Below are 454638 nucleotides of genomic sequence, written 5' to 3'. Positions count from 1 at the left end.
GGGCAACGACGAGATCGCCGCCGCCCGTGCCTTCCTGAAATGGGATCACGCGCCGTTCGTCATTCCGTCCGAGATCGCCGCCGAGTGGAATGCCCAGGAGAAGGGCACCAAGCTCGAATCCGACTGGACCGCCAAGTTTGCCGCCTATGAAGCCGCGCACCCGACCCTGGCAAGCGAATTCAAGCGCCGCACCGTCGGTGAGCTGCCGGCCAACTGGGCCGCAGAATCTGCCAAGATCATCGAGACCCTGCAGGCCAACCCGGCCAAGATCGCGACCCGTAAAGCCTCCCAGAATTCCCTGGAAGCCTTCGGCAAGCTGCTGCCCGAGTTCATGGGTGGCTCTGCGGATCTGGCGCCGTCCAACCTGACCATGTGGTCCGGCTCCAAATCTCTGACTCCTGAGAGCGCGGCGGGCAACTACATCCACTACGGTGTGCGTGAGTTCGCCATGTCCGCCATCATGAACGGCATCGCCCTGCACGGGGGTTTCATCCCCTACGGCGCCACCTTCCTGATGTTCATGGAGTACGCCCGCAACGCTCTGCGCATGGCTGCCCTGATGAAGCAGCGCGCCATCTTCGTTTACACCCACGACTCCATCGGTCTGGGTGAAGATGGCCCGACTCACCAGCCGGTAGAGCAGATCGCCTCCCTGCGTCTGACCCCGAACATGAGCACCTGGCGCCCCTGTGACCAGGTGGAATCCGCCATCGCCTGGAAGCACGCCATCGAGCGTATGGACGGCCCGACTGCGCTGATCTTCTCTCGTCAGAACCTGCCCCAGATGGACCGCAGCGCCCAGCAGCTGGCCGATGTGGCCAAGGGTGGCTATGTGCTGAAGGATTGCGCCGGCACGCCGGAGCTGATCCTGATCGCCACCGGTTCCGAAGTGGAGCTGGCCGTGGCCGCCTTTGATCAACTGACCGCCAAGGGCCGTGCCGTGCGCGTGGTCTCCCTGCCGGCCACCGACGTGTTCGATGCCCAGTCTGCCGAGTACAAGGAGTCCGTCCTGCCGATGTCCGTCACCAAGCGTGTCGCCATCGAAGCGGGTATCGCCGACTACTGGTACAAGTACGTGGGCTTCGGCGGCAAGATCATCGGTATGACCACCTTCGGTGAGTCTGCCCCGGCCGAGCTGCTGTTCAAGGAATTTGGCTTTACCGTGGAAAATGTGGTTGCGACCGCAGAGTCCCTGTAATTGCTGATTGCTTTGTATTGAGCTGAAAAGCGCCTCCCTCGGGAGGCGCTTTTTTTAAATAAAGCTTAGGTAGTGCAAAATAGTATTATGAAGATCAATCCTTAATTGGATAACTAATGATTGTCTGGTAGTCAGTGAGCAAATACATCTGATCTCCTCTTAGTTCAACAAAAGGAAAATCAGAAAAATTAATGTTGTAACTTGATAAGTCGAGAGTTAATTTTATCGAATTTAAATCGAAACGAGTGGCATGGGATGGATATATTCCTTCACCTTTGGGTGTTACGAGAAAAGCGATGGGGAAAAATGATAATAGACTTAATATTGTTGAATGCCCTTGATTGAGAAATCCCACACATTTCGCACTCAAGTGGCGGTTGTAAGGATAGAACCAATAAAATATGTCATGGGTTTTTGAGATGGCATTATCATCTCCTAACACAAAACTCTTTAACGGGTCAAAGTATGGCGAGTTTTGTGGAGGAGCTTTGCATTCGACAATTGATGTTGCAGATAGTATATGTCCTATCATTGCTCTTGCATATTTTATTGGGTCAATGCCAACAGTGATTATATTGTATGGATTTGTTGGGTTTTTAAAGTGATTGCAAATTTTATTTGTGAGACGCTTGTTTAAATCTGAAACTTCCCCATCATTCCCGCCTAGAATATGACTGTTACATTTACTACATATAGTTCTAAATTTACTGCCGTTAGGGGATTTTATCCCTTTTATTGATTTGGCTTCAGCTCCCATCATCTCCATAATATGGCGTTGCTCAACCCTGGTAACAGTAATGGAGCCTTGGGGAGGAACATGGTCAATTGAGAGTTGTCCATAATCACCACAAATAAGGCAGTAACCCTCTCTAATATTTACATGTTTAATTCGCTCTGAGATTTTACTCATTACTTACTCTCTCCAAGTATATTTAAAACAAAACCAAGGCAGGCTAGAGTTTAAATAATGTTAGGTTATACAAGAATGATATTGTATACTAGATGATGTTTTAGTGAAACTAGTCGTTGTAATAGCGTTGTATTTATGGCTTTTTAAAATTAATGGTTTAGTGTTATTTTATAGCTAGCTTAAGCTAGCTATAAAATACAATAATTTCTATAAGCATCTGATTTAATAAAAATACACCGACCTAAGCCGGTGTATTTTTATTACTAGAGCAATGTTTTAAACCAGAGGCGGGGGTGCTTTCCGCATTGGACATCACCGCATCAATTTGCACCAGGGCGCCGGCGGGCAGCTCGCTCACGCCAATCACGGTGCGGGCGGGCAGATAGTCCGGGAAAAATTTGGTATAGATGGCGTTGATTGCTTCCATATTCTCAATAACGATCTTGCCATGATGAAAGTATTGTCTATTTATTCTGCGAAGGATGGCTGGGCTGGCATAGTCTATATGGTGGATCATCAGATCCCATGGTGTGCGATATCTCTTATCTTTGCGGATATAAGAAACGACAATCATTATCTCTGCTCGATTAAACCGGAGGCGGTATGGAAAGCAGGGCCATAGATCGGATCATCTGGCTGCTGGTGCTCATGGGGTGCTGAGCCGCACCCAGCTCACATTTTCTGATGAAAACATTAATAGTTGGCCCGGTTGGGAGGGGCGTCGCTTTTTCAATTCGTTATTAATCATACAATTAGCCATGTCGTCAGGAACTCATGGCAGGATAGCCAGAGTGACCCGGAGAGTCAGGCCCGGAGGCGGCAGGCGCGATCGCCATGGGATCATCATGAGCTGACGGGGAGGAACTATGTTGGGTTTTGTATTGGGTGATATGTATTGTCGATCCGGTTCACTCCGGCCTCCTCCCCGGCTGGGAAAGCATTTCCCGCTCCCTCCCGATTACCAGCTGCGCGGCCGAGTCTCGGCCGCCATCATGACGATGGAGACCCTGCTCGATACCCCCTATCCGCAGAAGAAGTTCAGAGACCTGGTCTATGGCGCGCTCATCGACCGGCAGCGTCGTCTGTTTGCCGAGCACGTCGTCATCGCCCAGCTGGAGAGCGACCAGGATCTTGAGCTGTCGGTGGATCTCTCGTTTATAAGCACGGCGGTGCCGATCGGCCTGCTCGCCATCTCGGAGGAGATGGCGCTGTTGACGGCGCCTCGCCCCAGCAAGACACACCCTCACCATGATGTGCTCTGCCAGGTGCTCGACTGCACCGCGATGCTGATGTTCTATGCCAGGGTCATTCGCCAGCGCAATGCGGTGCTGGAAAACATCGGTCACCAGTTCGGCTTTCAGCCAGAGGCCGAGTTGAGGGCCAGAGTAGGAGCCGGAGGTCATGATGACTATGTGGCCTTTATGGTCAATGTCATGACCTGCATCGCCCACTCCCACTCGTTCAAGGAGGCGCTGGAAAACGGGGTTAGGATGGGGCTGCGGGAGCCCGCCTTCTTCTGCATCGTCGGGGCCCTCGCCAGCACCCTCTGGGGGATCCCCAAGCCCTGGGCTTATCAGGCGTCCCGGTTCATCCATCGTCAGGATCCTCACTACATCCAGATCCTGTTGCGCGGCGAGACCCGCACCGGCCGTGGCCAGATCAACCTGGTGCCGCCCAAGCCCCCGCTCTGTGCCCCGGTGCGGCGCCAGGTCATCCGGCTGTTCAGGAGTGCGTTCTAGGCGGCAGAGCTCGGCCACACCTGATGAGCCTGCATTGCAAGGCGCCTCCCCCAGGAGGCGCTTTTTTGATGGGCGGCGTTGATTGGTTGGCAAGGGGGAACCGACGCGCGAGCCTCGAGTCCGGGCTCCCCAGGATAATAAGTTGCGCCGCCTCGCTTTTTCTCTTCAATTAGCTTTGCTATTTGGTGTCATCCGGTACCATACCCAGCCTGCGACTCGTCTGGATAGTAACTGCCTGCCAGGCGGTCATTCGGCGATGGCGCCTCCCTGTGCCGGCCGGTGTCGATGCAGGGCATGCTAATTATAAAAATATCAGCTGATAAATAAGATTATTAATACAACGGAGGGTGCCAATGCCTTGTTCTATATCCATTCAACCATCGACTGGAAAATTGCAGGTGAATGCCGACAGCTATGAGCTGGATAAAATTGCTGATGTGCAAGTGAGAGTGCTCAGCTGGAAAAATCACTTGCTGAATATGGTTCTGCTTGGGGTGATCACATCGAGCATTTTGTTTGTCTTTATACCGACGGAAGAGCAGGGGAAGGGCGTTACCCTGCTGCTCCCCGCGATGGGGTTTGTGGTGGGCGCCATCATGGCGCTGGCTGCGAGCGCCAAATATGAGTTCAGACTGGAGTTCAAGCATGGGGATGAAACCGGGGTGCAATGGATTACCGCCGCCAAGAGTCGATCGTCCAGCGATTATGCGGTGTTTAAAGAGCGGGAAATTGAGCTTAAACGCACTATAAGCTGACGCAGGGTGCCCGCGAAACAGCAGGCTGTATAGTATTCCGCTCACGGATTTCTAATGGATTGGAAAGATGAATGCTTGCGAAGCGATAGTTCAGAGGCAGCTGGATGCCTATAACAGGAAGGATATGGCAGCCTGGCTGGCGACCTATTCAGAGGGGGCGGCCCAGTATTCCATCGAGGGGGAACTCATCGCACGGGATAAAGCCCATATGAGGGCCAATATCGCCTCGCGCTTCATGGAGCCGGATCTCTATGCCGAGCTGCTGTCCCGCCACAGCGACGATAATGTCGTCATCGACCACGAGCGGGTCAGGCGCAACTTCCCGGAGGGGGCCGGCACCATAGAGATGCTGTGCATTTACCTCATCGAGCATGATCTGATCGCCAGAGCCACCTTCAAGCTGTTCAACCAGCGGCTGACCAGGCCGTCATAGGGTATGGACACCGGGCGAGCTGGCCGCCCGCCAGCAAGCAGTGAACCAGTGCGCCCCGGGGCGGCACTGGTCTGAGTGGGCTCCCATGTTCGGGTCAGATCCTCTGATATTTCATGCATAAAAAGACACCGGCCTCAGCCGGTGTTTTTTCGTTAGAACAATACCTTATGCCTGCGGCGGGGTACTCTCCGCATTGGAGACTACGGCATCGATCTGCACCAGGGCACCGGCGGGCAGTTCGCTAACGCCAATGACGGTGCGGGCTGGCAGATAGTCCGGGAAGTATTGGGTATAGATGGCGTTGACTGCTTCCATATCCTCGATGTGTTTCAGCTGGATATTGATCTTGACGATATCGTCCATCACATGGTCGATGCTCTCCACAATCGCCTTGATATTGCTCAGGCACTGGGCGGTCTGCTCCTTGACACAACCGGCCAGGATCTTGCCGGTGGCAACATTCAGCGGCAGTTGGCCGGCAATATGGTTGTAGTGGGAGAAGGCAACGGTCTGTGAATGCAGCGGACTCTTAGGCGCCTTGTCCGTGTTGCTGGCCCGGATCACCAGATTGTGTCTGTCTTCCACCAGTTGCGGCGGCGTGCCGTCACCGTGGGAGATCACCGCATCCATCTGCACCAGGGCATCCATGGGCAGGGCAGAGGCGCAAATCACGGAGCGGGCCGGCACATAGGCGACGGCGCGGGCGATGGCCGAGTCCGGGAAGAAGGTGGTATAGACGGTGTTGACGGCGTCCATATCGGCGAGGTTTTTCAGGTAGACATTCACCTTGACGATGTCGTCAAACGGCACGTCGATGCTCTCCAGGATGGCCTTGATATTTTTCAGGCACTGAGCCGCCTGCTCCTGGATGCCGCCGGCGACCAACTTGCCCGATGCCGCCTCGATCGGCAGTTGCGCGCCGATATTGTTGTAGTGAGAGAAGGCGACGGTATGGGTCGAAAGCGGGTCTTGCGGCGCCTTGTCGCTATTGCGGGCCAGCTTGATGAGGGCGCAAGGTGCCTGCGGGAAGGTGCCTTCGCCATTGGAGATGATGGCTTCGATTTGGACCTGGGCATCCATCGGCAGGGCGGCCACCGCCAGGGTGGTGCGGGTCGGCACATAGTGCGGGAAGAATTCGCGATAAACCGCGTTGACCGCCTCCAGATCCGCCATGTCTTGCAGGAAGATGGTGACTTTCACCACATCGTCCATCACATGGCCGATGCTTTCGACGATGGCCTTGATGTTATTCAGGCACTGTTTGGCCTGCACCTTGACATCGCCTGCGATCATTTTGCCTGTTTTGGGATCGACAGGCAGTTGGGCGGAAATATTATTGTAATGGGAGAAAGCCACAGTTTGAGTATATGGGCCTAAATGCTGGGGGGCCTGTTCAGTATTTCTTGCAGCCTTGATGATAGTGCCACTCATATTGATACTCCTCGTTAATGCAAAGTACAGTTTGCCCCTCTCTGATCGCGCTCCTCGCTGACCCTGGTAGCGTCAAAGTCGTCGCTGTAGGCCCTGGGCGGCGGTTATGCCGCAGGGAGCGGGATCCAGCTTCCCGATTATTATTTTCAAGCCACTCGCAAGAGGGGTTGGATAAGGGAGGCAGAGATTGGGTTGATTATTTCAGACGCAGCGATTCTATGAGTGGATTCCGGTGGGATGCAAACCGGGATCTCATTTATATGAGATGGCTCAATGGACTGAAATATCGCTATTTTGCTATTCAATTCATGCTGCATAGGCTCTTAGCGTGAAAGGCTCTGCTCTTTTGCCGTGGGCAAGCCCGCGGGCCAAGGGTTCTTCCCTTCGTGAGGGCTGGCCAATACTGTGAATAAAGCGTTAATAACATGCACCATCTTGCAGTTAATCAAATTTATTGTGCATGGATATGCGCTTTTAGGATTTTAAGGGATCTATCTCGGCGCTTTAAAATATGCTAGCCGAAGCTAATTTAGAAGCTAATAAAGATGTGGCGGGAATATAATTCAATATATCTGCATGGGTGATTCATTACGGCACCCTGTGAATGGCGCCTTGTGCACGGATCCTGGTCAGTTCTTGCTTGCCAAAGCGTCAGAAATATATGCCATGAAATTGCAGCCGTACTGTGAAGAGTGATTTGAAGAGTGGCGTGAAGGGCCGCGAGATGGTCCTGTGCCCGCCTGACCATCGTCAGACGCAGGCAGGTGCACGAGAGGCGGGAGGTTTGAATCTGTGCTCTGAATCAGCCTCAAGCGTTAGCACCTGAGGCTGATTCCCGACCGGCAAGCGCCCTTATCCGGCGGGATAGAGGGCGCCCAGGATCGCCGGGCGGCTGGCGCCGGTGACGGCGGGCAGGTTGCCCGGTTGACGCTGGATGAAGCGCATCGCGAGCCAGGCAAACGCCGCCCCCTCCACCCAGTCGGGGGCCAGCCCCAGCTCGGCGGTGCTGGCCAGGCGCCAGCGGGGCAACAGGGTTGCGAGTTCGGCCAGCAGCGGGCCGTTATGGGCACCGCCGCCGCAGACAAACAGCTCGGCCTGGCCCTGAGCCTCGTCCAGCACGGGCAGCTGGCGGGCGATGCTGTGGCAGCTCAGCGCTTGCAGGGTGCGCTGCACATCCACCGGGGCGTAGGCCGCGCCAGCCAGCTCGTCGTCGAGCCAGTCGAGGGTAAACATCTCCCGCCCTGTGCTCTTGGGCCAGGGGGCGGCGAAGTAGGGGTGGGCCAGCAGCCTTGCCAGCAGCGCCGGGAGCAACCGGCCGCTGGCGGCCCAGCGGCCATTCGCATCGTAGTCGCCGCCTTGCGGGTGATGGCGGCGATACCAGCCGTCGAGCAGGGTGTTGGCGGGTCCGGTATCGAAGCCATATACCTGAGTGTTGCCGTCGCCGTCCGGATTACCCGGCAACACGGAGATGTTGGCGATGCCGCCGAGGTTCAGCACCACCCGCAGGGCGCCGGGGCTGGCGAAGATAGCCTGATGGAAGGCGGGCACCAGAGGCGCCCCCTGGCCGCCGAGGGCCATGTCCAGGGTGCGAAAGTCGGCGATGACGTCGATGCCGGTCAGGGCGGCCAGCAGGGCGGCGTTGCCGATCTGCAGGGTGAAGCCGAGCTGGGGGCGGTGGCGTATGGTCTGGCCGTGGGAGCCGATGGCGCGGATCTCCCCGGGCTCAAGCCCCGCCTTGGCCAGCAAGGCGTGGGTCGCGGCGGCAAATTCCCGCGCCACCCGATTGTCGGCCACCCCCATGCGGTCTATCTCGTTGTCGCCCGGGGTGCAGAGGGCATGCAGCTCGCGGGCGGTCTCAGCCGGCCAGGGGTGGCAGAGCGCCGCCTCGACCCGCAGCGTCTCGCCGTCGAGCGCGATCAGCACGGCATCTATGCCATCCATGCTGGTGCCTGACATCAATCCGATATAGCGCTCACTCATGGCCTCTCCTTATGATCTCTCTGCATTCAAGCCGTCACCGGGTGCGAACCCGTGCGGTGGATGGGTTGCCAACGCGTCAGCTGCCGCCATTATCCCGCTTGTTCTGGGCCAGCTGCAGCTCGGGGCTGCCGAGTTTCGCCAGCTGGGGCATGGCCTGGGCCTTGAAGCTGGCCAGCTCCCGCCCGGTGAGTGTCTCGGCCTGGGGCAGGCTGAGGGTGCGCGGGTTCTTGTGCACGCCGCCCACCACGAATTCATAGTGCAGGTGCGGGCCCGTGACCCGGCCTGTGCCCCCCAGATTGCCGATGGTCTGTCCCTGTTTCACCCGCTGCCCCTTGTTGACGGTGCGTTTGGAGAGGTGCAGGTACTTGGTCACATAGTTGCCGGCATGCTTGATGAACACATAGTTGCCGTTGAACTGGTTGTAACCGGCCGCCACCACGCTGCCGGAGCCCGCCGCCATGATGGGGGTGCCCACCGGCGCCACATAGTCGATGCCGTTGTGGGGGCGGATCTTGCCGGTGACCGGGTGCAGGCGGCGCGGATTGAAGTTGGAGCTGATGTATTTGAAGTTGACCGGCGCGCGCAGGAAGCTCTTGCGCATCGCCTTGCCTTCCGGCGTGTAGTAGTTGCCATCCTCGTTCAGCACGGCGCGATAGGCGGCGCCCTGGTTGACGAACTCGGCTGCCAGGATATCGCCGGAGGCGACCCGCTCGTCGTCCTGGTATTTCTCCTGATAGACCACCCGGAAGCTGTCCCCCGGTTGCAAGTCCTGGGCAAAGTCGATGTCCCAGCCGAAGATGGCGGCCAAGTCCATGATCTGATCCTCGTTCATGCCCGCCTCGACGGCGGCCCCCCAGAAGCTGGAGCGGATCTCGCCCCTGGCGACCTGCTCGCGGGTGTCGAGCTCCAGCTTGACCGCTCTGGCGACGAAACCTTCGGCCTTGCGGCTGACCTTGAGCGCCTGCTCCAGGCTGTGGGGATAGTAGAGGCTGTGCAGATCGCCGTTCCTGGTGAGCTTGAAGGTGAGCTCCTGACCGGGTTGCAGGGCGCGCAAGGGGTTGGTCGCATCGAGCTGGGCGATGAGGTAGAGATCGCCGGCGCTGAGGCCGAGGCGCTGGAAGATGACCTGCATGTTGTCACCGGCGCGCACCTTCACCTGCTTGGTGATGTAGCTCGGCTTGGCACGCCGCTCGGCCAGCGCCTGCGGCTGTGCCTCACCCTCATCGAGGGGTGAGGCATCGGCGAGTTGCTCGTCACCGTTGACCCGGGTGGCCACCGCCTGCTCGCTCGGCCAGGCCGCCAGCATCATCACCATGATGCTCAGGATCAGCACCATCTTGCGGTGCCAGGTGGGAAGAGAGTTGAAGGCGTTCCAAATAATCATTGAGGCGGACGAAGTTGAGCAGAAAAGAAGGTCGGATTTTACAGCCTTTCCAATTGGCCCGCCATTCCAGTAAGATGTTTGGCCCTGTGGAATCGTGATTGGAGAGTCAAAAAATGTCCCAGCTCGAGGTGGCGCTAGCCGAGATCAAGCGCGGAGCGGAAGAAATTCTGGTGGAAGAAGAACTTGTCGCCAAGTTGAAGGAAGGACGCCCGCTGCGCATCAAGCTGGGCATGGACCCGACGGCTCCCGACATTCACCTCGGTCACACCGTGATCCTCAACAAGCTGAAGACCTTCCAGGACCTGGGCCACGAGATCATCCTGCTGATCGGCGACTTCACCGCCATGGTGGGTGATCCGTCCGGCAAGAACAGCACCCGTCCGCCGCTCTCCGAAGACGCGATCAAGCACAACGCCCTCACCTATGCCGAGCAGGCGTTCAAGATTTTAGATCCCGCCAAGACCCGCATCGAGTACAACTCCACTTGGCTGGGTGAGCTGGGCGCGACCGGCATGATCAAGCTGGCGGCCAAGCAGACCGTGGCCCGCATGATGGAGCGCGACGACTTCAAGAAGCGCTACACCGGCGGCCAGTCCATCGCCATTCACGAATTCCTCTACCCGCTGCTGCAAGGCTATGACTCGGTCGCGCTGAAGGCGGATGTGGAGCTCGGCGGTACCGATCAGAAGTTCAACCTGCTGATGGGCCGCGAGCTGCAAAAAGATGCCGGCATGGCCGCCCAGTGCGTGCTGATGATGCCGCTGCTGGTGGGCCTGGATGGCGTCAAGAAGATGTCCAAATCTGCCGCCAACTACATAGGCGTGCACGATGCCCCGGGGGAGATGTTCGGCAAGATCATGTCCATCACCGACGATCTGATGTGGAACTACTACGAGCTGCTCTCCTCCCGCCCGCTGGCGGACATCGAAGGCTTCAAGGCCGGCATCGCCGCGAACACCCTGAACCCGCGCGACGTGAAGATCTGGCTGGCCAAGGAGATCATCACCCGCTACCACGATGAGGCGGCGGCCGAGGCGGCCCACGAAGACTTCACTCAGCGTTTCTCCAAGAACGCCATCCCGGACGAGATGCCGGAAGTGGAGCTGGCATTGGAAGGGGAAGGCCTGCCCATCGCCAACCTGCTCAAAGACGCCGATCTGGTGGCCACCACCTCGGAGGCGCTGCGCATGATCAAGCAGGGCGCGGTCAAGGTTGATGGCGAGAAGCTGGACGATGGCAAGACACTGGTCGGTGCCGGCACCGCCGTCTATCAGGTCGGCAAGCGCAAGTTTGCCCGGGTGACTGTCAAGTAAGCGGTGACCCCCCCGCGTCCCGATAAAAAAAGGCCTCCATCATGGAGGCCTTTTTGTTGGCGCTGGTCCCGACCGGGATCAGCCCTCTTTTTTCAGGAAGTTGCGATAGAGCATATAGAGGTGGGCCGAGCTCCAGCTGAAGTTGCTGGCCCCCTGCATGGCGCCGGTCTCCGGGTTGTAGTTCTCGCGGATGGGGCCGCTGCCCGCCAGCCCTTCGGCGTTGCTGAACAGCTTGTTGACCAGCATCTGGGCATCGTCGCGATAGCCGTAGTTCTCCAGCCCCTTCACCCCGAAGTAGAACTGATCCAGCCAGACCCGGCCGCGCCAGTAGATGTTGGGGTCATAGGCCGGGTTGGTCAGCGCCGCCGTGCCGAGCGGCACCTTGGTGTTGAACTCCTGGGCGTTGAGCATCACCTCGCGCACCCGCGCCGCCTTCTCCTTGTCGGCGACCTCCGCCCAGAGCGGGCTCCAGCCTTCCGGCCCACGACCACGGGCGGTCAGCAGCTTGCCGACGCAGCCGTTGGCGTCAGCCACATCGCCTTGGGCGATCTGGCGATCGTAATAGAAGCCGGAGGCCTCATCGAACAGACAGCCGTTGATGTAGCCGGCGAGCTGGCTTGCCCCCTCGCGGTAGCGGCTCGCCTCGTCCGCCTTGCCGAGCAGCTCGGCCATGTCCGCCAGGATGCGCTTCTCCTTGGCGAGGAAGGCGTTGAGCTCCACCGACTCCTGATCGATGGAGAAGCCGATGAGGCTGCCGTCGTCTTCGTGGTTCTCGAAGAAGGCGACGTTCCAGTCCTGGCGGGCCTTGGCGAGGTCGCCGCCATAGGTTTTGTCGGCATAGCGCTGCAGTTGGTCTTGCTCGATGAAGCCGAAGCGGGCGGCGTTGTCCATGCCGGACTCCCAGCCGGCGCCATGCTGGGCACCTATGTCCATCTCGCTGTAACCGCCGACGCTCAGCACCTGCTGATAGAGCGGCATGCCGGCGCAGGCGTACCAGCCATCTCCCTCATTGGTGCAGCTCGCGAGATCCAGCCCGGCGGGTACGCCGTTGGCGTACTGCACCTTGAAGGTGATGTTGCCGAATTCGTCGTTGTGCTCGACGTGCTTGGTGGCGCCGTATTCGATGATGCCGTTGTGGTTGTTGTCCCGCGCGCGGTACCACCAGTCGTGATAGGCCTGCAGCTTGGGATACATCTCGGCGATGAAGGCCTTGTCCTGGGTCGCGCTGTAGATCTCCCAGATGGCCCAGGCGGAGAGCGGCGGCTTGGTGTCGCGCTCGTTCCAGTTGCCGCCGTCGCCGCCCCGATCGGAGAGCTTGTTGTAGAAGACTGCGTCGATCACCATGCCCGCGTCTTGCGGCCGCACCGGATCGTTCGGCTGGACCTGATAGTCATACATGGCGCGCACGTTGTTCTTGGCCACTTCTGGGTTGAAGTGAGCCATGGCGTAGGCGTGCTTCCAGCTGTCCCAGGCCCAGACACCGTCGAACCAGCGGGCGGTGTTGGAGGGGGTCACCCCATCGTGCAGTATGGCGCCGGCCGGGGAGCGCCAGTTGCCGTTGAGGGTCTCCATCGCCTTGACCGCGATGCGGCGTTCCGACTCGGCGATGCCCTGGTTGGAGAGGCCGCGCTCGAGGTAGCCCTCCCAGCGGCGGATGGAGGCATCGAAGTAGTCGGCCGGATTGGCCAGCAGGGCCTGGCGGCTCTGCTGGTAGTGGCTCGCCTCATCGCTGGAGTGGACATAGCTCTGCAGGGTGTAGACGTCCTCGCTGCCCTTGGCGGCCAGGGTGAGGCTGGCCTCGCTGCGGTAGCCGAGCCCCTTCTCGTCCAGGGTGGTGCGGCTGGCCAGGGTGCGATCGATGCGATAGCTGGCGCTGCCGCTCTGCATGATGTTCCAGGTGCTGCGCAGTTCGCCGAACTGGAACTCGACTCCCTGTTCGCTCTGGCTGATGGTGCGGGTCCAGTTCGGGTATTGCTCGGCGATGGTCTTCTTGGCATCCCACTGGTTGAGCAACTCACCCTGCCAGTCGAGGCTCAGGGTGAGGGGCGCATCGGTGTGGTTGCTCAGCCGCGTGCGGATAAGCGCGGTACGGGCATCGCCGTAGCGTAGCTCCAGCTCCAGGCTGAAGGTGTCGAACTCGTAGCGCTGGATCAGCGCCCCCGGGATGGCATAGAGCTCGTGCTTGCTGGCGGATGTGAGCGGGTACTGGCGGCCGATCTCGTCGCTCAGGGTCAGTTTGTCCAATTCGCTGGCGAAGAACAGGCTGTACTCCTCGGCGATCACCATGGGGCCGGTGAAGCTGCCCCATTCGTTTTCACTGGCGGGCAGCAGGAAGCCGTGCCAGGCCCCCAGATCGAGCAGCGGGTTGTACTTGAGGTTGGAGTAACTGTCGAAGTCACGGAACTGGAGCGGGGTGCCGCTGCGATCGATCACATTCTTGTACTGGCTCGCCAGGGTCGGGCTGGGCGGGGTCGGGGCGCTGGAGTCATTGCCGTTGCAGGCGGCCAGTCCGAACAGGGCGACGCCCAGGGCGATGGAAAGTAAACTTTTACGAAACATGTCTCGCTCCAATTACTGATTTGTAGGTTGAGGTAGGTGTTTTTTTATCTATTTTTTAGTGAAAGCGTTTGCGATTGTCATTGTAGAGCAATTTGTCGGCACTTTTTGGCGCTTCATCACAGGGTCAGGCGAGGGAGTGTGAGCGGGATCACCGGGTTACAAGAGGTTACACAGATGGGTGTTTTAGTAACTATTTACTTATCGTGTGGCCGCAACCGGCGGGCAGGTGTGTAGAGGGGGATAAGGCGCAGCCGAACTCCTGCCTGAAACGGGGGTTGAGCGGGAGGGGAGTCGTCGCCGCAGGTGAGGGGAACGGGGTGAGCGACTGTGGCGGCTGGGTGAGGGCAGATGGCGCAGGTGGACAGGGGCGCCATGCAGCAGGGGGAACCGGGCGGCCTGCCCGTTCGCCGGACGACAGCCATAAAAAAACCGGCCTCATGGAGACCGGTTTTGATCTGCCTTGTCGACAGCGATGCGAGCGGCTTAGCGCAGGATCATCTGCTCACGGCCCGGGCCGACGGAGACCATGGGCACCGGCACCCCCAGCAGGGCTTCGATGCGCAGCACATAGTGCTGGGCAGCCTTGGGCAGGTCTTCGAACTTGCGGATGTGAGAGATGTCTTCGCTCCAGGCTTCCATGGACTCGTACACCGGCTTCAGACCGGCGGTCTGCGGCCAGATCGGGTTCTCGGTGTTGGCACCTTCGTAGGCGACGCAGATCTTCAGATCCGGCATGCCGGAGAGGCAGTCCAGCTTGGTCAGGGCGATCTCGTTGGCGGCCTGGATCTCCAGACCCTGCTTGGTGGCGACCGCATCGAAGTAGCCGATGTCACGGGGACGGCCTGTGGTGGCGCCGAACTCGTTGGCGAACTTGCGGAACTCTTCCTGGTTCTCCATGGCGGTGATCAGGGTGCCTGTACCCACAGAGGTACTGAACGCCTTGGCCACGGCAATCACGCGCTCGGGGCGCAGGGCCGGCAGGCCGCCACCGATACCGGCGTAGGCGCCGGAGACGTGGGAAGAAGTCACCCAGGGGTATTCGCCATAGATCAGGTCACGGCCGGCGCCCAGCTGGGCTTCGAACAGCAGGGTCCCGTTCTGGGCCTGGATGGCCTTGAGCGGCTCGCTGACGTTGCAGACGGCGTCGATCCAGGGCGCGGACACTTCCAGCAGCCAGTCGGCCATTTCCTGGGCGGTCTGGCTGAACTCGAAGCTCGGGTAGAGCGCCTTGAGCTGCGGCAGTTTCCAGTCGAGGAAGAATTGGATGCGCTCGACCAGCACTTCCGGCTGTTTCAGCCAGCCCACCAGGATCGCTTTTTTCATGACCCGATCACCGTAAGCCGGGGCAATGCCCTGACGGGTGGAGCCGTAGGCGCCGTCACCCAGACGCACTTCTTCCAGGGTGTCTTCCAAGGCGTGGATCGGCAGGCAGAAGGTGGCGCGATCGGAGATGGCGAGCTTCGGAGTCACGCCGGCGGCCTTCACTTCGGCCAGCTCTTTGGTCAGGGGCTCGGGGCTGATCACCATGCCAGGGCCGAGGACAACCAGGCAATCCGGGTTGAAGACACCGCTCGGCAACTGGTGCAGCTTGAAGGTGCCGAGATCGTTGACCACGGTGTGGCCGGCGTTGTTGCCGCCCTGGAAGCGGATGCTGGCGGCGGATTCACCTGCCAGATAATCGACGATGCGGCCTTTGCCTTCATCACCCCAGTTAGCACCTACGACTACGATAGACGACATGACTCTTTCTCCTAAGACGTTAGGCGTTCATCCTAGGAGCCTGGGGTGGATTAGAAAAATTAATTATCTTTATAATTCCGATAAGGAAGTCATATAATTATGGCCAATTTATCGGCAAAGCCCCCGCCATGACGCGCCATCCCGCGCCAGCCGTGGGCGAGAGTTACCTCATGTTGGATATTCACTGGTTAAACACCTTCGTCACCCTGGCTCGCCTGCAGCACTTCGGCCAGACCGCCACCGAACTGCACATGACCCAGCCCAATGTCAGCCTGCACCTCAAGAACCTGGAGCAGGCCACCCGGGTCAAGCTGATAGAGCGCAGCCCGTTTCGGCTCACCCAGGCCGGCGAGCGGTTGCTGCAAAGCGCCGAGCGCGCCATCGCCGAGCTGCAACTGTGCCAGTCCGATCTCAATGCCCTCAACCAGCTGAGCCAGGGCACCCTGGCCATCGCCGCCAGCGATATCCTCTCGCGGCTGCTGCTGATCCAGCCGTTCCAGCGCTTCAAGCAGGCCTTCCCGGGCATCGATCTCACCCTGTTCAACACCACCTCGGATCAGGCGGCCGAGCTGGTCAAGACCGGGCGGGCGGATCTGGGCTTCGTGATGGCGCAGAAGCGCAGCGAGCCGCTCTCCTACACCGAGCTGCAGCAGGTGACCTGGTGCACCCTGGGGCACGGGCTGGCGCGCTGGCAGGCACGTCATAAGGCGGGGGAGAGTGATCCCCTGGATGAGCCGACGCTCATCTTGCTGGGCCATGACACCCGCACCCGGGCGCTGATCGACCCCTCCCTGCCGCTGCTGGGGCTGCCGCCCTGCCGCATCATGGAGGTGGGCAGCGTGGATGCCCAGCTCGACTGGGCGGAGGCGGGATTCGGGGTGGCCATAGTGCCGGACTTCTCGCTCCACCCGCGCCTCAAGCTCAGCGCTCCCGTGACCCGGCTGACCGATTTCCCCGCCACCAGCCTGGGGTATGTGGTGCGCCAGAATCAGGTGCTGTCGCGGGCCATCAAGCAGTTGCTGCACTGGGTGGAGGAGGAGATCCAGGGCCCCGGGATGTCGTCGGGATCCCTGACCTCGGCCGCCAAGTCGCGAGAGTGACGCGAACACAGCGGCGCTGACAACGAGAGAGGCCACCCCGGGGTGGCCTCTCTCGTTACTGATCGTCGCCGGCGCTCACTGGGCGGCTGGCTGGGGTTGCGCCGTGGGGGCGGCGCCGCTCGGCTGGGCCGGCACCCGATCGGGCTCTGCCGCCGGTGTGGCCGGGAGCAGGAGCTCCTGCTCGGGCGCGGCTGAGGGGGCCCCTGGCATCGCGGTGCCGCCCTGGGGCACCACCTGCCCTTCGAGTGCCGGGGCCGCGGCGTCGGTCGCCACGGCGCCAGAGCCCGCCGGCAGTACGGCACCAGTGCCTTGCTCTGGTCGGGCGGGGGAACCTTCCGGCGAGGGGGCGGCATCGCTGGCCGGGGTGGCAGCCGTGCCCTCCGCGGCCGAGGGGCTGAGCGACTCGGGGGCGAGGAGCGGCGCCTGGGCCGGGGCATCCTGCATGCCCGGATGGGGCGGGACTATGTTGTCGCTCTGCATGGATTCCGGGGTGAGGGTGGTCAGCGCAGGGTGCAGGCGGGTGAACTGCTTGAGGCGGCTGCTCAGCACATCACGAACGGTGCGCACCTCCTCCTGGGGCAGGCTGTCCAGCGCCACCAGCTCGGCGGTCACGGCAAAGGTGCTGATGCCGCTGGTCTGGCCCGGATAGAGGTTGGCCCCGATGCGGCTGCGCTGGTAGTAGGGGTGGTTCTTGAGCAGGCGATCGATCTGCTCCCCCTCGATGGGGATGAGGCGAGCCTTGCAGCGGCCGGTCAGATCGCCGATCCCCTGATTGGGATGGCCAGCCACCACGAAGGCGGCGTCCAGGCTGCCGTTGCAGAGCCCCTCCAGCGGATTGCTGGCCGAGGCGGCGGGTGCCGCCGCGAAGCTGCTCGCCTGCCAGCCCATGGCATCGAGCAGCGCCTGGCTGGTGACGCGATCCCCCGAATCGGGGTTACCGAGATCGACCCGCTTGCCCTCGATATCGGCCAGGGTGGTGATGTTGCTGGTGGCGCTGGCGAGCAGGGTCAGCGACTCCTGATGGAGCCTAAACAGGCTGCGCAGCTTGTCGTTTGGCGCCTCGCCCGTGAAGGGGCCGCTGCCATGGGCCGCATGGTACAGGACATCCGACTGCACCAGCGCCAGCTGGATGTCGCCCTTGGCCAGGGCGACCAGATTGGCGAGGGAGCCCGAGGTGTTCTGCACCGTGCAGTGCAACCCATGCTGGCTGCTCTCTTCGTTGAGCAGACGGCAGATGGCGCCGCCGGTCGGGTAGTAGACGCCGTTGAGCGCCCCCGTGCCTATGGTGATGTAGGCAGGGGCGGCAGAGAGGGGCAGCGCCAGCAGCGCCGCCAGCCAGGGCAGGGCGATGCGGAACAGGGGCGAGCGGTGGCGCAGGACTCGTGGGTGCATAGTGAACCGGATCAATGGCGGATAAAAAGGGATGGGGCAAGCCCATCCCGGCATGGGTCACATCTTATCTATACCAGATGCAAACCAGAATGGCTTTCGCCATTAGCGTCAATCAGTGGAGGCGGCCGGCCGGCAGCCGCCTCCGGTGCCGTGTTATCAGCGGCGGGGCTGGAGGATGGCCTTCTCCATGCGCGCCAGCGCCTCGACGAGACGGGCCCTGGTGCAGCCGAAGTTGAGCCGCACGAACTGGCCATCGCCGAATTGGGCGCCGGGGGAGAGCCCCACTCCGGCCTGCTCGAAGAAGGCGACGGGATCGTCCAGCCCGAGCGCGCTCACATCGATCCAGGCGAGGTAGGTGGCCTGGTTATTGGCCAGTTTGACGCCGGGCCAGCGGGCGACCGCCTGCTCGATCAATGCCAGATTGGCTGACAGATAATCGATCTGCTCCGCCAGCCACTGTTCGCCGCCCTCGTAGGCCGCCTCCGCCGCCACGAAGCCCAGCAGGTTGACGTCGGCGCTGATGCCGCGCATCGCCTGCTGCAGCTTGAGCCGCAGACGCGCATTGGGTACCACGGCGAAGGAGCAGCACAGGCCGGCGATATTGAAGGTCTTGCTCGGGGCCATCATCACGGCGCAGCGCTCGGCCGCGGCCGGGCTCAGGGCGCCATAGGGAATGTGGCGGGCATCTTTATCCAGCAGCAGATCGCAGTGGATCTCGTCCGAGCAGACAACCAGATTGTGGCGCTCGGCGATGGCGTCGATGGCCTCCAGCTCCTCGCGGGTGAACACGGTACCACCCGGGTTGTGCGGGTTGCACAGCAGCAACAGGTCGGCGGAGGGGGCCTGGCGCTCGAGCTCGATCAGATCCAGCACCCAGCGCCCGGCCTCCTCGATCATGGGGACTGTGAGCAGGGGGCGATCGTTGAAGCCCGGCGCCAGCAGGAAGGGGTAATAGACCGGCTTGGGGGTGATGATGCCACGGCCATGCTGGCTCCAGGCCTTGCAGGCCAGGTTCAGGCCGGGCACCACGCCGGGCAGGAAGACCAGCCACTCCGGCTGGATGGCCCAGTCATAGCGCTGCTGCATGCGGGTCACTATGAGTTCGATCAGGCGGGGCGAGGGGCGGGAGTAGCCGAAGATGCCGTGGGCAACCCTCTGGGTGAGCGCCTCGATCACCGCAGGGGGGGAGCGAAAATCGGTGTCGGCCACCCACATGGGCAGCACGTCCTGAGTCTTGTACTTGTCCCATTTCAGGCTCATGGTATGGCGGCGATCTATCTCCCGATCAAAATCAAACATGTGAAATCCTTGTGCTGGCCAGAGGGTTTACCAATGTACGGACTTGGACGTGGCCTCGCAAGCCTTGAGGTGGCTCTTGATAGTGACATAAAATGAGCGCCGTCATTTTATACAGCTGCCGGTTCCTGGCTCCTTTTTCTCTCCCTTATCGATGGTATCTCTATGAGTTTATTGACCGCAGCCCGCAAGAGGCCGGATCCCGTTTCCCTCTCTTTCCTGGCCGTCACCTTCATGACCGGGGTGGCGGTGGCGCTGCAGGTGCCCACCCTGAGCCTGTTCCTGGCCGAGGAGGTGCAGGTGCGCCCCTTCCTGGTGGGTCTGTTCTACACCGTCAACGCGGTGATCGGCATCCTCATCAGCCAGTGGCTCGGCCACCGCTCCGACAGCAAGGGGGATCGCAAGCAACTGATCCTGCGCTGCTGCTTCGCCGGCATAGTGCTCTCCCTGCTGTTTGCCTGGAACCGGCAGTACTGGTTGCTGGTGAGCCTGGGGGTGGTGCTGGCGAGCCTGACCGCCACCGCCAGCCCCCAGCTGTTCGCCCTGGCGCGGGAGTATGCCGACAGCCGCAACAAGCGGGCCGACATGTTCAGCTCGGTGCTGCGGGCCCAGTTCTCCCTGGCCTGGGTGATAGGGCCGCCGGCCGCCTTCGCGCTCGCCATCGGCTACGGCTTCGAGGTGATGTATCTGGCCTCGGCCTTCGCCTACCTCATCTGCGCCTTCGTGGTCTGGCGCTGGCTGCCCTCCCTGCCGCTGCCCAAGTCCAATGGCGAGACGGAGCGGGTCAGCAGCTGGCGGGACCCTTCGGTGCGGGCGCTGTTCATCGCCTCCACCCTGATGTGGACCTGCAACAGCATGTACCTGATCAACATGCCGCTCTACATCACCCGTGAGCTGGGGCTGGAGGAGAAGCTCGCCGGGATCTTGATGGGCACGGCGGCGGCGCTCGAGATCCCCTTCATGCTGCTGGCGGGCTACTACACCCGTCGCTTCGGCAAGCGACCCATGATGCTGTTGGCGGTACTGGCCGGCTTCGGTTTCTACGTGGGGCTGGTGACCCTGTCGAGCCAGACGGCGCTGATTGGCTTGCAACTGCTCAACGCCATCTTCATCGGCATAGTCGCCGGGATCGGCATGTCCTACTTCCAGGATCTGATGCCGGGCCGGGCCGGGGTGGCGACCACTCTGTTTGCCAACAGCATCCGCACCGGCTCCATCATGGCGGGCGCGATAGCGGGGACAGTGGCCGAGATCTGGAGTTTCCACGGGGTCTTCATGGTGGCCACCGGATTGGCGCTGGCGGCGCTGGCGGCCTGCTGGCGGGTACCCAATGTGTGAGGCTGGAAGGGCTGGCGCCGAGATCCGATAGGCAGGGGCAAGCAGAGGGCAAACAGGGAGTAATCTGGCTGATGACTCGGCTGCCTCTGTGCCCCGCCTAAAGGCGTGCGCAGGGGCTGACAGCCGGGCTTACTTGACGCTCTCGGCCTGGTATTCGTTGCGCAGGCAGCGCAGCAGCAACTCGGCCGCCGGCCCCAGCGCATCGGTCGAGGGGGTGAGCAGGTAGGTGTAGAGGTAGCGCTCGCTGCCCCCTTCCAGGTTGAGCTGTACCAGGCCGCCACTGGCGAGCTCCTCCTGCACCAGGTGGCGCGGCAACCAGGCGTAGCCGAGGCCGAGCCGCAACATGGCGAGCACCTCGTGATAATGGGTTGCCTTCCAGCCGGTGTCATCCGCATCGTTCCAGTCCACCGAGCGATGGATGGGCGGGTGCAGGCTTATCTGGTTATGGGCGCCGAGATGCTCGGCCTTGACGGGATCGGTCAGGCTGGCGAGGGGATGCTCGGCCGCGCACAGCGGCAGCAGGCAGACCTCATCCAGCGGCAGGCCGGTGCGATCGTGTGGCAGGTGCTCGGAGAGCATCAGATCCCCCACCTGCAGCGCATTGAAGTGGCAGTGGATCCGCTCGTGCAGGTTGATGCGGCAGCCCCGGCTGCGGGGATAGAAGTGGGCCAGCGCCCGATAGAGCCGCTCCCTTGGCTGCAACACCGAGACATACAGGTTGATCTGCGGCTCCCACTGCCGCTCCAGGTTGTTGGCCAGGTTCTCCAGCTCTTCCACCTGCTGGCTGAGCTGGCGGGCCCGCTTGAGGAAGATCTCCCCCGCCGGCGTCAGCACCGCCTTGCGCCCCCGCACCTCCAGCAGGGCCAGCCCCAGACTCTGTTGCAGCTTGGCCACCGCATGATTGAGGGACGACTGGCTCTTGTTCAGCGCCTCGGCCGCCTGGGCGTAACCACCACAGTCGACCACGGCCTGAAAGATCCTCCATTGCTCAAACGTGCTCTTGGGACGAAACATAGCTCAACCTGTCAGGGGCGGATGGGATTCAACAGGGCGCCACTGGCACCCCCTCTTCAATTTAACCCTATCTGGTTATTTTGTTGACTTATTTGGGCTGGGCCGCTTTCGGTTGGGCAACAAAGGTCTGTCCGGTCTTGCCACGGCTGTCGGCCCCCATCAGATAGAGGTAGAGCGGCATCAGGTCGGCCGGGGTCTTCAGCAGCTGCGGATCTTCCGCCGGGAAGGCGCTGGCCCGCATCTTGGTGCGGGTGCCGCCCGGGTTGAGGGTGTTGACCCGCACCGCGGTGTTTTCCAGCTCGTCGGCCAGCACCTCCATCATCCCCTCGATGGCGAACTTGGAGATGGCATAGGTGCCCCAGTAGGCGCGCCCCTTGCGACCGACGCTGGAGGAGGTGTAGACGATGGAGGCGTCGCCGTGCGCCTTGGCGGTCTGACGAATGAGCGGCAGCAGCGCCTGGGTCAGCAGGAACTCGGACTTGACGTTGACCTGCATCACCTCGTCCCACTCCTGCTCCTGGATGTGCTCGAACGGTGACAGGGTGCCGAGCAGACCGGCATTGAACAGCACGCCGTCGAGGCGGCCGAACTGCTGGGCGAAGGTCTCGGCCATGCCGCGGTAGTGACTCTTGGTCGCGCCTTTCAGGTCGACCGGCACTATGGCGGGCAGGGGATGGCCGGCGGCCTCGATCTGGTCGTAGACCGCCTCGAGCTTGCTGCTGGTGCGACCGAGCAGTATCACGGTGGCACCGTGGGCGGCGTAGTTGAGCGCCGCCTCGCGACCTATGCCGTCACCGGCGCCCGTCACCAGAATGACCTTGTCCTTGAGCAGATCCCGGGGGGCCTGATAGTCGAGCATGTTGACTCCTGTATAACCAGTTCGTGGCAGATGGGCGCGGCAATGAGGGGCAAGTGTACTGATCCGGGACTGCCCTTGACCAGTATGAGACGGCAAAAATGTGAAGAAAACAGCGGGGTAGGGTGGGCCGCCGGCGTTATGCGGGGGCCAGTGGCAGAGTTTTTGCACCATCTCACCAAACTCCTTACTATGTGAAAAAACCGACTCATCTTGGAGCATCAAGTGGCATTTTTGACCGAATACGGCCTGTTTTTGGCCAAGACCCTCACCTTACTGCTGGCCATAGGCGCCATCATACTGATGCTGGTCAGCAGCCGTCAGCCCAAGGCGCGCAAGGGGGAGCTGGTGGTGACCGATCTCTCCAGCGAGCTGGAGCAGGGGCAGCATAAGCTGCAGCTGGCCCTGGCCGGCAAGGCGCAGCGCAAGCAAGTGGAGAAGCAGCACAAGGAGCTGCACAAGCAGCGTGCCAAGGCGACCGATGAGCGCAGCCACCTGTTTGTCATCGACTTTCACGGCAGCATGGATGCCAAGGAGGTTGCCTCCCTGCGGGAAGAGGTGAGCGCGGTGATCGGGGTGGCCCAGCCCGGCGACGAGGTGCTGCTGCGCCTCGAATCCGGCGGCGGCGTGGTGCACGGTTATGGCCTCGCGGCCTCCCAGCTGCAGCGCCTGCGCGACAGAGACATCAAGCTCACCGTGGCCATCGACAAGGTGGCGGCCAGCGGTGGCTACATGATGGCCTGTGTAGGGGATCAGATCCTGGCGGCCCCCTTCGCCATCGTCGGCTCCATCGGGGTGATAGCCCAGTTGCCAAACTTCAACAAGCTGTTGAAAAAACACGACATCGAATTCGAGATGCACACCGCAGGCCAGTACAAGCGCACCATCACCATGTTCGGTGAGAACGACGATCTGGGGCGGGAGAAGTTCCGTGAGGAGCTGGGTGCCATCCACGATCGCTTCAAGGCGTTCGTGGCCGAGCACAGGCCGAACCTCGACATCGACCGGGTCACCACGGGTGAACACTGGCTGGCGAGCCAGGCCAAGGGCCTGGGGCTGGTGGACACCCTCTGTACCAGCGATGACTACCTGCTGGCACAGTCCAGCCACCACAAGGTGGTGGGCATCAGCTACCGCAAGCCGAGGAGCCTGACCCAGAGGCTGGGCCAGCAGGGCGCCCAGGCGCTGGAAGCGGGCCTCGGCCGGTTGTGGCAGCAGAGCCCCTGGCGCTGACGCCTTGCTTGCACCAAAGGCATGAAAAAGCCGGGCATTTGCCCGGCTTTTTCTATCCAGCGCTCAGCGCTGGAAGGGATAGACGGAGCCGAGCTTGAGGATCTGGGTCAGCTCGTCCAGCGCGGTGCGGGTCTCCAGCACCAGGGATGGGTCGCGCAGGTCATCGAGCGCCAGGCTGTCGCGGTAGTGGCGATCCACCCACTGATCCAGGCGGGCAAACTGGCCGTCGTTGATGAGGCAGGCCGGGTTGACCGCGGCCAGCTCCGCATCGTTCATGGCGACCCGCAGCCGCAGACAGGCGGGGCCACCGCCGTTGCGCATGCTCTGCTTCACGTCCATGAAGTGCACGCCCGTGATAGGCGTGCCCAGGGTGAGCAGCTTGTTCAGATAGGCGGATACCGCCGGGTTGCCCTGGCACTCGGTGGGGGCGATGATCGCCATCTTGCCGGACGGCAGGGTCAGGATCTGGGTGTTGAACAGGTAGGACTTCACCGCATCCTGCACCGACACCTCGGCGGTCGGCACCTCGATGAAGTGCAGCTCGCCGTCCCCGAACTTGGCGCGCACCTCGGCCAGGGCCCCGGCGGTATTGAGAAAGGCCTGCTGGTGGAAGAACAGCACATTCTGGTTGCCCACCGCGATCACGTCGTTGTGGAACACCCCCTGATCGATCACCTCCGGGTTCTGCTGGATGAAGACGGCGCTCTCTTCCCCCAGGCCGTGCAGGCGGGCGATGGCCTGGCTGGCCTCCAGGGTCTGGCGGGCCGGGTAGCGCTTGGGGGCGGGCTGGGAGACGTCGAAGGCGCTGCGGCCATAGACGAACAGCTCGATCCCGGCCTCGCCGTAGGCGCGGCACAGCCGGGTGTGGTTGGCGGCGCCCTCGTCACCGAAGTGATCGTTTTCCGGCAGGTGCTGGTGGTGGCTGAAGTGGCGATCGTTGTTGAACACGGCGCGCAGGATGCGACCGGTCACTTCCGGCTCGAGGGAGCGGTGGAACTTGTTGGTCAGGTTGGCGGGGGTGAAGTGAATGCGGCCATCCTGGGTGTCGGCGCTCGGTGAGACGGTGGCGGCGTTGGCGGTCCACATGCTGGAGGCCGAGTAGCAGGCGGCCAGCACGGCGGGGGCCTGTTTCGCGGCCTGGGCCAGCACGCTGGCATCCGAGCCGCTGAAGCCGAGGCGGCGCAGGGTGGCGAGATCGGGTCGCTCCTGGGGCGCCAGCACCCCCTGGGTCATGCCGAGCTCGGTCAGCGCCTTCATCTTGCGCAGCCCCTGCTTGGCCGCCTCCTTCGGGTTGGAAGCCTCCTTGGCGTTGCTCTGGGAAGCCACGTTGCCATAGGACAAGCCGGCGTAGTTGTGGGTGGGGCCGACCAGACCGTCGAAGTTGACCTCGAAGTGCTTCATGACTACATCCTTTCGATTTTTATATGGGGAGCGGTTCCTTCCGCGCACAAAGCTGCGGCGTATGGCCATTATAAAGAGATTTTGTCTTTTGTAACAAGCTGATAACCAAGGTGGTTTTTTATGTTTCAGGAGCGGTTGGATATGTCGTTTCAAATATAAAAAGGGGGGAGATATAGCATAAAAACAAAAAAGCGGTTGCTTCCCGCGCGCAGGCTTCGCATTAATAAATAAAGAGACAAGGCGGTGTGGGCTGGTCAAGCTAATTTGTCTCCAAGATTGCTTTTTCGCGTCAAATCTCTTATACAGCCCCACAAAACCGCACACCAACCCCGACGGGTGCAATGAGGATAATAGTTACAGCATGGGCAAATCACTGGTCATAGTGGAGTCTCCGGCCAAGGCCAAGACCATCAACAAATATTTGGGCAAGGACTACGTGGTGAAATCCAGCGTCGGTCATGTGCGCGATCTGCCGACCAGCGGCAGCGCCAGCAATGAGCCCAAAAAACCTGTCATTCGCGGCATCAAGCTGAGCGAATCAGAGAAGGCTGCCAAGGATCGCAATGCCCTGTTCTCCAGGATGGGGATCAATCCGACCGCAGGCTGGCAGGCCAACTACCAGATTTTGCCCGGCAAGGAAAAAGTGGTTAACGAGTTGCAGAGTCTGGCCGCCAAGGCCGACACCATCTATCTCGCAACCGACTTGGACAGAGAGGGAGAGGCGATCGCCTGGCATCTGCGCGAGATCATCGGCGGTGACGACAGCCGCTACAAGCGGGTGGTGTTCAACGAGATCACCAAGACTGCGATCCAGGAGGCGTTTGCCCAGCCGTCCGAGCTGAACATCCACCGCGTCAACGCCCAGCAGGCCCGTCGCTTCCTCGATCGGGTGGTGGGCTACATGGTCTCCCCGCTGCTGTGGAAGAAGCTGGCCCGCGGGTTGTCCGCCGGTCGGGTGCAGTCCGTCGCGGTGCGTCTCATCGTCGACAAGGAGCGCGAGATCAAGGCGTTCGTGCCGGTGGAGTTCTGGGATCTCAACGCCGATCTGCTGACCGCCGAGCAGTCCGCCCTGCGCATGGAAGTGGTCAGCCGCAACGGCGTCGACTTCAAGCCGGTCACCCAGGCCGAGACCTTCGCCGCCGTCGCCGCCCTGGAAGGGGTCGACTACAAGGTGGTGAACCGGGAAGACAAGCCGACCGGCTCCAAGCCGTCCGCCCCCTTCATCACCTCCACCCTGCAGCAGGCGGCATCGACCCGTCTGAGCTTCGGGGTGAAGAAGACCATGATGATGGCCCAGCGCCTGTATGAGGCGGGTTACATCACCTATATGCGTACCGACTCCACCAACCTCAGCAAAGAGGCGGTCGAGGCGCTGCGGGAATACATCGGCGAGCAGTATGGCCAGGCCTATCTGCCCGCCGAGCCGAATCTCTACGGCTCCAAGGCCGGTGCCCAGGAGGCGCACGAGGCGATCCGTCCCTCCAGCGTGCTGGTCACCGCCGAGATGCTGGAAGGGATGGAGCCGGATGCGATGCGGCTCTATGACCTCATCTGGCGTCAGTTCGTCGCCTGTCAGATGACCCCGGCCCAGTACGACTCCTCCACCCTGACCGTCAAGGCCGGTGAGTTCGAGCTCAAGGCCCGTGGCCGCATCCTGCGCTTCGCCGGTTGGACCAAGGCCTTGCCCCCGATGGGTCGCAAGGGCGAAGACAACCAGCTGCCGGCGGTGACCGTGGGCGAGATCCTGAAGCTGGTCAAGCTGGATCCCCGTCAGCACTTCACCAAGCCGCCCGCCCGCTTCACCGAAGCCGCGCTGGTGCGCGAGCTGGAGAAGCGCGGTATCGGCCGTCCGTCCACCTACGCCTCCATCATCTCCACCATCGTCGATCGTGGTTATGTACGGGTCGAGAGCCGCCGCTTCTTCGCCGAGAAGATGGGTGAGATCGTCACCGATCGCCTGGTGGAGAACTTCGTCGAGCTGATGAACTACGAGTTCACCGCCAAGATGGAAGACAAGCTCGATGGCATCGCCGAGGGCAGCCTGGAGTGGAAGAAGGTGCTCGACGCCTTCTACGCCGAGTTTACCCAGGAGCTGGCGCAGGCCGACAAGCCGGCGGAAGAGGGCGGCATGCGCGCCAACCAGATGGTGCTGACCGACATCGACTGCCCGGATTGCGGCCGCAAGATGGGTATTCGCACCGCCACCACCGGCGTCTTCCTCGGCTGCTCAGGCTATGCCCTGCCGCCGAAGGAGCGTTGCAAGAAGACCATCAACCTGGTCAGTGCCGACGAGTTCGTCTCCGCCACCGACGGTGACGAGGCCGAGACCGAGGCGCTGCGTGCCAAGCACCGTTGCACCGTCTGTGGCACCGCCATGGATGCCTACATCATCGATGACAGCCGCAAGCTGCACGTCTGTGGTCGCAACCCGGACTGCGACGGCTACGAGATCGAGCAGGGCCAGTTCAAGCTCAAGGGCTATGAAGGGCCTAGCATCGATTGCGACCGTTGTGGATCCGAGATGCAGCTCAAGAACGGCCGCTTCGGCAAGTACATGGGTTGCACCAACGAGACCTGCAAGAACACCCGCAAGATCCTGAAAAATGGCGACATCGCGCCGCCGAAGGAAGATCCGGTGCCGCTGCCCGAGCTCAAGTGTACCCAGTCCGATGCCCACTTCGTGCTGCGTGACGGGGCGGCCGGTCTGTTCCTCGCCGCCAGCAACTTCCCGAAATCCCGTGAGACTCGTGCGCCTCTGGTTGAAGAGCTCAAGCGTTTCCGGGACCGGCTCTCGCCCAAGCATCAGTACCTGGCCGATGCACCGGCGTCAGATCCTGACGGTAACGCATCCGTGGTGCGCTTCAGCCGCAAGACCAAGGAGCAGTACGTGATGACCGAGGTCAACGGCAAGGCGACGGGCTGGACAGCCCATTACGACAACGGAAAATGGCAGGAGAGCCTGGCCAAGGCGAAGAAATCCTGATCGGTCGTTGTTCACACAATGATGAAAGAGGCCCCGTACAGGGGCCTTTTTATTGGGAGATGACGGTATACTGAAGAGGCTGCATGGATGGCAGTGCAAGACACGGAGGTTGTGATGGAGATTAACGAGATCCGGCCGGGCATGACCTGTCTGACCAGAGAAGGAACGGCCTACGTGCTGGAAGTGGACAAGCAGAGTCTGCTGGTACTGCTGCAGCGGGAAGATGAAACCATCCCGGTGCAGGTGCGCAGCGACGAGATCCTGGGTCCGCTTCTCACCAATGACTAGAACGGGATCAGAAACAGCAGCTCGGCCAGGTCGGGCTGCCACTGCCACTCCCGCATCCTGACCCGCCCGCCGACCACCGGCACCCCCTCTTCCTGCAATCTTCCCGTCTGTTCATCGAAACCCGCCGAGCCCTTGGGCAAGGAGATCTTGCCGCCGGCGCCCAGCACGCGATGCCAGGGCAGCGTCTTGTCGGTCTCTCGCAGCACTTTACCCACCAGGCGTGCCCGCCCGGGCAGGCCCGCCAGATCGGCGACCTGACCATAGCTCACCACGCGACCGGCGGGGATCAGGGCCAGGATCGCCTCGATGCGCGCCGCCTTGCTCAGGGTGGCCGGGGAGGGGTCCATCATCATCAAGCCGTCTCCTTAAGACAGAAGCGCCATTGTGGCGCTTCTGTGGTCTCGGCGGCAAGGCTCAGCCTCTTGCTGCAGCATTCCGTCAGCCAAAGGTCTGGCTCAGTCCCCTGAGCTCGCGGGTGCGCTTGAGCAGCTCCTGGCTGGAGCTGTCCACCGCCTGCATCTTCTGGCTGTTGGCGCGGGAGTACTGGGAGATCTGGTGAATGTTGCGACTGATCTCTTCCACCACCGCCTGCTGCTGCTCGGCGGCGGCCGCTATCTGGGTGGAGAACTCGGTGACCTGCTCTATCTCCTCCAGCACCAGGTGCAGGTTGCCGGAGCCCTGGCGCGTCATCTGGGCGCACTCGCGGGTCTGGGCCAGGTTCTCCTGCATCATCCCCTGCCAGCGTCCCAGGGTCTGCTGGATCTGATGGATGCTACCCTGGATCTGCTCGGTCGCCTTGTGGGTGCGGGTCGACAGGGTGCGCACCTCATCCGCCACCACCGCGAAGCCACGGCCCTGCTCCCCGGCCCGGGCCGCCTCGATGGCGGCGTTGAGCGCCAGCAGGTTGGTCTGCGCCGCTATGCCCTGGATCTCGCCCATCAGGCTGCCGATCCGCTCCGACTCGCTGGCCAGCTCCACCGCGGAGTGGAAGGCCTGCTCCGCCTGTCTGGCCAGCAGCTCCATCTGCTGCTCGGTCTTATCCAGCTGCAGCACCGTGTGCTGGCAGCTGCTGCGCGCCTCCGTCACCTGGCCGTTGGTGTCCTGGATGTTGCGTGCTATCTCGTGGGCCGTGCTGGCCATCTGGGTCATGGCGGCGGCCATCTGCTGGGTCTGGGCATCCTGTTCGTTGATGTCGAGGAAGGCCTGATGGGAGGAGTCCTTCAGATCGGTCGCCAGGCTCTGCAGGGGATGGGTGGCGTCGTTGACCCGGCCCAGCACGGTGCGAATGCGGGCCTGCAGCATCTTGAGATGAAAGTCGGCGATGGCGCCAGGCGCATCCCCCGAGTAGACCAGCCGGGTCAGGCTGTCATATTCCTGGCCGAGCCGCTTGAGGTAGCGGGGCAGGGAGATGAGCTCGCGCCAGCAGGCGCCGGTGACCAGCAGCAGGGGCAGCAGCATCAGCAGCACCGTCATGGCGCCGTGGGCCAGCAGCGCCCAGCCGAACAGCCCCAGCATCAGCAGGCCGAGCAGCACCGGCTTGGCGCGGCGCAGGGAGGGCAGCCGGCTTTTGCCGCCCCGTTCGACCCCGAGCAGGGCCTGATAAGCCTGGCTCGCCACCTGTTTGAGCCTGGGCTCGGGCTTGCAGCGCACCGACTGATAGCCGCTGATCTTGCCCTGCTCGTAGATAGGGGTCACATAGGCATCGACCCAGTAGTAGCGGCCATCCTTGCAGCGGTTCTTCACTATGCCGCGCCAGGGGTTGCCCTCCTTGAGGCGATCCCAGAGATCGGCGAAGGCAGCCTTGGGCATGTCGGGGTGGCGTACCAGGTTGTGATTCTGGCCGACCAGTTCATCGGCATGGTAGCCGGCGATCTGGCAGAAGGCGGGGTTGGCGTAGGTGATGACGCCACGCAGGTCGGTGGTCGAGACCAGCTGTACGTCGGCAGGGAACTCCACTTCGCGGTCCAGGGTCTGGACATCTCTGCGGGTCATAGGGATAAGCTCCGATGTTCTTATAGGTTGTTATTGTGGTGGCAGCGGATGGAGGGCCGGGGCCGCACTTGGCGCGGTTTGAGCAGCTTCATCGGGGCCTTATTTTGCCAATAAAGGCGGATTAAAAGTAGGGGCTAGGTTGGATTTTTGTTGTTTGGTGGTAAAAAAATGGCGACCAAAAGGTCGCCAAAAAGAGAAAGATAACGCTACCTCTGTGGTGCCCGGTAACACACTTGCAACTGATCGAGGATCTGCAACTGGCCCGGCAGACGGGCGGCGAAGTGCGCCCAATCCTTGCGAGCGGGCGCACTCCAGGCCACCTCGGCCGTGGCCAGCATGCGCGGGAACAACATATAGTCGAGACGGTCACGAGAGGTCACCAGTTCCGACCATAAGGGGCTGAGCACCCCCAGGATGTTATCGTTGGCATGGAAATCGGCGGGCGCCGGATCGCAGGCGTAGACCTGCTCCAGGCTGAGGGGCCCGGCCCAGTAGAGGCCTGGCTCTTGCGGATCCTGGTTATAGGCCTGATCCAGATAGAGCTGCTGGGCCGGCGCCATCACCACGGGATAGCCCTGGCTGGCGGCATCCAGCCCGGCCTGGAAGTGGGTCCAGGCGAAGATGGTGGCATCCCGGCTCACCTTGTCGCCGTGCAGTATCTCCTCCCAGCCCAGCATCTGCTTGCCCTTGGCGGCCAGGTAGCGCTGGCAGTGGCGCAGCAGGTGGCCCTGCAGCTCGCGGCAATCCTGATAGCCTTCCTGCTGCATCAGCTGCCGGCAGGCGGGGCTGTCGGTCCAGACGCCGACGGGCACCTCGTCGCCGCCCATGTGCACCTGCTCACCGGGGAACAGCTGGCACACCTCGTCGATCACCTGCTCCAGGAACTGGTAGGTGCCGGGCAGGGCCGGGTTGAGCACGTTGTCATCGAAATATTGCACCGACAGGTAGCGGGAGTGATCCGCCTCTTCCAGCAGCAGCGCCGGCAGCGCCTTGATGGCCGCATGGCAGTGACCCGGGATGTCGATCTCCGGGATGACGGTGATGCCGAGCCCGGCGGCGTAGGCCACCAGTTCGCGCACCTCGCTCTGGGTGTAGTAGCCGCCGTAAGGATCGGCGCCGCCGCTGAGCTGGGGCCCGACCGCCAGACCATGACCGCGCCAGGCGGCCACCTCGGTCAGCTGCGGGAAGGCCTTGATCTCCAGGCGCCAGCCCTCGTCATCGGTCAGGTGCCAGTGGAAGCGGTTGAACTTGTAGAGGCTCATCTGCTTGAGCAGGCGCTTGATGGTGGCGATGGGCTGGAAGTGGCGGGCGCAGTCCAGGAAGATGCCGCGAAAGCCGAACCGCGGCGAATCCGTCAGCTCGATGCAGGGCAGGCTCTCGCCATGCTGCAGGGCCCACTGGGCCAGGCTGACCAGGCCGTGGCGCCAGCCCGCCTCGCCGGCCGCCTGGATGCGGATCTCCTCCGGTGTGATGGATAGCCGGTAAGCCTCGGGAGGGAGGGGGGCCTCGACCAGCTGGATGCTGGCGTCGTGATCCTGCGCCAGCGCGAGGCCGGTCAGCTCGTTGAAGTGAGCAAGCAGGCCGGCCAGCGAGCCCGGGCCGCTGACATGGGCCCGCTCCGCCAGCCGGAAGTTGCCCTCGGGCAACAGCAGATGGGCCGGTTGGGGCACTATGCCGTTGGCCGGCTCCACCTCGGGCAGCTCGGGGGCCTGATGGGCCAGGGGCGGCAGGCCGAGCTCCTGGCCAGCCAGGGTCACCGGCAGCAGACAGGGGCCCGTGCTGCCGGTCTCGGTCAGGCTCAGGAAGAAGCCCTGGGGCAGATCGGAGACGCGCTTGATGGGGGTGTTGCGGCAGCAAAAACGCAGCTCGCTGACCCCCTCATGGGGCACCAGCACCTTGTAGCTGCCGCTCTGGCGCGCCAGGGATCCCCCTTCCACCGACTGGGGATCTATGTGGCGGGCCAGGCAAAAGTGCAGCTTCCAGGGGGTGGCCGGCAGTTGGCTCAGGCTGAAACGGAACCAGACATCATCACCGTCACGCCGGTCGATCTGGGTGTGGATCAGGGGTGCAGACATGGAAATTCCTCTGATTGAGCGAACAGAATGGCGCCCTCAAGGGCATCTGCCTTGGGGGGAACCAGGTTGAGGTGGGCCAGGCGAGGGGCGAGGCGCATGCCGACCCCGCCCAGCAGGGCAATCTGATCGGCCCCCAGCCGCCGCATCCCCGCCAGCAGGGTCTGCAGCTGGGCGCAGGTCTCGTCCAGTAGCTGGCAGGCGAGCGCATCTCCGTCTCCGGCGGCGTCAAACACCCAGGGGGCGAAGCGGCCGTAATCGGCGGGAATGGCCCGGCTGGCCCAGCGCACCACCTCGGCCTGATCCCCTTTGAAGTGATCGAGCAGCCGCCTGGCGAGCAGGCTGGGGGGCAGGATGCCGTCGTGGCAGAGCAGCGCCTGCTGGAGGGCGCGCAGCCCGAGCCAGGCGCCGCTGCCCAGATCCGAGATGGGGAAGCCGCGGCCGGAGCAGCTGCGCAGCTGACCCTGCCGATAGATGAGGCCGGCGGAGCCGGTGCCGGCGATGAGGATGGCGCCCTCATGGCCGCCGAAGGCACCGAGACAGGCACCGAAGGCATCCGAGGTGAGCCGGACGCTGGCGAAGGGGAAGGGCATGGCCAGCAGGGCCTGGTAGCAGTCGGCCAGTTCGGCGGAGGCGAGCGCCAGCCCGACCCCCATCTGCTGCTGCGCCTCGCCACCCAGGCCTGCCTCGGTGCTGGCCTGGTCGATGGCGGCCAGCACGTTGCCATGGGCCAGTGCGATGCCGAGCTCCAGATTGGATCCCGCCGCCCGGCCTTCTCCCAGCAGTTTCCCGGCCCTGTCGCGAATGCGGGCGCGGCTGTGGGTGCCGCCCCCGTCCACCCCGACCCAGTACTCAATCATGGGAGCCTCCGGGGGCGCTCTGCCAGCAGATGGCCAGGGCAAACCAGGCGGACTGCATGGAGGATCCACTGCTCTCCCCAGTGCCAGTTATGATCGAGCCGATCCTTGTACGTCTCAATCATGGGAGCCTCCGGGGGCGCTCTGCCAGCAGATGGCCAGCGCAAACCAGGCGGCGTGGGGGATCCACTGCTCCCCCCAGCGCCAGTTCTGATCCAGCCGATCCTTATACTGCTCCGGGATGAAGGCGATATCCGCCTCATCCTCGAAGCCGGCGGTGATGCCGTTGCAGATCCCGCCGAGCGCATTGGGGTAGCCGGCGGTGTAGCTCGGGTTGTTGATGCCGTGTCCCGCCAGCATGCAGGCGTTGAAGGGGTTCTGCCCCAGGATCCAGTCGAGCTGGCGCTGGCCGAACGAGATCAAGGGCTGATGCTGCAGCGGCGAAGGCAAGGATCGGGCGGCGGCGAAGGCCATGGCGGCGAGGGACGCCAGCCGGGCGTTCTCCCCCTGCCACCAGTAACCCGACTCGTTGTGATGGGGCATGAAGAAACTCACCCTGGGCGCCTCATCCACCCCTTTCACGTATTGGCGGGCGAGGGCGAAGGGGTTGCCGGCCTGGGCGGCGAGGGCCAGCTCGGCGGCGAGGGCCTGCTGCACCACGGCACGCACCCTGGCCTGGCGCGCCGGATCCGGCTCGACGGCCAGGTACTCCAGCAGCGCCAGCACCGGCAACCCGGCCTCGGCGGCATGGTAGTAGGGGCGTGAGCCGTCGTCGTTGGCACCCCAGTAGTGGCCGAGCTCGGGGTGGGGGCGCTGGCGGGCGCAGAGCCGGCCGGCCCTGTCTCTCGCCTCGGCTAGCCACTCCGCTCCCAGCGTCTTGGTCAGCTCGACGGCGGCGAGCAGGGCGCAGTAGTCGTCGATGATGTTCTCGCGGCCGTCGTCCAGATAGGCGAGGTTGTGCTCGCGCAGGTGCAGGTAGCCGCTGCTGGCCGCGTTGGCATAGCGGCTGGCATCGAAGTCGCCGGCCATGGATTCACGGGCGGCGCGGGCCAGGGCGGCGATGGCCAGGCCGCCCCCTTGCCGAAAGCCCGCCTGCCAGTCGCTGGACTTGCGCCCCTGCTGGGTGGCGTAGGCGCACAGCTCGCGCTGCTCGGGATCCTTGCTCCATTTGTCGAACAGGGTCATGTAGAAGAAGCCCGACTCGTCCTGCATCCGGCAGAGAAAATCGGCGCCGTGCAGCGCCTCGTCGTTGAGCCGCTTGCACAGGTTGAGGCCGTCGATGTCGGTGCGGGTAGAGAGCAGCTCCCGGCACTTGAGCAGGGCCCACACCACCATGGGGGTCTGCTGGGGATTGAGGTAGTTGGCGTAGGAGAGGTGGCTCAGGTACTTGCTCATGTCGCCGCTGGCATCGAACCAGCCGCCGTGCACATCCCGTCGCTGCTCGCTGCCAAACAGCCGGGCGGCGCGATCGGCCCGCTCGAAGGCGCCGCTGGCGCGCTGGCCCTTGAAGTAGTGGATCACGTCGGAGAGGCAGCTGCGGCTCAGCAGCTGGGGGCCGATGGCGAAGCGGGGGGAGTGGGTCAGGCGCGGGCTGGCGGTGGCGTCGCCCCGCTCGGTCGTGACGGCCTCCAGCCGGTAGTGGCCCGCGCGGGTGAAGGCGCTGAAGTCGGCCCGCCAGAAGGCGCGGCCCTGCCAGCCCGGCACCCGGCCGGCGGCCTGCAGCTGGGCCTCAAACAGGATCTGGCCGTCATCCTCGCGCAGCAGCCGCACCCGACCGCTGAGGTCGGCATCGGCGGCGGTCTGCAACAGGGCAATCTTGTGGCCGTCACAATCGTAACCCACCTGATTGATCAAGAGTTCCATCAAGCTCTTACTCCCTCGGTCTGCCAGCATGGGCGAGACGGTTGGCGGGCCTAACGCTAAGGCCCGCATGGATGTGCGTGGGCGGCGGATGCCGCCCGGCTCACTCGTGCAGGTAGCAGCGCACGAAGTGGTTGTCGGCGAGCCTGGTCACGGGGGGCAGGCTCTCCTTGCAGCGCGGCATGGCCTGGTTGCAGCGTCCGGCGAAGGGGCAACCGTAGGATTGGGGTGTCCACAGCGGGATCTCCCCCTTGCGGCCCCCCTCCAGCTCGGCGTGGATGCTCTTCTCCGGATCCGGCACCGCCGAGATGAGCAGCTGGGTGTAGGGGTGCTGCGGGTGGTGCAGGATCTCGTCCACCTCGCCCCACTCCACCATGTGGCCCACATACATCACCGCCAGATCCTCCGCCACATAGCGGGCGGTGGCGATGTCGTGGGTGATGTAGAGCATGGAGACGCCGAGCTCGTTCTTCATCTGCTCCATCAGGTTGAGGATGCCGATGCGGATGGAGACGTCGAGCATGGAGGTGGGCTCGTCGGCGAGCACCACTTCCGCCTCCACCGCCAGGTTGCGGGCGATATTGACCCGCTGGCGCTGGCCGCCGGAGAGCTGGTGCGGATACTTGGCGGCGGTGGCCTTGGCCGGGGTCAGCCCCACCTTCTCCAGCAGGGCATGGACCATGTCCGGCAGATCTTTCTTGTCGATCACCTTGCTGTGCAGCAGCAGGGGGCGGGCGATGTGGTGGTAGATGGTGTGGGTCGGGTTGAGCGAACCGAAGGGATCCTGCCACACCATCTGCACGCTCTGGCGATAGTCGAGCAGGGCGGTGCCCTTGTTGAACTCCTCCAGATCCCGGCCGCGGTAGAGGATGCGGCCGCTGGAGAGCTTGTACATCTTGGCGATGATCTTGGCGATGGTGCTCTTGCCGGAGCCCGACTCCCCCACCACCGCCAGGGCGCGGCCCCGGTGCAGGTTGAAGGTGATGTCGGAGAGCGCCCGCATCTTGCCGCTCTTGATGGCATTGGAGTTGACCGAGAAGTCCTTGTAGAGATGCTGGACCTCGATGATGGGCGCGTCGGTTGGGGCGATTTGCATGACAGACATCCTTAACAGCCAGCGGCCTTGTCCAGATAGATCGGAAGATCCTGTTGTTCCTCCGCCATGCCATAGAGGTGGCAGGCGGTCTGTTGTCCCGGCCGGATCTCGGCGAGGGCGGTATACTCCTGGCGGCAGCGCGCGTGCACCTTGGCGCAGCGGGCCTGGAAGCGGCAACCCACCGGCACCTCCAGCAGGTTGAGCGGGGTGCCGGGGATCCCCTCCAGCACGGTTTTCGGGCCGTGCAGGGGCGGGAAGGAGTTGCCGAGCCCCCTGGTGTAGGGGTGCAGCGGCGCGGTCAGGATCGCCTTGGCCGGCGCCACCTCCACCAGCTCACCGGCGTACATGATGCCGATGCGATCGCAGAACTCGACCATCAGCGAGAGGTCGTGGGTGATGAACAGGATGGAGAAGTTGTACTTCGCCTTCAGGGCATAAACCTTCTGCAGGATCTCCCGCTGCACCACCACATCCAGCGCCGTGGTGGGTTCATCCATGATCAGCAGCTCGGGGTTGAGCGCCATGGCGATGGCGATCACCAGCCGCTGGCGCATGCCGCCGGAGAACTGGTGCGGGTAGTCCCGCAGCCGGCTCGGGTGAATGTCGACTATCTCCAGCAACTCCTGGGCGCGCTTGATGGCCTCGTAGCGGGTCAGCCCGGGATTGTGGGCCAGCAGCACGTCGCAGAACTGCTCCTCCATGCGCAGCACCGGGTTCAAGGCATTCATGGCGGACTGGAACACCACGCTCGCCTGGCGCCAGCGGTAGCTGCGCAGCCGCGCGTCGTCGAAGCCGAGGATATTCTCCCCCTTGAACAGGATCTCGCCGCCGCTGATGTAGGCGGGCGGCTTGTGCAGCCGGGCCACCGAGAAGGCGACCGTGGACTTGCCACAGCCGGACTCGCCGGCGAGGCCGAACACCTCCCCCGGCATGATGTCAAAGCTGACCGAGTTGACGGCGCGCACGTCGCCGCTCTCGGTGATGTAGTCGACGCAGAGCTTGCGCACCGACAGCAGGGGTTGTTGCAGGCTCATGCTGTCTTCTCCTGAGCGGCGGTGACGGGAACGGGGGCGGCCAGTTTCTTCCAGCGGCGTAATCCCTTGTGGGAGCGCAGCTGCGGGTTGGCTATCTCGTCGATGGCGAAGTTGAGCATGGCGAGGCCGGCGCCCAGGATGGCGATGGCGAAGCAGGGGGCCAGGATCTCCCACCAGGCGCCCACCAGGATGGCGCTCGAGGTCTGGGCGTTGTAGAGCATGATTCCCCAGCTGACCACGGTCGGATCGCCGAGCCCCAGGAACTCCAGGGTCGCCTCGGTGACGATGGCGTAGATGATGGAGCCGATGAAGCTCACCCCTATGATGGAGATGAGGTTAGGCAGTATCTCCACCAGGATGATGCGCCAGGCCGGCTCCCCCAGCACCTCGGCGGCGATGACGAACTCTTTTTCCCGCAGCGCCAGGGTCTGGGCACGGATGACGCGGGCGCCATAGGCCCAGGAGGTGAGCCCTATGATGAGGGCTATCACCATGGGGGAGGCCTCCCCGATGAAGCTCGCCAGCACCAGCAGTAGCGGTAGCCCCGGGATCACCAGCATGACGTTCATCAGGAAGGTGAGGCACTCGTCGATCACGCCGCCGAAGTAGCCGGCGGTGATGCCGATGCTGATGGCCAGGGCGCAGACCAGCAGGCCGGCCCCGAAGCCCACCAGCAGCGAGATGCGGGCGCCATGGGTGAACTGGGACCAGAGATCGTGGCCCATGCGGTTGGAGCCCATCACCAGTTCCATACTGGGGGGCTGGTGGGGGCGGGCGACCCGCTTGGTCGGTTCGTTGCTGGCGAGCAGCGGGGCAAACAGCGCCATCAGCACGAAGGTGACCACGATGGCGAGACCGAAGGCGGCTTTCTTGTTGCCCAATAGGATCTTGAGGATGGTCGGCATGCGCATCTTATTTGCCTCCTGTACGCAGACGGGGATCCAGGAAGACGTAGAGCATGTCGGCCAGGAAGTTAAAACTGAGCATGGTGATGGTCATGATGAGCAGCTGCCCCTGGATCAGCGGGTAGTCGCGCGCCAGGATGCCCTGATAGAGCGTCAGCCCCAGGCCCGGGTAGTTGAAGATGACCTCGGTGATGAGGGAGCCGCCGATGACGAAGCCGAGCGCCATGGAGAGCGCGGTGACGCTGGGCAGCACGGCGTTGCGGGCGCCGTAGTTGAAGATGACCCTGTTGTTGGAGAGTCCCTTGGCCTTGGCCATGGTGATGTAGTCCTCCCCCAGCAGGTTGATCATGTTGTTGCGCATGGTGATGAGGAAGCCGCCGATCTGCACCAGGGCCAGGGTGCCGACCGGCATGATGGCGTGCAGCATGATGCTCTTGATGTGCTCCCAGCCGAAATCGGCCTTGATCTCCGGGCTGTAGGCGTAGCCGATGGGCAGCCAGCCGAGGCTGACCCCGAACAGGAACAGGGCGAGCAGGGAGACCACCACCGGCGGTATGGCCTGCATCACCAGGGTGAGCGGTGAGAGGATGCTGTCCATGCGTCCCCCCCGATACCAGGCGGCGAAGATGCCGACGATGGAACCGATGGAGAAGCTGATGATGGTGGAGGTGCCCACCAGGAACAGGGTCCAGCCGATGGCGCGACCGAGCACGTCGGCAACCGGCTGCGGGTAATAACGCACCGAGGTGCCGAGATCCCAGGTGAAGACACTTTTCACATAGGCGAGAAACTGGGTGCTGATAGGGCCGTCAACGAAACCGAAGGTGGCTTTGAGGGCTTCCAGGGCGGCGGGTTCCATCATGGCGCCGGCCCGAGCAAACATGACGGAGACGGGATCCCCTGGCATGGCTCTGGGTAGCAGGAAGTTGATGGTGGCGGCCACCAGGAAGGCGACCAGATAGAAGGAGAAACGTCTCAGTATAAATCCCATGGTGATACCTTTTACTGCAAGCCTGCCCCGCGCCGGGCAAAGCTCCCCCAACCCCGAGCGATACGGGGGATGGAAGACATGGCGGGGAAGAGGGCCCCCCGCAGGGGGCCGAGGTGATTAGCTGTTTGGCTTGAGTGACAACACGTGCAGCAGACGCTCCGGGGTGTCCGGGTGGAGCTGCGGTTTGGCGACCGGGTTGTCGGCACTGAACCAGCCATTGAAGCGCTTGGTGCTGTATTCGTACCAGGTCGGGTTGTTGAACACCGGGATGATGGTCTGGTTGGCGCCGACACGCTCCTGGATGGCGAACATGATCTCCTTCTGCTTGGTCGCATCGGCGGTCTGGGTGAAGTCATCGATCAGCTTGTCGAGGGCCGGATCCTTGTAGCGAGGCGCCGCGAAGCGGTTGCCGCGCTCACCCATGTTGCGGGAGTGGAAGGCGGTCTCGAAGTACTTGTGCGGGTTGGCACCGGCAAAGTAACCCTGCAGGGCGACGTCGAAGTCACCGGTGATCAGGTTCTCGGTCCAGACGGTGGCCTCCGGGGTGGAGGTCTTGGCGTTCAGGCCCAGCGCCTGCAGGCCTTCGACCCCGATCTGGACTGTGTTGACCCAGTCGGTCCAGCCGTTCGGTACCAGCACCTTGAACTCGATCTTCTTGCAGCTCGGGGTGTCGAGGAACTTGTCGCCGTCACAGTCCTTGTAGCCGGCCTGTTTCAGCAGTGCCTTGGCACCTTCCAGGTCGAACTTGTTGAACTGGCCGTATTTCTTCTCGACATCCGGGTTGTCCCAGGAGGCGAACGCCTTGCCCAGACCAGACGGGTATTCGTTGACGGTCGGGTAGCCGTAGCCCGCGATGTCCACCATGGACTGACGGTCCATCGCCATGGAGAAGGCGCGGCGGAAGTTGATGTCGTTGAAGGCTTCGTGGTTGCCCGGGTTCTTGCTCTGGAAGTTGACGTTGAACGCCACTGTGCCGGAGGCGGGGAACCAGTACTTGTTGTTCTTCGGATCGTTGCCGACGTAGAGGCGTTCGATGTCCGGCACGAAGGAACCGAACCAGTCCACGTCACCCTTCATCACCGCGGCCAGTACCTGGTCGTTGGTGGCCATCTGCGGCATGCGGATGCAGTCGATGGCGAGGTTGGCGTTGTCCCAGTAGTGCGGGTTGCGGCACTGGGTGTAGAGCTGGGCGGAGAAGTTGTCCACCTCGGTGAAGGGGCCTGTACCGACCGGCTTGTCGTTGGTGAAGGCCACCGGATCCTTGACGGACTTCCACTGGTGCTCGGGCACTATGGGCACCAGCACTATGTCGTTCACCACGTTGGTGTTGACCTCGGTCAGGTCGAACTTGATCTTGTGTTCACCCAGCTTCTCGATGCTCTTGATCTGAGTCCAGATGGAGCGCTCATCCAGCGCCTTGTTGGCCTTGACCAGGTTGAAGGAGAAGATGACGTCGTCGGCGGTGAAGGCTTCACCATCGGACCATTTGACCCCGTCGCGCAGATCGAAGGTGACCGACTTCAAGTCATCGCTGAAGGCGTAGTTGGTGGCCAGACGATAGACGGGTTTGCCACCCTGCATATCGTTGAAGATCACCAGCGGCTCATAGATGAAGTGACGGGTGGTGTGCAGCAGACCGGCCTGCAGGAAGGGGTTGAAGTTTTTAACCCATGCGGTTTCCTGTTGCGCGACCAGGGTCAGCACCGTCTTGTTCTCGGCGGCCATGGCGGTGCCGGCGGCACCGGCGAGCATCAGGGTCCCCAGCATGACTGAGGTAGCGATTTTGGATACTTTGGCAAGCATATTTTGTCCTTTCTTATTGGTCTTCCATGTTTGGAATGGAGCGCCGAGATCGCATGCTTGGATATCGGCCCTCTATGTTGGTCAGGTTTTGCACCCTTGTAGTTGTGTCATCCAACGCCCTTAGAAAAGCAGAATTAACAGGAAAACAACAACTCTTCATTTCGTCGATATCGTAAAAACTAGAGCCGCCTCGTCATTATCGTCAATTTGTATTTTTAAACCTTTAAAATTATATAGTTGCATTAATTCTCAGGAAACACCAAGTCACCCTTTATGACAGTTCGAAGACGATACTGTGAACTGGATCGTGCTCGATTTTTATCCTGGCGGCTGGCTTTTTTTTGTACTTGAAACAAGAGGCGGGTATTCGGTCGAGGACGTGATCGGGCTCACCGAGGCGAAGCTTGTGCCGGCAGGGGAGGAAAAGAGCGCAGCCGCCGCTGGCTTGGCTCCGGATCCTGCCGGCGCCATGCTCCTGTTTCTTGGTTATGGCGCCAGAAATAACAGGCATAAAAAAAGCCAGTCGGCGTGTGCCGACTGGCTTCTCATGGGCACCGGCATGGCCGGCATCCTGGCTGTGGCAGGGCTTAGCCCACCAGGCTGGCCCACAGATCGTATTCGTCCGCTTCATCGATGCGGACCTTGACCAGGTCGCCGGGCTTGAGGCCGGTCTCGCCGTTCAGATAGACCAGGCCGTCGATCTCGGGGGCATCGGCGAAGGAGCGGCCGGTGGCACCCTCTTCGTCCACCTCGTCGATCAGCACCAGCATCTCCTGGCCGACCTTGCGGGCCAGCTTGCGGATGGAGACCCGCTGTTGCAGCTCCATGAAGCGCTGGAAACGCTCTTCCTGGATCTCTTCCGCTACCGGATCCGGCAGCTCGTTGGCCTTGGCGCCTTCCACCGGGCTGTATTTGAAGCAGCCGACCCGGTCCAGCTCCGCCTTGTCGATGAAGTCCAGCAGCATCTGGAACTCTTCTTCGGTCTCGCCGGGGAAGCCGACGATGAAGGTGGAACGCAGGGTGATCTCGGGGCAGATCTCGCGCCACTTCTGGATGCGCTCCAGGGTGCGCTCGACGGTGCCGGGGCGCTTCATCAGCTTCAGGATGCGCGGGCTGGCATGCTGCAGCGGGATGTCGAGGTAGGGCAGCACCTTGCCATCGCGCATCAGCGGGATGACGTCATCCACGTGCGGGTACGGATAGACGTAGTGCAGGCGTACCCAGATGTCGAGCTTGGCCAGCTCCTCGCACAGGGCCACCATGCTGGTCTTGACCGGCATGCCGTCGTAGAAACCGGTGCGGTGCTTGACGTCCACACCGTAGGCGGAGGTGTCCTGGGAGATCACCAGGATCTCCTTCACGCCGGCTTCTTTCAGGCGCTTGGCCTCGGCCAGCACCTCGCCGATGGGGCGGCTCACCAGATCCCCGCGCATGGAGGGGATGATGCAGAAGGTGCAGCGGTGGTTGCAGCCTTCGGAGATCTTGAGGTAGGCGTAGTGACGGGGGGTCAGCTTGACGCCGTGGGCCGGCACCAGGCTGGTGAAGGGGTTGTGATCCGGCTTGGCCACGTATTTGTGGACGTGACCCAGCACCTCTTCGTAGGCGTGGGGGCCGGTGATCTCGAGCACCTTGGGGTGGATCTCGCGGATCTGGTTCTCTTTGGCGCCGAGGCAACCGGTGACTATCACCTTGCCGTTCTCGGCGAGGGCCTCGCCGATGGCTTCCAGAGACTCCTGTACCGCGCTGTCGATGAAACCGCAGGTGTTGACCACCACCAGTTCCGCATCGTCATAGCTGGGCACCACGTCGTACCCTTCGGTACGCAGCTGGGTCAGGATGCGCTCGGAATCGACCAGGTTTTTGGGGCAACCCAAGGAGACGAATCCTACTTTGGGGGCCTGTTTTATGTTGGACATCGCTCAATCACTCTTAGGTGGCTCTCTTATAAGGGCGCGGATTTTACCGGAATGGCTAACCAAAAACTATACAGCTGGTGAAACGGAGCGGAACAATCTTTGTGGTGGTCGGCGTGCTGGCGATCGAGTGAGAGGATCCGGCTACTCATCGGGGGCGGGAATATGAAGGTGCCGCTTCTGCCTGCCGGGCACGCTGGACGGCGGGCAAGGGCCTCAGGGCTGATGGCGGCGACAGGCACCGGGGCTGGCATGGCCACGGGGTGCACTGCGATCCTATGAGGCGTTCCATGGCGACGCCAGACTGGCATCAGCCAACCCGGGAGAGCAGGGCTGGGTATATCCACCGGCAGAAAACGGGGCCATAGGCCCCGCTTGTTCAGGAATGGCACGCCTCAGAAGGGGAGTAACCACTGAGTGAGGCACCCCATCAGCATGGCCATGCTCAGGATCACGGTCAGAAATGCCAGGATCATGGGGGTTCTGAACATTGACTTGAGCAGGATCACCTCGGTCAGGCTGGCGCCCGCACTGCCAATGATGAGGGACATGACGGCGCCCATGCCCATGCCTTTGTCCAGTAATACCGACGCAAGAGGGATCACCGCCTCGGCCCGGATATAGAGCGGAATGCCCACGACCGCACTGAACGGAATGGCCAGGGGATTGTCGGCCCCAGCATGGGCGGCTATCCACTCGGCAGGGATGAAGCCGTAGATAAATGACCCTATCAGCACTCCCAGCAGCAGGTAGGGCAGGACCTCTTTGAATTGCTGCCAGGCATCGGAGCGCGCCTTGGCGAATGCCGTGGGGATCACCGGCGCCTGAGTCAGGGCCGCAGTGCCGTCGGCGCAGCAGGAGATGCTCGCGGCTGCCTCTGGTTGCGGGGCGCCGCAGTATGGTGCCGCGTTGACCGGTTTGAGCGACTTGATGGGGCTGCTCGCACCGCAAGCGGCGGCCTTCACACCGGCTGACTCAGGGATTGAGGCGCCGCCATTCGTGGCACAGCCCCCTTGCTTGGCATATTTGGGGTCTATGACGTGGCGTTCGAACCCCAGGGTGTCCAGCAGCATGCTCGCGAGCACTGAGACACTGGCTGCGATGACGACATACAGCAGCGTCACCTGCCAGCCGAAGGTGGCCCACATCAGACCGACGATGATCGGATTGAGCAGCGGCGAGACAAACAAGAAGGTCAGGGTTGGCCCAAAACCGGCTCTGGCTGACAAGAGCCCGCGCAACATGGGGATGGTCGAGCAACTGCAGAAAGGGGTCAGCGCCCCCAGCGCCGCCGAAATCACATAGCCCCTGCCTCTTCGTGCCCCCAGCATGGCCTGGATCTTCTCGTCGGGGAGCCTCTGGCGTATCAGGCTGACAGCGACACTGATCACCAGAAACAGCGCCGACAGCTCGACGGCCAGCAACAGAAACATCCAGGCGGACTGCGTCAGCATGGCAAACCAATCGTTCATCGCAATTATCCTCTCTCGTCATAAAATCTATATTTCTAAAATATTCGAAATATAGCGGTGATCAAGATATTTCTGGTATTGTCGAAATATCTGTCGAGCCGGAGTGATGCGTGATGCAGTTGGAAGAGGTTGCCAAGGCGTTGAAGGAGTTGGGTCATCCCACCCGCCTGTTTATCTTCAAACACCTGGTCAAGGCAGGTGAGCAGGGATTGCCGGTGGGCGAGTTGCAAAAGCAGCTCGGGATCCCGGCCTCGACCCTGAGCCATCATGTCGCGGCGCTGGTGTCGGTGGGGTTGGTGGTGCAGATGCGGGAGAGCCGTACCCTCTACTGCGTCTCGCAATACGGGGTGCTGGAGGGGATTATCCAGTTCCTGCAGGAAGAGTGCTGCGTCAATGGCGCTCACCCGGCGACGCCGCGCGCCTGACCGCGGACTGTGGCTCCTGCGGGGGAGTGGTCTTGATCATTTCAATAGTTCTTGTATAGTTGAAATCATGAGTCTTGCAAGGGGATGAACATGAACGGCATGAACAAAGAGATGGCCACCAGGGTCTTCGAATCGCTCTCTTCCGGCATTCGGCTGGATGTGTGGCGGCTGCTGGTGAAGGCGGGGCTGGAGGGGCGGGTGGCAGGGGAGCTGTCAAGCGAGCTCGACATCGCCCCCAATACCCTGTCGTTTCACCTCAAGGCCATGCTCAATGCCGGCCTGCTGTCGGTGGCGCAGGAGGGGCGTTTTCTGCGCTACCGCGCCAACATTCCCCTGATGCTGGACCTGATCGGTTATCTCACCGAGGAGTGCTGCGCCGGCCACCCCGAGGCGTGCGGCATGATGCGCGCCGAGTCCGCCTGCTCTCCCCATGTTCTGCCCGCGCAGCCCTGCTGTGAGCGGGAATAAGCGTGGGCTCGCGGGCCTCTGCCCGACATTTTTCTTATCTATCCCCATCAGTCGTTAATCAACAGGATGCCGGGCTGACCGGCATCGGGAGTCGCTATGTCTGTCGTATCTGATGCCAAGGCCCAACCGGCCATCGGCTTTTTTGAACGTTATCTCACCGCCTGGGTCGCCCTCTGCATTCTGGTGGGCATTGGTCTGGGGCAGGGATTGCCGGATCTGTTCAAGGCGATCGGCGCCATGGAGGTGGCCAAGGTCAACCTGCCGGTGGGGCTGCTCATCTGGGTGATGATCATCCCCATGCTGCTCAAGATCGACTTTGGCGCCCTGCATCAGGTGAAGGGTCACCTCAAGGGGATTGGGGTCACCCTCTTTATCAACTGGCTGGTCAAACCCTTCTCCATGGCCTTCCTCGGCTGGCTGTTTATCCGCGTGCTGTTTGCCGACTGGCTGCCGGCGGATCAGCTGGACAGCTATGTGGCGGGGCTGATCCTGCTGGCAGCCGCCCCCTGCACCGCCATGGTGTTTGTCTGGAGTCGCCTCACCAACGGCGATCCCTACTTCACCCTGTCGCAGGTGGCGGTGAACGACCTCATCATGGTGTTCGCCTTCGCCCCGCTGGTGGCGCTGCTGCTCGGGGTCTCCAGCATAGTGGTGCCCTGGGATACCCTGCTCACCTCTGTGGTGCTCTATATCGTCATCCCGGTCGTGATTGCCCAGCTGCTACGCAAGGCGCTGCTGCAAAAGGGGCAGGCCAGTTTCGATGGTGTCATGGCCCGCATCCAGCCCTGGTCGGTGGCCGCTCTCCTGCTCACTCTGGTGCTGCTGTTTGCCTTTCAGGGCAACGCCATCATCGAGCAGCCGCTGGTGATTGCCCTGCTGGCGGTGCCTATTCTGATCCAGGTACTGTTCAACTCGGGGCTGGCCTACTGGCTCAACCGCAAGGTGGGGGAGAAGCACTCGGTCGCCGGTCCCTCCGCGCTGATCGGGGCATCGAATTTCTTCGAACTGGCGGTGGCCGCCGCCATCAGCCTGTTCGGCTTCCACTCAGGTGCGGCGCTCGCCACCGTGGTCGGGGTGCTGATCGAGGTGCCGGTCATGCTGCTGGTGGTGCGCGTGGTCAACGCCAGCAAACCCTGGTACGAGGCGGGACTGCGCCACTAAGGTTTGCTATCCACTTTTTTATTCACTTAAGCCATGAGAGACACGCAAAATGAGTGCAATCACCATCTATCACAACCCGGAATGTGGTACCTCCCGCAACACCCTCGAGCTTATTCGCAACAGCGGCGTCGAGCCCACCGTCATCCATTATCTGGAGACCCCCCCCTCCCGCGACCAACTGATGGCGCTGATCGCCGCCATGGGGATGCCGGTGCGCGATTTGCTGCGCAAGAACGTGCCCCCCTACGAGGCGCTCGCTCTGTCGGAAGATCGCTTCAGCAATGATGAATTGATCGACGCCATGCTGGCCCACCCTATCCTGATCAACCGCCCCATAGTGGTGACACCGCTCGGTACCAAACTGTGCCGCCCGTCGGAACTGGTGCTCGATATTTTGCCCGATCAGCAAAAAGGGGCCTTCGCCAAGGAGGATGGTGAGCAGGTGGTGGATGCGAGCGGCAAGCGTCTGCGCTGATGGCGGTGGACTACCCATGCACCTCGGTGGTGAGGAGCTGTATGAGCTCGAACTATCTGCTAAGGTGGCCCTCAGCCGATGAGAGATGATAAGGAACATATTATGAAGACCCGATCCTGGATAGTTGCCGCCACCCTGGCGCTGGCCTCTACCCCAAGCCATGCCGACTGGGCGAAGCTGAAGGAAGCCGCCGCCGATCTGGGGACCGCGGTGAGCGAGACCGGCAAGGAGGCGTGGGCGGGCATTACCGACTTCTCCAAGGCGACCTGGGAGTCGGTCTCCACCTGGGGGGCCGATGCCTACAACAAGACCGGGGCCTGGACGAAAGAGAGCGCGGCCACCGGCAAGGAGTGGCTGACCGCAGCCGACAAGAAGCTCGATACCATGCTGGAGCCCAAGACGCCGACCGAGGCGCGCACCGCGCTGGATACCATGGCCGATACCGCGCTGGTGCGGCTGTTCAACGAGCAACCCTCGGCCAAGCTGTTGTTTGACAAGGCCTATGGCTATGCGGTGTTCGACTCGCGCAAGTTCTCCCTGATGATACACACCAACCAGGGATCCGGGGTGGCGGTCAACCGCTCGAGCGGCAAGCACACTTACATGAAGATGTTCGGGGCGGGCATGGCGGCCGGCTTCGGCGGCAAGTTCTATCAGCAGGTGATGTTGTTCGAGACCAAGCAGACCTTTGACAACTTCGTGAACAAGGGCTGGGAGGCGACCTCGGAGGCGGGCGTCGTGGCAGGCAAGGAGAGCGCATCGCTCGATGGCGGCTACAACGGCGGCATGGCCATCTACCAGCTTGGCGAGCAGGGTCTGATGTACGGCGTCAGCATCACCGGATCCAAATACTGGATCGACGAGGATCTGACCCAGTAAGCGTCAGGATCTGTTGTTATCGTGGCCCGCTCGATGCGGGCCATTTTTTATGCCGCATCCGGGTGCCATCGTTACCGGCTGCCGGGGGCTAGGCCCGAAAAGGCGACCCGATGCGCACCGTTCCCTTCCTTTTTCACCGCGCCAGCCCTGGCCCCTCAGCGGGCTGGTTTCGTCTGAATGATGACCCGTCGCCATCGCTGGTCGCAGGATCCGTCTTCATTGGCACCCTAATTGCTTACAGCCTGTCAGCGTCAATGATTTGTCTGGGGATGAAGATGGAAATAAGTGCAAGCAGCCTGATGCAAGAGATGCAGGCGCTCAAGGTCGAAGCCGGCGCCACGCCGCTGAGCCAGCCCGGTCGTCAGGTCAATTCGGATTTTGGCCAGATGCTGCAACAGGCCCTCAACAACGTCAACGAGCTGCAGGGTGGCGCCAACGATCTGCGCACCCGCTTCGACATGGGTGACAAGTCGGTGGACCTGTCCGAGGTGATGATCGCCGGGCAGAAATCCTCCATCGCCTTCGAGGCGACGGTGCAGGTGCGTAACAAGATGGTCGATGCCTACAAGACCATCATGAACATGCCGGTATAAGAAACCCATGGCGACTGAGCATCATGAAGATGTCAGCAATAAGGACATAATCCGTGGCTACTGATCAAAACGGCGATCTGCTGATCAACAACGACGGGGCGGCGGCCCTCGATGAGCACGAGCAGAAGAGCTCGGCGCTGGGCTTCCTGTCCAACACCGATGTACTGCGGCAGATCACCCTGATCCTGGGGTTGACCATCTGTCTGGCCATTGCCGTCTTCATCCTGTTGTGGGGCAAGGAGCCGGAGATGCGTCCGCTCGGCACCTTCAGCACCCAGGAGCTGGTCTCCACCCTCGACTATCTGGATCAGCAGAAGATCCCCTATCAGGTCGAGGGCAAGAGCGTGCTGGTCAGCGCCGAGAAATATGCAGACATCCGGCTGGGCCTGACCCGTGCCGGTCTGGCCGGCAACAATGATGTCAGCAACGATGGCGAGTCCATCCTGCTCAAGGACTCCAGCTTCGGCGTCAGCCAGCGCATGGAGAACGAGCGTCTCAAGCTCAGCCGCGAGCGCCAGCTGGCCAGCGCCATCGAACAGTTCCAGAACGTGGCCAAGGCTCAGGTGCTGCTGGCCATTCCCAAGGACAACGTGTTCGCCCGCAACGAACGCAAGCCCAGCGCTACCGTGGTGCTGAGCCTGAGAGGCAGCGCCCTCGGTCAGGGGGAAGTGGACTCCATCGTCGACATGGTGGCCTCCGCCGTGCACGGTCTGGAGCCGACCCGCGTCACCGTCACCGATCAGAACGGGCGCCTGCTCAACTCCGGCTCCCAGGATCCGCTCTCGGCCCAGACCCGCAAAGAGTTTGCGATGCAGCAGAAGCAGGAGCTGGAGTACAAACAAAAAATTGACGCCATCCTGATTCCGGTATTGGGGGCCGACAACTATACGGCGGAGGTGGATCTCTCCCTCGACTTCTCCCAGCAGGAGCAGACCCGCAAGACCTACAACCCGGACTTGCCGGCCGTGCGCTCCGAGATGACTGTCGAGGAGAACAGCGCCAATGGCGGTAATGGCGGTGTGCCTGGCGCGCTCTCCAACCAGCCACCGGCCGCCTCCAGCATTCCCCAGCAGGCGACCGGCGCCGATGCCGACGCGAGCGCGGCGAGTGGCCGCTCCCGCAAGGAGGCGACCCGCAACTTCGAACTGGACACCACTGTCAGTCACATCCGGCGCCAGCAGGGCGGCATTCGCCGCATGACGGTGTCGGTGGCGGTGGATTACAAGGCCATCCCAGGCGCCGACGGCGCCGTCACCCGGGAGGCCCGCAGCCAGGCCGAGATCGACACCCTGCGCCGGCTGCTCAGCGGTGGCCTCGGCTTCGACGTGACTCGGGGGGACACCCTGGAGGTGGTCGCCATCCCGTTCAACCGCCCCGAGCTGGAGGCCGTGGCCGACATGCCGCTCTACGAGCAGCCCTGGTTCTGGCGTGCGGTGCGCATCGCCGCCTCCGTGCTGGTCATCATAGTGCTGATCGTCACCGTGGTCAGGCCCATGCTCAAGCGCCTGCTCTACCCGGATGCGAGACCGGAAGGGGAGCTGGACTTCGACAACCACACCGTGCTGGGTGGGGATGACGAGCTGAGTCTGCTGGCGGCGCAAGCCGAGGCCGAACCCGTGTTCGGGGTGCGCGACGGTCACCTGAAGCTGCCGGATCTGCACCGGGATGAAGACTTGCTCAAGGCGGTGCGTGCGCTGGTGGCGAATGAACCGGATCTGGCCGCTCAGGTCATTAAAGAATGGGTAACGAACAGAGATGCCTGAAGACAAGAAGAATCAAGTCACCGGTAACGACATTACCGACGTGCAGCGCCAGATCCTGGACCAGATGGCCGGGATGGAGATGGCGGCCGTGTTGATGCTGAGCCTCAACGAAGAGGATGCCGCCCAGATCTTCCGCCATCTGGAGCCCAAGCAGGTGCAGCGGCTCGGCATGTCGATGGCCTCCATGTCGGACTTCAGTCACGATCGGGTGGCGGCGGTGCATCGTCAATTTATCGACGACATCCAGAAATACACCAACATCGGCATCGGCAGCGAAGACTTCGTGCGCAAGGCCCTGGTGGCGGCGCTCGGCGAAGACAAGGCCAGCAACCTGGTGGATCAGATCATCCTGGGATCGGGGGCCCGCGGCCTCGACTCCCTCAAGTGGATGGATGCGCGCCAGGTGGCCAGCATCATCCAGAACGAACACCCGCAGATCCAGACTATCGTCCTCTCCTATCTGGAGCCGGAGCAGTCCGCCGAGATCCTGAGCCAGTTCCCGGAACAGGTGCGGCTGGATCTGGTGATGCGCATCGCCAACCTGGAAGAGGTGCAACCGGCGGCGCTGCAGGAACTGAACGACATCATGGAGAAGCAGTTCGCCGGTGCGGCCGGGGCTCAGGCCGCCAAGATGGGTGGCCTCAAGGCCGCCGCCAACATCATGAACTACCTGGATACCAACATCGAAGGCCAGCTGATGGACTCCATCCGCGAGTCGGACGAGGAGATGAGCCAGCAGATCCAGGACTTGATGTTCGTGTTCGAAAACCTCATCGATGTGGACGATCGGGGCATCCAGACCCTGCTGCGGGAAGTGCCTGGGGATCTGCTGCAACGGGCCCTCAAGGGCTCGGACGATCAGATGCGCGAGAAGGTATTCAAGAACATGTCCAAGCGGGCCGCCGAGATGCTGGCGGACGATCTGGAGGCCATGGGGCCAATCCGGGTCTCCGAGGTCGAAGCCGCCCAGAAGGAGATCCTCTCCACCGCCCGCCGTCTGGCGGATGCGGGCGAGATCATGCTGGGTGCCGGCGGTGGCGAGGAGTTCCTCTAAGCCATGGATCAGCAACAGCGTGATGATGTCAGCCTCGGCCAGGAGCGCCTCTAGAGCATGAATAACAACAAGCAACGGGGTTACGTCAGACCCGAGACGGACGAGAGCCAGGTGCAGACCTGGGGCTGGCCCGAGATGGAGGTGATCTCCGAGGTCGAGCGCAATGCCCTGGGGCTCAGCCCGGATTGGTACCGGCAGGAGCAGGAGGCCGAGGCCCCCGCCCCCGAGCCGGAGGAGGAGCCGACCCCCAGCATCACGGCGGAAGAGCTGGAGGCGATCCGTCAGGCCGCCTGGGAAGAGGGCATGGCCGATGGCCGGGAGGCCGGTTTTGCCAAGGGGTTGGAGGAGGGCAAGCTGGAAGGCTTGCAGCAAGGCCATCAGGCGGGTCTGGAGCAGGGCAGGGAGGAGGGGCTGGCCATGGGGCGCGAGCAGGTGGAGCAACAGATTGCCCACTGGCAGACGCTGGCCGATCGCCTCGCCAACCCGCTCAGCGAACAGGATCAGGCGGTGGAGCAACAGCTCATCGCCCTGGTGCAGCAGCTGGCCCGCGCCCTCATCCGCCACGAGGCCGAGACCTCCCCCCGGCTGCTGCTGGAGGCGCTCAAGCAGGGGCTGGCCCTGCTGCCCGCCGCCGAGCAGGGGGTCACCCTGCTGCTGCACCCGGACGACGTGGCCAGGGTCGAGCAGGCGTTCGGGGTGGAGGAGTGTGCCAAGCGCGGCTGGCGGTTGCAGAGCGACCCCACCCTCTCCCCCGGCGATCTGCAACTGGCTACCAGTCTCTCCAGCATCGATCTGGCCCTGTCGGGGCGCATCGATCAGCTGCTGCGCAATTTCCTGCGCGACAATGCCGACTAACCCCCTGTCCCGGCCTCTTTTCCCTTTACCTTTGGAGGCGCGATGACAGCGTCCTTGCTCAAACGGCTGCAAGGCTACCGGGTGCGTGATCTGGCCCCCATACCCCCGGTGGCGGGCAAGCTGACCCGGGTGGTGGGGCTGACGCTGGAGGCCATCGGCTGCCGCGCCGCCATCGGCGCCCTCTGCCGCATCGATACCCAGGATGGCGTGCTGGAGGCCGAAGTGGTGGGCTTCTCCGGCGATCGGCTGTTCCTTATGCCGAGTGAGCAGCTCAAGGGGGTCATCCCCGGTGCCCGGGTGGTGCCCATCACCGAGGACCACGGCATCCCGGTGGGCATGAACCTGCTCGGCCGGGTCATCGACGGCATAGGCCAGCCCCTTGACGGGCTCGGCCCCATCATCGCCTCCCAGACGGTGCAGTTTGCCCAGCATCGCATCAACCCGCTCTCCCGCCGCCCTATCCATAAGCCGATGGACGTCGGCGTGCGCGCCATCAACGCCGTGCTCACCGTGGGCCAGGGCCAGCGCATGGGGCTGTTCGCCGGCTCCGGTGTGGGCAAGTCAGTGCTGCTCGGCATGATGACCCGCGGCTCGGTGGCGGACGTGGTGGTGGTTGGCCTCATCGGCGAGCGGGGCCGGGAGGTGAAGGAGTTCATCGAGGAGATCCTCGGCGCCGAGGGGCGCGAGCGCGCCGTGGTGGTGGCGGCCCCCGCCGATGCCTCGCCGCTGATGCGGCTCAAGGGCTGCGAGACGGCGCTGGCCATCGCCGAGTATTTCCGCGATCAGGGGCTCAACGTGCTGCTGCTGATGGACTCGCTCACCCGCTACGCCCAGGCCCAGCGCGAGATCGCGCTGGCGGTGGGGGAGCCACCGGCCACCAAGGGCTACCCGCCCTCGGTGTTTGCCAAATTGCCGGCGCTGGTGGAGCGGGCCGGCAACGGCAGCGACGGCCAGGGTTCCATCACCGCCTTCTTCACCGTGCTGACGGAGGGGGACGATCTGCAGGATCCCATCGCCGACGCGGCGCGGGCCATCCTCGACGGCCACATAGTGCTGGCGCGGGAGCTGGCGGATGCGGGCCACTATCCGGCCATCGACATCGAGAAGTCCATCAGCCGGGTCATGCCCATGGTGACCTCCCCCGAGCACATGGAGCTGGCGCGCACCTTCAAGCAGTTCTACTCCCTCTATCAGCAGAACCGGGATCTCATCACCATAGGCGCCTACAGCCAGGGCTCGGATCCCCGCATCGACAGAGCCATCATCCAGAAACCCTATCTGGATCAGTTCTTGCAGCAGAAAATGCGCGAGGTGGTTCCCTACGACGAAGGCCTGCAATCCCTGCACATGGTGGCCATGCCACTGATGCGCTGATGCCATGAATCTGGAGTGCGACTATGAGTAAAGGATTGGAGTTGCTGGCCGGACGGCTGGTGGAGGCCGAGCAGCAGGCCGCCCTGGCGTTGGCCAAGGCCCAGCAGGATCTGAAGCTCTTCATGGATCAGCAGAACGCGCTCAACCAGTACCGCCAGATCTATCACCAGCAGTGGACCGACCGTGGCCTGCAGGGGATCACCCCCCAGCAGAACAGCCAGTATCACGCCTTCATCAACAAGCTGGAGAATGCGGCGACCCAGCAGTACCAGGGGGTGTTGCAGGTGCGCGAGGCACTGGCCCAGTGCCGCACCGACTGGCTGGAGGCCCAGCAGCGGCGCAAGGCCGTCGAGCTGCTGCTCGACAAACAGGCGGGGCGCGCGCGCCAGAAGGCCCAGCGTCAGGAGCAGAAGATGCTGGATGACTACGCCATCTTGCGGCGCTATCACCATTCTGGCCTGTAATTTGCTTTCTTCTGGCGAACGCCGCCGCATAGCCTGAATACCTCCCGCTCGGGGTGGGTAACAGCACAGGATTCTCGGGACCCAGCATGATACAGACCCAGTTGATCAAGGCCACCGCCACTCAGACCACGCCAGCCGACGCTCGTCTGCCCCTCGGCACGGGCGAAGGCGCCGGGTTGCCCTCGCTGGACGATGCCAGGGCCGCCTTTGCCGACGCCATGGCCAAGGCGCAGCGCACCGAGATCAGCCCCTCTGCCAGTCAAGGGGGTGACGGGGAGAGCCTGCTGCCGGAGGTGGATGCCAAATCTTTGGCGAGCTCGCTGGACGAGTCCCAGGCCGGCCATGACAAGCCAGCCAAGGGCGAGGCCGCCGAGGCCGAGCTGCCCCCCGCCGATTTCTTGCAGCAGTTGCAGGCCTCCCTCAGGCAGGATGCCGGCTTGTCCACGCCCCCCGTCGTGGCTTCTGTGCAGACCGAACCCACGGTCGAGCCTTCGGCGCAAGGCAGCCTCCCGGTCGCCCCCTCGGTCGAGCCTTCGGCGCAAGGCAACCTTCCTGTCGCCCCTTCGGTCGAGCCTTCGGCACAAGGCAGTCACCCTGTCGCCCCTTCGGTCGAGGCGTCGGCACAAGGCAGTCTCCCGGTCGCCCCTTCGGCCCAGACCTCGCTCCCCGTCGTCGCCTCGGCGCCTGCCGTGCCAGCTCCCACGGACGGCAACAGTTTGCCGCCCGAGTCGCAGTCAGCCAGCCGACCCGAGGCCGGCAAGCCCGTTGCGGTGAATGCCCTGCCAGCGACCGCGCAGCCGAGCGAGGCCCTGATAGGGGGAACTCTGAACGCTGAGACAGGGGAGGGTGCCGATGCCATCTCCGACGTTACCTCCACCGCAGGCACCGTCCGGGTCGACGGTTTGCCGGAGGAAGAGACGCCGGCCACAGACCCCCAGAACACGAACAAGGGTGGCAAGCCGGCGCAGGCCGAGGTGGCGGAGCAACCGCCATTGTCCGCAAAGGCGCGGGCCGCACTGCTGGCCAAAGTCTTGCCGCAGGCGCCCCAGGTGGCGACCGAGCCGGTGCCTGAGGGTGGCGAGCCGACCCCGGTGGGCAAGGCCGAGCAGCCGGCCTCTCCTGAGCCGGCCGCGAAGGTGGCTCACACAGCACAAACCGCCCACAGCGGGCCATCGGCGCAAGGGAGTGCGGCCAGGGCCTTCGGTGAGGGGCAGATCAGAATGGATATTGCCACGGGGACCGAGCCCGTGGCCCCCGCCGAGGATGGCGCCAAGCCAGCTCCGGGGGCCGAGGCACAGCAGCTAAAATCGGCCCAGGTCCTGGCGGCCAAGGCCGAAGCGGGTGCCGCCGTGGCGAACAACGCCGCACCCCAGCTCGCCACCCCGGTCACCGAGCCGGTGCTGACGGCGCCACAACAGATACTGGCGAGCCACGAGCCGCAGGGACCGCAAGCCTCGCTGGCGTCCCTGTCGGCCGGCATCCAGCAGATGGAGGCCGAGCCCGCGGTGGCGGTCAAGGTGGCCGCCGAGCTGAAGCAACCCGATACGAAACAAAAGCCGGGGGAACTCGGCAAGCATGGCGGGCTGGAGGTCGGTGCGACCGAGCAGAGCGAGGCGAGCCCCTCCGCGCAATCAGCTCAGCAGGCCAGCCAGATCGCCGAGCACAGGCCCGCGGCCGAAGTGGCCGCCAGACGGGACGCCCAGAGCCTGCCGCACCTGCGGCTGGCCACCCCGGAGGCGCCGGCCCAGTTGCACCAGAAGGTGAACCTGATGCTGGCGGACAAGCTGCAGCAGGCGGAGATCCAGCTCGATCCCCTCGGCCTCGGCAAGATGAAGATCCAGATCCAGATTGACGCCTCCAACCAGGCCAACGTCCACTTCGTGGTACAGCATGGCCAGACCCGGGAGATGCTGGAGCAGGCCATGCCCAGGCTGCGCGACATGCTGGCGGGGCAGGGGATCCAGCTCGGCCAGACGCAGGTTCAACAGCAGCCGCAGCAACAGCAATCCCAGGGGCAATCCCCCTTCAGCGGTCAGGGCCAGCAGGGCCAATCCGGGGGCGGCACCTTGGGTGGCCGTGAGCCCGCCGAAGGGGAGGTCACCACCAGAACCATGAGTCTGCTGGTGGAATCGGCAAACGAGGCCGGAATTGATTTCTATGCTTGATGCCTGCCTGAGTAAGTTTATGATACCGAACAAGTTTGAGACTAGGGTGGACAAGGGATGGCAGACGATAACGAACTGACGCTGAAGGACCCGGCGGCAGCCAAGAAAAAGAAGCTGATCATGGTAGTCGCCCTGGCCGTCATCGTGCTGGGGGCTGGCGGGGCCGGTGCCTGGTTCATGCTGGCCGGCGGTGACAAACCGGCGGCCGACGCGGCCGAGATCGCCAAGGCCGAGGCCAGCGCGCCGCAACCTTCGCTCTACGTGGGCATGCCGCGGCCCTTCGTGTTCAACGTGGCGGGCGGCCAGCGGGATCGGCTGGTACAGATCAAGATCCAGCTGATGGTGCGGGGGGCCGCCGACGAGACCCTGGCCAAACAGAACATTCCCCTGATCGAAGGGACCCTGCTGCGCGTCTTCAGCGCGGCCACCGCCGAGCAGCTGATGACCTTCGAGGGCAAGGAGAAGCTGCGCCAGGATTCACTGGAAGAGTGTCGCCGGGTGCTCAATGACCTGGTCTCTTCCCCCGTAATAGAACAAGTGCTGTTTACCGGCTTTGTCATGCAATGAAAGGTGAAGCGTGAGCGATCTGTTAAGTCAGGACGAAATTGATGCCCTGTTGCACGGTGTCGATGATGTCGAAGAGGAAGAGCTAGGGGCGGCCGGGGATCCCGGAATTGCCCAGTTCGATTTTTCCTCCCAGGACCGCATCGTCCGTGGCCGCATGCCGACCCTGGAGCTGGTGAACGAAAGGTTCGCCCGCCACATGCGCATCAGCCTGTTCAACATGATGCGGCGCACCGCCGAGGTCTCCATCAACGGCGTGCAGATGCTGAAATTTGGCGAGTATGTACACACCCTGTTCGTGCCAACCAGCCTGAACATGGTGCGCTTCCGTCCGCTCAAGGGGACGGCGCTGATCACCATGGAGGCCCGCCTGGTGTTCATCCTGGTGGAGAACTTCTTCGGCGGCGACGGCCGCTACCACGCCAAGATCGAGGGGCGCGAGTTCACCCCCACCGAGCGGCGCATCATCCAGATGCTGCTCAAGCTGGTGTTTGAGGATTACAAGGATGCCTGGGCCCCGGTGATGGACGTCGGCTTCGAGTACCTCGACTCCGAGGTCAACCCGGCCATGGCGAACATCGTCAGCCCGACCGAGGTGATAGTGGTCAGTTCCTTCCACATCGAGCTGGATGGCGGCGGCGGTGACTTCCACGTGGCCATGCCCTACTCCATGCTCGAACCCATCCGCGAGCTGCTCGATGCCGGGGTGCAGAGCGACAAGGGCGACACCGACGTGCGCTGGAGCAAGGCGCTGCGCGACGAGATCATGGACGTCAAGGTGGAGCTCAAGGCCAAGTTGCTGGAGACCGAGCTGACCCTGCGCGATCTGATGGAGCTGAAACCCGGCGACATCATCCCGGTGGAGATGCCGGAGAACCTGCTGGTCTACGTGGAGGATCTGCCGACCTTCCACGCCAAGATGGGGCGCACCAAGGAGAATGTGGCGCTCAAGATAGTCGACAAACTCAAGCGCCCTGACGGGGTCAAGACAGAGATGCATCTGGTGACCCGGGGCGGCGTACGCATCGATGGTGAGGCCGAGCTGGAAGAGCTCGAGCGCAGCATCGAAGACAAACACTCCTAACAGACCCGTCGTGTCAGACGCGGGTCACGAAGCAGCATGAGGAAGCAAGATGAGCGGAACCGATGACGAGCAGGATTTGATGGCGGATGCCTGGGCGGCCGCGCTGGAGGAGCAGGTCACGGCGGAGGCCAAGCCGGCCCCGCTGGAGGAGCTGAGGGACGATGCCCCCATCAGCGCCGAGGAGCGCCGCAAGCTGGACACCATTCTGGACATTCCGGTGACCATCGCCATGGAGGTCGGTCGCAGCCAGATCAGCATCCGCAACCTGCTGCAGCTGAACCAGGGCTCGGTAGTCGAGCTGGACAGGGTCGCCGGTGAGCCGCTGGATGTGCTGGTCAACGGCACCCTGATCGCCCACGGCGAGGTGGTGGTGGTGAACGACAAGTTCGGCATCCGCCTGACCGATGTCATCAGCCAGATAGAACGGATCAAGAAGCTCAAATGACCAGAACCATTGCGCTGACCGATGTCATCATCAGTCAGGCCGAAAGGATCAAAAAACTCAAATGATCCGCGTCCTTGCTTTAATGCTGTTCGCCGCCCCCGCACTGGCCGAGGGGGCCAACCCGCCCAGCATCACCTCCTGGCTGCTCTCCAGCCTGATGGTGATCGGCCTCATCCTGGTGCTGGGCTTCCTGCTCAAGAAGAGCAAGCTCACTCAGGTCATGGGGGGCGGCCAGATGAAGGTCATCGCCAGCCTGCCGGTGGGCTACAAGGAGAAGCTGATGGTGGTCAAGGTGGGCGAGCAACAGCTGCTCATCGGGGTGACGCCGCAGCAGGTCAACTTCCTCTACCGCCTGGAGCAGCCGCTGGACGAGAGCCAGCCCCAGGCGTTCTCCCAGCAGCTGGGCAAATTGATGGGCAAGCATGAAAAGAGCTAACTGGATAGGGCTGCTGGCGCTGGTGTCGCTGCTGTTCTCGCCCCTGGCGCTGGCCCAGGACGGCATGTCGGCGCTGACCGTCAAGACCATGGCGGATGGCAGCCAGGAGTACAGCCTGACCCTGCAGGTGCTGGCGCTGATGACCGCGCTCTCCTTCCTGCCGGCCATGGTCATCATGATGACCTCCTTCACCCGGATCATAGTGGTGCTCGGGATCCTCAGACAGGCCATAGGCCTGCAGCAGAGTCCGTCCAACCAGGTATTGATCGGCATCGCCCTGTTCATGTCCTTCTTCATCATGTCGCCGGTGCTGGATCGCATCAACGAGGAGGCGCTGCAGCCCTATCTGGCGGAGACCATAGGGCCCAAGGAGGCGCTGGAGAAAGCCGAACAGCCCATCCACCAGTTCATGCTGGCCCAGACCCGGGTCAAGGATCTCAACACCTTCATGGAGATAGCGAACGTGCAGGTGGAGAAGCCGACCGAGGTGCCGCTGCGGGTGTTGATCCCGGCCTTCGTCACCAGCGAGCTCAAGACCGCATTCCAGATAGGCTTCATGCTGTTTCTGCCGTTCCTGGTGATCGATCTGGTGGTGGCCAGCATCCTGATGGCCATGGGGATGATGATGCTGTCGCCCATGCTGGTCTCCCTGCCCTTCAAGCTGATGCTGTTCGTCATGGTGGACGGCTGGAACCTGATCCTGGGCTCGCTCGCGAACAGCTTCGGGCTGGGCGCCGGCTAAGCACAAGGAGCCGATTACATGAGTCCGGAAACCTTTGTCGACGTGTTTCGTGAGGCACTCTGGCTGGTGACCATCATGGTGTGCGCCGTGATCCTGCCCAGCCTGATGGTGGGGCTGATCGTCGCCATCTTCCAGGCCGCGACCTCCATCAACGAGCAGACCCTGAGCTTCCTGCCCCGTCTCATCGTGACCCTGTTCGCCCTGGGCGCGGGGGCCCACTGGGGCCTGCAGAGCCTGATGGACTTCTTCATGCTGATGGTGAGCCAGATACCCGAGGTGGTGGGATGATCCATACCATGTTGGCGCAAGCATCATCGTCTGACGTCCTGCTGATGGCGGTATGTCAGGGCTCCCCCGAGGTGATGGATTGATCATTCGGGTGGCGGCATGACCTATACCACCACGCTCATCATGGAGTGGCTGGCGTCCATCCTCTGGCCGCTGGCACGGGTGAGCAGCCTGCTGATGGTGATGGCGGTGTTTGGCAGCCGGCTGGCGCCGGCGCACATCCGCATCGGCCTGGCGCTGGCCATTACTCTCATCATCGCCCCCCTGTTGCCACCCATGCCCAAGATAGAGCTGTTCTCCGTCGGCAGCTTTCTGGTGCTGGGGCAGCAGATGCTCATCGGCATCGCACTGGGTCTCATGACCCAGTTCCTGCTGGAGAGCTTCGTGATGGCGGGCCAGATCATCGCCATGCAGACCAGCCTGGGCTTCGCCACCCTGGTGGATCCCATGAATGGCCAGTCTGCCCCCGTGGTGGGGCAGTTCTACCTGATGCTGGCGACCCTGGTGTTTCTGGCGGTGGATGGCCACCTGCTGATGCTGCGGATGGTGGTGCTGAGCTTCGAGACCCTGCCGGTCTCGGACAGCGGCCTGACCCTGCCCGCCATCCGCCGCCTGGTCAGCTTCCTCGGCGTCATGTATCAGGCCTCGCTGGTGATGGCGTTGTCGGCCATCATCGCCCTGCTGCTCATCAACTTCGCGTTCGGGGTCATGACCCGGGCCGCGCCCCAGCTCAACATCTTCAGCATCGGCTTCGCGGTCAGTATGATGTCGGGCCTGTTCATCCTCTGGCTCACCATAGGCGGCTTCATGGGCCACTTCGACGCCATCTGGGAGCGGGTGCAGGAGACCAGCTGCGAACTGATTAACACCCAGTGTTTCGGTGGCCAGAATGGCTGATACCGATCAGGAACGTACAGAACAACCCACGGGCAAACGACTGCAACAGGCCCGGGAAAAAGGGCAGATTGCACGTTCCAAGGAGCTGGGAACCGCCAGCGTGCTGCTGGCGACCGTGTTTGGCTTGCTGATGCTCAAGGAGAGCCTGGCCAGCGCCATGGTCAAGGTGCTCACCATGGGCTTTACCCTGGAGCGGGATCAGGCCTTCGATCCCAACGCCATGGGTGCCATGGTGCCCACCCTGCTGGCCGAGCTGATCCAGCCCCTCGGCCTGCTGTTCCTGCTGGTGACCATCGCCGCCTTCGTCGGCAACACCCTGCTGGGAGGAATGAATTTTTCCTCCGAGGCCATGCTGCCCAAATGGAGCAAGCTGAGCCCCTTGAGTGGTTTGAAGAGGATGTTCGGGGTGCAGTCGCTGGTGGAGCTCATCAAGTCCATCGCCAAGGTGGTGTTCATCAGCCTGTTCGCCTGGTGGATGCTGTCGAGCCAGTTCAACCACCTGCTCAACCTCTCCCTCGAGGGCTTCCCCGGCGGCATCATAGACGCGCTGGACCTGCTGCTGTGGATGCTGATCATCCTCTGCTGCTCCCTCATCCCCATCGTCGCCATCGATGTGCCCTTCCAGACCTGGAACCACAATCGTCAGCTCAAGATGACCAAGCAGGAGATCAAGGACGAGTTCAAGGACAGCGAGGGCAAGCCCGAGGTCAAGGGGCGGATCCGCCGCCTGCAGATGGAGATGGCGATGCGTCGCATGATGGGGGATGTGCCCAAGGCGGATGTGATCATCACCAACCCGAGCCACTACTCGGTGGCGCTGAAATACGACACGGGCAAACCCGGGGCCGCCCCCAAGGTGCTGGCCAAGGGGGTCGACGAGGTGGCGATGAAGATCCGGGAGATAGCGCGGGAATACGAGATCCCCATCATGCCGTCCCCGGCACTCACCCGTGCCATCTATCACTCCACCGAGATCGGTCACGAGATCCCGGAGGGGCTGTTCGCCGCCGTGGCCCAGGTGCTGGCCTATGTCTATCAGCTCAAGAAGTTCCGCCGTGGCCGTGGCCGGCGTCCGACCCCGGTCGCCAAGGATCTGCCCATCCCGCCTGAGTTCCGCAAATAGCCTGTTGTAGATGACTGCGACGCCCTCTGCTGCCAGGATTGGTGGCGGGGACGGTTTGCTACCCTGGTTCAAGCGCGGGTCCATGTCGATCGACCCGGAACGTTTGGCCGCGGCTGACCCCGTTCTCTTCAGTCCCGACCAGGGTTGTCTGAATGCCCTCCGCCGGACTTCTGACAGCTTAAAAATAAAAACCTTATGTATCAATGTATTGAATTGTTGGCTTGATGTTTGCTTTAGTCCAGCACTGGCAGTTGATAATTGAGCATAACGATGGGATTCAAGGCAGCATTGGGCCGTTTAACAGAGTACAGGTGGTTGCTCAGCAAGGGGGTCGGGACCCCGCTGCTGGTGCTCGCCTCCCTCGGCATGGTGGTGCTGCCCATCCCGCCGCTGATGCTCGATATCCTGTTCTCCTTCAACATCGCCCTCTCCATCGTAGTGCTGCTGGTGGCCGTCTATACCCGCCGGCCGCTGGAGTTCGCCGCCTTCCCGACCGTGTTGCTGATCGCCACCCTGCTGCGGCTGGCGCTGAACGTCGCCTCGACCCGGGTCGTGCTGCTGGAAGGCCATAACGGCAGCGCGGCGGCCGGCCATGTGATCGAGGCCTTCGGCAACGTGGTGATCGGTGGCAACTATGCGGTCGGTATCATCGTCTTCATGATCCTGGTGATCATCAACTTCGTGGTGGTCACCAAGGGTGCGGGCCGGATCTCGGAGGTGAGCGCCCGCTTCACCCTGGACGCCATGCCCGGCAAGCAGATGGCCATCGATGCGGACCTGAACGCCGGTCTCATCAATCAGGAAGAGGCCAAGAAGCGGCGCCAGGACGTGACCCAGGAAGCCGACTTCTACGGCTCCATGGACGGTGCCTCCAAATTCGTCAAGGGGGATGCCATCGCCGGCATCATGATCCTCTTCATCAACATCATAGGTGGCTTCATCATCGGCATGATGCAGCACCAGCTCAGCTTCGGCGAGGCGGCCCAGATCTACACCCTGCTCGCCATCGGTGATGGCCTGGTGGCCCAGATCCCCTCCCTGCTGCTCTCCATCGCCGCCGCCATCATAGTGACCCGCCAGAATACCGATCAGGACATGGGCACGGCGGTGCTCGGCCAGCTGTTCGAGAATCCCAAGGCGCTGGTGATCTCCGCCGGCATCCTGCTGATGATGGGCAGCGTGCCCGGCATGCCGCACCTGGCGTTCCTGAGCCTGGGGGCCATAGCGGCGGTCGGGGCCTGGTGGCTGCTGCGGCGCGAGAAACAGCGCGCCGCCAAGGTGGCCAAGGGCGAGCTGATGCCCCAGAGCTCGGATCAGCCTCACGAACAGAAAGACTTGAGCTGGGACGATGTGATGCCGGTGGACATCATAGGGCTGGAGGTGGGTTATCAGCTCATCCCGCTGGTGGACAAGAGCCAGGGCGGTGAGCTGCTCAACCGGATCAAGGGGGTGCGCAAGAAGCTCTCCCAGGAGCTCGGCTTCCTGGTGCCGGCCGTGCACATTCGCGACAACCTGGATCTCGCGCCCAACCAGTACCGCATCACGCTGATGGGAGTGAGTACCGGCGAGGCCACCGTCTACCACGACAAGGAGATGGCCATCAATCCGGGCCAGGTGTTCGGCCAGGTCCAGGGCATCGCGACCCAGGATCCCGCATTCGGGCTGGAGGCGGTGTGGGTCGCCAAGGATCAGGTCTCCCACGCCCAGACCCTGGGTTACACCGTGGTGGATGCCGCCACCGTGGTGGCCACTCACCTGAGCCAGATCCTCTCCAACCATGCCGCCCTGCTGCTCGGTCACGACGAGGTGCAGCAGCTGCTGGACATGATAGGGAAGCATCAGAGCAAGCTGGTGGAGGGGCTGGTGCCCGAGGTGATCAGCATGGGCAACCTGGTCAAGGTATTGCAAAATCTGCTCAATGAGGGCGTGCCAATTCGCGATATGCGCACTATTCTGCAGACCCTCGTGGAATATGCGCCGCGCAGTCCGGATCCGGAAGTGCTGACGGCCGCCTGCCGCATCGCCCTGCGCCGCTTGATAGTGCAGGAGATCGCGGGTCCCGATCCCGAGCTTCCGGTGATCACCCTGGCGCCAGAATTGGAACGTATATTGCATCAATCCTTGCAAGCAGGTGGGGGAGATGGCGCCGGTATCGAACCGGGACTGGCGGAGCGGATGCAGCGCTCGCTGGTGGAAGCCACTCAACGACAAGAACTGGAAGGCCAGCCGGCCGTGCTTCTGACATCGGGGATATTGCGCAATACCCTGGCGAAATTTGTCAAGAATGCCATTCCTGGATTACGCGTTCTGTCTTATCAGGAAGTGCCTGATGACAAGCAAATCCGCATCGTCAGTGCGGTAGGACAGGGCTAGTTAGCGGAGATGACGGGTGAAGATTAAGCGGTTTTTTGCCAAAGACATGCGCACGGCCCTGGCCGAGGTCAAGGAGACACTCGGGCCGGATGCTGTCATCATGTCCAACAAGAAGGTCACCGGTGGGGTGGAGATAGTCGCGGCCGTCGATTATCAGTCTCAGGTGCCTGGACCTAAAGATGCGCCGGTTCGCCGTCAGTTGAACGATGAGAGCGTCAATATCTCGTCTGCGGGCAAGCAGATGACGCGCTCGGCTCCCCCCAAGGAGCAGAACGAATACTATGCCGACACCCTGGCGGCCCTGCTGGCGCGCCAGCAGAAACTCAATCCCGCCAATCCCGCCAATCCGGCGGCGAGTGGCAATCAGTCCGCCGGCCTGGTGTCGGCCAATGCGGCGCCCAGAACCCTGGCCGAACAGGGCCAGTGGGGCGCCGCCCCCGAACCCGTCAAGCCCAAGGCTCGTCCTGCGCCCGGCCCGCGTCCTGCCCAACCCGCCCAGCGGGATCAGGAGATGGAAGGGATGCGCAAGGAGATGGCCAGCATTCGCAAGCTGCTCGAGCACCAGATCTCCGGCCTGATGTGGCAGGAGGTGGAGCGCCGCGAGCCGATGCGGGCGCTGCTCATCAAGGAACTCAAGAAGATGGGGTTCGATGATGCCTTCGCCGACCAGCTCGCCGGGTTGATCCCGGAGGAGATGCCCATTCATCAGGCCATGGCCCAGCTGGCCGAGGTACTGACGGCCCAGCTCAAGATCAGCGAAGACGAGATCCTGCGCCAGGGCGGTGCCGTGGCGCTGCTCGGCCCGACCGGGGTGGGCAAGACCACCACCATCGCCAAGCTGGCGGCCCGCTTCGCCATGAAATACGGCGCCGAGCAGGTGGCCCTCATCACCACCGACAACTACCGGATCGGGGCCCACGAGCAGTTGCAGACCTATGGTCGCATCATGGGCTGCCCGGTGCGCCAGGTGAGGGACGCCGAAGAGCTGGCCAACGCGCTCTATCAGTTCCGCAACCGCCGGCTGGTGCTCATCGATACCGCCGGGGTGGGTCAGCGGGACATCCGCCTGACCGAGCAGCTCGACACCTTGGTCAAGAATGCCAAGGTGCGCATTCGCAGTTATCTGGTCATGTCGGCGACGTCCCAGCGCCGGGTGATGCAGGAGGCGGTGGATCACTTCCGGCGCATCCCGCTCTCCGGCTGCATCCTGACCAAGCTGGACGAGAGCCTGAACCTGGGTGAAGTGATCAACGTATGCATCCAGAACGCGCTGCCCATCAGCTACATCACCGATGGACAGCGGGTGCCGGAAGATATTCAAGTTGCCAACGCGGCGCTGCTGGTCGGTGCCGCCATGGGTTCGCTGGAGCGGGAAACAGAAGATCCCTACTTCTGGGGTTCAGGTTTTGGCGAGGCCGAAGATTCGGAGTTTTATGAGTAACATCTATATGGATCAGGCGAGTGGTCTGCGCAAAATGCGTCAAAACAATCGAGTTAAAGTGATCGCCGTGTCCGGAGGCAAGGGGGGCGTGGGCAAGACCAACGTCACCCTGAACGTGGCGGGAGCCATGGCCGCCCAGGGCAAACGGGTGTTGGTGCTGGATGCCGACCTTGGCCTGGCCAACGTCGACGTCATGCTGGGGCTGCGGGTGCATCGCAACCTGTCCCATGTGCTGGCCGGGGAGTGCACCATAGACGACATCATCGTCGAGGGGCCCTACGGCATGATGATAGTGCCAGCCACCTCGGGTACCCAGTCCATGGTCGAGCTCTCGCCGGTGCAACATGCCGAGCTCATCCGTGCCTTCAGCGAGATGAAGACCCAGGTCGACGTGCTGCTGGTGGACACGGCGGCGGGGATCTCCGACATGGTGCTGAGCTTCACCCGTGCGGCCCAGGACATCATGGTGGTGGTGTGCGATGAGCCCACCTCCATCACCGATGCCTACGCCCTCATCAAGATCCTCTCCAAGGATCACGGCGTGTTCCGTTTCAAGGTGGTGGCCAACATGGTGCGCTCCTTGCGCGAGGGGCAGGAGCTCTTCGCCAAGCTGACCCGGGTCACCGACCGTTTCCTCGACACCTCGCTGGAGCTGGTGGCCTGCGTGCCCTACGACACCAATCTGCGCGCCGCCGTGCGCAAGCAGAAGCTGATCGTCGAGGCCTTCCCCAAGTCACCGGCCGCCCTGGCGTTTCGCGCCCTGGCCAACAAGGCGGCGAGCTGGCCCATTCCGCATCAGCCAGGGGGTCATCTCGAATTTTTCCTGGAAAATTTATTGCAAAAGCCGGTCATAGCACAGGAAGACTCCCGTGAATAAAACCCAAGCATACTTGCGTCATCAGGATTCCTATGTGCTGGTCGAGCGTCATGCTCCGCTGGTTAAACGGATCGCCCAGCATTTATTGGCTCGCCTGCCAAGCAGTGTCTTGCTGGATGACCTGATCCAGGCAGGTATGATTGGGCTGCTCGAAGCCTCCCGCAATTTTGACGGCAGCAAGGGCGCCAGCTTTGAAACCTATGCCGGCATCCGCATCCGCGGTGCCATGCTCGACGAGATCCGCCGTGGCGACTGGGTGCCGCGCTCGGTCCACCGCAACAGCCGCGCCATCGCCGAGGCCATCGAGAACGTGGAGCAGGTGCACGGTCGCGATGCCAGGGACACCGAGGTGGCGACCCAGATGGGCGTCTCCCTCGGCGAGTACCACGGCATGCTGCAGGACGTCTCCTGCGGCAAGATCATCGGCATCGAGGATCTCGGGGTCAGCGAGGATGTGATAGGGCATCCCGATGACGCCAGCGGTCATGGCGGCTTCGACGATCTGGCGGCCGAGCGTTTCCAGGGCGCCCTGGCCGAGCATATCTCCCGCCTGCCCGAGCGCGAGGCGCTGGTGCTCTCCCTCTATTACGACGAGGAGCTGAACCTGCGCGAGATCGGCGAGGTGTTGAGCGTGAGTGAGTCTCGGGTGAGCCAGATACACAGTCAGGCCATGCACAGATTGCGTGCCCGCCTGCGAGATTGGAATTTATAAGTGGTTGTACTGGCTACACTGGAACGCAACTCTAAGGCATAATTCGCAGCATAAAACCTGCATTCTGCATCATGTAAGTGAGCCGTTTTGGCGGCTATTTAGGAGGGAATTTTGGACAAGAACATGAAAATCCTCATCGTGGATGATTTTTCAACGATGCGCCGGATTATCAAGAACTTGCTGCGTGACCTGGGATATAACAATACCCATGAAGCAGACGATGGCAACACGGCGCTGCCGATGTTGAAAAATGGCGACTTCCAGTTTGTGGTCACCGACTGGAACATGCCTGGCATGCAGGGCATCGACCTGCTCAAGGCGATCCGTCTCGATGACAAACTCAAGCACCTGCCGGTGTTGATGGTGACTGCCGAAGCCAAGCGCGAGCAGATCATCGAAGCCGCTCAGGCCGGGGTCAATGGCTACATCGTCAAGCCGTTCACCGCCGCCACTCTCAAAGAGAAGCTCGACAAAATCTTTGAACGCATCGGCTAAGGAGTGGCAGGGATGACGGCCAAAACGAGTGCCATGATCTCGCTCGAGCAGGCAAGGATGCTGGTTGCCCACCTCGAGCAAGGTGAATTTGAACAGGCCGATACCATCCTCGCCGATGTGTGTGCCCCCAATGCCGCCGCCCTGTTTGACAGGGTCGGCCAGCTTACCCGCCAACTGCACGACTCTTTACAGGACTTTCGGCTGGATCCCAGGATCCCCGACCTGGCCACCCACGAGATCCCCGATGCCCGGGAGCGTCTGAGCTATGTCATTGACATGACGGACAAGGCCGCCAATCGCACCATGGATGCGGTCGAGGCCAGTCTCCCCATTGCCGATCGGCTCAATGACAACATCCAGCTGGTGATGCCCAATTGGAATGCCTTGATGAGCCGGGATCTTGAGCTGGGCCAGTTCAAGGCACTCTGCCATCAACTGAATGATTTTATTAAGGCTTCGGAGACGGATGCCGATAAGTTACGACAACTGCTGACGGAAATCCTGATGGCACAGGACTTTCAGGATTTGACCGGCCAGATGATCCGCAAGGTCATCAAGCTGGTGCAGGAAGTTGAAACGAAGTTGATAGAGATGCTGACCATGTTTGGTGAGGCCGCCATCGAGCATTCGGTGCGCAGCTTGCCGGCAAGCGGCATCGAGGCAGAAGGTCCCATCATGAACCCTGAGACAAGGTCTGATGTGGTCAATGGCCAGGATGATGTGGACGATCTGCTGTCTAGTCTGGGATTCTAATGGAGTGACGCATGGCCTTCGAAGTTGATGAAGACATACTGCAAGACTTTTTGGTCGAAGCATCAGAAATATTGGAACAGTTGTCTGAACAACTGGTCGACTTGGAAAAGCGACCCGATGACAAGAATCTGTTGAATGCCATCTTCCGCGGCTTCCACACCGTCAAGGGCGGAGCCGGTTTCCTCTCCCTGACCGAGCTGGTGGATGTCTGCCACGGCGCCGAGAACCTGTTCGACCTGCTGCGCAACGGCAAGCGGACTCTGAGCGCCGAGCTGATGGATGTCATTTTACAGGCGCTGGATGCCATCAACGTCATGTTTGCCCAGGTACAGAACCGGGAGCCGACCAGCCCGGCCTCTGCCGATCTCCTGCACGACCTGCACGAGCTGTGCAAACCCGAAGGGCAGGAGCAGCTGCGCACCGTCGCCGCTGCGGCCATAGTCCCGCCGCCTGCCCCCGAGCCGGTGAGCATACCCGCCAGCGTCCCCGCCGCCGTGAATGGCGGTGGCTCCATCGATGAAATTTCCGCCGATGAATTCGAGCGCCTGCTGGACGAACTGCACGGTGCCGGCAAGGCGCCGACGGTCTCCGCCGCGCCGGTGTTGAGCGGCTCCGGCGACATCACGGACGACGAGTTCGAGGCGCTGCTCGACCAGCTGCACGGCCAGGGTCAGCACGGTGGAGCGCCGGATCTCGCCCCATTGCAATCGGTCCAGCAAGAGGTGGACGCGCTCATCGACGATGACGAGTTTGAACGCCTGCTCGATGAGCTGCACGGCCGTGGCCAGGCGCCCCAACACAGCATGGCGCCTCCGGCTGCGCCGGCACCGACCCCGGTCCAGCCCAGCGCGCCGGTCGCGGTCAGCCCAGCGCCCGCCAAGCCAGCCCCAACACCGGCCAAGCCAGCACCGGCACCCGCTCCTGCCAAGCAGGCGGCTCCCGCCGAGAGCGGCAATGCGATGCAGAACGACACCACGGTGCGGGTGGATACCAAGACCCTGGACGTCATCATGAACATGGTGGGTGAGCTGGTGCTGGTGCGCAACCGCCTGGTGAGCCTCGGCATCGCCAGCAACGACGAGGAGATGTCCAAGGCGGTGGCCAACCTGGATGTGGTGACGGCGGATCTGCAGGGGGCGGTCATGAAGACCCGCATGCAGCCCATCAAGAAGGTGTTCGGTCGCTTCCCCCGGGTGGTGCGCGATCTGGCCAGGACCCTCAAGAAAGACATCGAATTGATCATGGTCGGGGAGGAGACGGATCTCGACAAGAACCTGGTCGAGGCCCTGGCCGATCCCCTGGTGCACCTGGTGCGCAACTCCTGCGATCACGGCGTCGAGATGCCGGATGTGCGCGAGAAGGCGGGCAAGCCCCGTCAGGGCACCATCACCCTGAGCGCCTCCCAGCAAGGGGATCACATCCTGCTCTGCATCGAGGATGACGGCGCCGGCATGGATCCGGAGAAGCTGAAATCCATCGCCATCAGCCGCGGCGTGCTCGATGCCGACAGCGCGGCGCGCATGAGCGACAACGATGCCTACAACCTGATCTTCGCCCCCGGTTTCTCCACCAAGTCGGAGATCTCCGACATCTCGGGCCGTGGCGTCGGCATGGACGTGGTGAAGACCAGCATCGTCAGCCTGAATGGCTCGGTGCACATAGATTCGACCTGGGGCAAGGGCACTCGCCTCGAGATCAAGGTCCCGCTCACTCTGGCCATACTGCCGACCCTGATGGTGGAAGTGGGGGCTCAGACCTTCGCCCTGCCGCTCGGCTGCGTGAACGAGATTTTCCATCTTGACCTGAAGAAGGCCAACGTGGTGGACGGCCAGCTCACCATCATAGTGCGCGACAAGGCGATCCCGCTGTTCTACCTGCACAAGTGGCTGGTACGCGGCGCCGGCAAGACGGCGCGCCAGGACACCGGCCACGTGGTCATAGTGCAGATCGGTACCCAGCAGGTAGGCTTCGTCGTGGACAATCTCATCGGCCAGGAAGAGGTGGTGATAAAGCCCTTGGACAACCTGCTGCAGGGCACCCCCGGCATGGCCGGTGCCACCATCACCAGCGACGGCGGCATCGCCCTCATTCTGGATGTACCCAGCCTGCTCAAGGCCTATGCGCGCCGGCACTGATCGTTCCGACCCGAGGAGTTAGAAGAATAACAATGGCAGTCAAGGTATTAGTGGTCGACGATTCGAGCTTCTTCCGCCGCAGGGTCAGCGAAATTATCAATCAGGATCCCCTGATGACGGTGATCGACACGGCCCAGAATGGACGGGAGGCGGTGGACAAGGCGCTGCAGTTGCGGCCCGATGTCATCACCATGGACATAGAGATGCCGGTACTCGACGGCATCAGCGCCGTGCGCGAGATCATGGCCAAGTGTCCCACCCCCATACTGATGTTCTCCTCGCTGACCCACGATGGCGCCAAGGCGACCCTGGATGCGCTGGATGCCGGTGCCCTCGACTTTCTCCCCAAGAAGTTCGAAGACATCGCCCGCGACAAGGACGAAGCGGTCAGGCTGTTGCAGCAGCGGGTCAGGGAGATCGCCCGCAAGCGCTTCCTGATGGCGGCCAAGCCCAGGGTGGCGGAGCCCGTGGTACGGCCCGTCCCGGGCGGCACCACGGCTCGCCCCGGCGAGCGAGCGCCCGAGCCGGTACGCGCGCCGAGCGCCCCCGCGAGCTTCGCGAGCTTCAAGCGCAGCGGCAAGAGCTATCAGCTGGTGGCCATCGGCACCTCCACCGGCGGACCAGTGGCGTTGCAAAACGTGCTGACCAAGCTGCCGGGGGATTTCCCTCACCCCATTTTGCTGATCCAGCACATGCCGGCGACCTTTACCGCGGCCTTCGCCGCCCGTCTCAACGGCCTGTGCCTGATCGGGGTCAAGGAGGCGGAGGACGGCGACGTGGTGAAACCGGGTCAGGCCTACCTGGCGCCGGGCGGCAAGCAGATGCTGCTGGAAGGGCGCGGGCCAGGGGCACGCATCCGCATCATAGAGGGCAATGACAAGGTCAACTACAAGCCCTGCGTCGACATCACCTTCGCCTCGGCGGCCAAGATCTATGGCGACAAGGTGCTCGCCATAGTGCTGACCGGCATGGGCGCCGACGGCCGGGATGGCGCTCGTCTGCTCAAGGAGCAGGGGTCCACCATCTGGGCGCAGGATGAAGCCTCCTGTGTCGTCTACGGCATGCCGCAGGCGGTCGCCAAGGCCGGCATCGCGAGCGAGTCACTGCCGCTGGATCGGGTGGCGCAGCGCATCCTGGTCGAGTTGGGCCGCTAACCATGGGCATGCTCGGTCTGTTGCTGGCGTTGGGGGCCGTGGCCGTTGCCCAGTGGTGGCACGGCGGTACCCTGCTGACCCTGCTGGACGGCCCGGCCTTCGTCATAGTGGTGGGCGGCACCTGGGGCGCGGTGATCCTGCAGACGCCCCGCAAATACCTGCTGGAGGCGCTCAGGCAAGCCGGCTGGATGCTGTTCCCCCCGCACTGGGATCTGCGTCAGCAGGCGGAGCGGCTGCAGACCTGGGCCGTCTTCGCCCGCCAGCAAGGCTTGCTGGCGCTGGAAGACCAGGCCGACGCCGAGGCCGATCCCTTCACCCGTCAGGGCCTGACCATGATAGTGGACGGGGTCTCCATCGAAGACATCCGCATGCTGCTGGAGGCGGACATCGACATCGAGCAGGAGCGCAACGAGCACGCCGCCAGGGTGTTCGAGGCCATGGGGGGCTACAGCCCGACCATCGGCATCATAGGCGCCGTGATCGGCCTCATCCAGGCCATGTTTCACCTGGATGAACCGAACACGCTCGGCGCCGGCATCGCCATCGCCTTCGTCGCGACCATCTATGGGGTGGGCTTCGCCAACCTGCTCTATCTACCGGTGGCCAACCGCCTGCGGGCGTTCCATTACCAGTACGGTCTCTATCAGGAGATGACCCTGGAGGGGCTGCTGGCCATCGCCCATGGCGAGAATGGTCTGCAGGTTGAACGGCGGTTGAAGGCCTATCTGAAAGGGGAATAGCCATGCGCAAGCGTTACCGTTTGCATCTGCAAGGGCGAGAGCATCTCGACCGCTGGCTGGTTTCCTATGCCGATTACATGACGCTCATCTTCGCGCTCTTCGTGGTGCTCTACTCCGTGGCCATCGTCAACAAGGAGAAGTATCGCGCCGTCATCGACGGCATGACCCAGGCGTTCAACCAGCAGGTGGTGCCGCGCAGCGACGGCTTGCTGGACGGGCAGGGCAAGTCCCTGCTGAATCAGCCGGTGTCGGCCGCCCCCTCGCTGCTGGAGAGCACGGCGTCCCCGTCGCCTTCCCTTGCCCCCATCTCCGGCGTGCCCATCCAGCAGGACGGCACGGCCCTCGCCACCATCGATCTGCAATTGCAGCAATCCATGGGCGCGCTGGTCGAGGCCGGGGTGGTCAAGCTGGCGCAGGATGACAACTGGCTGACGGTGGAGCTGAGCTCTGGGCTGCTGTTCAACAGCGGCAGCGCCTTCCTGGGGGCCAATGCCGCCCCGGTGCTCGATACGCTTTCAGGTATTCTGAAACCGGTCGATAACTACATCAGGGTGCGGGGTTATACGGATAACCAGCAGATAAATAATGAAATTTTTCGCTCCAATTGGGCACTGTCCGCCGCACGGGCCGAGGCCGTGCTCGGCGCCCTGGTCGCCAAGGGGATAGCGCCCCAGCGACTCGCGTACGAGGCCTATGGGGAATTTTCGCCCTTCGCCGATAACGGCAGTGAACAGGGGCGGTTACAGAATCGCAAGGTCGTGGTCGCCATCTCAAGGTTCGCCTGGGTGCCGCCACCGGCTCCCGTCAGACCCGTGACGGAACCATCTGTCCCGGCCGCGCAACAGGCGGCAGAGGCGGAGGACGTCAGGGTAGTGACGCTGCCCGGTGGTGGCATACGAATAACAACAAGACAGGATTGATACATTGATTGTTTGGACGGTTGCCAATCAGAAAGGTGGAGTCGGTAAAACCACCACAGTGGTCTCCCTCGCGGGCATCCTGGCCCAGCGTGGCCAGCGCGTGCTGCTGATCGACACCGACCCTCACGCCTCCCTGACCTCCTATTTCGATTTCGATTCGGACCGGCTGGACGGCACCCTGTACGAGCTGTTCCAGGCGGCCAAGCCGAGCAGCGATCTGGTCAACCGGATGACGCTCAAGACCCGGTTCGAGAATATTCATCTGCTGCCCGCCTCCATCACCCTGGCGACCCTGGATCGGGTGATGGGCAACCGGGAGGGCATGGGGCTGGTGCTCAAGCGTGCCCTGCTGCGGGTGCAGGATCAGTACGACTATGTGCTGATCGATTGCCCGCCGGTGCTGGGGGTGATGATGGTCAATGCCCTGGCGGCCTGCGATCGGATCCTGGTGCCGGTGCAGACCGAGTTTTTGGCCCTCAAGGGGCTGGAGCGGATGATGAAGACCTTCGAGATCATGCAGCGATCCAAGCGGGACAAGTTCCGCTATACCGTCATCCCGACCATGTTTGACAAACGTACCCGTGCCTCCCTGATGACCCTGCAGTCCATCAAGGAGCAGTATGGCGAGGCGGTCTGGAATGCCGTCATCCCCATCGACACCAAGTTCAGGGATGCCAGCCTGCTGCACGTTCCGCCCTCCATCTACGCGCCGGGCAGCCGTGGCACCTATGCCTACGAGACCCTGCTCAACCATCTCGATGCCCAGGAGCGTCAACGGCGCCAGGAGGTGAAGCCATGAGAGACAGCACCCAGGTTCGGGCCATGGATGATTACTTCCACTCCCTGCTGCTGGACGACGTCCTGCTGCGGGAGAGCCTGGATGAGGAGGCGCCGGCGGTGGACCTGCCCCTGCTGCGCCAGGCTCAGCCGGTCGTACAGCCCGAGGTGATAGCTGCGCCCTATCTCGAGGCCGACCCGCGGCTCGAGCAGCTGAGCGAGCTGCTGGCCCAGGTGAGCCAGGTACAGGACGAGATGGATGTCCTCAGTCATGAGGAAGTCCGGGTCGAGCCCCTGCAGATCGAGGTCGAGGCGAGTGAGCCCGAGCTGAACGACTGGGTGGTGCCAGAGATGGTGCCCGAGCCCGCCGAACCGGCGACCCTGCTGCTCACCGAGCCGGCGCTGGCCTTGGCCATCGAGGCGGTGCCCGAGCCCTCAACTTGGGAGAACCTGGACACCGGCAACGAGTTTCAGGCGCTCTTCTTCGACGTGGCCGGGGTGACCTTCGCGGTGCCCTTGACCGAGCTCGGTGGCATTCACCAGCTGGGGGAGGTCACCTCCCTGTTTGGTCAGCCGGCCTGGTATCGCGGCATCATGACCTCCCGGGAGCAGAAGATGAACGTGGTGGACACGGCGCTCTGGGTGATGCCGGACAAGACGCTGGACGTCACCGATTACAAGTACCTGATCATGCTGGGAGAGTCCCCCTGGGGGCTGGCCTGCCATCAGCTGAAGGGCACCGAGCTGCTGCGCCGGGATCAGGTGAAATGGCGCCACCAGGAGGGCAAGCGCCCCTGGCTGGCGGGCATGGTCAAGGAGAAGATGTGTGCCCTGCTGCACGTCAGGGAGCTGCTGGTGCTGCTGGGGCGTGGCGTGAACATAGAAGGTCGCTGATTACATCGGCACTGCCGTGATTTTATTGCTAATTTTACCCGTTGACGGGTTCATAAAAGGATTAAGAAGATGACAGAAAAGCGCAATATCGCACAGAATCTGGCCGAAGACGAAGTGCTGCAGTGGGTGACCTTCCAGCTGGAAAACGAGACCTATGGCATCAACGTGATGCAGGTGCAGGAGGTGTTGCGCTACACCGAGATAGCCCCGGTCCCGGGCGCGCCCGACTATGTGCTGGGCATCATCAACCTGCGCGGCAACGTGGTCACCGTCATCGACACCCGTTCCCGTTTCGGTCTGCCGGCGGGGGACGTGAGCGAGAATTCACGCATCGTCATCATAGAGGCGGAGAAGCAGGTGATCGGCATCATGGTCGACAGCGTGGCCGAGGTGGTCTATCTGCGCTCCTCCGAGATCGATGCCGCCCCGGCGGTGGGCACCGAAGAGAGTGCCAAGTTCATCCAGGGGGTGAGCAACCGCGACGGCCAGCTGCTGATCCTGGTTGACCTCAACAAGCTGCTCTCGGACGAAGAGTGGGACGACATAGGTTCCCTGTAACGGCGCGTCAAAAAGTGATACAACAGCGGTCCCGGATATGCCCCGCGGCGATATGACGCCGAGCGGGACCCTGTGATGAGGAAGGTGACAGTGTGATGATTGAATTCGCAGCCTTGGGGTTGTCCTTGTTGGCGCTGGTGCTGGCCCTGATCGGGCTGTTGGGCAACCGCCGGAGCCGACGAGAGTCCGAGGCCAGGGTAGAGACGCTGCAGGAGCAGCTCGAGAGTCTGCGCAGGCAGATGATGGAGCTGCACACCGGGGCCATCGGCATGGGCCAGCGCCTGCAGTCGGCGGAAGGGGCCATGCAGCAGATCCACGATCGCCAGCAGGAGCTGACCCTGCAGGATCCGGAGCGCCGCCTCTACAGCCGCGCCGCCAAGATGGTGGAGCTCGGCGCCGGTCTCGACGAGCTCATGAGCGAGTGCGAGTTGCCGCAGGCCGAGGCCGAGCTGCTGATCTCCCTGCGCAAGGGACGCTCCTGACGCCTGGTTCATGACGGAGGGGGAGGCGTCTACTCCCCTGTTTTCCCTGCCATATCTTCCCCCGCCAGGGCGCGATCTTCCCCACAAATCCTGCCGATTATTGGCATCTTTGAAAAGACGGTCCCGGATCCTGTGTTAATATGCAGGCCGCCTCATTCGACTGATTAAATCCTCATGCTGCTTCAAGCCAACAATCTGAGCTGCGTGCGTGAAGATCGCACCCTGTTTGAACACCTCTCCTTCGCGGTGGCGCCTGGCGATCTGGTGCAGATTGAGGGCCCCAACGGGGTCGGCAAGACCAGCCTGTTGCGCCTGCTGACCGGGCTGTCCCAGCCCTTCGCCGGCGAGGTGTGCTGGAACGGGGAAGATATCCGGCGTTGTCGCGATGACTATCATGCCAGGCTGCTCTATCTGGGCCATCAGCCCGGCGTCAAGGCGACCCTGACCCCCCTCGAAAACCTCGATTTCTATCAGAAATTGCACGGTACGGCCGCCGCGGCCGTGGATCTGTGGCAGGTGCTGGCCCAGGTCGGCCTCGCCGGTTTCGAGGACTATCCCGCCGGCCAGCTCTCGGCCGGTCAGCAGCGCCGGGTGGCGCTGGCCCGGCTCTGGCTGTCGGACAGGCCGGCCCTGTGGATCCTGGACGAGCCCTTCACCGCCATCGACAAGCAGGGGGTCAAGGTGCTGGAGCGCCTGTTCCTGGCCCACGCGGATCGGGGTGGCATGGTGATCCTCACCACCCATCAGGACTTGACCCTGATGCAGGGGCGCCTGAAGACGCTCTCCCTCACCCCCTTGCGCCAGGAGTAACCCGATGCCGAGCACCGAATGGCCTCCGATGCCGCGCCCCCTGATCCAGCCGATGGCGGTAGGTGGCCCATGCTGAGCGCCGTGCTGACCCTGATCCAGCGCGAGCTGCTGATGGCGCTGCGCCAGCGTGCCGACATCTTCAACCCGCTCTGGTTCTTCCTCATCGTCATCACCCTGTTCCCGCTTGGGATAGGCCCGGAGCCCCAGCTGTTGGCCCGCATCGCCCCCGGCATCATCTGGGTGGCGGCCCTGCTGGCGGCCATGCTCTCCCTTGAGCGGCTGTTTCGCGATGACTTCAGTGACGGCGCCCTGGAGCAGATGATGCTGATGCCCCATCCGCTCGGGCTGCTGGCGCTGGCGAAAGTGGTCGCTCACTGGCTGCTGACCGGCCTGCCGCTGCTGCTGGTCTCCCCCCTGCTCGCCATCTTGCTGTCGCTGGACCTGAAGACCTATCTGGCGGTGGTGGCCACCCTGGCGCTCGGCACCCCTGTGTTGAGCCTGCTCGGGGCGGTCGGGGTCGCGCTGACGGCGGGCCTGCGCAAGGGGGGGGTATTGCTCAGCCTGCTGCTGCTGCCGCTCTATATCCCGGTGCTGATCTTCGCCACCTCCGCCATCGAGGCGGCCAGCATGGGGTTGCCCTATGCCGGCCAGCTGGCGATCCTGGGGGCCATGCTGGTGGGGGCGCTGACCCTGACGCCCCTGGCGATCTCGGCGGCACTGCGGGTCAGCGTCAACTGATTAATTATCATAAAGAGCCTCCTTTGAGGCTTTTTATGGAAAATATAATTGAGATAGATCAAGGGGATGGCCGCTTATTGCTTTGGGGGGATATGATGTTTCCCGGCAGTGGGTATGGTAGGCCTCGCCACTATAAAATTAATAACTGAAAGGTCTGTGAGCTATGTGGAAATGGTTGCACCCTTATGCCAAACCCGAGCGCGCCTATCGGCTAGCGGGATCCCTGCTGCCCTGGTTCGCGGTGATCAGCCTGCTCGCCTTCATCATAGGCACCATCTGGGGACTGGCGTTCGCCCCCGCGGATTACCAGCAGGGGGACTCCTTCAGGATCATCTATATCCATGTGCCCGCCGCCATCCTCTCCATGGGGGCCTACTCCACCATGGCGGTCGCGGCCTTCATCGGCCTGGTGTGGCAACTGCGCATGGCCGACATGACGGTGGCCGCCGTCGCCCCTGTGGGCGCCGTGTTCACCTTCATCGCCCTCTTTACCGGTGCCGCCTGGGGCAAGCCCATGTGGGGCACCTGGTGGGTCTGGGATGCCCGTCTCACCTCTGAGCTGATCCTGCTGTTCCTCTACCTCGGCGTCATCGCGCTCTACAACGCCTTCAGCGACAAGGTGGTGGCGGGACGCGCCGCCGGCATACTGGCGCTGGTGGGGGTGATCAACCTGCCCATCATTCACTACTCGGTGGAGTGGTGGAACACCCTGCACCAGGGCGCCTCCATCACCAAGTTTGACAAGCCCTCCATCTCGGCCGAGATGCTGTGGCCGCTGCTCATCATGATACTGGCGTTTGCCACCTTCCTCGGTGCCCTGACCCTGATGCGGTTCCGCAATGAGCTGCTGATGCGGGAGTGGCAGCGCCCCTGGGTCGCCGACATCGCCAGACAGGAGAAGTAAGCATGCACTTTGCCTCATTCAGTGACTTCATGGCGATGGGCGGTTACGCCTTCTATGTCTGGCTCTCCTTCGGTCTGACCGGGTTCTGCCTGGTCGGCATCGTCATTTCTACCCGGTTGAAAACCCGCAGTCTGCTCGACGAGATGCGTAACAAGCAGGTGCGCGAGGTCCGTCGCAAGGCGGCCCAGCAGATGGAGAACACCCTATGACCCCGAGACGCAAGAAACGCCTCACCATCATATTGGCGATAAGCCTCGGCCTCGCCGCCGTGATCGGCCTGGTGCTCTATGCCCTCAGCCAGAACATCGATCTCTTCTACACCCCGAGCGAGCTGGTGGAAGGCAAGGGGCCGGACAAGATCAAGCCGGAAGAGGGGCAGCGGCTGCGCATCGGCGGGCTGGTGGTGCCGGGGTCGGTGCAACGGGATCCCCAGAGCCTCAAGGTGGCCTTCAAGCTGATAGACAACGGTGGTCATCTGGTGACGGTGGAATTCGATGGCATACTGCCTGACCTGTTCCGCGAGGGGCAGGGCATAGTGGCCCAGGGCACCCTCAAGGACGCCACTACCGTGGCCGCCTTTGAGGTGCTGGCCAAGCACGATGAGAACTACATGCCACCGGAAGTGGCCGACGCCACCAATGGCATGCATTTCAAACCTGAATATACCGAGGCGCAGTTGAAGGGAGCCCAGCAATGATCCAGGTCGTGCTCGTACCATCTTCCCCGCAGCCTGCCCTTGCTGCGCCAGCGCCATCGAAAGGAGATCGTTCATGACTCCTGCTGTATTGGCGCAATTTTCACCGTCTCATGCCTGTGCACCGGTTCTGGTCGCGGCGCAATTGAAAGGAAGTCAGCCATGATCCCTGAACTGGGGCAATTCGCACTGATCCTGGCGTTTGCCACCGCCCTGCTGCTGGGGAGCTACCCGCTGCTCGGCGCCAAGCTGGGTCGCCTCGGCATGATGTCGGCGGCCCGCCCGCTGGCCTATACCCAGTTCCTGCTGCTGCTGCTGTCGTTCCTCTGCCTGACCTGGGCCTTCGTCGACAACGACTTCACCGTGCAGTATGTGGCCACCAACTCCAACAGCCTGCTGCCGCTCGCCTATCGCATCTCGGCGGTGTGGGGCGCCCACGAGGGCTCCCTGCTGCTGTGGGTGCTGACCCTGGGGGGCTGGACAGCGGCGGTGGCCCTGTTCAGCCGTAGCCTGCCGCTCGATGCGGTGGCGCGGGTGCTCGGCGTGCTGGGGCTGATCTCGGTTGGCTTCACCGCCTTCGTGCTGTTCACCTCGGATCCCTTCACCCGCACCCTGCCGTACTTCCCGGTGGATGGCCGCGATCTCAACCCGTTGCTGCAGGATCCTGGGCTCATCTTCCATCCCCCCATGCTCTACATGGGCTATGTGGGCTTCTCGGTGGCCTTCGCCTTCGCCATCGCCTCCCTGATGACGGGACGGCTGGACGCCACCTGGGCGCGCTGGTCCCGTCCCTGGACCATGGCGGCCTGGGTCTTCCTGACCTTGGGCATAGTGCTGGGCTCCTGGTGGGCCTATTACGAGCTCGGCTGGGGCGGCTGGTGGTTCTGGGATCCGGTGGAAAACGCCTCCTTCATGCCCTGGCTGGCGGGCACGGCCCTGCTGCACTCGCTGGCGGTGAGCGAGAAGCGTGCCACCTTCAAGGCCTGGACAGTGCTGCTGGCGCTGTCTGCCTTCTCCCTGAGCCTGCTCGGCACCTTCCTGGTGCGCTCCGGCGTGCTGGTGTCGGTACATGCCTTCGCCTCGGATCCGACCCGCGGCCTGTTCATCCTGGGCTTCCTGCTGGCGGTGATCGGCAGCTCCTTACTGCTGTTCGCCTTCAAGGGTTCCCAGGTGAAGAGTCACGGCAAGCATGAGCTGTGGAGCCGCGAGACCCTGCTGCTCGGCAACAACATCTTGCTGGTGGCCGGACTGTTGACCGTGCTGCTCGGCACCCTGCTGCCGCTGGTGCACAAGGAGCTTGGGCTCGGCAGCATCTCCATCGGCACCCCTTTCTTCAACCACATCTACAGCTGGCTGATCATCCCGTTCGCCCTGCTGCTGGGGGTCGGTCCGCTGTTCCGCTGGCGCCGTCAGGAGCTCGGTGAGCTCAAGGGCAAAGTGGTGCTGGCGCTGGGACTGAGTCTGATCGCCGCCTTCGGGCTGCCGCAGCTGTTTGCCGGGGAGTTCAAGCCCTGGGCCGCGCTCGGCATAGGTCTTGGCAGCTGGATCATTATCACCAGCGTGCAGGAGACCTGGGTGCGAGCCACCCACAAGCACAGCTTCAGCACCGGGGTACGCCGGCTCGGCAACAGCCACTGGGCCATGATCCTGGGTCACGTGGGGCTGGCGGTCAGCATCATCGGCATCGCCTGCACCCAGAACTACAGCATCGAGAAGGACCTGCGCATGCAGGCCGGTGATCGGGTGCAATTCGCCGATTACGAATTCGTGTTCACCGGGATCAGCGAAAAGAACGGCCCCAACTACGATGGCTTCAAGGGTGTGCTGGAGGTGCACAAGGATGGCAAGCAAATCGCCCTGCTCAAGCCCGAGAAGCGGATGTACAAGGTGAGCCGCATGCCGATGACCGAGGCGGCCATCGACGCCGGCATTACCCGGGATCTCTACGCGGCGCTCGGCGAGCAGCTCGACAACGGCGCCTGGGCGGTGCGGATCTACTACAAGCCGTTCGTGCGCTGGATCTGGTTCGGCGGCGTCTTCATGGCCATCGGCGGCGTGCTGGCGATGCTGGACAAGCGCTATCGTTTCGGCCGTCGTGAAGAGGAGGCCAAGCCATGAGCAAGAAGACCTGGTTGTTTCTGCTGCCCTTCATCATCTTCCTGCTGGGGGCCGTGTTCCTGTTCAAGGGGCTCTATTCCGACCCCACCAAGCTCGAATCCGTGATGGTGGACAAGGAGGTGCCGGTGTTCACCCTGCAGGACATCTATGACCTCAACAAGCAGCATGACAGGAGCATCCTCAAGGGGCGCCCCATGCTGCTCAACGTCTGGGCCACCTGGTGCCCGACCTGCTATGGCGAGCACACCTACCTCAAGCAGCTGGCGGGGCAGGGCATCTATATCGTCGGCATGAATTACAAGGACGAGCGCGACAAGGCCATCAAGTGGTTAGGGGAGCTCGGCAACCCCTATCAGATCAACCTCTATGATCCCGATGGCATGCTGGGGCTGGATCTGGGGGTCTACGGCGCGCCCGAGACCTTCTTCATCGACAGCCAGGGCATCATCCGCTATCGCCATGTGGGGGATATCAACCCCGATGTCTGGGCCTCGACCCTCAAACCCATCTTTGATGCCATGAAGTGAGGGCGCCCCTGATGAAAACGCTTATTGCGTCTCTGTTGCTGCTGGCGGGCCTGTTCGGTGCCAGTCAGGCCCGGGCCGCCATCGACGTCTATAGCTTCGACAGCGATGCCCAGGAGCAGACCTTCCGCGAGCTGACCAAGGAGCTGCGTTGCCCCAAGTGTCAGAACCAGGACATCGCCGACTCCAATGCGGGGCTGGCCAAGGATCTGCGCGACAAGACCTACCAGATGGTGCGCGAGGGCAAGGACAAGCAGGAGGTGGTGGATTACATGGTGGCCCGCTACGGCAACTTCATCCTGTATGACCCGCCCATGATGGCCTCGACCCTGATCCTCTGGCTAGGCCCGCTGCTGGTCATCGTCATCGGCGCCACCACTGTGGTGGTGCGCAGTCGCCGCCGTCCCCTTGCCGCCAAACAGACCGAGGGCGCCCTGAGCGCACAGGAGCAGGCCCGGCTGGCCGCCCTGCTCAAAGAGGAAGAGAAACAATGACCGCATTTTGGATTGTGATCGTGGCCCTGCTGGTGCTGGTGAGCCTGGCCCTGATCCTGCCGCTGTGGCGCGGCGAGGGCAGCCAGAGCATCAGCCGCTCGGCGCTCAACAAGCAACTCTATCGCCAGCGCCTGCTGGAGCTCGGTGAGGAGCGTGAGCAGGGCATACTGGCCGAGGAGTCCGAGTCGGTGGTGGAGCTGCAGCGCAGCCTGCTCGACGACATCCCCGACGTGGAGCAGAGTGCCCGTGGCGGCAAGAGTCTGGTCTGGATCCCGGGGGTGCTGGTGCTGGTGGTGGTGAGCCTCGGCCTCTACTACCAGCTCGGTGCCTGGCAGGAGGTGCAGCGCTGGCAGGATGCCAGCAGCCGTCTGGGTGAGCTGAGCAACCGCATCCTGGTGGAGCGCGATGCCGAGGTGACCGAGCAGGATCTGCTGGACTTCACCTTAGGCCTGCGCACCCGCCTCAAGGATGAGCCGGACGACTATCGTGGCTGGCTGCTGCTGGGTCGCCTGACCCTGGATGGCAACGACCCCGAGATGGCGCGCGAGGCGCTGGAGCGGGCCTATGAGCTGGCGCCGCAGAAGGCCATGGTGGCGGTGCCCTATGCCCAGGCACTGATGATGACGGGGGAGGAGGCGCAGGCGGATCAACTGCTGCAGGCGGCCATCGCCCAGGATCCCGCCAACATAGAGGCGCGCTCCGTCTACGCCTTCATGGCACTGCAGAAAGAGGACTTCCAGACCGCGCTGAGCCGCTGGCAGGCGATGTTGCCGCTGCTGGAGCAGGGCTCGACCCGCCGGACCATGGTGGAGCGCTCCATCGAGTATGCCGAGCAGCAGCTGCGTCAGCGTGGCATCGCGGTGACGGCCGCGCCGGCCGCTCAGGGCGAGCAGGGCAATGCCCAGATGCAGACCCAGGTCCTGGCGGTGAAGGAGGGGGAATTCCCGCTGCACATCACCCTGGCTCCCGGCATTCAGTTGCCGGAGGATGCCCATCTGTTTGTGTTTGCGGTGATCCCCAACGGCCCGCCCATGCCCATCGCGGTCAAGCGTATTCCCGGCCCCGGTTTCCCGCTGACCCTGTCGCTGGGTGACGGCGATGCCATGCTGGAAGGCAGCAAACTGGCCAGCTATCCCGAGCTACAGTTCAAGGCCCGCCTCTCCCGTGGCGGCAACGTCATGAACAAGGAAGGCGCCTTCGAAGGGGTCTCAGTAACCGTCCCCACCACCTCAATTCCTGCGGCGCCGATTGACATCCGCATCGATCACGCCCTCTAATACTCCCTTGGCCCGCCCCTGGAGGGGCGGGCCGCCTATAATTCAGACTGATTCAAAATAAAAAGCTTAGGACTTTCATATGTATCTGCGTTCAGGAGCATTGGCAGTGGCACTGCTATTGGGGGGCTGTGCGGGTGGCCCTCCCAAGCCGGGCCCAGAGAGCCTGGATCTCGAAGAAACCCCGAACCGTCCCGAGGCGACCAGCACGGCCAGCGATCCTCGCGATCCTTTCCAGGGCGCCAACCGGGCCATGTGGGCGGTCAACTATGACGTGCTGGAGCCCTATGTGGCGCGCCCAGTGGTGCATGGCTATGCCCGCTATGTGCCGCAGGGGATGAAGGATGGCATCGACAACCTGGTGGAGAACTTCGACGAGCCGAGCAGCATGGTCAACCACCTGATCACCGGTGATCTCAAGGGGGCGGGGACCAACCTGGGCCGCTTCACCCTCAACACCACCATAGGTCTGCTCGGGATCTTCGACGTGGCCAAGCACGCCGGCCTCGAGCGCAACATGCTGGAGATGGACACCGTGCTCGGCAAGGCCGACATCGGGGATGGGGCCTACATCATGGTGCCGATCTACGGCCCGACCACCACCCGTGAGCTGGTGGGGGACACCATCGATACCATCTACTTCCCCTATGCCCTGCTGACCTTCCCGTTGCGGGTGGTGCACTGGGCGCTGGATGGGCTGGGTACCCGTGCCAAGCTGATCGATCAGGAGCGGATCATCGACAACGCGCTCGATCCTTATGCGCTCACCAAGGACTTCTACCTGCAGTACAACGATGGCAAGGTGACAGGTCGCCAGCCTGAGCTGAAGCAGCAGAAGAAGCAGGAAGACGACAGCAACCTGGATGAGTATCTGGACGAGATCGACCAGTAATCACTCGCTGTGAACATAAAAAGGCGCCTGCGGGCGCCTTTTTATGGTGTTCCGGCCATAAAAAACGCCCCGCGATGCGGGGCGTTTTAGCAAGAAGGGGCTGATTAGGCAGCCAGGTTCTTGGCCACGAATTCCCAGTTGACCAGGGTCCAGAAGGTTTCCATGTACTTCGGGCGCAGGTTGCGGAAATCGATGTAGTAGGCGTGCTCCCACAGGTCGACGGTCAGCAGCGGGGTGGTCCCGGCTTCGGTCAGCGGGCAGCCGGCGTTGGAGGTGTTGACGATGGCCAGGGAGCCGTCGGCTTTCTTCACCAACCAAGTCCAGCTGGAACCGAAGTTGCCGATGGCAGACTTGGTGAACGCATCCTTGAACTCGGCGAAGGAGCCGAACGCCTCGTTGATGGCATCGGCCAGGGCGCCAGTGGGCTCGCCACCGCCGTTCGGGGAGAGGCTGTGCCAGTAGAAGGTGTGGTTCCAGATCTGGGCGGCGTTGTTGAAGATGCCACCAGTGGAGGTCTTGATGATCTCTTCCAGAGACTTGCCTTCAAACTCGGTACCCGGCACCAGGTTGTTCAGGTTGACCACGTAGGTGTTGTGGTGCTTGCCATGGTGGTATTCCAGGGTTTCCTGGGAGATGTGCGGTTCCAGAGCATTGATTGCATAGGGCAGAGCGGGAAGTTCGAATGCCATTTTCTACTCTCCATTGGCTGGACCGTGCGACAGCGACGGTTGCAAGACATTGCGTACTCTTTTCTATTTTGAAAAGAATTGTTCTTGAAATGATAAGGCCTGTGGCCCAAAGCCCGTCGATTGTAGCAGTATCAAAGATGGGCTAACAACTCTTGATTCTCGCCATGACTTGGATCAAGCTGCCGCCTGTTGACCCGCCCTATCTTGCACTTCCCATGGTTTGCCAGTTTGTGGTCTGCCTGGATTGCAGTAGAATGGCCGCCGAAATCGCTCTAGTGAGGCATCTATGGAAACTATTGAAAAGATCAAACAGCAGCTGGCTGACAATCCCATCATCCTTTACATGAAGGGTTCCCCCAAGCTACCCAGCTGCGGTTTCTCTGCCCAGGCTTCCCAGGCCATGATGTCCTGCGGCGAGCCGTTTGCTTACGTCGACATCCTGCAAAACCCGGACATCCGCGCCGAGTTGCCGAAGTTTGCCAACTGGCCCACCTTCCCCCAGCTGTGGGTGGAAGGGGAGTTGGTCGGCGGCTGCGACATCATGATCGAGATGTTCCAGGCCGGCGAGCTGCAGACCCTGATCAAGGAAGTGGCCGCCAAGCACAAGCAGGATGACGCCGTCGCCGAATAAGGTCGCAGCAGCATCATGCAAAAGGGGGAGCCAATGGCTCCCCCTTTTTTATTCAGGCCGATGGATCAGCCGATGCGCTCGATGCGCGCCATGTAGAAGCCGTCGAAGCCGGTCTCGGACGGGCTGACGGTGTGATCGTCACGCAGCCGGTAGTTGTCGTTGGCGGCCAGGAACTTGTCCACCTGCTGGCGGTTCTCCTGGGGCAGGATGGAGCAGGTTGCATAGACCAACAGGCCACCGACCTTCACCATCTGGCTGTAGCGCTGCAGGATCTCTTCTTGCAGGGCGACCAGCACCGGCAGCCGCTCGGCGGTGTCGCGCCACTTGGCATCCGGATTGCGCTTGAGCACGCCGAGGCCGGAGCAGGGCACGTCCAGCAGCACCCGATCGGCGGTGCCTTTCAGGCGCTTGACGGTCTTGCTGCTCTCGATGACACGGGTCTCCACGTTGTGGGCACCGGCACGGCGCGCACGCTGCTTGAGGCTCTCCAGCTTCCACTCTTCTATGTCCATGGCCAGCAGGCGGCCCTTGCCGCTCATCAGGGCGGCGATGTGCAGCGTCTTGCCGCCGGCACCGGCGCAGGCATCGATGACGCGCATGCCGGGGCTGACCTCGAGGGCGGCGGCGACCAGCTGGGAGCCCGCATCCTGCTGCTCGAACCAGCCATCGGCAAAGGCCTTGGTGCGGAACAGGGCGGCATCGGAGGTGACCTGCAGGGCGGTAGCGACCCCCTCGACCGGAATGGTGGAGACGTGCTCCTTGGCCAGCACGGCCTGCAACTCTTCCCGGGTGCCCTTGAGGGTGTTGACCCTCAGGTAGCGCTTGGGCATCCAGGCCAGGGCAGCCCGCTCGGCAGGCCAGGCCTCGCCCAGCTGCTCGCTGCCCAGCTGCTCCAGCCAGCTCGGGCAACCATCCATCAGCACCGGATTCTTCTTGGCCTCGGTGAGACGACGGCGGAAGGCCTCTTCATTGAAGCGATCCAGGCTGGGATGGTTAGACTGGGTTATCTTGTGGAAGGCGTGCCAGCTGTGCAGCAGCGGCCAGACGTTCTTGGCGGCCTGACGCACCTGAATGCCGGTGAGGAAACAGTAGAGGCTGAGGCGGCGCAGCAGATCGCCGGTGACCAGGGCAATCCTTGCCTGTTCTTGCGGTTTGAGTTCGATGCCGGAGAAGTGACGGGCATAGGCTCTGTCCAGGGTGAGACCCTGAGCCAATACATCGTCAACGATGGCAACGACCAGATCCCCGGAACGGGGCAACAGTGGGGACTTGAGCATGAGATTAACCTTGGCCAAATAAAGATGAACCGACGCCGGAGCGGCTGGGGTTCTGAAACTGACAAATCCGCGCAATGATAGGGGCTAGACCGAGTTGGCGCAACCGTCCCCATACGGGGAATGTACAGCGGATGGTGCTGGACTTATCGCCACAGCAGGAAAATGATGCCGGGGCAGTTCGGGCGAACGCATTCAAAAAAGGAATTAAAAAAGATGCAGGTGATGAAATTTTCCCCGCTGGCCCTGATGGTGGCCAGTCTGATGGCCTCCGGCGGCCTCGCCGCCAAGGAGTGGGACACCGTGCGGGCCCGCGGTGGTGCGGCGGATGGCTATGAGGTGCGTGCAACCCAATACCGCGTCGCCAGGGTCTCCGCCGACTACTTCGCCGGCCTGCAGGCCGGTGAACGTCGGCTGACCCTGCCCCTGCCGGACGGCGATGAGGTGAGCTTCACCTTGCGCCCTTATGATCTGCTGCCGGCGGACTTGGCCGCCAAGTATCCCGGCATCCTGACCTTCAAGGGCCACAACCTGGCCGCGCCGGCGGAGACGGGGCGCTTCGATCTGGGCCCCCGGGGCTTCCACGCCATGTTCAGCCACCAGGGCAAGACGGTGTTCGTCGATCCCCTGCGCAATGGTGAAGGCTACGCCATCTATTACCAGCAGGACGCCCATGGCCGGCTGGATGATGAGGCGGACAGGGTCATCGGCAGTGAGGCCAGGAAGCTGGCCCGTCAGGTGCTGGTGGCGGGCAACGAGCGCAAGCGCTACGTCATCGCCGTCTCGGCCGCGGGGGAGTACACCCAGTACCACGGCGGCACCGTCGAGGGCGGGCTGGCGGCCATCACCACCCTGCTCAACCGGGTGAACGAGGTGTATCAGCGCGACGTCGCCGCCGAGTTCCAGCTCGCCAGCGGCAACGACACCATCATCTTCACCGATCCTGTCACCGATCCCTTCTTCAATGGTGAGGACCCGTCTGGTTCAGGCCTGACCGATACCGACGTCAACATGAAGGTGCAGGCCGATGCGCTGGCCAAAGGGCTGGGCCCCTTCGATATCGGCCACGTGGTCAACACCGGCGGCGGTGGTCTGGCGGGGTTGGGGGTGCTCTGCACGGCGGAGAAGTCGGCCGGCATGACGGGCTCGGCCACGCCGGAGGGGGATGCCTTCTTCATCGACTACGTGGCCCACGAGATCGGCCACCAGTTCGGCGCCGATCACACCTTCAACGGCACCAGCGGCAGCTGCGGCGGCGGCAACCGGGAGGCCAGCCAGGCCTGGGAGCCGGGCAGCGGCAGCTCCATCATGGCCTATGCCGGCATCTGCGGGGAAGAGAACCTGCAGGCCAACAGCCTGCCCTATTTCCACAGCAAGTCCATCGAGCAGATGCGGGCACACATGGGGACAGTGGCCAGCTGCGGCACCCGGCTTAGCCTCACCAACAACGCGCCCCAGGTCGCCGCCGGCGCTGACTACGTCATCCCGGCCAACACCCCCTTCGTGCTCAAGGGGGCCGGGGCTGATCTGGATGGCGATCCCCTGACCTACAACTGGGAGCAGATCGATCTGGGCACCGAGTCCTTCAATGCCGCCAGCATGATAGACGATGGCACCCGTCCGCTGTTCCGCTTCGTGGCGCCGACCGCGCTGCCGGAGCGCACCCTGCCAAGCTTTGACTCCCTGCTGACCAACACCCTGGCGAAGGGGGAGACCTGGCCTGCCACCAACCGGGATCTCAACTTCCGGCTCACGGCGCGGGATGGCAAGGGCGGCGTGACCAGCGACGAGATGAAGATCCAGGTGGTCGATACCGGCAGCGGCTTCCGCCTCACCAGCCCGCTGGTGACCCCCCTGACGGCCGGCCACAACCAGACCATCGGCTGGGATGTCGCGGGTACCAGAGAGGCCCCCATCAACTGCGGCCGGGTCGACCTCTCCATGACCAGGGACGAGGGGGTGAACTGGACCCTGCTGGCCAGCGGCCAGCCCAACTCGGGCTCGGCGAACGTGGCCATCCCCGCCGGTGAGGACGGCACCGCCCGCCTGAAGGTCGCCTGCAGTGACAACCTCTTCTTCGCCATCAGCCCGCTCAAGCTGTCGGTGACCCAGCGTGCGGCAGAGGGCGGCGGTGGTGGCGGTGGCTCCCTCGGATTCGGCACCCTGGCATTGGCCCTGCTGGGCTGGGTGCGGAGGCGGGCATGAGGCTAGGTTACGCCCTGTCGCTGATGCTGCTCGCGGGCTGTCAGGCCGATGCCGGCACCCTGGAGCAGGCGCTCGATGACAGCCTCGCCAGGCAGGATTATCGGCTGATCGTGCGGGCGGGGCGCGGCGAGGTGGCCCCCGGCATACAGCAGGAGGCGCAGCTGGAGGCCAAGGCGCGCTGTGGGGTGCGCTACCTCGAGGGGCTGGGGGATGTCATCAAGCCGGACCAGCAAGAGGCGTATGCCAAGCTCAGCGCCTATGCCGCCGAGTACAACCGGCGCATGCTGGCGCACTGCCCGCCAGCCGCGGCGCCCGCGAACTGAGGTGGCAGCCAGCCATGACGCAACCAAGGGAGGCCCAGGCCTCCCTTCGCTTTTTGGGGCTCCCATTTGCGCGCCGCCGGACTTGTACCCATGGCCCGCTCGTCGCACAATGCCTTCATAGCCGCCTTGGCGGGAAAGAGAGAAGGAAAATCAAGATGATGGATGTTGCCGATCTGCGCCGTGAATACACAAGGGGCGGATTGCACCGGGCCGATCTGCCGGCCCTGCCGCTGGAGTTGTTCGAGAAGTGGCTGGCCCAGGCGTGCGAGGCCAAGCTGACCGATCCGACCGCCATGGTGGTGGCGACCGTGGATGCCGAGGGACAGCCCTGGCAGCGCACCGTGCTGCTCAAGCACTACGATGCCCAGGGCATGGTGTTCTACACCAACATGGGCAGCCGCAAGGCGGAGCAGCTGGAAGGCAACCCCCGCATCAGCCTGCACTTCCCCTGGCACACCCTGGATCGGCAGGTGCACGTCACCGGCCGGGTGGAGAAGCTCGGCACCCTGGAGGTGATGAAGTATTTCCACAGCCGTCCCAAGGACAGCCAGATAGCGGCCTGGGTCTCGCAACAGTCGTCCCGGATCTCTGCCCGCGGCGTGCTGGAGGCGAAGTTTCTCGAGCTGAAGCAGAAGTTTGCCAAGGGTGAGGTGCCGCTGCCGAGCTTCTGGGGCGGCTACCGGGTAGTCATCGATACGGTGGAGTTCTGGCAGGGTGGCGCGCACCGGCTGCACGATCGCTTCTACTACAGCCGGGAAGGAGCTGGCTGGCATATAGAGCGGCTGGCGCCTTGATGAACATAGCCCGGCTCAAGAACTTCACCGAGATAGTGAAGAACAACTTCAACATCTCGGCGACGGCGGAGAAGCTCTACACCTCCCAGCCGACCCTCAGCAAGCAGATGAAGATGCTGGAAGACGAGCTGGGGCTGGCGCTCTTCACCCGCAAGGGCAAGAACCTGATCGGCCTGACCCGGATGGGGGAACAGGTGATGGAGCTGGCCAAGGGGGTGGTGGCCCAGGTCGATCAGATCGGCCAGCTCTCGGTGCGGGAACAACTGGCCACCAGCGGCGTGCTGCGCATCGCCACCACCCACACCATGGCGCGCTACAAGCTGCCGGCGGTGATCACCGAGTTCTCCCGCCGCTATCCCGAAGTCAGCATCCACCTGCATCAGGGGGCGCCGGCCCAGCTGGCGCAGATGGTGCAGAACGGGGACGTGGAGATGGCCATCGCCACCGAGTCCATGCACCTGTTCGACGAGCTGGCCGCCGTGCCCTGCTATCGCTGGGGCCGCAGCGTGGTGGTGCCGCACGGTCACCCGCTTATCGAGTGCCAGCCGCTCGCCATGGCGGACTTGGCTCGCTATCCCCTCATCACCTATGTGTTCGGCTTCACCGGCAACTCCAAGATGGACAAGGCGTTCGGTCGTCATGGCCTCAGCCCCCGCATCGTGCTGACGGCCACCGACACCGACATCATCAAGCACTATGTGCGGCTCGGCATGGGGGTGGGGGTGATCGCCACCTCGGCTTTCGACGAAGCGGACAGGGAGAGCCTGGTCAGCCTCAACATCGATCACCTGATCGCCTCCAGCACGGCCCACATCTGCCTGCGCAAACATGCCCACCTGCGCGACTACATGTACGACTTCATCCACCTCTACGCCCCCCACGTGAGCCGCGAGACGGTGCAGTTGTCGCTCATCAATCAGCCGGCGGCGGGCAACATGGCGACCCTGCCCTGGTTGTGACAGCCGGGGTTGACCCATAAAAAAAGAGAGGCCATTGGCCTCTCTTTTTGCATCAGTCGGGTGACTCAGGCCAGCTGGGTTACCAGATGACTCAGGCTACCTTGGTGGCCAGATTGACAAATATCTGGGCCCCGATCAGCAGGCAGTCATCGTCCAGGTAGTAGGGGGATTGGCATGCAGGTAGTTGCAGATCCCCCTGGCCAGACGCGTGCTGTCGATGGTCAGGTGTTTCGGGTCGCCAGATTGACAAAGATCTGGGCCCCGATCAGCAGGCAGTCATCGTCCAGGTAGTAAGGATTGGCGTGCAGGTAGTTGCAGATCCCCTTGGCCTGGCAGCCGCTGCCGAGGAAGAACATGGCTCCCTTGCGATCCGGCGTGGCGTTGATCATGTAGCTGAAGTCCTCGCTGCCGGTCATGGGCTGGCCCTGGCCGTTGACGCCCTCGGCGGGCAGCACGCTGGCGGCCGCCTGTTGCAGTCGCTGGCAGGCCAGGGCGTGGTTCTCGACCGCCGGATAGCCGGCATAGACCATGCTGGTCTTGAAGCCGCGCAGCTCGCTCTGGGCGACTATGTCCTTGAAGCTGTTTTTCAGGATCTGGTCGGTCTCCGCATCCATGGCGCGGATGGTGCCACGGGCCTGCACGTGATCGGCGACCGCATTGGGGATGGTGCCGCCGTTGATCATGCCGCAGCCGAACACCGCCGGGCTGAACGGACTGGTGCGCTTGGCGACTATGTAGTCCATGTCCTCTATGATGCGCACCGCCTCGCGGATGGCGTCCAGCCCCTTGTGGGGGGTCGAGCCGTGGGCGGAGATGCCGTGCACCTCCAGGGTCCAGGCCGAGCCCCAGGAGGACATGACCCCCTGGTTGAACTTGATGGTGCCTGTCTCCATGGCGCCATCGTTGTGCAGCGCGTAGATCTCGTCCACCCCCTTCATGCAGCCGAGCTCCACCATCTTCTCGGCGCCCGGCACCCGCATGTCCTCCTCCGCCATCTGGAAGATGATGCGCACGTTGTATTGCAGCCGCTCCCTGTGCTGGGCCAGGAATTTCGCCGTGGTCAGCGCGATCGCCATGTGGGAGTCGTGGCCGCAGTTGTGGGCCATCCCCTCGTGGGTGGACTTGAACGCCACCTCACTCATGTCGTGCATCTCGAGGCCGTCCATGTCGGCGCGAAAGGCGATGGTGGGCAGGCCGAGGTCGACGGCGAGATCGCCGTGGAAACCGGTGAAGCCCGGGTAGTCGGTGATCCGGTAGCCGAATTCGCTCATCAGCTCGCGGCAGTAGGCCGAGGTCTTGAACTCGGCGCCCGAGTACTCCGGGATACGGTGCAGGTGGTGGCGCACCTCGCGGCTGAAGTCACGCAGGGCAAGCAGCTCAGGTTCTATTTGGTAGTGGTGCATCAGATGATCCCTTGAATGGAGAAGCCGAGTTGGGCAACCAGCGAGGCGCCGAAGAAGCAGCAGGTGGAGACGATCATGAAGATGAGGATCACCTTCCACGACATCTTCTTGAGCTCTTCGAGCTGACCGCCCACGGAAAGGCCGGCGAAAGCCAGCAGGGGGACGCAGCAGGAGAGGAAGGAGATCTTCGCCACCGCGTCGATGAACAGGCCGCGCACCGGGGTTTCCGGCAGGCAGATGAGAATGCCGATGATGGTGGCATAGGCAAATGCCGGCAGGGAGGAGGGCAGGTAGCGCTTGGCCACCAGGGAGACGAACACCACCAGCGCCATGGCGACGAAGCTGTCACCCATCTCGTACAGGGGCAGGCCAGTGGTCAGGGTCTGGGTAAACATGGCCAGCAGGATCGCCAGGAAGACGAAGCGCATATCCATCACGATGCTTTTCATTGGGCTTCTCCTTTGGAGGACATGGCGAAGATCTTCTCGGCAAGCGGCAGCCCCAGATAGGTGAGGGAGAGCGCGCCCAGGGCGGAGGAGAGCAGGTTGGAGGCGGCGGCTATGCTCAGCACCTGTTGGGCCATCGCCTCGTCGAGGCCGTTGATGAGGGCGCCGGAGGCTGCGCTCAGCATGGAGCCGGAGCCGACCCCGGAGCCGGCGGCCAGGGCCAGCGGGTGCAGACCGGTGAGCGGGGCTATGCTGCCGAGCACGCTGAACCAGAGGGTGCCGATGACGGAGCCGCACAGGTAGATGGCGAGCACGCCTATGTACTCCTGGGAGCCGGTGCCGAATTTACCCTGGATCACCGCGACCGATGGCTCACGGCTGATGGAGGAGCAGGCCCCGATGGCGCGGCGCCCGAAGCCGAACTTCATCGCCAGCGGGATGGCGATGAGGATGGGCAGCAGGTTGCCGATCTCTTGCAGGAAGAGGGGCACCCCGACGCTCAGGATCAGCTTGAGATTGGGAATGATCATGCCGGCATACTGGGTGCCGAGGATCAGCAGGCTGAAGCCCACCATCTTGCCGCAGAAGCCCTCTTCCCTGGCGGTGAAGAGCCTCTTCCAGCCGGGGATGCGATCCTTGATGGGCTTGGCCGAGATGATCATGCCGATGATGACGGCGAACAGCATGGGCAGAATGGGGATGATGGCGATGCCGATCTTGATCTCTTGTTTCCCTATCAGGTATTGGGCCACGAAGATCAGCAGGGCGGTGGCCAGGGTACTGACCACCACCGTTTTGAGGGGACTGGTTTGCTGCATAGTGTTGTCTCTTGTTATGCGTTGGCTGTCATGACCGGCGCTGGCGGGTGCATGATGGGGGCATGATAGGAAGGGAGGGGGGTCATTAATGTGACGTTCATCAAGCCGGACATATGGCATTTTTTCATGGGGTATGCCGTTTAACCCTGATAAACACATGGATTAACAGTGAATGATCAGTGAGTTGCATCGCATGAGCGAAAAGGGGGCCTGGGCTGGGCATGGCTGCCGGAGATGGGCATACTGCTGGGTTCGGATCAGGCCGGTGCGCCGGGTCGCTCGAGAGAGGATGGGGGTAGGATGGAGTTGTTGATCGAGGGGGAGCTCTGGCAACCCCACTGGCGGGCGCCATTGCAGGAGTGGCAGCGACGGGGAAACCGCTGGCAGCTGCTGCTCGGCAAGCGGGCCGAGCGCCAGCCCTGGAGCCTGGCCGCGCCCTGGGCGGACAGCCCGCCCGATGGCATCCTCACGGCCAGTGCCTTGCTCGCGAGCTGGCTGGAGGGGGACGGGGCGGCCGTCTATGCCGACCCGAGTCGCCAGATCCTGATCAGCGCCTCCTCCGTCCTGCTGACCCTGGCCAAGGAGAGCGGCCTGCTCACCCTGGGGCCCAGCGGCGCGGATCTGCGACTGAGCGCGGATGACGAGCTGGCCGATGTGCTGCAGCGGCTGCTCGCGCGGCGGCTGTGCATCCCAGTGCTGCGCGAGTCAGGGTCGGCCCCTGGCCTGGCGCTGCGGCCACTGCGGGCCGAGGATGAGGCCGACATAGTACGCTACTGCTCGGATGCGGCGCTCGCCCGTTACACCCTCAATATCCCTCATCCCTATCCTGCGGAGAGTGCCCGCGACTGGCTCGCCCTGAGTGACCGCAAGGGGGCGCTCGGCATGGGCTGGACCTGGGCCCTGACGCTGGATCCAGCGGATGAGCCGGCCCCACTGCTCGGGGTGATCTCCCTGCACTGGAACGGTGAGCTGGCCTGGTGGGTGGGCGTGCCCTGGCAAAACCGCGGGCTGGCCACCCGGGCTGCGCGGCTGGTCAGGGACTTTGCCTTCGAGCAGCGGCAGTTGCCGGCCCTGACCGCCCGCCACATGCCGGACAACCTGGCCTCGGGCCGGGTGATGGCCAAGCTCGGCATGCACTATTGCGGGCTACGGCCGGGGACTGATCGCTACCCCGGCGAGCTGAGTCACTGGCGGCTGGATCGCGCCCCCCGGTTGCCCGACGACATCCGGGCGAGATTGGCGCCCTGGCTTGCGGACAGGCGCGTGGTTGTGGCCATACTGCACGGTGCCTGGGCCAGGGGGGAAGCGGGCGGCGCGCTGGAGCTGGCCCTCTTCACGAATGACCCGCGCGCGGGCGACGAGCCTCTGTGGCAGGATGGCATTGAGCTGGTGGCCCGCCGTCACCCTCTCTCCTGGCTGGAGGGGGACCAGCTGGCGCCAGGCTCCCATCTGGGTGGGGTGCTGCTCAAGGATCGGGGGGAGCTGGGGCTCGCCTATCTGCGTCGCCGGATCCGTGAGCAGATCGGTGGCAATGAGCGCCCCCCTGTCTGATGCGGGAGCGGCGGTTTTGCACCGTTCGGTCCCCTCGCCAATCGTTTTCCTGAGTCCGCCCTCCCATTTTCGGACAAAGCCATTCAAATTGGCCGCCGCTTCTGTGAAATAATGGGCATCCTGCCGTACGAGGAGTAACGCTGTATGCTGAGAACCGAGCGCCCCGGTGACATGTTGCCGGTCTTTGAGCTGGTGAGCGCCGCCTTTGGCCGTAGCGACGAGGCCGAACTGGTCAATCGCCTGCGCGAGTGCGGCGCCGCCGTGGTGACCATGGTCGAAGAGGAAGAGTATGAGTTCATGGGGCACCTGATGCTGAGCCCGATCACCATTAACGGTCAGGAAGGTCCCTGGCTCGGGCTGGCGCCGGTTGCCGTGCACCCGGACTGGCAGGGACAGGGCATAGGTTCGGATCTGGTGCGAGAGGGGCTCGATACGGCGCTCGAGATGGACTGGAAGGCGGTGGTGGTGCTCGGCGATCCGACCTATTACGGTCGTTTCGGCTTCCGGCCGGCCAGCGACTTCGGCCTGCGCTGCATCTACGAGGTGCCCGCCGACTGCTTCATGGCGATGGAGCTGCAGCCAGGCGGCCTCGCCGGCATGGAGGGCGAGGTGCTCTATCACCCCCTGTTCGATGAGGAGCCGGTGGAGTAGTCAGTGCATTCGACCTGAAAAAGGACCCGCAGAGGGTCCTTTTTCACATTGCTGGAGGGAGTCTGACGCCGGTTCACTGGGCCAGGGATTTCAGCTGCTGCTTGTTGGGCGGGCAGTTCCAGTCGATGGGGCCGTGGGTGAAGCGGTATTGCAGCCTGGGCAGGTTGATCTCCAGCCACTCCTCCCTGAAATAGTCATAGCCCAGATCCCAGTCCGGATCATTGGTCCAGCCGGTCTGCAAGAAATGGAGCCGGGTGCCCTGGCCCTCCGGCACGAAGCGCAGGCTGACCAGGGTCTTCTGTTGGCGGATATGGGGAAACTGGGAAGGGAAATTCCAGCTGAAGCTGAGCAGATCATGGGGCATCACCGCCATCACCCGGCAGCCTTCGCTGCCACGCTCGCCCAGGGGCGCATCCGGTCTGAAATAGATCTCGAACGGGCCATTCGGTTCCGGGACCATCAGGCATTCCGGGGCCAGGAAACTGCGCAGGCCACTCTCGGTCGTCCAGGCCCGCCAGACGTCGTCGATGTGAGCCGGCACCAGGATGCTGCCTTCAATCTGCTTGTTATCCATAAGTCGGTAAACCTCAAATCAGTCATGGATGGAACTCAGGCAGTATAGCCCCTCAGGCGATAAAATAGGCAGCCCTGCATCACACCATCTATGTTCGACTGGGTCCACTTCCGCCATTTGACATGGCGACGAGATCCATCGAGAGTGGGCATCTGTGCTCAAGGAAATTAAGGAAGCCTTCATGATCAGAATGATGCGAGACACGGATGCCCCCCTGCTGGCACAGCTGTTCCTCAAGGGGCGGCGCCAGGCCTTTCACTGGGTCGAGCCCTCCCTGTTCCTGCTGAGTGACTTTGCCGAGCAGACCCGGGGTGAGCAGATCTGGGTGGCCGAACAAGGGGGGGGCCCCTGCGGCTTCATCTCCATCTGGGGCGAAGAGAGCTTCGTGCATCACCTCTACGTGGTGGCCGACTGGCACGGGCAGGGCCTGGGGCGCGCCTTGCTGGCGCAGGGGTTGGCCGGGCATGCCAAGCCGGCATCCCTCAAGGTGGCCAGCCGCAACACCACGGCGCTGGCGTTTTATCACCGCCTCGGCTGGCAGAATACGGACGAGACGGGCGACTGCGACATCACCGGGCCCTGGCGCCGGCTGGTGTTGTCAGCCGACGATTAGTCGCCGTAGCGTCTGCCACGGGTTCGCAGAAAAAAGGCCACTTCGCATGAAGTGGCCTTTTTCATTTATTTACCTTCGATCTGACGGCTTCCATTACCTGGACTCAAGGCTGGCGGCGCTAGGTGGCATCGTGCCAACCATCACCGGTAGTGAGGTGAACGCACCCGCGCCCACCTCGCCCCGGGGTCTCCCGCCTTACTGCTTCTGCAAGTCACTGGGTTTCCACGCCTTGTCGAAGAAGGCCTTGGTCGGGCCGTACAGCCGCAGGATCACGAAGAAGCCTTTGCCGGGCAGGGTGCGGATCCAGTTCTTGCCCTCACCCGGCGAGTCCGGGCCGAAATACACATCGGTCGAGCCGTCGGCATTGACCAGTGGCTTGTCCATGGCATTCAGGGAGGGGAATGGCTGGCCGTTGTCCAGGCCCGAGGCCGTGATCGAGTCATACGCGGTCACCGACCAGAACAGCGCCGCCGGAATGCCCTTGGGCAGATTGACGCTGTAGCTGTTGCTGCCCGAGAGGAACTCGCCCTTGTCATCGACGAAGGTGGCCGGGTACTTGGTCCCGACATTCTCCATGTTCGCCGCCATGCCGGGACTGGCCGAGTAGGCATTGGTGAAGAAGCCGGTGCGCGGATCTATGTAGTTGAAGGTGTCGGCGGTGAAGGTGGCGTTGCCGGGGAACACGTTCAGCCACTTGCGATCCGGGTACCAGGTGCCATTGGTCTCGATGGTTTGCGGGGTGTAGGAAATGGCGTGGCCGATCTTGCTGGCGGTTTTCGCCGCCTTGTCCAGCAGGTCGCGGGTGGCCGTATCCGGTTGGAACGGCTTGCCCTTGACGATGCCGAGCGCGGCGAGCATGCCGCGCATCTCCATGTCCTGCGGGTCGACGTATTCGTGGTCGATGAAGCGCGACAGCATGTCGAACGCGCGGCCATCGGTGGGGTAGAGCATGTTGACCGGGACGTTAGAGGCGTTCGGGAACACCATCGCCTTGGCCGTGGCGGCCTTGCCGAGGGGGTAGATGCGAGTCTGCTCCATGACCTTGACCGGCCCCTCGAGCTGCTTCGGATCCTTGAAGAAGCCGCGCCAGAACACAAACACGCCGTAGGTGCGGGAACGGTACGTCAGGTAGCCTGAGGGCACCTCGCCCTCGTAGTCTGGCGGCAGCACCAGATACTGGGCGCCCTTGCCTCCGTCCGGCCCGGGCAAGCCGACATCGCCGCACCATTGGCGGCCGTCAATCATGCCTTCCGAGCAGATCGGGCGCTGGAAGAAGTCATCGAGGATGCCCTGCAATCCAGGCGGCACCTCGATCACCATGGGGCCCTCCTTCTTCAGATCCAGATAGCCCATGGCATAGATCACGTCGGAGTTCGGGGTGGTCACCAGCGTCTTGGCGTTGAGCCTGTCCTTCCAGATAGGCAGCACGTTGTAGCCGGCGCCGAACGCGTTCTCCGAGCCTTCCTTCATGGCGTACATGTTCAGTGCCGGCAGGGCCCAGATGTAAGACTGCACGGCGCGCTGGAACAGCAATTCGTGCTTGAGCTGAGCCACGCCTTCCTGGGTGGGATAACCCCCGGCGAACAGCAGGTTGGCCAACTGTTCATAGCGGGTGGCGGCCTGGGCGGCGACGCTGGCCGAGATGCCAAGGGCCAGCGCGGTGAGTGTCTTCCCTACGGTGTTCATGGTTGAGGTCCTTTTCATCAGTTGGCTTTCACCACGGGGGGCGGGGTCCATTGATCGTCGAGCGCCTCGGCCTGAGGCCAGTAGGCGCGAATGTAGAGCGAGAAGTCGGCGCCCTTGGGGGCAGGCAACCAGTTGCTCTCCTTGCCCTTGCCCGGCGACGTGCTCTGCACATAGATCGTCAGCGAGCCGTCGGCATTGGTCTGCAGAGACTTGTTCTTGGTGCCGATGGAGTAGCGCTTGAGATCATTGGGCGCGAAGAAATGCTGTGCGTTGTAGAGCGTCAGCGACCAGAAGCCTTGCACCGGGGGCAGCTTGCCCTTCGCGAAGGTCACGCTGTAACCGTGCTGGCCATTGAGACGGGTGCCCGCCTTGTCCAGATCCTGGTAGAAGTACTTGGTCTCTTTCTGCTGGTTGACGAAGATGTTCGAACGCGCCACTGCGGTACGGCTGAAATAATCGGTGCCGAACGCCGCGCCGTTGCTGATGGTGCTCCAGTGATGGGGTAGCTGCAGGCCATAGTTGCGGAACTGCAGCAGGGGGTCTATCACCTCGCTGTCGGCTCTCTTCGCCTCATCGGTCATCGCCGCCTTGAGCCTGGGGTCGGCCTTGGCGATGGCTGCCAGGGCGGCCATCTGTGCGTAACGGGCCTCCTCCCCGGGCAAGGGCTTGGCGTCCTTGAGCAGGGCCGGCAGCTCGTCGAAGAACTTCTCCGGCATCACCCACTTGGTTTCGCCGTTGCCTGCGGCGGCCTGGGCCGGGAATTTCGGCAGCTTGGCCCAGTCACGGCTCTTGACCTTGCCGTCGTACTTGGACAGCGGGTACATGTCGATGCCGGCCAGCGCCGGTTGTATGGCCTTGCGATCGGCGTCGGAGTCGTCCTGGAACACCCGGGGGATCACGAAACCTGTGTTGGTGCGCGCGCGGAACACCTTGGTGATGCCGGCCGGCACCTTGCCTTGCCAGTCCGGGCCCACCAGCAGGTAGAAGCCCGGTTTGGTGTCATACATCTTGCCGAGTTCGGCGAAGCTGTCGGAGCGCAGGTCCACCACCTGATACACCCAGAAGCGGCTGCCGAAATCCGGCACTTGCAGCACCACAGGCTCTAGGTCCAGGGCGATGCTGCCGGCGCCGTACACCACATCCTGGTTCGGGCAGGCCACCAGCCGTTCGGCCGGATCTATGTAGTCACTGAGCAGGGATAGCTGATTGATCGGGGCCACTGGGACTATACCGCCCATCAAGCCAGGCTCGGGCAGGTCTTTGAAGGCCTGGCGCCGATTGAAGATATTGGCCATTGGCCAGCCCCAGAAGTACGCCTCGCGGGCCATCATCCGCACGTAGGCCTCGGTCACCTTGGTATCAGCCACGGGCCCGGTCACAGGCCCGGCGGTGGCGGCTTCGGCGGCGTAGCCAGGCGTGGCCCACAAGGCCGTGGTCGTGAGCGTGGTCAGGAGGGTTAGCGCGAAGAGGGACTGGCGATGGGGCAATCGATTCATAAAGCATCCTTTCTTGATGGTGGTCACCGATGCAGGTTGGCTACCCTGTTGCCACGGACGGCTGTAATAAAATTGTTAACATCTGAGCCTGACTTGCAACTCTACGACGCATTCCTGGGTTGTGAAAGCATTCAATGTAATCAAACAGGTCTGTATCAGCCTCATCGAGTGTACGCCCTGTACAGCGAGCCGTACGCTCTCGCTTGAGTATCCACAAAGCCTTGGCTGGCCGCGTGGTGTCGTGGCATGACAGTGGAGGCTATCACAGCGAGTTGGCCGCTGAGCGGTAAGCGAGATGATGGGATAGGGGGCAGTGAGCTTATGCGGCTGGCATAAGGTGCGCGGTGGGAGGAGAGAGTGAAGATGATGAAGGGCGGGCGTTCCAGAATGGCGGTTTCAGCGTGGTCTGTTCCAAGGTGAGCCTCTCGACAGGTTGTTGGGCCCGGACCTGAAAAAACGGCCCACCAAAGGGCGGGCCGAATGCACACTGCGGAGTGGAACCGGTTGTGTCTATCAGGCGGACTGGGTCGCCAGTTCGGCGGCGCGCAGTTCGCGTTTGATGCGGCGGATCTTGCGCTCCTCGGCCACAGCCACGCAGGCCATCAGCACCAGGCAGGCGGCGGCGGCCATGTCCAGCGCCGCGAAGGTGCCGCTCCAGCCGGTCAGGCCGAAGATGGGGGTGCCATCGGCGATCATGCCCAGACCCAGCTTGGCGAAGCTGTCACCGATGAGATAGGCGAAGGTGCCCTTGACGCCATCGGCCACGCTGATGCCCTGTTTCGGTACGAAGCCCACGGCGGCGACGCCGATCAGCAGCTGCGGACCGAACACCAGGAAGCCCAGGGTGAACAGGGAGCCCAGGAACATGAACTGGGTGGTGGCGTGCTGATAGAGACCCAGGGTGGCGATGATCAGCGCCAGTGCCACGCAGGCCACCAGGCCGCGGCGACCGTTGGCCAGATCGGAGAGATAACCCCACATCAGGGTACCGACCAGGGCGCCCACTTCGAAGAAGGTGAAGCCCTGGATGGCGACTTCCTTGGAGAAGCCGAGCTCCTGGTGGGCGTAGACGGTGGACCACTGGTCGATGCCGATGCGCACCACGTACAGGAAGATGTTGGCGAAGCAGAGCAGCCAGATCACCTTGTTCATCAGCACGTACTTCACGAAGATCTGACCCTTGGTCAGCTTCTGCTCCTCGGTGGCGATATCTTCTTCGCTGGCGACCTCGTCAAACAGCTCTTCTACCTTGCCCAGACCATAGGCCTCCGGCGAATCGCTGCCGAAACGCAGGCCCACGAAGCCGACGACCAGCGCGATGAGGGACGGGAAGATGAACATGCCGAGCACGTTGCCATCGAACAGGTAGTTGGCACCGAACAGCGCCACCCCGGCCGCACCGGCCCCGCCCACGTTGTGGGAGAGGTTCCACATGCCGAGGTAGGTGCCGCGCTTGTTGCGGGGGGTCCACTTGGTGATGGTGGAGTAGCTGCAGGAGCCGCCACAGCTCTGGAAGAAGCCGCTCAGCGCATAGAAGAAGATCATGAAGTAGAGGCTGAAACCGGTGCCGCCCATGCTGGCGCTGAAGCCGAGCATGCAGAGGGCGGAGAGGATCAGCATCAGCGGCAGGAACTGCTTGGTGTTCTTGCCGTCGGCGTAGTAGGAGACGACCGTCTTGCCCACCCCGTAGGTGATGGAGAAGCCGAGGCCTATCATGCCGAGCTCGGTCATGGAGAGACCGTACTCCTGGATCATGTCATTCTGCGCAATGTTGAAGTTCTTGCGGATCAGATACATGGTCAGATAGCCAATGAATACAACCAGATAGGATTGCATAAAGGGCTTGAACCAGAGTTTGCGCCGGGCTGCGACCGGCAAGTCCAGGGTCGGGACCCGTACCTGCTTGAGAAAATCCAACATATTCATCCTCTGCGAGATAGTCGGTGTTTCCGCCGCGCCCCTCATTTGTGTATTGAAATAATTCAATCTGTTATGGGAGGTCACGCCACGGAAAGGACAACAGGGAAGGCGCGGACTGTGCGCTTCGCCGCCCTGTCGATTGAACCCATGCCAGGCCCTGCGCCAGCGCGAGGGTCGGGTTACTACATCAGGTGAGCCGACTGTAATGAGGCGCGGCGCCGATGGCGTGAGAGCCATCCCTAGTGGGCTTAAGAAAATTTCCTAGTTTGGCGGCGGTTGACCATGAAGTGTGAAGGGGATCACGCCATCGCCGCTCTGGTGGTGACGGTTTTGGCGGTCGGGAGCATGTAAGGTCGGAGGTTCAGGGGGGCGGGGAGGCAATGAAAGAGGCCACCTTGCGGTGGCCTCTTGGTTTTCTCGGGGCGTCACTGAGGGCGTGACGCCTGACTCAGGCGGCCTTGGCCAGCTGCGCTTCGTCTGTCTTCTTCACCCGCAGTTTCTTGAGGGCGACGGCGGTGACGCCGGTGACGATGGCGCCGCAGATCATGCAGAGCAGGGCCAGCAGCGGCTTGTTGACGGCGCCGAGCAGGGCGACGATGGGGCCACCGTGGGCCACGCTGTTGGTGATGCCAAACAGGAAGGCCATCACGGCGGCTGTCATGCTGCCCAGTATGTTGGCCGGAATGACGGCGAGCGGGTCACGGGCGGCGAACGGGATGGCGCCTTCGGAGATCCCCACCAGGCCCATGGCACCGGCGGCCTTGCCCGCCTCGATTTCGGAGGCATCGAAGATCCCCAGCTTGCGACCGAGCACTGTGGCCAGCGACATGCCGAGCGGTGCGGCCGGGATGGCACAGGCCATGGCGCCCATGAACTGGGTCTGGCCGGAGGCAATCATGCCGACCGAGAACAGGAAGGCCACCTTGTTGACCGGGCCACCCATGTCAAAGCCCGCCATGCCGCCGAGCACTATGCCCAGCAGCACCAGGCTGCCACCGCTCATGGAGAGCAGCATGGCGTTCAGACCCGTCATCATGTCGGCGATGGGGGCACCGATGATGAAGATGAAGACGGCGGCGATAAACAGGGAACCGACGATGGGGGCGATCAGGATCGGCACCAGCGGCTGCACCATCTTGTGGTAGTGACGGGTGGCGATCCAGCGCACCAGATAACCGACCAGCAGGCCCGCGATGATGGCACCGATGAAGCCGGTACCGGCGTCGGCGCCGTAGAAGCTGCCGTTGTTGGCGATCCAGCCACCGATGAAGCCCGGCGCCAGGGCGGGGCGATCACCGATGGCGTAGGCGATATAACCGGCCAGGATGGGGATCATCAGGGTGAAGGCGGCCACGCCGACGTTGAGGATCTGGTTCCACATGCTGCCTGCCGGGATCTGCATGCCGCTTGGGGTCGGGTCGCCACCGATGGCGAGCGCCAGGGCGATCAGCAAACCACCCGTGACGACAAACGGGATCATGTGGGAGACGCCGTTCATCAGGTAGCGATAGAGATCCGAGCTGCCGCCCGCACTCTGCTCTTCCCCTTTCTTGTCCTCCTTGTCGGCCACATAGGCGGGGGCCTTCAGGGCCTGTTCGATCAGCCCCTTGCCATCCTTGATGGGAGCCTTGACCCCGGTCTTGATCAGCGGCTTGCCGTTGAAGCGGGCCATGTCCACCTGCTTGTCACAGGCCACCACGATGGCGCTGGCGCGGGCTATCTCGGCCGCGGTCGGGCTGTTCTTGACGCCGATGGAGCCATTGGTCTCCACCTTCACCTCGTACCCCAGCTCCTTGGCGGCGCGCTCCAGTGACTCGGCGGCCAGATAGGTGTGGGCTATGCCGGCCGGGCAGCCGGTGACGCCGATGATGAAGCCCTTGTCGGCGACTGGGGCGGCTTGCTCCTCCTTGCGCTCAAGCAGCAGGGCCAGCGCCTCGGCGGAGGTCTTGGCGGCCAGCAACTTGGCGATGAAACCCTCTTCGATCAGCTTGGCGGAGAGCTCGGCCAGCACCTCGATATGGTGGTTGGCGCCGCCGGCCGGGGAGGCAATCATGAAGAACAGTCGGGACGGCTTGCCATCCTCGGCGCCGTAATCGATACCGGCACGGCTGATGCCGATGGCCACCGCCGGGGTGCTCACCGCCGCACTCTTGGCGTGGGGCAGGGCAACGCCCTCCTCGAAGCCGGTGTTGTCCAGCTCTTCCCGGGCCCACAGGTCCTTGATGAACTGCTGCTCATCGCTGACCTTGCCCTGGGCGACCAGCAGGCGGGCCATCTCGCTGAAGACCTCTTCCTTGCGCGTCGCTTTTAAATCGAGATTGATCAGATGTTCGTTGATCAGTGTGGTGATCATGGCGCTCTCCCGCTCCTTGATGAAGCCTGTTGGCATGCCGACGCCCGTTGACGGGTCGGGGCATGCGGACAAAATTGACACTCATATTATGGCGGCACGGCGTCAACCGCCCTATCGGACAAATATGCGAATCACTGGATTTTTGTGCGCATAAAAACGCGATGTGATGGAGATCTCGTTTTTAGGCGAGGATCGCCATTTTCAGATTTCTTCATTTTTTTTGTTTAAAAACAAATAACTGAGTCAGTATGTGGCTCGCTACAAGATTTGTTATGCGCCATATCAATAAGTTGATCGCCATCAAGGTCTGGATTTACATGTGGTCTAATGGTGCGGCCTGATGTGACCTTTCTCACAAATATCTCCTGTTTTGCCGGGATAGTTAGGATTTTTATGCGGCTGATGGTCGGGGGACGGGTCTGCACTGGCAAGGCAAATGATGGGAGGAGAAGAGGGGGCAAGTGCACAGGCAAAAAAGAGATAAAGACACAGGGCGAAATGAACGGAGTGAAGTGCGCCGCGGGGTGCGGTGGCAAGGAGACAGGAAGCGGTCAGGCACCTCTTGTATGTGCAAATCTGGAGGTTCCCTGCAGTAGATCGTGCTGGCGCGAGATGATCGTTGCACCTGTTAGTTTAAAATGCTGAGCATGTCAGTAATTGTGAATTTTAATGTGGTGGCCTTGGTTGTAAACCCACCTGGATCACAGATATACACCTCAGCAGGCGGTAGTATGTCTCGACTGGCACTAACAATAAACGAGAAAAATAATATGCACTTCACTCTCAAACTGAGCGCGGTGGCGGTACTGCTTGCGCTATCCGGATGTCAAAGCAGTAACGACAGCACCCCTGGCGATGTCAACCTGCGGCTCATCGAGACCTCTGACGTCCACTCCAACCTGCTGAGCTTCGACTACTACCAGAACAAGCGCGATGATTCACTGGGGCTTGCCCGCACGGCCTTGCTGATCAAGCAAGCCCGAGATGAGAACGGCAACAACCTGCTGATCGACAACGGGGACCTGATCCAGGGCACCCCTCTGTCGGATTACGTCTTTGCCCAATACAAAGAGGACTCCGACTATCTGAACAAGTCGGCAGGTCACCCCGCCATCAAGGTGCTTAACGAGCTGAAATATGACGTGGGCAACCTCGGCAACCACGAGTTCAACTACGGCCTCGAGTATTTGGCGAAAACTCTCTCCGGGGCCAATTATCAGGTCGTGAACGCCAACGTCTTCGATGGCAACACGCTCAAGCGCGGCAGTGACGGCAAGATCGACTGGAATGCCATGCCTCACCACTTCAAGCCCTATGTGCTGCTGGATCGTCAGGTAAAAGATGCCAACGGCAAGACGCAGACCATCAAGGTGGGCGTGCTGGGGATGAACCCGCCCCAGATCCTCCAGTGGGACAAGCACAACCTTGAAGGTAAGGTCGTTGTGGCTGATATGGTCGAGACCGCCGAGCACTACATTCCCGAGATGCGCGCCAAGGGGGCCGATCTGGTGGTCATTGCTGCGCACTCCGGTATTACCGGCACACCGCAAGAGCCGCTGATGGAGAACGCCGCCATCTATCTTGCCCAGGTGAAGGGGCTGGATGCCCTGCTGCTGGGCCATGCCCACAAGGCCTTCCCTGGCGAGTATCCCGATATCGAGAAAGTGGATAACAAAACGGGCAAAATTGCCGGCGTTCCGGCCGTCATGCCCGGGGTGACCGGCAACCACCTTGGCATCATCGATCTCAAGCTGACCTATCAGGATGGGCGCTGGCAGGTGGCGGATAGTCACTCCGAACTGCGCAAGGTCAAAGCGTTGCCGAGCGGCGACGAGGATCAGGGTGTCGTGAACCTAATCCAGACCGTTCACGATGAGACCATTGAGTGGCTGAGCCTGCCTATCGGCAAGCTGAACTCACCCATCCAGAGCTTCTTCTCCGTCGCGCAGGATGACGCCTCCATTCAGATCGTGAGCGATGCCCAGCAGTGGCACGTCGAGCAGATGAAAGCGGAGTGCCTGACGCAGAACGGACTTAATTGCGGCCTCAAGGAGGACCTGCCTGTGTTGTCGGCGGCGGCGCCCTTCCGTGGCGGGCGTAACGGTCCCAACGACTACACCTGGGTGCAGGCGGGCGACATCTCCGGGCGAAATGTCGCGGATCTCTATGTCTTCCCCAATACCTTGCAGGTGGTGAAAGTCGATGGCGCCACCGTGAAAGAGTGGCTGGAGAAGAGTGCCGTCCAGTATCGTCAGATCGACCCGACATCCGATCAGGCGCAGTGGCTGGTGGTTGACGATTTCCGCCCCTACAACCTCGATGCGATCAAAGGGGTGAGCTACGAGGTGGATGTTACCCAGCCTGCTCGCTACAACCAGGATGGCAAGAAGGTCAGCGACAGCCAGCGCATTAGCCAGCTCACCTACAAAGGCCAACCGATCGATCCCAAGCAGAACTTCTACGTGGTCACCAACAACTACCGCGCCAGCGGTGGTGGCAGCTTCCCAGGCATCAATGGTCAGGCACTGGTGCACGAAGATCCGATGGAGACACGTGAAGTGCTCTCTGCCTATGTGAAGCAGCTGACCAATGACAAGCCGGACGGATTCGAGGTCAAAGCCGATAACAACTGGCATCTCAAGCCGTTGCCCGCCAAGACCAAGGTCTACTTCTACTCCTCGCCAAATCCCGAGGTCGAGAAGCTGGCAGGCCCTACGCTCAAGCACGTCCAGGACGTGGTGGCCAACGATCCTAAATTTATCAATCACGCAGTCTACCAGCTGCTAGGTCAGTAATGCCGGGCGGCCTTTGGGCCGCCTTTTCTTTCTCCTGCCCTGTGGCGCCACTGCCCGCTCCGGGTCTGTTCCCGTTATCCCTTGCTGTCGCAGATGTCATTTGATGCGCGCGATGAACTCAGCAGGGCAGTAGGCTCTATTCGCGCAGCGTAATCTCACTTTCACGAAGACAAGTTCAAGACCCTTCACCTTTTTATCAGGCAAGGCAACCGCCCCAGAGTTCCAGCCACCCAGCCTGCAGCTTTTTACCTGAGAATGATCCGATAGGGCATGGCTGTTCTGACTCGAGTTACCGCAGAGGCGCCAGCCACTTTGTGACATGGCGCTTGGAAAGCAGCTCAATACTCGAGAAATTTCTCGCCGCAGCGCTCGCAGATCAGATGCCGCACATGGGTAGTCTGATAGGCGAGGGACGAGCCGAATGCCCAGTTGGTGAGGGTGCTGGTGCGAAAGGCTTGCCAGAAGGCCTTGCGCGGGTCTTTGGGCATGATGTCCTGACTGTGGTCGCGGGCGACCAGCACCACTATATGGCTGGTGCGCTCCCCGCACTTGTCGCAGCGATGGATTTCGCTCTGCTCCTGCTGTTCACTCTGTTTTTGCTGTTCACGCTGGGTTGTCACAATGCGCTGGCTCCTGTTCTGGATGGCGCGCTCATCATATTCCTCTCCACTTGGCTCTCCTACTCCCCATACGGAGTTCTGCAATCGGGAGCGGGCTCACTTTTTATCTGCCGGGTTATCTGCCGGGGGAAGGGGCGGCAAGTTTCCCTGGTTGAAGCCGGCATCATCTGTCGGGGCAAGAAGCGTCACTGGCTAAAGCCTGCCGCGTCACGCCGCGCCAGCGCCCGCTCCACGTAGAGATAGCCGATGCCCATCACCTGCTGGGCGCGGTTGAGCTCGCCGAAGCGCAGCTGGGTCGCATTGACGGCGTCGCTGCAGTCGAAGGGGTTGGCGCCGGTCTGGCTGATGATGGTCTGCAGCCAGGGCTCGCCGAAGTCGCAGCTGCGGCCATACAGGTAGATGCGGTTGATGTTGAGGATATTGAGGAAGTTGTAGAGGCTCAGGCCAATGGCGCGGGCCCCTTCGTCCACCAGGGCGCGGATCATGGCATCCCCCTGATGGTAGAGCGCGAGCAACTGGGCCGTGTCGAGCTCCCCGCCCGCCGGCGCCGGGTTGTCGGCGCTGGCTTGCTGTTTGAGAAAGACCCTCGCCCGCTTCTTGATGGCAAACAGCGAGGCGACCGTCTCCAGGCAGCCGTAGCGGCCGCAGGCGCAGGCGCTGCCGTCCGGATTGATGATGGTGTGGCCTATCTGGCCGCTGCCAAACAGGGCGCCTCTGTAGATCTGGCCGTTGATGATGAAGGCGGAGCCGATGCCGTAGTCGACGTTGATGACGCAAAAATCCCCGCCGCCTTCCCGGCCCTGCCACTTCTGGGCCAGCGCCAGCATGATGCAGTCGTTGTCCACCATCACCTCGCAGCCGAGGCGCTCCTCCAGCAGGTACTTGAGCTCGACCGGCGCGTGCCAGGGGGCCTGCGGCATGGTCTGGGAGACCCCAGTGGCCGGGTTGACCTGGCCGTGCACCGCCAGCGCCAGCCGGATCACCAGCCCCTTGTGGCGGCGCTTGTGCTGGTAGTAGTGCGCCTCGATCAGGCGCAGCAGCTCATCCGGGGTCTGCGGCGCTATCTTCTGGCCGCTGAACTCATCCAGCGGGGTGATCAGGTTGTCCACCAGTATGCTCTCCAGGCTGGTAGGGCTGATGTTGAGGCAGAGGATGGCCCCCTTGCCGCTGGCGATGCGGTAGCTGCCGCCGTTGATGCCACGCAGGGAGAGGTTCTGCTCGCTGTGGCTGATGGCGCCATCGGCCACCAGCTCGTCGAGGATCTTGCTGACCGCCGGGATGGAGAGCTCGCAGTGGCGAGCCAGGGTGGACTTGCTCGCCTCCTTGAGCTGGTAGAGCAGCGCCAGCAACACCTGTTTGTTGTGGTGGCGGACTTTCTGGTTGTTCAGGCCGACGATCATCTGTTCACTAAACTCCGCTTACTGTATTGCGTGATCTTTAAGCAAAAATCGCTGTAATGACCATTCTAAACTGGCCTCATCCAAACGTTTACTAATAAATGTTGAATGAGGCGAGATTGATGAGAGCTGATGTAAGAGTCTGGGTCGAAGCCGTCACCCTGCCGACCTACGAGGTCGGTGCCGAAGATCCCAACCCCATGTTTCTCGAGAAGAGGGTCTATCAGGGCTCCTCGGGGGCCGTCTATCCCTATGGGGTGATCGACACCCTCACCGGTCAGAAGCAGATGAAGTCCTATCAGGCGGTCTGGCTGGAGAACGACTTCATCAAGGTGATGCTGCTGCCGGAGCTCGGGGGTCGCATCCACCGCGCCTACGACAAGGTGATGCAGCGCGACTTTGTCTACTACAACGAGGTGATCAAGCCGGCGCTGGTGGGGCTGGTGGGGCCCTGGATCTCCGGCGGCATCGAGTTCAACTGGCCCCAGCACCACAGGCCCACCACCTTCATGCCGGTGGATGTCAGCATCCAGGAGCGGGAGGGCGGCGCCAAGACCGTCTGGCTCGGCGAGGTGGAGGCGATGCGCGGCCTGCAGGTGATGGCCGGCTTCACGCTCTACCCGGACAAGGCGCTGATCGAGATCACCGGCAAGGTGTTCAACGGCAACGACACCCCGCGCCACTTCCTCTGGTGGTCCAACCCCGCCGTCAAGGGCGGGGACGATCACCAGAGCGTCTTCCCGCCGGATGTCACCGCCGTCTATGACCACGGCAAGCGCGACGTGAGCGCCTTCCCCATCGCCCGCGGTACCTACTACAAGGTGGATTACTCCGCCGGGGTCGACATCTCCCGTTACCGCAACATCCCGGTACCCACCTCCTACATGGCGGACAAGTCCGACTACGACTTCGTCGGCGCCTATTGCCATGGCGAGCGGGGCGGCCTGCTGCACGTGGCGGATCACCACGTCTCCCCCGGCAAGAAGCAGTGGAGCTGGGGCAACTGCGACTTTGGCCTGGCCTGGGATCGCAACCTGACCGACGACAACGGCCCCTATATCGAGTTGATGACCGGGGTCTATACCGACAACCAGCCCGACTTCACCTGGCTGGATGCGGGGGAGGAGAAGGTGTTCGTCCAGAACTTCCTGCCCTACAACACCCTGGGCACCCTGCAAAACGCCAACACCCGCGCCGCTATCAAGCTGGAGCGCACCGATGACGGCCTGCTGTGCGGCGTCTATGCGGTGGCGCCGCTGTGCGGGGCGCGCTTCGAGGTGAGTGACGAGGGCGGTGTGCTGCTCAGTCAGTCCCTCGATCTGCAACCGGGTCAGGCCTGGCTTGAGCCGTTCGCCCTCACCGGCGAGGGGCGCCTGCAAGTGCGCCTGCTGGATGAGCAGGGCCAACCGGTGCTGAGTTATTTAGAGCATCTACCGGCCGGCGAGGCCTTGCCGGATCCGGCCTCGGCGCCCTTGGCCGCGGCAGATCTCGACTCGGTCGATGAGCTCTACTTCATCGGCCAGCACCTGGAGCAGTACCTGCACGCCAGCCGCTCCCCCTTTGACTACTACCTGCGGGCGCTGGCGCTGGACGGGGGCGACTATCGCTGCAACCTGGCGCTGGCGACGCTGGAATACAACCGCGCCAACTATGAGCAGGCGCTGGCGTATGCCAACCAGGCGCTGACCCGGGCCCACCGCCTCAACAAGAACCCCCAGTGCGGCAAGGCCAGCCTGCTGCGCGCCCATATCGAGGAGCGCCAAGGCCTGCTGGACGCCGCCTTCGACGACTTCCACAAGGCGACCTGGAGCGGCAACGGCCGGGATGCCGGCTTCCTCGGCCTGGCCCGCATCGCCATGGTGCGCCGCGATCCGGTGCAGGCGCTGCAATTTGTCGAGCGCAGCCTGGCGGTCAACGGTACCCACTACGGCGCCATCGCCCTCAAGGGGCTGGCGCTGCTGGAGTGCGGCGAGCGGGAGGCGGCCCTCGCCTACATAGACGAGCAGCGAGTCCGTTACCCGCTCCACTATCAGCTGGCCTTCCTGCGCTGGCAGGGGAGCGAGCAGGGGGTGGATCTCGAGGCGCTGCGGGCCCTGTGCAACGGCCGTGGAGTGAACCTCTGCTTCCTGGCGAGCAACCTGCTGGAGCTGGGTCGTCCCGAGCTGGCGATGGCGCTGCTGGTGGCACTGCCGGTGGAGGAGAGCCTGCCACTGCTGTTCCAGGCCAGCCTGCTGCCGGCAGGGGAGCAACAAGAGGGGCTGCTGCAACGGGCCGAGCGGGCCTTTGCCAGCAAGGTGCGCTTCCCCAACACCCTGGGGGAGGTGGCGATGCTCGAGCGGCTGCCCCACAGCGGCTTCGCCCGTTACCTGCTCGGCTGCTTCCACTACAGCAAGCGCCGCTATGAGCCGGCCATCGCCCTGTGGCAAGGGGTGTGCGAGCAGACCCCGGAGTTTGCCCCGGCCTGGCGCAACCTCGGCATTTATCACTTCAACAAGAGCGGCGATCTGGCGGCGGCCGAGCAGTGCCTGAGTCGCGCCTTCGCGCTCAAGCCGGACGATGCCCGCCTGCTGTTCGAGCTGGATCAGCTGCACAAGCGCATGGCCATGGTACCCGCCGAGCGGCTGGCGCTGCTGGAGGCACACCGGGAGGTGGCCCTCAAGCGCGACGATCTGACCGCCGAGCTGCTCAGCCTCCAGCACATCGAGGGTCGACTGGAGGCGGCGGCCGAGATCTTGCGGCTGCGCCAGTTCCACCCCTGGGAAGGGGGCGAGGGCAGGGTCACCGGCCAGTACCTCATCAACCAGCAGCGCCGGGCACTGGCACTGATGGCGCAAGGGCAGCATGAGCAGGCCATACCGCTGCTGCAGCAGGCGCTGCACTATCCCCTCAACCTGGGGGAGGGGCGCCTGGTGGGGCAGAGCGACAACGACATCCACTACCTGCTGGCGCTCTGCCACCTCGCCTGCGACCAGCAGAGTCTGGCCGAGCAATGTCTGCGGCAGGCCTGCCTCGGTCAGGGTGAGCTGGGGGCCAGCCGTTACTACAACGATCAGCCGGTGGATTACCTCTTCTATCGGGGCATGGCGCTGGCCCGCCTCGGTCACAAGCAGGAGGCGCAGCGTCTGTTCGAGGGCATGGTGGCCTGGGCCGGGCAGGCCATGGACGAGCGGGTCGGGGCGGATTTCTTCGCCGTCTCCCTGCCCGATCTCATCGTGCTCGACGACGATCCCCAGCACAAACACCGCCAGCACTGCCTGCTGGTGCTGGCCCTCGGCCAGCTGGGGCTGGGGGAGCAAGCGCGCGGCGAGCAGAGCCTGCGCGAGCTGCTCGCCCTGAACCCGGCCCATGACAAGGGGCACCTGTTCAGCCTGCTCTGCCGCCAATCTCAGCTCCACTCATAACAAAAACCGGCGCTCCGCCACGGTGCGGAGCGCCCCAGTACCCTACAATCACAAGATAGCGAGAGTGAGTCATGAAAAGTTCGCGAAATCAAATGGATACGGGTGGGCTCAATATGGGCTACATCTGGATGATCTGCCTGGTGGCCGCCTGCGGTGGCCTGCTGTTCGGCTATGACTGGGTGGTGATAGGCGGGGCCAAGCCCTTCTATGAGGCCTATTTCGCCATCACGGATCCGGCCCAGTCCGGCTGGGCCATGAGCTCGGCGCTGGTGGGCTGCGTGCTGGGGGCCGCCATCTCCGGCTGGTCGTCCGATCGCTTTGGCCGCAAGAAGCCGCTGATCCTGGCGGCCGTCCTGTTCACCATCTCGGCCTGGGGCACGGCCGCGGCCGGCAACTTCGATCTGTTCGTGGTCTATCGCATCATAGGTGGCATCGGGATAGGTCTCGCTTCGGCGCTCTCCCCCATGTACATCGCCGAGATAAGCCCGGCCGACAGGCGCGGCAAGTTCGTGGCCATCAACCAGCTCACCATCGTCATCGGGGTGCTGGCCGCCCAGCTGGTGAACCTGATGATCGCCGATCCGGTGGCCAGCAGCGCGACCCAGGCCGACATTCTGGCGACCTGGAATGGTCAGTCCGGCTGGCGCTGGATGTTCGGCGCCGAGCTGGTGCCCGCCCTGGCGTTTCTGGTGCTGATGTTCTTCGTGCCGGAATCCCCCCGCTGGCTGGCCAAGGATGGGCAGTATGAGAAGGCGTCCCGCATGCTGAGCAAGATAGGCGGTGATGTCTATGCCAAACAGACCCTGGCCGAGATCCGCCAGACCCTGGTGGGGGAGACCCACAAGGTGTCCCTGGCGGAGCTCGGCAAACCCTCGGTGCGCCCCATCCTCATCATCGGCATAGTGCTGGCGGTGTTCCAGCAGTGGTGCGGCATCAACGTCATCTTCAACTACGCGCAGGAGATCTTCGCCTCCGCCGGCTTTGACATCGACAGCACCCTCAAGTCCATCGTCGCCACCGGCCTCATCAACCTGTTGTTTACCCTGATAGCGCTGCCCATGGTGGACAAGATCGGCCGCCGCAAGCTGATGCTGATCGGCTCGGCCGGTCTCACCATTATTTACGGTATGATGGCGGCGGCCTACGCTAGCGGCGTGTTGGGCCTGCCGGTGCTGTTGCTGGTGCTGGCGGCCATCGCCATCTATGCCCTGACCCTGGCGCCGGTCACCTGGGTGCTGCTCTCGGAGATCTTCCCGAACCGGGTGCGGGGTCTGGCCATGTCGGCGGGCACCCTGGCGCTCTGGATCGCCTGCTTCGTGCTGACCTATACCTTCCCGCTGCTCAATGCCGGACTGGGGGCCGCGGGTAGCTTCCTGCTCTATGGCCTCATCAGCTTCGCCGGCCTCATCTTCATCTACCGCAAGGTGCCCGAGACCAAGGGCGTGACCCTGGAGGCGCTGGAAGCCCAGCTGGCCCAGGGCAAGGTGGAGCTGACCCAGACCAAGGCGAGCACCTCTGCATGAGGGTGCACAGCCTGAGCAACCCGCATCTTCGGATGCGGGTTTCAACCCAGGGGGCCTGCCTGCTGGGGCTGGAGGATGACAAAGGGCGCCCGCTGCTGCGGGACACCGACCCCGAGGCTCCCTGGCAGCCGGGGCAGAGCGCCCTGTTTCCCATGTTGCCGCTGGCCAACCGGGTGGCGGGCAATGGCTTCGAGCTGTGGGGGGAGGCGCAGCCCCTGCCCGAGAGCGACGCCGATCCCGACTTCTTCCTGCACGGGGAGGGGTGGCTGCGGCCATGGCAGACGGTGGCGCAGACCGGCAGCTCGGTGACGCTGCAGCTCACCGGCCATAACGGCCCCTTTCACTATCTGGCGGAGATCGACTATCGCCTGCAGGGGCCGAGCCTGGTGGCGCGCATCGGCTTGACCCATCTGGGGGAGGCGCCCTGCCTCTATGGTGCGGGCTTTCACCCCTTCTTCTGGCGCGATGAGCAGACCCGGCTGCGCTTTCTGGCCAGCGGGGTCTGGCAGGAGGGAGCGGATCACCTGCCGACCCACTGGAGCAGCGCATTGGCGCCCAACCTCGACTTTCGCCAGTGGCGGCGGCCGCAAGGGTGGCTCAACCACTGTTATGGCGGCTGGCGCGGGCAGGCCGAGATCGAGCATCCGGGCCGCTATCAACGCTTGCAGATCTCCAGCGATGGCGGCTTCCTGATGCTCTATCAGCCCGACGAGGGCAGTGGCTTCGTCTGCCTTGAGCCCCAGAGTCACGCCGCCAACGCCCATCACATGGCCGGTCATCCCGGTCTGCGGCTGCTGGCGCGCGGCGATCGCATGAGCCTCGGCATGACCATCAGCCTGCTGGCGACGCCATGAGTCGGCGCTTCGTCCCATCCCCATTTCGAGGCCCGCAAGGGCCTCAACCTTTGGGGCCGACGCGAGGGCCTGGGTGGGTGCAGGGCAGGCCGTCAGCGGGCTGCCGCGCCAGGCGCAACCTTTTGTTGACGCTTTCTTAACGCAGCCTGTATCTGCCGTGGCTTTCGGTGGACGACGACAGGCCCCGTTGCTCTACTCCGCGCCAGGTAAAAACAGCCGCGGCGACAGGCGGCCCCGGCTCACCCTGAGTGGTCCGGGCAAGGGAGTGAGAGAGGAAGGAGTGGCAATGAAGTTGGCTAAGTGCTTGATGATAGGATTGGCGGCCCTGGCGCTGCTGGGTTGTGGTGATGACGATGAGGGAGGCTCCACGGGGGATGGTCATCCCCTCTCTTCGTTGCAGATAAGCCCGGGGGAGGCCAGGGTCCCCGTCGGTTTCGAGCAGCAGTTCCAGGCGCAGGCGACTTGGGAGGATGGCTCGGTGCAGGACGTGACCCAGCACCCCGACGTCGTCTGGAGCAGCAGCGATGCCGCCGTGGTGACAGTGGATGAGCATGGCCTCGCCAAGGGGATCAGCCCGGGCACGGCGGTCATCACCACGACTGCCACGGTGAACAGTGAACCCTACAGCGCCACCGCCAGGGTGGAGGTCATCGACACCTATGTGACCGGGCTGCAGCTGACCCCGGCCAGCGCCACTGTGCCGGTGGGCTTGAGCCAGGCCTTCGTGGCCACCGCCAGCTTTTCAGACGGCCAGTCGCGGGATGTGACCAACGCCTCGGCTCTGAGCTGGTACAGCAGTGACGACAGTCTGGCGCTGGTCAGCAACGAGGAGGGCAGCAAGGGGCTGGCCACCGGGTTGGCGGTCGGAACCCTGACCCTGGAGGCCGTCGCAATGGTCAATGGCGAGCCGCTCCAGGCCTCCGCCCCGCTGGAAGTGACGGATGCGGTGATCACCGGGCTGGATATCCATGCCCCGCAAGATCCGCTGCCGGTGGGGATGAGTGCGCAACTGAGCGCCTTCGCCAGCCTGTCGGATGGCAGTGCCCCCATCGATGTGACCGAGCATGAGGCCCTGAGCTGGAGCAGCAGCGATCCGGCGGTGGCGAGCATCAGCGACAGCGGGCTGGTCACTGGACTGGCGCAGGGCGGCAGCACCATCAGGGTGAGCGGCACCATCAACGGGGTACCCCTCGATGCGACCGAACAGCTCAGGGTAAGCTCGGCCTTCGTCACCCGGCTCGAGCTGCAACCGACGGACGGGACAGTCCCGGTGGGGCTGCAGCTTGCCTTCACTGCAGTGGCGCATCTGTCCGACGGGACATCGTTCGACGTCACCGACAACCCCCTCGTCCAGTGGCACAGCAGCCAACCCGAGATCGCGACCGTCAGCAACCTCGAGGGCAGCAAGGGGCTGGTGACGGGGCAAACGGCGGGCGTTGCCACCATCACGGCGAGCGGTACTGTCGAGGGCATGCCATTCAGTGCCTCTGCCCCGGTGACAGTGTCATCCGCCGTGGTGACCAGTCTGGCGGTCACGCCGCCAGCGGCGTCCTTGTCCATCGGGAACCGGCTGCAGTTCCAGGCCATGGCGACCCTCTCCGATGGCAGCAGCCGGGATGTGACGGGCGATGCCACCACCATCTGGTACTCCGATGCCCCCACCATCGCGACTATCGGCAACGTGGATGGCAGCCGGGGAGAGGCCCACGGCCTGAGCGAGGGGCTGGCGCTCATCACCGCCAGCCTGGCCGGCGTCACCAGTACGGCGGCGCAGCTCACTGTGATGCCGATAGCACCCGTGGCACCCATCGTCATAGAACCGCGGTATAACCAGATCGCCTCGTTGCAGCTGAGCCAGGCGGAGTTCGCATTCTGGAATGCGACCTCCATCAACTCGCCCGAGGGACAGAGCGCCCTGAGGGAGCTGAGCGGGCGGGTCTACGAGCAGTTCCGGGACGAGTTTGACTTCATCACTGTGGTGATGAACAACGAGGAGGTTCCCACGACCCCTGTAGATATGCCCACCGGCGAGTACGCCCACGTCAGGAACGATGTGGCGGGCATCGGCCTTGGCATGTTTGATAGCTCGGCGGAGTTTCACTCGGATGGCAAGTTGCAGGGCATCTGGTTTTTGTACGCGAAAAGGTACCTGTCGACCTCGACCTACGGCCCCATACTGCACGAGATGGCCCACCGCTGGGCGAACTGGGTGGTGCCGCCGGCCACCGGCCACTGGGCGCCCTGGCTGGGCATCGTCGGGCAGCTGAACAACGTGAGCGCCAATTTCGCCGACATCGAGCTCTACCTGATGGGGTTGATGGAGTCGTCCGAGATGACGGATCCCGCCAGCCTGGCCGCCTACGAGCTGATCCCGGCCGACCAGAAGCCCAGGGTGCCTGACGCCGCGAGCGCGCAGAAGGAGTTTCGTACTCTGCTGCTGATCCTGTCGGATCGGCCGCTTACCGCCACCGAGATCCAGAACTACAACAACGGCGCCACCCTGCTGGCCCGCACCGACAACCCCTCCCAGCAGGGCACCAACTTCCACAAGATGACGGGAGGCAGGGGCACCCTGGTGGTGAGCGGGCTCGATACCCTGGTCAAGCCGACCCCTTAATCCGGCGGAGTATCAGTCGCGCTCATCTGATCGAGCCGCGAACAGACGGGCGACACGGCCGATGCCGACCGCCCGTGAGGGACAAGCATCCGGAGCCAGTTACTGGCCCCGGATTTTTTTATGGCGATGGCAAAGGGCGCCGGGGCTAACGGTGAGTGGGCCACCTCAGGGGCGGCTTGCTTCATCTTGGGAGGGCTGTTCGGGCCGGTAGCGGGTCTGCTCAATCTGATCGAAGCGCAGGATCAGGGTGTCGCCCCCCTTGAGGCGATAGGCACAATGGCTGCCGTTGCAGGCGATGCGGATATGGGGTTCATTCCCCAGCAGGGGTGACAGGCTATGGGCCTCGGTCACTGGCCAGGTGCCTGTTTCAACTTTTTCGATCTGGCTGCGGGCCAGCGCTTTCCCCATGGGTCTGATATGTTCGGACGCCCAAATGACCAGCAAGGGGAGAAGGATAAAAATGGTGAATTTCAAGTAGGCGCTTTTTAGCCAAATCAAACAGTTGAAGGTAAAGGGGGCGGGATACTGATGGGCAATTTTTACTCCTCTCAGCACGATGGGAAGCAGCACGAAGAAGCGAACCAGCCACCAGGAGAGCGTCAGTCGCCACCTCGCCTTGAAAAACAGAAGCGAGAGCACGATAAACAATCCCCCTACTGTCAAAACAAGGGGGAGCACGTATGGCAGACACAGCTTGATAAGTAGATAAAACCCGAGAAGAAGCGTGGTGTCTGCGGGCAGCGAGAACTCGGTACTCTCAAGCCCAAACTGGCCAAGATAGCCATGGTGGTAGCGCATTCCCACGAAGTACACGGTAGCCGTCAGCAATGGGAGCGCGGCGCACAGAATGCCGACGAAACGTAGCATTCCCCCTTGCTCTTCCTCTTCGTTTTTCGCGGCTCGCAGCTCTCGCAGATGTTTTTTAAGCCAGCGCCTGCGCAGGGTGGTCAGATCAGCGTCCATCTCATCCTTCCTTTCTATGCCTGAGTGATCAATGTTGCGGTTCAAGGCCCTGGTCAGGCGCCGTCCAGCGCGTCGCCCCCATGGCGAGCAGGCCAAACAGTAAGAACAGATCCATGCAGGGGCTCCGGATAGGGAAAGGATGGCGTCAGTATGTTAGCGAGCCGGCAAGGGGGGCTGCCATCCCCACTTGGGTCAATCGCCGATATGACCGCATGACAGATGGGGCTCTGCTGCTGCCCGGTCGTATCGGTGGCGCCTGAAGAGAGCAAGCTTGGTCTTGTCATAGGGGGTGACACGCTGACATACAAGAAGGGGCCCTGAGGCCCCTTCGCTTTTCTTCATCTGCAGTCAGTGCCAGTCTCGTCAGGCTACCTTGCTGCTGCCTGCCAGGGTGCGGGCCAGCAACCCTTCCGGATTGTGGATGGCCTCCTTGGTCTTCACATCGATGATCTCGATGTCCTTGAATCGCTCCCGGTTCTTGATAGCCACGTCGTGGGCCAGGATGACGTAGCGGGCGTTGGCCACGTCTTTGGCGGTGATGCGGTTGATGATGCCGTTGGCGCCCTGGGTCTCTACTTTCAGCTTGATCCCCTGTTTGGCGGCCGCCTTTTGCAGGCTCTTGGCGGCGAGGAAGGTGTGGGCCACGCCGGACGGGCAGGCGGTGATGGCGAGCACGTCCGCCTCACCCTCAGCCTCGATGGCCTGGTAGTCGCTGTCGGGCTGGCTCACTTCTTCATCCTCGGTCACCGGCTTTTTCAGCAGGTTGACGATGAGGGCCGTGGTCAGGGCGCCGAGCACTGTGCCCAGGATGTAGCCCATCTTGCCTTCCACCACCGGCAGCACTATCCAGCCGCCCCAGGGGGCGTGGTTGATGCTGTGCATCATGAAGCCGGTGATGTTGCCGACGATGCCGCCCGCGACGATTGCCGGGATAACGCGCACCGGGTCGGCGGCGGCAAAGGGAATGGCCCCCTCGCTGATGCCGATCATGCCCATGATGGCGGCCGCCTTGCCCGCTTCACGCTCCTCTTTCTTGTAACGACGGGGCGAGAGCAGGGTGGCCAGCGCCATGCCGAGTGGCGGCACGCAGATGGCGATGCCGACGCCGCCCATCAGCCAGGGTTGGGTGTTGACCTGGGTCTGGGCGAACAGGGTGGCGACCTTGTTGACCGGGCCGCCCATGTCGAAGGCGGTCATGCCGCCCAGGATGGCGCCCAGCATCACCTTGCCGGAGCCTGCCATGCTGGAGAGCCAGTGGTTCATCCCGTCCATCATGGCGGCGATGGGGGCGCCTATCACCCACATCACTATGCCGCACACCAGGAAGGTGCCGATCAGCGGATAGATGAAGATGGAGCCGAGCGAACTCATGGAGTCCGGTAGTTTTATGCGTTTGAGCTGATTGACGATGAGGCCCGCGATGAAGCCCACCAGGATGGCGCCGAGAAAACCGGTGTGGAACTGCTGCACCGCGATCCAGGAGCCGATCATGCCGGGCGCCAGGCCCGGTTTGTCCGCCATGGAGTAGGCGATGTAGCCGCCGAGCACGGCGGTGAAGAGCGTCAGCCCCGCGATGCCCATGTCGGCCATGTCCTTGAGTACCCCGGCCTCGGGCACCGCGCCCTTGCCGCTCATCATCACCGACAGCGACAGCAAGACGCCCCCCGCGACGATGAAGGGGATCATGTGGGAGGTGCCAAACAGCAGGTGCTGCTTGAGGGTGCCGAGCTGGGCCTTGATGCTGCGATCCTGGGGCTCAGGCAGGCTGGGCTTCGCCTGGGCTTTGGCCTGTGGCCGCGGCTTGGTGTCGGGCTGGGCGCTGCTCAACAGGCTGAGCACCTCGGCCTTGCTGGTGGCCGCTTGCATCTGCGGGATGAAGCCTGGCTCCAGCAGCTTGGTGGAGAGCTCGGCCAGCACCTCGATATGGTGGTTGGCGCCGCCGGCCGGGGAGGCAATCATGAAGAACAGCTTGGAGGGCTGCCCATCTTCGGCGCCGTAGTCTATCCCCTGGCGGCTGATGCCGATGACGATGGCGGGCTGGAGTACCGCCTCGCTCTTGGCGTGGGGCAGGGCGACCCCCTGCTCGAAGCCGGTGTTGTCGAGATTTTCCCGTGCCCAGAGGTCGCGTACGAACTGGTCCTGATTGGCAATCTTGCCGCTGGCCTTGAGCCGGGCGGCCAGCTCGACAAACAGCCCCTGTTTGTCTTTGGCGACGATGTCGAGGCAGATCAGTCCTTCATCTATCAACGAGGTGAGCATATGTGTCTCCTGGCTCCTTCGTGGAGCCGTTGCGATGGGTAACAATTGACCCGTCTATTGTTTCGCCCTTGCCGGTTCATCGAAATCGGACATATGTGCCCTTTACTGGATTTTTGTGTCAGTGCGCCGGGCCTGTGACCCTGCTCGCATTTTGGTTTCGGGAGGATGGTCTGCCGACCTGCATTTAATATCATTTAAAAACATATGGTTATTGTGGTTTTTGGAATGAGGGCCAAGGGGGCAAGGGGCCATCTGCCTCGCCGGTCAGTCACAGGGGATGGAGATTTGTGTGCTATTGCCACCCCCTGAAATGTGAGCCGTCTGGCAAAAATGCGGCTGGCGGGGGCGAGGGCAGGCGACTGCCGTCGCAGTTTGAGGCGGCCAAACCGGCGGCGCGCACGGGCCGTCAGCAAGGGCGTGACGGCGAGAACCGTGGGGATAGGTGGCTGATATTGCTGCGCAATTGGAGTGGACAAAGGTGGCAGCACCCCCTGCTTTGGCTCTGTCGGCCGGTCTGCCGAGAGGGCTAGCACCCAATTTTTAGATTGGGTTATGGATAATCAATCGTTTATTTCGTTGGACAGTTGGGGGGATAGTGGTGTCACACTCTGTGAGCAGGTTGGCCAACAGTGCCGTCAGCCAGTGTGTAACCCTATTGATGTAAGGAGACATCCTGATGGAAAAACTTGACCAAGAGATCGACACCATGCGCCATGAGTTTGAGTCACAAGGGCAGAAGCAGGCCCATGACAAGTGGCAGGCCAGGGTCGATGAACTGCAGCGGGAGCGTACCGAGGTTCCCCAGCCGGAAGCGGCAGAACACTAGCCTGCCGACGGCCATCATGGCTACCGGTTGTGCAGATAATCAAAAACCACCGCCCCGAGACAGGGCGGTGGTTTTTTTTCAAGCTCATCTCGACCTTGCTCAACTCTCTCAGACCGCGGGCCGGCAACGCCGGGCGGGGTCAGGCCGGGCTCGACTGCGGTTGTCGCCACATGCGGTACATGGTGTGGCAGTTGACGAACAGGAAACTGACTTCGATCAGACTGCCCCCGATGGAGCCTATCAGTATGTTGTGGCTGGTCCAGCACAGGCCCCCCGCCAGCATGCTCAGCCGCAGCGTGATGCCCTGGGCGCGGAACAGTCCCCAGGTGCCTATGGTGGTGCCTATGATGGGCAACCACTGCACCGGGTTCGTGATCTGGGGAATGCCGAGCGCCCAGACCAGGATCAGGAAGAACAGCATCACCCAGGGGCTGCGGGTGTGCCCCGAGGCGGTGGTTCGAATGCAACTGAGACCTGCGCTGAGGGCCGCCGTGCTGGCGCCCATCAGGAAGAAGTGGAGGGCGATGGCCGCCTGATAGAGGCAAAGCCGCAGTCGAAAACGCCCGTCGTCCCGTTGCCGGAAGGCGCTGATCCCGACCAGCATGGCGGCAAGGCCGATGCCCTGCGCCAGGGGTTGTTGCTGGAACAGCGTCCAGAGCGGCATCAGCCAGCTCGGCTCGGCGCTCACAGGAGAGGGCCCTTGCAGAGCAGCCTTGGCTGGCAGTCATTGTGTTGGCTGCGGGTCGGTTTGCCGCAGGCGATCGCGACTGTGAACGCAACGGATAGGGTCAGGGGGTCATTCATGGGGGGTTTCTATCAGGGGGCCGTGGCCGGTGCGGAATCGTACCATGTGACGGCCGGCGCCCGTCAAGGCGCCGCGCTGCGGGAGGGCCAAGAGAGGGAGGCCAGGTCGGGATCTGGCACCAATGACAAGGGCCATCGATGATGGCCCTTGTCCGGTTATCGCTTTAGCAAGACAGCCGTTAGCAGCGGTTGCCGGCGCGGGCGACCCGGCCCTCGGCCAGCAGCCGATAGTCGCCGGTGGCGGCGGGGACGAAGGCGGACTGGCCCTTCTCCAGCCGCAGTATCTGCTCACCCTGCCTGAGCGTCACTGTGCCATCGATGGCAAACAGGATCTCGGCGCTGGCGGTGGTGAGTGCATGCTCACCGGCCGGATAGACGCTGAAGGTGAAGTCCGGCACCGGCACCTCGAAGTGCTGCACCTCACCCTCGAGGCGGGGGGCAAGCAGGATCTGATCGTCGGGTTTGGCGACGCAACGGGTGCAGTCCAGCAGTTCGGCCACGTCTATGTACTTGGGGGTGAGACCGGCGCGCAGCACGTTGTCGGAGTTGGCCATGATCTCGAGGCCGGTGCCGCGCACATAGGCGTGGGGGGTGCAGGCATCGAGGAACATGGCCTGGCCCGGCTCGAGGGTCACCACGTTCAGCAGCAGCGGCGAGAACAGCCCCACATCCCCCGGGTACTGGGCGGCCAGGCTGGTGATCAGCGCGAAGGTCTCCTCGTCCCGATGCTCGGCGGCATAGGCCAGCAGCCCCGTCAGGGCTTCCTCCTTGCGCGCTCCTGCCAGGATCAGCAGCTGGTGGAAGAAGTGTTGCAGCCCAGCCTCATGCGGGTTGGCGGCGAGGGCCGCGACCAGCTCGGCCAGGGCTGGCAGCTTGACCCGCTCGAACAGCGCCAGGATGGCGGGAATGGCGCGAAAACCGTTCATCGCCTGATAGGGGGTGAGGGCAAACACCAGCTCCGGCTTGTGGTTCGGATCCTTGTAGTTGCGATTGCTCGCCTTGGCGTCGATGCCGGCGGCCTCTTCCTTGGCAAATCCCGCTTCGGCCTGCGCCTTGCTGGGATGCACCTGGATGGAGAGCGCCTTCTCGGCACAGAGCACCTTGAACAGGAACGGCAGGCTGCCGAAGCGGGCGACTGTGGCCTCGCCCAGCACGGCGCTGGGGGCGGCCTCGATAACGGCGGAGAGCTTCTGTGCGCCGCCCGCCAGGTTCACCTCGGAGCAGCCGTTGGGATGGGCGCCCATCCACAGCTCGGCCTGGGGTTTGCCGTCCGGATTGGGGATGCCAAACAGGGTGGTGAGGGCGTCATGGCTGCCCCAGTCGTAGCCTTGAATCGGGTTTTGCATCAACAGAAAGGAGGGCAGATCTCGACTGCTCATAAGGGACGCCTCATTGAGTTTGAAGAAAGTGGTTTGCAGAAAAGGGTGGAATTGACGGTCCGGCCCGGACTATAACATGGGCGACCTTTGCCGCCGCAATCGCTTGCCTCTCTCTTGATCGGGATCATCATGTCACTCATCTTCAGCCAGCTGCTCGACGGCGCCCTCCACGAACAGGTTCCTTTCGAGCAGATCTGGTTCGCCAGCGAGCAGGGGGTTCCACCCGGCTTCAGCTATCAGGTCAACTTTCCCCGCCTCGAACTGGTGTTCAGCGGCGAATACCGCAACCAGATCTGGGACAAGGAGCTGGGCTGCAAGGAGATCAGCGTGCTGCCGGGGCAGGCGCTCTACATCCCCCCCAACGGCTGGAACAAGCCACAATGGACCACCGACTGCTCGGTGCTGAGCCTGCTGTTTGGCAAGCGCCAGCTCGGCTTCAGCCTGGTGAGCAAGCGGCGGGAGGACCCCGACTTCTTCGATGTGCAAAAGCACAGCATCATGGCCAGGGCCGGCCACGTGCTCGAACACATCTTGGCGGCGCTCAACGTGCTGACCGAGGATCCCGGCCGCTCCCCCACCGACAACCACCTGCTGCAGGCGCTGCTCACCAGCGCCCGCCAGCTGCTGGCAGAATCCGCCGCCGAGCGGCCCAGGGGAGCGGATCTGTTTCACGGCATCTGCATCTACATTCAGGAGAACTTTCACCGCCCCGTCACCCGGGACTCCATCGCCCACCGCTTCAACGTCTCGGCCAGCCATCTCTCCCACCTGTTTCGCGAGCAGGGCCACATGCGGCTGGCGGACTACATCAGCTGGGTGCGGATCGACAGGGCCAAGTTCATGCTGAAAAAGTACCGCTTCCGGCTGGAGGAGGTGGCGAGCCGCTGCGGTTACGGCGATGTGAACTATTTCTGCCGGGTGTTCAAGCAGAAGACCGGGCTGACCCCGTCCCAGTACCGCTCCCTGAGCCAGCCCCAGGGGCAGCCGGAGGATCTGGCGGGATGAGGACGGATGCCATTGGACCCGCATCGGCGCTGGCGCCGGCGGGCCTCGCCGCATGCCGGGCGCGTACGGACAGAGCGCACTGTGATCCAGTACTCGACTATGGTCGGACATGCACGCTCGCCATTTGATTATGAAAATGGATGGGCTAAGATGGCCGCGCGCAACGATCAGATTTATAACAAACGGAAGTTAGGAGATGCCGATGGAAAGCAAAGTAGTTATCCCGACCCAGGGTCAGAAAATCACAGTCGATGCCAACGGCAAGCTGAAGGTTCCCAACCACCCGATCATTCCGTTTATCGAAGGGGATGGCATCGGTGTGGACGTGACCCCGGCCATGTTGAGTGTGGTGAATGCCGCGGTCGAGAAAGCCTACAAAGGCGAGCGCAAGATCGCCTGGATGGAGATCTATACCGGCGAGAAATCGACTCATGTCTATGGCGAAGGTGCCTGGCTGCCGGCCGAAACCCTGGATTTCATTCGTGAATACTGCGTGGCCATCAAGGGCCCGCTGACCACCCCGGTCGGTGGCGGTATTCGCTCCCTCAACGTGGCTCTGCGCCAGGAGCTGGATCTCTACATCTGCCTGCGCCCGGTCCGTTACTACGAAGGGACCCCGAGCCCGGTCAAGCGTCCGGATCTGACCGACATGGTGATCTTCCGCGAGAACGCCGAAGACATCTACGCCGGCATCGAGTGGAAGGCGGACAGCGATGAAGCGAAGAAGGTCATCGCCTTCCTGCAAAACGAGATGGGCGTGAAGAAGATCCGCTTCCCCGAGTCTTGCGGCATCGGCATCAAGCCGATGTCCAAGGCCGGGACCGAGCGTCTGGTCCGTGCCGCCATCGAGTACGCCGTCGACAACGATCGCGACTCCGTGACCCTGGTGCACAAGGGCAACATCATGAAGTTCACCGAAGGTGCCTTCAAGGATTGGGGCTATGCCCTGGCCCAGAAAGAGTACGACGCCCAGTTGATCGACGGCGGCCCCTGGTGCTCCTTCAAGAACCCGAAGACCGGCAAGACCATCATCGTCAAGGACGTCATCGCCGATGCCTTCCTGCAACAGATCCTGCTGCGTCCGGCCGAGTATGACGTCATCGCCTGTATGAACTTGAACGGTGACTACATCTCCGACGCCCTGGCCGCTCAGGTCGGTGGTATCGGCATCGCCCCGGGCGCCAACATTGGCGACGGTGTGGCGCTGTTCGAGGCGACTCATGGCACCGCGCCCAAGTATGCCGGTCAGGACAAGGTCAACCCAGGCTCCCTCATTCTCTCCGCCGAGATGATGCTGCGCCACCTGGGTTGGGTCGAAGCGGCCGATCTCATCATCAAGGGCATGGAAGCGGCCATCGCCAACAAGACGGTCACCTATGACTTCGAGCGACTGATGGAAGGCGCCACCCTGCGCTCCTGCTCCCAGTTCGCCCAGGACATGGTCGACCAGATGTAATCGGGTTTCCCAAAAGCAAAACCGGCGCCATGAGCGCCGGTTTTTTTATGGGTGACAGACGAAGGCTCTTGCCTTATTGCGCCTGCTCTATGTGTTGTTGATAACGTTGCTGCCACTTGCTGCTCTCGGCTTCGTCGCCCTGGGCCTGCCAGAACTCGCAGATGGAGTTGGCGAGTTCGGAGGCCATGGCGTGATCGCCATCGCGACGGCTCATCAGATATTGTCCCAGCCAGCTTTGATACTGTTTCATTGCCCGATCTCCTTATCTAAGGTGCCCTTGGTGATTGCCCTCTGGCCGAGCGAACTCGCCAGATATGACTCAACCAGGTCACTTGTTGTGCTGCGCGACTGCTCGTTGTTATCACCGGATTGGGTAGTGATCTCGCCGGATATGGGCGTCAACGGGGCGCAGATGTCAAAAAACGGCCCCTATCGTATCACAAAATAACCAACTTGGGGGGATTGACGGCAGGGGGAGGGGCGTGGGTGCCGGCAGATCTTGGGTAAAGAGCATGCCATCTTGCTGATCCCAGAAGAGAAAAACCCGCCAGGGTGGCGGGTTTTGCGGCTTAAAAAAAGATCAGATGTTGGCGGTGGCCAGGTATTTTGCCATCTCGTCCACCGGCACCATGCCACCGCCGGTGGCCCACACCAGGTGGGTGGCCTGTGCCATGCGCCGGGTATCCAGACCGAGGGATGCCTGCCACTCGCCATCGGCGCTGACCCGCCAGGGACCCGGCATGCCGGCGAGGGCGGAGGGCTCGAGGCGGATCTGCTCGTCCCGCGCCAGCAGCCCCAGCAGGTCATACATCTCCTGATCGCTCAGGGTGTAGAAGCCATCGAGCAGCCGTTCCATGGCGCGGCCGACGAAACCGGAGGCGCGCCCCACCGCCAGGCCATCGGCGGCGGTGAGGTTGTCGATCCCCAGATCCTGCACCGCGATCTGATCGTGCAGGCCGGTGTGCACCCCGAGCAGCATGCAGGGGGAGTGGGTGGGCTCGGCGAAGAAGCAGTGAACGTCATCCCCGAATGCGAGTTTCAGGCCAAACGCCACCCCGCCCGGACCGCCGCCCACTCCGCAGGGCAGGTAGACGAACAGCGGGTGTTCGGCATCCACCTCGATGCCCATCTCATCGAACTGCTTTTTCAGCCGCTCGCCCGCCACCGAGTAGCCGAGAAACAGGGTGCGGGAGTTCTCGTCATCGATGAAGAAGCAGTTGGGATCGCGCTCGGCCTCCTTGCGCCCCTGCTCCACGGCCACCCCGTAATCCTCGGCGTATTCCACCACTATGACCCCGTGTTCGCGCAACTTGCGCTTCTTCCACTCCCGCGCATCGGCGGACATGTGCACGGTGACGGTGAAGCCGAGCTTGGCGCTCATGATGCCGATGGACATGCCGAGGTTGCCGGTCGAGCCCACGGCGATGCTGTATTGGCCGAAGAAGCGGCGGAACTCATCGCTGAACAGCTTGCTGTAGTCGTCGTCTTCGCGCAGCAACCCGGCCTTGATCGCCAGCTGCTCGGCGTGGGTCAGCACCTCGTAGATGCCGCCACGGGCCTTGATGGAGCCGGAGATCGGCAGGTGGCTGTCTTTTTTCAGCAGCAGCCGGCCGGTGAGGTCAACGCCGTAGCGCTGGTTGAGGGTCGCTTGCAGGGCCGGGATGACCGCGACTTCGGACTCCAGAATGCCCCGCATGGCACGGGTCTCGGGGAAGGCCTGGCACAGGTAGGGGGCGAAGCGGGCCAGGCGGGCTGAGGCGTCCGCGACGTCGCGTTGATCCAGCCCCACGTAGGGCAGGCCGGCCGCCAATGTGGTGGCATTGGGGTTGAACCAGGTCACAGGCTCGAGAGAGATCAGCGTCTGAACCAGCGGGTACTGAGAAATGAGCTGCGCAATGTCGGTATTTTTCATGGGATGTCTCTGTCTTTTACACGATATAGGAGAGCAGGAAGGTGCCGGCCAGCGCCATCAGGGAGGCGAGGAGGGTGGCACTGGTGTAGTACTTGAGCGTTTCGTTCAGGGTAGCGCCGCAATACTGCTTCACCAGCCAGAACAGGGAGTCGGTCACCATGGTGCAGCCGATGGCGCCTGAGCCGATGGCGAGGGTCATGATCTCCGGGCTGATGTTCGGGTAGTGCACCATGATGGGGGCGACGATGGCAGTGGCCCCCATCATGGCGACGGTGGCGGAGCCGACGGCGGCGTGCAGCACTATGGCCACCAGCCAGGCCAGCAGTATGGGGTGCATGTCCAGCTGGGAGAGGATGGTGGCGAGGCTGTCCCCCAGGCCACTGGCCTTGAGCACGCCGTTGAAGGCGCCGCCGGCCCCGATGATCAGCAGTATGTTGGCGATGGAGGAGAAGCACTGCTCGGTCTTGTCCAGCAGCCCTTCCATCTTCATGCTCTGGCGGATCCCCAGCACGTAGTAGGCGGTGAAGGCGGCGATGAACATGGCGGTGATGGGGTTGCCGATAAACTCCAGCAGGGTATAGAGGATGGAGCTCTGATCCATGTTCAGCTCGGCCACCGTCTTGGCCAGCATCAGCAGTATGGGCAGCAGCACGGTGAAGAGGGAGGCGCAGAGGGAGGGGAGCTCGGCCTCATCGCGCGCCTCGATATTCGCAAAGGCGGCGGGTACTTCTTTGAACGGAACCCGTTTGCCCAGCAGCTTCAGAAACAGCGGGCCGCCGACCAGGGAGGCAAAGAGCCCGACCGCGAGGCCATAGACGATGACGGATCCGATATCGGCTCCCAGCTGATTGGTGACATAGAGCGCGGCCGGATGGGGCGGCACTATGCAGTGCACGGCCATCAGGGCGGTGCAGAGCGGGATGGCGAGCGTCAGCAGCGAGGTGTTGGTCTTGCGGGCGATGGAGAAGGCGAGCGGGATCAGCAACACCACCCCCACCTCGACGAACAGGGTGATGCCGCACACCAGGCCGACCAGCACCATGATGACCTGAGGCGAGAGCCAGCGGCATTTCTGCAGGGTGAGACCGATGCGCTCGGCGGCGCCCGATACCTCCATCATCTTGCCGAGTATGGTGCCAAGGCCGATGACGGCGGCGAGGAAACCCAGGGTGCCGCCTATGCCCTCCTCCATGGCACTGACCATCTTGACCGGGTTCATCCCCATCATGGTGCCGACATAGAAGCTCGCCAGCAGCAGGGCGAGGAAGGGGTGGATCCTGCCCTTCACTATGGTGAAGACGATCAGGATGATGCTAGTCAGCAAGGTACCGACGACCCACATTTCAGAATTCATACTGCGCCTCGACAAGGGTGATAAGAGATGAACGATGGGCCTATTGAACGGGAATGGCGCCGGGCTGACAAATGATGAAAATGGCGTCTTGGATGAGCTGGGTTGATGCAAAGGTGCCACATTCATCACATTTAGCTGTGGATCTGTGACTTGGATTCGGTTGCTTCATCCTAAAGCGGGCTTTCCGGGATATCATGACGGCGATCTTTAGCCGGTGGTGGGGAAGGCGGATGTATACCGAAGACAACTATGTATCGAGAAACAAGCTGCTGAGCGGCTATCAACTCTCCAAGCTGCACACCTTCGAGGCGGCGGCCCGCCATTGCTCCTTTGCCCTGGCGGCGGATGAACTGGCGCTCAGCCCGAGCGCGGTGAGCCACCGGATTGGTGCGCTGGAAGAGGAGCTTGGCTTCAAGCTGTTCCAGCGTTTTCACCGCAAGGTGATGCTGACGGTGGAGGGGCAGCGGATCTTCTGGGCGCTCAAGTCCTCGCTGGAGTTCATCAATCAGGAGATCCTGGAGATCAAGAATCAGGAGCTGTCCGGTTCCCTGACCGTCTACTCCCGCCCCTCCATCGCCCAGTGCTGGCTGGTGCCGCGGCTCGCGGACTTCTCCCGCCTGCATCCCCAGATCGATCTCAACATCATGACCGGCAACGAGAACGTCAACCTGCACGGCTATGGCATCGATCTGACGATCTATTTCGACGACAAGATGCCGGAGCGGCTCGCCATCCACCCGCTGATGGATGAATACATGGTGCCGGTATGCAGCCCCGACTATGCCGAGCAGCATGGGCTGCTGGATAACCCTGACAACTTGTCTCGCTGTCGCCTGCTGCACGACAGGCAGGCCTGGGGGTACGATTCCGACACCGACGAGTGGTGCAGCTGGGCCCGTCAGGCCGGGATCTCCCTCGACGGCTGTCAGTCGAGCATGGGCTTCGATCGCTCCGATCTCGCCATCATCGCCGCCATGAATCACGCCGGGGTGGCCATGGGCCGCAAGAACCTGGTGCGCCAGCGGCTGGAGCGCAACGAGCTGGTGGAGCCCTTCCCGGGCAGGGAGGTGCGCTGCGAGCAGCGTTACTACATGGCGACGCTCCCCAACCGCCAGTGCCCCAAGATCCAGGCCTTCATCGACTGGATAGGCGCCCAGGCCGCGATGGCGTGCTGAGTCGGAGGGCCGCAAGGCGGGGTATTCCTGTGGCGGGGCTGGCTGGCTCACCGCGGCTTATTTTATCCGGTGAGTGGATAATGCCCTTGGTATTCGCAGTGGATGGCAGACTGACATGAGTCGGGAGAGATCTGGTGTTTTATCATCCCCCGGTGCTTGGATGACTCCATGCTCATTTATCGGATCGACGAATATCCTGGCTGAGGATCTGACCGTGATTAACCAAGGCTGAAGAAAATAATGTCTAGCTGCCCTCTTTTTCAATAACGACAACAGTGTGAATTAACGGCAACGAATAATGGTCATGATGTTGTCAAGCCTCCCTCTGGCACTATAAAATCATTATGTTGTTATCGAGCGGACATGCTATTCTCAAACTGTGTTATCCCTGTGACATACAAAAATAATTCTGTGAGGAAGTAATGAACGAGTTTCTGAAAGTTCTACTGAACATTCGCAGCTTGCGTGCTGCCATTCGTGAACTGCCGTTTGAGCAACTGCAAGAAGCGAAAGAAAAGTTTGATCTGGTATATAACGAGCGTGCCGAGTCTGTTGAACAGGAACGTGCCGAGCAGGAAGAGCGTCAGCGCAAGCTGAGCGAATTTACCGAGATGCTGCAACAAGCCGGTATCGACCCGCGTGAGCTGATCGGCAGCGTCGCTGCCCCGGCAGCCGCTGGCGCAGCCAAGAGCAAGCGTGCTCCGCGTCCTGCCAAGTACAAGTATCAGGAAGATGGCCAGGAGAAGACCTGGACCGGTCAGGGCCGTATGCCGAAAGCCATTGCCGAGCAGGTTGCGCTGGGCAAGGATCTGAACGACTTCTTGATCTGATTGTCTGGATCCGCTTGTCAATAATGCCGCCCAATGGGCGGCATTATTATTTTTGGGATAATACGAAATCACCCCCATGGCGCCGCTGCACTATTTTCGCCGGCATATCTGGATCTGCATGATCATCTCGATCCAATAAAGAAGATTCCTCCTGCTGGAAGCAATGGGATCAACCTTGACCCCATCATTGCCGGCGACTCAACGCTGGACTCATACAGCCCATTTATTTTCACCTATGAAACTCGCAGAACCCTGTGACGGACCCCCTCATCGAGGAAATGAGAGGGCACTCTTTCAGTCAGACTTCTTCGTTCTCCCCGAGATGCTGTTCGCGTGGCCATAAAGGCATTAACTCATGTCGGGTTATTTAACTCGGGTTATCGCAGGTCTATTTGACCCTCGGCGACTGGCGATATGCTCAGTGTGTCTGGGGATAATGATGGCGGCTATTTAATGCAGGGATCTGGAGCGATCCCTGGCATTAACAAATAAGCGGTCGATTAACTGACCGGCAACGCCTCTTCGCGGCGGGTCGACGGCGAGCTTGTCCCCTGGGATTGCCGGCGAGCCTCGACGGCATCGGCCAGCATGGCCAGCAGCGTCTGGCTGTCATCCCAGCACAGACAGGCATCGGTGACCGACAGGCCGTACTGGAGTTCACTCAGGGGGGCTGGTTTCTGGCTCCCCCCCTGCAGGAAGCTCTCGACCATGACGGCGGCGATGGCCTCGCTGCCCTCGCTCAGCTGGCGGCAGAGCTCCCCGGCGACCCGGATCTGGTTCTTGTGCTGTTTCTGGCTGTTGCCGTGGCTGCAATCCACCATCAGTCGATGGTTGAGCCCCTGCCGTGCCAACCGCTCGGCGGCATCCATCACATCGCTCTGGTGATAATTGGGCAGGGTGCCACCGCGCAAGATGATGTGGCCGCTCGGATTGCCCTCGCTCTTGATCACCACTATGCCACCCTGGCTGCCGGGGGCGGTGAACAGATGGGAGGCTTTGCTGGCCTGGATGGCATCGATGGCCACCCGGATATTGCCATCTGTGCCGTTCTTGAAACCGACGGGACAGGGCAAGGCCGAGGCCAGCTGTCTGTGTACCTGGGACTCGGTGGTGCGCGCCCCTATCGCCCCCCAGCTGATGAGATCGGCCAGGTAGAGGAAGCTGGTGGTATCGAGAAACTCGGTGGCGGTGGCCAGCCCCAGCCGGTTGATGTCGAGCAGCAGCTGGCGCGCCAGGCACAGACCCTGGCCGATGTCGTTGCTGCCATCCAGATGAGGGTCGAATACCAGCCCCTTCCAGCCGACCGTGGTGCGTGGCTTCTCGAAATAGGTGCGCATCACTATCAACAGCCGGTCCTGATAGGCCTCGGCGAGGCGTGTCAGGCGCCGAGCATAGTCGAGCGCGGCGAGGGGATCATGGATGGAGCAGGGGCCGATCACCACCAACAGGCGATCGTCTGCACCGGTCAGGATCTGGCGAACCTGGTGACGGTGCTGGTCAATCTGCTCCGCCATCTCGGCAGGGCAGGGATGCTGTGCCAACAGGTCGGCAGGAGTGGGGAGCGCCTCCACCGCGAAGGCGCGCATTACCGAATTCAAAACTGCCATCTGGGATTACCTTGCTGTGCAAATGGGGTCGATGAGGTGCCTGCGAAACCCGGACGCCGGATCAGGCGGCGAGGGACGCTGACATATCACTCCTTGTTGAGAGTGATTATCATTATCTTGTTGTCAGTCTCAAATGCAAGCACTAGAACGAGGATCACCAGAATGGGGGGAGGGGGTAAAAAGGGCAGAAACCGGATTGCAATCGGGCCCGATCCAGAATGGGAAAAGGCCCGATAAATACAAGGAAAATAAGGCGTTATCAGCTATCCATCACGACATGGCGATCCTGATGGTAGGCGTCCTCATCCTTGCCGTGGCGCCAGTAGGGCACCGCATAGACCTGGGAACGATCCACCTCCAGCGCGCGCCTGACATGACGGCGCAGCGGCACCACCAGCCCCTCTTCCCCACCGAACCAGAAATAGCTCTGCTCAGAGGCCATGGGCAGGGCTGTGAAATGGTTCACCAGGGGCTCGGTCTGGTCGGGAGTACCGACAAACCAGCGCAGGCTGACACCGACGGGCAGCGACAGATCCTGCACATCTTCCCGATGGGGCACCAGCAGCGCGATATGGCCCCGGGCTTCGGCCGGCATCACCTCTGCCATGGCGCTGATGGCGGGCAGGGAGGTGAGATCCCCCGCCATGTAGTAGTGCAGGGCCGGCTGCAGCATGGGATCCGGGCCGCCGGGGCCTGAGATGGCCAGCAGATCGCCAGGCTGGACCCGCAGGGCGAAGCGGCTGGCCGGGCCGGCATCGCCGTGCAGGGCGAAGTCGATGTCCAGCTCCAGCGCCTCACGCCGGAAGGCGCGGATGGTAAAGGTGCGGAGGATGGGCTTCTGGCTCGGATCTTCCCAGCGGGGCCCCTTGGGGGTCGGGGTCGGCAGCACGGCATGGGGCTGGCCCGGCTGGGGCAGCATGATCTTGATATGGGCGCCGCCACAGCTGAAGGGGTAGTCGGCCAGCTCAGGGCTGGTCAGACAGACGCGGCGCAGATGGGGGCCCACATCATGGACCTGTTTGACTGTGAGCAGGCGAGGGCGATTGACCGGGGCGGGCTGTGACATATGAGTACTCCTGACAGGCAATGGCGCTCATTTTTCATCAAATGAAAATTATTATCAATTGGTTTGTGGGTGGGAAGGGGGCCACGGCCGGGAGGGATATTTACCCCGGCCGTGGCACAGAGAGGCGGGAGACTAGCTCCGATCGCTCCCCCCCAACGCCTGGTAGATCCCGGCCATGGTGTTGAGCTGGCTCTGCTGTTGGGTCAACAGGCTGAGCTCGGCATCCCACAGCCTATTCTGCTCATCCAGCCAGGGCTGTACCCCGGTGGCACCGGCCTGGAAGCGGGCCCGGGCCAACCGCTCTGCCTCCCTGGCATAGCCCAGCTGCTGCCCCAGATAGCGCAGGCGTTGCTCGCCCTGATGGCGGGCGGCCAGTCCGTCTTCCACCTCCAGCAAGGCGCCGTAGAGCTGCTTGCGAAACTCGGTCTCGGCGATCTGGTAATCGACCTCGGAGCTGGCGATGGAGAGCTTGGTCTTGTTGTACTCGAGGAAGGGCAGGGCCAGGGTGGCCCCCAGGGTCCCCACCGGATTCTGCAGCACCTGGGTCAGGGTGTCCGAGGTGGTGCTGGCGCTGCCGGTCAGGTTGAGGCTGGGGTAGAAGCTGGTGCGGATCTCGTCCCCCCTGGCCAGCGTCTTGCGCAGCCGCAGCTCGGCGGCCCGCACATCGGGGCGCCGGGCCAGCACGTCGGCCGGGATGCCGACCGCCAGCGATGGGATGGGGCTGGTCGTCAGGGCGGCCGGGATGAACTCCAGCGGACCGCTGCTGCGGCCGAGCAAGAGCCGCAGGGCATTGCCAGCCTGCTCCCGCTGCAGGACGAGGGAGGCGAGCTCCGCCTGCTTGCCGGCTTTCTGCTGGCCGGCCTGCACCAGATCGAGCCGGGTAACGGCACCGGCGTCATATTTGGCGCGGGTAAGCTGCTCGGCGCGGCTGTAGTTGGCGAGCTGGCGCTCGCCGAGGGAGATGGCCGAGCCGAGATAGGCCAGCTGCCAATACTGCTCCAGCGCCTTGCCGATCAGCATCAGACGGGTGGCCGCCAGATCCTGCTCGCTGGCCTGAGCCTCCCAGCCGGCCTGATCCCGGACCGAGGCGAGTTTGCCCCACAGATCCACCTCGTAACCCAGGTTGAGGGAGGGGCCCAGATTGCGGCTGGTCACGCCGGTGCCCATGTTCTTGTTGCCGCTGACCCCTATGCTGGCGTTGACCGAGGGGGTGAGATTGGTGTCGGCCAGGCTGGCGCCAAGCAGGGCGTTCTTCAACCTGAGCCCCGCCACCTGCATATCCGGGTTGGCGGCCAGCACGGCATCGACCAGCCGGTCGAGGGCGGGATCCTTAAACCCCTGCCACCAGAGGCCCGCCTGCTGCTGGGTGAGCCCCTCGTCGGCCTGCTGCCAGCTCGGCGCCACGACCAGATCCGGTTGGTGATAGGTGCTCTGCTGACTGCAGGCGCTGAGGACAAGGCCGGCGGCGAGGCAGAGCGCTGGTCGCGATAAGAGGCTGCGGCCCTGTCTGGATAAGAGGCGGCGCCTCTGTCTGGACAAATTGCGCATCATCATTCCCTTGCCAGCGCCTCGACCGGATCGAGCCGGGCCGCGTTGCGGGCAGGCAGGTAACCAAACAGGATCCCGATGAGCGAGGAGCAGCCAAAGGCCATCAGAATGGAGAAGAGCGAGAAGTGCATCTGGAAGCTTTCCACTATCAGTGAGAAGACGAAGCCGATGAGCAGGGCCAGGCCGATGCCGAGCAGGCCGCCCAGCAGGCTGACCATCACCGCCTCGATCAGGAACTGTTGCAGTATGTCGGACTGACGGGCGCCGACCGCGATGCGGATCCCGATCTCCCGGGTGCGCTCCACCACAGACACCAGCATGATGTTCATCACCCCGACGCCGCCGACGATGAGGGAGATCACCGCGATGGCGGAGACCAGCAGGGTCATGGTGGCGGTGGTCTTCTCCACCGACTTGATGATGCTGTCGCTGCTGAAGGTGAAGAAGTCTTTCACCCCGTGGCGTTGGGTCAGCAGTGCCACGGCGGCCTGCTCGGCCAGGGCGGGCTGGATCCCGTCCTTGACCCGGATGGTGATCTGGCTGAAGTGGTTCTGGGAGATGAGACGGCTCATCACGGCGCTGTAGGGCAGCCAGACGGTGACCGACTGGCTGCTGCGGCCAAAGCCGGTCTCCTGCGCCACCACGCCGATGATGCGCACCGGCAGGGTGCCGACCAGCACCACCTGGCCGATGGGGTCCTCCTTGCCGAGCAGACTCTCTATGGTCTTGCCATCCACCACGGCCACCGCCGTCCGGCTCTGGATATCCCGCTCATCGAACAGCCGGCCCTGGGTGAGCGTCATCCCCTTGACCCGGAAGAAGTCGCTGCCGACCCCGACCACGTTGCCGCTGCTGGTCTTGTTGCGATAGCGCAGCTGACCCGAGGTCGCGATCTGGGGGCTGGCCCCCTCCAGATAGGGTTGGCCGAGCAGGGCGTCGAGATCCCGCTCGTTCAGGGTCTGGATGCTGGCCGCCTTCTCATCTCCCCAGTCCTTGCCGGGGAAGATGTCGATGGTGTTGGTGCCCATGGCGTTGATGTCATTGATCACCTTGGCGCGGGCCCCCTGGCCGAGGGCGACCACGCTGACCACGGCGGCGATGCCGATGATGATGCCGAGCATGGTGAGGAAGGTGCGCATGCGGTGTGCCAGCATGGCGTGCAGGGCCATGCGGCCCGCTTCCCGGTAGCGATCCCAGCCCTGGCTGCCCCGTTTGGTGATGGATGCCGCAGGCTGGCCGGCGGCGTGGGTCGGCGTGGGTTCGCGCTTCTCCACCGGCTCTGCGGGCAGGGGGAGGCCTGGTTCGGCCTGGTCTATGGTCGTCGCTGCGGGCTGGCCACTGTCGTCCACCATGCGCCCATCGCGCAGGGGGAGGCCAGGCTCGGCTTGGTCTGTGGTCGCCGTCGCGGGCTGGCCACTGTCTTCCACTACCCGTCCATCGCGCAGGGTGATGATGCGATCTGCGTGGTTGGCCACCGCCATGTCGTGGGTCACCAGGATGATGGTGTGGCCCCGGCCATGCAGCTCCTTGAGGATGGCCATCACCTCCTTGCCGCTGTGGCTGTCGAGGGCCCCGGTGGGTTCGTCGGCCAGGATCACCTCGCCGCCATTGGCCAGCGCCCGGGCTATGCTGACCCGCTGCTGCTGCCCGCCGGAGAGCTGACCCGGCCTGTGGTGGCTGCGATCGCTCAGGCCGAGGCGGGACAGCAGGGTGCGGGCCCGCAGCTGGCGCTCGGGGCGCGAGGTGCCGGCGTAGATGGCCGGGATCTCCACGTTGGCGGCCGCATCCAGATGGGGCAGCAGGTGATAGCGCTGGAAGATGAAACCGAAGTGGTGGCAGCGCAGGCGGGCCAGGGCGAGGGCATCCAGCTGGGCGGTGTCCTGCCCGCGGAACAGGTACTCGCCCGAACTGGGGCGGTCGAGGCAACCCAGCAGGTTCATCAGGGTGGACTTGCCGGAGCCGGAGGCGCCGACGATGGCGACCATCTCCCCCGCCTGGATGCAGAGATCCAGCGGGTGCAGCACCGTGACCTCTTGCTCCCCGCTCTGGTAGCGACGCTCTATGCCCTTGAGCCGGATCAGGGGCTCGCTCACGGCCTCATCTCCCCGTTATCGTCCTGGACGGGCTTGCCCTGCTCCAGGGTGACCTTGTCCTGCTCGTTCAGGCCGCTCACCACCTCGATCTTGATGTCGTCCTTCATGCCGGTCTTGATGCGGCGGGTCTCTTTCTGCTCGTCGTCCTTGAGCAGGCTGACCTCATATTCGTTGTCCCCCAGCTTCTTGCCGAGGGCGGTTTGGGGGATCGCCAGCACCTGCTTGCGTTCACCCAGCACTATGGTGACCTGGGTCGTCATGGCGACCCGCAGCTGATGGTCCGGGTTGGGCACATCGAACAGGGCGTAGTAGTAGACGGCCGCGTTGCTGGTCGCCGTGCTGCTGGCGGTCTGCTCGTTGATGTTGGTGGGGGCCAGCTCGACCGTGCGCAGGGTGGCGTGATAGCGGGTATCCGGATCCCCGATCAGGGTGAAATAGACCGGCATGCCAGCCTTGACCTTGGTGACATCGGCCTCCGAGATCTGGGCCTTGACCGTCATGGTCTCCAGGTTGGCGAGCTTGAGCAGAGTCGGCACCGTCTGGCTGGCGGCCAGGGTCTGGCCCTGGCGGGTCACGATGGAGACGACTGTCCCGTCCATGGGGGCCTGAATGCGGTTATAGCCCAGCTCTGTCTTGGTGCGATCCACCTTGATCAGGGCGCTGTCGACGTCGGCCTGGGCACTCTGCAGCTCGGCCCGGGTGACCGCCAGCTGCGCCTCGGCACTCTCCAGATCGGCCCGGGAGCTCGCCTCCTGCCTGAACATCTGCTGCTGGCGGCGCCAGGCCAGCTCGTTCTGCTTGAGCTGCGCCTGCTTGATCTTGAGCTGAGCACGGCGGCTGGCCAGATCCGCCTCGGCGGTCTTGAGGTTGTTCTGGGCGATCAGGGGATCTATCTCCGCCAGCAGGTCTCCCTGCTTGACGTGCTGCCCGGCTTCTACGGCCAGGTAGGTTACCTGACCCGAGACCTGGGCACCCACATCCACCTGCTCGATGGCTTGCAGGACACCGCTGGCCAGCACGGTCTGCTCCACGTCCTGGCGGATGACGGAGGCGGTCAATACCGGGGCCTGCGTCTTGCCGGGCCAGGCCAGCCAACCGATGATGGCCAGCAGAATGAGGACGAGCAGGACGAGCTTGCCCTGCTTGGGGAGTATTTTCATTTATCACCTGAACGAAACGTGCGAAGCCGTGCAAGGGCAATATCCTGCAGCAAACAGCGCTGAAAAAACAGCGAGCAATATGTAAGAAATCATGTGGATGGACTTGTCAGTAACGCTGTGGCCAGCGGGCAGTCACGTCCCGAGCGGGTGCCATGGCACCGGGTTGAGCGGCGCAGGGAAAAGGGGAGGGGAACAAAAGAGCGCCCACCCCAGGGGCGGGCGCTCGAGGGATCAGGCGACGGCCTTGCTCTGCTCGGCATAGGGTTCGTGGCAGATCTGGATATCGATGGGAAGCTTGTAGATGAGCAGGCGCGCCAGGGAGCCTTCCATCCAGTGGTGACGGCTGCCGACCAGCAGCAGTTGGGTCGGGTGTGCGGCCAGCCAGCGTCGCAGATCCGACACCACCTCATTCACCACCAGGCACTGGTAATCCACCGGATGCCGCAAGGTGGTGATGAGCTCGCTGATGACGGCCTTGGCGTCCAGAGTGCCCTGGGCACTGCGCTCCTCTTCCGACAGCGACAGGCTGTCACGCCGGGTCTTGCTACTGTGGGTCAGGTGCAGCAGGGTCAGCGTGCAACCCATTCCCTGCGCCAACTGGCTCGCCTTGGCCAGCGTCTCCTGCTCGTAATCCTTGCCTTCCAGCAACAGCACTATATTGGTTGGGGTCATAAGCAGTTCTCCTTGGCATGTGCGGGTCATGGAGGACAAGACGGCTGTCCCTTCCCATGGCGATCCCGCGAGATGTCACATCGAGCGAACCATTGTGCGTCGCCGCGCATCGGCTCGCTTAACACATCATAACAAATTGAGTTGAATGGAAAATGAAGGGGATTGTGAGGGGGATCGCGAACGGACTCGATGCTGGATTGGGTCGCCCCCATGCGGGCTGGCATAGGGGCTAGGGCAGTGATGAGGGGGGTATGGGGGGCTCGGCGCTCAGGCGAAGTGTCTGGCGAGCCAGGGCAGTCCTTCCTTCTTGCGGCTGACGGCGCCGGCAAGGTGGACGGGTTCGCCCGGCAAGATACCGGCGCTGGCGAAATGGAGCTGGCTGTCCCCCTTGGCCAGATCGGTCAGCATCAGCACGTAGGCATCCAGCTTGTCTCGTGCCAGCCTCTCCTGCATCGCCTGTTGCAGCTCATCCTGCCGGGCCAGGATCTCGGCCGGGTTCATCACACAGATCTGGCTGACCATCAGGGAGTGACCCGCGATCTGATAGGCCTTCTCGTCGGCGGTGAGCAACTCGCTGAGTGGCGCGTCGCCCAGCTGGGTGCGGCGCTCCAGCAGGGTCTGGGCGAAGGGGGCAAGCGCCAGCCCGGCGATGGGGAGCAGCCGGTCGACCGCGACCCTGTCCTGCTCCGTGGTGGTGGGGGAGGTGAAGTTGAAGGTGTCGCTGACGATGGCGCCCAGCAGCAGGCGGGCCTGGGCGCGGGACAGCTTGTCATAGCCCATCAGCTCAAGCAGCACTGTGGCGCTGCAACCGACCGCCCTGATCCAGGCATCGAGCGGGCCACGGGTGATCAGGGTGCCGATGCGGTGGTGGTCGATGAGGCCCTGCACGTCAGCGTCGGCCAGACCTTCCGGCCCCTGCTCCAGTTCGCTGAAATCCACCAGAAAGACCGGCTTGTCGGCCACGCTGCCCGTCAGCACGGGCGGAGCCTCGACCCCCGCCGTCTCCAGGATGAAGCGGGTCTCGGCGATGGGGCTGCCCAAGGCGAAGGCCTGGGCGGGGCGGCCCTGGCCATTGAGCCAGTCGGCGGTGACCAACGCGGTGCAGATGCTGTCGCTGTCGGGATTTTTGTGGCCAAAGACATGAAGCATGGGGTGTTCCTGATGTGGGGTGGTGGCCGCGGTGCCGGGCCATGAGAGAGAGGGCCTTGGGCCCGAGTCGGTTCAACTCTACTGCGTGGGGGCCGCGGGGGCAATCCTGGTCAGCCCCGGCCGGGACAAAGGGGCGCAGGCAGAGCCCGGTGACAGCCAGGTGGGGGCGTCAGCTGGCTCGCTGGCAGGCAAGGCGCGGCCAAGCGGCCGGCAAGGAGGTATCCCCCCTTGCCGGCCCAAGCTCAGGATGCGAGCAGCTCGCGCGCGTTGGCCAGGGTATTGTCGGTGATCTGATCCCCCCCCAGCAGGCGGGCCAGCTCGTTGAGACGGGCGCCCGGGTTGAGGGCCCGCATCTGGGTCTCTGTGGTCTTGCCATCGGTATGCTTGCTGACCACCATGTGCTGGTGCCCCTTGCCGGCCACCTGCGGCAGGTGGGTGACCACCATCACCTGGGTGGACTCGCCGAGCTGGCGCAGCAGACGGCCGACCACGGCCGCGGTCGGGCCGCTGATCCCCACATCCACCTCATCGAAGATGAGGGTCGGTGTCGACACCTTGCGGGCGCTGATCACCACTATGGCGAGGCTGATGCGCGACAGCTCCCCGCCGGAGGCGACCTTGCCAAGGGGCTGGATCGGTTGCCCCGGGTTGGTGGTGACCATAAATTCCACCCGATCGATGCCGAGGGGGGAGAGGCTGCTCTGGGCATCCGCCCGCACCTCTATGATGAAGCGGCCATCTGGCATGGCCAGCTCGTGCATGCTGCTGGTCACCTTGGCGCCGAGCTCCTCGGCATAGCGCTGGCGGCTCTGGCTGAGCACCTCTGCCGCCTGCACGAAGGCCTGGCGGGCCTGGGCCAGCTCGTCTTCCATACCTTCGAGGCGCTCCTCATCCGAGTTGAGGCGGGCGAGATCGCTGGCGAGATCCTGGTGATGCAGGGCCAGCTCAGCCGGTTTGACATGGTGTTTGCGGGCCAGATTGATGGCCTTGGAGAGGCGGGCCTCCAGCTCGTTGAAGCGCTCGGGATCCAGCTCCAGCAGATCGAGGTAGCTGCGCAGCTCGCTGTGACTCTCCTGCACCCCGATCAGGGCCTCGTTGAGCATCCCCAGCACGTTGCCGAGACGACCATCCATGGCGACCAGGGTCTCGGCCCTGTCCACCGCCACCTGCAGCAGGCCGGCGATGGTGGTCTCCTCGTTGTCATAGAGCAGATCGAGGCATTGGCCGCACTCCTGCATCAGCTCGGTGCCGTTGGCGAGCCGCTGATGCTCCTCCTCGATGGTTTCAAACTCCCCCGGTTGCAGGGCGAATTCATCCAGCTCCTGCACCTGGTATTCGATCAGCTGGCGGCGAGCCTCCCGCTGCTGCTGCTCGGCCTTGAGGCGGTTGAGCTCGTTTTGCAGCTGGCGCCACTGCTGGTAGTGCTGGCGCACCTCGTCCAGCAGCAGATGGTGGCTGGCGTACCCATCCAGCAGGGCAAGTTGATAATCGGGCTTGAGCAGCATCTGGTGGGCGTGCTGGCCGTGGACGTTGACCAGCAACTGACCAAGGCTGCGCAGCTGCACCAGGGGAACGGGCACCCCGTTGATGTAGCTGCGGGAGCGCCCCTCGGCGGAGAGCACCCGCCGCACTATGCACTCCCCCTCGTTTTCCAGCTCGTTGGCGGTGAGCCAGGCGCGGGCGGCCGGGTTGCCATCTAGCAGGAAACGCGCGCTGACCTCGGCCTTGTCGCTGCCCGGTCGCACCATGCTGGCCTCGGCCCGCTCGCCGAGGCAGAGGCCGAGCGCATCGATGGCAATGGATTTGCCTGCGCCGGTCTCACCCGTGATGCAGGTCATGCCGGATTGCAGATCGAGTTCGAGAAACTTGACGATAGCGAAGTTGTTGACGGTCAGCTGGGTCAGCATGGTCTCATCCTGTATGGGCCAACATTACTGTGTATGCATCCAGTATATACTGGTTTTCCATACAGTAAAGTGTCGGCCTCACACAGGCTGTCTGACCGGCTTAAAACAGCTTGCTGCCCCAGCCGAGCTTGTTGCGCAGCACGTGGAAGTAGCTGTAATCGAGGGGGTGGACCAGATGCAGCTTGTGGCTGCTCTTCTTGATGAGGATCTCGTCACCCGGGTGCACCGCCAGGGTCACCTGGCCGTCGCAGCTCACCTGCATGGCGTCATCCTGATTGTCGGGGGAGACCAGCAGGCGCACCTCGCTGTCCGCATCCAGCACTATGGGGCGGCTGCTCAGGGTGTGCGGGAACATGGGCACCAGCGTGATGGCATTGAGCTTGGGGGTGAGGATGGCGCCCCCCGCCGACAGGGAATAGGCGGTCGAGCCGGTGGGGGTGGCGACTATGATGCCGTCCGAGCGCTGGCTGTACATGAAGCTGCCATCGATATAGACCTCGAACTCGATCATGTGGGCTATCTTGCCCGGGTGCAGCACCGCCTCGTTCACCGCCAGGTTGCTGGACTTGCGCTCACCGTGGCGATAGACGGCGGCCTCCAGCAGGAAGCGATGCTCGCTCTTGAAGTGGCCGGAGAGCACCTGCTCCAGCGGCGGCAGATAATCCTGGGGCGAGAGATCCGTCAGAAAGCCGAGGTTGCCCCGGTTCACCCCGATCACCGCCACATCGAAGCGTGACAGCACCCGCGCGGCCCCCAGCATGTTGCCGTCGCCGCCGACGACGATGGCGAGATCCGCCTGTTCCCCGAGCTGCACCAGATCCATCACGTCATCGCAGAGCACGCCCAGGGTGTGGGCGACCCGGCTCTCGAGCAGCACCCGGAAGCCGCGGCTGCTCAGGTATTGATAGAGGCCGCTGAGGGTCTGGTTGGCACCTTCATGATGGGGTTTGCCGATCAGGGCGATGGTTTTGAACGGAGAATCCATAGGTTATCGGGTCTGGGGCTGAGTATTGAGGGGAGTATACCGCGCTTTGGTGGGGATTTGTCTGCTGCCATGCCTGGCGGGCGGATCCGGCCCGGAAAAGCGGCAAAAATGCCGGTTGGCTCACTTCATTGGCCATGAGAGGGCCCTTTTCCCCTTGAAAGCCGGGGCGACGTCCCCATAATAGCGCCAACATAGGGTCTGTTGATGTTTCGTCGCGACCGCGACGGAGTCAGTTTTTGCGCGGAGCTAGGCGCGAGACGCGAAGTTTGGTCATCCAAATGAGCCGTCGAGTAACGACGTTACACGCAAAAACTGACCCGTCCCTGCGGGTTGCGCCGCAAATGAGGTCATGCGTTGTTGCGGAACTTGCCAAGGGAACAACCATTGCCAGCGTTTCGCGCCTAGCCTGACGTCATTTGTTGCAGCAACGCGGCTTGCGCCTAAACGTCAACAGACCCTAACAAGTAACCCTGAATATTGGAGATGTCATGAACCACGAAGAACAAAAGGTTGAAGCGATGGAGCAAGTGGAAGTCCAGCCAGTCGAGCCGACCGATGTAGACAGTGAAGTGACAGCCGAACAGGCCCGCATTGCCGAGCTGGAAGCCCAGCTGGAAGCTGCCCAGCAGGCCGCTGCCGACGAGCGCGAGCGCGCCATTCGCGCCGCCGCCGAGATGGAAAACCTGCGTCGCCGCGTCGCCCAGGACGTGGAGAAGGCTCACAAGTTCGCGCTGGAGAAGTTTGCCGGGGAACTGTTGCCGGTGCTGGACAACCTGGAGCGGGCCATCGAGCTGGCAGACAAAGAAGACGAAGCCCTCAAGCCGATGATCGAAGGGGTTGAGCTGACGCTCAAGTCCATGCAGAGCTCGGTGGGCAAGTTCGGTCTGGTCGCGCTGGATCCCCTGAACCAGCCGTTCGACCCCAATGCCCATCAGGCCATCAGCATGATCGAGAATGCCGAGCTGGCACCCAACACCGTCATCGCCGTGATGCAGAAGGGCTACGAGCTCAACGGTCGGGTCATTCGTCCGGCCATGGTGATGGTCTCCAGGGCCCCTGCCTGAGACGCATCCCCCCATTGAGCCCGCCGCTCGGCGGGCTTTTTATTGGGATCCGCGGCGAGTGGGTGAAAATGTGGCCGCTGACCGACAAGTTGGTACGGTTTTTTATGCGCAGGGCTTGAAGCTCAACATCGCGGCCCCATATAGGTGGCAAGGCCACGGCGGCACAGACTATTGCACTGCACAGTGGCAAGAATTTGATGTCGGGAGCTTGAAAGCCACAGTGGCAGCCCCCACCTAGCCGTTAACGTATTAAGGCGAGCACCTCGCCAGTTTATTCAAAGTATTTGGAGATTCGTCAAATGGGTAAAATCATCGGTATTGACCTGGGTACTACCAACTCCTGTGTTGCTATTCTGGATGGCGACCATGCTCGCGTGATCGAGAACGCGGAAGGCGACCGTACTACTCCGTCCATCATTGCCTATGCCGATGACGGCGAAATCCTGGTTGGTCAGCCGGCTAAGCGTCAGGCCATCACCAACCCGAAGAACACGCTGTTTGCAATCAAGCGTCTGATCGGCCGTCGTTTCGAGGATGAAGAAGTGCAGCGCGATCTGAAGATCATGCCGTACGCCATCGCCAAGGCCGATAACGGTGACGCCTGGGTAGAAGTCAAAGGCAAGAAAATGGCACCGCCGCAGATCTCTGCCGAAGTGCTGAAGAAGATGAAGAAGACTGCCGAGGATTACCTGGGCGAGCCGGTGACCGAAGCCGTCATCACAGTACCGGCCTACTTCAACGACGCCCAGCGTCAGGCCACCAAGGATGCCGGTCGCATCGCCGGTCTGGACGTCAAGCGCATCATCAACGAACCGACCGCTGCGGCCTTCGCCTACGGCGTGAACAAGGTCAAGGGTGAGCGCAAGGTTGCCGTGTATGACCTGGGTGGCGGTACCTTCGACATCTCCATCATCGAGATCGACGAAGTCGAAGGGGAAACCACCTTCGAAGTACTGGCGACCAACGGTAACACCCACCTGGGTGGTGAAGACTTCGACAACCGTGTCATCAACTATCTGGTTGACGAGTTCAAGCGTGAGCAGGGCATCGACCTGCGCAACGACCAGCTGGCTCTGCAGCGTCTGAAAGATGCCGCCGAGAAAGCCAAGATCGAGCTCTCTTCCGCGCAGCAGACCGACGTGAACCTGCCGTACATCACCGCAGATGCCACCGGTCCCAAGCACATGAACATCAAGGTGACCCGCGCCAAGCTGGAATCCCTGGTGGAAGACATGGTGAAAGACTCCCTGGAGCCGGTCCGTGTCGCCCTGAAAGACTCCGGTCTGGCAGTTGGCGAGATCGACGACGTCATCCTGGTGGGTGGTCAGACCCGTATGCCGCTGGTGCAGAAGACCGTGGCTGACTTCTTCGGCAAAGAGCCGCGCAAAGACGTCAACCCGGACGAAGCCGTGGCCATGGGTGCTGCCATCCAGGGTGCCGTGCTGTCCGGTGAGAAGACCGACGTGCTGCTGCTGGACGTCACTCCGCTCTCCCTGGGTATCGAAACCATGGGTAGCGTGATGACGGCGCTGATCGAGAAGAACACCACCATTCCGACCAAGAAGTCCCAGGTGTTCTCCACTGCCGAAGACAACCAGTCTGCCGTGACCATTCACGTGCTGCAGGGTGAGCGCAAGCGCGCCAGCGACAACAAGTCTCTGGGCCAGTTCAACCTGGAAGGCATCCGTCCGGCACAGCGCGGTCTGCCGCAGATCGAAGTGACCTTCGATATCGATGCCAACGGCATCCTGCACGTCTCCGCCAAGGACAAGGAGACCAACAAGGAGCAGAAGATCACCATCCAGGCTTCTTCCGGTCTGTCCGACGAGGAGATCGAACGCATGGTACGCGAGGCGGAAGCCAACGCGGCCGAAGACAAGAAGTTCGAAGAGCTGGTGCAGACCCGCAACCAGGCTGACGGTCTGGTCCACTCGGTCCGCAAGCAGATCACCGAAGCCGGTGACGCCCTGCCCGCCGACGAGAAGACCAAGATCGAGACCGCACTGAGCGAGCTGGAAGCCGTCATCAAGGGTGACGACAAGGCGGCCATCGAAGCCAAGCAACAGGCTTTGCTGGAAGCGTCCCAGAAGCTGATGGAGCTTGCCCAGCAGCAGTCACAGGGCGCTGGCGCCGATGCCGGTCAGACTTCTTCTGCCAAGGCCGAAGACGACGTGGTCGACGCCGAGTTCGAAGAAGTGAAAGACGACAAGAAATAAGCCATACCCAGCTGGGCAGAGTTCGCTCTGCCCATTGGCTTAGTCACTGAATTTGCGGGCGTTGGGTGACCAACGCCCGTCTGCATAACTGTTTAAGTAGCAACAGGATGAGTATGTCGAAGCGCGATTTCTATGAAGTGCTCGGGGTATCGAAAGGTGCCGACGAGCGCGAGATCAAGAAGGCGTACAAGCGTCTGGCGATGAAGTATCACCCGGATCGCAACCAGGGTGATGCCGCATCCGAAGAGAAGTTCAAAGAGGTCAAGGAAGCCTACGAGGTGCTGACCGACGAGAACCTGCGCGCCCGCTATGACCAGTACGGTCATGCCGGGGTGGATCAGAGCCAGGGTGGCGGTGGTCACGGCGGCTTTGGCGGCGGTGCGGACTTCGGTGATGCATTCGGCGATATCTTTGGTGACATCTTCGGTGGCCGCAGTGGCGGTGGCCGTCGTGGCCCGGCCCGTGGCTCCGACCTGCGCTACAACATGGAGCTGACCCTGGAAGAGGCGGTACGCGGGGTCTCCAAGGAGATCAAGATACCGACTCAGGTCCATTGCGAGGTCTGTAACGGCTCGGGTGCCCACACCGGCAGCCAGGCCCATACCTGTCCGACCTGCCACGGTGCGGGTCAGGTGCAGATGCGCCAGGGCTTCTTCGCGGTGCAGCAGGCCTGCCCGCACTGCCACGGTCGTGGCAAGATCATCAAGGATCCGTGCCGCAAGTGTCATGGTGAAGGCCGCTACCAGAAGACCAAGACCCTGTCGGTCAAGATCCCGGCCGGGGTCGATACCGGTGACCGCATCCGTCTCTCCGGTGAAGGGGAAGCGGGGGAAGCGGGGGCCTCGGCAGGGGATCTGTACGTACAGGTACACGTCAAGGAGCACGAGATCTTCGTGCGTGACGGCAACGATCTCTACTGCGAAGTGCCCATCAGCTTCACCACAGCGGCGCTCGGCGGCGAGATCGAGGTGCCGACCCTGGATGGTCGGGTCAAGCTCAAGGTCACGGCGGAAACCCAGACCGGCAAGCTGTTCCGTCTGCGCGGAAAGGGCGTCAAGTCCGTGCGCTCCGGCCAGGTCGGCGATCTGATGTGCAAGGTGGTGATCGAGACCCCGGTCAAGCTGACCGAGACCCAGCGAGAGCTGCTGCGTCAGCTGGACGAGTCGTTCAGCGGTGCCGCCGCCAAGACCCACAAGCCAAAATCGGAAGGCTTCTTCGAAGGGGTGAAACGCTTCTTCGATGATCTGACCAAGTAATCACCGCAAGCGTGATGCAAGCCGGCCTCTGTGCCGGCTTTCTTTTTGCCTGCGGGGCGCCCCCCGGTACCCCTGACTCGCTCCCAGCTATCAATCCGTGATGCTGGTACGCCAGAAGATCTGCCGGATGCAGGGGTGCTGCCCCAGGGTCTGCATCAGGGCATCCAGCTCGACGCCGTCGATGGAGGTGGCCAGCAGCACCGCCGAGATCTCCAGATCCTGCTCCCCGAAGGGTTCGATATCCAGCTCGCTCAGGGGGTAGTTGGCCTGATCCAGCATCTTCTCCAGCCAGGGCAGCACCTCCTTCTGGTGCTCGCGCCGGATGAGGGCGGTGACGCGATAGGTCACCTCGGTGTCGGTGTTGTCCACCGGCCGGCGATTGATCTGATTGACCAGTGGCCGCAGCAGGGTGTTGGCGGCCAGCACGAACAGGGCGCCAAGCACAGCCTCCATGGCCAGCCCGGCACCGCAGGCGGCTCCGACCGCGGCCACGCCCCACAGGGTGGCGGCGGTGTTGATGCCGCGAATGTTGCCGGACTCGCGCATGATGACGCCGGCACCGAGGAAGCCGATGCCGGAGACGATGTAGGCCACCACATGGACCACGTTGTAGTTGCCGCCGTGCAGGTCATAGATGCGCTGGGCCAGGCTGACGAACAGGGCCGCCCCCACGGCGACCAGCACGTTGGTGCGCAGGCCGGCGGTGCGCTGGCGGTACTGGCGCTCCAGCCCGACCAGGCTGCCCAGCACGAAGGCCAGCAGCAGGCTGGCCAGGGTGTCGAGCAGGGAAATCATGTCTAGTTGTTGCCACATTCTCATGGCGTACTCCTTCTGGTTGCAGATGGCCTTCGGCATAGAAGATGAGACATCCGTCGGATGCCCCGATAGATGGCGTCTGAGCGGTGAAGGCCATCATGATGATGGAAAGCGGGCGCACAGGCCGAGCCGGCCCGCGTTCTCAGACCGTCGGCGGGCGGGCACTAAAGTGTGATTGAACGGGGCCAACCGGGTTGGCCCCTTTTTCATTTAATTGAGCCGGGGCTCGTCACCTCGCCGTGGGTGCAGCTCCCAACGAACGGGGTGAGCGACCCCGACCTGATGGACGAACTGCACCAGGTAACGGCGCTGGGACGGGGTGCAGCTCAGGTTGAGCACCAGCTCCCGGCCATCGCCGCGGCCCGGCCGCAGCGACTGCATGGGGTGCAGCCCGGCCGGTTGCAGGCTGTGGGCCACCATGCCCAGCACCAGCTCCATGTCGGCGCGATCCTGACAACGGATCTGCAGCCGGTAGTGGTGCTGGCGCTGCTTGCCGCGCGGCCAGCGTGGCAACAGGCCCAGCCTGCTCAGCAGGGGACGGGTCTGGGTTGAGGTCAATAGGGTTGAAACAAAGCGCATAGCAGCCTCCTTGTGGGAAGCAGAAACTATGCAGGCAAGGTGGCCGCCGACATGGACAGGGGCTCACCTGACGTCAAGTGTAAAAAGAGAGAAGAGGGGAGTGGATTTCCGCTTCTCGCAGGTTTGCGAGAGGGCGGCAGAGGCAACGCTGCGGCTATCTCGCGACCTGGGTGCCGACGATCAGGGTCGGCCTACAACTGTCACTTGATGAATTGCCCACTGATGGTCTCCGCTGTTTGATGGACGGCCAGATGGTACCCATCCACGGCGCCGAGGTAAAGCCCTCTCCTAACGCGGCAACATTCGGAAACAAGTTCACCGGCCCGGCACCCTCAAGGGCGACGCCACCACGGCAGGGTGCGCCTGCCGCCGGCAGCGGCTATAAATTAGCGGTTGCTAATGTTTTCTCGGATCGTAGAATGGCAAACATTAGCAGTCTCTAATTTATGTATCATCCCGTCGGCGCTGTGGGCGGGTCAAGCCACGGGGCCCGCCTGCCAGCAGGCTGAGCCCGTTACCAGGAGTGCCTATGTTTGAGAGCCAATGGCTGTTTGCCCTGGGGGGCGGCATGTTGATCGGATCCGCCGCCCTGATGTTGTTGCTGTTCAATGCCAAGGTGGCCGGCATCAGTGGCATCCTGGCCGGCGCCCTGCAGCAGACGGATGCCTGGCGCTGGTTGTTCCTGCTGGGGCTGGGCGGCGGGGCGCTGCTGGCGTTTCGCCTGGCGTGGGTCCCCATGCCGAGCTTCGCGACGCTGCCGGCCTGGCCGCTGGTGCTGCTGGCCGGGCTGCTGGTCGGGATGGGCACCCGCCTCGGCAATGGCTGCACCAGCGGTCACGGTATCTGCGGGGTGGGGAGGCTGTCCCGTCGCTCCCTCGCCGCCACCCTCACCTTCATGGCCACCGGTGCGCTCACCGTGTTCGTCAGCCACCATCTGCTGTAAGGAGCTACGGGATGAAACTGCTGATCAGTCTGTTGTCCGGCCTGCTGTTCGGGCTCGGCCTCGCTCTCTCCGGCATGGTGGATCCGGCCAGGATCCTGGGCTTTCTCGACGTGGCGGGGGCCTGGGATCCGAGCCTGGCGTTCGTGATGGGCGGGGCCCTGCTGGTGTTCATGCCCGGCTACTTCCTGCTGGTCAAACCCCGCAGCCACAGTCTGTTGGGTGAGGCCATCTGCCTCTTGCCTGCCCCCGTGCTGGATGCGCGTCTCCTCGGTGGCTCGGCGCTGTTTGGCATCGGCTGGGGCATGGCCGGGATCTGCCCGGGCCCGGCGTTGAGCCTGCTCGTCAGCGGCCAGCCCATGATAGGGCTGTTCGTGGCCGCCATGGTGGCCGGCGTCCTGCTCATCGATCGAACGCTGCCCTGGCTGCAGCAACGCAACCAGCCCTGATGTCACCCGGGCCGCTCGCGCCGCCGGCAGGCGAGACGGCTCCCTCACAGGGCTGAAGGTGGTAACATCGGAGCCCCGTTGTTTTGACAAGGCTTGCCCATGCACCCTCTGCGCCTGCTTATCTCAGATTCTCACGATCCCCTGTTCAACCTGGCGGTGGAGGAGTGCATCTTCCGCCAGATGGATCCCGCCCAGCGGGTGCTGTTCCTGTGGCGCAACGCCAATACCGTGGTGATCGGCCGCGCCCAGAACCCCTGGAAGGAGTGCAACACCCGCCGCATGGAGGAGGATGGGGTGACCCTGGCCAGGCGCAGCAGCGGGGGCGGGGCCGTGTTTCACGACCTTGGCAACAGCTGCTTCACCTTCATGGCCGGCAAGCCCGGCTATGACAAGAGCCTCTCCACCGCCATCGTATTGTCAGCCCTGAAACAGCTCGGGGTGGAGGCCTTCGCCTCCGGTCGCAACGATCTGCTGGTGGCGACCCCGGACGGGAATCGCAAGGTCTCGGGCTCCGCCTATCGAGAGACCCATGATCGCGGTTTTCATCACGGCACCCTGCTGCTGGACGCTGACTTGAGCCGACTTGCGAACTACCTGAACCCGGATCCCAAGAAGCTGGCGGCCAAGGGGATCACCTCGGTGCGCAGCCGGGTCGCCAACCTCTGCGAGCTGCTGCCCGGCGTCGATCATGAGCGGGTCGTCCAGGCGCTGACGGATGCCTTCTTTGCGCACCATGGTGCCCGGGTCGCCCCGGAACACATCTCCCCCGAGCGACTGCCAGACTTGCCCGGCTTCGCCGAGACCTTCGCCCGTCAGCGCAGTTGGGAGTGGAACTTCGGCCACGCACCCGCCTTCAGTCACCAGCTGGATGAGCGCTTCGGCTGGGGTGGGGTCGAGCTGCACTTCGACGTGGAGAAGGGGCTCATCGGCCGGGTGCAGATCTTCAGCGACAGCCTGGATCCGGCGCCGCTGGATGCGCTGGCCGAGCGGCTGCCGGGCACTGCCTATCGACCCGAGGCCGTCGCGGCCCTGTTGCGCCAGCTGGGGCTGGCGTTTCCGGCCCAGGCGGGCGAGCTGGCGGAGCTCGATGCCTGGCTGGTGGCGGCGCTGCGCTGAGGCGGGCATGACCCGGATCACGAAACGGCATCGGGCCGGCCGGGGGCGGTTCGCCGCCAGCCCTTGGCCCGCCGCTGCCATGATAAAAAGTAGGGCAGGCCATTAGATATTGTCGCTGTCTCAAACGCGGCCTCAGAGGTATAAACGGGGCACCTTTGCAGTACTAATGGTCTAAAAATGAGCGATCTGGTTTATCTGAAAGATGACGGCGTCAACGCCGTCTCCCCCGCATTCGAACGTCGTTTCGCCACCGTCAAAGCCCACTACTTCTCCCGCAATCCCGAGCTCTGGCCGGTGTTCCGCGAACCCGGTTTCGCCACCCTCAACGAGTTTCGCGCCCGTGGCCTGGCCCCGGACGCGCGGCTGAACGCCTGGCCCGATGGTCGGGCCCGCCTTGCGGATCTGTGCGAGACCATGCCGGTGCCCCAGGCCATGCGTGCCCCGGGCGAGCCCATGGCCGAGCTGCTGTTTGCCGGCGCCCTCTCCAAGGACTGGGAGAACCCCTCCAGCGTCGAGAACGTCATCACCATGTCGGCGGATCCCGCCATCTACGGCGCCCAGCTCGGCATCCTGGCCAACCCCAACCTGGTCTACTCAGAGTATGCCGGGGTGGCCGAGGAGCTGGAGAAGAAGGTGGTGCGTCAGATAGCCCTGCTGGCGGGCTATGATCCGGCCCGCGCCACCGGTATCTTCACCCAGGGGGGGACCTTCTGTAACCTCTACGGCTACCTGCTCGGCATCCGCAAGAGCCTGCCCGAGGCCAAGCACAAGGGGCTCGGCCACTATCAGGATTACCGCATCATCAACTCCCAGGGCGGCCACTACTCCAATATCACCAACCTCTCCCTGCTGGGGGTGGACATAGAGCACAAGACCATCCGCATCCAGGTCGGCGAGAACAACGACATCGATCTGGTGGATCTCGAGCGCACCCTGACCGCCTGCTTCGCCCTCAAACACGTGGTCCCCACCATCATGCTCACCATGGGCACCACCGACACCTTCGGGGTGGATCAGGTCAAGCCGGTGGTCGAGCTGCGGGATCGGCTGTGCGAGCGGTTCGAGGTGGCGGTCAAGCCCCACATCCACGTGGATGCGGCCATCGGCTGGTCGATGATCTTCTTCCTGGATTACGACTTTGGCGCCAACCCGCTCGCCATCAACGCCGCCACCCTGGCGGGGATAGAGCGCAACGTGGCGCGCTTCGCCGAGCTGAAATACGCCGACTCCTTCACCGTCGACTTCCAGAAGTGGGGCTATGTGCCCTACACCTCCAGCCTGGTGATGATCAAGGAGCAAGAGGATCTCAAGGCGATGGAGAACGATCCGGAGAACTTCTCCTACTTCGAGCGGGACATCCAGGGTCAGACCCACCTGCAGTCCACCATCGAATGCTCCCGGGGGGCGAGCGGGCTGTTCGGTGCCTATGCGGCGCTCAACTACATGGGGGTCGAGGGCTATCGCACCGTGCTGGCGCACTGCCTGCAGAATGCGAACTACTTCCGCTTCCGCCTGAGCCAGCTCGGCAACGTCAAGCTGGTGGCCCAGGAGAACCAGGGGCCGAGCGTGGGCTTCAAGATCTACAACCCGGAGTGGGTGCAGGATCCGGAGGCCGAGTTCGCCTTCGAGCTGGCGCGCACCTCGGATGCGGCCTACAAGGCGAGGCTGGCGCGCAACACCGACTATCACCGCAGCCTGTTCAAGGGGCGCGGCAAGGTGGGGCTGTTCACCAACTGGGTGGAGGCGGTGGCGCGCTCGGACTATGACGCCCGCGGCAAGTACTCCTACATCGCCGGCGAGAAGGCGGTGTTCATGAACCCGGCCTGCGGCCGCGAGCAGATCGACGCCTTCATCGACCATATTTGCGGCTGAATCCGGCCGAGAGAGCAGATAAAGAAACGGCGGGCCCAGTGCCCGCCGTTTTCTTGTCCGGTGCGCCGCTTACTGCTTCTGCAAGCGGGTGATGGTCAGCTTGCCGGCCGGGTTCTCGGCGTGGAAGCCGACCGCATCCCCCACCTGCAGGCCCTTGAGCAGGGCCGGGTCGGCCAGCACGAACACCATGGTCATGGCGGGCATCTTGAGGTTGGCGATGGCCTCGTGTTTGATCCCGACCTTCTGGTTCGCCTCGTCGATGCGGCTGATGACCCCCTTGGTCATCACGATCTCCTCCGTCGGTTTCATCTCCATCCCCTCCATCTGGGACATGTCGTGCCCCTCGTGGTTCATGGTCATCTCGGCCTGGGCCTGGAGAGAGGCGAGGCCAAGCAGCAGGGTCAGGGTCAGCGTCTTGTAGTTCATGGTGTTTTCCTTGAAGTCGTTGAATTTGTATCGGTTGTAAATTTGGATCAGTCGGCCTGCTCGGGCGCCAGGCCACGGCGGCGCCACAGATAGAAGGCTGCGGGCAGCACCAGCAGGGTCAGCACCAGGGCCGTCACCATGCCGCCTATCATGGGCGCGGCGATGCGCTGCATCACCTCGGAGCCGGTGCCGTGGCTCCACATGATGGGCAGCAAGCCGGCGATGATGGTGACTACCGTCATCATCTTGGGGCGCAGGCGCAGGGCGGCGCCCTGGATGACGGCCTGATGCAGGCCGCGCAAGTCGGGTTTGCCACGGGCCACCAGATCGTCCCAGGCGTGGTTGAGGTAGACCAGCATCAGCACGCCGGTCTCCACCGCCACCCCGGCCAGGGCGATGAAGCCCACCCCCACCGCCACCGAGAGGTTGAAGTCCAGCAGCCAGACGGTCCAGATACCGCCGACCACGGCGAGCGGCAGTGTGGTGAGGATCAGCAGCACCTCCTGCATGCGGCGGAACGCCAGATAGAGCAGCAGCACTATGATGGCGAGGGTGAGCGGCACCACGTAGGCGAGGCGCGCCTTGGCCCGCTCCATGTATTCGTACTGACCGGACCAGGTGAGGGCGTAGCCCGCCGGCAGCACCAGCTGCTTGTCCACCTGGGCCTTGGCATCGGCCACGAAGGAGCCGATGTCCCGCTCGCGGATATCCACGTAGACCCAGCCGTTGAGGCGCGCGTTCTCGCTGCGCAGCATGGGGGCCTCGTCGCTGATGTAGACGCGGGCCACGTCCGCCAGGGCGATCCGCTCCCCCTTGGGGGTCACCAGCGGCAGCAGCTCCAGGCTCCCCACCGAGTCGCGGTAGCTCTGGGGATAGCGCAGGTTGATGGGATAGCGCTCGCGGCCTTCGATGGTCTGACCCACGTCCATGCCGCCGACGGCTGTGGCCAGCACCGCCTGCACGTCGGCGATGTTGAGGCCATAGCGGGCCGCCTTGAGTCTGTCTATGTCCACCTTGACGTAGCGGCCACCGGCCACCCGCTCGGCATAGACCGAGGCCGCCCCCTCCACCTTGCCGACGATCTGCTCGAGCTGCTGGCCGAGTCGCTGGATCACCTTGAGGTCCGGCCCGGCTATCTTGATGCCGACCGGGGTCTTGATGCCGGTGGCCAGCATGTCGATGCGGGTCTTGATGGGGGGCACCCAGGCGTTGGTGAGGCCGGGGAACTGGATGAGGGAGTCGAGCTCTTCCTTCAGCTTCTCCGGGGTCATGCCGGGGCGCCACTGGTCGCGATCTTTAAGCTGGATGCTGGTCTCCATCATCACCAGATCGGCAGGGTCGGTGGCGCTGTCGGCGCGCCCAGCCTTGCCGAACACGTTCTGCACCTCGGGCACGGTACGGATCAGCTTGTCGGTCTGTTGCAGTATCTCCCTGGCCTTGCCCACCGAGATGTTGGCCGCGGTGGTGGGCATGTACATGATGTCCCCCTCATCGAACGGCGGTATGAACTCGGACCCCAGATATCTGAGCGGCCAGAAGCCGATGACGGTCACCGCCAGCGCCAGCAGCAAGGTGGCCTTGGGGCGGGCCAGCACGGCGTTGAGCAGCGGGATATAAGCCTGACTTAAGCCACGGTTGAGGGGGTTGGCCTGTTCCGCCAGCACCTTGCCGCGAATGAAGTAACCCATCATTACTGGAACGAGTGTGATGGAGAGCCCGGCCGCCGCCGCCATGGCGTAGGTCTTGGTGTAGGCGAGGGGATGGAACATACGCCCCTCCTGCGCCTCCAGCGCGAATACCGGCAGGAAGCTCATGGTGATGATGAGCAGGGAGAAGAAGATGGCGGGCCCCACCTCTATGCTCGCCTCGACGATCACCTGCCAGCGGTTCTTGTCGGTGAGTTCGGTGCGCTCCATATGCTTGTGGACGTTCTCTATCATCACGATGGCGCCATCCACCATGGCGCCGATGGCGATGGCGATGCCGCCAAGGGACATGATGTTGGCGTTGATCCCCTGCAGGTGCATGACGATGAAGGCCACCAGAATCGCGATGGGCAGGGTGATGACCACCACCAGCGAGGATCTCAGGTGGAACAGGAAGGCCAGGCAGACCAGCACCACCACCGCGAACTCCTCGATGAGCTTGCCGGAGAGGTTGTCGATGGCGCGCTGGATGAGGTCGGAGCGGTCATAGACGGTGACCACCTCCACCCCCTCCGGCAGGCTGCTCTTGAGCTCGGCCAGGCGCGTCTTGACCCCGTCTATGGTGCGCTGGGCGTTCTCGCCGAAACGCATGACGATGATGCCGCCCACCACCTCGCCCTCGCCGTTGAGCTCGGCGACGCCGCGTCGGCTCTGGGGGCCGGTGACTACGTCCGCCACGTCACCCAGCAGCAGGGGGGCGCCCCGCACCTGGGTGCCGAGGGGTATCTGCTTGAGATCTTCGACGCTCTTCAGATAGCCGTTGGAGCGCACCATATACTCGGCTTCCGCCATCTCGATGACGGAGGCGCCGGTTTCCTGGTTGCCCTGCTCGATGGCGGTCTGGATGAGGGAGAGCGGGATGCCGTAGGCGCGCAGCTTGTCGGGATCGACCCGTACCTGGTACTGGCGCACCATGCCGCCCACGGTCGCCACCTCCGAGACCCCGTTCACCGTCTGCAGCTCGTACTTGAGGAACCAGTTCTGCAGGGAGGTGAGCTCGCTCAGATCGTGCTTGCCGCTCCTGTCCACCAGGGCGTATTGGTAGACCCAGCCCACCCCGGTGGCGTCGGGGCCGAGCTGGGGCTGCGCCGAACCGGGCAGGCTGGGGGCCACCTGGCTCAGGTACTCCAGCACCCGGGCGCGGGCCCAGTAGAGATCGGTGCTGTCGTCAAACAGCACATAGACGAAGGAGTCGCCGAAGAAGGAGTAGCCGCGCACCGTAGTGGCGCCCGGCACCGCCAGCATGGCGGTGGTGAGCGGGTAGGTGACCTGATCCTCCACCACCTGGGGCGCCTGGCCCGGGTAGGAAGTCTTGATGATCACCTGCACGTCGGAGAGGTCCGGCAGGGCATCGACCGGGGTCTGCTTGACCGACCAGAGCCCCCAGGCGGTGAGCATGAGGGTGAGCAGCAACACCAGGAAGCGGTTGCCGACGGACCAGCGGATGACAGATGGGATCATGGCTTGACTCCTCTCGCTTGGCGCGCAGGCAGCAGGACTCGGTTGCCGGCAAAGCGGCAGATGATGGACGGGATCATGGCTTGTCCCCCATCTGGTGCTGGCTGTGGTCCATGCCTTCCATGCCCTTTATCTCATCCTTGGCAGGGGCATCCTCGACATGGATGTTGACGATGCGGTACTCATCCCCCTGCTGCTCGACCTGCAGGTGCAGGCGCTGCCCCTGGACGAGCTTGCTCATGTCTACGCCATCTGCCACGGCGAAGTCCATCTCCATGGCGGGCCACTGCCACTCGGGGATCGGCTGGTGGGCGACGGTCAGGGTGCGGCTCGCCAGATCCAGCGTCTGGATCTCCCCCTGGGTCCAGATCTGCTGCGGCCGTACCGCCGTCATGCGCTGGAAGTCGGAGTCGATGCTGGATTCGGAGTCGAGCAGGAACTGGGCCGAGCTGACGATGTTGTCCCCCGGCTCGACCCCGTCCAGGATGGCGACCCTGTCACCGAACTGGGCGCCCAGGGTGACCGCCACCGACTTGAAGCCGCCATCCCCCAGCGCCAGCACCAGCCGGTTCTGACTGCCGGTGCGGATCACCGCCTGACTCGGTACCACCATCTGGGGTTCGCCCTTGCCGCTGCGAATGCTCACCTTGGCGAACATGTTGGGCTTGAGGAACTCGTCCGGGTTGTCGAAGCGCAGCCGCACCTTGAGGGTGCGGGTGGCGGCGTCCAGGGTGGGGTAGAGGTAATCCACCTTGCCCTGCCAGCGCCGGCCGGGGGCGTAATCCAGGGTCATGGTGACAGGGTCGCCCACCTTCAGCTGGCCGGCCTGGCGCTCGAACAGCTCGGCGCTGACCCACACCTGCTGCAGGGTGCTGATGTTGAACAGGGCGGCGGCGGGCTCCACGTACTGGCCCTCGCGTACCTTGAGATCGGAGACATAGCCGCTGCTCGGGGCATAGATGCGCACCGTCTCGCTCACCTGGCGGCTGCGCTTGAGGGAGGCTATCTGATCCGCCGGTACCTGCAGGGACTTGAGCTTGCCCTCGGCGGCGCGCAGCAGCAGCGGGTTGGCAGTGTTGAGCGCCAGCAGGTATTCGTGCTGGGCGTTGACCAGATCCGGCGCGTAGATCTCGTAGAGCAAGGTGCCTTTGGCCACCTTCTGCCCCTCGCTCTTGATGGCGAGAGTGCGGATCCAGCCCGCCATGCGGGCGTTGATGGCCGTAAGCCTGTCCTCGTCGTAGCCCACGTAGCCCACCGTCTCGATCTGCTGGTGGATGGGCAGCTTCTCCACCTTGGCCAGCCGCACCCCCAGGTTCTGCTGGATCTCGGGGCTGATGGTGACGGTGCCGGGGGAGCCGCTCTTCTGCTCCTCATAGACGGGAATGAAGTCCATCCCCATGTTGTCCTTGGCGGGGGCGTCGCGCCGATCGCGGGGATCCATGGGGTTGACCCAGTAGAGCGGGGCCTTCGCCTCAGGCCCACTGCCGGCGGTCTGGCTGGCGGCCCAGTAGCCGCCGCCGGCGCCGAGGGCGAGCAGCAGCGCGGACATCAGCAAGCTCTTGTTCATAGCAGGCCTCCGGCGCGGATCTGCATGCAGAAAGTGCAGGAGGAGGGGGCGCCCGGGGAGGCGGCAAAGTTGGCTGGTGACATGGTACATCTTCTCTCGTGTCGGGCCGCCGGGTCGTCGTAGGAGTGCGGGTCTCTCAGACCCGGACAGGCGTGCCCGCTTGGGCAGGCTTGCCTCTCACAACGTACGAACGGGGCGGCAAACGGAGCACCGCCGACGGATCAGCAGGTGCACGGCACAGCGTGCAAGGTCGGGCCAGGCCACACCTTGCAGGGGGAGAAGATCGCGCTAATGGCGCAGCACAGAGAGCATCAGATGCCGTCTGGGCCAGGAGGGGGGATGGGTGCCACGCAGGCGCAGTAAGGGATCCCGCAGCCACTGATCCAGCAGGGACGCGGTGGCGCCCTGGCGGGGCATGAGCAACAGGGGCAGGGCAAACAGGGTCAGCAGCGCCGCCAGCAGGGGGATACCCGCACCCGGGGAGGTGAGGCCGCCGTGCATCTGGCAGTCTCCCTGGCTCATGCTGGCGCCGGCCATGCCGTTGCCGGCATCGTGGCAGGGCAGTCCCTGCATGGCGGACGACATCTCGGTGGCATCGGTCATGACCAGGGTGTCGGTGGCCATGGCCATCTCTGCCGTCGCCGCGCCATGCCAGCTGATGCAGAGCGTGAGATTGCAGACGAGCACCAGCGCCAGCAACAGCCGGGCGATGAGCTCTGTGGGCAATCTCGATGACAACATGGATGCTTTCCCTCTGACGGATAGGTGAAATGTAAACCTTACCTAAAGGAGAAGGTCAAGGTATGGCGGCAGTGGAGCGGCAAATAGGTGATCCGGAAGGGGAAATGGCGAGGGGCAGATAAAAGGGGCAGACAAAAAAGCCCCCGCATCGGCGGGGGCTCTGGGTCAGGACTCGGGCGGGGGCAGCGGGGCTCCCCGTTCCGACCGCTTCATGATGAGGCGGAAGAAGAGCGGGATGAAGAAGGTGGCGATGAAGGTCGCCGCCAGCATGCCGCCGATCACCGGCCAGCCGAGGGCATGACGACTGGCGGCACCGGCGCCGCTCGAGGTCACCAGCGGCACGCAGCCGAGGATGAAGGCGAGCGAGGTCATGATGATGGGGCGAAAACGCAGTCGCGCCGCCTCCAGCGCCGACTCGATCAGGCTCATTCCCTCCTCGTGTTTCATCACCGCGAACTCCACGATCAGGATGGCGTTCTTGGCGGCCAGGCCGACCAGGGTCACCAGCCCTATCTGGAAGTAGACGTTGTTGGTGAGCCCCACCGCCCAGGTGGCGAGCAGGGCGCCGAACAGGGCGAAGGGCACCGCGGTGATCACCGCAAATGGCAGGCTCCAGCGCTCGTACTGGGCGGCCAGGATGAGGAAGATCATCACTATGCCGAAGCCGAACGCGGTGCCGGCGCTGCCTGCGGAGGCTTTCTCCTGGTAGGCGGAGCCGGTCCACTCCAGCTTGGCGTCGTTGCCCAGGGTGTCGTTTGCCACGACTTCCAGCGCGGCTATGGCCTGACCCGAGCTGTAGCCGGGCGCCGGCTGCGCCATGATCTTGGCCGCCTGGAAGATGTTGAAGCGCTCGACCAGCTCGGGGCCGGTGGCGTCACGCACCGTCACCAGGCTGCTGAGCGGGATCATCTCCCCCTTGTTGGAGCGCACATAGACGTTGCGGATGTCGCTCTTCTTGGCGCGGTAGTCCGCCTCGGACTGCAGCTGGACCCGGTAGGTGCGGCCGAACTGGTTGAAGTCGTTGACATAGACCTGGCCGAAGGTGGCCTGCATGGTGTCAAACACCGCGTTGATGGGCAGCCCCAGCGCCTTGGCTTTCTCCCTGTCGAGATCCAGGTAGACCTGGGGCACGTTGGCGCGGTAGGTGCTGGTCACGCTGGCGAACTCGGGACGCGCCTTCGCCGCCTCGAGGAAGCGCTGCACCTCGGCCGAGAAGGCCTGGGCATCGCCGGTGCTGCGGTTCTGCAGGTAGGCCTCCAGCCCGCCGGTGGTGGACATGCCGGTGATGGGAGGCGGGTTGAAGGAGGCGACGAAGCCATCCGCCAGCCCCATCAGGCTCATGCCCTGGAGGGTCTTGGCCAGGGAGAAGGAGTCCTGCCCCTCGCCCTGGCGCTCGCGCCAGTCCTTGAGGGTGATGAAGCTGATTCCGCTGTTGCTGATGATGGCGTTGGAGAGGATGTCAAAGCCCGAGAAGGTGATGACATCCTTGATGTTGGGGTTGGCCATCGCCATGCGGTCGAAGTCGTTCGCCACCGCCTGGGTGCGGGTGAGGGCGGCCGCGTCCGGCAACATGATGGCGGAGAGCAGGTAGCCCTGATCTTCGTTCGGCACCAGCTCCCCCGGCACCTTCAGCAGCAGGCCGTAGATGGAGACCAGGATCAGCGCGATGATGGTGAACGCCACCCCGACCCGGCGGTTGAGGAAGGCCACCCCGCGCACGTAGCGGCGGGTCAGGCCATCGAAGGCGTTGTTGAACCAGACGAAGAAGCGGGCCGGCTTGTGATGGCCCTCCTTCAGCAGCACGGCGCACAGGGCCGGCGACAGGGTCAGCGCCACCAGACCGGAGATGGCCACCGACACCGCCACCGTGATGGCGAACTGCTTGTACATCACCCCCGTCATGCCGCCCATGAAGGCGACCGGCAGGAAGACGGCGCACAGCACCAGCACGATGGCGACCACCGGGCCCGACACCTCCTGCATGGCGAGGATGGCGGCCTCCTTGGGCGAGCACTTCTTCTCCTGCATGATCCGCTCGACGTTCTCCAGCACCACGATGGCGTCATCCACCACTATGCCGATGGCGAGCACCATGCCGAACAGGGTCAGCAGGTTGATGGAGAAGCCCAGCAGCAGCATGCCGGCGAAGGTGCCGATCAGCGACACCGGCACCGCGATGCAGGGGATCAGGGTGGCGCGCAGGTTCTGCAGGAACAGGTAGACCACCACGAACACCAGCACTATCGCCTCGAACAGGGTGTAGACCACCTCCTCGATGGAGATTTTCACGAACTCTGTGGTGTCGTAGGGGATCTGGTACTCGATGTCCTGGGGGAAGCGCTCCTTGAGCCGCGCCATGGTGGCATGTACCTGATCCGCGACCGCCACGGCGTTGGCGCCCGGCTGCAGGTAGGTGGCGATGCCGATGGCGGGCTTGCCGTTGGCCTTGGCCAGCAGGTCGTAGTCCTTGCCGCCGAGCTCGACCCTGGCCACGTCCTTCACCCGGATCTTGGAGCCGTCCGGCATGGAGCGGATGATGATGTTCTGGAACTCGCGCACGTCCTCGAGCCGTCCCTTGGTCTGCACCGTGTAGGTGAAGTCGACCGGGGCCGTGGTGGGCTGGGCGCCGATCTTGCCGGCCGCGAACTGGGTGTTTTGCTCGCGGATGGCGCCGATCACGTCGCTCGGGGTCAGCTCGAGCTGGGCCAGCCGGTCCGGCCGCAGCCAGATGCGCATGGCGTAGTCGGTGCCACCGAACAGGGTGGTGTCGCCGACCCCGGGGATGCGCTTGAGCTCATCGATGATGTTGAGCAGGGCGTAGTTCGACAGATAGGTGGTGTCGAAGGTGCCGCCTGGGGATTGCAGCGTCACCACCTGCAGGATGGAGGTCGACTTCTTCTTGACCGTCACCCCCTGCTTCTTCACCTCTTCCGGCAGCTGGGCCATGGCCGCGCTGACCCGGTTGTTGACGTTGATGGTGGCCTGATCCGGATCCGTGCCTATCTCGAAGTAGACGTTGAGGTTCATCTGACCGTTGGAGGCGGAGCCGGACTGCATGTAGAGCATGTCCTCCACCCCGTTGATCTGCTGCTCGAGGGGGGCCGCGACCGTCTGGGAGATGACCTCAGGGGTGGCTCCCGGGTAGAAGGCGGTGACCGAGACCACAGGCGGGGTGATCTGCGGGTACTGCTCTATGGGGAGCGCTCGCATCGCCGCCAGCCCGCCCAGCACTATGATGATGGAGATGACGCTGGCGAAGATGGGGCGTTCGATGAAGAACTTGGAAAACATACGAACTCCTTACTTGGCCGCGATCTGGCTGACCATCTTGGCGTTGATCGCTTTCATCTCGGCGGCCGAGACCGGCTTGACCACGGCGCCCGGGCGAGCCTTCATCAGGCCCTCGACGATGTAGCGTTCACCGGGCTCGAGGCCGCTGTCGATCAGCACACCGCTGTCCACGCTCTGGCCGAGCTTGACCGGCCGTGGCACCACCTTGTTGTCGGCATCGATCACCATCACCATGCGGTCGGCCTGGGACTGGACGATGGCGCGCGGCGGCACCACTATGGCGTGCTTGCGCAGGCCGAGCTCTATGGTCATGCGCACGAACTGGCCGGGCAGCAGCTTGCCCTCCTGGTTATCGAAGATGGCGCGGGCCCGGATGGTGCCGGTCTGCGGATCGACCCGGCTGTCGGAGAAGTTGAGCTTGCCCGCCTGCGGGTAGACGGAGCCGTCGGCGAGACGGATATGGGTGCGCCAGTTGGTGGCATCCCTGGCTTCGATCAGCCCTTTCTTCACCGAGTTCTCGAAGTTGAGGCGATCCTGCTCCGAGTAGGAGAAGTTCACGTAGAGCGGATCGAACTGGGTGATGGTGGTGAGCAGGCCGCTGTCACCGCCGGTGGCGATGAGGCTGCCCTCGGACTGGGAGCTCTTGCTCGCCATGCCGCTGATGGGGGCGGTCACCTGGGTGTAGCTGAGGTTGAGCTGGGCCTCCTTCACCTTGGCCTTGGCCGCCTGGTGGCTGGCCACGGCCGCCTCGTAGTTGGCGATGGTGGTGTCGTAATCCTGCCGGCTCACCACCTGGCGCTTGTAGAGCGGGATGATGCGATCCCGATCGGCGTGGGCCTTGTTGAGGCGCGCCTGCTCCTGGGCCAGGGTGCCTTTGGCCTGCTCCAGCGCCACCTTGTAGGGTTCAGGGTCGATCAGGAACAGGGCCTGACCGGCGGTGACCGGCTGACCCTCGATGTAGGTGCGCTGCAGCAGGATGCCGTTCACCCGGGAGCGCACATCGATCTCACGAAAGCCGGCGGTCTCCCCCACCATCTCGGTGGTGAGCGGAACGTCGGTCAGCTTGACCTCGGCCACCACCACGGGCACCGGGGGCGGCGCCTGGACCTGGCTGGCGGCGTCGTCGCCACAGCCGGTCAGGGCGCCGGCCAGCGCCAGGGCGATGCAACCGCGTCGCAATACTCGCAGCCCGTTGGGGTGATCCTTCACTCCTACACGCTGGCTGGACGGGCCGCGACGGCCCGCTTTTTCGTTGTTATTAACAAACCTGGACAACATCATGTTTACAAACTCAACATCTTGATATATGCGGGTTTTTTAATAATAAAGTGACAAAGTTGAACTGGAGCTGCTCGGCAGGGGAAGTTGTCGGCTCCATACAGGATCTATAGGGGGAAAGCGGGGGGGATTACGACAATCCCTGACGAGGGGAGGTCGGGAGTCAGGCGGGAAGCTGTGGGGGCAGGGCGCCCCCACTGGCGAGGGGTCAGGCGAAGCAGGCCCAGATGGGGGCGTGATCGGAGGGCTTCTCGATGCCGCGCAGCTCGTAGTCGATGCCGGTCTCGGTCACTTTGTCCTTGAGCGCGTTGGACGCCATGATGAGATCGATGCGCAGGCCGCGGTTCTCGTCAAAGCCCTTGGAGCGGTAGTCAAACCAGGAGAAGCGCTCGCACTCGGTGGGGTTGGCGGCGCGGAAGGTGTCGGTCAGCCCGAAGCCTTTCAGGCGCTCCATCCACTCGCGTTCTATGGGCAGGAAGGAGCACTTGCCATCCCGCAGCCAGCGCTTGCGGTTCGCCTCGCCGATACCGATGTCGAGATCGGTGGGGGAGATGTTCACATCGCCGATCAGCACCAGCTGATCGTCCGGGGTGTGGTGGGTCTCCAGGTAGTGCTGCAAGTCCTCATAGAACTTCTGCTTGGCCGGGAACTTGGTCTCGTGATCCTGGCTCTCGCCTTGCGGGAAGTAGCCGTTCATCACCTTGATGAGGGAGCCGTCCTCGCGTTTGAAGCTGGCCATGATCATGCGGCGCTGGGCATCCTCGGGATCGGTCGGGAAGCCTTTTTGCACCTCGAGGGGCGGCTGCTTGCTCATGATGGCCACCCCGTAGTGACCCTTCTGGCCATGGAACACCACGTGATAGCCCATGGCCTCCACGTCGGCCACCGGGAAGGCGTCGTCGTGTACCTTGATCTCCTGCAGGCCGATCACATCCGGCTGGTGCTTGTCGATGATGGCTTGCAGCTGATGAAGACGGGCGCGCAGGCCATTGATATTGAAAGAGATGATCTTCATGTCCGGGATGCTCATGTCGTTTTTATTAGTCGCTATTGGACTAGGAATCCGCCGTGGATGCAAGTTCCGGGGGACGCCCGGTGCCGCTCCTGAACTTGCATCGGAACCTGTTCACGATCTGTCGCGAGAGGTCGTCAGCAAGGTGAAGCGCAGGAACCGGAGTGTATATGTATACATGAGAGCTCCTGGTTACACATAAGCGAGCAGCACATGAGCCTTGATCACGGCCTCGCAGCAAGATCGTGGACAGGTTTTAGCGGGTCATCTTCTTGACAAACACCACCACAAACAGCGCCAGCGTGAAGCTGCCGGTAAAGGCCTCGAAGGCGGCAAAGATCCGCGACAGGCCGATGGGGGTGAAGTCGCCGTAGCCCAGGGTGGTGAAGGTCACCACGCTGTAGTAGAGGCACTCCAGCAGGAAGATGGCGTTCTGCTCGAGGGACGCCTCGGGGCGATAGATGAGGTGGTTGCCGTTGAAGCTCAGGCCGAAGAAGAAGTAGAAGATGCTACAGATGAGGATCAGCAGCAGGGAGAACAGCACCACCCGCATCGGCGCCTCGCCGTAGCCGCAGAACAGATCCACTATCCAGGAGGCGAAACGCTGGTAGGAGCAGAGCGGCAGCTGCAGCCGGCGCATGGTCAGCTCCTGCTGGATGTAGCGGCCGGACATGGTGAAGATGCCCTGGGCCTCCGAGGCCTTGCGCAGGTCCCGGTAGGTCTCCTCCGCCTCCTTGAACCAGATGCAGGCCTGCGCCGGATCCCGCTCCTTGCGCCCCTTGCGGTCCTGCATCAGCCGCTTGCCGGTATCCAGATTGTCGAGCCGGGTGTTCTTCCAGCGCAGGCCGAGCAGGTTGATGTCGTGCAGCTGGGCGCAGTGCAGGTTGGCGTCGCTGAGATCCGCCTTCATCAGGCTGCCGCCGCGAAAGCGGATGCCGTAGAGGTGGGCGCCACGCAGGTTGGCGCGATAGAGGTTGCACTGCTCCAGCAGGAAGCCCTGAGGATCCTGCTTGTTCACCAGGTTGAGACCGGCCAGCTCGGCGCGGGCCAGCTGCAGGCCGTGGCAGAGTCCGCCCTGGCGAACGTAGTTCTCCAGCGCCTGGGCGGTGTCGGGGGATTGATGATCGGCCTGGGGGTCGTGCCAGCGGCACAAGTCGTGCTCCCCCGCCTCTTCGCTGCAGTGGCGGCCATCCGCCACCAGATATCGGCACATCGCCATGCTGTCGCCTCTCCTTGCTGAGTCTGTATCAGCATAGGTGAGGCGCAGGCCCGGCTGGCTAGTTGAACTGGTTAAATTCCTGGCGCAGCTTGCGGAAGCGATCCTGCTGGGCGGGATTCAAGGGGATGCCTTCCAGCACCTCCAGGGTCTCCTTGCACTCGGCGCCGAACTCCGGACTCTTGCGGTTCTTCTGCATCAGCTGCAACAGCACCTGGATCTTGTTGAGGGCGGCGCCGGTATTGGCGGGGGCCCGGCGCAGCGCCTCGCGAAAGTGGCCGAGGGCCTGCTCCAGCTCCCCGCCCTGATAGGCCTTGATACCAAGGTCGTTGAGCTGCTGATAGCGCTGGCGCCGCTCCTGCACCGTCTTGTCGTCGCGGGTCACCTGGATGCAGGTGGTGAGCAGCCGATCCTCATCCTCCGCCAGCAGCGCCTGCAGGCTCTCGGCGTACTCGAACTCGCCGAGCTGGTAGAGCGCCAGTATGGTCTCGCCGAGCAGGGCGGGGGGCATGGTTTCCGGCCGATCCAGCCAGTTCTGGTTGGCGCGATAGAGCATCTTCTTGCCCTTGAGCAGCTCGCCGAGGGCGATCTGGACCCGGGCCTGGCAGATCTGCTCGAACACCGGGTAGTTGAACTCCGCCATCATCAGCGAATCGCGAATGCGTGACAGCGCCGAGTTCACCTGCTTCTGCAGGTTGGCGATGTGGTAGCTGTCGTTGCTGTTGAGGGCATAGAGGGTGAGGGTCTGGATGTAGGCCCCCAGGTAGTGCGGGGTGCGGTGGATGGAGTTGCGCGACAGATCGATGAGGGCGAGCAGTACATCCTTGGCCTGGCCGTAGTCGTGGCGCAGCAGACACACCTCCGCCAAACGGCGGGAGAGCTGCACCGACTGGGGCGATATGTCCACCGCCCGCCGCAGCTCCTGCTGGGCGATTTCCCCCTTGCCGAGCGCCAGCTGGGATTCCGCCAGCCAGAGGTGGGCCTCCACCATCAGCGGGGTGTTCTTGAGCGTCGCCTGCAGGTGGCTCACCGCCTCCTCGTGCAGCCCGAGCGTGTGACAGGCCTTGCCCAGGGTCAGCCTGGCCCAGCTGTTCTCCTGCCCGGCCAGCAGTTGGCGCATCAGGCTGCGCGCCTCCCTGGCCTGGCCGAGCTTGAGCTGGGTGTCGGCCTGCAGGCAGCGGCAGAAGTTGGCGAAGCGCGGCACGGCGTCGGCCTGGGTGGCGCAGGCTTCGATGAGCGCCGATGGATCGTCCCGAGTGAGGGCGATAAAGACGCTCTCCAGCGCCTGGCGGCGGGCGAGGGCCCGCTTCAAGCGAAACGAGAACTGCTCCTGGGAGAAGGGCTTCATCAGGTATTCGTCGGGCTCGGCCTCGAGGGCGCTCAGCACCATGGCGCGAGAGCCGTCGCTGCTGACCATGATCACCACGCTCTGGGGCGGGATCAGCTGCTGATCCCGCAGGCTCTCCAGCAACTGGCGGCCGTTCTCACCGGCCCCCAGCTCGTAGTCGAGCAGATAGATGTCGAAGCTCTCCTTCTGGCAGCGGCGCCGCGCCTCGTCGGCCGAGTTGACATAGGTGATGCGGTTGATGCCGATGTTGATCAGCATCGCCTTCATCATCATCTGGAAGGATCGCTGTTCGTTGACCAGCAGGATGCGCCTGGGTTTGGGCTGGGCTTTCTTCTCTGGCTCGGGAGTCTGCATCTGCTTGGGTCGGGGCGCTGCGGGCGGGTGACTGAAGTGTGCCACCAAAGTCCGCAGCCAGGCAATCCGGTGGATGAATTGCCCCGCGTTTTCCCTCGCAAATCGGCGCTCAATCAGCTCCGGCAGCTCGCTTTTTCAGGCTGTGTCGCGCTGGTGTCGGGCGTGATAGTCGCCCGGTTATGCTTGCTCAGGGCTGCTTTTGCTGCAGATAGGGCGCGAACTGGGGGCTGAACCTGGCCTCGAAGCCCTGCTCTGTCTTGACGATGAGATAGATCGCCAGCTTATGCTCCCTGGCGAAGGCCAGCGCCGGCTCCGGCCCCATCACCATCAGCGCGGTGTCGAGGGCGTCGGCCTCCAGCGCGGTGCGGGTGATCACGCTGGCGGAGACCAGCCTGTGGGCCACCGGCGCGCCGCTGGCGGGATCTATGATGTGGGAGTAACGCTGGCCATCCAGCTCGTAGTAGTTGCGATAGCTGCCGGCGGTGCTGAGCGCCATGCCGTTCGGGATCACCACGTCCTCGATGGCGCCGGGTCGGTCCGAGGGTTCGACGATGGCCACTCGCCAGGGGTTGCCCTTGGCGTTGTGGCCCTCGCTGCGCACGGCCCCTGCCACCTCGATGAGGTAGTTGCTCACTCCCTTGCCCTCCAGCAGCGTCGCGAGCTCGTCCGCGGCCGCTCCTTCTCCCAGGGTGGAGAGATCCAGATAGAGATCGGGGATGGCTTTGCCGAGCAGGAATTTGCCATCCCGGGTCGTCAGGCTCAGCTTGTCGATGCCGACTCGGTCGCGGGCCTTGGCGATCTGCTCCGCCGTCGGCCGCTTGACCGGGCGCTTGTCCGGCCCGAAGCCCCACAGGTTGACCAGCGGCCCCACGGTCACATCCAGCCTGCCGCTGGTGAGCTGGCCCGCGTCTATCCCTTGCTGCACTATCTTGGCCATGCCGGCCGGTATGACCATGGGCACCCCGGCCGGCCCCTGATTGAAGCGGGAGATGATCGAGCCCGGATCATAGGTGGAGATCTCCTGATTCATGCGTACCAGCAGGGCATCGACCTCGCGCTGCAGCGCTACCTCTCCCCCCGGAAAGGCGTCGTTCACCGTCACCACGTAGAAGGTGCCCATGGTCTTGCCCTGAATGCGAAGCTGGGTCGGGGCGGGCTGGCAGGCGGTCAGCATCAGCATCAGGCTCAGCAGCAGGCCGCGTGCGGCCAGGGTGGGGGAAGGGAACGGCATCTTGCATCCTCGCGGGAATCGTCGACGGGGGAGCAGCTTAGCCAACTGGGCCCGGCTTGACGAGTCTTCAGCCGGGCGCGGGGCGGAAAATAATTAAGCGACTCAGGCTGTTAACCCGACAGATCTGTTCCAAAGTTGAATGGTTTCGAGGGTAAACAGGTGACTTGGGCCGCAGCTTTGAGCAAAAGCCATAGTCGATTGACAACAGTTGAGTACAATTAAGATCGATTTTGACAGCATCTTTGCCCATCGCCGACGCGAGTTTCAGGCAAGCGTGTTGCCATCCACTGCCAATCAAAGGAGAAGATGATGAAAAAGGCGATTACCCTGCTGTTTCTGAGTATTTTTACTGCACTGGGCATGGCGGCACCGGCCCTGGCCGATGAGTGCGCACTGGTCATCGAAGGCAATGATGCCATGCAGTACAACCTCAAGGAGATGAGCGTGCCGGCCACCTGCAAAGAGGTGACTGTGACCCTCAATCACACGGGCAAGATGCCGGTGACGGCCATGGGTCATAACTGGGTGCTGGCCAACACCGCCGACTATCAAGCCATCGCCACCGCGGGCATGAGCGCCGGCGTCGATCACGACTACCTGCCGAAGGAAGATGCCAGGATCCTGGCTCACACCAAGCTGGTGGGGGGCGGCGAGAGCACCAGCGTCACCTTCAAGACCGACGGGCTGGCGGGCAAGGATCTCACCTTCTTCTGCTCCTTCCCGGGCCACTTCGCCATGATGAAGGGCTCCTTCAAGGTCGGCTAGGTTGTGTCGCTGCCTTGTCATGATGAAAAAAGCCGGGATATCCCGGCTTTTTTACGCCTAGCTCGCACGAACCAACTGAATTCATGGCTGAATTTCATGATCTGGCGGGCGGTATCGCCTCGCCGTGACGGGGTAGAATGGGTCGCAAGCTGGGTCAGGTGACCCGGCAACGAATCCGGTGAGAAGGGGCCATGAGCGCCATAAAGTGGGTCATCAGCGGCTGCCTGATGCTGGTTTGTGCCATCGCACTGGCCGCAGAGCCCCCGGTCAAGAAGAGCCGCAACGGCATCTGCCACCCCCAGGGTGGCACCTATTACAGCCGCACCAAACACTACGAACCCTACGACAGCATGCGGGCCTGCCTCGACAGCGGGGGCCGCGCGCCTAAACGCTGACCCCGACGCGCTATGCGCGTTTTTGCAGGGTAAAGAAGGCGATGGCCGTCTTCTTCTGGCACTCCAGCCGGATGCTCTCCTCGCCGCTGATCACCAGGGTCTCGTTGATGGCCAGGGCCCGATCCTGCACGCTGAGCTGACCGCTCAGCAGATGGCAGAGATAGGTCTTGTCCGCCTCCAGGGTGAGGGTGAGCGGGAAGGGCAGATTCAGCACCCGCACGTTGGCGCTGATGCGCTCGGGATGATAGATGAGGCCGAGATCCGTCACCTCCTTCTTCAGCAGTTCGCAGTGGGTCTCCTCGTCACCGTCAAAGTGGGCCGCCTCATGGGTGGCATAGGGGTGGCCGTTGAGCACGAAGCCGGCGCCGCTGATGGGCAGCAGGATGCGCCTGTAGCCGGGAAACGTGGAGAAGGGGCCTGCCGCCTTGATGGGGGCGGAGCTGAGACGGTAATCGAAGTCGAGCTTGTCCAGAGTCGCCCCCTGGGGGGAGATGAGGATCTGGGCCGTGGTGCCCTGCTTGTTCTTCCAGGGCATCTTCAGCTGGTCAGACTCTTTAATCAGGGTGATCACTAGGGTGCCTCGGCAAGTGGTTGGGGTGAGTGGCAATGAGGCCAAGTGATACCATCCCGCACGCCGGCCCACAAGGCGATGGAGGCCGATCCCCGTCCGGTTGCCCATAATCTCGTCAGTTTGACCCCTCGGTGCAGGGTCGCCCTCTGCCGGTCAGTCAGGTGTGCCCAAGATATCGCCGGTCGGCGGGGTTGAAGCAGAGCAAACTCCGAGGCTGTGATCCCTGCGCTGTTAAACGGGCGGCAGACCGCTACACTGGCAGTTCTGTTGTATGGAGGCCCCATGACCCACAAGATCATTCTGGATACCGATCCCGGTATCGACGACGCCATGGCAATACTGTTTGCCGAGGCACACCCCGCCATCGATCTGCTCGCCATCACCACAGTGTTTGGCAATGCCACCATCGAGAACGGTACCCGCAACGCACTCTGGCTCAAGCAGAAATACGGCATGAAGGCGGACGTGGCCCAGGGAGCGGCCGCGCCGCTGCGACGCGAGCCGGTCGGGCCGACCACAGTGGTGCACGGCCCGAGCGGGCTGGGGGATGTGGAGGCGGGGGAGGTGACCATCAGCGCGGATCCCCGTCCGGCCTGGCAATACATAGTCGAGGCGGTGAAGGCCGCTCCCGGCGAGATCACCCTGGTCACCATAGGGCCGCTCACCAACCTGGCGCTGGCGCTGCGGGAGGCGCCCGAAATCACCGGGTTGGTGAAGCAGGTGGTGGTGATGGGCGGCGCCTTTGGCGTCAACGGCCATCGCGGCAACGTGACCCCCTATGCCGAGGCCAATATTCACGACGATCCCGAGGCCGCGGATGTGGTGTTCACCGCCCCCTGGCCCGTGGTGATCATCGGGCTGGACGTGACCCAGCAGAGCTTCTTCAGCAGCCGCTACCTCGATGCGTTGCGGGATGAGGCGGGCGAGCCGGGTCGCTTCCTGTGGGCGGTGAGCCGCTTCTACCTGCGCTTCTATTCGGAGCGCATCGGCCTGGATGGCTGCCATGTGCACGATCCCTCCGCCATCGCCTATGTGATCGATCCGACCCTGTTTACCCTGCGGGAAGGGCCGGTGCGGGTCATCGACGGTGGCCCCGCCATCGGCCACACCCTGCAGAAGTTCGATGACAAGGCGCATCCCCACGATGAGTGGGCGGGCTATCCGGCCCAGCGGGTCGGGGTGGCGGTACGGGATCAGGCGCTGCTGGCGCTCTATCGCGAGACGCTGGTGGCCTGGGGCAAGGATTGCTGAGGCTCGCCCGCAGGATGGACAAAGCGTGATGCTCGCCAGGTAATCACCGGCTGGCGCGGCCTATACTGACCAGAAGTTAAGCATGGGAAGGGGAAACGGATGGCCTGGTTGTCTTTGTTGGTGGCGATAGCCCTGATCTGGTGGCTGATGAAGCTGGGGCGTGGCGCCCTGTTCGAGATCCGGCTGCAACCTGGCAAGGTGCAGCTGAAGCGAGGCGCGGTGTCGCCGCGCTTCCTGGCCCAGGCCAAGCAGATCCTGCAGCAGGATCCGGTGCGGGGCCGGATCCTGGGTCAGCGCGACGACAACGGCGTCAGGCTGGTCTTCTCCCGCTCCATCCCCGAGCCGGTGGCCCAGCGGCTGCGCAACATCTTTCCCTATGGTGACTACCGTACCCCTCCCGCCGTCCCGGACGGGCGCAAGCCGCATAAGCATAAATAGAGCCGACATGCATACCCCGTGAGCCGCAGCCGGGCCAGGTGCCCGGCTGTTTATTTTCTTATTTTCGCATCCTCTCTTTCCCATCGCCCTGGCCACCTTGGCAGCAGGCGGTCAAGCCTTCCCGTCTGACCCCTGCAGCGGCGCCATCACCTCGATCAGAAAGTCGATGAAGGCGCGGGTCTGCGGCTTCAAGAAGCGGCCACCGCGAAACACCGCAAAGATCTCGTCGTGGCGATCCTCGTAAGGGGAGGCCTGCCAGTCGGGCAGCAGCTGGCGCAGGCTGCCATCGTCGATCCCCTGCTGCACCATCCAGCTCGACAGCAGCAAGAGCCCGCATCCCGCCTGGGCCGCGCAGAGCAGGGGCGTGCCGCCGACGGAGGCGAGATTGCCCTGCACCGCGATCTTGCGCCGCTCAGGCCCGCGCTGGAAATACCAATGCTGGCGCTGACGGCCCTGGCCGCGGATGAGGCAGTTGTGACTGGCCAGCTCATCGGGATGGGCGGGCTCGCCATGCTGCGCCAGGTAGGTGGGGGAGGCGACCAGCAGGGTCCGGTTCGCCAGCAGATGGCGGGCATGCAGGCTGCTGTCGGTCGGGCGCCCGATGCGAATGGCCACGTCCACGTTGTCGGCATCGAGATCCACCAGCCGGTTGTCGAACTCGATCTCGACCCTGACCCCGGGGTAGCGGGCCAGAAACGCGGGCAGTTGCGGCGCCAGCCAGGCCGCCCCGAAGCTCTCGAACACCGAGACCCGCAATGGGCCACGGGGCGCCACGTGCAGGGGCTGGAGGGATTGTACCAGCTGCTCGGCCTCCTCCAGCAGGGGCACCGAGCGGGCGAGAAAATACTCCCCCTGCTCGGTCAGCACCAGCTGGCGGGTGCTGCGCTTGAACAGGGGCACCCCCAGCTGTTGCTCCAGGCTGTCGATGGTGCGGGTCACCGAGGAGGGGGCCAGATTGAGGGCGCGGGCGGCGCGGGAGAAGCTGCCGGACTCCACCACTTGGGCCAGGATACGAATGCGATCCAGCACGGACACTCCTTTGCGTTTAATGCAAAACTGTTGCAGGTTGTGACGGTATTCTATTCATCGGTGAGAAGGTGAACAATGCCGTCATCGCCCGAGACGGGCATAGCGCCACAGGAGCAGCACCATGTCAGACCGTATCCAGCTCGCCCGGCAGATCCCCGCCGCCATCCAGGCCATGATGGGGCTGGAGTCCTATCTCGGTGGCACCGAGATCCCTTCCCGGCTCAAGGAACTCATCAAGCTGCGGTCCTCCATGATCAACGGCTGCGCCTACTGCATCCAGATGCACGCCGAGGTGGCGATGAAGCAGCAGGAGAGCCCGCAACGTCTGCTGGCGCTGTCCGCCTGGCGCGAATCCCCGCTGTTCGATGAGCGTGAGCGGGCCGTGCTGGCGCTGACCGACGAGGTGACCCTGATCGCCGGGCAGGGGCTGAGCGAGGAGGTCTATCGGCAGGGGCTGGCGCTGCTCGGCGAGACCCTGCTGGCCCAGTGCCTGATGCAGATAGTCACCATCAATGCCTGGAACCGGATTGCCGTCGCCACCCGGATGGAACATCCGCTTAGCTGAGTCTGGAGAGGGGCATGGCCGCCCTGTCATCCAGGGAGATGAACCTGGTGTGAACAGGAGCAGGGAAGCTCGATAGGAAGGTCTCCATTGGAGGCCTTTTTTATGAGGCATGGATGGGAGGAGGACTCTAATGGCCGTTTTTTGCCGCCGTTCCCGCCTGGGTAGGAAGTTAATCACACAGTTGTTTGATTAATTATTTATTATTTTATCTCATCACTTACCCCGATCAGATCAAGGTTTTATAGATTAAAAAGCGTGCAGTCGGAATATCCACCAGCAGAAAATGATGCATATTGACCATGACAACATTAAGGGGAAGTGAGAGTATTGCCCAGTTGTTGCTCGATGAGGGATCGAAATGAAAGCAATGCAGGCTGAATCAGAAATTTGTGTTCGTATAAAAATTGTCACTGTCAAGCGTTTAACAAATAACGCATCTTCGCACCAAACAAAAAACAACTTCCGGATTAATTTTTCATGTTGTTCACATGCCGGTCTGATGCAATAAAATGCTGCATTTTTATTATACCAATAAGCCTTGAAACGATGAGGACATTGCATGAGACCTTTTGAAGTAAAGAGGGGCTTGGGCGCTTTGCTGTTGATTGCAACCGCTGGCTTGCTGAGTGGCTGCGACATGGCTCTGATGAGCCCCAAAGGGCAGGTTGGTCTGGAACAGAAGTCACTAATATTAACCGCACTCGGTCTGATGTTAATTGTAGTGATTCCTGTGATTATTATGACGGTGGCCTTTGCTCGTAAATACAGAGCATCCAATACCACCGCCAAATACACCCCGGATTGGTCTCACTCCAACAAGATTGAAGCGGTTGTCTGGACCGTACCCGTCATTATTGTCGCCATCCTGGCGGTGATTACCTGGAAAACTTCCCACTCGCTGGATCCTTATAAACCGCTGGAATCGGACGTCAAACCGATCCAGGTCGATGTTATTTCCCTCGACTGGAAATGGTTGTTTGTCTATCCGGAACTGGGTATCGCCTCGGTCAATGAGTTGGCCTTCCCGGTCAATACCCCGGTCAATTTCCGGGTGACCTCCGACACCGTGATGAACTCCTTCTTCATTCCGCAACTGGGCGGTCAGATCTACGCCATGGCCGGGATGCAGACCAAGTTGCATCTGATTGCCAACGAGGCGGGTCAGTACAAGGGGATCTCCGGCAGCTACAGCGGCGCGGGCTTCTCCGGGATGAAGTTCAAGGCCATCGCCACGACCGATCAGGCCGGTTTCGATGCCTGGGTCGCCAAGGTGAAGCAGTCTCCCAAGATGCTGAACACCATGGGCGAGTTCGATGTGCTGGCCAAGAAGAGCGAAAACCATCCGGTGGAGTACTTCGCCAGCGCCGATCCCAAGCTGTTCGTCAATGTGATCAACAAGTTCATGGGTGACATGAAGCCGGGTGAGCACAAAGGCATGCAGCACGAAACCGCCGCCAAGCATGACGACGGGATGGACATGGCCGACATGGATCATGGCGACATGACCTCCGCTGAGCATGCCGGGCACATGGCCATGCCGATGGATGAAAAGAGTGTGAAAGCAGGATCCGAGGAATAATCGATGTTTGGAAAGTTAACACTCGACGCTATCCCGTACCATGAACCCATCATCATGGTCACGATAGCCGGTATCATATTGGGCGGGTTGGCCATTGCCGGGCTGATCACCTATTTCGGCAAGTGGGAATACCTGTGGAAAGAGTGGTTCACCTCGGTGGATCACAAGCGCCTCGGTATCATGTATCTCATCCTGGGGATGGTCATGTTGCTGCGCGGCTTCGCCGATGCGGTGATGATGCGGACCCAGCAGGTGATGGCGTCAGCCGGGGGCGAGGGCATACTGCCACCGCACCACTACGACCAGATCTTCACCGCCCACGGCGTCATCATGATCTTCTTCGTGGCCATGCCACTGGTGATCGGCCTGATGAACATCGTGGTGCCGCTGCAGATCGGTGCCCGTGACGTCGCCTTCCCCTTCCTCAACAACCTGAGCTTCTGGTTTACCGCCGCTGCCGTGGTGTTGATCAACGTCTCCCTGGCGGTCGGTGAATTCGCCCAGACCGGCTGGCTGGCCTATCCGCCCTTGTCGGGCGTGGACTTCAGTCCGGGCGTCGGGGTCGATTACTGGATCTGGAGCCTGCAGATCTCGGGTCTGGGTACCCTGCTGACCGGTGTCAACTTCTTTGCCACCATCATCCGGATGCGTGCCCCTGGCATGACCATGATGCGGTTGCCGGTGTTCACCTGGACCGCCCTGTGCGCCAACATCCTGATCATCGCCTCCTTCCCGATCCTGACCGTCACCATCGCCCTGCTCACCGCAGACCGTTACCTCGGCACCCATTTCTTTACCAATGACATGGGTGGCAACATGATGATGTACATCAACCTGATCTGGGCCTGGGGTCACCCCGAGGTGTATATCCTGGTGCTGCCGGTGTTCGGGATCTTCTCCGAAATCGTGGCGACCTTCTGCAAGAAGAAGCTGTTCGGTTACACCTCCCTGGTGTGGGCCACCGTGGCCATTACCGTGCTCTCCTTCGTGGTCTGGTTGCACCACTTCTTCACCATGGGATCGGGCGCCAACGTGAATGCCTTCTTCGGCATCACCACCATGATCATCTCCATCCCGACCGGGGTGAAGATCTTCAACTGGCTGTTCACCATGTATCGCGGTCGCATCGAGTTCAGCTCCCCCATGCTGTGGACCGTCGGTTTCATCATCACCTTCACCGTCGGTGGCATGACCGGGGTACTGCTGTCGGTGCCGGCCGCCAACTTCGTGTTGCACAACAGCCTGTTCCTGATCGCCCACTTCCACAACGTCATCATCGGCGGCGTGGTGTTCGGTTGCTTCGCCGGTATCACCTACTGGTTCCCGAAGGCATTCGGCTTCAAGCTGGATGACGTCTGGGGCAAGCGCGCGTTCTGGTTCTGGATCACCGGCTTCTTCGTGGCCTTCATGCCGCTCTATGTGCTGGGCTTCATGGGCATGACCCGTCGGGTCAGCCAGAACATCGATCCCGAGTTCCACGGCTGGCTGGTCGTGGCCGCCTGCGGTGCCGGCCTGATTGCCATCGGCGTCCTGTGCCAGGTGATCCAGGTCGTGGTCAGTATCCGTGACCGCGAGAAGAACCGTGACTGGACCGGCGATCCCTGGGGTGGCCGTACCCTGGAGTGGGCCACTTCCTCTCCGCCGCCGTTCTACAACTTCGCCATCGAGCCGAAGGTGAAGGGTCTCGACGCCTTCTGGGAAGCGAAAGAGGACGGCTCTGCCTTCCAGCAGCCGGCCAGGTACGCCCCCATCCACATGCCGAAGAACTCCGGTGCCGGTGTGGTCATCGCCGCCCTCAGCGTGGTGTTTGGCTTCGCCATGATCTGGCACATCTGGTGGATGGCCATCGCCGGCTTCGTCGGCATGATCGCCACCTGGATCATCCACAGCTTCAACGAGGATGTGGACTACTACGTACAGGTTGACGAGATCGAGCGCATCGAAGGTCAGCATTTCGACAACATCAACAAGGTAGCCTGACGCTATGGCAACTGACGTTCTACATCACACTCACGGCGCCCATGACGATCATGGGCACCATGATGCCGGTGCCACCAAGGTGTTCGGTTTCTGGATCTACCTGATGAGTGACTGCATCCTGTTTGCGACCCTGTTCGCAACCTATGCAGTCCTGGTCAACGGCACCGCCGGCGGCCCGAGCGGCAAGGACATTTTCGAGCTGCCGTTCGTGTTCGCCGAAACCATGCTGCTGCTGTTTAGCTCCATCACCTTCGGTTTTGGCATGCTGGCCATGAACAAGAACAAGGTGGCTGCCGTCAACGGCTGGCTGCTGGTGACCTTCTTGCTCGGTGCCGGCTTCATCGCCATGGAGATCTACGAGTTCCATCACCTGATCGCCGAGGGCTTCGGCCCGCAGCGCAGTGGCTTCCTGTCCGCCTTCTTCACCCTGGTCGGTACCCACGGTATCCACGTGACCAGCGGTCTTATCTGGATCATCGTGATGATGGTGCTGGTAGCCAAGAAGGGGCTGACCGAGCGCAACCGTACTCGCCTGATGTGCCTGAGCCTGTTCTGGCACTTCCTGGACGTGGTGTGGATCTGCGTCTTCACCGTGGTCTATCTGATGGGGGCAATGTAAATGAGTAGTCATGCAGTCGATAATCACGGCGCCAGCCACGGCAGCGCCAAGTCCTACCTGATCGGCTTCGTGCTGTCAGTGATCCTGACCGCGATCCCGTTCTGGATGGTGATGGACGGCAGCGCCTCCCATGCCATGGTGCTGGGTACCGTGGTTGCCATGGCGGTGGTCCAGATCTTCGTGCATCTGGCCTACTTCCTGCACATGAACACCTCGTCAGAGGAGCGCTGGAACCTGGTGGCACTGGTGTTTACCGTGCTCATCATCGCCATAGTGGTGGTGGGTTCCCTGTGGATCATGTACAACCTCAACGTCAACATGATGGTTCACTAAGCGGGTTGGTGTGATGATGAAGCAATACCTGCAAGTGACCAAACCGGGCATCATCTTCGGTAACCTCATCTCGGTTATCGGCGGATTCCTGCTGGCCTCCAAGGGGAGCCTGGACGTTCCCCTGTTCATCCTGACCATGGCGGGGGTGTCACTGGTGGTCGCCTCCGGTTGTGTGTTCAACAACTACATCGACCGGGACATCGACTGCATCATGGAGCGGACCAAGAACCGCGCCCTGGTGAAGGGGCTGATCGCCCCCGGCGTGTCGCTCTGGTATGCGAGCGCGCTCGGCGTTGCGGGCATTGCACTGCTCTACTTCGCGGCCAATCCGTTGGCCGCCTTGCTGGCAGTGCTCGGCTTCCTAGTCTATGTGGGCGTCTACAGCCTCTACATGAAGCGTCATTCGGTCTATGGCACCCTGGTCGGCAGCCTCTCCGGCGCCGCGCCACCCGTCATCGGCTACTGCGCGGTGAGCAACGAGTTCGACTCGGGCGCCCTGATCCTGCTGGCGATCTTCAGCCTGTGGCAGATGCCGCACTCCTATGCGATTGCCATCTTCCGCTTCAAGGATTACCAGGCCGCCAACATTCCGGTGTTGCCGGTGGTGAAGGGGATCTCGGTGGCCAAACACCATATCACCCTCTACATACTGGCGTTTATGGTGCCGACCCTGATGCTGTTCCTCGGCGGTTATGCCGGTTACAAGTATCTGATCGTGGCCACGGCGGTGAGTGTCTGGTGGCTGGGGATGGCGCTGTCGGGTTACAAGCAGGCGGTCGATGACTCCCTGTGGGCCCGCAAGTTGTTCATGTTCTCCATTGTCACCATCACCTGCCTGAGCGTGATGATGTCGGTAGACTTCCAGCCGGACGCAGCGCCGGTGCTGGTGAGCATGCTGCCCTGATGCGGACATGTTCTCCATCGTCGTCATCATCTTCACCTGCCTGAGCGTGATGATGTCGGTGGACTTCCAGCCGGACGCAGCGCCGGTATTGGTGAGCATGCTGCCCTGAGGCTTCGGTAAGCCGAGCCCCAGTGTTGTGATATGACACAGGAAAATCAGTAGAATCCAGAGCCGGGAACTTTTCCGGCTCTGTTATTATGTGGGCCGACCCACGTCGGGTCCGGTCCGTTTTCCCTCATATTCTCGGGCTTCGTGTAGATTGCATAATCCGCAACCTGTGATCACCCACTTCTCTTATTCATCGAGGCCATCATGAATGATTTCACGATGACAAGGGGCGAGCGCCGAGCCACCTGGGCGCTCGGCTCCGTCTTCTCCCTGCGCATGCTCGGCATGTTTATGGTCCTGCCGGTACTGACCACCTATGGCATGTCCCTGGCCGGTGCCTCCGAGGCCCTGATCGGGCTGGCCATCGGCATCTACGGCATGACCCAGGCGTTGTTCCAGATCCCGTTCGGGCTGCTCTCCGATCGCATCGGCCGCAAGCCGCTCATCGTCGGCGGCCTGCTGATGTTTGCCCTTGGGGCCGTCATCGCTGCCCTCAGCGACTCCATCTGGGGGGTCATCGTCGGCCGCGCCCTGCAGGGCAGCGGGGCCATCTCCGCCGCCGTCATGGCGCTGCTCTCGGACCTCACCCGCGAGCAGAACCGCACCAAGGCGATGGCCTTCATCGGGGTGAGCTTCGGCATCACCTTCGCCATCGCCATGGTGACCGGCCCCATCATCACCCATGCGCTGGGGCTGTCCGGCCTGTTCTGGCTGATCGCCCTCTTGGCGCTGGGGGGCATCGGCATCACCCTGTGGTGGGTGCCGACCCCGACCAGCCACTTGCGCAACCGCGAGTCGGCGCTGGTAAAGGGGGGGATCCGCACAGTGCTCACCAATCCGCGGCTGCTCAAGCTCAACCTCGGTATCCTCTGCGTCCACACCCTGCTGATGTCGAGCTTCGTGGCGCTGCCGCCGCTGCTGGAGCAGGCGGGTCTGCCCCGTGACAGCCAGTGGCAGGCCTACCTGGTCACCATGCTGATCGCCTTTGTCAGCGTGGTGCCCTTCATCATCTATGCCGAGAAACGCCGCCAGATGAGACGGGTCTTCCAGCTCTGCGTGCTGGTGATGCTCGTCGCCGAGGTGGTGTTGTGGCAGGCCGGCCTGCAGCTCTGGGGCCTGCTCGCCGGGCTGCAGATCTTCTTCATCGGCTTCAACGTGATGGAGGCGCTGCTGCCATCCCTCATCAGCAAGGAGTCGCCACCGGGTTACAAGGGCACCGCCATGGGGGTTTACTCCACCAGCCAGTTCATCGGGGTCGCCATCGGCGGCAGCCTGGGTGGCCTGTTCTACAGCCTCGGCGGTGCGCCCCTGGTGTTCGGCAGCTGCGCCGTGCTGGCCCTGCTCTGGCTGGGGATAAGCCTCACCATGCAGGAGCCGCCCTATGTCAGCAGCCTGCGCATAGTGCTGCCGGAGGGGGTCGCCGCGACCCCCGCGCTGGAGCAGAAGATCCGCGCCTGTGAGGGGGTGAGCGACGTGCTGCTGGTCGAAGCCGAACGCTCGCTCTACGTGAAGGTGGATACCAAACACCTCACGCGCAGCGATCTGGAGCGACTGGTGGCGATCTGACGGGCACTCACGCTGGGCAGCGCAGCGGGCAGCCCCCGTTGCTATGCTGAGATCCTCAATAAGGAGGAGAGTGTCATGTCATATATAGATGGATTCGTGCTTGCCGTGCCCACGGCCAGCAAGCAGGCCCTGATCGATCACGCCCGGCAAATTGATCCCATCTTCCTCGAATACGGCGCCACCCGGGTGCTGGAGGGCTGGGGGGACGATGTGCCTCACGGCAAGCTGACCGACTTTTACCGCGCCGTGGCGGCGAAGGAAGATGAGAGCGTGGTCTTCTCCTGGGTGGAGTGGCCGGACAAGGCCACCCGGGATGAGGCCATGGCGAAGATAATGAAAGACGCCAGGATGGATCCGAGCAATCCCGCCAATCTGGCGATGCCGTTCGATGGTGCCCGCATGATCTTCGGGGGTTTCAGCCCAGTGCTGGATCTGCGTGGCTGAGGTGTCTTGAAAGCAGAAGAGGCCCGCCACATTGGCGGGCCTCTTCGTTATGACCGCCAGCAGGATTTGTCCCCAGCATGGCGGCCCTGTGCATCACCCGGTGGATCTCTTTCGGTCAAGGTCGTCAGCAGGATTTGTCCCCAACATGCTGGCCATGTGCATCACCCGGCGGCTCTCTTTCGTTCAAGGCCGCCAGAAGGGCTTGTCCCCCAGTATGGTCGCCCTGTGCATCACCCGACGCGCCGGCAGGTAGTCGGCGTTGGCATAGTGCTGGGTCACCCTGTTGTCCCAGATGGCGATGTCGTTCTCCTGCCAGCGCCAGCGCACCTGAAATTCGGGTCGACGGATATGGTCAAACAGGAAGCCCAGCAGCGCCTCGCTCTCCCGGGCCGGCAGATCCGGCAGCCGGCTGGTGAAGCCCTCGTTGACAAACAGCGCCTGTCGCCCGCTCACCGGGTGGGTGCGTAGCACCGGGTGGCGCAGGGGCGGGTTGTTGGCCACGGCGGCCTGCCAGCGCTGGCGTTCCTCTTCGCTGCCGTTGTGGCGGTGGGCCGGGAACGACTTGGTGAAGTCGTGCTCCGCCTCCAGCCCCGCCAGCAGCTTCCTAAGCGGGGGCGAGAGCGCCGCCAGGGCCGCGATCCCGCTGGCCCAGAGGGTGTCACCCCCGCTGGGGGGCAACTGCTTGGCGGCCAGGATGGCCAGCGCCGGCGGGGTCTCGATGAAGGTCACGTCGGTGTGCCAGTTGTCGTTGTCCGGCGGATTGTCGTCGTGGGTATCGAGCACGATGATCTCCTCGGCCTCCTCCGCGTGGGGATAGACGGGGTGGATGTGCAGATCCCCGAAGCGGTTGGCCAGCGCCCGCTGTTGCCTGGGGTTGATGGGCTGATCCCGCAGGAACAGCACCTGATACTTCAGCAGGGAGCGATGGAGCTGCTCGAAGTGCTCCTGAGTCAGGGGCTCGGCCAGGGTGAGACCGGCGATCTCGGCGCCGATGTGGGGCCCGAGCGGGGTAATCGTCAGCTTGTCGTTCATATGCTTTCTCCATGCCAAGGCGTCAGTCGACGCTGCAGGGCTCGCAAGCCCAGTTCCAATACGAAGACGATGTGAAGGATCACCATGAGGACGGTCAGCTTGTCGTTCATTGTCCTTCACCATGCCAGGGCGTCAGCCTGCGCTGCAGTGCGCGTAAACCCAGTTCCAATACGAAGGCGACCAGGGCGATCACCAGAATGCCTGCCAGTACCACGTCGGTGGCCAGAAACTCGCCGGCAGACTGCACCATGAAGCCCACCCCTCGGGTGGCGGCGATCAGCTCCGCCGCCACCAGGGTCGACCAGCCCACGCCGAGGCCGATGCGCAGCCCGGTCAGGATCTCGGGCAGGGCGCCCGGCAGGATCACATGCCACAACACCTGCACCCTGGAGGCGCCGAGCGAGCGGGCCGCCCGCAGCCGCACCTGTTGCGCGCTCTGCACCCCCGCCAGGGTCGCCATGGCCACGGGGGCGAAGATGGCCAGATAGATGAGCAGTACCTTGGCGGTCTCGCCGATGCCAAACCAGATCACCATGAGCGGCAGGTAGGCGAGCGGCGGCACCGGCCGATAGAGCTCGATCAGCGGATCCAGCATGCCGCGCACCGTGGGGCTCAGCCCCATGGCGAGGCCAGCTGCAATCCCGAACACCGCCGCCGCCAGCAGGGCGATGAGGATACGCTGCAGGCTGGCGCCCAGGTGTTGCCACAGGGTTGCATCCATAAACCCCTGCGGGCCGGCGAGGGTGACGAGTTGCGCCAGCACCCGGCTGGGGGGCGGCAGGAATAGCGGATCGACCCAGCCGAGCCGGGCCACCAGCCACCACAGGGCCAGCAGGGCGAGCAGGGTGGCGAGGCTCAGGCTCAGCCGCCGTGGCAGCGGCCAGCGCAGGGCACGACCGGCGGCGGTGGATCGGACGAGGGCGATGCTCATGCGAAGGCCTCCCGCTCGTTGAAGACCCGGCTTAGCACGTATTCGCGCCGCTCGATGAAGGCCGGATCGGACTTGATACTGCGGCAGGGTTCGCCGGCGGCGAAGCGGCGGCCGAAGTCCAGGCTCAGTCGCTCCACCACCCGGCCCGGGGAGGGGGAGAGCAGCACCAGCTCGCTGGCCAGGAACACCGCCTCCTCGATGTCGTGGGTGATCAGCAGCACCTGACGACGCCCCTCATGCCACAGCCGCAGCAGCAGGGTCTGCATCTGCTCGCGGGTGAAGGCGTCGAGCGCGCCGAACGGCTCGTCCAGCAGCAACAGCTGTGGCCGGGTGGCCAGGGCGCGGGCAATGCCGACCCGCTGGCGCTGACCGCCGGACAGCTGCCAGATGGGGCGCTCGGCCGCCCCCTCCAGGCCGACCTTGCGCAGCAGGGTCAGTGCCTGCTCACTTCGCTCGGCGCGGGGCACCCCGGCCAGCTGCAGGCCGAGGGCGACGTTGTCTTGCACGTTGCGCCAGGGCAGCAGCCCCTCGCTCTGAAACACCACGCCGCGCTCGGCGCCCGGGCCTCTCACCGGTTTGCCCTGCAGGCTTATCTGGCCGCTCTGGCAGGGCTCGAATCCGGCGATGAGGTTGAGCAGGGTGGTCTTGCCGCACCCGGACGGGCCTAACACCACCATCAGTTCGCCCTCGGCCAGGCTCAGGCTGATGTTGTCGAGCACCTTCTTGCCGGCGTATTCGGCAGAGACATAGGCGAGCTGCAGCATGGTCTTCTCCTCAGGGTCATTGGGCCAGGGGCTTGACGAAGCGATCGGTCACGAACTGGCTGTAGTCGGGGGCGGCACTCGGCACCTTGCCCTGGGCCTCGAGGAAGCGGGCGGTATCGACGATGGTCTGGTTCACCAGGCTGCCGAGCTGGGCGCTCTGCTCACGGGCGCCGAGGTAGGTGTTGCCGCGCACCAGATCGGGCACCTCGGCCACGGAGACGCCGCTCAAACTCGCCAGCTTGTCCAGATTGGCCGGTTGGGCCAGCCAGCCGGCCGGGTTGTCGAGGTAGGCCTGCTGCGCCGCCAGGTTGCTCTTGACGAAGGCCTGCACCACCTCGGGATGGGCCTTGGCAAAGTCCTTGCGCACCACCCACACATCCAGGGTCGGGGCGCCCCAGCTGCCGACCTGGGCTGAATCGGTCAGCACCGAGCCTTCCTTGGTCAGCTTGTTGAGGGCCGGGGCCCAGACATAGGCGCCGTCGATGTCGCCGCGCTGCCAGGCGGCGATGATGGCCGGCGGTTGCAGGTTCACTATCTCCAGCTTGGTGGGATCGACGCCCCAGTGCTTGAGCGCCGCCAGCAGGCTGTAGTGGGTGGTGGAGCTGTAGGGCACGGCGATGCGCTTGCCGATGAGATCCTGAGGCGTCGAGAGCCCCTTCTTCACCACCAGTGCCTCGGAGTCACCGAGCTTGGAGGCAAGCAGGAACACCTCGATGGGCACGTTCTGGCTGGCCGCCACCGCCAGCGGGCTGGAGCCTATGTTGCCGATCTGCACGTCGCCGGAGGCGAGCGCCCTGACCACGCTGGCGCCGCTGTCAAACTTGCGCCAGTCCACCTTGGCGCCGCTCTCCTTGGCGAAGCTGTTGTCGGCCTGGGCCACCTTGGCGGGTTCGGCCGAGGTCTGGTAGGCCACGGTGACCTCGACCGCCTGGGCGGATTGCACGACCAGCGCCAGCGCCGCCAGCCAGAGGGAAGTTCCTTTTCCTGTCATGATGTCGTTCCTGATTTCGGGGATGGAGACGCCATCTTTCCCGTAATGACCCGCTGACTGAAGGAACGAGAAACCTGCATTAAGACGCTATGGTTCTTAGATAAATAACTGAAATGAAACAATGAGATATGGATATCTCAAATGCGGGGATGCTTATTCGTTGGCTGGCAATCGAGCCGGATCATTCAGGGGCGGCAACTCAGATAGGCGGGGCTGATGAGGGGATGAGAGCAGGGGGAAAACAAGAGACCCGCCAAGCGGCGGGTATCTGTCGATGGGGCCCAGGGGCCTAGCGTTCGATCAGCGGGGCCGAGCGGTAGCTCCACAGGCCGTAGGTGCGCAGGGCATCCCGGTAGATGCCGAGCAGCTCGCCGTCGCTCACCTTGGCCAGGGCCGACAGCGGCTGGTCCGGGTAGCTGACGCTGTCTATCTGGATCCCGGCCGGACCGCTCTGCCAGCAGGCGATCTCCAGCAGGGTCTGGCCCCGGCGCACATGGCTGGCGGAGCTCACCAGGGTCGCGTACTGGATCTGGTGGCGGGCGAGGGCATAGCCGCTGTAGAGGGCGTTCTCCACCGTGCTGGTGGCGTAGTTCTCCTCGATGATGCGCGAGCGGTCTATGCCCTTCTTCACCAGCCAGTCCGCCATCAGCTTGCCCTCGGTCTGGCGGTTCTGGGGCACGCCGCCGGTCAGTATGATGAGCGCGGCCGGGTTGGCCTGGGCCAGGGAGCGGGTGGTCTCCAGCCGGCCGAGCAGGATGTCGTGCATGCTGCCATCCGGATTGAGGGCATAGCCCAAAGTGACGATGGCCCTGTTGCCCGGCTTGGGTGAGCGCTCCCCCTGCTCCTTGAGCGGGGTGGCGTTGACCCGGTCAATGGTATCGAACAGGCGCTGCAGATCGGCGGCCCGCCCGCCGTTGAGCTCGCTCACCCGCTTTAGATAGGCATCAGATTTGGCCTGATCGCCCTTGAAGCGCTGCCAGGTAGCGAGGTAGGTATTGAGGTCCAAGTCGTCCGGCGCCGTGGTGAGGGCCTGCTCGAACAGGTTGATGGCCCGCTCCACGTTGCCGTTGTAGATCTGGGCGTTGGCCGCCGAGATGAGCAGATCGGTGCGATAGGGCTCGAGCTGATAGGCCTGCAGCAAGAGCTCGGTGACCCGCTCCATGTTGCTCGGCATCTTGGCGGTGAACCCGGCGGTCGAGACCCTGGCCGGTGACTTGAAGATCTGCCAGGCATCCGCCAGCAGCTGATCCACCACCTGGCGCTTGCTGATGTATTGATCGTAATTCTGCTCTTTTTGCAGGGAGCGCACCGGGGCAGCCCAGGCAGCAGAGGGGAGAAACGCCGGCAGCGCCAACAGGCTGGCCAGGGTCAGGGCAATCGCAGTTCTTTTCATCATGGAATTCCACCGAGGGTTAAGGGCGCCATGCCATTGCATTACCCGTAGGGGCTTTTTCAATAAAAACATAAACTTGGTTATTGGCGATTGTACGCCCTTTGGCAGCAAAAAAACGTGAACCGCTTCGGTTATCGGGGGACGGGCCGCCAGCCACTGAGCTCACACCTGGCCGAGTCGCTCGCCGAGAAACGCCAGCCAGGCCTCCACCTTGGCGGGCAGATGACGGCGGCGCGGGTAGACACACCAGACGCCGTGCTCGGGCAGCCGGTAGGCGGGCAGTACGGCGACCAGCCGGCCGGCGGCGAGATCCTCGGCCACGATGAAATCCGGCATGTTGCCGATGCCAAGGCCCGCCAGCAGGGCGGTGTGGATGGCGTCGCTGTTGTTGACCTCGAAGTTGCCGCGGGGCGTCACCCCCACCTCCCCCTCGGGGCCGTGCAGGCGCCACTGGATACCGCCCCGAAACAGGGAATAAAACAGACAATTGTGGCCGCTGAGGTCGGAGGGGGTCTGGGGAATGCCTGCCCGCGCCAGGTAGGCGGGGGCGGCGCACAGGGTGCTGTGGCAGGGGGCGAGGTGGCGGGCGACCAGGCTGGAGTCTTCCAGCGCGCCGATGCGCACCGCCACATCGAACCCCTCGGCGACCAGATCGCGCTGCTCGTCGCTCATCTCGAACTGCAACTGCAGCTCGGGGTAGCGGGCGAGAAAGTCGGGGATGAGGGGGGCGATATGGCGCCGGCCATAGACCATGGGAGCCGTCACCCGCAGCAGGCCGCGCGGCGCCGCCTGCAAGGCGCCGATGGCATCCTCCCCTTCGGCGGCGAGGCGTACCGCGTGGCGCACCGCCTCGAAGTAGCGCTCGCCCGCCTCGGTGAGGGTGAGGGAGCGGGTGGTGCGATAGAGCAGCTGGCAGCCGAGCAGCTGCTCGAGCTGACTCACCCGCTTGCTCAGTGCCGACTTGCTGTTGCCAAGCTGGCGGGCGGCGCCGGAGAAGCTGCCGGCCTCCACCACGGCGACGAAGGCGGGGAGCAGGGCGAAGGCATCCTGGTTCATGTTGTTCTCAAACTGGAAACAATGTTGTTCCAGAATGCTAGATTATGCTTGAACTCAAAACAATCTATCGTGCTCCTGTGTTCAAACAAGGAGTCGCATCATGCCACCCACCCTCACCGACGCGCGCCCGGCAAGGCGCGTTCATGCCGGCCAGGCCATCGGCGCCCTGGCGGCCTTTGTCGCCGGCCTGCTGCTGGCGCTGATGATTGCCCAGAACGGCGCACTGGCCCGGGCGACCGACCCTTGGCTGGCGAGCTGGCTCGCCCACGGGGTCGGGGCCATGGTGGCCGGCCTGCTGTGGTGCCTCGCCCCCAGAGTCACGTCGACCGAGGCGGTGCCGCGCTGGGCTTGGCTCGGTGGCCTGCCCGGGGCGCTCACCGTGGTGCTGGCGGCATTGTGTCTGAACTCGCCGCTCGGCATGGCGGGCACACTCGCCTTGCTCTTGCTGGGCCAACTGCTGTTTGGCGCCCTGTGCGATGCCTTCGGCTGGTTCGGACTGACCCGTCGCCGCCCGGCAGGGGTGGACGCGCTTGCCACCCTGCTGGTGATGGCTGGTGCCCTGCTTATCGTGCTGCGTTAGGAGGAAACGATGACCATCCTGATCCTGCTGGGATTGCTCAATGGCGCCGCAGTGAGTCTGTCGCGCACCCTGAATGGGCGGCTGGCCAGCGCCCGTGGCGCCTTTAGCGCGTCGCTGGCCAATCACCTGCTCGGCTTCGCGCTGCTCGGCGCCCTGCTCATCGTCAAGGGGGCGCCCTGGGAGCGCCTCGCCGGGCTCGATCCCTGGCTGCTGCTCGGAGGTGTGCTGGGGGCGATCTTCGTGGCCATCAGCAGTTGGGCCATCGGTCGGGTCGGCGCCCTGGCCTGCGCGCTGCTCATCATCACCGGCCAGCTGACCGGCGGGGTGACCCTCGATGCCCTGGCCGGCAGGCTGGGGTGGAATGATCTGCTCGGCGTGGCCCTGGTGCTGGCGGGGGCCGGACTGCAACGCTGGCAGGCTGGCAAGCCACGCTCCTGAAAAGCAGAACACCGGCGCTAGGCCGGTGTTTTGGATAACAAGGCCGAGCCCCTTGTCAGGGCGCGGCGGCAATGCGCTTAGGCGTAAAACGCCTCGACGGTGCCCTTGACGGTGATCAGCATGGGGTTGCCGTAGCGATCCTTGGCCTTGGGGGAGGGGATCTTCACCCAACCTTCGCTGATGCAGTACTCCTCGACATTGGTGCGCTCCTTGCCGTTGAGGCGAATGCCGATCTCGTGCTCGAAGCACTCCGCCACATGGTGCGGGCTGCGCGGGTTAGCCGCCAGATGGTCGGGCAGTGCTGGTTTGTTGTCGCTCATTTTATAGACCTGAGTTTGATAAAAAGTGGGTCATTGTAGGCAATGCCCGCCATGGGCTCAAGGCTGGGCTGCGTCCCATGGGGGCTATAGCTGCTGCCCTGGCAGCAGCTATAGCCGGCTCCGAAAGACGGGGGTTGCCATGTTTTTACTGATTTTCAGGTAGCTTCGGCACCAAAGCCAATATCAAGGTTGTAACAGGGCCTAAAAACAATGAAATGAAAAACCAGACTAAACCGCTACGATTCTTTCCCTGGGCGAGGACAGCATTAATTAACATTAACGTTCCCCACCCAACAAAATACTGCTTGCCTACTTCAACGTATTCTGGGCTCAAAAGACTTTCCTTTTCTTTTTTCTGCTAACGTTGGGTGAAGGGACGGGGTTTGGCCCATCCCATAAACCGAAATGGGAGATTACCTCATTCGTGCCTTTAGACAATTTTCAAAATTTAGGTTTTATCATTCAACTCCATTGGGATTTTTATAAAATTGTGCATGAAAAGTTTAGGAGTTAGATAATTTTTACTTAAATGGCGGTATGTAATGTTGTCCAGTTTTAAGTTTTTGTTAGATTTATTTTATTAACTCAAGTTCAGCTTTGATTTTTTTACCACTGTCCAGATAAACGCCAAACATTGTGCTCATAAAACGATAGTCAACATCTGTGATAGATTTTATTTTTGCAGCGGAGAGTGGTTTTTTAACCGTATAAAAGTTATTGAGTTTCATATAGTACTCTTCATTTTTATGATCAGAATTTCCATGATAATCCGTTAAGCATAGCTTTCCCGATGCTTCACCAAAAGCAACAATACCTACACCTGATTGATACAGGAAAACGACATCTCCTTTATTTAGTCTTTCTATTTTATATTTCCATGGTTCAAAATAGGCTGCACATTTTTTGTTTTTAACCATGTCATTGTGATCTTCTTTGCTATTATTATAATTGGTATTTAAAATGTAATAACCTTCGGCGATATCTTCATATGGATTATCATCAACACGGAATGGAGTGATTTCTACATTCATGCAATCGTCATTCCCATCATATACACGATAAATCCAAGGCCGAATATCTAGGCCGCTAGATCTCCAATATTTAATAGACTCTCGGGTTTTAAAGTCCATGCCATTAGTCATCACAATGAAAGTTTGCTTTTGGTTGCAATTGTTTTCATTTAGTTTTTTATTGAATTTATCTTCGAAAGATTTTTCTAAACCGACATCATAACCATGAAACTTATTGAACCAATGAGTGATTTTTTCTAGATCTGCATCACCATACAGTTGGCCATAACGGAGAACTTGTAGAATATTTTCTTGAAATGATTCCCATGCTTTTAATTCGAAAATAAATAAGTTGGCATTTTTATCAAGAGCCATTAGATCTGGTTCTTCACGCCAACGTTGCGATTGCATTAACATAATCAATTCATCATCAGGAAATAATCTATCCAATGAACGAAATAGAATGTCTTGAAATTTCCTTTCATCGATATGAAAGTCAATAAGTCGTTTAGTACGTTCTTTTTCAATAGAGTCTAATTTTGTATTATATGTTAATAACATGTCGGAATCTCATGTTTCTGATAAATATAACGATTAAGCTAACAGGCGAGCAAAAGAGCAACTTTTGCGAATTCAGTGAGCGAAGCGAACTGTGTTGAGCGACTTGTTATACATGGCCTCGGACTACATGCCGTAATATTTTGAGCTAAATGCAACACATAGTGGGGCTTCGTCGTACTGGCACGAAACGCTGACCTTCAGCTTTCTACGATGATCGTAGTAAGTGTGGTAATGCGTTTGCTTGCGAGCCAGTTCAAGCTCGGAGAGGCCTATGCTCAAGGCACCCAAAGCCACTTCGGAATCAAATTCTTGATTTTGATAATGAGGGGCGGTTCGTTTTAGCTCAACTTCAACATAGCTGATGAAGTTGCCTTCCGCCTCCAGAAGCATGCGACATTCGTCGTTCTCTACGATAATGTTTCCTACTTCGTTCGCTTTTCCATCAACCTCCCTCTCGGCCCTTTCAATAGTCATTCCCATATATTGAAATGGCCTATGGAAAGGCTTTGACATCATTGGTAAATTTTTAGCGAAAGCTTTGTCTGTGGCAGTTTCGAGGTTGCTATGAGATTTTTCGGCCCGCATTACGCTTTTATTGAATACGATTCCTATGCTATTTATAAGGACCTTAAAAGATTCTTCGTAGAGATTTTCGTCCTGAAAGTTGGCATAGAGCTTCCCGACCAAGAATCCTGGTGGGCCGCATTCCTTTAGCATGATTGGCAACACCTTTATTGAGCGGCAATTTATTTGGTGGTTCATTGCTACGTCAAGCTCATTGACTACCCACGGAGCGTCTACCGAGTTTGGGGATAGAATTACGGCAAAATAATCAACGTTGTCTATTCCCTCCCTGATTTTCTGAATCAGGGAATCTCCAATTTTCATCTCTGCTTCATCAAGCCAGTATTTGACGCCATGCGCGTCTAGATCCGCTGCTAGCTTTCTAACAAATGCTTTATCTTTGTTGTTGTGGCTTAAGAAGACGCTGATGGTCATTGTGTTCAGCTCCTATGTATAACGCCCTGCTAAACGGCGAGCGTTAGTGAGTCCGGTGGAGGCCGATTTTTTTGCGACCGGAACGTATTTGAGCGGTTTGTTATGCCTTTTCACGATTTTTCTTTAGCCGCCTTGCCGCCGAACAAATATCATTAACTAGCTTTGCTCCAGAAGTGCTGAGCAGATATGCAGATTTGTCCACCTCTGACATTGACTTGGTTCCGTCAGCCATTGCGTGAGTTAAGTCATTACGATCTTCTTTCCATTGATGGACACGATCCATGAGGGGATCGTTAAAATATGCCGCAAGTAACGGGTCATTTGGTTTTCGTTGCCGAATTTCCTGCATTTTCTTACCAAGCATCCTAATTGGGCGATGGTTAGCGTAAGTAGCTCCACCCGATTGCCGAAGTGCAGACAAAAGTCGATCTTCTAAAACTGTATATGCAAACCAGCATGCTTCAAAATAGAACTCTTTTTCATGGGCAGACTTCATCCTGCTCATAAGTTCTTTGTAATGGTTATTTTTCTCGTTCAATCTCGAAAACTCCTTTGAGGCATAACAGTGATTAGATAGAAGGCGGTACTAATCAGATAGCAGAGCCTTCCATATAACTCTCCCCTGATAGTTGCCAAGAAAAAATAAAATTAAATCATGATGTTACCAGTCTGCCTCTGACACCTGAACGTATTCAATTACCTTCTTCTTTTTGTTCTACACATTACACACTGTGTAAAAACACAGATAAGGAGTCGTCCATAGCAAGCGCCAGCAAGGCTACCGCCCCTGAGTTACAGCTCCCAGTCCGCTGCTTTTAACCCGCGAGATAGCAACAATCACTGCCATGGCGTTCTCCCGAGAGATGGATTGTCGTTTGGCTATCTTAAGGGGGCGGATTGAGACATTGAAAGAGGGAGTTGATAGAAATCTGAGCTGGTTCAACCAATTAGTGATAAATCGCAGTTTTAGGTGCTCCCTTGGTTCTACAGAGAATACAGATATTCCCCTCATCCCAACCCTCTCCCGGAGGGAGAGGGTGCATGTCTGCGGTTACACGGGAGGCTGAGGGTTGGCACGGTTTTGATCCCCCTCTTATTCGCTGAGACGAGCCCTCTTGTCCAGGCCGCGAGGCAGGATGCCGAGCGAGCGGCGTTGGGCCATGGACGGCCCATCGGTGCGTGCCGTTGGACAAGAGGGTGAGCCGAAGGAACCCGACGTCAGTCGGGCGAATAAGCGGGGGAGAAGACCTTTGGTGACTTTGGGTCTTTCCAAAGTCACTCGCCCCAGCCCGAAGGGCGGGCGAAACCCAGTCGAGGACGGAGTCCTCGTGTTCCATGCGGCGAAGCCGCATCAAGGGGTCAACCGCTGGTTCGGGAATCTGGCGAGAGTCTGTCGTTGTGGAACGGACTATTTCCTGCGGTGCAATGCGCTGCGCTTATTGCACCCTACGGTGTTCCACTGCGTGGCAAAGCCACGCCATCACAGCCAATCCGCGAACGTCCGAATACGCTGCGCTATTCGAACCTACGGATTTAATAACGCTGGGGGATTATGGGTTCCCTCACCCTAGCCCTCTCCCGGAGGGAGAGGGGACAAAGAGAAAGGGAGCCGGTCAGGCTCCCTTTGATGCGGCGATGCAACGATTGCCGCTATGCCGCTATGCCGCTATGCCGCTATGCCGCTATGCGTAAGGCGGATACGCAGCCGGATCACTCACGGCCAATGGCATTTGGCCAATGCAGCCCCTTATCGATTGGTCGCGGCCTTCATCCCTTCCACAAACTCCTTGAGGCGGGTGAGCATATGGGCCGGATTCTTGTGGTGGGTCTCGATGATCTTCACCACGGCGGAGCCGGAGATGGCACCGGCGGCACCGGCCTTGATGGCGTCACGCACCTGGGCCGGTTCGCTGATGCCAAAGCCGAGCAGGGCGGGGGGGGCCTTGAACTCGCGCAAGGTGTTGATCAGGCCATCCACCGGCATGCCGGCCTTGGTCTCGGCGCCGGTCACGCCGGCGCGGCTCACCAGATAGGTGTAACCGCTGCCGAGCTCAGCCACGGCCTTGAGGGTCTCGGTGTCGCCGTTGGGCGGCGCGATAAAGATGCTGTCGATGCCGAAGCGATCGGCCGCCGCCTTGTAGGGCTCGCACATCTGCACCGGCACGTCTGCCACCAGCACCGAATCCACGCCCGCCTGCTGGCACTTCTCATAGAAGCCATCGATGTGGCGCACATAGACCAGGTTGGCGTAGACCAGCAGGCCGATGGGGATCTGCGGGTACTTGGCGCGCACCCTGGTGAGCAGCTCGAAGCAGCCATCTGGGGTGGTGTGGCTCGCGAAGGCGCGCAGGGCCGCGCCCTGGATGGTGGGGCCGTCCGCCACCGGGTCGGAGAAGGGAATACCGAGCTCGAGGGCATCGGCGCCCCCCTCGACCAGCGCATCTATGATGGCCAGCGACAATTCGGGAGTGGGATCCCCCAGCATCACGAACGGCACGAAGGCGCCCTGATTGGCTGCGTCTAAACGGGAGAAGAGTTGTGCGTAGCGATTCATGACAGGGTTCCTTCTTTTTCGAAGATATCGGCGACGGTGAAGATGTCCTTGTCGCCACGGCCGGAGAGGTTGACGATCAGTACCTGCTCTTTCTCGGGTTCGCTGCGCGCCATCTTGAGGGCGTGGGCCAGGGCGTGGGAGGACTCCAGCGCCGGGATGATTCCCTCGGATTTGGCCAGTTCCTGGAAGGCGTCCAGTGCCTCCTTGTCGGTGATAGAGACATAGTCGGCACGGCCGATGGCGGCCAGGTGGGCATGCTGCGGGCCGACGGAGGGGAAGTCGAGGCCCGCCGAGACGGAGTAGGACTCCTGAATTTGACCCTGCTCGTCCTGCATCAGGTAGGAGTGCATGCCGAAGAAGACCCCCTTGCTGCCGTGACCGAGTGGCGCACCGTGCTCGCCGCTCTCGATGCCGTGGCCACCGGGCTCGACCCCGATGAGGCGCACCGAGGGCTCGTCGATGAAATCAGCAAACATGCCGATGGCGTTGGAGCCGCCGCCGACGCAGGCGATCACGGCATCGGGCAGCCGTTCTTCTTTTGCGAAGCACTGGGCCTTGGCCTCCTCGCCGATCATCTTCTGGAACTCCCGCACTATGGTGGGGAAGGGGTGAGGGCCGGCTGCGGTGCCGAGCAGGTAGTGGGCGCTGTCGTAGTTGGCAGCCCAGTCGCGCAGCGCCTCGTTGCAGGCATCCTTCAGGGTGGATGAGCCCGAATGCACCGGTATGACGGTGGCCCCCATCAACTTCATGCGAAACACGTTCGGCTTCTGCCGCTCGCAATCCTTGGCCCCCATGTAGACCCGGCACTTGAGGCCGAGCAGGGCGCAGGCCAGGGCCGTGGCGACCCCGTGCTGACCGGCGCCGGTCTCGGCGATGATCTCTTTCTTGCCCATGCGTTTGGCGAGCAGGGCCTGGCCCAGCACCTGGTTGGTCTTGTGGGCGCCGCCGTGCAGCAGGTCTTCGCGCTTCAGATAGAGGCGGGTCTTGGTGCCCTTGGTCAGGTTGCGGGTCAGGGTGAGCGGGGTCGGGCGCCCGGCGTACTCGGTCAGCAGCTCCTGGAATTCGGCGATAAAGGCCGGGTCATCCTTGGCATCGACGAAGGCCTTCTCCAGCTGGAGCAGAGCGGGGATGAGGATCTGGGGCACATACATGCCACCAAATTCACCAAAAAACGGGTTAAGCAGGGTCATGATCTATTCCTTGTTCAGATTCATTAAAAACTTAAATATCAAAAATTCAGCATCAAATTTGGATGCGGCAGGTGCGTCACAGCTTGCGCAGGGCGGCGAAGGCGGCCTCAAGCTTCTGTGCATCCTTCTGGCCAGGGGCGCTCTCCACCCCGGAGTTGAAATCGAGGCCGAGGCAACCCACCTGGGCGGCACGCAGGGCGTTGTCGGGATTGAGGCCGCCGGCCAGCATCAGGCGAGACTTATCGAGGCTTGCCAGCATGGCCCAGTCGAACGCCTGACCGGTGCCGCCGCTCTGGCTGCCGACTTTCGTGTCCAGCAGCAGCCGATCCGCCGGATAGTCGAGGGCGGGCAGCGGCTCGCCGCTCGTGACACCGACCGCCTTCCAGGTCTCGCAGCCCTCGGGCAGCAGAGTACGCAGCGCCTCGATATAGGCGGCGTCTTCGTCCCCGTGCAGCTGCACCGCGGCGAGCCCGAGGGCCTCGACCGTCAGGGCTATGGTCTGGGGCTGGGCATTGCGAAACACCCCCACATAGTTGAGCGGGGCGCCGGCCATCACGGCACGGGCGCCGGGGATGTCCACGTAGCGCGGGCTCTTGGCCACGAAGATAAGGCCGCCAAATACCGCACCTGCCTGATGGGCGGCGGCGGCATCTTCGGCGCGGGTCAGGCCACATACCTTGTTCTGGCCGAGGGTGAGCTTGCGCACCGCGGCCTCCAGATCGGCCTCCTCCATCAGGGAGGAGCCCACCAGGAAGCCCTTGGCATGCTGGCGCAGGCGGGCGACCTGGCTGCGATCCCGGATGCCGGATTCGCTGATGACCACGCGATCGGCGGGAATGTCGGCGGCCAGCTGGCCGGTGCGGGCGAGATCCACGCTGAGATCGCGCAGGTCTCGGTTATTGATGCCGATCACCGGCGCCCCCAGGGCGATGGCGCGGGTCAGCTCCTCTTCGTTGCTCACCTCGGTCAGCACCCCGAGGTCCAGCGCTTTGGCAACCTTGAACAGGGCGCGGTAGCCCTCGTCGGTGAGCACCGAGAGCATCAGCAGGATGGCGTCCGCCTGATAGTGGCGAGCCAGATAGACCTGATAGGGGTCGATCATGAAGTCCTTGCACAGCACCGGTTGGCTGACCCTGGCTCGCACTCTTGGCAGGAAGGCGAAATCCCCCTGGAAGAACTTCTCGTCGGTCAGCACCGAGATGGCGGTGGCGTAACGGCCATAGACGTCGGCGATGGCCTCCAGATCGAAGTCATTGCGGATCAGCCCCTTGGAGGGGGAGGCCTTCTTGCACTCCAGAATGAAGCGGGTGCCGCCGGCGCGAAGTTGCCCCTCGAAGTCCCTATCACTTGGAGTGAGCGCGGCCTGGAAGCTCGCCAGCGGCTGCGCCTGCTTGCGGGCCGCCACCCATGCCTGTTTGGCGGCCACTATCTTGCCGAGTATGGTCTGGTTGATGGAGGCCATGTTCAGGAAGCCATGGGGGGCAATAAGGTCTGACATCTCGTTATCCTTGCGAAGCTGGCTACTGCCTTGTGGGCTCTCTTGTTGGGCGCTGTGCTGAGCGGTGGCGGACATCATGCCTCCTGATGGCTCAGGGTGGCGAGTGCCTGGGCGAGCTCGCTGGTCTCACCGCTGGCCAGCTTGGCCAGCACCAGGGCGGCGGCCTGCTTGAAGTCCGGGGCCTTGCCCGCCATCACCAGCAGCGGCGCCACATTGGCGGCGATGGCGGCGTTGTGGGCCGGGCTGCCTTCGCCGGCCAGGATGGCGGCGGTGATGGCGCGATTCTCTTCCGGCTCCCCCCCTTGAATGGCGCTGACCGGGTAGGTCTCGAGGCCAAAGTCGGCCGGGGTGAGCAGGTACTCACGGATCTCACCGTCACGGATCTCGGCCACCTGGGTCGGGCCGTGGATGGCCACCTCGTCCAGCCCGGCGCCGTGTACCACCATACCGGTTTTCAGTCCCAGTGCCAGCAGGGTTTCGGCGATGGGGCGCACCAGCTCGGGGGCATAGACTCCCATCAGTTGGTAGCTGGGGCGGGCGGGGTTGATCAGCGGCCCCAAGACGTTGAAGAGCGTCCTGGTTTTCAAGGCCTGACGCACCGGCATGGCGTGGCGCACCCCGGCGTGATACTGGGGGGCGAACAGGAAGCAGATGCCGAGCTCGTCCAGACAGCGGCGTGCCAGCTCAGGGCTCATGTCGAGCCTGATGCCCATCTTGTCCAGCAGATCGCTGGAGCCCGACTTGCTCGAGACCGAGCGGTTGCCGTGCTTGGCCACTTTCAGGCCGCAGGCGGCGGCGACCAGCGCCGAGGTGGTGGAGACGTTGATGGTGTTGAGGCCATCACCGCCGGTGCCGACGATGTCGCAGAAGGCGTAGTCAGGGCGCGGGAAGGGACGGGCCTCGGCCAGCAGGGCGTCGGCGGCGCCGGCGATCTCCTCCGGGGTCTCCCCCTTGAGCTTGAGGGCGGTGAGCAGGCTGGCGAGGACGATGGGATCCACTTCGCCGCGTACCACCTGACCGAAGGCGTCACGGGCTTCGTCGCGGGAGAGAGACTGCCCCTGATAGAGGGTGTTGAGATGATGATGCATGGGGTCTCCTTACCGCACGTGGCTTTCTGGGCGGGTGATATGGGCGAGCGCCTGGGTGAGCAGGCGGGCCCCTTCGCTGGTCATGATGGATTCCGGGTGGAACTGGAAGCCCAGCACCCGCTCGTCCCGTTGCTCGATGGCCATGGGCATGCCCTGGTAGTGGGCAATCACCTGCAGCTCTTCCGGCACATAGGTGGCGACCAGTGAGTGGTAACGGGCCACCGGCAGCGGGCTCGGCAGGCCGGCGAAGGCGCCGTGGCCATGGTGCTCGATGAGGGAGCGCTTGCCGTGGACTATCTCCTCCGCCGCGCCGACGGTGCCGCCGTAGGCTTCGCACAGCGCCTGATGACCGAGGCAGATGCCGAGGATCGGCACCCGGCCGCGGGCCAGCTTGATGAGATCGATGAGGCAGCCGGCCTCGTGGGGGGCGCCCGGTCCCGGCGAGAGCACCAGCACCGCATCCCCGTCACAGGCTTCGATCTCCTGCATGATGCGGGTCGCCGGCAGGCTGTTGCGGTAGATGCGCACCGGGTAACCGAGGGTGCGGAACTGATCCACCAGGTTATAAGTAAACGAATCGAAGTTATCGAGCAGGAAGATGTTAGTCATGGCGCGCCGCCTTGGTTTTCTCGGACTGCTGGTGTTCTTGCAGGCTGAGGGCCTGCAGGGAGGTGCCATGGCTGGCGGCGATGGCGGCCAGCACGGCGGCGGCCTTGGCACGGGTTTCGTCCGCTTCCATCTGGGGCTTGGAGTCATAGACCACGCCGGCGCCGGCCTGGACATGGGCCACGCCCTCCTTGACGAAGGCGGAGCGGATCACGATGCAGGTGTCCATCTCGCCTACGCCGTTGAGATAGCCGACGGCGCCGCCGTAGCTGCCCCGTCTGCGGCCTTCCACGGCGCGAATGAGCTCGCTGGCGCGCAGCTTGGGGGCGCCGGTGAGGGTGCCCATGTTCATGCAGGCCTGATAGGCGTGCAGGGCATCGAGGTCGGCTCTCAGGGTGCCGACCACCCGGGAGACCAGGTGCATCACGTGGCTGTAGCGATCCACCTTGAGCAGGTCCTTCACGTAGCGGGTGCCGGGCTCCGAGATGCGGGCTATGTCGTTGCGGCCGAGATCCACCAGCATCAGGTGCTCGGCCACCTCCTTCTCGTCCTGGCGCAGCTCCAGCTCGATGCGGCCGTCCAGATCCAGGTTGATGCTGCCATCCGGATTGAGGCCACGGCGGCGGGTGCCGGCGATGGGGTACATCTCCACCTGGCGGCTGGCGGCTTCAAACTTGACCGCGCTCTCCGGCGAGGCGCCAAACAGGGTGAAGCCCTCATCCTGCACGTAGAACATGTAGGGGCTGGGGTTGGTCTGCTTGAGGCGGCGGTAGGCGGCGATGGGCTCGGGGCAGGGCAGGGAGAAGCTGCGTGAGGGCACCACCTGGAAGATGTCGCCCCGGCGGATGAAGCCCTTGAGCTTCTCTACCTCGGCGCAGAACTGCTTGTCGCTCTTGTCGACGCAGAGCGCGCCGGTCAGCGGCTGGGTCGTCTGCGGCCGGGGTTGTGGCTGCTGACAGGCTTGCTTGAAGCTCTCGAGCCGGCTGAGCAGGCGAGCGTAGCGCGCCTCCTGCTGGCTCTCCTCCTGCTCGTCGTCGTTGCCACTGTTACCGCCAAACAGGCAGGCCACCAGCTGGGTGCTCTGTTTGATGTGATCTATGGTGATCAGGGTCTCGGCCACATAGAAGCAGTAGTCGGGGCAGTCGTTGCTCCCCTCCGGTACTTCTGGCAGATCCTCGAACGAGGCGATGAGGTCGTAGGCGAAGCTGCCGGCCATGAACAGCGCTTCTTTACCTACTGGGCATTGCAGTTGCTGTTGCAGGGTGCGCAGCACGTCCAGCACGCTGATGCCCTTGAGGCGGCTGTCTTCGTCAAGCTCCCGATCGGAGGCCGGGAACTCGAGGTGCAGCTCCCCCTTCACCAGGCTGCGGCGGATGAGGGCCGGCAGTTGCTCGCCGAGCAGGGTCTGCAGCTGGGCGCCGTTGTCGTTGAGGGCGCGCACCTGCACGGTGCGGCCACGGCACTCGATGCGCAGGCAGGCGTCCACCAGCAACAGGCTCTGGGTGCCAGCCTTGGAGTCGATCTCTACCGATTCCAGCAACAGGTTGTTGGGGCGGCCCTGGCACAGCTGGCTGTAGAGCGCCAGGGGATCGGTGACATAGGGGGCATTGAGCCTGAGGGTATCGAATTCGCCCAGGGATAACCGGGTCTTGCTGGCTGTCATAATGCGTTCCCTTGCGTGAGATGGTGATGACCGATATTCATGACGTTGCATACCTCGAAAAAATGCCTTGAAAATTAAGGTGGTTCAGGCGGTTTCAGTAGGGTCGCCATCGCCAGGTCTGTGTGCTGGTCTGAATTCTCGGTTTCATCACATGTCCATTTGCCGGATAATAAAAAAGCCCGCTGGGGTCAGCGGGCTTTTTCTCTGGGTTCTTAATTTGCTGTCAGATTACAGGTACAGCAACGACCACACGCCCGCATGTTAGGGAATGTGCCACCACCAGTTCTGGTTCAGGGTGATTGTCGTTTGCATGATAGAATCCTGTAACGTTCTGTTTGCAGTTGAAGTGTCTACAGAAAACGATAAAGCCGCGGCCAAGTCAAGTCGCTTTTTTGCCTTCTTTTTTCCAAAGTGGCCTGTTCATGAGAGCGAAATAAGCCGATGAGATTCGATCTTCACTGTCATACCACCGCCTCCGACGGGGTGCTGGCACCCCGTGACCTGGTGCGACGCGCCGCCGAGAAAGGGGTCGAGGTGTTAGCGGTCACTGACCACGATACCCTCGCCGGGCTTGATGAGATCCGCACAACGATCAACGCCGAGCAGTTGCCGCTGCGGCTGGTGAGCGGGGTCGAGATCTCCACCGGTTGGGAGCATCACGAGATTCATATAGTGGCGCTGGGAGTGGATGAAAAAAATCCGCAACTGATGGCCTTTCTGGCCGCCCAGCTGGCCCGCCGCGAGGCGCGCGCCGAGGAGATAGGGCGCCGTCTGGAGAAGTGCCAGCTGCCTGGCACCTACGAAGAGGCCAAGGCCCTGGCCGGTGACGCCGCCGTGACCCGCGCCCATTTTGCCCGGGTGCTGATGGCGCGTGGGGTGGCCGACACCATGCAGAAGGTATTCAAGAAATACCTGAGCCGGGGCAACAAGGGCTATGTGCCTGCCGAGTGGCTCGAGATGGCGGTTGCCATCGAGGCCATTCATGGCGCCGGCGGCCTGGCGGTGCTGGCGCACCCCAGCCGTTATGGCCTCACCGCCAAGTGGATCAAGCGGTTGCTGGTGGCCTTCAAGGCCGCCGGGGGGGATGCCATGGAGGTCTCCTTGCCCCAGCAGAGTCCACAGGAGCGGGCCAACCTGGGCCAGTGGGCCAAAGAGCACGATCTTTACATTTCGGTGGGATCGGATTTTCATTTCCCCTCCAACTGGACCGAGCTGGGCCGCCACCTCTGGCTGCCCAAAGAGGGTATGCCACTCTGGCTGGGGTATCCCGGTCATTTCGGTCTCACCACCGAGGAGCATGCCAGCCTGCTGGCCAGCCGCTGACGGCGGTGTGGATCCGGCGGGTTCGACCTTCGGCGCGAGCGAGTCTGCGTCAAAGGGGTTAAGGTAGTGTCATGGGCCAAGGGGCCCGTGACCATGCTCTAGTTTGGGAATTACAGGCAGGCCTGCCCTGTCGCTATCGCGAGAACAGTTTATGAGTCAGCATTTTTACGTACATCCGGATAATCCCCAGGTCCGCCTCATCGGCCAGGCGGTTCAGATCCTGCAAAACGGGGGCGTCATCGCCTATCCCACCGACTCCGGCTATGCCCTGGGTTGCCAGATGGGTAACAAGGACGCGCTGGAGCGCATCTGCCGCATCCGCCGCATCGATCCGACCCACGACTTCACCCTGGTGTGCCGGGATCTCTCCGAGATCTCCACCTACGCCAAGGTGGACAACACGGCGTTTCGGCTGGTCAAGAACAACACCCCCGGCGCCTACACCTTCATCTTCAAGGCCACCAAGGAAGTGCCGCGCCGGCTGATGAACGAGAAGAAGAAGACCATCGGCATCCGGGTGCCGGCCAACAACATAGCGCTGGCCCTGCTGGAGGGGCTCGGCGAGCCGCTGCTCTCCACCACCCTGATCCTGCCGGGCTCCGAAATGGCCGAGTTCGACCCGGAAGAGATCTTCGACAAGCTGGGCAAGCAGCTGGATCTGGTGGTCAACGGTGGCTATCTGGGCGAGCAGCCCACCACCGTAGTGGACTTCTCCGACGACGAGCCCGTGTTGCGCCGTCGCGGTGCCGGGGATCCCACGCCGTTTGAGTGATACCGCCGAGCCCGTACCCGAGCTGCTGACGCCGGCGCCGGGTGCGAGCGGGGAGGCAAGCCTTCCCCTGCCCATCGCCAAAGTCCTGGGGCAGCCCTACCATGAGCTGCCCCAGGACTTGTTTATTCCGCCCGATGCGCTGGAGGTGTTCCTCGACACCTTCGAGGGGCCGCTCGATCTGCTGCTCTACCTCATCCGGCGCCAGCAGCTGGACATTTTGAACCTGCCGATCCTGCAGATCACCGCCCAGTACATGGAGTACGTGGAGCTGATGCAGGGGCTCAACCTGGAGCTGGCGGCCGAATACCTGCTGATGGCGGCCTGGCTGGCGGAGATAAAATCCCGCCTGCTGCTGCCCAGGGCCCCGGAGCTGGAAGAGGAGGACGAGGGGGAAGATCCCCGCGTCACCCTCATTCGCCGGCTGCAGGAGTACGAGCGTTTCAAGGTCGGTGCCGAGCGGGTGAACGAGCTGCCGAGGGTGGAGCGGGAGATCTATCTCGCCGCCGCCCTGCCGCCGGATTTTGGTGCCCTCAAGCCGTTGGCACCCGATGTTTCACTGGTTGAGCTCGCCCTTTACATGCAAAGTGTGGTAAAACGCGCGACTCATTTCGAACATCACCAGATCCGCCGCGAGCAGATCCCGACCCGGGTGCGGATGGCCGAGATCCTCGCCATGCTCTCCCTCGGGCAGACCCTGCGCCTGGAGCAGGTGCTCAGGGCCGAGGAGGGGCGGATGGGGGTGTTGGTGACCTTTCTGGCCCTGCTGGAGCTGTGCAAGGAGTCGCTGATCTGGATCCTGCAGGCGGAACCCCTTGGGCCTATCCATTTCGCCCTGGCCAGTGCCGAGGAGGAGGGGAAGCGTGAACATGTGCATTGAGTCAGCTGCCTGGTCGCCGGCGCGCCAGCGGCCCATTGCGTTAGCGACTCTTAGTGAGGAGGGCACCAGTGGCGCTGCCCGCTGAACGGCTCAAGACGCTGATCGAGGCCGCGCTCTTCGTCGCCGGGCGTCCGTTGACCGCGAGCGAACTCAAGGCCAGCGTGCTGGCCGACTACCCGGTCACCGGCCGCTATGTACAGCTGCTGCTGGCCGAGCTGAAACAGGATTACAGCGCACGCGGGGTGGAGCTCAAGGAGGTCGCCTCCGGCTGGCGCTTCCAGGCGCGCCAGGAGTATGCCGACGAGCTCTCCCGGCTGTGGAGCGAGCGGGCGCCGCGTTATTCCCGCGCCGTGATGGAGACGCTGGCCCTGATCGCCTATCGTCAGCCCATCACCCGGGCCGAGATCGAAGCCATCCGAGGGGTGGCGGTGTCGAGCCAGATAGTGAATACCCTGAAGGATCGAGGCTGGGTACGCAGCGTCGGTCACAAGGAGGTGGTGGGTCGCCCCGAGCTGCTCGCCACCACCAGAGATTTTCTGGACTATTTCAATCTGCAGAGTCTGGAGCAGCTCCCCGAGCTGGATCCCGAGCTGCAACAACCCTTGCCCGGTTTGCCGGGCGAGGGCAGCGATGCCTAGTCTGCGCTGCCACTTTCTCAATGAAGGTTGGCAAAGAGTGCGACCGGGTGAAATGATCAATGCGATGGCGGATCGCCCAGACGGGATCCGGCATGGCAATAACCGTTGTCCGTTATGTTAGCGGGCAGCGATCAACAATCAGGTAACCCCGATGAGTGAAAAACTGCAAAAAGTGTTGGCCCGCGCGGGTCACGGCTCCCGTCGTGAGATGGAGGCCCTGATCACCGCAGGTCGGGTCAGTGTGGATGGCAAGGCTGCCACACTGGGAGATCGCGTCGAAGTCAACGCCGTGATCCGGGTAGACGGTCACCAGATCAAGACCCGTGCTGCCGAAGAACAGATCTGCCGCGTGTTGGCGTATCACAAGCCCGAAGGGGAGATGTGTACCCGTCACGATCCGGAGGGTCGTCCCACCGTGTTTGATCGTCTGCCCAAGATGGAAGGGGCGCGCTGGATCGCGGTCGGCCGCCTCGACGTCAATACCTCAGGCCTGTTGCTGTTCACCACCGACGGTGAGCTGGCCAACCGGCTGATGCACCCGAGCCACCAGGTGGAGCGGGAATACGCGGTGCGGGTGTTTGGCGAGATCACCGAAGCCATGCTGCAGCGCCTGCGCAAGGGCGTGCAGCTGGAAGATGGCGTCGCCAAGTTCAACAAGATCAAGCCGGCCGGCGGTGAAGGCCTGAACCAGTGGTTCAACGTCACCCTGACCGAGGGTCGCAACCGTGAAGTGCGCCGCCTGTGGGAATCCCAGGAAGTGCAGGTGAGCCGCCTGATGCGGATCCGCTACGGCGATGTCACCCTGGATCGCGGCATCCCCCGCGGTGGCTGGAAAGAGCTGAAGCTGCAGGAGGTGAACTACCTGCGCGGTCTGGTTCACATGAACTATGAGACCGAGTCCAAGGTCGATCTGCAGCAAGAGGGCAAGAGCACCCGCCACAAGCAGGCCGCCCAGATCCGTCGCGCCGTCAAGCGCCACAAGGACATGCAGGGCATGGAGCCGCGCGCGCGCAGCACCACCGCCCGTCGCAAGCCGACCTCCTCGACCCGCAACTCGGGCACCGGCAGCAAGTAATTCCCGCCACTGCCGCTCAAGAGCCTACCCCGCGAGGGGTGGGCTTTTTTTATGGGCGCTCGGGCAACTAGAGGGAGGCGGCGGCCCGTGACGCCTGATCATAGAGGCTGGCAAACAGCCGCAGTTGCTGCGCGATTTCCGCCGTCGAGCCGTTCGCCCCGGCCAGCCCGCTCTCCACTATGACCTGGATCAGACACTGCTCACGGATCTCGCTGTACTGGTGGCACAGGGCGGCTCCGGCCGGGGTGGTGCTGAAATGCACCTCCTTGCCCACCTTGGTGCGCGCCGCATAACCCAGGGTCACCAGCTTCTTCAGGGCATAGGTGGCGACATGGGTGTCCTCTATGTTCAGCACGAAACAGATATCGGCCAGCCGCTTGGGGCGATCCCGATGATTGATGTGATGGATGAGCAGCACCTCCAGCGCGGTCAGCCCCTTCTCCCCGGCGGCCCCCATGCAGCGCACGACCCAGCGGTGGAACGAGTTGTTGAGCACGGTCAGGCCGAACTCCAGCTCGGAGAGGGCGGGGGCCTGGGCCGAGACGAGATGGGCCGATGAGACGATGGAGGGAGACTTGTTCATGGGGATTCCTTTCCTGATGAGATGCCTGGGACGCGCCACGACTTGCGCACCCAATGATGACTTATTGTAGATAAATTATCGATGTTTTATCGATATGCTTGCTGTATGTTAATTGGATGTTTTGTTGTCGGGGGTTGTATGGGATCGAGCGATTGTCGCCTCTACCCGCTGGGAGAGCGGGCCCTGGTGCTGGAGGCGGAGCCGGAGGCCGGGTTTGTCGGCCAGCGGCGGATCTGGTGGTTGGCGGAGCGACTTCGCCAGCGGGAAGGGAAGGGGCAGGCGTCGGTTGAGCCGGCGCTGGAGGAGATAGTGCCGGGGATGAACAACCTGACCCTGGTGTTCGATCCCGAGGTGACCTCCTCGGCCCGCCTCGAGCGGCGGCTGACCGAGCTGTGGCGGCAGGGGGAGGAGCTCGACTTCACCCCGCGCGAGCGGGAGATCCCGGTGCACTACGGCAGTGAGGGAGGGCCCGATCTGGACGAGACGGCCCGTTGCTGCGGCCTGACACCGGCCGAGCTGGTGGCGCGTCACAGTGGCGGTGACTACCGGGTCTACTTCCTCGGCTTCCAGCCCGGCTTCGCCTACCTGGGTGGCCTGGAGCAGGCGCTGGCCGTGCCACGGCGCAGAGAGCCACGGCTGCGGGTACCCGCCGGCAGCGTCGGCATCGGCGGAGCCCAGACCGGCATCTATCCGGCGGCCAGCCCCGGCGGCTGGCAGCTCATCGGACGCACGGATCTGGTGTTGTTCGATCCGAACCGTGACGAACCCTCCTACCTGCTGCCCGGCGATCGGGTGCGTTTCATCCCCGTGGGAGGCTCGCCATGCTAGAGGTTGTTCGCCCCGGACTGCAGAGTACAGTCCAGGATCTCGGTCGCCCCGGTTTTCGCCATCTCGGCATCGCTCTGGGGGGCGCCCTGGACAGGGAGGCGCTGATCCTGGCAAACCGGCTGGTGGGTAATCCTGCCGGTGCTGCGGCCATCGAGCTGGTGCTGGGGGCGGCCGAGTTTCGCTTCCTGCGTGACGGCTGGTTGGCGCTGACCGGGGCCGATTGCGGCGCGACGCTGGACGGAGAGCCCGTCTGGCACGGCTGGCGCTGGCGGGTACGGCGCGGCCAGCGCCTGCTGTTGCCCGCGCCCCGCCATGGCATGCGCAGCTACCTCGCCCTGGATGGCGGTGTGGCCGAGCCCCTGGTGATGGGGTCGCGTGCCACCGAGTTGCAGGCCGCCTTCGGTGGCCATCAGGGCCGGGCCCTGCGGGCGGGCGATCGTCTGCCGCTGGGGGAGCCGCTGCACCATGATGACGCCATCGGCGCCCTGCTGCGGACGTCGGATCAGTGTCTGCGCGTCTTGCCGGGCCCGGAATTCGACGAGTTTGACGCGGCCGCCGTGAACGCGCTCTGGCAGGAGCACTGGCGGCCCAATTCTGCCAGCAACCGGATGGGGGTTCGCCTCGATGGGCCCGAACTGGTCCGCAGCCGTGGACGGGAACTGCCCTCCCACGGGGTCCTGCCCGGCGTCATCCAGGTGCCCCCTGGTGGACAACCCATAGTGCTGCTGGCCGATGCCCAGACCACCGGGGGCTACCCGCGCATCGGCTGTGTCATCGAGGCCGATCTCTGGAAACTGGCTCAGGCTCGTCCGGGGGAGCGGCTGCGCTTCGTCTCCCAGACCAGGGAGCAGGCCCTGGCGGCACGCCGTGAATGGTGGCTCTACCTCAATCGTTTCGAATGGATGGCTTATGGACAGATGCATTGATCTCAACGCCGATGTGGGCGAAGGCTATGACTCGGACGCCGCGCTGCTGGACTGTGTCAGCTCGGCCAACATCGCCTGTGGCTGGCACGCGGGGGATGCGTCCCTGATGGGCGAGACAGTCCGGCTGGCGCTGGCCAGGGGCGTCGCCATCGGCGCCCACCCCAGCTTCCCGGATCGGGAACACTTTGGGCGGGCCCCCATGGTGCGGGAGCCGGCGAAGGTCTATGCCGACGTGCTCTATCAGGTGGGGGCCCTGGCCGCGCTGGCCAAGGCGGCCGGGGGCCGGCTGGCCCATGTCAAACCCCATGGTGCGCTCTACAACCAGGCCGCCCGGGATGGGGCCCTGGCCGATGCCATCGCCAGCGCCGTCGCCAATCTGGATCCCAGCCTCAAGCTGATGGGGTTGGCGGGCAGCGAGCTGATCGCCGCCGCCCGGCGCCATGGGCTGACCCCCATAGCCGAGGTCTTTGCCGATCGCGCCTATCTGGCCGATGGCTCCCTGGCGCCGCGGGGCCAACCCGGCGCCGTCATCGACGACGAGGCGAAGGCGCTGAGCCAGACCCTGCGCCTGGTGCGGCTGGGGGAGGTGGAGACCCTGGAGGGAACCCTGCTGTCGCTGCTGCCCCAGAGCATCTGCCTGCACGGGGATGGCGCCCATGCCGTCGCCTTTGCCCAGCGCCTGCGCGAGGGCCTGATTTCGAACGGAATATCGATAAGACCTCATTGAGGAGGTCAATCTCAAGCCACCGCGGTGGCGTTTAGATGGAATGGAGAGGCTCACATGGATGGAAGTGTATTATTGCCACTGATAGGGATCCCCGTCGTGGTGCTGGGTTTTGCGTTGAAATTCAATCCGTTGCTGGTGGTGACGGCGGCGGGGCTGGCGACAGGTCTGGCGACTGGCATGTCCCTGACCGGGCTGCTGGAGACCTTCGGTGAGAAGTTTCTCAACAGTCGGCAATTGGCCACTCTTATTCTGATCCTGCCGGTGATCGGCCTGCTGGAGCGCTATGGCCTCAAGGAGCGGGCGCAGAGCTGGATCGCCGGCATCCGCAAGGCCACCTCGGCCCGCATCCTGATGCTCTATTTCGTGTTGCGCCAGGGCACGGCCATGCTGGGGTTGCTGAGCCTGGGGGGTCATGCCCAGACGGTGCGTCCACTGATCGCCCCCATGACAGAGGGGGCCGCGGTGCATCGTCATGGTGACTTGCCCAAGCATATTCGTGACAAGATCCGGGCCCATGCTGCCGCCTGTGACAACGTGGCGGTCTTCTTCGGTGAAGACATCTTCCTCGCCTTCGGTGCCGTCTTGCTGATGAGTGCCTTCCTCCAGGAGAACGGCATCACCCAGGTCGAGCCCCTCTACATAGGGTTGTGGGGAATACCGACCGCCCTGTGCGCGCTGCTGATCCACATGGGTCGTCTGCTCAGGCTCGATGCCAGCATTGCCCGCGACGTGGCCGCCTGGCAGGCGGGCGAACAGGCCAAGGCCCCCGAACAAGCCGTGCTGGAGCGTGCATGATGAACAGCCTGATCACTCTCAATGATATCTACTACCTCATCGGTCTCATCGTCATGCTGCAGGTAGGCATGACCCTCTCGGACAGGCATAACCCCAAACGCTATACGACGGCCCTGTTCTGGTTCTGCTTCGGCGCCATCTTCCTGTTCGGCGACCTGCTGGTCAGCCAACTGGGTAGTCAGATTGCCTACCGGATAGTGGGTGTGCTGGTGATCCTGATCGCCCTGCTGGCCGGCACCGGTCAGCTGGCGATGGGGCGTTACTCCCAGCGCACTGATGCCGAGCGGCAAGATTCGGCGGGCAAACTGGGTAACCGTCTGTTCCTGCCCGCCGTCATGATCCCGGTGGCGACTGTGCTCAGCACCATACTGCTGGGGCATGCCACCCTGGGGGATTACTTCGTGCTGGATCAGAAGAACATCACTCTGACCTCCCTGGCCATAGGGACGCTGGCGGCCCTGCTGCTGGGCTGGAGGCTGACCGGTGGCACCCCCCTGCAGGCGGTGCGTGAATCGAGACGGTTGGTGGACTCCATCGGCTGGGCCGCGATCCTGCCGCAGATGCTCGCCATGCTGGGCGGGGTCTTCGTGGTCGCCCAGACGGGGGAGTCGGTGAAGGAGGTGGTGAATCTGTTTGTCACCCCCAACAATCTGTTCTTGATGGTGACCATCTACTGTGTCGGCATGGCGCTGTTCACCATGATCATGGGCAATGCCTTCGCGGCCTTCCCCGTGATGACGGCGGGCATCGCCATCCCCTTTCTCATCATGGGAGCCCACGGCAACCCCGCCGCCGTCGTCGCCATCGGCATGCTCTCCGGTTATTGCGGTACCCTGATGACCCCCATGGGGGCCAACTACAACATAGTGCCCGCCGCCCTGCTCGAGTTGGATAACAAGTATCAGGTCATCCTGGTACAGATCCCCACTGCGATCCTGATGCTTGGCTGCAACATATTGCTGATGTACTTCCTGGCGTTTCGTTAATGCGTCATGACGAGGGCCACCCACTCGGGACGGCCCTCGTCTCTCCCGCTGTCATGAGTATTGCTGCGGGGGCGCCGTGGCCGGCCGCATGCCGAAACAACACAGAAGGATATGATAATGAAGACCATTTTACTGACCGGTTTCGAACCCTTCGGTGGCGAGCCGCTCAACCCGTCCTGGGAGGCGGTCAGGGGACTCGATGGCCAGCATCTCGGCAAACAGCATCTGATCCGGGCGGTGCGGCTGAGCTGCGTCTTCGACCTGGCCCTGGCGGAGCTCGAGGCCGAACTGACGCAGTACCAGCCCGTGCTGGTGCTGGCGGTGGGCCAGGCGGGGGGGCGCTGCGAACTCAGTCTGGAGCGGGTCGCCATCAATCTGGATGACGCCCGCATCCCGGATAACGCCGGGGCTCAGCCCATCGACAGGCCCATAGTGGCGGATGGCCCCGCAGCCTATTTCACCACCCTGCCCATCAAGGCCATGGTGCTGGCACTGCGTGAGGCGGGGTTGCCCGCCGCCGTCTCCTACAGCGCCGGGACCTATGTCTGCAACCACCTGTTCTACGGCCTGATGCATCGGATTGCCCGGGATGGATTGCGCTGCCGGGGTGGTTTCCTGCACATCCCCTATCTGCCAGAGCAGGCGGCGCGCCAGCCGACGGGCGCACCCTCGATGAGCCTGACCCAGATAGTGCAGGGGCTGACGATCGGCCTGGATGCGGCACTGAATCACGAGCAGGACCTGGCGATCGGTGGCGGCACGACCCACTGAGAGAGGGGGAGGTTGCCTCGGCCCTGTCTCCTTGTTAGCCTTTGCGGCACTGATAGAGGAGATAATAATGAGCAAGGTACTTGATGAGCTGCTGGCACTGCTGGCGCTGGAGAAGATCGAGGAGGGCCTGTTTCGGGGCCAGAGCCAGGATCTCGGTCTGCGGGCCGTGTTTGGTGGACAGGTAATGGGGCAGGCCTTGTCAGCCGCCAAGCAGACGGTGGCCGCCGATCGCCAGGTGCACAGCTTCCACTCCTACTTCCTGCGCCCCGGTGATGCCAACAGACCCATCATCTACGACGTGGAGAATATCCGTGACGGCCAGACCGTCTCCACCCGCCGGGTCAAGGCGATCCAGAACGGCAAGCCCATCTTCTATCTCAATGCCTCCTTCCAGGTGGAGGCCGAGGGCTTCGAGCATCAGGCCCAGATGCCGGCAGGCATCACGCCCCCCGAGCAGCTCAAGAGCGAGCTGGAGCTGGTGCGCCCCTACGAGCACCAGATCCCGCCGGCCCTGCGCGACAAGATCATGTGCGAGAAGCCCATCGAGATCCGCCCGGTGACCCTGGTCGATCCGATCCGGCCGGATGTGCACGAGCCGCTGCGTTACACCTGGTTCAAGGCCAATGGTACTGTGCCGGACGATCAGCGGGTGCACAACTACCTGCTGGCCTATGCCTCCGACTTCCACTTCCTGTTCGCCGCCCTGCAGCCTCACGGCGTGTCGTACTGGGAGCCGGACATGCAGGTGGCGACCATAGATCACTCCATGTGGTTCCACCGCAACTTCCGGCTGGATGACTGGCTGCTCTACGTGGTGGACAGCCCGAGCGCCAGCGCCGGTCGGGGTCTGGTGCGCGGCCAGTTCTTCACCCGCGACGGGGTGCTGGTGGCGAGCACCGCCCAGGAAGGGGTGATCCGCCGGCGCGGTTGACCTCAAATGTCAGCCATAAAAAACGGGAGCCACTGGCTCCCGTTTTTTATGGCGTGTGCGATCAGGCCGCGTCGCGCTCGGGGGAACGCGTGGTTTCCCCGCCTTGGGCGAAGCGATCGGCCCAGAGCGCGATGACGCCGTCACCGGTGACGTTGCAGGCGGTGCCGAAGCTGTCCTGCGCCAGGTAGAGGGCGATCATCAGGGCGATGGAGGCCTCGCCGAAGCCGAGCATGGAGGTGAGCAGCCCCAGCGCCGACATGACGCCGCCGCCCGGTGCACCCGGCGCCGCTATCATGATGACGCCCAGCATCATGATGAAGGGCAGCATGGTGTCCAGCCCCGGGATGGCCAGGTGCTCGGAGAGGAACATCACGGCGGTGGCACAGGTCACCAGGGTGATGGTGGAGCCGCACAGGTGGATGGTGGCGCACAGCGGCACGGTGAAGTTGGCGATGCCGTCGCTCACGCCGTTGTTCTTGCTGGCCTGCAGCGCCACCGGGATGGTGGCGGCGCTGGACATGGTGCCGAGCGCGGTGAAGTAGGCGGGCAGCATGTTCTTGATGAGCATGGCGGGTGAGCGACCGAGCGCCAGCCCGGTGCCGACGAACAGCACACTGAGCCAGAGCCAGTGCATGGCGATGGCCATCACCAGTACCACCCCGAAGGTCTTGAGGGTGGCGAAGACGGTGCCTTCCACCGTCATCTCGACGAACACCCCGGCGATGTAGAACGGCAGCAGCGGGATGATCACCTTCGCCAGCAGGCGGTCGATGATGTCACGGCCCTGATCGGCGACCCGGCGCAGATCCGTGGCCTGGGTGGCGCTGATGCCGATGCCGAACACGAAGGCGGCGGCCAGGGCCGACATCACCCCGAACAGCGGCGGTATCTCCAGATTGATGTAGGAGCCGAGCTTGATGGCGGCTTGCGCCGTGGGCTCGGCGGCGGTGGTCAGTCGCGGGATCAGCTGGCTGGCCACGGTGAAGGCGAACAGGCCGGCCAGTATGGTGGAGCAGTAGGAGAGCGCCACCGTCTTGCCCAGCAGCTTGCCGGAGTTCTTCGGCAGGCTGGCGATGCCGCTCATGATGAAGAACAGGATGATGAGCGGGATGGTGAAGGTGATCAGCTGGCCGATGACCGTCTTGGCCGTAAACAGCACGCGTGCGACCCATTCAGGGGCGTAGAGACCGAGCAGGAGACCGGCGAGGATGCCGGCAATCAGTTTAAGGACAAGTTTCATAGGAAAATCCAGGTGTTGGTGTCTGTCTTGTTATTTAATCTTGATTTTGATGCCGATTTTTAACACAAAACCCGCATCTTGTCTGCCGACACCTGGTTAACTCAGAGTTAAATATTGTTAGCTGGATGATGAATCGCGGGCTATGCCTCCTTTGAAGCGACGGCGGCGATATTGATTAATTGTGGGGGCGAGATCGGGGAGGCGGATCAGCAGGGCATGCAGCCAGCGGCCCTGCACGGCATCCTCGCTGCACCAGCTCTGATGCAGGCCAAACGGCAGGGGGGCGATCAGTTGTTGCAGGCGGGCCTCATCGAGCCGGGTCTGCAGCGGGTATTCGGCCGGTGATGCTGGCAAGGTGCCGCCGGGCTCCCCCTCGTCATAGGGGAAGGAGCAGTAGAGCGGCCCCTGGGGTTTGAGCAGGCCGGCGAGATGCGCAAGCGCAGGGGCCAGCTCGGCCTCGGCCAGGCAGGGCAGCGAGCCGCTGGCCCAGATGCCGTCAAAGGGCAGCACGTTGTGCATCTGCTCGAAACGGCAGACCCGCACCGGCTGGCCACACAGGCGCGAGGCGGCCCTGGCCTGGCTCAGGCTGGCATCGAAGGCGGTGACCACTAACCCTTGCTCCCGAAAATAATGCAGATCCTCTCCCGCGCCGCAGCCGGCCTCCAGCAGGTGCGCCCCCGCCGGCAAGCGGGCCAGGAAGGGATCGTGGGCCTTGCCGAGGAGGGCAGGACGCGGCGCCAGCTGGGCGCAACTGTGGGTATCGGGGGCGGGTGGCAGTGAAGATGGCATAGGGATCGTCTCTAAGGTGGGCGGCTACTCTAGCAAATTTGCCCCCTGCAGTTCAGGTCCGCGATCAGAAAATGCGGTCACACCCGACCTGGGGCCGGGTGTGACGGGGGAGAGACTGGCGGCCTGTCAGGGGCGGCGCAGGAGGGAGGGCTGTGGCTGGGCGAGCAGGCCGAACAGGGTGTCGAGCACGAAGTCGGCCTCCTGGATCAGGTCGATGCGCTCCGGGAAGTGCAGCCAGTTGATGATGTAGCCATCCAGGGTGCAGTGCAGCAGGGTGGTGGCGCGGCGCAGATCTATCCCCTCCGGCAGCTGGCCGCGGCGCACGGCATTGGCCAGGGTGAGCTCCAGATCCCGGAAGAAGTTATTCGATTGCAGACGCATGTGATCCCGCAGGGAGATGGCCTCTCCTTCCAGCGACTCCAGGTTGAACATGATGGTGAACATCTGCTGGTGGGCGGGATGGGAGCTGATCTTCACCATCACCTCCCGCAAGAAGGCGCGCAGCTTGCCGAGGGGATCCGGCTCCTGCTCATCGACACAGGCGTCGAGCTGATGGGAGAGCGGCGCGCACAGCTCTTCCCACAGGGAGGTAAACAGCTCCTCCTTGTTCTTGAAATGCCAGTAGATGGCCCCCCGGGTCAGCTCGGCGGCATTGGCAATATCGGTCAGGTTGGTCTTCGCCAACCCCTGTTGGCAGAACAGATTCAGGGCCGTGCTCATGATGTGGCAGCGGGTCTGCTGCGCTTCTTCTTTAGTTCTTCTGGCCATCGGATCCGTACCTGTTTAAAAGGGGGAAAAGTTACTTACATACATTTATGAATGTATGTATATTGCCTCATCTTCGCAGTTTTACCAACAGGGGCCCTATAAACCCTGTGGTTTTGTTGTTTTTTTTTGATTGAAACAGAGGCTCAGAGACTTCATGCATAAACATATTCTCGCACGTTCAGTCGGCCTTGCCTTGTTGGCAAGCGGCCTGTTGGCTGGCTGTGGTGAAAAAGGCGAGGCCCAGCAGGCGGGTGAGATGCCACCCGCCGCCGTGGACGTGGTCACCCTGCACACCAGCCCGCTGCAACTCATGTCCGAGCTCACCGGCCGCACGGCCCCCCTGCGGGTCGCCGAAGTGCGCCCCCAGGTGAACGGCATCATCCTCAAGCGCCTGTTCACCGAAGGCAGCGACGTCAAGGCCGGCCAGCTGTTGTACCAGATCGATCCGGCCGTCTATCAGGCCGCCGTGGCCTCGGCCGCGGCCAATCTGGCCAAGGCCGAGGCCAACGAGCGCAGCGCCCGCCTCAAGGCCCAGCGTTATGCCGAGCTGGTGAAGGTCAAGGCCATCAGCCGTCAGGAATATGACGACGCCGATGCGGCCTGGAAGCAGCAAGTCGCCGAGATCGGGGCCGCCAAGGCCGCCCTGCAGAGCGCCAACATCAACCTGGCCTACACCCGCATCACCGCCCCCATCAGCGGTCGCATCGGCAAGTCTGCGGTGACCGAGGGTGCCCTGGTCACCGCCCAGCAGGCGGCCAGCCTCACCTCCATCCAGCAGCTCGATCCCATGTATGTGGATGTGCGCCAGTCCACCGCCGATCTGCTGCGCCTCAAGCACCAGGTCGCCGCCGGCAAGCTGACCCAGGGTCAGCAGGATGGCGCCAAGGTCAGCTTCCTGCTGGAAGATGGCAGCCACTACGGCGAGCAGGGTTCGTTGCAGTTCTCCGACGTGACCGTGGATGAGACCACCGGCATGGTGACCCTGCGGGTCCTGGTTCCGAATCCCCATGATCTGCTGCTGCCCGGCATGTTCATGCGCGCCATCCTGCAAGAGGGCGAACGCCCCGAAGGACTGCTGGTGCCGCAGACCGCCGTGACCCGCACCCCCAAAGGCGGCGCCACCGTCATGGTGGTGACCGCGGACAACAAGGTCGAACTGCGGGAAGTGCAGCTCAGCCGCGTCGTCGGCGACAGCTGGGTGGTGGAGTCCGGTCTCAACTCCGGTGAGAAGGTGATCGTCGCCGGTCTGCAGAAAGTGAAACCCGGGGCCGTGGTTGCGCCCGCTGAACGCGTCAGCAACACCGCCACCACACAGACCGAGCAGACCCCGGTAACCAAGCAGTAGGATGGAGTAGTCGCCTCATGGCACGATTTTTTATAGATAGACCCATTTTTGCCTGGGTAATTGCCCTGGTGATCATGCTGGCCGGGACCATGGCCATCATCGGCTTGCCGGTGGCCCAGTACCCGACCATAGCCCCGCCGGCGGTTGGCATCTCCGCCAGCTACCCGGGCGCCTCCGCCAAGACGGTGGAAGACTCGGTGACCCAGATCATCGAACAGAACATGACGGGGCTGGATCACCTGCTCTACATGTCTGCCCAGTCGGATTCGTCCGGTAATGTCAGCGTGACCCTCACCTTCAAGCCGGGCACCGATCCGGATATCGCCCAGGTGCAGGTGCAGAACAAGCTGCAGCAGGCCATGTCGCTGCTGCCGCAAGAGGTACAGCAACAGGGTGTCCGGGTCCAGAAGACCTCCAGCAGCTTCCTGATGGTGGCCGCCTTCATCTCCACCGATGGCAGCATGACCAACGATGACCTCGCCGACTACGTGGTGAGCAACATCAAGGAGCCCCTGAGCCGGCTGGACGGGGTGGGTGACATCACCCTGTTCGGCAGCCAGTACTCCATGCGCGTCTGGCTGGATCCACACAAGCTCAACCGGGTACAGATGACCCCCGGGGACATCCAGGCCGCCATCAAGGCCCAGAATGCCCAGGTGGCCTTCGGCAAGTTGGGCGGCACCCCCTCGGTGAACGATCAGCAATTTACCGCCACCATCATGGGGCAGACCCGTCTGTCTACCCCGGAGGAGTTCAACAACATCCTGCTGCGGGTGAACCAGGACGGCTCCAAGGTGCTGCTCAAGGACGTGGCCCGAGTCGAGCTTGCCGGTGAAAGCTACGATGCCACCGCGCTCTACAACGGTCAGGCCACGGCGGCGCTGGCGATCAAGCTGGCCACCGGCGCCAACGCCCTCGACACCGCGGACGAGGTGCGCGGCAAGCTCGATGAGCTCGCGAACTACTTCCCGGCCAACATGAAGATCGTCTACCCCTACGACACCACGCCGTTCGTGAAGATCTCCATCGAGGAGGTGGTGCAGACCCTGGTGGAGGCCATCTTCCTGGTGTTCTGCGTCATGTATCTGTTCCTGCAGAACTTCCGGGCGACCCTGATCCCGACCATAGCGGTGCCCGTGGTGCTGCTCGGTACCTTCGGGGTCATGGCGGCCTTCGGCTTCTCCATCAACACCCTGACCATGTTCGGTCTGGTGCTCGCCATCGGCCTGCTGGTGGATGACGCCATCGTGGTGGTGGAGAACGTGGAGCGGCTGATGAGCGAGGAGGGTCTCTCCCCGCTGGAGGCGACCCGCAAGTCCATGACCCAGATCACCGGTGCCCTGGTGGGCATCGCCCTGGTGCTGTCGGCGGTGTTCGTGCCCATGGCCTTCTTCGGCGGCTCGACCGGCGCCATCTATCGCCAGTTCTCCCTCACCATCGTCTCGGCCATGGTGCTGTCGGTGCTGGTGGCCCTGATCCTGACCCCGGCGCTCTGTGCCACCCTGCTCAAGCCCATCAAACAGGGCGAGCACGGCATCCAGCGTGGCTTCTTCGGCTGGTTCAACCGCTTCTTCGACACCAACGCCAACCGTTACCAGAACGGCGTGCGCAAGGTGATCAAGCAGGGTACCCGCTACAGCCTCATCTATCTGGCCATGCTGGCGGTGCTGGCGGTGCTGTTCCTGCGCCTGCCCACCTCCTTCCTGCCGGAAGAGGATCAGGGGGTCATCATGTCCATGGTGCAGCTGCCGGTCGGCGCCACCAAGGAGCGTACCGAGGTGGTGCTGGCGCAGATGCGCGACTACTTCCTCGAGACCGAGAAGGATAACGTCGATTCGGTGCTGACGGTGGCGGGCTTCAGCTTCGCCGGTAGCGGCCAGAACAGCGGCATGGCCTTCATCAAGTTGAAGGACTGGAGCGAGCGGCAAGGGGAAGAGCGCAGCGCCAACGCCATCATAGGCCGCGCCATGGGTTATCTGTTCAGCATCAAGGAGGCGCAGGTCTTCGCCTTCAACCTGCCTCCCATTCCTGAGCTCGGCACGGCCACCGGCTTCGACTTCTTCCTGCAGGACCGCGGTGGTCTGGGGCACGAGAAGTTGATGCAGGCCCGTAACCAGCTGCTCGGCATGGCGGCGCAGGATCCCAACCTGGTGCGGGTGCGCCCGAACGGGATGGAAGACACGCCCCAGCTCGACATCAAGATCGACTACGAGAAGGCGCTGGCCCAGGGGCTCTCCATCAGCGACATCAACAACACCCTGTCGGCGGCCTGGGGCTCCTCCTATGTGAACGACTTCGTCGACAGAGGCCGGGTCAAGAAGGTCTACCTGCAGGCGGATGCGCCATTCCGGATGAACCCGGAGGATCTCAAGTTGTGGTACGTGCGCAACAGCACCGGCCAGATGGTGCCCTTCTCCGCCTTCGCCAGCACCGAGTGGAGCTTCGGCTCGCCGCGTCTCGAGCGTTACAACGGCGTCTCCGCCATGGAGATCGTCGGTGAGGCGGCGCCGGGCAAGAGTACCGGTGATGCCATGGCGGCCATCGAGCAGATGGTGCAACAGCTGCCGGACGGGATCGGCATCGAGTGGACCGGTCTCTCCTTCCAGGAGCGGCAGGCCGGCTCTCAGGCGCCTGCCTTGTACGCCATCTCGCTGCTGGTGGTCTTCCTCTGTCTGGCGGCCCTGTACGAGAGCTGGAGCATTCCGTTCTCGGTCATGCTGGTGGTGCCGCTCGGGGTACTGGGCGCCATACTGGCGGCCACCCTGCGGGGCTTGGAGAATGACGTCTACTTCCAGGTGGGCCTGCTCACCACCATAGGGCTCTCGGCCAAGAACGCGATCCTGATCGTCGAATTCGCCAAGGAGCTCCATGACAAGGGGATGAAGCTGGGCGATGCGGTGGTGGAAGCCTCCCGTCAGCGCCTGCGCCCGATCCTGATGACCTCGCTCGCCTTCATCCTCGGCGTGCTGCCGCTGGTGATAAGCTCCGGCGCCGGCGCCAGCAGCCGCAACGCCATCGGCACCGGCGTGATGGGGGGGATGATCACGGCCACCGTGCTCGCCATCTTCTTCGTGCCGCTGTTCTTCGTGCTGGTGATGCGTTACTTCACCGAGCACCACAGTGCCGAAGAGCGCGTGACCCACGCCAAGGAGATCAAACATGACTAAGACCCTGGTCGCCTTGAGTGTGACAATGTTGCTGGGGGCCTGCTCCATGGCCCCCGATTACCAACGCCCGGAGGTGCCGCAAGGCGCCTCCTGGCAAGAGAACCTCGCCACCCAGGGGGCGGTCGCCCCCTGGCAGCAGCAGTTCCTCGATCCGGCGCTGCAAAAACTGATCGACACCGCTTTGGAGAACAACCGGGATCTGCGGCTCGCGGCGCTCAACGTCGAGGCCTATGAGGCCAGATACCGGATCCAGCGGGCGGCCCAGCTGCCCACCCTGGCCGCCAACGGTGCCGGCACCCGCCAGCAGGGATCAGACGATCTCAGCGGCACGGGGCAGGGGACCATCAGCAGCCAGTACGGGGCTGACATCGGCATCACCGCCTACGAGCTGGACCTGTTTGGCCGGATCCAGAGCCTGAAAGATCAGGCGCTGGAGAATTACCTGGCGCAAATCGAGACCCAGCGCAGCACCCAGATCGCGCTGATTGCCTCGGTGGCGAACGCCTACCTCACCCTGCTGGCGGATCAGGAGCTGCTGGCGCTGAGCCAGGCGACGCTCGCGACCGAGCAGGAGAGCTATGCGTTGACCCAGCACAAATACCGGCTGGGGGCGGCATCCGAGATGGAGCTGGCGCAGGGGCGCACCGCCCTCGAGAACGCCAGGGTCAGCCAGGCGCAATTCCAGCGTCAGGTGAAACAGGACAGAAACGGTCTGGCCCTGCTGCTCGGCACCCAGGTGCCGGTGCTGGAGGGGCAACCGGCGACCCTGGCCGAGGTGCAACTGGCGGCAATCCCGGTGGGGGCGCCCTCCAGCTTGCTGCAGCAGCGGCCCGACATACTGGCGGCGGAGCACAGCCTGAAGGCGGCCAATGCCAACATAGGCGCGGCCCGTGCCGCCTTCTTCCCGACCATCTCGCTGACCGCGACGGCGGGCACCGCCAGCAACCAGCTGAGCGGGCTGTTTGACGGCGGCACCGGCACCTGGACCTTCATGCCCCAGATCAATCTGCCCATCTTCGACGGCGGCAAGCGGGTGGCGGATCTAGACGTGGCCGAGGTCGGCACCAAGCAGGCGGTGGCGAGCTACGAGAAGAGCATCCAGACCGCCTTCAAGGAGGTCGCGGATACCCTCGGCGCCCAGGCGGACTATCAGCAGCAGCTGCAGGCCCAGCAGGATCTGGTGGATGCCAACCAGACCTACTTCAAGCTGGCCGAGTTCCGCTACGAGCAGGGGGTGGACAGCTACCTGACCCGCCTCGACGCCCAGCGCTCCCTGTTCAGCGCCAGACAGGGGCTGATCAGCACCCGCCTGGCCCAGCTGACCAACCAGGTCGCGCTCTACAAGGCGGTCGGTGGCGGCTGGCAGGTACCAAAGGAAGCCTCAGCGCCTGAGAGCCAAGGCTAGTTTCTCATCCCAGCGCTGACAGCATGACAGCCACAGGGCGAACCATCCGGTTCGCCCTGTTTTTATATGTGAATCATCAGTCTGCGGGAGGGATTTGACCTGTCCACGGCCATCGGCAAAGCCATGCTCACCATCTTGGCTGCCGTTACAGAGCTGGCGCGCTCGAACATCAAAACTCGTCAGATGGCCGGCACTGCCAAGGCGAAGGCAGAGGGCAAGGCGCTCGGACGTGAAAAGACAATGGACGATGCCGCCGTCTCTAGCTGGCGCAAAGAGAGCTCAGCGAGCATTAAATTGACCGCAGAACACTTTGGGATCTCGCCCGACAGTGTGGAACGCGCTTGTCGGGTAGCGGCTCTTCTCTTAATGGTGGGTAATGGTGGGTCACAACGCTATGGGTGCTCCCCCACAGCCAGCGTTATGTACGATGCCGTACAGAACTGTGCGCAGCCCCGTGTTAAATCTTCGTCACGGCGAACGGATTGCATTGGTGCTGCCGGGCGCGCGGTTTTCAACCCTCGAGGAAGGACCCATCATGAACCACAAACTCAGAGCCCCTTTGCTCGTAGCCGGTCTGTTGCTGCCGCCGGTAGTTGGCCATGCCGCCGAGACCTCCTATGGTGCCGATGCCACGACGACCACGGAATCGACGGCAATGGAATATGTCGAGGATTCGATCATCACCACCCAGATCAAGGCCGAACTGGCCGCCGAGCAGATGTCCAGCCTGGTCGAGATCCATGTCGATACCGACCAGGCCGGGGAGGTTGTCCTGAGTGGCCGTGCGGCGGATCAGGCGGCGGTGGACAAGGTCGTCTCTATTGCCAAGGGAGTCGAGGGGGTGACCTCTGTCAAACATGACATCAGGGTCGAGTCCGACCAGTAGGCAAGCGCTGCCGCCCACAGCTATCTCGTGCAGGCGCGCCGCTGAGCGTGGCGCGTCGGCGGGTCCTTTGATCAGGCTAGTCAATTCATCGACGGTGGTGTGTTGGCGCGCCGCCTGTTCGGGTCACTCAAGCTGTCGACAGGCAGGCGGGCCATGATCCCGACTGTAGTAACGCCGGCTGCCATCACTCGGACGACACCGCAGGGGCTGGCACTATCGGGTTCGTGGACGGCGCGCGGCATTGGCCGGCTCACCGGCGAGCTCGATGCGCTGTCGGCTCCGGCGGGTTCGGCCTGGATCATCGACGCCTCGGGCATCGAGGCCTTCGACATGGTCGGTGCCTGGGTCGTGCAAAAACTGCTGCACCGGCTGCGTGGCGACTCGGCCGGTGTCGAGCTGCGCCAGTTGCGCCCCGAGTTCGCCAGACTGCTCGATGTCCTTGACCAGGATCTGGACGCTGGTCAACCGCCCACCCCGGCTCCCACCCCGGCTCCCGCCCCTGTTCTTTCCCATCTCGCCAGCCTCGGCCGCGGCACGGCCAGCGCCCTGGCACAAGGCTGCGCCCTGCTCGCCTTCATCGGCGAATGCACGCTTGCCTTGGGCGGCTGGCTGGCTCACCCGACGCGCATTCGCTGGCGCCCCATCCTCTACAACATTCGTAGCGCCGGTTTCGATGCGCTGCCCATCGTCGGCCTGCTCTCCTTCCTGCTCGGCATCGTCGTCGCCTATCAGGGGGCCAACCAGCTGCGCCAATACGGCGCCAACATCTTCGTCGCCGATCTGATCGGCCTCTCGATGCTGCGAGAGTTCGCGCCGCTGATCACCGCCATCATAGTCGCCGGCCGCTCGGGCTCGGCCTACGCGGCGCAGATCGGGACCATGGCGGTGACCGAGGAGATCGATGCCATGCGCACCATCGGCATCCCGCCGCTCGACATGCTGGTCCTGCCCAAGGTGCTTGCCCTGCTGGTCGCGCTCCCCCTGCTCACTATCTTCGCCGACCTGCTCGGCGTCCTGGGTGGCATGCTGATGGCGCGCGTCCAGTTGGCCGTCGGCGCCGCCGAATTCCTCGATCGCTTCGTCAAGACGGTCAGCGTCACTGACCTGATGCTCGGCATCGGCAAGGCGCCTGTCTTTGCCGCCATCATAGTGACCATCGGCTGTTTTCAGGGATTTCGCACCCGGGGCGGGGCAGACAGCGTCGGGCGGCAGACGACGCGCAGCGTCGTCCACGCCATCTTTCTGGTGATCGTGGCCGACGCCCTGTTCTCGGTCGCCTTCAGTGCCCTGGATCTCTGAGATGAACGACCAGACCGGCAGCCTCACCCCGGCCATCGCCATCAGCCAGCTGACGACGCGCTTCGGTGAGCATGTCGTGCACGCCGGGATCGATCTGGTCGTCGGCCGCGGCGAGATCTTCGCGCTGATCGGCGGCTCGGGCTCGGGCAAATCGACCCTGCTGCGGGAGATCATCCTGCTCCAGCAACCCGAGTCGGGCTCGATCCAGGTGCTCGGTGTCGATCTGGCCAATATCGACGACACCGCAGCGCTCGCCCTGCGCCAGCGCTGGGGCGTCATGTTCCAGAGCGGCGGCCTGTTCGGCTCGCTGACCGCCAGGGAAAACGTTGGCCTGCCGCTGCGCGAGCACACCGCGCTGGCCGACGGGTTGATCGACGAGATCGCCGACTGGAAACTGGCGCTGAGCGGCCTGGAGCCCGCCGCCGGCGCTCAGTATCCGGCCGAGCTGAGCGGCGGCATGATGAAACGCGTCGCACTCGCTCGCGCCCTGGCCCTCGATCCGGAGCTGCTCTTTCTCGACGAGCCGACCGCCGGCCTCGATCCCGAAAGCGCCGGCGAGATCGATCAGCTGATCCGCAAACTGCGCGACCTGTTCGGCCTGACCATAGTCCTCATCACCCACGATCTCGATCTGCTGTGGCAGGTGGCCGACCGTGTCGCCGTGCTCGGCGACGGCAAGGTGCTGGGGGTCGGCTCCATGGCCGAGCTGGCGGAAATAGATCTGCCATCAATCCGGACATTCTTCGACGGTCCTCGTGGGCGGGCCGCCCAGCAACAGAGCGGGGCCATATGATGGAAACGAAAGTCAATTACACCCTGGTCGGCAGCTTCGTCGTCATCCTCGGCGCCATGCTGATCGCCGTCATACTCTGGCTTGCCTCGGGCGGCGCCTTCCAGAAGACATACGATCTCTATCTCGCGATCTCGGAGGAGTCGGTCGCCGGCCTCAACCTCGATGCGCCGGTCAAATACAATGGCGTCGATGTCGGCAAGGTGCGGCAGATCCAGCTCGACCCGACCAATCCCGAGTGGGTCAATCTGCTCTTCGCCCTCGATCACGGCACGCCGATCAAGCAGGACACAGTGGCCGTCCTCAAGACGCAGGGGCTGACCGGCATCGCCTACGTCGAGCTGAGCGGCGGCGCCGACGACCAGCCCCTGTTGCAGGCTACCGCCGGTTACGCCTATCCGGTGATCCGCACCAAGCCCTCGCTCGCCGCGCGCCTCGAGAACGTCCTGACCAACGTGCTGGCCAAGCTGGACAGCACCTCGAACAACCTCAATACCTTACTCGGTCCGGAAAACCAGGCGGCCTTCAAGAGCACCCTGGCCGACCTTGCCCAGGTGGCGCACACCCTGGCCGCCCGCACCGAGAGCATCGATGCCGGCCTCATCAATGCCGCCCAGACGATGAAAAATAGCGCGCGAGCGAGCTCCGAACTCGAGCCGCTGATCGATCGCATCGGCCGGGCGGCCGACGCCGTCGAGAAGATGGGCTATGAACTCGCCGGCACCAGCGCCAGTGCCGGCAAGACCATCAACGCAGTCGGTAGCGACATCAACCGCTTCACGGCGGAAACCCTGCCCCAGCTGGAGCGCCTGATCGGCGAGCTCAGCGTGCTGAGCAGCTCGCTGCGTCGTCTCAGCGAACAGACCGAGCGCAATCCCTCGGGGCTGCTGTTTGGCCGCAAACCGGTGCCGGATGGCCCGGGAGAAGCAGCCGAGGGAGGCCGAAAGCCATGATCCGCCAAGCGCCATTTCCCTTGTCCCGGCTCGTCGCCACCGCACTGTTGCTGACCCTGCTCGGCGCCTGCAGCATGCTTGGCGGGACCGAGGAGTCACCACCGGCCTTCTATTCGCTTTCCGGTAGCGGGCCTGTCCCACCGGTGACCGCCTCGCCGGCGGTCCGATCGAGCAGGGCGCCGACGCTGATCGTCAATCCGCCGCGTGCCGCGCCCGGTTTCGACAGCCAGCACATCATCTACGTCCGCGAGCCCTACCGGCTGGAGTATTTCGCGCACAGCGAATGGATCGATACGCCGGCCAGGATGATAGCCCCGCGCATCGTCGCCGCGCTCGAGGGCACCGGCGCCTTCCGCGCCGTCGTCCTAGCCCCCAGCGCGGCGGTCGGCGAGCTTCGCCTCGATATCGAAATCATCCGGCTGCAGCATGAGTTCGACCGTTCGCCCAGCCGTACCCGCTTCACGCTGAGCGCCTATCTGGTCGATAACGACAGCCGGCAGGTGCTTGCCTGGCGTGAATTCGACGTCACTGTGCCGGCGGCCGAGGCCAATCCTTATGGCGGCGTGATGGCGGCCAATAGCGCCGTACAACAGGTCTTGCAGCGCCTGGCCAGCTTTTGCGCCGACGCGGCGGGTAACTGGCAACCGGTGGCAGGGACGCGCCGCTGAAGCGCAGAGGCGCCAAAGCGCGGCAAGAGAAGAGGCAGGCAAGAGAAGAGGGACTTCACTGGGATAGATGGGCTCGATGACGGCCAGCACCTGGCCAGGGGAGCCATTGCTCCAGTCGAGACAGGAGAATTTCTTTGCGGATCTGGCGGCGTTTGCAGTTGAACTCGCCGTCAGCGAAGGTCAGTTGGTGAATCACGCTGGTTCTCGTGAGTGGTACCAAGGGGATCTCACGCCAAGGGCTTGTTCGCACCTTGCCTAGGCTTGACAGCAAAATGTATGCCGGGTCTGTGTGGTGGCGAACAGACCCGGTGGGTGGACTCGTAGCACTATCACCATGAAATGGGTCGATGATATCAGCCCATATGCAACGCTTAGGCGAAGGAAATGACCATGGGAACCATTCTACTGATCGTGCTTATCCTGCTATTGATCGGTGCTATTCCAAGCTGGCCACACAGCCGGGGCTGGGGTTATGCCCCTAGCGGCCTCATCGGACTGGTGCTGATCATCATGCTTATCCTGATTCTGCTCGGCAAAATCTAGGCAGCCTCATTCAGGTAACCTTGCACCGGAGAAATCAACACATGAAACACAGCAACACTATCCTCGCCATCTCGCTGCTGCTCGCCTTCGGGATGAGCGGATGTGACAAACCGGGGACGGCCGAACAGGCCGGCAAGACAATAGACGAAGCGGTCAGCGATACCGGCAAGAAAGTCGACGAAACCGTCGACGAGTATGAAGGCAAGATAGCGGAACAAAGCGCCAAAAACGCCCAATCCTGGGATGACACCGAAGTGACCGCCAAGGTCAAAACCGGGCTCCTCGGCGAACCCGGTCTGAAATCGATGAAGATCAGTGTCGACACCGTCGGCGGTGTGGTCACGTTGACCGGGACGGTCGATTCGAAAGCCAACAGCGAAAAGGCCAATGCGTTAGCGATGGCGGTAGACGGCGTCGAGAATGTCGTTAACAAGCTGGTGGTCACCCCGACCCAATAATGTCCCACCTGCAGCCAAGGAGAAGATCATGGAAGTGTACCAGGCATATAGAGAAAAGATGAACGCGCAGCTCAAGGAGTGGAGCAGTCAGATCAATCTGCTGGAAGCCAAAATGGAAAACATCACCGCCGATATGAGAGTCAAGCGGGCGGAAGAGATCCAGTCCTTGCGCGTCAAGCAGTGCGCCGCCACCGAGAAGATGGAAGAACTCGGCAGGGCGAGCGGTGAATCCTGGGAGCAGATCAAGGTTACCGCCGACAAGATGTGGAGCGATCTGAAGACCGGTCTGGCCGAGGCCCAGTCGAAATTCAAGTAAGTACACAAGCTTGCGCCTTTGGGCGTCGGGTTCAGAAAGATGTCGCGTTCCAAGGCACAGGTTCCTGCTAACACGAGAACCTGTGCCTTGCTACTTGGCTACCGCCCCTTGTGTTGGGCGAGCCACTCATCGACGCTCTGCAGCGCAGGATTCAGTTCCCGACTGGTGGCAAGGTTGCGGCAGCCACAAGAAACGTCATTAAAGCAGGCCCACGTTGGCAAACACCGGCACACTGGACCACAGAGGCGTAGGCAATAGCAACGATGAGAGGGATGCTCTTTTATGGTTCGGGTGAGCCCGTGTCTTTGTTACCCAGCGTCAGCTCCGATCGGGCGGCTGCGGCCAGTGCCTGGTACTTCACCTTGAACGCGTCCAGGTTCTCCTCTTCCAGCTCCTCGAGATCGAGGAGCGCGTTGTGCGCGCCTTGGGTTGCCCGAATGAGTTCATCCAACTTGATCTGGATGGCTTCGGTGTCGCGGTTCTGGGTGTTCTGGATGAGGAAGACCATCAGGAAGGTGATGATCGTCGTACCGGTGTTGATCACGAGTTGCCAGGTGTCACTGAAGCCGAACAACGGGCCGGTGACTACCCACACCAGGATGACCCCCACCGCGAGCGAAAACACTCTGGGTCTGCCGCAAAAGTGCGCGGCGGCTTTCGCAAAACGGGAGTACCAGACTGCATTGCGCATGGGGACTTCCTTCTCGGCGGCTAAGGTTTGACATCAGGAGCAGCGCCCGGCTGGGTGACCTCTTCTCGATAAAGAGCTGCAGCCAGCGCCCCTGCTATTTGCTGGTGCTCATAGGACGTTATCTCGAACGGATTTCCGTCGGGATCGCTGAAGTAGAGTGACCAGGCGAGATGGTGATCGACGGCCTCAACGCCATGGCCGAGGACGGCAGACAGATGGGCACGCAAGGCAAGAAACGCCGCGGCCGTGGTGCGAAGGGCGACGACGGAATGGCACTTTTCGACGGGACGCTCGAACAGCGCGAGCTGGACGGTAGCTGCCGCATTGCCCAGGGTCAGCGGGCCCTGCGCCGACAGCCAGGGTTCACACTCTGGCTGGCGGTGCAACCCCAGCACCCGTGCGTACCAGGCTTCCGACTGCGCACGATTGGCGACATGAATGTGGATGTGGTCAAGGCAGTCGAGCGTGGGTGCCATCACCGGCTCCTCAAGAGGTGAATGTGATCCAAGGCGTTCGCGATGGGGTACCATGCCAGTGCTCACCCGCACGCGTCGGGAATAGGTGATAGCCCTGTGTGACGCGCGCCGAACCGTCATTCAGAACCTCATCCCTGCACATTGTCCGGATTCCGGATAAAAAGCTCGGATGCCCCTACACACGTCTGATGATGCGCACGATCAGGAGCAGCACGACGGCCCCTATCGTCGCCACCAGGATGCTGCCGAACAGACCACCGCCCATGGCGACACCAAAGGTGGTGAACAGCCAGCCGCCAACAAAGGCACCGAGCACACCCACGACGAGATCGCCAATCAGTCCGAAGCCGCCCCCTTTGACCAGCACCCCCGCCAGCCAACCGGCGATCAATCCCACGATGAGAAACCACAGCATGTTCTCACTCATATCATTCTCCTTGCTCTTCGTTGGTCTGATCGCGGCGAGCTATTTCGCCGGCGCATCCGGTCGTTGGTGGATACGGGCAAACGACTGGGCCGTTGCCTGCAGAAATGGCTACGAACGGGCCTGTATCGAGACGACGGATTATCCCATTCCTGCGAAACTGATGCCGTCAACCCCGTCCCGGTGAGCAATTACCTACTTTGTTCGGCAGCGTACAGACGGGAGAGGCAAGTAAGGATAGTTTAGGTGTGTTATCAGGATAGATAGGGTCGGGAGTCAATATTTGACCCAATGTTCGTCATATATCAACCACTGCCTATTGGGAGTGCCATAGCATGGGCAGAGTGCTGTCCTTGTTATCTTGTTGATTGGCACTCTACCGTCAAGTTGGAGTCATGCTTATCATGAAAAACCTATACAGTATTGCCAGAAATTTTGCTGCAATAGCCTTGCTATCAGTCGCTGTGGTTGGTTGTGCGTCAACGGCCAATAAAGAGGGGACGGGGGAGTATATTGATGACTCCGTAGTCACCACCAAGGTCATGTCTGCTATTTTTGCCGATCCAGACCTCAAGTCAGCTGAAATCAATGTAGAAACCTTCAAAGGCGTAGTGCAGCTCAGTGGCTTCGTCAGTAAAGAGGCCAATATTTCAAAAGCCGGTGCCGTAGCCGCTGGTGTCGAAGGGGTGACCTCAGTGAAGAACAATCTGCATCTTAAGTAATAGAGTGAGTTTATTTTATAGACAGCAGTAAAACACACCGTCCAGTCGATGTGTTTTACTGCTGTATATTATCTGTGGTGCCATGACTTATTGTTAATAACCGAAAATGAGTTTATATGCATGGGCATATTTTAACTTAATTTAATGATTTCCATAGAGTCATGCAAAAATCGGCGCCTGGGGCGCGGTATGATTAAAAAAATATCCAGGCCAGCAGAAATCCGACCACCATTGCCAGCAGCATATAGCTCATGGGATTGATCTTGATTTGAGTTCGCACTTTTTTGAAATACGAGTCCTTTGCTTCTTGTAAGTCCTTATTTTTGTCGTTGAAGGTGGTCGTTGCCGAGTTTACCGCATCGGCGACTTTGTTGACTACTTCATGGGTACTTTGGGTCATCTGCTCGACAGCCGGATGTGTCCCATTAGCAGGGGTGACGATTTTTGGCTGAGGGGCGCCTTTCGTGCCAGTGGTGCTGCTACTCTTGTCGGATGTGATCATGATAGTTCTCCATATTCGATGTGATATATCTGTGGTATCAGACTTCGTATATTCGGTGTTGGCCAGCCCCGCGATGACATTCATTATTGATGACATCACATTATATTAACCCGCGGGGCAGGGCTCTTCTTGTCACGTCATTCACTGATTATGCCATTGCATATGCGGTGAATATCCCTCGAGTGTGGCGTGTCGACGTTTTGATGTCGGTTCGTTGTAGCACATAGGCACGAGTATTTTTGCCCTGCAAACAGAAAGTCAACGCAGATAACCGATGTCAAAGAGACTTTATTGGCGCCGTTGTGGTTGGTTTTCATCCACCCAGTAGATTTTTGTATATCCTTGTTGGGTGAAAAAATAACATAGGAAAAGGTATGTCAGCACATCATCCACTGCAGAATCATTTGCTGGCGGCCTTGCCTGCAGAGGTCTATCAGCGTTTGTTGCCGCATCTTGAATATATCGAGTTACCACTGGGTAAGGTGTTGTACGAATCTGGTGATACCCTGCGTTATGTCTACTTTCCCATCGATTGCATCGTCTCATTACTGTACGTGATGCAAGATGGCGCCTCGGCGGAGATCTCCGTGGTCGGCAATGAAGGACTCATCGGGGTGGCGTTGTTTATGGGGGGTGAGAGCACGACGAGCCGGGCCCTGGTGCAGAGCGCAGGCCATGCCTACCGTCTCAAGGGGAACTTGCTGAAAACCGAGTTCAACCTGCATGGGGACATGTTGCATCTGGTGTTGCGTTACACCCAGGCACTGCTGACTCAAATGGCCCAGACGGCGGTATGCAATCGTCACCATACCATCGATCAACAGCTCTGCCGCTGGTTGCTGCTGTCACTGGACAGGCTGGTCGGCGATCAGCTCTCAATGACCCAGGAGCTGATTTCCAACATGTTGGGGGTTCGCCGGGAAGGGGTGACGGATGCGGCAGGCAAGCTGCAGAAGCTGGGTGTCATCGAGTACAGCCGTGGTCATATTACCGTGCTGGACAGACCCAAGCTTGAGCAGCTCTGCTGCGAATGTTATGCCGTGGTGAAGGCGGAAACAGACCGCCTGTTACCCTATCTACCCAAAAAAACCAGGCCCTGACGCCATCCCGCTTTCGCCAGTCGATGCGAGACACGCATATGGCATGCTCCCGCATGTGATGCGAATTACAACGGTGAGCCAGTGTCCACAGCCTCGCGCTAAGGGGCATGGCATGGCATCGTGATGTGAAGCTGATGGTGGCCACCATCCAGTGGTACTCGTAAAGGTGCGTCACTTGGGGGGAGCGCGACCCCATCCAGTCGAATGATGCTGGTTTGTCTCTCCGACGGCTCCCCTATGTCTACCTCTATGCTGTAGCGGGTGGCGTCCATCGTTATCTCGGCGCTAAATCCTGGCCAATGTCTGGGCAAGTGAGGATCGATACGTAAAAAATGCCCCTCACGATGTATCCCCAATATGCCCTCAATGCCGGCCTGATACATCCAGCCTGCCGCTCCCGTGTACCAGGTCCAGCCACCACGACCAATGTGCGGCGCGACAGAGTAGATATCTGCCGCCATGACATAGGGTTCAACCTTGTAGCGTTCAACGTCAGCGGCATTCTGGGCATGATTGATGGGGTTGAGCAGTGCGAACAGGTTATGAGCCTTGTTGCACTCACCGAGCCTTGAAAAGGCAAGGATGGCCCAGGTCGCGGCATGGGTGTATTGGCCACCATTTTCGCGCAATCCAGGCGGATAGCCGCGAATATAGCCCGGGTTTTGAGTCAGCTTATCGAAGGGAGGGCTAAAGAGCAGCGCCAGCGCCTCATCGTAGCGGATCAGGTATTTCTCCAGGGATTGCATCGCCGTCATGGCACGGGTGGGATCGGCAACACCCGACAGGATGGCCCAGGACTGGGCGATAGAGTCTATCTGGCACTCAGGGCTATCTTTTGAGCCCAGCCAGGTGCCGTCATCGAAGGTCGCCCGACGATACCAGGCGCCATCCCAGGCTTTGCGTTCCAACGCGACCCCCACCCGCCGGGCGTGGGCCTCCCAGCGCTCGGCGCGCGGGTCCTGACGGGAGCGGGCCAAGGGGGCGAACAGCATGATGGTGCGCAGCAGCAACCAGCCCAGCCAGACACTCTCTCCCTTGCCTTCGCTGCCGACCAGATTCATGCCATCGTTCCAGTCCCCCGAGCCGATGGGGGGCAGGCCATTGCTGCCAGTCAGCTCTATGGCTTGATCCAGTCCGCGAGCGCAATGTTCAAACAGGGAGGCCGATTCGTCGGAAATGGCTGGCAGGAAGAAGGCATCCTGTTCGTTCAGGCCCAGTTGCGGGCCTTCCAGAAACGGGATGATCTCATCGAGAATGGCGTCATCGGCCGTGTCAAGAATGTAGGTGGCCGTCGCGAAGGCCAACCAAATCCTGTCATCAGAGATCCGGGTGCGCACCCCTTGTCCGGAATGGGGCAGCCACCAGTGCTGGACATCACCCTCAATAAACTGGCGCGCCGCGGCACGCAGCAAATGTTGTCTGGTGGCCTGGGGCTGGGCAAAGCTGAGCGCCATTCCATCTTGCAGTTGATCGCGAAAACCATAGGCCCCCCCGGCCTGATAAAACGCCGAGCGAGCCCAGACTCGGCAAGCGAGTGTCTGATACAACAGCCAGCCATTGAGCATGATATCCATGGCTCTGTCAGGGGTCTTGACCTGGATGGCCCCAAGCAGTGCCTGCCATTGGCTGGCCACCTCGTCTTGCACAACATCGAGATCCTGACGATAGCGGGTGACAAGGGCACTGGCCTGCTCAGACGAGCGCCCTTCGCCGAGCAGGATGACAAGCTCCAGGCGCTGACCCGGCGCAAGCAGGATCTCGGTCTGCAAGGCGGCGCAGGGATCCATTCCCGCACCCGTTCGGCAAGATAGCCGGTGGCGCCTTGTCAGCGCGGCGGGGGCAGACAGCTGTCCGTGGTTGCCGAGAAACTCCCTGCGATCGGCGGTCCAACTGGTTTGCTGGCCGCCGAGATCGAAGAAGGCGACCTGGTTGGGGAAAGCGGTACTCCAGGGATTGTGTGCCAGCATGGCACCGGTCTGGGCATCCATCCGGGTGGTGATATAGGGGGCGGTCAGGGTGCGGGATGCGCCCAGGATCCATTCCACATAACCGGTGACCGTTAGTCGGCGTGGGGCTCGGGTGAGGTTGTGCAACGTCAGGCGAGAAATCTTGACGGGATCCGCGACGGGGACACATTGCAGCAGTTCGCTGTGGATCCCATGGGCCTGATGTTCGAAGCGGCAATAACCAAACCCATGACGAGCGAGATAGGTGCCACCATCGCGAATGGGCTGGGCGGTGACGCTCCATAGCTCAAGCGTATCTTCATCGCGCAGGTAAATGACTTCACCGCCGGGATCCGTCACGGGATCATTGGACCAGGCCGTCAGTTGGTTCTCTTTGCTGTTGTCGCTCCAGGTGTAACCACTGCCTTCGGCTGAGGCCTGGAAACCAAAGTGGGGATTGGCCACCACATTGATCCAGGGCGCCGGGGTCATCTGCTCTTCGGTGAGCAGGGTGACATACTCGCGACCCTCTTTGGCAAAGCCGCCCAGCCCATTGAAAAACTCCAGCTCTGGATGATGTGGATGCTTGAATGGCACGGCGTGCCGTGGTCTGACGACAGGCCCGGGTGGCGGGAACGGCGGAGAGTCGGGCAGGCGGGCCAGCTGCTGTTGCAGCGACCCACGGCGCGCCGTCAGCACGACACGCGCCGCCGCGAACAACAGATCGCGTACCTCGGGACTCATCAGATCGGTGCGCACCGTGTACACAGACCCTTGTGCCAGTTCGGCATGGAAGCGTGGTCGAGACTGGCTGCTGCGCACGGCGGTCTCGATGCTGTTTTGCAGATCCTGCACATAGGTGGAGGCGTGTTCATTGATGATCACCAGATCGACGGCAAGCCGCTTCATGCGCAGATACTCATGGGCGAGCAGCAGCTCGCGTACCTGAGCCAGGTCCTCTATATCGTCGATACGCAGCAGCAGTATGGGCAAATCACCCGAGATGGCCTGTTGCCAGAGCACGGACTGCGGTGCCAAGCCCTGCAGGATGGCATTTGAGGCGGCGCGAAAACGGGGGTCGGCGTAGAGCAAGGGGGCGGCCAGCCGTTGGAAGTTGGCGGCATCGGATGCCTGAATATTCAGGTGGTTCAGTTGTACCTGTGCCTGGGTCCAGGCCAGCGTCTTGGCGCGTTCAAAGGCATGACGGTTGCGGTGCTGATCGATGAGGTCGAGCAGTACCGATCGCGATGAGGCAACCAGGGTCCAGAAGGCCACATGGGTAGTGCCGCCCGGCGGGACCTGCACCTGCTGGCGCAGCGAGAAGATGGGGTCGAGCACGGTGCCCGTGGTGTCTGACAGCAGGGCCCCCCGCTGCAAGGCCTGCGCCGAGGCGACGGTCCGGCCACGGCCGATGAATCGGGCGCGATCGGATTCGTATTGGAGGACCCCCACGGATGGGCCCTCGACGGTGATGAAATGTGCCGCCCACACCTCAGCCTCCTCAGGGGATCTGGGGCGCCGGGTAGCAATCAGCGCCCCTGTCTCCGGCAGGTATTCGGTGACCACAAAGAGCTTGGCAAAGGCGGGATGGGCCCGATCGGCTTCCGCTGTGGTCAGCACTATTTCGGCATAGGAGGTGAGCTCGATATCGCGGCGATGGCGGCCACGGTTAGTCAGCGAGACACGCCGTACCTCGCCATCCCCCTCACCCGACACCAGCACCTCCATGGTGGTGGTCAGACGGCCGTTCCGATGGAGGAAGTGGGCGCGATCCTCGGCAAACACGACCTCCTCCTCGTTGGTGGCGCGCCCCAGGGGCTGCGAGCAAGGAGACCAGGTCTCGCCACTTTGCACATCGTGCAGGAACAGGAAGTAGCCCAGGTGGTCACGGGTGCTGTCCGCCTGCCAACGGGTGATGGCGATGTCGCGCCAACGGCTGTAGCCCGCCCCCGCACTGGTGAGCATGACAGAGTAACGGCCATTGGAGAGCAGGTGAGTCACCGGGGCGCCGTGCACCGAGGACAACAACCGCCGTACCGCGCTGACGTCCTGGCGGCTCTGGGTCTGGGATGCCTTTATCTCGGCGCCACGCGTCCGGATGATGGTCATGTCCTGCGGTATCCGCTCCTGTAACAGCAGCTCACAGGCTTGAATGATGGGTTCTTGATGAAAGCGGGTGCGCATTCGTCCCTCTTGCAGCGCGTTGGCAATGGCCACCACCGTCATGCCCTGATGATGGGCCATGAAGTTCTGTACGACGGCGACCCGCTGATTGTCGGGCAACCGCGCCCGGGTGAAGTCCAGCGCCTCGTAAAAGCCGTAACGTCCAGCCCCTCCCAGCGTGGCCAGCCGCTCGAAATTCTTCAGTGCCGCGCCGGGGTTGATCATGGCCGCCAGCGCGGTGGCGTAGGGGGCGATCACGCGATCTTCCGCCAGCCCACGCTTGAGGGCCAAGCGAGGAATACCAAAGTTGGAGTATTGATAGGTGAACTCCAGGTCCCTGGCGTTGTAAGCCGACTCGGATATGCCCCATGGAATGCCAAGCGTACGGCCATAGCGGATCTGCAGCGCGACGATCAGGCGGTTGGTTTGCTCCAGCTGTGAGCCTATGGGGGTCCGCATGACCAGCGAGGGCATCAGGTATTCGAACATGGAGCCAGACCAGGAGATCAGCACGCTGGCCTGTCCCACCGGGGTGACAGCTCGGCCCAGACGAAACCAGTGGCGGGTGGCGACATCGCCCTTGGCGATGGCAAACAGGCTGGCGAGCCTGGCCTCGGAGGCGAGCAGGTCGTAGCAACTGGTATCGAGCCGGTTATCGGTCAGGGAGTAACCGATGGAGAGCAGCTTGCGCTGTGAATTGAACAAGAACGCGAAGTCCATCCCCATGGCCAGCGCGCGCGCCGTGTCGGCGATGGCCTGCAACCGCAGTCGCAATGATGGCGGAAGTTGGGGGAACGACCGCTGATCCTCCGCATGCTCAGTCACCGCCAGCTTCAACGCATCCAGCCAGAAGGTGAGTTCAGCGCCCGCGAGTTGATCTCCGCTGCGGCAAAAATGGTGCGCCATGCTGGCGGTTTGCGCCGTCAGCTTGGCGAGTATGGGCAGCAGCTGCGCCATCGGCTGCTGGCCGAATAGCTGGTGGTGGATCTCGCCCAGATAGGCGGTGATCGCTTGCTGTGGCATGTTGGATTGTATGGTGTAGGGCTGGGCGAGATAGCCGTGCAGGGCCTGCTCGGCCAGCAGACAGTTGTCCTGCAAGCCACGTCGGGCGGCGCCGTAGCCGGGTTGTTGTTGCCAGTGTTCGCAGGCGGTTGCGACGACCAGCAGATGGCCTGCCAGGTTGCCACTGTCAACCGAAGAGACATAGGCGGGCTCCAGGGTTAGCAGGCTCCGGGTGTCATACCAGTTGAAGAAGTGGCCCTTGAAGCGAGGCAAGCGTTGCATCACTGCCAGGGTAGTTTCCAGTCGCTTGAGGGTGGCACCGAGCCCAGCCCAGCCGAAGTCGTTGGCCGCCAGGGTGGCGAGCAAATAGAGCCCCATGTTGGTGGGAGAGGTGCGATGGGCAATGACCTGCTCGGGGCTCTCCTGCACGTTGTCCGGTGGCAGCTGGTTGTCCTGGTCGGTGACGAAGGTCTCGAAATAGCGCCAGGTCTGGCGGGCTATCAGCCGCAGTGCCACGGCCTCCTTCACACTGCAAGTGAGCGTCTTGGCCTGACCGAAGGGCCGACTCGTCCAGTACGCGGCCAGCGGCGCCAGCAGCCAGAGCACCCCAAAGGGCAGCACCAGGGGCCAGGCGGTGGGGGTGCTGAGCAGGGTCATGGCGCTTGCGCCCATCCCCAGCACCACAGCCGTCGCCATCAGCCGATAAAATCCCACGCAGGCGAGGCGTGGTGATCCGGTAGTTTGCGCCGCCGTGGTCCACTCCAACAGGTGACGATGGGAGAAAGACAAGCGGAACAGGGTGCGCACTATGGCATCTGTCATGCGCCAGGCCTGATCGACCAGAAAGACCAGGCTGAGCAGCAGCTGCATGGCGGCCCGTTGCAGGTTGTTGCCAATCTTGGCCAGGTGATGGCGCCATAAAATACCCCGTCTGCGGGGAAGTAGCTCGAAGAGCAGCGGCAAGAAGATCGGCAGAGCCAGCCCGGCAAGGAGCTGCAGCGTCGCCCTGATGCCGGTATCCAGTGGCAGTTGCCAGGCAACGAGCAGTGCCAACAGGGCGCTGGGGGGCAACAGCGAACGGCAGAGGTTATCAAACAGCTTCCAGCGCCCGACGAGGGGCAGGGCATCCGACCCGCGTCGAACATGACAGATCCAGCTCAGCAGTTGCCAGTCGCCTCTTGTCCAGCGGTGCTGGCGTTTGGCACTGACGTCATAGCGGGAGGGGAACTCCTCGACGACCTCGATATCGGTTGCCAGGCCCGCCCGTGCGAAAATTCCCTCGAACAGGTCATGGCTCAGGTGGCTGTTCTCTGGCACTCGCGCCTCCAGGGCGGCACCGAAGGCATCGACGTCGTAGATGCCCTTCCCGGTGAAAGAACCTTCGCCAAACAGGTCTTGATAGATGTCCGAGGAGGCGGCGGCGTAAGGGTCCATGCCACCGGGCCCTGAGTAGATCCACTGGTAATAGGAGCCATCCTGCCCCACTGGCAGCGAGGGGGTCACCCGTGGCTGAAGAATGCCGTAGCCCTGGGTGACGCGTTGGTGATCCGCATCCAGGCAAGCCTGGTTGAGAGGGTGAGCCATCTTGGCAATCAGTCGGCTGGCGGTATCCCGAGGCAGGCGGGTGTCCGCATCCAGCGTGATCACATAGCGCACCGAACCCGGGACTGTGGGTGGCTGCCCATCGAGCGCCATGAAGCTGGTATCGGTGGCGCCGCGCAGCAAGCGGTTCAGCTCATGGAGCTTGCCCCGCTTGCGCTCCCACCCCATCCAGCAGCTTTCGCCGGGGTTGAACCGGCGATGGCGATGGAGCAACAGGAAACGATCGCCAGCAGGCCCAGGGCCATGTTTGCGGTTCAACTCGGCAATGGCCTGACGGACCTCGGCCAGCAGGGCGTCGTCATCGGGCATGATCTCCTGGTCGGCATCCATACCATCGCAGAGCAGCGCAAACGTGAGGTCACCCCCGATCCCTGACAGATGATGTACCTCCAGTTGGCCGACCTGAGCCCGCATATCGGCGTGAGAGGTCAACAGAGTGGGGATGACCACCAAGGTACGCAGCGAGGAGGGCACGCCATGGCGGAGATCCATGGCGGGTAAGGGCCTTGGCACGAGATGACCGCCCAGGAGGCTGTTGATCAAGGCGATGGCGGCCCCCTGCGCAGGCAGGCATGCGAACAGGATGAAGGGGATGAGCCAGAGGGTGTCGCGCCCTGGCCCCGTGAGGAGGCCATAGGTGAGAGCCAGCAAGGAGATCGTCAGCAGGGCGATGATGCCGATATAGCCCACAATGCCGAGTCTGGCGTGGAAGCGGTGCAGGCGAAGCCCTGGTGGCGGGCGAAAATCCAGCACTTTTTCCAGTGCGAGCCGGCCTTCGGCAATCAGGTGATAGCCGGGATCCTGTGCTCTTCGCTGGATGTCGTCCGGGGTGGCATGGGTAGCCTGCGCCGTGGCAGTCAAGACGCTGGTCGTGACGGCCAACTCGTCATGGGGAGAAAACCGGGCCAACTGCTCGATGGCACAGCGATAGAGATTGCGGGTGGCGAAATCCATGCTGGCAAAGTCACTGCCAGTGCGTAACTGCTGGTCTACCAGGCTCATCTCCTCAAACAGATCGCTCCAGTCGATGTCCGAGATGAGGCGCATGCTGGTGATGATGTTGCGCACCGTGACGTTAGAGGCCCCCTGTCGCTGTTGTGCATGCCTCACCACCTTTTCCACCGAGGATCCTTGCTGAGCGAGTCGCTCTTCCAGCCAGCCGAGGGCAGGGGTGGTCAATGGATCCTGATCCCGTAATTGTTTGGCCAACTGGGCGGCAAAGAGCTCAGAGAGAGGGCTGTCGGCGCGTGCGGCAATGTTTTCGTTTAGCGCGGACAAGGCGGAGGCAGAGACAAGGAGTCGTGAACAGAGCGCGTCCGCATCGGCTCTGATGCGCCGTGCGAGCGTGATCTGCTCGGCGAGACGGCGCAGGTTCTCGATAAGGACGATCCTGAGGGTGATGGAGACGGCCCACAGCTCGCCGATGGTCAGGGGTTGCACCCGTTGATAAGCCTGGATGAAACGGCTCAGGATCTCGGGGTCGAAGTGACTGTCGTTGTGTGCAACGAATGCCCAGGCAATCCCGAAGACCCTGGGGTAACCGGCCAGTGGCCCCTCCGCCAGCTTTGGCAGTTGGCGGTAGTAAGCGGCGGGAAGACTGCTGCGGATCTCCTGGATCTGGGTTTCGACCAGATGATAATTATCGAGGAACCACTCAGCCGCATGAGTCAGTTCGCGCCCCTGCTCCAGCTCGGCCGCGCTGGCCCGGTAGGCGGTGAGCAAGACCCTCTCATTTTCTTTCAAACGGCGATGTAGCGGTTGCACCGCAATGGGCTGGGTCGTGACAGCTTGCGCCGCTGCCAACGTCATGGCATGAAGTTCCAACCGCTCGATACCGAACAGCTCTTCCCGGATGGGCACGTCATTTTGCCAAGGCGCTTGATGGCCAAACAGCCTGGCGTGCCAGCTACTCATCGGCTTGCCCTCGATGATGGGCCATGATGAGACATCAATTCGCTCTGTTCCCGGTTTGAAATATGCATGCTTGCTCCACTGTCTGCAGCTCGCTGAAGAGGCATGAAGGCTCATGATTTACCTGTCAAGGCATCATGAATGGGTCTGGGATGGGCTCTCTTGCAATCGAGGTTTCTGCAAATACGGAGACTATGAGGGGTATACGGAGGACTGTCGGTTCGTTAAGGCACATATAAAAACTCATTACGATATGTGGCCAGCTTTTCTTCTGTAACGGTATTTTGGTTTTTATTGATGCCGGTGGGGTGGAGTAGGAAGTAGGGTTTGTGTAGTGGGCCATGTACCCCGTGACTGCGGCCTTCCGTCGTCAGTACCGGTTCAAGGCCATCCGAGCGCAAATGCCAATTAAACGATCCAGCCAGTTGAGGCCCTAAGAACGACGGCCATTTCGACCCATCCCGAATTTCGGATAACCAACGCTGCTGGAACTGACCTCCCACACCCGGTATGAGTAGTCCCGGGTCAAGCGTTGATAGTTTCCTGCTGGTTCAATTCGACGGCTTGTAGTGGATCAACGAGGCTATTGCCTTACCCGACATGTAACCCCAGGCATGAAATTAACAAGGCCCGCATCGCTGCGAGCCTTGTTGTATCTGGTGCCGGTAAGAGGAGTCGAACCCCCGACCTTCGCATTACGAATGCGCTGCTCTACCAACTGAGCTATACCGGCCTGTCATTAGATTCCCGAAAATGTTCTGGCAAGTCAATGAGTCTGAATCGATTTTATGTGTCAGCTCATGGAGTTACAGGCGCTCTTCAGAGATCCACAAACTCCGGGATGTGGGCGCGGCCACGGCTCTCGAGAAACTCGAGCAGGGCGCGAGGGGAACGCGCCAGGATCCGCTCCTCGGGGAAGCCTGCCTCGTTGACCAGTCGCTGGCAGTGTTCAAAATCCCCCAGGCTGAAGGCCACATGAGAGTCGGAACCAAAGGTGAGATAGGCGCCCAGATCGCGCGCCGCCTCGACGATGGCGCGGCAGTTGCCTTCGCTGCCGGGGCGGGAGTGGATAAATGAGGAGTTGTTGAGCTCCAGCGCTACCCGATATTCGGCCGCCGCCTTGACCACCGCCTGTATGTCGATGGGGAAGGCGGGGTTGCCGGGGTGGCTTATCATGTCGACCCGGCCACTCTTGATGGCGTTGATCATGGCCTGGGTGTGGGTGGCCTGATCGCAGGGGGGAAACACCGGCTCATGGAAACCGGCCATGATCATGTCGAGCCGCGACTCGTAGCGCTCGGGGAAGTCGATCTCGCCGTCGATGTTCTTGATGTTGGCTTCGATGCCGCGCAGGATGCCGACCCCGTCGACCACCCTGGGCAGCACATGCAGGTTGACGAAGTGCCAGAAGTGGGGGGCGTCGGCCATATCTGGGCCGTGATCCGTGGTGGCGAACAGCTTGATCCCCTTCGCCTTGGCGATGGGCAGGTAGTCATGAATGGTGCTGTAGGCGTGGGTGCTGGCGACGGTGTGCGTGTGGGTATCGACCTGGTACTTCATCTTATCTCCCCTCTGGCATGAGGCGTCAGCATAGCAAGATTAGCGGGGTCGGGCCATGTGGTGGCCTGCCATACTTTGTCACAAATTACGGCGAGACTGACAAAGTCTGACCATCTTTGCCTGTCAGGATGGAGCCATCGATGCAAGCCTGAACACCCATCGATGAGCCGGATCAGGATGGTTTGGCTCTCTTTTCCCCACCGTCGCCCCTGCGACGGTTTTTTTTGCCCGATTTTCACCGAAGGGCTGCCATCGTGCCTTGCCGGATAAAAGCCGGATAAAAAAAGGCCCAACGAGCATGACGCAGGTTGGGCGAGACTTAATGTTTAATTGCAGTGGCATAGATATAGAGTCCCGTTGGTCAGCTAAGTTCCCGCCCTGTTCTCCCTTTTTTGATTAAAACATTTCGCTAACGCCCGTTCACATTCTCTTGACATGGATGTGCATGAAACGTACTTTTTAAACATTCGTTTAAGTGAGGTGTCCAGTGAGTAAAATCGATACCAAAAACCGTATTCTAGATGCCGCCGAGGTGTTGTTCGCCGAACGGGGGTTCGCCGATACCTCCCTGCGTCTGATCACCAGCGAAGCCGACGTCAACCTGGCGTCGGTCAACTACCACTTTGGCTCCAAGAAGGAGCTGATCCAGGCGGTGCTCGATCGCTATCTGAGCCTGTTCATGCCGGAGCTGGATGCGCGCCTGCATACCCTGATGGCGCAGGAGCAGCTGACCCTGCTGCAGGTGTTCGAGAGCTTTGTCGAGCCCCTGATGAAGCTTGTGGCGGTGCGTGCCAATGGTCCCGCCATCTTCATGCAACTGCTGGGCCGTGGCTACATCGACAGCCAGGGTCACCTGCGCCGCTTCATCACCACCCACTATGGCGCGACCCTGCAGCGGATCACCCAGGCGATTTCCAAGGCCAATCCGGCGCTGTCGCCGGCGGATCTGTTCTGGCGCCTGCACTTCACCCTGGGCACGGTCGTGTTCACCATGGCCTCCGCCGATGCCCTGCGCGACATCGCCCAGGCCGACTTCGGCCAGCAGCTCGATGTGGAAGGGCTGGTGCGCAACGTTATTCCTTACCTGGCGTCCGGTGTCGGGGCGCCCGTGGAGTCGACCAGGCTCTCCCTGGCCGTGTAACAGCTAACAATAAATCAACGGAAACAGTGAAATAGAAGGAACTTGAGTATGATCACATTGCTTATCCTGCTGGTGCTGGCGATAGCCGTTGTGCTCGGCGTGCCCGCCATCCGTAAAAAGGTGGTGACCCGTCCCGTGTTCGGCGTCTTCAAGAAGATACTGCCGCCCCTGTCGGCCACCGAGCGGGAGGCCATGGAAGCCGGCTCCGTCTGGTGGGATGGCGAGCTGTTCCGCGGCAACCCCGACTGGAAGAAGCTGCACGGCTACGGCAAGGCCGAGCTGAGCGCCGAGGAGCAGGCCTTCATCGACCATCAGGTCGAGACCCTGCTCGCCATGGTGGACGACTTCAAGATCGTCAACGAGACCAAGGAGCTGCCGGAGCAGGTCTGGGACTATCTGAAGAAGGAAGGCTTCTTCGCCCTGATCATCCCGAAATCCTACGGTGGCCGTGAGTTCTCCGCCATCGCCAACTCCACCATAGTCACCCGCATCGCCACCAAGAGCCTGAGCGTGGCGGTCACCGTCATGGTGCCCAACTCCCTCGGCCCGGGTGAGCTGTTGATGCACTACGGCACCCAGGCCCAGAAGGATTTCTGGCTGCCGGGGCTGGCCAATGGCAAAGAGGTGCCCTGTTTCGCCCTGACCGGCCCGGAAGCGGGCTCCGATGCGGGCGCCATCCCGGACAAGGGGATCGTCTGCAAGGGGCTGTACAAGGGTGAGGAAGTGCTCGGCATCCGCCTGAACTGGAACAAGCGTTACATCACCCTGGCGCCGCGCGCCACAGTGCTGGGCCTGGCGTTCAAGCTCTATGACCCGGAGAAGCTGCTGGGTGGCAAGGAAGAGCTCGGCATCACCTGTGCCCTGATCCCGACCAGCCACCCGGGTGTGCGGGTCGGCGATCGCCACTATCCCATGGGGCTGGCGTTCCTGAATGGCCCGACCTTCGGCAAGGACGTGTTCATCCCGCTCGACTGGATCATCGGCGGCCCGGAATACGCCGGCCGTGGCTGGCGCATGCTGGTCGAATGCCTCTCCGCCGGCCGCGGCATCTCCCTGCCTGCGCTCGGTACCGCCTGTGGTCACATGGCCAGCCGCACCGTGAGCGCCTACTCCTATGTGCGCAAGCAGTTCGGCATGTCCATCGGCAAGTTCGAGGGGGTGCAGGAGGCGCTGGCCCGCATCGGCGGCCTGACCTATCAGCTGGAAGGGGCCCGTCGCATGACCGCAGGCTCGCTGGACTTGGGCCAGGCGCCGGCCATCGTCACCGCCATCTCCAAGTACCACATGACCGAAATGGCGCGCCAGATCATGGATGACTCCATGGACATCCACGCCGGTCGCGCCATCCAGCTGGGTCCGAAGAACTATACCGGCTACGCCTACATGGGCATTCCGGTGGCCATCACGGTGGAGGGGGCCAACATCCTGACCCGCAACCTGATGATCTTCGGCCAGGGGGCGACCCGTTGCCATCCCTACGTGTTTGCCGAGCTGGAAGCTGCGGCCGACACCGACGTGGAGCGCGGCCTCGAGAAGTTCGACGGCCTGTTGATGAAGCACGTCGCGTTCGGTGCCGGCAACTTCTTCGGCGCCCTGTTCCAGGGGCTGACCCTGGGTCAGTTCAACGGCGCCCCGGTGGGGGGAGAGACCGCCCGCTACTACAAGCAGCTGTCTCGCATGAGCAAGGGCCTGGCGCTCTGCGCCGACGTCTCCATGCTGATGCTGGGGGGCGATCTCAAGCGCAAGGAGATGATCTCCGCCCGCCTGGGTGACGTGCTGAGCCACCTCTATCTGGCCTCTTCCACCCTCAAGCACTACGAGGATCAGGGCCGCATGGTCTCGGATCTGCCGTTCGTGCAGTATGCGGTGGAGCGCAACCTCTATCTGATCGGCAAGGCGTTCGAGGGCTTCTTCCAGAACTTCCCGAACAAGGTGGTGGGGGCCGTGCTCAAGCGGGTGGTGTTCCCGTTCGGCGTCGGTTACCAGATGCCGGCCGACGATCGTTGCCACGCCATCTGCTCGGCCATGATGAAGCCGGGTGAGTTCCGCGACCGTCTGACCGCGCTCTGCTACGTGGGCAAGGAGGAGTCGGATCCGGTCGGCCAGATGGAGCGTGCCTTCCTGGCCATGGTATCGGTACAACCCATCGAGAAGAAGCTGGTGCAGGCCCAGAAAGAGGGCAGGCTGCCACGCAAGATGGCGCTGCCTGAGCTGGTGGCTGCCGCCCTGTCCCAGTCCATCCTGAGCCAGGAGGAGGCCGACAAGCTGCTGGCCGCCGACGCCCTGCGTTATGAGGCCATCCAGGTTGACAACTTCGCCCCGGGCGAGCTGGAAGGACTATCTCAACCGGCCCCGGTGGTGCACGCCGCCTGAGTCTGAACCCGAACCGAAAACCGGCCCAAGTGGCCGGTTTTTTCGTTTGTTAACCAAGCATTTACAATATCGATTAATTCCAGTTTAATGCAGTGGCCCCCACCCTTGGGGCAGGAAGCCAGGCCAGCGGAATGGCCGATAACAACAACTCAGGAAGAGTGAATGAACCTCGCCAAAACGGCGATCGAACGCCCCATCTGGGTGGTGGTTTCGGTCGTGCTGATTTTCTTGCTGGGCCTGCTCAGCATCCGGGGGCTGCCGGTCCAGCTGTTCCCCGACATAGAACGTCCCCACCTCAACATCTCGGTGAGCTGGCGCTCGGCCTCGCCCCAGGAGATGGAGTCTGAGATAACCGACCCCATCGAGCAGGAGATGCAGGGGGTGCAGGGGCTGATGAGCCTCGGCAGCAACAGCTACCCCGGTTTCACCGAGATCAACATGGCATTTGCGCTCGGCACCGATATGCAGCGGGCCCAGCTCGACGTCATCTCGCGCCTGAACCGGGTCTCCGGCCTGCCGGACCGCATCGATGGCCCCTACGTCAACAACTACAGCAGCAACGACACCCTCACCTTCTTCTTCATCCAGCAGCTGCCGGGGGCCAAGGGGCAGATCGATGATCATCAGGCGCTGATCGAGGCGCGGGTCAAGCCCGAGCTGGAGCGGATCCCCGGGGTGTCGACCGTGGAGGTGGAGGGGATCAACGAGCGCCAGATCCAGATCCGCTTCGACCCTTATCGCGCCGCCGAGCTGGGGGTGGAGATCCCCGTGCTCGCCAGCCGGGCCAGCACCGGCTGGGATGTGTCGGCCGGCACCCTCGACATCGGGCGCTGGGAGTACAAGCTGCGCTTCGCCGGTCGCTATGACGTGGCAACCCTGGGTGACAAGGTGGTGGACTGGCGCGACGGCCTGCCCATCTACCTGAGGGACGTGGCCGAGATCCGGCTGGCCCGGGAGGAGAACCCGGTGCTGCGCATCCAGAATGGCAACACCGCCATCGCGGCGCAGATCTTCAAGGAGAGCGGGGCCAATGCGCTGGCGGCGCTGGAGGGGATCAAGGCCAAGGTCGGCGAGCTCAATCGCGACGTGCTGGAGCCGGTCGGGCTGCACATGGAGCAGTCGTTCGATGCCTCCCTCTACATCAACCGGGCGGTGGGCATGGTGACCGCCAACCTGGGGCTCGGCGTGCTGCTCTCCTGCGCCATCCTCTGGCTCTTCCTGCGCCAGCTGAAGGCGACCCTGATGATAGCGCTCGCCATTCCCATCAGCATCATGCTCACCTTCTGTCTGCTCAAGATGCTGGACAGGACCCTCAACATCATCTCGCTGGCGGGCATCGCCTTCGCGGTCGGCATGGTGCTGGATGCGGCCATAGTGGTGCTGGAGAGCATCTATCGGTGCCATGAGCGGGGGGATCTGAGCAAGGCTGAGGCGGCGCTGGCGGGTACCCGGCAGGTGTGGACCGCGCTGGTGGCCTCGACCCTGACCACGGTCGCCATCTTCCTGCCGGTGCTGCTGCTCAACGACGTGGAGGGGCAACTGTTTGCGGATCTCGCCCTCACCATCGCCTGCGCCGTGACCGTCTCCATGCTGGTGGCGGTGACCGTATTGCCAGCGGTGGCGGCGCGCTGGATGGGGCGCGAGCGGCTGGTCGATCCCTACGACGGGCTGTGGCAGCGTACCACCCGCCGGGTGATCCGTTGGACCAACACGGCCCCCAGACGCTGGGCCATCATCACCCTGATGATGAGCGGACCCGTGCTGGCGAGCTGGCTGCTGCTGCCCAAGATGAACTACCTGCCGGACGTGAAGCGGGATGCCATCGATGTGTGGATGACCTTCACCCCGGGCGTCAATCTCAAGGCTCAGCGCGAGGAGGTGATCGACACCCTGATAGCCCGGCTGGCGCCCTACATGAAGGGAGAGCAGGAGCCGGCCCTCAAGAACTACTACATCTTGCGCTATCCGGGCGGCGCCCAGATCGGGGTGCGCCCTAGGGATGAGGCCAGGATCAAGGAGCTGGAGCGCCTGCTGATGGACGACTTGCTGGCCAATATCCCGGATACCAAGGCGTTCGGTGGCCAGGGCTCGCTGTTTGGTGGCTTCGGTAGCGAGAACAGCATCTCCCTGCTGATCCAGGGCGGGACCCTGCCCGAGCTCTACCGGGCGGCCCGCGAGAGCATGGCCATAGTGCAGCGTGACTTGCCGGGGGCCCAGATCAGGCCGGAGCCCGGGCTCGACTTCACCGCCCCCGAGCTGCGGCTGGTGCCGCAGGATCGGCGCCTCGCCGAGGTGGGCTGGGATCGTACCCCCATGCCGACCATCATCCAGACCTTCGGCGATGGCCTGCGGGTCGGCGAGTATTTCGACGGCGAGGACCGGCTCGACATCCTGCTGATGGGGCAGAGCTCGGCCAACCCGGATGAGCTCAAGGCCGTGCCGCTGGCCACCCCGTCCGGTCGCATAGTGCCGCTCGGCGAGCTGCTGCGGGTGGAGCACAGCCTGGGGCCGGCCAGCATCTTCCGGGCCGATGGCCGGCGCAGCATCCAGCTGTTGATAGAGCCACCGGCCGGCATGAGCATGGAACAGGTGCTCGACACCCTGCAGACCAAGAGCTTCGCCGCCATCCGGCCGCTGTTGCCGGCGGGGGGCGAGCTGCAGGTCGCGGGCAACGCCGACAGCCTGCAGCAGGCGCTGGACAACCTCGGCGGCATCTTCCTGTTCGCCATCATGATACTGCTGATCCTGCTGTGGGGGGTCTTCGCCTCCCTCAAGGATGCCATCCTGGTGCTGCTGACCCTGCCGCTCGCCACCGTCGGCGGCGTGCTGGCGCTGCACCTGAGCGGCCTGCTGGTGCCCTTGCCGATGGATCTCTTGACCATCATCGGCTTCGTCATCCTGCTGGGGCTGGTGGTCAACAACGCCATCCTGCTGGTACACCAGACCCGGATGGCCGAGCGGGAGGGCATGAGTCGCCCCTCGGCGGTGGCCGATGCGCTGCAAAGCCGGATGCGGCCCATCGCCATGACCAGCCTGACCAGTATCTTCGGCATGTTGCCGCTGATGCTAAGCCCGAGCGAGGGCAGCGAGATCTATCGGGGGCTGGCCACCGTCATCGTCGGCGGCATGAGCTGCAGCACCCTGTTTACCCTGATCCTGTTACCCGCCTTCCTGCGGCTGGGTGAGCAGGTCGACGTGCCGCACGCCCTCCGGCAGCGGGCCTGAGCAAGGAGCTCATATGAAACGAGTGATGACAAGGATGATGCTGGTCGGCGTGCTGGGGTTGAGCCTGCCGAGCCAGGCCAAGATGGTGACCCTGGCGGATGTGACCCAGGGGGACGCGTCCGCCAGCATCTGGGTCAGCGGCACCGTGGCGAGCCGTCAGCAGGCGGCGCTGAGCGCCGAGGTGAGCGGGCGGGTGGAGTGGATCGCCGAGTTTGGCAGCCGGGTCAAGGCGGGGGATGAACTGCTGCGCCTCGACAGTGCGGCGCTGCGGCTCTCATTGGAGCAATCTCAGGCCGAGCAGGCCAAGTGGGACAGCAATGTGCGCTATGCCCGCGCCGAGTTCCAGCGCCTGGATCGGCTGCGCCAGCAGAACAACGCCTCCCTCAGCCAGCATGACAAGGCGCGCTATGACGTGGAGCAGGCCGAGCTGGCCGAGCGGCTGGCCCGGGTGCAGGTGCGCCAGATCGAGGAGCAGCTGCGCAGGACCCACATCTTCGCGCCGTTCGATGGGGTGGTGAACGATCACTTCATCCAGCCGGGGGAACACGTGGATGCGGGCGAGCGGGCGCTGGAGCTGGTCAACCCGGATCAACCGGACATCCGGCTGCGGGCGCCCATCATCTGGGCCGGGCAGTTGCCAGCCCAGGCCCGGCTGCGGGTCGAGGGCGATCAGCTCAGCAGCCATGCGGTCTACTATCAGCGCGCGGCGAGCGCGGATCCCAAGTCCCGCCTCATCGAGCTGCGCCTCAAGCCCGAGCCGGGTCAGTTCATCATCGGCTCGCCGGTGCGGGTGGCGTTGCCGCTCGGGCAGCAGCAGACCATGTTGCTGCCACGGGATGCGCTGGTGCTCAACACCGAGGGCAGCGTGGTCTATCAGGTGGAGCAGAGCGGTGAGGAGTTGAAGGTGAACCGGGTACCGGTGACTGTGCTGTTTGGCGACAGCCAGCAGGTGGCGGTGAGCGGCGCGCTCAAGCAGGGGGACAGGGTAGTGGTGCGCGGCGCCGGCAGCCTGCAGGACGGCGACAAGGTGGAGCTGTTTCGCGGCTGATCCGGCCATGGCCCCATGAAAAGCGGCTCCCGCGGGAGCCGTTTTTGTTGACGGGCGAGTTACTCGACCATCATCACCTTGCAGGTGTTGGTACTGCCCACGGTTTCCATCTTGTCACCGTGAGTCAGCAGCACCATGTCGCCGCTCTGGACCAAGCCCTTGGCCTTGAGGGCATCCAGCGCCTCGCGGCACACCTCATAGACCGGCTTGCTCTCGTCGCCGTCAAACAGCACGGGCGTGACGCCACGGTAGAGGTTGGTCCAGGCCAGGGTCTTGTTGTGGGGAGACATGGCGAAGATCGGCAGGCCGGAGCTGATGCGGGACATCAGCAGCGGGGTAGTACCGGACTCGGTCAGTGCCACGATCGCCTTGACCCCTTCCAGGTGGTTGGCGGCATACATGGTGGACATGGCCACGGCCTCTTCTACCGAGGTGAAGGTGTAGCTCATGCGGTGGTTGGAGACGTTCAGGCTCGGGTGCTTCTCGGCGCCCACGCAGACGCTGGCCATGGAGGTCACCGTCTCGATGGGGAACTGACCGGCGGCGGTCTCGGCTGAGAGCATGACCGCATCGGTGCCGTCCAGCACGGCGTTGGCCACGTCCATGACCTCGGCACGGGTCGGCAGCGGGGCGTTGATCATGGACTCCATCATCTGGGTCGCGGTGATCACCACCCGGTTCAGGCGACGGGAGTGACGGATCAGCTTCTTCTGCACGCCCACCAGTTCGGGATCACCGATCTCGACGCCCAGATCGCCACGGGCCACCATGACGGCGTCGGAGCCGAGGATGATGTCTTCCATCGCCTCGTCGGTGGCGACGGTTTCGGCACGCTCGACCTTGGCCACTATCTTGGCGTTGGAGCCGGCCTCGCGGGCCAGTTCGCGGGCGTAGCGCAGGTCATCGCCGTTACGGGGGAAGGAGACGGCCAGGTAATCCACGTTCATGCGGGCCGCGGTCTTGATGTCTTCCTTGTCCTTCTCGGTCAGGGCCGGGGCGGAGAGACCACCGCCTTTCTTGTTGATGCCCTTGTTGTTGGAGAGGGGACCGGCCACGGTCACGGCGGTGTGAATGCGGGTGCCTTCGACCTGCTCTACTTTCAGCTGTACCCGGCCGTCATCCAGCAACAGGATATCGCCCGGGACCACGTCGTTTGGCAGGCTCTTGTAGTCGATGCCGACCTGCTCCTGGCAGCCTTCGCCCTTGCCGAGCGCGGCATCGAGCACGAATTTGTCACCGATGGCCAGGTAGATCTTGCCATCCTTGAAGGTAGAGACGCGGATCTTGGGGCCTTGCAGATCGCCCATGATGGCGACGTGGCGGCCGAGCTTGGCGGCGATTTCACGCACCTGGGTGGCGCGCAGGATATGATCTTCAGGAGTGCCGTGAGAGAAATTCATCCGCACCATGTCGGCACCGGCGCGGATGATCCCCTCGAGGATGCCGTCGCGATCGGTCGCCGGACCGAGTGTGGTTACAATCTTTGTACGTCTTGGCATGAAAGACTCCAATGTGAAGTTGATATGACTTGAAATACTGCCCCGTCAAGCACATGGCATGGCGCCCGCTTGCAGGCCATCTGAGTGGCCTTATGTTATTAAATTACAATACTACACCAAGCTGGATGGCATAGACAGCCGGGGGACGGGCCCCCGAACCTTCAGGAATTGTGCGGGGTATCGAAGCGGGATTCGCGCAAACCTTCTTTGACTTTCTTCAGGTTTTCGCGAAATTTCATGCCACGGCGCAGGGTAAAACCGGTCGCCAATACATCTACCAACGCCAGCTGGGCGATGCGGGAGGCCATCGGCATATAGACGTCGGTGTCTTCCGGCACATCCATGGAGAGCACCAGATTGCACTCGCGCGCCAGCGGGGAATCCTTGGCGGTCATGCCGATCACGGTGGCGTCGTTTTCACGGGCCAGGGCCGCGATCTCCACCAGCGCCTTGGTGCGGCCGGTGTGGGAGATCAGCACCACCACATCCCCTTCGCTGCTGTTGATGCAGCTCATGCGCATCATGACGATGTCCTCGAAGCTCACCACTGGGATATTGAAGCGGAAGAACTTGTTCTGGGCATCCCGCGCCACGGCCGAGGAGGCTCCGAGGCCGAAGAAGCTGATCTTCTTGGACTGGGTCAGGATATCGACGCAGCGATTGATGGCGGAGATGTCCAGGCTGTTCTTGGCGGCATCGAGGCAGGCCATGGTGGACTCGAAGATCTTGGCGGTGTAGGTATCGGGACCGTCTTCCGCCTCGACATGGCGATTCACATAAGGCGTGCCGTTGGCCAGGCTCTGGGCCAGGTGCAGTTTGAAATCGGGGAAACCCTTGGTATCGAGGCGACGACAGAAGCGGTTGACGGTCGGCTCACTGACATCAGCCATCTTGGCCAGGGTGGCAATACTGGAGTGGATGGCGGTCTGGGGCGATGCCAGGATCACCTCCGCTACCTTACGCTCTGATTTACTGAAACTTTCTAAGTTGTTAGTGATCTTATCGAGGGTATTCATCATTACCACCAGGCATTTTTGTAATTTAACTTCAGTGTCTATGCACTAAATTCACGGTCAAGCAGCTTTCCTATCGACCCGATGACTATACAAGACAAGCTCTTACCGAAACTAATCTCGGCCCTGTAAAGTATGACTCATGTCTAATTATTTCGTATTTTGGGTTACAAACTTTCATTCAGCCCCTGAAAACGCTTACAAATGTTGCAAAGCAACAACACTGTGAGCGAGTGCACAGATGCATTCATCAAAGGCGCCGCCCGGGGGAGGGCTCGGGTAGAATCGCAGCCAAATAATAATGTCGGGACGGTAAGGGCCGCCCCGAGTCGGTAACGAAGGAGTTTGTTATGCAGCATACCCATGCGCTGGTCGGCGACGTCGGCGGCACCAACGCCCGGCTGGCCCTCTGTGAGCTGGCAACCGGTGTCATTTCCCAGGCAAAGACCTATTCCGGCCTGGCTCATCCCAGCCTGGAGGCCGTGGTGAGCCTCTATCTGACAGAGCATTCCGCCAAGGTTGGCGAGGCCTGTATCGCCATTGCCTGCCCTATCAACGGCGACTGGGTCGCCATGACCAACCACAGCTGGGAGTTCTCCATCAGCGAGATGCAGGCCAATCTGGGCCTGACCCGGCTGCAGGTGATCAACGACTTTACCGCCGTCTCCATGGCGGTGCCCGTGCTGACGGAGGCCGATCGCATCCAGCTGGGTGGGGCGGCACCGGTGGCCGGCAAGCCCATCGCCATCTATGGCGCAGGCACAGGCCTTGGGGTCGCGCACCTGGTACAGGCCGGCGAGCAGTGGCTCAGCCTGCCGGGGGAGGGCGGTCATGTGGATTTCGCCGCCAACAGCGAGGAAGAGGATGCGGTGCTGCAGGTGATGCGCGCGGAGCTCGGCCACGTCTCGGCCGAGCGGCTGCTCTCCGGTCCCGGCCTCGTCAACATCTACCGCGGCCTGGTGAAGTCCGATGGCCGTGAGCCCGAGGCGCTGCTGCCCAAAGACATCACCGAGCGGGCGCTGGCGGGCTCCTGCCTCGACTGTCGCCGCACCCTGAGCCTGTTCTGCGTGCTGATGGGGCGCTTTGCCGGCAATCTGGCGCTCAATCTGGGCACCTTCGGCGGCGTCTATATCGCCGGTGGCATAGTGCCCCGCTTCCAGGAGTTCTTCCTCGGCTCCGGTTTCAGAGTGTCATTCGAAGATAAAGGACGCTTCAAACCCTATCTGAAAGATATCCCTGTTTTCCTCATCACCCACGAGGGGCCGGGTCTGCTCGGCGCCGGCGCCTATCTGCGTCAGTCCCTCGGAATCCGGCTCTGAAACAGGCCAAGAAAACGATTTCACCATGGTTCAGCCTTGATTCAGTGACCCTGGTGTAGAGTGATCCCACGTACTCAAGAGGGCGGGTCTTCATAAGGAATTGAAACCAGCTCTCACCCGCTGGGTGCGTTTGTCACCTGACAAGCCTGAACTGTTTCACCGGCCCTCGCGGCCGGTTTTTTTATGCCTGTTCGCCTTGTATCCCCTTGCCTGACAGCCACTCTCCCGCCATCACAGGGCGAGCGACTCAGTGGTCACTCCGCCCTGCAAGCCGTGCCAGTTCGGCCATGGTACGGCTGGCTATCGGTTGGCTAGGGCGGCTTTGCCCGTCTTGTATTGCTGGAGAGGTTGCTGGCCAGAAGGCGGGTCTGCTCGATACGGGAATCGATGGTCTGAGAGTTATGGGGCGGTGCGGCTGGTGCTGGCCCTTGTGAGCAGAAGCAGCAGTTGTTGAGGCTGGCAGAGGGGGAGGACGGCAGTCGACCTTGGCTATTGCATCCGTGCGAGCGTCACTGGTATCGAGTCATGTCACAGCGCCGATGAGCTTTCTGATGCAGCTCGATGAGAGGTACGCTTTCGCGCTTAGACGGGCCGGCATGGGCCATGAACTGATCCATACCCCATGCCTTGGGCCCCTGCGGTATCAGGGGAGTGTCATGTGGAATCTGGCGCCGCCGAGCGGTGACTCGTCCACCCGGATTTTGCCGCCGTAGCTGTGCACTATCTCGGTCACCACCGCGAGGCCTATGCCCTGGCCACAGGAGCTGTCGGCCCGCACCCCGCGCTGGAAGATCTGCTGTGATTTGCCGGGATCGATGCCGGGGCCATCGTCTTCCACCACGATGAGCAGGCAGTTCTCCTGGCGACGCACCTGCACCCGGATCTCGCTGATGGCGAACTTGCAGGCGTTGTCGAGCAGGTTGCCCATCAGCTCCATCAGATCGCCCTGCTCGCCGCTGAAGAAGACATCGTCATCGAACTGGAAGCTGGTCTGCAGCTTCTTGTGGCGATAGACCTTGGAGAGGCTGGCCAGCAGCTTCTCGATGAGCGGTACCGGCTCGGTGCCCTTGCTGGCAAGGCGCTTGCGGCCGGTGACGGCGCGGCGCAGCTGGTACTGGATGATCTGATCCATGGTGGTGATCTGTTCGTTGATGTTGTCATGGATGTCGTGGCCGAGCTTGAGCTCCTGCGCCGTGATCTGGATGAGTGCCAGCCGTGTCTTCAGGCTGTGAGCCAGATCGTTCAGGGCATGCTGGTAGCGCTGGGTCTGCTGGCGTTCGTTTTCCAGCAGCTGGTTGACCGATTCGGTCAGCGGTTGCAGCTCCCGCTCGTAGTCGCTGGAGAGTGCCTCCCGCTTGCCGGCCCGGATCTCGTCTATCTGCCGCGCCATGGTGCGCAGGGAGGATAGGCTCCAGAAGCTGGTGAGCAGCAGCAAGGCACCGAGCAGGCAGTAGGAGAGCAGCGCCTGGCGGATGCATTGGTAGAGATAGGCCTGAGTCTGGGCCAGATAGCGTTTGGCGGAATCGACCATTACCACGTAGTAGGTGGTGGGTCCCTTACCATGATTGCGCAGGAAGCGCAGACTGTAGATGAAGTAGCTCTCGCCATTCTTGATGGTGTGAAGCTTGAAGAAGTAGTCCTGATCCAGCCCACCCAGGTGTTTCATCAGATCCTGACAGATGGTCTTCTTGACCGAGATCACCTCAGGTATATGCAGGCTGGACCAGCTCAGTTCCCCATCAGCCCGGCAGATGAGGGTGTCGAGGTTGGGGTCGATGGCATCCGGGGTGATGTTGCCGAGATCCGTGATGGCACGGGGATCCGGTTGCTTGGAGGAGAACAGCTTGGAGAGGTTCTCCTGCATGCGGGTGCTGGCCTTCTGGGCCTGCTCCTCGGTGTGGCCGAGGTAGAGGATATAGACCGAGAAGGACATGATGATAGCGATGACCAGCATGGCACTCATCATCAGCTTGATATGGAGAGATCGGCTGATCAGATACATAGGGCGCTCATTGGCGGAGAGGGCGGCAAGATGCGGCGCTCAACTGCATGAAAGGTTAAAGATATAGCCTTGACGCCGGATGGTTGAGATGGGGGAGACCGTTCCTTCCGGATCCAGTTTCTTGCGCAGCCGGCTCACCATGACCTCTATGGTATTCGGATCCCCTTCACCATCACCGTAGAGCTGATCCAGCAACTGCTGCTTGGAAACCACCTGGCGGGCATTGCGCATCAGGTACTCCAGGATCAGATACTCGAAGCTGGTCAGCACAGTGACTTCCCCAGCGATGCTCAGCTCCTTGCGAGACAGATCAAGCTCGTATTCACCCGCCTTCACCCTGGGGGAAATGAAGCCGGCGCTGCGGCGCACCAGGGCGTTGAGACGGGCCAGCAGCTCGTCTTTCTGGAACGGCTTGACCAGATAATCGTCGGCACCAGCCTCCAGCCCCTCTACCTTGTCCTGCCAGTTGCCACGGGCAGTCAAGACGATGATGGGGAAGGGGATCTGTTGCTCCCTCAACTGGCTGATGAGTTGCAGACCGTCCATGTCCGGCAGGCCGAGATCGATGATGGCCACATCAATGGGATAGTCGCGGGCATAGTGCAGCGCAATCTGGGCGCTGTCGGTGCTGTGGACCTGATTCTGGGCCTCGGTCAACAGCGTAGTAAGATGGTGATTGAGCAGCTTGTCGTCTTCGACCAATAGAATTTTCATAAGATGCATGATTATGAGGGTCCAGGCTGTCAATTAGAGGGTGTATAGGGAGGAGAGTCAATGCGGATCCTAACCAGTCACCCCTGTATCAGGACTGAATCACATAACCCTTTAGAGGATGCGTCATTCTCTGACGATGAAAGCGATGGTCAATGCTGGCAGATAGGTAGTTGATGGATGGTGAGGTGGGGTAACCAAGTGAGTAAAATGAAGCCTCCAAACAGATACAACTACAACATTTGCAAGATTGTAAGATATTGAAAAATTGTCGTTTTTTATTATTGCAACTAACATATAGTGTGTGGCTTTTAGTGAAGGGACAAGTTCAAATAGGCTTGATGTTACACCGCCAGGAATCCAAATGAGGCTTATTATTGGTGCGGCAGTCTCTTATGTTTTGACTGTTCATCCTTGGGGAAAACGAGATAGAATCCGAGGTTAAATCGGGTTGATGGCTCTAACTGCCAAGATGTGAGTAATGCACGCATCCTGCGTTTTTGGATGTGTAACGTGATTTGGGATCATTGTTAAGCATCGATCCAAGACAAGAAGCTGGAGGATATGATGACCAACAGCGCGCACAATCAGGTTAAAGGTAGCATGCTGGGAGCTGTAACTCAGGGGCGGTAGCCAGCTTTGGGGTTTATAATCGGTGAGTTATCGAGCTTTTTGATGTTGATGTGCTAAGCCATTCCAACTTAGAGCTATCAGTTTCTCACCCGGCCTTTTTGTTTCCCTATTTCCTATGCCATTCACTTTTCTTGCAAGAACCTCTGTCCATATGAAAATTCTTGTTACTGGAGGCGCTGGCTTCATAGGCTCTGCCGTGGTGCGTCATATCATTGGTAATACTCCAAATTCCGTCGTCAACCTAGATAAACTCACCTATGCGGGCAATCTGGAGTCTCTGGCAGAGGTATCTACTAGTGAGCGTTATGCCTTCGAGCAGGTGGATATCTGCAATCGTAGCGAACTGGATCGGGTGTTTGCAGCATATCAACCTGATGCCGTGATGCACCTGGCGGCCGAGAGCCACGTCGATCGTTCTATCACTGGCCCTGCCGATTTTATCGAGACCAATATCGTCGGCACCTATGTGTTACTGGAAGCGGCCCGTGCTTACTGGAATGGACTTCCTGATCTGCGCAAAGAGGCGTTTCGTTTCCACCATGTCTCTACCGACGAGGTGTACGGCGATCTGCCTCATCCGGATGATGTGAGCAAAGGTGAGGCTCTGCCGCTCTTTAGCGAGATGACGCCTTACGCCCCCAGCAGTCCGTATTCAGCCGCCAAGGCATCGAGCGACCATCTGGTGCGCGCCTGGCACCGAACCTATGGGCTGCCAGTTCTGGTGACCAACTGCTCCAACAATTACGGACCTTGGCAACATGCGGAGAAGCTGATCCCGCAGACAATCAGCAATGCCTTAGTCGGCAAGTCGATCCCCCTCTATGGCAAGGGCGATCAGATCCGTGACTGGCTCTACGTCGAGGATCATGCCTGCGCCCTCTGTCTGGTACTGACAGAAGGGAAGGTCGGGGAGACCTACAATATCGGCGGTCACAACGAGAAACGAAATCTGGAGGTGGTGCAGACCATCTGCGATCTCCTCGACGAACTGGTGCCCAAGGCCAGCTCCTACCACGATCAAATCACTTATGTGGCGGATCGTCCCGGTCATGATCGCCGCTATGCCATCGATGCCAACAAGATAGCCTCGGAGCTGAAATGGCTGCCGCAGCAAAGTTTTGAATCCGGAATATACAAGACGATAACCTGGTGTCTGACCAAAAATAACATAATTGATAGACTTCATTGCTGACATATTCGCATGTCCTGTACGGACTGAATTTAAGATTGGTATTCTCATATGAAAAATAATATTTTGAGTCTCATTGGTCGGAATAAAGACCTATTTGTTGATGACATCGGTAAAAATGAGCGGGGATTGTCTGATATCGTCAACCAATCCCGATTTCTTGTGCTTGGTGGTGCCGGCTCCATTGGTCAGGCTGTGACCAAGGAAATTTTCAAGAGAAACCCACGTAAACTACATGTAGTGGATATCAGCGAGAACAATATGGTCGAACTGGTGCGAGATATTCGCAGCTCGTTCGGGTATATCGATGGCGATTTCCAGACCTTTGCGCTGGATATTGGCTCCATTGAATATGATGCCTTTATCAAAGCCGATGGCGCTTACGACTATGTACTTAATCTCTCCGCATTGAAGCACGTGCGCAGTGAAAAAGACCCTTTCACTCTGATGCGCATGATCGACGTCAACGTGTTCAACACGGACAAGACCATCCAGCAGTCCATCGACATGGGGGTGAAGAAGTACTTCTGTGTCTCGACGGACAAGGCGGCCAACCCGGTCAACATGATGGGCGCGTCCAAGCGCATCATGGAGATGTTCCTGATGCGTCGCAGCGAGCAGATAGCCATTTCCACCGCGCGCTTCGCCAACGTTGCGTTCTCGGATGGTTCTCTTCTGCACGGCTTCAATCAACGGCTGCAAAAGCATCAGCCCATTGTCGCCCCCTGCGACATCAAGCGTTATTTTGTGACGCCGCAAGAGTCCGGGGAGCTGTGCCTGATGTCCTGCATTTTTGGTGAAAATCGGGATATCTTCTTCCCCAAACTCAGCGAAGCCTTGCACCTTATTACCTTCGCCGAGATCGCGGTGAAATATCTGGAGCAGCATGGTTACAAGCCTTATCTATGCAAGGACGAGGATGAGGCTCGGACCATGATGGCGAGCCTGCCGGAGCAAGGCATGTGGCCTTGCCTCTTTACCGAGAGCGACACCACGGGTGAGAAAGACTTCGAAGAGTTCTTCACCGATAAAGAAATGCTGGATATGGATAGGTTCGAAAACCTGGGCATCATCAAGAATGAACCCGCCTACCAGAATGACTTGCTCAATCATTTTGAGCAGACCATTGCTGCCATGAAAAATAAACGTGCCTGGAACAAGAAAGAGATAGTGGAGTTGTTTTTTGCCATGCTCCCTGACTTTGGTCATAAAGAAACGGGCAAATATCTCGACGGCAAGATGTAAGGAGTCGGTGTGCATACTCAATTGATTCGTTTTATTCGTGATACCTACAAGACCGATGACTTCATCCCTCTCCATGCACCGACCTTTGCCGGCAATGAACGGCAATATGTTCTCGACACCTTGGAAAGCACCTTTGTCTCCAGTGTTGGAGCCTATGTCGAGCAGTTTGAGCAACAGATAGCTGCTTTTACCGGCTCAGCCCGGGCGGTTGCCACCATGAATGGGACGGCGGCTCTGCACATCGCCCTGTACATGGCTGGTGTGCAGGCTGGCGATCTGGTGATCACCCAGCCTCTGACCTTCGTGGCCACCTGTAATGCCTTGCACCACATGGGGGCCGAACCCGTGTTCGTAGATGTCTCCCGTCAGAGTCTGGGATTGTGTCCCATAGCCTTGGCGAGCTGGCTGGAAGAGCATGCCCAGCGCACCGAGACCGGGTGTATCCACAAGGTGAGTGGTCGAACCCTGAGAGCCGTCGTCCCCATGCATACCTTCGGTCATCCGGTGGAGCTTGATGAGCTGCAAGTAGTCTGTCATGCATGGGGTATTGCGCTGGTAGAAGATGCCGCCGAGAGCCTGGGCTCCTATTACAAGGGGCGGCATACCGGGACTCTGAGCTTATTCTCGGCCCTGAGCTTCAACGGCAACAAAATCATCACCACTGGTGGCGGCGGCATGGTGTTGTGCCAGGATGCAGAGCAGGGTGCTCGCACCAAGCACATCACCACCACGGCCAAGGTGCCTCACCCATTCGAGTTCTATCACGATGAGCCCGGCTTTAACTACCGCATGCCCAACCTGAATGCGGCTCTGGGGTGTGCCCAGATGGAAGCCTTGCCTCAGTTCTTGGCACAGAAGCGGGCGCTTGCCATGCACTATGCCGAATTTTTCAAGGATCAGGCGTGCCAGTTCGTTACCGAGCCCTCATATGGGCGTTCCAACTACTGGCTCAATGCCATCATCTGCGCGGATCCGGTGCAGCGTGACAGCCTGTTGACGGAGATGAACAAGGCTGGCGTCATGACTCGCCCTGTCTGGCAGCTGATGCATCGGTTGCCCATGTTTGCACATGCCCTGCGCGGGGACTTGTCCAATGCGCAATGGCTGGAAGCGCATCTGATCAACCTACCCAGTTCGCCCGTCGAGGTCTGAACATGGCCAACACCATTGCCGTATTCACCGGCACTCGCGCCGAATATGGCCTGCTCTACTGGTTGATGAAAGACATTGCTGCCGATCCCGAACTGGATCTCAGGCTCATTGTTTCGGGGACACACCTCTCCCCCGAGTTCGGTCTGACCTACCAGCAGATCGAGCAGGATGGCTTCAAGATTGATGAGCGTATCGAGATGCTGCTCTCCTCTGATACATCTGTCGGCGTGGTCAAGAGTATGGGGGTGGCGCTGCTGGGACTGGCCGATGCGCTGGCACGTCAGCAACCCGATGTGCTGGTGATCCTGGGAGATCGCTTCGAAGCCCTGGCTGCCGCCCAGGCGGCCATGTTGCAACGTATTCCGGTTGCCCACCTCCATGGGGGGGAGATCACCGAAGGGGCCTATGACGATGCCATCCGTCATGCCATCACCAAGCTGAGCTATCTGCACTTCACCGCCGCCGAGCCTTATCGGCAGCGGGTCATTCAGCTGGGAGAAGCGCCGGATCGGGTGTTCAACGTGGGGGCAGTCGGTCTGGATCACATCGCCAAGACCCCTCTGCTTTCCATGGACGAGCTGCAAACATCCCTTGGTTTTGTGCTGAACTCATCGTTTTTCGTGGTGACCTACCATCCGGTCACCCTGGCCGATGAGCCTGCGGAAGAGAGCTTCAGGGCATTGCTGGCGGCGCTGGATCAATTCCCTGACCATCAGGTGATCCTGACCTATCCGAACGCGGATGATGGTGGTCGCACCATCATCCCCTTGCTCGAGCAGTATGCCACCGCCAACCCGACACGGGTGCTGGCCATTCCTTCCCTGGGATACCGGCGCTATCTGAGTGCGGTGAAACACAGTGCTGCCGTGATAGGCAACTCGTCGAGTGGCATCATAGAGGTACCTTCCTTGGGGGTGCCGACCATCAATATCGGTCAGCGTCAGCAAGGGCGATTAGCGGCGCAGAGCGTGCTTCATTGTGAGGCCAACGGTGTTGCAATTGCTCAATGCATCGCGCAAGCCTTGCAACCCATGGTGCCGAGTGCCTTCATCAATCCCTATGGTGCGGGGGATGCTAGCAGCCAGATTGTGGCTTGTCTGAAGCGCCTGACCACCCCGACCATCAAACAATTCCATGATCTCGACAGGAGTCCGTCGCCATGATCCGCATCATCGCCGAAGCCGGCGTCAACCATAATGGCGACGAGTCGCTCGCCCTGGAGCTGATCGATGCCGCCCACCAGGCCGGTGTCGATGTCGTCAAGTTTCAGACTTTCAAGGCGGCCAATCTGGTGACGCGCCAAGCCAAGCAGGCTGCCTATCAGACCGCTAATACCGGCAAGGAAGAGAGCCAGTTTGCCATGCTCTCTCGTCTCGAGCTCTCGTTTGATGCTCACCTGCGTCTGATAGCCCATTGCGAGTCCCTCGGTATCGAGTTTCTCTCTACCGCCTTCGATACCGAGAGCCTCGATTTCCTGGTGAATCAACTACAGTTGCAGACCCTGAAGATCCCTTCAGGGGAGCTGACTAATGCCCCCTTCGTACTGGCCCATGCTCGTACCGGTTGCGAGTTGATCGTCTCCACCGGCATGGCCACTCTGGCCGAAGTGGAAGCGGCCCTCGGGGTGATCGCCTTTGGCCTGACCGCGCCTCATGATGCGCAGCCGGGTGAGGCCGCCTTCATGGCCGCCTATGCCAGCGAGGCCGGTCAGGTGGCGCTGGCCAAGAAGGTCACCCTGCTCCATTGCACCACCGAATATCCGGCACCCATGGTGGATATCAACCTCAAGGCCATGGACACCCTATCTCATGCGTTCCGGCTGCCGGTTGGCTATTCGGATCACAGCCAAGGTATCACCATTCCCGTTGCCGCGGTTGCCCGGGGCGCCTGTCTCATCGAGAAGCACTTCACGCTGGATCGAAACATGGAGGGGCCGGATCACAAGGCATCCCTCGAGCCCGATGAGCTGGCGGCCATGGTGCGGGGGATCCGCGATGTGGAGCTGGCTCTCGGCGATGGCATCAAGGGGCCACGTCCGAGCGAAATCAAAAACAAAGAGATCGCCCGCAAGAGCCTGGTGGCTGCCTGCGATATCGAGCAGGGCACTCCCCTGAGTGCAGAAAACCTCGCCATCAAACGCCCTGGTGATGGAATGAGTCCCTATGCCTACTGGCAACTCCTCGGGCAGCCGACCAGACGCGCCTATCAGGCGGGTGAGCCTATCCGTGAATAAGCCGCTCATCGTACTGGGGGCTGGAGGGCACGCCTCCGTGCTGGTCGATATCCTGCGCAGTCAGGGTCGGTCTCCCATGGCACTGGTGGCTCCGGCCGCGGGTGTTGCACGGGCGGCCCTGACCGATATCCCCCTCTGGCACGATGAAGAGCGGATCTTGACTCACACCCCGGATGAGGTGGAGCTGGTCAACGGTATCGGCTCTTTGCCTGGCAGTTCACTGAGATCCGACCTGTTCGCCCGTTATCGAGCTCTGGGTTATCGCTTTGCTCAAGTAGTCAGCGGGCGGGCCATCGTTTCCGACCATGCGGTGTTGGCAGAGGGCGCTCAGATCATGGCGGGTGCCATCCTTCAGGCCGGTACCCGGATTGGGCCAAACAGCATCATCAATACCGGCGCCATAGTGGACCATGACTGCCAAATTGGCGGCGACAACCATATCGCCCCAGGCGCGGTGCTATCCGGTGGTGTGGTGACGGGGGAGGGGGTCCATATCGGCACGGGCGCTGCCGTGATCCAGGGAATATCGATTGGTGCCCATGCCGTGGTCGGCGCCGGTGCTACGCTGACGCGGCCGCTGGGAGCAAAGCAGATTGCATACGTTGCCCGGGGCAGCGTGATGCCTATCAAGCAGTAAAGGATGGATTGGATGAGCAAGAATTGGGAAAAAGTGGTGCTGTCGCCCGAACATTCGGTGCGCGATGCCTTGGCAGTGATCAATGAAGAGGCGCTGCGGGTCTGTCTGGTCGTGGATCAGGAGCAGCATTTGCTGGGCGTCGTGACAGATGGGGACGTTCGTCGCGCCATCTTGAACAACGTGGCCCTGACGCACAGCGTCACGGCCGTGATGAATCGGACCCCCATTACAGTCTCGGCCAAACTGTCCCGTGCACAGTTGCTGGAGACCATGCGTGAGCGCAGCATTCTTTCCCTGCCGGTGGTCAATGAAGCCGGCAAGTTGATCGGGCTGGAAACCTGGGAGCAGGCGGCGCAGGTCCCGGCTTATGACAACCCCGTCTTTATCATGGCTGGCGGCTTTGGTACCCGGCTGCGCCCGCTCACCGACAGCTGCCCCAAGCCAATGCTGAAGGTGGGCGACAAGCCCATCCTGGAAACCCTGCTCAACCAGTTCCTCAAGGCGGGGTTCAAGAATATCTATATTTCTACCCATTATATGCCTGAGCAGATCACCGGTTATTTTGGTGACGGTTCTGCCTGGGGTGCCAATATCCGTTACGTACATGAAGAGACGCCGCTAGGTACAGGCGGCGCGCTGGGTCTACTGCCTGCCGACATACCTGCCCTACCACTCATCATGATCAATGGTGACGTACTGACCACGGTGGACTTCAATCGCCTACTCGATTTTCACAACAAGTATCAACCTGTGGCCACCATGTGTGTTCGTGAATATGATTATCAGATCCCCTATGGTGTGATCAGCGGTGATGGCCATCGCATTCTAGAGATGCAGGAAAAACCCATCCAGCGCTATTTTGTCAATGCAGGCATTTATGTGGTCAGCCCCGAATTGTTCATGAATGTACCAAGACAAGAGCGGATCGATATGCCGACTCTGCTGGAGCAGCAAATCGCCCGGCAGGAAGAGGTGTTGATGTTCCCAATACACGAGTACTGGCTCGATATTGGCCGTATGGATGATTTCCACAAGGCGCAGCTTGATATCAAGGGGTTGGTGTAATGTCCCTCAAGATTGCTATTATTCCGGCACGTGGGGGCAGCAAACGTCTTCCAAATAAAAATGTTTTGCCCTTGGCTGGCAAGCCTCTGATCGTTTGGACGATAGAGGCTGCTCTTGATAGTCAGTTATTCGACATGGTACTGGTGAGTACCGACTCTCAGGCCATTGCAGATGTGTCAATGAGTGCTGGTGCGACTGTGCCATTTCTACGGCCTGCCGAGTTAGCCAGTGATACGGCAACAACCAATGATGTTATCAGTCATATGGTTGAATGGGTTGAGGTGCAGCATGGTCTAGTGGATAACGTTGCCCTTTTGCAACCCACTTCACCGCTGCGTGATGCTGACAACCTCAAAGAGGCTATGGCGTTGTATGATGAGAAAGAGGCATCTGCAGTTATTTCTGTGTGCGAGCTGGACCATCCTATCCAATATTGCAACCGTCTTCCTAGCGATCTTAGCATGAAAGGCTTTATTCCAGTCACCGAAAATAAACGGAGTCAGGATCTAGAGCCTTATTACCGTTTAAATGGGGCCATTTATATTTTTGAGCGAAGTTTTGTCGGTGCCCTGTCAGATATATATTCAGACGGGGCATTTGCCTATGTGATGGATAAAAATAGTTCTGTTGATATTGATGATGAGTTCGACTTCAAGATGGCTGAGTTTATTAAGTCTCACTTTAGATAAGTAAACCATATCTCTTATGCCTGTCTATTTTTGACATCTGAGTTCGTCTTTTTCTGAAAAGATGAAGTCCATGTTTCATTGTTATAATCGAGTCTGTTATGGGATTATTGAGGCGCTCTAGTATCTACTTATTATCAAACGTATTGAACGCAGTAATTCCATTTTTGTTGCTGCCTGTATTAACACGTTACTTGAATCCTGATGAGTATGGCCAAATTGCTATGTTTCAGCTCTTGGTTACAGGACTGGCCGCACTGACAGGGTTGAATGCTGTTGGTGCTGCGAACCGTAAGTTTTACGATAGTAGTGATGAATCATTATTAGCTTTATTCAATGGTGTTTGTGTTCACATACTCTTACTCAGTACCTTTTTCTTGGCTATCATCAGTTTTCTGCTATCAGAGCAGTTGAGTCAATGGCTGAATATCCCTGAATCATGGATTTATTTCGCTGTTGTGATTTCAGCTGCGAACTTTATTATCCAGTTCAGATTGGGGCAGTGGCAAATCAGGGAGAGGGCCATTTCGTTTGGTATCATGCAAGTCAGCCAAAGTATCCTGGTATTGATATTATCTCTGGGCTTGATTATCGGGTTGCAGCAGGGTGCATCCGGGCGTGTTGATGCGCTCATGGTGACAAGTATCGTCTATGCTGGGTTAGGGTTGTTGCTACTGTATCGGGACCGCTTGCTGATTTTATTGCCGCTGAAGAAAGAGTTTTTCAAAGAGGCGCTTTCTTTTGGAGTTCCTCTGGTTCCTCACGTGGTAGGCATATTCTTGTTGAGCTCGGTAGACAGGTTCTTTATCAACCAGCAATTGGGGGTGGCAGAGGCGGGTATCTATATGCTTGCTGTGCAGCTAAGCCTGGGAATGGCTGTAGTATTCGATGCCATCAATAAGGCGTTGGTGCCTTGGCTTTTCAGAGCCTTAGCTGAAAATAACCCTCAGCAGTTACAACGCCTAGTCAAATTCACCTATCTATTCTTTATTATAGTCTTTGGGTTGGGATGCCTTTCATTTATTGTAGGCCCTTGGGTCATTAGATGGGTTGCGGGTGAGGAATATCAACGAGCGAGCACCGTTATCGGTTGGCTGTGTTTGGGCCAAGCATTTGGTGGTATGTATTTGATGGTGACCAATTATATATTCTATGCAAAAAAAACAGGAACATTATCAATAATTACTATATCGACAGGTTTTTTGAATATTGCATTGCTTGTCTATTTTATTGAAAGCAAAGGGATCACTGGTGTAGCTATGGCTTTTTCTTTATCTATGTGTATCCGTTTTATAGCTACTTGGTGGCTGGCATCAAGAGTCCGACTTGTGTCGTGGAGTATCATAGACAAGACTTAATACTAAGAAATAGTATAAAACCACTAATTTAAACAGATTCAAAAATGAAGCTTATATATTTATAGTGTACAGTAGTATTTTCAAGTACAAGACATAATTGTCTTTCATGCTTGACTGATAAAAGGAACTCTTGCGTGAGAGGCAGCATGTTTTTTATATTAAGAGCTATAATTATTTTCATATCTGCATTACTGTTAGTTATTAACTATTTTGGTTATGACGTTAATATTATTGGCGTAATGGTTTTATCTTCGTATTTGTTAGCACTATTTATTTATAGACCAATAGAATATGCTAATAATTTACTATTCTTTATTATACTGATACCAATGCTGATCGGAGGGATGCTAATTGAAAGGGGGACCTATTTATTTGAAATAGATAAGTATACTTACAGAAATGGCACATTTTTGGTTAATTTATTTTTTTCTTTGATTTTTATTGAGTTTTTAATTCGCCCGATACAACCTAGTTTCAAAAATAGTATAATCAAGATTGATCGGTTTTTGGTTGAAGGGGTAATCATATTTTCAATTGTTGCGCTCTATGCAGCTTTTATAAATACAGGGGTTCCAATAATAAATGGAATACATAGATCTGTTTATTTCAGTTCTATGGTTCCTGATTATATAAACCTTATAAAAGGAAGGTTGACTTTTGTCTGTATGGTGTTGGGGCTATATCTCTTTAGATTTAAAGAGAAAAGATACGTGCTTTATTTTTTACTCATTGTTATTTACCATATTTTATGTTCAATAAAAGGTGGTGAGCTACTAATGGTGATCTATTCATTCTACCTACCAATAACTTTATTTTACGCGGCAAAGCTTACCGGGAAGGATAGGGATAAGATCAGTAATAATGTCAGACTTGCTTTGATTTTTCTTTTGGGGAGTTTATTCTCCCTGATTTTATTTAATTATCAAACAGTGGAGAACTATGATAATCAAACGACAGCAATAGAAAAAATAGAGAAACGTGTTGAAGCTGCGGGGCAGATTTGGTGGGTAATTAATGACGAAAGTCAGGTTGATAGTAAATTAAGAATGGATTCATTCTTACGTAATTTTAGAATGGAAGATAATAATATTGGAAAAGGAATGAATCAGCTAATGGATGAGGCTGTTCCCAATAACATACTTAATGCTTGGCGGCAACAAGATACACGAGGCAGAAGTTTAGCGAATGGTTTCCCTGCGATAGGATTTTATTATTTTGGTTATGTAGGTGTAATTGTATTTATTATGGTTCTCGGGGGCATCATTATTTTTATTAAAAAGGATATTTTGGCTGCGTTTGAAAGTGGTGATGTTATTTCATTTTTGTTTATTGCTCCTATCATGGAATTAGCCATAAGAGTTGTTGCCCAAGGTGATATATATCTGTTCTTTGAAAAAAGAACATATGCAATAATATTTTCGTATGTTCTATATGGGGTTATTAAGGATTTAATGGTTAGAGCTAAGAGCTTATGAAAAAAAATTACTTTTTCTTATGGCATTACAATAAACTCCCTTTCGTATATGCCCTAATGAATGTCAGAGAGAATGAGACGAATATATTGGTGGTTAATGTCCAAGACTCCATAGATTTGAAAAGTAAAATACTAGCATTAAATGGGCTTGATAGAATAGATGAGGTTATTTTAGTCCGCAATACCTTCAATGAATATTTAATAAATGTATTGTATCGAATCTTTGTATATCCATTTAAGAAAAAATCAAACCAAGTCGCATTTTATCTCGATGGTTTTGTTGGGTACTACCCACTTTTTTTAGCAAATATCGGATTGCCTAATGAAGTTTATTTCTATGAAGAAGGTGAAAGCATCTACCAGGATGATGTTCTTTTTAAAAAAGAAATATCTTTAAGCTTTAAAAATCTCGTCAATTTTTTTATAAAAAAGGTATTGTTTGTAAAGAAGAATGCTATACAAGATATCAAAACATTTTATGTCAGGGATAAAACCAGACTATTAAAGGTTTTCGCAAGAAATTCATTATTTAAATTTAAATTTAATATTGAAAGTATTGATGAGGTAGAGTCGCTTGGAAAAATCTCAGATAGAGATAAAAAACTTTTAATAAGCGTTTTTCTTTCAGATTTTTCTTGTGATTTTTCTTTGATGAAAAATGAAAAAAGGGCAATTGTTTTAACTCAGCCTCTATATTTTTATGGCATATATACCAAACAAGAATCAATAGATATGTTTAATGTATATATCAAAATGTTGATAGAGGAAGGCTATAAGGTTTATTTAAAGCTTCATCCAAAAGAAAAAGAGGACTTATACTATTCTAAGGGCGTTCAAAGGCTGTGTGGTGATTTCCCTTTCGAGCTTTTAGCTCTGCTTAACATCTTTTTCGATAAGGGGGTTACATACAATTCAACGGCAATCAACTCTAAGTTGATTATCAATAAGTGCCTAATAAAAGATGAGTTGAAAGATGGCCAGTATTAGTGTTTTATTTATTTTGAGCTTATAACGCTAAGCAATTAATACTGTGCAAGCCTTTCATCGAGTCGAAGGATGCGAAGATATTATCCTGTAATTCAGAGCTTGTTTTCAGGTCGTTTCATGTTGTGATATTTTTGTGAAAAGCATTACTTTTCTATAGATATCCTACTAGTTTTATATATCGTTAGTTCAGTTGTAGCTAAGTGCATTAAAAGGGGATTTATTTTGATACCGAAGAAAATTCACTATTGTTGGTTTGGACGTGGTCAACTACCTGAGTTAGCAGTGAGCTGTATTAAGTCATGGGAGACACACCTTCCTGACTATGAAATCGTTATGTGGAATGAAGATAATTTTGATATTAATTCCAATCGGTATACAAAAGAAGCTTATGAAGCTAAAAAATATGCTTTTGTTACAGATTATGTAAGGTTATATGTCTTATATCATCATGGCGGCATCTATATGGATACTGATGTTGAAGTGATAAAGCCACTGGATCAGTTCCTAAAGCATCGGGCATTTACTGGTTGTGAAGATGACATGATGTGTGTCACTGGAACGATGGCTTCAGAGAAAGGGCATAAGTGGATTGAAGAGCTATTGTTGGATTATAATGATAGAGCATTTATTCTACCTGGTGGGAATTTTGACAATACACCAAATACCAAAGTTATTACTAATACTACTATGCGAAACTATAACTGGCGTCCTCGAAATGAACATCAGATTCTTAGGGAAGATTTGAATATATATCCATTCGATGTTTTTTGTGCTAAAGAGTGGCGAACTAGAAAAATAACCGTTACAGAAAATACTCATACAATACATCATTTTTCTGCATCATGGCACACCAGAACACAAAGAATTAAAAGTAAAGCAAGGTCTATACTTGGACCTAAAATAATTAATTTTCTTACTTTATTTTATAAGAAATAGTAAAGGGACTGATATGAAGACTGTTATGGTAGTATTTGGCACTAGACCTGAAGCAATAAAGATGTGCCCTTTGGTTACAGAATTAAAGGGGCGGTCTAAAATACGTACTATTGTATGTGTAACAGGACAGCACAGGGAGATGTTAGATCAAGTGCTGACAGCATTTAATGTAATACCTGATTATGACCTTTCAGTAATGAAGGAAAAGCAGACATTATTTGATGTAACAGTGAATGTTTTGGAAAGAATGAAAGCTGTTATTGACAAGGTAAAACCAGACATTGTCCTTGTTCACGGTGATACAACTACCACGTTCTCAACGGCGTTGGCATGTTTTTACCTCAATATACCTGTTGGGCATGTTGAGGCTGGACTGAGAACCTATGACATTGATTCACCTTTTCCTGAGGAGTTCAATAGACAAGCTGTTGGCATAGTATCAAAGTATCATTTCGCCCCGACAAATGTATCAAAGGATAATCTTTTAAGGGAAGGGAAGGATCCAGTCTCTATTCATGTTACTGGTAATACAGCAATTGATGCACTGAAAACTACCGTGAAAGATAGTTATACTCATGAGCATTTAGAGTGGGCATCAGGAAGTCGGCTTATAATGATCACTGCTCACCGAAGGGAGAATATCGGTGAACCAATGCGTAACATGTTTCGGGCTATAAGAAAGATAATTGAAGAAACAGCAGATATCAAGGCTATTTATCCAATTCATATGAATCCCGTTGTGAGGGCGGCTGCCCAGGATATATTCGGAGATACGGACAGGATTAGATTGATTGAGCCTCTTGAGGTTTTTGATTTTCATAATTTCTTATCTAGAGCATATATAATATTAACTGATAGTGGCGGGATTCAAGAGGAAGCCCCTAGCTTAGGCAAACCTGTTTTGGTCATGAGAAATACAACAGAGCGACCTGAGGGGATTTCTGCCGGTACGCTGAAGCTAGTTGGGACAAACGAAGATGTTATATATGACGCATTCAAGCAGCTCTTAAATGACAAGAGTGAATATAGTAGGATGAGCGAGGCTAGTAATCCATATGGAGATGGGTTTGCCAGTAAAAGAATAGCTGACATAATAGAATGCGAAATGTGAATGTCATTCCACACAATCCTATTATATGATTCTTTGCAAAGAACATTAAATTAACTATTTATTATGGTGGGTTTTGTAGTCAAAAAAATTCTGAAGGCTATCTCACCATATTGACTGTCTGGTTTTACATTGGGGTTTACATGTTTAGTGTTTTGATGTCTCTATATGGGAAAGAGAGCCCTGTGTTTTTAGATGACGCTCTTCGTAGTCTGTATCGGCAGGAATTATTACCTTCAGAGGTTTTAATTATTATTGATGGTGAGATAACAACTGAGTTGTGGAAGGTGATTAAAAAATATCATGATATGCTACCCATTATTACTCATGAGTTAGAGCATAATGTTGGACTGGGTAAGGCATTATCTATCGGAATAGACCTTTGCAGTAACGAATATATTGCTAGATTCGATACTGATGATGTTTGTGTTACTGGTAGATTTAAAAATCAATACAACTTCATGATAGAAAACGCTGACATTGATGTTGTTGGCTCTTGGATTGCCGAGTTCGAATTTGAACCTAATCATCATCATGCAATAAAAAAGACGCCAGTTAGTCATCAAGAGATATTAGAGTTTTCGAAATATAGAAATCCCTTTAATCATATGTCCGTGATGTATAAAAAATCATCGATTTTGGCAGCTGGGGGATATCAGGATGACTATCTCTATGAAGATTATGCCCTTTGGGTTAGAATGATAAAAAATGGATGTGTGACAGCAAATATTCCTGAAGTTTTGGTATATGCTAGAACTGGAAATGGAATGGAGACCCGTAGAGGGGGGCTAAAATATGCCATGTCAGAAGTTAAAGCTCAGTATAGTTTTTATGAAATCGGTTTTTTGTCACTAGCCGAGTTGATGAGAAATTTAGCTATCAGGGTGCCTGTAAGACTATTGCCTGGTAGTGTTAGAAAATTTATCTATCGTAAAACCTTGCGCAGATAAGCGATAAGTTGCTGAGGATTGTTGTGAGCACCCACTATTACGAACGTCGTCACTCACGCTGGTATGAGCGTGTGTTATTCAGCCCTCCTGCCTTGTTCATCTTCGGGGCCTTGCTTGCGGTCTGCCTGCCAGCCATAGAGCGCTGGGGCTGGGAATTTTGGCATCGCCTTGATGCCGTCAGGGTCAACACCTTGGTGGGGGCCTTCGTGGCGTTTCTGCTGACTGGAATTGTGCTGCACCGCTTCCTGCGCTACCCAGGAGCCAGCCCGGTCGCCTATATGATCCCTACTGTGACCACCCTCTATGGTGCTCTTGTGGGGATACTTTTCTTTCTGCGTCTGCCTTACAGCCGTCAGGTGTTGTTTGAGTCATATTTGGTGGCGCTGCTTTGCTGCTGGCTGGCCTACTTTATCGGTCGCCGTTACCGGACGCCCAAGTATGCGCTGCTGCCGTTTGGTGACCACCAAGCCCTGACTCAACACACCAGCGTACAGTGGCGTCTGCTGGACAAGCCTGATTTAGGGGCCGTTCGTTATGACGCCGTGGTAGCCGATCTACGGGATGAAAACCTGGCTGGAGAGTGGGAACGTTTCTTGGCTCGCTGCGCCTTGGCTCATATTCCCGTTTATCACATCAAGCAGATTAGCGAGACGCTTACCGGTCGAGTGAAGATCGATCACCTCCATGAGAACCAGCTTGGCTCCTTGCTGCCGTCTCCTGTATATGCCTTTATCAAACGAGGCATGGATATATTGGCTGCTGTGATTGCGATTCCGTTGTTCTCGCCGCTAATGCTGGTGACAGCTGTGTTGATCAAGCTGGAGAGCCCGGGCCCGGTGATGTTCTTGCAAAACCGAGTGGGGAAGGGCAATCAGGATTTTCGGATCTATAAGTTTCGCAGTATGTGCCAGAACTCCGAGCAGCACGGTGCCCAGTTTGCCCAATATGGGGACATGCGCGTCACCCGGGTGGGCAAGGTGATCCGCAAACTACGCATCGATGAGCTGCCCCAGTTCTTCAATGTCCTCAAGGGGGACATGAGCCTGATCGGGCCAAGGCCGGAACAGCGTACCTTCGTCGATCAGTTCGAGCGGGAGATCCCCTTTTACATGTACCGACACATAGTGCGACCGGGGATCAGCGGTTGGGCGCAGGTCGTGCACGGCTACGCTGCCGATGCCGATGACACTCGCATCAAGATTGAGCATGATTTTTACTACATCAAGCACTTCTCGCTCTGGCTCGATGTGCTCATCGTGTTCAAAACCATTCGTACCATCTTGACCGGCTTCGGGGCACGGTGATCCCGAATGCGTATCCTGCTGTTGGGAGCAGGTGGTCAGTTGGGCCAAGCTCTTCTTTCCGTCCTGTGGCGTGAGTACCCCTATTGGGAGGTGATTGCTCTGGGGCGAGATGAGTGCGATATCACAAAACCACGCACCTTGGTGCTCGCTCTGCGCCATCACAATCCCGATGTGATCATCAATGGGGCGGCCTATACGGCGGTCGATCATGCCGAGTCTGAACCCGATCTCGCAGATAGTGTTAATCATAGGGCCGTGATGGAGCTGGCCCGGGAGACGCAAGCTCAGGGTGCTTTACTGGTGCACTTTTCCACTGATTATGTGTTCGATGGTAGTGGGACCAGACCCTGGACCGAGGTAGATCAGCCAAGGCCCCTCAATGTCTATGGTGCCAGCAAATATGCCGGTGAGCAGGTGATTCGGGAGCTATGCCCCCATCATCTGATTCTTCGCACCAGCTGGCTCTATGGTGGGGGGGGGGCGCATTTTGCTCGTACTGTTCTCCACCGTGCTAAGGAGGGACTGCCTCTGCGTGTCGTCGCCGATCAGTGGGGGGCTCCGACCCAGGTTGGCTGGTTGGCAAAGATGAGCTTGATGGCGTTGTCGCAAGTGTTGCACTCGCCCACCAAGGCTGGGCTCTACCATTTAAGCAATCAGGGGGAGACCAGCTGGCACGGTTTTGCCTTGGCCTTGGTCGAGGAGGCGCATCGGCTAGGGCTGCTGGCGCAGTCGGTCACAGTTCATCCCATTCTCTCCGAGCAGTGGCCACAGCAGGCACGCCGTCCCTTGAATTCCCGGCTCGATTGTCGCTTGTTTTCAACGGTGTTTGGCATCACCTCGTCTCCTTGGCGGGAGGAAATGATCATCTGGTTGACGAGTCAAAGCTCCGCTCCTGCTGCGCCGGATACATGTCCCTTCCCATAACACCGTCACTCTATTTCACCCGTTAACTCAAGGTGTGCCATGAAGACACGTAAAGGCATCATTCTGGCCGGCGGATCTGCCACTCGTCTCTATCCGGCGACCCTGGCCATCAGCAAGCAGCTCTTGCCTGTCTATGACAAACCCATGATCTATTACCCCCTGTCAACCCTTATGCAGGCGGGCATCCGTGAGATCCTGATCATCAGCACACCGCTGGATCTGCCTCGTTTTAAGATGTTGTTGGGGGATGGGCTTCAGTGGGGCATGAATGTCAGTTATGCCGTGCAGGAAGAGCCCAAGGGATTGGCGCAAGCCCTGCTGATTGGCGAGTCTTTCCTGTCTGGCAGCCCCTGTTGCCTCATTCTGGGTGACAACATTTTCTATGGTACCGAGCTGCCTCACCAACTGCAGCGGGCTTGTGAGAAAACTGAAGGTGCGACCCTATTTGCCTATCATGTGCAGGATCCAGAGCGGTACGGCGTACTGGAATTTGATGATGATGGGCAGGTGCATGCGATCGTTGAGAAGCCTGTCTCCCCTCCGAGTCAGTACGCGGTGACAGGCATCTATTTTTATGATGGTCAGGCAAGCAAGATCGCCCAAACCCTGCGCCCCTCGGGGCGGGGGGAGCTGGAGATCACGGATCTTAATCTGAGTTACCTCAAGGACAAGAGCCTGGAGATCTGCTTTATGGGCCGCGGCTCGGCTTGGCTCGACACTGGCACCCACGACAGTCTGCAAGAGGCCAGCAGTTTCATTCAGACCCTGGAAAAGCGGCAGGGGCTCAAGGTGGCAGCCCCTGAGGAGATCGCTTGGCGTCATGGCTGGATTTCCGATGAGCAACTTAGGCAGTTGGCACTGCCCCTTGCCAAAAGCGGGTATGGCAGTTATTTGCTGCGCTTGTTGCAAGTCCCCTTTGGCAAAAGCCCGCCCAGTTGGGATTGAATACGCTATGGATGGGGCGGTACATACAACATCCTCTTCTAAGACAAGACATATGCAATTTATTCCATTGAATATTCCAGATGTGCTTTGTATCCGCCATCAGTATCATGAGGATGATCGCGGTGGTTTCATGGAGCTGTTTCGCCATCAGGCCTTGACGCAGCGATGTGGTGATGTTTGCTTCGTTCAAGACAACCTGAGTCGCTCTCGACAGGGAGTTCTCCGTGGTCTGCACTTTCAGAGGGATAGGCCGCAGGGCAAGTTAGTTCAGGTGATTACCGGCACTATCTTCGATGTGGCGGTCGATATTCGAGCTGGCAGCCCAACTTGCGGCCAATGGGTTGGGCTGCAACTCTCGGCAGAGGAGGCCACATCGCTGTGGATTCCCCCAGGGTTTGCTCATGGCTTTTATGTGCAGAGCGAATGGGCCCATGTGTTGTACAAATGTACTGACTATTATGCACCTCAGCTCGAAGGTTCTCTCAACTGGTCAGATCCGACGCTGGCTATTGCGTGGCCCTTGATCGAAAATGTGCCATTAATTTTGTCTGACAAAGACCGTAACGCCCCTTTTTGGAAAAAACCTCATCTTTAGAGCTTCGTATGAACAAACAGGTATTCGATAATTCAGATAATAAGTTGCCGCAGGGTTGGCAGGCCTCAACGGGTGATGAGATTGATCTGCGCGAGCTTATCCTGGTGCTGTGGCGCCAGAAAATGTTGATTCTGCTGGTTGCCGGCGTGTTTGGCTTGGTCGGTGTGCTCTACGCATTGACTGCACCCCAGCAGTGGTCTGCCACAGCAGTGATCGCAGAGCCCAAACCAGAAGATCTGATGCCGATGCAAAAAGTGGCTATGCAGGCAGTTGCACTGGGGCTCAAAGATTTTCCCAGTGGCAAAAGCCTTTATCAGGAGTTTGTTCAGGAATTCAACGCCTACGAGAACCGTCGGAACTACCTGAAAAGCAGTCCCTTGTTTGCCGAGTTTGCAAAAGTGCAAGGGCTTGATGATAAGGCACAGCGGCGCTGGTTGCGTGACTGGGGTAAGTTAGTGACGGCTCAGCCCGTGGACAAAAAGGGGGAAGAGCCGGGAGTTGAGATCACCTTTGCCGCCCCTACTGCCGAGAGCTCGCTGGTGATGCTGGAGGGGTATGTCGACTACATCACTAAGTTGCAACAGCAGCAGTTGGTGCACCGGCTCGGTGAGCAGCGTGATTTGCAGCTGGAGGGAATGAACACTCAGTATGTGATAATGCGGGAAGATACCAAGCGCGCACTGCAACAGGAAATTTCAGAATTGGCTCTGGCCAACAGAGTGGCCAAGGCGGCAGGTGTTGCCGCGCCACTGGAAAACTACGACAACCAGGAGCGTCTCTCCATCTCGCTGGGTTCCAAGGGCTTGGAAGAGAAATTATCTTTACTCAAATCTATCGACCTTGAGCTCTACCAACCCAAGTTGCAGTCTCTGCAAGTACAGATGGCACGCCTCAAGCGTATTTCTTTGGAAGGAATTGCATTCCGTCCTTTCTCATATCTTGATGCTCCCGACGAGCCGATGAGCCGTGACAAGCCCAAGCGTCCCCTGATCGTGGTGCTGGCCACCTTGCTCGGCGGCATGCTGGGGGTCGGTATTGTCTTGGTTCGCCATGCCTTTCGCAGGCCAGAACGGGCATAATCGTTGCTAAGTGAATCAAAGGGGGCTCAGCCCCCTTTTTGCTTCTTGGGATGCTGGTGATGGTGCTATGAATCTGAGTGCGTGGGGGTCAGGGAAGATGAAGGTAACAATTAAGGCCTTTGGCCTTGTCAGTGTGCTCTATTGGCTGCTGGGCATGCATTTCTTCATGCATAACCCCGGCGGATCTGGGCTCTACCTGCCGTTCAATGCCTGGGGCTGGATCTTCGCCAGCAGTGTTATCGGACTTGGACTGTGGCAGGTCACGCTGCAGCAGAAGCTGGTCTTCTCGTCATTGCAGGCCGGGCTATGGCTAGGTGGATTGCTGCTGCTGCTGCCGATGGCATACCCCAGTTTTGAGCTCAAGGATTACGCCATTCCCCGTCTGCTGGGGTTGTTCACCGGCCTGTTGTTTCTGTTCTGCCTCTACCAGTGGCAACTGGCTCGCGATGCGCGTGACCGGCTGCTCTATCTGCTGCTGGGGGCGGTGGCCATCGAGGCATTGCTCGGGTTGGTGCAGTACTACCTGCTGACGCCGGGCAACTGGCTCGGCTATGACACCCAGACCAATCGCCCTTACGGCATCTTCCAGCAACCCAATGTGATGGCCAGCTTCATGGCGACCGGATTATCCCTCGCCATCTGGCTGGAGCTGCGGGGGCTGGCCAACGGCTGGCTGCGGGGACTGCGCTATGGCGTGATCCTGGCAGCCAGCCTGCTGTTGGTGGTGCTGCAGTCGCGGGTGGGGCAGCTTGGCGGGCTGTTGGCCTTGCTCTTGCTCGCGCCGCAGCTCTATCGCCAGCGGCAGCTAGGCCGGGTACTGGGGCTGGTTGGGCTGGGCATCGCCTTGGGGTTGGCATCCCAATACGGGATGGCGGGGGCCAAGCGGGGGCTGGAGATGTATCAGTCCGGTGGCATGCGTTCCATCTACTGGCCCTATGCCGCCAAGTTGATCGCCGAGGCGCCCTGGACCGGTTGGGGTTATGGCAGTTTCGAGCCCGTCTTCCTGCAGCACTACATGGCCGACAAGGCGCAGAATCCCGCCATGGTGCAGATCGAATACAACCTGGATCACCCCCACAACGAGTTTCTCTACTGGGCGGTGGAAGGGGGGCTTGCCTCCATGCTCGGCATGCTGCTGATGGCCGGTACCCTGCTGTGGCGACTGACCAAGGCCGGCTGGTCGCAGGGTCTGGCGCTGCTGGCCCTGATCACGCCCATCCTGCTGCACACCCAGACCGAGTATCCCCTCTACCACGCCATCGCCCTGTGGTGGGCCCTGTTGCTGCTCATCTATGTGCTGGATGCGGAAGTGGAGGAGGGGGCGCAGGCCTTTGGCCACGCCAACTGGCGGGAATATGTCTATCGCCCCTGGCTGTTGCTGCGCTTCCTGGCCATCGGTATTCCACTGGTCGTGGTGCCCTTCATGCTCACGGCCATTCATACCGCCTGGGTGGTGACCAAGTATGAGCGTGGCGGCTACAAGCAGCCGACCCTGTTGCTGGACATCGTCAACCCCATGGCCTGGCTGACCCGGGTGGAGTTTGACGTGAATGCGGTGCGCCTGATGGTCGGCCTGCAGGCCCACAATCAGGAGGAATTGGAGGCGTATCTCGACTGGGGGCAGGAGTTCGTGCGCCACACCCCCAGAGCCAACATCTACGCCAACATGGTGCTAGCCCTCGATGCGCTGGGGCGGCAGGAGGAGGCGAAGCGCCTGCGTACCCAGGCACTGATGCTCTATCCGGGTGAGCCCTTGCTCACCGGCTCGGCGGCCAAGTCGGTCGCGGCGACGCTGGAGCGCAAGCCGTCAAGTTGATGTTGTGCCACGGATTTATTCTGGTTCTATGACAAGGAAGAGGCTGCCGCCATTGTTGTTTCGGGCAAGCTCACAGTCAGGATTGGCGGTGTAGTCTCTTGCAAAAATGGCAGCAATTAGCAGCCATCCGCAAGCCAGGTGCCCAACGCTGGGGCGCCTTTGTCATCGGAGTCGACATCGTGAAGAAAACAGCATCTATCGCCGCCAGCCTGCTCATCCTGATCAGTTCACCCGGCATGGCCGGCACCAGTAGCCAGGTGGAATACGGGACAGTGCAGGAGAGCCGCATCATCACCCAGGCGAATACCGCCACTCATCAGGGTGCCCGACCGCTGCGCACCATAGGCGCCGCCGCCCTGGGGGCCGCCGTCGGCAGTCAATTCGGCGGTGGCTCGGGCCAGACCGTCGCCACCACAGTGGGAGCGGTTGCGGGGGCCGAGGCCTCACGCCGTCGCCAGAGTGAACAGGGCACCACCCAGGGCAAGCAGACGGTCGAGCTGCAGATCAAGACTCAGGCAGGAAAACTGCTCAACGTCGTGCAGGAGAACGATCCCAATCTCATCTTCAACAAGGGCGACAAGGTGCGCATCCTGACCACGGGGACGGATACCCAGGTCGACAAGTCGGTCTAAGGGGGCTTTGCTCGGTCATGGCATCCAGGCCGTGTCCCATGGCGAGCATAAACCGGGGAGAGGAGGGCACGGCTGCGGGTTATGGCACCACTCGGGTTCAGTACGGTTGATGTGAGACTCTGATCAAACCAATACCAGGCCTCGAAAGAGGCTGGCTGTTCACCGGGTGCCGCCTTCTGGATTGTGCGATGTTTCATCAAGGTTTTCACCGGCTCGCAAAAACAGGTTTCTCTGCTGGACGACGAGGACGCCTTGGTTAAGATGAGGCCCTTAACGTTTGGCAAGGGAGGTTGAAATGGAGTTAGTACTAGGCCCACTCGAGGCGCGCGTGATCGGCTGCCTGATAGAGAAAGAGATCTGCACGCCGGATCAATACCCCCTCTCTCTCAACGCGCTGGTCAATGCCTGCAACCAGAAGAGCAACCGCGAACCCGTGCTGGAGCTCTCCGAGCTGGATATCCGCGCCGTGGTGGATGAACTGATCCGCCGTCGGCTGGTGGTCAACACCGCCGGCTTCAATGCTCGGGTGCCCCGTTATCAACACCGCTTCTGTAATACCGAATTCGGCGAGCTGAAATTCTCGGCGCAGGCGCTCGGCATCCTCTGCGAGTTGCTGTTGCGTGGCCCGCAGACCCCGGGCGAGCTGCGCTCGCGCACCAACCGCCTGTGCAGCTTCGATGATGTGACCCAGGTGGATGCCGTGCTGGCCGAGCTCAGCGAGCAGGGGCCCTATGTGGTCAAGCTGCCGCGCGAGCCGGGCAAGCGAGAATCCCGTTACGCCCACCTGTTCAGCGGCGAGATCGATCTGCAGGCGCTGGCCGAGGCCGCCCCCGCCAGTCACTCTGCCTCTCCCGCCGCCGATCGACTGAGTGTGCTGGAAGAGGAAGTAGAAAGCCTCAAGGCCCAGTTACAGGCCCTGGAGGCGCGGCTGGCCCAGCTGGAAGGCTGAATCCTCCCGTCACCTTCATTGCAAAGAGGCGCTCAGGCGCCTTTTTTTATGGCACTTTGGTGGGGTATTTCTGCTCTTCTTCACCTCGTCATGGCGGTGAGCTCTGCCCGTTTCATCCCCTCGTTTTATGCGCCCTGCGCTTTTTTTTGTACTAATTCGCGGTTAAGGGTCGAGCCGCCGCCGCTTTCCCGTTAAAATTCCGCCTTTGCACCTGCCCGCGAGTTCTGATGTCAGCCTTCACCCTCTCTTCGGATTGCCATGCCCTGCTCAGCGAGCTGCAACTGCAGCGCGCCGCCAGTACCCGCTATTTGCAGGAGACGCTGCACGCGCAGCACTCCCCCGGGTTGGCGCTGGCTGATCGGCTGAACCAGCTGCAGCAGCAAGGGCTGGTGCGGCTGCGCGGGGAGCAGCAGTGGAGCCTGACGGCGGAAGGAACCCTGGCCCTGATCCTGGCGGTACGGGCGGGGGAATGCCCCATGCCGGACTGGACCCGGGTCCCCTCGGTCACCGGCCAGGAGCTGGCGCAGGCCCTGGTGCGTGAACTCTGCCTGGGGGAGGCGGGTCAGATCCCGGCCTATTACCAGAGCGCGGAGCTCTTGAGCCTGCTGGACTTGCCCGATGCTCACCGCCTGCTGCCGGGCTCAAGCCCCGAGTGGCAAGGGCTGCTGCTCGAGCATTTCGCCCTGCAGACCCTGCTCGACGCCGAGCCCGAGGACGGTTGGCCGCTGGCGCGCGTCACGGCGGCCTGTGCCCCTGCGCTGGCGGGCCGGGTCGAGACGCTGGCTGCGGAGTGGAGCTGGCTCTGTGGCGCGCCGGACGGCGAGGTAACCACTTACTGGCCGGCTCTGCAGCAGCTGGCCGAGCGGGGGGGAGATCAACCCCTAGCCGAACGGCTGCTCAGCGCGCTGGGGCAGTGGCAGGCGCCGGCGGCGCAAGAGCCCTGGCCCCGGCTGTTCAGCGCCCTGCTCTGGCTGGGCTGGCTGCAACAGGCCGATCCCGTGCTCGCCAGCGAGCAGCGCAAGAAGTGGCAGCGCAGTCTGGGCAATCACTTCCCGCTGCTGAGCGATCTGCTGGGCCAGTGGGCCGGTGATCGCCACGGCCAGTCGGTCGGTCTGTTCGATACCCTGCAACTGCCGCTGGAGGAGCTCCATTGGGGCTATCTCTGGCTCGATCTCTGCGCCCTGGCGCGGCACGGCGAGCAGAGCCCCCAGGTGGCCATACTGCACAAGTGGGATCTCTCCCATGTGCTGGAGGCGAGCCCGCGTCACCGCCTGATGGCCTTCTGCCAGGATCTGCTGCGGCTCTTACTGGGCATGGGGGCGCAGCACGCCCCGTTGCAGCGGCTGCGCGCCGCCGCTGAGGTCGACGCGGCCGATGAGCAGGATGACGAAGACAAGACGCCCGCCTCGGCCAGCTGGCTGAACTGGCTGCAGGGGCTGGGGCGCTCCAGCGGTGTGCGCAAGGCACAAGAGCGGCTGGTATGGCTGCTCCATGCGGATGGCCCCGAGCTGGAGTGCAAGATCCAGAAGCAGAGCACCAAGGGGGAGTGGACCGCCGGCCGCCGGGTCGATCCTGCCCTGCTCTCCACCCAGTATGCCGCTCTGCTCGACGAGGCGGACTGGGCGCTGGTGCGCACCCTGCCACGGGTGATGAGCAAGTTGCCGCGGGAGGCCTGGGCACCGCTCGCCGATCACCCCCGCCTGTTCAACGCCAAGGGGCAGAAGCTGCAACTGGCCATCAGCGCCCCCCTGCTGCAGATAGTGGCCACCGAGCAGGGCATGAGCGCCGTGCTGAGCCCGCTTGCCGCGGCGCGCGGGGCGCACATAGTGCCTCTGGCCCAGGACCTGTGGCAGCTCATCCTGACTCCGCAGGCGCTGCTGGACAGACTGCCCGCGCTCGAATCCATCCCCCTGTTGCCCGAGGCCGGACTGGCGGAGCTGCAACGGACCCTGGACGCCATCCCCGAGCTGCCGTGGCACAGCCAGGTGGCGGGGCTGCAGGGCAATGCCGAACTCGCCCCCTGGCCCGGGGTGCCCTCGGTCCAGCTGGATTGGCAGGATGGCCAGCTGGTGGTCCAGCTGGTGACCCGGCAGGGGGAGCTGCCGCCGTTGCCGCTCGGCAAGGGGGAGGCCATAGTGCGGCAGGGAGTCAGGGATTATCACTACTGGCAGCGGGATCTCGCCGCCGAGAAGGGCGAGGCCCAGTTGCTGCGCAACCAGCTGCCCATCGGGCTGCCAGGCAACGAATGGAAGCTGGAGGGTGAGCAGGCGCTGACCCTGGTCAACTCGCTGCCCGAGCTGGTGGAGGCCGGAGTGGTCATTCACTGGCATCAGGACAGCGCCCGCCTCAAGAGCCTCGACGAGGCGGCCCTCAGCCTGCGCATCGAGCGGCGCCAGGACTGGTTCCAGATTGAAGGGGCCCTGGCGCTGGACGAGCACCAGATCCTCGACCTGCGCCTCATCCTGCGCCAGCTGACCCCGGGTCAGCGCACCGTCCAGCTCGACGAGAAGACCAGCCTGATGCTGAGCGACAAGCTGGTGGAGCGACTCACCATGCTGGGCGCCATGCTGGACGCCGATCAGCGCATCAACAACAAGCTGGCCTATCCGCTGGCCCGCCTGCTGTCGGCGGTGACCACCGCAGGGGATGATGCCTGGCAGTCGTTGCAGCAGGAGTGGCAGCAGGAGGTGGACTGCGCCCCCGAGCTGCTGACGGCGCTGCGGGACTATCAGAAGGACGGGGTGCGCTGGATGGCGACCCTGGCCCACCATGGCTTCGGTGCCTGTCTGGCCGATGACATGGGCCTTGGCAAGACGCTGCAGGCGCTGGTCGTGCTGCGCATGCGCCAGCATCTCGGCCCGGCGCTGGTGGTGGTGCCCAAGTCAGTGGTCACCAACTGGCAGGAGGAGGTGGCCCGCTTCGCCCCCGAGCTGGAGGTGGTGGTGTTCGAGCAGCCCTCCGAGCGAGAAGGGCTGATCCGCGATGCCAGGGCCGGCCAGATCATCCTGGTCAACTACGGCATGCTCGGTAGCCTGGCGCAGGCACTCAAGTCCCGCCGCTGGGCGAGCATGGTGCTGGACGAGGCCCAGCAGATCAAGAATGCCGGCACCCAGCGCGCCAAGCTGCTGTTCCAGCTCGAGGGGGATTTTCGTCTGGCCCTCTCCGGCACCCCCATCGAAAACCACCTGGGGGAGCTGTGGAGCCTGTTCACCTTCATCAACCCGGGTCTGCTCGGCAGCCTCGGCGAGTTCAAGCGCCGCTTCGGCAAGGCGGTGAAGGATCCCCAGCACATGGCGTTGCTGCGGGCGGTGATCAGCCCCTTCATCCTGCGCCGCCTCAAGCAGCAGGTGCTGACCGAGCTGCCGGACAAGACCGAGATCATCCATCACATCAGCCTCTCCCCCGAGGAGCGCCAGCTCTACGAGGCGACCCGGCGCGAGGTGGTGCAGCAGGTGCAGAGCGCCGATGGCCGTGCCCTGATGCACGTGCTGAGCGGCCTGACTCGGTTGCGCCGGCTCTGCTGCTCCCCCAAGCTGGTGATGCCGGAGTGGAGTCAGACCAGCAGCAAGCTGGACGAGGCCATGGGGCTGCTCGAGGAGGCCATCGACGGCGGTCATCGGGTGCTGGTGTTCAGCCAGTTCGTCGATCTGCTGAGCCTGCTGCGGGCCCGCATCGAGCAGAAGCAGTGGGACTACTGCTATCTGGACGGCGGCTGTTCCGCCAAGTCCCGCCAGGAGTCCATCCTGCGTTTTCGTCACGAACCTGTCCCGCTGTTCCTCATCAGCCTCAAGGCCGGCGGCACCGGTCTGAACCTGACCCAGGCAGATACCGTGCTGCACCTGGATCCCTGGTGGAACCCGGCGGTGGAGGATCAGGCGAGCGATCGGGCCCACCGGATGGGGCAGACCCAGCCGGTGACCGTGTATCGGCTGGTGTGCGAGCAGACGGTGGAGGAGAAGATAGTAGCGCTGCACGACGAGAAACGGGCGCTGGCCGATGGCCTGCTCAGCGGTCAGTCCGAGGTTCGTGGCCTGGATGTGGAGAGCCTGCGCGCCCTGCTGATGAGCTGATAACGGCGGCGCTTGCCTGCGTGCGAGAGGGGGATGGTCCTGGTGATCATCCCCCTCGTCTTTTTTCAGTGCTTCAGGGCGCTCATTTCCAGCGTCAGGGCATCTCTGCAATATGTCTGGCTGAGGGAGCGGCTAGCCCTGATAGCGATAGAGGTGCAGTCGCTCTATGATGGCCTCGCCGCCTATCTTGCGATCCCGCCGCGCCTGGCGCAGCTTGGGCGGGTAGTGGCCGAGGTGGGTGACGCTGGGCGGGGTGTCCGAGCAGAGCAGCAGCGGCAGGCTCGCCTTGAGCTGCTGCTTGCGCGGCTCCCTGTCCTGCCAGAGCAGGTTGATCATGGGGTGGGTCTTGACCGGCCGCCGGATCCGCAGCTCGGCATCGGCGGGCAGACGGCGAATGTCATACACCTCCTGATCCACCATCTTGCTCCACTCCTCGTTGTTGGAGAGCGCCGGGATATAGCGGCGGCTGCGCTCCAGCATCTCGAGCACCTGCTCGCAGCTGAGGCGACTGATGCTCTGCTTGTCGGCCCAGGTGAACCCCAGCGAGTGCAGCTCCCCCTCCAGCAGGGTCAGCTTGCGGTAGACCTGCAGGGTGATGACCCCGGGCAACGCCTGGTGTACCAGCTCGAACTTCTCGTCCCGTCCCCCCGCCTGCTGCACCAGGGCCTTGAAGGCGAGCTTGTGGGCGTTGATCTCATCGAGCAGCGGGCGCAGCAGGCTGGCGCTGGCGGCGGGGAAGCGCAGCCAGCCGGGCAGTCGGTGGGTCGCCTTGGTAGAGCAGCCGGGGCGGGCGCTGTGATCCTGATAGGCGGCAATCGCGGCGGCCAGCGCCTCGTCGCCCCCCAGATAACCGACCTCTATTTGGGCGATGGGATCGTGCTCCTCCCCCTGCGGCACGGCGGGGAGGGGATAGACGTGGCCCTCTTGCAGCGGGAGTCGACTCAACTGCTGAGCCAGGCGGGCCAGCGCCGCTTCGAGGGCCTCCATCTGTTGACGCAGGGCGGCGGTCGGGGTAAAGGTGTCCATCGGCTTATCCTGTGATCGCATCCGATCCGGCGCTCGCAATGAGGCCGACGGGATACATGGCTAAACTACTGTATAAATAACCATACCAGCATGCCGAAAGCGCGCCAAGTGTCTCCTGTTATGAGGATTCGGTGCGGCCTGAAAATGGTTGCCATTTGAGAGTGTATATTTTGTATCTGTCTGTTAAATAAGGATCAATAAAAGATCTCTTGATTAACAACTGGATGTGAATGCCCAGTGACAGCGTCCGCCCCGAAATACCTGGGCTGCATAGCTACTGCTGGAAACTGCATAGTTAGAAGTAGCGCATGCAGGAGAATATGCTGCCCGGTCGTGCAGGGAAATGAGACCACAAATTAATCATTTAGAATCAATCGGTTATGTCTTGGTGGTTGGCCATATCAACCATTAGTTTTACTCATGCGTTGTATCAAAATTCGTCAATTGAGCCACCCCCTCCGCCTGACTAAGCTTTGCGCATCAAATCCGAGCCTTGCGCAGAACTAGAGAGAGGAGCCATATCATGGCCAACATGACGTATACCGAAGCCGGTTATCAGCATTCCAGCCAATCGAATCTGGCTGCTCGCGTGAAAACGACCGTAGTGACCTGGCTGGAACGCAGCCGCAGCCGCCGCCAGCTCTCCGAGCTGCCCGCCTATCTGCTCAAAGACATCGGCCTGAACGAAGCCGACCGCTATCAAGAGACCACCAAGCCGTTCTGGCGTGGTTGATCAGCCGGGCATGGATGCCTCGTTTTTCCGCTGATCTCGTACTCCGCCTTCCCCGGCACCCCGCTTGCCGATGTGGCGCCTTGCCACCCAGCCCCATGCAGCGTTTTTTCCCCTTGCAGTCTCAGCCCTGAAATATTCCTCATCTGTTCCCCGTGCCATTCGACTTGTCACCAGCTGTCGCCATCTTTGTATCCTTACTGTTTGAATTTGTTTAAAAATCGATTTTAAGCCTGCCCGCCTTGGGTATAATCCGGCCATAGCATTCCAGACAAGAGGGTGAGACGGATGATTCCCCAGCATGACTTTTTGGCCCTGACCCGCCGCCACGAATGGCAGCTTGATCCCTTTGCATTCGATCTGCCGGATGGCTCCCGGGTGAGCGTGTGGGACACCGGCGTGCTCTGTCTGGAGCCCGCCAATGGGGCGGGGGGACGCAAGGACATAGTGCTCTCCTGCGGCATCCACGGTAACGAGACAGCCCCCATCGAGATCTGCAACCAGCTGCTGACCCGGCTGCTCAGCGGGGAGCTCAGGGCTCGCCACCGGGTGCTGTTCCTGTTTGGCAATCCGGCGGCCATGAACCTGGGGCTGCGGGAGGTGGAGGAGAACATGAACCGGCTCTTCTCTGGCGCGCATTCTGGCACAGGCGGCAAGGGGGGGGGGTTGTGCAACAGGGAGCGGATCCGCGCCATGGGGCTGGAACAACATGTGAGCCGCTTCTTCGCCGATCCCGCCAGGCCCCGCTATCACTACGATCTGCACACCGCCATCCGCGGCTCGCGTCACGAGAAGTTTGCGGTCTATCCCTTCCCCCACGAGCGGCCGCATTGCAAGGAGCAGGTGCAGTTCCTCGGCGCCTGCGGGGTGCGCACCATACTGCTCTCCAGCGGCCCGACCACCACCTTCAGCTATTACAGCTCGCACCAGCATGGGGCCCATGCCTTCACGGTGGAGCTCGGCAAGGTGCGTCCGTTCGGGGAGAACGACATGACCCGCTTCATCGAGGCGCGTCAGGCGTTGCAGGAGCTGGTGACCCAAGAAGAAGTGGTGCTCGAGCCCTGGCGGGCGGATGACTTCACCATCTTTGCCATCGATCGGGTGATCAACAAGCGCTCGGCGCAGTTTCGTTTCCTGTTCGCCAGCGATGTGGACAATTTCACCGAGTTTCCCCAGGGATTTGTGCTGGCAGAAGACGGCGATCTGCAATACAGGGTAGAGAAACCGCGGGAGGCGGTGGTGTTCCCCAATGCCAGCGTGGCCATCGGTCAGCGCACCATGCTGCTGGTGGTGCCGACCCGCCTGTGGGAGTGATCTGAGCCTACCTCTGCACGCCGAACCTGCGCCCCTGGCGGCTGGTGGCGGCTATCGGATTATGGCAGTGATCCCGAACTCAGCATGACAGGGAGCCCGAAAGGGCTCCCTTCTTCGTTTCCGCTCGCCGAAAATCTTATCTTCTTTCTGAAATTAAAGAAGTTTCTACTGGTCTTACCTGGTTAAATCCCATTGCCCTTTGCTTAACATGTTGTTTACATTTCAGGTGTCACCTCATGGTGGTGACGTTGACAACGGCAAGGAGCCAGTTATGACCCATGTCGACATCCCTTTCCTTCGCTACCTCGATGAGGAAGGGCGCCCGGTCGAGACACTACCGACCTGGCTGGACAAGGCGACCCTGCACACCTTCTACCGCAACATGGTGATGGTGCGCAGCTACGACAAGAAAGCGATTGCACTGCAGCGAACCGGCAAGCTCGGCACCTTTCCCTCCCACCTGGGGGCAGAGGCGGTCGGGATTGGGGTCGGTCTCGCCATGCAGCCTCAGGATGTCTATGTGCCCTACTACCGGGACATGCCCACCCTCTATGTGCGGGGCGTGCCCATGGAGCAGAACCTGCAGTATTGGGGTGGGGATGAACGGGGCAGCGTCTTCTACAAGGCCGATGGCGAACTGTCGGAAGACTTGCCCATCTGCGTCCCTATCGCCACCCAGATCACCCACGCCGCCGGCATCGCGGCTGCCTTCAAGCTGCGCAACCAGCCCCGCGTCGCCGTGGTCACCATAGGCGACGGCGGCACCTCCAAGGGAGACTTCCTGGAGGGGCTCAACTGCGCCGGCGTCTGGCATCTGCCCATGGTGATGGTCATCAACAACAACCAGTGGGCCATCTCGGTACCGCGCAAGTTGCAGTCGAGCGCCCCCACTCTGGCTCAGAAGGGGATAGGGGCCGGGGTGCGCAGCATTCAGGTCGACGGCAACGACGTGGTGGCCGTCTATGAGGCGACCCGCGCCGCCGTCGAGCGGGCGCGTGCCGGCAAGGGGCCGACTCTGATCGAGGCCATCAGCTACCGGCTCGGGGATCACACCACCGCCGATGATGCGACCCGCTACCGCGATGCCGCCGAGGTGGAAGCCGCCTGGGCCAAGGAGCCGGTCAAGCGGTTGCGCCAGTTCATGGCCGCGCAGGGCTGGTGGGACGAGCATCAGGAGCAGGCGCTGCTGGCGGAGGCCAGCCGGGAGGTTGAGCGAGCCGTCGCCGCCTACGAGAGCACGGTGCGGCAGGCGCCGGAAACCGTGCTCGATTACCAGTTTGCCGAGCTGCCCAAGGATTATCGGGCGCAGCGCCAGCGCATCATCGCCAAGGGCATGCAGCTGCACGGCGGGGAGACACACCATGAGTGACATCACACTGCTCGAAGCCATCAATCTGGCGTTGCACCATGAGATGGAGCGCGACCCCGACGTGGTGGTGCTGGGTGAGGATGTGGGGGTCAACGGCGGGGTGTTTCGCGCCACCGTGGGCCTGCGCGACAAGTTCGGTTTCAAGCGGGTGATCGACACCCCGCTGGCGGAGGGGCTGATCGCCGGGGTAGCGGTCGGCATGGCGACCCAGGGGCTCAAGCCGGTGGCCGAGTTCCAGTTCCAGGGCTTCATCTTCCCCGGCATGGAGCAGATCATCTGCCAGGCGGCACGGATGCGCAACCGCACCCGTGGTCGGCTCTCCTGTCCCATCGTCTACCGCTCGCCCTATGGCGCCGGTATCCACTCGCCGGAGCACCACAGCGAGAGCGTCGAGGCGCTGTTCGCCCATATTCCGGGCCTGCGGGTGGTCATTCCCTCCAGCCCGAGACGGGCATATGGCTTGTTGCTCTCGGCCATCCGTGACCCGGATCCGGTGATGTTCTTCGAGCCGGATCGCATCTATCGCTCCATGAAGTCGGACGTGGTGGATGACGGTGTCGGCCTGCCGCTGGATGTCTGCTTCACCCTGCGGCCCGGACGGGATCTCACCATAGTCGCCTGGGGTGCCTGCATCCAGGAGGTGATGCGGGCCGCCGCCCTGCTGGCGGAGCAGGACATCCAGTGCGAGGTGCTGGATCTCGCCACCATCAAGCCGCTGGACATGGAGAGCATTTTGGCCTCGGTACGCAAGACCGGTCGCCTGCTGGTGGTGCACGAGGCGTGCGGCAGCTTCGGGGTCGGTGCCGAAATAGTGGCGCGGGTCACCGAGGAGGCGCTTACCAGCCTCAAGGCGCCACCCAAGCGGCTCACCGGGGTGGATGCCGCCGTGCCCTACTATCGCAACGAAGAGTATTATCTCATCACCGAGCAGGATATTGCGGATGCGGCTCACCAGCTGATGGAGAAATGGTCATGAAATTTTTCAAATTACCGGATCTGGGCGAAGGATTGGCCGAGGCCGAGATCGTCGAATGGAAGGTGAGTGCCGGCGATACCGTGAGTGTCGATCAGGTGCTGCTGTCGGTGGAGACCGCCAAGGCGCTGGTGGATGTGCCCTCGCCGGTGGCGGGGGTGATCGCCCGACTCTGCGGCCAGGAGGGGGACATACTCCATATCGGCGCGCCGCTGGTGGAGTTTGAAGGGGGCGAAGACGATGGCACCGTGGTGGGCAAGGTCAGCGCCCATCAGCAACACATCGAGGATCACTTCGTGGTGGGGACCATGGCGCCCGGTGGCTCCCTGGTGCAGGCCATGCCGGCGGTGCGCTTGCTGGCGCAGAAGCTGGGGCTGGACATCGACAGGCTCAAGGGCAGCGGCCATGCCGGCATGGTGACCGAGCAGGACGTGCAGACCGCCTTCGAAGCGCTGCAGAGCAGCGGCAACGAGTTCCTCAAGGGTTCGCGCCGGGCCATGGCCAAGGCGATGGAGCTCTCCCACCAGACGGTGGTGCCGGTCAGCATCACCGACGAGGTGGACTTGCGCCACTGGCGGGCCGATGAGGACGTCACAGTGCGCCTCATCAAGGCCATCGGTGTGGCCTGTCGCGCCGAGCCCTCCATGAATGCCTGGTTTGACGGGGATACCCTCTCGAGGAGGCTGTTCAAGGAGGTCAATGTGGCCATCGCGGTTGACTCCAAACACGGGCTCTATGTGCCGGTGATGGAGAACGTGGCCGAGCGGGAGAGGGCGGATATCCGCCAGGGGCTGGACCGGATGATCGCCGACGTGAAGGCGCGAGCCGTGCCGCGGGAGATGTTGCAAGGGGCGACCATTACCCTCACCAACTTCGGCGCCATCGCGGGTCGCTACGCCAGTCCCATAGTCACGCCGCCACAGGTGGCCATCATAGGGGCGGGCAAGTTGTTTGAAAAAGTGGTCTTCATCCACGGGGAGGCACGGCCGGTTCGGGCACTGCCACTGTCGATGACTTTCGACCACCGCGCCTGCACCGGTGGCGAGGCGGCGCGCTTCCTCAAAGCCCTGGTTCAGGCACTGGAAGCGGCGGATGCGTAAGCGATTGCACCCTGCCCCTGGCGGGGTGCAAATTTGGTTGCGTAATCAACAAAGGCACGTATAATCTAAACCAGCTTGAAAGGGCATTAGTTATGTCAATGAGTATGATGTTTTGCATCTTTCCCTGTTGTTCATAAATTAATCCCATTTTTGAGCTTTACCCGCTGAAAAGCATTAAGTAATTATTTTGAATACAGGTTAAAGATATGTCTAACATGATCACCGGTACCGTTAAGTTTTTCAACGAAACCAAAGGTTTTGGCTTCATCCAGCAAGAAAACGGCCCGGACGTTTTCGTTCACTTCAGCGCTATCAGCGGTAACGGCTTCCGTACCCTGGCTGAAGGTCAGCGCGTACAGTTCTCCGTGACCCAAGGTCAGAAAGGCCCGCAGGCTGAGAACGTAACTGCTCTGTAATTCTTACAGAATTTAAGAAAGCCGTGGTACCTCTGGTGCCACGGCTTTTTGTTTTATGGCATATTCATACACCACATCTGCTTCTGATGATCATCATGCTCTCATCACTCTTGTTCGCCGTGACGCTATCCACTCTTGCCAAGCCCCCCGTGCCGGATCCTGTGGCAAGCGAGGCCGTGACCGTGTGCCAGCAATTCGTGCAGGTACGCCTAGGCAAGGCAGAGCTGCCCGAGGAGATCAGGGCACTGCCTGTGCCGAAACGGGCGGGGGAGTGGTTGATCGACGGCAAGATAAAAGGACCCGAAGGTCCTTTGCTGTTTGCTTGTCTGCTGCGGCAAGGGGAGCATTGGAAGTTGCTCAACTTCTCGCTCTGGGCGCCGCAGGAGGTCAACTCGGTTTGAGTGCCACCAGCAGGTGTTGGAGGTGCTCGAGCATGGTCATGCCGAAAGGAGTCAGATAGCCGCCATCGGTTGCGCTGATCAGGCCTTGCTGATGCAGACGCTCCGCCGCCAGGCACAGCTCGTCAGACATGTCGCTGCGTAACTTGATCCCCAGACTCATGTTGGCCGGATCAAAGCATGCCAGTATTTTCAGCTCATTCACAAAATCGTCAGAAACCTGGTCGATCCCACTCATGGATGCACTCCTTACGCTAAAGATGTATGCAAACTAGCATTCCCGGTTTTACTTTAGTGGGCGCTGGCTCAAACTATTGGGCTTTGTCCGGAGCGGTGCGGTGCGAATGCTGCTTTTTTGGCCTCAAGCCCGCGTCTGGCAGGCGTGATGGCTCAGGCCTCGGGTCGCCAAACATGGTAGGATAGTCCCACTTTTGTCTTTCTGGCCAGGTTGAACACCGGTCTTCCAGCTCAAGGCGTCTCTCATGATCACAGTCACTCTGGTCTCTCTGCTGCACTCCCTAGGTCCCCGCTTTCCGGTCTATGCCTCCTCCTTGCTGCTCCCCCTGCTCGATGAGCATCAGGGCGATCTCTGGCTGCCGGCCATCAAGGGGGGGGACATGACAGCCCTGCGTCAGCATGCCAAAGCCAAGAGTGCTCAGCTGCTGGCGCCGCTGGCGGCGGGGTGGTGTGACTTCGCGGCCGGCGAGGCGGGCGATACCCCCGAGCTCGATGGGCTGGCGAGTTACGATGAAGAGATGCTGGACAACCTGTTTATGTATTGGCACAGCCCGGCCAAGATCAACAGCCCGATCACCGATAACTTGTTCGAGCTGCGCCGTGGGGTGGTGGATGAAGCCCATGGCACCAAGCTGGCGGCCGCCTGGGAGCAGCAGCAGCAGGCCAGATTCGAGCAGATCATGCAGGGCGTGCAGGCCGGCCGCTCCCAGCTCTGCTTCGTGGAGGTGGAGTCTGCCTACTGGCTGCGCCAGCGTTTCACCGAAACCCCGGAGATCACCCTGATCACTCCGACCCTGGGTTGAACCATCCTGATGGCCGGCCGGTCGACCGCATGCTCATGCTGGACAAGCCGCCGGCAAGATGTGAACATGTCGCCCTTTATTGAATGAGAGACTTGACCGATGAGCTATGAACTTAGCGACACCGAGCGCAATGCAGCGCTGCAACTGAACGCCGACTACCGCTTCGATCACTTCATCAGCAAGCTGGTCGAGCACGAAGAGCTGTATGTCCTGACCGACGAACACGGCGTCATGATGCTGACCACCGAAGATGAAGACTGCATCCCGGTCTGGCCGCACCCGGAATACGCCAAGGCGTGGGCCGAAGGCGAGTGGGCCGACTGCAAGCCGCAATCCATCACCCTCAAGGTGTGGCTGGAGCGCTGGGTCGATGGCATGGAGCAGGACGAACTCTGCGTCGCCGTGTTCCCGACCCCGGATCAGGAAGGCATAGTGCTGGAGCCGGCCGACGTGGCCGACGCCATCGCCCAGAAACAGGCCAAGCGCGGCTAAGCCTCGCCGCTGGTGCTGTCACCATGAAAAGACCCCGCCTGTGCGGGGTCTTTTTGTTTGCGGCCAGGCTCAAGGCTGCCGATAGCGGGTGTCGATCAGGGTGACAGGGGGGAAGCGCTGCCCGCTCTTGATGGCGGCCAGCGTCTCTGCCTTCAGCTTCTCGTCAAGCCAGAACAGGCCGCCGAAGCTGTAACCCGAGTTGGCCCCATCGAGCGGCCAGTAGAGCACATCGCTCTGGGGCGTCGCCGGGATCTTGGGCAGGCGCACCCAGCGCCAGGCGCCGGCTCTGGTGTAGGGCACCTGATAGGCGGGCACGAAGCTGGCGAGCTCATAGAGCCGCTGCTGGATCTGGCGCGACAGCTCGGCCTTTCTGGCGAAGTCGAACGCCTTGTCATACTGCTCCACCAGGGCCGAGATGGCGTTGTCGTCGATGTTCATGATGTTGTTGGTCTGCGGCTTGTTGGCATTGATCTTGTGGAAGAACTCCCAATAGGCGGGGTAGCGGCTGCCGCTCCAGGCCATCCAGGCGCTCTGGTGTTTCTTCTCCAGCATGGACTTGAAGCCGGCGGAGGCATCCATCAGGTTCAGCTCCAGATTGAGACCCGCCTTCTTCGCCTCCTCCCGCAGCAGGGTCAGGCGCTGGGCATGCTCCGCCGTGGTGTAGGTGATGCTGAGGCTCAGCGGCTGCCCCTTGTCGTTTTGCAGGATGCCATCCGGCCCCGTGCTGGTGAAGCCCGCCTTGGCGAAGTACTCCCGTGCGAGCTTGGGATCGAAGGGGCGTGCCTTGATGTCGGTGTTGGTGAAGGCACCCTGGCCAGATCCATAGCTGTTGAGGCGCTGATAGTCACCGCGCAGCAGGGTCGCGATCATCTTGTCGATGGCCAGCGCATGCTGGATGCCGAGCCGCACATCGAGATCCTTGAGCAGCGGATCGGCGGTGTTGAGGTAGAGCCCCGTGGGCGATTGCGGTGTCCGGGTATAGAACCAGAGCCTCTCGATGTAACCCTTCTCGAATTCGGCGGTCTTGCTCTTGTCGTGCCACCAGCTGGGAATGGTCAGCGGGAAGCTGTCCAGCTCGCCGCGCAGGAAGTGCTGCCAGGCGATGTTCTGATCCCGCAGCACCTTGATCTCTATCCTGTCCGGGTTGAAGCGGTGCTGGAAGTAACGCTCGTCGTTGCCCCACCAATCCTTGACCCGCACGAAGCTGACGGACTTGCCCTTCTTCACCTGGTCGATCCGATAGGCGCCAGTGACCGGCAGCACCTTCCAGTTATATTCCTTGACCCAGTTGGCGGTGAGCGCGATGGCGTGGCTCGGCTCGGGGGCAAAGGGGAGCGAGTCGAGCAGATCCTCGCGGCTCTTCTCGCTGCCGCTGGTGATGGAGAAGGTCTTGTCGTCGAACTTGGTGACCTCCACTATCTGGGTCGAGTAGTAGTTGTTGTACCAGGGATCGTTGATCTCCTTGCTGCGCATCATCTTGAGGGTGAACAGCCAGTCGTCGGCGCTGACCGGCTGGCCGTCTGACCAGCGAGCCTTGGGGTTGATCCTGAAGTAGAGCGTCTTGTGATCGGCACCGAACGCCCACTGGTTGGCCAGCATGGGCATGGGCTTGCCGGTGAGGGGATGGGTGGCGAGCAGGGGCAGGGTGGTCTCCCTGATGTAACCGGCGAAGCCACCGTTGGAATCCGGCCCAAATTTACGCAAGGTGAGGGGGAAGCTGATCATGAAGTCGTGGAAGGTGCCGCCACGCCGGGCGGCCGGATCGGCGTAGACCGGATCGGTGTCGTTGCTCTCCCACGCGAGATCCGCCGGCAGGCTGGCACTCCAGCCGGCGGCGCTCCAGCAGAGGGTGAGGGCCATCGCCGTGGTGCGGAGCACGCGCGGTAACGGGTGGCTAGCCGATGATGAACTGTGCAGCATGTCCTTGCTCTCCTGAGGTTCGGCGTCCTGCCGGGATCAAACGATATCAGGCCCGCGAGGGCCTGTCTCAGAATGGGAACTTTCCCCGCATTGGTCAATGGGCGGCGTGACGACTCAGTGGTTGGGCTGTGCCTTGAACAGCCGCAGTCGTCCCCCCAGCAGGTGCACCACGAAGCCGAGCAGCACCAGCCCTGAGCCCAGCCATTGCAAGGGGGTGGGATGTTCATCGAGCAGGATGGCGGCGGTCACCATGCCGACGCAGGGCACCAGCAGGGATAGCGGCGCGACCTGGGCCACCGGGTAGCGCATCAGCAGGCGGCCCCAGAGGCCGTAGCCGAGCCAGGTGGCGATGAGCGACAGATAAAGCACGCACAGCAACCCCTGCCAGCTGAAGTGCTGCAGGCTGTCGACGATGCGCGCCTGCCCCTCGAACAGCCAGGAGAGGGCGAGGAACGGCAAGATGGGCACCAGGCCACCCCAGGCGATGAGGCTCGGCAGGGAGGTCTGGTAGCGCAGGCCGATCTGGCGGTTGATGACGTTGCCGAGCCCCCAGCAGGCGGAGGCGCACAGGGTCAAGACGAAGCCGAGCAGGGTCAGGTTGCCCTCGCCGTTGGCGGCGATCAGATAGAGGCCGCCCCCCGCCAGGGGCAGGGCGATCCAGTGATGGGTCTGCCAGCGCTCCCCCAGCCAGATCATGGCGAACAGCAGGGTGAACAGTACCTGGGATTGCAGCACCAGGGAGGCCATGCCCGCCGGCATGCCGAACTTCATGGCGCTGAACAGGAAGGCGAACTGCCCCAGGCTGATGGCGCCGCCATAGGCCAGCAGCCAGCGCCAGGGCATGGCGGGCCTGGGCACCAGCAGGATGGCGGGGAACACCACCCCGATGAAGCGCAGGGCCCCCAGCAGCAGCGGCGGTATGCCGTCCAGCCCCCACTTGATCACCACGAAGTTGAGCCCCCAGCAGAGGATGACCAGGGCGGCCAGACACTTGTCCTTGGTTTGCATGACTATTCCTTGTTGGATCAGGGAGGCGCTCGCCGGACGGGCCGGTGAGTCGACAGAGACTCGAGCATAACCTCTAAGGGGTGACCGGCGTCAAGCCGGCACGCTGCAATCAGGGCATCAGGCGGCGACGCAGTGCAGTGTCACGCCACGGGCCATGAGTGCCTCACGCATGGAGGCGGGCAGGGCATCGTCGGTGACCAGCACGCCGATCTGACCGGGTCTGCCGAGCTGGCTGGGATGGATGGCGCCAAACTTGCTGCTGTCGGTGATGACCACGTTGGTCACCCCCTTGGCCAGCACGCTGTTGACCACGTCGGCCCGCATCATGTCGCGGCCGGTGAAGCCCACCTCGGGATGAAAACCATCGACCCCGATGAAGGCCTTGGAGAAGTGCACCTGCTCGATGCAGAGCCGGGTGAGCGGCCCCACCACGCTCTCGCTCTGCTGCTGGTAGAGGCCGCCAAGCAGCACCACCGGGGTCTGGGTGTCCTTGAGCAGGTGGGCGATGAAGCTGCTGATGGTGATGATGGTGACCCGCTTGTTCAGGGCCAGGTGGCGGGCCAGCAGGGCGTTGGCGCTGCCTCCCTCGATAAACACCGTCTCGCCATCGTCCACCAGCTGGGCGGCCCGCTCGGCGAGACGCTCCTTGAGCAGGTAGTTGATGTTCATGCGGGCATCGGGATCATCGCTGTCCAGCGCCATGGCCGAGCCGTGCACCCGCTTGAGCAGCCCCTGTTTCTCCAGCGCGGTGAGGTCGTTGCGCACCGTGACCTCGGACACGCCGGTCTGTTCAGCCAGCTCGCTCACGCTCATCTTGCGAGCCTGATGGACCAGGGTGAGGATCTGTTGGCGGCGTAGGTTCATGGTGATGGCTCGATTCGAACGATGGAGAAGCATGGCGGCCAGCGCCGCCATGAGGCTAGCCGATCAGCGATGCTGCTCGGCGCGGCGATGATATCACCTCGCGCATCCGGCGATAAGGTGGCGCCGGCGCGCGAGTGGCAGGTCGCCGCTTGCACCTGCCATGCCCGTCAGAGGCTGTGTTCGGTACGGGCGATGATGTCATCTTGCGCATCCGGGGAGAGCGCGGTGAAGAAGATCGGGTAGATCGTCGCCACCCTCAGTTGCCTTCGGCACATCCGTCAGAGGCTGTGCTCGGTACGGGCGATGATGTCATCCTGCGCATCCGGGGAGAGCGCCGTGAAGAAGATCGGGTAGATCGTCGCCACCCTCAGTTGCCTTCGGCACATCCGTCAGAGGCTGTGCTCGGTACGGGCGATGATGTCATCTTGCGCATCCGGGGAGAGCGCCGTGAAGAAGATCAGGTAGATCGCCGCCACCCTCAGTTGCCTTTGGCACATCCGTCAGAGGCTGTGCTCGGTACGGGCGATGATGTCATCCTGCGCATCCGGGGAGAGCGCCGTGAAGAAGGCGGAGTAGCCCGCCACCCGCACCACCAGATCCCGGTATTGATCGGGCTGGGCCTTGGCCGCCAGCAGGGTCTCGCGCGAGACGATGTTGTACTGCACGTGCCAGCCCTTGTGCACCTCGAAGAAGGTGCGCAGCAGGCTCATCAGCTTGGCCTTGTCCTGCTCGTTCTCCAGGCTCGCCGGGCTCAGCTTCTGGTTGAGCAGCACCCCGCCGAGGATGGCGGCGGTGGGCAGCTTGCCCAGCGAATTGAACACGGCGGTGGGACCCAGGCGATCCGAACCCGAGGCCGGGCTGGCCCCTTCCGCCAGTGGGGTACGGGCGTGGCGGCCATCCGGGGTGGCCTGGGTGGCCGCCCCGAAGGGCACGTTGGCGGAGATGGAGGAGGTGCCGGCGTAGTAAGTGCCGCCGATGGGACCCCGGCCGAAGCGGGTGTTGTGCAGCCCCTTGAGCTCATCGATGTAGCTCTGGTAGGCGCGCACCAGCAGCAGATCCACCTCGTCCAGATCGTTGCCGTACTTGGGGGCCGCATGGGTGAGGCGCTGGCGCAACTGCTCCCCCGCCAGCCCGGCGAAGTCCTGCTCCAGTGCCTCGGCCAGCACCGCCTGATCGACGATGCCCTGCTCGAACACCAGTTTCTTCAGCGCCGCCAGGCTGTTGCCGAGGTTCGCTATCCCCACCTGCAGGCCGGAGACCCAGTCATAGACGGCGCCGCCCTGCTTGATGGTCTTGCCGCGCTCGATGCAGTCATCCACTAGCGTGCTGCAGAGGATGTCGTGGGCCTGTTCCTCCAGCACGCTGTCTACCACGCAGTCGATCTCGATGGACTTGCGGGTGAAGTAGCGCACCTGCTCGTCCCAGCGGGCCATCACCTCCTCGAAGGAGCCGAAGTTGCCTTGGCGCAGCGCCTGGGCCTGGGGCAGGAACACCTTGCCGGTAGTGGTATCGCGGCCACCATCCAGCGCCGCCAGCAGGATGCGGGCGAAGTTGATGAAGCTCATGCCGGTGCAGCGGTAGCCCCACTTGCCGGGCACCGCTGTCTCGATGCAGCCGATGGCGGCGTAGTGGTGGGCATCCTCCACGCTTACTCCGAGCTTGATGAACTCGGGGATCACCACCTCGTCGTTGTTGAAGGCGGGCATGCCAAAGCCGCAGCGGATCACCTGAATGCAGGCGTCGAGGAAATCCTCGCTCATGCCGGCGTGGTAGCGCACCGAGAGGTTGGGCTGGGTGGATCGCAGCTGGCCGCAGGACTCGAGGATGGCATGGGACAGACCGTTGACCGCGTCATGGGCCTGGCCATCGCGCCAGTTCTGGCCGCCTATGGTGACGTTCTGGTAGAGCGGGCTGCCGGCGGAGGCCTTGGAGTGGGTGCCGGAGCGGATCTTGTTCACCTCCAGCAATTTCAGCCAGCACGACTGCAGCAGCTCGATGGCGCGCTCGCGGGGCAGGGTCTCTGACAGCTCCACCTCGCGGCGATACCAAGGATAGAGGTACTGGTCCATCCGGCCGAAGGAGACGGAGTGGCCGTTGGACTCGATCTGCAGAATGAGCTGGATGAAGTAACAGAGCTGCAGCGCCTGCCAGAAGGTTTCCGGCGGCTGGTGGGCGATGCGGGCGCAGTTGGCGGCCATGATCCGCAACTCGTCGCGACGCTCTGTACGGGATTCACTCCCGGCCATCTCGCGGGCCAGGGTGGCGTAGCGCTCGATCTGATCGCTCACCGCATCGAGCGTGATGGCCACCGCCTGCAGGAACTGCTCGCGCCGCAGATCGGCCCAGTCGGCCAGATCGAGCCGGGCGCGTCGCTCGGCCACCCGCGCCTTGACCCCGGCCAGCCCCTTGGCGAGCAACTCCTCGAAGTTGACCGCGAGGTGGGCATCCCCCGAGGTCATGTTGCCCTCGGCCTTGATGATGCCACTCTCCAGCAGCGCCTTCTGCTCGTCGGTGAAGATGCCGAGGCAGCGATCCTGCACCGTCTGGCCGCGCCAGAAGGGGGTGAGGGCGTGAATGGCCGCCTTGTCGGCCTCGCTCACCGCAAAGCCGGCGCCGGGCCTGTCCGCCAGCTCGTCTATCTCCTTCTCAATCCAGCCCACCGTGTATTCGGGGAAGAGCGGGGCGCCGCGCACCTGGCTCGCCTGGTTACCGACGATCAGCTCGTCGTGCTTGATCCAGATGCTGCGCTCCTTGAGGTGGTGAGCCAGTGCCAGGGCGCGGCGCACCGGCAGCGGCCGGGCCAGGTGCGCCTGATAGGCTTGCGTGTAGTGGCGGGCGCGCTCGGTGCAGACCGGCGGCTGGACTATGTGGATCAGACTCTCCTTGTGGGCGCGGATCCGGGGGCTGAGGGTATTCAGGTCGAGCTGGGTCATGATCTTATCCTCGGGTGACAGGGGTCAGCCCCTGACGTTGGGCGTAGGCGTGGGCAAAGTGGAGCAGATCGGGGTCATCGAGGGGCTTGTCCGGCGCCAGGTAGGGCTGGTCCAGCAGGGCATATTTGCCCATCCCCAGGGTGTGATAGGGCAGGAAGTGGATCTCCCGGACGGTCGCCAGGCTGGCGGCGGTGTCGACTATGGCCGCGATGCTGTCGCTGTCGGCATTGAAGCCCGGAATGAGGGGCACCCGGATCTGCAGCGGGATGCCACGCTTGGCGAGGCGCCTGAGGTTGTCCAGCACCAGCGCCACCTTGCCACGAGTCCATTCGAAGAAGCGCGCCTGGTCGAGGTGCTTGAGATCGGCCAGCACCAGATCGAGATGGGGGAGGCTAGGTTCAATCTGCTGCCAGGGCACATGCAAGCAGCTCTCCACCGCGGTGTGCAGCCCTTCTGCCTTGCAGGCTCGCAAGAGATCGCGAGCGAGTTCGGGTTGCATGAAGGGTTCGCCCCCGGACAGCGTCACCCCACCGCCACTGCGCTCGAAGAAGGGGCGGTCTCGCAGTATGTCGCTCATCAGATCATCCAGGCTCTGCTCCTGGCCGCACACCCTGAGCGCCTCGCTCGGGCAGCATGTCCGCAAGGATGCCAGCTTGTCCCTGCCGAGCCGGCGGCGATCGATGCACAGGGCCTCGTCCTGGCGGCGGATGGCCGACGGGCAGGCGCGCTGACAGAGATCGCACCCCGCGAGGCAGAGCCTTGGATCGAACAGCAGATCCGGTGTGGGGGAGCGGCTCTCCGGGTTCTGGCACCAGCGACAGGCCAGGGAACAGCCCTTGAGGAATACCAGGGTTCGGATGCCGGGACCATCGTGGGTCGAGTAACGTTGCAGGTCGAAAATCATACCGTCTCCTTTTGATTGGTATGATAACAACCTTCATTCGTAAGTTGTTTTGATTTTGATCAACTAAGCGAAGGGCGCAACTTCGCTAGAATGGTGACAGTTTGAACAGCCTGTAGAGGAGTCAGATATGGAGCTTTATCTCGATACCGCCGATGTGGCGGCGGTGCGTCGCTGGTCCAGGATACTGCCGCTGGCCGGCGTCACCACCAACCCGTCCATCGCCGCCGCCGGGGGCTTGCCGCTAAGAGAATTGCTGCCGGCCTTGCGCGAGGTGCTGGGGCCCAAGGCGCGGCTGTTTGCCCAGGTGATGGCCAAGAGCGAGACCGAGATGGTGCGCGAGGCGTTCGCCCTGCGTGAGCTGGACCCGGATCTGGTGATCAAGATCCCGGTCTGCGCAGAGGGGTTGGCGGCCATCAAGAGCCTGACCGCCAACGGCGTGCCGACCCTGGGTACCGCCGTCTACACCCCGCTGCAGGGGTGGCTGGCGGCCCAGGCGGGCGCCGAATATGTGGCCCCCTATGTCAACCGGCTGGATGCCCAGGGCGGTGACGGCATCGCCACGGTGCGGGAGTTGCAGCAACTGCTGGCGCTGCACGCACCCGGCAGCAAGGTGCTGGCGGCCTCCTTCCGCACCCCGCGCCAGGCGCTGGACTGCCTGCTGGCGGGTTGCCAGTCCATCACCCTGCCGCTCGACGTGGCCGAGCAGATGCTGAGCGTGCCAGCGGTAGATGCGGCGCTCGCGAAGTTCGATCAGGATTGGCAACGGGCGTTCGCCTGAGGTCCACGACAGGCGTGAGTGAGGATCGAGGCGGGGCAGGAGGGTGGACTAAGCTAGTAGGAGAGCGCCCGATTTGATGGGCGGGTACCGATGGCTGACTGGAGGTGTCCCATGAGCGACCATACCCTGCTGCCCCATGGTGAGGATCTGCGCCGCGCCGTACGCTGGCTCAGCGAACACCATGAACACGACATCCGGGCCATCGAAGAGGCCTGCGTCCGTTTCGATCTCTCTCCGCTGGACGAGGAGTTCCTCCTCCGCTATTGCCGCGAGCAGGCACCGGAGTCTCAGATCCGCTAGACGAAGTGGGCGAGGTCGATCCCGTATTCCTTGGGATCCACCGTGCTCTCTATGCTCTCCTGGCCCCCGTTTCTGGCGAGATCCAGCCACTGCACCTCGAGGTAGTGACGCTGGGTGGCGTGGTAGATCACCTTCACCACCGGTTTGAGCGGCTCCTTCGCATTGCGCTGCATGACGATGGCCAGCCGCTGGTTTGAAAGTTGCACCAGGGTGCCGACCGGGTAGACCCCCATGCACTTGATGAAGCGGGTCACCAGCGCCCGATCGAAGTGGTGATCGGCCCCCTTGAGCAGGATCCGGAATGCCTGGGTCGGCTGCATCCCCTGCTTGTAGACCCGGTCCGCCGTCACCGCATCATAGACATCGACGATGCCGCTCATGCGGGTGTAGAGGGAGAGCTGCTCCCCCTTCAGGTGGCGGGGATAGCCGCTGCCATCGAGCCGCTCATGGTGATTGGCGGCCACCTCCAGCATGGTGGGGGTGATGCCGGCCGTCGCGAGCAGGATCTCGGCGCTGTGCACCACGTGCTGGCGCATCACGCCAAACTCCTCGTCCGTCAGCTTGCCCGGCTTGTTGAGCACCTCGTCCGGCGTCATGATCTTGCCCACGTCGTGCAGCAGGCCCCCCAGGGTCAGCTCCTTGAGCACGTCGCGCTCCAGCCCCAGGTAGCGGCCGAAGTTGGCCAGCAGTATGGCCACGTTCATGGAGTGCTCCATCAGGTAGGCATCCTTGGCCCGGATCCGGGCCAGGCAGAGCATGGCGTCGCCGTGGCTGAACATGGTGTCCACCATCTCCTCGGCGACCGTCGCGAGCGGTGTGATGTCGATGGGTTCTCCCGCCTTGAGCTGGCGAATGAACTTGCCTTGCAGCTCGCGGGCCTCCTGGTAGAGGCGGCGGATCTTGAGTTCGCGGCCTTCACCGCTGGCGCTGCCACTCGGGCGTGGGGAGGAGGGGGGAATCGGTTCGGGGGCGATGATCTGCTCGATGCCCGCCAGCTTGCTGCGGGAGAGATCCAGCCGCACCGTGATGACGCCACGCCGCACCAGGGATTCGATCTGCTTGCGGTTCGTGACCAGCCCCATCTGGGCTATTTCCATGGCGCCGGTCTGGCTGGTGATGGCGATCACATACATGCCGGGTTGCAGCTGGCTGACGGGGATGACGGGATGAGGCGTGCTCGACTTCATACGGCTTCCTGACATTATTATTATGGGTAACCTGGGTCCTCGGCCTGCAGTCTACCATCGGCCAACGGTCCCGTCATGGCGACATGCGACCACCCAGCCCGCTTAGTGCTGGCGTTGTCGGGCTCGGCCTATATAATGACGCCCCTTTCATGATGGACTCTGAGGTTGTGCATGCGGCTCGATAAGTTTCTTTGCGATTGTTCCGATTTGACCCGTTCCCAGGCGGGCAGGCTGATCCGTCAGGGTGAGGTGATGGTGGACGGGATCCTGGTCAAGCAGCCCGCGTTCCACATCAATGAGCAGAGCCAGGTGGAGTTCGATGGGGTCATGCTCACCCTGGATCAGCGCAATCGCTACTTCATGCTGCACAAACCGGAAGGCTACGTCTGCTCCAACGAGGATCCGGACCACGCCACCGTCTTCCAGTTGCTGGATGAACCGGCCATGGGCAAGCTGCACGTGGTGGGCCGGCTCGATCTCGATACCACCGGCCTGGTGCTGATCACCGATGACGGCCAGTGGTCCCACCGCATCACCTCGCCCCGCCACGAGTGCGCCAAGACCTACCATGTCTGGCTGGCCGATCCCGTGAGTTCGGACGCCATCTCGCTGTTTGCCGACGGGGTATTCCTGCGCAACGAGGACGACAAGACCCGCCCCGCCCAGTTGGAGCTGCTGGGTGAGTGCGAGGCGCGGCTGACCATCCATGAGGGCAAGTATCACCAGGTGAAGCGGATGTTTGCCGCCATCGGCAACAAGGTGGTCCGGCTGCATCGGGAGCGGATCGGGGTGCTGAGCCTGGACGAAGAGTTGGCACCGGGTGAATACCGTGAGCTGACCGAGGACGAGATCGCCCAGTTCTGAAGGGCGTTAGTCGGCATCTGCTAGGCGTTGAACCTGGCCGGATGCCGATCTGCGCGCCGCTCACCGCCAGCCTCTTAGAGACTGGCGTGAGGATCGTTAGGGGCCGCTGATGCCCAGCACCAGGGCCGTGCCCAGGGTGGCCAGCAGGGCGCCGGCCCAGGCCGCGAGGGCGGGACGCTGGCCCGAATGCCACCACAGCAGGGGCAGCAGTATGACCGGGGTGGTGGAGGAGAGGATCGCCACCATGCCCACCTCACCCTGACGCAGGGCGACCAGGATCAGCGTCATCCCCAGGGCCATCGCCAGGAAGCCGTTGATGCCTATCATCCCCAGCACCCGCCGGTTGATGGGGTTGTGCGGCAGGGCGAGCGGCACCCGCAGCACCCGCAGCACGCAGTGCGCCAGCAGGGCACTGCCCATGCGGATGCCGGAGGCACTCACCGCATCCACCTCGCCGCTCATCATCACGGGTTTGGCGATGATGGCGCCGAGGCTCTGACACAGGGCCGCGGTCAGACCCAGGGCGATGCCGACGGCGAGGTGGCCGCGCACCTGTTCCCATTCGTTGTGTTGCTGGTTGCCGCGCCGTCCGAACAGGATGGCGAGCATGACGCCGGCCAGCACCAGCAGTGCCCCCAGCAGACGCCAGCCGCCGAGTCGTTCACCGAACAGCCAGAGCCCAAGCAGGGCGGAGAAGAGCGCGTGGCAGGAGAACAGCAGGCCACTGCGGCGCGGTCCCAACCGGTTCATGCAGGCGAACAGGGCGGTATCGCCGATGAAGATGCCGATGAGCCCCGACAGGGCCAGCAGGGGCAGGGCGCTCTCGGTGAGGGTCTGCCAGCCGCCTGTGGCCAGGCTGGCGCTCCCCAGCATCAGGCTGACCAGGAACATCCGCCAGCGACTGTAGGCAAAGGCCCCCAGATGGCGGGCCGGTTTGACCGAAATCAGGGCGGCGATCGCCCATAAACTGGCCGCTGCCAGCGCCAGCCACTCGTAGCCCATAAAGATCCCTGAAAATGTAGCTAGAAAGACGGGTCAGGCTGCTGTCAGCGCCTGCCATCCGTACTGCATCAAAACACCTGAAAAAAAACAGCCCGAAAGACTCCATCTCTTCGGCAAGCCCGATACAATACGGGCCGTCTTCGGGGATAACAAGCGCGGCATCATGCATTCCTGTCGAGGCGCGCCGCCGGCCTTCCCCTGTTTGCAGTCCATAGAATTGAATGAGGTTTGTCATGCTTTACCGTTTTGCCCCTCGGCCGGCCCGTCGCTGGTGCTCCCCCTTGCTGCTCGGCCTGCTGCTGACCCCGCCACTGCACGCGACCCAGGTCGTGCAACAGCCGCCGCTGGCGGATCGCCAGACCCTGGTCAAGGGCAACGGGGCCGAGCCGGAGTCCCTCGATCCGGCCCAGATCCGCACCGGCTTCCCGGGCGAGGTGGTGCTGGTTGACCTGTTCGAGGGGCTGGTGAGCGAGGATGGCCAGGGCAAGATAGTGCCGGCCCAGGCCCAGCGCTGGGAAACCAGCAAGGATGGGCTGGAGTGGCGCTTCTTCCTGCGCCCGCAACTCAAGTGGTCCAACGGCGAGCCGCTCAGGGCGCAGGACTTCGTCTATGCCTGGCGGCGGCTGCTGGATCCGGCGCAGGCCTCCCCCTCCGCCGGCTTGCTGCTGGCCACCGGCATCAACAATGCCCAATCCATCTATGCCGGGGCGCTCGATCTCAATGCGCTGGGGGTGGTGGCCGAGGGCGATCAGATCCTCAAGGTGACGCTGGAGCGGCCCGTGCCCTACTTCCTGCAGCTCATCAGCCAGCGTCCCTTCGTGCCGGTCAACGAGCAGGCGGTGGCCAAGTTCGGCAAGCAGTGGACCCAGCCCGGCAAGCTGGTCAGCAACGGTGCCTACAAGCTGGTGAACTGGGTGCCGAACGAGCGCATCGAGGCCGAGCGCAATGCCCAGTACTGGGACGATGCCCATACCCGGATCCAGCGGGTGACCTATCTGCCACTCGCCTCCCAGCACGCCGAGCGGCTGCGCTACGAGGCGGGGGAGATCCAGCTCACCAACAAGGTGGCGCTGGAGTATTACCAGAAGACCAGGCAGGAGACCCCGGAGCGGATCTGGGGCCTGCCGCTGCTGGGCACCTATCTCTACACCTTCAACCTGCGCCGCCCCGAGCTGCAGGACGTGCGGGTGCGCCAGGCGCTCGCCATGACCATAGATCGCCACCTGCTGACCGAGAAGGTCAGCGGCCAGGGTGAGCAGCCCGCCTGGTCCCTGTTGCCCGGCATGCCGGGTTATGAGGCATTAAGGTCCGAGCTGTCGCTGCAGGATCAGCCGACCCGGCTGGCCAGGGCGACCGCCCTGCTGACGGAGGCGGGCTACAACAGCGCCCATCCCCTCAAGCTGACGCTGACCTACAACACCTCGGAGAATCACAAGAAGCTGGCGCTGGCGGTGGCCTCCATGTGGAAGCCGCTGGGGGTGACCGTCGAACTCAACAACATGGAGTGGAACGCCTATCAGGTGGCCAAAGACAGCGGCGACTTCATGCTGGCCCGCTCCTTCCTGTTTGGCGACTACGTGGAGCCTTCCTCCATGCTCAACAGCTTCCGCTGCCAGGATCCCCAGAACGAGAGCGGCTACTGCAATCCGGCCTTTGACGGCTTGTTGCAGCAGGCAGCGGACACCCTGGATGGCACAGTCAGGACCGGACTCTACCGCCAGGCCGAGCAGCTGCTGATGGACGAGATGCCCGCCATCCCTGTCTACCACTACAACCAGATGCGGCTGGTGGACCCCAGCCTGCGCGGCCTGCCGAGCCGCAACCTGAAGGGCGCCATCGCCACCAAGGATCTCTATTTCAGCCAGCCATGAGGAACGAGAGATGAAGATAGCCATTATCTCCGACATACACGGCAGCCTCAGCGCCCTGGAGCGGGTGCTGGCGCAGCTTGCCCCCTGGCAGCCGGATCACTACCTGCTGCTCGGGGATCTGCTCAACCACGGCCCGCGCAATCCGGTCCCCGAGGGCTATGATCCCGCCGCCGTGGCCGAGCGGCTCAATCCGTTGGCCCCCCAAGTCATGGCGGTGCGGGGCAACTGTGATTCGGAGGTGGATCAGATGCTGTTGCACTTCCCCCTCACCGCGCCTTACAACCAGCTGCTGGTGGATGAGCGGCGCTGGTTCGTCAGCCACGGTCACCTCTACCGCCCCGGCGAGGTGCCCCTGCCGGCGGGCAGCCTGTTTATCAGCGGCCACACCCATGTCCCTGTGCTGCAGCGGGAAGGGGCGCTGGTGCTGATGAATCCGGGATCCATCTGTTTTCCGAGAGGGGAGTGGGCGGCGAGCTACGGCTGCTATGAGCAGGGCGTCATGCGCATTCATGCCTGCGCCGACGGTGCCGAGCTGATGCGGCTGGTGCTGTGAAACGCTAAAACGGGTGAGAAGAGGGGGAGGGTATTACGCCTTGATGCCCTGGGAGCGGGTGCCGGAGCGGGTGTTGCCCTTGGCGTCATAGGTCAGGGAGTTTCTGTCTCGCAGCTTGCTGAGGAAGCTGGCCAATCGGCGGTTGGAGACGATGCTGAGCTCCAGTAGGCGACCGTTGAGGTCATTCTGCTCCTGGCAGGCGTCCAGCTTGGTCTGCAATGAGTGCAACTGGGCGGGGAAGGCGCTGAGCTGTTGCCGCAGATCGGGCAGCTCGGCCAGGCTCTTGTCCAGCGCTTCTATGGTGGCAAGTTGTTGCTGCTTGCGCTCGGCCAGGGCCGGCAAGGCCAGGGCCTGATGTTGTTTGAGCAGGTCAAACTCCTCCGCCAGCAGCGCTTGCATCTGGGAGAGGTACTCGTCTTGGGCGTGCAGCAGTGAAGGCAGATCCATCATCCCAGACGCTTGTCCAGGTCGGCTTCAAAACTGAACATCTTCTTGGCCACGGCTTCGCTGTCGACCTTGTACTCCCCGCTGGCCACGGCCTTCTTCAGGCTCTCGATGCGGCTTTCGTTGCCGGTCGAGACGGTGTTGAGGGTTTTCTGCATCTGTTGCAATTGCTGCGCCTCGCTGGTCAAGGAGACAGAGTCGGTCTTGACGGTTGCCGCACGGTTGCCTTCGGCCGAAGTCGTGGATTTGGTCGCACCCTGGCTGGTCGCCGTATTCTGCAACCGGTTGTTTGCCAAGTTGTTGATATTGTTGATAGCCATACGGTTTACCTTCGTCTGCTTTGCTGTTCGCTTACCTGTTTATCGGTGACGGCGGTCAGAACTTTAGAAAAAAATTGCTGCATTAATACAACAATCAGAATGGGACCACCACAGTCCCAACGGCCGTGACCTTGCCCTGTACCGGTCTGCCTGAGCGAATGTTAACAAGCCTGATCATGTCTCCGAAGCTGCCATCTTGCAAGGCTCGGGCCATGGTTTTGATCTGCATGCTGCTGTTTTCCGCGCTCAGGGTGACCTGATCCCCCTTGCAGACCACGCAGACCTGGGTGAGCCGAATGGGCTGGCCCGGTTTGAGTTCACGCTTGCTGCGCACCCCGATGAGGGGCGCGGGGTCGCTGAGATAGTCACCGCGGATCAGGGTCTGATCCTGATAGGCCAGGGTCAGCATGGCTTCGCTCAGTATGTCCCCCTTGGCCACTGGGGTGGCGACCGTGACATAGGGTTTCTGGATGCTGACCCGCACCGGCAGGTAGAGATCCCAGGGCGCGGCGCCCTCGCACTTGAGATAGACGGTGGTGTTGCGGCGGATCTCCATCCTGGCGGGGAGGGAGATGGTCAGGCCATCCTCGCAGCGGTTGAGGGGGAGCCGCTCATCGATGGAGGCGGCCTGCACCTCGGCCTGGGCGTCGAGGGGGACATCCAGCTGGTCGAGTACGAACGCCTGCGCCTGCTCTTGCAGATATTGAGTGACCTCGGACGCCATGGCGTGAGAGAGGCTGCAAAACGGCAGTAAGATGAGGAAAAGTCTACTAATCATTTTCGTGTGCCGGCCGATAGGTTGTTCACGTATACCACCGTATTTAACTATGCTTGCTGCGTTTGTCGCAGGATCCGGTTGTCGAGACGGTGATGGTCTGACGCAAGCCAACACGCATGCATGATTAGTGCCAAGCGTTTTTTAGGGAGTGTTTATGGCGAGTATTCTTGACTCGGTCAACCAACGGACCCAGCTGGTGGGACAAAACAGACTGGAGCTGTTGCTGTTTCGTCTCAACGGACGTCAAAGATTTGGCATCAACGTCTTCAAGGTGCGCGAGGTGCTGCAATGCCCGCCCTTGACCATTATGCCCAAGCTGAACTCCAGTGTGCGGGGGGTGGCCCACATCCGTGGCCAGACCATCTCGGTGATCGATCTCAGCATGGCGATGGGCAAGCGCCCGATCCAGGATCTGAGCAAGTGCTTCATCATCATCTCCGAGTACAACCGCTCCATTCAGGGCTTCCTGGTGCACTCGGTCGAACGCATCATCAACATGAACTGGGAGTCCATCCTGCCGCCCCCCAAGGGCGCCGGTCGCATCAACTACATGACGGCGGTCACCGAGGTGGATGGCGAGCTGGTGGAGATCCTGGACGTGGAGCGGATCCTCAACGAGATCTCGCCGGTCTCGACCGAGGTGAGCGCCGAGCTGGTGGAAGCCAGCGTGGAGCGCAATCCTCACGGGCGCCCGGTGCTGGTGGCCGATGACTCCTCGGTGGCGCGCAAGCAGGTACAGCGGGCGCTCGAGGCGATCGGGGTGCAGTGCGTGCTGGCCAAGGATGGGCGCGAGGCCCTCAACATGCTGCTGGAGATGGCCAAGCTTGGGCCCATCAAGGAGCAGATTGCGCTGGTGATCTCCGACATCGAGATGCCCGAGATGGACGGCTATACCTTCACCGCCGAGATCCGTAACAATCCCAATCTCAAGGACTTGCATGTTATCCTGCACACCTCTCTGAGCGGGGTGTTCAATCAGGCCATGGTGCAGAAGGTCGGAGCGAACGATTTCATTGCCAAATTCCAGCCGGATGAATTGGCCAAGGCCGTACAAGGCGCTCTCTAATAAAGAAGAACTAACTGCATGAAGACACTGTCGGACGACTTATACAAACAATTCAGCCATTTTCTGGCGCTGCAGAGCGGCATAGTGCTGGGTGACAACAAACAGTATCTGGTCAAGAGCCGTCTGTCGCCCTTGATGGCTCGGTTTGGTATCGAGAGTCTGTCTGAACTGGTGACGCGGGCGATGAATGTGCGTGAGCGGGACCTGAAGATGGCCGTGGTCGATGCCATGACCACCAATGAAACCCTGTGGTTTCGTGACTCCTATCCGTTCCAGCTGCTGAGTGACAAGATCTTCCCCGAATTGGGCAAGAGCGGCCGCCCGATCAAGATCTGGTCCGCCGCCTCCTCCTCGGGGCAGGAGCCTTACTCCATCGCCATGATAGCGCTGGAGCAGCAGGTCAAACGGCCGGGCACCTTGCCGGGCGGGGTGCAGATAGTGGGGACCGACATCTCCAGCACCATGCTCAACCAGTGCAAGGAGGGGGTCTATGACAGCCTGGCCCTGGCGCGGGGGCTCTCGCCCGAGCGCAAGAAGCTGTTCTTCGAGCCGCACGGCGACAACAAGATGCGGATCTCGGAGCGTGTCAGAAAATTGACCAGTTTCCGGCCGCTGAACCTGCTGGAGAGCTACAGCCTGCTCGGCAAGTTCGACATCATCTTCTGCCGCAACGTGCTCATCTACTTTGCCCCCGAGGTGAAGTCCAAGATCCTCAACCAGTTCGCCGCCAGCCTCAATCCCGGCGGCTACCTGATGCTGGGGGCCTCGGAGTCCCTGGCCGGCCTCACCGACAAGTTCGAGATGGTCCGCTGCAACCCCGGCATCGTCTACAAAGTCAAATAATCCCCCTCTAGTCCCTCTTTGGCACACCTCTTGCTAAACATTCGTCAAGCAGGAGGTGTGCTATGGCAATTTCATTCGACAAGGCATTTGGTGTTCATCAATACACGCTGAGCGTTCGCGCCAAGCGTGCGGAGGTGCTATCCAGCAACATTGCCAATGCGGACACCCCAGGCTTCAAGGCCAGGGACATCAACTTCTCCCAGGCGTTGCAGGATGCCCAGAGCCAGCAGGGGTTCGGGCTGGCCACCACCAGCGAGAAGCATTTCGCCCTGCAGATGGATGCCCCGGGGGCGACCCAGTACCGCAACCCGCTGCAACCCGATACCGGTGACGGCAATACCGTGGACGTGCAGCAGGAGCGCAGCGAATTCCTGCGCAACAGCCTCGAGTACCAGGCCTCCCTCGAATTTATGAACAGCAAGATAAGCGGCCTGCTCAAGGCGTTGAAAGGAGATCAGTAATGAGTTTGTTCAAGGTCTTTGACATTGCAGGCTCAGCCATGAGCGCGCAATCCGTTCGCCTCAATACGGTCGCCAGCAACATGGCCAACGCCGACAGCGTCAGCTCCAGCGTGGAAAAAACTTACCACGCCCGGCGGCCAGTCTTTGCCGCCCAGCTGGATCAGGCCATGTCCGACAAGCAAGCCTCGGTCGGGGTGGATGTGAAAGGCATAGTGGAGAGCGATGCGCCGCTGCTCAAGGAGTACAACCCCAGTCACCCCATGGCGGACAAGGACGGCTTCATCTTCAAGCCCAACGTCAACATGGTGGAGGAGATGGCGGACATGATCGCCGCCTCCCGCAGTTACCAGACCAACGTCCAGGTCGCCGATGCGGCCAAGAAGATGCTGCAGCAGACGCTCGGTCTCGGCAAGTCCTGACACTGAGGGGTTGATTATCCATGACAGAGACCTATGACAGCTTGCCGGGCATCGATAATCAGCCCACCCGACACCGGGTTTGGCAATCCTTGAAAAGAAGGCGGTGATTCAATGGCAGATACCTATGACAGCCTGCTTGGCGTCAACCGGGCTTCGGCAAACCAGACCAGTACGGGCAATACAACTACCCCGAAGAAGGAGCTGGATCAGGCCTCCTTCCTGAAGCTGCTGACCATGCAGCTCTCCTATCAGGATCCCTTCAAGCCGGTGGACAACGCCCAGATGTTGTCCCAGATGACTTCGATGTCGACCTCGGAGGGGATCAGCAGCCTCTCCACCCAGATGGGGAACCTCAACGATCTGATGACCTCCAGCCAGGCGCTGCAGGCCTCGGCGCTGGTGGGTCAGAACGTGCTGATCCCGTCCAACACCGGCTATCTGGAAAAAGACGGCGTCATCTCCGGCATGGTCGCCACCGGCGACGGTGCCAGCAACCTCAAGGTGACGGTGAAGGACGCAAGCGGCCAGGTCATCAAGGAGTTCGCCATCGAGGGGGAACAGAAGGGTAACGTCGCCTTCGAGTGGGATGGCAAGGACAAGGACGGCAACCCGGCCAAGAGTGGCAAATACCAGATTGAGATCCACGGCACCGTCAATGGCAAGTCGGAGAGCATCCCGGCCCTGGCCTATGCCAAGGTCGAGAGCGTCACTCTGGGCACCAGCACCAACCCAAGCACCCTCAAACTCAAGGGACTGGGCGGCATCTATCTGACCGATGTATTGGAAATTGGCGGGACGGGCGGCAAGTCGACCACGACACCGGCTCCGACTTCAAAAGCGTAGTGATCTAAGGAGAAAGACATGTCATTCAACAATGCCCTCAGCGGCATCAATGCGGCTCAAAAAGACCTGAACGTCACCGCGAACAACATTGCCAACGTCAATACCACCGGTTTCAAGGAGTCCCGCGCCGAGTTTGCCGATGTCTATGCCAACTCCATCTTCGCCAATGCCAAGACCCAGGTCGGCAACGGGGTCGCGACGGGGGCGGTGGCGCAGCAGTTCCACCAGGGGGCGCTGCAATTTACCAACAACGCGCTGGATCTCGCCATCCAGGGCAACGGCTTCTTCGTGACCTCGGACGGGATGACCAGTCTGGACCGCACCTACACCCGCTCCGGTGCCTTCAAGCTCAACGAAAACAGCTACATGGTCAGCAACTCAGGGGGTTACCTGCAGGGCTACGAGACCAACGCCGACGGCACCCCCAAGGCGGTCAGCATCAATGCGACCAAGCCGATCCAGATCCCGGATCGGGCCGGTGAACCGGTCCAGACCTCCCAGATCGATGCCGGCTTCAACCTGCCCTCCACCGCCACCCCGCTGGCGGCGGGCAATGGTGCCGGCGATGCCTCCAAGTTCGATCCCAAGGACTCGGCCACTTACTCCTCCTCGACCTCGGTCGTGGTGTATGACTCCCTGGGGGAGCCGCACACCATCACCCAGTACTTCGTCAAAGAAGCCGACCCGGCCGACACGACCAAGGCGGCGGTGCCGACCGCCTGGCGCATGTACCTCTATCAGGGGGACAAGCCTGTCGACGTGGCGGGCGGTACGCCCACCACCATGGCGACTGGCGTCAGCCAGGCGCCCCTGAGCGCCCGCGTGACCTTCGATGCCTCCGGCAAGATGAACCCCACCACCGTCCCGGCGGTCATCAAGACGATAGCCCTGGGGACTCCGGGGGCGGGCATCATCACCAACGGCGCGGATGGCACCCAGGATATCGAGCTCAAACTCGGCACCGTGACCCAGTACTCCTCGCCATTTGAAGTCAATAAGTTGACCCAGGATGGCTCCACCGTCGGCCGCTTGACCAAGGTCGAGATCACGCCGGATGGCATCGTCTCGGCGACCTACAGCAACGCCACCACGGTCAAGGTGGCCATGGTGGCGGTGGCCAAGTTTGCCAACTCCCAGGGGCTGACCCAGATAGGCGACACCTCCTGGCGCCAATCCCTGCTGTCCGGTGAGGCGCTTCCAGGCACCCCCAATTCGGGCACCTTCGGCTCCATCAAGTCGTCGGCGCTGGAGCAGTCCAACGTGGACCTGACCACAGAGCTGGTGGATCTCATCACCGCCCAGCGCAACTTCCAGGCGAACTCCCGTTCCCTGGAGGTCAACACCTCGCTGCAGCAGAGCATACTGCAGATCCGCTAACCCACTCTCCTCCAGAAAGGGGCGCCTCGGCGCCCCTTTCTGCATCCGGCCTTCGCCCTTTTCCTCCCCCGTTTGGCCCGCGTCATCTGTCTTGGCATTCAATTTGCAGTTATCCGGTCAGAGTCATCTGTTTGACGGAGGATCCCATGGATCACCTGCTTTATATCGCCATGTCCGGGGCCAAGGAGAACATGAACAGCCTGGCTGTGCGTGGCAACAACCTGGCCAACGCCAACACCATCGGCTTCAAGTCTGACTTCGAGCAGGCGCGCAGCATGCAGGCGTTTGGTGAAGGCTTGCCCTCGCGGGTGTTCGCCATGACGGAGCGACCGGGTCAGAACCTGCAGCACGGCATGCTGATGACCACGGGGCGGGATCTTGACGTCGCCGTCGACGGACCCGGCTGGATTGCGGTGCAGGATCCCAAGGGGGGCGAGGCCTATACCCGCATGGGCAACCTGCAGCTGAATGCGGCCGGCAACCTGCAGACCTCGACCGGACTCAACGTGGTGGATGACGGTGGCCAGCCCATAGTGATGCCGCTACCCATGGAGAAGATCGAGATCAACCGTGACGGCACCATCAGTGGCCGCCCGGAAGGGGCCGCCCCCAACCTGGCGGAGGACTACCAGCGCATCAAGCTGGTCAAGCCGCCGGCGGATGCGGTGGAGAAGGGCCAGGATGGCCTGTTCCGCCGCAAGGATGGCCAGAGTGAGGCCGCCTCCGCCGAGGTCGGCCTGCTGGCGGGTTCGCTGGAGGGCAGCAACGTCAACGTGGTCGACGAGATGACCAACCTCATTCGCTTGCAACGTCAGTTTGAAACTCAGGTCAAGATCATGAAGACCGCCGAGGAAAACGACGAGGCCCAAACCCAGCTGCTGCGTATCAGCTAATCAAGGAGCATTAAATGAATCCTGCACTCTGGATCAGCAAGACCGGCCTCGATGCCCAGCAGACTAACATCTCGGTCACCTCGAACAACCTGGCGAACGCCAGCACCGTCGGCTACAAGAAGGCCCGCGCCATCTTCGAGGACCTGCTCTATCAGAACATCAACCAGCCGGGTGGCCGCTCCTCGGCCGACACCGAGCTGCCCTCCGGCCTGATGCTGGGGGCGGGGGCCAAGGTGGTCGCCACCCAGAAGAACCACAGCCAGGGCAACGTGCAGACCACGGACAACTCCCTGGATCTGATGATAAGCGGCCGCGGCTACTTCGAAATCCAGCTGCCCGATGGCAGCGCGGCCTACACCCGCAACGGCCAGTTCACTCTCAACGACGAGGGCACCATAGTCACCCCGGGCAATGGCTACCCGCTGCAGCCCGAGATCCAGATCCCCGAGAACGCCCAGAGCGTGACCGTGGGGGAGGATGGTCAGGTGTCGGTGCAGCTGAAAGGGGATGGCCAGTCCCAGGTGGTGGGCCAGATCAACACCACCGACTTCGTCAACCCGACCGGGCTGCAGCCCATGGGGGAGAACCTGTTCCTGGAAACCCAGTCGAGCGGCGCGCCCATCCAGGGCACGGCCGGCTCGGATGGGTTGGGGGTGGTCAAGCAGGGCATGCTGGAGACCTCCAACGTCAACGTGACCGAGGAGCTGGTGAACCTGATCCAGGCCCAGCGGGTGTATGAGATGAACTCCAAGGTCATCTCGGCGGTGGACTCCATGATGTCCTTCCTGACCCAGCGAACCTGATTAGGAGGTACATGATGAAAGCCCTATGGCTGCTGAGCCTGCTGACACTGGCAGGCTGTACCAGCACCCCCAACACCGCCAAGCCCGACGATCCCGAGTTCGCCCCCGTCTATGGCGAGTCGGAGCCGGTGTCGGTGCGGCCGACCGGTGCCATCTTCCAGCCCGAGCAGATCAATGGCATCTACTCGGACATCAAGGCCCACAAGGTGGGCGACATCATCAACATCGAGCTGTCCGAATCGACCTCGGCGTCGAAGAAGGCCAACACCCAGAGCGGCAAGGACAACAACTTCGATCTGGAAGCGGTCACCCTGGGCGGCGTGCCGGTGACGGCGAGCCCCTACAACCTCTCTGCCTCCATCGATCAGAGCAGCGCGTTCAAGGGCCAGGCCAAGGCGGACCAGAGCAACAGTCTGCAGGGCAGTATCTCGGTCAGCGTGGTCAAGGTATTGCCGAACGGCAATCTGCTGGTGCGCGGCGAGAAGTGGATCATGCTCAACAACGGCAACGAATATATCCGCATTACCGGTCTGGTTCGTCCCGGGGATGTGAGCTCGGAGAACAGTGTGTCGTCCCAGAAGGTCGCCAATGCGCGGATCCATTACGGCGGTACCGGCGATCTGGCCAACACCCAGGAGCAGGGCTGGCTGACCAGCTTCTTCAACGGTCCCTGGTGGCCCATCTAGCGAGGGGGCCACGGCGGCCCGCTTGATAATCACGGGCCCCAGTGGCTTATTCAGGGCTCAGGCCCATTCAGGATTTACGGGGCCCTGGTGGTCTATTTAGGAGATCTCATGAATCGACTCCGTCTGCTTGGCCTGCTGTGCTGCTGCCTGCCGCTCGGGCTGGCACACGCCTCCCGCATCAAGGATCTCAGCTCGGTGGAAGGGGTGCGCAGCAACCAGCTGATCGGTTACGGCCTGGTGGTGGGCCTGCCCGGCACCGGCGAGAAGAACAACGCCTTCACCGAACAGACCTTCAGGACCATGCTCAACAACTTCGGCATCAAGGTGCCGGACAACATCAAGCCCAAGATCAAGGATGTGGCGCCGGTCGCCATCCACGCCGATCTGCCGCCCTTCTCCAAGCCGGGCCAGACCATAGATGTGACCGTCTCCGCCATCGGCGAGGCGAAGAGTCTGCGTGGCGGTACCCTGCTGCAGACCTTCCTCAAGGGGCTGGATGGCCGCGTCTATGCGGTGGCCCAGGGCAGCCTGGTGGTCGGGGGACTGGGAGCCGAAGGCGCAGATGGATCCAAGGTGGTGGTGAATACCCCGACCGTAGGGCGCATCGCCAACGGGGCGACCGTGGAGCGCGAGGTGGCCAACTCCTTTTCCGAAGGGGATACCATCACCTTCAACCTGAACCGGCCCGATTTCACCACCGCCCGCCGGGTGGCCGATGCGGTCAACGATCTGGTGGGACCCAACATGGCCCAGGCGCTGGACGCCACCTCGATCAAGGTGTTTGCTCCGCGTGACCCGGGTCAGCGGGTCTCCTACCTGGCCACCATCGAGAACATTGAGGTGGATCCGGCCAGCGAGTCCGCCAAGATCATCGTCAACTCGCGCACCGGCACCATCGTCATCGGCAGCCAGGTCAAGCTGCGCCCGGCCGCCATCAGCCACGGCGGGCTGACGGTCACCATCGCCGAGAACCAGCAGGTCTCCCAACCCAATCCGCTGTCGGGCGGCCAGACGGTGGTCACCAACAACTCCACCATCAACGTGCAGCAGGAGCCGGGGCGGATGTTCAAGTTTGATACCGGCGCGACCCTGGACGATCTGGTGCGGGCGGTGAATCAGGTTGGGGTCGCCCCCGGCGATCTGATGGCGATCCTGGAGGCGCTGCAGCAGGCAGGCGCCATCCAGGGGCAACTGGTCATTCTGTAAGAGGCTGTCCAGGCGAGCCTATGGCTGTTCTCTGGCGGCGCCGCAGCGGGCGGCACCTCAGGGGGCAGCTGGTCATTCTGTAGGCGGCTGTCCAGGCGAGCCTATGGCTGTTCTCTGGCGGCGCCGCAGCGGGCGGCACCTCAGGGGGCAGCGGGTCATTCTGTAAGCGGCTGTCCAGGCGAGCCTATGGTTATTCTCTGGCGGTGCCGCAGCGGGCGGCACCTCAGGGGGCAGCGGGTCATTGTGTAATTAATAGCGGCAAGGGTTTGCCACGGGCGGCAAAGAGGAAGGTTATGGCAGAGTTCGACACCCAGAGCGGTATCAATATTGGCATGGTGCAGGACGTCCAGAATCTGGACAAGCTGCGCCGGATGGGCATGAGCAAGGAGGGCAAGGCCGAGGCGCTGATGGCGGCGTCCCGCCAGTTCGAGTCCATCTTCACCCAGACCCTGTTCAAGGGCATGCGCCAGGCCAATGCGGTGTTGACTGAGGATAACCCGTTCAGCAGCAGCTACACCCAGTTCTACGAGGGCATGCTGGACGAGCAGCGGGTGGCCGACATGTCGAGCAAGGGCGGGATTGGCCTGGCCGAGATGGTGGTCAAGCAATTCTCCCCCGAGAAGCAGTTTACCCACAACGACGGCCGGGTGCTCAAGCTGCCGCAACGCACCGAGCGGGTCTACAAACCCTACCAGCCGCCCACCTCTGCCCCCAACGATCTGATCGCAGCCTCAAAAGTTGGCAAAGATTTTGCTGAGAAGGGGATGGAGGGGGCCGAACCGGCCTTGACCATGCCCAGACGTCCGCACCGCACCGTGCCCCCCATGGGGAGCTCCCAGCCCGCGGCGGCACTGGATGCGACCGGCAAGGTATTCGATACCCCGGAGGAGTTCGTCAACCGCCTGATGCCGCTCGCCAAGAAGGCGGCGGACAAGCTGGGGCTGAGCCCGGCGGTGCTGGTGGCCCAGGCCGCCCTCGAGAGCGGCTGGGGCAAGCGGGTGATCAAGGACGGGGAGGGGCAGATGACCCACAACCTGTTCGGCATCAAGGCCGACCCCCGCTGGGAAGGACCCAAGGCGGTGGTTAGCACCCTGGAATATGAGCAAGGGGTGGCGTCGCGCCAGAAGGCGGCGTTTCGCTCCTATGAGTCGTTCGAAGAGAGCTTCAACGACTATGTCGATTTCCTGACCTCAGGTTCCCGTTACCGGGGGGCACTGGCCAAGGCGGACAGCCCTGACCGTTATTTCGAGGCGCTGCAGCAGGCCGGTTATGCCACCGATCCCCAGTACGCCAGCAAACTGAAACAGGTGTTGCGCAGTGATGCCATTGCCGGCTACGCCGCAACCAGCCACACAGAGATGGAGCTGTAAGTTATGGCAAGCGATCTGCTTGGAATAGGGACCTCGGGTGTGATGGCCCAGCAGCGGCTGCTGCAGACCACCAGTAACAACATCGTCAACGTCAATAGCCAGGGCTATGTACGTGAACGCACCCTGGTGTATACCAATTCCATCGGATTGGGGACCGGCGACATGGTGACCCAGCGGGTCATCAACAACTATGCCCAGGGGGAGATGCGCCGCGATACCTCCGCCTATCACGCCTCAGGCACGCGCTACGATCAGCTGTTCCAGCTGGATAGCCTGCTCGGCGATACCAGCAACAGCGTGGGCACCACCATCACCTCTTACTTCAAGGCGTTTCATACCGCCAACGAGTCGCCGGCCGAGATCGGCGGGCGCAAGACCACCCTGAGCGAGCTCAACGGCATGGTGAACCGCTACCAGACCCTCTCTGCCCAGCTCGACAAGCAGACTGACACCATCAATGCCACCATCGGCGACGAGACCGACAGGGTCAACAGCCTGCTCACCAGCATCAACGATCTGAACCAGGCCATCATCCGCACCCAGGGCTCGCCGGAAGAGAACCTGATGCTGTTCGATCAGCGCGACGAAGCCGTGCGCCAGCTCTCCGAGAAGATGGATATCCGCACCGTGACCCAGCCCAACGGCAGCATGCTGGTCAACATGAGCACAGGCCACTCTCTGGTGCTGGACGGCGGCGTGGCCCAGTTCAAGGTGGCGGCGGGGGATCCCGACTCCCGCGACTCGATCCTGCAGCTCACCCTGGGCTCGAACAAGGTCAATATCAACGACAAGGACATCGGCGGAGCCATCGGCGGCTTGTTCACGGCGCGTAACGATCTGGATCCCTCCAAGCGGGAGCTGGGGCAGCTCGCCGCCGCCATGGCCGATGCCATGAACCAGCAGAACCGGTTGGGGATGGATCTGGATAACGAGCTGGGGGGAGATCTCTTCTCCCTCTCGGCCAGCAAGGGGCTGCCCTACGGCAGCAACCAGGGCAACGGCGCCGCCAGCGTGAGCTTCGTGCCCGGCAAGGGGACCGAGGTCACCACCTTCGATTACGAGGTGCAGTTCAGCAGCGCCACCGGCTATGAGGTGTTCTCCATCGATGGCACCGGCAAGCGCAGCTCGCTGGCGACCGGTACCACGCCCCCCGCCAAGTTCGAGCTGGCGGGGCACGGCCTCGAGATCGACTTGTCCGGTACCCCGGCCGCCGGCGACAAGATACTGCTGCAACCGACCAAGCACGCCGCCGCCGGACTGAAGGCCGCGATCACCCGCCCGGAAGACATCGCCCTGGCGGCCCCCATCAAGGCCGACAAGAGTGCCCAGAATCTGGGCTCGGGCGAGATCAAGCTGAATGGCATCCATAACACGGGGGCGGGGTCGGGTTTTGGTACCAATGCCCTGGATCCCACAGCGCCTCAGGTCGTCAAGATAGACAACGGTGGCAACTACGAGGTCTATGCGGCGGATGGTACCACCCTCATCGGGGTGGCCCCGGCGGCCAGCAAGGGCCAGAACCTGATGGCGGCCCTCGAGAGTCCGCTGGGCGGCCCCAAGGTCTACGCCGATCCCAACCAGAGCCCGGGCTATGACTTCAGCATCACCGGCAAGGTGGAAGCCAAAGACAGCTTCAACCTGAGCTACAACAAGAACGGTTTCGCCGACAACGCCAACGGCCTGGCCCTGGCGGAGCTGCAGAACAAGGAGCTGGTGCGCAAGAACAACAACGCCGCCACCAGCAACGACAAGATGACCTTCAACGACGCCTATGGCGCGCTGGTGACCGGGGTGGGCAACAAGACCAGCCAGGCCAAGACCCTGTTGCAGGCCAACGAGGCCAAGCTGACCCAGAGCACCGGCATCTACGAGAGCGTCTCCGGGGTCAACCTGGAGGAGGAGGCGGCCAACCTCATCCGTTTCCAGCAGTCCTATGCGGCCTCGGCCCAGATCGTCAGCACCGCCAAGACCATTTTCGACACCCTGTTGTCTTCCGTGAGGTAAGTCATGCGCATTACCACCAACATGATCTATGACCGCAACCTCGCCACCATGAGCAAGGTCAGCGAGCGTCAGAACACCGCCTATGAGCAGTTGATGACGGGGGACAAGTTCAACCGGGCGGGGGAAGACCCCTCCGGCATGAGCCAGAAGATGGCGCTGACCAAGGAGATCGATCTGTTCAAGCAATACGGGGTCAACGGCAGCCTGCTGGAGAACAGCCTGGGGCACGAGGACACGGTGCTGACTTCCATCAACAACGCCATGCTGAGCGCCCAGACCCTGATCCAGAAGGCGAACAGCTCGGCCATGGGCTCGGAGGAGCGCAACGCCATCGCGAGCGAACTGGAGGGGCTGCAGAAACAGATGTTCGATCTGATGAACAGCAAGAACTCCCAGGGGGAGTTCATTTTCGGCGGCAACCAGAGCAAGACCCAGCCCTTCGTCAAGGATGCCAGCGGCAACTACGTGTTCCAGGGGGACACGGGCCAGCGCAGCATCCAGGTCTCTCCCACTGTGCAGATCCCGGCCAACGACTCCGGCTTCAACCTGTTCGAGACGGTCGCCACCCGGCGCACCGCCAGTGCCACCACGGCCAACATCAAGGTCGGCGTGGGGGATCAGGGCAACTTCGAGAGCTTCTATCGCAATAGCTACGACTCCTCCCTGGCCAGCAACCAGTTCACCGTGAGCACCCTGGCGGGTCCGCCGGACAGCTACGAGATCAAGGACAGCGGCGGCACTGTGGTGCAAAGCGGTGACTACAGCGCGGGCAACAAGATAGCCTTCAACGGGCTGGAGCTGACCCTGGACCTGCCCACGGGCGGGGCGGATCAGAACTTCGCGCTCGATACGCCGAAGAACGACAGCGTGCTCAATGGCATGTCCGATTTCATCTCGGCCCTGCGCGACCCGACCATACCGGCGGCGGATTTCCAGCTGGCGGTGGCCGATGCCACCACCCACATGAACAATGCCAGGACCCAGGTCGATCGGGGGCAAGGGGATGTGGGCAGCCGGTTGAACAGCCTGGAGCAGGTGATGGGCTCCAACGACGGGCTCAGCACCCTGAACCAGCAGGCGCGGGCCAAGGTCTCGGAGGCGGACATGTACGAGGTGATAGCCGCGCTCTCCAAGGAGGAGGCCGCCATGAGCGCCTCCCAGCTCTCCTTCAGCAAGATAAGCAAGCTGACCCTGTTCGACTATATCCGCTGAGTGACTGCTCCCTCTGGCCTCGGTCAGGGGGAGCCACCTCTCCCTATCCGCCGTCCTTCCCTTCAATTTGTAACAAGCTATTGCCAGCGGCCCGGTCGGCTTGACTCGGGTCCGGCCCTGGTCGATGATGCCGCCCGCACAACCTCAGGGTTGTGGCTATTTTTCGCAGCATCTCGTTAGGCGAGGCTCCTGCATAAACACAGGCCACTGATCTCACGACGTCCAGAGACGCCCAAGATCAGGACAGTTTTCATCGGATTAAGGTGTCAACCCAAGTGGCTTCCGGCGTGCCGGATACGTTATGCAGTGCTAAAGCTGGTACGTGGGGATGATGACACGCCGAACGGCGTCATTTCCTGCCTATTACTCGTCAATCAAATTGCTGTTTTCTTATCGACAGTGACCGGTGCGAGCCGGTTGCCCTCAGGCCCTGCCTGAGATCACATGAGGTTATCTGTGATGAAGAAAACACACACCCTGCTCAATCGTCATCAACTGCTCGATCTGGCCGCCCTGCAGGGCTGGCTGGCCCACAACCTGGATCCGGTGGCGCGCGCCGATCAGCTGCTGACCCTGCGTCCGGAAGAGCTCAACTGCATCTTCGATACCCTGCCCATGGCGGAGGGGGCCGCCCTGCTCGGGTCGCTCCCGCCCGACTGCGCGGCCCGGCTGCTGCTGCGCCTGCATGCCAGCCTCGTCGGCCTGCTGCAGGGGGCCATGCCGAGGCGCGAGCTGCTGGCCATCTTGCGCAGGCTCAATGAGCGGGATCGTGACACCCTGCTCTCCCGCTTCCCCGAGTCGGTACGATCCAGCTTCCAGTCGCTGCTGGACTGGCCGAGCGAGTCGGTCGGGGCCAACATGCGCCACGAATACCTGGCCATCGGCGAGCGGGAGACGGTGGGGCGCGCCAAGCAGCTGATCCACGACGCCTGGGACAACGCCCAGCTGTTCCAGCATCTCTACGTGGTCAATGAGGGGCAGCAGCTGCTCGGCAGCGTCTCCCTCAAGTCGCTGCTGATCGCGGATCCCCTGCGGCCGGTGAGCGAGCTGATGGACCGTGAGGCGGTGCGGATCAACGCCCGGGCGGATCAGGAGCTGGCGGCCCGCCTGCTGATCGACCGCGACATCTCGAGCCTGCCGGTGGAGGAGCAGGGTCGCCTGGTGGGGATCTTCCATGTGGACGACGCCGCCGACATCCTGGAGCTGGAGTCCACCGAGGATGCCGAGCTGCAGGGCGGCTCCTCGCCGCTGGACACCCCCTACCTGCAGGCGAGCCCCTGGCAGCTGTGGCGCAAGCGGGTGGGCTGGCTGCTGATCCTGTTCGTGGCCGAGGCCTATACCGGCACAGTGCTGCGGGCGTTCGAGGAGCAACTGGAGGCCGCCATCGCGCTGGCCTTCTTCATCCCGCTGCTCATCGGCACCGGCGGCAACAGCGGCACCCAGATCACCACCACCATAGTGCGCGCCATGGCCGTGGGGGAGGTGAGTCTGCGCAACCTCGGCACAGTGCTGAAGAAGGAGCTCTCCACCGGCCTGCTCATCTCGGTGGCCATCGCCATCGCGGCCTGGGTGCGGGCCTGGAGCCTGGGAGTCGGCCCCGAGATCGGCATGGTGGTCACCCTGACCATCATCGCCATCGTGCTCTGGAGCGCCACCGTCGCCTCGGTGATCCCCATGGTGCTGCGCCGCCTGCGGATCGATCCGGCGGTGGTCTCGGCCCCTTTCATCTCCACCCTGGTGGACGGCACCGGCCTCATCATCTATTTCGAGATCGCCAAGTGGCTGCTGCCCGAGCTGCAGTGACCCGCGAGAAAGCAAAAAGGCAGCCATTGGCTGCCTTTTTTCGTTGGCGGAACTCAGCTCAGCTGGAACAACAGCGGCCAGCCCTGCTCCTGGCAGTAACGGTGCTCTTTCTCCAGGTTCTGCATCAGCAGGCGGTTCTCGTCGCACCAGTCGGTCGGCAGGGTGACCACCAGCTGATCTTCGGCGGCCTGCACCTTCCATTCCGGCAACAGGTTGTCCTGGCGCCTGTGGTGCGCCGCCACGGCGAGGCGCAGGATGCGGATGCAACGCAGCACCGTCTGCTCGTCATGGTTGGGCAGGGCGGGCAGCTCGGAGAGCTTGAGCCCCTTGCGCTGGAACCGCACCAGGGCCGCCAGCAGGGCCTGATCGTCCTGGTTGAAGCCAGGCAGATCGGTGTTCTGCAAGATATAGGCGGAGTGGCGATGGATGCCGCTGTAGTTGATGGCGAGGCCAATCTCGTGCAGCCGCGCCGCCCAGCCGAGGATGGCGCGATAGGGTTCCTCCGGCATCTGCCAGGGGCCGCTCAGGGCATCGAACAGGGCCAACACGCTCTGCTCGACCCGGTTGGCCTGGCGCTTGTCGATGCGATAGTGGGTGCTGAGGGCCAGGGCGGTGCGCTCGCGGATGTCGTGATGCTGCAACCGCTCCTCGAATTCATACAGCAGCCCCTCGCGCAGGGCGCCGTCAGAGTACTCCATCCGCTCTATGGGCAGGGAGGTGAAGAGCCCGAGCAGTATGGCCACCGCCGCGGCAAAGACCTCACGTCGCTCGTCGGTCAGGCCAGCGAGTTTGAGCTGGTCCACCCGCTTGTGCTCGAGCATCTCTTTCTTCAGCCGTTCAAGTCCGGTGAGCGTGATGCTGCCATCGGTCCAGCCCTCGCCCTGCAAGACGTCGCGCACTGTGCGAATGGAGCCCGAGCTACCGAGGCAGCTCTGCCAGCCCAGCTTGCGGTACTGGTTGATGATGGGGGCGAGCTGATGCTGCGCCTCCAGCACGGCGCCGTTGAAGGACCGCTCGCTCAGCTTGCCATTGGCAAAGAAGCTCTGGGTGAAGCTGACGCAGCCCATCTTGCGGCTGGTGAGGGCCTTGTGATCGAAGCCCTCGCCGATGATGAGCTCGGTACTGCCGCCACCGATGTCGACCACCAGTACCTGGCCTTCAATATGCTGGGTGTGGGCGACCCCCTGATAGATGAGGCGCGCCTCTTCCTGGCCGCTGATGATCTCGATGGGATGGTTCAAAACCTTGACCGCCTCGCTCACGAACGCGCGGGCGTTGCTGGCGCGGCGCAGGGTATAGGTGCCGGCGATGCGGATCTGATCCGGCTTGATGTTGGTCAGCCGCTCGGCGAACAGGCTGAGGCACTCGAGTCCCCGGTCCATGGCCTCGTCCGACATGCGGCGCTGCTCGTCCATGCCCTCCGCCAGCCGGACTCGCTCCTTGATGCGATCGACGATCTGCATCCGTCCCTCGTTGAGGCGGGCGATGACCATGTGAAAGCTGTTCGAGCCCAGATCGACAGCGGCGTACAGACTATTGTCCATGGTTTGACTCTATCCGTTTGAGGTAGTCGTAAATCGCGACCTGAGAACGAACCTTGCGGCGGTTGCCCCGCTTCACATATTCGTTGCTCTGGTTCGCATCGATGACCCTTGCCTTGCAGGTGTCGCTCAGCTGCAACTGCAAAATATCCAGGATGCGCTGCTTGAGCCGCTCGTCATAGATGGGGGTGCCCACCTCGATCCGGCCGTCGATGTTGCGGCTCATCCAGTCGGCGCTGGAGATGAACAGCTGGGGGTTGCCCTTGTTGTGGAACACCATGACCCGCGGGTGCTCGAGGAAGCGGTCGATGATGCTGATGACCTGGATATTCTCGCTCAGGCCCGGCACGCCGGGGCGCAGGGCGCACATGCCGCGGATGATCATCTGGATGGGCACCCCGGCCTGGCCGGCGGCATAGAGGCGGTTGATGAGGTCCCGGTCCACCAGGTTGTTGATCTTGAGCGTGATGCCGCTGGGCTGGCCCGCCTTGGCGTTGGCCAGCTCGTTGTCGATGTGGCGATAGAGCTGGCGCCGGCTGTTGATGGGGGAGACCATCAAGTGGTTGAACTTGTAGCGCCGATAGGGGTACTCGATGTACTCGAACACCCCCTCCACCTCGGCGGTGATGTCCGGGTGGCGGGTCAGCAGGGAGAAGTCGGTGTAGATCTTGGCGGTCTTCTCGTTGAAGTTGCCGGTGCCGATATGGGCGTAGCGCACCGCCTCGCCATGCTCGTGGCGGGTGATGAGGCAGAGCTTGGAGTGGATCTTGAGGCTCGGCACCCCGAACACCACCTTGACCCCGGCATCGGTCAGGATGTTGGCCCAGTCGATGTTGGCTGCCTCGTCGAAGCGGGCGCGCAGCTCTACCACCACAGTCACCTTCTTGCCGTTGTTGGCGGCGTCGATGAGGGAGTGAATGATGCGCGACTTCTTGGCGACCCGGTAGATATTGATGCGAATGGCACTCACCGCCGGATCGAACGCCGCCTGGCGCACCAGCTCGGTGAAGTGGTGGAACTTGTGATAGGGGTAGTAGAGCAGTATGTCCTGCTTGGTGATGGCGTCGAAGGCGTTGACGAAGCCATCAAAGTCGTGGCAATCGAGCGCCGGCAGCTTGGGGTTTTCCAGATAGTCCCGGCCCACGTTGGGGAAGCCGATGAAATCCTTGAAGTTGTGATAACGGCCGCCGGGCATGATGGCGTCGTAGCTGCTGATCTGCAGCTTGAGCTTGAGGAAGCTTATCATGGCGGCGGGCATCTCCCGCTCGTAGACGAAGCGCACCGGCATGGCGGTGAGGCGCTGCTTGAGGCCATCACTCATCTTGTCCACCAGGCTCAAGTCCAGCTGATCGGAGAGATCGTACTCCGCATCCCGGGTCAGCTTGACCGCGTAGGCGGCTATCTCGTCGTAGTCGAAGAAGCCCTTGAAGATCTCGTCGAGGCAGAAGCGGATGACGTTATCCAGGATGATGATCTGCTTCTTGCGACGGGTTCCCTCCGGCGGGAGCTGGAAGAAGCGGGGCAGATCGTCGGTCGGCACCTCCACCAGGGCGTACTGGATCACCTGGCCGCCCTTCTTCATCTCGATGGCGAGGTAGGTGTGCTCATCCTTGAGGAACTTGACCGGGTTGACCTCCTTGTTGAGCAGGATGGGGATGATGTGGCGCAGCACCTTCTCCCTGAAAAAGACCCGCAGCCACTGCTGGATCGCCTCGGAGAGCTGGTTCTCGTTGACCAGGAAGATGTTGTGGCGGGCGAGGGCGATCAGCAGCTCTTTATAGGTGTTGTCGAAGGCCTCGCCGAGCGCCATCACCTTCTGCTGGATGGCGCGCAGCAACACCTTGGCGTCGTCATCGCCGCCGTGCACCTCGTTGATGAGGATGCGGCGCTTGACGTCCGATACCCGTACCTTGAAGAACTCGTCCTGATTGGAGGAGAAGATCCCCAGAAAACGGACCCGCTCGATGAGGGGGACCGTCTTGTCCATTGCCTCTTGTAACACCCGTTCATTGAATGAGAGCCAACTCAGCTCCTTTTCTTCATACTGCTTGTCGGTGCTCATGTGGTGCCTCTGTGATCAGGTTGCGTCTGCGCGGCAGTTATGGCGTGGATAGGTGACAGATTTATGACAATGAGTCCTATTCTGCCACGGCCTGATCGATGTCGACCACCAGGTCATCGGAGAGGGATTCCAGCGCCGCGATCAGATCGCCGAGCTCGAGCCCGGGCGGCAGGGCGACCAGGGCATGGGCGTAGAACAGCGGGGCACCGGAGTGGGGGGCCGGTTCGCAACCTGTGGTGAGATCGGCGACGTTGATGTTGAGCTGGCGCAGTATGCTGGCCACTTCGTGCACTATGCCGGGCCTGTCGTTGCCGGTGACGCTCAGCATCACCTGACGCTCCGGCTCCTGGCTGACCTGCCCCTCGGCGAAGCTGACGGTGAGACCCGGCAGCATCACCAGCGCCTCGCACAGGCCACGGTAATGCTCATCGGGGACGCTGACATGCAGGATGCCGGCAAATTGTCCCGCCAGCTCGCTCATGGAGCTGGCCAGCCAGTTGCCCTGCTGCTGGGTGATGATGTCGGCCAGACTCTCGACGATACCGGGCTTGTCCGCGCCGATCACGGTGACGACCAATTGCTTTTGCATCCTGCTCTCCTTCGAATTGGGTTTCTGTAGCATTGTGCCTGCAGTGTCAGGCCATATGAAGCCCGCCTTGCGCAAATGTAGTGAAAAAACGCCGATGCCGGAGGCGGCCGCCATTTCTGCGCTGCCTGACCCTTCTCCCCCGTGGTAGAGTGATGGCCCTTCTTCTGTTTTGTGAACTGGATAGTGCACTCATGAATACCCTAGTCGTATCGGGATTGGTGTTATTGGTACTGCTCCTGCTGGCGATCTTCTGGACCAGAGGCAAGAAAGGCAAAACGCTGCCCTATGATCTGCGGGAGGCTCTGTGCAGCCCGGCTGAGCGTTCCTTCCTCGGGGTGCTGGATCTGGCGGTCGGTGATCAGGCGCGGGTCTTTGCCAAGGTGCGGGTCGCGGACGTGCTGGCGCCGGAGACCCGGATGGGCAAGAGCAAATGGCAGCAGGCGTTCAACAGGATCAGTGCCAAGCATTTCGATTATCTGCTGTGCCACCCGCAAGATCTCTCCTTTCTCTGCGCCGTCGAGCTCGACGACAGCTCCCACCGCCACCAGAAACGCAAGGTGCGCGATGCCTTCCTGAAGTCGGCCTGTGACAGCGCGGGCCTGCCCCTGCTGCAGATCCCGGCGAGTAGCCATTATCGGGTCGAGGAGCTGCGCGAGCAGTTGTTGCCCTTGCTGAGCAAGGCGAGCCCCCAGATCGAGGTGACGTTGCCGGGTGAGCGGCGCGAGCCCACCTTCAGTCCGCTGCTGCTCGATGGCGTGGATGTGGAGGATAGCCGCCACGGGCATGCCGCCGTGCGGGCCAAGGTGCTGGATCAGACCCCGTTCATCGAGTCGGACGCCGGGCTGGTGGACAACCTGTTTGCCGATCCGGACGAAGAGGATCAGCCCCATGAGGCACCTCATTGCCCTCGCTGTGATGCCCCCTTGGTGGAGCGGGAAGCCAAGAAGGGCCCCCATGTCGGCCGCCTGTTCCTGGCCTGCAGCCGTTTCCCCGAGTGCCGCTACGCCGCCCCCCACGGCCAGCTCAAACACTGATCCTCTGGTTGGCTCCGGCTGCGGTCGGAGCCCTTCCTCGTCTGTTTTCCCGGTTCCCACCTATTTTTGCCTCTTCGATGACAAAAACTGTCTGATTGTGATCGCTGTCCCGCCGACAGGAATCGATCGCGACAGCTTTTGACAACGCGCCATAATTTTGGCACTTTGTGCGCCTCACATGACGTGCGTGTCTGTCTCTATCGGCACGGAAATAACAACAAACACTAAAAATTATAATAATAAGCACGGAAAAACAACAACTTGGCTTCAGGTGGTAAGACAGATGGATATGATGGCGATGGGGGTATTGCTTGTCGATGCCGATGAACGGCGACGTCAGCAACTGGGTACTGTGCTCTCGTTCATGGGGATCCCCTGGCAGGAGGTGGTAGAAACCGAACTCGATGTGGCCATCGAATCGTCCGGTCCGCTGCAGGGGATCCTGACCGGTGAGTTGATGGAACGTTCGCTCGGAGAACTGCTGACCGCCTTTCCCTGTATCCCGTTTCTCTCCCTGATAGAGGCCGATCACCCCAACTGCAACTTCATCGGCGGCTCGGACGAGCCCTTCACGTACGAGTCCCTGACTCGCCAGCTGCATTTCTGCCAGGCTTTCATCTCCTTGCACCCGCGCCAACAGCAGCACGACAAGGGGCAGACCCTGTTGCGACTGCTGGTGGGCAAGGGCAAGGGGATCCAGGCGGTGCGTCGCCTCATCAGCCAGGTCGCGGAGACCGACGCCAACGTGCTGATCCTGGGGGAGTCCGGTACCGGCAAGGAGGTGGTGGCCCGCGCCATCCACGAACTCTCTTCCCGCAGCAGTGGCCCCTTCGTCCCCATCAACTGCGGCGCCATCCCGGCCGAGTTGCTGGAGAGCGAGCTGTTCGGCCACGAGAAGGGGGCCTTCACCGGTGCCATTGCCGCCCGTCGCGGCCGCTTCGAGCTGGCCCAGGGCGGTACCCTGTTCCTCGATGAGATCGGCGACATGCCACTGCCGATGCAGGTCAAGCTGCTGCGGGTGCTGCAGGAGCGCCTGTTCGATCGGGTCGGCGGCAGCAAGCCGGTACAGGCGGACGTGCGGGTGATAGCGGCGACCCACCGGGATCTGGAGGCGCTGATCCGCACCCAGGGTTTTCGCGAGGATCTCTATTACCGCCTCAATGTCTTCCCCATAGAGACGCCGCCGCTGCGCGAGCGATCCGACGACATCCCCTTGTTGCTGCAGGAGCTGCTCAATCGCCATGCGGAGCAGCACAGGGGACTCATTCGTCTGACCCAGCGCGCCATGGAATCCCTGATGCAATATGCCTGGCCCGGCAACGTGCGCGAGCTGTCGAACCTCATCGAGCGGCTGCTGATCCTCTACCCCAACCAGATCGTCGACGTGGCGGACTTGCCGGGTCGCTACCGCCTGCTGCCCTGCGAGCCCAGGGACGAGCGGCTCACCGAGATGGATGAGCGCGATGCCCTGGCAGCCGTGTTCCAGAGCCTCCCCGAGCCGGAGCCCGGCAGCGCTATCGTGCTCCCCATGCAGTTGCCACTGGAGGGGGTCAATCTCAAGGAGATGCTGGCCGACCTCGAGGTGGAGCTGATCCGCCAGGCTCTGGAAACCCAGGAGGGGGTGGTGGCCCGCGCCGCCGATCTGCTCAGCATGCGCCGTACCACCCTGGTGGAGAAGATGAAGAAATACGGCATGAGCAAGGAAGCCTGAGGTCAATGCTTTGACACCTATATGCAATCTATTGATATATAGCTGTTATTTTACTGGCATGGAAATTGAATAGCCTGATCCCAAACCCAGTTTGAGGTCAGGTTTATGACAATCTTGCAGCAGGACAACCCGCTTCAGTCACACGAGGTGAGCCAGCTTTATGCCATCTTCACGGCGCTGCCGACCGGCGTGCTGCTGCTCGATGGGGAGGGTCGGATCACCCGCGCCAACCCGGCGGCGTTGGCCCTGCTGGGGGAGCCGCTGGAGGGCCAGTCCTGGCGCCAGATCATCGCCCGCTGTTTCCAGCCCCGCGAGGATGACGGTCACGAGATTTCCCTGAGCGATGGGCGCCGGGTGCAGCTCTCGACCCAGCCCCTGCCGGATCAGCCGGGCCAGCTGGTGTTCATCACCGATCTCACCGAGACCCGCCAGCTGCAAGACAGGGTCAACCACATGAAGCGGCTGTCGGCCCTCGGCAACATGGCCGCCTCCCTGGCTCACCAGATCCGCACCCCGCTCTCTGCCGCCATGCTCTATGCGGCCAACCTCGCCAACCGCACCCTCAAGCCTGAGTCGCGCACCCTGTTCCAGCAGAAGCTGATGGCCAGGTTGCAAGACCTGGAAAAACAGATCAGCGACATCCTGCTGTTTGCCCGCAACGGCGACAACCAGGTGGTGGCCCCCGTCTCGGTACAGGGGCTGCTGGCTGAGGTGCAGGCCGGTGCCGAGGCGTTCTGTCAGCAGCAGGGCTGCACGCTGCACATCGAGGCGCCAGAGCCGGATCTCTGCCTGCTCGCCAACAGCAGCGCCCTGGCCGGTGCCATCAACAACCTGATCGCCAACGCCCAGCAGGCCGGGGCCGACTCGCTGCTGGTGAGTGCGGTGCGCAGCGGCGCCCGGGTGGAGATGCGCATCCTCGACAACGGCAAGGGGATACCCGCCCAGCTGCTCAATCAGATTTTCGAACCCTTCTTCACCACCCGCTCCCAGGGCACCGGCCTGGGGCTGGCGGTGGTGCAATCCGTGGTGCGTGCCCATCAGGGGGAGGTCGGCGTGGCCTCGGTCCCCGGTGAGGGCACCTGCTTTACCCTGTCGTTCCCCCTGCATCAGCAAGCGGTGCGGCTTGGCGGTGTGGCATGAACCCTATGTCGGCCGAGGCCATCCGGCCTGCGGTGATGAATGTCGATAAGGCCATATTGGCCGTGGTGGGAGGAGTGGCATGAGCCATGTCGGATCCCTGTTGAGAGCCGGTGGCGATGCCGTTTGGCCAATGTCAGTGAATATTGATGAGGCCGTATTGGCCGTGGTGGGAGGTGTAGCATGACTCAGGCCCGGATCCTGGTGGTGGAAGATGACAGCGGCCTGCGCGAGGCGCTGGTGGATACCCTGCTGCTCGGCGGCTACGAGTGCCGCGAGGCGGACAGTGGCGAGCGGGCCCTGCTGACCCTGTCGCGCCAGAGCATCGACATGGTCATCTCCGATATCCAGATGGGGGGCATGGATGGCCTGACCCTGCTGGCCAACATCCGCCAGCAGTATCCCCAGGTGCCGGTGCTGCTGATGACGGCCCATGCCAACATCGACGGGGCGGTGCGCGCCATGCGCGAGGGCGCCATCGACTACCTCGCCAAGCCATTCTCCCCCGAGGTGCTGCTCAACCAGGTCAGCCGCTATGTGCCGCCTCAGAAGATCGAGAAGCGAGCCGTGGTGTACGGGGATCCCAAGACCGCCGAGCTGTTCCAGCTGGCGACCAGGGTGGCGAGGAGCGAGGCCACCGTCATGGTGACCGGACCGAGCGGCACCGGCAAAGAGGTGCTGGCCCGCTACATCCACGACAACTCCAGCCGGGCCGAGCAGAGCTTCGTCGCCATCAACTGCGCCGCCATCCCGGAGAACATGCTGGAGGCGACCCTGTTCGGCTACGAGAAGGGCGCCTTCACCGGGGCGGTGCAGGGCTGCCCCGGCAAGTTCGAGCAGGCCCAGGGCGGCACCCTGCTGCTCGACGAGATCACCGAGATGGATCTGGGGCTGCAGGCCAAGCTGCTGCGGGTGTTGCAGGAGAAAGAGGTGGAGCGGCTCGGCAGCCGCAAGCTCATTCCCCTCGATGTGCGGGTCATCGCCACCAGCAACCGGGATCTCAAGAAGGCGGTGCAGGACGGGCTGTTTCGCGAGGATCTCTACTACCGGCTCAACGTCTTCCCGCTGCGCTGGAGCTCGCTCTGGGAGCGACCGGGCGACATATTGCCGCTGGCCGAGCACTTGCTGGCGCTCCATGCCGGTCAGCAGGGGCTGCCGGCGCCGCAGCTGGAGGCGGATGCGCGTGAGCGCCTGCTGGCCCACTCCTGGCCCGGCAACGTGCGCGAGCTCGACAACGTGATGCAGCGTGCCCTGATCCTGAGCCCGGACGGGGTGATTGGCACGGCGCAGCTGATCCTGGAGGAGACGGACGAGGCGCTGGTGCGCCCGGCCGAGCGCCTGACGGGGGAGGGGCTGGGCGGCGAGCTCAAGTTGCAGGAGCACCAGATCATCCTCGACACCCTGCAGGAGTGCAGCGGCAGCCGCAAGGATGCCGCCGACCGGCTCGGCATCAGCCCGCGCACCCTGCGCTACAAGTTGGCCCAGATGCGGGACGCCGGCATCGAGCTGCCCGCCTGAGCGCATGGCCTTGACGGCCCGGCTCGATTATCATAGGGGCCTGACGATTTGAACCCAGGACCCTTGCCGCTGCCTGCAGGCGCGGGGTCTGACTGTGTTAGGGGACCCTTATGATCTCTCATCGAAAACTGGAAACCGTGCTCAACCACCTGCTCGAGCCCCATGCCATCAAGGACTACTGTCCCAATGGCCTGCAGGTGGAGGGGCGCGAGCGCATCCGCAAGGTGGTCACCGGCGTCACCGCCAGCCAGGCCCTGATCGATGCGGCGGTGGCGCTGAATGCCGACGCCATCCTGGTGCATCACGGCTACTTCTGGAGCGGGGAACCGGCCCAGATCACCGGTATGAAGCAGCGCCGCCTCAAGACCCTGCTGACCCACGACATCAACCTGTTTGCCTATCACCTGCCGTTGGATGTGCACCCCGAGGTGGGCAACAACGCCCAGCTCGCCAAGCTGCTCGGCATCAAGGTGCGCCGTGGCCTGGAGCCCTGGAACAGCAAGAGCGTGGCCATGGTGGGCAAGCTGGAGCAGCCCATGAGCGGCAGCGATTTCGCAAAGCTTATTGTTGAGCGACTCGGCCGTGAGCCGCTTCACTGCGGTGACAGCGGTCCCGAACTCATCAGCTCGGTGGCCTGGTGCACCGGCGGTGGCCAGAGCTACATCAACCTGGCGGCGGAGCAGGGCATCGATGCCTTCATCTCCGGCGAGGCCTCCGAGCAGACCATCCACACCGCCCGCGAGATGGGGATGCACTTCTATGCCGCCGGCCATCACGCCACCGAGCGTTACGGCATCAAGGCGCTGGGGGAGTGGCTGGCGACGGTGCACGGGCTGGAGGTGACCTTTATCGATATTGACAATCCGGTCTAGGTTCGATTAGCCGTAGCGGCGTAATCGGACGTGACCGCAGCAATAGGTAGAAATGACAAGGGAGGCCTAGGCCTCCCTTGTTACATTTTGCATGCTGTGATTAGCGGTTACTCGCAGGCATGGCCCGCCGGGCCGAGCGCCACGCCATCCAGCAGGGCGGTGCCCTCCTGCATCCGCAGCCGCCCCTGGCAGAACCACTGCACCACCAGCGGGTAGATGCTGTGCTCCTGGGCCTGGACCCTGGCCGCCACCTCGCCTTCGTCATCGCCTTCGAAGATGGGCACCCGGGCCTGCAGGATCACCGGGCCGCCGTCCAGCTCTTCGGTGACGAAGTGGACGCTGGCACCGTGCTCGCTGTCCCCCGCCTCGATGGCGCGTTGGTGGGTGTGCAGCCCCTGATACTTGGGCAACAGGGAGGGGTGGATGTTGATCATCCGCCCGGCGAAGTGACGCACCAGATCGGCACTCAGGATCCGCATAAAGCCGGCCAACACCACCAGATCCGGCTGATAGTCTGCCATCAGCGCCTGCAGGGCGACGTCATACTCCGCCCGGCTGGCAAACTGCTGCTGGGCCAGGATGGAGGTGGCCACCCCGGCCTCCTGGGCGCGCACCAGACCATAGGCATCAGCCTTGTTGCTGATGACGCCGACCACCTGGCCCGCTATCTTGCCGCTGGCGCAACTGTCGAGGATGACCTGCAGGTTGCTGCCGCTGCCGGAGATGAGTACCAGGATGCGTTTCATAGGGGAGGTCATTTGATGACGACCTGCTCCTCGCCATCCGCAGCCTTGGCGATATGGCCGATGTGCCATGCGTTCTCGCCTTCGGCCTTGAGCAGGCTCAGCGCCTTGTCCAGCTGATCCGCGGGCAGGGCGATGATCATGCCGACGCCGCAGTTGAAGGTACGGTACATCTCGTGACGGGTGACGTTGCCGGCCTGCTGCAGCCAGCCGAACACCGCCGGCCACTGCCAACTCTGCTCGTCGATCACCGCCTGGGTGTTGGCGGGCAGCACGCGGGGGATGTTCTCCCAGAAGCCGCCGCCGGTGATGTGGGACAGCGCGTGGATCTCGCACTCCTTGATGAGCTTGAGCACCGGCTTCACATAGATGCGGGTCGGCTCCAGCAGGGCGTTGGCCAGGGTGGTCTCACCCAGCGGCTGGTGCACGTCGGCCTTGGAGACTTCCAGGATCTTGCGCACCAGGGAGAAGCCGTTGGAGTGGGGGCCGCTGGCGGCCAGAGCGATCAGGGCGTCCCCTTCGCCGACCTTGCTGCCGTCGATGATTTCGCTCTTCTCCACCACACCGACGCAGAAACCGGCGATGTCGTAGTCTTCCCCTTCATACATGCCTGGCATCTCGGCGGTTTCGCCGCCCACCAGGGCGCAGCCGGATTGCTCGCAACCGGCACCTATGCCGGTCACCACGGCGGCGGCGGTGTCCACATCCAGCTTGCCGGTGGCGTAGTAGTCGAGGAAGAACAGCGGCTCGGCGCCTTGCACTATCAGGTCATTGACGCACATGGCCACCAGATCGATGCCCACTGTGTCGTGTTTTTTCAGATCGATGGCGAGACGCAGCTTGGTGCCCACCCCGTCGGTGCCCGAGACCAGCACCGGCTCCTTGTAGCCCGCAGGGATTTGACACAGGGCCCCAAAGCCGCCAAGACCACCAAGGACTTCAGGACGACGAGTGCGTTTTGACACGCCCTTGATACGTTCAACCAGTGCATTGCCGGCATCGATATCCACGCCAGCATCCTTGTAGCTCAGTGAGGTTTTGTCAGTCACGCGTATTCCCCGTCATATGAAGAAGTGGAGGGTAAAATTCGGGGCGTATTCTACCAGCGGCGTGGTAAAAGCAGAAAGGAAATCGTTTGCGCGTTTTTGCGTGGAAAAGCTCCACAAGCGGCGGCTTTTGTTGTATGATTCCGCGATTTTTTCGCGGCAGGTTAGAGGAGATAATAATGAAAGTCGTTGAAGTCAAACACCCCCTGGTCAAGCACAAGATCGGGCTGATGCGTGAAGGCGATATCAGCACCAAGCGTTTCCGTGAACTGGCCAAAGAAGTGGGCAGTTTGTTGACCTACGAAGCGACCTCTGACTTCGAAACCGAGAAAGTTACCATCGATGGCTGGAACGGGCCAGTGGAAGTTGACCAGATCAAGGGCAAGAAGGTCACTGTGGTGCCCATCCTGCGCGCCGGTCTTGGCATGATGGATGGCGTGCTCGAGCACATGCCGAGCGCCCGCGTCAGCGTGGTCGGCATCTACCGCGATGAAGAGACCCTGCAACCGGTTCCCTACTTCGAGAAGATCGTCAGCAACATCGAAGAGCGTCTGGCCCTGGTGATCGACCCCATGCTGGCCACCGGCGGCTCCATGATCGCCACCATCGACCTGCTCAAGAAGAAGGGCTGCCAGTCCATCAAGGTGCTGGTGCTGGTCGCCGCGCCGGAAGGCATCAAGGCGCTGGAAGCCGCTCACCCCGACGTGGAGCTCTACTGTGCCTCCGTCGATCAGGGCCTGAACGAGAAGGGCTACATAGTGCCTGGTCTGGGCGATGCCGGTGACAAGATCTTCGGCACCAAATAAACCCTGATGCCATAACCCCTTCTGCTCGTGAGAGGGGGAAAACGGAGCCGGCATCTCGCCGGCTTCGCTGTTTATACAGTCCCCCGTCTTGCTGGGAAGCGCGCCTTGCCGCTACCATAAGCACCATCTCCCATTTCGAGAATCTTCTTTATGCTTAAACGCTTAGTGACGCTCCTCTGCTGCTCCCTGTCGTTGATGGTGTCGGCCGCCCAGGTGACCGATCTCTATCAGGGCAAGGCGCCGACCAGCGGTGACATGGCTGCCGCCCAGTCCCAGGCACTGGGCGATGTGCTGATCAAGGTGACAGGCCGACGCGACATCCTCACCCAGCCGGCGGTGGTCAAGGCACTGGCCGCGCCAGGCGATTATGTGCAGCACTACGGTTACCAGGATCTGGGGCCGGTCAAGTTCCTCAAGGCCGACTTCGACGTCACCAAGGTCAACGCCCTGATCGCCCAGAGCAAGTTCCCCTTGCTTGGGCCCGCCCGGCCGCAGATGGCGATCTGGCTGGTGGTCGATGAAGGGGAGCGCCGCATATTGCCGGATCAGTCAAGCGATGGCTGGGCCGCCGCGCTGCGCGCCCAGAGCCAGGCAATGGGCCTGCCGGTCAGCATTCCGCTGATGGATCTCGATGACAACATGGCGGTCAACGCCACCGACGTCTGGGGCCGCTTCGCCGACCCCATTCTCCAGGCGAGCCAGCGTTATGGCGCCGAGATGGTGGTGCTGGGCAAGCTGACGCCGGAGGGTGACAAGGATGAGGGAAAATGGAGCATCGACTGGGGTCTCTATGGTCCCAAGGCGGGCGGTGAGCTGGCGGAGTTGACCAAGGGCGCCGGCTCAGGCACCCAGGCCGAGGTGGCGCAGGGGATGGCCGATGCGCTGGCCGGCTGGCTGGTGCAACAGTACGGCACCCGCCTGTCCGGCGTGGCCTCCAGCCAGACCCTGGTGGTGGAAGGCTTGTCCGGCATCGATGGCATGATCACGGTGCAGAAGATGCTGCAGGGCATGGCCAGCATCACCAAGGTGACGATCGGCAAGCTGGAGGGGGACAAGGTCACCTTCAACCTCTCCCTGCAGGGTGACAAGGCCGAGCTGGTGCGCGGTCTGCAACTGGAGAGCCGCCTGCGCCAGATCGAAGACAATGAGAGCGGTTTGCGCTACCAATGGGCACAGCCCTGATCCTCTGCAGCCGAAGATAATGCGCGCAGTCTGCGTTACCAATGGTCGCACTGCCGATCTTTATTGAGGATCCAAACCGCCCGGCCGAGTCCGGGCGGTTCTCTATCTGCCGCGGCGATGATACACTTGGGCACAAATGTCACAGTCAAAGCCCAACGAGTGAAGCAACCGGCCCAACTGTCTTTAGCCGTACAATTACCGGATGATGAAACCTTCGTCAGTTTTTATCCCGGCAACAATGCCCATCTGATCACCGCTCTCAAGAACGCGGCCATCGGTCAGGGCGCGCCTTTCCTCTATTTCTGGGGCGCCAAAGGATCCGGGCGCTCCCACCTGCTGCACGCCACCTGCGCCGAGGTCAACGCCCGCGACGCTGCCGCGGCCTATCTCTCCCTCGATCAGTTTGAACAGCTGGATCCCAGCATGCTCGATGCCCTCGAGAGCCTGCCGCTGGTCTGCCTCGACAGCCTGGAGGCCATCGCCGGCAATGCGCTCTGGGAGCGAGCCCTGTTCGACTTCTACAACCGCTGGAAAGAGAAAGGCGAGGGCACCCTGGTGGTGACCGGCTGCAGCGCCCCGCGCAAGCTGGGACTGCAACTGCCGGATCTCGCCTCGCGCCTCGACTGGGGGGTGAGTTTCCACCTCGACGAGCTGGACGATGAGGGCAAGCTCAGCGCCTTGCAGCTGCGCGCCGAACTGCGGGGCTTCAAGTTGCCCATCGACGTGGGTCGCTTCCTGCTCAATCGGCTGTCACGCGACATGCGCACCCTGCTCGCCACCCTCAATCAACTCGATAACGCCTCGTTTCGCGCCAAGCGCAAGCTCACCATCCCCTTCGTCAAGGAGATCCTCGAGCTCTGACCCGGCGGTATTGCCCCGTTTCATGTCTCACGCGCAAAAAAGAAACCCCGGCACCAGGCCGGGGTTTTTGTTCGCGTTATGCGGTCATCAGTGGAACTGATCTTCTTCGGTGGAGCCGGTCAGTGCAGTGACGGACGACTGTCCACCCTGGATGACGGTGGTCACCTTGTCGAAGTAACCCGTGCCCACTTCCTGCTGGTGCGCCACGAAGGTGTAGCCACGGCTGGCGGCGGCAAATTCCGGCTCCTGCACCATCTCGACGTAGTGCTTCATCCCCTCGCCACGGGCGTACTGGTAGGCCAGTTCGTACATGTGGAACCACATGTTATGAATTCCAGCGAGCGTGATGAACTGGTACTTGTAGCCCATGTCGGACAGCTCCTGCTGGAAGCGGGCGATGGTGGCATCGTCCAGGTTCTTCTTCCAGTTGAAGCTGGGGGAGCAGTTGTAGGCCAGTATGGTATCCGGGTACTGCGCCTTGATGGCTTCGGCAAACTGGCGCGCCTCGTCCAGATCCGGCTTGGCGGTTTCACACCACACCATGTCGGCGTAAGGGGCATAGGCCAGGCCGCGGGAGATGGCCTGCTCGATCCCCGCCTGCACCTTGTAGAAGCCCTCGGCGGTACGCTCACCGGTCAGGAAGCCGGCATCGTAAGGGTCGGCGTCCGTGGTCAGCAGGTCGGCGGCATTGGCGTCGGTACGGGCGATCACCAGGGTGGTGGTGCCGCAGACATCCGCTGCCAAACGTGCTGCGACCAGCTTCTGCACCGCTTCCTGGGTGGGGACCAGCACCTTGCCACCCATGTGGCCGCACTTCTTGACCGAGGCCAGCTGATCTTCGAAGTGCACGCCGGCGGCACCCGCCTCAATCATGTTCTTCATCAGCTCGAAGGCGTTCAGCACGCCGCCGAAACCGGCCTCGGCATCTGCGACTATCGGCAGGAAGTAGTCGATGAAACCGGCATCCTGCGGACCCAGCTTGTTGGCCCACTGGATCTGGTCGGCTCGGGCGAAGGAATTGTTGATGCGCTCCACCACGGACGGTACCGAGTTGGCCGGGTAGAGGGACTGATCCGGGTACATGGTGGAGGAGAGGTTGTTATCCGCCGCCACCTGCCAGCCGGAGAGGTAGATCGCCTCTATGCCCGCCTTGGCCTGCTGCACCGCCTGGCCGCCGGTCAGGGCGCCGAGACAGTTCACATAGCCCTTCCTGGCGCCGCCGTGGATCAGCTCCCACAGCTTGTCGGCACCGCGCTGGGCCAGGGTGTGTACCGGCTGCAGGCTGCCACGCAGGTTCACCACGTCTTCGGCGCTGTAGCCGCGTTTGATCCCTTTCCAGCGGGGGTTCTCTGCCCAGTCTTTCTCGATAGCCTGGATCTGTTGCTCACGGGTCAGTGCCATATCAGTTCCCTCTTTCATTGATTTCACGTTTCCATTGATTTGTTATGGACGAGCCCCGCCCGGGGCCCGGATTCAGAGCCGCTCGTAACCGGGCAGCGTCAGAAAATCGATCAGGGTGTCGGCGCAGGTGATCTGCTCCATCAACTCGCTCGCCTCGGCAAAGCGGCCTGCCTGCCAGCGGGCATCGCCCAGCTCGGTTTTGACCACCTCCTGCTCCTCGGCCAGCATCTGGCGGAACAGCGCCTTGGTCACCACCTTGCCGTTGGAGAGGCTCTTGCCGTGGCGGATCCACTGCCAGATGGAGGTGCGGGAGATCTCGGCGGTGGCCGCGTCTTCCATCAGACCGTAGATGGGCACGCAGCCGTTGCCGCCGATCCAGGCTTCCAGATACTGCAGGGCGACCCGGATATTGGTGCGCATGCCGGCCTCGGTGCGCTCACCCTCGCAGGGAGCCAGCAGGTCGGCGGCGGTGATGGGGGCATCCTGTTCACGCAGGACCCCGATCTGGTTCCTGGCGCCAGCCGGGATGGCGGCGTTGAATACCGCCATGGCGGTATCGGCGAGGCCGGGGTGAGCCACCCAGGTGCCGTCGTGACCGTTGTGGGCCTCCCGCTCCTTGTCCGCCTTGACCTTGGCGAACACCTGCTCGTTGACGACCGGATCCTTGGCGGGGATGAAGGCGGCCATGCCACCCATGGCCAGGGCACCGCGCTGGTGACAGGTCTTGATCAGCAGGCGTGAATAGGCGGAGAGGAAGGGCTTGTCCATGGTGACCACCTGGCGGTCCGGCAGCACCCTGTCCCCATGATCCTTGAGCGTCTTGATGTAGCTGAAGATGTAGTCCCAGCGGCCGCAGTTCAGCGCGACTATGTGATCCTTCATCTGATAGAGCAGCTCGTCCATCTCGAACACCGCCGGCAGGGTTTCGATGAGTACCGTGGCCTTGATGGTGCCGCGGGGCAGCCCGAACTTGTCTTCGGTCCAGGCGAACACCTCGCTCCACCAGCGCCCCTCCAGATGGCTCTGCAGCTTGGGCAGGTAGAAGTAGGGGCCTGAGCCCTTGGCCAGCAGCGCCTGATGGTTGTGCAGGAAGTAGAGCGCGAAGTCGAACAGGCCGCCGGGAATGGGGGCGCCGTCGAAGGTGACGTGTTTCTCCGGCAGGTGCAGGCCGCGCACCCGGCAGATCAGCACCGCCGGATCGGCCTTGAGGCTGTAGGACTTGCCCTCGGGGCTCTGGTAGGAGACGGTGCCGTTGACCGCGTCGCGCAGGTTGATTTGGCCCTCGATCACCTTATTCCAGGCCGGTGCCAGGGAGTCTTCGAAGTCCGCCATGAACACCTTGACGTTGGCGTTGAGGGCGTTGATCACCATCTTGCGCTCGACCGGCCCGGTGATCTCCACCCGCCGGTCCTGCAGGTCGGCCGGGATGCCGCGCACCGTCCAGCTTCCCTCGCGAATATGGGCGGTCTCGGGCAGAAAGTCCGGCAGCTCGCCACCGTCGATGCGCGCCTGACGGGCCACCCGTTGCTTCAGCAGTGCATCACGCTGAGAGGCAAAGCGCTCCACCAGTTCGGAGACCAGGGCCACCGCAGCGGGCGTCAGAATTTGCGCGTAATCGGGAAGCATCTCGCCTTGGATGCGCAGACGGTGGCTGCTGTGGGTCTGGGCCGGTGCCGACATAGGGTTCACTCCTTTGAAAGTTACATTTTGAACTTACTAACTACGACTAAGGTCTATCTCCATTTCCTTAAAGCCCCTGTAACAGCGGGATAACACGATTTATAAGGTGCAAAATATTGCCCGGTTCGTCAACCTAATTTTTAAAACGGGTGTTTTTGACTGGTGTTTAAGTTGATGTTTTTAATGGATTTATTTGATTGACGTAAAAGCTCTAGCTAGATGGTTATGCTCTTGGCCAGGCACCCGTTCAGGCGAAGGGAACGGAGTCCGTCCAGAACATGAAAAATGTAATTTATTACGTAATAAAATTACCAATGCAAAAACAAATCCCGACCTTACTCCAGGCTTTGCAAAAACATCTGTATGAAATACATCCTGCAAATGCCGTTGGCGTCTAGCTCCTGCAGGTATTGAATGATGAACTGTTGTTTAAAACTGGTTCCGGATGCATCGAGCGGATGGGGGTCTGGGGCCCCTATCGTTGAAATGACGAGCAATAACGTAGGTTTGTATCAGCGAGCGGTGGGGAGAGGGGAGGGATGGGAGGGGATGCAGGCAGTGAATAATGCCAATAACCTGCGTCTATTTAGCATTTTGTTGTTTTTTTAGTCGACCGGATTTGGCCGGGGGAAAGGGCGGTGCGGAGTAGCAGGATTGGCCATGGATCCACGACCTGGCAGGCGGGGAGAGGGGCTCATTGGCCGGCTCAATAGTCATCGTCCGGGGCGGCGAGATCGATCACATCGAGCTGCACCATGTTGCCCGGTTCGGCGTCGGTGGCTTCGATGTCGGGATGCGGTGACGGAATAAGGGGCTGATCGGGTTGAAGTTCAACAGCTTGGGTCATGGGTGCTTGCCTCATTGGATTGCAAGCCGGTTGGTGACTCCCTCACCCTGATGCCCACCTCCCTGTCTGAATGGCCGGCGGAAAAGTTGCGTATCCTAGCGACACTTTGTAAAAGCTTCAAGTGGTTCTGTATAAAAAATATGCCGTTCCCGAGGGGCCAGGTGCAGGAGATGGGGACGCGCGGTGAAGCAGATAAAGGAGGAAAGGGGACAAACAAGAGTAGGGGGGTAGAGGGAGATCTGGGGATAAAAAAATAGCCCAGTCGTGGGACTGGGCTATTTCTCGGGGAAAATGGTCGGTGTGAGAGGATTCGAACCTCCGACCCTCTACACCCCATGCAGATGCGCTACCTGGCTGCGCTACACACCGACGAGGTCAGTTCGAGCTGACGGAGGGAAGTCTAATGATCTGGGCAAGTAGGCGCAACTCCTTTTTTATCAGGGAGATGCCGATTGCTTCTTTATTGCGCAGACAAGATGCAACTTGGGCGCTGGCGGGAGATTTGGCATAATCGCCGCCCACCCGAGATGGCGGCATCCGGCCGCGGCGGCGGGTGGCATATGGGCACCAAGCCGTCTGAGTTGTGAATACGGATAGAAACCTAAGAGGAGCGGGCGTGGAGTCAGCAGAGAAGAGAGCAGCCGAGATGCAGCTCACCCAGGATGAGCGCTGGATGCAGCATGCCATGGCGCTGGCCAGCAAGGCGGAGGGGATCGGCGAGATCCCGGTCGGCGCCGTGCTGGTGTTGGGGGACGAGGTGATAGGCGAGGGTTGGAATCGCTCCATCAGCGAGCACGATGCCTGCGCCCACGCGGAAATCATGGCGATCCGCGCCGCCGGTACCCGACTGGCGAACTACCGGCTGCTCGACACCACCCTCTATGTGACGCTGGAGCCCTGCTGCATGTGCGCCGGCGCCCTCATCCACAGCCGGGTCAGGCGAGTGGTCTACGGGGCGCAGGATCTCAAGACCGGGGCCGCGGGCTCGGTGTTCGAGATCCTGCAGGACTCGCGGCACAATCACAGGGTGGAGATCCGTGGCGGCGTGCTGGCGGATGTCTGCTCGGCCCAGCTCTCGGCCTTCTTCAAGCGGCGCCGGGCCGAGCAGAAGGCGGCAAAACTGGCGGCAAAACAGGCGAGCGACGCCGCATCCTGACTGCGGCGAGGGGAGCCGCCCGCCTCCTCGCCGAATGATGGGCCCAGCACCCTAGTCCAAACACCTCGTACAAACAAAGGGTTGGCCCCATTTCACCGCGACCATTTTCCCTCGCAATTACCTCTCTGCCTGCGCCTCGATGTAACAAAACTGTCATGCAACCGCCATATAATGCCGCCAAGCCTAGCTCACATTGAGGTTTTGCATGTCATCGGAATCGATCAACCTGGTCATGGCGGGCAGTAGAAAACGCCGGATCAAGGACAAGTTGGCCAAGTACGGGGTCACCACAGGCGGTGGTCTGGTATTGGTGGCCCTGTTGCTTATCTTCTTCTATCTGCTCTATGTGGTGAAACCCATCTTCAATGGCGCCAGCATGGAAGCGACCTCCTCCTTTACCCTGCCGGTGCAGGGCAAGACCGCCTGGCTCGGCGTCGAAGAGCAGAACGAGATCGGTTATCGCTTCAGCGATCAGGGTCAGGTCAGCTTCTTCGCCGTGCAGCACGATGGCAACCTCAAGGTGGGTCAGGTGCTGGGTCAGGCCCAGATCGCGGGCAAGATCACCGCGGTCGCGACGCCGGCCCCTGGCCAGAAGCTGATCGCCTACGGCTTTGCCGATGGCAAGGCGCAGGTCGTCCAGCCTTACTTCAAGGTCTCCTATCCCGACGACGTGCGCGTCATCGAACCCAGCCTGCAGTATCCCTTCGGTGAGGAGCCCATGGTGGTCGATCCCCAGGGCAAGGCGCTCAAGGGCATGGTGTTCGAGGCGACCAAGGACAAGATGGCCGCCGCCGCCGTGACCGAGGATGGTCGTGGCGTGATGACGGTGCTGAGCGGCGAGGAGAACTTCCTCTCCGGCGAAGTGGAGTGGAGCAGCCAGAACTACGCCATACCCTCCCTGCCGCGCCACGTGGATCAGATGCTGCTGACCCCCAACCTGCGCATCCTGTTCGTGCGCGAAGGCAACCGCCTGTCGATCTATGACATCCACAACCTCAGCGACATCTCCCTGCGCGACGTCATGGAGATCAACGCCCCCAACGCCAACGTGACCAAGGTCGAGCTGCTCTCCGGCGCCTCCTCCCTGCTGGTGGGCAACGACAACGGCGTCATCTCCCAGTGGTTCGAAGTGGCGAAGGATGGCAAGCGCCAGTTCGCCCAGATCCGCGACTTCAAGGGCGATGGTCCGGTCGACCTGCTGACCCCCGAGCACTTTCGCAAGGGCTTCATCAGCGGCGCCAAGGACGGTACCGTCAGCTTCTTCCACGCCACCGGCGAGTCCAAGCTGCTGAGCGAGAAGATCGAGGGCGGTGCCCTGGCGGCGCTCGCCATCTCCCCTCGCCACAACCTGTTGCTGATGCAGCAGGAGAACACCTTCAAGCTGTTCGACGTCGAGAACGAGCACCCCGAGGTGACCTGGTCGGCCCTGTGGCAAGAGGTGTGGTACGAGGGCTATCCCGAGCCCATGTATGTGTGGCAGTCCACCTCCGCCAGCAACGACTTCGAGGCCAAGCTGAGCCTGGTGCCGCTGGTGTTCGGGACCCTCAAGGCCTCCTTCTACGCCATGCTGTTCGCGGTGCCGCTCGGGGTGGCCGGTGCCATCTACACCGCCTACTTCATGTCGGCGGGGCTGCGCAAATACGTCAAGCCGACGGTGGAAATCATGGCGGCGCTGCCGACCGTGATCCTGGGCTTCCTGGCCGGTCTCTGGCTCGCCCCCATCATCGAGGGTTCGCTGCCCGGGGTGATACTGCTGCTGATCCTGCTGCCGATGGGCATGTTGCTGACCGCGCTGGCCTGGAACTACCTGCCGGAGCGTGGCCGCTCCTGGTTGCCTGACGGTTGGCACGCCATTCTGCTCATTCCGGTGCTGCTGCTGATCGGCTGGGGGGCCTTCGCCCTGAGCCCGCTCATCGAGAACGCCTTCATGCACGGGGATTCCCGCATCTGGCTGACCCACGAGATGGGCATCAAGTTTGACCAGCGCAACTCCCTGGTGGTCGGCATCGCCATGGGCTTCGCGGTCATACCCACCATCTTCTCCATCGCCGAGGATGCTGTGTTCTCGGTGCCCAAGCACCTCACTCAAGGGTCTCTGGCGCTCGGCGCCACCCCCTGGCAGACCCTGAGCCGGGTGGTGATCCTGACCGCGAGTCCGGGCATCTTCTCGGCGGTGATGATGGGCCTTGGCCGCGCCGTGGGCGAGACCATGATAGTGCTGATGGCGACCGGCAATACCCCCATCATGGACTTCTCCATGTTCCAGGGGCTGCGCACCCTGGCGGCGAACATCGCGGTGGAGATGCCGGAGTCGGAAGTGGGCAGTTCCCACTACCGGGTGCTGTTCCTCGCGGCCTTCGTCCTGTTTGTATTCACCTTTATGTTCAACACCCTGGCCGAGTTCATTCGTCAGCGGTTGCGCGAAAAATACAGCTCTCTGTAAGGGGCCGTTCTGTATATGGACAAGGAATCAACAATGGGTAAGTGGTTTAAATCAGGGGCCCCCTGGATCTGGATGACAGGCGGCGCCGTCAGCCTGAGTCTGGTAGCGGTACTGGGTCTGTTGCTGCTGATCGGCTGGCGTGGTCTGGTCTACTTCTGGCCTCACCCCATCTACGAATGGCAGCTGGAAGACGCCAGCGGCAACAAGAGCGTGCTGATCGGCGAGATCAACGATCGCGAGCTGGTGCCGGTCGAGCGGTTGCGCTCCGCCGGCCAGGCGCTGGAAGGGGAGGAGCGTGAGCAGCTGACCCGTTATCTGGTCAAGACCGGCAACCGCGAGTTCGTCGACCTCGATTTCCGCTGGGTGCTGGAGACCGACATCAAGTCCCGGACCCAGCCGGCCGAGCTGGCCATGGTGGAGCGCACCACCAACGGCAACTTCTACGGCTACATCGTCGGGGTGAAGGAGGATGGCCGCGAGCTGAGCCAGGACTTGCATCCCGCCCTGCAGCGGGTGCTGGCCCGTGCTAACGCGCTCTCCGAACAGGCCAACGATCTGCAAAAGGGTGACATCGGCAGCATCAACTATCAGCTGGAGCGACTGCGCCTCAAGGAGCGCAAGGCCGAGCTGGAGGACGAGCTGACCGATGCGCTCAAGGCTGACCTGGCCGCGCAGCGTCAGGCGCTCAACGATCGTTATCAGGTGCTGGAGAAGGAGCTGTTCTCCCTGCGCAGCGAGGCGGATCGGGATGCCATCACGGTCAAGGACATGCGTGGCGAGCTCATCACCATGCCCATGTCCAAGGTGCTGGATGTGGTGTGGCCCAACGACATGAGCCTGCCAGCCAAGGTGGGACACTGGTTCCACCAGATCGGCAAGTTCGTCTCAGACGATCCCCGTGAGGCCAACACCGAGGGCGGCGTGTTCCCGGCCATCTTCGGCACAGTGTTCATGGTGTTGCTGATGGCGGTCATCGTCACCCCGCTCGGGGTGGTGGCGGCGGTCTACCTGCACGAGTATGCGGGCAAGAACAACCTGACCAAGATCATCCGCATCGCGGTGATCAACCTGGCGGGGGTCCCCTCCATCGTATACGGCGTGTTTGGCCTCGGCTTCTTCGTCTACACGCTCGGTGGTTCGTTAGACCAGCTGTTCTACCCGGAAGCGCTGCCGAGCCCGACCTTTGGCTCCCCCGGTGTCATCTGGTCGGCGCTGACCCTGGCCATCCTGACCCTGCCGGTGGTGATCGTCTCCACCGAAGAGGGGCTGGCCCGAATTCCGAGCACCATACGTCAGGGCTCCCTGGCATTGGGGGCCACCCAGGCCGAGACCCTGTGGCGCATAGTGCTGCCCATGGCGAGCCCGGCCATCATGACCGGCCTCATCCTGGCGATAGCCCGGGCGGCGGGTGAAGTGGCCCCGCTGATGCTGGTGGGGGTGGTCAAGCTGGCACCGACCCTGCCGATGGATGGCAACTTCCCGTACCTGCACGTGGAGCGCAAGTTCATGCACCTGGGCTTCCACATCTACGATGTCGGCTTCCAGAGCCCGAACGTCGAGGCGGCGCGGCCGCTGGTGTATGCCACCTCGTTCCTGCTGGTGACGGTGATCGTCGGCCTGAACCTGACGGCCATCGGTATTCGTAACCACCTGCGCGAGAAATTCCGGTCGCTGGAGCATTAATCCAGCCACCCCAGACTGATGTGAGGCAAGGGACGGGCGGCTGCCCCCCTTGCCAGTCAAGTGTTCCGGCCGCTGGCACATCAAGATGCCCGCCGCCACAGAGAGAATTTGAGGTAAACAGATGATCAACGTAACACCGACTTCGACCCAGCATACCGCCCTGGACCTGCTCAACCTGAGCCCGGAACAGACCGCGCTGGAGGTCAAGGATCTCAACCTGTATTACGGCAACAAGCAGGCGCTGTTCAACGTCAACATGAAGATCCCCAAGGGACAAGTGACCGCCTTCATCGGCCCGTCCGGCTGCGGCAAGTCGACCCTGCTGCGCTGCATCAACCGGATGAACGATCTGGTGGAGATCTGCCGCATCGAGGGGGAAATCCAGCTGCACGGCCACAACATCTATGACAAGAGCGTGGATGTCTCCGCCCTGCGCCGTCAGGTGGGCATGGTGTTCCAGCGCCCGAACCCCTTCCCCAAGTCCATCTACGAGAACGTGGTCTATGGCCTGCGCCTGCAGGGCATCAACGACAGACGCACCCTGGATGAGGCTGCCGAGCGTTCACTGCGCGGCGCCGCGCTGTGGGACGAGGTGAAGGATCGCTTGCATGACAATGCGTTCGGGCTGTCCGGTGGTCAGCAGCAGCGGCTGGTGATCGCCCGTGCCATCGCCATCGAGCCGGAAGTGCTGCTGCTCGATGAGCCGACCTCGGCGCTCGACCCCATCTCCACCCTCACCATCGAGGAGCTGATCAACGAGCTCAAGAGCCAGTTCACCGTGGTGATAGTGACCCACAACATGCAGCAGGCGGCGCGGGTGTCGGATCAGACCGCCTTCATGTACATGGGCGAGCTCATCGAGTACTCGAACACCAACACCATCTTCACCACCCCGGCCAAGAAGAAGACCGAAGACTACATCACCGGTCGTTACGGCTAAGAGATGAGGATGACTGACATGAACGACCAGAAACAGATTGGCGGTCGGTTCAACGGCTAAGGCATAATCGGAGCAACAAGGATTATTTGTATGGACAATATGAACCTCAATAAACACATCTCCGGTCAGTTCAATGCCGAGCTCGAGAACGTGCGCAACCAGGTGCTGGTGATGGGCGGTCTGGTGGAGCAGCAGCTGACCGACGCCATCTCGGCCATCCACATCCAGGATCTGGACGCGGCGCGCAAGATAGTGGCGAACGACCACAAGGTCAACGCCATGGAAGTGGCCATCGACGAGGAGTGCACCCGCATCATCGCCAAGCGTCAGCCGACCGCGTCCGACCTGCGACTGGTGATGGCCATCATCAAGACCATCACGGATCTGGAGCGCATCGGCGACGTGGCGGACAAGATCGCCCGCATGCTGACCGACAACGCCAACAAGCCGCAGCCGCCGCTGGTGTCGCTCGAGAACATGGGCCGTCGCACCATCAAGATGCTGCACGACGTGCTCGACGCCTTCGCCCGCATGGATCTGGAGGCGGCCATCGCCGTCTACAAGGAAGATGACAAGGTGGATCGGGAGTACGAGTCCATCATCCGCGAGCTGATGACCTACATGATGGAAGATCCGCGTACTATTCCCCAGGTACTGAACGTGCTGTGGGCGGCGCGGGCCATAGAGCGGGTCGGCGATCGCTGCCAGCACATCTGCGAGTACATCGTCTACTACGTCAAGGGCAAGGACGTACGCCACACCAAGGCCGATGAACTGAGTGACCTGCTCGGCAAGCATTGAGTCAGAAATGAATAAAAAGGCGCATTGAGCGCCTTTTTTGTTGCATTGGGCGACAGGTTAAGATAACGCCACCCAATGGGCGCTTTTCTGCTAGAATACTGCCCCTGTGTGAGTCCCGGATGGACTCACGGTCTGGTATCCTGGGCCCAGTTTGCCGTCTTGTGCTAAGGCGGCTGTCGCAATAGGTCAATCATGAGTTTTGCCGATAGTTTATTCTTTTTAATGCTGCTGGTAGCCGGCAGCGTGTTCTTCTCCCTCTCCGAGATCTCTCTCGCCGCCTCCCGCAAGATCAAGTTGCAGGTGATGGCCGACGAGGGAAACCGCCATGCCGAAAAAGTGCTGGCGCTGCAGGCCCAGCCGGGTAACTTCTTCACAGTGGTGCAGATAGGCCTCAACACCGTCGCCATCCTGGGTGGCATCCTGGGCGAATCCGCCCTGAACCCGGCCATCAAGACCTTCATCACCAGCTTCTATCAGGGCCCCTGGCTCTCCCAGATAAGCTCGGTCGTCTCTTTCGTGGTCGTCACCAGCCTCTTTATCCTGATCGCCGACCTGATGCCCAAACGCCTCGCCATGAGCATGCCGGAGCGGGTTGCCGTGGTGGTGGTGCGTCCCATGCTGCTGTGCGTGACCCTGCTGATGCCGCTGGTGTGGTTCTTCAACGGCATGGCGAACGCGTTGTTCCGCCTGCTGCGGGTCTCCATGATCCGCAACGACGAGATCACCTCGGACGACATCTATGCGGTGATGGATGCGGGCGCCGAGGCGGGGGTCATCCAGCGTGAGGAGCATCAGCTCATCGAGAACGTGTTCGAGTTGCAATCCCTCGGCGTCACCTCCGCCATGACGGCCCGCGAGAGCCTCATCTACTTCACCCTGCAAGAGGGCGAGGAGAGCATCAAGGCCAAGATCGCCGAGCACCCCCACAACAAGTTCCTGGTGTGTGACCACAACCTCGACAGCATCAAGGGCTTCGTCGACGCCAAGGAGCTGCTGATCCGCGTCATCAGCGGCCAGAGCATCGATCTCAACAGCGGCTCCCTGGTGCAGAGCGTCATCATCATCCCCGACACCCTGAACCTCTACGAGGCGATGGAGTACTTCAAGAATCATCGGGGCGACTTCGCCGTGGTGATGAACGAATACGCCCTGGTGGTGGGGATAGTCACCATGAACGATCTGATGAGCACCGTCATGGGCGAGTGGGCCACCCATGCGATGGAAGAGCAGATAGTGCAGCGGGACGAGAACTCCTGGCTGGTGGACGGGGTCACCCCCATCTCCGATGTGATGCGGGCCTTCGACATCGAGGAGTTCCCGGGGAACCAGAACTACGAGACCATCGCCGGTTTCATCATGTTCATGCTGCGCAAGATCCCCAAGCGCACCGACTCGGTGAAATACGCGGGCTACAAGTTCGAAGTGGTGGACATCGACAGCTACAAGATCGATCAGCTGCTGGTCACCCGGGTCGAACCCATCGCGAGCGACAAGCTGGCGCAGGAGTCACATCCGGCGGTCTGATCGGGAAGCTTGACCCAAGTGGGCCGGTTTTCGTTAGAATGCGTCGACGATAAGTGTGAAGTGGTGGACCGGGCCGGGATGAGCCGCGGACCACCAGGAACCCATAGTGACCGAGAAGGTCGTTCAGGAGTCATGAAGATGCCGTCTTATTCCCGTGCGCTGGCCTGTGTGGCGCTGGCCATCGTTCTGGGGGCCTGCAGCCAGAGCGCGCCCCGCAAGCCCACTGCCGCGGCCAAGCCCGCAGCCCCCCAGGCCGCCGTCGTGGTGCCGCAGCCGGATCCCGACGCCGTGGTGCAAAGCGCCGTGGCAGAGCCGAGCCCGGTGTTCGATGAGGAGTATCAGGGGCCGGAGCAGGGATCCCTGGAGTCGGTGACGGCCCTGTTTGCCCGTGGCTACATCGAGTCCGCCATGCGCGAGACCATGCTGGCGGCGGTGCACAGTGACTACCCGCTGCTCGGCATGCGGGACGTGCGACTGACGGATCCCGTGCCTAAGTTCCTCACCTCCGCCCAGGCGCGTACCACGGCCCATGACTACCTCTATGCCGGGGTGCAGCGCAGGCTGGGTCGCCCCCTGAGCCCGGCCCAGTGGGAGCAGATCTGGCAAGGCTTGCCCCAGCAGGGGCGTGTCTCCGACTGGGTCAAGCAGACCAAGCGGGTACTGGCGGGGCGTTAAACCGTCACCACAGATAAGAGATGAGGCCACCCCAGGGTGGCCTCACGCTTTTCTGCCTTCTGCCTTCTGCCTTCTGCCTTCTGCCTTCTGCCTTCTGCCTTCTGCCTTCTGCCTTCTGCCTTCTGCCGCTTTCACTGCGTTGCCCCATCTTCTGCCGGCTGATTTCCGGTGATACCGATTGCCGTCGGCTCGGCTTTGTCTTATCTTGTTTTAGCCATCTAAACATCCATATGTTTTTATGGCTGATTTCCCGGAGTACCGAATTCACATCGCCGGCGACGCATCGCCGCAGGACATGGCCGGGTACACAACAGACAAACACAGAAAAACAAAGAGACAGGACAGATGGAAACACAGGCATTGTGGGTACTGGACGGTGGCATGGGGCGTGAGCTGGCACGGCGGGGCGCGCCGTTTCGCCAGCCCGAGTGGTCGGCGCTGGCGCTGATGGAGGCGCCGCAGACGGTGCGCGAGGTGCATCAGGCCTATGTGGCCAGCGGTGCCCGTGTCATCACCACCAACAGCTATGCGCTGGTGCCGTTTCATATCGGCGCCGAGCGCTTTGTCGCCGAGGGGGAAACGCTGGCGGCGCTGGCGGGCCAGTTGGCTCGCGACGTGGCCGATGAGCAGGATGGCGCCGTGCAGGTGGCGGGATCCTTGCCGCCGCTGTTTGGCTCTTACCGTGCTGACTTGTTCGAGGCCGATCGGGTGAGTGAGCTGGCTACGCCGCTGATCCGGGCGCTGGCGCCTCAGGTGGACATCTGGCTGGCCGAGACCATGAGCCTGATTGCCGAGCCGCTGGCGCTCAAGGCGCTGTTGCCGGCGGATGGCAAGCCGTTCTGGGTCTCCTTCACCCTGGAGGACGAGACGCCAGGGCGCGAGCCCCTGCTTCGCTCCGGCGAGCGGGTGGTGGATGCCGTCACAGCGCTGGTCGGGGTCGGAGTGGATGCCATCCTGTTCAACTGCTGTCAGCCCGAGGTGATTGAGGCCGCGCTGGCGGTGGCCGGCGCCAGACTGCAGGCGCTGGGGCGAGGGGATATTCGCCTCGGTGCCTATGCCAACGCTTTTCCGCCCCAGCCCAAGGAGGCCACCGCCAACGACGGTCTGGACGAGATCCGCGCCGATCTGGGGCCGCTGGATTACCTCGGCTGGGCCGAGCGCTGGCGTGCCGTGGGGGCCTCTCTCATCGGCGGTTGCTGCGGCATAGGCCCCGAGCATATTCAGGCCCTGGCCAGTCGGCTGCGCTAAGGAGAGCATATGAAAGAGAGCAAAATAGGCCTCTGGTCCCTCACCGCCCTGGTGTTCAGCTCCATGGTGGGGGCGGGTATCTTCAGCCTGCCTCAGAACATGGCCGAGGTGGCCGGTGCCAGGGCCGTGCTGATCGGTTGGGGCGTCACCGGGGTGGGCATATTGGCGCTGGCCGCGAGTTTTCTCTATCTGTCGCGGCTAAGGCCCGATCTCGATGGCGGCATCTACAGCTATGCCCGCGCCGGCTTTGGCGATCTGGTGGGCTTCTTCTCCGCCTGGGGCTACTGGCTGTGCGCCACCATAGGCGTTGTGGGCTATCTGGTGATCGCCTTCGCCGCCCTCGGCAGCTTCGTCGACACGCCAGAGCACATCTGGTTTGGCGAGGGCAACACCTTGGCCGCCTTCATCGGCGAGTCCTGCATCCTCTGGGCCGTGCATCTGCTGGTGGCCCGCGGCGTGCAGCAGGCGGCCCTGTTCAATCTGGTGGCGACCCTGGCCAAGAGCCTGCCGTTGCTGCTGTTCATCCTGTTCGCCTGCTACTGGTTCGACCCGATGACCTTCGCGGCGGATCAGGGGGGCAGCACACTGGCGGTGCCTGTCTCCGAGCAGGTGCGCAACACCATGCTGATCACCCTCTGGGTCTTTACCGGCATCGAAGGGGCGGCCGTCTTGTCGGCCCGCGCCAGGAACAGGCGGGACGTGGGCACGGCCACCGTGCTGGGGGTGGTGCTGGCGCTGCTGCTCTATGTGCTCATCTCGGTGCTGGCGCTGGGGATTTTGAGCAGACCCGAGCTGGCGGCCCTGCCCAATCCCTCCATGGCGGGCTTGATGGCCCAGATGACAGGCTCCTGGGGCAAGCTGCTGATCAGTGTCGGCCTCATCGTCTCGGTGCTGGCCTCCTACGTGAGCTGGACCCTGTTCTCGGCCGAGGTGCCCTTCAGTGCGGCGCGCCACGGCGCCTTTCCGGCTATCTTCCGGCGTCAGAACCGCAACGGCACTCCCATAGCGTCGCTGTGGCTCACCAGCCTGACGGTGCAGGGCTGCCTGCTGCTGGTGTGGCTGCTCGGCAAGGGGTATACCAACCTGCTGCTCATCTCCACCTCCATGATCCTGGTGCCCTATCTGCTGATCGGCCTGTTCCTGCTCAAACTCTCCTTGAGTGGTGAGGGCAATGGCCTGATGCGGACTGTGGCGCTGCTGTCGAGCGGCTACGGCCTCTGGCTGCTCTATGCCGCCGGGGTGGAATACCTGCTGCTCTCCTTGCTGCTGTACGGGCCGGGCCTGCTGCTGTTTCTCTACAGCCGTCGACAGCTTGGTGACCATCAGCGGCTCAGCGGTCGCGAGCGACTGCTGGCCGGGATGACCCTGGTGAGCCTCATTCCCGCGCTCTGGTCATTTGCCCATGTCTGATCCGGGCCTGTGATTGGCAATGAAAGAGAGCGCCCTGGTGGCGCTCTCTTTTTTGCTCTGCTTCAAGGTTCTGATTCAGACGCTGCCGGGGCCGGCCGGTTTGCCAAACAGCACACCGAGTTTCTGCTGCCAAGGGAGGCCACGGGCCTCGCGCAGCATGTCGCGCCACTCGTGGAAGGTGAGGGTGAGGGGGTTGAAGCTGCGGATGGGCTTGGTGATGCCGAACCGGCAAGGCTCGGCAGGGTCCTCTTCCACGAAGGTGCCAAACAGCCGATCCCAGATGATCAGCACGCCGGCGAAGTTGCGGTCTATGTATTTGGCGTTGCTGGCGTGGTGCACCCTGTGGTGGGAGGGGGTATTGAAGACCCACTCCAGCCGGCCAAGCTTGCCCACCACCTGGGTGTGAACGAAGAACTGAAAACCCAGGCTGAGCAGCACGGTGGCCACCACGGCCTCTGGCGGGAAGCCGATGAGGATCATGGGGATCCAGAACAGCCACATGCCGGAGACGGGGTACATCAGGCTCTGGCGAAAGGCGGTTGAGAGGTTGAGCCGCTCGGAGCTGTGGTGTACCACGTGGGAGGCCCAGAGCCAGCGCACATGGTGGCTGGCGAAATGGAACAGCCAGTAACAGAGATCCTGCAGCAAGAACAGCAGCAAGATGCTCCAGAAGTTGAGTTCGATGTCCAGCAGCCGCCAGCCCCAGAGGGCGTCGTAACAGTAAGCGATGGCGATGGCCGCCAGCGCATCGCCGCCCTGGTGCATCAGCGCCAGCGCCCCGTTGGCAAACAGATCCCGCCACTGGTAGGTGGCGGTGGGAAAGGCCGCCCCGTGCTTGCGCAGGTAGAGCATCTCCCAGCCGATAAAGGCCAGAAAGATCGGGGAGAGATAAAGCAGTAGCAGTTGCACATCCATGTCGGGCATCCGGTTTGACCAGTTGGATTCCAGCATACCGAATGAATTTAAAATTTCATTAACATTTCATTCCCAGAGCCGTGTAGGCGCCCTGCCTGGGTGCTGTTCAACGGTTTGTTTTTGCTGGCAAATAATGAGCATTGGTGATGAACCCCTGGACGCGTCACCCCGCTGCCGGCGTCCTGTCGTCTGGCGAGCCCTCGCTTACACTGGAAGCTGGTGCCCTTCCCGGGGCGCCATGGGCGGCAAGGTGCCGGCGGTGGAGGGGAGATGAGAGCTATCCTGGTGTGCGTCATGTTCGGCCTGTTGAGCACGAGTGTGCAGGCCAACGACAGCTTCAACAGCGAGTTGAGCCATTTCATCGGCGGCGCGGCCATGGGGGCCGGCTTCACGGCAGTTGCCGATCATTACGGCTATCGGGAGCAGAGGGGCTGGATCGGGTTCGGGATTGCCACCGGCATCGGGGTGCTGGGGGAGCTGGCGTCGAGCAACGGCGAGTTCTCCGCCCTGGATGCGGGGGCCAATGCGCTGGGGGCGGCTCTGGGGGCCTATGGTACTGATCGCTGGTTGCTGGCGCCGGTTCTGCTGCCCGATCAGCATTATGCGGGGCTGATGAGCCGTTACCGCTTCTGAGGGACCGCGCTGGCCGGTCCCGGCATCAAATAAGAGAGGGAGCCTGGGCTCCCTCTTCGTTTTCTTCCTTTTGCTTACAACACCTGGCTCAGGAACTGGCGCAGGCGCGGGGAGGGGGGATTGTCGAAGAAGTCGGTGGGCTTCTCATCCACCAGCAGCTCGCCGCCCTCCATGAACAGCACCCTGTCCGCCACCTCGCGGGCGAAGCCCATCTCGTGGGTCACCACCACCATGGTCATGCCCTCCCGGGCCAGCCCCTTCATCACATCCAGCACCTCGCCCACCATCTCGGGATCGAGGGCGCTGGTAGGCTCATCGAACAGCATGATGCGCGGCTGCATGGCGAGCGCCCTGGCGATGGCCACCCGTTGCTGCTGGCCGCCGGAGAGCTGGGACGGATAACTCTCGGCCTTGTTGGCCAGCCCCACCTTGAGCAGCAGCGCCTTGGCCCTGTCCTGCGCGTCGCTGCGCGACAGACCGCGCACCTTCTGGGGAGCGAGACTGATGTTGTCCAGCACGTTGAGATGGGGGAAGAGGTTGAAGGACTGGAACACCATGCCCACCTCTTCCCGCAGCTTGTTGACATCCCCCGGCTGGGTCAGGCAGATGCCATCGATCAGGATGTCGCCGTCGTTGATGGTTTCCAGCTGGTTGAGGGTGCGCAGGAAGGTGGATTTGCCGGAGCCACTCGGTCCGACGATCACCACCACCTCCCCTTCGGCCACCTGGGTGCTGACGTTCTTCAGGGCGTGCACGCCGCCGGCATAGATCTTCTCCACGCCGGTGGCCTTGATGATGGGGTCCGCTTTGTTACGCATGGTCATGCCTCGGTCCTCCCGGTGTCGATCTGTCTCGGGTCGCCGGTCTCGATGATGGGATCAGTTGCTGCGCGCATATTTCACCTCCAGACGACGCACCAGGAAGGAGAGGGTGCCGGTCAATACCAGATAGAGCAGGGCCACGGTGAACCACACCTCGAACGGGCTGAAGGTGGAGCTGACCACCTCGCGGCCGGCCTTGGTCAGATCCGTGATGGAGATGACGGAGACCAGGGAGGAGTCCTTGATCAGGTTGATGAACTGGCCCGCCAGCGGCGGTAAGACCCGCTTGAATGCCTGGGGCAGGATCACGTAGCGCATGGTCTGGGCCGAGGTCAGCCCCAGGCTGCGGCCCGCCTCCATCTGGCCCTTGTGGATGGAGCTGATGCCGGCGCGGACTATCTCGGCCACATAGGCGCCGGTGAAGACCGCGAGCGCCGCCACCCCGGCGGTGAAGCGATCCAGATTGAGTACGGTGCCGATGAAGAAGTAGACGATGAAGATCTGCACCAGCAGCGGGGTGCCGCGGATCAGCTCCACATAGGTGACCGCCAGGTTGCGCAGGGCCGGGTTGGGGGAGAGGCGGGCGAGGCCGGCCAGGGTGCCCAGCAGGATGGCGAAGATGCCTGCCACGAGGGAGAGCTTGACCGTGACCCAGACACCCCAGGCGATGGGGCCTGCGGTCCAGGTGAGTTCGATATCCAGGGTATCGCCGAGGAAGACGGTATCCCCTTCGGCAACCTGGGCGCCGCTGGCGGCGATGGGCTGGCGCTGGCCGGGATCGGTATCGTTTTGCAGGAACAGCTGGCCCTTCTCGGCGGCTGTGGTGCCGGCCACTACGGTGCCGTCAAACTCGGCGTAATTCTTCTGTTCGGCCTGGTAGGCGATGTACTGGGGGATGCGTTCCCAGCGCCAGGTGTAATCCACCGATTGCACGGCCTTGTAAATGCCAAAGACGGCGGTCAGCAGCAGCAGCAGGAAGATGCCGTGCCAGAGCAGCTGATTGGGTTGTTTTTCCATCTGTCTTGTGGATTTGGGGTTGATCACTGTCACAACCTCTCTTGTCGTTATTGTGTGGGGAACTGCGTGAAGGGGCGGCCGGGCCGCCCCTTGAGAGGTTATTTGAGTTGATTCAACCAGGCGTTGGATTCAAACCACTTCTTGTAGAGGCGGTCGTAGCTGCCGTCGCCCTTGATCTGGCGCAGGTAGTTGTTCAGCCAGTTGAGGGTGTCCTGATCCCCCTTGCGGATGGCCCAGGCCAGCGGCTCGAAGGTGAACGGCTTGTCGAGGTGCACCACGGCGCCCTGATTCTGGGAGGCGAAGATGGCGTTGTAGGGCAGATCGTAGATGAAGGCATCCACCTTGCCGTTGATCACTTCCAGCTTGGCGTCGTCCTGGGTTTCATACTGCAGCAGGGTGGCTTTCGGGATCATGCGCTTGACCGCCTGCTCGCCCGTGGTGCCGAGCTTGACCGCGATCTTGTACTTGGGATCGTTGAGATCCTGGAAGGACTTGATCTCGCCCGCCTTGTCCTTGCGCAGCACTATGGTCTGACCGACGACTATGTAGGGGTCGGCGAAGTTGACGCGCAGGTTGCGCTGGGGGGTGACCGTCATGCCACCCATGATGACATCGAACTTGTCGGTCAAGAGGGCCGGGATGATGCCGTCCCAGGCTGTGTTGACGAACTCGACCTTGACCCCCATCTCCTTGGCGACCATCTTGGCCAGGTCCACGTCGAAGCCGATGTACTGGCCCTGCTTGTTGGTCATCTCGAAGGGTTGATAGCCGGCATCGAAGCCGACGCGCAGCACACCGCGCTCCAGCACGGCATCCAGGGTGGAGCTGGGGGCGGCATTGGCCAGCCCGCACAGCAGCAGGGTAGAGAGAATGAGTTTTTTGATCATAAGTGACGTCTCTGTCGAAAGTGTGTTCGGCCTTGAACCTGATCCCGTGCGACTCCGTGGCACAAGAGACTGCTGCATCCGGCAACAGGCAAGACAGGATTATTGTCTTGAGTTGGGTAGAAGCCCCATATGAGATTCTATGAATGGCGTGCTGAGTGAAAAATGTACCAAAAGCCGATTGTGCCAGATGACTCAATAGGTTAGTGCGACTTTTTCCTCGCGGCCTGGCTCATAAAACCACATGAAAACAACATATCCATCTAACGCCGTGGGTTCAAGTCCAAAAGCTTATAAGGGGCACTTTCGCCGGATCAACGGGAATCAAATGGGCTTGATGATGACGAACCATAGTCGGATGACCCCTCTTCGGCCGCGGTGGGCTGGCGCGGGGAGCTCAACGGCCAGGAGGCGGGGGAGGGGGACCTCGACTATCAGGAGCCGGCCCGAACGCCGCCGTCAGGCCGGCTCGGTGAGCAGGGGACGTGGCGCCTGGGCCTTGAGGAAGGGCAGCAGCAACAGGGCCGAGACCCCGGCCGCCACCGAGATCACTACGAAGAAGCCGTTCCAGTGCCAGATCTCCATCACCTTGGCCAGGGGATAGCCCGCCAGCGCCGCCCCCATGTAGGCGAACAGGCCGACGAAGCCGGTGGCGGCCCCGGCGCAATCCTTGTGGGAGCACTCGGCGGCGGCCATGCCGATCAGCATCTGCGGGCCGAACACGAAGAAGCCGATGGTGAAGAAGCAGGCCGCCTGCATCACATAGCTGAAGAAGGGCATCAGCCACAGCGACCCCACCGCAAGCAGTATCCCCACCGCGAAGATGAGGTTCATGGGCCCCCGGTTGCCGTTGAACAGCTTGTCCGATCCCCAGCCCGCCACCAGGGCGCCGATAAAGCCCCCCACCTCGAACATGGAGATGGCGGAGTTGGCACTCATCAGGTTGAAGCCGCGCTGCTCCGTCATGTAGAGGTTGCCCCAGTCGTTGATGGCGGTACGCACCACGTAGACCAGCACGTAGCAGCAGGCCAGCAGCCAGATGTAGGGGTTGCCGAGCACGTACTTGTGCAGGATCTGGCGCGGTGTCAGATCGGCATCCTGGGTCTGTTGGGCTATCTCCAGCGCATCGCTTCGCCACTCGCCGACCGTGGGCAGCCCCAGGGTGCTCGGGGTATCCCGCAGTCGCCAGCACAGGATCAGCCCGACCAGTATGGCGATGAGCCCCGGCACTATCATGCCGTAGCGCCAGCCATGCTGCAGGGCTATGGTGCTGACGATGAGCGGGATCAGCGCGCCGCCCACGTTGTGGGCCGTGTTCCAGGCCGACCACCAGAAGCCGCGCTCGGTGCGGGAATACCAGCTGGTCAGCAGCTTGGAGCAGGGGGGCCAGCCCCAGCCCTGGAAGAAGGCGTTGGCGACCCAGAGCGCCGCGAACAGCCAGAGCGACGAGGAGAGGCCGAACAGTATGTTGATGACCCCGGTCGCCATCAGCCCCAGCCCCATGAAGTAACGGGGGTTGGCCCTATCGCTGATGATGCCGGAGAAGAACTTGGAGCAGCCGTAGGTGAGGTAGAACAGGGTCCACAGCATGCCGATGTCGGCCTTGTCCAGCATGCCGCTCGCCAGCATGTCCGGCATGGCGAAGTTGAAGCTCTTGCGGGTGAAGTAGAACACCGCGTAGCCCAGATACATGGTCAGCAGGATGTGCAGGCGCCAGTGGCGATAGCTGGCATCGATCTCGCGCTGATCCCGCACCAGGGGGGCGGCCGGGCGGCTCTTCATAAAGTTCAGCATGGCACTGGGCTCGTCCGGAGTGGGTCGTTACGCATGGGGCTCATCTCGCTTGCGGCTGGGCAGGCTCAGGGTCAGCTGGGTGCCGTGCAGGCAGGAGAGCTGCAGGTTGCCCCCCAGCGCCTGCACCCGCTCGCGGATGCCGAGCAGGCCGTAGCCCTGGGCCGTCTGCTCGGGCAGGCCGCAGCCGTCGTCCTCCAGCAGCAGCTGCAACCGCTCCCCCTGCTGCTGGGCCCGAATGCGGACCGAGCTGGCGTTGGCGTGCTTCACCACGTTGTTGAGGCCCTCCTGGCAGACCCGGAACAGGGTGGCCCGCTGGGCATCGGAGAGATCCTCGTCCGCCAGCCGCCATTCGAGCCGGGTGACTATGCCGTGGCGTTCCAGCTCCAGCTCCCGCAGCAGGCTCTGCACCGCCTGCTCCAGGCTCATGTCGTCGAGCTGGCGGGGACGCAGCCGGCCGAGCAGGCCGCGCACGGCGTCATAGATGCCGAGCGACAACGTATCGATGAGGGCGCTGCTCTGGCCGACCCCAGGGTTGTCAGGCGCGAGCCGGCGCACTATCCCCGCCTGGGTGCGGATGGCGGTGATGGTCTGGCCTATGTCGTCGTGCAGCTCGCGGGCCACCTCCTTGCGGATGCTCTCCTCTGTCTCCAGCAGTCGCTCGGTGAGCTGGCGGTTGTGGGCGAGCTGGCGGGTCAGCGCCTGGTTCAGCTCGCGCTGGCGCTGGATGCCGGCGCCGAGCAGCAGGCCGGTCAGGCTCTGGGCCAGCAGGGAGAGCAGCAGGTCAAGCGGGTGATCGTGCCAGGCCTGGCCCGCCATCAGCGCCACCGTGTTCATCAGGGTGGCGAGCAGGGCCCCCTGCCAGCCGTAACGCCAGGCCATGGCCATGATGGGGATGGCGAGGCAGAAGGGGGTGAAGCGCACCAGCGAGTCCGGCAGGCCGAGCTGCAGCCAGAGGCTGAGCACGAACAGCAGCAGGTACCAGATGAGGTGGCGAAAGCGCCAGTCCACCGGTTGATCGATCAGCGCCGGACCGAGTGGCACCCAGGTGGCGCGGGTGAGGTAGTGCCAGATCAGCATGCAGGTGGAGGTGAGGGTCAGGCCGCCGGTCAGGGTCAGCAGCAGGGCGGTGAGCCCATCCTCCCCGGCCAGGTGCCAGAGCAGGGACTGCAGCAGCGCCGCCGCGGTGACGGTGGCCAGCAGTACCAGCAGCTGCTGCCAGTCGTTGCGCACCCGCTGGCGGCGGGCGATGAGCAGCGGCAGCAGGGTGAGCAGGGTGCCGGCCTGGATCAGCGGCCAGGCTGGCAGGCCTATCTCGCCGTCGAGCCAATAGAGCAGCAGGGTTTCACACAGCAGCAAGGGCGGCCAGTAGGCGAGGGGGCTCTGCAGCAGCAAGCCGAGCCGCAGCCCGAACGGGAACAGCAGCACCGCCAGCACCGGGCCGCCCGCCAGGTGCAGGCCGATGCTCCACAGGCAGAACCAGCCGGCGGCGAAGATGAAGCAGGCCGCCAGCGAGATGGCGACATAGCTGGCAATACGGGGGATCACCAGCTGTCCAGCATGCGGTGGGCCAGCTCCACGTTGTTGCTGACCTGGAGTTTGTCCATCAGGTTGGCGCGGTGGACGTGCACCGTCTTGGGGGAGAGCCCGAGCTGCTCGGCGATGGCCTTCACCTCCAGCCCGCGGGCCAGCAGCTGCGCCACCTCCCGCTCCCGGTTGGTGAGGGGATCCCGGCTGTGGCTGGCGAGCTTGTGGGCGATGTCCGGGGTCAGGTAGCAGCCGCCGTGGGCGGCGGTGCGTACCGCGGCGATAAGCTCCTCCGGGCTGCAGCGCTTGGAGAGAAAGCCTTTGGCCCCCGCCTGCAGCGCCTGCTCGATCAGCGCCGGGCTGTCGTGCACCGACAGCATCACCACGGCGAGGCCGGCGGGCAGGCGCTTGAGCAGCTCCAGCCCGGACTGATCCGGCATGGAGATGTCGCACACGCACAGCTGGACGCCGCTGCCGGGCAGGCCCGCCAGCGCCTCGGCGGCGCTGCCGAATTCGGCAACGACCCGCAGATCGGGTTCGAGATTGAGCAGTTGGGCGAAGCCGGAGCGGACGATCTGGTGATCGTCGATGAGGGCAATTTTTATCATGATGTCAGCCTGAAATCTGCGGCCAGGGTGCTGGCGCGGCCAACAAGATACCCGCGGCCGAGGTCAGGCTCAAGGGGGAGGATAAAGAGTGACCAAGATAAGTGGCGGCGCGCACCCAAAGCTTGATCGGGATCAGGAGGACAGGCGCCTGGCCGCTCAGCAAGGGACGCGCCGCCCCGAGCAGGCTGACGCGCGTCCGCGGCGACTAGCGGTGCAGCTCGCCCGCCCGCTCCGGCTGGTAGACCACTTCCAGGATCTCGACCTGGATGGTGCGACCGGCGGGACCTGGCCAGGCGATGCTGTCACCCACCTTCAGGCCCAGCAGGGCGCTGCCGACCGGTGCCAGCACCGAGATCTTGGATTCGTCCCCCTGGGCATCCTTCGGATAGACCAGGGTCAGGCAGAACTCGGAGCCGCTATTTTGCATCTTGAAGCGCACCGTGCTGTTCATGGTCACCACGTCCGGCGGCATGTCGGCGGGCTCGCGGATCTCGGCGCGATCCAGCTCCTCTTGCAGGGCAAGGTGCTGGGGGTGGTTGCCGAGCAACTGTTCGATGCGATCCAGATCCAGGCTGGAGATCACGAGATGAGGTTGTTTCATAGGGCATTCCTTATCAATGGCGGACAGGACCAGGATGGCGGGCAGGCTGGTCGGTCGAAAAAGTCAGAAGTTGTAAAGAGATCGCACAGGCGGTGCCCCCGAACGACTCGCGGTCAGGGGCGAGGGCGGGGGCTCAATGGGGTGTGAGCAGACTTGAAAAAATCATGAGCGCTTTCATGTGGATACCATAACCATTCTGGACGGCTTTGGCAATTGCCCCGGCCGAGGGCTCAGGGTGCCTGATAATCGTACTGCTTGATGATGCTGGCCAGGCTGCCGTCCCGGCGCATGGCCTGGATCGCCTTGCGCCAGCGCGCTGCCTCCTTGGGCGGGAAGTCGGGATGGGCGGCGAGGTAGATGGCCGTCTGCTGCAGGGTCTCGCCGCGCACCAGGCTGGCCAGCGGCAAGCCGGCCTGTTGCTGGGTATAGCGGGCGGTGTTCCAGGCCACGGCCCAGCCCTGGATGCGGCCCAGCGCCAGCTTGTTGGCGTTGTTGGCCTCCGCCGCCACCGGCTCCACCCTGGTCTCGGCGATGGACTGGATCAGGCTCTGGCCATAGGAGCCGCGCATCACCCCTATGGTCTGCGCGGGCAGCTCCTCGATGGTGAGCGGGGCGGGATGATGCTGGCGGTGGCTGACCAGCACGAAGGCCTCGTCCAGCAGGGGGGTTATCCAGAGAAACTGGGACTCGCGCTGGGGGCTGCGCACCGGCGGCAACAGCAGCACGTCCGGCCGGTGGCGGGTCTGGATGAGAGCGCGGGCCATCGGCATCAGCTCGAAGGTCAGGGGTTCATCCAGGCGGCGGGCCGCCTCCTCCAGCACCTCGATGGCCATGCCGCTCGGGGCGCCCTGGTAGGAACGAATGACATAGGGGGGCACCTCGGCCGCGATGACCGTCACGGCGTGGGCTGACTCCGTGGTCAGCCAGAGGGCACCGAAGGCAAGCAGCAAGACGGAAATACGCATAACGGACCGGGACAAGGATGAGTACGCGAAGTGTACCATCTCTGCCCGTAAAGTGAGCGCCTCCCGTGGCGGGGGCGCCCTCAGTCGAAGAAGTCGCGCAGGTCCAGGGTCTGGTAGTCGTCCAGCTGCTGCCAGGGCAGCTGCTTGGGCAGCGGCTTGAGGGTCAGCGTCATGCGGTAGCTGCGATAGCCGTCCAGGCTCGCGGACTCCACCACCAGGGGGATCTGCCATTGGCTCGACCAGAGGATGCGGGTGCGCTGCTTGCCCTCTCGCTTCTCGTACCAGCGCGCCTGATCGGGCGCCGTCTCGTCGAGGGCGGTCATGCCTTGCAGCAGGGCGGGATCCACGAGATGGCGAATGCGCGTCCAGTCGGGCTTGAAGGCGACCTGGCCATACTCCTCGGCGGGCACCTCTACCAGCTGATTGTGCCAGGCATCCGCGTAGCGCAGCTGCAGCTCGCCATCCTCGGCGCGGCTGACCCAGCGGGCCGCCATCTGGTGGGTGAAGTGCTTGTGGCCGGGGTTGGCGTCGTGGCTGGCGTGGTAGGCGCGGGCCAGGGGCAGCGGGATCAACCGCTGGCTCCACACCTGGTTGCCGACCCGCATCCACTTCTCCTGCCACTGGTTCGCCCGGGCTATGCCGTCGCTGCCGGTGACGCTGTCCTGATAACTGATGCGGGCGGCGAGATCCGGCGCCTCGTCGGCCCGCGCCTGCGTAAAGAGGGTGCTGCCGAGTAGCAGCAAGGGGAGCAAGAGTCTTCTCATCATCTGTCGCTCGAAAGAGCAGGGGCCCGTGCGGGCCCCTGCCACTTACAGGCCGAGCGCCTCCCGCAGTTTGCCGAACACCTTGGTGTTGTCCAAGGTGCCCTTGAAGCGGTCGCTGCCCGCGCCATCGGCAAACAGCATCACATCGCCGCCGCCATGGGTCTCGGCGCCGAGCTTGACGCCGGTCTCCTGCAGGTAGTCGTCCGCCATCACCTGATCGCTGGTGAGGGTGGGGCGCACGTCGGCGCGGTTGGGACCGTTGCCGAATACCAGGGTGGTGAAGGGCTTGCCATCCACGTCGTTCTGGGTAGTGCCGTCGCCGTTCTTGACCAGATCCAGCACCTTGTTGCCCTTGGCGGAGTAGCCGTTGATGGTCATGGTGTGGTCGTGATCGGCGGTGACCACGATCAGGGTATCGCTCAGGTCCACCTTGCCGAGCGCCGTCTTGACCGCCTCATCCAGCGCCACCGCATCGGTGAGGGAGCGCTTGGCGTTGGTGGCGTGCAGGGCGTGGTCGATGCGACCCCCCTCCACCATCAGGAAGTAGCCCTGGCTGTTCTGGCTCAACAGATCGATCGCCTTGGCGGTCATCTCGGACAGGGACGGCTGGGTATTGGCGGCGCCCTTGGCGACGCGGTCCAACTCGTAGTCGAGGTGGGACTTGGCGCTGAACAGGCCGAGCACCTTGCCGCTGCTGACCTTGGCCAGATCGCCCTGGGTGGTGACGTATTGATAGCCCTGGGCGCTCAGCTCGGCGGTCAGATCCCGGCCATCGGCCCGGCCGCCCTTGTTGCTGGCGCTGTAGGGCGTCCAGTGATTGGCACCGCCCCCCATCAGCACGTCGACCCCGTCCCCGAGCGCGGTGTTGAAGCCGGCACCGCCCGGTACCGCCTGCTCGGCGATGGCGTAGGCCGCGTCCCGGTGGCAGATGTGGGAGTAGGTGGCGGCCGGGGTGGCATGGGTCAGCTCTGTGGTGGTGACGGCACCGACCGATTTACCCGCCGCCTTGGCCAGCTCCAGTATGGTCGGCACCGGGGTGCCGTTGTCGCCGGTGCAGTTGTTGATGCCCTTGTTGCCGTTGATGTCCTTAGCCGGAGCGATCGCCTGGGTGTCGCTGCTCATGGCGATCACCTCGTTGTTCATCTTGACGCCCGTGGTGTAGGCCGCCATGGAGGGGGCCGAGTCCGTGGTCTGGGCGTCGTTGGAGAAGGTCTTGATGCGGGCGCTGCGGGGCAGCTTCATGATCTCCAGATTGCCCTCTTCCCCCACCTTGAACAGCCGGGTGGCGGTGAGCACTGTGGGGCCCATGCCGTCACCGATAAACAGGATCACATTCTTGGCGTCGCTGGCCTGGGCCTGGGACAGGCCACCCAGGGCACCGAACAGGGCGGTGCACACCAGGGTCTTTTTCATGGTTGTTGTCATGCTTGTTCTCATGGAATGCTCCTTACAGCTTGGCCGCAGCTTTGACCTTGCCGAACACGGCGGTGTTGTCGAGAGAGCCGTGGAAGCTGTCCGCTCCCTGGCCGATGGCGCCGAGGAAGACGTCGGTGCCGCCATGGGTTTCGTTGCCTATGTCGCCCACCTTGACCACCACCTCCTGGTGATAGTCGTCGGCCGAGACGGTGGCATCGTCCAGCGCGGCCACGCTGCTGCGCGAGCCATCCACCCGGTTGTAGCCGTTGCCGAAGCCGATGATGGTGTAGGGCATGCCGTCGGCATCCTTGCTCGGTTCGCCGGTTTCGTAGTTCTTCACCAGCCCGAGCACGCCCGGGTTGTCGGCGGTAGTCTTGCCGGTGCGCTTGGCATAACCGTTGAGCACCAGCGTGTGGTCATGGTCGGCGGTGACCACGATCAGGGTGTTCTTCAGCTCGGGGTCGGTCTTCTTCACCTCGTCGATGGCGGCCTTGATGGCGTCGTCGAAGGCGAGGGTGTCCTGCAGGGCGCGCTTGGCGTTGGTGTCGTGCAGGGCGTGATCGATGCGGCCCCCTTCCACCATCAGGAAGTAGCCCTTCTCCTTGTCCTTGAGCTGCTTGATGGCAGCCAGGGTCATCTGGGCCAGTGACGGCTCGCTGGCCGGCCTGTCCAGGTCATATTTCATGTGGCTGGAGCCAAACAGCCCCAGCAGCGGCTTGCCCGCCTCGGCCTGGTTCAGCTGATCCAGGTTGCTGGCGAACTGGTAGCCCTTGGCCTGCATCTCGCTGATGAGGTTGCGGCCATCCTCCCGCTTGCCCTGGTCGGCCGCCGGCAGGAAGAAGCTGCTGCCACCCCCCAGCACCACGTCCAGCCCCTCTTTCAAGGCGCCGTTGTAGCCGGCACCGCCCGGCACCAGCTGGGCGGCGATGTCCGCCTCCAGATCCCGGTTGCAGATGTGGGCGTAGGTGGCGGCCGGGGTGGCGTGAGTGACCCGGGTGCTGGTGACCACGCCGGTGCCGCGGCCGTCGGCCTTGGCCAGCTCCAGCAGGGTGGTGACCGGCTTGCCGGCGCTCTGGCTGCAGTCGCTCTCCTGGGTGGCATCACTGTCCATGCTGATGACGCCGTTGTTGCTCTTGACCCCGGTCATGTAGGCGGCCATGGAGGGGGCCGAGTCGGTGACCTGGGAGTCGTGGGAGAAGGTCTTGATGAAGGCCGTCTCCGGCAGGGTGTCGATGGTGAGACTGCCCTCTTCCCCGACGCCGTAGATGCGGGCCGCGGTCAGGGTGTTGAGGCCCATGCCATCGCCGAGGAAGAAGATCACATTCTTGGCGCTGGGTTCAGGGGTGTCGCTGTCGTTTGTGGAGTTGCAGCCGGCGGCCAGGGCGGCGCCGATCATCAATGCAAGTCCTGCCATTTTTCTCATTGGGGTTCGCTCCTTGTAAAACCTGAGCGAAGCCTAGAGGGATCAGATGACACTTTTAGTGAATGTGGATGACAATCCGATGAAGGCAGGATTTAAATGTGATGTTGTATCAATCACTTATTTATGTAGGCACCCTGGCGGTCGACACCCCGGACCCGACCCGACCGCCGGCTTGGTGGTTCCCGTGCCACGGGCTAGAATGGCCTGTCAAATTGGGGCTCCAGCAGGTAAAATGCGCCCCCTTGCGACGCCCGACGTCCGCTCCAGCCGCCACAGCGCGCCCGCAGCCCCTTTTAGAGAGTAACGGATATGTCCATCAACTGGTTCCCCGGCCACATGCACAAGGCCCGCAAAGAGATTGCCGAGGTCATGCCCCAGGTCGATGTCATCATCGAGATGCTCGATGCCCGCATCCCTTTCTCCAGCGAAAACCCACTGGTGCCCGAGCTGCGTGGTGATACCCCGGTGATCAAGGTGCTGAACAAGGCGGATCTCGCCGATCCGGCGATCACCGAGCTGTGGGTGGCGCACATGGAGAAAGAGAAGGGGATCAAGGCGTTGCCCCTGACCCAGCAGGAGCCTGAGAAGATCAAGAACCTGCTGGCCCTGTGCCACGAGATGCTGCCGGAGCGTAACTTCGACCTGCGTGGCGTGCGGGCCATGATCATGGGCATCCCCAACGTGGGCAAGTCCACCCTGATCAACACCCTGGCGGGGCGCACCATAGCCCGCACCGGCAACGAGGCGGGGGTGACCAAGTCCCAGCAGCGGATCAAGCTCGACAACAACGTCATCCTGACCGACACCCCGGGCTTCCTCTGGCCCAAGCTGAACCCGCCCTCCTGCGGTTATCGGCTGGCGGTCACCGCGGCCATCAAGGACACGGTATTCGACTATGCCGACATCGCCATGTTCGCCGCCGATTACTTCATCAAGGCCTATCCGGAGCGCATCAAGGCGCGCTACCAGATTGCGGATCTGCCGGAGACCGAGATCGAGCTGCTGGAGATGATCGCCCGTCAGCGCGCCTTCGTGCGCAAAGGGGGCCTGGCCGATCTGCACAAGGCGTCCGAGATCCTGGTCAACGAGTTCCGCTCCGGCCTGCTCGGTCGCATCTCGCTGGAGACCCCGGAGATGGTGAGCGCCGAGATAGTTGCGGCAGCAGAAGAGGCTGAGGAGAAGGCCAAGGAGAAGGCCGAGCGGGAAGAGGAGCGCCAGGCGCGCGCCCGCCGCAAGTACGCCAAGAAGCGTCAGAAGTAAACATCCAGCCTTCATTCAGACGGGTCCATGGGTTTGACTGGCACAGCCTGATCGGACGACCGGAGGCCCATTCTGACGAGGCAAATAAAAGAGGCGACCCCAGGGTCGCCTCTTTTATTGATGGGACCAGGCTCAGGGATGGCCTCAGCCGAAGTGCCTGTGGGTCTCCTCAAACGGCGAGAGGTGCAGCGGGATCAGCAGCGGCCAGTCGCGCCGGTCGCCGTCACCTCCTGCTTTTTGCCGTCTCACCTCCTCGCGCAGCGCCAGCAGCACGTCTTCACCTTCATACCGTCGCTAAAAGATGGATGAGGATCCTCAATCGACCATATCCCTTCCCTGCTAGCCCAAGGCCCAGTTAATCAATGGGATAATCCTGCTGCTGAGCAGGCGTTGCAGGGGGCAGATCAATGAGGCAACGCCTGTGCGAAGCCAAACCTGGCTGCCGCTCGTTCAGTGCCGATTGACAATGGATTTGGCAGTGGCATGATGCGCTCGCATTTTGACTCTCCTCACGGTTTTATCCATGACCACATACTCCCGGCCAGTGCTGTTATTGCTCTGTGGCCTGCTGCTGTTGACCCTGGCCATCGCGGTGTTGAATACCCTGGTACCGCTCTGGCTCGCCCATGACAATCTGCCGACCTGGCAGGTGGGAATGGTCGGCTCCTCCTATTTCAGCGGCAACCTGCTGGGCACCCTGCTGGCGGGAGCGCTGATCAAGCGCGTCGGGTTCAACCGCAGCTACTACCTGGCCTCCGCCCTCTTTGCCGCAGGCTGTGTCGGGTTAGGGCTCACCCTTGGCTTCTGGAGCTGGCTTATCTGGCGATTCTTCGCAGGCGTCGGCTGCGCCATGATCTGGGTGGTGGTTGAGAGTGCGCTGATGTGCAGCGGTAACGCGCGCAATCGGGGGCGCCTGCTCGCCGCCTACATGATGGTCTATTACATGGGGACAGTGCTCGGGCAACTGCTGGTCAGCACGCTGCCGACCGGTCTGATGGATGTGTTGCCCTGGGTGACTGGCCTGGTATTGGCCGCGATCCTGCCGCTGCTGTTCACCCGCATTGTCAACGAGCACAGCGAACAGCAGGGGACAACCCGGGTGTGGCCGATGCTGCGCCTGCGTCAGGCGCGTCTTGGGGTCAATGGCTGCATCATATCCGGCATAGTACTGGGGTCGCTCTATGGCCTGATGCCACTCTACCTGAACCACCAGGGGGTGAGTGATGCCGGTATTGGCTACTGGATGGCGGTGATGGTGAGTGCTGGCATCCTGGGGCAGTGGCCGATAGGCCGTCTGGCGGACAGGTTCGGTCGCTTGCCGGTGCTGCGGATGCAGGTGCTGGTGGTTATCCTGGGCGCTTTGGCGATGCTCGGTGCCGTGGCGATGGGTCCGGCGCTCTTCATCTTGGGCGCCGCCGGTTTTACCCTCTATCCGGTGGCCATGGCCTGGGCCTGCGAGAAGGTCGAGCAGCATCAGCTGGTGGCGATGAATCAGGCGCTGCTGTTGAGCTACACCATCGGCAGCCTGCTCGGCCCGGCCTACACCGCGCTCTTGATGCAGCACTACTCGGATAACCTGCTGTTTATCATGATAGCCAGCGTGTCGTTTATCTATCTGCTGATGCTGCTGCGTCCCATGGGTGAACATCCGACGCCGGTGGCACATGCCTGATGGCCCTGACGGCACATCCCTGATGGAAAAGGGCGCCGAGAGCCATGGATGACGCCGTGTCATGTCCTGGCTGGGCTCTGATGACAGGCTCAGCATGGCGCAGTTGTGCGCTATATAACAACAAGGCGGCCCCGGGGCCGCCTTGTTGTTATCAGGATCTGGCACGCGGGGCAGGGGTGCTAGCCGTAGCGTTTTTTCGCCTCTTCAAACAGGGACAGGTGCAGCGGGATCAGCTGTGGCCAGTCGCGCCGGTAACCGCCCCCCGGCACGGCGGCGATGGGCAGGCCCTGCTGCCACGCGCAGTCGAATACCATGGCGTCCCGCTGGCGCACCCCTGCATCGCTCAGGGCGAGATAGCCGAGCTCATCGGCCTGGTGCACATCGACTCCGGCCTGATAGAGGATGAGATCGGGGCTGTACAGGCGCAGCGCCAGTGACAGCGCCTGGGCCAGGGTGTCGAGGTAGGCATCGTCCTGCATGCCGCTTGGCAGGGCGAAGTCCAGGTGGGAGGCCGGTTTGTCGCGGGGGAAATTGTGCTCGCCGTGCAGGGAGAGGGTGATGATGTCACGGCTGCCGGCGCACAGCGCCGCGCTGCCATCCCCCTGATGGACGTCGAGATCCACGATCAGCACCCGCTCGCAGCGCCCCTCATCCAGACAGGTCCGGGCCGCGATCACCAGATCGTTGAACAGGCAGAAGCCGCTGCCATGCGCCCTGTGGGCATGGTGATAGCCGCCGGACACCTGCAGGCCACAGCCCTGGGCGAGGGCATGGCGGCTGGCCGCCAGGGTGGCGCCGACCGAGTGCAGGGTGCGCTCGATCAGCAGGGGCGACCAGGGGAAACCGAGCCGGCGGATGGCCTGCTCGTCGAGCCGACCGGCCAGGGCCGCCTGCACATAGTCGGCGTCGTGAACCCGCACCAGCTGTTCATGGCGGACGGGGCGGGCCTCCTCCAGCGGATACCCTAATGCCAGAAGCCTCTGGTAGAGCGCCTGATACTTGGCCAGCGGAAAGCGGTGGCGCTCGGGCAGCGTCAGGGCGGAGTAAGTGGCGTGATGAAAGATGCGAAGGGACATGGGATCAGGCGGGGGCGGATATGAAGAAGGGGAGCCAGGCTCCCCCTTATTTGCTGGCATGAAGACGCCATTACTGCTGCTGGATCACCCAGATCTGGAAGGCTTTGCGGGTTTCCGCATCGGCCTTGTTGTACCAGTTTTGCAGCTGGGTCAGGGCTTCCGGATTGCTCTGGGCCTTGCTCGGTGCGGCTGCGACCGGGGCGCTGGCGGCGGCCATCACGGCGGCGCTGGAGACGGCAACGGCGGTTGGCTGGTTGAAGGCCTTGCCCATCTTGAGCAGCTCTTGCTGGTAGTCGCGGGTCAGCTGGAAGCCACCCACGGTCGGCATGACGAACTGCTCGCTGGCCAGGGCCTGGCCGCTGCTCTTGTCCTTGAGGACGACCTTCTGCTCTTTCACGAACTGCTTGGCTTCTTCTTCGGTACGGGGCTTCTTGTAATCCAGCATCAGGGTCTGGTTGTCGGCGGCGGTGAAGTTGATCACCAGCGGCTCGGCGGTCACCAGCTTGATGTCGTTCCGGTTGGAGTAGTTGCCTTCGAAGGCTACCACCAGCTGGTGCTTGCCGGCTCCGATGGGGAAGCTGCTGGTCTTGTCGAGCAGCTTGGGATTGATGGTCACGCCGTCGAGTAACTGCACCACGTAGGGATTGCTTATTTCCAGTTGGCTACTTGCCAGGGCGCTACCTGCCCACAACAGACCAGCCAGGGCCGGCACCAGAACAGTCAGTTTCATTTCATCTCCTTGAACAGTCAGGCGATTGCCCACTGAAAAATAGGGGCTCATTTTTGCAGGTTTGCCCCACAGCAGCAATAGGCGTTTATGGCGCCCCCGGCGGGATGGCTACTGACTTGTCTATCAAATAAGTCAGGGTACCTGTTACTCGATGCGGCGGGTGAAGGGGGGAAGCGCATCGAGCAGGCCCTTGCCGTAGCGCTTGGTCAGAAGGCGCCGATCGAGAATGGTCACTCGGCCCCGATCGGCTTCCTTGCGGATCAGGCGACCACAGGCCTGAATGAGTTTGCGGGATGCTTCTGGCACCGTCAGCTGCAGGAAGGGGTTGCCGCCGCGTTTCTCGACCCACTCGGCGGTCGCCTCCTCCACCGGGGAGTTGGGCACGGCGAAGGGCAGCTTGGTGATCACCAGGTTGGTGAGGTAGTGACCGGGCAAGTCCAGCCCCTCGGAGAAGCTGCCGGTGCCGAACAGTATGCTAGCCTGGCCGCCGTCGCATTTTTGCTTGTGCAGGCTGAGCAGGGCGTTGCGGGAGGCCTCGCCCTGCACCAGCAGCGACAGCCCTTTTGCCCGCAGCCCCAGCGCCACCTCGTTCATCTGCCGGTAGGAGGAGAACAGCACCAGACTCGCCTCCTTGCCCGCCAGCAGGCGGGGCAGGGTATCGATCAGCTCCTGGGTAAAGGCGGGGGCACTGGGCTCATGGGCCATCTTGGGCAGGTAGAGCTCCGCCTTGTGGTAATCGAAAGGGGAGCGCAGGCGCAGATAACGGGTGCCATCGTGCTCCTTCAGTCCCACCTGATGGCGGAAATAGCTGAAGGAGGAGAGGGCGGTGAGGGTGGCCGACACCAGCACGGCGCCGATGCAACGGGACCAGAGCCACTCCTCCAGCAGGTAGCCCACCTCGATGGGGGAGGCGTGCAGCCAGATGTCGCCATCGTCGCTCTTGGCCATCCAGCGGGCCAGCGGGGTCTTGCCGGTCGGCACGTGGCGCCCCAGCATCTCCCACAGGGCGCAGAAGCTCTCCAGCCGCTGCAGGTGAAAACCGCTCTCCGCCAGCAGGGGCTCGGCCTCCTTGCGGCGGATTTCGCCATCCTTGAGCGCCTCGCCGATGGCGCCCTGCATCCGATCCAGCGCCCGCAGCGCCTTCTTGCTCGCCTCCTTCAGGTTCTCCGCCAGCATGGGCAGGGGGTCGGGCAGCACGCCGTCGGCAAATCTGTGGTGCTGCTCGCTGCCAAACAGCTGCTCGTTGCCGGCGAGCCACTGCTCCAGCGCCTTGAGATCGGGTTGCAGGGAGGCCAGCGCATCCTGCAGTTTCAGCTGGGGATCGAGCAGGCTCTCCTTGTTGAGGGCCCGGGCCAGCTTGCCCGCGCTCTGCGCCAGCTTCTCCAGCCAGCGGCGCGAGCCCTTCACGCTGGCGGAGGCGGCGCCGTGATCCCGCGCTATGGTCGGCAGGTGATGGGCCTCATCCAGCACGTAGATGCATTCGTCCGGTGGCGGCAGGATGATGCCACCCCCCATGGTGAGATCCGACAGCAGCAGGGCATGGTTGACCACCAGCACATCGGCGGCGTCCATGTCGTTGCGGGCGCGATGGAAGGGGCAGTGCTGGTGGTGGCTCAGCGCCTTGTTGCAGCTGTGGCGATCGGCGGCGATCCGCTCCCAGCACAGGTCCGGAATGGGTTGCGCCCAGTTGTCTCTGTCCCCGTCCCACTTGCCGTCGGTATAGGCCTGCCACAGCGCCTGATAGCGCGCCTTGTCGGCGTCCGTTGGCTTGTGTTTGCTCAGGGCGCCGAAATCGAATTCGAAGTTGGCCATCTCCGCGCCCTGGGCGGCCTGCTCCAGCAGGTGCTCGCAGCAGTAACGCTGACGCCCCTTGACCAGCATGAAGCGAAACGGCAGCTCGCTGTGACGGTGATAGAACGGCAGATCCTTGTGGATCAGCTGCTCTTGCAGGGCGACGGTGGCGGTGGAGATGATCAGCTTCTTCTGGGTGAGGCGCGCCACCGGGATGGCGCCCTGGGCATAGGAGAGGGATTTGCCGATGCCGGTGCCCGCCTCGGCTACCAGGATACGACGAGCCCTGTCATATTCGCCGGTCAGGGTTTTGGCGATCTCGGCCACCAGAAAATTCTGCTCCTTGCGCGGCACAAAACCGGGTAAGCCATCGGCAATCTGTCGATAGGTATTGCGAATGGCGGCTTTGAGGCGGGTAGATAGCATGAATGAGCGGTGACCGTGTCGAAGGGGATGGAAGACAGGATACCCGCAACAGGCTGGTGGGGTCGAGGCAAGGAGAGATCAGGCTATGCCGCCCGGACTCGGCGTTTATAGTCTGGGGGCTCGTGGCGGTGCAATAAATCCCCAAAATTGGGCGAGAAAAGCAGTGACTATCGCTGTAAACGTTTTCCCTGGCGGAGCAAACAATGTGAGATTCAGCTCACAAAATTTTCGTTTTGACTATGCATTTGCCGAAAAGTTCCAAGTTTTTTCGTTGCGGATCGGAAAACCCAGTGATAGTCTCGGCGGCATAGTGATGCAAAGAACATCGCTAACACAGGGAATAACAAGGACTTAGTGTTTAATTACAGTAGGCATTGGAAACAACTATGAAAAAGACAATTCTGGCTATCGCTATCCCGGCTCTGTTCGCATCTGCCGCTAACGCCGCAGTAGTTTATGACAAAGACGGTACTTCTTTTGATATCTATGGCCGTGTTCAGGCTAACTACTACACCGACCACAACGATGCTGATGCAGAGCTGATCGGTACCTCCCGTCTGGGTTGGTCCGGCAAAGTTGCCCTGAATAACACCTGGTCTGGCATCGCCAAGACCGAGTGGCAGGTCGCTTCCGAGAACTCCAACAACAACGATTCTGACAGCGACACCTTCAAGGCTCGTCACGTTTATGTCGGTTTCGATGGTACCCAGTACGGCAAGATCATCTTCGGCCAGACCGACACCGCGTTCTACGACGTGCTGGAGCCGACCGATATCTTCAACGAATGGGGTGACGTAGGTAACTACTACGACGGTCGTCAAGAAGGCCAGATCATCTACTCCAACAGCTACCAGGGCTTCAAGGGCAAGCTGTCCTATCAGACCAACGACGACACCGCTGTCATCGTCTCTGACGTAGGTGGTCAAACCGTCACCGACGTGTTCCCCAACCTGAAGCGTAACTACGGCTATGCAGTTGCTGCCGGTTATGACTTCGACTTCGGTCTGGGCCTGAACGCCGGTTATGCTTACTCCGACCTGGAGAACAAGCTCAACGGTGATTCCGGTGACAAGGAAGAGTGGGCTGTTGGCGCACACTACGCCATCAACGGCTTCTACTTCGCCGGTGTCTACACCGAAGGCGAGATCAGCAATGACACCAACGGTAACGGCGGCAAAGGCCACGGTTACGAGCTGGCTGCCTCCTACAACGTTGACGCCTGGACCTTCCTGGCCGGTTACAACTACAAAGAAGGCAAGGACAAGCTGGCTGGTTCTTCCTACGAAGACCAAGTTGACGAAACCCTGCTGGGCGTGCAGTACAACTTCACTTCCAAGCTGAAGGCTTACACTGAATACAAAATCCAGGGTATCGACGACCTGGACGACGAGTTCACTGTTGCCCTGCAATACAACTTCTAATCCAGTCCTGGTACTGAGTTAGTGGATAAACGGCCAAGCTTGCTTGGCCGTTTTGTTTTGTCTGTTCCTCCCATCTGTCCTCTCGTCAGCCGCCCTGGCAACCCTCTTTTCCCTATTCTCCCTTGCGCCAGCTCACGTTGTCTCTTTTTTGCCCTTGGCGCTCTTGGCGTAAATCGCTAGATTATTCAATTCGTTGAAGTAAGGTCGGCCGACAGGGAAGGATGCGTTTGATCGATTTCAGTCACCCCGAGTGGCGGGCGTTGGCCCGCCAGCTGCTGACCGACAGCCCCCTGGTGATCCGCGGTCGCCAGTGGCAACCCCTCATCGGCATGCTCAAGGACAACCAGCTGCTGCTCGCCCTCGGCAACCACCACTATGAGCTGACCCCGGCCGGTCGCCGCTATCTCACCCGGGAATTGATGCTGGCCGAGCTGGCCAGCGCGCCGCCCGAGCCCGAGGAGTGGCTGCACGGCCAGGGTTGGCAGCTGGGTGAGCGGGTCAACGAGCGGGTGCTGGCGGCGCTCTATCGCAAGGGGGAGGCGAGCTTCAGCCCGGTCGAGCAGATCAACTTCGAAGACAAGGGCATCCGCTTGTGTGGCGATCAGCCGCTCCGGCTGCGTTCGTCTCGGCCCTTCAGTCTGTTTTTCAGCGACGGCACCCTGCTGGATGCGGCTCCCTGGCTGCGGACGCTGGGGGAGGTGGCCCTGCCCGCCCGCACCCTGGCGGGGCTTGGCAAGATCCTGTGGGGGGAGGGCGATATCCTGCGGCTGATCAGCACCGACTCCGTCGGCGCCTTTGCCGAGTTGGCCTTGCCCCCGGACGCGCTGCTGGTCTGGATCCCCCTCGAGGATCCTGGCGCCCTGCAACCTCTGATCGCGGCCCTGCCACCCCATATCCTCTGGAGCCATCTCACCGCACTCGATCCGGCCGGGGTGGATCGGGTCCAGGTACTGGCCCAGCGGCTCGGCCGTCCGGCCAGCTGGTGGTTGCCACGGGAGCTGGCGCCCATCAAGGCGGCCTATGCCAGCGCGCCGATCGGTTCTCGTCCCTGGGAGCCGAGCCGGATCCCTCGGCCATTGTTAGCGATTTGTAGCGATTTGATTGAGTCAAATGGTGGCTTGTCGGCCGAGGTGTGCGCGCTGGCGCCGGAGTGGTATGCCATCGGCTGATATTGCCGCAGATGCCGTTGAGAAAGCTGTTTTCCCTCATTGAGCGCGATGGTATAAAGAGTTGACGAAGCACTTGCCAGACGAGCGCTTCTGTCCGCCACCTTTTGTGTGCCGCTTTTTGTTTGCCACTGTTTTAAAAAAGCGCCTGCCACCCAACACATTCAATGGAATACAGGGACTACCATGTTTGAAAAGGTTGTTGCCGCCCCAGCGGATCCGATCCTGGGCCTGACCGAAGCCTTCCGTGCCGACTCTCGCAGCCACAAGATCAACCTGGGTGTGGGGATCTACAAGGATGAATCCGGTGCCACCCCCATTCTGCACTGCGTCAAGAAAGCCGAGCAGAAGCTGCTCAGTGATGAGAAGACCAAGAATTATCTCGGTATCGAGGGCAACATCGAATATGCCCGCATCGTGCAGCAGCTGCTGTTCGGGCAGGACTCGGCCCTGATGGCCAGCGGCCGTGCCAAGACGGCACAGGCGCCGGGTGGCACCGGTGCTCTGCGCATCGCCGCCGAGTTCGTGGTGCGCAACGGCCTGGCCAACACCATCTGGATCTCGGATCCCACCTGGGCCAACCACGTCAGCGTGTTCCAGGCCGCTGGTCTGACCGTGAAGTGGTACAAGTACTACGATGCGGCGACCAAGGGGCTCGATTTTGCCGCCATGCAGGCCTCCCTTGCCGAGGTGCAACCCGGCGAGCTGGTGCTGCTGCACGGCTGCTGCCACAACCCGACCGGCATTGACCCCACCACCGAGCAGTGGCGTGCCCTGGCCAAGCAGAGCGCGGCCGCCGGCTGGCTGCCGCTGTTTGACTTTGCCTATCAGGGCTTTGCCCGCGGCATAGAGGAAGATGCCGAGGGTCTGCGCATCTTCGCCGAGTGTCACGACGAGCTGCTGGTGGCGAGCTCCTTCTCCAAGAACTTCGGCCTCTACAACGAGCGGGTCGGGGCCTTCACCCTGGTCAGCGCGAGCAAGGCTGTGGCCGATGTGGCCTTCACCCAGGTGAAGACCGTCATCCGTGCCAACTACTCCAACCCGCCGTCACACGGCGCCGCCGTGGTGACCGCCATCGTCAGCGATCCGGCGCTCTATGCCGAGTGGGTGGAGGAAGTGACCGCCATGCGGGTGCGGATCCGCGAGATGCGCGAGCTGCTGGTGGAGAAGCTGGCGGCCCTCGGGGTGAGCCAGGACTTCGGCTTCATCCGCGAGCAGAACGGCATGTTCTCCTTCTCCGGCCTCTCCAAGGATCAGGTCGAGCGCCTCAAGAGCGAGTTTGCCATCTACATCGTCGGCTCCGGCCGGATCAGCGTGGCCGGGATCACCCGCGCCAACATAGATCCGTTGTGTGACGCCATCGCCAAGGTGCTGTAAGCAACGGAGCATCGATCCCCGTGTCGATATAGATCCGCTCTGTGATGCCATCGCCAAGGTGCTAGAGTCCTCTGGACTGACGGTATTGAGTCGATAAAAAGCCCGCCATATCCGGCGGGCTTTTTTCATCTTGAATCGGCTGCGTTGACTTAGCGGCGGCGCTTGTTGCCCCCCAGCAGGGAGCCCAGCACGCCGCGCACTAGCTGACGTCCCACCTCGTTGCCCAGGGTGCGGGCCACGCTCTTGGCGGCGGTCTGCACCACCCCATCGTGCTGGCCACCGCGGGGGCCGGTGCGGCCAAACAGCATGTCGCTCAGGGCATCGAGCAGTCCCCCCTCGGCGGGGGCACCAGCCTGGGCCGGGGCCAGCGTCGGCTTCTCCCGCGCCACGCCCTGGTCTTTGGTTTCTGCCTGACCGTTGAGGCGCTCGAAGGCGGAGTCGCGATCCTCCCTGACCTCATAGCGGCCGTAGAGCAGGGAGCCCCGGATCAGGGCCTGGCGCTCGGCCTCATTGAGCGGGCCTATGCGGCTGGCGGGGGGCGCAATGAAGGCGCGCTCCACCACGCTGGGACGCCCCTTCTCATCGAGCAGGGAGACCAGGGCCTCGCCCACGCCGAGCTCGGTGATGATCCCGGCCGCATCGAACGCCGGGTTGGCCCGCAGGGTGTTGGCGGCGATCCGCACCGCCTTCTGATCGCTCGGGGTGAAGGCGCGCAGGGCATGCTGCACCCGGTTGCCAAGCTGCCCCAGCACGCTGTCCGGGATATCGGCCGGACTCTGGGTCACGAAGTAGACGCCGACCCCCTTGGAGCGGATGAGCCGCACCACCAGCTCGATCTTCTCCAGCAGCGCCTTGGGCGCGTCGTTGAACAGCAGGTGCGCCTCATCGAAGAAGAACACCAGCACGGGTTTGTCCGGATCGCCCACCTCGGGCAGTTGTTCGAACAGCTCGGACAGCAGCCAGAGCAGGAAGCAGGCATAGAGCCGGCTGGACTGGGTCAGCCTGGCCGCCGCCAGCACATTGAGATGGCCGTGACCGGCCGCGTCTGTCTGCAGCAGATCCTGGATATCCAGCATGGGCTCGCCGAAGAAGTGATCCCCTCCGGCACTCTCCAGGGTGAGCAGATTGCGCAGTATGGCGCCCACTGAGGCGGTGGAGACGTTGCCGTAGCGGGTGGTGAGGAACTTGGCGTTCTCCCCAACGAACTGCACCATGGCGCGCAAGTCTTTCAGATCGAGCAGCAGCAGGCCCTCGTCGTCCGCCACCCTGAACACCAGCTCCAGCACGCCGCTCTGGGTGTCATTGAGGCCGAGCAGGCGGGCCAGCAGCAGGGGCCCCATGTCGGAGACGGTGGCCCGCACCGGGTGTCCCTGCTCGGCGAACAGATCCCAGCACAGCACCGGGCTGGGGGCGAAGGCGGGGGCCGGGATGCCGAGTTGGGCCAGGCGGGCATCCAGTTTGGTGGACGGGGTGCCTGCGGCCCCCAGACCCGCGAGATCGCCCTTCACATCCGCCAGGAACACGGGCACCCCCAACCGGGAGAATCCCTCCGCCATCACCTGCAGGGTCACCGTCTTGCCGGTCCCGGTGGCGCCGGTGATGAGACCGTGGCGATTGGCCAGGGCCGGTAGCAGGCAGATGGGACGGCCATTGGCATAGGCGAGGGTCAGTGGTTCGGCCATGGGGGACTCCTTATCTCGGTTTGTCGTGCAAAGAGAAATCAGGCTGATAGGAGTGTGGTGGCAGAGCCAGTTGATGGCAAGGCGAGGGGGCAGTCAGGCTTGTGTCAGCGCCTCGTCATCCCGTGCCGAGTCAATGGCTTAGCGGGGGTGCTTGCCGCGTCTGGTCAGGGTGAGCAGCAGTAGGGTGAGCAGGCCGCCGGCGAGGGAGGTCAGCACCGCCAGCAGCAGGCTGCCGAGCAGGAAGGGGGGCATCAGGGTGGCCGCCTCGTGCTCCAGCCAGTGCAGGGACCAGTTGAGATGGAAGGGCTCAGGTGTCTGCTGCAATACCAGGCAACCGGTGCGATAGGCCCACAGATACATGAAAGGCAGGGTCAGCGGGTTGTTGAACCAGACGGCCAGCAGGGCCAGCAGCAGGTTGAAGCCAAAGGCGACCACCAGGGCAACCGCGATGAGCGAGTGCATGGGCACCGGGATCCAGCAGGCGAAGATCCCGGCCGCCATGGCGCCACCCAGCGCCCGCCGGCCGCTTTGCCACAGGGCCGGGGCAAACAGCCGCTCCCCGAACAGGGCAAACCACTTCTGCCGGCGCAGGCTCTCCGGGTTCAGCTTGAGGCGGGCGGGCCAGCCACTCAGCATGCCCTGGCCACCTTGCGCCGCTGCCATTGCCGCACCGTGTTGATGCGCCAGAAGGTGCGGATGCAGGCGTAGCCAATCAGCGAGCTCAGGACGGCCAGCACCAGGGAGCCCAGCAGCAGGGGCGGGGCCAGGGTCTCAAACACCGAGACCAGCCACGGCCAGGTGAACTCGATGTCGATGTGCTGGGAGGGCTGGCCCAGCAACTGGCAGCCGACCAGATAGGCGCCGTAAAACAGCGGCGGCATGGTGAAGGGGTTGGAGAGCCAGACCAGCGCCACCGAGAGCGGCAGGTTGACCCGGCAGGCGATGGCGCCCCCCGCCGCCAGCAGCATCTGGCAGGGGAGGGGGATCCAGGCCATGAACAGGCCGACCGCGAAGGCGCCCGCGGCGGAGCGGCGATTGAGGTGCCAGAGGTTGGCATCGAGCAGCAGCTTGCCGAACAGCCGCAAGTGCTTGTGTTCCTTGAGCTTCTCCTGGTCGGGCAGCCAGCGTTTTATGAGTCGTTTGGGCATGATTGAAACCTTGCTAAATACTTGCTCCATGGATCTGCGTCTGTTGTCGTTTGCCCTGGGGGCAAGCTCCTCACTGCTTTGGCCCTGGTTACCCTCGATGGCATGGGGAGGCGTGCTGCTGGCCCTCGCCATCCCGCTCGCCTATGGCCGTCATTGGCGGCTGCTGTTTCTATTGCTTGGCATGCTCTGGATGCAGTGCAACTTGCAGTATCGGTTGGCCTGGCTGGATCGGCTGGAGGTGCAGACCAGCCACATCATAACCGCACGGGTGCAAAGTACGGAGTCTCAGGGTGATAAATTTGTCCGCCTGCTGCTGCGGGTCTCGACCCTGGACGACAGGCCCCTCAGCCCGGAACCCCTCGTTCGCCTCAACGCCTACCAGGCGCTGCCGCCCATGACGGCCGGCAGCCTCATCACCCTGGTGAGCTCCCTCAAGCCCGCCCACGGGCTCGCCAACGAGGCGGGGCTGGACGGGCGGCGACTGCTGCTCGGCAAGGGGATCACGGCGACCGGCAATCTGCGCAGGATCATTGCGATAGAGGCCGCGACCCCGGGCTGGCGCGAGCGCTGGTTGGCCGAGGCTGACGCCGGCTGGCGGGGCCTGAGTCAGGCTCCCTTGCTGGCGGCGCTCACCTTCGGCGAGCAGGAGGGCATCACGGATGAGCAGTGGACGCTGTTTCGCGGCAGCGGCCTGACCCACATCATCGCCATCTCGGGCCAGCATATCGCCCTGGTGGCCGTACTCGGCTGGTGGCTGGGCCGCCTGCTCGGGTTGCGCGGTGCCATTATTGTCTCCCTGCTGTTCGCCGCCACTTACAGCGCCCTGGCGGGATTCGCGGTGGCGACCGAGCGGGCGCTCATCATGGTGGGGGTGTGGAGCCTGCTGCGCTGGGTGAAGCGGGACTGGCCCCCTCATCGCATCTGGTTGTGGGCCTTCGTGGTGATCGCGCTGTGGGATCCGCTCGCCCTCTATTCGGCCGGATTCTGGCTCTCCTTCCTGGCGGTGGCGCTGTTGCTGCTGGCCAGCCTGCTGGATGATCGCCCCGGCCTGGTGCGCCTGCAGAGCCTGCTGCTGCTCGGCCTGCTGCCCCTGCAGTTGCTGCTGTTCGAGGGCATGGCGCCGCTGGCCCTGCTGCTCAATCTGCTGGCGCTACCGCTGTTCTGCGTCGGGATCATCCCTCTCGCGCTGATCGGCGTGCTGCTGGCGCCGCTCTCCACCACGCTGGCCCACGGCCTGTTCTGGCTGGCCAATCTGGGGCTGGAGGGGGTGCTGTGGGGGCTCGGCCTGCTGGCCGACCATCTGCAGCTCTGGTGGCCGGTGCCCGGCTGGTTGATGCCCGCCAGCGTTCTGTTGCTCCTGCTGTGGGGGGGCTGGCAGTGGCCGGGTGGCCGCGCCTTGCTGCTCCCGGTGGGGGCGGCCCTGCTGCTGGCGGCCTGGCCCGCCCCCACCCCCTGGCAACTGCGGGTGCTGGACGTGGGGCAGGGCCTGTCCGTGCTCATCACCCGCGGGGAGCGGGGCATTCTCTATGACACAGGGGATCGCTATCCCGGCGGCTACAACATGGCCGATGCGGTCATCTTGCCGCAGCTCGATCGGCTCGGGGTGCGGGTGCTGGATGCGCTCATCATCAGCCACAAGGACAGGGACCATGCGGGCAACCGACGCGCCATACTGCAGGCCCTGCCGGTACGCCGCGAGCTCTCCTCGTTCCAGTTCGATCGGTCAACCGAGCTCTGCCGGCGCGGTCAGCAGTGGCGCTGGCAGGGGCTGGCGTTCAGGGTGCTCTGGCCCGAGCGGCCGGGGGCCGGCCACAACAACGACGGCTGCGTGCTGCAGATAAGTGACGGCCAGCACAGCATCTTGCTCGCCGCCGATATAGAGAAGGAGGCGGAGCGCCGTTTGTTGGCGCTGGAGGGGGAGGGGCTCGCCAGCACCCTGTTGGTGAGCCCACACCATGGCAGCCGCACCTCCTCGACCCCGGGCTTCGTGGCGGCGGTGCAGCCGGATCTGGTCGTCCACAGCGCGGGCTATCTGAACCAGTGGCAGTTTCCCCGCCCCGAGGTGGTGGCGCGATATGCGCGCGCCAGGCAGTGGGTGACCGGCCAGGACGGGGCCATTTTGATCGAGGCGGGCGACGCCGGGCTCGAGATCCGGGCCGAGCGTGAGCAGGGGCCCTGGTATCGGCGTGGGGGCGCCTGGTGGCGGCCGAGGCTTTGGCCGGAGGAATAAGCCGTCGCTCCCTTCTCTTCACCCAGATGGCTCAGTTTTGAGCCGGTGGCGTCAGGTGCCGGAAGGATGACTGGCTTTGGCTTGAGCAATAATCCGTCATTTCCCTTTGAGGCGGGGGCGAGGGAGATGGCAACGCTTGGTGGAAACCCAAGCTTTGGCTAGAATAGCCCGTCATTTCCCTTATTAACGGCTTTTCATGCAACAAGAAACCTCACAAGAGAGCTGGCCCGTCTTCAAGCGCCTGCTCGGTTATGTCCGGGATCGCAAGCTGGGACTGGTTGGCGGCATCATCGGCATGCTGGGCTATGCGGCCGTGGATACCACCTTCGTCTATTCCATCAAGCCGCTGATCGATCAGGGGCTGAACGGCAACGACAGCACAGTGCTGAAATGGATGCCCTTCTTCGTGCTCGGCATCGTGGCCCTGCGTGGCTGCGCCGCCTTCCTCTCCAACTACTGCATGGCCTGGGTCGGCAACCATGTGGTGATGCGGCTGCAGCAGCAGGTGTTCAGCCACCTGATGGCCATGCCCATGAGTTTCTTCGATCGCCAGAACACCGGCAACCTGCTCTCCAAGGTGACCTACGACGCCGGTCAGGTCTCCTCCGCCGCCAGCTCGACTCTGGTCTCGCTGGTGCGGGAAGGGGCGACCGTGGTCGGTCTGCTCGGCCTGATGTTCTGGCACTCCTGGCAGCTGTCGGTGATCTTCCTGGTGGTCGGCCCGGTAGTGGGGGTGCTGATTGGCCTCATCAGCCGCCGTTTTCGCAAGATCAGCCGCCACATCCAGCAGGCGGTGGGTGACATCACCACCTCGACCGAGCAGATGCTCAAGGGTCATAAAGAGGTGCTGATGTTCGGTGGCCAGCAGGTGGAAGACAAGCGCTTCTTCCAGGTCAGCAACCGGATGCGTCAGCAGACCATGAAGATGGTGGCGGCGGATGCCATCGGCAGCCCCATAGTGCAGATGGTGGCCTCGGTCGCCCTGGCGGTGTTCCTCTACGTGGCGACCATCGACAGCGTCAAGGCGACCCTGACCGCGGGTACCTTCACCGTCATGGTCACCTCCATGATGATGCTGCTCAAGCCGCTCAAGAGCCTGACCGACGTGAACAACCAGTTCCAGCGCGGCATCACCGCCTGCCAGAGCCTGTTCGGCCTGCTCGACTCCACCCCGGAAGAGGACACCGGCACCCGCACCCTGGAGCGGGCCCGTGGCGAGATCGAGTTCCGCAACGTCACCTTCACCTACCCGACCAAAGACACCCCGGCGCTGCACAACATCAGCTTCAAGGTGGAGGCGGGCAAGTCAGTGGCCCTGGTGGGTCGCTCCGGCTCAGGCAAGAGCACCATCGCCAGCCTGCTGACCCGCTTCTACGACATCGAGCAGGGCGAGATCCTGCTGGACGGCGTCAACATCCGCGAATATCGCCTGAGCGAGCTGCGCAAGCAGTACGCCCTGGTCTCCCAGCATGTGCATCTGTTCAACGATTCGGTGGCCAACAACATCGCCTATGCGGCGGAGGATCGCTACAGCCGGGAAGAGATCCAGCAGGCGGCCCGCATCGCCCATGCCGACGAGTTCGTCAGCAAGATGCCCCAAGGCTATGACACCGTGGTCGGCGAGAACGGGGCCTCGCTCTCCGGCGGCCAGCGTCAGCGTATCGCCATCGCCCGCGCCCTGCTGCGCGATGCCCCAGTGCTGTTGCTCGACGAGGCGACCTCGGCGCTGGATACCGAGTCCGAGCGTCACATCCAGGCGGCCATCGATGAGCTGTGCAAGGCGCGCACCTCGCTGGTCATCGCCCACCGCCTCTCCACCATCGAGAAGGCGGACGAGATCCTGGTGATCGACGAGGGCCATATCGTCGAGCGTGGCAACCATGCCGCCCTGATGGCCCAGCAGGGTACCTATGCCCAGCTGCGCGCCATCCAGTTCGGTAACGTTTCTGTGGGTAACAAGGGATAATGCTGGATCGGCTCTGGTACGGGCGAAGCGGCTGGCGCTGGCTGCTGGCCCCCTTAGCCCTGCTGTTTGCCATCATCAGCGGCGCGCGTCGTGTCGCCTATCGGCGCGGTTGGCTCAAAAGCTATCGGGCCAGCCTGCCGGTGATCGTCGTGGGCAATCTCTCGGTGGGGGGCAACGGCAAGACCCCGGTGGTGGTCTGGCTGGTAGAGCAGCTGCAGGCCCGTGGCCTGCGCCCCGGGGTGGTCAGCCGTGGTTACGGCGGCAAGGCCCCCCATTATCCTTATCGGCTGGGCGCCGCCAGCACCACGATCGAGGCGGGGGACGAGCCCGTGCTCATCGCCAGGCGTTGTGGCTGCCCGGTGGTGGTGGCCCCCAAGCGCAGCGATGCGGTGCGCCTGCTGGAGCAGAGCGGTGAGGTGGACATCATCATCACCGACGACGGCCTGCAGCACTATGCCCTGGCCCGTGACCTAGAGCTGGTGGTGGTGGACGGCGTGCGCCGCTTCGGCAATGGCTGCCTGCTGCCCATGGGGCCGCTGCGCGAACCCATGACCCGCCTGAAGCGGGTCGATGCCATCATCTGCAACGGCGGTACCCCCGCCAGGGGCGAATACGCCATGCAGCTGGTGGCCGGGACGCCGCGTCGGGTGCGGGATGATGCGCCCGCCACCGAGCCCTTGCCCCCGGTGATCGATGCCCTGGCGGGGATCGGCCATCCGCCCCGTTTCTTCGCGACCCTTGCCGCGCTGGGCTACGAGTTGCGGCAGAGCGTGGGCTACGCGGATCACCAGGCGTTTGATCCCGAGGCGCTGCTGGCCCGCTTTGACCGGCGTCCCCTGCTGATGACCGAGAAAGACGCGGTCAAGTGTCGGGCCTTTGCGCCGGATAGCTGGTGGTATCTGCCGGTCAGCGCCGAGTTGCCGGCCTCCTTGCTCGATAGCCTGTTGCACTCCCTGAAGACGGCTCGCCCCGACGCGGGAGAATAAGACATCGCATTGCCCGGCCTGCGCGCCGGTACGACTGCGCTGAAGGCGCCTGCTTGTGGCGCCGGATGCTGAATATCAAATTGATCGAGATATGTTGAAGGCGCCGCGCTGTGGCGCTGAATATTGAATGGCTCGAAGTCGTTGAAGGAGCCGCGTTGTGGCGCCGGATACTGGTATCAAATTGCTAGAAATTGTCGAAGGAGTCTCGTTTTGGCACTGGATATTAAATTGCTCGACATCATCGCCTGCCCGGTTTGCAAGGGGAAGCTGCACTACGATAAAGCCGCTCACGAGCTGATCTGCCGCTTCGACAGACTGGCCTATCCGCTGGAGGAGGGGATCCCCGTCCTGCTGGAGAACCGGGCCCGCCATCTGCCCCTGGAAGAGCTGAAGCCATGAGTTTCGTCGTCGTCATTCCGGCCCGCTACGCCTCTACCCGGCTGCCGGGCAAGCCGCTGGCGGACATCCATGGCAAGCCCATGGTGCAGCACGTGGTGGAAAAGGCCCTGCAATCCGGTGCCGAGCGGGTGATAGTAGCCATCGATGACGAGCGGGTGCGCAGCGCGCTGGCGCCGTTTGCAGAGCAGGCCGGCGTCGAGCTGTGCATGACCTCGGCCGATCATCAGTCCGGCACCGAGCGCCTCGCCGAGGTGTGCCGTCACTACGGCTTCACCGCCGAGACCATCATCGTCAACGTGCAGGGGGATGAGCCGCTCATTCCGCCCGCCATCATCCGCCAGGTGGCTGACAATCTGGCCGGCGCGAGTGCGCCCATGGCCACCCTGTCCGTGCCCATCGTGGATGCCGAAGAGGCGTTCAACCCCAACGCGGTCAAGGTGGTGACGGACAAGGATGGCTACGCCCTCTACTTCAGCCGCGCCAGCATTCCCTGGGACAGGGATCGCTTCGCCCAGAGCCAGGAGCAGATCGGGGCACATTATCAGCGCCACATCGGCATCTACGCCTATCGCGCCGGTTTCATCCAGCGCTATGTGGACTGGGCGCCGAGCCAGCTCGAGCAGATCGAGGCGCTGGAGCAGCTGCGGGTGCTCTGGTACGGGGAGAAGATCCACGTGGCCCAGGCGCTGGAAGCTCCCCCGGTCGGGGTGGATACCCAGCGCGATCTGGACAAGGTGCGTGCGCTGCTGGCCCTTTGAGGTCGGAGTGCCCATCCGAGAAAAACGGCGCCAAGAGGCGCCGTTTTTCTATTGTCGCTCAGACAGGGGTTGGGATGTCCAGAGCCATCGCTGTCCGAGCCGGATAACGAAACTGAGCCTCCGTCAGCAGCTGTACCAACTGCAGCGGGGTCGTACAACCCATCTTCTTCATCATGTTGTGGCGGTGGATCTCTGCGGTGCGCAGGGCGATGCAGAGCCGATCCGCTATCTGCTTGTTCTGCATGCCCTCCTGTACCAGTTCCATGATCTCCCGCTCCCGTGGCGACAGCAGCTCGAGCCGTGCCTGCAGCACCTGGCGGGCGAGCTGACGCTCATGTGCCGCGCGGCTGTGGGCGCAGGCGCGGCCGATCGCCGCCAGCAGCACAGTTGAGTCCACCGGCTTCTCCAGCAAGTCGAAGGCGCCCTGCTTGAAGAGGCTGACCGTCGTGGCAACATCCGCCTCACCGGTGAGGAAGACGATGGCAAAGGTATTCGGGAGCCGGTTCAGCGCCTCCTGCAGCTCACCGCCGCTCATCCCCGGCATGCAGAGATCGAGGATCAGGCAGCCAGGCTGGCTCAGATCGGCCTCGGCCAGGAAGCTGCGGGCCCCGTCGTAGCTCTGCAGCCTGATCTGCACCGCCTCCAGCAGCCAGCCCAGCGACGCCCGCACGGCGGGATCATCGTCGACCAGATAGACGTTATCCTTCATTCCTGTTCTCCTTCTTCCAGTGGCTGGAGCGGTAGCGAGAAGGCGATCACCGCCCCCTGCGGCACCGCTTCCGCCCAAATGGTGCCCCCATAGGACTCGATTATCCGCTTGCAGATGACAAGGCCGAGGCCCAGCCCCTCTTTCTTGCTGGTGTGAAACGGCACGAAGAGATGGGCCCGCTGCGCCTCTGTCATGCCTGTGCCGTTGTCATGAATGCTGATGGTCACCCGATTGGCCTCGATCCGCTGGCGGATGGCGATGGATGGCGGTCGGGTGTCGGGGTTGAGCGCCACCGCCTCGCTGGCGTTGCAGAGCAGATTGACCAGCACCTGCTGCATCAGGGTAGGGTCGATCCGCAGATGGACGGGTTCCCCCTGTGGCAGGTGCAGGCTGATGCGCTGACGCATGAACTGGTCGTGGAAGAGTGGCAGGGTGCCTCGCAGCAACTCGTCCAGGGAGATCAGGCGATCCTGCACCTCGCCCTTGCGCATGAAGTCGCGCAGCCGGGCGATGATCCCCTTGGCCTGGTTCACCTGGGCGAGGGCCAGGTCTAGCCCTTGCTCGACGTCGGCCAGCGCCGGCGGTACCGCCGCCAGACGCAGCCGACAGCCCGCCAGATAGTTGTTGAGGGCCATCAACGGCTGGTTCAGCTCGTGGGCCATCCCGGCCGCCAGTTCGCCGGACAGCAGCACCCGTTGCGCCGAGAAGAGCTGGCTCTGCTGCTGGTTCAGGCGTTCGGCCGCGAGGCGATTGTCGGTCAGTGCCCGGGTCAGCCGCGCGTTGCTCTCCTTGAGCTGGCGGGTGCGCAGCTGGATGAGGTACTTGACCCTCAGGTGATAGCCCCCCAGCAGCAGCAGCCCCCCCAGGGCGATCAGCAGCCAGCCGCGATACTGATACCAGACCTGCACCGCCAATGGTTGCGCGTTGGCGGCGTCCAGCTGCTGCTGCAGGGCAATGACGGCCGCATCCTTGACCGGCACCGTCCAGTGCCGATAGTGGCCGGCCCGGGCGGCGGCCGAGTCGGTGGGGATCTCCAGCAGCACCTTGGCCAGATCCCGGGCGAAGCCCTCGTTGACGTGGGCCATCTTGGCCAGGCTCAGGGTGGGATAGAGCGGGGTCGAACTCTGGCAGGGGAGCACGGATTGGGGTTGCGGCATGATGACGACGAATTGATTGGCGTCATAACGGCCTTGGGCGATGGCCTGCTCCAGGATGCAGGTCGGCAGTATCGCCACCTCGGCGCGCCCCTCCGCCAGGTGGCGCAGCAGATCCTCCTGTGGCAAGCCGGCGAAGACCAGGTTGGGGAAGGCCTCCTCGGGGTGAAGCCCGGCCTTGAGCCAGAGCCCCTGCATGATCTGAAATCCGCCGAAGGCCTCCGGGCTGGTGGCGACGATGCGCTTGTGTCGCAGCGCCTGCCAGTTGTCGATTGTGGGCGCATCGGCGCGGCCGATGAGGGTCGAACCGACCGCCTGCTCGGCCGAGCCCCGCAGGGGGCTGAGGCTCAGCAGGCGTACCGCATCATGCTGACGCTGATAGTCGAGAAACTTGAGGCCATTGCTGATGACGAAGTCCAGGGTGGCGGAGGCGACGAGCTGGTTGAGGCTGCGCACGTCCCCGCTCACCAGCAGAAACTGATACTGCGGCAGGCGTCGATTGAGGTAGTCCACCGTCGGTTGCCAGCGGGCCTTCTCGGAGTCGGGCTGATCGAAGGCGATGACACCGATGCGGATCACCGGCCTGAGGTTGGTCTGCCACTCCTTGGCGGGGATCGGCCCGAGCCAGCTCAACCAGAGCAGGGAGGCACAGAGGATGAAGCGGCCCATGAATTCGTGGCTCCTGGAGGGGGACATGGGGAAGGAGACCCAATAGGCGTCACCGCGTCCTTGATGCAGATCAAGTTTGGCGCCGATCTGCGGTCAGCCACTATGGAGCGGCGACCGCGCATTATGGACCATGGCTTTCTCCTTCAATAGCAGAGAGTGCATCATGCAAGAGAATTCCAACCGTTCCCGGCGCGATTTTTTGACCAGGGGCCTGCAGACAGCCGCCTTTGCGTCCATCGCCGCCGCCCTGCCCGCGGCTGCGGCCGCCAGTCAGGCCCAGAGCTGCATCGACCCGACTCAGCTGCCCTGGGACGAGGAGATGGACATTCTGGTCGTCGGCAGCGGCATCGCGGGCTCTGTCGCGGCCATCAAGGCGGCCGAGACCCGGGCCGGCATGAAGATCGTCATCGCCGACAAGATGTCCCGTCTCGGTGGCTCCTCCCTGATCTCCGGCCTCAACATGGCGGTGGTCGGTTCCCGGTGGCAAAAAGAGATGGGGGTGACGGATGACAGCTGGGAGCTGCTCTATGCGGACATGGAGAAGGAGTCCAAGGGCTTCAATCATCCCGAGATCAGCAAGGTCGTCGCACAAAACAGCTTGCAGCTCTTCGACTTCATGGCCGAGCACGGCGTCGAATATGACAAGAGCATGGGCAACGGCACTGGGGTTAAAAACCTCGGCGGTCACTCCCGCGCCCGGGTCGTATGGCCAAAAGAGGGCGGTACCGGTGTCATCAAGAACCTGCATGGCTACATGGCCAAGCACCTGCCCAACATCGAGATCCGCAAGCGGGTCAAGCTGGAAGAGATCTATCGGGATGCGACCGGCCGCGTGGTAGGGGTGCGGGTGCGCGAGGAGTATTTCTTCGATCTGAATACCCCCGACTTCGGCCGCAACGACGATCCCGCCTTCAACGGCACGGGCGTCACCAAGCGCTACAAGGTGAAGCGGGCGCTGGTGATGGCCTCGGGTGGCTTCAATCAGGATCGCAAGTTCCGCGGCGATGAGATAGGCGTGCTGCACGATTGCGTCTCTACCGCCAGTCCAGGCGCCACCGGCGGCGCCCTCAAGTGCATGATGCAGGCGGGCTTCAAGCCGGTGCACATGACGCTCTTCCGCTTCGCCTTCGCCATCCCCACCGAGGACATCAACTGGGGCATTCTGGTGAACCCGCAGACCTGCAAGCGTTTCATCAACGAACACAACAACAACGACCGTCAGGGTCTGGGGCTGGCGATCCTGGCCGAGCGGCGCAAGCTCAAACCCGGCCAGCAGGCGATCCTCATCTATGACCAGACAGGAGTGGACAGTTATCACGACAAGCAGCGCTTCCAGCTCTCGCTGGAGGCGAAAAATGGCACCGAGGGCACCATCTGGAAGTTCGATACCCTGACCGCATTGGCGGCCCGCTTCGAGATGGATCTGGACAAGCTGGAGGCGACCATCGCCGAATACAACGCCAACATGGCCAAGGATCAGGATGCCTTTGGCAAGCCAAGAGCCGTGGTGGGCAGTGCCATCGCCATCGGCAAGGCGCCCTATTACGCCATGTATCTCAATCCCCGTTACAACTACAGCCAGGGTGGCGCCCTCATCACCCCCAGGGCCGAAGCGCTGGATGTGGTCAGCCAACAGCCCATCCCCGGCGTCTTCGTCTGCGGTGAAGCCGCCGCCGGTACCTTCGGTTATATCCGATTGACCGCCTGCAGCAGCCTGGATAGCGGTGTCTATGGCATGATCGCCGGCGAAAATGCCGCTAAAACAGAGCCTTGGGCTTAAGGAGCAGAGGAATGAGACCATTATTCCTGACCCTGATGGCGCTGGCAGGCCTCTGGTTTGGCGGCGGTGCCCTGGCCGAGCCTCCTGTCACGGCGATGACGCCCGTCTCCACGGCGGCCAGCCATAGCCTCAAGCCGCATCATGGCAAGCTCGGCTTCACCTGTGAGAACTGCCACCAGGGGAAGGATCCCAAGCAGTACCAGCGGCTCAAGACCGAGGACTGTCTGGCGTGCCACGGCAGCGCGCAGAAGGTGGCGAATCGCACCTGTTTCATGGATGCGAACCACACCAATCCGCACAACTCGCTGCACGACAAGCTGGATCTCGATTGCTACGAGTGTCATGCCGAGCACAAGCCGTCCCAAAATCTCTGCCAGACCTGCCACGACAATACCCGTGACTGGTTTGGTCCCACCCCCTAGGAGCCTTGTTGATGAATCGAATGAAATTCGGTCTACTGTTGGCGTGCGTCCTGGGTCTGGTCTCCCTGGGGATCAGCCTGATCGGGGCCGAGGTGGTCAAGGCGACCGGTGACGAGCGCTTCTGTGGTTCCTGCCACGAGATGAAACCCATGGTGGAGGCCTATCGGCATGATATTCACGGGGGTAGCAACAGGGTGGGCTTCAAGGCGGAATGTGCCGATTGTCACCTGCCCCATGACAACACCTTCAACTACCTGCTGAAGAAAGCGACCAGTGGTCTCAACGACGTCTACAAGGTGACGCTGACCGATACCAGCAAGATCGACTGGCTCGGTAAGCGGGATAGGCGCGAGGAGTTTGTTTACGATTCGGGCTGCCTCTCCTGTCACCAGGGACTGCTGGAAAAAACGGTGGCCACCAACCCCAAGTCACTGCAGATGCACGCCCATTACCAGGAGATGCAACAAAAAGGGGAAAAACTCCAATGCGTCTCTTGCCACGTGACCATTGGCCACAACGGCGAGCTGCGCAGCCGCCTCAATGAGACCCAGCCGGAGTATCAATTCCAGCATGATCTGCGGGCCAGGGAGGCGGCCAAGGCGGGCACGATTAAGTAATAGCGGTTTACCCTGCCTTAAAAAGCCCCGGATGGAAATTCGGGGCTTTTTTCATTGTGGGGTGGTCTGCGGCGACGTACCGATTCAAAGTTGAATATGTGCATAATTATTTGATAATAAACAGCATTCACGAACACTTCTAAACTTTTCCAGGGCATGGTTTGCCAAATCATCGAGTTTGGTTATGATGCAAGACGCCGTGTTAACCCTAACTGGCATATAACGAGATAAAAAACGGGGTGTATGGGTGATTAATGTATTCCTGGTCGATGATCATGAGTTGGTGCGTACAGGGATAAGACGCATTTTGGAGGATGTCCGCGGGATCAAGGTGGTGGGCGAGGCACAGAGCGGCGAGACAGCCGTGACCTTCTGCCGGCAACACCACCCCGACGTGATCCTGATGGACATGAACATGCCGGGCATCGGCGGCCTGGAGGCGACCCGCAAGATCCTGCGGATCCGGCCCGATGTGCGCATCATAGTGCTGACCATTCATTCCGAGAACCCGTTCCCCACCAAGGTGATGCAGGCGGGCGCCGCCGGTTATCTGACCAAGGGCGCGGCCCCGGACGAGATGATCCACGCCATCCGGCTGGTGCACTCTGGCCAGCGTTACATCTCCCCGGAGATCGCCCAGCAGATGGCCCTCAGCCAGTTTGCCTCGGCCGACGAGAACCCCTTCAAGTCTCTCTCCGAGCGCGAGCTGCAGATCATGATGATGATCACCAAGGGGCAGAAGGTGACCGACATCTCCGAGCAGCTGAACCTGAGCCCGAAGACGGTCAACAGCTACCGTTACCGCCTGTTCAGCAAGCTCAACATCAATGGCGATGTGGAGCTGACCCATCTGGCCATTCGCTATGGCATGCTGGATGCCGACACCCTGTAACCGGAAACCCTGATGCGCAAGAGGCGGCCCGGGCCGCCTCTTGCTTTCCGGTGCCTTTTGCTTTCGGGTGGCGGGGCGCAGTATCCTCTGCTCATGAGCCTTGACCCCTTTGTTTTGAGCCGAGTAGCAGATGACCCTTTCCCCCGAGCCCCTCTTCGATCGCAAGGCGTTTCTGAACGCGGTGACACACCAGCATATCGACGTCTGTCGCCGGAGCCATCATGACCTCTCCTGAACCTTTCTTCGACAGCAAGGCGTTTCTGAACGCGGTGACGCATCAGAGCGGCGTCTATCGCATGTATGATCAGGGCGGCACCTGCATCTACGTGGGCAAGGCCAAGGATCTCAAGAAGCGGCTCGCCTCCTATTTTCGCACCAACGTCGACAGCATCAAGACTCGCACCCTGGTGCGCCAGATCGCCGACATCCAGCTGACGGTGACCCACACCGAGACCGAGGCGCTGATCCTCGAGCACAATCTCATCAAGCAGTACCAGCCGCGCTACAACGTGCTGCTGCGGGACGACAAGTCCTACCCCTGGATCATCATCACCGCCCACCGGCATCCCCGTATCGGCGTTCATCGCGGTGCCCGCAAGGTGAAGGGGGAGTACTTCGGTCCTTATCCTTCCGGCGGCGCCGTGCGCGAGAGCCTGCACCTGATGCAGAAGATCTTCCCGGTGCGCCAGTGCGAGGATGCGGTCTATGCCAACCGCAGCCGCCCCTGCCTGCTCTATCAGCTCAAGCGCTGCGCCGGCCCCTGCGTGGAAGGGCTGGTGAGCGAGGCGGAGTATGCCCAGCAGGTGGAGCTGGCCAAGCTGTTCCTGGCGGGCAAGAACCAGCAGGTGATAGGGGAGCTGGTGGGCAAGATGGAGTCCGCCAGCGGCGATCTGCGCTTCGAGGAGGCGGCCCGCTACCGGGATCAGATCCAGGCGCTGCGGCGGGTGACCGAGCAGCAGTCGGTGAGCGGCAACGTGCTCGACGAGCTGGATGTGGTCGGCGTCGCCTTCGATCAGGGGGCGGCCTGTATCCATGTGCTGTTCATCCGCCAGGGCAAGGTGCTCGGCTCGCGCAGCTATTTCCCCAAGGTGCCGGCGGATACGCCGCCCGAGGAGGTGGTGCAATCCTTCCTGCTGCAGTTCTACCTGTCGGGGCAGGGGGGCAGGCAGATCCCGAGCGAGGTGCTGCTGGATGTGGCACTGGAGGATGAGGCGGTGATCGCCGAGACCCTGAGTCAGACCGCAGGCTACAAGGTCCGGGTGCAGAGCCGCACCCGTAGTGAACGAGCACGCTTCATCAGGCTCGCCACCATCAATGCCGAGACGGCGCTGCGCTCGCGCCTCGCCCACAAGAGCACCACCACGGCCCGCTTCAGCCAGCTGGAGGAGTTGCTGGAGCTGGAGGCCCCCATCACCCGCATGGAATGTTTCGACATCTCCCACACCATGGGGGAGCGCACCGTGGCCTCCTGCGTGGTGTTCAACCGGGAGGGGCCGCTCTCGTCGGAATACCGCCGCTTCAACATCGACGGCATCACCGGCGGGGATGACTACGCCGCCATGGAGCAGGCGCTGGAGCGCCGCTTCGGCAAGCTGCAGGAGCCGGACAAGGTACCGGACGTGCTGTTTATCGACGGCGGCCTCGGCCAGTTGCGCCGTGCCGAGGAGATCCTGACTCGCCAGCTGGAGTTTCTCGGCGGCAAGTACCCGCTGCTGGTGGGCATCGCCAAGGGGGTGACCCGCAAGGCGGGGCTGGAGACCCTGATCCTGGGAGATAGCCATGAAGAGCTGCACTTGCCGGCAGATATGCCAGCTTTGCACCTTATCCAGCACATTCGCGACGAATCTCACCGTTTTGCCATCACCGGTCACCGTGCACGGCGGGCCAAGGCGCGCACCACCAGTACCCTGGAAGATATTCCCGGGGTGGGGCCCAAGCGCCGGCAGGCCCTGCTCAAGTACCTGGGCGGGTTGCAGGAGGTGAAGAAGGCGGGGGTGGACGAGCTCGCCAAGGTGCCCGGCATCAGCCAGGAGCTGGCCCAGTCCATCCATGATGCGCTGCACTCGCTCTAGCGCCGTCGAGCGGGGGTAAACTCACCTTTCCGACGTACAAGGGCCGTGACGCAGGGGGCCCGCCAATGCCATAATGGCCCCATCCTGAGGTTATTGATGGATTCATAGACCAAGGCGGGCACCGACCCGGTTGCATCTGCGATCGGCTTGGGGCTACCATGTAGCGGCATACAAGAAGTGGCTGAAAAATAATGACAAATATTCCTAACCTGCTGACGTTTTTTCGGATTTTGCTCATCCCCGTCTTCGTCATCCTGTTCTATCTTCCCTACCAGTGGTCCTACATGGCGGCCGCCATCGTCTTTATCGTGGCGGCGGCGACCGACTGGTTTGATGGCTATCTCGCCCGCAAGCTGAACCAGTCCACCGCCTTTGGCGCCTTCCTCGATCCGGTCGCCGACAAGATCATGGTAGCCGCCGCCCTGGTGGTCATCGTCGAACACTACAACACCATCTGGGTCACCATCCCCGCCATGACCATGATTGGCCGCGAGATCATCATCTCCGCCCTGCGCGAGTGGATGGCCGAGCTCGGCAAGCGCTCCTCGGTGGCGGTCAGCTGGATCGGCAAATGGAAGACCATGATCCAGATGGTGTCGCTCACTGGCCTCATCTGGCAATATGACATCTGGATGGTGTGGCTCGCCTACGTGTTGCTCTACGTGGCGACAGTGCTCACCTTCTGGTCCATGTTCCAGTACATGAAGGCCGCCTGGGGCGATCTGACCTACCACTCCCGCTTCTAGTCTGCCGGCAGGCAAACCGCCGTTTCCCTGCCGTTGGGGCCGGGAAATGGCCATGAGCGGTAAAAGTGTGGGGTAAGGGCAAAAAACACCCGAACGATCAGAGTATTAAATGTTTTTGGTTGACTGGACGAGGAACATCGCTAGAATGCGTCCTCGTAGTCAGGCAATCAGCCAGACCGATGCGGGAATAGCTCAGTTGGTAGAGCACGACCTTGCCAAGGTCGGGGTCGCGAGTTCGAGTCTCGTTTCCCGCTCCAAATTCAGACAATCGAGAGCCAACTCTCTTTTGCATGGCGCGTTAGCAAAGCGGTTATGCAGCGGATTGCAAATCCGTTTAGTCCGGTTCGACTCCGGAACGTGCCTCCATATTGACAAGACCGCCACGCGGACTTGATACCGATTGCGGTGCCCGAGTGGTGAAATCGGTAGACACAAGGGATTTAAAATCCCTCGCTTTTCGAGGCGTGCCGGTTCGATTCCGGCCTCGGGCACCATTAAAATCAAAGACTTATGAAGGCCACTAGCGATAGTGGCCTTTTTTGTTTTTGGCCAAATGGCGACAGAGTGGCGACAGCGCTTTTCGATGATGAAACCGCAATCGTGCATTGGGTGCTGAATGCATCTTTCTTGTATGATGCCGTTCTGTTTGATTGCGTATTTCATGCGGCGCCATTCCCTGGCCATGTTCCAGTGCGTTGTCAGACAGAAAGAGAAGGGCCCCACATGGTGGGGCCCTTTTCGCATCCGGGTCACTCCGGTAGTTCTTCCAGTTTCACTTCCAGCTGCAGGCGGTTGATGGGACCGACGATATAGGCATTGCGCAGATCGCCGCTGACTGACAGCAGCACCTGCTCGCCGATGGAGAGGCGATTGCGGGTGCGGTTCTTCCCGGCCCGCGCTGCTGCGTAGGGCCGCCAGTTGGTGATGAGGTCGCCGGTTTTGACGCGACATTCCTTGGATCGCACTTCGGTCACGGTCACGGTGCCGATGCGGATCAGGCGTTGGAGTTCGATCGGGGTTGGTTGCATGGGGGCTTTGTTGTGGGCAACCGTGGGGTAGGGAAGGGGTGGCCAGTGTGCGCGGGGTTGGCACACTGGCGGGAGGGTTAGAGCACTTTAGTGGGTTTTATATAAGTGAATTTTTAAGATTTAATTATCTTCATATGGATGTGGATCGTATGGAGTTTGATGTGAGGAAACAAAACCATTATCAATGTCTAAAGAGGAAAAATCTTCGCTAAATTCTATCTCTTCAATTTCTGCTCGAGCCACAATGGCATCATAATAATCAAGAGTTATGCGTGCATATTTTTCTTCTTCATGTACCACACATAGTTGATCTCTGATTATGAAAATGTATTCTTTATCTTCAGGATCCCAAGGGGAGTCATCATAGTTTGCAATTAAATACTCTACGCTTAATTTAAATTCTACTTTAACTTCGTAAGTGGCACTTTGAGAGCTTACTTCAACAATGTTCTTTTCTCCCATATCAACACTTTCAATCGTTAAAGATTTTATATCAACATCAGGATAATACTCATTCTCAGGATTGAAATCCATTCTTGATAATTCAGTTCTTATCTGTTGAATTATCATGGGTTCCAAATGCTTAAACACTTTGTCAGCAAATCGTACTGGTTCCTTGAGCTCCTCCTCATTTCTTATGACTAAGTCAAGCAGTTCATCGACAGTGCTGAGGTGATTAATGCCATCATATTGCTCAGAATATGCTTTCATATCACCATCACAGCTAATGACATAAAGATCATGCCTTCGTTCTTCACTGACTTTTCGGACTGCCTCTAAAACGAATGCATCAGGAAATTCATTTTTCTTATTTATTCCTGAGAATGGTGGCTTTTCATTAAAATAATTATCAAAGATGATTGATGAGTCAACTATACCTATAGGGACTATTTCTGCCTTGCTTAATTTCAAAAATCTATCGAAGGCACTTGAAACTACATCGTATATGTCATCCTCTTTTACATCTTTGAATATTCCATAGCAATCGAGATGAGGTGTATTTCGTAAGAACATAGCCTCTTTTCTTATTTTTTTGACTGCGCTGGCAGCGTCTTTAGATTTTGCTCTTATATGTTTTCTTACTTCTTTTATCGTTATTTCAGTTGTTAGTAAATGCAATTTTCTTTCTTTTAAATAACCGCACAATTGTTCTAGTTTATGTGAGTCAAATTGAAAGTTCTTACTTTCGAATGCTGATGTGTCGATAAAAACAAGTCTGCTTTGGAGTTCTGTAGTCATAAGAGATGAACATTTAGATCGAGACGTAGAGTCAGGTTCATTTTTTTTACCTGAAGAGTCAATGGGAAGGGCCACATATGGCCCTTTTTTATGATGCTCTTCGCACATGAAGTCCTATCACATTGACTTGCGACTTATGTGGAGGATGCGTGATGCTACCTAGCGCAATCTAAGGTTATGACCTATCTGGCGGGGCTGGTTGTGTAGCGGGCGCAGTACGCGGGACCAGTTGCTGTCGTCATCGGCGTAGAGGGCCAGGGGGAGGTCGCGTGTGTGGTTGATTAGCACAGCTTTGGCCTTGGCCAGGGTGTTGGGGTATTCGCGCACGATGGAATAGCAGTTCGGGGCTTCGCGGTGTTCGGCGGCATAGAGCAGGTTTTCAATGGACTGGGCGAGGTGCAGCATCTTGTCGGCGGCGCGCCAGCACCAAGCCAAATCTTGCAGTTCGTCATAGCTCAGGGCGATTGCAGGTTGTGTGCGCTGGGCGGCGAGCTGCTCGGCCATCCAGTTAAAGGCGTTGATGAAGGCGATCTTGGTCGCCATGGCCTGTTTGCCGGTGAAGCCCATGACCAGCAGCATGAAGCCATCCTTGGTCATTTCGTAGTGCTTCATATCTCTGCGAGTCACCCCAACCTTTTGATTTTCCACGTGAGCGCAAAAATGCGCTGACGCGAATTCAGATGGGCAATCGAGCTGTTCGATCTTGCGCAGTACGTCTTTGTGCTGTTTGCCAAAGAGCTCGGCGACTTTCAGGGAAGTAGTAACAGGTTGGCCTTGATGCAGGCTGATGATCTCGGCAGGGGTAAAGGGGGTGATGCTGTTCATGGCGTGATTCCTCGGATGCGATGCAGGTGAATCGCCACCAATGAGGTCTCAATCTCGACTGGTGACGAGCTGAACAGGGTTGAGACTACCGGGCATCCAAGGAAACCGGCCAGCCGTGAGGCTGCCCTGCCCAGCCCGTCATAACTGAAATTACGGGTACTACTGGGCCGCACAAAAAAACACGCTGGCGCGTGTTGTGCGCTTGGAATGCTACGGGGTCTCAATCCCGGCAACGGATTTTGCCTTTGCCCGCGCAGTATCGCGCAACCAACCGCAACCAATCAACCACCAATCGACACAAACCCGCCCGACCGCACACAACAGCAGCAGCAGGGTAGCGATTTCCGTCAGGGCAGGGGATGTCTGTTTAGGTTGGGGGCAAACACAAGGCGCTGAGTTGTGAGCGTGATCAGGTGCTGTCAGGTAGCTAGAAGAAGGGCCCCACATGGTGGGGCCCTTTTCGCATCCGGGTCACTCCGGTAGTTCTTCCAGTTTCACTTCCAGCTGCAGGCGGTTGGTATAGCCCTGATTGGTGAGGTCGTGCACCACCTGGGTGAGCAACCAAGGGGCGACGTCGATGTCGGGTTTGAAGCCACTGACGGTGGTGGGCTGCTCCGGGTAGAGTTCGGGGCGGCCGATGGCCAGGTTGATCTCGAACTCGGCCACGCCGCGCTGCAGCCGCTCCCACTCCGCCCGAGCCGCCCGTTTGGCGTTGCCCTCGTTGGCGTACACATGCCGCAGGTATTTGACGTTATCACTGTCGCCGACCAGCAACTCGTGCTGCGCCTTATCCACCTTGATGCCGGGCTCCGGCGCCTTCTGTTTGCGTTTGACCGCGATCTGTTTCTTCTCCCCGGCTCGGGTGTCTTGCCAATAGGCCACCACGCCGGTGTAGGCATTGCGATCTGCGACCGAAAAGCGATGCCGGTCCCCATCTTGGCGAGTCAGTTGGATGGCTGGCAGGGGCTGACCGCTGGCGGTCGTGGCCTGTCCCGCCTTGATGAACAGCAGGCGGCCGGATTTGACTGTCGCAATGGCATCGAGCTGGTCGGCCAAACGGGTGAGGAAGGCCAGATCGCTCTCGTTGGTCTGGTCGATGTGGTCGATGAGCTGACCCTTGAGCGATCCTCCCACGCTGGGGGTGAGGCTGTAGCGGGTGGCCAGCTGACTGACGATGCTGTCGACGGTCACATCGTGCCAACTGCGCTCGCGCAGCTTGTTCATGTCACCACGCAGGTCCGCCGACTTGCCCCGGATGGTGAGCACGTCCGGCGCGCCGCCGTGCTCCACCTCGTCGATGGTGTAGGTACCCTTGTCCACCAGGGCACTGCCCTGCCAGCCAATCAGGGCTTGCAGATTCGCCCCTCGCCGCGGCAAGGCCAGCTTGCCATCGGTGTCATCGAGGGAGAGCTCTATGGTGTCAACCTCGAAACCCCGGTTGTCAGCCAAGGAGAGGCCTATCAGGCGGGGGCGAATGGCGGCGGAAATATCCTGGCCATCGACCAGGATCTGGTAAGCCGGGGCGCGATGCTGGTTCATGTCATCACCCGACCATAGAGACTGCCCAGCGTGCGCCCGGTCAGCTTCTGGCCGACCGTCGCTATCTCGTCATCCACCCGTTTGAGTTTGAGGGTGAACTCAATGTGCCGTGCTGCGCCATCGCGGAAGAACTCCGAGCGGGTCACGCTGGTCCCTTCAATGACAAACCAGCCGCGCATCACCCCATCGCCCTGCAGCAGCGGGAAGGCTTGCCCGGTATCGGCCATGGAGTGCAGCAAATCGAGGCTGACCGGGCCGCCGGTCACCTCTGGATAGAGTGAGCCCGACAGGGTGCTGGTCTCATCGTCGCGGCCGGTGAACTGGTAGGCCGGGGCGGTACCAATGCGGGCATTGCCCGGGTGGCGCCAGCCGCGCTCATCCTGCTGTGATTGGGGGGCAAAAGTTCGGCGCTCAAACACGAACCACCCCAGGGTCATCATCATGGTGGGTTCCTCTTACTGGTTGTCGCGGGTGGAGGCGTTCTGTTTCCGGCTCTGCTCCCGGTTGAGGCGCTCCATCTCGAGGCGCACCTCGCGGGCAACATCGACGCCCGATTGCCCCGGTTGCTGGTAAACGGTGATGGGGGCATGCACCACGCTGCTGGTCTGGCTGGCGGTCGGCTTGAGTGCCGGTGGCTGGTAGAGGCTTGGCCCGTAGCCACTGCTGCCGGCGCTGGCAAGGCCACTGCCGGTGTTGCCGGTGACGTAGCCGCTCGGTTGAGAGGGCAGGTCGAGCCTGGGCCCCTTCACCTTCTCCAGCACACCGAAGGCCTCCAGCACCCACTCCAGCCCGCTGAGCAGCGTCTTGAGCGGGGTCAGGGCGGCATTGAATGCCCAACCCAGAATCTCGCCCACGAAGCGGCCGGCAGAGGAGACCGCGTCGAGCGTCTCCTTGGTGAAACCCAGCGGCTCGAGCAGATGGGTGAAGGCGTTGCCGATGCCGTCGACCAGGGGCGCGAACGGCTTGAAGGCATCGAACACCGGCTGCAGACCAGCCAGGATCCCCTCGAACAGGCCCGAGAAGAACGCCTTGATGGGTTCCCAGAACTTGATGATGGCGATACCTGCCGCCACGAACAGGGCGAGCGGTCCCAACAGGGCGCCGACTGCGCCAAAGAGCCCGCCGAAGGTGATCCCCAAGGTCGTCAGGGTCAGCCTCAGCATGGCCAGGGGGCCGAGCAAGGCGGCGAGGATCAGGGACAGACCGCCAAAGGCGGCCGTGACCAGGGCGATGACGCCGGCCATCTTCATCAGGGTGTTGGCGAGTTCTGGGTTGTCTTTTGCCCATTGGCCAAGCCGCTCTGACAGGTCGGTTACCCAGGTGGTGAGCGCCTTGATTTCTGGGGCGATGGCCTCACCGACATTGACCATGGCGTTGGTGAAGGTGCCTGTGGCGGCGTCCCAGAGGTTACCCAGGGTGCCGAGCTGGGCATTGACCCGCAGCTGCAAAGAGGCCTGCGCCGCCATCTTCCGCTGCACCTCGTCATAGCCGGCCTTGCCCTTGTCGATGAGCAGGTTAAGCACCTGCAGGGTTTGGGCATCGTCGCCATAGATGCCCTTGAGCACCGCCAGGCGCTGCTCGGTGCTGAGGGTCTTGAGCTTGGCCAACTGGGCAAACAGGTTATCGAGCCCGGCAAACTCGCCCTTGCCGTCGGTGAAGTCCAGCGACAGCCCTGTGCCCTGGGTCACCTTGGCGACTTGGCCGCTGTTCATGCTCATCTGAAACACTTTGCGGTAGGCGTTGCCGGCCGATTCGCCCGCCATGGCAGCCTGGTCGGCCATCACCACCAGGGGCGCCAGGGCCTTGGTCGCAGCCAGCCCATCCATCCGCAATATGCCGAGGGCGGGGGACAGGTTGCTGAAGGCCTGCTGCATGTTGTTGCTGTCCATGCCGAGGTAGCTCATGCGCTGGATGGTGTCCATCAGCCCCAGCATGTCGCCCTCGGTGGTGCGGGTCGCGTCTTGCAGCTTGGCGGCAAACTGGGCCGCCTGGTCAAAGGGCATTTTCAGTTGCACGCCGAGCAGGGCGCTCGCTTCACCCAATCCACCCAGCACCGCCTTGGCGGACATCCCCTGCTGGATCAGCGTGCTCATCATGAGCTGGAACTCGGCGGTGGTACCGGGGAGTCGGTTACCGAGCCGGGTGGCCAGGGCCGAGATCTCGTCAAACTCTTTTCCGGTCTTGCCGTTGGCCCCCATCATGGTGACGCGCAGCTCGGTGATGGCCGCCTCGGCCTTGGCATAAGCGCTGATGGGGGCGAGCGTGGTCGCTCCCACCGTCATGCCGGTGGCCATGTTGCTGACCCCCGAGGCGGCGAGGTTGCCGCGCAGCGCCTGGGTCTTCTGGTATCCCGCCCGTGCCTCGGCCAGCTTGCGCTGCTGACGGGTCACGGCATCGAGCTGTTCGCGCTGGTGCTTGAGCTGGTCATTGGCGGCCGCCAGGTCGGTCTTGAGTCGGCGTTGATGGTCAGAGAGGGCCTTGGTGTCGATGCCCGTCTGGCGCAGGGCCTGCCCCATTTCGCCGTGGCTGCGGACCATGTCCTGCTGCTTGGTGGTGAGGTTGCCGAGGGCCTTCTGCGCCTTGTTGTACTCGTTGACCATCATCCGGGTGGGCGCGGTGCTGGCCTCGATGGCTTGCTTGATGCCGTCGAATCTAGCCTGGGCATCCTTGAGCTGGGCGTTGGTCACCCCTATCTGGGCGCCGAGCTTCTTGTAGCCATCAATCTGGGCCGATTGCTGCTCCAGATCACGCACGCTCTTCTTGGTGGCAGCGAGGTCTTTGGCGGTGAGGGTGCTTTGCCGGCTGATGGCCTTGAGGGGGGCGGTCAGTTTGTCGACCGCCCCCAGCATGATCTGCAGCTTGAGTTGTTGGCTCATTCAGAGGCCCCGTGCAGGCGATTGTGACGTTCAACCAGGCGCTGATGCCAGGCGATAAACTCATCGAGTGCCATGGCCGCCATCTCGGACGGCGGCCAGTGCACCAGGATGGCGATGTCGGCCATCAGGTCGTCTATGCAGGCAGGAAGGCCACCTCCGGCTTGATGAAAAAACCGATGATGGCCATCCCGGCCTGCAGCAGGTCAGCCGGATCCAGGTTCCCCACTTCCTGCTCGGTCAGGCTGGGGGTGGACACGCGGGGGATGAACTTGATGAGGGCATCGACGTTGAGGTTGAGCAGCTCGACGGTGTTGATGCCGCGCAGCTGCGCCACCTTGGCGGGTTTGATCAGGGTGAGCTCGGTGTAAACCTGCTCGCCGCGCTGGATGGGGGTGGTCAGGGGGATGCTGTGCTGTTCCATGGTGTTGTCTCTGAAAAAGGGGCGGCTGGGCCGCCCGTGGGGGAAGGGTTACAGACCGAGCGCCTTGCGATGCTCGGCCATGCGGTCGACACCATCGGGACCGATGTCGATCATGTTGATGATGTCGATTTCGCACAGCACCTGGCCGTCGACGATCTCCTTGTAGTAGGTGTTGACCATGGAAATCTTGGCCTGGGTGTTGTCGCCGGTCTTGAGGGGGCCGCGGTCGATCTCCTTGAAGCGGCCACGGCAGTGGATCTCCACCGCCGAGACTTCGGCGGTGTCGTCCCGTTGCAGCGAGCCACAAAAGCGCACCACGGTGCCGTCTGCCTTGGGCTCGCCCATGCAGCGCAGCAGCTCGTCGCCATAGCCGCCGAAGGTGAATTCGACATCGAGGGCGCCGTCATCGAGGCCCATGTCGACGTTGACGGCGCCGGGCATGCCGCCGCCCCGGTAGGCCTCGAACTTGCGGGTCAGCTTGGCCGGGGTGAACTCTTCGGCGACGCCTATCCAGTTGTCGCCGTTGAGGAATTGATTCAGATGCTTGAGTTTGCGTGGCATGGCCATGTTGGGGTCTCCTTAGGCGGCCGGGGCGAGGCTGACCAGGTAGCGGTCGGTGATGCGTTGCTGCAGGGTGAGGTCTTCCAGCGGCGGTACCGGGGTGTAGTCGTAATCGACGTAGAGCTTGCCCGCTTTGAGGCTGTCGGCCGGGTTAGATTCGCTGCTGTACCAGCAGTCAAAGCCGAGCAGGTAGCCTTGAGTGACCAGCTGACGGCCCTTGGCCTTGATGCCTTCGACGATGTCGGTCACGAGCGATGGGGTCATCGGTTTGTCGACGGCCCACATGTGCGCCTCGGCCATTGTGTCGGCCAGGATCTGGGCGGTGCGGGTGTAGTTCTCGAACAGGAACAGCGGGTCGTCGGAGCAGGTGTGTGAGCCCCAGAAGCGGAAGCCGTCCTGCTGGATGAGGCAGGTCACATCGGCGGCGTTGAGCAGGCCGGCGTCGGTGTCCGGGTCTTGCAAGTCCCAGAACACCTTCTTGGTCAGGCCTTCCACGCCGCTGACGGCGACGTTGGAGAGGGTCTTGTGCCAGCCCACCTCCTTGTCGATCAGGGCACGCAGCGCCATGGCCTTGGTCACGGCGCTGGCCGGGGCCGAGGCGTTGGTGGCGGTGTCCCACTTCTCGAAGTCGCCGAAGATCACCATCACCTCGCGCTCGGCAAAGTTGGTCCGGTAGGCGGTGGCATCGGTCGGGAGGTTGCAGCCATAGGCGGAGACGTAGGCGAAGGCACGCAGCCCTTTGGCCACGCTGGCTAGCTCGGTGGCCACCTGCAGATTGTCATATTCGGGGACGCCGAGGATGCGCGGTGAGACGCCCACATAGGCCTTGGCCCGCTTGAGGGCTTTGAGGCCGGTATAGGTGCCATCAGGTGTCACGGTGCCGATGATGTTGGAGGTGGTGTCCGCAGGCGTGTCGCCCTCGGCGACGCGCACCACGATGGTGAAGGTGTTGACGGTATCGGCGATCAGCTGCAGGTTGCGCGCCAGGTTGCCGGTGGTGCCCGCCTTGGCGACGGCGGCCTGCACGTCGGTGAGCAGCACCGGGGTGTTGAGTGGAAAGGCCGTTTCATCGGCATCATCTGCGACGCAGACCATGCCGATCACCGCCGTGGCGATGGTAGTGATGGTACGGGTGCCGTCGTTTTTCTCGACGACTCGTACGCCGTGATGGGACATGGAGTGCTCCTGTCTAAGGGGGGATACGGATGACTTGGGCAGGATGCGGAGCAAGGCCGGGGATGGCGAGTGCTGGCGGGTGTGTACTGGGCTGGCACACCCAGCCTATGAAAAACAACACCCCGCATGTAGCGGGGTGAGTTCGGGTTTAGTGGCTTGGCGCTGCCGGCCATTGCGTGACTAGGGGCCAGTCGGGGTGGGTGCCCAGGGCGTAGAGCTCGCGGTAGTAGCTGCGCCATGCGGCCATTTGCTCGGCCTCGCCCATTATTTCGTGGTGCTGGGCGCTCGCAGTGGCCTGCACCATGGCTTTTTGGCGTGCGGGAGGATTGTCGCGGGCGGCCACTTCCAAAGGAGTAGGCGGCACGTATTCGGCCACCGGGCCGAATGCGCCATCGCGAGCCAGGGCAAACAGCCAGCGGCCATGGGGTTCAACGTCGTCAGGAGATGCAGTGAAGGGCACAGGTTCAGCCAGATGCTCAAATTGCACCGCCATGAGCAGGGTAGTGTGTTCAGCATCTTGCCAGCTGGGGGCGGTGGCGGATAAGGCGTTGATGGGGAAGGTGTTCATGAATGTTCCTTAAGCAATCCGGATAAAGAGAGTGACATCCCACGAAGCGTTGTCCCCACGCCCCTGTGTGTAGCCTAAACATTTCCACGTGCCTGCCGGCGTGCCTCCGTCGTTTTGGCCTTCCGCCGTCGAATATCGCAAATAGCTTCCTGGGACTGTCCCGCCAGCCGAGATATGCACGTCGTTGTTGTTGCACTTCATAAGTCCACATGTCCCCACCTGTCCATAACTCCCGGCCACAATGTCGGCGTTGCCTTGGGCTGCGGCATGGGTGTGTGAGACAGGCGCGGCTCCCACCTCGGCGGCCGTGGGCTTGTATTGGTCCGTGTAGGCGTAGCGCCATGGGGTCCATGTGTCACTGTTAATGCTGTAATTCCGCCAGCAGGTTCGCCCATTACCATCATATGGCTCCAGCTTCATCAGCAGGGCGCGATTGCCGTCCGAGTTACCGCCGTAAATGAATTGCACGGTCAGGAAGCCGTATCCTGAGTCGAAGCCTGTCGGTTTTGTTCCCGTTGAAGCTGTGACATTAACAAGATGACAATATCCGGCCGGGACGGCATCAAAGTCGACAGTGTCGGCACCGTCCATGCTGATGTTGGTGGCAGCCAGGGCGTCACTCAAAGGGGTGTAATCGGTCGCTGCCAGTGCGCCCAGCGTAGCCCGTGCTGTTGCGGCGTCTGCATCGTTGAGCAGCCCCTGAATGAAGGTACTCACCCCGAGCGTCGTCAGCGCCGCGGCCGCATTGGCATCATCCAGTAAGGTGCGCGCAAACGCGGTCAGCACCGTTAAGGCTGCTGTGTCCGCCCCGGTGAAGTAGGGCAGCTTGTCGGCGGCGGTGGCCAGCCCGGCCAGTGCCGTCAATGCAGCGTCCAGCGGCTGCTTGCCATCCAATGCAGTGGACAGTCCGCTGACATCGTCGATCTCGTGCTGGTGAACCACCTCGGCCTTCTCATCCAGCGCCTCCTGCAACCACAACACATCGTCAATTTCGTGCTCATGCTGTAGCCGTGCAAAGGTAATGCCCGCTGTTTGGGGGGTTACCGCGCTGGTGTGGTCAATGCCCTCGTCCACCATGGCCTGGGTGGCCAGCGGGATCATGCCCTGGGCGCCTTCGATTGCCGCCGGGTGGTCACGACTGGCGGCGTGCTCGGCCAACTTGGCATCGACGTAAGCCCGACTGGCCATCACGGTGTCCGGGTTGATGATGAGCTCCACGGCCGCGGTGTCGCTCACGATCAAGATCATGCGGGTCAGCAGCGAGCGGCCCGCCCCTTCGGCAAGCACCGGCTTGTAGGAATCAGGGGTGTTGCACACCGCAAACAGCTCACCCGACTCGGCGAACAGGCCCAGCTCGCGGATCCAGAACCCCCCGACGGTTTCGGCCATGACCATCTCGGCCACAATTTGGTTGGGGGCGGTGGGGTCGACAAACAGCTGGTTGAGGGGGGCCCGGTGCACCTCGTTGACCAGTTCGGTCATCTCTGCGAGTGGGGTGACGGGTTGGCCGCCACCGTCTCCTGCCGCCATGGCGGTGAGCGGCAGTGGCGTTCCGCTGGCAATGGCGGCAGCCAGCAGGGCCTGCCCCTGATCGGTCAGGATGCCGTAATAGATGGGGGCCGCCTCGGTGACGGCGGGAACGGTTGCCCGCTGCTGGGGCTTGATGCTGTGCAGGTTCTGGCTCATATCTCGGTTCGCAGTGGCTGGATGGTCAGCTCTTCGCCCTGGTGGCAGGCGGCGGCAGTGTAAAACTGCCCGACAGACTCCAGGTTGATGGTGAGGTGGGTCATGTGGCGCGAGACCGGCTTGGCGTCGTTGAGCTGACGCTCCAGCTCCTGATAGAGCGTCTCGTCGATGCCGACGTCGGTCACGCTGACATCGACAGAGAACGTCCCCGGCTCGGTGGCCTGCTGCCACCACATGGTGATCTGGTTGAGCTTGAAAGTGGGCTCGATGGCCCGACGAATGGCGCCGACGGTGCCCTTGCGGCGGTGCACAAAGTAGCTGTTGCCGATGGCCTGGCGTTTCTTGTCATCGCTCCAGGCCTCATCCCAGTGGTCGACTGACCAGCTGGCTGCCAGATGGGGGAGCAGGTGCACCGGGGCCGAGGCCGGCAGCCACAGGTCGCGCAGTGCTACCGGCAGTTGCACCGCCTGGGCGGCGACTTGCTCCAGGTTGCGCTCGAGCGGCGTGGTATTGGGGGGCAGCAGGGTCATCATGGCGCTCGCTCCACGTTCCAGCCCTCGCACCAGCCCGCCTGCTGCTGGGTGGGGACGATGTCGACCCAGTCGATGAGGTCGACTCGGCGCACACCGGGCACATGCAGCACGGCATCCACCGCCGAGCGTGGCACCTCGACGCCAAGGCGCAGGCGCGGGTTGACCCAAGCGGCCAGCCGGTCGCGGGCGGTCTTCAGGATCAGCTCCGCTTCGGCATCGGTGGCGTCGATGGTGAGCCGCGCATCGATGAGGTAGGGCAGGATCTCGGCCGATTGCACTGTCACCCGGTCAGCGCAGGGGGTAACATCCTCGCCGCTGAATGCTGCCTCGACGATGGCCAGCAGCTCGGCCGAGGCGCTGCCATCGCCCTCACTGCTGAGCACGGTCACCGTCACGCAGGCCGGCGTAGGCGACGCGGCCTTGGCATCGCTGACCCGGCCGTCGGCCGAGCGGGCAAAGTACTCATACGCCTGCTCGGGGCCCGCCACGCTCAGGCCATCCCACGCCAGCAGGGTTCGTTCGCGCAGGGCCTCGTCGCTCTCCATGATGGTCGGCACAGGGGGCGTGGCGGTCTCGTCTCCCTCCTGGATGACCAGGCGAAACACATCCCAGTTCGCCACCAGGTTGTCGAGGTCGGCCCCGGTCGACCAGGGCAACATGCAGGCCAGGGCGGCGTTGTTGATGCGCTGGCGCAGCAGCATCTCCAGATAGGCGTTCTCCTGCAGCGTCTTGGTGATGGGCTCGGACTCCAGCGCCAAGGTGGCGGCAACAGCGGCCTGCTGCTCGGGTGGATAGAGCGCGATGAAGGCGTCCTTGCGCTGGGTGAAGAGGACCTCGAAATCGAGGGACTCGATGATCTCGGGCGGGGGGAGCTGCGAGAGCATGACGGCGCTCATGGGGTGTTGATTCCTGTTGGGAGGGTCAGGGAGCCGTGCTCGGTCAGACCGTTGTCGGCCCGGCTCCAGGTGAGGGTGATAACGAGGGCCCCCTGCAGCCCCTGGGCGCCGACTTCGACGCGGCGGATCTTGATGCGCGGCTCCCAGCGGGTCAGGGCATCGACGATGGCGGCCATCAGCCGCAGCCGGGTGGCGGCGTGCTGGGGTTGGTCGATGAGGTAAAACAGCTCGCTGCCGTAATGGCGGCGCATCAGGCGCGAGCCGACCGGGGTGGCGAGGATGTCGCGCACCGACTGGATGATGTGGTCGGTTTCACTCAAGGTGCGGCCGGTGGCGGCGCTCATGCCCTGCCAGCTCATTGCGGCCCCCCGGTGGTACCCTGACCATTCTCGACCCCGCCGTGGCTATGGCTGCCAAAGGCGATGCCACCGATGGTGGCCGCGGACGCGGTCAGCTCGGTGCCCACCTTCAGTCCCTGGTTGCACTCGATGCCGCCTCCCACTTTCAGGTCTTGGGTGCACTCGGTGAGCGGGGTATCGAGGGTGACACTGACCGAGGCGGTGAGGTGGGCACTCTTGATCCCGCTGGCGTGCAGCTCACCGGTGCTCGGGCGGTACGCCAGCACGGCGCCGTCCGGGTATTCGATGAGGTCGAGATCGGGGTCCTCGTCTTCGGGCAGCGGTTCGCTCATCTGTGCCTGGTTGATGGCGGGCAGCACGTAGGCGTTGCGCAGATCGCCCGAGACACTGAGCAGCAGCACCTGCTCGCCCAGGGTCGGGCGCTGGCGGACACGGGTATTCCCGGCGCGGGGCACCAGATAGGGTCGCCAGTTGGTTTCGAGCTCGCCGGTCTTGACTCGACATTGCCCCGAGCGTACCGCGGTGACGGTGCCGACGCGGAGCAGGTTGTCGATCAGGCGTTGCAGTTCAATGAGAGTTGGTCGCATGGCCCATTGTTTTGGGCGAGGGCTGCAAAGGCGAGCTGCGGCGGGTGTGCCGGGCGCTGGCACACCCGGCGAACGAGAAAACCGTCGTGATGACGCGGTCCAGGTACCTTACTTGAGCAGCGCCTCGATCAGGATGGCCTCGGCCTCCTTGATGTCATCCGGGGTAATGGCGAGCAGCTGGCGCTCCGGGTAGCGCACCGGGTCGGCCTTGGGGTGAGGCTTGTCCTTGTCGCCGAAGTGGTGCACGGCGGCAACCTGATCGGCCACGCCGGCAAAGTAGATGCTGGCCTCGGTTTTGGTCAGTTTGGCCTTGAGCCAGCGGGACTTGATGAGGCCCTTGAACATCTTCTGCTGGCTTGGGCGGGTTAACACCTTGCTTTTGTCGAGGCTGATGGTGCGAATAACGCGGGACTTGAGGAAGGTTCGCACCGCGCCCCGGTAGCGGTCGTAGCCCATGTACTTGCTGCCAAGGTTGCGATAGTTCTTGAGGTTACGGATCGCCTTGTGACCGCTCGCGGTCTTGTACAGGAACGAGATGTGCGCGTTGCCCTGTTGCGGCGCTTTTCGCTCGCGCATCTTCTGGCCGTAGGGGGTGAGGTTGCGTTTGATGCGGGCCTGGTTGCGATCCCGGATCAGATCGTTAATCGCACGCAGCGTGTGTTGCACTGCCCCCTCATTACCCATCGCGGCAAAGCGGTCTGCCAATCGTTCCAGATCGGCTAAATCGTCCTGGTGACCAGTGCTGGCGGCCATGGCACGTCCTCCCCGTTGAAGTTGTAATCCCACTCCATCCCCGCATAGGGATCTTCTGGCGGCTCAGGCAGGTGCTCGCAGCACAATCCCGCCTCGGTGCTCCAGACCTTGACCCGCTCGGTCAGCGGGATGGTGATCTCGATGTCATAGAGGTCATTGGCCGAGATCTCGACCTCAAAGCGCAGGCCGTCAGCACGCTTGTTGCTGTTGGTCATCAGTTCGGGTTGCTGTCGACGGATCCACGCCAGCAGGGGAATGACCAGCGCATCCGGGTGGTGGGGGTAGTCGATGACGATGACCCGGGCGTCGTACTGATATTCGAACGAGAGGGAGGTGGCGCCGGTGGCCACCGCCTTGCCCTTGTCGGCGAACACCAGCAGCCGATCCGGATTCTGGCGCAGCTCGGGGTTGGTGAGGTTGATGGCGGCCCGCAGTTCGGCCAGCTTGTTCATGGGGCCTCCTGCTGATGGATAGCGCCGTGATGGCGACTGGCCAGGACTTCCGTCATGGCGGGCAAGCGAGGCTGGCGACGGGGGAGCAGGTGATAGACCGAGCCACGGCTCTTGAGCAGGGCGCAGAGCAAGAAGGCAGCCAGCACGACGTTGGATGGGTCAGGAACCGGCAGGCCGCCGACGATTAGGCGTAATGGCACGGTACCAGAGGCCACGCAGAGTACCCATGCCAGCCAGGCGGGCAGGGCGCGATACTCACCCCCCTTGCGGTCAAATAGTATCACCCGCAGGAAAATGGCGAGGCAGATCAAGGCATAAACACAGGTGTAGATGGCCACGCCGATGGGGGCATCCTGGAGCAGGGTCATGATTGTCTCCCTTTGTTGAACAGGACCGCAAACAGGTTATCCATGTTGAGAATGACGGTCTTGAATGCCTTCACTGTCAGAGTTGAGGCGATAATCGCCCCTACTGCATTACTGACATCGACGTTGGCAGGCAAAATGTTGGCCAGTAGGTGACCAGCCAAGCCTGCCAAAAGTAGACCAGTGATGAAGGAGGCAATGAATAGGGCGATCTTGCGCAACCAGCCTAACTCGTCGGTAATGGAGGTAAAGATCAGGGCGCCGGTAAAGGCGCCGAGTACTACAGAGGTATCGACTCCGGGTAGAGTGAACAGCATCAATATCAACCCAGTGAGGGCGCTGGTTGCTGCGCTGGATGAAATCGGTTCGGGCATAGTGCTCTCCTATCGTTTTGTACTGTGGTGTTCGGCCAGGCTCCGGCAATCGATACAGAGCTCACATCCCCTGACCGCCTCACGGCGGGCCTGGGGGATGGGCTCGTCGCAGTCGATGCAGAAATGTGGGCCGGTGCCACTGATGCGGGCGGCATGGATACCAGCGTCTATCGTCAGTTGGCGCAGTTGTTCGAGGCGGTCGAGTTCATCGTCGAGACGGCTCATGGTGTCAGTCCCATAGTTGGATTAGGGGGGCCTCGGCCTTGGTCGGGGCGTCTGGCAGGGTGATTAGGGTGCCGATGGGCAGAAGAGGGTCCAGCTCGGCCAGGGCCGGATTGAGTTGCAACACCTGTTCGGTGATGCCTGCGGTGTAGCCGTAGTGGTGGAACAGGATGAGGTCGAGGGTGTCGCCCTGCTTGGCCCTGATCTGCATCAGATGAGTTCCACCGTGAGGTGGCCGGTACCGAGGATGTCCCTGATAGCGAAACGGGCATCGCGGTACATGTCCGCCGCGGTGGTGTCGCGGGCCTCGGTGTCCTTGACCGCGTCACCGGTGGCCGAGCTGTCGAGATAGCGCTCGTACAGGTTGCCGCGTGCCATAGCGTAAACCGCGCGGCGGTAACGGTGCACCAGCACGGACTCCTGGTTGATTGACTCGGCGGGCACGGACATCAGGCTGGGGTAGCCGGCTGCCATCTGGTACTGGCTCCAGCGGGCGAGATCGCCGTTGACGCTGGCCACCGCGTCGATCACCGCATGGCGTAGCCGATCGGTAGTGATGGTGCCGTCGGTGCGCATGGTGCTGCGAAAATCCTCCAGCTCGATCACCGGCCAAAAGTCACCGCTGATGACCTTGCCTTCGTTCGGGGGGATGGGGTTGGTGGGGATAAACCCCTTTGTCTGTATCTGCAATGGGCCTCCGAATGGGCGGTGGTCGGGCCGTCAGGAATGCCATCAGGCATGCATCGGGCCCGAGCCGCCCAGGGTGCGGGGTTCGCTCGGTCAGCTGCCGTCGGGTGAACCGGCGGCGGCTTGTTCTTTTTTCACCTCACGTTCGAGCACTTCCAGCTCCTTCTTGATGCCGACCTTGTCATGGAGGGCGATCGCGCGCTGGTAGTGTTCGATGGCAGCCTGCTTGTGACCGGCCCCCTGGCAGGCGCGGCCCGTGGCCTTGTGCAGCTTGGCGTGCACCTGGTCAAACATGTCGCTGTCGGCCAGCAGGGTGAGGTAGTGGCGCAGCAGTGCCAGATCGGGGCCTATGCCTGCGTCTTGCAACTTGATGGCAGTGTCGGCCACCTCTTCGGCGATCAGGGTGGCGGCGGTGCGATCAAAGCGATCCGGGGTGGCGAGGGCATGCTTGATGACATAGCGGGCCATCGGCAAGGCGCCAGCCAGATCGCCGGTGTCGAGGGTCCACAGCAGGATGGTCACCAGTACGTCATCCTGGCCACCCCGGTCTGCGGCCAGCAGCCCTTGGATCCACGGTTGATAGGCGGCCAGCATGGTGCGTTTGACCTCAATCTTGCGCTCAATGCTCTGAATACCCTTGAGGGTGCGGCGATGTTCGGCCAGCTGCATCAGCTGGAGCTCGTAGGCGTTGGCGTATTGCCGGTCAGCGACCGGAGCCGCCCTGTTCAGGGCGGCTTGGGTCTTGGCCAGGTGGCGTTGGGCGGGGGTCATCACGGCTTGTCCTTGCTCTTCTCATCCTTGCCGGAGAAGAAGGCTCGGATGGACGCGGGAAGATTGGGAATGATGGCGGTAAGGGCTTCTCCCACCTTGGTGATGGCCTTGGCCATGAAGGTAGTAGATTCCCCCATCTGGACGATAGCACCTGCCACTTCGGCATTAGATTCAGCCTGAGCCTTGCCCACTTGGGTGATAGCACCTGTCACTTCGGCATTCGATTCAAGCTGAGCCTTGCTCACTTGGGCGATGGCATCGGCCATTTCGGCTGTGTATTCACCTACCTGGGTGATGGCACCGGCCATCTCGACAATGGAGTCAGTCACTTTGGTCAACTCCTCTTTGACACCCGATTTTTGCGCCGCAGGATCTGGGGCGGTGCCCATGATGATGTTCTCGGCGATGGCGATGCAGTCGTAATCTTCGACCACATAGGCGTCGTTGGAGCTCTCCCAGTTGACGATGCGGTTACGGCGCGGCTCCTCCTCCACCTGACGACGGCGGCCGCCTTCCTGCCAGTAAATGGACAGGTTGGCGAGTTTGGTTACCACCAGGCAATCGTCCGGCATGTAGGGCACCCGCAGAGCTTTGAGGCCGCCGAGCTGCTTCTTGCTCATCAAGACCTCGCCGGCCAGCTTGCACTGGTTGTCGTCGCCATCGTTGATGATCTGGAAGTATTTATCGCTGAGCAGCTTGCGACCGACAATGACGACCAGCTCGGTGTCATCGGCATGCCAGGGGGCGATCAGGGTGTTGACCAAGTCATACACCAGGGCATCGAGACTGATGTAATCGCCGGCGTCACCGATGAGGATCTGACCACTACCGGCAACCCCCTCGCTCATGATCTGGGTGGGCTGCTCGAGGCGGGTTTTTTCAATCCAGCCGATGTTGACGTCCTGCAGCATGGGATTGGCCACCCGATCGGTGTTCGCAGCTGCGCTGGTGCCGTTCCAGCCGATCATGATGCGGTCCAACCCCTGGCGCTGGATGATGGCGTCACGGATGCGGATCTGGAAATCGTTGAACTTGGCCCAGGCGTCCAGCTTGGCGAAACCGATGGAGGTGTCGTAGTTGGTCTGGAAACACTCATAACCCTTGGCTTGCAGCGCGGTCGGATCGACGGGTTGGCGCTCGGCGTTGCTGGTGTCGGTGCGGCTGGCGATGGTGCTGGAGATACCGATACCGACCTTCTCGCCCTTGAGCTCATCCACCGGGATGACGTTGATCATGCCGAGAAAGGCGACCGACTCCTGCATCTTGGTTTCGAGGGTCTGCTGCACGCTCGGCTGTACGGCGAACGAATGCAGGGCGCTGGTGATGGCATTGAGCTTGGCCAGCTGGGCGGTGTACTGCTCGAATTTTTGACGGGTTTCGTTGCGCATGAGGGGATGTCCTTAGCAATCAAGTTCGGGGGTAGTGGTGCTGCCTGTCGCGGGATGGCGCGGTGGGGTGAAGCCTTCCTGCTGCTCCAGGGTGGCCTTGAGGTCGGCCAGCGCGGTGGCGGTGGTGTCCAGCTTGCCGGTCAGGGCGGTGATGGTGCTCGCCTGCGCGCTCAACTTGGCATTGAGGTCGGTGCCCTGGGCGGTGACCTCGTTGGCCACAGCTTCGACGGCCTGGTGCACATCGCTGAAATCGGCGGTCTCCTGCTGCTTGTGGCGGGTAAACAGGGCGGTGACCCGCTCCAGCAGGCCGGGGCCCTTGTCTTGCTCTTCCTCAAATTCGATCACGGTTTCTTGCGCCGCGGTGAACAGGCATTCCGGGTGCTGCTTGCGATCGGCCAGTGGATTGACGGTGGCCTTGCTGCAGAAGGCCAGCATCTCGGTGCCGAGGCTCGCGGGGGAGTCGGTGACCGCCAGCCCCATCAGGTAGGCGCCTTTCTGGTTCAGGTTGGGGTGGATCTCGACGGAGGTGTAGACCTTCTGGCGTTGCTTGTTGAGGGCGACCAGCTCCGGGGTGGGGTCAATCTGGACGAACAGGGCCAGGCGCTTCTCGCCCTCCAGCTCGATCTCCTCGGTCTTGGCGGCGGTGATGTCGCCGTACATCTTGAACATGCCGGCCGGGTCCCAGCCGCGAATGTGCTCCATGTTGACGCGGGCGCCATAGGTGCTCTGGTTGTAGCGCTGGGCCATCTGCTCGATCCAGTCGCGGGTGATGGTGCGGCCATCGGTGGTCCCGCCTTCAACGGCGACACGGAAGAATTTGGACTTTGATGCCATGGGCGATCCCTTGGTGAGTGAATGGTCAGGTCGCGGCTATGGTCTGGGTGAGGGGCGGGATCGTGCAATCGAGGCCGGGTGTGTGCGGCGCTGACACACCCACGATGGCGCGGGAGGATGGCTGCGGCTGGGTAGACTGGCGCCATGACCACTGTCCTTTGGCCTTTCTCATGACAACTGCCCCCACCACCCCCCTGCTTTTTCCCCACGTAGACCCCAGACGGCAGGCCATGCACCTGTTCTTCCAGGGCTATCCGCTGCGAGCCATCAGTGAGCTGCTGCAGGTGCCGGAGGGGACGGTCTCGACCTGGAAGAAACGCGACGGCTGGGATGACATCAAACCCATCGACCGGGTGGATTTCGCCATCGAATCGCGCATGGTTCAGTTGGTGATGAAGGAGACCAAGACTGGCGGGGACTTCAAGGAGATCGACCTGCTGGGCCGGCAGCTCGAGCGGATCGCCAGGGTCAACAAATACAGCCACGGCGGCAATGAGGCCGACCTCAACCCGAAGGTGGCCAACCGCAACAAGGGGGCAAGGAAGGCGCCCGATCGCAATGTGGTGGAGCCCGAACAGCAGGCACGTTTAATCGAGCAGTTCGAGTCGACCATGTTTGGCTACCAGCGCACCTGGTTCGAGGCGGGCAAGCATCACCGGATCCGCAATCTGCTCAAGTCACGCCAGATAGGGGCGACATACTTTTTTGCCTTCGAAGCGTTCATTGATGCGCTGGTGACCGGCCGTAATCAGATTTTCATGTCGGCCAGTAAGGCGCAGGCCCATATGTTCAAGCAGTACATCATTCAGTTCGCCAAAGGGGAGGGGGTCGAGCTCAAAGGTGATCCCATGGTGCTGCCCAACGGGGCGCACCTCTATTTTCTCGGTACCAACACCCGCACAGCCCAGGGTTACCACGGCAACATCTACATGGATGAGTACTTCTGGATCCATGGCTTCATGGATTTTCGAAAGGTCGCCTCCGGCATGGCGATGCACAAGAAGTGGCGTCAGACCTACATCTCGACCCCGTCCAGCCTTTCCCATCCGGCCTATAAGTTCTGGTCTGGTGCTCACTTCAACCGGGGCAAAGCCAAGGCCGACCGGATTGAGGTTGATCTCAGTCACGCCAACTTGGTGGAAGGCAGGCTGTGCGGCGACCGGCATTGGCGCCAGATTGTGACGGTCGAAGATGCGGTCCGTGGCGGTTGTGATCTGTTCGATCTCGACGAGCTGCGCGGTGAGTATTCGGAGGACGAGTATCGCAACTTGCTGATGTGCGAGTTCATGGACGACACCCTCAGCCTGTTCCCGTTACTCACGTTGCAGCGCTGCATGGTCGACAGCTGGGAGCTGTGGGACGACTACAAGCCGTTCGCCGCCAGGCCATTCGGCTATCGCGCGGTCTGGATCGGCTATGACCCGGCCAAGGGCGCCGCTGGCAGTGATAGCGCTGGCTGCGCGGTGCTGGCCCCACCGCTGGCACCCGGTGGCAAGTTTCGCATTCTGGAGCGCCACCGCTGGAGCGGGATGGATTTTGATGCACAGGCGCGGGCCATCCGGGCCATGTGCGATCGCTACCACGTGACCTACATCGGCATCGATACCACCGGCATCGGGGAGGGGGTTTATCAGCTGGTGAAGCAGTTCTTCCCGGCGGTGACCGCCATTCAGTACAACCCGAACGTGAAGATGCGCATGGTGATGAAGGCGCAGGATGTGATGAACAAAGGGCGGCTGGAGTTCGACAGCGGAATGACCGATCTCGCCCAGGCGTTTATGAGCATCCGCCGTACCGTGACCCAAAGCGGCAAACTCCCTACCTTTGAAGCCAGCCGGTCGGAAGAGACCAGTCACGCCGACATCGCTTGGGCCACCATGCAGGCCCTGCTGCACGAGCCTCTCGAGGGCACCACCTCCACCAATTCCTCGTTCCTGGAGATTTACCAATGAGCAATCCCATGCCGGCCACGCCGGAGCCCTCTATCGAGGCCTTTACCTTTGGCGAACCGGTGCCGGTGCTGTCCCAGCGCGAGCTGTTCGACTACCTGGAATCGGCCTGGAACGGGCGCTGGTATGAGCCGCCCCTCTCCCTGGTGGGTCTGGCGCGGGTCTACCGGGCGGCGGTGCACCACGCCTCCGCCATCCAGATCAAGCGCAACATCCTGCGCGCCGGTTTCATCCCTCACCCCAAGCTGTCACTGGCCGAGTTCACCGCGCTGGTGATGGACTTTCTGGTGTTTGGCAACGGCTACCTGGGGAAGGTCAGCAACCGGCTGGGCGGGGCGCTGCGCTATGAGCACTTGCATGCCAAGTACGTGCGACGGGGGCGGTTGCCTGAGCAATATTGGTGGATAGCCGAGGCGGGCAAGCCGCTTGAGCTGCCGGCCGATAGCGTCGGCCAGGTGAAGGAGAGCGACATAAACCAGGAGATCTATGGCATCCCCGACTATGTGGCGTCGGTGAACTCCGCCCTGCTCAACGAGTCGGCGACCCTGTTTCGGCGCAAATACTACGAGAACGGTAGTCATGCCGGTTTCATCATGTATATGACCGACCCGTTGCACAACGAGAGTGACATCATTGCGCTGCGCAAGGCGCTCAAAGAGAGCAAGGGCCCTGGCAATTTCCGCAACCTGCTGCTCTACGCGCCGAACGGCAAGAAGGACGGGGTGCAGTTGATCCCGGTGTCTGAGGTAGCCGCCAAGGATGAGTTCCTGACCATCAAGAACGTGACCCGCGACGACCAGCTGGCGGCCAACCGGGTACCGCCCCAACTGATGGGGGTGCTGCCCAACAACACCGGCGGCTTTGGGGATGCGGCCAAGGCGGCGCTTGTGTTTGATGCCACCGAGATGGACAGCATCCGCGCCAGCCTGATGGAGCTGAACGATTGGGCAGGGGAGGAGATCATCCGTTTCAAGCCCTATCGACTGACAGAAATGACAGGGCAGGATGCATAAGAGAGGCTAATGTTACAGCGAATACCTGGAGTCTGTGCGTGTTCGAATGGCGTACGAAAAAGCCCCCTCACCAGAGGGGGCTTTGTTTTGTCCTTCACCTGGTGGCCTGTGCGGCCAGCAACTGCACCAGAGACGCCGGCCACACTCATCCTCTCGCGGATCCTCGCTCGCGCTCCAAGAGCGACAGGCGCAGCCTGCCGCCCCTGCCAGCACCCAGCGCGCGGAGTGAAGACCCCGCCTCGCCTGCGCGCTTTATGTGTCGATTTCCATGCAGGTGAAAGACTGTGGCTGGGTAGCTGCTCCCCGCGCCAGCACTGGCCGCGCGCGCCCTTCTAGATCCTTTTTGCGATCCTTCACTTTCCGCCAGATCCTTTCATTCACTTCTTGCAGTGGATGGTGGTTATCAGATCACCGTTCTCTCAGTTAGTTCCATTCAAGCAGCATCGATTTGGGCAACAACGCCACTTCAACTGATGGGAGGCATCCCCTGATGGTTAATGGATATCCCTCAGAGGTTACCCTGTAGTGTTTTATTACATTAGCTTGTTAATATATTTTTTGCTCTCGAATATTTTGGATGAGTAATTTGCAAATATTAAAGCAAGTGAAAGAGATGCAATCCCAACTAATGAAGAACACCAGAAGTTACTCATTATTTTTGATTCAAACATGCCAAAGACAAAGTATAAAATAGGATAGTGAGTGATGTAGATAGTATATGAATATTTGGAAGTGTTTTTAAGAAATGAAATTTTTTTGTCAAAAACAACCAGAAATAAATACATAAACGATGTAAAAAACAGACCGAAGGCCGTGTTGTAATAGCCTAAAATTATTTTTTTCTCTACAAATGAGAACCAAAGAAATGCCGACGCAGTAGCAAGAAATATAAATAATGAAATTGCTATGTATTTGTACTTTCCACTTGCTGCAGGAATATATGAAACAATCAGTCCAGAAAACCAAACGAATGCATAAATGAAGAATTCAAATTTAAGCGATGATATGCAGAAAAAAATAACCATGGCAGAAATAATAGATAATGGTTTTTTTGTAAATAGTAATCCTGCGATTACATAATACCACACCTCAAATGGCAAGCTCCATAACGGTTGATTAAATGGAATGACTGGGGAAAGTATCCCGTTGCTGAATGTTAAAATTGCAAAAATCTGAGATGGATTATAAATAAAGTTTCCATTCATCGCACCTCTTTCAGTAGACGATAGTATAGTATTTATTAACTCAGACAAGTATGGTGAAGTATAGTTAAGGACGATAATGAGAGCTATTGACAGAATCAATGGGGGATATATTCTTTTAAATCTACTTTCTGCATAAACGGATAACATGAAGCGCCCGTTTTTTATGGTGTTACTCTGTATGGATTTTCCAATAAGTAATCCAGACATTGAGAAAAATACCATTACACTGGATTGTGCTGCAAAAGATACATAAAGATATGCGTCAGGATAAAATCTGACGATGTAGAACTGTACAACATGAGCTATTGCGACAGTTATCGCAGCTAAACCTCTCATAGACTCGAGTGATACATGTTGGTTTTCTGTTAAGTTGTTCATCAAAAACCCTGCAAAAAGTCAAAAAGTCATATATACCAAAAATATCCTAACAGTAACACTAGGATGACTAACTAAGAAAGTAATTGAATAATCAAAGGTTTCTTAACTGCTGCCATGGCGAAGATCTGTTCACTGTCATCGAGCTTGTCTATCCCAAGGCAGGGTGAATACTATCAAGCTGATGGTCGGTGAAGGCTGAACTGTTCAGTTCTGCCTATGCGCTCCTTCCACACCGCATAGGCGGCAGCCTTGTCTACCTTTATCAGCACCTTCTTGGCTGGCGGCAGGCTGCACAGGTTAAAACTCATCGTGGCCACCTTGGTTATGCTGATATGGTAATTGATGAGTTGTGTCCGGTCACGCTTTCGTGACCGGACACGTTTTAAGATTAAGACACGGCCACCAGGTGGTAGGAGTGTCGGTTCAACCACGAACGACGCCCAGTGCGAAGTTTGCGAATCCACAGCCATTCTGGCTTTCTCTGGTCTTCCGGCAGCGGCTCGATGACCTTCCTTAATCCGTCAAAGGCTATCACCTGCTCTGGCTTTGCCAGTATCTCAGCCACGAACTCGACCTGTTCGAAGTAGACCAGGCTGCCATCAATATCCTCGACGACTCGGCAGGGCGGATCACCCGGTAGCGCCCGCCGACGGCGGGCTCAACTTGTTGCATCAGTTGCATGTTTCCTCCTTACAGGGCGATAGCCTTATCGCCCTGGGTGTGCCAGCACTCGGGCTGCCCTTTGAATGCACCACCGCATCCAGCAGGCAGAGCACACTCACAGTTCGGGCAGGCCTGTGCTGCCAGCTCTGCTTGTTGCTGCTGCCAGCGCTCCCAGTCGCGGCGCAGCAGGGTACTGATGTATTCGTCGGCGCTGTAGGGTTCACCGGATCCGGCTCTGGCACGGCGCAGGGTTTCCAGTTGTTCGCGTTCTCGGATGGAGAGCCGCACCTCAACCCGCTGGATACCGAGCGCAGCGTCTCTTGATCGCTGGGCCTGCTTTCTGGTTTTCGCGTCCTTTGGCTTGCTCATCTTGTGATCCTTTTGATAAACGCACCCTGGCGCGCTCGGGTGTCCTTCCATACCTGCTTGGCGGTGGGGCCAGTGGGGAGCACCCGCTTGGCCTTCACCGGTGGGGTGAGGGTGTCGACCTCGCCCAGGTAGAAGGGGAACCATGCATCCTTGAAGCTGATGACCCGTTCCATCCGGTCGAGCAGCCGATCGCAGATGTGGCGGTCGGCGGCCGGCAGGCCACTTAGTTCGCGGGTGATGGACGTGCGACCCGCCGATCCCGGCGGGTGTCGCTGGATGATGGGCCATAGCCGCAGGCAGTGCGGTTGCAGGCGTTCGATGGCGGCACGGGTATTGGAGTCCTGCACGTTATTCTCCCTCTGCATACGGTGACCAGGCCGGTTTTGGTGGCTCGGGTGGTTCGTCGCCAGGTAACTGGTATTCATCCCGTTTGAATGTGAGGTTGAGCCAGTCACGGGCACCGGGGTTCGCTTTGTCATAGTGGCAACCCTCGGCAATCCACAAAATCTTGCCGGTGGTGGCGCACAAAATGGTGCCGCCGTAGGCGACGAAAACAGGCTTTTTCTTCATGACAAGGCGTCCTCTTCCTGTTGATAGGCCAGCGAGATCGTCAGCGCCCTCTGCTCTGTGTTCAGCGCCTCCAGGCGGGCCAGCCGCTGGGCATAGTTGTGATTGCGCAGATCGGCGACTTGCGCCTTAAACTTCTCTTCGCTGAGCTGGCCAGCGCGATAGGCACTTTCGAGTAGTGCCACGGCCCGTTCGACGGCGCGAAGCACCGTACCTTCGTTGCGGCCATCACCGATCTGCTTGAACTCGTCGCCCAAGCGGTTATTGAGGTGGATCAGTGCATCAGGCCAGAGCGCCAGCGGCACGGGGTCCAGCCAGTCGGTCACGCGAAGAGTGGAGGCCGGAGTAAACAGGGGGGAGAGTTCCTGATAGCAAGCCGCGCGTTTCTGGGCGTTGGCCTTTGCCAGCGCGGCCTCCACCTCAGCCTCCACTGGGGTCAGCATTACCTTGCTGCAATGCCCTGGCGCACTGGTCGCACCTGGCCAGTTGCGGCTCACGATCAGCCGATCACCCCGCAGTCGCACATATTGGCCGCCGGCGTTGATGATGCTGCCGTGCTGCAGCAGGGCGGCGTTGCTCACATAAAGACCCATTCGGCTCAACTCCTTAGCCAGAGTGGATCCTTTAATCCCTGATTTGGATCCTTCCGTACAGTTATTGACAGAACTCCAAGGGGCGCAGCTGCCGCTGCTCAAGGGCAGCTCGCTGCGCTCGCCGACTGCATGCTCGCGCTGCTCGCCCAAACCCGACACCGCGGCTCCCTTGCGCACTATCTGCCAGCCTTCGGTACGGGTGACGGCCGTGGTCATGCCGACGTCGGTGATCAGCCCCAGCAGCTTGAGCACGTCCTCGCCGTATTTGTTGGCGGCTTCGTCCAATCGCTTGGAGAGGCGGATCAGGTGTTCTTTACGGGGAGCATCGATGCCCCCCATGGCCTTGATGAAGTCGCCCCAGCGGTTGTGGTCAGCAGCGTGGCGGGCGGCTTCCAGCACGCAGTCCCACTCGATCACCTCGTCGCCCAAGCGGCGCAGCTCGCGCCACACGCTCACGGCAGGGCCGCCGATCTGCTGGAACTGGCGGATGCGCCAGCAGCTGGCCCAGGCGGCCACGGCGATAGTGGTGTGGTCAATGGGGGCTTCGGCCTCGTAGTCCATCCCCACCTTGTGGCCGTCGATGTTCTTGGCGATGTACTTGGCGATATAGCCAGTTGCGCTCCCCTCACTCTCGTCGATGAACTTCCAGTTCACCCTTGGGTTGATGGCCTTGACGACAGCCTTGTCGTTCACATCCAGCAGCCACTTGATGCGAGGCATCTTGTTACGGGTTGTCATCTTGGCCAGGTGATCGAGCTGGCCGCCGTTTGGCATCTTCAGTTCGCTACGATCGGTATCGGTGAAGTGATAGGTGAGCAGGGTCAGGAAGTCGCGCTGATGCTCTGGGTTGATGAACAGCAGGCAATGCCAGTGAGGGGTACCGTCGTGGTGTGGCTCCACCACCCGAAATCCGAAAGCCATGATCCCCTCGCGGGCCAGTGCGGCCCGAAAGCGGGCCCACTGTTTGCACAGCAGGCGGTTGGTGATGGTTGGGGTGCTACCGTTGAACCCCTCATTCTGATAGGTCTTTGAGCTGTCTTTGCTGCCCTGGCGCCAGGCGTGAAAGCTGGAGGGAGCAGTCAGGGTCAGAAACAGGCCCAGTTTGCCCTGTTCCTGCGCCATATCCTCAAAGCCCCGCATGCGCACCATCAGCTCATGACGGCGGATCTCGGGGTTGGCCACGGATGCCATGATTGCGTCAGCCAGATCGATCTCTTGCCCCAGCTCCTCGTTGACGGCGGTCATGCCCGCCATCCATGCCTGTTGTGCCGCTTTGCGCTGGGTGAACTCGCGCACCGCATGGGCGCTGGCGTAGGGGCTGACCCCCTTGCGCACCTGCCCGGTGAGGATGGCGATCAGCTCGCAATAGATGGCCCAGGCTCGATTGATTTTGCGCAGCCACCAGGACTCATCGAGCAGGCGCACCAGCAGGCTGGCGGCGGTTTCTTCGAACTGCTCCACGGCATCGGCCAAGTCATCCCGCTCTGTCTGAGCCAGGGGGCGTCGCAGCAGGCGCTCGACCTTGGTACGGGGGTGAATCGGCAGGGTGGGGCAGAAATGCCACGCTTGTGCCTGCGAGCCCAAATCGGCCAGCAGCTCGGCGGCGGTGCGCTCGTTGCCCGCCATTGTCAGCAGCTGTTGGCAGCGGCGTGCCCACTCGGCGGCAACCAGTTCACGGCGTACGTCGTTGCGCAGGTCGACCACCGGGATCGGGAAGCGGGCCGCCGCAGCGGCGCACACGTCAACGATACGCCGCAGCCAGACATTGGCGGTTTTTGGGTTGGCGGGGTAGCGGCGCAGGTAGGTCTTGGCCAGCGGTTTGGCAACATGCCATTCGACGCGGGCCAGTTGCTCGGCAGCGCCGGCCATATTGGTGGCATGGATGCCGACCAGGTAGTGCTGGGGCAGCTGGATGCCCTGCAGGTTGTTGATGGGTTCGTTCACTTGCACACCCCGCATTTGCCAACTGTGTATTCGTTCGGTTGCAGGTAGCGGCCGCAACTAGCGCAGGTCGGTACCATGTCGAGGGTTGCCAGCCGATCAGACCAGCAGGTGGTCTCACAGAAAAACAGGCTGGTCATGCGGTTGCCGGACAGGATGACCGGGCGTACATGGTTGAACTCGCCGCAGCAGCTGCAGAGCATCGAGGGGCGAGCAGCAGGGGCGGCCTTCACCACGGTTTCGCTGGCGGCACGTGCCAGCGGCCAGCAGCGTTCGACGCAATAGGGGTAAGACCTGCGCCCATGACGGCCTGCAACCGGTAGGCAAACGGCGTTCTGGCGGCACTTGGTGCAGGGCTCCAGCGTGACGAGATTGCTGTTTGCAGGACGCAGGACGCCCAAAGCCGGGGCAAGCCCGGCTGGTTTTTGATGGGTCATTAGATGGCGCCTCCGGCATAGAGGGACTGGATTTTGCGAGATGCTTGGCGGGATGCGAGGCGGGTTTGACGGCACAGGGTCAGATGGGTTCTGGCCGGGGTGCGCTGGCCGTGGGGGCCATCTTTGCGCAGGTCGAGCAAGTCGAGTTGCAGGCCGTGCAGGCGAGCCTCGGCGGCCAGCATGTTGGTGACCCATTGGTCGATGACTTGTTGGTGGCTCATTTAATTGTCTCCCCCAGGCCGTGGAGCGGTTCGCAGTCTGCCCACCACTCGGCGATCTCATTTGCCAGTGCCAGCTCGACGTTGGCGGTGGCCAGCCAGTACACGGCGCGGATGGCGCCCAGTGCCAGCAGCTCCTTGGTCACGTTGCGGTTGCGCGTGGCATCGCTCCCCGAACTGGCGAACTCATCGACGGCTGCCTGCCAGTGCTTGGTCAGCTGGCTGACCGGTGCCGGTGGCTGCATATGGGCAGGGCCCGCCTCGGTGGTGCCCAGTGCGTCTTGTGGGGCTTCGAGTTCAAACAGGTCGACAGTCATACCCACCCCCCTTTGGTGTTCAGATGTGACCACAGCGAGCGCCAGGCGTAGGCGTTGGCGGTATTGATCAGGGTTGCCTTGTCGTCAGGGCGTTTTATGTGACGACGACCAGCCGCTCTGGCCAGACGACTATTGAGTTCTTGCACATTGCGTAGTGCCTTTGGAATCGATACAGTCTGCATATCAGTTACCTCAAATTGCTGATGGAAACCCCGCTGGTGCTGTAACACCGTTAAAGCGGGGTTTTTCTTCTTTAGGTTTTCAACACATCCAAGGAGAGAGTGATGTTCGACATCAAGTACCATCCCGAAGCTGCGAAACCTGTTTTTCATGACAAACTGGCAAAATTCGTTAAGAAAGAAGTCGACGATGGCCCTGATTACCCACTCGTCGTCGAAAATGAATCCGGTCAGGTTTACTGCACCATCAAGGCCTATGGGTTGGGCAGTTTCGTTGCAATTGACCAATTCCTCGGCGGGTTGGGATTGCGTGATAAGTACCAAGGCACAGGTCGAGATGGTCACTTTGTCGTGATCAAATAACCTCTCCTTCAGCGGCCTTCGTGGCCGCTTTGTTTTGTGCTTTATATCCCCTCATGTCGCGCAATGGCGGCCATTGCCTTGGGGATGTAAATGCTGAAATCAGCCCTTAAACCTGCCGCTATAGCCTGCTTATTGGCTTCTCTTGCCAACACTGCCCCTTTCGCTTCGCGCAGGTGGGAAGGGGTATTCATCAGTCCTTGTTCGACGTACTTGGCGATGTATCCGATAGCTGGCTGTTGGATGCTCTGCATGTGTGTCTCCTTATTGCCCGTTTCCGGGCACCTTTCTCATCGCCGCAATGCGGCTTTCCAATATGCCGGCCTGCTCGGTGAGCAATGCCCGGCGATTGTTCTCGTGTTCTGCCTGTTCCAACTCGCTGCGGGTCGGTCCCTCACTGCGGCGGATGGATCGGTGCCACTCACGGCGGTGCAGCACGCCCCCATCGAATTCGTGCAACGTGGTCAGCAGTTCGCCCAGGGCGAGGCGGATCGCCTCTTGCTGGTCAAACTCGAACTGGTCCAGCTCCTGCCCGGCGGCGGTGGTCGATACCCCGGCCGCATAGCAGATGACGGCCCGGGCCTTGGCCGGCAGGCGTGACCAGCGGCTGGCCGCCCCATTGCGGCCGAGCTGGGCGCGGATTTCTGCCAGTGCTGCGGCTGCAGCGCTGGTTGGTTGAACGAGCTCGAAAACCTGTGCGGTGTTCATGAGGTGGCCCTCCGGTTATGCCTGCAGCAGCTGGGCCAGCCAGTTCGGGCGAGGTTGCTGGCGTGGCGCAAAGCGCAGGGTGCCACGGCGGCCCTGGCTGTCTTCCAGATAGCTGCCATCAAAGCGGGTGGTGTTGCGCATCACCGGCTCGACCTGTTCGCTCACTGTCACGGCGCGGTTAAACAACAGGGTTGGCAGCGGGATCAGCTCCGACTGCTCGGCGCGAAGCTTGCTCATGGTGTCACCTTGAACGGGATGATCTTCGCTAGGGGCTGGCTGTTCTGGCCCGAGCCTTTACTGATCGGCAGCACAATGGCCGGGTTGGGCAAGGCGCTGGGGCTGATGGTGGCGATGATCTCGAACGCCGCCTTGAAGGTGTGGCCACAATCCACATTGCGGCATTGATAACTGGCAACCCCAGTCAGGGGCGACATTCGACGTGAAGTGCGAACGGCGCTGCTATGGCCACAGTGTGGGCAAATCAATCTCATGTCTGGTCTCCTATGCGCCGAGGGCTGCGCGGGCCATATCGGCAGCACACGCAAGACCAGGGACGGCGTGAAAGCGGTCTTCGACTTCGGTAGCCAGCAGCACCAGGTGCTCTATGCCCACCCACAAGCCGCCCACAACGGTGTTTCGGTTGGATTTGGTGACACGGTCACCGGCGAGGATGGTGGTGGCCTGAGCGGTGACGCCCAGGATCTGGGCGCCCGCATTGAGAGCTTGCTGGGCACGGGCTTCTGGTGCGATGGCGGCACCAGCTGGGAGGCGAACGGCTGTCAAATCGCAATCAAACAGCAGCCCATCAAACAGCGTGTCATCGCCGGTGGCACGGTAGATAACCACCAGATCACGCCCGGTCAGTTGATGTGGCTGATCAGGGTTGAGCTTGTTGCGCAGCATCTGCTCGCCTAATCCAGTCTCTCTCGCCACATCGGCCAGGTTGTAACGTGCGGCGAAGAGCGCGCATGCCGCGTCGAAGTGATGCTGTTTGGATACGATCTGTTCAAACATGGTGCTAATCCCCCTGCTTGCGCGACACTCTGGGAGTGCGCACAGGCTTGGCCGCAGGCACTGTTCCTTGTTGGTTCATGGCCTGCTGGGTGTAGAGCACCAGGTTGATCAGCACTTTTTCAGCGCGTCCCTGTTTGGGCATGATGGGGATACGCCCGGCCCGCACGTAGTTCTCCACCGTGCGCTGGGTCAGGCCGGTACGCTCAGAGAAGCTCTCGACCGTGCAAACCGGGGTATCGATATGGATAGGGGCAAGGATCATGAGTGCCTCCTGTCAGTTACGCACGGTCTGGCGCGGTGGGGGATGGCTTGGCCTTCAACTTGCCGCCGGTCAGCACTTCAATCTGGTAGGCGCGGCCTTTGGGAACGTTTTGACCCCATTGGGAAACGGCGCTCTTCTTGATGCCTAGTGCATCAGCAACGGCGGCCTTTGTGCCGAAGTATTCGACTGCTGATATGGTTTTCATTTACACCTCACAGTTTGGCATGTTGAACATGTCCAATTAACTTAACATTTCGTAAAGTTAAGTCATCTGGACATTTTGGTCAAGCACTCTGGACCTTAAATTGTTTAGATTACTGAACTATGAAAAGTGAACGCATTAAAGAACTCAGGAAAAAACATGGGCTTACCCAGCAGAAGCTGGGTGAACTCATTGGTGTGAAAAAGTCATCTATCTCTCAATGGGAGAACGATGAACATTCACCTAGCGGGGATAACCTGGCTCAGTTATCCAAGGTGTTTGGGGTGTCGGCGCACTGGCTTTCAACGGGGAAAGGTTCGCCAGAGCTATCAAACGTCGAACCGGCCGTGATCCCTCAGGGGAACCGGGTGCCGATTTTGAGTTATGTCCAAGCGGGCAACTGGCGGGAGATATGCGAGCAGGCAACCACCTTCGATGGCAATATCGAGTATGTGGCTGCCAGTGTTGATGTCGGGCCCTGTGGCTTTGGTCTCTGGATCCGTGGCAATTCCATGACCCCATTTTTCAATGAAGGCGACCTGGTCATTGTTGACCCCGATGAGTCACCTCGTCCTGGCGACTATGTCGTAGCCAAGAACGGCGGCGAAGAGGCCACCTTCAAGAAATACCGGCCCCGCGGCATCGACGAGAACGGGCAAGAGGTGTTTGAACTGGTCCCCCTCAACGACGATTACCCCACCATGCACTCCGACCGGCAGCACATCGAGATCATCGGCGTCATGGTAGAACACCGGATTTTCAGAAAACGATAAGGGCGCTAATGCGCCCTTTTTGCATTGTCAGGCTTTAGCTGGTGCAAGCATCAGCAGTCGGGCATGCCTTAGCAGCAGGCATTGAAAGGCAAAGTGCTGAAGTTGATCGAAGGTGTGCCAATGAAGGCCAGTACAAGTGATGGGATAGCTATCTTGGTGAATTCGCAGCATGAGCTGGCGGCATAGAAGCGCCGAGATTGCGCAGAGTGCCAGATAGATAAACAAAGTAAACCGTCTGACAAGACCTCTGGGCGTCATGGTCAGTACAACGGCATCTGTTCGAGGATGTCTCGCAAAGTATGTGAGGGGTGTTGAATGGCAAACTACAGTGAACATGGCGGCGTAACCTTCTGGGTTTATGGTGATGCATCAGATATGACGCAAATGCTGCGTCAAGCGGGACTAAGCCACGGTGCCCGGCATTTGTTCAGTTCAAACACCCCGCATTCTATTATTGAACTGCTTGGTAGTCTTGTTGGAGTGGCTGTCCCTGTCGCAGGAATTATTGCCGCATGGCTTCACAATCGTCGTAAAGGATGTATCGAGGTTGTGAAGAAAGATGGTTCAAAAATCTCACTACAGGGTTTAACTGAGGCACAAATCGCAGCAGTTCTGGCCAATGATGATTTTACGAATTTCATCCTTGATGCTAGAGAAGATAAGTGAATACGGTGAGACATTCCCTACATTTTCGAATTAATTCAGTACTAATCGCTCTCTACTATTTTCTATTTTTATAGAATTGTAAATATCCGCTAAAGATAATTTATGGAAGGTGACAATGGAACTTCATGCTTACACTAGAACTATATCAGATCTTCTTTCGGTAAAGAGGAAATATATAGTCCCAAGATTCCAAAGAGGCTACTCCTGGACAAAGGAACAAGTGTTGGAATTATGGGATGACATATTGTCAAATATAAAGCATAACAAGAGTGGATACTCAAATGAAGAGTATTTCATTGGGGCGCTGGTCCTAGTGGGAAACGAGAAAAGCATAGCTTATAAAATAGTTGATGGACAGCAACGATTGACCACGCTAACGATATTGCTGTCTGTTCTTTGCGATCAATTTAAAACTATTGGACGTGATAATTTAGCCAATGCTATATATGATAATTTCATTGCTGGTACTGATGATAATGGTGAGCGTTACTTCAAGCTAGAGAATGAAACACCTAAGCCATTTTTTCAGGTTAATATTCAACATATTGATAAAACGCCACTAACACCAAGTACAGAAGAAGAAAAAACATTATCAACTGCATATAATGAACTGAGCATGCTCGCATCTATTGATGGTTTAAAAGCAAAAGGTGTTTTAGCTAAGTCAGCTGGTACTGATGAACATGAAGCTTTCTTGAAGGCTTTACGTGAACAAGTAATTAACTATCTTAAAGTTATTTTTATTACTGTTAATGAAGAAGAAGAAGCTTATACAATTTTCGAAACACTAAATGCTCGAGGTATGAACTTGAGCTGTGTTGATTTAATAAAAAACAAGTTATTCAATGAACTAAAAGATACCCACCCTGATGATGCAGCCAAGACAACATGGGCCAGTTTGAGAAGTAAAATATCATCTAGGGATGGTGTAGGCAGCTTAGAAAACTATGTTCGCCATTGGTGGATCTCAAAATACTCTTATGTAAGCGCTGAGAATTTATACAGTAAATTTAAGTTAATGTGGAATAAAGGAGGAGTAAGTGCGAAGGATTTCATAGAGGAACTAAGAAAAGATGCCGATCTTTATGTAAAGATATCATCCCCTCAAGTTGAAGATTTTAAACAACAAGAAGAACGCTATATATATAAGACGCTAATGGCATTCAAGACATTTGGACTTAGTCAGCAGAGGCCATTCCTGCTCAGCTTGTTAAAAGCTAAAGAGCGGAAGTTGATTTCTAATCGGGATGTTAAGAGGGCACTTAACTTCTTGGAGTCATTTCATTTTAAATTCAATGCAATATGTTCGTTAAGACCATCAGGAATAGAAAGTAGCTATTCCCGTGCGGCTAGAGATATGCAACTAGCTGTAACGAAAGTTGATGTTAAAAAGGTTGTCGCTGAACTAATAGGTAAGCTGAAAGAACGCGAGCCAGAAAAGGCTCTGTTTAAAGATAAATTCTCTGAAATTAAATTTCATCGTGAATTTACCAAGCAAAAGAAACTAGTTCAGTATATTTTAAGTCGCTTTGAGGGTAGTTTTACAGGTAGCGTAGAGCTCACACCAGAAGACATTACTATTGAGCATATTTTACCACAGGAAGTAGGTAAGTCAGATCCCGCTCTGCTCGACGTAATTGGAACTGTCGGAAATCTAATACCACTTGGAGCAGAATTAAATAAAGAGGCTGGCAATAAAACGGTAGATTTAAAAATTGATATATATAGAAAGTCTGATTTCAAAATGACATCTGATTTTGTCAAGCGCTATAAATCACCGTGGGATCCTAAAAGCATCAAAGATAATAATTTAAGATTAGCAGATATTGCGTATGAAAAAATATGGCGCATAGAGGCATAGTATACTTATTATATTCTGACCTAGAACAACACTAGATCATTACTTAAAACATAGGGATGTCAGCCGGTGGCTGGCATTACCTATAAAACTACTTAAACTCGGGTCTGCGATCAATGGTATTGGTTATTATAGACATGGGGAACTACGATCTAGACTAATTGGTAAAGCAGCTAGCACCACTACCGCTGTTCTCACCTCCACCGTTACTCCCACAATCCCCGGTAGGGGGAGGGCTTGAATCACGCGATAATGCACAGGCAGCCAGCATCAGTTGAGCCGCTATCAGGCAAATTTTCCATATTTTCATGACCATGTCACTAACTACTTGGCTTGCCCAGTGGCCTGGCTGAACAAGTTGGCCGAGCTGGGCAAGTAGCCAATGAGTTTAGTCCACTCACATCCCCTTCATGTATGACGCCGTCTCAACCAAACACTGCCAATGACCACTGGTTGCTGTATATAATCACAGTGTTTTGGTGGAGGGACTATGGCAGTAAGAAAGCAAACATCTGGCAAGTGGCTGGCCGAGATCTACCCGGAGGGGCGACCGAGCAAGGCAAACCCCAACGCGCCACGAGTGCGCAAGCAGTTCGCCACCAAGGGCGAGGCGCTGGCATTCGAGCGCTTTGTGCTGGATCCGGACAAGGGCAAGCCCTGGCTGGAAGGGCAGGGGGAGCCAACCGATGGCCGGCACCTCTCTGATCTGGTGGCACTCTGGTTTGGTCGCCATGGCCAGAGCCTGCGCGATGGTGAGGCCCGCAAGTCCAAGCTGCTGACAGTCTGCCACTCCCTTGGTGATCCGCTGGCGGTCAACTTTTGTGCCCGTGACTTTGCGGCCTATCGTGAGGCTCGCCTCTCGGGCGATATTACCGATCGGCGCGCCATCAATCAGGAGAAGCAGGGCGTCACCCCCAACACGGTGAACCGTGAACATGCCTACCTGCGAGCGGTGTTCAATGAGCTCAAGCGGCTAGGGGAGTGGCAGGGTGAAAACCCGCTTGATGGCCTGCGAGCCTACAAGGTCGCCGAGGCCGAGCTCGCTTTTCTTTATCCCGACGAACTCAAGCGCCTGCTGACCGCCTGCGCCGAGAGTTCAAGCCCTGATCTGCTGATGGTGGTGAAGCTATGCCTCGCCACCGGCGCCCGCTGGTCTGAGGTGGAAGAGTTAACCCAGTCCCAGGTATCCCCCAACCGAGTGACCTTCACCCGTACCAAGAGTAAGAAGAGCCGCAGCGTGCCCATCAGCCCCGCACTCTATGCCCAGTTGCCGAGAAAACGTGGCCGCCTGTTCGGCGACTGCTATCGGGCCTTCGAGATGGTGGTCGAACGGGCAGGGCTGGAGCTGCCTACCGGGCAGAATACCCACGTCCTGCGCCATACCTTCGCCAGCCACTTTATGATGAACGGCGGCAACATCCTGGTGCTGCAGAAGATCCTCGGCCACTCCACCATCGCCATGACCATGCGCTATGCCCACTTCGCCCCCGACCACCTGGAAGATGCGGTGAGGCTGAACCCGCTGGCGATGATTAGCTCAAGCTGAAGTCATTATGTAAAAATAAACTCTTATATTTCAATGCATTGAGTTACCCTGTATTACAGGGTGTTGACTTCCCTGTAATACAGGGTAACCTTTCTCCCTGTAATACAGGGTAATGGTGCTCTGTATGAAACAGGCTTGGACTTGATTTTAGTCCAATGTGATAGGAGATGATTTATGACGATGATGACTAACAAACAGCTTCAACTCTTGGGGGCCACACACGGGGCTTACTCAGTCGTTACTGAGCGAGAAGCAACAGGTGACAGAAGCGTAACATTGGATGTGGATGAAAAGTTTGTCCTCTCTCAGAAGATACCTTTGAATTCCATCGTACGACGTGGTGGTGCTGTAGATAATAGACCTGAACGGAAATATTTTTTATTCTTCAATTCACCTAATGTTTTGAACTTACCAGCTATCGATATTCCTATCGTTCACCCTAAAGCCGCAGGGAATGAGATTCGTCTTTATATGCAAGGTAACAGAGGATTTTTCGGAAACCAAGATGATGTTTTTGTGATCTTCTGCAGGGCTAACGATGCATATCCTACCGTTGGTTTTATACCTTCTGCTAGATGGGAAGGGTTTTGGGCTAATTTAAACAATGCATCGGAAGTTATGTCAGTGCTTGCCAGTCAAGATACTGATGACTCTTCTTATCAACAGAACCTTCTGGCCTCTCAAGCTGGAGTCCCTGTTCAACAGGTGCGAAATGTTTTCACTCGGGATCCGCTGATTGCGAAAGCTGCTATCGAACAGAGTAACTTCACTTGTGAAATAGATCCGCTTCATCAAACATTTATTTCTCCTGTAACGGGACGAAATTTCATGGAGGCTCATCATCTGATACCAATGTCACAGCAAACCTCCTTCCATATTGGCCTGGATCAGCCAGCTAACATTGTTTCATTGTGCCCATGTTGTCACAGGGCTATCCATTTGGGGCAGTCAAGTACCAGGAGGAAGTTGTTGCAGAGCCTCTTCAATAAGAGAGAGAACGTTCTTCAGCAAATGGGTGTTAACTTTGAGAGGTTGTGTGCATTGTATGGGGTAGATAGCTGATCGCTTTGATGGGTTTTGAAAGTGGGGGGACCTATAGTTGTTCGCTGTAGAACTTCCCACCATAGCCTTCGGAACGTGGCTATTGAATAGCATCATAATGGCGACAGAGTGGCGACAAAATTTTCAATGGGTGGTCGTTTTTGACCATCATTGGTTTACTAACCCTTTGATTTATATGTAAGTGGTTGTTTTCATTAGGGCGCATATCAGATTTAAAACCCCTCGCTTTTCGAGGCGTGCCGGTTCGATTCCGGCCTCAGGCACCATTAAAATCAAAGACTTACGAAGGCCGCTAGCGATAGTGGCCTTTTTTGTTTGCTCTCAGTGTCCAGATTTGATCCACGCAGATGTTTTAATGTGGGCCGGGCGGCCAGCGCGGCCAGCGCGGCCTGCTTGCCGGTGAAGCCCATCACCACAGAGATGAAACCGTCTTTGGTCATTTCGGATGCCCCTTGTTGAAAGAACACCGCTATGCTCAGCCGGTCGCGATAAGCAGAGCCAAATATGGCACCAGATTGAACAGCAGAACCCCGATTTTATAGACGGCGACCCCCATGTAGTGGATGGCATCGAAGCGCTCCTCGGAGAGGTGGAACCAGCGACTGTGCAGTCGGTACATCCAGCCGTGGGCAAACACAAATGCGGCAAACCACCCCAGCAGGATGAGATAGTTGATGATCAGGCAGCCGAGCAGGAATGCCTTTAGAGTGTGCAGATCCATGACTATGTCCTGTAGTGCCCAGAGAGAGGCGCCGGTGTCAGCCTCAGGCGTGCATGGCGCCAACACCAGCTTGAAATACACGGGTGACCATCACTTTGGTGATGGAGTGGTCAACATCGACATGCCGAACTGTGCTTTGGGCTCATCGGTAAAGTAACCACCGCCCATGCCCCCGCCGCCACTGCCCTTACCGCCGGCATTGCTTCCGTCATCCCCGCTCGGGGGAGGCGTCGCCCCGCCATTGGAGGCGCAGGCTGCCAGCAAGAGTTGTGCTGCTATCAGGCAAACTTTCCACATCTTCATGACAATCTCCTCAACTGCTGAGCTTGCCCAGTGATCGGGCTGAACGAGTCGGTCGAGACGAGCAAGCAGGTAATTAGTTTAGTTCACGCAGGTCCCCTTCATGCCGGACGGCGCCGCGGTTAAACAGGCCCGATGAGGGGTAATGGCGGTATGTCGGTGGCGTGGGAATGGCAGTCAGCGCGCAAACCTTGGGCAAGTGGCTTACCGAGATCTATCGCGAGGGGGGCGGGCAAGGAAAAGCCACCGATATCACGAGTGCGCAATCCGTTTGCCAGCCAGGACGAGGAGCTGGCGTTCGAGCGCGTTGGGCTGGACCCGGACCAGGGCAAGCCCTGGCCGGAGGGGCAGGTGGAACCGAACGACAGGCGGAGCCTCTTCGATCTGGTCGCATTCTGGTTTGGTCGCCATGGGCATGGCCAGAGCCTGTGCCATGGCGAGGCCCGCAAGTCCAAGCTGCCTACCTGCGAGCGATGTGCAACGAGCTTAAGCGGCCAGGGGAGTGGCAGGAGGAAAACGCCCTCGATGCCCAGATTCTTTCCCCACGGATTTATTCCTGCCGTGTTTCCAGCTTCACGTTCAGTCGAAGGCGGTAGGTGTCGCCCTGATGGGAGATCGTTCACCGCTAGGAAAGCGGTCTGGTGCTGTGGCTTATCGTGCGGGTTCTGTAGTGGGCATGGCGCCTTGATCCAGCCGTCATCCATCAGCAGATGGCATCTATATCCTATCAACGGTCCATCCGAGGCTATCCATTCAATATCAGTGGCAGACACGGTTGAATAGAACAAAAAATACTCAGAAATCTGCTGCGGACTTGGCACGGTGGATCGGGTTTCAATCGCGGCGATGCATCTTGCCGTGCGCCGCGCCACTCGCCACAGGCTCAATCAGCCCAGCTCCCATCGAATCAATCCGATAGCGCACCACCGCTGTGGCAGGGCCACAGTTTCACGGGGGAAAGGGGAGTATCAGGCTGGCGAGGCCATCATCAGGCGATGGTATCCGAACGAGCTCATTCCCCATGCATGGCCTCGTCTTGGGCGCCGTCCCTTGCGCGCAGAGCGGCAGAAGCTGACGTACGCTTGACGCTTTATCACAAAAGGAGCCGCCCGCTTGCACATCAACGAAGTCAGATCAGACAGGGACGAAAATTGAACGAACACAAACCTCAAGGAATCCATCATGAGTGTGCTCAATGTAAAATATGTGCTTATCGGCACCATGGCGCTGTTTTTAGGCAGCTGTGATACCGAAACCATGGTCCCCGTGCCCGGTGAGGGCGGTGGAGGTAATGGAACAGATGCAACCCGGATCACCAGCCTGCAAGTTACCCCCTCAGAGAGCCGCCTCCCGGCAGGATTACAACAACAATTTATTGCCAAGATCACCCTGGATGATGGCTCGATAACAGATGCCACCCATGACGTGATCCTTCAGTGGAGCAGCAGTGACGCCAGCATAGTCACCGTCGATGCCACTGGTCGTGCGACCGCTGTCGGGGCCGGGATAGTCACCATCAACGCCACGGGTATCGAGAATGGCAGGGTATTTGAGGCCAGCGCCCGGCTGGAGGTGACAGATGCCGTCGTCACCGATCTGGCCCTCACCCCCACGGCTGCCGCCAGCATGCCGCCCTCGGATTCACAGCCGATTGTCCTCACCGTTTTTGCCGCTAACGCGACACTCTCAGATGGCAGCCTCCTGGATCTGACCAACAACCCGGCCCTGAACTGGAGCAGCAGTGATGAGGCGGTGGCCACCGTCAGCAACGTCGCCGGCAGCAAAGGGGTGGCGACCGCCGTGGGGGCGGGCATCACCACCATTACCGCGAGCGGGATGCTCAATGGGCAGAACTTCAATGCCAGCGCAGACTTGGCCGTGACCCCGTGACTGACGTTGTGGTAACGGGTAATACCCTACCAGTGTGACCATGACGGCAGAGCGCCCGCTCTGCCATTCGTCCCCCCTAAACCCCCTTCGTTTTACTTCCCGTTGCAGATCCCAGCAGGGTCAGGTCGTGCGTTTTCGAGGGCATCGCCATTGGCTTCATCACGCCGCCTATCTGGTCATGACGCCCCAGCCCAGCTGGTGCCCGGGCGGCGCAGAGTGCGACAGGCTGCCCCCGTGATGCGGCTCTGAGGATGGCAGCTCTTTATGCGGCACCATCGGCCAGGCGGTGGGGCGGTCAGGCAGATGGAAGAAGGCCCCAGATCCTGGGGCCTTCTTTGGTTGTTCCTCGCTAGCGAATGCTAATCCTCGAAGAGGAATTCCAGCAGCAGCCTCCTTCTGGGTGAGCCGCTCCAGGCCTCCAGCACACACAAGACCTCGTTGTGATCGGCGCCGAAGAGGGTGGTGTCTGCTACCAGCTCCTCGATCACGCCGTCTTGCTCGCACTCTTCGCGCGACTTGCCGCTATCGGTGATGAGTTTTCGCAGACGCGCTCTCGCCTGTTCGGTCATAGGCACCTCCCGACCTGGTCTGCAGAGTGGGTTTATTCAATGATAGGCAAGGGCGGGCTGGCCAGCGTCGGGCCGATCCCCTCACCCGATAAGCTAACCGGGCGATGCGCCGGCCATGGCTCGAGATCCTCCTGTTCAAAGGGTTCGCATCGGGCATCGGGCATCGGGCTGGGCTAGAGTCGGCCTTCTGGATTTATCGTCAGGCGAAACGAGGGGGAAGCACACTCATGCTGAGAGTCATAGCGCAGGATTTCATCAAGCCGGATCGTATCGAGGAGGTCATGCCGCTGTATCGGGAGCTGGTGGAGAAGACCAGGGCGGAGCCGCTGTGCATCTCCTATGAGCTGTGCATCGATCAGAAGGATCCCGGGCACTTCGTGTTCCTGGAGGCGTGGCCCGATCGGGCGGCCCTGGATGCCCACTGCGCCACCGAGCATTTCAGGCGGCTGGTGCCCCTGATCGATCGGCATCAACGGCTGCCCGGCACCTACCTGCTGATGGATGCGTTCGCGTGATCCCCTGGCCAGGCGCTCAGGCTGGCGCAGCGGCCATAAAAAATCCGAAACACCAGGTTTCGGATCTTGGCCCTGGGGGAACACAGGGATGGCGCCAGGGGGAGTGGGCGGCTCAGCTGCGCACCTTGTTGTAGATAAACAGCACCATCAAGGCGCCCACTGTCGCGATGAGAATGCTCGGCAGGTTGAAGCCGTTGACCGTACCCATGCCGAGCAGGGTGCTGACATAGCCGCCCACCATGGCACCGATCACCCCCAGGATCACCGTCATGATAAAACCGCCCCCATCCTTGCCCGGCATGATCCACTTGGCCAGGATGCCGACGATCAATCCCAATACGATCCAGGTCATAAAGCCCATAACGTCGTCCTCATTGTGTGCAGAAAACCAGAGTATACGCAGGGATCTGCATTGCATCGCACCCCGGACGGGCATGGCTCATCAATGGCCATATGAGAACAATTCCCCCCTGACTAACTGAGGGCGCGGGTCTCGAGCCGCTGACCAGCGGGGGAACAGACCAGGATAGAGCCCTGTTCGAACCAGTCCCCCAGCACGATGCGGCGGGCAGGCGCCCCATCGAGGCTGAAGTCGTGGATGGCGGGTCTGTGGGTATGGCCGTGGATCATGGTGCGGCACTCATGCTGTCTCATCAGCTCATCGACCGCCTCCGGGGTGACGTCCATGATGCTCCGATGCTTGTTGGGGTTCTCGGTCCCGCTTTGGCCGCGGATCTTGTGGGCGATGGCCTGACGGCGGCGAAGGGGCAGGCGCAGGAACAGCCAGCGCAACCATCTGAGGTTTACGATGCGGCGATACTTCTGGTAGTCGACATCATGGGTGCAGAGCATATCGCCGTGGCTCAGCAGCACCCGCTCGCCATAGAGTTCGATGACGCAGGGATCGCCGAGCAGGGTCATGCCCGCGCGCCTGGCAAACTGCTTGCCCAGCATGAAGTCGCGGTTGCCGTGGATGAAATAGATGGGCACCCCTTGCTGGCTCAGGGTCAGGAAGGCGGTGGCCACCTCCTGATGGAGCGCCGTGAGGTCATCGTCGCCAATCCAGAATTCGAACAGATCCCCCAGCACATAGAGGGCATCGGCGCCGGGGGCGTCGTGTGCCAGAAAGCGGACCAGCGCGGCCGTCATGTCGGGGCGGGCGGCACAGAGGTGAATGTCGCTGATAAAAAGGGTGGTCGTCATGGTGCGCTAAGGATCCCGAAAGAGGCTGGGTGGGTCATGGGGTAGGTCGCCAGTTTAACCGAGCAAGGTCCGTCCCCTCCAGCGTCAACAACGCCAGATAGGGATCGCCCGCCAGGCCGAGCAGCTGGCAGATGGCCGCTTCGCCTTTCAGACCCTGCGCGAGGCGAAGGTGCAGCACGGCCCGATGGAAGTCATGGCCGAAGTGCTCGAGCAGGGCCGCCATCAGGCTGAGATGGCGCCAGCCGTGCAGGGTCTCGAGCCGCTCCTGGGTGACATAGAGCTCGACGGGCCAGGGGTGACCATCGGCGCCAGCCAGGGTTTGCTCCAGCAACCAGACGCCTTTGGCCAAAGCGCGGTGCTGCCAGCCCCGTTCGGCCAGCAGGGCGGCCAGCGCGGCGGGATCCCTATGCCGGCAGAGGATATCGAGATCGCTGCCGGGCCTGTCGAGGCCTATGGTCAGGGTGCTCACCAGCGCCAGGTCCTGGCACAGCTGCCTCAGCTCATCCCACAGCCCCGCGGTCAACAGGGCATGGGCCGAGCGCTGGCGTGCGTTGCCAAGGGCCAGGTAGTCGAGGCGGCGCCAGTCGGGGCGTGCGGCGCGCGCAGATGGAAAAACTGCGGCCGGGGCCGCAGTCGTTTCATCTGGCAGAAGTCGACAATCAGTCGGCAAGGGTCACCTTGGTGATCACCACGTCTTCTACCGGCACGTCCTGATGGACACGGCCACGGTTGCCGGTCTTGACGCTCTTGATCTTGTTGACCACGTCCATGCCGGCACTCACTTCACCGAACACGCAGTAGCCGAAGCCCTGGCTGGTGGCGGACTTGAAGTCGAGGAAGTCGTTGTTGTTCACGTTGATGAAGAACTGGGCGCTGGCAGAGTGCGGCTCCATGGTGCGGGCCATGGCGACGGTGCCAATCTTGTTGGACAGGCCGTTGGCCGCTTCGTTCTTGATGGAGGCGCGGGTGTCTTTCTCTTCGAAGCCGGGGGCATAGCCGCCGCCCTGGATCATGAAGCCGTCGATGACGCGGTGGAAGATGGTGTTGTCGTAGTGACCGTCACGGCAGTATTGCAGGAAGTTGGCCACGGTTTCCGGGGCCTTGTCGGCGTGCAGGGTGAGGGTGATGTCGCCGTGGTTGGTGTGCAGAGTAACCATGATATGTCCTTTCAAATGTTGCGCGGGCACGAAGGCGGCTCGCGGCTGTTGCGTGGGCTATGGCCTAAAGTGGTGGCAATTCTAGCCCATCGGGGGCCTGCGGCATAGATGGCACGCAGGATCCGGCGCGTTTTCTGCCTCGTTTTCTCCACCGGATGCGGGTAGAATGGCAGGCCATTTTACTCACAGGCAGTGGTCATAAGATGCTGAAGATATACAACACACTCACTCGTCAAAAAGAAGAATTCAAACCTATCCACCCGGGCAAGGTGGGCATGTATGTGTGTGGTGTCACTATCTATGATCACTGTCATATCGGTCACGGTCGCACCTTCGTCGCCTTCGACGTGGTGGCCCGCTACCTGCGTTACAGCGGCTACCAGCTCAACTACGTGCGCAACGTCACCGACGTGGATGACAAGATCATCAAGCGCGCCGCCGAGACCCGAGTCACTTGCGACGATCTGACCGAGCGCCTGATCGGTGACATGCACCAGGATTTCGATGCCCTCGGCATGGTGCGCCCGGACGTCGAGCCGCGCGCCACCCAGCACATCCATGAGATCATCGAGCTGGTCGAGACCCTGATCGCCAAGGATCACGCCTACGTGGCCGACAACGGCGACGTCATGTTCATCGTCGAGTCGTTCGCCGACTACGGCAAGCTGTCCGGTCAGGATCTGGAACAGCTGCAGGCCGGCGCCCGGGTCGATGTGGTGGATGCCAAGCGCAACCCGCTCGACTTCGTGCTGTGGAAGATGTCCAAGCCCGGCGAGCCGACCTGGGACAGCCCCTGGGGCCCGGGTCGTCCCGGCTGGCACATCGAGTGCTCCGCCATGAACTCCAAGCACCTTGGCAACCACTTCGACATCCACGGCGGCGGCTCGGATCTGCAGTTCCCGCACCACGAGAACGAGATCGCCCAGTCCTGCTGCGCCCACGGTGGCGACTACGTCAACACCTGGATGCACAGCGGCATGGTGATGGTGGATAAAGAGAAGATGTCCAAGTCCCTCGGCAACTTCTTCACCATCCGCGACGTGCTGGCCCACTACGACGCCGAGAGCGTGCGTTACTTCCTGATGTCCGGCCACTATCGCAGCCAGCTCAACTACTCGGAAGACAACCTCAAGCAGGCCCGCGCCGCGCTGGAGCGGATGTACACCGCCCTGCGCGACCTGCCTGCCGCCGAGGCCGCCGGTGGTGACGAGCAGGTGGCTCGCTTCAAGGAGGCGATGGACGACGACTTCAACACCCCGGAAGCCTACTCCGCCCTGTTCGATCTGGTGCGCGAGATCAACCGCCAGAAGGCCGAAGACCTGACCGTGGCCGCCGGCCTCGGTGCCCGTCTGCGCGAGCTCGGCGCCGTGCTCGGCATACTGCAGCAGGATCCGGACGCCTTCCTCAAGGGCAATGACGCCGATGAAGAAGTAGCCGAGATCGAGCAGCTTATAGCCCAGCGCAACCAGGCCCGCGCCGACAAGAACTGGGCCGCCGCCGACGCCGCCCGCAACCGTCTCACCGAGATGGGAATCGTGCTGGAAGACAGCGCCGGCAAGACCAGCTGGCGCCGTGCCTAAGGCTGGTTGCTCTGTTGGCTGAAAGGTCAGCCCAATAAAAAAACCGCAGCCCTTGGGCTGCGGTTTTTTTTGTGGCCTGCCGAAGCCTCGGCATCCTTCGGTCTGATCCCCTCGCCCCTTGCGGGAGAGGGCCAGGTGAGGGGAGCTAACCTCTTTGGCTCGCCAGTCTGGCGACAAGCCGACGGTTTTGGTTTCAGCCTAAAAGAGGCGAGGGCGGTGCCCTCGACAGGGTTTCGCCCGCCCTTCGGGCTGGGGCGAGTGACTTTGGAAAGACCCGCTCTCTTTGGCAAATAACACCAAAAGTCTTCTCCCCCGGCAAACCGCCCGCTTCGCGGGTTCCCTCGTCTCGTCCAACGGGTCGGACGGAGCGCCGCAGACGGCACTTTGGCCTACGCCATCCATGGCTTCGGCCAAAGTCCGCTTCGAACGTCCCTGTTCTCGCGCCAAATCGGGGTCGAGCAGTGCTCGCCCTGATCCGATTTGGCCCATATGCCGACTGCGGCTGCGCCATCATCCCTGATGGCGCTCCTGACCCGTTGAACTCGACTCGGCGGTTTGCAGGGGGACCAATACCGTGCCCGCCCGTGGCTTTAGCGTTCATGTTGGCCGCCTATTTCGCCGAAGGGGGAGATCAGTGCAAGGGGTTGGCGAAATAGGGTTTTGGTTTGGGTCAAAGCGTGTTTGGGGAATAGAAATAAAAACCGCAGCTCAAGGCTGCGGTTTTTATAGTTTAGGAGGCTAGTTGTGGAATTTTAGGTTTTTGGATAAGCAGGCATCGTTGTTGAATGCTTTTTATCCTTGTATCATCGTTCCCATTAGCTAATTCAAGTATTGACTGTATTAGTTTTGCATATTTTAGCTCATCGGAGTGATTACCATTAACCCGCCAAACTAAAGCGCTGGTCATAAATAATTTATAAAGCTGCTCTACATCATTATCATTTTCTAGTACTTGCCATAAGATCTCGTGACATCGATTGAAAAGCTTGTCTAATCGTTGCATAAACAAGTAACTATAAGCACTTAACAAGCTCATTCTATCTTTGGCATTAAGTGAGATGCTGGAATTCGATCCAATTATTCCATCAAATTTTATTAGCATTGCACGTATTTTAGTGTAAATGCTATCCTCCGATGATATTACTTTGTTCACATATTCCATTTCTTGGTCTTTTAATAATCCGGCAAGTTCTAAACTAATATTATTTGCTATATTAACAACCCCGCTACCTCGGGCTAGTTTCTCTATTTTCTTTAGTCTGATAATTCGCTCTTCCTTTGGCAGTTTAGTTGTGAATATTTTTTCTCCTAAGAATCTACCATAAGATTTTTTCGGTGATTCAGCGCGTAATTTTTTAGCAAAAATGTAGGCTTTTTCATTGTTTGAATGAGAGTATGATAAAGCTAAAGTATGCATTGTTCTTTCATACAAATCTTTATTGTATAATTTCTTGTTTCTCTCTATATCTTCAAATATAGGCTCTAAAATTGAGATGGCAACATCCTCTTGCCCAAGCATGCGCATTCCTTCTGCAAGGAAATAATTAATCCATAATGCATCGATTGTATTTTTGGCTATGTTTAAATTAATTATTTCTTGTGCAAAGGCAGTAACCTCTTTAAACCTGCTCTTATCCTTTAACAGAGTGCAGTATGCAACCATTGCTTTAAGAATAGTGTCGGTGTCCTGTGACAATTTCATTGCATGTTTTAGTTCTGAGATTAAAAGAATATGGGCATTCCCAGGGGAAAAATCCATATAGTTAAAAACCATTTTAGATGTAGATACAAGATCTGTTCGTCCTTGCTTCCAACATTCTCCTAGAATTAATGACATGGCATTATGGCGTTGACTATGAAGTTCCTCGGGGTCCATTAGTGAAATGACATAATCTTTAACTAGAGGGTTGACTCTGTTTATTTTTACCCCTTGAAAATCCTCTATGTCAATTGGGTAAATTAGATCCATATCTATCAAAATAGCAAAGTCAGATAATGTGAATCTATATGAATAGTAATGTCGCATTATATTTCTAGCTTGTTCGCCATACTCTATGATACTCAATATTTTCAATAGTTCATATAGTCTGGCGTTCTCATCTTTCTCTGCTCTTGAAAGTGCTGAAATCTTATCTAGAAGATATTTAGGGATGCTATCTGATGAGTCATTTGGCATCAGATCAAGTTCTCCATGAGCATCCTCTAATACATGTTCTAGTGATGTAAACTCTAGAAAGTTTTTTATTAAATCCAGCTTGGCTGGTAACCCTGATGATTTATGACATAGGCGTTCAAGTGACGAAACACTCATGTTTCTTGATTCAGGAATAATGCGGATGTATTCTTTTACATCAACGATATCAAGATTTTTTAATCGAATTTTTTCATTTGAAAGATTACAATCTTTACTGACAATAAATATTCCATTTATTATGCCCCCATAATCTCTAATAATATCTATTATGCCATTTAGGTAACTTATAACATCATTGTTCGTATGTATTATATTGTCAAAAATAATAACTAATCGACTAGATTCTATTCCACCTGCTGCCAACATTGTGAAATCAACGCCAACATCTTCTCTGATTTTATTTTCAATTTGCTCTTTATTTTCTGCAGTGGATAAATCGGTTCTTAATTGTGTATATCCTGATAAGTTGTCTGAGAAAAGGGAAGATATAAAACCAAGTTTTCCATATCCCCACCCGCAAATTAAAGTGAGGCTGCCATCTTTTTGTAAAATATCAAAAGCATCTCCCTGCTCTGATAATCTGATTGTTTCATGTGATGGATCAGGAGGATTGGGAAATGGTTTTATATAAAAATCATTTCTTTTTTTGCTAGGTGGAGAATATAAATCAGAGAGTGGGATTATTTTTGTCCTTACTTCGCCTTCTTTATGGTCTGGTCTTGCAGAGTCGAACAACTCAATTCTATTTATTTTATTACATATATCTTCAAACAAAACTTCACAATCAACACCCTTATAAATATTAAATCTTCCTTTTAATATTGCAGGTTGAAGGGTGGAAATTAATTTAGCGTTATTTTCTCTTATTTCAGATTCATTTTCATTAAAGAATGCCCACCTGACTTCATATTTACTTTTGGGGGCGTTTACAATTTCGGTTAATGTAAGGTTGAATATATCATCCCAACCACCATATCCAATTATATATAGTTTGCTTTCTGAAAGAATATCTTTTAAAGATTCTTTTAACTGAGTCCTAGTCGCTAATAACTGATTAGGAGTATGCATAGTATCTCCAGAGTAAAACCCATGAAGATGTATAATATTAACAGCGTCATTATTATATGAACCAAAACTGCTTATATTTGAATCGCAATCTAAAACTATTTTGTTTACGATGATATCGTTTTTTTTGAGAGACTCTTCTAACAATGGGTCAAAGTTAGTCGTAAATATGTGACTTATATTAAAAAGCTTGAGTTTAATTAGTTTTGTTAGATCTTTTATGGTTTTTGTGATCTGCCATTCATCTTTATTTTTTGCTTTATCCATGATTCTATTCATGATGGCCTGCAGATCAGATTGCTCTCCTACAGATAGTAGGTAATCAAATATTTCTTGATAACCTTTTGAACCTGATGTGTGTTCTTGTATCTCTTTGTAGTCCTCCAACATGCCAAATTCTTCTAGATATTCTTTTATGATTTCAATTGTCGCATCTACACCTGGTACGCCTACACCATCTTTGGACACACTTATTGCTGAACCAAAAAGAAAAGTGATTTTCCTATTTCTTTTTATATCGTTAATCAGTGATGTCACTAAACGTTCATAGCTTGATATATTCATTAGATAAAATCCTTTACTTATCTTGATGGCGTAAGGCCGTAGATACGCTTAGCGAAGTGTAAGCTTAGTTCGAGAAATCAGGTTATATTACGGCTAAATGCTTACTATCGAGGCTTCAATATAAGGCTATTTACAATAGGGTGGAGTATCGCTTTCTACCGTAATGGTGTTCACTTTTTTATCTATGCAGCCAAGCTGATTGCAGTTATTGCAGGGGGGCGACAATCTGGCCTCGCCGTGCGGTGGGCGAGGGGCCGGTTCAGAGATAACAGCTCTCCCGATCACTACCCCGAATACAGAGGGGGCTGTTAGCTGGCCTCGGGGCTGCGGGTTGGGTGTTGCCCCCTGTTGTTCGCCGAGGTGAGGGCACAAGGTCAGGAGCGCCGTCATGGACGACGGCGCAGACGCAGGCGGTACAGGGATGTACCGTCTGCGTCGTTCCGCCAGACCTTTTGCCTGAACCGAGGGCACCCGACGAAGGAGGGCGAACAAGTGGGGGTGGCCTTTCTTTTGGTGACTTTTCTTTGGCCACGCAAAGAAAAGTCACTCGCCCAAGCCCGAAGGGCGGGCGAAACCCCGTCGAGGGCAGCGCCCTCGCGTCTTGCGCGGCGAAGCCGTGCCATTGAGACGTGGGGCGGCATTCGTCAGGCAATGCCGCTACCCACCCCTCACCCTAGCCCTCTCCCGCAAGGGGAGAGGGGATTGTTACCGCGGACGATTACGCTTCGCTAATCGACCCTACTGGCGAAGCCATGCCAATGCCAATAAGGCTAGTGACCCCTCACCCTAGCCCCCAAGGGGTTACCGCGGACGATTAGGCTGCGCTAATCGACCCTACTGGTTCCGAGGCTGACGGGAGGCACCCGTCGAGGACGGCGTCCTCGCCTCTTGCCGCAGGCGCGGGATACCGGGCTGGTATCCGCCAGAATTGCTACCGCCCCTGGCTGTCGCTACCACAGTGCGTTGCTGACCATCAGCGGGGGAGAAGGGGGCCAACAGGCACAGCCCATCTTACGGAGCCATCTCGGTCTTCTCCATGCAATTGATGAGTCAATCGCCAGAATCGGTTGGTTTCTTGCGCTGCTTCAAAGTTCGGTGGCACACCGGGCGCTGGGCAGGCGGCGAGGGGAGGCGATTCCCCCCAACTGACCGCCGGTGTATCGGTCCGCCACAGGAAGACGGCAGGGAGAAAGAGGGGCTGCCGACGTTATCTGTCCGGTGCGATAGAGAGTCGCAAGATGGTGCGCGGGCAGCGCGGATCGGGGTGGGCCGCTCAGGGAGGCCTCTCCCGTGGGGGCAAACCCTGAAGGGGCCGGCATTTTGCCGGACCGGACTCCTGTCTGCGTCGACGGGGCTTGATAGTCAACCACCGGGTTGGCTATGGTGTCCGGGTTTGACATGCAAGCTGGGAGATGTGCGTGGACAAGATATTGCAGGCCCTGTCGGAGCGGGTCACAGAGGCGCGGGATCTGGAGAGCCTGACCCGCCCCCTGCTGGAGATGCTGGAGGCGGTGACCGGGCTGGAGTCGACCTATCTCACCGAGATCGATCTGGTGCAGGGCAAGCAGATCATTCGCTATGCCAACAATGCCAGTAATGCCAACGACGTGGCCGGATTGCAGATCCCGGAGGGGATCACGGTGGACTGGAGCGATACCCTGTGCCGGCGGGCGATCGATGAGGGGCGCATCTATACCGACAACGTCGCCGAGTGCTGGGGGGATTCCCAGGCGGCCAGTGCGCTCGGCATCCACACCTATCTGAGCAGCCCGGTGCGCACCTCCTCGGGCTCACTCTACGGCACCCTGTGCGCCGCCAGCGCCGAGCACAAACCCTTGGTGGCGGGCTCCGAGCAGCTCATCGCCTTCTTCGCCCGGCTGATCGCCGAGCATGTGGAGCGGGAGCAGTTGCTGCAGCAGTTGCAGCGGGCCAACCAGGAGCTGTCGCGCCAGGCGCTCAGCGACCCCCTGACCGGCCTGCCGAACCGGCGGGCGTTGATGCACGAGCTCAATCGGCTGTTCTCCCTGTCGGAGCGGGCCGGGCACCCCGTGCTCATCGCCTTCATCGATCTCGATGGCTTCAAGGTCATCAACGACACCCACGGCCACGAGGTGGGGGATCTGCTGCTGGTCACCCTGGCGCGGCAACTGTCGGCGGCCCTGCGCGGCGGCGATCTGCTGGCGCGGGTCGGGGGCGACGAGTTCGTCGCCGTGGGCATGGGGCCTCACCAGGGCGATGAGTCGATAGAGGTGGCGGTGCAGCGTTTCCAGCGCCGGCTGTTCGAGCAGAGCGTGCTCCAGCTGCCGCTCCCGTCCCGGGTGCTGCATTACCCCGGTGCCAGCGTGGGGGTGGTGGCCATAGATCCGGCCCACACCAGCATCGACGATGCCCTGCGTCAGGCCGATGCGCGCATGTATACGGTCAAGCGCCAGCGCCGCACGCTGGGGTGAGGGTCGCCTTGCGCCTGGGACCCTGGCCGTTGGGATCTCGGGCGCCGCTGGTTTGATTTCGCGCATTGTTGCCCCCGCACCCGCGATGCTAGGATGCTTCTCCCCCCACACAGGCATCCTCTACCATGGCAAACCGCGTTATCAGCCGTTACCGCGCCCTGACGGCGAAAGTGGCCGATCTCTTTGCGGAACTCTCGGAGTTTCAGCAGCGCATCTGGGTGGTCAGCATCATGCACGACGCCTACACAGATACCTTTATCGTCAATGAAGGCAGCTTCGAGGAGCCCATGCAGTGGATGGTGCGCAAGGGCTACGACGGGGCCATGCTGCAACGGGTGAACAAGATGCAGCGCTCCCAGGCGATCCAGCTCGAGTTCGGCGGCATCAGCCATCGCCTGATGCGGGTCAAGTAGTCCCTCTCCCTCTCGATGGTGCCCGACCGCCTGGCGGTCTTTTCTCCCATCCCCCGATAAAAAAGAGGTCCGCTTGGGCCTCTTTTTGTTGCGAGTTCGGGCTAGCGCACCGGAAGGTACTTGGCCTGCAACTGCTGGAAGTCGCTGCTGGCCAGCACCTGGGCCAGGCCGCGCTGAAACTCCCTGACAAGCGTATCGTCGATTGGATGGCTGAAGGCGAAGCAGAACTGCTCCGAGCTCAACACCCAGCGCACCTCGAAGTCGGCGGGATCCAGCTGCTGGGCGCCGATCAGCTCCAGCAAGGTGGTCTTGTTGCTGGAGATGAGATCGACCCGGCCCGAGGTGAGCATCTTGAGCGCCTGGGGGAGGCGGTTGGCGGTCATGATCTTCTGCTCGTCGAAGCCGCTGTTGAGCAGCAGCTGCTCCCCGACGTCGGTACGCACGGCGCCGATATGGTACTGCTGGGCCTCCGCCAGCGCCCCGAGCCGGATATCGCGGTTGGCCAGCCCCATCAGCACTATCTCCGCATAACCGATGGGGCAGGCCCATTTGAACAGGGGATCCCGTGCCTCGGTGCGGGCGGTGGAGAAGAGCACCACGTTGGGCTTCTGGGTCAGCAGGTAGTAGCCCCGCGCCCAGGGCAGGATGCCGATCGGCTGCGCCGGGGTGTCGGTCTGTTGCCACACCCGTTGCAGCAGCTCGACGGCGAGGCCGGTGGGCTCACCGGATGGGCCTGTGAAGTTGTAGGGTTTGTACTCTTCGGTGAGATAGTGCAGCTTGCCGAGTGCGGGGCTGGCCTGGGCCGTCCAGCCGAGCAGGCCACCTAAGCCAACCGAGAGGGCGGCAGAGAGCGCGACGGCGCGCGCGGCAACTGGCATCCATGTTCTCATCCCGGCCCTCCTGCTACGTGTGGTTCGCTTCAAGTGTCGCCGAGTCGCGGGGTTTCGCCAGCCGCAGCCGGGGCAGCCGACCCCGAGCACCGTTGGCCGGTTTATCCCGGCCGGGAGCCTAGGCGGGGCGCCTTCTCCTGCCTCGTCAGGGGTTCCCGCCGTTCACCAGGCCGAGCGGGTGCGGCCTATGGGGTTGAATGCCTCGTCACGCAATCCCACCAGCAGAGTCTTGCCATCGGTCTGCAGCCGGAACTCGCCGTAGCGGGCCGCCTCGTACTGGGCGCCGCTGCCCTCCTCGAAGAAGAAGGCATCCGGCCCTATCCACCACTGGTTGTGCTGCCGGCGGACCTGCAACAGGCGCTGATCCCGGGTGGGGGCCTCGGGGTTGCCATCGGCCACCCAGTGCGCCACCTGATGCTCATCGAGCCGGATCACCAGGATGTCGGTCGCCGGGGTGGCGTCTGGCGTCAGGCTCCCCAGCTGGCGAGCGAGCTCGTAGTTGAGGCGCATGTAGTCCCCCTGCATCAGGGAGCGGGGATCGACCGGTGCCAGCCGGAGCAGTACCACCTCGCCGCTGCGCATGGCGTGCTCGTAGCGCCAGACGGTGAGGTTGATGCCCGCCAGGATGGCGAGGCCGGTCAGCAGGAGGGCGAGTCGTCTCATGAGGGGATCTCCTTGCCGAGGATTTTCAGCAACTGGCGGGCGCCGAGCAGCAGGGCGCCCGAGCCCAGCAGCAGCCAGGATTTGGTCATCAGGGTCAGCCCCAGATCGTAGTAATAGAGGGAGCCGAAGCCGAGCAGCAGCAGGCCCGCCAGCGTCATCAGCCCCAGGCTGCCGGCATAGAAGCCGAGCACCAGCACCAGGGCACCGGCCCCCATGCCGGGAATGAGGGCGCTGATCAGCACCAGCGGCAGGCCATACAGCAGCGGCAGCTTCAGCCGGACCAGGACCCCGAGCAGCAGGGCGGCGCAGAGCAGGGGATTGAGCCAGAGTGGCAGGCGGGAGTGGCCGAGCTCGTCGAGCATGCTGGCGCCCCCGTCCCACAGCGGATGATGCAGCCGGCCCAGCACCAGCAGGGAGAGCGCCAGCCCCAGGGTGAGGGACTCATAGAGCTGGTGACGGCTGGGTTGGCGTTCGGCCAGCAGCCAGCAGGCGGTGAGCGCCCCCATCACCAGCGGCAGGGCCAGCAGCTGCAGGCCGAGGCAGGCCAGCCCCAGCGTGAGCAGGATGGCGGCGGCGAAGCTGTGAAACAGCCGGATCAACCAGTGCTCGAACAGGGCGGCGATCCCTAGGGAGAGGGCGCAGAGGCCGAGCCAGAGGATGGCCGAGTGCAGATCGACCCGATCGATGAGGCCATAGAGCAGCCAGGCATCGGCGGCCAGCGCCAGTGCCAGCACGAACTGATCCCAGAGATCGCTGCGGCTGGCCTTGCGGTTGAGCCCGAGGGCGGCGGCCATCAGGATGGCACCCATGGCGAGGGCATGGTTGGCCTCCCGGATGACACCCTCGAAGGCCATAAACAGGAAGAACAGCAGGAAGAGCGCGGCCAGCCAGCCCACTATGCCGAGCAGGAAGCGGCTCGACCAGTGGGGTTGCTCATCGAGGGGCGCCTCACCCTCGACCAGACTGGCGGCCTGCAGCCGCTGCCAGGGAGTCAGCTCAGACATGGGACCTCCGTTGTTGTTGCAGCCAGCGGCTGGCCATGACAGAGAGGCCGATGGCGATCAGGCTCAGCAGCAGGAAGCCGTTCACATCGGGCTCCATCCACTTGCCAAGTGCCGCCAGGATGACGGCGATGAGGCTGAGGCAACCCATGGCGAGCCCGGCGATGAAACGACCGTGCCAGCGCGCATAGGCCGCGACTAACCAGCCGAGCCAGAGCGGCCAGACCCAGGGGGAGGCGGCCTCGAACAGCGACAGCAGCGCCAGCAGGGTGACGCCGAGCCCGGCGGCCAGGCCCGGCAGCCAGGAGGGCATCAGCCTGAAGCGGGCGGGCACCAGCAGGAGTGCGCCCCAGAGGGCGGCGTTGAACAGGGTGAGGCTCCAGCCGAGCGCCTCCTCATCGAAGGCGAAGAAGAAGTCGAACAGACCGAGCCGCCAGTAGAGCACCAGCGCCAGCTGGCCGAGCAGCCAGCAGAGGGTCCAGAGCAGGGGGCTCCGGCCGATGGCGGCCAGCGGCATCAGCAGCAGGGTCCAGGTGGCAAACAGCTGCCAGGGATCGGCACCGGTCTGGTAGGTCTGGCCCACCAGGGCCAGCAGGGCGCCGATGTTGAGCGCCACGGCCAGCAGCAGGGCCTGGCGCGGGGTGTCCGCCAGCGGCTTGCGCCACAGCAGCACCAGCATGGCGAGCAGGGGCAGCTCCAGCAGGGCGAGGCGGGACAAGCGGCCCAGCTCCTGCCAGTTGAAGGCGACGAAGAACACCAGCCCGGCGCCGAGGCAGAGGCTGCCGAGCCAGAGCAGCAGGCGATCGAACAGCCACTGCCAGCGCGCGCTGGCGGGGGGCAGCTCCAGCAGGGCCAGGGCCGCCGGCAGGTTGGCCGGGGCGAGGCGGCCGCGTCTGACCCAGTCGAGTAGCGTCTGTCTTGAGGTGGGGTGCATGGCAAGGCTCCTGAAAGCCGGTCGAAACCGGGGTTTGACGCATTATGGCACGGCGCCACGGCCCGGGGCAGGCCCCGCCTGGGCGGGTGCGACAGGGGCCTGCCGTCACGGGGGCACAAAAAAAGCCCCGACCTGAGGAGGGGGCTCGATGATGCCAGGGGGGCTGGCTATGTCTTGGCGGCGTGCAGGCGTTCTGGGTCAGTGCTCACGCCGACCCCGGCGCCTTGGGCCGACGCCGGTCAGACGAACAGCAGGGTGCTGATCCCCAGCCCCACGAAGAGGATGGCGCAGGCGATGCGGATCCCCTTGAGCGGCAGCTTGTCGGCGCCGAGCTTGCCGAGCAGCACCACGGGCACGTTCGCCAGCATCATGCCGAGGGTGGTGCCGGCGATGACCTGGGTCAGGGAGTCGTACTTGGCCGCCAGCAGTACAGTGGCTATCTGGGTCTTGTCACCGATCTCGGCGATGAAGAACAGCACGAAGGTGGCCATGAAGGGGCCGTACTTGTCGAGGGAACTCTCCTCGTCGTCCATCTTGTCCGGCACCAGGATCCAGACCGCCATGGCGATGAAGGCTGCCGCTACCAGGTAGGTCATGATCTTGGGATCCAGCCAGTTGCTGATGAACCCGCCTATCCAGGCCGCGCCCGCATGGTTGAGCAGGGTAGCCACCAGCATGCCGGCGATGATGGGCCAGGGTTTGCGAAAACGACAGATGAGCAGTAACGCCAGCAGCTGGGTCTTGTCGCCGATTTCGGCGATGGCCACGCTGAGGGTTGAGGTTAACAAGGCTTCCATAAAAATAACCGGGGGACGGAATTGTTATAAACCAGAGACAAGCCTGCGCCATCCGTCCCCGGTATTGGCACTGGCCCGTCAAAGGTCTTGTCAAATCCGGCATTGCCCGGATCATCCTGACCATGGTGAGTTGGCACCAAGTATGTTGATCAGGATCGCGCGCGGCATTTGGGGCGCCGCGGCGAGACTACTCCCCCTCGATGGGAGCGGGCATTCTAGGGAAAAAGCGCAGGGGAAACAAGGGGGGATTAACCACCCACCAGCTTGACGCCGAAGCCGGCCTTCTCCAGCTCGGCCTTGATAAGCTCCCGCTTGTCACCCTGGATCTCGATGATGCCATCCTTCAGCCCGCCGCCGGTGCCGCACTTCTTCTTGAGCAGGGTGGCGATGGTTTTTTGCTGGTCGGCGGGCACCCCATGGATGGTGATGACGCCGGCGCCCTTGCGCCCCTTGGTCTCGCGTCTGATGCGCACGGTGCCGTCGATGGGGAAGGGGGAGGCGCTCTGGACCGAGGCCGGTTCCTTGATCATGCCGCCGTCCGTGCTGTAGACCAGGCGGCTGTTGTTGTCTGGAGTCATGGCATTTCTTGTCTGGGTTAGCTGAGCAAAGTTTGATTTTACGCAAATTGTGGTTGAAGACCCAGCTTATAATGCCGCATCAAAAGAGAATCATTGTTATTTAACTTCAGGGGTCAGTCATGGTACTCACGCAGTTGTCGCCGGGGCAGAGTGCTCGCATCAAGAACATGAACCATCTTGGCCGCGCCTTGCGCCGCAAGCTGATGGTGATGGGCCTGCTGCCCCAGACGGA

Annotated in this window: 417 protein-coding genes, 5 tRNA genes, 6 pseudogenes and 1 riboswitch (1 of these 429 cut by a window edge); of the genes and pseudogenes, 228 read left to right on the top strand and 200 right to left on the bottom strand. The window is 61.4% G+C overall.

The window, feature by feature from the left end; all coding sequences use genetic code 11:
* On the top strand, positions 1-1198 hold a 1198-nt coding region (locus KW825_RS05315; protein WP_305730734.1), incomplete at its 5' end, for a transketolase C-terminal domain-containing protein.
* A gap of 94 nt (positions 1199-1292) precedes the next feature.
* Here KW825_RS05315 and KW825_RS05310 read toward each other — a convergent pair.
* The gene (locus KW825_RS05310; RefSeq protein ID WP_218328488.1) at positions 1293-2108 is read right to left on the bottom strand and encodes a hypothetical protein; all 816 of its coding nucleotides are present in this window, start codon (positions 2106-2108) and stop codon (positions 1293-1295) included.
* A 241-nt stretch (positions 2109-2349) separates the two neighbouring features.
* A pseudogene (locus KW825_RS05305) lies at positions 2350-2523 on the bottom strand (RidA family protein); the annotation flags it as partial.
* A gap of 577 nt (positions 2524-3100) precedes the next feature.
* Between KW825_RS05305 and KW825_RS05300 the strand changes: the two are divergent.
* From KW825_RS05300 to KW825_RS05290, 3 genes are all read left to right on the top strand, one after another.
* Entirely contained in the window at positions 3101-3847 is a 747-nt protein-coding gene (locus KW825_RS05300) for a hypothetical protein (RefSeq protein ID WP_256353768.1), read from the top strand.
* 398 nt (positions 3848-4245) lie between these two features.
* Entirely contained in the window at positions 4246-4602 is a 357-nt protein-coding gene (locus KW825_RS05295; RefSeq protein WP_232018909.1) for a DUF6232 family protein, read from the top strand.
* Between the two features lie 67 nt (positions 4603-4669).
* Positions 4670-5035 carry a nuclear transport factor 2 family protein gene (locus tag KW825_RS05290; protein WP_042652641.1) on the top strand — a complete coding sequence of 122 codons (366 nt, stop codon included), beginning with the start codon at positions 4670-4672 and terminating at the stop codon, positions 5033-5035.
* Between the two features lie 165 nt (positions 5036-5200).
* Here the strand turns inward: KW825_RS05290 and KW825_RS05285 are convergent, their stop codons facing one another.
* From KW825_RS05285 to KW825_RS05275, 3 genes are all read right to left on the bottom strand, one after another.
* The gene (locus KW825_RS05285; RefSeq protein ID WP_218328484.1) at positions 5201-6466 is read right to left on the bottom strand and encodes a RidA family protein; all 1266 of its coding nucleotides are present in this window, start codon (positions 6464-6466) and stop codon (positions 5201-5203) included.
* Positions 6467-7318: 852 nt separating this feature from the next.
* Positions 7319-8446 carry an anhydro-N-acetylmuramic acid kinase gene (locus tag KW825_RS05280; RefSeq protein ID WP_218328482.1) on the bottom strand — a complete coding sequence of 376 codons (1128 nt, stop codon included), beginning with the start codon at positions 8444-8446 and terminating at the stop codon, positions 7319-7321.
* 76 nt (positions 8447-8522) lie between these two features.
* Positions 8523-9830 (bottom strand): peptidoglycan DD-metalloendopeptidase family protein, encoded by a 1308-nt coding sequence (locus tag KW825_RS05275; RefSeq protein ID WP_218290652.1) that lies wholly within the window; start codon positions 9828-9830, stop codon positions 8523-8525.
* Positions 9831-9943: 113 nt separating this feature from the next.
* Between KW825_RS05275 and tyrS the strand changes: the two genes are divergently transcribed.
* The gene (tyrS, locus tag KW825_RS05270; RefSeq protein WP_218290653.1) at positions 9944-11143 is read left to right on the top strand and encodes a tyrosine--tRNA ligase; all 1200 of its coding nucleotides are present in this window, start codon (positions 9944-9946) and stop codon (positions 11141-11143) included.
* A 78-nt stretch (positions 11144-11221) separates the two neighbouring features.
* Here the strand turns inward: tyrS and ygjK are convergent, their stop codons facing one another.
* Both ygjK and KW825_RS05260 read right to left on the bottom strand, forming a co-directional pair.
* Complete coding sequence (ygjK, locus tag KW825_RS05265; RefSeq protein ID WP_218328474.1) at positions 11222-13702, bottom strand: alpha-glucosidase; 2481 nt, start codon at positions 13700-13702, stop codon at positions 11222-11224.
* Positions 13703-14185: 483 nt separating this feature from the next.
* Positions 14186-15442 (bottom strand): adenylosuccinate synthetase, encoded by a 1257-nt coding sequence (locus tag KW825_RS05260; RefSeq protein WP_042652635.1) that lies wholly within the window; start codon positions 15440-15442, stop codon positions 14186-14188.
* Positions 15443-15612: 170 nt separating this feature from the next.
* Between KW825_RS05260 and KW825_RS05255 the strand changes: the two genes are divergently transcribed.
* Positions 15613-16542 carry a LysR family transcriptional regulator gene (locus tag KW825_RS05255; protein ID WP_218328473.1) on the top strand — a complete coding sequence of 310 codons (930 nt, stop codon included), beginning with the start codon at positions 15613-15615 and terminating at the stop codon, positions 16540-16542.
* Positions 16543-16617: 75 nt separating this feature from the next.
* Here KW825_RS05255 and KW825_RS05250 read toward each other — a convergent pair whose 3' ends face one another.
* A complete protein-coding gene (locus KW825_RS05250; RefSeq protein ID WP_218328471.1) occupies positions 16618-17934 on the bottom strand; it encodes a TAXI family TRAP transporter solute-binding subunit in 1317 nt (438 codons plus the stop codon).
* 156 nt (positions 17935-18090) lie between these two features.
* Positions 18091-19233, bottom strand: a complete 1143-nt coding sequence (locus tag KW825_RS05245; RefSeq protein WP_042652632.1) for a MalY/PatB family protein — start codon at positions 19231-19233, stop codon at positions 18091-18093.
* A 162-nt stretch (positions 19234-19395) separates the two neighbouring features.
* On the opposite strand from KW825_RS05245, the gene KW825_RS05240 reads away from it, so the two are divergent.
* On the top strand, positions 19396-20568 hold the full coding sequence (locus KW825_RS05240; RefSeq protein WP_042652631.1) for an MFS transporter: 1173 nt from the start codon (positions 19396-19398) through the stop codon (positions 20566-20568).
* 129 nt (positions 20569-20697) lie between these two features.
* Here the strand turns inward: KW825_RS05240 and KW825_RS05235 are convergent, their stop codons facing one another.
* Together KW825_RS05235 and KW825_RS05230 are read right to left on the bottom strand one after the other, a co-directional pair.
* Positions 20698-21582: a LysR family transcriptional regulator gene (locus tag KW825_RS05235; protein WP_218328469.1), complete on the bottom strand. Its 885-nt coding sequence runs from the start codon at positions 21580-21582 to the stop codon at positions 20698-20700.
* An 88-nt stretch (positions 21583-21670) separates the two neighbouring features.
* Complete coding sequence (locus KW825_RS05230) at positions 21671-22441, bottom strand: YciK family oxidoreductase (RefSeq protein WP_218328468.1); 771 nt, start codon at positions 22439-22441, stop codon at positions 21671-21673.
* A 222-nt stretch (positions 22442-22663) separates the two neighbouring features.
* Here KW825_RS05230 and sohB point away from each other — a divergent pair, with 222 nt between their 5' ends.
* Positions 22664-23671, top strand: a complete 1008-nt coding sequence (gene sohB, locus KW825_RS05225; protein ID WP_218328465.1) for a protease SohB — start codon at positions 22664-22666, stop codon at positions 23669-23671.
* Between the two features lie 63 nt (positions 23672-23734).
* On the opposite strand, the gene astB is transcribed toward sohB, so the two are convergent.
* Positions 23735-25072, bottom strand: coding sequence for an N-succinylarginine dihydrolase (gene astB / locus KW825_RS05220; protein ID WP_042652627.1), 1338 nt, complete (start codon positions 25070-25072; stop codon positions 23735-23737).
* A 361-nt stretch (positions 25073-25433) separates the two neighbouring features.
* Here astB and topA point away from each other — a divergent pair, with 361 nt between their 5' ends.
* The gene (gene topA, locus KW825_RS05215) at positions 25434-28055 is read left to right on the top strand and encodes a type I DNA topoisomerase (protein ID WP_218290662.1); all 2622 of its coding nucleotides are present in this window, start codon (positions 25434-25436) and stop codon (positions 28053-28055) included.
* A 114-nt stretch (positions 28056-28169) separates the two neighbouring features.
* Positions 28170-28343, top strand: a complete 174-nt coding sequence (locus tag KW825_RS05210; protein ID WP_170175994.1) for a hypothetical protein — start codon at positions 28170-28172, stop codon at positions 28341-28343.
* Here the strand turns inward: KW825_RS05210 and KW825_RS05205 are convergent.
* The 10 genes from KW825_RS05205 to KW825_RS05160 form a co-directional block, all read right to left on the bottom strand.
* Entirely contained in the window at positions 28340-28696 is a 357-nt protein-coding gene (locus KW825_RS05205; RefSeq protein WP_042652625.1) for an MGMT family protein, read from the bottom strand. The two genes, KW825_RS05210 and KW825_RS05205, sit on opposite strands and share 4 nt — an antisense overlap.
* Before the next feature lie 85 nt (positions 28697-28781).
* Complete coding sequence (locus tag KW825_RS05200) at positions 28782-30335, bottom strand: PAS domain-containing methyl-accepting chemotaxis protein (protein ID WP_218328463.1); 1554 nt, start codon at positions 30333-30335, stop codon at positions 28782-28784.
* Between the two features lie 206 nt (positions 30336-30541).
* Entirely contained in the window at positions 30542-32410 is a 1869-nt protein-coding gene (locus KW825_RS05195) for a beta-N-acetylhexosaminidase (RefSeq protein WP_218328462.1), read from the bottom strand.
* A complete protein-coding gene (locus KW825_RS05190; RefSeq protein WP_218328461.1) occupies positions 32395-33267 on the bottom strand; it encodes a BadF/BadG/BcrA/BcrD ATPase family protein in 873 nt (290 codons plus the stop codon). The genes KW825_RS05195 and KW825_RS05190 overlap by 16 nt, the downstream gene beginning before the upstream one ends.
* A 114-nt stretch (positions 33268-33381) precedes the next feature.
* Positions 33382-35127 carry a glycoside hydrolase family 9 protein gene (locus KW825_RS05185; protein ID WP_218328460.1) on the bottom strand — a complete coding sequence of 582 codons (1746 nt, stop codon included), beginning with the start codon at positions 35125-35127 and terminating at the stop codon, positions 33382-33384.
* A 100-nt stretch (positions 35128-35227) separates the two neighbouring features.
* Positions 35228-36220: an ABC transporter ATP-binding protein gene (locus KW825_RS05180; RefSeq protein ID WP_218328459.1), complete on the bottom strand. Its 993-nt coding sequence runs from the start codon at positions 36218-36220 to the stop codon at positions 35228-35230.
* A gap of 11 nt (positions 36221-36231) precedes the next feature.
* Positions 36232-37254, bottom strand: a complete 1023-nt coding sequence (locus tag KW825_RS05175; protein ID WP_218328458.1) for an ABC transporter ATP-binding protein — start codon at positions 37252-37254, stop codon at positions 36232-36234.
* Entirely contained in the window at positions 37251-38165 is a 915-nt protein-coding gene (locus tag KW825_RS05170) for an ABC transporter permease (protein ID WP_052445689.1), read from the bottom strand. Before KW825_RS05170 ends, KW825_RS05175 begins: the two co-directional genes overlap by 4 nt.
* 1 nt (position 38166) lies before the next feature.
* Entirely contained in the window at positions 38167-39150 is a 984-nt protein-coding gene (locus KW825_RS05165; RefSeq protein ID WP_042652618.1) for an ABC transporter permease, read from the bottom strand.
* A 117-nt stretch (positions 39151-39267) separates the two neighbouring features.
* Entirely contained in the window at positions 39268-40953 is a 1686-nt protein-coding gene (locus KW825_RS05160) for an ABC transporter substrate-binding protein (RefSeq protein WP_218328457.1), read from the bottom strand.
* Between the two features lie 295 nt (positions 40954-41248).
* On the opposite strand from KW825_RS05160, the gene KW825_RS05155 reads away from it, so the two are divergent.
* Positions 41249-41599: a hypothetical protein gene (locus KW825_RS05155; RefSeq protein WP_218328456.1), complete on the top strand. Its 351-nt coding sequence runs from the start codon at positions 41249-41251 to the stop codon at positions 41597-41599.
* On the opposite strand, the gene rimO is transcribed toward KW825_RS05155, so the two are convergent.
* Positions 41541-42869 carry a 30S ribosomal protein S12 methylthiotransferase RimO gene (gene rimO / locus KW825_RS05150; protein WP_218328455.1) on the bottom strand — a complete coding sequence of 443 codons (1329 nt, stop codon included), beginning with the start codon at positions 42867-42869 and terminating at the stop codon, positions 41541-41543. The two genes, KW825_RS05155 and rimO, sit on opposite strands and share 59 nt — an antisense overlap.
* A 392-nt stretch (positions 42870-43261) precedes the next feature.
* Positions 43262-44338 (bottom strand): permease, encoded by a 1077-nt coding sequence (locus KW825_RS05145; protein ID WP_218328454.1) that lies wholly within the window; start codon positions 44336-44338, stop codon positions 43262-43264.
* A gap of 113 nt (positions 44339-44451) precedes the next feature.
* Here KW825_RS05145 and KW825_RS05140 point away from each other — a divergent pair, with 113 nt between their 5' ends.
* From KW825_RS05140 to KW825_RS04925, 44 genes are all read left to right on the top strand, one after another.
* Entirely contained in the window at positions 44452-44763 is a 312-nt protein-coding gene (locus tag KW825_RS05140) for a helix-turn-helix transcriptional regulator (protein WP_218328453.1), read from the top strand.
* A gap of 99 nt (positions 44764-44862) precedes the next feature.
* Positions 44863-45231, top strand: coding sequence for a helix-turn-helix transcriptional regulator (locus KW825_RS05135; protein ID WP_218328530.1), 369 nt, complete (start codon positions 44863-44865; stop codon positions 45229-45231).
* Positions 45232-45327: 96 nt separating this feature from the next.
* The gene (arsB, locus tag KW825_RS05130; protein WP_218328452.1) at positions 45328-46392 is read left to right on the top strand and encodes an ACR3 family arsenite efflux transporter; all 1065 of its coding nucleotides are present in this window, start codon (positions 45328-45330) and stop codon (positions 46390-46392) included.
* A gap of 49 nt (positions 46393-46441) precedes the next feature.
* Positions 46442-46867, top strand: a complete 426-nt coding sequence (gene arsC, locus KW825_RS05125) for a glutaredoxin-dependent arsenate reductase (protein ID WP_218328451.1) — start codon at positions 46442-46444, stop codon at positions 46865-46867.
* 102 nt (positions 46868-46969) lie between these two features.
* A complete protein-coding gene (locus tag KW825_RS05120) occupies positions 46970-47746 on the top strand; it encodes a hypothetical protein (RefSeq protein ID WP_218328450.1) in 777 nt (258 codons plus the stop codon).
* Between the two features lie 275 nt (positions 47747-48021).
* Entirely contained in the window at positions 48022-48339 is a 318-nt protein-coding gene (gene fliE / locus KW825_RS05115) for a flagellar hook-basal body complex protein FliE (protein WP_042652845.1), read from the top strand.
* 53 nt (positions 48340-48392) lie between these two features.
* A complete protein-coding gene (gene fliF / locus KW825_RS05110) occupies positions 48393-50102 on the top strand; it encodes a flagellar basal-body MS-ring/collar protein FliF (protein ID WP_042652608.1) in 1710 nt (569 codons plus the stop codon).
* The gene (gene fliG, locus KW825_RS05105) at positions 50095-51156 is read left to right on the top strand and encodes a flagellar motor switch protein FliG (RefSeq protein WP_042652607.1); all 1062 of its coding nucleotides are present in this window, start codon (positions 50095-50097) and stop codon (positions 51154-51156) included. Before fliF ends, fliG begins: the two co-directional genes overlap by 8 nt.
* 57 nt (positions 51157-51213) lie before the next feature.
* Complete coding sequence (gene fliH / locus KW825_RS05100) at positions 51214-52011, top strand: flagellar assembly protein FliH (protein ID WP_042652606.1); 798 nt, start codon at positions 51214-51216, stop codon at positions 52009-52011.
* A gap of 42 nt (positions 52012-52053) precedes the next feature.
* On the top strand, positions 52054-53385 hold the full coding sequence (gene fliI / locus KW825_RS05095) for a flagellar protein export ATPase FliI (protein ID WP_042652605.1): 1332 nt from the start codon (positions 52054-52056) through the stop codon (positions 53383-53385).
* A 23-nt stretch (positions 53386-53408) separates the two neighbouring features.
* Positions 53409-53849, top strand: coding sequence for a flagellar export protein FliJ (fliJ, locus tag KW825_RS05090; protein ID WP_042652604.1), 441 nt, complete (start codon positions 53409-53411; stop codon positions 53847-53849).
* Between the two features lie 86 nt (positions 53850-53935).
* Positions 53936-56014, top strand: a complete 2079-nt coding sequence (locus KW825_RS05085; protein WP_218328449.1) for a flagellar hook-length control protein FliK — start codon at positions 53936-53938, stop codon at positions 56012-56014.
* 57 nt (positions 56015-56071) lie between these two features.
* Positions 56072-56581 carry a flagellar basal body-associated protein FliL gene (fliL, locus tag KW825_RS05080; RefSeq protein ID WP_218328448.1) on the top strand — a complete coding sequence of 170 codons (510 nt, stop codon included), beginning with the start codon at positions 56072-56074 and terminating at the stop codon, positions 56579-56581.
* A gap of 10 nt (positions 56582-56591) precedes the next feature.
* On the top strand, positions 56592-57662 hold the full coding sequence (gene fliM / locus KW825_RS05075) for a flagellar motor switch protein FliM (RefSeq protein ID WP_033130817.1): 1071 nt from the start codon (positions 56592-56594) through the stop codon (positions 57660-57662).
* 49 nt (positions 57663-57711) lie between these two features.
* Positions 57712-58107 (top strand): flagellar motor switch protein FliN, encoded by a 396-nt coding sequence (gene fliN / locus KW825_RS05070; protein ID WP_042650085.1) that lies wholly within the window; start codon positions 57712-57714, stop codon positions 58105-58107.
* A gap of 61 nt (positions 58108-58168) precedes the next feature.
* Positions 58169-58543, top strand: coding sequence for a flagellar biosynthetic protein FliO (gene fliO / locus KW825_RS05065; protein WP_042652602.1), 375 nt, complete (start codon positions 58169-58171; stop codon positions 58541-58543).
* Positions 58530-59285, top strand: coding sequence for a flagellar type III secretion system pore protein FliP (gene fliP / locus KW825_RS05060; protein ID WP_218328447.1), 756 nt, complete (start codon positions 58530-58532; stop codon positions 59283-59285). Before fliO ends, fliP begins: the two co-directional genes overlap by 14 nt.
* Positions 59286-59303: 18 nt before the next feature.
* Positions 59304-59573 carry a flagellar biosynthesis protein FliQ gene (gene fliQ, locus KW825_RS05055; protein WP_042652600.1) on the top strand — a complete coding sequence of 90 codons (270 nt, stop codon included), beginning with the start codon at positions 59304-59306 and terminating at the stop codon, positions 59571-59573.
* Between the two features lie 99 nt (positions 59574-59672).
* Positions 59673-60470: a flagellar biosynthetic protein FliR gene (gene fliR / locus KW825_RS05050; protein WP_218328446.1), complete on the top strand. Its 798-nt coding sequence runs from the start codon at positions 59673-59675 to the stop codon at positions 60468-60470.
* A complete protein-coding gene (gene flhB / locus KW825_RS05045) occupies positions 60463-61593 on the top strand; it encodes a flagellar biosynthesis protein FlhB (protein ID WP_218328445.1) in 1131 nt (376 codons plus the stop codon). Before fliR ends, flhB begins: the two co-directional genes overlap by 8 nt.
* A 270-nt stretch (positions 61594-61863) precedes the next feature.
* A complete protein-coding gene (flhA, locus tag KW825_RS05040; RefSeq protein ID WP_218290685.1) occupies positions 61864-63966 on the top strand; it encodes a flagellar biosynthesis protein FlhA in 2103 nt (700 codons plus the stop codon).
* A 16-nt stretch (positions 63967-63982) separates the two neighbouring features.
* Positions 63983-65407 carry a flagellar biosynthesis protein FlhF gene (gene flhF / locus KW825_RS05035; protein WP_218328444.1) on the top strand — a complete coding sequence of 475 codons (1425 nt, stop codon included), beginning with the start codon at positions 63983-63985 and terminating at the stop codon, positions 65405-65407.
* Positions 65400-66284 carry a MinD/ParA family protein gene (locus KW825_RS05030; RefSeq protein WP_042652595.1) on the top strand — a complete coding sequence of 295 codons (885 nt, stop codon included), beginning with the start codon at positions 65400-65402 and terminating at the stop codon, positions 66282-66284. Before flhF ends, KW825_RS05030 begins: the two co-directional genes overlap by 8 nt.
* The gene (locus KW825_RS05025; RefSeq protein WP_218328443.1) at positions 66277-66996 is read left to right on the top strand and encodes an RNA polymerase sigma factor FliA; all 720 of its coding nucleotides are present in this window, start codon (positions 66277-66279) and stop codon (positions 66994-66996) included. The genes KW825_RS05030 and KW825_RS05025 overlap by 8 nt, the downstream gene beginning before the upstream one ends.
* Before the next feature lie 111 nt (positions 66997-67107).
* Complete coding sequence (gene cheY / locus KW825_RS05020; RefSeq protein WP_010673934.1) at positions 67108-67491, top strand: chemotaxis response regulator CheY; 384 nt, start codon at positions 67108-67110, stop codon at positions 67489-67491.
* Positions 67492-67503: 12 nt separating this feature from the next.
* A complete protein-coding gene (locus KW825_RS05015) occupies positions 67504-68244 on the top strand; it encodes a protein phosphatase CheZ (RefSeq protein WP_042652593.1) in 741 nt (246 codons plus the stop codon).
* Positions 68245-68255: 11 nt separating this feature from the next.
* Positions 68256-70379, top strand: a complete 2124-nt coding sequence (locus KW825_RS05010) for a chemotaxis protein CheA (protein ID WP_218328442.1) — start codon at positions 68256-68258, stop codon at positions 70377-70379.
* A gap of 32 nt (positions 70380-70411) precedes the next feature.
* Entirely contained in the window at positions 70412-71533 is a 1122-nt protein-coding gene (locus tag KW825_RS05005) for a chemotaxis response regulator protein-glutamate methylesterase (RefSeq protein ID WP_218328441.1), read from the top strand.
* 2 nt (positions 71534-71535) lie between these two features.
* Entirely contained in the window at positions 71536-72273 is a 738-nt protein-coding gene (locus KW825_RS05000) for a flagellar motor protein (RefSeq protein ID WP_218328440.1), read from the top strand.
* 2 nt (positions 72274-72275) lie between these two features.
* Positions 72276-73193, top strand: coding sequence for a flagellar motor protein MotB (locus KW825_RS04995; protein WP_218328439.1), 918 nt, complete (start codon positions 72276-72278; stop codon positions 73191-73193).
* 4 nt (positions 73194-73197) lie between these two features.
* Entirely contained in the window at positions 73198-73992 is a 795-nt protein-coding gene (locus KW825_RS04990) for a ParA family protein (RefSeq protein ID WP_042652588.1), read from the top strand.
* Entirely contained in the window at positions 73989-74864 is an 876-nt protein-coding gene (locus KW825_RS04985; RefSeq protein WP_218328438.1) for a chemotaxis protein CheW, read from the top strand. Before KW825_RS04990 ends, KW825_RS04985 begins: the two co-directional genes overlap by 4 nt.
* A gap of 69 nt (positions 74865-74933) precedes the next feature.
* Positions 74934-75422: a chemotaxis protein CheW gene (locus tag KW825_RS04980; RefSeq protein WP_005333026.1), complete on the top strand. Its 489-nt coding sequence runs from the start codon at positions 74934-74936 to the stop codon at positions 75420-75422.
* A gap of 95 nt (positions 75423-75517) precedes the next feature.
* Entirely contained in the window at positions 75518-75904 is a 387-nt protein-coding gene (locus KW825_RS04975) for a DUF2802 domain-containing protein (protein WP_218290692.1), read from the top strand.
* 174 nt (positions 75905-76078) lie between these two features.
* Entirely contained in the window at positions 76079-76714 is a 636-nt protein-coding gene (ccmA, locus tag KW825_RS04970) for a cytochrome c biogenesis heme-transporting ATPase CcmA (protein WP_218290693.1), read from the top strand.
* Positions 76715-76783: 69 nt separating this feature from the next.
* Positions 76784-77452 carry a heme exporter protein CcmB gene (ccmB, locus tag KW825_RS04965; protein WP_042652843.1) on the top strand — a complete coding sequence of 223 codons (669 nt, stop codon included), beginning with the start codon at positions 76784-76786 and terminating at the stop codon, positions 77450-77452.
* Between the two features lie 163 nt (positions 77453-77615).
* Positions 77616-78356: a heme ABC transporter permease gene (locus KW825_RS04960; protein WP_218290694.1), complete on the top strand. Its 741-nt coding sequence runs from the start codon at positions 77616-77618 to the stop codon at positions 78354-78356.
* A 2-nt stretch (positions 78357-78358) separates the two neighbouring features.
* Positions 78359-78565, top strand: a complete 207-nt coding sequence (gene ccmD, locus KW825_RS04955; RefSeq protein WP_218328437.1) for a heme exporter protein CcmD — start codon at positions 78359-78361, stop codon at positions 78563-78565.
* Entirely contained in the window at positions 78562-79053 is a 492-nt protein-coding gene (ccmE, locus tag KW825_RS04950) for a cytochrome c maturation protein CcmE (protein ID WP_042652582.1), read from the top strand. Before ccmD ends, ccmE begins: the two co-directional genes overlap by 4 nt.
* A 159-nt stretch (positions 79054-79212) precedes the next feature.
* The gene (locus KW825_RS04945) at positions 79213-81168 is read left to right on the top strand and encodes a heme lyase CcmF/NrfE family subunit (protein WP_218328436.1); all 1956 of its coding nucleotides are present in this window, start codon (positions 79213-79215) and stop codon (positions 81166-81168) included.
* Positions 81165-81695: a DsbE family thiol:disulfide interchange protein gene (locus KW825_RS04940; protein WP_042652580.1), complete on the top strand. Its 531-nt coding sequence runs from the start codon at positions 81165-81167 to the stop codon at positions 81693-81695. Before KW825_RS04945 ends, KW825_RS04940 begins: the two co-directional genes overlap by 4 nt.
* A gap of 11 nt (positions 81696-81706) precedes the next feature.
* Positions 81707-82186: a cytochrome c-type biogenesis protein gene (locus KW825_RS04935; RefSeq protein ID WP_218328435.1), complete on the top strand. Its 480-nt coding sequence runs from the start codon at positions 81707-81709 to the stop codon at positions 82184-82186.
* Positions 82183-83463: a c-type cytochrome biogenesis protein CcmI gene (ccmI, locus tag KW825_RS04930; protein WP_218328434.1), complete on the top strand. Its 1281-nt coding sequence runs from the start codon at positions 82183-82185 to the stop codon at positions 83461-83463. Before KW825_RS04935 ends, ccmI begins: the two co-directional genes overlap by 4 nt.
* Positions 83464-83542: 79 nt before the next feature.
* Positions 83543-84352: a VacJ family lipoprotein gene (locus KW825_RS04925; RefSeq protein ID WP_042652577.1), complete on the top strand. Its 810-nt coding sequence runs from the start codon at positions 83543-83545 to the stop codon at positions 84350-84352.
* A 104-nt stretch (positions 84353-84456) separates the two neighbouring features.
* On the opposite strand, the gene sodB is transcribed toward KW825_RS04925, so the two are convergent.
* Entirely contained in the window at positions 84457-85041 is a 585-nt protein-coding gene (gene sodB, locus KW825_RS04920; RefSeq protein ID WP_218328433.1) for a superoxide dismutase [Fe], read from the bottom strand.
* A gap of 286 nt (positions 85042-85327) precedes the next feature.
* Here sodB and KW825_RS04915 point away from each other — a divergent pair, with 286 nt between their 5' ends.
* On the top strand, positions 85328-85672 hold the full coding sequence (locus KW825_RS04915) for a Grx4 family monothiol glutaredoxin (RefSeq protein WP_042652575.1): 345 nt from the start codon (positions 85328-85330) through the stop codon (positions 85670-85672).
* Between the two features lie 65 nt (positions 85673-85737).
* Here the strand turns inward: KW825_RS04915 and KW825_RS04910 are convergent, their stop codons facing one another.
* Entirely contained in the window at positions 85738-86949 is a 1212-nt protein-coding gene (locus KW825_RS04910) for an RsmB/NOP family class I SAM-dependent RNA methyltransferase (RefSeq protein WP_218328432.1), read from the bottom strand.
* Between the two features lie 213 nt (positions 86950-87162).
* Here KW825_RS04910 and KW825_RS04905 point away from each other — a divergent pair, with 213 nt between their 5' ends.
* The 4 genes from KW825_RS04905 to KW825_RS04890 all read left to right on the top strand — a co-directional run bounded on the left by KW825_RS04905 (position 87163) and on the right by KW825_RS04890 (position 91227).
* Positions 87163-89151: a reprolysin-like metallopeptidase gene (locus KW825_RS04905; RefSeq protein ID WP_218328431.1), complete on the top strand. Its 1989-nt coding sequence runs from the start codon at positions 87163-87165 to the stop codon at positions 89149-89151.
* Positions 89148-89474 (top strand): hypothetical protein, encoded by a 327-nt coding sequence (locus tag KW825_RS04900; protein ID WP_218328430.1) that lies wholly within the window; start codon positions 89148-89150, stop codon positions 89472-89474. The genes KW825_RS04905 and KW825_RS04900 overlap by 4 nt, the downstream gene beginning before the upstream one ends.
* Before the next feature lie 155 nt (positions 89475-89629).
* Positions 89630-90268 carry a pyridoxamine 5'-phosphate oxidase gene (pdxH, locus tag KW825_RS04895; protein ID WP_218328429.1) on the top strand — a complete coding sequence of 213 codons (639 nt, stop codon included), beginning with the start codon at positions 89630-89632 and terminating at the stop codon, positions 90266-90268.
* Positions 90268-91227, top strand: a complete 960-nt coding sequence (locus KW825_RS04890; RefSeq protein WP_218328428.1) for a LysR substrate-binding domain-containing protein — start codon at positions 90268-90270, stop codon at positions 91225-91227. Before pdxH ends, KW825_RS04890 begins: the two co-directional genes overlap by 1 nt.
* A gap of 221 nt (positions 91228-91448) precedes the next feature.
* Here the strand turns inward: KW825_RS04890 and KW825_RS04885 are convergent, their stop codons facing one another.
* Genes KW825_RS04885 through KW825_RS04875 form a run of 3 tightly spaced genes read right to left on the bottom strand, consistent with a single transcriptional unit; the run spans position 91449 to position 93894 of the window.
* Positions 91449-92630 (bottom strand): M20 family metallopeptidase, encoded by a 1182-nt coding sequence (locus KW825_RS04885; protein WP_218328427.1) that lies wholly within the window; start codon positions 92628-92630, stop codon positions 91449-91451.
* The gene (locus tag KW825_RS04880; RefSeq protein ID WP_042652568.1) at positions 92630-93079 is read right to left on the bottom strand and encodes a hypothetical protein; all 450 of its coding nucleotides are present in this window, start codon (positions 93077-93079) and stop codon (positions 92630-92632) included. Before KW825_RS04880 ends, KW825_RS04885 begins: the two co-directional genes overlap by 1 nt.
* Complete coding sequence (locus KW825_RS04875) at positions 93076-93894, bottom strand: DUF3100 domain-containing protein (protein WP_218328426.1); 819 nt, start codon at positions 93892-93894, stop codon at positions 93076-93078. Before KW825_RS04875 ends, KW825_RS04880 begins: the two co-directional genes overlap by 4 nt.
* A gap of 300 nt (positions 93895-94194) precedes the next feature.
* On the opposite strand from KW825_RS04875, the gene KW825_RS04870 reads away from it, so the two are divergent.
* Positions 94195-95445, top strand: coding sequence for a GNAT family N-acetyltransferase (locus tag KW825_RS04870; RefSeq protein ID WP_218328425.1), 1251 nt, complete (start codon positions 94195-94197; stop codon positions 95443-95445).
* Positions 95446-95589: 144 nt separating this feature from the next.
* Positions 95590-96096 carry a GNAT family N-acetyltransferase gene (locus KW825_RS04865; RefSeq protein ID WP_218328424.1) on the top strand — a complete coding sequence of 169 codons (507 nt, stop codon included), beginning with the start codon at positions 95590-95592 and terminating at the stop codon, positions 96094-96096.
* Positions 96097-96169: 73 nt separating this feature from the next.
* Here KW825_RS04865 and KW825_RS04860 read toward each other — a convergent pair whose 3' ends face one another.
* Entirely contained in the window at positions 96170-96670 is a 501-nt protein-coding gene (locus KW825_RS04860) for an SRPBCC domain-containing protein (protein ID WP_218328423.1), read from the bottom strand.
* A 181-nt stretch (positions 96671-96851) separates the two neighbouring features.
* Here KW825_RS04860 and KW825_RS04855 point away from each other — a divergent pair, with 181 nt between their 5' ends.
* The gene (locus tag KW825_RS04855) at positions 96852-97283 is read left to right on the top strand and encodes a GNAT family N-acetyltransferase (RefSeq protein WP_218328422.1); all 432 of its coding nucleotides are present in this window, start codon (positions 96852-96854) and stop codon (positions 97281-97283) included.
* Between the two features lie 195 nt (positions 97284-97478).
* Here KW825_RS04855 and KW825_RS04850 read toward each other — a convergent pair whose 3' ends face one another.
* The 5 genes and pseudogenes from KW825_RS04850 to KW825_RS04835 all read right to left on the bottom strand — a co-directional run bounded on the left by KW825_RS04850 (position 97479) and on the right by KW825_RS04835 (position 104738).
* Positions 97479-98969 (bottom strand): DUF1254 domain-containing protein, encoded by a 1491-nt coding sequence (locus tag KW825_RS04850; protein ID WP_218328421.1) that lies wholly within the window; start codon positions 98967-98969, stop codon positions 97479-97481.
* A gap of 17 nt (positions 98970-98986) precedes the next feature.
* Positions 98987-100465, bottom strand: a complete 1479-nt coding sequence (locus KW825_RS04845; RefSeq protein ID WP_218328420.1) for a DUF1254 domain-containing protein — start codon at positions 100463-100465, stop codon at positions 98987-98989.
* 40 nt (positions 100466-100505) lie between these two features.
* Positions 100506-100676, bottom strand: a pseudogene (locus KW825_RS20520) (IS3 family transposase); the annotation flags it as partial.
* A gap of 302 nt (positions 100677-100978) precedes the next feature.
* Positions 100979-102385, bottom strand: coding sequence for a hexose-6-phosphate:phosphate antiporter (uhpT, locus tag KW825_RS04840; protein WP_218328419.1), 1407 nt, complete (start codon positions 102383-102385; stop codon positions 100979-100981).
* Between the two features lie 448 nt (positions 102386-102833).
* Complete coding sequence (locus KW825_RS04835) at positions 102834-104738, bottom strand: fructose-specific PTS transporter subunit EIIC (protein WP_218328418.1); 1905 nt, start codon at positions 104736-104738, stop codon at positions 102834-102836.
* A gap of 770 nt (positions 104739-105508) precedes the next feature.
* Here KW825_RS04835 and KW825_RS04830 point away from each other — a divergent pair.
* Positions 105509-107533, top strand: coding sequence for a bifunctional 2',3'-cyclic-nucleotide 2'-phosphodiesterase/3'-nucleotidase (locus tag KW825_RS04830; protein ID WP_218328417.1), 2025 nt, complete (start codon positions 105509-105511; stop codon positions 107531-107533).
* Positions 107534-107871: 338 nt separating this feature from the next.
* On the opposite strand, the gene KW825_RS04825 is transcribed toward KW825_RS04830, so the two are convergent.
* Positions 107872-108153 carry a hypothetical protein gene (locus KW825_RS04825; RefSeq protein ID WP_218328416.1) on the bottom strand — a complete coding sequence of 94 codons (282 nt, stop codon included), beginning with the start codon at positions 108151-108153 and terminating at the stop codon, positions 107872-107874.
* A gap of 185 nt (positions 108154-108338) precedes the next feature.
* Positions 108339-109553: an ROK family transcriptional regulator gene (locus KW825_RS04820; RefSeq protein WP_256353767.1), complete on the bottom strand. Its 1215-nt coding sequence runs from the start codon at positions 109551-109553 to the stop codon at positions 108339-108341.
* A gap of 119 nt (positions 109554-109672) precedes the next feature.
* Between KW825_RS04820 and KW825_RS20655 the strand changes: the two genes are divergently transcribed.
* The 4 genes from KW825_RS20655 (at position 109673) to KW825_RS04800 (ending at position 117945) form a co-directional block, all read left to right on the top strand.
* The gene (locus tag KW825_RS20655) at positions 109673-112951 is read left to right on the top strand and encodes a DUF5107 domain-containing protein (protein WP_218328415.1); all 3279 of its coding nucleotides are present in this window, start codon (positions 109673-109675) and stop codon (positions 112949-112951) included.
* A 71-nt stretch (positions 112952-113022) separates the two neighbouring features.
* Positions 113023-114474: a sugar porter family MFS transporter gene (locus KW825_RS04810; protein ID WP_218328414.1), complete on the top strand. Its 1452-nt coding sequence runs from the start codon at positions 113023-113025 to the stop codon at positions 114472-114474.
* Entirely contained in the window at positions 114471-115328 is an 858-nt protein-coding gene (locus KW825_RS04805) for an aldose 1-epimerase (RefSeq protein ID WP_256353766.1), read from the top strand. The genes KW825_RS04810 and KW825_RS04805 overlap by 4 nt, the downstream gene beginning before the upstream one ends.
* Before the next feature lie 286 nt (positions 115329-115614).
* Positions 115615-117945 (top strand): Ig-like domain-containing protein, encoded by a 2331-nt coding sequence (locus KW825_RS04800; RefSeq protein WP_218328412.1) that lies wholly within the window; start codon positions 115615-115617, stop codon positions 117943-117945.
* A 165-nt stretch (positions 117946-118110) separates the two neighbouring features.
* Here the strand turns inward: KW825_RS04800 and KW825_RS04795 are convergent, their stop codons facing one another.
* Complete coding sequence (locus tag KW825_RS04795) at positions 118111-118908, bottom strand: hypothetical protein (RefSeq protein WP_218328411.1); 798 nt, start codon at positions 118906-118908, stop codon at positions 118111-118113.
* Between the two features lie 363 nt (positions 118909-119271).
* Positions 119272-121167, bottom strand: a complete 1896-nt coding sequence (locus KW825_RS04790; RefSeq protein ID WP_218328410.1) for a PTS fructose transporter subunit EIIC — start codon at positions 121165-121167, stop codon at positions 119272-119274.
* A 676-nt stretch (positions 121168-121843) separates the two neighbouring features.
* Here KW825_RS04790 and KW825_RS04785 point away from each other — a divergent pair.
* Positions 121844-121993, top strand: a complete 150-nt coding sequence (locus tag KW825_RS04785; RefSeq protein ID WP_218290719.1) for a hypothetical protein — start codon at positions 121844-121846, stop codon at positions 121991-121993.
* A gap of 139 nt (positions 121994-122132) precedes the next feature.
* On the opposite strand, the gene KW825_RS04780 is transcribed toward KW825_RS04785, so the two are convergent.
* On the bottom strand, positions 122133-122681 hold the full coding sequence (locus KW825_RS04780; RefSeq protein WP_371315776.1) for a YgjV family protein: 549 nt from the start codon (positions 122679-122681) through the stop codon (positions 122133-122135).
* Positions 122682-122976: 295 nt separating this feature from the next.
* Positions 122977-124176 (bottom strand): mannose-6-phosphate isomerase, class I, encoded by a 1200-nt coding sequence (gene manA, locus KW825_RS04775; RefSeq protein WP_218328409.1) that lies wholly within the window; start codon positions 124174-124176, stop codon positions 122977-122979.
* 129 nt (positions 124177-124305) lie between these two features.
* Here manA and KW825_RS04770 point away from each other — a divergent pair, with 129 nt between their 5' ends.
* Both KW825_RS04770 and icd read left to right on the top strand, forming a co-directional pair.
* Positions 124306-125181 carry an AraC family transcriptional regulator gene (locus KW825_RS04770; RefSeq protein ID WP_218328408.1) on the top strand — a complete coding sequence of 292 codons (876 nt, stop codon included), beginning with the start codon at positions 124306-124308 and terminating at the stop codon, positions 125179-125181.
* A gap of 202 nt (positions 125182-125383) precedes the next feature.
* Positions 125384-126637 (top strand): NADP-dependent isocitrate dehydrogenase, encoded by a 1254-nt coding sequence (gene icd, locus KW825_RS04765; protein ID WP_042653865.1) that lies wholly within the window; start codon positions 125384-125386, stop codon positions 126635-126637.
* 73 nt (positions 126638-126710) lie between these two features.
* Here the strand turns inward: icd and KW825_RS04760 are convergent, their stop codons facing one another.
* The 3 genes from KW825_RS04760 to dsdX form a co-directional block, all read right to left on the bottom strand.
* The gene (locus KW825_RS04760) at positions 126711-126887 is read right to left on the bottom strand and encodes a hypothetical protein (protein ID WP_126623380.1); all 177 of its coding nucleotides are present in this window, start codon (positions 126885-126887) and stop codon (positions 126711-126713) included.
* 330 nt (positions 126888-127217) lie between these two features.
* Positions 127218-128549: a D-serine ammonia-lyase gene (locus tag KW825_RS04755; RefSeq protein WP_218328407.1), complete on the bottom strand. Its 1332-nt coding sequence runs from the start codon at positions 128547-128549 to the stop codon at positions 127218-127220.
* A 16-nt stretch (positions 128550-128565) separates the two neighbouring features.
* The gene (gene dsdX / locus KW825_RS04750) at positions 128566-129903 is read right to left on the bottom strand and encodes a D-serine transporter DsdX (protein ID WP_218328406.1); all 1338 of its coding nucleotides are present in this window, start codon (positions 129901-129903) and stop codon (positions 128566-128568) included.
* Between the two features lie 230 nt (positions 129904-130133).
* On the opposite strand from dsdX, the gene dsdC reads away from it, so the two are divergent.
* Positions 130134-131078, top strand: coding sequence for a DNA-binding transcriptional regulator DsdC (dsdC, locus tag KW825_RS04745; protein ID WP_218328405.1), 945 nt, complete (start codon positions 130134-130136; stop codon positions 131076-131078).
* 422 nt (positions 131079-131500) lie between these two features.
* Entirely contained in the window at positions 131501-131908 is a 408-nt protein-coding gene (locus tag KW825_RS04740) for an H-NS family nucleoid-associated regulatory protein (RefSeq protein ID WP_042653861.1), read from the top strand.
* A gap of 500 nt (positions 131909-132408) precedes the next feature.
* Here KW825_RS04740 and KW825_RS04735 read toward each other — a convergent pair whose 3' ends face one another.
* From KW825_RS04735 to nadK, 9 genes are all read right to left on the bottom strand, one after another.
* Complete coding sequence (locus tag KW825_RS04735; RefSeq protein WP_218328404.1) at positions 132409-133515, bottom strand: 3-deoxy-7-phosphoheptulonate synthase; 1107 nt, start codon at positions 133513-133515, stop codon at positions 132409-132411.
* A 259-nt stretch (positions 133516-133774) separates the two neighbouring features.
* Entirely contained in the window at positions 133775-134581 is an 807-nt protein-coding gene (locus KW825_RS04730) for a siderophore-interacting protein (protein WP_218328403.1), read from the bottom strand.
* Between the two features lie 132 nt (positions 134582-134713).
* On the bottom strand, positions 134714-136129 hold the full coding sequence (locus KW825_RS04725; protein WP_218328402.1) for an efflux transporter outer membrane subunit: 1416 nt from the start codon (positions 136127-136129) through the stop codon (positions 134714-134716).
* Between the two features lie 2 nt (positions 136130-136131).
* Positions 136132-138222 carry a MacB family efflux pump subunit gene (locus KW825_RS04720; RefSeq protein ID WP_218328401.1) on the bottom strand — a complete coding sequence of 697 codons (2091 nt, stop codon included), beginning with the start codon at positions 138220-138222 and terminating at the stop codon, positions 136132-136134.
* On the bottom strand, positions 138219-139382 hold the full coding sequence (locus tag KW825_RS04715; protein ID WP_218328400.1) for an efflux RND transporter periplasmic adaptor subunit: 1164 nt from the start codon (positions 139380-139382) through the stop codon (positions 138219-138221). Before KW825_RS04715 ends, KW825_RS04720 begins: the two co-directional genes overlap by 4 nt.
* A 231-nt stretch (positions 139383-139613) precedes the next feature.
* Complete coding sequence (locus tag KW825_RS04710; protein WP_042653855.1) at positions 139614-140054, bottom strand: universal stress protein; 441 nt, start codon at positions 140052-140054, stop codon at positions 139614-139616.
* 267 nt (positions 140055-140321) lie between these two features.
* Positions 140322-141203, bottom strand: a complete 882-nt coding sequence (locus tag KW825_RS04705) for a DHHA2 domain-containing protein (protein WP_218328399.1) — start codon at positions 141201-141203, stop codon at positions 140322-140324.
* A 242-nt stretch (positions 141204-141445) separates the two neighbouring features.
* The gene (gene recN / locus KW825_RS04700) at positions 141446-143110 is read right to left on the bottom strand and encodes a DNA repair protein RecN (RefSeq protein WP_218328398.1); all 1665 of its coding nucleotides are present in this window, start codon (positions 143108-143110) and stop codon (positions 141446-141448) included.
* Positions 143111-143210: 100 nt separating this feature from the next.
* Positions 143211-144095, bottom strand: a complete 885-nt coding sequence (gene nadK / locus KW825_RS04695; protein ID WP_033130358.1) for an NAD(+) kinase — start codon at positions 144093-144095, stop codon at positions 143211-143213.
* A gap of 488 nt (positions 144096-144583) precedes the next feature.
* On the opposite strand from nadK, the gene grpE reads away from it, so the two are divergent.
* The 3 genes from grpE (at position 144584) to dnaJ (ending at position 148631) form a co-directional block, all read left to right on the top strand.
* Complete coding sequence (gene grpE, locus KW825_RS04690) at positions 144584-145159, top strand: nucleotide exchange factor GrpE (RefSeq protein WP_218328397.1); 576 nt, start codon at positions 144584-144586, stop codon at positions 145157-145159.
* A gap of 299 nt (positions 145160-145458) precedes the next feature.
* On the top strand, positions 145459-147375 hold the full coding sequence (gene dnaK / locus KW825_RS04685; protein WP_033130360.1) for a molecular chaperone DnaK: 1917 nt from the start codon (positions 145459-145461) through the stop codon (positions 147373-147375).
* Positions 147376-147488: 113 nt separating this feature from the next.
* A complete protein-coding gene (gene dnaJ / locus KW825_RS04680; protein WP_033130361.1) occupies positions 147489-148631 on the top strand; it encodes a molecular chaperone DnaJ in 1143 nt (380 codons plus the stop codon).
* Positions 148632-148721: 90 nt separating this feature from the next.
* Here the strand turns inward: dnaJ and KW825_RS04675 are convergent, their stop codons facing one another.
* Positions 148722-149450, bottom strand: coding sequence for an MgtC/SapB family protein (locus KW825_RS04675; protein ID WP_033130404.1), 729 nt, complete (start codon positions 149448-149450; stop codon positions 148722-148724).
* A gap of 207 nt (positions 149451-149657) precedes the next feature.
* On the bottom strand, positions 149658-150026 hold the full coding sequence (locus KW825_RS04670) for a hypothetical protein (protein ID WP_218328396.1): 369 nt from the start codon (positions 150024-150026) through the stop codon (positions 149658-149660).
* 529 nt (positions 150027-150555) lie between these two features.
* Between KW825_RS04670 and KW825_RS04665 the strand changes: the two genes are divergently transcribed.
* The 4 genes from KW825_RS04665 to KW825_RS04650 all read left to right on the top strand — a co-directional run bounded on the left by KW825_RS04665 (position 150556) and on the right by KW825_RS04650 (position 154403).
* Positions 150556-150969: a YeeE/YedE family protein gene (locus KW825_RS04665; protein WP_218328395.1), complete on the top strand. Its 414-nt coding sequence runs from the start codon at positions 150556-150558 to the stop codon at positions 150967-150969.
* An 11-nt stretch (positions 150970-150980) separates the two neighbouring features.
* Positions 150981-151415 carry a YeeE/YedE family protein gene (locus tag KW825_RS04660; protein ID WP_218328394.1) on the top strand — a complete coding sequence of 145 codons (435 nt, stop codon included), beginning with the start codon at positions 150981-150983 and terminating at the stop codon, positions 151413-151415.
* A 99-nt stretch (positions 151416-151514) separates the two neighbouring features.
* Positions 151515-152531, top strand: coding sequence for a lipoate--protein ligase A (locus tag KW825_RS04655; protein WP_218328393.1), 1017 nt, complete (start codon positions 151515-151517; stop codon positions 152529-152531).
* A gap of 177 nt (positions 152532-152708) precedes the next feature.
* Positions 152709-154403, top strand: a complete 1695-nt coding sequence (locus KW825_RS04650; protein WP_218328392.1) for a pyridoxal-dependent decarboxylase — start codon at positions 152709-152711, stop codon at positions 154401-154403.
* A 69-nt stretch (positions 154404-154472) separates the two neighbouring features.
* Here the strand turns inward: KW825_RS04650 and KW825_RS04645 are convergent, their stop codons facing one another.
* The 10 genes from KW825_RS04645 to KW825_RS04600 all read right to left on the bottom strand — a co-directional run bounded on the left by KW825_RS04645 (position 154473) and on the right by KW825_RS04600 (position 170031).
* Positions 154473-154829 carry a copper-binding protein gene (locus KW825_RS04645; RefSeq protein WP_218328391.1) on the bottom strand — a complete coding sequence of 119 codons (357 nt, stop codon included), beginning with the start codon at positions 154827-154829 and terminating at the stop codon, positions 154473-154475.
* Positions 154830-154876: 47 nt separating this feature from the next.
* Positions 154877-157996 carry an efflux RND transporter permease subunit gene (locus tag KW825_RS04640; protein ID WP_218328390.1) on the bottom strand — a complete coding sequence of 1040 codons (3120 nt, stop codon included), beginning with the start codon at positions 157994-157996 and terminating at the stop codon, positions 154877-154879.
* A gap of 73 nt (positions 157997-158069) precedes the next feature.
* On the bottom strand, positions 158070-159560 hold the full coding sequence (locus KW825_RS04635) for an efflux RND transporter periplasmic adaptor subunit (RefSeq protein ID WP_218328389.1): 1491 nt from the start codon (positions 159558-159560) through the stop codon (positions 158070-158072).
* Positions 159561-159848: 288 nt separating this feature from the next.
* The gene (locus KW825_RS04630; RefSeq protein ID WP_218328388.1) at positions 159849-160301 is read right to left on the bottom strand and encodes a hypothetical protein; all 453 of its coding nucleotides are present in this window, start codon (positions 160299-160301) and stop codon (positions 159849-159851) included.
* Between the two features lie 165 nt (positions 160302-160466).
* Positions 160467-163592 carry an efflux RND transporter permease subunit gene (locus KW825_RS04625; RefSeq protein ID WP_218328387.1) on the bottom strand — a complete coding sequence of 1042 codons (3126 nt, stop codon included), beginning with the start codon at positions 163590-163592 and terminating at the stop codon, positions 160467-160469.
* Between the two features lie 9 nt (positions 163593-163601).
* Positions 163602-164873, bottom strand: coding sequence for an efflux RND transporter periplasmic adaptor subunit (locus KW825_RS04620; protein ID WP_256353331.1), 1272 nt, complete (start codon positions 164871-164873; stop codon positions 163602-163604).
* 205 nt (positions 164874-165078) lie between these two features.
* Positions 165079-165885, bottom strand: coding sequence for an exodeoxyribonuclease III (gene xthA / locus KW825_RS04615; protein WP_042653835.1), 807 nt, complete (start codon positions 165883-165885; stop codon positions 165079-165081).
* Positions 165886-166138: 253 nt separating this feature from the next.
* On the bottom strand, positions 166139-167101 hold the full coding sequence (locus tag KW825_RS04610; RefSeq protein ID WP_218328386.1) for an ion channel: 963 nt from the start codon (positions 167099-167101) through the stop codon (positions 166139-166141).
* Between the two features lie 58 nt (positions 167102-167159).
* Positions 167160-168800, bottom strand: a complete 1641-nt coding sequence (locus KW825_RS04605; protein ID WP_218328385.1) for a tetratricopeptide repeat-containing response regulator — start codon at positions 168798-168800, stop codon at positions 167160-167162.
* A gap of 187 nt (positions 168801-168987) precedes the next feature.
* The gene (locus tag KW825_RS04600; RefSeq protein ID WP_218328384.1) at positions 168988-170031 is read right to left on the bottom strand and encodes an FAD:protein FMN transferase; all 1044 of its coding nucleotides are present in this window, start codon (positions 170029-170031) and stop codon (positions 168988-168990) included.
* A gap of 309 nt (positions 170032-170340) precedes the next feature.
* Here KW825_RS04600 and azu point away from each other — a divergent pair, with 309 nt between their 5' ends.
* Both azu and KW825_RS04590 read left to right on the top strand, forming a co-directional pair.
* Entirely contained in the window at positions 170341-170796 is a 456-nt protein-coding gene (gene azu, locus KW825_RS04595; protein WP_042653829.1) for an azurin, read from the top strand.
* A 191-nt stretch (positions 170797-170987) separates the two neighbouring features.
* Positions 170988-171191 carry a hypothetical protein gene (locus KW825_RS04590; RefSeq protein ID WP_218290749.1) on the top strand — a complete coding sequence of 68 codons (204 nt, stop codon included), beginning with the start codon at positions 170988-170990 and terminating at the stop codon, positions 171189-171191.
* Positions 171192-171201: 10 nt separating this feature from the next.
* Here KW825_RS04590 and KW825_RS04585 read toward each other — a convergent pair whose 3' ends face one another.
* Positions 171202-171762 carry a HutD family protein gene (locus KW825_RS04585; protein WP_218328383.1) on the bottom strand — a complete coding sequence of 187 codons (561 nt, stop codon included), beginning with the start codon at positions 171760-171762 and terminating at the stop codon, positions 171202-171204.
* Between the two features lie 282 nt (positions 171763-172044).
* Between KW825_RS04585 and KW825_RS04580 the strand changes: the two genes are divergently transcribed.
* On the top strand, positions 172045-173013 hold the full coding sequence (locus KW825_RS04580; protein WP_218290751.1) for a nucleoside hydrolase: 969 nt from the start codon (positions 172045-172047) through the stop codon (positions 173011-173013).
* A 99-nt stretch (positions 173014-173112) separates the two neighbouring features.
* Positions 173113-173451 carry a DUF3634 family protein gene (locus KW825_RS04575; RefSeq protein WP_218328382.1) on the top strand — a complete coding sequence of 113 codons (339 nt, stop codon included), beginning with the start codon at positions 173113-173115 and terminating at the stop codon, positions 173449-173451.
* Positions 173452-173562: 111 nt separating this feature from the next.
* On the opposite strand, the gene KW825_RS04570 is transcribed toward KW825_RS04575, so the two are convergent.
* Positions 173563-174480, bottom strand: coding sequence for a LysR family transcriptional regulator (locus KW825_RS04570; protein WP_218328381.1), 918 nt, complete (start codon positions 174478-174480; stop codon positions 173563-173565).
* Between the two features lie 121 nt (positions 174481-174601).
* Here KW825_RS04570 and KW825_RS04565 point away from each other — a divergent pair, with 121 nt between their 5' ends.
* From KW825_RS04565 to KW825_RS04525, 8 genes are all read left to right on the top strand, one after another.
* Entirely contained in the window at positions 174602-175045 is a 444-nt protein-coding gene (locus KW825_RS04565) for a carboxymuconolactone decarboxylase family protein (RefSeq protein ID WP_218328380.1), read from the top strand.
* A gap of 559 nt (positions 175046-175604) precedes the next feature.
* Positions 175605-176624 (top strand): cytochrome o ubiquinol oxidase subunit II, encoded by a 1020-nt coding sequence (gene cyoA / locus KW825_RS04560; RefSeq protein WP_218328379.1) that lies wholly within the window; start codon positions 175605-175607, stop codon positions 176622-176624.
* A gap of 3 nt (positions 176625-176627) precedes the next feature.
* A complete protein-coding gene (gene cyoB / locus KW825_RS04555; protein WP_218290754.1) occupies positions 176628-178604 on the top strand; it encodes a cytochrome o ubiquinol oxidase subunit I in 1977 nt (658 codons plus the stop codon).
* A gap of 4 nt (positions 178605-178608) precedes the next feature.
* On the top strand, positions 178609-179223 hold the full coding sequence (locus tag KW825_RS04550) for a cytochrome o ubiquinol oxidase subunit III (RefSeq protein ID WP_042653820.1): 615 nt from the start codon (positions 178609-178611) through the stop codon (positions 179221-179223).
* Positions 179224-179556, top strand: coding sequence for a cytochrome o ubiquinol oxidase subunit IV (locus KW825_RS04545; protein WP_042653819.1), 333 nt, complete (start codon positions 179224-179226; stop codon positions 179554-179556).
* A 10-nt stretch (positions 179557-179566) separates the two neighbouring features.
* Positions 179567-180460: a heme o synthase gene (gene cyoE / locus KW825_RS04540; RefSeq protein WP_218328378.1), complete on the top strand. Its 894-nt coding sequence runs from the start codon at positions 179567-179569 to the stop codon at positions 180458-180460.
* A gap of 312 nt (positions 180461-180772) precedes the next feature.
* Positions 180773-182134: an MFS transporter gene (locus KW825_RS04530; RefSeq protein ID WP_218328377.1), complete on the top strand. Its 1362-nt coding sequence runs from the start codon at positions 180773-180775 to the stop codon at positions 182132-182134.
* Between the two features lie 75 nt (positions 182135-182209).
* On the top strand, positions 182210-182578 hold the full coding sequence (locus KW825_RS04525) for a DUF1428 domain-containing protein (RefSeq protein ID WP_042653816.1): 369 nt from the start codon (positions 182210-182212) through the stop codon (positions 182576-182578).
* A 183-nt stretch (positions 182579-182761) separates the two neighbouring features.
* Here KW825_RS04525 and tauD read toward each other — a convergent pair whose 3' ends face one another.
* The 6 genes from tauD to KW825_RS04490 all read right to left on the bottom strand — a co-directional run bounded on the left by tauD (position 182762) and on the right by KW825_RS04490 (position 188745).
* Positions 182762-183610: a taurine dioxygenase gene (tauD, locus tag KW825_RS04520; protein WP_218328376.1), complete on the bottom strand. Its 849-nt coding sequence runs from the start codon at positions 183608-183610 to the stop codon at positions 182762-182764.
* 106 nt (positions 183611-183716) lie between these two features.
* Complete coding sequence (tauC, locus tag KW825_RS04510) at positions 183717-184541, bottom strand: taurine ABC transporter permease TauC (RefSeq protein WP_218328375.1); 825 nt, start codon at positions 184539-184541, stop codon at positions 183717-183719.
* Positions 184538-185305: a taurine ABC transporter ATP-binding subunit gene (gene tauB / locus KW825_RS04505; RefSeq protein ID WP_218290760.1), complete on the bottom strand. Its 768-nt coding sequence runs from the start codon at positions 185303-185305 to the stop codon at positions 184538-184540. The genes tauC and tauB overlap by 4 nt, the downstream gene beginning before the upstream one ends.
* 16 nt (positions 185306-185321) lie before the next feature.
* On the bottom strand, positions 185322-186296 hold the full coding sequence (gene tauA / locus KW825_RS04500) for a taurine ABC transporter substrate-binding protein (protein ID WP_218328374.1): 975 nt from the start codon (positions 186294-186296) through the stop codon (positions 185322-185324).
* A gap of 289 nt (positions 186297-186585) precedes the next feature.
* Entirely contained in the window at positions 186586-187689 is a 1104-nt protein-coding gene (locus KW825_RS04495; RefSeq protein WP_218328373.1) for a YdcF family protein, read from the bottom strand.
* A 162-nt stretch (positions 187690-187851) separates the two neighbouring features.
* On the bottom strand, positions 187852-188745 hold the full coding sequence (locus KW825_RS04490) for a LysR family transcriptional regulator (RefSeq protein WP_218328372.1): 894 nt from the start codon (positions 188743-188745) through the stop codon (positions 187852-187854).
* A 100-nt stretch (positions 188746-188845) separates the two neighbouring features.
* On the opposite strand from KW825_RS04490, the gene KW825_RS04485 reads away from it, so the two are divergent.
* Together KW825_RS04485 and KW825_RS04480 are read left to right on the top strand one after the other, a co-directional pair.
* Positions 188846-189325, top strand: a complete 480-nt coding sequence (locus tag KW825_RS04485; RefSeq protein WP_218290764.1) for a DMT family transporter — start codon at positions 188846-188848, stop codon at positions 189323-189325.
* A 9-nt stretch (positions 189326-189334) separates the two neighbouring features.
* The gene (locus tag KW825_RS04480; protein WP_218328371.1) at positions 189335-189763 is read left to right on the top strand and encodes a DMT family transporter; all 429 of its coding nucleotides are present in this window, start codon (positions 189335-189337) and stop codon (positions 189761-189763) included.
* Positions 189764-189840: 77 nt separating this feature from the next.
* On the opposite strand, the gene KW825_RS04475 is transcribed toward KW825_RS04480, so the two are convergent.
* The 11 genes from KW825_RS04475 to KW825_RS04425 form a co-directional block, all read right to left on the bottom strand.
* Positions 189841-190083: a DUF3297 family protein gene (locus KW825_RS04475; protein WP_042655004.1), complete on the bottom strand. Its 243-nt coding sequence runs from the start codon at positions 190081-190083 to the stop codon at positions 189841-189843.
* 145 nt (positions 190084-190228) lie between these two features.
* Positions 190229-190417 (bottom strand): hypothetical protein, encoded by a 189-nt coding sequence (locus KW825_RS04470; RefSeq protein WP_218328370.1) that lies wholly within the window; start codon positions 190415-190417, stop codon positions 190229-190231.
* A 238-nt stretch (positions 190418-190655) separates the two neighbouring features.
* Entirely contained in the window at positions 190656-191654 is a 999-nt protein-coding gene (locus KW825_RS04465; RefSeq protein WP_218328369.1) for a hypothetical protein, read from the bottom strand.
* Positions 191655-191777: 123 nt separating this feature from the next.
* Positions 191778-192653, bottom strand: coding sequence for a toll/interleukin-1 receptor domain-containing protein (locus KW825_RS04460; protein ID WP_218328368.1), 876 nt, complete (start codon positions 192651-192653; stop codon positions 191778-191780).
* Positions 192654-192753: 100 nt separating this feature from the next.
* Positions 192754-193191: a hypothetical protein gene (locus tag KW825_RS04455; protein ID WP_218328367.1), complete on the bottom strand. Its 438-nt coding sequence runs from the start codon at positions 193189-193191 to the stop codon at positions 192754-192756.
* Between the two features lie 1209 nt (positions 193192-194400).
* Positions 194401-195207, bottom strand: a complete 807-nt coding sequence (gene trpA, locus KW825_RS04450) for a tryptophan synthase subunit alpha (protein ID WP_218328366.1) — start codon at positions 195205-195207, stop codon at positions 194401-194403.
* Positions 195204-196397: a tryptophan synthase subunit beta gene (trpB, locus tag KW825_RS04445; protein WP_218328365.1), complete on the bottom strand. Its 1194-nt coding sequence runs from the start codon at positions 196395-196397 to the stop codon at positions 195204-195206. The genes trpA and trpB overlap by 4 nt, the downstream gene beginning before the upstream one ends.
* A 76-nt stretch (positions 196398-196473) precedes the next feature.
* The gene (gene trpCF, locus KW825_RS04440) at positions 196474-197970 is read right to left on the bottom strand and encodes a bifunctional indole-3-glycerol-phosphate synthase TrpC/phosphoribosylanthranilate isomerase TrpF (RefSeq protein WP_218328364.1); all 1497 of its coding nucleotides are present in this window, start codon (positions 197968-197970) and stop codon (positions 196474-196476) included.
* On the bottom strand, positions 197970-198983 hold the full coding sequence (trpD, locus tag KW825_RS04435; RefSeq protein ID WP_218328363.1) for an anthranilate phosphoribosyltransferase: 1014 nt from the start codon (positions 198981-198983) through the stop codon (positions 197970-197972). The genes trpCF and trpD overlap by 1 nt, the downstream gene beginning before the upstream one ends.
* A gap of 9 nt (positions 198984-198992) precedes the next feature.
* Complete coding sequence (locus KW825_RS04430) at positions 198993-199592, bottom strand: aminodeoxychorismate/anthranilate synthase component II (RefSeq protein ID WP_033129899.1); 600 nt, start codon at positions 199590-199592, stop codon at positions 198993-198995.
* On the bottom strand, positions 199585-201252 hold the full coding sequence (locus KW825_RS04425) for an anthranilate synthase component 1 (RefSeq protein WP_218328362.1): 1668 nt from the start codon (positions 201250-201252) through the stop codon (positions 199585-199587). The genes KW825_RS04430 and KW825_RS04425 overlap by 8 nt, the downstream gene beginning before the upstream one ends.
* 441 nt (positions 201253-201693) lie before the next feature.
* On the opposite strand from KW825_RS04425, the gene KW825_RS04420 reads away from it, so the two are divergent.
* From KW825_RS04420 to rluB, 5 genes are all read left to right on the top strand, one after another.
* Positions 201694-202575, top strand: coding sequence for a PHP domain-containing protein (locus KW825_RS04420; RefSeq protein ID WP_218290776.1), 882 nt, complete (start codon positions 201694-201696; stop codon positions 202573-202575).
* Positions 202576-202726: 151 nt separating this feature from the next.
* Positions 202727-203347 (top strand): L-threonylcarbamoyladenylate synthase, encoded by a 621-nt coding sequence (locus KW825_RS04415; RefSeq protein WP_033129896.1) that lies wholly within the window; start codon positions 202727-202729, stop codon positions 203345-203347.
* Positions 203340-204224 carry a ScpA family protein gene (locus tag KW825_RS04410; RefSeq protein WP_371315775.1) on the top strand — a complete coding sequence of 295 codons (885 nt, stop codon included), beginning with the start codon at positions 203340-203342 and terminating at the stop codon, positions 204222-204224. Before KW825_RS04415 ends, KW825_RS04410 begins: the two co-directional genes overlap by 8 nt.
* Before the next feature lie 68 nt (positions 204225-204292).
* Positions 204293-204862: an SMC-Scp complex subunit ScpB gene (gene scpB / locus KW825_RS04405; protein WP_218328361.1), complete on the top strand. Its 570-nt coding sequence runs from the start codon at positions 204293-204295 to the stop codon at positions 204860-204862.
* A 151-nt stretch (positions 204863-205013) separates the two neighbouring features.
* Positions 205014-205937: a 23S rRNA pseudouridine(2605) synthase RluB gene (gene rluB / locus KW825_RS04400; protein WP_042654993.1), complete on the top strand. Its 924-nt coding sequence runs from the start codon at positions 205014-205016 to the stop codon at positions 205935-205937.
* A gap of 67 nt (positions 205938-206004) precedes the next feature.
* Here the strand turns inward: rluB and KW825_RS04395 are convergent, their stop codons facing one another.
* Positions 206005-206520 carry a winged helix DNA-binding protein gene (locus KW825_RS04395; protein ID WP_202046709.1) on the bottom strand — a complete coding sequence of 172 codons (516 nt, stop codon included), beginning with the start codon at positions 206518-206520 and terminating at the stop codon, positions 206005-206007.
* Positions 206521-206658: 138 nt separating this feature from the next.
* Here KW825_RS04395 and pxpB point away from each other — a divergent pair, with 138 nt between their 5' ends.
* From pxpB to tesB, 7 genes are all read left to right on the top strand, one after another.
* Positions 206659-207348, top strand: a complete 690-nt coding sequence (pxpB, locus tag KW825_RS04390) for a 5-oxoprolinase subunit PxpB (protein ID WP_218290777.1) — start codon at positions 206659-206661, stop codon at positions 207346-207348.
* Positions 207342-208274: a biotin-dependent carboxyltransferase family protein gene (locus KW825_RS04385; protein ID WP_218328360.1), complete on the top strand. Its 933-nt coding sequence runs from the start codon at positions 207342-207344 to the stop codon at positions 208272-208274. Before pxpB ends, KW825_RS04385 begins: the two co-directional genes overlap by 7 nt.
* A complete protein-coding gene (gene pxpA / locus KW825_RS04380; RefSeq protein WP_218328359.1) occupies positions 208258-209001 on the top strand; it encodes a 5-oxoprolinase subunit PxpA in 744 nt (247 codons plus the stop codon). The genes KW825_RS04385 and pxpA overlap by 17 nt, the downstream gene beginning before the upstream one ends.
* Before the next feature lie 54 nt (positions 209002-209055).
* Positions 209056-209796, top strand: a complete 741-nt coding sequence (locus KW825_RS04375; RefSeq protein ID WP_218290780.1) for a DUF969 domain-containing protein — start codon at positions 209056-209058, stop codon at positions 209794-209796.
* Complete coding sequence (locus tag KW825_RS04370) at positions 209796-210782, top strand: DUF979 domain-containing protein (RefSeq protein ID WP_218328358.1); 987 nt, start codon at positions 209796-209798, stop codon at positions 210780-210782. The genes KW825_RS04375 and KW825_RS04370 overlap by 1 nt, the downstream gene beginning before the upstream one ends.
* 117 nt (positions 210783-210899) lie before the next feature.
* Positions 210900-211553 carry a pyroglutamyl-peptidase I gene (pcp, locus tag KW825_RS04365; RefSeq protein ID WP_218328357.1) on the top strand — a complete coding sequence of 218 codons (654 nt, stop codon included), beginning with the start codon at positions 210900-210902 and terminating at the stop codon, positions 211551-211553.
* Between the two features lie 67 nt (positions 211554-211620).
* A complete protein-coding gene (gene tesB, locus KW825_RS04360) occupies positions 211621-212484 on the top strand; it encodes an acyl-CoA thioesterase II (protein ID WP_042654992.1) in 864 nt (287 codons plus the stop codon).
* A 61-nt stretch (positions 212485-212545) separates the two neighbouring features.
* On the opposite strand, the gene KW825_RS04355 is transcribed toward tesB, so the two are convergent.
* From KW825_RS04355 to KW825_RS04345, 3 genes are all read right to left on the bottom strand, one after another.
* A complete protein-coding gene (locus KW825_RS04355) occupies positions 212546-213724 on the bottom strand; it encodes a dicarboxylate/amino acid:cation symporter (protein ID WP_218290783.1) in 1179 nt (392 codons plus the stop codon).
* A 117-nt stretch (positions 213725-213841) separates the two neighbouring features.
* Complete coding sequence (locus tag KW825_RS04350) at positions 213842-214513, bottom strand: bifunctional 2-polyprenyl-6-hydroxyphenol methylase/3-demethylubiquinol 3-O-methyltransferase UbiG (protein WP_218328356.1); 672 nt, start codon at positions 214511-214513, stop codon at positions 213842-213844.
* A 126-nt stretch (positions 214514-214639) separates the two neighbouring features.
* Complete coding sequence (locus KW825_RS04345; protein WP_218328355.1) at positions 214640-215281, bottom strand: TetR family transcriptional regulator; 642 nt, start codon at positions 215279-215281, stop codon at positions 214640-214642.
* Between the two features lie 154 nt (positions 215282-215435).
* Here KW825_RS04345 and KW825_RS04340 point away from each other — a divergent pair, with 154 nt between their 5' ends.
* From KW825_RS04340 to KW825_RS04300, 9 genes and pseudogenes are all read left to right on the top strand, one after another.
* Complete coding sequence (locus KW825_RS04340; RefSeq protein ID WP_218328354.1) at positions 215436-216626, top strand: efflux RND transporter periplasmic adaptor subunit; 1191 nt, start codon at positions 215436-215438, stop codon at positions 216624-216626.
* A 17-nt stretch (positions 216627-216643) separates the two neighbouring features.
* A complete protein-coding gene (locus KW825_RS04335) occupies positions 216644-219793 on the top strand; it encodes an efflux RND transporter permease subunit (RefSeq protein ID WP_218328353.1) in 3150 nt (1049 codons plus the stop codon).
* The gene (locus tag KW825_RS04330) at positions 219786-221198 is read left to right on the top strand and encodes an efflux transporter outer membrane subunit (protein WP_218328352.1); all 1413 of its coding nucleotides are present in this window, start codon (positions 219786-219788) and stop codon (positions 221196-221198) included. Before KW825_RS04335 ends, KW825_RS04330 begins: the two co-directional genes overlap by 8 nt.
* Positions 221199-221270: 72 nt before the next feature.
* Positions 221271-221405: pseudogene (locus KW825_RS20510) on the top strand (recombinase family protein); the annotation flags it as partial.
* Between the two features lie 328 nt (positions 221406-221733).
* Positions 221734-222084: a BON domain-containing protein gene (locus KW825_RS04320; RefSeq protein ID WP_218328351.1), complete on the top strand. Its 351-nt coding sequence runs from the start codon at positions 221734-221736 to the stop codon at positions 222082-222084.
* Positions 222085-222237: 153 nt separating this feature from the next.
* Complete coding sequence (locus tag KW825_RS04315) at positions 222238-223383, top strand: MlaE family lipid ABC transporter permease subunit (RefSeq protein WP_218328350.1); 1146 nt, start codon at positions 222238-222240, stop codon at positions 223381-223383.
* A 1-nt stretch (position 223384) separates the two neighbouring features.
* Positions 223385-224176: an ABC transporter ATP-binding protein gene (locus tag KW825_RS04310; protein ID WP_218328349.1), complete on the top strand. Its 792-nt coding sequence runs from the start codon at positions 223385-223387 to the stop codon at positions 224174-224176.
* Entirely contained in the window at positions 224173-225126 is a 954-nt protein-coding gene (locus tag KW825_RS04305; protein WP_218328348.1) for an MlaD family protein, read from the top strand. The genes KW825_RS04310 and KW825_RS04305 overlap by 4 nt, the downstream gene beginning before the upstream one ends.
* A complete protein-coding gene (locus tag KW825_RS04300; protein WP_218328347.1) occupies positions 225123-225794 on the top strand; it encodes an ABC-type transport auxiliary lipoprotein family protein in 672 nt (223 codons plus the stop codon). The genes KW825_RS04305 and KW825_RS04300 overlap by 4 nt, the downstream gene beginning before the upstream one ends.
* A 60-nt stretch (positions 225795-225854) precedes the next feature.
* On the opposite strand, the pseudogene KW825_RS04295 reads toward KW825_RS04300, so the two are convergent.
* Positions 225855-225990, bottom strand: a pseudogene (locus tag KW825_RS04295) (IS5/IS1182 family transposase); the annotation flags it as partial.
* 194 nt (positions 225991-226184) lie between these two features.
* Between KW825_RS04295 and KW825_RS04290 the strand changes: the two are divergent.
* The 3 genes from KW825_RS04290 to KW825_RS04280 are packed head-to-tail and all read left to right on the top strand — an operon-like array spanning position 226185 to position 227111.
* Positions 226185-226337, top strand: coding sequence for a DUF3309 family protein (locus KW825_RS04290; RefSeq protein WP_218328346.1), 153 nt, complete (start codon positions 226185-226187; stop codon positions 226335-226337).
* A 41-nt stretch (positions 226338-226378) separates the two neighbouring features.
* On the top strand, positions 226379-226795 hold the full coding sequence (locus KW825_RS04285; protein ID WP_218328345.1) for a BON domain-containing protein: 417 nt from the start codon (positions 226379-226381) through the stop codon (positions 226793-226795).
* A 28-nt stretch (positions 226796-226823) separates the two neighbouring features.
* Entirely contained in the window at positions 226824-227111 is a 288-nt protein-coding gene (locus tag KW825_RS04280) for a hypothetical protein (RefSeq protein ID WP_218328344.1), read from the top strand.
* Positions 227112-227391: 280 nt separating this feature from the next.
* Here the strand turns inward: KW825_RS04280 and KW825_RS04275 are convergent, their stop codons facing one another.
* The 3 genes from KW825_RS04275 to KW825_RS04265 all read right to left on the bottom strand — a co-directional run bounded on the left by KW825_RS04275 (position 227392) and on the right by KW825_RS04265 (position 228705).
* Entirely contained in the window at positions 227392-227802 is a 411-nt protein-coding gene (locus tag KW825_RS04275) for a low affinity iron permease family protein (RefSeq protein WP_033130410.1), read from the bottom strand.
* Between the two features lie 20 nt (positions 227803-227822).
* Positions 227823-228278, bottom strand: coding sequence for a VOC family protein (locus KW825_RS04270; protein WP_218328343.1), 456 nt, complete (start codon positions 228276-228278; stop codon positions 227823-227825).
* A 175-nt stretch (positions 228279-228453) separates the two neighbouring features.
* Positions 228454-228705 carry a GlsB/YeaQ/YmgE family stress response membrane protein gene (locus KW825_RS04265; RefSeq protein ID WP_033129246.1) on the bottom strand — a complete coding sequence of 84 codons (252 nt, stop codon included), beginning with the start codon at positions 228703-228705 and terminating at the stop codon, positions 228454-228456.
* Positions 228706-228726: 21 nt separating this feature from the next.
* Between KW825_RS04265 and KW825_RS04260 the strand changes: the two are divergent.
* Positions 228727-228889: pseudogene (locus tag KW825_RS04260) on the top strand (IS66 family transposase); the annotation flags it as partial.
* 217 nt (positions 228890-229106) lie between these two features.
* Positions 229107-229424 carry a BON domain-containing protein gene (locus tag KW825_RS04255; protein WP_218290798.1) on the top strand — a complete coding sequence of 106 codons (318 nt, stop codon included), beginning with the start codon at positions 229107-229109 and terminating at the stop codon, positions 229422-229424.
* A gap of 193 nt (positions 229425-229617) precedes the next feature.
* On the opposite strand, the gene KW825_RS04250 is transcribed toward KW825_RS04255, so the two are convergent.
* Complete coding sequence (locus KW825_RS04250; RefSeq protein WP_218290799.1) at positions 229618-229926, bottom strand: hypothetical protein; 309 nt, start codon at positions 229924-229926, stop codon at positions 229618-229620.
* A gap of 374 nt (positions 229927-230300) precedes the next feature.
* On the opposite strand from KW825_RS04250, the gene KW825_RS04245 reads away from it, so the two are divergent.
* Positions 230301-231026: a Crp/Fnr family transcriptional regulator gene (locus KW825_RS04245; protein ID WP_218328342.1), complete on the top strand. Its 726-nt coding sequence runs from the start codon at positions 230301-230303 to the stop codon at positions 231024-231026.
* 98 nt (positions 231027-231124) lie between these two features.
* Here KW825_RS04245 and KW825_RS04240 read toward each other — a convergent pair whose 3' ends face one another.
* From KW825_RS04240 to KW825_RS04230, 3 genes are all read right to left on the bottom strand, one after another.
* Positions 231125-239653 (bottom strand): GH36-type glycosyl hydrolase domain-containing protein, encoded by an 8529-nt coding sequence (locus KW825_RS04240; RefSeq protein ID WP_218328341.1) that lies wholly within the window; start codon positions 239651-239653, stop codon positions 231125-231127.
* Between the two features lie 654 nt (positions 239654-240307).
* A tRNA-Thr gene (locus KW825_RS04235) sits at positions 240308-240383 on the bottom strand.
* Positions 240384-240469: 86 nt separating this feature from the next.
* Positions 240470-241210 carry a phosphatase gene (locus tag KW825_RS04230; RefSeq protein ID WP_042654940.1) on the bottom strand — a complete coding sequence of 247 codons (741 nt, stop codon included), beginning with the start codon at positions 241208-241210 and terminating at the stop codon, positions 240470-240472.
* A gap of 487 nt (positions 241211-241697) precedes the next feature.
* Between KW825_RS04230 and KW825_RS04225 the strand changes: the two genes are divergently transcribed.
* From KW825_RS04225 to KW825_RS04210, 4 genes are all read left to right on the top strand, one after another.
* Positions 241698-242351: a TetR/AcrR family transcriptional regulator gene (locus KW825_RS04225; RefSeq protein WP_033129885.1), complete on the top strand. Its 654-nt coding sequence runs from the start codon at positions 241698-241700 to the stop codon at positions 242349-242351.
* A 48-nt stretch (positions 242352-242399) separates the two neighbouring features.
* The gene (locus KW825_RS04220; RefSeq protein ID WP_033129884.1) at positions 242400-244724 is read left to right on the top strand and encodes an acyl-CoA dehydrogenase; all 2325 of its coding nucleotides are present in this window, start codon (positions 242400-242402) and stop codon (positions 244722-244724) included.
* Positions 244725-244886: 162 nt separating this feature from the next.
* Positions 244887-247949, top strand: coding sequence for an efflux RND transporter permease subunit (locus KW825_RS04215; RefSeq protein WP_218328340.1), 3063 nt, complete (start codon positions 244887-244889; stop codon positions 247947-247949).
* Between the two features lie 13 nt (positions 247950-247962).
* Positions 247963-248997 carry an efflux RND transporter periplasmic adaptor subunit gene (locus KW825_RS04210; protein WP_218328339.1) on the top strand — a complete coding sequence of 345 codons (1035 nt, stop codon included), beginning with the start codon at positions 247963-247965 and terminating at the stop codon, positions 248995-248997.
* 59 nt (positions 248998-249056) lie between these two features.
* On the opposite strand, the gene pyk is transcribed toward KW825_RS04210, so the two are convergent.
* Entirely contained in the window at positions 249057-250496 is a 1440-nt protein-coding gene (gene pyk, locus KW825_RS04205; protein ID WP_218328338.1) for a pyruvate kinase, read from the bottom strand.
* A gap of 161 nt (positions 250497-250657) precedes the next feature.
* Positions 250658-251515, bottom strand: a complete 858-nt coding sequence (locus tag KW825_RS04200) for a MurR/RpiR family transcriptional regulator (RefSeq protein WP_042654936.1) — start codon at positions 251513-251515, stop codon at positions 250658-250660.
* 344 nt (positions 251516-251859) lie between these two features.
* Here KW825_RS04200 and glk point away from each other — a divergent pair, with 344 nt between their 5' ends.
* Complete coding sequence (gene glk / locus KW825_RS04195) at positions 251860-252828, top strand: glucokinase (protein ID WP_218328337.1); 969 nt, start codon at positions 251860-251862, stop codon at positions 252826-252828.
* 247 nt (positions 252829-253075) lie between these two features.
* On the opposite strand, the gene KW825_RS20730 is transcribed toward glk, so the two are convergent.
* The 3 genes from KW825_RS20730 to KW825_RS04180 all read right to left on the bottom strand — a co-directional run bounded on the left by KW825_RS20730 (position 253076) and on the right by KW825_RS04180 (position 255544).
* Positions 253076-253213 carry an EspF repeat-containing protein gene (locus tag KW825_RS20730; protein WP_371315778.1) on the bottom strand — a complete coding sequence of 46 codons (138 nt, stop codon included), beginning with the start codon at positions 253211-253213 and terminating at the stop codon, positions 253076-253078.
* 258 nt (positions 253214-253471) lie between these two features.
* Positions 253472-254830, bottom strand: a complete 1359-nt coding sequence (locus tag KW825_RS04185) for an ATP-binding protein (protein ID WP_218328336.1) — start codon at positions 254828-254830, stop codon at positions 253472-253474.
* A gap of 39 nt (positions 254831-254869) precedes the next feature.
* On the bottom strand, positions 254870-255544 hold the full coding sequence (locus tag KW825_RS04180) for a response regulator transcription factor (protein WP_042654933.1): 675 nt from the start codon (positions 255542-255544) through the stop codon (positions 254870-254872).
* A gap of 781 nt (positions 255545-256325) precedes the next feature.
* Here KW825_RS04180 and rfbB point away from each other — a divergent pair.
* From rfbB to KW825_RS04065, 23 genes are all read left to right on the top strand, one after another.
* A complete protein-coding gene (rfbB, locus tag KW825_RS04175; RefSeq protein ID WP_218328335.1) occupies positions 256326-257366 on the top strand; it encodes a dTDP-glucose 4,6-dehydratase in 1041 nt (346 codons plus the stop codon).
* A 48-nt stretch (positions 257367-257414) separates the two neighbouring features.
* Positions 257415-258608 (top strand): UDP-N-acetylglucosamine 4,6-dehydratase, encoded by a 1194-nt coding sequence (locus tag KW825_RS04170; RefSeq protein WP_218328334.1) that lies wholly within the window; start codon positions 257415-257417, stop codon positions 258606-258608.
* A gap of 9 nt (positions 258609-258617) precedes the next feature.
* Positions 258618-259760, top strand: a complete 1143-nt coding sequence (locus KW825_RS04165; protein ID WP_218328333.1) for a LegC family aminotransferase — start codon at positions 258618-258620, stop codon at positions 259758-259760.
* A gap of 2 nt (positions 259761-259762) precedes the next feature.
* The gene (gene neuC / locus KW825_RS04160; protein ID WP_218328332.1) at positions 259763-260923 is read left to right on the top strand and encodes a UDP-N-acetylglucosamine 2-epimerase; all 1161 of its coding nucleotides are present in this window, start codon (positions 259763-259765) and stop codon (positions 260921-260923) included.
* Positions 260920-261993 carry an N-acetylneuraminate synthase gene (neuB, locus tag KW825_RS04155; protein WP_218328331.1) on the top strand — a complete coding sequence of 358 codons (1074 nt, stop codon included), beginning with the start codon at positions 260920-260922 and terminating at the stop codon, positions 261991-261993. The genes neuC and neuB overlap by 4 nt, the downstream gene beginning before the upstream one ends.
* Entirely contained in the window at positions 261974-262630 is a 657-nt protein-coding gene (locus tag KW825_RS04150) for an acetyltransferase (protein ID WP_371315774.1), read from the top strand. Before neuB ends, KW825_RS04150 begins: the two co-directional genes overlap by 20 nt.
* A 12-nt stretch (positions 262631-262642) precedes the next feature.
* Complete coding sequence (locus KW825_RS04145; protein ID WP_218328329.1) at positions 262643-263695, top strand: nucleotidyltransferase family protein; 1053 nt, start codon at positions 262643-262645, stop codon at positions 263693-263695.
* Positions 263695-264384, top strand: coding sequence for a cytidylyltransferase domain-containing protein (locus KW825_RS04140; RefSeq protein ID WP_218328328.1), 690 nt, complete (start codon positions 263695-263697; stop codon positions 264382-264384). Before KW825_RS04145 ends, KW825_RS04140 begins: the two co-directional genes overlap by 1 nt.
* A 98-nt stretch (positions 264385-264482) precedes the next feature.
* A complete protein-coding gene (locus tag KW825_RS04135; protein ID WP_218328327.1) occupies positions 264483-265739 on the top strand; it encodes a lipopolysaccharide biosynthesis protein in 1257 nt (418 codons plus the stop codon).
* Positions 265740-265873: 134 nt separating this feature from the next.
* The gene (locus KW825_RS20725) at positions 265874-267214 is read left to right on the top strand and encodes a DUF6418 domain-containing protein (protein WP_218328326.1); all 1341 of its coding nucleotides are present in this window, start codon (positions 265874-265876) and stop codon (positions 267212-267214) included.
* Entirely contained in the window at positions 267211-268200 is a 990-nt protein-coding gene (locus KW825_RS04125) for an alpha-2,8-polysialyltransferase family protein (protein WP_218328325.1), read from the top strand. The genes KW825_RS20725 and KW825_RS04125 overlap by 4 nt, the downstream gene beginning before the upstream one ends.
* A gap of 222 nt (positions 268201-268422) precedes the next feature.
* Positions 268423-269136: a glycosyltransferase family 32 protein gene (locus KW825_RS04120; RefSeq protein ID WP_218328324.1), complete on the top strand. Its 714-nt coding sequence runs from the start codon at positions 268423-268425 to the stop codon at positions 269134-269136.
* Between the two features lie 13 nt (positions 269137-269149).
* A complete protein-coding gene (gene wecB, locus KW825_RS04115; protein ID WP_218328323.1) occupies positions 269150-270247 on the top strand; it encodes a non-hydrolyzing UDP-N-acetylglucosamine 2-epimerase in 1098 nt (365 codons plus the stop codon).
* A 140-nt stretch (positions 270248-270387) separates the two neighbouring features.
* Positions 270388-271194, top strand: coding sequence for a glycosyltransferase (locus tag KW825_RS04110; RefSeq protein WP_371315773.1), 807 nt, complete (start codon positions 270388-270390; stop codon positions 271192-271194).
* Between the two features lie 23 nt (positions 271195-271217).
* Positions 271218-272498, top strand: coding sequence for a sugar transferase (locus KW825_RS04105; protein WP_371315772.1), 1281 nt, complete (start codon positions 271218-271220; stop codon positions 272496-272498).
* 6 nt (positions 272499-272504) lie between these two features.
* Positions 272505-273422, top strand: coding sequence for a dTDP-4-dehydrorhamnose reductase (gene rfbD, locus KW825_RS04100; protein WP_218328321.1), 918 nt, complete (start codon positions 272505-272507; stop codon positions 273420-273422).
* Between the two features lie 39 nt (positions 273423-273461).
* Complete coding sequence (gene rfbA / locus KW825_RS04095) at positions 273462-274367, top strand: glucose-1-phosphate thymidylyltransferase RfbA (RefSeq protein ID WP_218328320.1); 906 nt, start codon at positions 273462-273464, stop codon at positions 274365-274367.
* Between the two features lie 52 nt (positions 274368-274419).
* Positions 274420-274962: a dTDP-4-dehydrorhamnose 3,5-epimerase gene (gene rfbC / locus KW825_RS04090; protein ID WP_218328319.1), complete on the top strand. Its 543-nt coding sequence runs from the start codon at positions 274420-274422 to the stop codon at positions 274960-274962.
* A gap of 8 nt (positions 274963-274970) precedes the next feature.
* Complete coding sequence (locus KW825_RS04085) at positions 274971-276041, top strand: LPS O-antigen chain length determinant protein WzzB (protein WP_218328318.1); 1071 nt, start codon at positions 274971-274973, stop codon at positions 276039-276041.
* Between the two features lie 97 nt (positions 276042-276138).
* Entirely contained in the window at positions 276139-277857 is a 1719-nt protein-coding gene (locus tag KW825_RS04080) for a PglL family O-oligosaccharyltransferase (RefSeq protein WP_256353765.1), read from the top strand.
* Positions 277858-278036: 179 nt separating this feature from the next.
* Positions 278037-278489: a glycine zipper 2TM domain-containing protein gene (locus KW825_RS04075; protein WP_218328317.1), complete on the top strand. Its 453-nt coding sequence runs from the start codon at positions 278037-278039 to the stop codon at positions 278487-278489.
* A gap of 295 nt (positions 278490-278784) precedes the next feature.
* Entirely contained in the window at positions 278785-279438 is a 654-nt protein-coding gene (locus KW825_RS04070; RefSeq protein WP_218328316.1) for a YceH family protein, read from the top strand.
* A 227-nt stretch (positions 279439-279665) separates the two neighbouring features.
* Positions 279666-283508, top strand: coding sequence for a DEAD/DEAH box helicase (locus KW825_RS04065; protein ID WP_218328315.1), 3843 nt, complete (start codon positions 279666-279668; stop codon positions 283506-283508).
* A gap of 132 nt (positions 283509-283640) precedes the next feature.
* On the opposite strand, the gene KW825_RS04060 is transcribed toward KW825_RS04065, so the two are convergent.
* Positions 283641-284534 (bottom strand): DNA replication terminus site-binding protein, encoded by an 894-nt coding sequence (locus KW825_RS04060; RefSeq protein WP_218328314.1) that lies wholly within the window; start codon positions 284532-284534, stop codon positions 283641-283643.
* 523 nt (positions 284535-285057) lie between these two features.
* Here KW825_RS04060 and KW825_RS04055 point away from each other — a divergent pair.
* The 7 genes from KW825_RS04055 to KW825_RS04025 all read left to right on the top strand — a co-directional run bounded on the left by KW825_RS04055 (position 285058) and on the right by KW825_RS04025 (position 290837).
* Complete coding sequence (locus KW825_RS04055; protein WP_042654918.1) at positions 285058-285267, top strand: DUF1127 domain-containing protein; 210 nt, start codon at positions 285058-285060, stop codon at positions 285265-285267.
* 285 nt (positions 285268-285552) lie between these two features.
* Positions 285553-286578, top strand: a complete 1026-nt coding sequence (gene astE, locus KW825_RS04050; RefSeq protein WP_218328313.1) for a succinylglutamate desuccinylase — start codon at positions 285553-285555, stop codon at positions 286576-286578.
* 271 nt (positions 286579-286849) lie between these two features.
* The gene (gene pdhA, locus KW825_RS04045) at positions 286850-287947 is read left to right on the top strand and encodes a pyruvate dehydrogenase (acetyl-transferring) E1 component subunit alpha (RefSeq protein ID WP_218328312.1); all 1098 of its coding nucleotides are present in this window, start codon (positions 286850-286852) and stop codon (positions 287945-287947) included.
* Positions 287940-288923, top strand: coding sequence for an alpha-ketoacid dehydrogenase subunit beta (locus KW825_RS04040; protein WP_218291964.1), 984 nt, complete (start codon positions 287940-287942; stop codon positions 288921-288923). The genes pdhA and KW825_RS04040 overlap by 8 nt, the downstream gene beginning before the upstream one ends.
* Positions 288920-290020, top strand: coding sequence for a dihydrolipoamide acetyltransferase family protein (locus tag KW825_RS04035; RefSeq protein WP_218328311.1), 1101 nt, complete (start codon positions 288920-288922; stop codon positions 290018-290020). Before KW825_RS04040 ends, KW825_RS04035 begins: the two co-directional genes overlap by 4 nt.
* Positions 290021-290226: 206 nt before the next feature.
* Complete coding sequence (locus KW825_RS04030; protein WP_005331438.1) at positions 290227-290436, top strand: cold-shock protein; 210 nt, start codon at positions 290227-290229, stop codon at positions 290434-290436.
* Positions 290437-290522: 86 nt separating this feature from the next.
* Positions 290523-290837, top strand: coding sequence for a hypothetical protein (locus KW825_RS04025; protein WP_218328516.1), 315 nt, complete (start codon positions 290523-290525; stop codon positions 290835-290837).
* On the opposite strand, the gene KW825_RS04020 is transcribed toward KW825_RS04025, so the two are convergent.
* Positions 290824-291072 carry a TIGR02647 family protein gene (locus KW825_RS04020; RefSeq protein ID WP_042654913.1) on the bottom strand — a complete coding sequence of 83 codons (249 nt, stop codon included), beginning with the start codon at positions 291070-291072 and terminating at the stop codon, positions 290824-290826. The two genes, KW825_RS04025 and KW825_RS04020, sit on opposite strands and share 14 nt — an antisense overlap.
* 244 nt (positions 291073-291316) lie before the next feature.
* Here KW825_RS04020 and KW825_RS04015 point away from each other — a divergent pair, with 244 nt between their 5' ends.
* Positions 291317-291874 (top strand): hypothetical protein, encoded by a 558-nt coding sequence (locus KW825_RS04015; RefSeq protein WP_218328310.1) that lies wholly within the window; start codon positions 291317-291319, stop codon positions 291872-291874.
* 99 nt (positions 291875-291973) lie between these two features.
* The gene (locus KW825_RS04010; protein ID WP_042654911.1) at positions 291974-292366 is read left to right on the top strand and encodes a DUF2750 domain-containing protein; all 393 of its coding nucleotides are present in this window, start codon (positions 291974-291976) and stop codon (positions 292364-292366) included.
* Positions 292367-292435: 69 nt separating this feature from the next.
* Here the strand turns inward: KW825_RS04010 and KW825_RS04005 are convergent, their stop codons facing one another.
* The 5 genes from KW825_RS04005 to KW825_RS03985 all read right to left on the bottom strand — a co-directional run bounded on the left by KW825_RS04005 (position 292436) and on the right by KW825_RS03985 (position 299995).
* Positions 292436-294286, bottom strand: coding sequence for an extracellular solute-binding protein (locus tag KW825_RS04005; RefSeq protein WP_218328309.1), 1851 nt, complete (start codon positions 294284-294286; stop codon positions 292436-292438).
* 114 nt (positions 294287-294400) lie between these two features.
* On the bottom strand, positions 294401-295294 hold the full coding sequence (locus tag KW825_RS04000) for an EamA family transporter (RefSeq protein WP_218328308.1): 894 nt from the start codon (positions 295292-295294) through the stop codon (positions 294401-294403).
* 117 nt (positions 295295-295411) lie between these two features.
* Positions 295412-296158 (bottom strand): DNA-binding transcriptional regulator YciT, encoded by a 747-nt coding sequence (locus KW825_RS03995; RefSeq protein WP_218328307.1) that lies wholly within the window; start codon positions 296156-296158, stop codon positions 295412-295414.
* Positions 296159-296658: 500 nt separating this feature from the next.
* Positions 296659-299091 carry a formate C-acetyltransferase/glycerol dehydratase family glycyl radical enzyme gene (locus KW825_RS03990; protein WP_218328306.1) on the bottom strand — a complete coding sequence of 811 codons (2433 nt, stop codon included), beginning with the start codon at positions 299089-299091 and terminating at the stop codon, positions 296659-296661.
* 4 nt (positions 299092-299095) lie between these two features.
* A complete protein-coding gene (locus KW825_RS03985; RefSeq protein WP_218328305.1) occupies positions 299096-299995 on the bottom strand; it encodes a glycyl-radical enzyme activating protein in 900 nt (299 codons plus the stop codon).
* Between the two features lie 127 nt (positions 299996-300122).
* On the opposite strand from KW825_RS03985, the gene fsa reads away from it, so the two are divergent.
* The gene (gene fsa / locus KW825_RS03980; RefSeq protein ID WP_042654906.1) at positions 300123-300773 is read left to right on the top strand and encodes a fructose-6-phosphate aldolase; all 651 of its coding nucleotides are present in this window, start codon (positions 300123-300125) and stop codon (positions 300771-300773) included.
* A 111-nt stretch (positions 300774-300884) separates the two neighbouring features.
* On the top strand, positions 300885-301073 hold the full coding sequence (locus tag KW825_RS03975; protein ID WP_042654905.1) for a hypothetical protein: 189 nt from the start codon (positions 300885-300887) through the stop codon (positions 301071-301073).
* On the opposite strand, the gene KW825_RS03970 is transcribed toward KW825_RS03975, so the two are convergent.
* Positions 301070-302260 (bottom strand): HD-GYP domain-containing protein, encoded by a 1191-nt coding sequence (locus tag KW825_RS03970; RefSeq protein WP_218328304.1) that lies wholly within the window; start codon positions 302258-302260, stop codon positions 301070-301072. The two genes, KW825_RS03975 and KW825_RS03970, sit on opposite strands and share 4 nt — an antisense overlap.
* Positions 302261-302431: 171 nt before the next feature.
* Here KW825_RS03970 and rsuA point away from each other — a divergent pair, with 171 nt between their 5' ends.
* Positions 302432-303124, top strand: a complete 693-nt coding sequence (gene rsuA, locus KW825_RS03965) for a 16S rRNA pseudouridine(516) synthase RsuA (RefSeq protein ID WP_218328303.1) — start codon at positions 302432-302434, stop codon at positions 303122-303124.
* A gap of 96 nt (positions 303125-303220) precedes the next feature.
* Here the strand turns inward: rsuA and KW825_RS03960 are convergent, their stop codons facing one another.
* A complete protein-coding gene (locus tag KW825_RS03960) occupies positions 303221-304126 on the bottom strand; it encodes a DMT family transporter (protein ID WP_218328302.1) in 906 nt (301 codons plus the stop codon).
* Between the two features lie 233 nt (positions 304127-304359).
* Here KW825_RS03960 and KW825_RS03955 point away from each other — a divergent pair, with 233 nt between their 5' ends.
* Both KW825_RS03955 and yfcE read left to right on the top strand, forming a co-directional pair.
* The gene (locus KW825_RS03955) at positions 304360-305997 is read left to right on the top strand and encodes a peptide ABC transporter substrate-binding protein (protein ID WP_218328301.1); all 1638 of its coding nucleotides are present in this window, start codon (positions 304360-304362) and stop codon (positions 305995-305997) included.
* Between the two features lie 10 nt (positions 305998-306007).
* Complete coding sequence (gene yfcE, locus KW825_RS03950) at positions 306008-306550, top strand: phosphodiesterase (RefSeq protein WP_218328300.1); 543 nt, start codon at positions 306008-306010, stop codon at positions 306548-306550.
* Between the two features lie 33 nt (positions 306551-306583).
* Here yfcE and KW825_RS03945 read toward each other — a convergent pair whose 3' ends face one another.
* The 3 genes from KW825_RS03945 to flgA form a co-directional block, all read right to left on the bottom strand.
* Positions 306584-307000 carry a flagella synthesis protein FlgN gene (locus tag KW825_RS03945; RefSeq protein WP_218328299.1) on the bottom strand — a complete coding sequence of 139 codons (417 nt, stop codon included), beginning with the start codon at positions 306998-307000 and terminating at the stop codon, positions 306584-306586.
* Positions 306997-307314, bottom strand: coding sequence for a flagellar biosynthesis anti-sigma factor FlgM (gene flgM, locus KW825_RS03940; RefSeq protein WP_042654898.1), 318 nt, complete (start codon positions 307312-307314; stop codon positions 306997-306999). Before flgM ends, KW825_RS03945 begins: the two co-directional genes overlap by 4 nt.
* A gap of 94 nt (positions 307315-307408) precedes the next feature.
* Positions 307409-308014, bottom strand: coding sequence for a flagellar basal body P-ring formation chaperone FlgA (gene flgA, locus KW825_RS03935; RefSeq protein ID WP_256353776.1), 606 nt, complete (start codon positions 308012-308014; stop codon positions 307409-307411).
* 232 nt (positions 308015-308246) lie between these two features.
* Between flgA and KW825_RS03930 the strand changes: the two genes are divergently transcribed.
* The 14 genes from KW825_RS03930 to mgtE all read left to right on the top strand — a co-directional run bounded on the left by KW825_RS03930 (position 308247) and on the right by mgtE (position 323078).
* On the top strand, positions 308247-309158 hold the full coding sequence (locus KW825_RS03930; RefSeq protein WP_218328297.1) for a chemotaxis protein CheV: 912 nt from the start codon (positions 308247-308249) through the stop codon (positions 309156-309158).
* Between the two features lie 18 nt (positions 309159-309176).
* Positions 309177-310001: a protein-glutamate O-methyltransferase CheR gene (locus tag KW825_RS03925; RefSeq protein ID WP_042654896.1), complete on the top strand. Its 825-nt coding sequence runs from the start codon at positions 309177-309179 to the stop codon at positions 309999-310001.
* Positions 310002-310063: 62 nt separating this feature from the next.
* A complete protein-coding gene (gene flgB / locus KW825_RS03920) occupies positions 310064-310462 on the top strand; it encodes a flagellar basal body rod protein FlgB (protein ID WP_042654895.1) in 399 nt (132 codons plus the stop codon).
* On the top strand, positions 310462-310881 hold the full coding sequence (gene flgC / locus KW825_RS03915; RefSeq protein WP_042654894.1) for a flagellar basal body rod protein FlgC: 420 nt from the start codon (positions 310462-310464) through the stop codon (positions 310879-310881). Before flgB ends, flgC begins: the two co-directional genes overlap by 1 nt.
* Positions 310882-310992: 111 nt before the next feature.
* Positions 310993-311724: a flagellar hook assembly protein FlgD gene (locus KW825_RS03910; protein WP_218291946.1), complete on the top strand. Its 732-nt coding sequence runs from the start codon at positions 310993-310995 to the stop codon at positions 311722-311724.
* A gap of 18 nt (positions 311725-311742) precedes the next feature.
* Positions 311743-313101 carry a flagellar hook protein FlgE gene (gene flgE / locus KW825_RS03905; protein ID WP_218328296.1) on the top strand — a complete coding sequence of 453 codons (1359 nt, stop codon included), beginning with the start codon at positions 311743-311745 and terminating at the stop codon, positions 313099-313101.
* Positions 313102-313247: 146 nt separating this feature from the next.
* Complete coding sequence (flgF, locus tag KW825_RS03900; RefSeq protein WP_042654891.1) at positions 313248-313994, top strand: flagellar basal-body rod protein FlgF; 747 nt, start codon at positions 313248-313250, stop codon at positions 313992-313994.
* A gap of 14 nt (positions 313995-314008) precedes the next feature.
* Positions 314009-314797, top strand: a complete 789-nt coding sequence (flgG, locus tag KW825_RS03895) for a flagellar basal-body rod protein FlgG (RefSeq protein ID WP_042654890.1) — start codon at positions 314009-314011, stop codon at positions 314795-314797.
* Between the two features lie 14 nt (positions 314798-314811).
* Entirely contained in the window at positions 314812-315483 is a 672-nt protein-coding gene (gene flgH, locus KW825_RS03890; RefSeq protein WP_218328295.1) for a flagellar basal body L-ring protein FlgH, read from the top strand.
* Positions 315484-315591: 108 nt separating this feature from the next.
* Positions 315592-316689 carry a flagellar basal body P-ring protein FlgI gene (locus KW825_RS03885; protein WP_042654888.1) on the top strand — a complete coding sequence of 366 codons (1098 nt, stop codon included), beginning with the start codon at positions 315592-315594 and terminating at the stop codon, positions 316687-316689.
* Between the two features lie 293 nt (positions 316690-316982).
* On the top strand, positions 316983-318059 hold the full coding sequence (gene flgJ, locus KW825_RS03880) for a flagellar assembly peptidoglycan hydrolase FlgJ (RefSeq protein ID WP_218328294.1): 1077 nt from the start codon (positions 316983-316985) through the stop codon (positions 318057-318059).
* 3 nt (positions 318060-318062) lie between these two features.
* Positions 318063-320063 (top strand): flagellar basal body rod C-terminal domain-containing protein, encoded by a 2001-nt coding sequence (locus tag KW825_RS03875; RefSeq protein ID WP_218328293.1) that lies wholly within the window; start codon positions 318063-318065, stop codon positions 320061-320063.
* Positions 320064-320066: 3 nt separating this feature from the next.
* Positions 320067-321275 carry a flagellar hook-associated protein FlgL gene (gene flgL, locus KW825_RS03870; RefSeq protein WP_218328292.1) on the top strand — a complete coding sequence of 403 codons (1209 nt, stop codon included), beginning with the start codon at positions 320067-320069 and terminating at the stop codon, positions 321273-321275.
* 165 nt (positions 321276-321440) lie between these two features.
* Positions 321441-321610: riboswitch (M-box (ykoK) riboswitch) on the top strand.
* A gap of 124 nt (positions 321611-321734) precedes the next feature.
* Positions 321735-323078, top strand: a complete 1344-nt coding sequence (gene mgtE / locus KW825_RS03865) for a magnesium transporter (protein WP_042654884.1) — start codon at positions 321735-321737, stop codon at positions 323076-323078.
* 53 nt (positions 323079-323131) lie between these two features.
* On the opposite strand, the gene ppx is transcribed toward mgtE, so the two are convergent.
* The 3 genes from ppx to KW825_RS03850 form a co-directional block, all read right to left on the bottom strand.
* Complete coding sequence (gene ppx, locus KW825_RS03860) at positions 323132-324622, bottom strand: exopolyphosphatase (RefSeq protein WP_042654883.1); 1491 nt, start codon at positions 324620-324622, stop codon at positions 323132-323134.
* Complete coding sequence (ppk1, locus tag KW825_RS03855) at positions 324612-326681, bottom strand: polyphosphate kinase 1 (RefSeq protein WP_042654882.1); 2070 nt, start codon at positions 326679-326681, stop codon at positions 324612-324614. The genes ppx and ppk1 overlap by 11 nt, the downstream gene beginning before the upstream one ends.
* 76 nt (positions 326682-326757) lie before the next feature.
* Positions 326758-327270, bottom strand: a complete 513-nt coding sequence (locus tag KW825_RS03850) for a glycine cleavage system protein R (protein ID WP_042654881.1) — start codon at positions 327268-327270, stop codon at positions 326758-326760.
* A gap of 191 nt (positions 327271-327461) precedes the next feature.
* On the opposite strand from KW825_RS03850, the gene KW825_RS03845 reads away from it, so the two are divergent.
* The 5 genes from KW825_RS03845 to KW825_RS03825 all read left to right on the top strand — a co-directional run bounded on the left by KW825_RS03845 (position 327462) and on the right by KW825_RS03825 (position 333542).
* The gene (locus KW825_RS03845) at positions 327462-328304 is read left to right on the top strand and encodes a DUF2726 domain-containing protein (protein ID WP_218328291.1); all 843 of its coding nucleotides are present in this window, start codon (positions 327462-327464) and stop codon (positions 328302-328304) included.
* A 289-nt stretch (positions 328305-328593) separates the two neighbouring features.
* Entirely contained in the window at positions 328594-330015 is a 1422-nt protein-coding gene (locus KW825_RS03840; RefSeq protein ID WP_218328515.1) for a sigma-54 dependent transcriptional regulator, read from the top strand.
* Between the two features lie 105 nt (positions 330016-330120).
* Positions 330121-331155: a PAS domain-containing sensor histidine kinase gene (locus KW825_RS03835; RefSeq protein WP_218328290.1), complete on the top strand. Its 1035-nt coding sequence runs from the start codon at positions 330121-330123 to the stop codon at positions 331153-331155.
* A 180-nt stretch (positions 331156-331335) separates the two neighbouring features.
* Positions 331336-332670: a sigma-54 dependent transcriptional regulator gene (locus tag KW825_RS03830; RefSeq protein ID WP_218328289.1), complete on the top strand. Its 1335-nt coding sequence runs from the start codon at positions 331336-331338 to the stop codon at positions 332668-332670.
* Positions 332671-332780: 110 nt separating this feature from the next.
* A complete protein-coding gene (locus tag KW825_RS03825) occupies positions 332781-333542 on the top strand; it encodes a Nif3-like dinuclear metal center hexameric protein (RefSeq protein ID WP_218328288.1) in 762 nt (253 codons plus the stop codon).
* Between the two features lie 107 nt (positions 333543-333649).
* Here KW825_RS03825 and purN read toward each other — a convergent pair whose 3' ends face one another.
* Both purN and purM read right to left on the bottom strand, forming a co-directional pair.
* The gene (gene purN / locus KW825_RS03820) at positions 333650-334288 is read right to left on the bottom strand and encodes a phosphoribosylglycinamide formyltransferase (protein WP_218328287.1); all 639 of its coding nucleotides are present in this window, start codon (positions 334286-334288) and stop codon (positions 333650-333652) included.
* Between the two features lie 8 nt (positions 334289-334296).
* Entirely contained in the window at positions 334297-335334 is a 1038-nt protein-coding gene (purM, locus tag KW825_RS03815; protein ID WP_218328286.1) for a phosphoribosylformylglycinamidine cyclo-ligase, read from the bottom strand.
* A 176-nt stretch (positions 335335-335510) separates the two neighbouring features.
* On the opposite strand from purM, the gene upp reads away from it, so the two are divergent.
* The 3 genes from upp to hda all read left to right on the top strand — a co-directional run bounded on the left by upp (position 335511) and on the right by hda (position 338180).
* Positions 335511-336137, top strand: a complete 627-nt coding sequence (gene upp, locus KW825_RS03810; protein ID WP_005320172.1) for a uracil phosphoribosyltransferase — start codon at positions 335511-335513, stop codon at positions 336135-336137.
* 150 nt (positions 336138-336287) lie between these two features.
* A complete protein-coding gene (locus KW825_RS03805; protein ID WP_218328285.1) occupies positions 336288-337319 on the top strand; it encodes a DUF2066 domain-containing protein in 1032 nt (343 codons plus the stop codon).
* Between the two features lie 159 nt (positions 337320-337478).
* Positions 337479-338180 carry a DnaA inactivator Hda gene (gene hda / locus KW825_RS03800; RefSeq protein ID WP_033131154.1) on the top strand — a complete coding sequence of 234 codons (702 nt, stop codon included), beginning with the start codon at positions 337479-337481 and terminating at the stop codon, positions 338178-338180.
* An 87-nt stretch (positions 338181-338267) separates the two neighbouring features.
* Here hda and aceA read toward each other — a convergent pair whose 3' ends face one another.
* From aceA to KW825_RS03780, 4 genes are all read right to left on the bottom strand, one after another.
* Positions 338268-339581 (bottom strand): isocitrate lyase, encoded by a 1314-nt coding sequence (aceA, locus tag KW825_RS03795; protein ID WP_218328284.1) that lies wholly within the window; start codon positions 339579-339581, stop codon positions 338268-338270.
* Between the two features lie 72 nt (positions 339582-339653).
* A complete protein-coding gene (aceB, locus tag KW825_RS03790) occupies positions 339654-341261 on the bottom strand; it encodes a malate synthase A (RefSeq protein WP_218328283.1) in 1608 nt (535 codons plus the stop codon).
* Between the two features lie 706 nt (positions 341262-341967).
* A complete protein-coding gene (locus KW825_RS03785; protein WP_218291930.1) occupies positions 341968-342108 on the bottom strand; it encodes a hypothetical protein in 141 nt (46 codons plus the stop codon).
* A 292-nt stretch (positions 342109-342400) separates the two neighbouring features.
* A tRNA-Pro gene (locus KW825_RS03780) sits at positions 342401-342477 on the bottom strand.
* Positions 342478-342754: 277 nt separating this feature from the next.
* Here KW825_RS03780 and tadA point away from each other — a divergent pair.
* The 9 genes from tadA (at position 342755) to KW825_RS03735 (ending at position 353988) form a co-directional block, all read left to right on the top strand.
* Positions 342755-343264 carry a tRNA adenosine(34) deaminase TadA gene (tadA, locus tag KW825_RS03775; protein ID WP_218328282.1) on the top strand — a complete coding sequence of 170 codons (510 nt, stop codon included), beginning with the start codon at positions 342755-342757 and terminating at the stop codon, positions 343262-343264.
* 205 nt (positions 343265-343469) lie between these two features.
* Complete coding sequence (locus tag KW825_RS03770) at positions 343470-345707, top strand: ABC transporter permease subunit (RefSeq protein WP_218291929.1); 2238 nt, start codon at positions 343470-343472, stop codon at positions 345705-345707.
* Positions 345708-345740: 33 nt separating this feature from the next.
* Positions 345741-347390, top strand: coding sequence for a phosphate ABC transporter permease PstA (gene pstA, locus KW825_RS03765; RefSeq protein WP_218328281.1), 1650 nt, complete (start codon positions 345741-345743; stop codon positions 347388-347390).
* Between the two features lie 121 nt (positions 347391-347511).
* Positions 347512-348330, top strand: coding sequence for a phosphate ABC transporter ATP-binding protein PstB (gene pstB / locus KW825_RS03760; RefSeq protein WP_042654558.1), 819 nt, complete (start codon positions 347512-347514; stop codon positions 348328-348330).
* 90 nt (positions 348331-348420) lie between these two features.
* Complete coding sequence (gene phoU, locus KW825_RS03755) at positions 348421-349131, top strand: phosphate signaling complex protein PhoU (protein WP_025327511.1); 711 nt, start codon at positions 348421-348423, stop codon at positions 349129-349131.
* Between the two features lie 192 nt (positions 349132-349323).
* A complete protein-coding gene (locus KW825_RS03750; protein WP_042654559.1) occupies positions 349324-350655 on the top strand; it encodes a hemolysin family protein in 1332 nt (443 codons plus the stop codon).
* A gap of 132 nt (positions 350656-350787) precedes the next feature.
* Positions 350788-351330 carry a hypothetical protein gene (locus tag KW825_RS03745; protein WP_218328280.1) on the top strand — a complete coding sequence of 181 codons (543 nt, stop codon included), beginning with the start codon at positions 350788-350790 and terminating at the stop codon, positions 351328-351330.
* Positions 351331-351675: 345 nt separating this feature from the next.
* Complete coding sequence (locus KW825_RS03740; RefSeq protein WP_218328279.1) at positions 351676-352578, top strand: homocysteine S-methyltransferase family protein; 903 nt, start codon at positions 351676-351678, stop codon at positions 352576-352578.
* 9 nt (positions 352579-352587) lie between these two features.
* The gene (locus KW825_RS03735) at positions 352588-353988 is read left to right on the top strand and encodes a basic amino acid/polyamine antiporter (protein ID WP_218328278.1); all 1401 of its coding nucleotides are present in this window, start codon (positions 352588-352590) and stop codon (positions 353986-353988) included.
* A gap of 75 nt (positions 353989-354063) precedes the next feature.
* Here KW825_RS03735 and KW825_RS03730 read toward each other — a convergent pair whose 3' ends face one another.
* Positions 354064-354903, bottom strand: coding sequence for a sterol desaturase family protein (locus tag KW825_RS03730; RefSeq protein ID WP_218328277.1), 840 nt, complete (start codon positions 354901-354903; stop codon positions 354064-354066).
* A gap of 270 nt (positions 354904-355173) precedes the next feature.
* Here KW825_RS03730 and KW825_RS03725 point away from each other — a divergent pair, with 270 nt between their 5' ends.
* Positions 355174-355536 carry a hypothetical protein gene (locus tag KW825_RS03725; protein WP_218328276.1) on the top strand — a complete coding sequence of 121 codons (363 nt, stop codon included), beginning with the start codon at positions 355174-355176 and terminating at the stop codon, positions 355534-355536.
* Positions 355537-355610: 74 nt separating this feature from the next.
* Here KW825_RS03725 and KW825_RS03720 read toward each other — a convergent pair whose 3' ends face one another.
* The 11 genes from KW825_RS03720 to KW825_RS03670 form a co-directional block, all read right to left on the bottom strand.
* Positions 355611-356354 carry an amino acid ABC transporter ATP-binding protein gene (locus tag KW825_RS03720; RefSeq protein WP_256353774.1) on the bottom strand — a complete coding sequence of 248 codons (744 nt, stop codon included), beginning with the start codon at positions 356352-356354 and terminating at the stop codon, positions 355611-355613.
* 60 nt (positions 356355-356414) lie between these two features.
* On the bottom strand, positions 356415-357374 hold the full coding sequence (locus KW825_RS03715) for an amino acid ABC transporter permease (RefSeq protein ID WP_218291923.1): 960 nt from the start codon (positions 357372-357374) through the stop codon (positions 356415-356417).
* Positions 357375-357472: 98 nt separating this feature from the next.
* Positions 357473-358261, bottom strand: a complete 789-nt coding sequence (locus KW825_RS03710) for a transporter substrate-binding domain-containing protein (RefSeq protein WP_218291922.1) — start codon at positions 358259-358261, stop codon at positions 357473-357475.
* 456 nt (positions 358262-358717) lie between these two features.
* The gene (locus KW825_RS03705; RefSeq protein WP_218328275.1) at positions 358718-360052 is read right to left on the bottom strand and encodes an MFS transporter; all 1335 of its coding nucleotides are present in this window, start codon (positions 360050-360052) and stop codon (positions 358718-358720) included.
* A gap of 27 nt (positions 360053-360079) precedes the next feature.
* The gene (gene uhpB / locus KW825_RS03700; RefSeq protein WP_218328274.1) at positions 360080-361597 is read right to left on the bottom strand and encodes a signal transduction histidine-protein kinase/phosphatase UhpB; all 1518 of its coding nucleotides are present in this window, start codon (positions 361595-361597) and stop codon (positions 360080-360082) included.
* Positions 361594-362184: a transcriptional regulator UhpA gene (gene uhpA, locus KW825_RS03695; RefSeq protein WP_033131170.1), complete on the bottom strand. Its 591-nt coding sequence runs from the start codon at positions 362182-362184 to the stop codon at positions 361594-361596. Before uhpA ends, uhpB begins: the two co-directional genes overlap by 4 nt.
* Positions 362185-362389: 205 nt before the next feature.
* Entirely contained in the window at positions 362390-362785 is a 396-nt protein-coding gene (gene rnk, locus KW825_RS03690; protein WP_033131171.1) for a nucleoside diphosphate kinase regulator, read from the bottom strand.
* 230 nt (positions 362786-363015) lie between these two features.
* Positions 363016-363750: an ABC transporter substrate-binding protein gene (locus KW825_RS03685; RefSeq protein ID WP_218328273.1), complete on the bottom strand. Its 735-nt coding sequence runs from the start codon at positions 363748-363750 to the stop codon at positions 363016-363018.
* An 80-nt stretch (positions 363751-363830) separates the two neighbouring features.
* Positions 363831-364514, bottom strand: coding sequence for a hypothetical protein (locus tag KW825_RS03680; protein ID WP_218328506.1), 684 nt, complete (start codon positions 364512-364514; stop codon positions 363831-363833).
* A 45-nt stretch (positions 364515-364559) separates the two neighbouring features.
* Positions 364560-365939: an alkaline phosphatase gene (locus KW825_RS03675; protein ID WP_371315777.1), complete on the bottom strand. Its 1380-nt coding sequence runs from the start codon at positions 365937-365939 to the stop codon at positions 364560-364562.
* A gap of 22 nt (positions 365940-365961) precedes the next feature.
* A complete protein-coding gene (locus KW825_RS03670; protein WP_218328271.1) occupies positions 365962-367353 on the bottom strand; it encodes an alkaline phosphatase in 1392 nt (463 codons plus the stop codon).
* 309 nt (positions 367354-367662) lie between these two features.
* On the opposite strand from KW825_RS03670, the gene ylqF reads away from it, so the two are divergent.
* On the top strand, positions 367663-368613 hold the full coding sequence (gene ylqF / locus KW825_RS03665) for a ribosome biogenesis GTPase YlqF (protein WP_042654573.1): 951 nt from the start codon (positions 367663-367665) through the stop codon (positions 368611-368613).
* A gap of 144 nt (positions 368614-368757) precedes the next feature.
* Here ylqF and KW825_RS20500 read toward each other — a convergent pair whose 3' ends face one another.
* Positions 368758-368886 (bottom strand): hypothetical protein, encoded by a 129-nt coding sequence (locus KW825_RS20500; RefSeq protein ID WP_256353764.1) that lies wholly within the window; start codon positions 368884-368886, stop codon positions 368758-368760.
* Positions 368887-369136: 250 nt separating this feature from the next.
* Between KW825_RS20500 and KW825_RS03660 the strand changes: the two genes are divergently transcribed.
* Entirely contained in the window at positions 369137-370285 is a 1149-nt protein-coding gene (locus KW825_RS03660) for an MFS transporter (RefSeq protein ID WP_218328270.1), read from the top strand.
* Positions 370286-370464: 179 nt separating this feature from the next.
* Here KW825_RS03660 and KW825_RS03655 read toward each other — a convergent pair whose 3' ends face one another.
* The 3 genes from KW825_RS03655 to dinG form a co-directional block, all read right to left on the bottom strand.
* On the bottom strand, positions 370465-371361 hold the full coding sequence (locus KW825_RS03655; RefSeq protein ID WP_218328269.1) for a histone deacetylase: 897 nt from the start codon (positions 371359-371361) through the stop codon (positions 370465-370467).
* A 70-nt stretch (positions 371362-371431) separates the two neighbouring features.
* Positions 371432-372091 carry a DUF2057 domain-containing protein gene (locus KW825_RS03650; protein ID WP_218291917.1) on the bottom strand — a complete coding sequence of 220 codons (660 nt, stop codon included), beginning with the start codon at positions 372089-372091 and terminating at the stop codon, positions 371432-371434.
* Between the two features lie 144 nt (positions 372092-372235).
* Positions 372236-374308: an ATP-dependent DNA helicase DinG gene (gene dinG, locus KW825_RS03645; protein WP_218328268.1), complete on the bottom strand. Its 2073-nt coding sequence runs from the start codon at positions 374306-374308 to the stop codon at positions 372236-372238.
* Between the two features lie 386 nt (positions 374309-374694).
* On the opposite strand from dinG, the gene KW825_RS03640 reads away from it, so the two are divergent.
* From KW825_RS03640 to KW825_RS03630, 3 genes are all read left to right on the top strand, one after another.
* Positions 374695-375729 (top strand): porin, encoded by a 1035-nt coding sequence (locus tag KW825_RS03640; protein ID WP_218328267.1) that lies wholly within the window; start codon positions 374695-374697, stop codon positions 375727-375729.
* 227 nt (positions 375730-375956) lie between these two features.
* The gene (locus tag KW825_RS03635; RefSeq protein WP_218328266.1) at positions 375957-376898 is read left to right on the top strand and encodes a hypothetical protein; all 942 of its coding nucleotides are present in this window, start codon (positions 375957-375959) and stop codon (positions 376896-376898) included.
* A gap of 183 nt (positions 376899-377081) precedes the next feature.
* Positions 377082-378272, top strand: coding sequence for an amino acid aminotransferase (locus tag KW825_RS03630; protein WP_218291913.1), 1191 nt, complete (start codon positions 377082-377084; stop codon positions 378270-378272).
* A 149-nt stretch (positions 378273-378421) separates the two neighbouring features.
* Here the strand turns inward: KW825_RS03630 and KW825_RS03625 are convergent, their stop codons facing one another.
* The 3 genes from KW825_RS03625 to KW825_RS03615 all read right to left on the bottom strand — a co-directional run bounded on the left by KW825_RS03625 (position 378422) and on the right by KW825_RS03615 (position 381102).
* Positions 378422-379954, bottom strand: coding sequence for a helicase HerA-like domain-containing protein (locus tag KW825_RS03625; protein WP_218328265.1), 1533 nt, complete (start codon positions 379952-379954; stop codon positions 378422-378424).
* A 138-nt stretch (positions 379955-380092) separates the two neighbouring features.
* Positions 380093-380590, bottom strand: a complete 498-nt coding sequence (locus KW825_RS03620) for a DUF2062 domain-containing protein (protein WP_218328505.1) — start codon at positions 380588-380590, stop codon at positions 380093-380095.
* A complete protein-coding gene (locus tag KW825_RS03615; RefSeq protein ID WP_218328264.1) occupies positions 380584-381102 on the bottom strand; it encodes a DUF2062 domain-containing protein in 519 nt (172 codons plus the stop codon). The genes KW825_RS03620 and KW825_RS03615 overlap by 7 nt, the downstream gene beginning before the upstream one ends.
* 28 nt (positions 381103-381130) lie before the next feature.
* Between KW825_RS03615 and KW825_RS03610 the strand changes: the two genes are divergently transcribed.
* The 5 genes from KW825_RS03610 to kdsB all read left to right on the top strand — a co-directional run bounded on the left by KW825_RS03610 (position 381131) and on the right by kdsB (position 387441).
* Positions 381131-383332, top strand: coding sequence for a DNA internalization-related competence protein ComEC/Rec2 (locus tag KW825_RS03610; RefSeq protein ID WP_218328503.1), 2202 nt, complete (start codon positions 381131-381133; stop codon positions 383330-383332).
* A gap of 196 nt (positions 383333-383528) precedes the next feature.
* A complete protein-coding gene (gene msbA, locus KW825_RS03605; RefSeq protein ID WP_218328263.1) occupies positions 383529-385298 on the top strand; it encodes a lipid A ABC transporter ATP-binding protein/permease MsbA in 1770 nt (589 codons plus the stop codon).
* Complete coding sequence (gene lpxK, locus KW825_RS03600; protein ID WP_218328262.1) at positions 385298-386284, top strand: tetraacyldisaccharide 4'-kinase; 987 nt, start codon at positions 385298-385300, stop codon at positions 386282-386284. Before msbA ends, lpxK begins: the two co-directional genes overlap by 1 nt.
* Before the next feature lie 210 nt (positions 386285-386494).
* Positions 386495-386683 (top strand): Trm112 family protein, encoded by a 189-nt coding sequence (locus KW825_RS03595; protein WP_042654587.1) that lies wholly within the window; start codon positions 386495-386497, stop codon positions 386681-386683.
* A complete protein-coding gene (gene kdsB, locus KW825_RS03590) occupies positions 386680-387441 on the top strand; it encodes a 3-deoxy-manno-octulosonate cytidylyltransferase (protein WP_218328261.1) in 762 nt (253 codons plus the stop codon). Before KW825_RS03595 ends, kdsB begins: the two co-directional genes overlap by 4 nt.
* A 58-nt stretch (positions 387442-387499) precedes the next feature.
* On the opposite strand, the gene KW825_RS03585 is transcribed toward kdsB, so the two are convergent.
* Positions 387500-388150 carry a response regulator transcription factor gene (locus KW825_RS03585; protein WP_218291908.1) on the bottom strand — a complete coding sequence of 217 codons (651 nt, stop codon included), beginning with the start codon at positions 388148-388150 and terminating at the stop codon, positions 387500-387502.
* Positions 388147-389973, bottom strand: coding sequence for a PhnD/SsuA/transferrin family substrate-binding protein (locus KW825_RS03580; RefSeq protein ID WP_218328260.1), 1827 nt, complete (start codon positions 389971-389973; stop codon positions 388147-388149). Before KW825_RS03580 ends, KW825_RS03585 begins: the two co-directional genes overlap by 4 nt.
* A 163-nt stretch (positions 389974-390136) precedes the next feature.
* Here KW825_RS03580 and KW825_RS03575 point away from each other — a divergent pair, with 163 nt between their 5' ends.
* The 9 genes from KW825_RS03575 (at position 390137) to KW825_RS03535 (ending at position 396996) form a co-directional block, all read left to right on the top strand.
* Positions 390137-391753, top strand: coding sequence for an FAD-binding protein (locus KW825_RS03575; RefSeq protein ID WP_218328259.1), 1617 nt, complete (start codon positions 390137-390139; stop codon positions 391751-391753).
* Between the two features lie 11 nt (positions 391754-391764).
* Positions 391765-392175 (top strand): cytochrome c3 family protein, encoded by a 411-nt coding sequence (locus KW825_RS03570; RefSeq protein ID WP_218328258.1) that lies wholly within the window; start codon positions 391765-391767, stop codon positions 392173-392175.
* Between the two features lie 11 nt (positions 392176-392186).
* Positions 392187-392792 (top strand): NapC/NirT family cytochrome c, encoded by a 606-nt coding sequence (locus KW825_RS03565; RefSeq protein ID WP_218328257.1) that lies wholly within the window; start codon positions 392187-392189, stop codon positions 392790-392792.
* A gap of 247 nt (positions 392793-393039) precedes the next feature.
* Complete coding sequence (uvrY, locus tag KW825_RS03560) at positions 393040-393684, top strand: UvrY/SirA/GacA family response regulator transcription factor (RefSeq protein ID WP_011706579.1); 645 nt, start codon at positions 393040-393042, stop codon at positions 393682-393684.
* 221 nt (positions 393685-393905) lie between these two features.
* The gene (uvrC, locus tag KW825_RS03555; RefSeq protein ID WP_218328256.1) at positions 393906-395756 is read left to right on the top strand and encodes an excinuclease ABC subunit UvrC; all 1851 of its coding nucleotides are present in this window, start codon (positions 393906-393908) and stop codon (positions 395754-395756) included.
* A gap of 191 nt (positions 395757-395947) precedes the next feature.
* A complete protein-coding gene (pgsA, locus tag KW825_RS03550) occupies positions 395948-396502 on the top strand; it encodes a CDP-diacylglycerol--glycerol-3-phosphate 3-phosphatidyltransferase (RefSeq protein ID WP_042654593.1) in 555 nt (184 codons plus the stop codon).
* 181 nt (positions 396503-396683) lie between these two features.
* Positions 396684-396759: transfer RNA gene (locus KW825_RS03545), tRNA-Gly, on the top strand.
* Positions 396760-396794: 35 nt separating this feature from the next.
* Positions 396795-396868, top strand: a tRNA-Cys gene (locus KW825_RS03540).
* 41 nt (positions 396869-396909) lie between these two features.
* A tRNA-Leu gene (locus KW825_RS03535) sits at positions 396910-396996 on the top strand.
* A 255-nt stretch (positions 396997-397251) separates the two neighbouring features.
* On the opposite strand, the gene KW825_RS03530 is transcribed toward KW825_RS03535, so the two are convergent.
* The 26 genes and pseudogenes from KW825_RS03530 to KW825_RS03405 all read right to left on the bottom strand — a co-directional run bounded on the left by KW825_RS03530 (position 397252) and on the right by KW825_RS03405 (position 416642).
* Positions 397252-397530 carry a phage baseplate assembly protein V gene (locus KW825_RS03530; protein WP_256353763.1) on the bottom strand — a complete coding sequence of 93 codons (279 nt, stop codon included), beginning with the start codon at positions 397528-397530 and terminating at the stop codon, positions 397252-397254.
* Positions 397531-397650: 120 nt separating this feature from the next.
* Complete coding sequence (locus KW825_RS03525) at positions 397651-398769, bottom strand: PIN domain-containing protein (protein ID WP_218328255.1); 1119 nt, start codon at positions 398767-398769, stop codon at positions 397651-397653.
* A 159-nt stretch (positions 398770-398928) separates the two neighbouring features.
* Positions 398929-399594 (bottom strand): Rha family transcriptional regulator, encoded by a 666-nt coding sequence (locus tag KW825_RS03520; RefSeq protein WP_218328254.1) that lies wholly within the window; start codon positions 399592-399594, stop codon positions 398929-398931.
* 471 nt (positions 399595-400065) lie between these two features.
* A complete protein-coding gene (locus KW825_RS03515) occupies positions 400066-401133 on the bottom strand; it encodes a phage late control D family protein (RefSeq protein WP_218328253.1) in 1068 nt (355 codons plus the stop codon).
* Positions 401130-401576: a phage tail protein gene (locus KW825_RS03510; protein ID WP_218328252.1), complete on the bottom strand. Its 447-nt coding sequence runs from the start codon at positions 401574-401576 to the stop codon at positions 401130-401132. Before KW825_RS03510 ends, KW825_RS03515 begins: the two co-directional genes overlap by 4 nt.
* Positions 401577-401588: 12 nt before the next feature.
* Positions 401589-404009 (bottom strand): phage tail tape measure protein, encoded by a 2421-nt coding sequence (locus tag KW825_RS03505; RefSeq protein WP_218328251.1) that lies wholly within the window; start codon positions 404007-404009, stop codon positions 401589-401591.
* On the bottom strand, positions 404006-404134 hold the full coding sequence (locus KW825_RS03500; RefSeq protein ID WP_218328250.1) for a GpE family phage tail protein: 129 nt from the start codon (positions 404132-404134) through the stop codon (positions 404006-404008). The genes KW825_RS03505 and KW825_RS03500 overlap by 4 nt, the downstream gene beginning before the upstream one ends.
* An 8-nt stretch (positions 404135-404142) precedes the next feature.
* A complete protein-coding gene (locus KW825_RS03495; protein ID WP_218328249.1) occupies positions 404143-404430 on the bottom strand; it encodes a phage tail assembly protein in 288 nt (95 codons plus the stop codon).
* Between the two features lie 48 nt (positions 404431-404478).
* Positions 404479-404997: a phage major tail tube protein gene (locus KW825_RS03490; RefSeq protein WP_218328248.1), complete on the bottom strand. Its 519-nt coding sequence runs from the start codon at positions 404995-404997 to the stop codon at positions 404479-404481.
* A gap of 12 nt (positions 404998-405009) precedes the next feature.
* Positions 405010-406167, bottom strand: coding sequence for a phage tail sheath protein (locus KW825_RS03485; RefSeq protein ID WP_218328247.1), 1158 nt, complete (start codon positions 406165-406167; stop codon positions 405010-405012).
* Between the two features lie 148 nt (positions 406168-406315).
* A complete protein-coding gene (locus KW825_RS03480) occupies positions 406316-406735 on the bottom strand; it encodes a hypothetical protein (protein ID WP_218328246.1) in 420 nt (139 codons plus the stop codon).
* Between the two features lie 9 nt (positions 406736-406744).
* Complete coding sequence (locus KW825_RS03475; protein ID WP_218328245.1) at positions 406745-408421, bottom strand: phage tail protein; 1677 nt, start codon at positions 408419-408421, stop codon at positions 406745-406747.
* Positions 408418-408954: a phage tail protein I gene (locus KW825_RS03470; RefSeq protein WP_218328244.1), complete on the bottom strand. Its 537-nt coding sequence runs from the start codon at positions 408952-408954 to the stop codon at positions 408418-408420. Before KW825_RS03470 ends, KW825_RS03475 begins: the two co-directional genes overlap by 4 nt.
* Positions 408951-409850 carry a baseplate J/gp47 family protein gene (locus tag KW825_RS03465; protein WP_218328243.1) on the bottom strand — a complete coding sequence of 300 codons (900 nt, stop codon included), beginning with the start codon at positions 409848-409850 and terminating at the stop codon, positions 408951-408953. Before KW825_RS03465 ends, KW825_RS03470 begins: the two co-directional genes overlap by 4 nt.
* Complete coding sequence (locus KW825_RS03460) at positions 409847-410209, bottom strand: GPW/gp25 family protein (RefSeq protein WP_218328242.1); 363 nt, start codon at positions 410207-410209, stop codon at positions 409847-409849. Before KW825_RS03460 ends, KW825_RS03465 begins: the two co-directional genes overlap by 4 nt.
* On the bottom strand, positions 410206-410796 hold the full coding sequence (locus KW825_RS03455) for a phage baseplate assembly protein V (RefSeq protein ID WP_218328241.1): 591 nt from the start codon (positions 410794-410796) through the stop codon (positions 410206-410208). The genes KW825_RS03460 and KW825_RS03455 overlap by 4 nt, the downstream gene beginning before the upstream one ends.
* 108 nt (positions 410797-410904) lie before the next feature.
* The gene (locus KW825_RS20720) at positions 410905-411462 is read right to left on the bottom strand and encodes a phage virion morphogenesis protein (protein WP_218328240.1); all 558 of its coding nucleotides are present in this window, start codon (positions 411460-411462) and stop codon (positions 410905-410907) included.
* A 53-nt stretch (positions 411463-411515) separates the two neighbouring features.
* Positions 411516-412001, bottom strand: a complete 486-nt coding sequence (locus KW825_RS03445; protein ID WP_218328239.1) for a phage tail protein — start codon at positions 411999-412001, stop codon at positions 411516-411518.
* Positions 411998-412369: a phage holin family protein gene (locus tag KW825_RS03440; RefSeq protein ID WP_256353760.1), complete on the bottom strand. Its 372-nt coding sequence runs from the start codon at positions 412367-412369 to the stop codon at positions 411998-412000. The genes KW825_RS03445 and KW825_RS03440 overlap by 4 nt, the downstream gene beginning before the upstream one ends.
* The gene (locus KW825_RS03435; RefSeq protein ID WP_218328238.1) at positions 412366-412740 is read right to left on the bottom strand and encodes a putative holin; all 375 of its coding nucleotides are present in this window, start codon (positions 412738-412740) and stop codon (positions 412366-412368) included. The genes KW825_RS03440 and KW825_RS03435 overlap by 4 nt, the downstream gene beginning before the upstream one ends.
* Positions 412741-412749: 9 nt before the next feature.
* On the bottom strand, positions 412750-412965 hold the full coding sequence (locus KW825_RS03430; RefSeq protein WP_218328237.1) for a TraR/DksA C4-type zinc finger protein: 216 nt from the start codon (positions 412963-412965) through the stop codon (positions 412750-412752).
* A 4-nt stretch (positions 412966-412969) separates the two neighbouring features.
* Positions 412970-413173 carry a tail protein X gene (locus KW825_RS03425; RefSeq protein WP_218328236.1) on the bottom strand — a complete coding sequence of 68 codons (204 nt, stop codon included), beginning with the start codon at positions 413171-413173 and terminating at the stop codon, positions 412970-412972.
* On the bottom strand, positions 413173-413652 hold the full coding sequence (locus KW825_RS03420; RefSeq protein WP_256353759.1) for a head completion/stabilization protein: 480 nt from the start codon (positions 413650-413652) through the stop codon (positions 413173-413175). The genes KW825_RS03425 and KW825_RS03420 overlap by 1 nt, the downstream gene beginning before the upstream one ends.
* A 90-nt stretch (positions 413653-413742) precedes the next feature.
* Entirely contained in the window at positions 413743-414420 is a 678-nt protein-coding gene (gpM, locus tag KW825_RS03415) for a phage terminase small subunit (RefSeq protein WP_218328235.1), read from the bottom strand.
* 365 nt (positions 414421-414785) lie between these two features.
* Positions 414786-415808, bottom strand: a pseudogene (locus KW825_RS03410) (phage major capsid protein, P2 family); the annotation flags it as partial.
* 12 nt (positions 415809-415820) lie between these two features.
* The gene (locus KW825_RS03405; protein ID WP_218328233.1) at positions 415821-416642 is read right to left on the bottom strand and encodes a GPO family capsid scaffolding protein; all 822 of its coding nucleotides are present in this window, start codon (positions 416640-416642) and stop codon (positions 415821-415823) included.
* 170 nt (positions 416643-416812) lie between these two features.
* Between KW825_RS03405 and KW825_RS03400 the strand changes: the two genes are divergently transcribed.
* Entirely contained in the window at positions 416813-418594 is a 1782-nt protein-coding gene (locus KW825_RS03400; protein WP_218328232.1) for a terminase ATPase subunit family protein, read from the top strand.
* Positions 418591-419604 (top strand): phage portal protein, encoded by a 1014-nt coding sequence (locus KW825_RS03395; RefSeq protein ID WP_256353758.1) that lies wholly within the window; start codon positions 418591-418593, stop codon positions 419602-419604. Before KW825_RS03400 ends, KW825_RS03395 begins: the two co-directional genes overlap by 4 nt.
* 533 nt (positions 419605-420137) lie before the next feature.
* Here the strand turns inward: KW825_RS03395 and KW825_RS03390 are convergent.
* From KW825_RS03390 to KW825_RS03350, 9 genes are all read right to left on the bottom strand, one after another.
* The gene (locus KW825_RS03390) at positions 420138-421187 is read right to left on the bottom strand and encodes an acyltransferase (protein ID WP_218328231.1); all 1050 of its coding nucleotides are present in this window, start codon (positions 421185-421187) and stop codon (positions 420138-420140) included.
* Between the two features lie 173 nt (positions 421188-421360).
* On the bottom strand, positions 421361-421495 hold the full coding sequence (locus KW825_RS03385) for a DUF3283 family protein (protein WP_218328230.1): 135 nt from the start codon (positions 421493-421495) through the stop codon (positions 421361-421363).
* A gap of 382 nt (positions 421496-421877) precedes the next feature.
* Entirely contained in the window at positions 421878-422219 is a 342-nt protein-coding gene (locus tag KW825_RS03380) for a hypothetical protein (RefSeq protein WP_218328229.1), read from the bottom strand.
* Positions 422216-422566, bottom strand: coding sequence for a hypothetical protein (locus KW825_RS03375; protein WP_371315771.1), 351 nt, complete (start codon positions 422564-422566; stop codon positions 422216-422218). The genes KW825_RS03380 and KW825_RS03375 overlap by 4 nt, the downstream gene beginning before the upstream one ends.
* 1 nt (position 422567) lies before the next feature.
* Positions 422568-422789: a hypothetical protein gene (locus tag KW825_RS03370; protein ID WP_218328227.1), complete on the bottom strand. Its 222-nt coding sequence runs from the start codon at positions 422787-422789 to the stop codon at positions 422568-422570.
* Positions 422786-425323 (bottom strand): replication endonuclease, encoded by a 2538-nt coding sequence (locus tag KW825_RS03365; protein ID WP_371315770.1) that lies wholly within the window; start codon positions 425321-425323, stop codon positions 422786-422788. The genes KW825_RS03370 and KW825_RS03365 overlap by 4 nt, the downstream gene beginning before the upstream one ends.
* A complete protein-coding gene (locus tag KW825_RS03360; RefSeq protein ID WP_256353756.1) occupies positions 425320-425757 on the bottom strand; it encodes a hypothetical protein in 438 nt (145 codons plus the stop codon). The genes KW825_RS03365 and KW825_RS03360 overlap by 4 nt, the downstream gene beginning before the upstream one ends.
* Positions 425757-425978, bottom strand: a complete 222-nt coding sequence (locus KW825_RS03355; protein ID WP_218328226.1) for a hypothetical protein — start codon at positions 425976-425978, stop codon at positions 425757-425759. Before KW825_RS03355 ends, KW825_RS03360 begins: the two co-directional genes overlap by 1 nt.
* Positions 425975-426292: a hypothetical protein gene (locus tag KW825_RS03350; protein ID WP_218328225.1), complete on the bottom strand. Its 318-nt coding sequence runs from the start codon at positions 426290-426292 to the stop codon at positions 425975-425977. The genes KW825_RS03355 and KW825_RS03350 overlap by 4 nt, the downstream gene beginning before the upstream one ends.
* A 284-nt stretch (positions 426293-426576) precedes the next feature.
* Here KW825_RS03350 and KW825_RS03345 point away from each other — a divergent pair, with 284 nt between their 5' ends.
* Entirely contained in the window at positions 426577-426834 is a 258-nt protein-coding gene (locus KW825_RS03345; RefSeq protein WP_218328224.1) for a hypothetical protein, read from the top strand.
* Positions 426835-426875: 41 nt separating this feature from the next.
* Here the strand turns inward: KW825_RS03345 and KW825_RS03340 are convergent, their stop codons facing one another.
* The 7 genes from KW825_RS03340 to KW825_RS03310 form a co-directional block, all read right to left on the bottom strand.
* Positions 426876-427085, bottom strand: a complete 210-nt coding sequence (locus tag KW825_RS03340) for a hypothetical protein (protein WP_218328223.1) — start codon at positions 427083-427085, stop codon at positions 426876-426878.
* Positions 427086-427095: 10 nt separating this feature from the next.
* Positions 427096-427539, bottom strand: a complete 444-nt coding sequence (locus KW825_RS03335) for a hypothetical protein (RefSeq protein WP_218328222.1) — start codon at positions 427537-427539, stop codon at positions 427096-427098.
* A gap of 15 nt (positions 427540-427554) precedes the next feature.
* Complete coding sequence (locus tag KW825_RS03330) at positions 427555-427776, bottom strand: hypothetical protein (protein ID WP_218328221.1); 222 nt, start codon at positions 427774-427776, stop codon at positions 427555-427557.
* Positions 427773-427973, bottom strand: coding sequence for an ogr/Delta-like zinc finger family protein (locus KW825_RS20715; RefSeq protein WP_371315769.1), 201 nt, complete (start codon positions 427971-427973; stop codon positions 427773-427775). Before KW825_RS20715 ends, KW825_RS03330 begins: the two co-directional genes overlap by 4 nt.
* Positions 427974-428040: 67 nt before the next feature.
* Positions 428041-428553, bottom strand: a complete 513-nt coding sequence (locus KW825_RS03320; RefSeq protein WP_218328219.1) for a phage regulatory CII family protein — start codon at positions 428551-428553, stop codon at positions 428041-428043.
* A gap of 4 nt (positions 428554-428557) precedes the next feature.
* Entirely contained in the window at positions 428558-428815 is a 258-nt protein-coding gene (locus tag KW825_RS03315; RefSeq protein ID WP_218328218.1) for a regulator, read from the bottom strand.
* Between the two features lie 16 nt (positions 428816-428831).
* A complete protein-coding gene (locus tag KW825_RS03310) occupies positions 428832-429020 on the bottom strand; it encodes a Cro/CI family transcriptional regulator (RefSeq protein ID WP_218328217.1) in 189 nt (62 codons plus the stop codon).
* Positions 429021-429139: 119 nt separating this feature from the next.
* Here KW825_RS03310 and KW825_RS03305 point away from each other — a divergent pair, with 119 nt between their 5' ends.
* The 5 genes from KW825_RS03305 (at position 429140) to KW825_RS03285 (ending at position 434922) form a co-directional block, all read left to right on the top strand.
* Positions 429140-429790: a LexA family transcriptional regulator gene (locus KW825_RS03305; protein WP_218328216.1), complete on the top strand. Its 651-nt coding sequence runs from the start codon at positions 429140-429142 to the stop codon at positions 429788-429790.
* A gap of 315 nt (positions 429791-430105) precedes the next feature.
* Positions 430106-430456, top strand: a complete 351-nt coding sequence (locus KW825_RS03300; RefSeq protein ID WP_218328215.1) for a hypothetical protein — start codon at positions 430106-430108, stop codon at positions 430454-430456.
* A gap of 115 nt (positions 430457-430571) precedes the next feature.
* Positions 430572-432317 carry a DUF262 domain-containing protein gene (locus KW825_RS03295; RefSeq protein ID WP_218328214.1) on the top strand — a complete coding sequence of 582 codons (1746 nt, stop codon included), beginning with the start codon at positions 430572-430574 and terminating at the stop codon, positions 432315-432317.
* Positions 432318-432804: 487 nt separating this feature from the next.
* The gene (locus tag KW825_RS03290) at positions 432805-433860 is read left to right on the top strand and encodes a tyrosine-type recombinase/integrase (protein WP_218328213.1); all 1056 of its coding nucleotides are present in this window, start codon (positions 432805-432807) and stop codon (positions 433858-433860) included.
* Positions 433861-434034: 174 nt separating this feature from the next.
* Complete coding sequence (locus KW825_RS03285; protein ID WP_218328212.1) at positions 434035-434922, top strand: HNH endonuclease; 888 nt, start codon at positions 434035-434037, stop codon at positions 434920-434922.
* 272 nt (positions 434923-435194) lie between these two features.
* Here KW825_RS03285 and KW825_RS03280 read toward each other — a convergent pair whose 3' ends face one another.
* From KW825_RS03280 to KW825_RS03270, 3 genes are all read right to left on the bottom strand, one after another.
* Positions 435195-435362, bottom strand: a complete 168-nt coding sequence (locus tag KW825_RS03280; protein WP_218328211.1) for a Rha family transcriptional regulator — start codon at positions 435360-435362, stop codon at positions 435195-435197.
* Positions 435363-435397: 35 nt separating this feature from the next.
* Positions 435398-435643, bottom strand: a complete 246-nt coding sequence (locus KW825_RS03275) for a DUF6868 family protein (protein ID WP_218328210.1) — start codon at positions 435641-435643, stop codon at positions 435398-435400.
* 90 nt (positions 435644-435733) lie between these two features.
* A complete protein-coding gene (locus KW825_RS03270) occupies positions 435734-435946 on the bottom strand; it encodes a hypothetical protein (RefSeq protein ID WP_218328209.1) in 213 nt (70 codons plus the stop codon).
* A gap of 1179 nt (positions 435947-437125) precedes the next feature.
* On the opposite strand from KW825_RS03270, the gene KW825_RS03265 reads away from it, so the two are divergent.
* A complete protein-coding gene (locus KW825_RS03265) occupies positions 437126-437833 on the top strand; it encodes an Ig-like domain-containing protein (protein WP_218328208.1) in 708 nt (235 codons plus the stop codon).
* 359 nt (positions 437834-438192) lie between these two features.
* On the opposite strand, the gene KW825_RS03260 is transcribed toward KW825_RS03265, so the two are convergent.
* Positions 438193-438408 (bottom strand): hypothetical protein, encoded by a 216-nt coding sequence (locus KW825_RS03260; RefSeq protein WP_218328207.1) that lies wholly within the window; start codon positions 438406-438408, stop codon positions 438193-438195.
* Between the two features lie 221 nt (positions 438409-438629).
* Here KW825_RS03260 and KW825_RS03255 point away from each other — a divergent pair, with 221 nt between their 5' ends.
* Positions 438630-438917, top strand: coding sequence for a putative quinol monooxygenase (locus KW825_RS03255; protein WP_218328206.1), 288 nt, complete (start codon positions 438630-438632; stop codon positions 438915-438917).
* A 112-nt stretch (positions 438918-439029) separates the two neighbouring features.
* On the opposite strand, the gene KW825_RS03250 is transcribed toward KW825_RS03255, so the two are convergent.
* The 4 genes from KW825_RS03250 to KW825_RS03235 form a co-directional block, all read right to left on the bottom strand.
* Positions 439030-439278 carry a GlsB/YeaQ/YmgE family stress response membrane protein gene (locus KW825_RS03250; RefSeq protein ID WP_042654674.1) on the bottom strand — a complete coding sequence of 83 codons (249 nt, stop codon included), beginning with the start codon at positions 439276-439278 and terminating at the stop codon, positions 439030-439032.
* A gap of 113 nt (positions 439279-439391) precedes the next feature.
* The gene (gene lpxH, locus KW825_RS03245; protein WP_218328205.1) at positions 439392-440120 is read right to left on the bottom strand and encodes a UDP-2,3-diacylglucosamine diphosphatase; all 729 of its coding nucleotides are present in this window, start codon (positions 440118-440120) and stop codon (positions 439392-439394) included.
* Positions 440121-440154: 34 nt separating this feature from the next.
* Positions 440155-440790 carry a DUF4269 domain-containing protein gene (locus KW825_RS03240; RefSeq protein ID WP_218328204.1) on the bottom strand — a complete coding sequence of 212 codons (636 nt, stop codon included), beginning with the start codon at positions 440788-440790 and terminating at the stop codon, positions 440155-440157.
* A complete protein-coding gene (locus tag KW825_RS03235; RefSeq protein ID WP_042654677.1) occupies positions 440780-441277 on the bottom strand; it encodes a peptidylprolyl isomerase in 498 nt (165 codons plus the stop codon). The genes KW825_RS03240 and KW825_RS03235 overlap by 11 nt, the downstream gene beginning before the upstream one ends.
* A 203-nt stretch (positions 441278-441480) precedes the next feature.
* Between KW825_RS03235 and cysS the strand changes: the two genes are divergently transcribed.
* Positions 441481-442857 carry a cysteine--tRNA ligase gene (gene cysS, locus KW825_RS03230; RefSeq protein WP_218328203.1) on the top strand — a complete coding sequence of 459 codons (1377 nt, stop codon included), beginning with the start codon at positions 441481-441483 and terminating at the stop codon, positions 442855-442857.
* Positions 442858-443587: 730 nt separating this feature from the next.
* Here the strand turns inward: cysS and KW825_RS03225 are convergent.
* Positions 443588-446680, bottom strand: a complete 3093-nt coding sequence (locus tag KW825_RS03225) for an SIR2 family protein (protein WP_218328202.1) — start codon at positions 446678-446680, stop codon at positions 443588-443590.
* A 1412-nt stretch (positions 446681-448092) separates the two neighbouring features.
* On the opposite strand from KW825_RS03225, the gene KW825_RS03220 reads away from it, so the two are divergent.
* Together KW825_RS03220 and KW825_RS03215 are read left to right on the top strand one after the other, a co-directional pair.
* Positions 448093-449130 carry a sensor domain-containing diguanylate cyclase gene (locus KW825_RS03220; protein WP_218328201.1) on the top strand — a complete coding sequence of 346 codons (1038 nt, stop codon included), beginning with the start codon at positions 448093-448095 and terminating at the stop codon, positions 449128-449130.
* A 125-nt stretch (positions 449131-449255) separates the two neighbouring features.
* Positions 449256-449543: a hypothetical protein gene (locus KW825_RS03215; protein WP_042654680.1), complete on the top strand. Its 288-nt coding sequence runs from the start codon at positions 449256-449258 to the stop codon at positions 449541-449543.
* Between the two features lie 101 nt (positions 449544-449644).
* On the opposite strand, the gene KW825_RS03210 is transcribed toward KW825_RS03215, so the two are convergent.
* The 6 genes from KW825_RS03210 to KW825_RS03185 all read right to left on the bottom strand — a co-directional run bounded on the left by KW825_RS03210 (position 449645) and on the right by KW825_RS03185 (position 454406).
* Positions 449645-450433, bottom strand: a complete 789-nt coding sequence (locus tag KW825_RS03210) for an ABC transporter substrate-binding protein (RefSeq protein WP_256353755.1) — start codon at positions 450431-450433, stop codon at positions 449645-449647.
* A gap of 162 nt (positions 450434-450595) precedes the next feature.
* A complete protein-coding gene (locus tag KW825_RS03205) occupies positions 450596-451096 on the bottom strand; it encodes a GDYXXLXY domain-containing protein (RefSeq protein WP_218328200.1) in 501 nt (166 codons plus the stop codon).
* Entirely contained in the window at positions 451093-452100 is a 1008-nt protein-coding gene (locus KW825_RS03200) for a DUF4401 domain-containing protein (RefSeq protein WP_218328199.1), read from the bottom strand. The genes KW825_RS03205 and KW825_RS03200 overlap by 4 nt, the downstream gene beginning before the upstream one ends.
* The gene (locus KW825_RS03195; RefSeq protein WP_218328198.1) at positions 452093-453031 is read right to left on the bottom strand and encodes a DUF2157 domain-containing protein; all 939 of its coding nucleotides are present in this window, start codon (positions 453029-453031) and stop codon (positions 452093-452095) included. The genes KW825_RS03200 and KW825_RS03195 overlap by 8 nt, the downstream gene beginning before the upstream one ends.
* A 239-nt stretch (positions 453032-453270) precedes the next feature.
* Positions 453271-453828, bottom strand: a complete 558-nt coding sequence (locus KW825_RS03190) for a TMEM165/GDT1 family protein (protein WP_042654685.1) — start codon at positions 453826-453828, stop codon at positions 453271-453273.
* Between the two features lie 248 nt (positions 453829-454076).
* Positions 454077-454406 (bottom strand): translation initiation factor, encoded by a 330-nt coding sequence (locus KW825_RS03185; RefSeq protein WP_218291892.1) that lies wholly within the window; start codon positions 454404-454406, stop codon positions 454077-454079.
* A gap of 119 nt (positions 454407-454525) precedes the next feature.
* On the opposite strand from KW825_RS03185, the gene KW825_RS03180 reads away from it, so the two are divergent.
* On the top strand, positions 454526-454638 hold the 5' portion of the coding sequence (locus KW825_RS03180) for a FeoA family protein (RefSeq protein WP_042654687.1). It continues 115 nt past the right edge of the window; 113 of the gene's 228 nt are visible here — the first part of the coding sequence; the start codon lies at positions 454526-454528; its stop codon lies off the right edge, out of view.

Source organism: Aeromonas sp. sif2433, assembly GCF_019218705.1.
GTDB classification, from domain to species: Bacteria; Pseudomonadota; Gammaproteobacteria; order Enterobacterales; family Aeromonadaceae; genus Aeromonas; species Aeromonas encheleia.
The sequence above is the reverse complement of the archived record's forward strand: the minus strand, read 5'-3'. Positions and strand labels throughout refer to the sequence as shown.

Coding starts and splice junctions, on each gene's coding strand:
- KW825_RS04795 (WP_218328411.1), bottom strand. CDS start 118,908: ATGGACGCTGATCTGACCACCCTGCGCAGGCGCTGGCTTAAAAAACAT.
- KW825_RS04245 (WP_218328342.1), top strand. CDS start 230,301: ATGTCAGCACATCATCCACTGCAGAATCATTTGCTGGCGGCCTTGCCT.
- KW825_RS04890 (WP_218328428.1), top strand. CDS start 90,268: ATGAACATAGCCCGGCTCAAGAACTTCACCGAGATAGTGAAGAACAAC.
- rluB (WP_042654993.1), top strand. CDS start 205,014: ATGAGTGAAAAACTGCAAAAAGTGTTGGCCCGCGCGGGTCACGGCTCC.
- KW825_RS04110 (WP_371315773.1), top strand. CDS start 270,388: ATGTTTAGTGTTTTGATGTCTCTATATGGGAAAGAGAGCCCTGTGTTT.
- KW825_RS03480 (WP_218328246.1), bottom strand. CDS start 406,735: ATGAACACCTTCCCCATCAACGCCTTATCCGCCACCGCCCCCAGCTGG.
- KW825_RS03370 (WP_218328227.1), bottom strand. CDS start 422,789: ATGAAGAAAAAGCCTGTTTTCGTCGCCTACGGCGGCACCATTTTGTGC.
- KW825_RS04430 (WP_033129899.1), bottom strand. CDS start 199,592: ATGACTAACATCTTCCTGCTCGATAACTTCGATTCGTTTACTTATAAC.
- KW825_RS05275 (WP_218290652.1), bottom strand. CDS start 9,830: ATGATTATTTGGAACGCCTTCAACTCTCTTCCCACCTGGCACCGCAAG.
- KW825_RS04215 (WP_218328340.1), top strand. CDS start 244,887: ATGAACCTCGCCAAAACGGCGATCGAACGCCCCATCTGGGTGGTGGTT.
- KW825_RS03215 (WP_042654680.1), top strand. CDS start 449,256: ATGGCAAACCGCGTTATCAGCCGTTACCGCGCCCTGACGGCGAAAGTG.
- upp (WP_005320172.1), top strand. CDS start 335,511: ATGAAAGTCGTTGAAGTCAAACACCCCCTGGTCAAGCACAAGATCGGG.
- KW825_RS04265 (WP_033129246.1), bottom strand. CDS start 228,705: ATGAGTGAGAACATGCTGTGGTTTCTCATCGTGGGATTGATCGCCGGT.
- KW825_RS03425 (WP_218328236.1), bottom strand. CDS start 413,173: ATGCAGATCAGGGCCAAGCAGGGCGACACCCTCGACCTCATCCTGTTC.
- KW825_RS03680 (WP_218328506.1), bottom strand. CDS start 364,514: ATGAGAAGACTCTTGCTCCCCTTGCTGCTACTCGGCAGCACCCTCTTT.
- pxpA (WP_218328359.1), top strand. CDS start 208,258: ATGGACAGATGCATTGATCTCAACGCCGATGTGGGCGAAGGCTATGAC.
- KW825_RS04180 (WP_042654933.1), bottom strand. CDS start 255,544: ATGAAAATTCTATTGGTCGAAGACGACAAGCTGCTCAATCACCATCTT.
- pcp (WP_218328357.1), top strand. CDS start 210,900: ATGAAGACCATTTTACTGACCGGTTTCGAACCCTTCGGTGGCGAGCCG.
- KW825_RS03475 (WP_218328245.1), bottom strand. CDS start 408,421: ATGAGCCAGAACCTGCACAGCATCAAGCCCCAGCAGCGGGCAACCGTT.
- KW825_RS03255 (WP_218328206.1), top strand. CDS start 438,630: ATGCTGAGAGTCATAGCGCAGGATTTCATCAAGCCGGATCGTATCGAG.
- KW825_RS20715 (WP_371315769.1), bottom strand. CDS start 427,973: ATGTCGCCCCTGACTGGGGTTGCCAGTTATCAATGCCGCAATGTGGAT.
- KW825_RS03225 (WP_218328202.1), bottom strand. CDS start 446,680: ATGAATATATCAAGCTATGAACGTTTAGTGACATCACTGATTAACGAT.
- KW825_RS03625 (WP_218328265.1), bottom strand. CDS start 379,954: ATGGCCGAACCACTGACCCTCGCCTATGCCAATGGCCGTCCCATCTGC.
- tadA (WP_218328282.1), top strand. CDS start 342,755: ATGCAGCTCACCCAGGATGAGCGCTGGATGCAGCATGCCATGGCGCTG.
- rimO (WP_218328455.1), bottom strand. CDS start 42,869: ATGTCCAACATAAAACAGGCCCCCAAAGTAGGATTCGTCTCCTTGGGT.
- KW825_RS04355 (WP_218290783.1), bottom strand. CDS start 213,724: ATGAAACTTGTCCTTAAACTGATTGCCGGCATCCTCGCCGGTCTCCTG.
- cyoA (WP_218328379.1), top strand. CDS start 175,605: ATGAGACCTTTTGAAGTAAAGAGGGGCTTGGGCGCTTTGCTGTTGATT.
- arsB (WP_218328452.1), top strand. CDS start 45,328: ATGTCTGTCGTATCTGATGCCAAGGCCCAACCGGCCATCGGCTTTTTT.
- pgsA (WP_042654593.1), top strand. CDS start 395,948: ATGACAAATATTCCTAACCTGCTGACGTTTTTTCGGATTTTGCTCATC.
- KW825_RS04785 (WP_218290719.1), top strand. CDS start 121,844: ATGGAAAAACTTGACCAAGAGATCGACACCATGCGCCATGAGTTTGAG.
- KW825_RS04910 (WP_218328432.1), bottom strand. CDS start 86,949: ATGCTCAAGTCCCCACTGTTGCCCCGTTCCGGGGATCTGGTCGTTGCC.
- KW825_RS04490 (WP_218328372.1), bottom strand. CDS start 188,745: ATGAACCAGGATGCCTTCGCCCTGCTCCCCGCCTTCGTCGCCGTGGTG.
- KW825_RS04000 (WP_218328308.1), bottom strand. CDS start 295,294: ATGCAAACCAAGGACAAGTGTCTGGCCGCCCTGGTCATCCTCTGCTGG.
- astB (WP_042652627.1), bottom strand. CDS start 25,072: ATGAAGCACTTCGAGGTCAACTTCGACGGTCTGGTCGGCCCCACCCAC.
- KW825_RS05245 (WP_042652632.1), bottom strand. CDS start 19,233: ATGTTTGATTTTGATCGGGAGATAGATCGCCGCCATACCATGAGCCTG.
- KW825_RS03515 (WP_218328253.1), bottom strand. CDS start 401,133: ATGAACCAGCATCGCGCCCCGGCTTACCAGATCCTGGTCGATGGCCAG.
- KW825_RS04545 (WP_042653819.1), top strand. CDS start 179,224: ATGAGTAGTCATGCAGTCGATAATCACGGCGCCAGCCACGGCAGCGCC.
- fliO (WP_042652602.1), top strand. CDS start 58,169: ATGATCCGCGTCCTTGCTTTAATGCTGTTCGCCGCCCCCGCACTGGCC.
- KW825_RS04015 (WP_218328310.1), top strand. CDS start 291,317: ATGATCACAGTCACTCTGGTCTCTCTGCTGCACTCCCTAGGTCCCCGC.
- KW825_RS03290 (WP_218328213.1), top strand. CDS start 432,805: ATGGCAGTAAGAAAGCAAACATCTGGCAAGTGGCTGGCCGAGATCTAC.
- KW825_RS04645 (WP_218328391.1), bottom strand. CDS start 154,829: ATGAACTACAAGACGCTGACCCTGACCCTGCTGCTTGGCCTCGCCTCT.
- KW825_RS03430 (WP_218328237.1), bottom strand. CDS start 412,965: ATGAGCCGTCTCGACGATGAACTCGACCGCCTCGAACAACTGCGCCAA.
- KW825_RS04335 (WP_218328353.1), top strand. CDS start 216,644: ATGGCACGATTTTTTATAGATAGACCCATTTTTGCCTGGGTAATTGCC.
- KW825_RS04350 (WP_218328356.1), bottom strand. CDS start 214,513: ATGCCATCTTCACTGCCACCCGCCCCCGATACCCACAGTTGCGCCCAG.
- KW825_RS03580 (WP_218328260.1), bottom strand. CDS start 389,973: ATGGGCCGCTTCATCCTCTGTGCCTCCCTGCTCTGGTTGAGCTGGCTC.
- KW825_RS04675 (WP_033130404.1), bottom strand. CDS start 149,450: ATGAGAATGTGGCAACAACTAGACATGATTTCCCTGCTCGACACCCTG.
- KW825_RS05005 (WP_218328441.1), top strand. CDS start 70,412: ATGGCAGTCAAGGTATTAGTGGTCGACGATTCGAGCTTCTTCCGCCGC.
- KW825_RS03195 (WP_218328198.1), bottom strand. CDS start 453,031: ATGCACCCCACCTCAAGACAGACGCTACTCGACTGGGTCAGACGCGGC.
- KW825_RS04565 (WP_218328380.1), top strand. CDS start 174,602: ATGTCAGACCGTATCCAGCTCGCCCGGCAGATCCCCGCCGCCATCCAG.
- neuC (WP_218328332.1), top strand. CDS start 259,763: ATGGCCAACACCATTGCCGTATTCACCGGCACTCGCGCCGAATATGGC.
- KW825_RS04905 (WP_218328431.1), top strand. CDS start 87,163: ATGCAGGTGATGAAATTTTCCCCGCTGGCCCTGATGGTGGCCAGTCTG.
- KW825_RS04980 (WP_005333026.1), top strand. CDS start 74,934: ATGACAGAAAAGCGCAATATCGCACAGAATCTGGCCGAAGACGAAGTG.
- KW825_RS04865 (WP_218328424.1), top strand. CDS start 95,590: ATGCTGAGAACCGAGCGCCCCGGTGACATGTTGCCGGTCTTTGAGCTG.
- KW825_RS05175 (WP_218328458.1), bottom strand. CDS start 37,254: ATGAGCCTGCAACAACCCCTGCTGTCGGTGCGCAAGCTCTGCGTCGAC.
- KW825_RS03460 (WP_218328242.1), bottom strand. CDS start 410,209: ATGAGCTGGCAGGGCATGAGCGCCGCCACCGGCCGCACCTTGAGTGAA.
- KW825_RS04485 (WP_218290764.1), top strand. CDS start 188,846: ATGCCACCCACCCTCACCGACGCGCGCCCGGCAAGGCGCGTTCATGCC.
- KW825_RS03500 (WP_218328250.1), bottom strand. CDS start 404,134: ATGGCCGACATCGCCATCCTGGTGCACTGGCCGCCGTCCGAGATGGCG.
- KW825_RS03380 (WP_218328229.1), bottom strand. CDS start 422,219: ATGAGCAAGCCAAAGGACGCGAAAACCAGAAAGCAGGCCCAGCGATCA.
- KW825_RS03320 (WP_218328219.1), bottom strand. CDS start 428,553: ATGTTTGAACAGATCGTATCCAAACAGCATCACTTCGACGCGGCATGC.
- KW825_RS05190 (WP_218328461.1), bottom strand. CDS start 33,267: ATGATTGAGTACTGGGTCGGGGTGGACGGGGGCGGCACCCACAGCCGC.
- KW825_RS04660 (WP_218328394.1), top strand. CDS start 150,981: ATGAAACTGCTGATCAGTCTGTTGTCCGGCCTGCTGTTCGGGCTCGGC.
- KW825_RS03955 (WP_218328301.1), top strand. CDS start 304,360: ATGCTTTACCGTTTTGCCCCTCGGCCGGCCCGTCGCTGGTGCTCCCCC.
- uhpA (WP_033131170.1), bottom strand. CDS start 362,184: ATGATAAAAATTGCCCTCATCGACGATCACCAGATCGTCCGCTCCGGC.
- KW825_RS03930 (WP_218328297.1), top strand. CDS start 308,247: ATGGCGAGTATTCTTGACTCGGTCAACCAACGGACCCAGCTGGTGGGA.
- KW825_RS03620 (WP_218328505.1), bottom strand. CDS start 380,590: ATGCTGAGTGGCTGGCCCGCCCGCCTCAAGCTGAACCCGGAGAGCCTG.
- uvrC (WP_218328256.1), top strand. CDS start 393,906: ATGACCTCTCCTGAACCTTTCTTCGACAGCAAGGCGTTTCTGAACGCG.
- KW825_RS04275 (WP_033130410.1), bottom strand. CDS start 227,802: ATGCGCAATGCAGTCTGGTACTCCCGTTTTGCGAAAGCCGCCGCGCAC.
- KW825_RS04580 (WP_218290751.1), top strand. CDS start 172,045: ATGACCCACAAGATCATTCTGGATACCGATCCCGGTATCGACGACGCC.
- KW825_RS05140 (WP_218328453.1), top strand. CDS start 44,452: ATGCAGTTGGAAGAGGTTGCCAAGGCGTTGAAGGAGTTGGGTCATCCC.
- KW825_RS04375 (WP_218290780.1), top strand. CDS start 209,056: ATGGATGGAAGTGTATTATTGCCACTGATAGGGATCCCCGTCGTGGTG.
- KW825_RS04135 (WP_218328327.1), top strand. CDS start 264,483: ATGGGATTATTGAGGCGCTCTAGTATCTACTTATTATCAAACGTATTG.
- KW825_RS03655 (WP_218328269.1), bottom strand. CDS start 371,361: ATGTCCCTTCGCATCTTTCATCACGCCACTTACTCCGCCCTGACGCTG.
- KW825_RS04945 (WP_218328436.1), top strand. CDS start 79,213: ATGATCCCTGAACTGGGGCAATTCGCACTGATCCTGGCGTTTGCCACC.
- KW825_RS04495 (WP_218328373.1), bottom strand. CDS start 187,689: ATGAAAAGAACTGCGATTGCCCTGACCCTGGCCAGCCTGTTGGCGCTG.
- neuB (WP_218328331.1), top strand. CDS start 260,920: ATGATCCGCATCATCGCCGAAGCCGGCGTCAACCATAATGGCGACGAG.
- KW825_RS04940 (WP_042652580.1), top strand. CDS start 81,165: ATGAGCAAGAAGACCTGGTTGTTTCTGCTGCCCTTCATCATCTTCCTG.
- KW825_RS03385 (WP_218328230.1), bottom strand. CDS start 421,495: ATGAGTTTTAACCTGTGCAGCCTGCCGCCAGCCAAGAAGGTGCTGATA.
- KW825_RS05010 (WP_218328442.1), top strand. CDS start 68,256: ATGGCCTTCGAAGTTGATGAAGACATACTGCAAGACTTTTTGGTCGAA.
- KW825_RS04630 (WP_218328388.1), bottom strand. CDS start 160,301: ATGTTGTCATCGAGATTGCCCACAGAGCTCATCGCCCGGCTGTTGCTG.
- tauC (WP_218328375.1), bottom strand. CDS start 184,541: ATGAGCATCGCCCTCGTCCGATCCACCGCCGCCGGTCGTGCCCTGCGC.
- yfcE (WP_218328300.1), top strand. CDS start 306,008: ATGAAGATAGCCATTATCTCCGACATACACGGCAGCCTCAGCGCCCTG.
- KW825_RS04735 (WP_218328404.1), bottom strand. CDS start 133,515: ATGGCAGTTTTGAATTCGGTAATGCGCGCCTTCGCGGTGGAGGCGCTC.
- glk (WP_218328337.1), top strand. CDS start 251,860: ATGCAGCATACCCATGCGCTGGTCGGCGACGTCGGCGGCACCAACGCC.
- KW825_RS04805 (WP_256353766.1), top strand. CDS start 114,471: ATGAGGGTGCACAGCCTGAGCAACCCGCATCTTCGGATGCGGGTTTCA.
- KW825_RS03750 (WP_042654559.1), top strand. CDS start 349,324: ATGAGTTTTGCCGATAGTTTATTCTTTTTAATGCTGCTGGTAGCCGGC.
- KW825_RS04240 (WP_218328341.1), bottom strand. CDS start 239,653: ATGAGTAGCTGGCACGCCAGGCTGTTTGGCCATCAAGCGCCTTGGCAA.
- KW825_RS03360 (WP_256353756.1), bottom strand. CDS start 425,757: ATGACCCATCAAAAACCAGCCGGGCTTGCCCCGGCTTTGGGCGTCCTG.
- KW825_RS04370 (WP_218328358.1), top strand. CDS start 209,796: ATGAACAGCCTGATCACTCTCAATGATATCTACTACCTCATCGGTCTC.
- KW825_RS03220 (WP_218328201.1), top strand. CDS start 448,093: ATGTGCGTGGACAAGATATTGCAGGCCCTGTCGGAGCGGGTCACAGAG.
- KW825_RS05260 (WP_042652635.1), bottom strand. CDS start 15,442: ATGTCGTCTATCGTAGTCGTAGGTGCTAACTGGGGTGATGAAGGCAAA.
- KW825_RS04810 (WP_218328414.1), top strand. CDS start 113,023: ATGAAAAGTTCGCGAAATCAAATGGATACGGGTGGGCTCAATATGGGC.
- KW825_RS03630 (WP_218291913.1), top strand. CDS start 377,082: ATGTTTGAAAAGGTTGTTGCCGCCCCAGCGGATCCGATCCTGGGCCTG.
- KW825_RS03960 (WP_218328302.1), bottom strand. CDS start 304,126: ATGGGCTACGAGTGGCTGGCGCTGGCAGCGGCCAGTTTATGGGCGATC.
- KW825_RS03745 (WP_218328280.1), top strand. CDS start 350,788: ATGAAGATGCCGTCTTATTCCCGTGCGCTGGCCTGTGTGGCGCTGGCC.
- fliR (WP_218328446.1), top strand. CDS start 59,673: ATGACCTATACCACCACGCTCATCATGGAGTGGCTGGCGTCCATCCTC.
- arsC (WP_218328451.1), top strand. CDS start 46,442: ATGAGTGCAATCACCATCTATCACAACCCGGAATGTGGTACCTCCCGC.
- trpA (WP_218328366.1), bottom strand. CDS start 195,207: ATGAATCGCTACGCACAACTCTTCTCCCGTTTAGACGCAGCCAATCAG.
- KW825_RS04320 (WP_218328351.1), top strand. CDS start 221,734: ATGAACCACAAACTCAGAGCCCCTTTGCTCGTAGCCGGTCTGTTGCTG.
- kdsB (WP_218328261.1), top strand. CDS start 386,680: ATGAGTTTCGTCGTCGTCATTCCGGCCCGCTACGCCTCTACCCGGCTG.
- KW825_RS04850 (WP_218328421.1), bottom strand. CDS start 98,969: ATGAACACCGTAGGGAAGACACTCACCGCGCTGGCCCTTGGCATCTCG.
- ppx (WP_042654883.1), bottom strand. CDS start 324,622: ATGGACAATAGTCTGTACGCCGCTGTCGATCTGGGCTCGAACAGCTTT.
- KW825_RS04200 (WP_042654936.1), bottom strand. CDS start 251,515: ATGATGAATACCCTCGATAAGATCACTAACAACTTAGAAAGTTTCAGT.
- tyrS (WP_218290653.1), top strand. CDS start 9,944: ATGTCCCAGCTCGAGGTGGCGCTAGCCGAGATCAAGCGCGGAGCGGAA.
- tauB (WP_218290760.1), bottom strand. CDS start 185,305: ATGCTGCAGCTCGCCTATGTCTCTGCCGAATACGCCGGCAAGAAGGTG.
- KW825_RS04330 (WP_218328352.1), top strand. CDS start 219,786: ATGACTAAGACCCTGGTCGCCTTGAGTGTGACAATGTTGCTGGGGGCC.
- fliH (WP_042652606.1), top strand. CDS start 51,214: ATGAATAACAACAAGCAACGGGGTTACGTCAGACCCGAGACGGACGAG.
- KW825_RS05185 (WP_218328460.1), bottom strand. CDS start 35,127: ATGGAACTCTTGATCAATCAGGTGGGTTACGATTGTGACGGCCACAAG.
- KW825_RS04415 (WP_033129896.1), top strand. CDS start 202,727: ATGAGTCAGCATTTTTACGTACATCCGGATAATCCCCAGGTCCGCCTC.
- rfbA (WP_218328320.1), top strand. CDS start 273,462: ATGAAGACACGTAAAGGCATCATTCTGGCCGGCGGATCTGCCACTCGT.
- icd (WP_042653865.1), top strand. CDS start 125,384: ATGGAAAGCAAAGTAGTTATCCCGACCCAGGGTCAGAAAATCACAGTC.
- fliE (WP_042652845.1), top strand. CDS start 48,022: ATGGAAATAAGTGCAAGCAGCCTGATGCAAGAGATGCAGGCGCTCAAG.
- KW825_RS05210 (WP_170175994.1), top strand. CDS start 28,170: ATGGAGATTAACGAGATCCGGCCGGGCATGACCTGTCTGACCAGAGAA.
- KW825_RS05085 (WP_218328449.1), top strand. CDS start 53,936: ATGATACAGACCCAGTTGATCAAGGCCACCGCCACTCAGACCACGCCA.
- KW825_RS04010 (WP_042654911.1), top strand. CDS start 291,974: ATGAGCTATGAACTTAGCGACACCGAGCGCAATGCAGCGCTGCAACTG.
- KW825_RS04550 (WP_042653820.1), top strand. CDS start 178,609: ATGGCAACTGACGTTCTACATCACACTCACGGCGCCCATGACGATCAT.
- KW825_RS04730 (WP_218328403.1), bottom strand. CDS start 134,581: ATGTCACAGCCCGCCCCGGTCAATCGCCCTCGCCTGCTCACAGTCAAA.
- KW825_RS04185 (WP_218328336.1), bottom strand. CDS start 254,830: ATGTATCTGATCAGCCGATCTCTCCATATCAAGCTGATGATGAGTGCC.
- KW825_RS03400 (WP_218328232.1), top strand. CDS start 416,813: ATGACAACTGCCCCCACCACCCCCCTGCTTTTTCCCCACGTAGACCCC.
- KW825_RS03770 (WP_218291929.1), top strand. CDS start 343,470: ATGTCATCGGAATCGATCAACCTGGTCATGGCGGGCAGTAGAAAACGC.
- flgB (WP_042654895.1), top strand. CDS start 310,064: ATGGCAATTTCATTCGACAAGGCATTTGGTGTTCATCAATACACGCTG.
- KW825_RS04710 (WP_042653855.1), bottom strand. CDS start 140,054: ATGACCCCAACCAATATAGTGCTGTTGCTGGAAGGCAAGGATTACGAG.
- KW825_RS03735 (WP_218328278.1), top strand. CDS start 352,588: ATGAAAGAGAGCAAAATAGGCCTCTGGTCCCTCACCGCCCTGGTGTTC.
- dinG (WP_218328268.1), bottom strand. CDS start 374,308: ATGCTATCTACCCGCCTCAAAGCCGCCATTCGCAATACCTATCGACAG.
- tauA (WP_218328374.1), bottom strand. CDS start 186,296: ATGACAGGAAAAGGAACTTCCCTCTGGCTGGCGGCGCTGGCGCTGGTC.
- KW825_RS04725 (WP_218328402.1), bottom strand. CDS start 136,129: ATGCGCAATTTGTCCAGACAGAGGCGCCGCCTCTTATCCAGACAGGGC.
- KW825_RS05160 (WP_218328457.1), bottom strand. CDS start 40,953: ATGCTTGCCAAAGTATCCAAAATCGCTACCTCAGTCATGCTGGGGACC.
- tauD (WP_218328376.1), bottom strand. CDS start 183,610: ATGAACGACAAGCTGACGATTACCCCGCTCGGGCCCCACATCGGCGCC.
- KW825_RS04070 (WP_218328316.1), top strand. CDS start 278,785: ATGGAGTTAGTACTAGGCCCACTCGAGGCGCGCGTGATCGGCTGCCTG.
- KW825_RS04600 (WP_218328384.1), bottom strand. CDS start 170,031: ATGCCGTTCCCTTCCCCCACCCTGGCCGCACGCGGCCTGCTGCTGAGC.
- KW825_RS04670 (WP_218328396.1), bottom strand. CDS start 150,026: ATGCGCTTTGTTTCAACCCTATTGACCTCAACCCAGACCCGTCCCCTG.
- rfbD (WP_218328321.1), top strand. CDS start 272,505: ATGCGTATCCTGCTGTTGGGAGCAGGTGGTCAGTTGGGCCAAGCTCTT.
- xthA (WP_042653835.1), bottom strand. CDS start 165,885: ATGAAGATCATCTCTTTCAATATCAATGGCCTGCGCGCCCGTCTTCAT.
- KW825_RS04770 (WP_218328408.1), top strand. CDS start 124,306: ATGTCACTCATCTTCAGCCAGCTGCTCGACGGCGCCCTCCACGAACAG.
- KW825_RS04640 (WP_218328390.1), bottom strand. CDS start 157,996: ATGATCCCATCTGTCATCCGCTGGTCCGTCGGCAACCGCTTCCTGGTG.
- ccmI (WP_218328434.1), top strand. CDS start 82,183: ATGACCGCATTTTGGATTGTGATCGTGGCCCTGCTGGTGCTGGTGAGC.
- KW825_RS03740 (WP_218328279.1), top strand. CDS start 351,676: ATGGAAACACAGGCATTGTGGGTACTGGACGGTGGCATGGGGCGTGAG.
- KW825_RS04255 (WP_218290798.1), top strand. CDS start 229,107: ATGAAAAACCTATACAGTATTGCCAGAAATTTTGCTGCAATAGCCTTG.
- KW825_RS04315 (WP_218328350.1), top strand. CDS start 222,238: ATGATCCCGACTGTAGTAACGCCGGCTGCCATCACTCGGACGACACCG.
- KW825_RS03185 (WP_218291892.1), bottom strand. CDS start 454,406: ATGACTCCAGACAACAACAGCCGCCTGGTCTACAGCACGGACGGCGGC.
- KW825_RS03310 (WP_218328217.1), bottom strand. CDS start 429,020: ATGAAAACCATATCAGCAGTCGAATACTTCGGCACAAAGGCCGCCGTT.
- KW825_RS03315 (WP_218328218.1), bottom strand. CDS start 428,815: ATGATCCTTGCCCCTATCCATATCGATACCCCGGTTTGCACGGTCGAG.
- rfbC (WP_218328319.1), top strand. CDS start 274,420: ATGCAATTTATTCCATTGAATATTCCAGATGTGCTTTGTATCCGCCAT.
- KW825_RS03825 (WP_218328288.1), top strand. CDS start 332,781: ATGATCTCTCATCGAAAACTGGAAACCGTGCTCAACCACCTGCTCGAG.
- KW825_RS03235 (WP_042654677.1), bottom strand. CDS start 441,277: ATGGTTACTCTGCACACCAACCACGGCGACATCACCCTCACCCTGCAC.
- KW825_RS04280 (WP_218328344.1), top strand. CDS start 226,824: ATGGAAGTGTACCAGGCATATAGAGAAAAGATGAACGCGCAGCTCAAG.
- KW825_RS04830 (WP_218328417.1), top strand. CDS start 105,509: ATGCACTTCACTCTCAAACTGAGCGCGGTGGCGGTACTGCTTGCGCTA.
- KW825_RS03485 (WP_218328247.1), bottom strand. CDS start 406,167: ATGTCCCATCACGGCGTACGAGTCGTCGAGAAAAACGACGGCACCCGT.
- fliI (WP_042652605.1), top strand. CDS start 52,054: ATGACAGCGTCCTTGCTCAAACGGCTGCAAGGCTACCGGGTGCGTGAT.
- azu (WP_042653829.1), top strand. CDS start 170,341: ATGAAAAAGGCGATTACCCTGCTGTTTCTGAGTATTTTTACTGCACTG.
- KW825_RS03200 (WP_218328199.1), bottom strand. CDS start 452,100: ATGTCTGAGCTGACTCCCTGGCAGCGGCTGCAGGCCGCCAGTCTGGTC.
- KW825_RS03875 (WP_218328293.1), top strand. CDS start 318,063: ATGGCAAGCGATCTGCTTGGAATAGGGACCTCGGGTGTGATGGCCCAG.
- KW825_RS04835 (WP_218328418.1), bottom strand. CDS start 104,738: ATGATCACCACACTGATCAACGAACATCTGATCAATCTCGATTTAAAA.
- KW825_RS04665 (WP_218328395.1), top strand. CDS start 150,556: ATGTTTGAGAGCCAATGGCTGTTTGCCCTGGGGGGCGGCATGTTGATC.
- KW825_RS04080 (WP_256353765.1), top strand. CDS start 276,139: ATGAAGGTAACAATTAAGGCCTTTGGCCTTGTCAGTGTGCTCTATTGG.
- pyk (WP_218328338.1), bottom strand. CDS start 250,496: ATGCCAAGACGTACAAAGATTGTAACCACACTCGGTCCGGCGACCGAT.
- ylqF (WP_042654573.1), top strand. CDS start 367,663: ATGTCCATCAACTGGTTCCCCGGCCACATGCACAAGGCCCGCAAAGAG.
- trpB (WP_218328365.1), bottom strand. CDS start 196,397: ATGACCCTGCTTAACCCGTTTTTTGGTGAATTTGGTGGCATGTATGTG.
- dnaJ (WP_033130361.1), top strand. CDS start 147,489: ATGTCGAAGCGCGATTTCTATGAAGTGCTCGGGGTATCGAAAGGTGCC.
- KW825_RS04530 (WP_218328377.1), top strand. CDS start 180,773: ATGAATGATTTCACGATGACAAGGGGCGAGCGCCGAGCCACCTGGGCG.
- flgF (WP_042654891.1), top strand. CDS start 313,248: ATGGATCACCTGCTTTATATCGCCATGTCCGGGGCCAAGGAGAACATG.
- KW825_RS04960 (WP_218290694.1), top strand. CDS start 77,616: ATGTGGAAATGGTTGCACCCTTATGCCAAACCCGAGCGCGCCTATCGG.
- KW825_RS03585 (WP_218291908.1), bottom strand. CDS start 388,150: ATGAAGGATAACGTCTATCTGGTCGACGATGATCCCGCCGTGCGGGCG.
- ppk1 (WP_042654882.1), bottom strand. CDS start 326,681: ATGAGCACCGACAAGCAGTATGAAGAAAAGGAGCTGAGTTGGCTCTCA.
- KW825_RS03345 (WP_218328224.1), top strand. CDS start 426,577: ATGTTCGACATCAAGTACCATCCCGAAGCTGCGAAACCTGTTTTTCAT.
- grpE (WP_218328397.1), top strand. CDS start 144,584: ATGAACCACGAAGAACAAAAGGTTGAAGCGATGGAGCAAGTGGAAGTC.
- KW825_RS04740 (WP_042653861.1), top strand. CDS start 131,501: ATGAACGAGTTTCTGAAAGTTCTACTGAACATTCGCAGCTTGCGTGCT.
- KW825_RS05205 (WP_042652625.1), bottom strand. CDS start 28,696: ATGATGATGGACCCCTCCCCGGCCACCCTGAGCAAGGCGGCGCGCATC.
- KW825_RS03650 (WP_218291917.1), bottom strand. CDS start 372,091: ATGAAACTGACTGTTCTGGTGCCGGCCCTGGCTGGTCTGTTGTGGGCA.
- KW825_RS05200 (WP_218328463.1), bottom strand. CDS start 30,335: ATGACCCGCAGAGATGTCCAGACCCTGGACCGCGAAGTGGAGTTCCCT.
- KW825_RS04465 (WP_218328369.1), bottom strand. CDS start 191,654: ATGTTATTAACATATAATACAAAATTAGACTCTATTGAAAAAGAACGT.
- KW825_RS04820 (WP_256353767.1), bottom strand. CDS start 109,553: ATGATCGTCGGCCTGAACAACCAGAAAGTCCGCCACCACAACAAACAG.
- fliL (WP_218328448.1), top strand. CDS start 56,072: ATGGCAGACGATAACGAACTGACGCTGAAGGACCCGGCGGCAGCCAAG.
- KW825_RS03455 (WP_218328241.1), bottom strand. CDS start 410,796: ATGCGACCAACTCTCATTGAACTGCAACGCCTGATCGACAACCTGCTC.
- KW825_RS05290 (WP_042652641.1), top strand. CDS start 4,670: ATGAATGCTTGCGAAGCGATAGTTCAGAGGCAGCTGGATGCCTATAAC.
- KW825_RS04170 (WP_218328334.1), top strand. CDS start 257,415: ATGAAAAATAATATTTTGAGTCTCATTGGTCGGAATAAAGACCTATTT.
- KW825_RS04575 (WP_218328382.1), top strand. CDS start 173,113: ATGGCCTGGTTGTCTTTGTTGGTGGCGATAGCCCTGATCTGGTGGCTG.
- aceB (WP_218328283.1), bottom strand. CDS start 341,261: ATGTCGGCACCGGCCCAGACCCACAGCAGCCACCGTCTGCGCATCCAA.
- KW825_RS04300 (WP_218328347.1), top strand. CDS start 225,123: ATGATCCGCCAAGCGCCATTTCCCTTGTCCCGGCTCGTCGCCACCGCA.
- KW825_RS05280 (WP_218328482.1), bottom strand. CDS start 8,446: ATGAGTGAGCGCTATATCGGATTGATGTCAGGCACCAGCATGGATGGC.
- KW825_RS03275 (WP_218328210.1), bottom strand. CDS start 435,643: ATGGATCTGCACACTCTAAAGGCATTCCTGCTCGGCTGCCTGATCATC.
- KW825_RS05000 (WP_218328440.1), top strand. CDS start 71,536: ATGGGCATGCTCGGTCTGTTGCTGGCGTTGGGGGCCGTGGCCGTTGCC.
- KW825_RS03640 (WP_218328267.1), top strand. CDS start 374,695: ATGAAAAAGACAATTCTGGCTATCGCTATCCCGGCTCTGTTCGCATCT.
- KW825_RS04870 (WP_218328425.1), top strand. CDS start 94,195: ATGGAGTTGTTGATCGAGGGGGAGCTCTGGCAACCCCACTGGCGGGCG.
- flhA (WP_218290685.1), top strand. CDS start 61,864: ATGGGATTCAAGGCAGCATTGGGCCGTTTAACAGAGTACAGGTGGTTG.
- KW825_RS04655 (WP_218328393.1), top strand. CDS start 151,515: ATGCACCCTCTGCGCCTGCTTATCTCAGATTCTCACGATCCCCTGTTC.
- fliQ (WP_042652600.1), top strand. CDS start 59,304: ATGAGTCCGGAAACCTTTGTCGACGTGTTTCGTGAGGCACTCTGGCTG.
- tesB (WP_042654992.1), top strand. CDS start 211,621: ATGAGCAAGGTACTTGATGAGCTGCTGGCACTGCTGGCGCTGGAGAAG.
- KW825_RS03615 (WP_218328264.1), bottom strand. CDS start 381,102: ATGCCCAAACGACTCATAAAACGCTGGCTGCCCGACCAGGAGAAGCTC.
- lpxH (WP_218328205.1), bottom strand. CDS start 440,120: ATGACGACCACCCTTTTTATCAGCGACATTCACCTCTGTGCCGCCCGC.
- KW825_RS03970 (WP_218328304.1), bottom strand. CDS start 302,260: ATGAAGTCGAGCACGCCTCATCCCGTCATCCCCGTCAGCCAGCTGCAA.
- KW825_RS04715 (WP_218328400.1), bottom strand. CDS start 139,382: ATGAAAATACTCCCCAAGCAGGGCAAGCTCGTCCTGCTCGTCCTCATT.
- KW825_RS03830 (WP_218328289.1), top strand. CDS start 331,336: ATGACTCAGGCCCGGATCCTGGTGGTGGAAGATGACAGCGGCCTGCGC.
- pxpB (WP_218290777.1), top strand. CDS start 206,659: ATGGGATCGAGCGATTGTCGCCTCTACCCGCTGGGAGAGCGGGCCCTG.
- KW825_RS05285 (WP_218328484.1), bottom strand. CDS start 6,466: ATGAGTGGCACTATCATCAAGGCTGCAAGAAATACTGAACAGGCCCCC.
- KW825_RS03495 (WP_218328249.1), bottom strand. CDS start 404,430: ATGGAACAGCACAGCATCCCCCTGACCACCCCCATCCAGCGCGGCGAG.
- rsuA (WP_218328303.1), top strand. CDS start 302,432: ATGCGGCTCGATAAGTTTCTTTGCGATTGTTCCGATTTGACCCGTTCC.
- pstB (WP_042654558.1), top strand. CDS start 347,512: ATGATCAACGTAACACCGACTTCGACCCAGCATACCGCCCTGGACCTG.
- recN (WP_218328398.1), bottom strand. CDS start 143,110: ATGCTGACCCAGCTGACCGTCAACAACTTCGCTATCGTCAAGTTTCTC.
- KW825_RS03575 (WP_218328259.1), top strand. CDS start 390,137: ATGCAAGAGAATTCCAACCGTTCCCGGCGCGATTTTTTGACCAGGGGC.
- KW825_RS04140 (WP_218328328.1), top strand. CDS start 263,695: ATGTCCCTCAAGATTGCTATTATTCCGGCACGTGGGGGCAGCAAACGT.
- flgL (WP_218328292.1), top strand. CDS start 320,067: ATGCGCATTACCACCAACATGATCTATGACCGCAACCTCGCCACCATG.
- KW825_RS04385 (WP_218328360.1), top strand. CDS start 207,342: ATGCTAGAGGTTGTTCGCCCCGGACTGCAGAGTACAGTCCAGGATCTC.
- KW825_RS05180 (WP_218328459.1), bottom strand. CDS start 36,220: ATGCAAATCGCCCCAACCGACGCGCCCATCATCGAGGTCCAGCATCTC.
- KW825_RS04020 (WP_042654913.1), bottom strand. CDS start 291,072: ATGAGTGGGATCGACCAGGTTTCTGACGATTTTGTGAATGAGCTGAAA.
- KW825_RS04480 (WP_218328371.1), top strand. CDS start 189,335: ATGACCATCCTGATCCTGCTGGGATTGCTCAATGGCGCCGCAGTGAGT.
- KW825_RS04985 (WP_218328438.1), top strand. CDS start 73,989: ATGAGAGACAGCACCCAGGTTCGGGCCATGGATGATTACTTCCACTCC.
- KW825_RS04925 (WP_042652577.1), top strand. CDS start 83,543: ATGTATCTGCGTTCAGGAGCATTGGCAGTGGCACTGCTATTGGGGGGC.
- KW825_RS03990 (WP_218328306.1), bottom strand. CDS start 299,091: ATGACCCAGCTCGACCTGAATACCCTCAGCCCCCGGATCCGCGCCCAC.
- uhpT (WP_218328419.1), bottom strand. CDS start 102,385: ATGTTGGATTTTCTCAAGCAGGTACGGGTCCCGACCCTGGACTTGCCG.
- gpM (WP_218328235.1), bottom strand. CDS start 414,420: ATGACCCCCGCCCAACGCCACCTGGCCAAGACCCAAGCCGCCCTGAAC.
- KW825_RS04340 (WP_218328354.1), top strand. CDS start 215,436: ATGCATAAACATATTCTCGCACGTTCAGTCGGCCTTGCCTTGTTGGCA.
- KW825_RS05165 (WP_042652618.1), bottom strand. CDS start 39,150: ATGGGATTTATACTGAGACGTTTCTCCTTCTATCTGGTCGCCTTCCTG.
- KW825_RS04055 (WP_042654918.1), top strand. CDS start 285,058: ATGGCCAACATGACGTATACCGAAGCCGGTTATCAGCATTCCAGCCAA.
- mgtE (WP_042654884.1), top strand. CDS start 321,735: ATGAAGAAAACACACACCCTGCTCAATCGTCATCAACTGCTCGATCTG.
- flgJ (WP_218328294.1), top strand. CDS start 316,983: ATGGCAGAGTTCGACACCCAGAGCGGTATCAATATTGGCATGGTGCAG.
- KW825_RS03330 (WP_218328221.1), bottom strand. CDS start 427,776: ATGAGCAAGCTTCGCGCCGAGCAGTCGGAGCTGATCCCGCTGCCAACC.
- KW825_RS05195 (WP_218328462.1), bottom strand. CDS start 32,410: ATGTCTGCACCCCTGATCCACACCCAGATCGACCGGCGTGACGGTGAT.
- wecB (WP_218328323.1), top strand. CDS start 269,150: ATGAAGACTGTTATGGTAGTATTTGGCACTAGACCTGAAGCAATAAAG.
- ccmB (WP_042652843.1), top strand. CDS start 76,784: ATGCTGAGCGCCGTGCTGACCCTGATCCAGCGCGAGCTGCTGATGGCG.
- KW825_RS03435 (WP_218328238.1), bottom strand. CDS start 412,740: ATGCCCGAACCGATTTCATCCAGCGCAGCAACCAGCGCCCTCACTGGG.
- KW825_RS04900 (WP_218328430.1), top strand. CDS start 89,148: ATGAGGCTAGGTTACGCCCTGTCGCTGATGCTGCTCGCGGGCTGTCAG.
- purN (WP_218328287.1), bottom strand. CDS start 334,288: ATGAAACGCATCCTGGTACTCATCTCCGGCAGCGGCAGCAACCTGCAG.
- KW825_RS04005 (WP_218328309.1), bottom strand. CDS start 294,286: ATGCTGCACAGTTCATCATCGGCTAGCCACCCGTTACCGCGCGTGCTC.
- astE (WP_218328313.1), top strand. CDS start 285,553: ATGATTCCCCAGCATGACTTTTTGGCCCTGACCCGCCGCCACGAATGG.
- KW825_RS04065 (WP_218328315.1), top strand. CDS start 279,666: ATGTCAGCCTTCACCCTCTCTTCGGATTGCCATGCCCTGCTCAGCGAG.
- KW825_RS05310 (WP_218328488.1), bottom strand. CDS start 2,108: ATGAGTAAAATCTCAGAGCGAATTAAACATGTAAATATTAGAGAGGGT.
- KW825_RS04590 (WP_218290749.1), top strand. CDS start 170,988: ATGAGCGCCATAAAGTGGGTCATCAGCGGCTGCCTGATGCTGGTTTGT.
- flgE (WP_218328296.1), top strand. CDS start 311,743: ATGTCATTCAACAATGCCCTCAGCGGCATCAATGCGGCTCAAAAAGAC.
- KW825_RS03710 (WP_218291922.1), bottom strand. CDS start 358,261: ATGATCAAAAAACTCATTCTCTCTACCCTGCTGCTGTGCGGGCTGGCC.
- KW825_RS05300 (WP_256353768.1), top strand. CDS start 3,101: ATGACGATGGAGACCCTGCTCGATACCCCCTATCCGCAGAAGAAGTTC.
- KW825_RS03660 (WP_218328270.1), top strand. CDS start 369,137: ATGACCACATACTCCCGGCCAGTGCTGTTATTGCTCTGTGGCCTGCTG.
- KW825_RS03350 (WP_218328225.1), bottom strand. CDS start 426,292: ATGACTGTCGACCTGTTTGAACTCGAAGCCCCACAAGACGCACTGGGC.
- KW825_RS04395 (WP_202046709.1), bottom strand. CDS start 206,520: ATGAACAAGTCTCCCTCCATCGTCTCATCGGCCCATCTCGTCTCGGCC.
- KW825_RS03440 (WP_256353760.1), bottom strand. CDS start 412,369: ATGACCCTGCTCCAGGATGCCCCCATCGGCGTGGCCATCTACACCTGT.
- KW825_RS04525 (WP_042653816.1), top strand. CDS start 182,210: ATGTCATATATAGATGGATTCGTGCTTGCCGTGCCCACGGCCAGCAAG.
- pdhA (WP_218328312.1), top strand. CDS start 286,850: ATGACCCATGTCGACATCCCTTTCCTTCGCTACCTCGATGAGGAAGGG.
- ygjK (WP_218328474.1), bottom strand. CDS start 13,702: ATGTTTCGTAAAAGTTTACTTTCCATCGCCCTGGGCGTCGCCCTGTTC.
- KW825_RS03835 (WP_218328290.1), top strand. CDS start 330,121: ATGACAATCTTGCAGCAGGACAACCCGCTTCAGTCACACGAGGTGAGC.
- KW825_RS04060 (WP_218328314.1), bottom strand. CDS start 284,534: ATGGACACCTTTACCCCGACCGCCGCCCTGCGTCAACAGATGGAGGCC.
- KW825_RS03465 (WP_218328243.1), bottom strand. CDS start 409,850: ATGAGCGCCGTCATGCTCTCGCAGCTCCCCCCGCCCGAGATCATCGAG.
- KW825_RS05255 (WP_218328473.1), top strand. CDS start 15,613: ATGTTGGATATTCACTGGTTAAACACCTTCGTCACCCTGGCTCGCCTG.
- KW825_RS03530 (WP_256353763.1), bottom strand. CDS start 397,530: ATGCAACCAACCCCGATCGAACTCCAACGCCTGATCCGCATCGGCACC.
- KW825_RS05240 (WP_042652631.1), top strand. CDS start 19,396: ATGAGTTTATTGACCGCAGCCCGCAAGAGGCCGGATCCCGTTTCCCTC.
- KW825_RS04935 (WP_218328435.1), top strand. CDS start 81,707: ATGAAAACGCTTATTGCGTCTCTGTTGCTGCTGGCGGGCCTGTTCGGT.
- KW825_RS03470 (WP_218328244.1), bottom strand. CDS start 408,954: ATGATGACCCTGCTGCCCCCCAATACCACGCCGCTCGAGCGCAACCTG.
- KW825_RS03390 (WP_218328231.1), bottom strand. CDS start 421,187: ATGAACAACTTAACAGAAAACCAACATGTATCACTCGAGTCTATGAGA.
- KW825_RS04605 (WP_218328385.1), bottom strand. CDS start 168,800: ATGCAGACTCCCGAGCCAGAGAAGAAAGCCCAGCCCAAACCCAGGCGC.
- KW825_RS04420 (WP_218290776.1), top strand. CDS start 201,694: ATGAGATTCGATCTTCACTGTCATACCACCGCCTCCGACGGGGTGCTG.
- KW825_RS03520 (WP_218328254.1), bottom strand. CDS start 399,594: ATGAACAGCATCACCCCCTTTACCCCTGCCGAGATCATCAGCCTGCAT.
- KW825_RS04460 (WP_218328368.1), bottom strand. CDS start 192,653: ATGACCATCAGCGTCTTCTTAAGCCACAACAACAAAGATAAAGCATTT.
- topA (WP_218290662.1), top strand. CDS start 25,434: ATGGGCAAATCACTGGTCATAGTGGAGTCTCCGGCCAAGGCCAAGACC.
- KW825_RS04210 (WP_218328339.1), top strand. CDS start 247,963: ATGAAACGAGTGATGACAAGGATGATGCTGGTCGGCGTGCTGGGGTTG.
- KW825_RS03975 (WP_042654905.1), top strand. CDS start 300,885: ATGAGCGACCATACCCTGCTGCCCCATGGTGAGGATCTGCGCCGCGCC.
- KW825_RS03845 (WP_218328291.1), top strand. CDS start 327,462: ATGAATACCCTAGTCGTATCGGGATTGGTGTTATTGGTACTGCTCCTG.
- KW825_RS03340 (WP_218328223.1), bottom strand. CDS start 427,085: ATGCAGAGCATCCAACAGCCAGCTATCGGATACATCGCCAAGTACGTC.
- pdxH (WP_218328429.1), top strand. CDS start 89,630: ATGATGGATGTTGCCGATCTGCGCCGTGAATACACAAGGGGCGGATTG.
- KW825_RS04855 (WP_218328422.1), top strand. CDS start 96,852: ATGATCAGAATGATGCGAGACACGGATGCCCCCCTGCTGGCACAGCTG.
- KW825_RS04145 (WP_218328329.1), top strand. CDS start 262,643: ATGAGCAAGAATTGGGAAAAAGTGGTGCTGTCGCCCGAACATTCGGTG.
- KW825_RS04345 (WP_218328355.1), bottom strand. CDS start 215,281: ATGGCCAGAAGAACTAAAGAAGAAGCGCAGCAGACCCGCTGCCACATC.
- KW825_RS04290 (WP_218328346.1), top strand. CDS start 226,185: ATGGGAACCATTCTACTGATCGTGCTTATCCTGCTATTGATCGGTGCT.
- KW825_RS05015 (WP_042652593.1), top strand. CDS start 67,504: ATGACGGCCAAAACGAGTGCCATGATCTCGCTCGAGCAGGCAAGGATG.
- sodB (WP_218328433.1), bottom strand. CDS start 85,041: ATGGCATTCGAACTTCCCGCTCTGCCCTATGCAATCAATGCTCTGGAA.
- KW825_RS05120 (WP_218328450.1), top strand. CDS start 46,970: ATGAAGACCCGATCCTGGATAGTTGCCGCCACCCTGGCGCTGGCCTCT.
- KW825_RS04790 (WP_218328410.1), bottom strand. CDS start 121,167: ATGCTCACCTCGTTGATAGATGAAGGACTGATCTGCCTCGACATCGTC.
- KW825_RS04625 (WP_218328387.1), bottom strand. CDS start 163,592: ATGTTTTCCAAGTTCTTCATCGAACGCCCCATCTTCGCCAGCGTCATC.
- KW825_RS03295 (WP_218328214.1), top strand. CDS start 430,572: ATGGAACTTCATGCTTACACTAGAACTATATCAGATCTTCTTTCGGTA.
- KW825_RS04860 (WP_218328423.1), bottom strand. CDS start 96,670: ATGGATAACAAGCAGATTGAAGGCAGCATCCTGGTGCCGGCTCACATC.
- KW825_RS04755 (WP_218328407.1), bottom strand. CDS start 128,549: ATGAAAAATACCGACATTGCGCAGCTCATTTCTCAGTACCCGCTGGTT.
- KW825_RS03715 (WP_218291923.1), bottom strand. CDS start 357,374: ATGGAAAAACAACCCAATCAGCTGCTCTGGCACGGCATCTTCCTGCTG.
- KW825_RS04845 (WP_218328420.1), bottom strand. CDS start 100,465: ATGAATCGATTGCCCCATCGCCAGTCCCTCTTCGCGCTAACCCTCCTG.
- KW825_RS03675 (WP_371315777.1), bottom strand. CDS start 365,939: ATGACAACAACCATGAAAAAGACCCTGGTGTGCACCGCCCTGTTCGGT.
- ccmA (WP_218290693.1), top strand. CDS start 76,079: ATGCTGCTTCAAGCCAACAATCTGAGCTGCGTGCGTGAAGATCGCACC.
- phoU (WP_025327511.1), top strand. CDS start 348,421: ATGGACAATATGAACCTCAATAAACACATCTCCGGTCAGTTCAATGCC.
- KW825_RS03945 (WP_218328299.1), bottom strand. CDS start 307,000: ATGATGGATCTGCCTTCACTGCTGCACGCCCAAGACGAGTACCTCTCC.
- KW825_RS04425 (WP_218328362.1), bottom strand. CDS start 201,252: ATGACAGCCAGCAAGACCCGGTTATCCCTGGGCGAATTCGATACCCTC.
- cysS (WP_218328203.1), top strand. CDS start 441,481: ATGCTGAAGATATACAACACACTCACTCGTCAAAAAGAAGAATTCAAA.
- KW825_RS03525 (WP_218328255.1), bottom strand. CDS start 398,769: ATGACTACAGAACTCCAAAGCAGACTTGTTTTTATCGACACATCAGCA.
- KW825_RS03840 (WP_218328515.1), top strand. CDS start 328,594: ATGATGGCGATGGGGGTATTGCTTGTCGATGCCGATGAACGGCGACGT.
- KW825_RS04040 (WP_218291964.1), top strand. CDS start 287,940: ATGAGTGACATCACACTGCTCGAAGCCATCAATCTGGCGTTGCACCAT.
- KW825_RS04610 (WP_218328386.1), bottom strand. CDS start 167,101: ATGGCGATGTGCCGATATCTGGTGGCGGATGGCCGCCACTGCAGCGAA.
- KW825_RS04305 (WP_218328348.1), top strand. CDS start 224,173: ATGATGGAAACGAAAGTCAATTACACCCTGGTCGGCAGCTTCGTCGTC.
- fliN (WP_042650085.1), top strand. CDS start 57,712: ATGAGCGGAACCGATGACGAGCAGGATTTGATGGCGGATGCCTGGGCG.
- trpD (WP_218328363.1), bottom strand. CDS start 198,983: ATGCATCATCATCTCAACACCCTCTATCAGGGGCAGTCTCTCTCCCGC.
- cyoB (WP_218290754.1), top strand. CDS start 176,628: ATGTTTGGAAAGTTAACACTCGACGCTATCCCGTACCATGAACCCATC.
- dsdX (WP_218328406.1), bottom strand. CDS start 129,903: ATGAATTCTGAAATGTGGGTCGTCGGTACCTTGCTGACTAGCATCATC.
- rfbB (WP_218328335.1), top strand. CDS start 256,326: ATGAAAATTCTTGTTACTGGAGGCGCTGGCTTCATAGGCTCTGCCGTG.
- KW825_RS03405 (WP_218328233.1), bottom strand. CDS start 416,642: ATGGCATCAAAGTCCAAATTCTTCCGTGTCGCCGTTGAAGGCGGGACC.
- KW825_RS04995 (WP_218328439.1), top strand. CDS start 72,276: ATGCGCAAGCGTTACCGTTTGCATCTGCAAGGGCGAGAGCATCTCGAC.
- flgC (WP_042654894.1), top strand. CDS start 310,462: ATGAGTTTGTTCAAGGTCTTTGACATTGCAGGCTCAGCCATGAGCGCG.
- KW825_RS05250 (WP_218328471.1), bottom strand. CDS start 17,934: ATGCACCCACGAGTCCTGCGCCACCGCTCGCCCCTGTTCCGCATCGCC.
- KW825_RS03925 (WP_042654896.1), top strand. CDS start 309,177: ATGAAGACACTGTCGGACGACTTATACAAACAATTCAGCCATTTTCTG.
- KW825_RS03565 (WP_218328257.1), top strand. CDS start 392,187: ATGAATCGAATGAAATTCGGTCTACTGTTGGCGTGCGTCCTGGGTCTG.
- KW825_RS03265 (WP_218328208.1), top strand. CDS start 437,126: ATGAGTGTGCTCAATGTAAAATATGTGCTTATCGGCACCATGGCGCTG.
- KW825_RS04975 (WP_218290692.1), top strand. CDS start 75,518: ATGATTGAATTCGCAGCCTTGGGGTTGTCCTTGTTGGCGCTGGTGCTG.
- dnaK (WP_033130360.1), top strand. CDS start 145,459: ATGGGTAAAATCATCGGTATTGACCTGGGTACTACCAACTCCTGTGTT.
- KW825_RS05230 (WP_218328468.1), bottom strand. CDS start 22,441: ATGCTCGACTATCAGGCCCCCCGGGATCTGCTCAAGGACAAGGTCATT.
- KW825_RS04220 (WP_033129884.1), top strand. CDS start 242,400: ATGATCACATTGCTTATCCTGCTGGTGCTGGCGATAGCCGTTGTGCTC.
- KW825_RS03505 (WP_218328251.1), bottom strand. CDS start 404,009: ATGAGCCAACAACTCAAGCTGCAGATCATGCTGGGGGCGGTCGACAAA.
- KW825_RS03785 (WP_218291930.1), bottom strand. CDS start 342,108: ATGACCCAAGCTGTTGAACTTCAACCCGATCAGCCCCTTATTCCGTCA.
- trpCF (WP_218328364.1), bottom strand. CDS start 197,970: ATGTCCGCCACCGCTCAGCACAGCGCCCAACAAGAGAGCCCACAAGGC.
- KW825_RS04310 (WP_218328349.1), top strand. CDS start 223,385: ATGAACGACCAGACCGGCAGCCTCACCCCGGCCATCGCCATCAGCCAG.
- KW825_RS03730 (WP_218328277.1), bottom strand. CDS start 354,903: ATGGATGTGCAACTGCTACTGCTTTATCTCTCCCCGATCTTTCTGGCC.
- KW825_RS03885 (WP_042654888.1), top strand. CDS start 315,592: ATGAATCGACTCCGTCTGCTTGGCCTGCTGTGCTGCTGCCTGCCGCTC.
- nadK (WP_033130358.1), bottom strand. CDS start 144,095: ATGGATTCTCCGTTCAAAACCATCGCCCTGATCGGCAAACCCCATCAT.
- manA (WP_218328409.1), bottom strand. CDS start 124,176: ATGAGCAGTCGAGATCTGCCCTCCTTTCTGTTGATGCAAAACCCGATT.
- KW825_RS04085 (WP_218328318.1), top strand. CDS start 274,971: ATGAACAAACAGGTATTCGATAATTCAGATAATAAGTTGCCGCAGGGT.
- KW825_RS03280 (WP_218328211.1), bottom strand. CDS start 435,362: ATGACCAAAGACGGTTTCATCTCTGTGGTGATGGGCTTCACCGGCAAG.
- KW825_RS03725 (WP_218328276.1), top strand. CDS start 355,174: ATGAGAGCTATCCTGGTGTGCGTCATGTTCGGCCTGTTGAGCACGAGT.
- KW825_RS04915 (WP_042652575.1), top strand. CDS start 85,328: ATGGAAACTATTGAAAAGATCAAACAGCAGCTGGCTGACAATCCCATC.
- fsa (WP_042654906.1), top strand. CDS start 300,123: ATGGAGCTTTATCTCGATACCGCCGATGTGGCGGCGGTGCGTCGCTGG.
- fliP (WP_218328447.1), top strand. CDS start 58,530: ATGAAAAGAGCTAACTGGATAGGGCTGCTGGCGCTGGTGTCGCTGCTG.
- KW825_RS04705 (WP_218328399.1), bottom strand. CDS start 141,203: ATGCTTCATGTCTTTGGCCACAAAAATCCCGACAGCGACAGCATCTGC.
- dsdC (WP_218328405.1), top strand. CDS start 130,134: ATGTATACCGAAGACAACTATGTATCGAGAAACAAGCTGCTGAGCGGC.
- KW825_RS04635 (WP_218328389.1), bottom strand. CDS start 159,560: ATGAACAAGAGCTTGCTGATGTCCGCGCTGCTGCTCGCCCTCGGCGCC.
- KW825_RS03490 (WP_218328248.1), bottom strand. CDS start 404,997: ATGGCCATGCCACGCAAACTCAAGCATCTGAATCAATTCCTCAACGGC.
- KW825_RS20655 (WP_218328415.1), top strand. CDS start 109,673: ATGAGAGCTGATGTAAGAGTCTGGGTCGAAGCCGTCACCCTGCCGACC.
- KW825_RS04270 (WP_218328343.1), bottom strand. CDS start 228,278: ATGGCACCCACGCTCGACTGCCTTGACCACATCCACATTCATGTCGCC.
- KW825_RS03985 (WP_218328305.1), bottom strand. CDS start 299,995: ATGATTTTCGACCTGCAACGTTACTCGACCCACGATGGTCCCGGCATC.
- flhB (WP_218328445.1), top strand. CDS start 60,463: ATGGCTGATACCGATCAGGAACGTACAGAACAACCCACGGGCAAACGA.
- KW825_RS03285 (WP_218328212.1), top strand. CDS start 434,035: ATGACGATGATGACTAACAAACAGCTTCAACTCTTGGGGGCCACACAC.
- KW825_RS03445 (WP_218328239.1), bottom strand. CDS start 412,001: ATGAACAAGCTGGCCGAACTGCGGGCCGCCATCAACCTCACCAACCCC.
- KW825_RS04230 (WP_042654940.1), bottom strand. CDS start 241,210: ATGAAGTACCAGGTCGATACCCACACGCACACCGTCGCCAGCACCCAC.
- KW825_RS03270 (WP_218328209.1), bottom strand. CDS start 435,946: ATGAAGATGTGGAAAGTTTGCCTGATAGCAGCACAACTCTTGCTGGCA.
- KW825_RS05170 (WP_052445689.1), bottom strand. CDS start 38,165: ATGCGCATGCCGACCATCCTCAAGATCCTATTGGGCAACAAGAAAGCC.
- flgM (WP_042654898.1), bottom strand. CDS start 307,314: ATGGCTATCAACAATATCAACAACTTGGCAAACAACCGGTTGCAGAAT.
- KW825_RS03995 (WP_218328307.1), bottom strand. CDS start 296,158: ATGAACCTACGCCGCCAACAGATCCTCACCCTGGTCCATCAGGCTCGC.
- KW825_RS03670 (WP_218328271.1), bottom strand. CDS start 367,353: ATGAGAAAAATGGCAGGACTTGCATTGATGATCGGCGCCGCCCTGGCC.
- KW825_RS03850 (WP_042654881.1), bottom strand. CDS start 327,270: ATGCAAAAGCAATTGGTCGTCACCGTGATCGGCGCGGACAAGCCCGGT.
- KW825_RS04475 (WP_042655004.1), bottom strand. CDS start 190,083: ATGAGCGACAACAAACCAGCACTGCCCGACCATCTGGCGGCTAACCCG.
- KW825_RS03335 (WP_218328222.1), bottom strand. CDS start 427,539: ATGAACACCGCACAGGTTTTCGAGCTCGTTCAACCAACCAGCGCTGCA.
- KW825_RS03805 (WP_218328285.1), top strand. CDS start 336,288: ATGCTTAAACGCTTAGTGACGCTCCTCTGCTGCTCCCTGTCGTTGATG.
- aceA (WP_218328284.1), bottom strand. CDS start 339,581: ATGGCACTGACCCGTGAGCAACAGATCCAGGCTATCGAGAAAGACTGG.
- KW825_RS03685 (WP_218328273.1), bottom strand. CDS start 363,750: ATGCGTATTTCCGTCTTGCTGCTTGCCTTCGGTGCCCTCTGGCTGACC.
- KW825_RS04025 (WP_218328516.1), top strand. CDS start 290,523: ATGATCATCATGCTCTCATCACTCTTGTTCGCCGTGACGCTATCCACT.
- KW825_RS05235 (WP_218328469.1), bottom strand. CDS start 21,582: ATGTTTCGTCCCAAGAGCACGTTTGAGCAATGGAGGATCTTTCAGGCC.
- msbA (WP_218328263.1), top strand. CDS start 383,529: ATGCAACAAGAAACCTCACAAGAGAGCTGGCCCGTCTTCAAGCGCCTG.
- ccmE (WP_042652582.1), top strand. CDS start 78,562: ATGACCCCGAGACGCAAGAAACGCCTCACCATCATATTGGCGATAAGC.
- KW825_RS04125 (WP_218328325.1), top strand. CDS start 267,211: ATGAAAAAAAATTACTTTTTCTTATGGCATTACAATAAACTCCCTTTC.
- KW825_RS03210 (WP_256353755.1), bottom strand. CDS start 450,433: ATGAGAACATGGATGCCAGTTGCCGCGCGCGCCGTCGCGCTCTCTGCC.
- ccmD (WP_218328437.1), top strand. CDS start 78,359: ATGCACTTTGCCTCATTCAGTGACTTCATGGCGATGGGCGGTTACGCC.
- KW825_RS04885 (WP_218328427.1), bottom strand. CDS start 92,630: ATGCACCACTACCAAATAGAACCTGAGCTGCTTGCCCTGCGTGACTTC.
- KW825_RS03190 (WP_042654685.1), bottom strand. CDS start 453,828: ATGGAAGCCTTGTTAACCTCAACCCTCAGCGTGGCCATCGCCGAAATC.
- KW825_RS04760 (WP_126623380.1), bottom strand. CDS start 126,887: ATGAAACAGTATCAAAGCTGGCTGGGACAATATCTGATGAGCCGTCGC.
- KW825_RS03305 (WP_218328216.1), top strand. CDS start 429,140: ATGAAAAGTGAACGCATTAAAGAACTCAGGAAAAAACATGGGCTTACC.
- pstA (WP_218328281.1), top strand. CDS start 345,741: ATGGGTAAGTGGTTTAAATCAGGGGCCCCCTGGATCTGGATGACAGGC.
- KW825_RS03705 (WP_218328275.1), bottom strand. CDS start 360,052: ATGCTGAACTTTATGAAGAGCCGCCCGGCCGCCCCCCTGGTGCGGGAT.
- flgG (WP_042654890.1), top strand. CDS start 314,009: ATGAATCCTGCACTCTGGATCAGCAAGACCGGCCTCGATGCCCAGCAG.
- KW825_RS04285 (WP_218328345.1), top strand. CDS start 226,379: ATGAAACACAGCAACACTATCCTCGCCATCTCGCTGCTGCTCGCCTTC.
- KW825_RS03355 (WP_218328226.1), bottom strand. CDS start 425,978: ATGAGCCACCAACAAGTCATCGACCAATGGGTCACCAACATGCTGGCC.
- flgH (WP_218328295.1), top strand. CDS start 314,812: ATGAAAGCCCTATGGCTGCTGAGCCTGCTGACACTGGCAGGCTGTACC.
- KW825_RS04880 (WP_042652568.1), bottom strand. CDS start 93,079: ATGAAAAGCATCGTGATGGATATGCGCTTCGTCTTCCTGGCGATCCTG.
- fliJ (WP_042652604.1), top strand. CDS start 53,409: ATGAGTAAAGGATTGGAGTTGCTGGCCGGACGGCTGGTGGAGGCCGAG.
- lpxK (WP_218328262.1), top strand. CDS start 385,298: ATGCTGGATCGGCTCTGGTACGGGCGAAGCGGCTGGCGCTGGCTGCTG.
- KW825_RS04035 (WP_218328311.1), top strand. CDS start 288,920: ATGAAATTTTTCAAATTACCGGATCTGGGCGAAGGATTGGCCGAGGCC.
- rnk (WP_033131171.1), bottom strand. CDS start 362,785: ATGAAACAACCTCATCTCGTGATCTCCAGCCTGGATCTGGATCGCATC.
- KW825_RS03610 (WP_218328503.1), top strand. CDS start 381,131: ATGGATCTGCGTCTGTTGTCGTTTGCCCTGGGGGCAAGCTCCTCACTG.
- KW825_RS03300 (WP_218328215.1), top strand. CDS start 430,106: ATGGCAAACTACAGTGAACATGGCGGCGTAACCTTCTGGGTTTATGGT.
- KW825_RS05135 (WP_218328530.1), top strand. CDS start 44,863: ATGAACAAAGAGATGGCCACCAGGGTCTTCGAATCGCTCTCTTCCGGC.
- KW825_RS03910 (WP_218291946.1), top strand. CDS start 310,993: ATGGCAGATACCTATGACAGCCTGCTTGGCGTCAACCGGGCTTCGGCA.
- KW825_RS05145 (WP_218328454.1), bottom strand. CDS start 44,338: ATGAACGATTGGTTTGCCATGCTGACGCAGTCCGCCTGGATGTTTCTG.
- KW825_RS03250 (WP_042654674.1), bottom strand. CDS start 439,278: ATGGGCTTTATGACCTGGATCGTATTGGGATTGATCGTCGGCATCCTG.
- KW825_RS04620 (WP_256353331.1), bottom strand. CDS start 164,873: ATGATGTTGTCCAGGTTTGTTAATAACAACGAAAAAGCGGGCCGTCGC.
- KW825_RS03395 (WP_256353758.1), top strand. CDS start 418,591: ATGAGCAATCCCATGCCGGCCACGCCGGAGCCCTCTATCGAGGCCTTT.
- KW825_RS04800 (WP_218328412.1), top strand. CDS start 115,615: ATGAAGTTGGCTAAGTGCTTGATGATAGGATTGGCGGCCCTGGCGCTG.
- KW825_RS05030 (WP_042652595.1), top strand. CDS start 65,400: ATGAGTAACATCTATATGGATCAGGCGAGTGGTCTGCGCAAAATGCGT.
- KW825_RS04875 (WP_218328426.1), bottom strand. CDS start 93,894: ATGCAGCAAACCAGTCCCCTCAAAACGGTGGTGGTCAGTACCCTGGCC.
- KW825_RS04650 (WP_218328392.1), top strand. CDS start 152,709: ATGAGCGATCTGGTTTATCTGAAAGATGACGGCGTCAACGCCGTCTCC.
- KW825_RS03510 (WP_218328252.1), bottom strand. CDS start 401,576: ATGATGATGACCCTGGGGTGGTTCGTGTTTGAGCGCCGAACTTTTGCC.
- KW825_RS03570 (WP_218328258.1), top strand. CDS start 391,765: ATGAGACCATTATTCCTGACCCTGATGGCGCTGGCAGGCCTCTGGTTT.
- fliG (WP_042652607.1), top strand. CDS start 50,095: ATGCCTGAAGACAAGAAGAATCAAGTCACCGGTAACGACATTACCGAC.
- KW825_RS03205 (WP_218328200.1), bottom strand. CDS start 451,096: ATGAGACGACTCGCCCTCCTGCTGACCGGCCTCGCCATCCTGGCGGGC.
- KW825_RS04030 (WP_005331438.1), top strand. CDS start 290,227: ATGTCTAACATGATCACCGGTACCGTTAAGTTTTTCAACGAAACCAAA.
- KW825_RS04250 (WP_218290799.1), bottom strand. CDS start 229,926: ATGATCACATCCGACAAGAGTAGCAGCACCACTGGCACGAAAGGCGCC.
- KW825_RS03720 (WP_256353774.1), bottom strand. CDS start 356,354: ATGCGTAACAAAGCGGACCCCATCATCAAGGCCACCGGCGTGGAGAAG.